Here is a 455123-nt window from a genome sequence, read left to right as displayed (position 1 = left end):
CGGCTCCACCTCATCTTCATGTGCGCGAACGATCCCGGCATGTGTTCGGATTGGGAAGCGGATGGCGGATGCAATGCCGTGATAGGCACCGGCATCGACGGCCTCGGGATCGTGGAGGCGCCGTCCGAGGGCGAGGTCGTGCGGGGCAAGCCCTATGGCGCCCGCATCGAGCAGGTCCAGGCCGCCGATTACGGGCAGGCCCGCACGCTCTGGGAAGAGCGCCATCCCGGCCGCGAGCAGGAGGTTCTCGGGTTCATCGGCGGCGAGGCGGACTGGCTGCAGGGCGATGAGACGCCGAGCTGCGATCATTGCGGCGAGCCGATGCGCTTCGTCGTTCAGCTTGAAGAAGGCCCCGACGACGGGAGCGGAATGAACTTCGGCGGCGGCTGTGGGTATCTCTTCGAATGCGACTGCGCGGGAGGCAGCGGCAAGTTCCTGTGGCAAAGCTGACCGTGCGGCTGCTGTCTGGCGAAAAGGCTGCGGATTCGGTGAGGACACGCTCCTTCGCTCGCCGGCGCCGGGGGTGGAGGAGCGGCCGGCGCTCCGTTTCACTCGGCGCTCGGCGTTTCCGAGAGGCGGACGGACGGGACGTCCGCGCTCCCGGGAGGTGGCGCTTCTCCCGGGAGCATACGGCCCGCTCTGTCGGAGGGGAGGGGGCGATCGGTGATCGGTCCCCAACCGCCCCGGCGAGGGCTCAGGCCCTGACCTCCTGGCGTTGGAACGCGACATAGGCGATGGTGTAGACCAGCACCATGGCGGCGATCAGGCCGGAAAGCTGGGGCCAGATCAGCAGCGCGCTCTGGCCGAAGGGGAGAGGCGCCCCCATTACCGCGCCTTCGAGCTGGCTCATGAAGACGAGGCCGAGCGAGCGCGTCGCCGGGTCGAGCAGTGCCTGCATCGCCTCGCCATAGAGCGTGTTGGGCGAGATCCGGCCGATCGCCTGGCTGACTTCGAGCTGGTGCACCATCGTCGCGGGGTCGAAGGGATTGACCGGCGCGAGGATGCTGGCGGCCAGCGGTCCGATCATGCCCCAGAACAGGGTGAGCACGAGCCAGAGCGTCAGCGCCGCCAGCGCTGAAGTCGCCGGCGAACGGAACAAGGTCGAGAACAGCACCGCCACCGCCAGCCACACGCCGGCATAGGCGAGCGAGGCGACCAGGAAGGCGATGCCGCGCAGGATCTCCTCGCCCGAGGGCGGCAGGCCGAGCGTCAGGATGCCCATGCCGGTGACGAGCAGCCAGAGCGTGACGAGGCAGATGCCGATCACGATCAGCCCGCCCAGGAACTTGCCGGCGAGCAGCGCGTCCCGGTAGATCGGCTGCGACAGGATGCGGCTCATGGTGCGCCGGCTGTATTCGCCGTTCACCGCGTCGAAGCCGAGGGCGATCGCCACCAGCGGCAGGAGGAAGCCGAGGAAGGCGACGAAGGAGGGCAGCGGAGCGCGCGCCGTCGTCAGCAGGCGCAGGAACAGGAACGGATCCTCGCCGACATTGGCCTTGATCTGGCCGATGGCGCCGTAGATCGAGCCGGCGGCGGTGAGGATGACGAGGAGGACGACCAGGTGAAGCCGCGCACTGGTCATGTGGTCGGCCGCCTCCTTGAGGGCGACGGTCGAAGCGCCGGTAAACGGGGAACCTTCACGCCGCATGGGACACCTGCTCGAAATAGCGGACATAGACCTCATCGAGGCTGGAACGGTCCATCGAGAGCCGCGTCAGCGCGCCGCCCGCTTCGACGATCCGCCGCGCGGCGTCGCCGCGCACGTCGCGGTCGGCATCGATGCGCACCAGGCCGGATCCGACCGGCGCGACGCGCGTGATCCCGGCGAGGCCCTGCACCGCCGCCGCGACGTCGCAGCCGGAGGCCTCGATCTCGACGACGTAGGAGCCGCCGAGCACGCGGCTGGCGAGATCGCCGACCTTGCCGATGAGGCCGACCTTGCCGCGATGGAACAGCGCCACCCGGGTGCACAGCGTCTGCACCATGCCGAGCAGATGCGAGGAGAGCACGATGGTCATGCCCTCGCGCGCCAGCCGGGCGATGAGGTCGAGCAGCTCCTGCGTCGATTGCGGGTCGAGGCCCGAGGTCGGCTCGTCCAGGATGGCGACCTCGCAGGCCTTGACCAGCAGGTCGGCGATGCCAAGGCGCTGGCGCATGCCGCGCGAAAAGGTGGCGACGCGCCGGTCCGCCACGTCCTGCAGGCGGACGCGGGCGAGCGCCTGCGCGATGCGGCTGCGCGCCTCCTCTATCGGGACGCCGCCGAGCCGCGCCGTATAGGCGAGGTTCTCGCGCGCGGTCATGCCGTCATAGAAGCCGACGGCGTCAGGCAGGTAGCCGACCCGCTTCTTCACCTGCAGCGGCTGGCGCAGCGGATCGAGGCCGAGGACGCGCACTTGCCCGGCCGTCGGCTCGGTGAGGCCGAGCAGCAGCAGGATCGTCGTCGTCTTGCCGGCACCGTTGGGGCCGAGCAGGCCGAAGATCTCGCCCCGTTCGACGGTGAGATCGAGCGCATCGACCGCGATCGCCTGGCCGTAGCGCTTGGTGAGGCCTTTCGCCTCGATGACGGGGCCGCTCATCGCCGGCCATACCGGGTGACGGCGAAGCCGAGCACGACCACCGCCGCGCCGATGATGCCGATGCCGGCCGCACCCCACATCGTCGAGGTCGTCACGGTCACGCGGAAATCGGCATTGTCGGAGGCGCCGTCGCCGGAGGCGCTGACATTGACCATGTAGTCGCCGGCGATCGCCTTGTCGGAGGGCGTCATGTGCACGACGACCTGCTGCTGGCCGTTGGGCGCGATGGCGTCGAAGCTTTTCGGCTCGAATTCCGTCTTCCAGCCCGAGGGCGCGCTGGCCGACAGCGAGACATTCTTGGCCGGCGCGGTGCCGGAATTGCCGAGGGTGAAGGTGAAGTCCTGGTCCTTGCCGGCCTCGGCCTGGCCGGAGAGCCGCCCGTCGGGGCCGGACAGGCTGATCCGCGGCTGGCCGGTGATGTCGAGCCCGAGTCGGGTCTCGCTCTTCGTCCGGGCGCTCGTCGCGGCGATCTCCACCGCATACTGCCCGGCCGCGATGGTCTTGGGCGGGGCGACGGAGACCTTGAGCGTCTTGGAAGCGCCGGCCTTGACGGGGATGCTCGTCAGCTCCTGGGTGCCGTACTGCTCCTTGAAGGTAGCGACGAAGCCGGGCGGAGCGGCGGCGACGAGATTGTAGGTGGCGTCGTCCGGGCTGTCGTTCTTGAGGGTGACGTTGAAGTCGAAGCTCGAATTGGCGGTGCCGCGCAAGGCCGGCAGCTCCGGCTGCAGTGCGGTCTTGGCCGGGGCCTGCGCCGCCAGCGTCAGCGCGATCGGCAGATCGAGCGCCTGGCCGTCGGCGGTCTTGCCCTTCACCGTGAAGGCGTAGTCGCCCGGCTTCACGTCCTTCGGCATCGTCAGCTTGAGGCTGAGGCGCTGGTTCTCGTCGGGCGAGACCATGGCGGCGGTGACGGGCTTGCCGTCGCCGGTGAGCTGCCAGCTCCAGCCCTTCGGCAGGCCGTCGACGGAGAAGGAGACGGTGGTCAGCGGCTTGCCGACATTGGAGAGGGTGACGGGGAGGGAGGTCGCGTCGCCGATATGCTCGGTCAGGCTGGGAAAGTCGGTGGCGAGCCACAGGCCGGCGGGCTTGGCGGGCTGGTCCGCGGCGAAGGCCGGGGCGGCGGCCAGCATCAATCCTCCGGAAAGAAGGAGTGCCGAGGCAAGGGGGTGAAGGCGCATGGTCAGGTCTCTCCCGTCGATGGTTCATTGGCGGCGGCCCAGCCCCGCACCGCTCGTTACGGGCAGAGACATCGGCGTCGACTTTGACGGGAATCCGGCAAGGCGACTGTCGCGGGATTAAACCTTCGTAGGGTTTTGCGCGCCTGGGTTGTGGCCGGAATTTATGTCGTCCTGCGATGGAAGCGGGGAGCGGCGCGTGCGCCGTCCGAGAGCGAAACCGTTCGGGGGAAAGCGTGAACTTCGCGGGTGGTTACGGGTATCTTTTTGAATGCGATTGCGCGGAGGGCAGCGGCAAGTTCCTGTGGCAGGGCTGACCTTTCGAGCCGCCAGCGATTGCAACAGGCGTTCAGGCCGGTGCCTCTCGGCGCCGCAACGCGAAGAGGCGGGTTCTGATCTCCGTTCAGCCCGCACGCTGCGCGGGGAGGGGATGAGGAGCCGCGCCGGGGAAGGAACAGGCGGCCAGCGCCGCGTCGATGCGCAGCAGCAGCCGGACGGCGTGATGCGCCCTGTCGTCGAGCGCCGGGACGACCTCGGTGCCGGTGTCGGCCTCCTGCGGCGGCGGAGGCGTGCCGGCGGTGAGCCGCCCCAGCCACGCCCCGATCCCTTCCACGGCGCGGCGCGCCGGGCCGACCAGGGCCGGATCAGTGATCGGCGCGCCCCTGAGGGCGATGTCCGCGAGTTCGCGCGCCCAGCTCTCGCATCCGCCGAGCAGGACCATGCGCCGCTGCAACTCGCCGTCCCGCGATAGCTGGAAGCCGGACAGCCGGGAGGCCGCGGCGGTGCGCAACTCGCCGAATCGCTGGCTCACCGTGAGGATGCGGGAGGGCAGGTCCGCGGAAGAAGCCTCGTCCAGCATCACCGCGGCCGAGCCGCGGACGAGATCCACCAGCGCCTGCGCGAAGGCTGATGTCGCCTGGTCGACGACGTGGCGATCCCGCCGCACCAGCACCAGGCTGGCGACGAGCCCGCCCGAGATCACGCCGACGGCCGCCTCCTCCAGGCGCAGCAGGAGGACGTCGAAGGTGAAGTAGCCGAGCATGCCGAACAGCAGTCCGAGGATGATGGTGATCCAGAACACCATGACGCCATAGGCCGCGACATTGGCCTGGAAGGCGAGAAAGACGGCGACGATGATGACGGCGAGGCTCGCCAGTTCGTGGCCCGCCAGCAGCGTGGCGAGGAGCACGCCGCCGACCAGCCCGCCAGTGGTGCCGAGGATGAAGGCCATCCCCTTGGCGATGGATTCGCCCCGCGAGCGCGTTCCCTGGAACATGACGAAGGCGGCGAAGGCCGCCCAGTACCAGCGGTTCGGCAGGACGATTTCGCTCAGCATGATGGCGAGGGCGGTCGCGAGCGCGGTCTGGAGCGCCGGCTTCCACCCGGCGATCGCCGGGACAGGCGGGGCGACCGCAGGCTTGTCCGGCCCGGCGCTCGGCGCCTTCCGCTGGACATGCTTCAGCATCGCGATCGCCGTGCCGAGCGGGCCGCCTTCCGAGCGGGCGGGACGATCGCCGTTGTTCGCGTATGACGCCGCCAGTTCCGAGACGATCGCGGCGCGTTCTGCCGGCGTGCCGAGGTCCTCGCCGGCGATGCGGGCAACCCGTTCGGCGCCCAGCCCGATTTCCAGAAGCTGGAGCCAGCTTCTGCCATAGACGCCGGCCGCTCCGGCGATGGCGTTGAGGCGCGCCTGGGCCAGCAGGATCGCCTCGGCGAGCCGCTCGACCTCGCGGCCGAGCGCCGCCTTTCCGCCAGGCTTCCAGGCGCCCGCAGCGGCGGCGGCCCCGATCAGTGCGAGCATGCGGTCGATGCGGCCGCGGATCGCGCCTTGCAGCCGTTCGAACTCTGCGGCCGGCCTTTCCGGCATCAGCACGCAGCGCAGCAGCGCCGCGTCGGCCGCCGCCAAGGCGAGGACCAGCATCCGCATCGGCACGGTTTCGACCGGCTGGCCGGCGACGAGGGCGAAGACATAGGCCACGAGCGACACCATGCCGATCGAGACATAGCGCGGGCCGCGGACCGCGAAATAGGTGACGGCGAACATCAGCACCGGCAGGGCGACCTTTCCGGCCACGGACTGGCCGCCGAGGACGGAGGCCGCGAAGGTCGTCGCGCAGGCGCCGAGGCCGGCGAACAGGATCGTCTTCAGTTTCTCGCCGGTGGACAAGGGCGGCACCGTCGCGGCGATGAACAGCGCGACGGCGAAGCCGAGGACGCGGTCGAGGATCGGGAGTTCGACCGCCGTCCCGATCAGGACCACGAGAAAGAAGGTCAGCGTGCCCGCCAGCGTGGCCCTCAGCGCCGCCAGCAGCCGGAGGGAGCCGGGATCGGGCGGCAGCAGGCGGTCGAGGGCGGCGTGCAGGAGACCGGCCGAGGCGAGATGATGTACCCTGCCTTCCGGATGTTTCCCGCTTTGCGTCGGCCCGGCCTCCTGCCGGACTTCGCCAACATCGCGCGGTGTCGTGTTCGCCATCGAGAAGCACCCGTGCCGGCGAGAGAGGCGGCGTCACCTGCATGGCGCCGATCTTTTAATTTGAGGTATTCCCGGCCGATACGAAAGAAGTATCTGAACCAGGCCGGGTTTGCCGGAGGCTCCAAACTTTGAGAAAGTGGAGCTATGAGCAAATTAGGACAGGTCAAGCATTCGCCTGAAGTGCACGAACGAGCGGTCCGCATGGTTCGCGAGCATAAGGGCGAGTACAATTCGGAATGGGCAGCGATCGTCTCGATAGCGGAGAAGATCGGCTGCAAGGCGGAGACATTGCGGCTGTGGGTTCGTCAGGCCGAGCGGGATGAAGGCCAGCGGCCGGGCCCGACGACGACGGAGCAGGCGCGGATCAAGGAGCTCGAGCGCGAGGTTCGTGAGCTTCGCCAGGCGAACGAGATCCTGCGCAAGGCATCAGCTTATTTTGCCCAGGCGGAGCTCGACCGCCCACGCAAGCCATGAAAGCCTTCATCGACGAGCATCGCTCGGATTATGGGGTCGAGCCGATCTGCAAGGTATTGCCGATCGCCCCTTCCACCTACTGGGAGCATGCTGGCCGCCAGGCCGATCCCGCTCGGGTACCCGAGCGGGATCGGCGCGATGCGGCGCTGAGCCCTCAGATCCGGCGGGTCCACGCTGAGAATCTCTCGGTCTACGGCGCCCGCAAGGTCTGGCTCCAGCTTGGCCGGGAGGGTCATCGGGTCGCGCGCTGCACGGTGCGCCGCCTGATGAAGCGCCTGGACCTGCGCGGGGTTATCCGGGGCAAGACGGTCAAGACGACCGTGAGTTCCCCGGCCACGCCCTGTCCGGCAGACAAGGTCAACCGCAACTTCAAGGCGGCCCGTCCCAATGCCTTGTGGCTGTCGGACTTCACCTATGTCTCGACCTTGTCGAGCTTCGTCTACGTCGCGTTCGTGATCGATGCCTTTGCCCGCCGGATTGTCGGCTGGAAGGCCTCGACCTCCATGCAGTCGGCCTTCGTGCTGGATGCCCTGGAGCAGGCCTTGCATGCTCGTCAGCCCATCAAAGGCGAAGGCCTGATCCATCATTCCGATCGAGGGGTGCAATATGTCTCGATCAAATATACCGATCGATTGAAGGACGCCGGCGTCGAGCCCTCGGTCGGCAGTGTCGGTGACAGCTACGACAATGCCCTCGCCGAGACCATCAACGGCCTCTACAAGGCCGAGGTGATCCATCGCCGAAGCTCATGGCGCACCATGAGCGAAGTCGAGATGGCCACCCTCGAATGGGTCGACTGGTTCAACAATCGCAGACTACTCGAGCCGATCGGCAACATGCCGCCGGCCGAAGCCGAGGCCCGCTACTGGGCTCAACAATCCGAGTTCGCCATCGCGGCGTGACTCAAACGAAACCGCCTCCGGCAAACCCGGCCTGGTTCAATCCGGGGCGAGCGAGCCGACGGGCCGCCCTAGGCGTGAAGCCTGAGCAGGCCTCCGATGATGCGATGCGGATGGCGGCCTGCCGCGGCGGCGCGGAAGGTGGCGATGACAGGAATGCGATCGAGGACGGGGCTGTCGACCTGTCCGGCCATGCGCGGGCTTCAGGCACATTGCGCTGGCATAAGGGAATTGCCTGCCTTCTCCCGAGTCGGGAGAAGGTCCGGTAGGGGATGAGGGTCTAAACTTCGACGTAGATAGCTCAATAGCTTCGCTGGAATTGCAGAAGTCTAGACCCTCATCCGGCGCTGCGCGCCACCTTCTCCCGCTTGGGAGAAGGAAAATCGCGCTATTTTCGGCAAAGCTGGTTCGTCACCGGCTCTTGGCCGCCCCCGTGAGAGAAAATGCCCGTTCCAATTGAATCAATGTGTTGCGATCTATTTTCTTCCCAGCACGTAGGAGCTTCAGGCATGCGTCTTCCTCGCCGCACCCTGACCGGGCCGGATTGTGCACGGGAAGTCGGGGCGACGACGGCTGTGTGGTGTCAGCCGTGGTGCGGTGGTTGGCTATGGACGTGAGGAATCGGGGCCTGGCATGTTGTGCAAGGCCGCCGTCGCCCCTTTCCCGCCAAGCCGAGGCGCGCCAACAGGCAACGCGCCGAGGCTCGGCTCTCTCCCATCGATCCGGATCAAGCCTTCGGCCTGAACCGGGGTGCCGGACGGGAGGCATCGCCGGCGCCGGAGGGCACGGTTCCCTCCATCGCCAGTCCTGCCGGACAGGCCACGCATCCCGACACGGCTTCCGGGCCAGGGAAGCCGATCGGGACGTGCAAGCCTCACCCACGGAACGGCGGGACAGGGGCCTTGGCGGACGGCTTATATCTTCGCCGCACCCCGCCGGCCGGGCAGCCGGGTCCCCGTGCTGCCGCGGCCGCGGACGCTGCGGGCCGGGTTTGCCGGCCGCCGGCGTCCGACAAGGCGATCCGGCCTGGATATGCCCGCTGTCCCATCCTCGCGGACGGTTCGGCCGGCGGCCGGCGCCTCTCCTGTCTCGCGCGGGATCGAGGGCAGGCCCGAAGGCGGCCCGATCCCGGCAAGTTCCTCATCGAGCCCCGTGTGCAGACCTGACGGCCGGGTGATCGCACACCCGGCGCTACCGGATGTCGGCGGTCCCGGCATCGCGCCTGAAGAAGACGCAATGGGGCGGTCTGCAGCGATCCCTTTCGGCGCCGGCCCAGCCATGGCTTCCAACACCATGGCAAGACGGACAAGCGCCTCGATGCGGCTGGCACGCCGCAGGCGTAAACCGGGATCGGCCGGGGTGGGTGGAAGGCACGGAGCGGTATCGCGAACCTTGGCCCCGCCGCGCTTCGTTCCGAGGAAAAGTAGGCCATGGCAAAGGGCGAATGTCAAGGTCTGTGCGTGTTTTGTTCCATAAGGACATGGCGGCCGATGGGCCGAAAACCAAGGCGTGGGGCGGCCATGAAGGCAAGGACAGGGGACGAATAAAGTGCAGCGTCACCGTTATTCAGGTGTGGCCGCTGGACGTGAACGGCAGGCCCATGGTCGGCACCGCCAAAGTGCCTGCGGCGGACCTGCATACCGGACGTTTCCGCTACGCGCCGCCGACTGTATTTCAATTATCGGACGGCGGTTATCGTCAATAGATTCCCGTGTCTGGCGGCTCGACAATAGGCCGGAAGTGATCGGATCCGGGTCTTCGTCCGACGGCGTGAACGGAGGATGGAGTCGGCCGGAGCGGGTGGAAGGGGCGGGCTGGTATCGCGAGCCTTGGTCCTGCCGCGCTTCGTTTCGAAGGAAAGTATGCTAGGCGGAAGGGCGGATGTCACGATTTGTTCTTGTTTTGTTGGCATCGCCGCGGCATAGTGTGATTATGTTCGTTTAATCGACGCATCTCCATGATGTGCTCCATTTGCCTCTCGGCAGCCCAGATGAATTTGCCCCTGGTGTACTTCCAAGGTCGACAAAGACTTGAAGTCCTTACGTCGATCCAAACAATATCAGCGTTGCCGCAAACGTGGGCGCCAAGCTTTGGATGCGATCCACTAGCTTGACTGTCACGTTCATCGTGAGCGCCTACGATGATAGATTGTTTCGGATTGGTGTCGAGTGTATAAAGATGCTGCACACGGGTTGAATAGACTTGAATAGAAACGTTTATGTGCATGGGCTTTGAAAATCTGGGGGAGTTATGACTGAAATTGAAATTACGAGACGGCAATCCGATTCTTTGATTGTTCGGCTGTGGCGCGGAGATGTGCCGCTCGCGGTGACTTACTGGGTATTCGGCGTTGTGGTCGGGGCGATACTGCGATTGGCGCTTCCTGGGGTCACTTATCTCGTTTTCGCAAACGCTAAGAACCTCAGTAATTTCGACGTCAGCGCGATACTGTACCTTGCCTGGGGTGTTGTATCTGCATATTTCATATTCGTTTTTGTAGCTATATGGCGCAGTGCGGCAAAATACGCCAAGCTGAAACCGGACAAAAAAGGACGGGCTATTTTAGCGCAAATTGTGGTGTTTCTGGGATTTGTCTCGTTCGTTTCAAATGTCGGGATTCAAATGTCGAGAGATAGCCGAAAGGCTTTGACAACTGAAAGTTCAAGTTCGCCAGACGAGAAGATGCAGTATCAGGCGATGATGGCGGGCTTGAATTCAGATCTTCCAAAGATGATCGATGCGGTTACGCGGCTCAACAAGATCAATATCGACAGAGATGGAATCCAATATTACGAGACAATCACAGTTCCCGTCACTGACAAAGACGGTTTTCTTAATCGCCTAAAGGTAAGCGTCTCAAATTCGCTTTGTAAATCGAATGCAAATACATTAGACCTCATGAGGAATGGCTCGACGTTTCGTTATTACTACTTGGATAGCGATAATCGGTTGATAGGCAGTTTGGCCGTAACTGAGCATGATTGCCCATCTTGACCGACGTCGTAATGATTTGGATCGCTTCATGCACTGTTGTATAAGCGCTCCCGTCGGTGCAAAGGAAGCGAGCCTCACCCCAGCAGCAAGCTATCGTCGTCCAGCTCTTCCCCGCGCACCCTGCTGAACAGCTTGAGGAGATCCGGCACGTCGAGGCCTTGGCGCTCGTTGCCGGCGAGGTCGAAGGCGACCTTGCCTTCGTGCAGCATCACCGTGCGGGTGCCGTAGTCGAGCGCGTGGCGCATCGAATGGGTCACCATCAAAGCGGTGAGCTTCTGCTCCTCCACGATGCGGCGGGTCAATTGCAGCACGAAATCGGCGGTGCGCGGATCGAGCGCGGCGGTGTGTTCGTCGAGCAGCAGGATCTTCATGCCGGCGAGCGTCGCCATCAGCAGGCTGACGGCCTGGCGCTGGCCGCCGGAGAGCAGGCCCATGGAATCGCCGAGGCGGTTTTCGAGGCCGAGGCCCAGCACCGCCAGCCGGTCGCGGAAGACGGCGCGGCGGGCGGCGTCGAGCGAGGCCCTGAGCCCGCGCGCACGGCCGCGGGCATGGGCGAGCGCCATGTTCTCCTCGATCGACAGCGCCTCGCAGGTGCCGGCCATCGGATCCTGGAACACGCGGGCGACGAGGCCGGCGCGCCGCGGCGCCGACCAGCGGGTGACGTCGATGCCGCCGATCTCGACCCGGCCGCGCTCGGCGGCGACATCGCCGCTCAGCACGTTCAGCAGGGTCGACTTGCCGGCGCCGTTCGAACCGATCACCGTGACGAATTCGCCGGCGGGAATGGCGAGGTCGAGGCCGCGCAAGGCGCGGTTCTCGAGCGGCGTGCCCCGGCCGAAGGTGACATGGACGCCCTGGACCGCGATCATCTCAGGCGCTCCGCCGGAACAGGGATTTGAGCGGATTGCGCATGCTCGGCAGCATCAGCGCCAGGCCGACGAGCACCGCCGTCACCAGATTGAGGTCGGAGGCCTGCAGGCCGAGCACGCCGGTGTTGAGGGCCAGCGCGATGGCGATGCGGTAGACGAGCGCGCCGATCACGCAGGCCAGCAGCATCACGACGATCGAGCGGGTGCGGAACAATGTCTCGCCGAGGATGACGGCGGCGAGGCCGCTGACGATGGTGCCGGTGCCGACGGTGACGTCGGCGAAACCCGCGGTCTGCGCGAACAGGGCGCCGGCGAGGGCGACGAGGCCGTTCGACAGCGCCATGCCGACATAGATGTGCAGGCTGGTCGAGATGCCCTGCGCCCGCGCCATGCGCGCATTGGCGCCGGTGGCCCGCATCGCCAGGCCGAATTCCGAGGTCAGGAAGCGGCCGAGCGCCAGCCCGACGGCGAGGACGACGACGGCGAGCGTCACCACCTTCAGCATGGCCCGCACCGGCAGGCCGAGGGCGGCGATCGCCGGCGACAGCCAGGTGAACAGGTTCACTACCGTGTCCTGGTTGATCAGCGCGACGTTCGGCTTGCCCATGATGCGCAGATTGACAGAGAACAGCGCGATCATCGTCAGGATGCTGGCGAGCAGATGCAGGATGCCGAAACGGACATTGAGCCAGGCCGTCACCAGCCCGGCGACGGCGCCGGCGGCGATGGCGGCGAGCGTCGCCAGCACCGGATCGACCCCGGCGACGATCAGCGTCGCCGCCGTGGCGGCGCCGAGCGGGAAGCTGCCGTCGACCGTGAGGTCCGGAAAGTTGAGGACCCGGAAGGACAGATACACCCCGAGCGCGACCAGGGCATAGACCAGGCCGATTTCGATGGCGCCCAGAAAGGCGAACAGGCTCATCGGCTTATCCTGCTGAAGGTGTGCCGGGGTGCGTGGACATTCTGTCCACAGGCATCGGACCTGGCCGGCGAAGGCACGATTTGCCTTCTCCCGTGTGGGAGAAGGTGGCGCGCAGCGCCGGATGAGGGACTCAACTTCGACAATTCAAACATCTTTATCGAGCTATTCGTCGAGGTTTAGACCCTCATCCCCCTGCCGGGACCTTCTCCCGGCCCGGGAGAAGGCGGCCAATTCTCGGATCCCAGAGCGTCTTGTGTTTTGACGGAATCAGCAAAGCGCAAAGACGCGTCGAAAAACAAGGAGTTAGAGCAAAGCGCCGTTTCTGCCTAAACGCGCTTTGCTCGAGAGCATACGGGCAAGATCCCGCGCTGCCGATCCTCAGTCGATCACCTTCTTGGCGCGGCTCAGCACCGCCGGCGGGATGGTGACGCCCATGGCGGCGGCGGCCTTGGTGTTGATGAACAGATCGGTGCCGCTGGCGTTGCGCACGGGGATGTCGCCGGGCTTCTCGCCCTTCAGCACGCGCACGACGACGGCGCCGGTCTGGCGGCCGATCTCGTAATAGTTGAAGCCGACCGAGGCGATGGTGCCGCGCACCACGCTGTCGGTGTCGCCGGAGAACACCGGGATCTTGTTGTCGGTGCCGACGCCGATCACCGCCTCGAGCGCCGAGACGATGGTGTTGTCGGTGGGGACGTAGATCACGTCGACCTTGCCGACCAGGCTCTCGGCCGCCGCCTGCACGTCGGCCGATTTCGAGGCGGGCGCGACCACGATCTCGACATTCCACTTCGGCGCCATCTTCTGCAGCGCGGCGACCAGCACCGCGCCGTTGGCTTCGCCCGGATTGTAGGGCACGCCGATCTTGCGGGTGTTGGGCAGGATCTCCTTGATGAGATCGAGGTGGTCGGCCAGCGGCGAGAAATCGGCGATGCCGGTGACGTTGCCGCCGGGATGGTCGCGATCTTTGACGAGCTGGGCGCCGACCGGATCGGTGACGGCGGTGAACACCACCGGGATGTCCTGCGTCGCGGCGACCACGGCCTGCGCCGAGGGCGTGGCGATCGGCACGATGACGGTCGGGTTCTCGCCGATATATTTCTGGGCGATCTGCGCGGCGGTGGCCGGGTTGCCCTGCGCGGATTCATAGTGGAAGACGAGGTTCTCGCCGTCCTTGTAGCCGGCTTCCTCCAGCGCCTTCTTGACGCCGTCGCGCGCCGCGTCGAGGGCCGGATGCTCGACGATGGCGGTGACGTCGACCGTCACCTTGTCGGCGGCGAAGGCCGCCGAATGCAGAAATGCCAGTGCCACGCCCGCTGCGAGCGCCAATCGTCCGATGCGCATAGTGTTTTCCCTGCTTCGCCGGCAGGCCCGCACGCTTCGCCTCCCCGGCGCATGCGGGCCTGAATCTCCCGCCAAGCGATCAACGAAACCTTCGCGCAATGCAAGAGGGCTTCGGGCCGGCAGCCGGAAAATTTGGGCCGATGCCCGCTCGAAACCGCGCGCGGGCCGGCCGCGCTTTCGGTGAGACGCGCCTTTCGGCTGCCTGAAAATTTCGCGCCGCTGCCCGGAATCCGGGCTGGACTCAATTGTCATAATGTTCCTACATTCGCCCATGAGCTGGAACGCCACACCCCTGTCGCACGGCCCCGTCCCCCTGTGGTTTCAGATCGCGGAGCGCCTGCGCGCCGCCATCGCCGCGGGCACGTTTTCGGCCGGTGACGTGCTCCCGTCCGAGGCCGAGCTGCACGCCGCCTTCGGCGTGAGCCGGACGACGGCCCGCGCCTCGCTGGAGCGGCTGCGGCAGGAAGGGCTGATCAGCCGCCATGCCGGACGGGGCTCGATCCTGCTGAAGCCCAAGGTCGAGCAGCCGGCCAACCAGCTCGCCAGCTTTTCCGAGGATATGAGCCGGCGCGGCCTGCGGGCCTCCTATGCGACGGCGAGCGCCGCGCCCGCGCCGCTGACGAGCGAGGCGGCGGAGGCGCTGGGCTTGGCGCAGGGCGCCGAGGCCTTCTGCATCCACCGGCTCCTCCAGGCGGACGGCGAGCCGATGGGGCTATCCGTCTCCTGGCTGGCGCCGGAGGTCCTCGCCACCTCGGCGCCGCCGACCGTCGCCGACCTCGACGCCGGCTCCCTCTATGCCTGGCTCGCGCGCCATTGCGGCGCGCGGATCACCGGCGGGCACGAATATATCGAGGCGGCCGGTGCCGACGCCGCCACGGCGCGAAGCCTCGGCGTGGCGCGGAACGCGCCGATCCTCGTCGCGCGCCGCCGCTCATGGGGGCCGGACGGCAGGCCCGTCGAATATGCGGTGATGCGCTATCGCGCCGACCGCTACCGTTTCAGCGTCGACCTCGCGCGGGCATGACGCCATGTCCCGTCCGCGCCTCCCCTTGATTGAAAAGAGTGATTGCCCGTGAAACCCCAGGTCCTGCCTGCCAAGCCCAACATGCTGGAGACGCTGTTTCCGGTGAAGAAGCCGGTGATCGGCGTCATCCATCTGCGTCCCCTGCCGGGCGCGCCGCGCTATGCCAACGAGCCGGTCGGGGACATCTATGCGGCGGCGGTGGCCGATGCGCGGACGCTCTCGCAGGGCGGCATCGACGGCATCATCCTGGAAAACGCCAGCGACATGCCGTTCGCCCGGCCAGAGCATATCGGCCCCGAGACGGTGGCGGCGCTGACGGCGGCCTGCCTCGCGGTGCGCGGGGCGGTCGACACCCCGATCGGCATCACCTGCGTCGCCAACGGCGTCATTCCGGCCCTGGCCGTCGCCAAGGCCGTGGGCGCCCGCTGGGTTCGGGCCAACCAGTGGGTCAACGCCTATGTCGCCAATGAGGGCATCCTCAACGGCCCCGCCCCGGAGGCGATGCGCTACCGCTCCCGCATCCGCGCCGACGAGGTCGCCATCTTCGCCGACGTCCACGTCAAGTTCGGCGCCCATGCCATCACCGCCGACCGCAGCATCGCCGAGCAGGCGACGGATGCCGAATGGTTCGACGCCGACGTGCTGATCGCCTCCGGCACGCGGACGGGCTCGCCCACCGAGCCGCGCGAGGTCGAGGAGGTGAGGGGCGGCACCAACCTGCCGGTCATCGTCGGCTCCGGCCTCACCGCCGAGCAGGTGCCGTCGCTGTTCGGCGTCGCCGACGGCGCCATCGTCGGCCAGTGGCTCAAGCATGACGGGCGCTGGTGGAACGCCGTCGATCCCCGCCGCGTCGAGGCGCTGATGAACGCCGTCTCCGCCGTGAGGAGCGCGGCATGACCCTGCTCACCGGCGAAACGGACGTCTTCTCCGCAGCCGCGACCGGGCAGCGCTGCGTCGTCGCCTTCCTGGCCAGGCGCCTGCCCGCCGCCGGGGGCATCTTCGGCGCCCGCGAGCGCGAGGCGGTCGGCGCCGTCCTGCGCGACCTCGCGGCCGAGGGCTGGCACCTGTCGGTGCGGGCGATGTTCGGGGACGGCGACGGCGCGGAGCCCGCGGCGTTCGATTGCGGCTTCGCCCACAATGTCGACATCGCCGGCGCCTTCGAGGCGCCGACGGTCTCGGCCGCCGTCGAGGGCACCATCCGCCTCGAGCGGGCCGGCTGGTCGCGGCGCTTCGCCACCGAATGGCTGCTCGGCCCGCGCGAATTCGCCACCGTGCGCGGGCAGGGGGCGGCGACGGAACGCGACTGGGGCTTCCTCGCTCTGTGGGAATGGAACGATGCCTGGGCGGCGGCCACCCCGGACGAGCGCCGGGAATACGACGCCGAATGCGACGTCGCCTTCAGGAACGACCTCGCGCTCGACGTGACGATCGCCGGCCGCCACCGCCTCGACTGGGCGAGCTCCTGGCATCATCTCGGCATCTGGGAGGTGCCGGACCTGGCGACGGTGGACGAGGCGATGACCGGGCATGAGCACGCGGCCGACTTCAAGTTCACCACCTCCCGCCATTTCATCGGCCGTCGCAGGCCGCTGGCCGACCTGCTGGCCGCCGCCTGAGGAGCGCATCATGAACGCAACGATCTGGATCCACTATGCCCGCCCCCGCCCGCATTGGTACGGGCTCGGCCCCGAGCAGCAGGCCGAGCACAAAGCGGCCTGGCGCGAGGTCGCGCAGGCGTCCGCGGCGAAGGGCGCCGAGCCTCTCGGTGCCTATCACGTGCGCGGCCAGCATGATTACGAGACGGTGGAGGTCTGGCGCTTCCCGAGCCCGGAGGCGGCGTTCGAGCATTGGGCCGGCCTGACGGCGAGGGCCTATGGCGAATGGTTCGCCTTCGCCAACAATGTCGGCCTCTCCGCCGAGGTGCTGCCGTGACGGCGGTCCCGCTCCTCGAAGCGCGTGGCATCCGGCGCCAGTTCGGCCATGTGCACGCGCTGGATGGAGCGGACTTCACCGTCTTCCCCGGCGAGATCTGCGCCCTGATCGGCGACAACGGCGCCGGCAAGTCCTCGCTCGTCAAGATCCTGTCGGGTGCGGACCGGCCGGACGGCGGCCAGATCCTGCTCGGCGGCCAGCCCGTCTCCTTCGATTCGCCCCATGCCGCCCAGCGCCACGGCATCGCCACCGTCTACCAGGACCTGGCGCTCGCCCCCGAGCTGGCGCCGTTCGAGAACCTCTTCCTCGGCCGGGAGGAGATGAAGCCCGGCCTGCTCGGCACGCTCGGATTTCTCGACCGCGCCTCGATGCGGCGCAAGGCGGCGGACCAGTTCGCCCGGCTCGGCGTGCGGCTGCGCTCGGCCCGCGTCTCCGTCTCCTCGCTGTCCGGCGGCCAGCGCCAGTCCGTCGCCATCGCCCGGGCGGCGATGTGGGCCGACAAGGTGATCTTCATGGACGAGCCCACCGCCGCCCTCGGCGTGGTGCAGACCGGCCGGGTGATCGAGCTCATCCGCCAGGTGCGCGACCAGGGCATCGCCGTCGTCCTCATCAGCCACAACATGCCCCAGGTGCTCGCCGTCGCCGACCGCATCGAGGTGCTTCGCCTCGGCCGGCGGGTGGCGAGGATCGAGGCCGCGACGGCCAGCGTCGACAGCCTGATCGCCGCGATGACGAGCGGCACGGCCGACGCCAAGGAGATGCCGTGATGGCGAGCGCCAACGATCCCACTTCCGCCGCCGAGGCCGAGGCCGGCGCGAGCCGCGATGTCTGGGGCCGCCTTCTCGGCGGCGGCTGGATCTTCCTGCTGCTGATCGCCCTGATCGTGATCTTCTCGGCGCTGCGGCCGACGCAGTTCGGCTCCGCCTACAACCTGTCGATGCTCGCGGTGAATGCCGCGATCCTGCTGGTGCTGTCGGTCGGGCAGACCTTCGTCATCATCGCCGCCGGCATCGACCTGTCGGTCGGCGCCGTCCTCGTCTTCGCCTCCATCACCTCGGCGCAGGCGATGCTGCATCTGTCCGGCGCGCCCGGCGGCACCTACGGCACGACCGGCGGCGGCTGGGGCGTCGTCCTCGCCGGCCTCGCCGTCGCCCTGGCCAGCGGCGCCTTCTGGGGCGCGGTGAACGGCTTCCTCGTCGCCGTGGCGCGCATTCCCGCGCTGATCGTCACGCTCGGCACCTTCGGCATGGCGCTCGGCTTCGCGCAGATCCTCACCAACGGCGTCGATGTCCGCGCCGTGCCGGAACTGCTCGTCGACGTCATCGGCTCCGGCACGGTCGCCGGCGTGCCGGTGCTCGTCGTGATCGCCATCCTCGTCAGCCTGCTCGGCGCCGTCGTGCTGCATCTCACGCGCTTCGGCCTGCATGTCTTCGCCGTCGGCTCGGATGCCGAGGCGGCGCGGCGGTCGGGCATCAATGTGCGGGCGCGCCTCATCGGCATCTATGTGCTGTCGGGCATGCTCGCCGGCCTTGCGGCGATGATGTCGACGGCCCGCTTCGGCACCACGACCATCGGCGGCCATGCGATGGACAATCTCTCGACCATCTCGGCGGTGGTGCTCGGCGGCACCAGCCTGTTCGGCGGCATCGGCAGCATCGCCGGCACGGTGGTCGGCGTGTTCATCCCCATCGTCCTGCTGAACGGCTTCGTGATCCTCGGCATCCCGCCGTTCTGGCAGACGGTGGCGACGGGCGCCGTGCTCGTCCTCGCCGTCTGGATCGACCAGCTCAAGCGCCGCGCGAGAGAACGCGGCTGAGACTCAACCATCCAACAGGAGAACGCAGATGAAGACGAAACATCTTCCCGTCGCGGCCGGGCTTGCCGCCGCAGGCTTCCTTTTGTCCACCGCCGCCTTCGCCGCCGAGCCTTCGGTCGCGCTCGTGCTCGGCGTCAAGGGCAGCCCGTTCTACCAGGCGCTCGCCTGCGGCGCCCAGGCCAAGGCCAAGGAGCTCGGCCTCGCCCTCACCGTCTCGGCGCCCGACCAGTTCGCCGCCGACAGCCAGATCCCGGTGGTCAACGCCGTCGCCGCCACCAAGCCGGCGGTCGCCGTGGTGGTGCCGACGGACGCGCAGGCGCTCGTCGCCCCGCTGAAGCAGCTCGCCGGCCTCGGCACCAGGATCGTCACCGTCGACCAGACGGTCCGCGACAATTCCTTCGTCGAGACGCAGATCGTCACCGACAACGAGCAGGGCGGCAAGCAGGCCGCCGACGCCATGAACACGCTGCTGGGCGGCAAGGGCAAGGTGCTGGTCATCACCCAGCCGCCGGGATCGGCGGCGCAGGACGCCCGCACCACCGGCTTCGAGGAGGAGCTGAAGAAATATGCCGGCCTCGATTATCTCGGGCCGCAATATCAGAGCGACGACCCGCAGAAGGCGGCGGAGATCGTCACCTCCACGCTGTCGGCTCATCCCGACCTCGCCGGCATCTTCTCCACCAACGACCAGGGCGCCATCGGCGCGCTGACCGGCCTGCGGCAGGCGGGGGCGCTCGGCAAGGTCAAGGTCGTCGCCTATGACGCGGCGAGCGCGGAGGTCGCCGCCTTCAAGAACGGCAGCATCCAGGCGCTGATCGCCCAGAATCCCAAGGTCGAAGGCGAGGTCGCCATGCAGACGGCGCTCACGCTGACCAAGGGCGGCCATCTCGACAAGACGACGCTGACCGAGATCGTCACCATCAAGGCCGGCGACACCGCGACCGCCGACAAATACGAGTACAAGGGCGACTGCATGTGATGCGGCGCCCGGCTCCGGCGTTCGCGCCGGAGCCGTCCCGAACTGTCTCGAAGGCTCGCTACGCGATCAACGGTTCGTCCCGAGCGCCCGGCTGAAAGCGTCGGTGACCCTATCGATCAGCTGTTCGTGGATCTCGAGCCGCGAACGGCCTCCGCCGTCCGAACAGATGGGATCGCCGATCTTTTCGGCGTCGGCGAGATCGGCAGCGCCGGCCTTGCACACGGCGAACATGCTGAAGTGGCTCGCATCGGCGATCGTGGCGTAGCTGTTGCGGGGAATGGCTTTCGCGATCCCCGCGGCTTGCGTGGCCGGCGGGATCTTCCCCGGCTGGCCGAGATTCACGATGCCGACAGGGATCGAAATCCGGGAAAACGTATCGGCCTGAAAGACGTCGACCGGGGCGGGATCGATCGCCATGGCGAAGCGAATCCGCTTGTCTTCGTTGTCACGGCCGGCGAGGCGCATGTCCATGGCGTGGAGATCGACGCCGCTCTGCCTCACCCATCCGCACAGCGAGGTGTTGGGTGCGCCGGTGTCGCAATAGCCCGCCAGGCGTCGTGGATCGATGCGGGCGCCGGCCAGCGCCAGGGCGGTGTTGCCGCCCATGGACAGCCCGAGGACGCCGACCTTCCCGGCATCGAGGCTGTCCTTGAAGGCGGCCTCCTTCTCGACCGCGTCCAAGGCCGCGCTGACATCCGAGGGTCTCAGCCAGAGCTTCATCGTCTCCGCGGCGGATCGGTTCGCACCGGTATTGCCCGGATGGGTGGGAGCCGCCACGATGAAGCCCCGCCTGGCCAGGGGCGTCGCAATCCAGCTCATGGCTTGCGCGGTTCCTCCCAGGCCTGCGCCATGGGATAGCAGGATCACAGGATATTTTCCCTGCGACAGAGGGGCGTCCAGCATGGCGGGCGTCCCGATAAAGAAGACGCTCTCGCCAAGCGTGACGGGTCTGCCTCCTGCATCCGCCGGATACCACACGGTCACGGCAAGATCGCCGCCGCGTTCCTTGGAGGGAGCCGCAATCTGACGCACCCCGACATTGTCGCTGGCGAGGGCTGATTGTTGCCCCATCGCCGTCGCAGCGACGGCGATGCAAAGCGCCGCCGCGATCTCAATCACGACCTTCATTGGTTTCCTCTTTGGCCTTTGTCCGCGACATGCCGTCGATCGCCGGACGCGCATGCGGGCGGCACGGGGCAGCGTGTGTCAGGCGCAGGATCGGCCGGAAGCCGCAACGGTTCGCCCTCGAACACGATCCCGGACGGACGAGATCGCGTTCGAGGGCGTCCGGTGCGATGGGAAAGGACTACGCGGCGGGCGCCTGGGTTGGCGCATCGGGCGCCGCGGCTGTTTCTCCGCCGGCACGGCGATAGCTGCTCGGGGTCATGCCGGTGACGCGCAGGAATTCCCGGTTGAAATTCGATTTCGTGCCGAAACCCGCTTCCAGCATGATGGCCGTCACCGGATCGCGCGTGGAGATCAGGCGGCGCTTGGCCTCGCCGACCCGGTACTCATTGACGATCTGAGAGATGTTGCGACCGTGAATTCGGTTCAGGGCGCCGGAAATCCGGCGTCCCGGGATGCCAGCACGCCGTGCGAGACGCTCCAGGGTCAGGTCCGGATCGCGATAGAGGTGCTGTTCCCTCATCAGGATGTCGATCCGGTCCGCTATGGCCGCGTCATCCTCGATGCTCGAAGGGGCAGGCGGAGGGCCGGAGGGGGAGGGCACGAAATTCTCCTCGGGCGTGTCGGCCTCGTTGCCCGGACGCGCATCGTCCGCGACCGTGGCGGCGTAGCCGGCGACCGCCAGCCACAGGACGCTCGCGACGGTCAGGAGCGTCCGGGCCTGCCGGCCGTCGCCGAGGAAGAAATCGAGCGATATCGCCGCATCGATGAAGGCCGTCGTCACGAACAGGACCGCCATCGCGACGAGCGCCTTGTGGGCGGTCCACTCATCGGTGATGCGGACGGCGGAAAGCGCGACCGGCCCCTGCCGCGCAACCCGCAGGAGCGCAAGACCGTATCCGAGATAGATGGCGAAGAGGGCGATATCGACCGGCGCGCGCCAGAAGGCGACGAGAACCGCGACCAGGGTCGCCGGCGCCAGATGCGGCAACAGGCTTGAGGGCTTTGCGGGGGTGTTGCGGCGAAGCTGATCGAAGGCCGCGAAGGAGAGCGCAGGCAGGACCGCGGCGACGACCGGCTGGATAAAGCGGGCGGGATACCAGCCGGCGTTCCAGTTCAACCCCGACAACGCCGCTTGAACGGCGAAGGTCGCGACGAGCAGGGGAAACAGGCCGAGCTTTCGCTTTTCCTGCCGCATCATCCGCAAAAGGACAAGGCAGAGAACGAGGGAAATGACGAAGGGCAGCGGTATCGAGGGCATGCCTGATCCTTATCACGGGAAGGCTCCCCGGGCGTATCCACGCGCCATGCGACAGGCGCGAAAATCGCCGTCCCGGCACAGACCGGCTGCCCCCTGGCGCCGAGGCCCATGCGGGGGGCCGCCTGCGGCGAGGACGGCTCTGCCCGGCGGCGGCGGGAGCATCCTCCAGACGGGCTGATCGACTTTCTCGATTGAGAAAATGCACCAAAACAATGAGTTAGAGAAAAATTGCCAAATTCGTTCTATCAATCGGAAAGGGCGGGCTGGACAGCACGCCGCCTCGAACGGAAAAGCCATGAACGACACCACGAGCAAGAACGCCTTGCCCCTCTTCCTGTGCATCGGCGACATCGACGTCGATATCCTCTTCGGCGTCGACCGCCTGCCCGTCCGCGACAGCAAGGTCAACGGGCGCCGGCTGCAGCGCGTGCCCGGCGGCATGGCCGGCAACGTCTCGATGGGCCTGGCGCGGCTCGGGGCGCGCGTGCGCCTGCTTGGACGTGTCGGCGACGACGAGGACGGCGTGTTCGCGCTCCAAGGACTGGCCGGCGCCGGCGTCGACACCGGCTTCGTGGTGCGGATGGCGGGTGTCGACACCTTTTCCTGCATCGGGCTGATCACGCCCGACGGCGAGAAGTCGCTGGTCAAGCTGATGACGCCGGCCTACCGACCCGAGGCGGACGACATCGTGCCCGGCGTGCTCGCCGGCGTCGCCCATGCGCATCTGACCTCCGGCGGCGATCCGGCTTTGTGCGAGCGGCTGGTCGAGGCGGCCCATGCGGCGGGGGCGACCTGCTCGCTCGACATGGAACGCGCCGACCTGCCGAAGGACGGCGACGAGATCCGGCGCGCCATCCGCGGCTTCGATCTCCTCTTCTGCAACGCCGAATCGCGCGCGGCGCTGGACGAGGCGCTCGGGCGCGACCTGTTCGGCCTGGTGGCGCAGGTGGTGACCACGCTCGGCGCCGAAGGCAGCCGCGTCGACGGGGAGGGCGGCGCGGTGCAGATTCCCGGCTTCCCGGCCGAGGTGATGGACACCACCGGCGCGGGCGACTGCTTCGCCGCCGCCTGCCTCCAGGCTCGCATCGTGCAGGGCCTCGACTGGCCGGAGGCCCTGCGCTTCGCCAACGGCGCCGCGTCGCTGTCCACCACCGGCTACGGCGCGCAGTCGGCCCTGCCGACCCAGGCCGAGGTCGAAAGCCTGCTCGCCCGCACGGGCCGATAGAGGGCGCGAGCGCCCTGGGACCGCCGGCTTCCGGCCGGCATCGTCATGATGGAAACCAAATGTTGCTCATTGTCGGAACAGTTCGCTTGCCGCCCGCCAACCTCGAGAAGGCACGCCCCGCGATGCGGGCCATGGTGTCGGCAAGCAGGGCGGAGGATGGCTGCGTGGAATATGCCTATGCCGAAGACGTCCTTGATCGGGGTCTCATCCACGTCAAGGAGATCTGGCGGGATCAAGCCGCGCTGGATCGGCATTTTGCGTCCGACCATATCGCCGTCTGGAGGGCAAGCTGGCCTGCACTCGGCATCGGCGACAGGGATCTGCATGCCTATGAGGTGGAGAAGAAGCCCCGCGCGACATAGACAATATGCGCCGCCGACCCGATTGCGGCGCGAAGGCATGCGACACCCCACCCCGACTGCGGACGCCCGACAAAAAACCCGCGCCGGTTGCCCGGCGCGGGTTCCTGAAGCCGAAGCTTCGATCGGGTCTCAGCGCTTCTCGGTGCGGGCGCGCAGCGCTGCGCCGAGAATGTCGCCGAGCGAGGCGCCGGCATCGGACGAGCCGTAGGTCGCGATCGCTTCCTTCTCCTCGGCCATTTCCAGAGCCTTGATCGAGACCTGCACCTTGCGGGCCTTGCGATCGAACTGGATGACGCGGGCGTCGACCTTTTCGCCGGCGGCGAAACGCTCGGGGCGCTGGTCGGCGCGGTCGCGGGCGAGGTCGCCACGGCGGATGAACGCCGTGAGGTCGGTGCCGGCGATCTTGACGTCGATGCCGCCTTCCTTCACGTCGGTCACTTCGCAGGTGACGACCTGGTTCTTCTTCAGTTCGCCGGCATCGACGAAGGGATCACCCGCGAGCTGCTTGATGCCCAGCGAGATGCGCTCCTTCTCGACATCCACGTCGAGCACCACGGCCTTGACCATGTCGCCCTTGCGGAAATCGTCGATGACCTGCTCGCCCGGACGGTTCCAGTCGAGGTCGGAGAGATGGACCATGCCGTCCACATCGCCGTCGAGGCCGATGAACAGGCCGAACTCGGTCTTGTTCTTGACTTCGCCTTCGACCACCGAACCGTTCGGATGCTTGTCGGCAAAATCTTCCCAGGGGTTGGAAAGCGTCTGCTTGAGGCCGAGCGAGATGCGGCGCTTGATCGGGTCCACCTCGAGGATCTGCACTTCCACTTCCTGCGAGGTGGCGACGATCTTGCCGGGATGGACGTTCTTCTTGGTCCACGACATTTCGGAGACGTGGATCAGGCCTTCGATGCCCGGCTCCAGTTCCACGAACGCGCCGTAGTCCGTGATGTTGGTGACGCGGCCGGTGAACTTGGCCTGCAGCGGATACTTGGCGTCGATGCCGAGCCACGGATCGGCCTGGAGCTGCTTCATGCCCAGCGAGATGCGGTGCGTCTCGTGGTTGATCTTGATGATCTTGACCTTGACCTGCTGGCCGATGGTCAGGAGCTCGGTCGGATGGTTGACGCGGCGCCATGCGATGTCGGTGACATGCAGGAGGCCGTCGATGCCGCCGAGGTCGACGAACGCACCGTAATCGGTGATGTTCTTGACGACGCCGTCGACGACCTGGCCCTCTTCGAGGTTCTGGACGATCTCGTGGCGCTGTTCGGCGCGGCTCTCTTCGAGGACCGTGCGGCGCGAAACGACGATGTTGCCGCGGCGGCGATCCATCTTGAGGATCTGGAAGGGCTGCGGCACGTTCATCAGCGGGGTCACGTCGCGGATCGGCCGGATGTCGACCTGGCTGCGCGGCAGGAACGCCACGGCGCCGTCGAGATCGACCGTGAAGCCGCCCTTGACCTGGTTGAAGATGACGCCGTCGACCTTTTCATTGGCCTCGAACGACTTTTCGAGCTTGACCCAGCTCTCTTCGCGGCGAGCCTTGTCACGCGAGATGACGGCTTCGCCCAAAGCATTTTCGATGCGCTCGAGATAGACTTCGACGACATCGCCGACCTTGATCGCGTTCTCGCGGCCCGGTCCGTTGAATTCCTTGAGGGCGACGCGGCCTTCGGTCTTCAGGCCGATATCGATAACCGCAAGGTCCTTCTCGATGGCGACGACGGTTCCCTTGACGACCGAACCTTCGGCCATGTCGCTGGTGCCGAACGTCTCGTCGAGCATCGCAGCGAAGTCGTCGCGCATCACGTTTGTCTGTAAGGACATATAGTTTTCCTGGCGCCGGCGGTTTGCGTTGATCATCGTTCCCGCCGCGCGGCGAAGCTGCATCGGGCAACTTCAGACGGCGTGCCCTTATCGAAGGCACGACCGGCCGGCGCATGGCCCGCAAGGCGAGAACGTCGTTCCATCTATTGTCTGAACACGGGCCGGCAATCGATGATGGTCGTGCCGGCGCGCGCGTCCCAGGACAGGCGAGCATCAGATGCGCAGTTCCATATCAAGATGGCGCGCCACGAGCAAGGTGAAAGCCCGAAGATCGGTGCGATAAAGCGCCTGCCCGGATATTTATGTGGGAGGGCTGTGCGGGAAAGCAAGCCCGGTATGCCAGTCCCCGACCGGCATGGAACCGTCGCGGGTGCAGAGAAGGCGGGTCGGGGGGACCCGCCCACCGGCGTGCCGGCACTCAGTCCGCCTTCTGTCGCAGGCTCTCCAGCGCCTCGCGCACCGTGGGATCGATGCCGGCGCCGCCGGCGTCGAGATGGGCGAAGATCTTCTCGCGCATGCGCGGATCCCAGAATTTGCGGATATGCTCGGCGATGCCCGGCACCCGGCTCTCCTCGCGCTGCGAGGCGAAGAACTTGCCGATCTGGTTCGCCATCATTACGAGCTTTTCCGATCCATCATGCGACATGGGCGAGCCTTTCGGGGACGATGCGGTGCGGATGGGTGAAGATCTCGAAGCCGTCGGACCGCGCGACGCCGATCAGGGTGATGCCGGCTTCGCCGGCGATGCGGACGGCGAGCGCGGTCGGCGCCGACACCGCCACCACCACCGGCGCGCCGATCATCGCCGCCTTCTGCACCATCTCGACCGAGATGCGGCTGGTGAGGACGAGGATGCCCGGGAGCGCGGACGTCACCGCACCATCGGCCTTGCCGGTTGTCGCGACGTCCGCTCCTGCAACCGCATCGCTCGCGGCGAGGGCCCCGGCGAGCTTGTCCAGCGCGTTGTGCCGGCCGACATCCTCGCGCAGGGCGAGGAGCCCGTCGGCCTTGGTCCAGAAGCCGGCGGCATGCACCGCCCTCGTCAGGCGGCCGAGTTCCTGCGCGGACGGCAGAGAGGCCAGCGCCGCCTCGACGTCGGCGGGCGAGAAGGTCGCCGCGCTCTCGATCGCGCGCGGCTTGCGCACGGCCTCGGCGAGGCTGTCGATGCCGCACAGGCCGCAGCCCGTCGGGCCGGCCAGCATGCGCCGGCGGGCGCCGAGCGCCGCGCCGCGGTCGCCCTTCAGCCACAGGCGCAGCTCGATGCCCTCGTCATGGTCGACGCGCTCGAACTCGGCGATGTCGTCGGGCGAGGCGATGATGCCTTCGGTGAGCGAGAAGCCGACGGCGAAATCCCCGAGGTCGGCAGGGCTCGCCATCATCACCGCATGCGAGCCGCCGTCATAGACGAGCGAGACGGCGGTCTCCTCGGGGATGACACGCTCGCCTTGCGAGAACACGCCTTCGCGCCAGGCGAGGCGGGTGACGGAGCGGGTGGGGGATGGCGTCTCGTTCGTCATGGGGTCTCGGATCTATGGCCCTTAAAGAGAGTTGCGCTGCCCCTCACCTCTATCCTCTCCCCGCAAGCGGGGCGAGGGGGCTTCGACGTTCAGGGCGGCTTGAAGCGCCGAGTCTCGCCCGGCGGTTGCGCGAGATGAGACGCGCAACACGGAAGCCGCGGCGATCGTGCCTCCTCTCCCCGCTTGCGGGGAGAGGATAGAGGTGAGGGGCAGCGCGACCTTCTCAGGCACGACTACCCAAACCCTCACTCCGCCGCGATGCGCCGGGCGTTCCTGGCCAGCGCCTCATATTCTTCCTGCCACTCGGTCGGCCCGTTGGAGGGCATCACCTGCACCGCCGTGACCTTGTATTCGGGGCAGTTGGTCGCCCAGTCCGAATAGTCCGTGGTGATGACGTTGGCCTGCGTCGCCGGATGGTGGAAGGTGGTGTAGATCACGCCGGGCGCCACGCGCTCGCTGATCGTCGCGCGCAGCGAGGTCGAGCCGGAGCGGCTTTCGAGGCGGACCCAGTCGCCGTCGCGGATGCCGCGCTGCTCGGCGTCGTGCGGATGGATCTCGAGCACGTCCTCCTCGTGCCACATCGAATTCTCCGTCCGCCGCGTCTGCGCGCCGACATTGTATTGCGACAGGATGCGGCCGGTGGTGAGGAGCAGCGGATAGCGCGGGCCGGTGCGCTCGTCGGTGGGGATGTATTCGGTGACGACGAAGCGGCCCTTGCCGCGCACGAACTGGTCGATATGCATGACCGGCGTGCCCTCCGGCGCCTTCTCGTTGCAGGGCCACTGCACCGAGCCCATTTCCTCGAGCTTGGCATAGGAGACGCCGGTGAAGGTCGGCGTCATCTTGGCGATCTCGTCCATGATCTCGGACGGATGACTGTAGGCCATCTCGTAGCCGAGCGCCTTGGCGAGGAGCAGGGTGATCTCCCAGTCGGCATAGCCCGATTTCGGCGCCATCACCTTGCGCACGCGCTGGATGCGGCGTTCGGCATTGGTGAAGGTGCCGTCCTTTTCCAGGAAGGTCGAGCCCGGCAGGAAGACATGGGCGTAGTTCGCGGTCTCGTTGAGGAAGAGATCCTGCACGACGACGCATTCCATCGCCGAGAGGCCGGCGGTGACGTGCTTGGTATCGGGGTCCGACTGGACGATGTCCTCGCCCTGGACATAGAGGCCGAGGAAGGTGCCGTCGATCGCCGCATCGAACATGTTGGGGATGCGCAGGCCCGGCTCCTTGTCGAGCGTCACGCCCCACAGCGATTCGAAGGTCGAGCGCACGGCATCGGTGGCGACGTGGCGGTAGCCGGTGAATTCATGCGGGAACGAACCCATGTCGCAGGAGCCCTGCACATTGTTCTGGCCGCGCAGCGGGTTCACGCCGACGCCGCGGCGGCCGATATTGCCGGTCGCCATCGCCAGGTTGGCGATCGCCATCACCGTGGTCGAGCCCTGGCTGTGCTCGGTGACGCCGAGGCCGTAATAGATCGCGCCATTGCCGCCGGTGGCGTAGAGGCGGGCGGCGCCGCGCACCAGTTCGGCCGGCACGCCGGTCATCGCGGCCGTCGCTTCCGGCGCATGGCGCGGTTCGGCGACGAAGCTCGCCCATTCCTGGAAATCGTCCCAGTCGCAGCGCTCGCGCACGAAATCCTCGTCCACCAGGCCCTCGGTGACGATGACATGGGCGAGGGCGGTGAGAACAGCGACATTGGTGCCGGGGAGCAGCGGCAGATGGTAGTCGGCCTCGACATGCGGCGTGCGCACGATGTCGGTCTTGCGCGGATCGATGACGATGAGGCGTGCGCCTTCGCGCAGCCGCTTCTTCAGGCGCGAGCCGAACACCGGATGGCCGTCGGTCGGGTTGGCGCCGATGATGATGACGACGTCGCTCTCTTCGACCGAATCGAAATCCTGGGTGCCGGCCGAGGTGCCGAAGGCCTGGCCGAGGCCGTAGCCGGTGGGGGAATGGCAGACGCGGGCGCAGGTATCGACATTGTTGTTGCCGAAGCCGGCGCGGATCAGCTTCTGCACCAGATAGGTTTCCTCATTGGTGCAGCGCGAGGAGGTGATGCCGCCGATGGCGGTGCGGCCGGCCTTGGCCTGGATGCGGCGGAACTCGGAGGCGGCATGGCCGATCGCCTCCTCCCACGACACTTCGCGCCACGGGTCGGTGATCTTGGCGCGCACCATCGGCTTGAGGATGCGCTCCTTGTGGGTGGCGTAGCCCCAGGCGAAGCGGCCCTTGATGCAGGAATGGCCGCGATTGGCCTTGCCGTCCTTGTAGGGCACCATGCGCACGAGTTCCTCGCCGCGCATCTCGGCCTTGAAGGCGCAGCCGACGCCGCAATAGGCGCAGGTCGTCACCACCGAATGCTCGGGCTGGCCGATCTCGATCACCTTGTTCTCGGTGAGCGTCGCGGTCGGGCAGGCCTGCACGCAGGCGCCGCAGGAGACGCATTCGGAATCGAAGAAATTCTCGTCCATGCCCGGGGAGACGCGGCTGTCGAAGCCGCGGCCGGAGATCGTCAGCGCGAAGGTGCCCTGGACCTCCTCGCAGGCGCGCACGCAGCGCGAGCAGACGATGCATTTGGAGGTGTCGAAGGTGAAATAGGGGTTGGAGGTGTCCTTCTCCAGGCCGAGGTGATCGTCGCCCTCATAGCCGTAGCGCACCTCGCGCAGGCCGACCGCGCCCGCCATGTCCTGCAATTCGCAATCGCCGTTGGCGGCGCAGGTGAGGCAGTCGAGCGGATGGTCGGAGATGTAGAGCTCCATCACGCCCTTGCGGATCTCGGCCAGGCGCTGCGTCTGCGTCTTGACCCGGATGCCCGGCGCGACCGGCGTGGTGCAGGACGCCGGCGTGCCGTTGCGGCCCTCGATCTCGACCAGGCACATCCGGCAGGAGCCCCAGGCGTCGACCATGTCGGTGGCGCAGAGCTTGGGGATCTGCGTGCCCATCTCCATCGCCGCGCGCATGATCGAGGTGCCTTCCGGCACGGTCACCTCGTTGCCGTCGATGGTCAGGGTGACCATCTTCTCGGACTTGGAGAGCGGCGTGCCGTAGTCGATTTCGTGGACGAGAGACATTACCGCACCTCGGCGAGAAGAGGGACACTGGGCCTGTCATCCCGTGCGCACGGCACCACGAAGTGGTGCGGTGCAGACACGGGACCGCGGGCAAGAATGGTTCTGGTGACGGTCCCGGATAGCGCTGCGCGCTTCCGGGATGACATGAGGACTGTGGCCATCATCACCCTCACTCCGCCGCGACACGCTGGGGCGTGCGGTGGAAGTCCTCGGGAAAATGGCGGATCGCCGACAGCACCGGATAGGGCGTGAAGCCGCCGAGCGCGCACAGGGAGCCGAACTTCATCGTCTGGCAGAGGTCCTCGACGATGGCGATGTTGCGCGCCACGTCCCGGCCGGCGATGATCTTGTCGATCGTCTCGGCGCCGCGGGTCGAGCCGATGCGGCAGGGCGTGCATTTGCCGCAGCTTTCGACGGCGCAGAATGCCATGGCGAAGCGGGCCTGGTGGCGCATGTCGACGCTGTCGTCGAACACGACGATGCCGCCATGGCCGATGAGCCCGTCGCGGGCGGCGAAGGCCTCGTAGTCGAAAGGCGTGTCGAACAGTTCGCGCGGGAAATAGGCGCCGAGCGGGCCGCCGACCTGCACGGCGCGGATCGGGCGGCCGGTGAAGCAGCCCCCGCCGATCTCGTCCACGAGCTGGCCCAGCGTGATGCCGAAGGCGGTCTCGAACAGGCCGCCATAATTGAGGTTGCCGGCGAGCTGGATCGGCATCGTGCCGCGCGAGCGGCCCATGCCGAAATCGCGATAGGCTTCGGCACCATCGGCGAGGATCACCGGGACCGTCGCCAGCGACAGCACGTTGTTGATCACCGTCGGCATGCCGAACAGGCCCTTATGGGCCGGCAGCGGCGGCTTGGCGCGCACCGTGCCGCGGCGGCCCTCCAGGCTTTCGAGCAGCGAAGTCTCCTCGCCGCAGACATAGGCGCCGGCGCCGACGCGCACCTCCATGTCGAAGCCATGGGCCGAGCCGAGCACGGCGGGGCCGAGGACGCCCGCGCGCCGGGCCTTGTCGACGGCGGCGTTCATCGCCGCGATGGCATGCGGGTATTCGGAGCGGATATAGACGAAGCCCTTGGCGGCGCCGGTGGCGATGCCGGCGATCGCCATGCCCTCGATCAGGCAGAACGGGTCGCCCTCCATCAGCATGCGGTCGGCGAAGGTGCCGCTGTCGCCCTCGTCGGCGTTGCAGACGATGTATTTGCGCTCGCCCCTGGCGTCGGCCACCGTCTTCCATTTGATGCCGGTGGGAAAGCCGGCGCCGCCGCGCCCGCGCAGCCCGGATTTCGTCACTTCCTCGATGATGCCGGCGGGACCGAGCGCGATCGCCTTTTCGAGCCCCTTGAGGCCGCCATGCGCCCTATAGTCGTCGAGGTCGCGCGGATCGACGATGCCGACGCGGGCGAAGGTCAGCCGGGTCTGGCGCTTGAGGAAGGGCAGTTCCTCGGGCCTGCCGACCCGCAGCCGGTGCGCGCCGTCGCCGGCAAAGGCGGCGATCAGGCTTTCCGCGTCCTCCGGCTCCGCCGGCCCGTAGCCGATCCGGCCTTCGGGCGTGACGAGCTCGACCAGGGGCTCCAGCCAGGCGAGGCCGCGCGAGCCGTTGCGGACGATCTCGACGTCGAGATTGCGGGCGATGGCGGCGACCTGGAGGGCGGCAGCGACCTCGTCGGCACCACAGGCGACGGCAGCGGCGTCGCGGGGGATGTAAAGGCGAAGGGTCATCGCGCCACCTCGTCGAGCGCCCGGTCGAGCCGCTTCTCGTCGAGCCGCGCCACCAGGCGGCCGTCGATCATCGCCGCGGGCGAGACGGCGCACAGGCCGAGGCAGTAGACGGGCTCCAGCGTGACGCGGCCGTCCGGCGTCGTCTCGCCGAAGCCGATGCCGAGCCTGCCGGTGAGGTGATCGGCGAGCGCCTCGCAGCCGGCCGCCTGGCACGCCTCGGCGCGGCAGAGCTTGACGACATGGTCGCCGGCAGGCTCGCGCCGGAAGTCGTGATAGAAGGTGACGACGCCGTGCACCTCGGCGCGGGACAGGTTGAGCGCCTCGGCGACCATCGGCACGGCGGGCTCGGGAACATAGCCGAACGCCTGCACGAAGCCGTGCAGGATCGGCAGCAACGGCCCTTCCAGGCCCCGGCCGGCGGCGATGATTTCGGCAGCCCGTGCCGTATTCCAGTCCTCGTGCCCAGGCTCGGACATGCGATGCCACTCACTTTCGACCATTTCCAGACTGGAAAATGCGCCGTCGTTTGATGGCAATCAAGAACCGATTCTCATCGCACGATAGAGAATCTCTATCATGTCGCTTGGCGGCAAACCTGCGTCGAAAAGGGAACCGCACCGGATGACCGGTGCGGCTGCAACGCTGGAAGATCGCTCGGGAGCCTACCAGCAGACGCGCCGGCGCACCCACCGCACGCCGTAGCGCGTCCAGACTCGCACGGTCCGATAGCGGCAGACCGTATAGTCGTCATCATAATAGGGGTCGCCGTAAAAGCCGTAGAACGGCACGCCGTAGCCCCAGCCGCCACCCCCACCGCCATACCAGCGGCGATGATGGCCCCATCCGCCGCCGCCGCCATGCCAGCCGCCGCCGTGGCCCCATCCGCCGCCGCCGCCATGCCAGCCACCGCCGCCGTGCCCCCATCCTCCGTGCCCATGGGGAATGAAGCGCTGCCCGCCATAGCCGCGGTCGGGCGGTGCGGCCTGGGCCGGCACTGAGGCACCGACCGAAACCGCCGCCAGCCCGATCGCGGCGACGGCGGCCAATGCAAGTTTTCGAAACATCGAACGCTCCTTTCATCAAGAAGTACGCCCAAACCCCGCCTCGAATACCAGTCTGGACCCGGACGGCTTAATCGCGGCCTTCCGGGCCGTTCATCCGCCGTTCATCCCGGCCCTCAGACGCGCCTGACGAGGCGCAGGGCGAAGAGAAGGATGATGGCCCCGATCAGCGCGAACACGATCGAATTGACGATGGGGGGAGCCGAGGTCGACATGGAAGCTCGGCAGGATCAGGCCGGCGATGAAGGCACCGACCACGCCGACGATGAGATCGCCGATCAGGCCGAACCCTCCGCCGTTCATGATCACGCCGGCCAGCCATCCTGCGATGATGCCGACAACGAGAAAGATGATCAAAGATTCGCCATGCATGGGACGTCCACTCCAGTAATCACCGGCTCTCCGGCAGGCGGGAGATCGTACAGGATAACGTCCCGCCGGCCATCCCCCGACATGCCGACGGCCGATATCGATCCACGATATGGCGTGCAAACCGCTCAGAATGGTGAACGCCGCCTGCCCAACGCCGGACGGCGGAAAAAGTTCAATCCGCGGCCGATCGAAACACCCTCGCCCGAGGCGCCTGCCCGGTTGCCCGGCCGCTCCAGTTGCGGCTATGCAGGAGGGACAAGAAGGATGCGGCGCCTTCCCGACATCCTCCCCGCGACGACACAGCCCAAGGACGAGACAATTTCCATGAGCCGCCAGACCCCCATCATGCTTCCATCCGCCGGCGCCGTCCGGGGCGCATCGCCTGCAGGGAGGAGCGCGCATGTCGACGCCTGAGCGCAACGGCATCGTCACCGGCGGCACCTGGTGTGTCGACAGCAACAAGCTGGTCGAATTCTGGCCGCAGGAAGACGGGCTCGCCGAGATCCTGAGCGAGGAATCGCGCGGCGGCGGCTCGGGCTGCAACCTCGCCATCGACGTGAAGCGGCTCGATCCCGCCTTCTGGGTCGAGACCATCGGCCTGATCGGCGACGACGAGGACGGCCGCCTGCTCCAGGCCGAGGCGGACCGCTACGGCATCGAGCGGCGGCAGCTGGTGACGACCGCCCAGGCGCCGACCGCCCATAGCGACGCCTTCTGCTCCAAGCTCACCGGCCGGCGCACCCATATCTACCGGACAGGCGCCGGCGCGCTGCTGACCCCGGACCATTTCGATTTCACCACCACGCGCGGGCGCATCCTCCATCTCGGCCTGCCGGGCGTGCATCCCCGCATGGACGCGCCCTGGGGGGCGGACGCCAATGGCTGGATCACCGTGCTCCGCAAGGCGCGCCAGGCCGGCCTCGTCACCAATCTGGAGCTTGCCAGCGTGACGGCGGCGCGGCTCGCCGAGCTGGTGCGGCCGCTTCTGCCCTATCTCGACCTCTTCATCGTCAATGACAGCGAGATGGGCGCCATCGGCGGCGAGGCGACGGTCTCGGCGGGGCGCACGGATGTCGAGGCCTGCATCCGCGCGGCGAAGGCGACGCTGTCGGCCAGCGCCTGCGGCGTGGTGGTCGCCCATTTCCCCACCGGCGCCGTCGCGGTGACGCGGTCGGGCGAGGTCGTCACCCAGCCCTCGGTGCGGGTGCCCAAGACCGAAGTGGCCGGGGCCAACGGTGCCGGCGATGCCTTCGCGGCCGGCTTCCTCTATGCCTTCCACCAGGGCTGGGCCCTCAAGGAGGCGCTGGCGCTCGCCCATGCCGCGGCGGCGGCGTCGCTGCGGTCGATCAACACCACGGACGCCGTGCCGACCTGGCGCGAATGCCTCGATCTGGCGCGGCAATGGGGCTGGAACGACCCGATCGCCTGATGCGGCAGCCGGGCCTCAGCCCGGGTCGCGCTGCAGGATGCCGCGCGCGACGGCGATGTCGCCGGCGAGGGGCCGGTCGTCGCGATAGGGCGGCAGCGCCGCGCGGACGTCCCGGTAGAGCAGGTCCGTGCCCGCGGCCCGAGCGAGGCCGCCTTCCAGGAGGTCATAGGCCTGCGTGGCCGCCAGCAGCTCGATCGCCAGGATGTGCTCGGCATTGTCGAGGATGTCGAGCGCCTTGAGCGCCGCGGGCGTCGCATGGGTGAGGTGGTCCTCCTGCAGGGCGGAGGTGATGCCGCCGTCGAGGCTGGCCGGGCTCGCCAGCCGGCGATTGCGGGCCGCCAGCGACACGGCCGTGTATTGGGCGATCATGAAGCCGGACGCCACGCCGCTGTCGGCGGCCAGGAAGGGCGGCAGGCCGCTGACCAGCGGGTTGACGAGCCGGTCGATCCGCCGCTCGGCCATCGCCGCCAGCTCGGCGACGGCGATGCCGAGCTGGTCCATGGCGAGGCCGATCGCCGGCGCCACGGCATGGGCTTCCGAATAGACCTCCGGCGCCTCCGGCGTGCCCATCACCGCGGGGTTGTCGGTCACCGAGGCGAGCTCCCGCTCGACGGTCGTGCCGATCATGTCCAGCGCGTCGCGCACCGCGCCGTGGACGTGAGGCACGGCCCGCAGGCTGAGGGGATCCTGCGTCTGCCGCCCGGTGGCGGCGGCGAGGATGGCGCTGTCCGCCAGGAGGGCTCGCAGGCGCCGGCCGGAAGCCTGCATGCCCGGGGAGACGCGCAGCGCCAGCGAAGCCTCGTCGAAGGCGACGGGCTGGCCGCGCAGCACCTCGAAGCTCATGGCGGCGATATTGTCGGCCCAGCCGGCGAGCCGCTCCGCCCGCGACAGGGCGAGGGCGGAGAGGCCGGTGACGCAGGGCGAGCCGTTGACGAGGCTGAGCCCCTCCTTGGCTTCGAGCACCAGCGGCGCGCGGCCGATCCGCGCCAGCGCCTCGCCGCCCGGCAGCCTTTCGCCGCGATGCAGGGCGGTTCCCTCGCCGATCAGCACCAGGGCGATATGGGCCATGTGGCTGAGATAGCCGACCGAGCCGAGCGAGGGCACTTCGGGGATGCAGTCCTCCGCGAGCAGGGCGAGCAGCTGCTCGACCAGCGCCGGGCGCACGCCCGACCGGCCATGCGCATAATTGTTGACGGCTGCCGCCATGATCGCCCGCGTCTCGGCCGCGCCGAGCGGCGCCCCCACGCCGACGGCGTGGCTCATGACGATGCTGCGCGACAGGCGCCGCTGGTGCGGGCGGTCGACGACGACATTGCACAGGGCGCCGACGCCGGTGTTCACGCCATAGGCCAGCATGCCCCTGTCGACGATCGCCTCGACGATGGCGCGGCCCCGGGCGAGGCGCTGCCACGCCGCCTCGGACAGCCGCAATTCGGCGCCCCCGGCGACGGCAGCGGCATCCTGCCGGGAAAGGGGGGCATCAAGCGTGATGGACATGGACAAACTCTGGACATGCGAGGGGAATGGTCCGGAAGCCCGGCCGGCAGGGGCGCGGATCTCGTCCGCCCTTGCTCTCGGCCTGGCGAGCCCGGTCCGGCAGCGTCGTGCCTGCCGGGCGGCAAGAGGCGGGCGGGACGTCCGCGCCCCCGGGAAAAGGCCGAAGCCTTCAATGCTGCTGGCCCGACACGAAATTCTTGAAGCGCTCGGACTTCATGTCCTTGAACAATTCGTCCGGCGAGCCGTCGGCCTCGACCTCGCCCTTGTGCAGGAACATCACCCGGTTGGAGACATTGCGGGCGAAGCTCATCTCGTGGGTGACCACCAGCATGGTGCGGCCCTCCTCGGCGAGCGAGCGCATCACGCGCAGCACTTCGCCCACCAGTTCCGGGTCGAGCGCCGAGGTCGGCTCGTCGAACAGCATCACCTTGGGCCGCATCGCCAGGGCGCGGGCGATGGCGGCCCGCTGCTGCTGGCCGCCGGACATGTGCGAGGGATAATAGTGGCGGCGGTCGGCGAGGCCGACGCGCTCGAGCAGGGCCTCGGCTTCCGCGATGCATTCGGCGCGCGGGCGGCGCTGCACATGGACGGGGCCTTCGATCAGGTTCTGCAGCACCGTCATGTGCGACCACAGATTGAAGCTCTGGAACACCATGCCGATCTCGGACCGGATGCGGTCGACCTGGCGGCCGTTCGCCGGTTCGAGCTGGCCGTTGCGGTGCCGGCGCATGGCGATCTTCTCGCCGGCCACCACGATCTCGCCCTCGTCCGGCGTCTCCAGTAGGTTGATGCAGCGCAGGAACGTGCTTTTGCCGGACCCGGACGAGCCGAGGATGGAGATCACGTCGCCCTGATGGGCATCGACCGAGATGCCCTTCAGCACCTCGTGCTGGCCGAAGCGCTTGCGGATGTTGCGGACGCTGAGGGCGATTTCGCTGGAAGCAGCCATCCAGGGTTTCCTTTCAGCCGACGATGGTGCGCGGCGTCTGCGCCCGCGCCGGCATGAGCCGCAGATGCGGCGAGAGCCTGTATTCGAGCAGGCCGACGATGCGGATGATGATGAAGTTGATGACGAGATAGAAGGCGCCGGCGAGGAGGAAGACCCCGATGGAGCTGTAATAGGTATGCGCGATCTTGGCGGCGACGCCCGTGATCTCGGCCACCGCGACGAGGCTGGCGAGGGAGGTCGACTTCACCATCAATACGATCTCGGTCGAATAGGCCGGCAGCGCCTGGCGCAGGGCGATCGGCGCGACGATGCGGCGCAGCAGCAGGAAGCCGGACATGCCGATGGCACGGCCCGCCTCGATCTCGCGGGAGGGCACGGCGAGGAGGCCGCCGCGGAAGATCTCGGCCGAATAGCCGGCGGTGCACAGCGCCAGCGCCAGCACGGCGGTGGCGAAGCGGCTGCTCAGCACCCACCAGGCCGGCGTGTCGTGCAGGAAGCGGAACTGGCCGAGGCCGTAGAACAGCAGGAACATCTGGATCAGCAGCGGTGTGCCGCGAAAGACGAAGATGTAGCCGCGCGCGAAGCCGGAGAGGAGGCGGTTGCGGCTCATCCGCATCCAGACAATGCCGAGCGCCATGATGCAGCCGATCGAGATCGACAGGATGAAGAGCAGCAGCGTGTTCGGCAGGGCCGCGAGCAGCTGGAAGAAGGTATCGGTCCAGGAGAAGCTGCTGATCATGATCCCTGCATCCCTGCCGGGCGGCGGAAGCTCTTGGCGACATGCGCCTCGCCGGCGTTGAAGACCCGGTTGGAGAGGCTGGTCAGGATGAGATAGAGCGTGCCGCCGACGATGTAGAAGATGAAGAACTGGTGGGTCGATCCGGCCGCCTTGTTGCTGGCATTCATGATCTCGACCAGCCCCGTCACCGAGATCAGCGCCGAATCCTTCAGGCTGAGCTGCCAGACATTGCCGAGGCCGGGAATGGCGAAGCGCATGACCTGCGGCGCGATGATGCGGCGGAAGCGCATCAGGCGCGGCATGCCGATGGCGCGGGCGGCTTCGATCTCGCCGGGCACGATGGCGGTGAAGGAGCCGCGGAAGACCTCCGCCTGGTAGGACGCCGAGATGAGGCCGACGCCGATGGCGCCGGCAAGGAAGGACGGCATGCCGAGAAAGCCCTCGATGCCGAACTGCTCGGCCGCCGCCGTCACGGCCGCCGAGCCGCCGAAGAAGACGACATAGATGATGAGGAGCTCGGGCATGCCGCGGAAGATCGTGGTGTAGGCATCGCCGGCGATGCGCGCCGTGAGGTTGCGCGACAGCTTGGCCCAGGCGACGAACGAGCCGACGAAAGCGCCGATGACGAGGGCGGCGAGCGTGACGGCGACCGTCATCAGCGCGGCGCCGAGCAGATAGAGGCCCCAGCCTTCCTTGCTGAAGCCGAGCAGGTTGATCAGGTACAGCACGCTCCAGTCCTCATGATCGCAAGCCTGTCGGCTGCAGGAAACCCACACCGGGATGCGGGTGGGGACGGCAGGGCGCCCGGATCGTCCGAGAAACAAGGCGTTTCAGGGACCGACGTCCGAGCGCGGACGTCTCGTCCATCGGCGTTGCGTTTGCAGGAAATGGCGCGACTTTACCTTCTCCCATGCGGGAGAAGGTGGCGCGAAGCGCCGGATGAGGGTCTGGACGTTCGCAATACTAGTGCGAATATTGAGCTCGCCGCGTCGAAGACTAGGCCCTCATCCCCCTGCCGGGACCTTCTCCCGAAAGGGAGAAGGCAACGAAGTGTGGAAAATCGCACAAAGCCGCGGTGCGGGAAGTCCCAGAAACCCGCGCCGAACGATCGGCATCTTGCGAGGCGCCCCGAAAGAGGCGGACGGGACGTCCGCGCTCGCCGGCGTTGCTCAGGGCACCGAGACCGGGGTCACGTCGAGCTTGAACCATTTCAGGCTGAGCTTCTTGACCGTGCCGTCGGCGATGGCGTCGGTGATCGCCTTGCTGAACATGTCGCGCAGGTCGGTATCGGCCTTGCGGAAGCCGGCGCCTTCGCCCTCGCCCCAGATCGGGCCGACGATTTCGGGGCCGACCACCATCATCTCGGCATTGTCCGGCTTGGCGAAGGCCGAGGTGAAATAGGTGTCGTCGTCGAAGGCGACGTCGATGCGGCCGGCGGTCACGTCGAGGTCGTGCTCGGCCGACGTCTTGTATTCGGTGATGGTGGCGATGTCCTTGAAATTGTCGTTGAGGAACTTGGTGTAGACGGTCGCCGACTGGATGCCGATGGTCTTGCCCTTCAGCGCCTCGCGCAGCTTGTCGACGACCGGCTTGTCATGGGCGGCGTCGCCCGTCAGCGTCACCGTCGTGCCGGTGCCGGCGAGGGTGGCGAGCGGGCCGGATTTGAGGCCGGCGAAGCTGGCCGGGGTGGCGGCATAGGGCTTGGAGAAGGCGATGACCTGCTTGCGCTCGTCGGTGATCGACAGGGCGTCCATGATCACGTCGAACTTGCCGGCGTTGAGGCTGGGGATCATGCCGTCCCAGTCCTGCGCGATGAACTTGCACTCGACCTTCATGCGGCCGCACAGGTCCTTGGCCAGATCGATCTCGAAGCCGTCGAGCGTGCCGTCGGGCTTGGTCAGGTTCCAGGGCTCATAGGCGCCTTCGAGGGCGATGGTGACGGTCTTCCAGTCCTTCGCCTGCGCGGGCGCTGCGGCGAAGGCTGCCAGCGCCAGAAAAGCGGCGGAAGCGAGAGCTTTCTTCATAGTCGGTTCCCCTGTGATTCCATTCAGCGTCTTGTCGTTCGTGCCCGCCGCGCGGTCTTTCGCAAAACCGGTGCCTGCTTGCCCGGATCATGCATCCGGCAGGCTTTATTTGCGAGCCAGTTTTCTGATCACGATGCGAAAAGCCGCGTCGACGGCTTCGTCCTGCGGGTGGCGCCCGTCCCGGATGCGCCAGGCGCCAGCCACCATGACGTCGCGCACCGTGCGGTCGCCGAGGGCGAACAGCCAGCGGTCGAGGATGGCGTCGCCGCGGGCGCTGTCGATGAAGGCGTCGCGGCCGTCGAGGACGACGAGGCTGGCATGGTGCCCCGGCGCGATGGCGCCGACGGGCTGGCCGAGCGCCTGCGCGCCGCCGGCGAGCGCGGCGGCGTAGAGGTCGCGCCCGACAGAACGGTGCGGGCCGTCGGCGAGGCGGTTGCGGCGCTCGTCGCGCAGGCGCTGGCCGTATTCGAGCCAGCGCAGCTCCTCGACGACGCTGGGCGAGACGTGGCTGTCGGTGCCGATGCCGATGCGGCCGCCCTGGGCCCGAAACGACACGCCCGGAAAGATGCCGTCGCCGAGATTGGCTTCGGTCACCGGGCAGAGGCCGGCGACGGCACCGCTCGCGGCGAGGCGCCGGATCTCGTCCTCGTCGGCATGGGTGCAGTGGATCAGGCACCAGCGCTCGCCGACCGGCATGTGGTCGAACAGCCATTGCATCGGGCGCTTGCCGCTCCAGGCCAGGCTGTCGTCGACCTCCTTCTGCTGCTCGGCGACATGGATATGCACGGGGCAGGCCCCCGGCAGGCTCGCCGTCAGCGCGTCCATCTCGTCGGGCGTCGCCGCCCGCAGCGAATGGAAGGCGTAGCCGAGCGTGGCGCCGGCCGCATCGCAGGCGGGCGCCAGGGCGGCCATCAGCCGCTCGAAGCCGTCGACGTCATGGATGAAGCGGCGCTGGCCCGCATGGGGGGCGGCGCCGCCGAAACCGGCATGGGCATAGAAGACCGGCAGCAGCGTCAGGCCGATGCCGGCGGTCCCGGCCGCGGCGAGGATGCGCTTCGACATCTGCGCCGGATCGGCATAGGCGGCGCCGGACCGGTCGTGATGCAGGTAATGGAATTCGGCGACGGCGCCGAAGCCCGCCTTCAGCATGTCGACATAGAGCTTGGCGGCGATCGCCTCGGCATCCTCGGGCTCCAGCTCGCCGACCGTGCGGTACATCTCCTCGCGCCAGGTCCAGAAACTGTCGTCGCCGGCGCCCGACACTTCGGCGAGGCCGGCCATGGCGCGCTGGAAGGCGTGGGAGTGCAGGTTGGACAGTGCCGGGATCACCGGCCCGGCCGCGATCTCGGCGTTTTCGGTGGTGGCATCGGGCGTCACCGAGGTGATCGTTCCCGCCGCGTCGATCTCGATCCTGACATTGTGCGCCCAGCCGCCGGGCAGCAGGGCCTGCGCTGCCAGCAGAGCGTGGGATCCATGGATGTGGCGGCGGGAATCGGGCATGATTGGTCTACCCATATGCGCAACTTGTATGTATAAGTCTTATAGCCAAATTTTGGCGGGTCGCAAGCCGTCCGCCGGCGAAAAGTGGCGCGGGCAGGAAGGGGCACGGAAGATGAGCGGGCCGGGGCGAAGGAAAGCGGACGTTGCCGATGCCGTCACCCCGCTCTATGCCGAGGTGAAGCACCATATCATGACCCGCGTCCTCAGCGGCGAATGGCCGCCGGGGCACCGCATTCCCTCCGAAAGCGAGTTGGTGGAACTGCTCGACGTCAGCCGCATGACGGTCAACCGCGCCTTGCGGGAGCTGAGCCTCGAGGGCGTGCTCATCCGCATGCAGGGGCGGGGCTCCTTCGTGGCCGGCGGCAACAGCCGCTCGGATGTGTTCGAGGTCACCAACATCGCCGAGGAGATCCGGTCCCGCGGCCATGACTACAGCGCGCAGATCCTGCTGCTCGACACGCTGAAGGCGACGCCGGACGTGGCGGACCGCCTGGAACTGTCGATCGGCAGCCCGGTTTTCCACTCGATCATCGTGCATTGCGAGAATGAGGTGCCGGTGCAGCTGGAGGACCGCTATGTCAATCCCATCGTCGTGCCGGATTATCTCGACAGCGATTTTTCGAGCGTCACGCCCAACCAGGTGCTGAGCGCGGCCGTGCCGTGGAGCGAGGCCGAGCATCGCATCGAAGCGGTGCTGCCGCAGGCCTGGGAGTGCAAGCTGCTCGCCATCGCCCGCGCCGATCCCTGCCTGCTGATCCGCCGCCGCACCTGGGCGGCGGGCTGGACGGGCCCCGAGGGGGCGCCGGGCGGCGAAGGCGCCGATCCGGTGGTGACCTCGGTGCGGCTGCTGCTCCCCGGCGGGCGCTACCGCATCGAAAACCGCCGCCGCGCCAACCGGGCGGGGTAGGGAGCGCGGACATTGGGGCGATTGGGTCGATCACCGATCGACCTTCTTCCTTGCCGCAACCTCCGCGTTTCCAAGACGGGCGATCGGTGATCGCCCCTCCTTAATCCGGTCTTCCACGGCAAAGTCAGCGCCTATGCACGTCCTGCTCGCCCTTGGAAACAGCGCATTCCAGAAAATGCGGGTACGACGTCCGCGCTCACACCTTGACATTTCCGCGATTTCTTCGCTAACTTGTATATACAAATCATGAAAGGCCAGGACATGCTGAGCAATGCCCGTTTCCGCGATGTCGAAATCCGCGCGCCGCGCGGCAAGGAGCTGAACGCCAGGAGCTGGCTGACGGAAGCACCCTTGCGCATGCTCATGAACAATCTCGATCCCGACGTCGCCGAGAATCCGAAGGAGCTCGTCGTCTATGGCGGCATCGGCCGCGCCGCCCGCGACTGGGAGAGCTTCGACGCCATCGTGAGGACGCTGAAGACGCTCGGCGACGACGAGACGCTGCTCGTCCAGTCCGGCAAGCCGGTCGGCGTGTTCCGCACCCATGCCGATGCGCCGCGCGTGCTGATCGCCAATTCCAACCTCGTGCCGCATTGGGCGACCTGGGAGAAGTTCAACCAGCTCGATGCCGAGGGCCTGATGATGTACGGCCAGATGACGGCCGGCTCCTGGATCTATATCGGCTCGCAGGGTATCGTGCAGGGCACCTACGAGACCTTCGTCGAGGCCGGGCGCCAGCATTATGGCGGCGATCTTTCCGGCCGCTGGATCCTGACCGCCGGGCTCGGCGGCATGGGCGGGGCGCAGACGCTCGCCGCCACCATGGCCGGCGCCTCGATGCTCGCCGTCGAATGCCGCCAGGAGGGCATCGATTTCCGCCTGCGCACCCGCTATGTCGACGTCCAGGCCCGGGATATCGACGACGCGCTGGCGATCCTCAACAAGGCGACCACCGAGAAGAAGGCGGTTTCCGTGGCGCTGCTCGGCAATGCCGCCGAAGTGCTGCCCGAACTGGTGCGCCGCGGCGTCAAGCCGGACATGGTCACCGACCAGACTTCGGCGCATGATCCGCTCAACGGCTATCTGCCGATCGGCTGGACCTGGAGCGAGTACAAGGAACGCGCCCGCCTCGAGCCGGCCCATGTCGTCGCCGAGGCCAAGAAGTCGATGGCCGTGCACGTGCGCGCCATGCTCGCCTTCAACGAGATGGGCGTGCCGACCTTCGACTACGGCAACAACATCCGCCAGATGGCGAGCGAGGCCGGCGTCGCCGATGCCTTCGCCTTTCCCGGCTTCGTGCCGGCCTATATCCGTCCGCTGTTCTGCCGCGGCGTCGGCCCGTTCCGCTGGGCGGCCCTGTCGGGCGACCCCGAGGACATCCGCAAGACCGACGCCAAGGTCAAGGAGCTGATCCCCGACGATCCGCATCTGCACAACTGGCTCGACATGGCCGGCGAGCGCATCGCCTTCCAGGGCCTGCCGGCGCGCATCTGCTGGGTCGGCCTCGGCCAGCGCGCCAGGCTGGGCCTCGCCTTCAACGCCATGGTGCGCTCGGGCGAACTGGCGGCGCCGATCGTCATCGGCCGCGACCATCTCGATTCGGGCTCGGTCGCCTCGCCCAACCGCGAGACCGAGGCGATGCGCGACGGCTCCGATGCGGTGTCGGACTGGCCGCTGCTCAACGCGCTGCTCAATTGCGCCTCGGGCGCGACCTGGGTGTCGCTGCACCATGGCGGCGGCGTCGGCATGGGCTTCTCGCAGCATTCGGGCATGGTCATCGTCTGCGACGGCTCGGAAGCCGCCGACCGCCGGCTCGAACGCGTCCTCACCAACGACCCGGCCACCGGCGTGATGCGCCATGCCGACGCCGGCTACCAGATCGCCATCGACTGCGCTAGGGAGCAGGGGCTCAATCTGCCCATGCTGAACAAGTAGGTCCCCGGGAGCGCGGACATCCTGTCCGCTCTTCCTTCCCGCCAAGCGCCGCGGTCCCGCGATGGACTCAGGCACGGCCCAAGAGGGCCAGCCGCCTTCTCCCGGTCGGGGAGAAGGTCCGGCAGGGGATGAGGGCCTGAACCTCGGCCAGGTCGGCTTGACGGTCGCGCTTTGGTTGTTGAACGCCAGACCCTCATCCGGCGCTTCGCGCCGCCTTCTCCCGCCCGGGAGAAGATCGCGCTGTTTTCTGCCGAAGTCCGGGCACCGAACTGCACCGCCCCCGGCCCATGACCTCCTACGTAATGACCTCCTACGTAATGACCTCCCGCGTAATTGCCGCGCGCCCCGGCCTCGCCCATCCTCCGCCTGCCCGACGAAGCGGGCGATGAAGAGGAGACGGACGATGACCAAGGCAGCCATGATCGCGGAGCGCTATATCGCGCTGTGGAACGAGACGGATCCGGATCGCCGCCGCGCCCTTCTGGCCGGCACCTGGACCGAGAACGGCACCTATGTCGACCCGCTGATGCAGGGCGCGGGCCATGACCAGATCGACGGGCTGATCGCCGCCGTGCAGGCCCGCTTTCCCGATTTCCGCTTCGCGCTCACCGGTCGGCCCGACGGCTATGGCGATCATGTGCGGTTCACCTGGGAACTCGGCCCCGAAGGCGGCGAGGGCCTCGTCAAGGGAACCGATTTCGCCGTCCTCGACGGCGAGCGCCTCAAGGCCGTGAGCGGCTTTCTCGACCAGGTGCCGGCCGGTGCGTAGGGGGGCCCCGCACGGGCTTTACGTCACCCGCAGGGAACGGCTCAATCGCGATAGCGCCGCCTTCGCCGGCGGCGAGGAGGGAGAATGGGCATGATCGGCAGGCCGGCGCAGTCCATCGGCCATTATCTGCGCGAATGGCGCCAGCGCCGCCGCATGAGCCAGCTCGACTTCGCGCTGGAAGCCGAGATCTCGCAGCGCCATCTCAGCTTCATCGAGAGCGGGCGTTCGGTGCCGAGCCGGGAGATGGTGCATCATCTCGCCGAACGCCTGGATGTCCCCCTGCGCGAACGCAACGTCCTGTTCCTGGCGGCGGGCTATGCGCCGGTCTTCCCGGAGCGTCCGCTCGACGATCCCGCTCTCCGGCCGGCCCGCGAGGCGATCGACCTCGTCCTTCGCGGCCACGAGCCGTTTCCGGCCCTGGCGGTCGATCGGCATTGGACGCTGGTGGCGTCCAATGCGGCGGTCGCGCCGCTGCTTGCCGGCGTCACCGAGGCCCGCCTGCTGGAGCCGCCGGTCAACGTGCTGCGGCTGGCGCTGCATCCGGGCGGCCTCGCGCCGCACATCGCCAACCTGCCGGAATGGCGCGCGCATCTCCTCGATCGCCTGCGCCACCAGGTCTGGATCACCGGCGATCCAGTCCTGTCGGGCTTGATGGCTGAGCTCTCGGGCTATCCCGACCGCGCGGCGACACCGGTGCGCCGCCTGGCGCCGCAGCCGCGCGACTATGCCGGCGTGGTGGTTCCGCTCGAACTGGTGACGGAGGCCGGGCTGCTCTCCTTCTTCTCGACCGTCACCGTGTTCGGCACGCCGATCGACATCACCCTGTCGGAACTGGCGCTGGAGGCGTTCTTTCCGGCCGACGCGGAAACGGCCGAGATCCTGCGCCGGCTGGCGGCCGAGCGGCAGGCATCGTGACCCTGCCGATCATGTTCCCTCGTCGCAGGTCAGCCCTATCTCGAGCTTCAGGGCCCGCGCCTCGTCCGGGTTCTCCCGGCTGAGCTCGACACAGGTCGTGAAGCTGCCCCGCATCCTGCCATTCTTGACATAATGCCAATCGCTGATCTGCTCCTTGCCGAAGGATATCCGCTGCCCGAGGACGACGTTTCCGACGACCACAGGGTCATTGGCGACGGTGCCGACGAACACGTCGCCATCATGGGAGAGCTCGTTGACCCACAAATATTCGGTGTTGTCGCCGTCGACGATCGGTATCTTGACCGCGAGAGAAGAGACATCCTCCGTTCTGCCGTCGAGGACGGCAACGAACTCCGCCAGACGGTGTCGCGCCTCGCTGATGGCGGCCAGCATCTCCGGGTCGTCGGGGGCGACGACATCGATGCCGCCCTCTTCTGCGCTCCGCGGGACGTGCCGCGCGTTTGCCGCGCCTGGACCTTGCGCCGCCGCCAGCCACAGGACGGCGAGCCCCGTCAGGATCGCGTGACCTCGCTTCATTGCCGCCCCCAAACATAGACGCTTCATTAACGGACGTGAGCCCGATCACGCCGAGGTTCGACCATGGTGACCGCCTTGCCTCTATCGGTCCCGCCCGTTCCCCGCCGCCAAACATGGCATGACTCGTCCGTGACGATCTATCGATTTGTCTCGCAATCCGCCGTGTTTCCGGCCGGCGGACGATCGATCGGCAGGTCCGCCAATTGGCGTGGGGTCATCGCACGCAGGCTCGGATGGTCGAGCGGCTCCGGCGGGACGGGCCGGTCGGGAGGGCGGCGCTTTCGCCGCAGACCAAGGGCATCGAGGATCCGCAGGATCGGCATGGGCTGTCTCCTTCGCTGCCGCCGACCTGGAGCATCGCGCCCGCGAAAGAAATGGAGTTTTGCCGCCCCTGGGTTTAGAAAAACTGCATGGATATCCTGCTGCGCCACCAGCTCAATGCGCTCAGGGCCGTCGAGGCGGCCGGGCGGCTCGGTTCCATGGCGAAGGCCGCCGAGGAGCTGGGCGTGACGGTCGGCGCCGTCAGCCAGCAGGTCCACAAGGCCGAGCGGCGGCTGCGCCAGCCCCTCTTCGTGCGCGGTCCCAAGGGACTGGTGCCGACGGCGTTCGGTGCGCCGCTGCTGGCCGGGCTTTCGCGGGGGTTCGGCGAGATCGCGCGGGCGCTCTCCGCCGCCGAAGGGCGGGCCGAACATGTGCTGACGGTCTCCGTCGCGCCGGTGTTCGCGGCGAAATGGCTGGTGCCGCGCCTCGCGCGCTTCCGCGATCTGCGGCCGGACCTGCAGGTCCGCATCGACGCCTCGGTCGAACTGGTGGATTTCGCCGCCTCCGACGTCGATGTCGGCGTGCGCATCGGCACCGGGCCCTGGCCGCATGTGCGGGCCGCGCATCTGCTCGACCACGGCCTGTTTCCGGCCTGCAGCCCGGCTCTGGCCGCGCGGATCGGCGGCCTCGACGATCTCGCCCGCGTGCCGATCATCCGGGACCACAATTCCCCGGCCGGCTGGCCGACCTGGCTCGCCGGCCATGGCCGTGCCGGCATGACGCTCGGCCCGGGGCCGATCTTCTCCGACGCCTCGCTCTGCCTCGACGCGGCGGTCGCCGGCCAGGGCGTCATGATGGCGTGGCGGGTGCTGGCGCAGGATGCCCTCCGCGACGGGCGGCTGGTCTCGCCTTTTCCCCGGCCAGTCCCGACGGGCCGTTCCTATTGGCTGGTGACGTCGGACAGGGAACGGGCTTCAGCCAAGGTGAAGGCCTTCGAAAGCTGGATCCGGGCCGAGCTGAAGGAATAGGCGGCCGGCATTCCCGCCCGCTATTCGCAGATGAGCCCGATCTGGGCCTTCAGTTCCCGCGCCTGAACCGGGTCTTCGCGGCCGAGCAGCACACAGGTGGTGAAGCTGCCCTGCATCCGGCCGTCCTTCACATAGCTCCAGTCCCGGATCTGGCTCCTCGGGAAGGTGAGCTTCTGGCCGAAGGTGACGTTCTCCACGATCTCGGGCCGGTTGTTGACGGTGCCGCTGAAGCGGCTGCCGACATGCGAGAGGCCGTTGATCCAGAAATATTCGGTCTTGCCGCGGTCGGCGACGGCGATCTTCACCGAGAAGGCGCCGGCGCCCGGCAGACCGCCGTCGAGGGCCTCGACGAACCCGTCCAGCGTCCGCTGCGCGCGGGCGAAGGCGGCCAGCATGGCCGGATCGCCGGCCGGGGCCTTGGCCATGCCGTGCCGCTTGGCCTTCTGCTGAACCGTCTCGGCCTTTGCCGGCGCCGCGTTCTGGGCCGCCGCCAGGCACAGGACGGCAAGCCCTGCCAGTACCGCTTCGCGTCGCCTCATCCTGCCCTCCGGCATGTCGTCGGCCCATCCTCGGGGGAGGCCGCCCGCGGTCAGTTCACCCGTCGCTTCTCGAGCTTGCGCGCCAGCGTCCGGCGATGCATGCCGAGGCGGCGTGCGGTTTCCGAGATGTTGAAGTCGGTGTCGACCAGGGTCTCGTGGATTCGTTCCCATTCCAGCGTCTTGATCGAGGTCGGGCGGGGCGTGAGGCCGACGCGGCTGTCGCCGGCGCCCTTGCCGAAGGCATCCTCGATGTCGTCGGTGTTCGCAGGCTTGGCGAGGTAATGGCAGGCGCCGAGCTTGATCGCCTCCACGGCGGTGGCGATGCTGGCAAATCCGGTCAGCACGACGATCAGCATGTCCGGGTCGTGCTGGTGCAGGGCCTCCACGCAGGCAAGGCCCGACACCCCGCTCAGCTTGAGGTCGACGACGGCGTAGCCGGGCGAATGGCTTTCCAGCAGCGCCTGCATCTCCTGCAGGCTGGTTGCGAGGAGGACCTCGTATTCCCGCCGCTCGAAGGAGCGCTTGAGCGTGCGCGCGAAGGAGGCGTCGTCCTCGACGATGATCAGCTGGCGGTCAGGCGGCATGGCGCGACGCTCCGATCTCGATGGCGGCGATCGGCAGTCTCAGGCTCACGACCGCACCCCCGCCCGGATGGTTGTGCGCCGAGACGGAGCCGCCGAGCTTGCGGACCACGTTGACGACCAGGAACAGGCCGAGCCCGCCGCCGAGCTTGCCCTTGGTCGAGTGGTAGGGCTTGCCCAGTTGCGCCAGCATCTCCGGGGCGAAGCCGGGACCGTCATCCCTGACCTCGAGCACGAGGATGCCGTCCTCCCGGCGCACCGTGAGGCCGACGAAGGACGGCGAGACGTCCAGGGCGTTGTCGAGGACATTGAAGAGGACCTGCTTCAGGGCGGAATCCGAGACGATCTGAATGTCGCTGCCGACGGCGTTGATATAGGACAATATGGGCGTGCCGCGCGCCGTCCGCCAGTCGCGCACCAGGCCGTCGAGGAAGCTGTTCAGGCTCGTGACGGTCGGCGCTTCGCCGCGCGCCTCGCCGGCCGCCAGCAGGATGCCGGTGACGATGGCCTTGCAGCGGCCGATCTCGGCCTGCATCTCGTCGATTTCCTGCAGCATGGCGGGGTCGGAGGCCAGCATCGGCATGTGCCGCCAGTCGTTGAGGACGACGGCGAGCGAGGATAGCGGGGTGCCGAGCTCATGCGCGGCACCGGAGGCGAGCAGGCCCATCCGCACGATGTGGTCCTCCTCGGCGGCATGCTGCCGCATCGCCGCCAGCCCGGCATCGCGCTCGCGCAGGTTGCGGTTGATGCGCGAGACGAAGACGGCGAGCAGGCTGGCGTCGAGCACGAAGCAGACGAGGGCCCCCGCGATATAGAGATCGAACAGCCGCCTCGTATCGCCGCCCGGCAGTGCGAGCGGCTCATAGGAGACGATGAGGCCGGCGAAGCTGACGGCGGTGAGGGCGACGATGGCCGATGTCAGCCTTGCGTCGAGCAGCACGGCGGCGAGGGTGACCTGCAGCAGGAACAGGAAGATGAACGGGTTGGTCGCCCCGCCGCTGAGATAGAGCTGCGCCGTCAGCGCCAGGACATCGCATACCAGGGCGCCGAAAAGCGCGAAATTGGCGACGACGCCGCGATGCCTCAGCCAGGCCAGGCTGATCAGGTTGAGACCGACGAGGGCGCCGAGCACCCCGGCCATCGGGGCGAGCGGCAGCGCGATGCCGAGGGCGGCGTGCACCACCACGATGGTGACGACCTGCCCGATCACGGCGATCCAGCGCAGCAGGATCATCAGCGCCATGTTCTTGCGGTCGGTCAGGTCTTCCGCCGCGGCCAGCGCATTGGCGCCGGAGGCGGTGCTTCCCGCGGTCGCACCCGTTGCGGGCTTGAGCGGGTATGGGATCAGCCACTCACGAATCGACATGAGTCTCCTGGAATGCGTGCCGCCTCGGGCCTGCATTCTGCTCCGAAACGGCGTTCCGGCGAAGACGCCATTCATCGCGGGCCAGGAAAACGCTCCATCCCGCCGCCATGAGGGCGAGGCCGAACCAGGTCAGCGCGTAGACCAGGTGGTTGTTGGGAAAGGCGATCACCGTCAGGCCGCCGATCGGGGCGCCCGGGTCTGCGGCCGTGGCGTCGGCGTCGATGAAATAGGGCGCCGCCTGCGGCAGGCCGGCCGCGCCGGCGATGGCGGCCACGTCGCGCGAATACCAGCGGCCGCCCGCCGGATCGTTGTGGCGCAGGAACGCCCCGCCGGGCTCGGTCATGCGCAGCAGGCCGGTGACCGTCGTCGCCTGCGAGGCCGGGATGTGCTTGGCCGCGTCCGCCGGCACGAAGCCGCGGTCGATCAGCACCACGAAGCCGCCATCGGCCTGGAACGGCGTCAGCACCCAATAGCCGGCGCCCCGCTCGGTCACCGCCTGCACGAGGGCGTCGCGGCCGGCGAGGAAGCGGCCGCCCACGGCGACGCGCCGATAGGCGTCGTCGCCGGCATTGAGCGCCGGCCACGCCGCGGGGCCGGGTGCCGGTGCGGGCGCCGCATGGACGCGCCGGTCGACGCGGGCGATCAGGTCGAGCTTCCAGGCGCGGCGTTCGATCTGCCATACGCCCAGGCTCGTCAGCCCGATCACGGCGAAGGCCGCCACGAGGGCGAGGGCGAGGAGGGTGCGCAGGGATCGCGGCCGCCGCGCCAGGCCCTCCGCGGCGGGACCGGCTGCCCGCGCCGGCCGCCCGGCCGGGCGACCCGCGCGAGCCGCCGTCATCATGGCATCTGGCTCATGTCGTGGCCGGGCATCATGTTGATGTTGAGATGATACATGACCCAGATCGAGCCGCTGAGGGTGATGACGACCATCACGAGGGTGAAGATCAGCGCCATCATCGTCCACCCCCCTTCCGAGCGGACGTTCATGTGGAGGAAATAGATCATGTGCACCACGATCTGCACCGCGGCCAGGACCATGATGGCGAGGGCCGTCCCGAGCTTGGAGTCGAGCGTGCCGGTCATCACCAGCCAGAACGGCACCGCCGTCAGCACGACCGACAGGACGAAGCCGATCAGGTAGCTCTTCTGCGAGCCGTGACTCTCGCCATGGCCGTGATGGCCGGACTCGTGGGGGGCAGCGTCAGCGGTCATCGCAACATTCCCATCAGATAGACGAAGGTGAAGACACCGATCCAGATGATGTCGAGGAAGTGCCAGAACATGCTCAGGCACATCAGGCGGCGGCGGTTCGCCGGGATGAGGCCCTTGCGCGACACCTGGATCATCAGGGTCGCCAGCCAGACGAGGCCGCAGCTCACATGCAGGCCATGCGTGCCGACCAGGGTGAAGAAGGAGGACAGGAAGGCGCTGCGCTGCGGCGTCGCGCCTTCGGCGATCATGTGGGAGAACTCGCTGAGCTCGATGCCGATGAAGGCGAGCCCGAACAGGCCGGTCACCGCGAGCCAGATCTGGAGCGATCGGATCCGCCCCTTCTCCATCGCCAGCATGGCGAAGCCGTAGGTGATCGAGGACAGCAGCAGCATCGAGGTGTTGACCGCCACCAGCGGCAGGTCGAACAGGTCCTTGGGGGAGGGCCCCGCCGCATAGTTCCCGCCGAGAACGCCATAGGTGGCGAACAGCACCGCGAAGATGAGGCAGTCGCTCATCAGGTAGATCCAGAAGCCGAGCATGGTGCTCGCGCCGTCGGCGTGGGCATGCTCCTCGGTTTCGTAGAAGACCGGTAGGGTGGCGCCGTCCGGCGCGAGGCTCGTCGTCGTACTCATGATGTCAGGCTTGTCCGGCGATGAGACGGGTCCGTTCGCCCTCCGTCCGGGCGACCTCGTCGAGGGGGATGTGGAAGTCTCGGTTGTAGTTGAAGGTGTGGCCGATCGCGACGGCGAGCAGGGCGACGAAGGCCGCCGCCGCCAGCCACCACATGTACCAGACCATGGCGAAGCCGAAGACCAGGCTCAGGCCGGCGAGCACGAGGCCGGCGCCGGTGTTCCGGGGCATGTGGATGGCGCGGAAGCCTTCCAACGGGCGGACATAGCCGCGCTGCTTCATGTCGTACCAGGCGTCGAGGTCGTGGATGACCGGGGTGAAGGCGAAGTTGTAGGCCGGCGGCGGCGAGGCGGTCGACCATTCGAGCGTGCGCCCGTTCCAGGGATCGCCCGTCAGGTCGCGCAGCCTCTCGCGGTCGCGGATGCTGACGACGATCTGGATCAGGAAGCAGAGGATGCCGAGCGCGATCAGCGCGGCGCCGAAGGCGGCGATGACGAACCAGATCTGCAGCGAGGGATCCTCGAACACGCGCAGGCGGCGGGTCACGCCCATCAGCCCGAGGACGTAGAGCGGCATGAAGGCGAAGTAGAAGCCGACCACCCAGAACCAGAACGACAGCTTGCCCCAGAACGGGTCGAGCTTGAAGCCGAAGGCCTTGGGGAACCAGTAGCTGATGCCGGCGAACAGGCCGAACACCACGCCGCCGATGATGACGTTGTGGAAATGCGCGACCAGGAACAGGCTGTTGTGCAGCACGAAGTCGGCCGGCGGCACCGCCAGCAGCACGCCCGTCATGCCGCCGATCACGAAGGTGAGCATGAAGGCGACGGTCCACATCATCGGCAGTTCGAAGCGGATGCGGCCGCGATACATCGTGAACAGCCAGTTGAAGATCTTGGCACCCGTCGGGATCGAGATGATCATCGTCGTGATGCCGAAGAAGGAGTTCACGCTCGCGCCCGAGCCCATCGTGAAGAAGTGATGCAGCCAGACGAGATAGGACAGGATGGTGATGACGACGGAGGCATAGACCATCGAGGAATAGCCGAACAGGCGCTTGCCGGCGAAGGTCGAGACGACTTCCGAATAGATGCCGAAGCAGGGGAGGATGAGGATGTAGACCTCCGGATGGCCCCAGATCCAGATCAGGTTCACATACATCATCGGGTTGCCCCCGAAGTCGTTGGTGAAGAAGTTGGTGCCGACATAGCGGTCGAGCGACAGCAAAGCGAGCACCGCCGTCAGCACCGGGAAGGCGGCGACGATCAGCACGTTGGTGCACAGCGCCGTCCAGGTGAAGACCGGCATCTTCATCATGGTCATGCCGGGGGCGCGCATCTTGATGATGGTGGCGATCAGGTTCACGCCCGACAGCAGCGTGCCGACGCCAGCGATCTGCAGCGACCAGATGTAATAGTCCATCCCCGCATCGGGACTGTAGCCGATGCCCGACAGCGGCGGGTAGGCGAGCCAGCCCGTACGCGCGAACTCGCCGACGAACAGCGACATCATGGTGAGGATGGCGCCGGCGGTCGTCATCCAGAAGCTGAAATTGTTGAGGAAGGGGAAAGAGACGTCGCGGGCGCCGATCTGGAGCGGGACCACGAAGTTCATCAGCCCCGTGACGAGCGGCATCGCCACGAAGAAGATCATGATGACGCCATGGGCGGTGAACACCTGGTCGTAATGATGCGCCGGCAGGTATCCGTCGGAGCCGCCGAAGGCCATCGCCTGCTGCAGGCGCATCATGATCGCATCGGAAAAGCCGCGCAGCAGCATGACGATGCCGAGCACCATATACATGACGCCGATGCGCTTGTGGTCGACGCTGGTGAACCATTCCGTCCACAGATAGCCCCACAGCCTGAAATAGGTGAGGGCGGCGAGCACGGCGATGCCCCCGAGCGCGACGGCGGCGAAGGTGGCGACCAGGATGGGCTCGTGGATCGGCAAGGCCTCCAGCGTCAGCCTGCCGAAGATCATCTTGAGGAAAGCGGAATCAGCGAACATCGGAAGGGCTCCGCGGGATCAGGAATTCGAGGGACGGCTGGCGGATGCCGGCAACTGGAAGCGCGAGGGCAGCAGGCCGGGCCAGGGCAGCCCGGCGCCGCGCAGGGGCGAGGCGTTGGGCGCGGCAGGGTCGGCGACCGGGCGCGGCGCTTCGCCGCGGATGTCGTCGGGGGTGCAGAGCGAGGCGACATAGCTCCGGGCCGGACCGAACACTGCGCCGCGGCGGGCATATTTGTCGTAGGTCAGGGGCAGGGTCTTGCCGACGGCCTCCAGGCCCAGGCCGCCTTTGGCGTCGATCGCGCTCATCTCGCTCATGCACATCTTGCCGGGCTCGACGCACATGTTGAGGATGGCGGCGAACAGCCCGGGATCGACGGCGCCGTAATGGCGCACCGGTTCGTTCTCGCTCGGCCGCTCCAAAGCGAGGTAGCCGCTGCGATCGAGCATGCCGCCGGCCGCCTTGACCTCGGCCGTCCATTTGTCGAAGGCGGCGCCGTCCTGGCTGTGGAACGCAAACCGCATGCCCGAGAAGCCGGCGCCGCTGTAATTGGCGGAGAAGCCCTCATAGGTTCCGGCCGTGCCCATCACCGCGTGCAGCCGCGTCTGCATGCCGGGCATGGCGTAGATCTGGCCGGCGAGGGCCGGGATGTAGAAGGAGTTCATCACCGAGGACGAGGTGATGCGGAAATCGATCGGCCGGCCGGCCGGCGCCGCCAGCTCGTTGACGGAGGCGATGCCGTATTCGGGGTAGATGAAGAGCCATTTCCAGTCGAGGGCGACGACCTCGACCGCCAGGGGTTTCACGGCGGCGCCCGCGGCCTTGCCGGCCGAAGCGTTCCCGAGCGGCCGGTAGGGATCGAGAAGATGCGTGCTCGCCCAGGTGATCGCGCCGAGGCAGATGATGATCAGCAGCGGCGCCGACCAGATCACCAGCTCCAGCTGGGTGGAATGGTCCCAGTCGGGCTTGTAGATCGCTGCCTTGTTCGATTGGCGGTAGCGCCAGGCGAACAGCACCGTCAGCGCCATCACCGGCAGGATGATGACCAGCATGAGTCCGGTCGAGATCATCACGAGCCTGCCTTGCTGGGCCGCAATATCGCCGGGAGGCGACAGTACGATCGCGTTGCAGGCGCCAAGCAGCAAGAGGATCGGCAGGAGGGCGAGGATGCGGAGACGAGCCACGACGGGGTCCTGTGGTTGCGGACGATGTTCTCGGGCCTCTCGCTACCGCCTGGCCGGGGGGAGGGCGATTGGACAGTTTGTCCAATCACCGCCTTGCCCGATCCGTGAGAAACAGGCGGGTCTGGACCGGCGCCGAGCGGCGCCCAATTGAAATGGCGCGACCGAGGAGCATGTCCGAAGCATGAGCGCATCCACCGCGACCCCGACGTCACATTCGCTCGAGGCGGACGCCAAGCGGCTCAACGCCCATGGCGGCAGCGTCCGTCCGCAGGAGATCGCCATCGGCGTGATCATCGGGCGGACGTCCGAGTTCTTCGACTTCTTCGTCTACGCCATCGCGTCCGTCGTGGTGTTCCCCAAGCTCGTCTTCCCCTATGTCGACGCGCTCACCGGCACGCTCTATTCCTTCGCGATCTTCGCTCTCGCCTTCATCGCGCGGCCGGTCGGCAGCGTCATCTTCATGGCGGTCGACCGGGCGCATGGCCGCGGCGTCAAGCTGACGATCGCCCTGTTCCTGCTCGGCACCACGACGGTCGCCATCGCCTTCCTGCCGGGCTATGAGGAGATCGGCGTCGTCTCGGCCCTGCTGCTCGCGGTGTTCCGCATCGGCCAGGGCATCGCGCTCGGCGGCACCTGGGACGGCCTCGCCTCGCTGCTGGCGCTGAACGTTCCCGAGGAGCGGCGCGGCTGGTATGCGATGATCCCGCAGCTCGGCGCTCCGCTCGGCCTGATCGTGGCGAGCGCGCTGTTCGCCTATTTCATCCTCAGCCTGTCCGCCGCCGACTTCCTCGAATGGGGCTGGCGCTATCCCTTCTTCGTCGCCTTCGCCATCAATGTGGTGGCGCTGTTCGCGCGCCTGCGCCTCGTGATGACCCCCGAATTCACCCGGCTTTACGAAAGCCGGGACCTTGAGCCGTCGCCGGTCATCGATACCGTGCGGACCGAGGGCCGGACCATCGTGGTAGGGGCGTTCGCCCCGCTCGCGAGCTTCGCCTTGTTCCACATGGTGACGGTCTTCCCGCTGTCCTGGGTGTTCCTGTTCACCCAGGAGGATCCCGCCCGCTTCCTCGTCATCGAGATCATCTCGGCGGTCTTCGGTCTCCTTGCCATCATCGCCTCCGGGCCGATCGCCGACCGCGTCGGACGCCGGACCCTGCTCGGCGTCTCCGCAGCCGCCATCGCCGCCTTCAGCGGCTTCGCACCGCAGCTCCTCAACGGCGGGGAGATCGGCGAGACGGTGTTCATGGTCGTCGGCTTCATCCTGCTCGGGGTCTCCTTCGGCCAGTCTTCCGGCGCGGTCGCCTCGAACTTCTCCAATACCTACCGCTATACGGGCTCCGCCCTGACCTCGGATCTCGCCTGGCTGTTCGGCGCGGGCTTCGCGCCCTTCGTGGCGCTGTTCCTGTCGAGCCGCTTCGGGCTGATCTCCTCCGGCGGCTATCTGCTGTCGGGCGCCCTCTGCACCCTGCTGGCGCTGTTCCTGGTCAATCGGCGGCTCGACATCCAGGCGCGGTGATCGCGCCGCGTCGATGGACGAACGGTGGCGCATGGCGCTATCTGGTTCCATCGAGGAGGCGCGCGTCCGACGGAGCAGCCTTCCGCCGCCGCAGCGCGAGCGGCGGGCCAATCGCGCCGAGGCCGCCCGAGCATGATCGATGAGCGCGAGCAGGACCGCCTTCCCGAGCGCCTTGCCGACTTCCAAACCCTGTGGGAGGGCCTGGACTACGCGGCGCGGAGCGAGGCGGGCCTGCGTTTCTATTCCTCGCGGGGCGAAATGGAGCAGGCGCTGAGCTATCGCGACCTGCACGTCCGGGCCTCGGCGACGGCCCGCCGCCTCGGGTCGCTCGGATATCCGAGAGGCAGCCGCGTCGGCCTGATCGCCGCGACCGGGCCGGACTTCCTGGCCGCGTTCTATGGCTGCCAATATGCCGGCCTCGTCCCGTGTCCGCTGCCGCACACCGTCTATATGGGCGGGCGCGAGGCGTACAAGGCCCGTATCGCCGCGCTGCTCCGCGCGGCCGATGCGTCGCTGGCACTCGCGACGGGCGATCTGCTTTCCCTCGTCCAGGAGGCGGGCAGGCTGGGCTGGTCCGGGCACGCCCTGTCCTATGGCGCGCTGGCGGAGCGTCCCGATATCGGCGACCTCGCGCCGTTCGCGCCCGACGAGGACGCCTACATCCAGTTTTCGTCCGGCTCGACCGCCAGCCCCAAGGGGGTGAGGATCGGACAGCGGGCGATTCTCGCCAACACCCGCGCGATCCTCACCGAGGCGATGCGGCTGACGCCGGCGGACAGGAGCTTTTCCTGGCTGCCCTTCTACCACGACATGGGGCTGGTCGGGTTTTCGATCGCACCGATGCTCGGCCAGTGTCCGGTCGACTATCTCGCGACCTCGTCCTTCGCCCGCCGCCCTGCCTTGTGGCTGAAGCTGATGTCCGACAATGCCACGACGATCACCTATGCACCGGGTTTCGGCTACGAGCTTGCGGTCAGGCGGCTGGGCAGCGACGAAACAGCCATCGATCTGTCGCATCTGCGCATCGCCGGCGTCGGGGGCGACATGATCCGGGCAGACAGCCTCAAGGCCTTTGCCGCCGCCCTCGCGACGAGCGGCTTCAGCGAGAAGGCCTTCCTGCCTAGCTACGGCATGGCGGAAGCGACCCTCGCCATTTCCTTCGCCCGCTCGGAGGGGGAAATTCCCGTCGACCGGGTCGATCGGTCCGCGCTCGAGGGGAGCCATCGCGCCGTTCCGGCATCGGGGCCGGAGGCGCGCCTGTTCACGATATGCGGCAAGCCCCTGGACGGCCATGACATCGTCATCGTCGACCGCGCCGGTTCGCCTGTCGCCGATCGGGTGATCGGCCGCATCCTCGTCCGTGGTCCGAGCCTGATGACGGGGTATGTCGCCGATGCGCAGGCCGGCACCCCCGCAATCGGTCCCGACGGCTTCTTCGACACCGGTGACCTCGGCTATCGCTTCGACGGAGATCTCGTCGTGACGGGGCGGGCGAAGGATCTCATCCTGCACAATGGCCGCAATATCTGGCCGCAGGACGTCGAATGGGCGATCGAGCAGCTTCCGGGCCTGCGCCCGGGCAGCGTGGCGGCCTTCGCCGTGGAGACGGCCGATGGTCGCGACGAATTGACGGTGCTGGTGGAATGCAGCCTCGCCGCTGCCCTGGAACGCTCCGGCCGCAGACGGGATGTGGCGACCGCCATTGCCTCGAGCCAGGGCGTGGCGGCGCATGTCGTGCTGGTCCGACCCGGAAGCCTGCCCTTCACCTCGTCCGGCAAGCTGTCGCGGGCCGGTGCGAAGGCGCTCTACCTCTCCGGCAATCTCGTCGGGCTGGATTGATCAATGCGGGGCAGCCGAGACGCTGCGCGCCTGCGTCCGAAGCGAGGCCGGCCCGAGCTCGCCGAAGCAATTTTTCCCGGATGTTGCGCAAACGCAATATGCGGCGATATCGAGGCGAGGTAACATGATCATGTTATCCTTTCCGAGGCTGATTGGGCTGAAAATGAAACTGCGTTTGGCCTTGATCCTTGCGACGGCCTTCTCCACGCCGGTCTTCGCCACCGACCTCGCACCGAATCCGGTGGAGCCCTCGGCGCCCGTCGCCGAACCGTTTTCGTGGACGGGCTTCTATGTCGGCGCTCATGTCGGCGGTACGGACACCGGCGGCAAGCTGAAGGCGGCGGCGACGTCCGTGCAGAACAAATCCGCGGACGTTTCCAGGTCCGGCTTTCATTCCGGCCTCGGCTTCGAGGGCGGCGTGCAGGGCGGATATAATTATCAGATCAACCAGGTCGTGCTGGGTTTCGAGGCCGACGCCGACTTCGGCTCGTCGAAGAATTCGCAGTCCGCCATTGCCTCGTATGGCAGCCCCTATTATGCCGCGACGACGGTGAAGGACAGCAGCGAGTGGGGCGGGTCGCTGCGCGGCCGTCTCGGCTATGCATTCGACAATTGGCTGCCTTATGTCGCCGCCGGCGTGGCCATACGCGACGACAAGCTGTCCGCGGGCACGGCATGGCATACCTTCTTCAGCAGCCCGTCGCCATTCGGGACGAGTTCCGAGACGCAAGTGGGCTTTATCGGCGGCCTCGGTCTCGAATATGCGTTCGACGAGCACTGGTCGATACGCGCGGAAGGGCTGTATGCCCTATATCCCAAGCACAGTGCGACCTTCGTGGCCGGTGACGGCAATGGCGGAACCAGCACGATCAGGGCGAGTTCCAACCCGCAGGTCTTCACCTTCGACGTCGGGCTGAACTACAGGTTCTGATCCCGGCCTGCCGGAGATCTTGTCGGACCCGGGACGGGCGCTTCCGCCGGAAGCATCCGCGGGTTCAGCCTTTCACCGGCGCGATGGCCTTTGTCTTGCGGCGATTCGACTGTTGAAGAGGCGTCATGGCTCGCATGCCAACCCGGTTCGGGCCGCAGACCGGTCAATCCAGGCCGGGCGGCTGGAGCCCCTCCATCCTGCCGCCGTCCTTCGTGCGGCCGGCGCCAAAGCGGCCGGTCCTCATCGATACCGAACGCTTTCGGCTGCGCAGCCTTGCGGTGGCCGACGTCGACGCCCAATTCTGCAGCTGGTTCGCCGATCCCGACATGCTGCGCGGGCTCAACCTCGTGCGGGAAGAATGGACGGCGGAGGCGATCGAGAGGCGGATCCAGGCCCTGGCGGAGACGCCCAATTATCTTTTCGGCATCTTCACCCGGCCAGGCGCCGGGTTGATCGGCTATTGCAGCCTCGATATCAATCCGCGCCAGCGCACGGCGGAAATGACGGCGGCGATCGGCGACAAGGCCTGGCGCGGCCAGCGCGTGCTGGCGGAGATCGGGCGCCCCCTGATCCGCAATTTCATGGAACATGGCGGCGTCGACAAGGTGATCGCCCATGTGCTGGCCAGCAACCGGAAAGTCCTGTTCGAGCTGATCGGTTCGGATTTCTACTACGAAGCCCGGTTGCGCGAGGCCGTCCTGCTGGCCTCCGGCAAGCGCGAGGATCTGCTGGCCTTCGCCGTGCTGAAGAGCATCAGCTTCCCGGATTTGTGCAAATGACGGTCCCGCCGGTGATCCGGCTTTGAACGGATGCGAGGCGGCTGTACCGATATGGACGCTCTGGAAACGGCAAAGGATATCCTCGCCTCCTGCCTGGCCGTCCCGAAGCACGAGATCGGGGACGATGCGAGCATCTATGAACTCAAGGCGATCGACAGCGTGACGTTCGAAACCCTGGTGCTGGAGATCGAGGAGCGCATCGGCCGTGAACCCGATGTCGAAGCCTTGCTGGACATGCGCACGGTGCGCGACCTGGCCGGCCTGATCGCCTCCGGTGGAGACGCCCGAGGCGTTCGCCTGTTGTCGGAGAGGGACACGCCCCGGACGGAATGAACGGCCCTCGTGCATCCCCAGCCTTCGAACGCGCATGCGGAGGGGGCGCCGCCATCCGCCATCCGCCATCGGCACGGTCGGGAGGCCGCTGCGTCCGGCGGCGATCAGCGGCCGGCCCCGGGAAGGCTGCGGCCGCCCGATGCCGCGCCGATATGCTCGGCGACGGCGAGCGCGGTGTCGCCGTCGATGATCAGTCCGCGGGCGATGCCGCTGCGCAGCAGCGATATGGCGGGGATGGTCTTTTCGAGCCCAGCGGCCAGCAGCACGACATTGCGACCCCTCAGATAGGCGGTGTCGACCGCCAGGCTCCGCTCGGTCAGGGAGTGGGGCACTTCGCGGCCGTGAATGTCGAACAGCTTGCCGAGCGTGTCGCAGACCGCGCCGCTGTCGCGCACGCTGCGCATCTCGTCGGCCGAGATCATGTCCTGCAGCCGCAGGACCGCCGTCTCCTCCAATTCGCCGAGGCTGATCAGATAGAGATCGGCGGCCCGCGCCATCTCGACCGCGTCCATCACCATGCGCTGCGACATCAGCACCTGCTGGTCGGCGACCGAATCGGCGATGAACGGCACGGGCAGGAAATGCACCTCGCCGCCGGTGCGGGCGGCGAAGGCCTGCACCACCTCGAAAGGATTCGAGGCTGAATTGCGCGTCAGCGAGCCGATCAGCGAGACGAAGCGCGCCTGCGGATTGCGCACGCCGGCCAGCTGCAGCGCGACCTGCTCGATCGTCCGCCCCCAGCTCACGCCGACGGTGATCGGGCCGCTCCCGAGCTTGCCCCTGAGGAAATTGGCGCCGGCATTGCCGACGGCCCGCCGCGCCACCACGCTCTGGATCCGCTTCAATTCGGGATCGGCCGACTGCCGCGAGAAGCCGATGGTCGGCGTGGCGATGCAGAAGTCGAGCCCGAACTCGCGGGCGATCGCGTGCTCGACGCCGATGTCCCGCGCCGATTCATGGTTGATGGTGATGCTGACGAGCCCGCGGTCCCGCGCTTCCGACAGCATGCGGTTGACGCGGCTGCGATGCAGGCCGAGGCGGGAGGCCGTCTCCTCCTGGTTGAGGCCGGCGACGTAATAGAGCCACGCCACCCGCACGATCAGGGCGTCATCGGTCTCATGGGCCAGATTCAGAGTCAGCATGGCATCCGCGGGGGTTGGCGACGAACCATATTGACAAGTGCCGGCAATCAAATCAAATGTAGATCAAATGTCGTCTGCAAAAACAAATGTGCAGACGCGATCCGGCGGAGACCGGTGCGGGGAGGCTGCCTATGGGTTTCGTGATCGGCATCGACGGCGGTACGGAAAGCCTGCGGGCCCGCGTGTTCGACCTGACGGGCGCATGCCTCGGCTCGGCCTCCCATGCCTATGACACGCATTTTTCGCCCGGCGCCCGCGCCGAGCAGGATCCCGAGGATTGGTGGAAGGCGCTCGGCATCGCCGTCCGGCGGGCGGTCGGCGAAGCCGGCATCCCGGCCGATGCGGTCGAGGCGATCGGCCTGGCCACCACCAGCTGCACGGTGGTGGCGCTGGACCGCGCCGGCAAGGCGCTGCGTCCGGCCATCATCTGGATGGATGTGCGCGCCGAGGCCGAGGCCGCGGAAGTGCTCGCCACCGGCGATCCCGCTCTGGTGGTGAACTGCAACGGCCGGGGCCCGGTCTCCGCCGAATGGATGATCCCGAAGGCGCGCTGGATCGCCAGGCACGAGCCCGGGATCTTCGAGCGGGCCGCCACCATCTGCGAATACCAGGATTTCATGAGCTTGCGCCTCACGGGCAGACGCTGCGCCAGCCTCGACAACGTCTCCATGCGCTGGCACTACTCGACGCTGCGCGGCGGCTATCCCCGCAGCCTCGTCGCCAAGCTCGGCATGGAAGCCCTGCTCGACAAATGGCCGGCGGACGTGGTGGCGCCCGGCGACGTCATCGGCACGCTGACGGCGGAGGCGGCGGCCCATCTCGGCCTCGGCCTGTCCGTCAAGGTCGCGCAGGGCGGGGCCGACGCCTTCATCGGCATGATCGGCCTCGGCGTGTCGAAGCCCGGGCAGCTCGCGCTCATCACCGGCTCCTCCCATCTGATGTTCGGCGTGTCGGCGACGCCCGTCTCGGTCGACGGCCTGTGGGGCACCTATGCCGACGCCGTCTATCCCGGTCTCCACATCATCGAGGGCGGGCAGACCTCGACCGGCTCGATCATCAACTGGCTGCGGCGCCTGGCCGGCGGCACGCTGGACCTGGCGGCGCTCAACGCCGAGGCGGCGGCGCTGGAACCCGGCTGCGACGGCCTGCTGGTGCTCGATCATTTCCAGGGCAACCGGACGCCCTATGTCGATGCCCTCTCCCGCGGCGCCTTCGTCGGCCTGACGCTCGGCCACGGCATGCCGCATCTGTTCCGGGCGACGATCGAGGGCATCTGCTTCGGCACCCGGGCCATCCTCGACGGCATGAGGGGCGCCGGCTTCACCGCGACCGAGATCACCATCGGCGGCGGCGCGACCTCCTCCGACCTCTGGCTGCAGATCCACGCCGACACCGCCGGCCTGCCGGTCAGCGTGCCGGCGTCCACCGAGGCGCCTTCGCTGGGCGCGGCGATCCTCGCCGGCGTCGGTGCCGGGCATTTCGCCAGCATCGACGAGGGCATGGCGGCGATGGTCCGTCCCGGCCGGCGCATCGAGCCGCGGCCGCGGGAAAGCGCGCTCTATGACGATCTCTACAGGCGCTACGCGCAGCTCTATCCGGCGCTGAAGCCCTTCAATCCCGCACGGGCCTGAGGCCAGGCCCGTCTCCCGATCCGATTCCGGTGGTTCCCATGTCGTCCAACCTGCCCCTTTTCGATCTCTACCGTACGATGCGTCGCATCCGCACCTTCGAGGAGCATGTGGGCGAACTCTATGTGCGGGGCCTTTCGGCCGGGTCGATGCTGCACCTGTCCATCGGCGAGGAGGGGGCCGCGGCCGGGGTCTGCGCGGCGATGAAGCCGCAGGACAGCTTCACCACCCATCACCGCGGCCACGGCATCTTCCTGGCCCGCGGCGCCGAGCCGGACCGCATGATGGCCGAGATCGGCGGCAAGGAGACGGGCTATTGCCGTGGCAAGGGCGGCTCGATGCACATCGCGGACATGGCGCTGGGGCATCTGGGCGCCAACGCCATCGTCGGCGGCGGCATTCCCCATGTCGTTGGCGCCGGCCTCAGCTACAAGCGGCAGAAGAAGGATGCCGTCTCCGTCGCCTTCTTCGGCGACGGCGCCATGCAGCAAGGCATCCTCTATGAGAGCATGAACATGGCGGCCCTGTGGGAGCTGCCGGTGCTGTTCGTCTGCATCAACAACCAATACGGCATGGGCACGCGCATCGACCGGGCGACCCGCTCGACCGCCTTCGACAAGCGCGCCGAAGCGTTCGGCCTGAAAGCGGAGATGGTGGACGGCGAGGACGTCGAGAGCGTGTTCCAGGCCGCCCAGGGCATGATGGATGCCGCGCGGGCCGGCCAGCCCGGCTTCATGGCGGTGTCCTGCTTCCGCTTCTACGGCCACGGGCGCATGGACAAGAGCCCCTATCGCAGCGCGGAGGAGGAGGAGACCGGGCGCAAGCGCGATCCGGTGGCGCATGCCCGCGCCGGCCTGCTCGCCCGGGCCCTGGCGACGCCGGAGCAGCTCGATGCGCTCGATGCGCAGATCGCCCGTGAGATGAGCGCCGCCATCGACTTCACCGCGGCCTCCCCGGCGCCGCCGCTGACCTCGATGTTCCGCGACGTCTATGGCGCCGGCCAGCCGGAGCCCGAGCCGGCGCGCAGCCGCATCGACCGCATCCTGGCGCGCGTCTGAGGAGAGAGCGATGGTCGAGATCACATACCGCGACGCCCTGCGCCAGGCCCTGCACGACGCCATGGTCGCCGACGACAGCGTCGTCGTCATCGGCGAGGAGGTCGGCCTCTATGGCGGCGCCTATGGCGTCACCAAGGACCTCATCAGGCAGTTCGGACCGGAGCGGCTGATCGATACGCCGATCAGCGAGCCGGCGATCATCGGCACCGCCGTGGGCGCGGCGATGACCGGGCTGCGTCCGGTCGCCGAATTGATGTATGTCGACTTCCTCGGCATGACGATGGACCAGGTCGGCAACCAGGCGGCCAAGATCCGTTACATGTTCGGCGGCCAGATCGGCGTTCCCATGGTGCTGCGCACCCAGGGCGGCACCGGCCGCTCGGCCGGGGCTCAGCATTCCCAGAGCCTCGAAGCCTGGATCATGCACACGCCGGGCCTGCGCCTGGCCATGCCCGCCACCGCGGGCGACGCCTACCATCTCCTGCGCCACAGCCTGACGCTGCCCGACCCGGTGGTCTTCATCGAGCACAAATCGCTCTATGCCAGGAAGGAGGAGGCCGACCTCGAAACGCCCGACGCGCCCTGGGGCAAGGCCGTGGTGCGCCGCCGCGGCGAGCACGTCACCATCGTCACCTATTCGCGCATGGTGCATGTCGCCCTCGACGCGGCGAAGACGCTGGCGACGCGCGGCATCGAGGCCGAGGTGATCGACCTGCGCACCCTCAACCCGCTCGACATGGCGACGGTGATCGCCTCGGTCAACCGCACCGGCCGCGCCGTGGCGCTGAGCGAAGGCGTCCTCACCGCGGGCGTGTCCGCCGAACTCGGCGCCCGCATTTCCGAGGAATGCTTCGACTATCTGGAGGACCCCGTCCTGCGCATCGCCGGCGAGGACATCCCGATCTCGGTGTCGCAGGCGCTCGAAGGGTCCAGCATCCCGACGGTCGACCTCGTCGTCGAGAGCATCGAGAAGATGGTGCGCTGATGGCTTCGATCCTTGCATTGCCGCGCCTGGGCGAGACCATGGAGGAGGGAAGGGTCGCCGGCTGGCTCAAGAAGCCCGGCGACGCCTTCAAGCGCGGCGAGACCATCGTCGAGATCGAGACCGACAAGACGGTGGTGGAACTGCCGGCGCTGAGCGACGGCGTGCTCGTCGAGATCCTCGCCGCCGAGGGGGCGCAGATCAATGTCGGCGAGCCGCTGTGCCGCTATGAAGGCGGGACGGGCGAAGCCGAGGCCGCCGCTCCGGCGCCCCCCGCCGCCACTCCTGTCTCTCCCGTCGTCGCCCCCGCGGCGCCGCCCGTTCCCCCCGCGGCCGTTGCGGCCGCCGCCGGCCGGTCGCGCGCCACGCCGCTCGCCCGCCGTCTCGCCCGGCAGAACGGCATCGACATCGAGACCGTCAGCGGCACCGGGCGCCGCTCCCGGATCCAGGCGCATGACGTCGAGCGTCTCGTCGCCGCCACCGGCCGGCCCGCACCGGCCGACGATCCGAGGATCCGCTTCTGTGCCGTTCCGGCCGGGCGCATCGCCTACCGGACATGGAACGAGGCCGGCGCGGGCGCGCCGGTCCTCCTCCTGCACGGCTTCGGCGGCGACAGCCAGACCTGGGCCGTCCTCGCCGCCTTGCTCGCCCGGCAGGGGCGCAGGGTCGTCGCGCCCGACCTGCCGGGGCACGGCGCCACCGATTTCGAGGAAGCAGGGCTCGACGGCCTCACGGACGCCGTTGCGGCCTTCCTCGACGCGCTGCCGCTCGCCGATGCCGAACTGGTCGGCCATTCGCTCGGCGGCGCCGTCGCCATGCGCCTCGCCGCCCGGCTCGGCGCCCGCCTCGGCCGCGTCACCCTGATCGCGCCGGCCGGCCTCGGCAGCGCCATCGATGCCGACTTCATCGACGGCATGGCCCATGCCGCCACTGGGGGCGGCCTCGCCCACCTCCTGCGCCGCGTGGCGCTGCGCCCGCCCGTGCTGTCGGCTGCGCAGCTCGACGCGATGGCCGCCTCGCTCGGCGGCGGGCGCCTGCACGCCCTCGCGGCCGCCTTGGTGCGCGACGGGCGCCAGCAGGTCGACATCGTCGCCGATCTCGCGGCCAGCCAGGGCAAAGCCCGCCTGGTCTGGGGGCTGGAGGATCGCATCATTCCCTGGATCCAGGCCACCGCCGCCGGCAGCGCCACGCCCGTCCATTTCATTTCGGAAGCCGGTCACATGCCCCAATGGGACCAGCCGCAAAGGCTGGCGGCCCTCATCGCCTGAGAGCCGCCCAACAGCAAGAACAAGAACAACGCCGAAGATCAATTCGAAACCGGAGGAAACATGATGGATGAAGAAAAACCCGACATCGCACGGCCGACCCGCCGCGGCCTTCTCGGCGGCATGGGCCTGGCCGGCGCCGCCGCGGTGCTCGGCGGCACGCAGCTCGCCCAGTTCACGCTCGGCAGCACCCCGGCCTATGCCCAGGCGGCCAAGCCCCTGAAGGTCGCCGTCGTCGCCCAGCAGATGTCGGCCCAGTCCGACCAGCGTTCCTGGGCGGGGCTCCAGCAATGGCTGAAGAAGACCGGCCTCGACAAGGTCTGGCAGATCAACCAGACCGATGCCAAGGGCGATCCCGGCCAGCTGGTCAGCCAGATCGAGGATGCGATCACCGCCAAGTCCGACGCCATCCTCGTGATGTACGGCACTTTGACGGCGGCCAAGGCGGCGCTCGACAGCCTGACGAGCTCGAAGATTCCGTTCTTCAGCCTCGATTCGGGCTGGCAGTCGCCCGCCATCGCCGACATCACCTCCAACAATTACGCGATGAGCGCGCAGACCGTGCAGTTCATGATCGACACGCTGCTCGCCAAGGGCAAGACGTCGGCCAATATCTGCGCCGTCATCGCGAACTTCCACCATGGCACCCGCAAGCGCGGCAAGGTGATGAAGACGGCGCTGACCGAGAACGAGTGGATCTCGCTCAAGGACGAGCACGTCATCCAGTATTCCGGCTTCTACGAGACCACGCAGAACACCGTCAGCGACTGGCTGACCCGCTACGGCTCCGATCTCGACGTGATCTGGTGCCCGTGGGACGAGCCGGCGATGGCGGCGGCCGAGGTCATCGCCTCGCGCGGCCTGCAGGACAAGATCTTCGTCATCGGCCATGACGGGCATCCAACCGCGCTCGACCGCATGCGCAAGCCGGACTATCCGCTGCTCGCCACCACCGCGCAGGCCTTCGAAGTGTGGGGCGCCTATACGGGCTGGCTGATCAACGAGATCGTCGGCAAGGGCGGCGACGTCAAGAAGCTGGTGCCGGTGCCGACCGTCGAGTTCCCCGCGCCGCTGCTGGTCAAGGGCGTCAACATCCCCGACGCCAACACGCCGACCTACAATGCGCAGGACCTCTATTACATCTATCGCGACCGCGCGCTCGCCGGGATGTAGCCTGCCGATGCCGACGGGCGGGCCCCTCCCGCTCGCCCGTCGGACTCGCCGAAGCGGAGACGACCAATGCATGCGACAGTGGCCCCGGCGGAGCCGCGCCTCAGCGCGCGCGGGATAGGCAAGAGCTTCCACGGCCACCCGGCCCTCATCGACGTCGACCTCGATCTGAGGGGCGGGGAGATGCTGGCGGTGGTCGGTGCCAACGGCGCGGGCAAGTCGACGCTGATCAAGATCATCTGCGGCGCCCTGAGGAGCGACCGCGGCGAGATCCGCATCGACGGCCGGCCGGTGACGATCCAGTCCGTCGGCGACGCCCATGCGGCGGGCATCGCGGTGGCGCATCAGCAGATCGCCATCATTCCCTGCCTGACGGCGGCCGAGAACATCATGCTCGGGCGTGAGCCGCTGCGCGCCGGCTTCATCCGCAACGGCCCCCTCTATGCCGAGGCGCGGCGGATCGCGTCCCGTTTCGGCATCGATATCGCGCTCGACCGCGAATGCGGCGAGCTCGGCCTCGGCGAGAACAAGATCCTCGATATCCTCAAGGCGCTGGTCAGCGAGCCGGCCATCCTCATCCTCGACGAGCCCACCGCCTCGCTCACCCTCAACGAGAGCCGGAAGCTGTTCGCCTTCCTCCGGGACCTGAAGGCGCAGGGCCTCGCCATCATCTTCATCTCCCACCACCTCAACGAGATCTTCGAGCAATGCGACCATGTCGTCGTGCTCAAGGACGGGCGCAAGGTGCATGACGGGCCGGTGGCGCAGACCACGCCGGAAGAGATCGTGCACCGCATGGTCGGCCGCGCCATCGAGGATACCGACTGGTCGAGCTCCAAGGTGCACGGCAAGGTCACGCTCCGCCTTGAGGACACGACGATCGCCGGGCTCCGAGTTCCCGAGCTCACCGTCCATGCCGGCGAGGTCGTCGGCATCGCCGGCGTGCTCGGCGGCGGCCAGACCGAGGTGCTGGAGACGCTCGCCGGCGACGGCCCCCGGCCCGTCGGCGGCGACATCCTGGTCAATGGCGAGCCGGGCTGTCCCCGCACGGTGCCGGACGCCATCGCGCGCGGCGTCTATCTCGTCGCCGACGAAAGGCTGAAGAAGGCGCTGTTCCCCGGCCTGTCGGTCGAGGAGAACCTGCTCACCGGATCGCTGGCGGAAAAGAGCCGCTTCGGCTTCATGCAGGCCGGCGGCATCGCGGCGGCGGCGCAGGAGGCCACCCGCCGCCTCGCCATCAAATGCCGCAGCCGCGGGCAGGACATTCTCCAGCTGTCGGGCGGAAACCAGCAGAAGGTCGCCTTCGGCCGCTGGCTGATCCGCATGGACAATGGCAGCCGGAAGGCGAGGCCGCTCCTGCTCCTCGACAATCCCACCGAGGGGGTGGACGTCGGCAGCAAGGCCGAGCTCTACGGCCTGATCCGCGACCTCGCGCGGGGCGGTGCGAGCATCCTCATCGCCAGCGCCGAATTTCCCGAGATGCTGAAGCTGTGCGACCGCATCTACTGCGTCGCCGACAAATCGATCGGCACATGCCTCGACCGGGCCGATTTCTCCGAAGAACGCTTGCTGCTTGAGGTGAACTGATCATGAGCACGAACACACCGGCCGCCGAGGCCGGCCGCCTCGATCTCAGCGGGCTGATCGCGCGGTACGGCACCGTGATGGCCGCGGTCCTGATCTTCGCCGGCTTCGCCTTGGCGAGCGACCGCTTCCTCTCCGTCGGCAATCTCAGCAATGTGCTGATCCAGATCTCCGTCCTGGCGGTGATCTCGTCCGCCCTGACGGTGGCGGTCGCCAGCGGCGAGTTCGACCTGTCGATCGGCTTCGTCGCCAGCCTCGCCGTCGTGCTGGTCGCCGGCCTGATCGCCTGGTCGGGGCAGCCGGTCGCGGTGGCGATCCTGCTCTCGATGCTGGCGGGCGTGGCGGTCGGCCTCGTCAACGGCCTGCTGGTCACCGTGCTGCGCATTCCCTCGCTGATCGCCACCCTGGCGATGGGGCCGATGGTGCTCGGCCTCAACTATGCCTACACCAACGGCGATTCGATCTACGAGCCGATGCCCGAGAGCTTCTACTACATCGCCAAGGGCAAGCTGTTCGGCGCCGTGCCGGTTCCCGTGGTCATCGCCGCCGTGGTGGCGATCGTCTTCTATGTGCTGCTCAACCGCACGCGGCTCGGGCGCAACATCATCGCGACCGGCGCCAACATCCATGCGGCGCGGCTGTCGGGCATCCACGTCAACCGGGCCCGCGTCGTGGCGCTCGTCCTCTCGGCGCTCGGAGCCGCCATCGGCGGCGTCATGCTGACGGCGCGCCTCGGCAGCGGCCAGTCCGGCGCCGGCGATGCCTATCTGATGGACAGCCTGACGGCGGTGTTCCTCGGCATGACCGCGTTCAAGCCCGGCCGCGCCACGGTGCAGGGCACGCTGGTCGGCGTCGTCATCATCGGCATGCTCAACAACGGGCTGAACCTGCTCGGCGCGCCCTTCTGGGGCCAGAACGAGGTGCGCGGCCTCGTCATGCTCGCCGCCGTCAGCCTCGCCGTCATGACCACCGAGATCCGGTTCTTCAGGTAAGCATTCGCCGCCGGCGACGAACGACAAAGGGAAGGAAAACGCCATGACCAAGCCGTCGAACGGACGCGTCGCCCTCGTGACCGGCGCCAGCCGCGGCATCGGCCGCGCCATCGCGCTCGGCCTCGCCGCCGAAGGCTTCGACGTCGTCGTCAACGACATCGAGCGCCAGTCGGCGCAGCTGGAGGCCGTCGCCGGCGAGATCCGGGCGCTGGGGCGCAGGGCCTGGACCGTCTTCGCCGACGTCAGCAGCAAGAGCGAGGTCCAGGCGATGGTCGGCAAAGCGATCGCCGAGGCCGGACAGGTCGATGCCGTCGTCAACAATGCCGGCATCCTCATCTCGAAATCGGTCGACGACCTCGAGGAAGGCGAATGGGATGCCGTCCTCGACGTCAACGCCAAGGGCACCTTCCTGGTCGTGCAGGCGCTGCTGCCGCATATGAAGGCGCGGCACTACGGCCGGATCGTCAACATCGCCTCGATCGGCGGCAAGCATGGCGCGCCCAACCAGGCCCATTACTCCGCCTCGAAGGCGGCAGTGATGGGCTTCACCCGCGTGCTCGCGCAGGAGGTCGGCCCGTTCGGGATCACGGCCAATTGCCTGTGCCCCGGCATCATCGTCACCGACATGGGGCGCACCAACCTCGCCGACAAGGCCAACGCAGACCGCTGGATCGAGAAGACGGCGCTCGCCCGCCTCGGCCAGCCCGAGGACGTCGCCGGCCCCGCCTGCTTCTTCGCCTCGGACGCCTCGGCCTTCGTGACCGGCCAGACCCTCAATGTCTGCGGCGGCATCGTGCTGAGCTGACCGGCGCGTCCGCGCCCTCCCTCGGCCCCGCCTGCACAGTCTATGACCTTGCGGTGCGGCGGGGCCTCCGCGAATATGCGGCCATGAAGGACGCGCCGCTGCATATCCTGTTGATCGACGACGATTCGGTCCGGGCGTCAGTGATCGACGAGGGGCTGCGCGAGGCCGGGCACAGCCGGATCACCGTCATCACCGACATGCGGCAATTGCTGCGCCAGATCGTCGAGGCCGATCCCGACGTCATCTTCATCGATCTTGAAAATCCCAACCGGGACGTGCTCGAGCAGATGTTCCAGGTCTCCCGCAGCGTGCCCAAGCCGGTGGTGATGTTCGTCGACCAGAGCGACAAGGCCTCAACCGAGGCGGCCATCGACGCGGGCGTTTCGGCCTATGTCGTCGACGGCCTGCGCAAGGAGCGCGTCAAGCCGATCCTCGACATGGCGATCAGCCGCTTCAACGCCTTCCACCGCCTGCGCGAGGAGCTCCACCGCACCCGGCAGGCGCTGGAGGACCGCAAGATCATCGACAAGGCCAAGGGCATCCTGATGAAGAGCCGCGGCATTTCCGAAGAGGAGGCCTATGCCTTGCTGCGCCGGACGGCGATGAACGAAAGCCGCCGCGTCGCCGACGTGGCGCGCAGCCTGATCACCGCCGTCCGGCTCTTGAGTTAGAGCGTTCCACTTTCGGATCGAATCAACGAGAATCGCAAAATGCCTTCAGTACCAATGGGTTGAATTGGTGATCCGCTCCGGCTTGAACGCATTTTGCTTTAGGAGACGACATTGCAGGCGGATATCGAACGCATCGGCGCCCGGGACGCAAGCGAGGACGGGAGCACCCCTCTCACCCTCGGCTTCATTCCCCTCGTCGATGCCGCGCCCCTGATCGTGGCGAAGGAAAAGGGCTTCGCCGCGGCCGAAGGCCTGGCGCTGGCGCTGGCCCGCGAGACGTCCTGGGCCAATATCCGGGACCGGGTCATGCTCGCCCATTTCGATGCCGCCCACATGCTGGGCCCGATGCCGATCGCCTCGACGCTGGGCATCGGCCATGTCGCCGTGCCGATGATCGCCCCGTTCTCGCTCGGCCTCGGCGGCAATGCCATCACGCTGTCGCCCGCTGTCTACGAGGCGATGGAGGCGGCGGGCGCCGAACTGGGGGCCGGACCCGCCGCGATGGGGCGCGCCTTCGCGGCGGTCGTCGCCCGCGGGCGGGAGGCGGGCCGCGGGCCGCTGACCCTCGCCGTGGTGCATCCCTTCTCCGGCCATAATTACGAGCTGCGCTACTGGCTGGCTTCCTCCGGCATCGATCCGGACCGCGACGTGCGCATCATCGTGCTGCCGCCGCCCTTCATGGTCGACGCCGTGCTGGAGCGCCAGATCGACGGCTTCTGCGTCGGCGAGCCCTGGAATTCCCTGGCCGTCGAGGCGGGCGCCGGGGTCATCGTCGCGACCAAATCCGCCCTCTGGCGCCAGGGGCCGGAGAAGGTGCTGGGCTTTCGCGCCGATTTTGCCGAGCGTTCGCCCGAAACGCTCGCCGCCCTGCTGCGGGCGCTCTCGAAGGCGGCGGCATGGGCGGGCCACGCCGCCAACCACGCCGAGCTCAGCCTGATCCTCGCTGCGCCCGCCTATCTCGGCACGTCGGCGCGGATCATCGCCCGCGCCCTGAGCGGAAGCCTGGTCCGGAAATCCGGCTCGCCTCCCTCGCTCGTGCCGGACTTCCTGGTCTTCCACGACCACGCCGCCAATTTTCCCTGGCAGAGCCATGCTCTGTGGTTCTATTCGCAGATGGTGCGGTGGGGGCAGGTTCCCTATGCGCCCGGCCTCGCCGATACGGCCCGCCGGGTCTATCGGCCCGACCTCTACCGTGCGGCGCTCGCCGGCACCGGCATCGACCTGCCGCGCGCCAGCGCCAAGGTGGAGGGCGCCCTGAAGACGGCGACCCCGGTCGCCTCGCGCAACGGCGCCATGATCCTCGGGCCGGACGGCTTCTTCGACGGGCGGCTGTTCGACCCGGATGAGATCGAGGCCTATATCGCCTCCTTTTGAGGTGCCGGCGCGGCCGGCGCACCGAGCGTCCAGCCGAAAATATCGGCAGCTTTGGCGCTTCACGCATAAAATTTGGCCTTGCTCAAAAAAGCATCCGCCGCGTAAATTACGGCATGTTGAAAGGCATGATCCTTTCGTTGCACCGCCTGGGCCAATGACGGTCCGACCCGCGGTTCCCCTTCCGAATCTGGCCTCCTGAGGCCCTGCGCCCGTCGATGGGCGCGCTACGGCATCGCCGCCGATCCATTCCTGCCGCCTTTCGGCTTGGGATGGATCGGCGGCTTTTTTGTTTTGCGCCTACAACCCAGCGGAGCGCGACGATGAAGACGAGGGATTTCCTCAGATCCGGGCATTGGCCGACATTGCTCGCCGCCTTCTTCTATTTCGACATGAGCTTCATGGTCTGGATCATCCTCGGGCCGCTCGCCGTGCAGATCGCGCATGACCTCGATCTCGATCCGGCCGAGAAGGGCCTGATGGTGGCGCTGCCCGTGCTCGCCGGCGCCTTCCTGCGCGTGGTGAACGGCTATCTCGTCGATCGCCTGCGCCCGCGGCTCACCGGCATCCTGGCGCAGGTCATCGTCATCGCCGGGCTGCTCGCCTTCTGGCATTTCGGCATACGCAGCTACGGCACCGTGCTGGCGCTCGGGCTCGTCCTCGGCCTTGCCGGCGCCTCCTTCGCCGTCGCGCTGCCGCTCGCCTCGCGCTGGTATCCGCCGAAATATCAGGGCGTGGCGCTGGGCATCGCCGGCGCGGGCAATTCCGGCACGGTGTTCGCCGCTCTGTTCGCGCCGATGCTGGCGGCCGCCTTCGGGTGGAGCAATGTCATCGGCCTCGCGACCATCCCCCTGGCGCTGGCCCTCATCGTCTATCTCGCCTGCGCCAAGGACAGCCCGGACCAGCCGCCGTCCAAGTCGTTCGTCGAATATGCCAGGGTGCTGCGCCAGCCCGACGCCTGGTGGTTCATGTTCTATTATGCCGTGACCTTCGGCGGCTTTTCGGGGCTCGCCTCCTCCCTCGGCATCTATTTCAACACGCAATACGGCCTTGATCCGGTCACGGCCGGCTATTGCACCGCGGGCTGCGTCTTCGCCGGCTCGCTGGTGCGGCCGCTGGGCGGCGCGGCGTCGGACCGCTTCGGCGGCGTGCGCATGCTCACCCTGCTCTATGGCGTGGCGGTCGTCGCCCTGGTGCTGGCGAGCTTCGGCTTCGGCTCGCTCTGGGCCGGCTTCGCGGTCCTGCTCGTCGGCATGCTGGCGCTCGGCATGGGCAACGGCGCCGTCTTCCAGCTGGTGCCGCAGCGCTTCCGGGCCGAGATCGGCGTCATGACCGGGCTGGTCGGCATGACCGGCGGCGTCGGCGGCTTCTATCTCGCCTCCAGCCTCGGTTTCTCCAGGCAGATCACCGGATCCTACCAGGCCGGCTTCCTGATCTTCGCCACCCTGGCCGCGCTGGCGCTCGCCGCCCTCACCCGCGTGAAGCGACGCTGGCGCGCGACCTGGATCGCCGAAGGCGGCATGGCCGCCGCCCGCATCTGAGGACACATCATGCTCGAAAAGCTCCTGATCGTCGGCAACGGCATGGCCAGCGTGCGGCTGTGCGAAGAGGTGATGCGCCATGCCCCCGGGCGCTTCGCCGTCACCGTCGTCGGCTCCGAACCGCAAGCCGGCTACAACCGCGTCCTGCTCTCCGCCCTCCTGGCCGGGGACATCGGCGAGGCCGAGATCGCGCTGCGTGATCGCGACTGGTACGAGGCGCACGGCATCCGCCTCTTGACCGGCCGGCGCGTCATGGCGATCGATCCGGCCGGCCGCCAGGCGGTCCTGGAAGATGGCGGACGCCTTGCCTTCGACCGGCTGGTGCTGGCCACCGGCTCGTCCGCCCTGCGCCTGCCGATGCCGGGCATGTCGCTGCCGGGCGTGATGAGCTTCCGCGACCTCGGCGACCTCGCGGCCATGCGGCAGGCGGCGCAGGACGGCAGGCGCATCGCGGTGATCGGCGGCGGCCTGCTCGGTATCGAGGCCGCCTACGCCCTGGCGAAAGGTGGCGCCCCGGTGACGCTCGTCCACGTCATGGACCGGCTGATGGAACGCCAGCTCGACCGCCGCAGCGCCGCCTTCCTCAAGCGGGCGATCGAGCGCAAGGGGATCCGCGTTCTGCTCGACGCCCGGACCACCGAGGTGGTGGGACGGCAGGCGGCGGAGGGGCTGGCCTTCGCCGACGGCTCCTGCCTGCCGGCGGACCTGGTCGTCGTCGCGGCCGGGGTCCGCCCCAACATCGAGCTGGCCGTGGGCGCCGGCCTGCCGACCAAGCGGGGCGTGCTGATCGACGATCACCTTTCGACCGTCGTCCCGTTCATCCACGCCATCGGCGAATGCGCGGAGCATCGCGGCATCGTCTACGGGCTCGTCCAGCCGGCCTATGAACAGGCGGCGGTGCTGGCCCGGCGCTGGGGCGGCGAGCTCGACGCCGCGTATGAGGGCACGGCGCTCTCCACCAATCTCAAGGTCTCCGGCATTCCCGTCTTTTCCGCCGGAGACTTCCTCGGCGAGGCCGGCAGCGACGACATCATCCTGGAGGATCGGGCCGCCGGCCTCTGCAAGCGGCTGGTGCTGAAGGGGCGGCGGCTGGTCGGCGCGGCGCTCGTCGGCGAGGCCGAGGACGGGCTGTGGTACCGCGACCTCATCCGCACGCGCAGCGACATCTCCGCCATCCGCGACGGCCTGATCTTCGGCCGGGCCTTTTGCGAGACCCTCTCACCCGGACTGCACAGGGAGGCGGCCTGATGGGCAGCGATTTCTCCTCCGACCAGAAGCGTTATCTCGAAGGCTTCGCTTCGGGCCTGCAGGCCCTGCGCGGCGTCAGGCCGCCGCCGGCCGCGGCGGCCTCCCCGCCGACGGGACCGGATGCCGCCCACGTCACGGCGCAGGACGCGGCGGCGGCCGCCGGCAGGAAGCTGGCGGATCAGGAAAAATGGAAGCGGGCCGAGCACCCCTTCGATGCCTATCCGCGCCTGAAGGCGCAGGCGAAGGCGGGAGCCTTCCCGAAGCCGGAGGATAATTTCCGCTGGCGCTATTTCGGGCTGTTCCATGTCGCGCCGGCGCAGTCGAGCTACATGGTGCGCCTGCGCCTTCCCAACGGCATCCTCAATCACTGGCAGCTCGCCGGCATGGCCGACGTCGCCGAGAAATTCGGCGGCGGCTACGCCCATGTCACGACGCGCGCCAACCTCCAGATCCGCGAGGTGGCGCCCGACCATGCCGTCGACGTCGTCGAGGCGATCCAGGATCTCGGCCTCTGCTCGCGCGGCTCCGGCGCCGACAATATCCGCAACGTCACCGGCTCGGCGACAGCGGGCATCGACGGCCAGGAATTGTGCGACACCCGGCCGCTGGCGCGCGAATGGCACCATCACATCCTGAACGACCGCTCCCTCTACGGCCTGCCGCGCAAATTCAACGTCGCCTTCGACGGCGGCGGGCGCATCGCCACGCTGGAGGAGACCAACGACATCGGCTTCCAGGCGGTGACGGTCGCCGACGGGCGCGGCGTCGAGCCGGGCCTGTGGTTCCGCCTCGTCCTCGGCGGCATCACCGGCCATCGCGACCTGGCGCGCCCGACCGGCGTCTTCTGCCGCGCCGAGGAATGCTGCACCGTCGCCGACGCGATCGTGCGCGTCTTCATCGACAGGGGCGATCGTACCGACCGGACTCGGGCGCGCATGAAATATGTGCTCGATGCCATCGGCTTCGAGGCCTATCTCGCCGCGGTCGAGGAGAAGCTCGGCCGCGCGCTGACCCGCTTCCCCGAGGCGGCGACGATGCCGCGCCCGCCCATCGACCGGGCCGCCCATGTCGGCGTGCATCCCCAGCGCCAGGCCGGCCTCAACTGGATCGGCGTGACGCTGGCGGTCGGCCGGATGAGCAGCGCCCAGATGCGGGGGCTGGCCGCCATCGCCCGCGACCTCGGCGACGGCGATCTCCGGCTCACGGTCTGGCAGAACCTGCTGATCTCCGGCGTGGCGGATGCCGGCGTCGAGGCCGCCAAGGCCGCCCTGGAAGCGCTCGGCCTCGGCTGGCGGGCGACATCGCTGCGCGCCGGCCTCGTCGCCTGCACCGGCGCGACGGGATGCAAATTCGCCGCCGCCCACACCAAGGAGCACGCCATCGAGCTGGCCGACTATGTCGATGCGCGGCTGGTGCTCGACGTGCCCGTCAACGTGCACCTCACCGGCTGCCACCATTCCTGCGCCCAGCATTATATCGGCGATATCGGCCTGATCGGCGCCAAGGTCGCGGTCGGCGACGAGGGCGACCAGATCGAGGGCTATTCGATCGTGGTCGGCGGCGGCTATGGCGACCAGGCGCGGATCGGCCGCGAGCTGTGGCGCGACGTGCCCGCCGACCAGTGTCCCGACAGGGTCGTCGGCCTGCTGCGCGCCTATCTCGGCCACCGCCACGGCCCGCAGGAGAGCTTCCAGGCCTTCACCGCCCGCTACGCGCCGGACGACCTCAGGATCCTCGTCGACAAAACGGAGCTCGTCGCGGCATGAACATGCTCGTCCCCCCGCCGATGCGCACTCTCATCCCGCCCGACGCCCCCTTCACGCCGGAGCAGAGGGCCTGGCTGGACGGCTTCTTCGGCGCCATGCTCGCCGCCGAGGGCGCCGTGGCGCCGGCCGGGTCAGTGAACGCGCCGGAAGCGGTTGGCGGCGCGGCGCCGCCGGTCCTGGCCGACAATGACGATGCACCCTGGCACGATCCGGGCATGCCCCTGGCGGAGCGCAGCGCGCTGGCGGCGGACAAGCCGCTCGCGCCGCGCCTGATGGCCGCCATGGCCCAGCAGGATTGCGGCCAGTGCGGCTACAATTGCGCCGACTATGCCAATGCGCTTTTCCTGCGCAAGGAGGAGCGGCTGACCCTGTGCGCCCCCGGCGGCAAGGAGACGGCGCGCATGCTCAGGCAGCTCGCGCAGGAGATCGGACAGGAAATCGGACAGGACGGCGGGAAGAGCGAGCCGCCGGCGCCGGCTGCCGAAGCGGTCGCCGCGCCCTCCGCCGGCGGCCCCGGCCGCTCCCGCGACGACCCGGTGGCGGCGCGCTTCGTCTCGCGGCGCCGGCTCAACGGCGCCGGCTCGGCGAAGACGACCTGGCATGTCGAGTTCGACCTCGGCGCCAGCGGCCTGGACTATGTCGTCGGCGACAGTTTCGGCGTCTTCCCGAAGAACCCGCCCGGCCTCGCGGACCAGATCATCGCCATGCTCGGGGCGCGGCCGGAGACGCCGATCGAGGGCCGGACCTTCCGCGACCGGCTGATCGAGGACGTCTCGCTCGGCTCGCCGCCCGACAGCCTGTTCCAGCTGCTGTCCTATCTCGCCACGGGCGATCTGCGCCGCAAGGCGAGGGCGCTCGCCAGCGGCGAGGACCCGGACGGCGACGCCGCCGCTCTCGACGTCCTGTCGGCGCTGCACAAGTTCCGCGGCATCCGGCCGGGGGCCGAGGCCTTCGTCGAGGCGCTCGAGCCGCTGCAGCCGCGGCTCTATTCGATCTCGTCCTCCCACAGGGCCGCTCCCGGCCGCGTCTCGCTCACCGTCGACGGCGTGCGCTATCGCGTCGGCCCGCGCGAGCGGCTCGGCGTCGCCTCCATCTTCCTCGGCGAGCGCATCGAGCCCGGCGAGGACCTCAAGGTCTATGTCCAGAAGGCGCATGGCTTCCGCCTGCCCGACGATCCGCAGACGCCGGTGATCATGGTGGGGCCGGGCACCGGGGTGGCGCCGTTCCGCGCCTTCCTGCAGGAGCGCGCGGCCATCGGGGCGCGCGGCCGCAACTGGCTGTTCTTCGGCCACCAGCATCGCGACCATGATTTCCTCTATGAGGAGGAATTCGCCGCCATGCGCCGGAGCGGCCATCTCAGCCGCCTGTCGCTCGCCTGGTCGCGCGATGCCGCCGGCAAGTTCTACGTCCAGGACCGCATGCGCGAGGTCGGGGCCGAGCTCTGGCGCTGGCTCGCCGAAGGCGCGCATTTCTATGTCTGCGGCGATGCCAAGCGTATGGCCCGGGATGTCGAGCGCGCGCTGGTGGACATCGTGGCGCAATGGGGCGCGCGGTCGGCCGAGGAGGCGGCGGGCTTCGTCGCCGCCCTCAAGAAGGCCGGGCGCTATCAGGCGGACGTGTATTGATGGACATCGGCGCATCCCCCTTCCATTCCGCGGCCCCCCTGGCCCAGGCCGGCGTCCGGACCACCTGCGCCTATTGCGGCGTCGGCTGCGGGGTGATCGCCACCCCCGACGGCGCCGGCGGGGCGGCGATCGCCGGCGACGCCGCCCACCCCGCCAATCGGGGCCGGCTCTGCGTCAAGGGCGCGGCGCTCGGCGAGACGCTGGCGACGGAGGGGCGGCTGCACTACCCCGCCATCCACGGCGTGCGCACCACCTGGAACCGTGCGCTCGATGCGGTGGCGGAGGGATTGCGCCGGGCATCGGAGCAGCACGGCCCGGATGCGGTGGCGTTCTATCTGTCGGGACAATTGCTGACCGAGGATTACTACGTCGCCAACAAGCTGATGAAGGGCTTCATCGGCTCGGCCAATGTCGATACCAATTCGCGCCTCTGCATGGCCTCGACCGTCGCCGGCCACAAGCGCGCCTTCGGCGCCGACATCGTTCCCAATTGCTACGAGGATCTCGACGAGGCCGATCTCGTCGTGCTCGTCGGCTCCAACACCGCCTGGTGCCATCCGGTGCTCTTCCAGCGCATCGAGCAGGCGAGGGCCGGTCGCGGCTGCCGCGTCGTGGCGATCGATCCGCGCCGGACCGTCACCGCCGGCAGCGCCGACCTGCATCTGGCCGTCGCGCCGGGCATGGACGGCGTGCTCTTCGCAAGGCTGCTGGTGGAGATCGCCGAGCGGGGCGCGCTGGACCGGGACTTCGTCGCCCGGCACACGGCCGGCCTGGACGAGGCTCTGGGCAATGCGCGCCGGATCGCGCCGGATCGGGCCGCCACGGCCGCCCGCTGCGGGGTGGGCGAAGCCGATCTCGCCCTCTTCCTCGACTGGTGGATCGCCACGCCCCGCGTGGTCACCTGCTTCAGCCAGGGCGTCAACCAGTCGGCGCAGGGCACCGACAAGGTCAACGCCATCCTCAATGTCCATCTCGCCGCCGGGCGCATCGGCCGGCCGGGATCCGGCCCTTTTTCGCTGACGGGCCAGCCCAACGCCATGGGCGGGCGCGAGGTCGGCGGGCTGGCCAACCAGCTCGCCGCCCATATGGGCTTCGCGCCCGAGGAGGTCGATCGCGTCGGCCGGTTCTGGCAGGCGCCGAGGATGGCGCAAGGCGAGGGCCTCAAGGCCGTGGCCCTGTTCGAGGCGGTCGAGCGCGGCGAGATCAAGGCGCTGTGGGTGCTGTGCACCAATCCCGCCGCCAGCCTGCCGCGGGCCGATGCCATGCGCAGCGCCTTGAAGAAGCTCGATTTCCTCGCCGTGTCGGAGATCAGCGCCCATGTCGACGGGCTCCTCGACGCCGCCACCGTGGTGCTGCCGGCCGCGGCATGGGGCGAGAAGGACGGCACCGTCACCAATTCGGAGCGCCGGATCTCCCGCCAGCGTCCCTTCCTGGCGCCGCCGGGCGAGGCGCGGCCGGACTGGTGGCAGATCTGCGAGGTCGGCAAGCGGCTCGGCCATCGCCACGCCTTCGATTTCCGCAAGCCGGCGGACATCTTCCGGGAGCATGCCGCGCTCTCGGCCTTCGAGAATGACGGCACCCGGCTGTTCGACATCGGCGGCCTCGCCGAGATTTCGGACGAGGCCTATGACGATCTCGCGCCGGTGCAGTGGCCGCTGCCGAAAGGCGCCATTGCCGGAACCCCGCGTCTGTTCGGACAGGGCGGCTTCGCCCATGCCGACGGCAAGGCGCGCTTCGTCTGTCCGGCGACGCCGAGCCTGGCGGCGCAGCCGGCGGGGGACTATCCGCTGATCCTCAACACCGGGCGCGTGCGCGACCAATGGCACACGATGTCGCGCACCGGCCTCAGCCCCGGTCTCGCCCGGCACTGCCCGGCGCCTTTCGTCGAGGTGCATCCCGAGGATGCCGGGCGCTTCGGGCTCGCCGACGGCGGCTTTGCCGTGGTGTCCACCCCGCATGGCCGCGTCGAATTGCGCGTCGTCGTCACCGCCGGCCAGCGTCCCGGCTCGATCTTCGCCCCCATCCACTGGACGGAAGCCACCGCCGGGCGGGCGCGCGTCGGCGCCCTCGTGCATGGCGTGGTCGACCCGGTGTCGGGCCAGCCCGACTCCAAGGCGGTGCCGGCGGCGATTCGGCCCTGGACCGTGCTGGCGCAGGGCTTCATCGTCGCCCGCAAGCGCCAGCCGATGCCGGCCTGGCTCAGCCATGCGCGCATGGCGGTCGTCGGGGGCGAGGTCGTCAGCTTCGCCAGCCCCCGGGCGCCCGGGCCGTTGCACGATCTCCTCTCGAACTGGCTCGACCTGTGGGCCAGTCCCCTGAACCAGCGCAATCCGGCCGCCGGCCTCTACCGCGCCGCCTCGCTGCTCGACCACCGGCTGGAAGTCCTGCTGTCGACGGGGCCGCTGGCGGACGAAGCCGGCCTCGACTGGGCGATCGAGCTCCTCAGCCGGGACCGCATCGACGCGGCGACGCGGCGCTATATCCTCGCGGGGCGGGCGCCGGGTCCGCCCGAGGACAGGGGGCCGCAGGTCTGCGCCTGCTTCGGCGTGCGGCAGAAGGCGATCGAGGACTGCGTGCGCCGGGGCGCCCGCAGCGTCGAAGCCGTCGGCAAGGCCGTCAGGGCCGGCACCAATTGCGGCTCCTGCCGGCCGGAGATCCGGAAATTGCTCGAGGCCAACCTCTCGGCCGCCTGAGGCGCGCACATCGAAGCGCCCCTTCTTGAAACGGGGCGAGCCATCCCGACCTTAGGACGAGCCGGTGATCGCAAAGCGATGTTGCGCGTGCCCTCCGGGGCCGTCCGTCACCGGCGCCAGACGAGGCGAGGGAGAGCATCATGCTCGACGCTCTTCAGGCGTTGATGGGGCCGCCGAAAGGCATGGACGTCGATTTCGAGACGCCGCCCGGCGCCCCGGCGCTCGCGCCGGCCGACGGCATTTCCTGGCAGATCTTCAGCAATCCGATCGCGCTCTTCATCGGCGGGGTGGCCGCAGTGTTGCTGGAGCTGGCCGAGCCGTCCGTGCGTTCGGGCGTGTGGGAACATAGCGGCTTCCGCAGCGATCCCGCCACCCGGCTCCGCCGCACCGGCTATGCCGCCATGGTGACGGTCTATGCGCCCCGGGAAGAAGCCGAGCGGATGATCGCCCATGTCGTCCGGGCGCATGATCGCGTGCGCGGCACGACCCCCGGCGGGAAGCCCTATCACGCCAACGATCCCGTATTGCTCGACTGGGTGCAGGCGACCGCGATTTGGGGCTTTGCGGAAGCCTTTCACCGCTATGCGCGGCGCCTGACGGCAAACGAGAAGTCGGCGGCGTTCCGCGAAGGCGAGGCGGCGGCGCGGCTGTATGGCGCGACCGGGGCGCCGGGCGACTGGGCCGCCTGGGACGCGCTGCTCGCCGGCACCGCGCCTCGCCTCGAGGACCACGCCATTCTCGCCGAGTTTCTCGACATCATGGCAGGGGCGGACATTCTTCCCGCGCCCCTGCGGCCGCTCCAGCGTCTCCTGATCCGCGCCGCGGTCAGCCTGACGCCGGAGCCGGTGCGATCGCTGCCGTCCTTGGAGGGGCGGGGTCTGCGGTTCGGGGAAGCGGGCCTCGTCCGCATGCTGGGGCGTGCCGCACGGCTCATCCCCCTCGCGAATTTGCCGCCTGCCCAGGCAAGGCGGCGCGTCGCCGCCCTGCCGATGCCGGCAACCGGGCATTGACGCCCTCCACGCCGTGAAGGCCGTCGGGCGTCGGAAGAGAGCCGGGGCAGGCGGGTCCGCTCCGGCGTTCGGGCCGCCGGTCAAGGCGCCGCGGGGGTGCGCGCCGCCTCGGGCGCGCTCCATCGGCGCTGCCAGGCATCCCGCTCCTGGCGGAGCCATTCGAGGAAGACCCGCACCTTCTTGTGGCGCAGATGGTCGCGCGGGCAGACGATCCACTGCGTCACGAGGCGGAGCTCGGGCGGCGAGGCGAGCGGGCATACCAGCAGGCCGCTGTCCAGCTCGTGCTCCGTCATCAGGGTGCTTTCGAGGGCGATGCCCATGCCGTTGACCGCGGCGTCGATCGCCATGTGGCTGCGGTCGAACAGCACCTTGCGCCAGCGCTCCGCCGGGGTGACGCCCGCCAGCGGGAACCAGCGCGTCCATTGCGCCTGCGACTTGAGCGAATGGATCAGGCGGTGGCGCGCGATCTCCTCCGCCGCCAGGGAGGCCGCGGCGGCGAGGGACGGCGCGCAGACGGGCAGGAAGCTCTCCTCCGCCAGGCCTTCGACGAACAGGCCGGGCCAGCGCCCGTCGCCATGCCGGATCTCCAGGTCCACCAATTCGCGGCTGAAATCCGTCGGCTCGTTGGTGCCGTCGAGGCGGACCTCGATGTCGGGATGGCCGTCGAGGAAGGAGGCGAGGCGCGGCAGCAGCCATTTGTTCGAGAGCGTCGGCGTCGCCCGGATGTTCAGCGTCAGGATCGAGCGGAAGCCGCGGATCAGGTTCGTCGCGTCGGCGATGCCTTCGATGCCGTCGGTGATGCTCTCGAAATAGCGCTCGCCGGCCTCGGTGAGGGCGATGTGCCGGCCGACCTTGACCATCAGCGACGTGCCGAGCTGGACTTCGAGCGCCTGGATCTGCTGGCTGACGGCGGACGGCGTGACGTTCAGCTCTTCGGCCGCCTTCGAAATGCTGCCCGCTTTCGCGGCGACATGGAACACCCAGATGGCGCGTATCGGAAGCTGCATCGGTCACGATACCTGCAAAGAGCGTGACGGCTTGTCGGATCGATCGATTAAGCCAGGCTAACAAGTCACACAAGTCTTCTAAATACACTTAACAGACGCTTCGGCCTACGTTCCCGGCATCGAGGTCGGGCCGGGGACGCCGGCGGTTTCGAGACGGTGGCGGTCGGACACAGAAGCCGGGCGCCGCCGGCACCGCAAGCGGCCGCGGCTGCGCGGGCCTGCTCTTTCCCGCCGGTGCGGCGTTCGCCTCGGAAAGCCGGACGGGCCGTCCCGGCTGCGGCTCGGGCGGTTCGACGGAAACCATAACAGAGCCGCATGCCGGGCCGGCGGCCCGATGCGGCGGATGAGGGAGAAAACACATGTCTGTTCGACGCGACCTCCTGGTTGCAACCGCCACCCTTGCCGGCCTCCTCGCCTGCACCGCCGCCCGATCGGCCGAGACCTGTTCGGCCTATCCCACGGGCACGGCGGACAAGATCGAATCGACCGCGATCGAGGCCCGGTTCGGCGCCACGCCGAAACCGGGCAAGGCGCTGCGCTTCGCCTATGTCTCGAAGACGCTGATCAACGAATTCTGGCAGGACGTCGCGGCGGGCGTGAAAAGCGAGGCCGGGAAATACGGCGTCAAGGTCGACGTCCAGGCCGCCAAGGACGAAGCCTCCATGGTCGAGCAGCTCAATCTCGCCCAGACCATGGCCTCGCAGAAGCCGGATGCGCTGCTGCTCTCGCCCCAGTCGGATTCCAATCTCGCGCCGGTGATCAAGGCGGCCAGGGCCGCCAACATTCCCACCATCATCATCGACGACGCCCGCACCCAGGGCGCGAGCGTCTATATCGGCACCGACCAGGTGCAGATCGGCGGGCAGGCCGCGACGTTCCTCCATGACAGCTTTCCCGCCGGCGGGAAGGTCGCCCAGATCGAGGGGATGGCCGGCTCACCCAATGCCCGCCTGCGCATGCAGGGCTTCCGGACGCAGCTGCAGGCCTATCCCAACCTGCAGCTGGTCGCCAGCCAGCCCGGCAATTGGGATCGCCTGACGGCGCTGAACGCCACCGCCAACATCCTGCGCCAGCATCCGGATCTGGTCGGCGTCTACGCCAACAATGACGGCATGGCGCTCGGCGTCTACGAGGCCGTGAAGAATGCCGGCGCCGCCGGCAAGGTGGCGGTGGTCGGCACCGACGGCATCCCCGAGGCCAAGAAGTCGATCGCCGCCGGCGCCATGCGGGCGACCGTCGCCGAGTTCCCGGTGGAGGAAGGCAGGCTCGGCGTCGACGTGGCGCTGCGGCTCATCGGCTGCCAGCCGATCCCGCCCTGGGTGCTGTCGCCGCAGGCCGTCATCACCAAGGACAACGTCGCCAAATATCCCGACACCCATGTCGATTGAGGCGCCGGCCCTCGCGTGAGGCGGCGTCGATCCCCCCTGCGGGCCGGATCGATGCCGCGGGCCTCCCGCAGGCGGGCGATCCCGCGACGAACCTTGCTTGGGTTGCCTGATGATCGCAAGTGACGAGAAGGAGCCGCCGCGGCGCGGCGCGCCCCTGCTGCGCATGAACGCCATCTCCAAGGCGTTCGGCCGCATCCGGGTTCTCCAGGACGTGGACCTCGCCCTGCAGGGCGGGGAAGTCCATGCCCTGCTCGGCGAGAACGGCGCCGGCAAGTCGACGCTGATGAAGATCCTGTTCGGCATCGTCCAGCCCGATGCGGGCACGATCGAGATCGATGGCCTCGGCAGCGTCCGGCCGGAAGGCCCGCGCCATGCGCTGTCGCTGGGCATCGGGCTGGTGAGCCAGGAACTGAGCCTCGTGCCGCAGCTCGACGTCGCCCGCAACATCTTCCTCGGCCAGACGCCGGCGCTGCGCCTGGTGCCGCGCAAGCGCCATCGCGCGGCGGCCCTCGGCATCCTCGGCCGGCTTGCGCCGCATCTGCGCGCCGATGCGCCGGTCTCGCGCCTCGGCATGGCCGACCGGCAGCTCGTCGAGATCAGCCGCACGCTCGCCCGCGGCGGACGGATCATCGCCTTCGACGAGCCGACCTCCAGCCTCACGCCCGCCGAGCGCGACGCTCTCTTCGCGGTGATCCGCAGCCTCAGGCGGGACGGCAAGGCCATCATCTACATCTCGCACCGCATGGACGAGATCCGCGCCATCGCCGACCGTTTCACCGTCATGCGGGACGGCCGCGTCGTCGCCAGCGATGCCATCGCCGCCTGCACCAACCAGCAGCTCAACGAGCTCATCGCCGGGCGGGAACTGTCCCGTGCCATGGAAGGCCGTCCCGCGCCGGTCGCGGCGCGGATGCCGGCACCGCTCGAATTGCGCGGGCTGTCGACCGCCAGGCTGGCGGGCATCGACCTCGCCGTGCGGGCCGGCGAGATCGTCGGCCTCGCCGGGCTGGTCGGCTCGGGCCGTTCGGCCATCCTGCGGGCGGTGTTCGGCCTCGACCGGCGCATGGCCGGCGAAATCCGCGTCGGCGGGCGGGTGGCGGCGATCGAAAGCCCGGCCGATGCCATGGCGGCGGGCATCGCCCTCATCCCGGAGGACCGGCGCGGCCACGCCATCGTGCCGATGATGTCGGTCGAGCAGAATTTCGGCCTGGCGAGCCAGCGGCGCTTCTCGCGATTCGGCATTCTGCGCCGCGCCGCCCGCCGCAGGGAAATCGAGCGCCACGTCGCCGAGCTGCAGATCCGCCCGGCCGACGTGTCGATGCCGCTCGCCAATCTTTCCGGCGGCAACCAGCAGAAGGCGGTCATCGCGCGCTGGCTCGCGACGGGCGCCCGCGTGTTCATGTTCGACGAGCCGACGCGCGGCATCGATGTCGGCGCCAAGGCCGAGATCTACGCGCTGCTCCGGCGCCTGGCCGGCGAAGGCGCCGCCATCCTGGTCGTTTCGTCGGAATTGCCGGAACTGCTGCTGCTGTCCAACCGGATCGGCATCGTCAGCGGCGGCCGGCTGACGCGCATCGTCGACAACGATGCCGATCTCAACGAGGAGGCGCTGATGCGGTATGCCGGCGCGAGCGAACACGCATGACCAACAAGCCCGCCGATATGCCGGCCGCCGGCCGCCTTCCCGCCGCTCGCCTTCCCGGCTCGAACAGGGACGTGATGCGGCAGGCGAGCACCCTGCTCGGCTGCCTCGTGCTCTTCGCCGTCTTCTCCGCCTTGACCGCCAGCTTCTACCAGCCGGCCAACCTGCTGGACATTATGCTGCAATCGGCGATCAACGCCATCATCGCCGTCGGCATGACGCTGGTGATCATCACGCGCGGCATCGACCTTTCGGTCGGCTCGATCGTCGGCCTGTCGAGCATGGTGGCCTCCGACCTGATGAACAGCCAGGGCCTGTCCGCCGGCATCGCGGCGGGCCTCGCCGTCGGGCTCGCCTGCGGCGCGGTCAACGGCGTGTTGATCGCCAAGCTCAAGCTGCCCGATTTCATCGTCACGCTCGGCACCCTCAGCATCTATCGCGGCGCCGCGCTGATCTACACCAACGGCCAGCCGATCTACGGCCTGCCGGACCGCTTCCGCGACATCTTCGCCGGCCAGTTCCTCGGCGTGCCCACGCCGGTGGTGCTGGCGGTCGCCATCGCCCTGGCGGGCTTCTTCCTGATACGCTTCACCGCGCTCGGCGAGCAGATCGTCGCGGTCGGCGGCAATGAGGAGGCCGCGCGCCTTTCGGGCATCGACATCGACCGCGTGAAGATCACGGTCTACACCGTTTCCGGTCTGCTCTCGAGCATCGCCGGCTTCATCCTGATCGCCCGCATCGGCGCGGCGGAGCCGATCGGCGGCACCGGCTTCGAGCTGCAGGCGATCGGCTCGGCGGTGATCGGCGGCGCCAGCCTGTTCGGCGGCGTCGGCAATCCTCTCGGGTCGCTGGTCGGCGCGCTGACGCTCGGCGGGCTGCAGAACGGCCTGACGCTGATGAACGTCCCCTCCTTCTGGCAATATGTGGCGTCCGGCGTGGTGGTGATCCTGGCCGTCTATGTCGACCGGCTGGCACGGCCGCGCCGGTGAGCGGCGCGCAGACAGGGTGAGCGCGGACTGTTCCACTGTTATTGATCGAAGAGTCCATAACTGGCTGGCGGTCCTATCGGCTTGGGCGCCCGACGATCTCGCGGAGGCAGGCGTCGTGTGCCTCATCCCCGGCGAGCGCAGCGAGGGTAGGGGATCCATGACATGGGGTGGCGTCCTGGCCCATGGTTTCTCTTCTCTCGCCGCTGCGCGGCTCGCCGAGAATGACGGCGCGTTACTTGGCAGCCCTCCCACCCGTCTCGGTAGACTTTTGTCAGCTCGAACTCGTTGTCCTGGTGTTTCCGGCCGAGGCGGCGCCCTTGATTGCCGTCAACGCTATTGTCGCGTTGAAAGATCGTTGGATATTGGGCTTGCTTCGACCGACCAGCTCCTCCTGGCTGTTCACACTCATGTCGAAATCGACGCCGAGAACGTGACCATCCGCATCGTCTCCGCCCGGAAGCCAACCAAACGCGAGATGCAGCAATACCGTTAGGGAATCTGACCCCATGCGTGACGAGTATGATTTTTCCGGTGGGTAGCGCGGCAGGTTCTACCGCGAAGGCGCTCGCCTGGTTCCGCCTGTCCACCTTGAACCCGATGTCCTGATCTATCTCACGGAACGCGCCAAAGCCAAGGGCACCTCCCTCAGTGCCCTTGTCAATCAGCTCCTCAGAAAGGACATCGAACGGATCAAGATCGGTGCGTAGGAAACCGAGGAGCGCGTCTCGATTCATATGATGGGGGCGGGACAGCCCATAAGCGCTAACTTTGCAGGCATTAGCGCGATTTTCCTTCTCCCGGTTCGGGAGAAGGTGGCGCGAAGCGCCGGATGAGGGTCTAGCAGGCTGCGGAAAAACGTGTTGCGTGGCCGCATATTTTGGCTGAGGGCCTGATTTTTTGGGCTCGGTTTGATTTTGGTGGCCGATTTTCATGCAATGACCGCTGCCAAAACAGCATTTTGGATGCGTTTTCCGACATTTTGGCGCAGTTATCCTTTGATTTCGATCAATTTGGGCAATCGGATCAGATTGCAGGCCGCCGCCGTCAGCGTGAAGGACCAACCGACGCGTTCAGTGCCTCGATGGCGGGTCTTGCTCAGTCCGCCACAGGTCTTGATCCAGCCGAACCCTTCCTCGATCCGCTTGCGGATGCGCTGGCTGAGAGCGTAGCCGGCATGCCGGGTGGTGCGCCCGTCAATGGCGGAACGCCGGTTGGTGGTGTTCTGCGCCACATGCGGGGTGACCTTGATACTGCGCAGATCCGCCACAAAGCCAGCCACGTCATAGGCCTTGTCGGCAGCGACCGTGATGCGATGACGGGCGTTGCGGCGCCTGAGCATGCTCAGGGCCGCTTCCCGCTCGGCAGTGCCGGTCGCAAGCGTCAGTTCGGTGTCGACGATCAGGCCGTGGCGGTTCTCCATGAGGAAGTGCCCCATATAGCACAGCCTGGCCGCGGCGCCGCGGCCCTTCTTGTAGAGCCGGGCATCCGGATCGCTGGTCGAGGCATGGGTCCGGTTGCTGCGCTTCTCGCCATGGAAATCGCGCTCGGCGTTCCGTCCGCCGGCGGGCTTGCCTTCCGGAGCCGCACCGGAAGCCGGCGGGACGCTGCCCGAACCGCCATCATCGCCCTTATCCGGGCTGTCGGCCCTATCGGCCTTGGGTTTGAAGCCCTTGATGCTCGCCCAGGCCTCGATCAGGGTGCCGTCCACCGAAAAATGATCCTCCGACAGCAAAGCCGTCACCCGCGGCTGGGACAGCAGCGCAGCCAGGAACTTGGCGGCGATATCGCCTTCCTGCAGGCGCTCGCGGTTCTTGGTGAACACCGTCACATCCCAGATCGGCGCATCCATCGACAGCCCGGCAAACCAGCGGAACATCAGATTGTAATCCATCTGTTCCATCAGTTGCCGCTCCGAGCGGATCGTGAAGAAGGCCTGCAGCAACAGCGCACGCAGCAGCTTCTCCGGCGGGATCGAAGGACGCCCATGCCGCGAATACAGCTTGTCGAACTCCGGCGACAGCGCCTCCAGCGCCTCGTCGACAATCGCACGGATCGCACGCAGCGGATGATCCGCAGGAACCCGAGCTTCGCAGCTCACATACGAGAACAGACTCTCCGTCCGAACATCCGCTCCGCGCATCGATCCCCTCCCGTTCATGCACCAGCAGTGAATCACCATGGAACGCTTCGAGGAAGACTTTTTCCGCAGCCTGCTAGACTTCTACGATTCCAGCGCGACTATTGAACTCTCTGCGTCGAAGTTTAGACTCTCATCCCCCTGCCGGGACCTTCTCCCGAACCGGGAGAAGGCGGGTCTTGCCCATATGTTAGTTCATCACCGGCCCTTGGCCGACCCCCTTGAATGAAAATGCCCGTTGCAATTGAATCAATGTGTTGCGGTCTATTTTCTTCCTAGCGCATATGCGGGATGAGCCCGCGGTGAAGCCGGACCGTCCGGACCGGTGCAGCGTGCGAGGCACGCCGCCGAAGGCAGGACTCTCGCGACGCTCCACGGCCTCCGGGGCGGACCGGCCGCGCCGCCGTTTCGCTGGATCGTTCTGTCCAAAACGGAATCGACGCGCGCCGCCGGCGCCGGCGGGTCGAGGGGGCACCGATGACGGCGCGGCAGGCCGCCGATACGCCGTCTGCGGCATCGCCCGGCGCTATCAGGCCGCCGCGCCTTGCGCGGGGCGGAACCGGTCTTCCATCTCCCGGCGCAGCGCCACCACGTCGAGGTCGGCCGTCAGCTCGACGTCGTCGAAGCTGACGATCTGGTCCTTCCTGACGGCGCGCTTGAGCCTGACGTTCTGCGCCAGGCCGATCGGCAAAGCGCGCAGCTGCAGGCTGCGGCTCGCCGGGATCGCATTGGCCCACACCGCGAAGCCGCCTTCGCCGTCGAGGATGTCGCCCGGCTGCATGTCGCGCTTGGCGGTTGCCACCGCATCGCCGCGGAATTCGCGGGACGAGCCGGTCGCCTCGCCGCGCAGCACGGCCGACAGCACGCTGACCGACGTCTCCAGGCCGATGATGTGGAACGGGCGCCACATCGAGGCATACCAGCCGGAGGGGTCGGTCAGCAGGCCATATTGCTTGAAGCAGGCGCGGGTATATTCGTTATGGGCCTTGAAGGTGACGAAGACGCCGTAGCGGATGTTGTTGACCACCTCGCGCCCGTCGGGCTCCTGGCTGGCGGCGATGTCGACGAGGCCGGCGCGCGCCATGCGGCCGCCATCCGCCGCCGGGCGGAACACCTTGGCGAGGTCGTGCAGGCCGGCGGGCGGGAAGGCGAGGCCGTCGTCGGGACAATCCAGCCCGGTGCCGTTGGCGACGGCGGCCATCTCGATCGCCGCCTTGGTGCCGTCGGTGAAGGAATTGTACATCTTCGGGTTGAAGTCGCCCTTGGCGACCTCCTCGTCGCTCCAGCCGAAGAATTTCCACACGGTGTCGGGCGTCGAATAGCGGTAGCGCGGCTCGAAATTCATGCCCTTGCCTGCCGCGGTGAGCTCGAAGCCGCAGGCGCGGACCCAGTCGACCAGCTCGCAGATGAGGGCCGGCTGGTCGCCATAGGCCATGGAATAGACCAGTCCCTTGGCGCGCGCCTTCTCCGCCAGCAGGGGCCCGACCATGACGTCCGCCTCGACATTGACCATGACGACGTGCTTGCCGTGCTCGATCGCCGCCAGCGCATGGCGCGTGCCCGCGATCGGATGGCCCGTCGCCTCGATGACGCATTCGATCTCGTCGCAGGCGAAGAGGTCGGCGGCGTCCTCCGTGAGGTAGGTCCTGCCGGTCTTGAGGGCGTCGCCGGCGCTCGACGCGGCATAGCGCTCCTCCGGCCAGCCGACGCGCTTCATCGCATCCCGCGCGCGGGCGAGGGCGAGATCGGCGACGGCGACCATGTGCAGCCCCTCGATCTTCTGGGCCTGCGACAGCACCATCGAGCCGAACTTGCCCGCGCCGATGAGCGCGGCGCGTACCGGCCGGCCCCCGGCCGCACGGCTCGACAGCATCGTTGACAGATTCATGGTCGATTCTCCTGGCGCATGCGGAGGGCTGGCGCGAAGCGGCCGGAAGGTCTCCCGTTACCGCTGGCGGCCCGGTTGATGCGAACGCTGCTCCCGCGGTCGCGCCCGACGGCAAGGGGCGAGCGGCTCACCAGGCGAGCTTTAGTGGGCAGGACCGCTTAGAACAATTTAGAAAGGCGGGCGCATTCGTTAGGCGATCTAACAGGACGGCCGCCGCCGGGCCGGTGCCGCCGCCCGTTCCCCGCTTCGAGGCCGCCGCCGCGCCGGGGCGTCGCGGACTTTGCCGCGAAAGGGTTTTCACGCGCCGCCCGGCATGCGATAGCGTCCGGGAGGGCGGCGCTTCATCCGACGCCCAACCGGGAATGCCGTGCTCTACGCCATCCGCCACACCACCACCTATCTCTACCGCACCGACGTCTCGGCGGCGCGCTGCATCCTGCACCTGCAGCCGGCGACGGCCGGCAGCCAGCGCGTATTCTCCGCCCATCTCCTCATCGATCCCAAGCCGGTCGAATATGTCGAGGCACGCGACTTCTTCGGCAACCGCACCGCCCATGTCCGCTTTGCCGGCGCCGCCGCCCGCCACCGCTTCGAATCGCGGGTGCGCATCGACGTCCGGCCGAGCGAGCCGCCGCATGCTTTGCTGACGCCGTCCTGGCGCGACGTGCGCCGCGAGGCGCTGCTCGTGGCCGGGCTCGACGGCGCCGCCCCCGCCCATTACCTGTTCGCCACCCGCTTCGTGCCGCTGCTCGACGAGGCGCGGGCCTATGCCCAGCCCTCCTTCGAGCCCGGCCGCCCGGTGCTCGACGCCGCCGTCGACATGATGCGGCGCATCCACGCCGATTTCGTCTACGATCCGCTCGCCACCGACGTCTCGACGCCGCTCGATGTCGTGGCGCGCACCCGCCACGGCGTCTGCCAGGACTTCGCCCATTGGATGATCGCCGGGCTGCGCTGCCTCGGCATTCCCGCCGCCTATGTCTCGGGCTATCTGCGCACCCATCCGCCGCCGGGCAAGGAGCGCCTCGTCGGCGCCGACGCCACCCATGCCTGGGTCTCTGTCTGGTGCGGCGCCGGGCTCGGCTGGGTCGACCTCGACCCCACCAATGCGGTGCTGGCCGGCGAAGACCATATCAGGGTCGCGGCGGGCCGCGACTATGCCGACGTCGCCCCGGTGGACGGCGTCGTCGTCGCCTCCGCCGGGCATACATTGCGGGTTTCGGTCGATGTCGCGCCGATGGGGTGAGCCATGAGCGTTTTGTGTTTTGACGGAATCGGCAAAACGCAAAGACGCGTCGGAAAACAAAGAGTGAGAGCAAAGCGCTGTTTCTGCCCAAACGCGCTTGGCTCATGAGGGTCCTGCCATGACGAAGATCGGTATCGTGACCATATCGGACCGGGCGAGCGCCGGCATCTATGAGGACCGCAGCGGGCCGGCGATCATCGCCTTTCTCGCCGAGACGCTCGTCTCGCCCTGGGAGCCGGTGGCACGGGTCATCGCCGACGAGCAGGCGCTGATCGAGGAGACGCTGATCGATCTGGCCGACCGGATCGGCTGCGCCCTCATCTGCACCACCGGCGGCACCGGGCCGGCGGAGCGCGACGTCACCCCGGAGGCGACCGAGGCGGTGTGCCGCAAGATGATGCCCGGCTTCGGCGAGCTGATGCGGCAGGAGAGCCTGAAATATGTGCCGACCGCCATCCTTTCGCGCCAGACCGCGGGCATTCGCGGCGCCTCGCTGATCGTCAACCTGCCGGGCAAGCCCGCCTCGATCCGCCAATGCCTGCAGGCGGTCTTCCCGGCGGTTCCCTATTGCGTCGACCTCATCGGCGGGCCCCGCCTGGAGACCGATTCGGCCGTGTGCAAGGCGTTCCGGCCGGGAGCCTAGGCGCGATGTTCAGGCCGCATCCGGGCCCGGGTCCCGATCTGATCGGTTTCTTCCTGGTGCCGCATTTCTCGATGATGGCGTTCTCCTCCGCCGTCGAGCCGCTGCGGGTCGCCAACCGCCTGGCGGGGCGGACGCTGTTCCAGTGGAAGGCATGGTCGGCCGACGGCCAGGCCGTCGCAGCCTCCAATGGCTGGCCCATCCCGGTGGAGGGCGCGCTCGCCGACCTCGCCGACATCCCGACCCTGATCGTCTGCGCCGGCTTCGAGCCGGCGGCCCATGCCACGCGGCCGACTCTCGCGGCCCTGCGCCGGCTCGCCCGCCGGGGCAGCGAGATTGGCGCGCTCGACACCGGGGCCTGGATCCTGGCGGCCGCCGGGCTGCTCGCCGGCCAGCGCGTCACCATGCATTGGGAGGCGGCCTCGGGCTTCGCCGAGGCCTTCCCGGACATCGAGATCAGCGAGGCGCTGTTCGAGACGGCCGGCCAGCATTTCACCTGCGCCGGCGGCACCGCCTCGCTCGACCTGATGCTCGACATGATCGCCCGCAAGCACGGCCAGGCGCTGGCGGTGGCGGTCTCCGAGCAGTTCATCCACGACCGCCTGCGCGACCGCAACGACCGCCAGCGCATGAGCCTGCCCAAGCGCCTCGGCGTCGGCAACGGCAAGCTGATCAAGGTGGTGGCGGCGATGGAGGCGAATCTGGAGACGCCGCTCGATGCCCGCAGCCTCGCATCGCTGTCCGGCGTGTCGGCGCGTCAGCTGGAACGGCTGTTCCGGGCGCAGCTGAAGGATTCCCCCTCCAATTATTACCTGCGCCTGCGCCTGGAAAGGGCGCGCCGCTTGCTGCGGCAGACCGACATGAGTGTGATGGAGATCGCCATGGCCTGCGGCTATTCCTCGGCTTCCTGCCTGTCGCGCTCCTATCGCGCCCATTTCGCCGTCGCCCCGCGCGAGGACCGGAACGAAGTGAGGGCGTAGACCAGCCCATCCGCAGGAGGGTCGATCACCGATCGACCTCTTTCTTTCCGCAAGCTCCGCGTTTCCAGGAACGGCGATCGGGGATCGCCGCGCCGCGCCGTCCTTCGCCCTACCCGTTCAGCAGCTTGCCGATCACCTTGGCCGTATAGTCCACCATCGGCACCACGCGCGCGTAATTGAGGCGGGTCGGCCCGATCACCCCGAGCACGCCGACGATCTTCTGGCTGGCGTCGCGGAAGGGGGCGGCGATCATCGACGAGCCGGAGAGGGAGAACAGCTTGTTCTCCGACCCGATGAAGATGCGCACGCCGTCGCCGGCCTCGGCGCGGCCGAGCAGATCGATGAGATCCTTCTTCGCCTCGATGTCGGCGAACAGCAGGCGGATGCGTTCGAGGTCTTCGGTCGCGCGCAGGTCCTCGAGCAGGTTGGCCTGGCCGCGCACGATCAGCTGCTGGGGCATGTCGCTGGCGCTGCCGCCCCAGGAGGCGAGGCCGGTGGCGATCAGGCGCGCCGTGAGGTCGTCGAGCTCCGCCCGGCCCATGTCGAGCGCCCGGCGCATCTCCTGCTGCAGCTCGGCGAGCGTCCGCCCCCGCGCCCGCGCATTCAGGTAATTGGAGGCTTCCACCAGCGCCGAGGTCGGCAGGCCGACCGGCACGGTGATGATGCGGTTCTCGACCGAGCCGTCTTCCGACACCAGCACCACCAGCGCCTGGTGGGGCTCGAGCCGCACGAATTCGATATGCTTGAGGCGCTGGTCGCGCTTGCCGGTGACGACGACGCCGGCGCCGCGCGACAGGCCCGACAGCATGGCGGAGGCCTCGGTCAGCACGCCTTCCAGCGATTTGGACGACATGCCGGCCCGGATCTGCGCGTCGATCTGGGCGCGGTCCTGCGCCGCGAGATCGCCGAATTCGAGCATGGCGTCGACGAAGAAGCGCAGGCCCATCTCGGTCGGCACCCGGCCGGCGCTGGTATGCGGCGCCTGGATCAGGCCGAGCATCTCCAGGTCCTGCATGACGTTGCGCACGGAGGCGGGGGACAGCGAGGTCGGCAGCAGGCGCGAAATGTTGCGCGAGCCGACCGGCTCGCCGGTCGCCAGATAGGAATCGACGATCTGGCGGAAGATTTCGCGCGAGCGCTCGTTGAGCTGCGCCAGTTCAGTGGGGGCGATGGGCGGCGTCACGGCGGACAAGGGCATATCTCCTTTGCCTACTGTGAAGGCCAATTGCGGTTTATTCAATCCCGTTGTGCGCTGCGGCGCCCGCCGGAGGGCTCACGCTTTGTCGATGACGTGGAAGAACGAGCCGGTGACATGGCCGCGCCGACCTCCGAGGGCGCCGAGATCGCCGCCATGGGCGTCCATCACCCCGAAGAGCGGCGCATCGCCGGCGTGCAGCGTCGTCGAATAATGGAATTCGTGGCCGCGCACCGCGCTGCCGCGCCGGCCGAGGACGCAGTCCTCCTTCAGCTCGGCCAGGCGATAGCCGAGACTCATCCGCCGCCTGGCGAAGCTGGTCTCGAGGTCGAGCAGGCCGACCATGCGGTGCACGGCGCCCTCGCCATCGGTCAGGGCGGTGCCCAGCACCATGTAGCCGCCGCATTCGCCATGGACGGGGCGCGTTTCGGCGAACTGCCGCAGGGCGTGTCGGAAGCGGGCATTGGCGGCGAGGCGCGCCCCGTGCAGCTCGGGATAGCCGCCCGGCAGCCAGGCGACGTCGGCGTCCGGCGCGGGGCCCTCGTCGGCCAGCGGCGAGAAGGGCAGGATCTCCGCGCCCTGGCGCCGCCAGCCGGCGAGGAGATGCGGATAGACGAAGGAGAAGGCGGCGTCGCGGGCGAGGGCGATGCGCTGGCCCGGCGGCGGCAGGCCGGCATCCGGCGGGGTCTCGGCCAGGCGGGTGGAGGCGGCGAGGGCCCGGATCGCGGCGATGTCGCAATGCGCCTCGACGAAATCGGCGAGCGCGTCGAGGCGCCGGTCGAGCTCGGCGGTCTCCTCGGCCTGCACCAGGCCGAGATGGCGCTCGGGCAGCACGAGGTCGGTCCGCCGCGGCAGCACGCCGACGACCGGCAGGCCGGCCTCCTCGATGCCCCGGCGCGCCAGCGCCTCGTGGCGCGGGCTCGCCACCTTGTTGAGGACGACGCCGACGATCCGCACATCGGGCCGGAAGCCGGCAAAGCCGCGGGCGACCGCCCCCGCCGACTGCGACTGGCCGGAGATGTCGAGCACGAGCAGGACGGGCCAGCCCTGGCGCGCGGCGATGCCCGAGGAGGAGCCGTCGCCCGCCGCGCCCGGCAGCGCCACGCCGTCGAACAGGCCCATCAGCGCCTCGCACAGGAAGAGGTCGGCGCCCCCTGCGGCCTCGCGCGCCAGGCTGTCGAGCAGAGCGGGGCGCATGGCCCAGCTGTCGAGATTGTAGCTCGTGCGGGCGGCCGCGGCCGCATGGAAGCCCGGATCGATATAATCCGGCCCGCATTTCATCGGCTGCACCGCCACGCCGCCGCGCGCCAGCGCCCGCAAAAGGCCGAGCACCAGCGTGGTCTTGCCCGAGCCGGAGCGCGGGGCGGCGACGAGAAGGCCGGGGGGGAGCGCGTTCATGCGCCCTTCCTGCCCCGGGGTGGCCGGCGATGGCAAGGGAAACCCGCGACGAGCCTCGGACACGTCGGTGCGGCGGGTGCACATTCCCGGCGGAAACTCTTGAAAGCGGCCGGCTTGTGCCCATATTGGGTGTGTTCCGGACGCCCGGAGCAAGGGGGATGCCGAACGGGTCCCTCCAAAGTCGCTTCCTGCGAGGACTTTGAAATGTCGCGTGTACCTACCTTGAACTCCCCCTTCCTGCTCGGATTCGACGAAATCGAACGCGCGCTCGACCGGGTCGCCAAAGCCGCCAATGACGGCTATCCGCCCTACAACATCGAGCGCGTGGGCTCCTGCGAGCGCCCGCCCGAACGGCTGCGCATCACGCTCGCCGTCGCCGGCTTCAGCCATGAAGAGCTCGACGTTTCGATCGAGGAAAACCAGCTCGTCATCAGGGGACGGCAGATCGACGACAAATCGCGCGTCTATCTGCATCGCGGCATCGCCGCGCGCCAGTTCCAGCGCACCTTCCTTCTTGCCGACGGCATGGAGGTGATGGGCGCCGATCTCAAGAACGGGCTTCTGTCCGTCGATCTCATCCGGCCTGAGCCGGAGAGGGTCGCCAAAAAGATCGACATCTCGGTGCGGGACTGACGGAACCCCTCGCATTCCCTCTTCATTCCGATTTCAACGACGTTCAGGAGGACAAAATGATCCGGAACGATAAGACTCCTACGCCTACCCCCGAAATGCTGGCCGCGCTCGGCGCGGGCCATGTCGCCTATGTCAAGCCGATCATGTCCGAGGATGCGGTGAAGCTCTATCCGCAGCTGGGGCAGATCCGCCCGGGACTGAAGCTGTTCACGCTCAATGCCGCCGACGGCACGCCGATCATGATCTCGGACACCGCCGAGGCCGCCGTGGCCAATGCCTGGGAACAGGAACTGGTGCCGGTTTCGCTGCACTGAAGGCCTCGTCCGGCGCCGGTCCCGTACCGGCGCCGGCGGACCTCCGTCCGGAGCGTCTTCCGGAAAAGGCGATGGATTTTCGCTCGGGAAAAGGCGTCGACCCGTGAGGTTTGACGCCGAGCCGGTTCCGCCTCAGGCGAGCTGGCGCTCCGGTTCGGGTACCGGCTTCCTCTTCATCTCGATGCACAGCCCGCTCGGCAGTTCGTCGCCCTTGCGCAGGGCTGCGACGAGGGCCAGCACCTCCGTCCGGTAGGACTGCCAGAGCGGTACGCCCCCGACCTCCGTATCCGGCGCGACGCCGTTGTAGCGGCAGAGGGCCCGACAGGCGCGCTCGATCATATCCATGTGGGTTTCCCGGCATGTTGGCCAAGCCAAAACGCATGGCCGGCGCTTAGGTTCCGGGATGGATTGCGCTGTCTCCGCGCTGCCGGCGGCGGTCAGCGAAATTCGCTCACCACCTCGATCTCGCCCACGATCGCGTCGTTGAAGGCGGCCAGCTCCTCGGCTGGTATCCAATATTCGAGATGCGCGCGGCCGCCCGCTTCGCGGACCTCGTAGCGCGACAGATAATCCTTCGCCACCGCGAAGCGCAGCACGAAGCCTGCGCCGTCCGCCCGCACATTCCAGTCGCGGGCGATCTTCACGGCATAATCCTCCGACAGCACCGGATAGAAGATCGGCTGCTCCGGCAGGCGCGGCGGAAACGCCCGCATGCCCGACCGGCGGACGAGCTCGAGCTCTTTCGGGCCGACCGGGCGCCAGAGCGTGACCGTCTGCTCATGCATGCGAGAGAACCTCCGGTGGGCCGAACGCAGCGCGCCCCGATCGAAGCGGCACCGCTTCCTCGGGAAGGATAGCCGGCGGATGACCGGATGCAATGGCAAGGAAAGCGGCCCGGCCGCGCCGATGCGTTGCGGCTCCGGCCGCCATGCTGCCGGCGAGGGCCTGGCATGCGGGACGCGAGGCGCGCAACGGGAACTCCGCGCCCCCGCGCGCATTGTTTAACCGAGCCTGGCGAGGCGGCTTTGCCGCCTCCTGCAGGCTGCGGACACAGGAGGGGGAAACCCGATGGCCGACAATGTTTCGATCGACGACATGCGCAAGGAATTCGAGAGGCAGCTCGCCGACCTGAAGAAGGAGGTCGGCGCGATCAACAAGTCGCTCGCCGATCGCGGTGCGGACGCCTATGAGAAGGCCCGGGATGCGGCCGGCGACACCTATGGCCGGGTCAAGGAGCAGGCGAGCGGCTCGCTGCGCCAGGCGCGGCAACAGGCCCAGCTGGTTTCGGACACGGTGAGGGAGAATCCCGGCACCGCCGCGACCGTGCTGTCTTCGGCCGGCATCGTCGGTTTCCTGCTGGGCCTCGTGGTCGGCGCCACCATGGTGGGCGATTCCCGCCGCTGGTGAGCGCGCCGGATCCGGCTTGCGCCTGTCGTTCGGAGGCCCGCAGACCTGTTCTGCGGGCCTTTTTCGTCGCCTGCGCCCCTTCCGCGCTGCGGATGGCCGGCCATGGGCCGAGCGCGGGCTTGACATTTCGGGCGTCGGCGACGAGTTTGCCGCCTCGACCCCGTGGGTTTCGGGGGGGCGTGCCGCGCCGGCTCGATGCCGCCGCGGCAGGGTGGCGTCCGCTCCGGGAAGGCGAAGGCCTGAAGGGGGTTGACGTGGGCCGGCGCCGGACCCACATTGTATGATCGAACTCGGCCGGATGATTGAGGCCCGCGCGGCTCATCGCCCCGCCTGCTGCTAACCTTCCTCCCAATTTCGACTCGTCCACGGTCTGACGCGAGGTGCGGCAGGCCCGACCGTTCGTTCTCACAAGGAAGGCTCGCCATGAGCACAGGCATCGTCAAGTGGTTCAATGCCCAGAAGGGCTTTGGCTTTATTCAGCCCGAAGCGGGCGGTCCCGACGTTTTCGTGCATATCAGTGCCGTCGAACGCGCGGGCATGCGCGAGCTCCGCGAGGGCCAGAAGGTCAGCTACGAGATCGTCCAGGATCGCAAGACGGGCAAGTCGTCGGCGGACAGCCTGCAACTCGCCTGACGCGAGGCGCGGGCTGGGGCGAAGAGCGATCGCCCGCATCCGTGAGCTTGATTTCTGACGAAGGGGTCTGGCGAGGGCTGGGCCCCTAAATTTTTTCCCACAATCAGGAGGTTTCATGCGGGTTCTGGTCCGTGACAACAACGTCGAGCAAGCCATGAAGGCGCTGAAGCGCAAGCTGCAGCGCGAAGGCGTGTTCCGCGAGATGAAGCTGCGCAAGGCCTATGAGAAGCCGTCGGAACGCCGCGCCCGCGAACAGGCGGAGGCCATCCGGCGCGCGCGCAAGGTGGCGCGCAAGAAGATGCAGCGCGAGGGATTGCTGCCGCCCCCCAAGCCCAAGGTCCTGCCCGGCAAGGGCCAGATGAATGCGCGCAGGCCGCTGACAAGCACCGTCTGAAGCATTTTCCAGGAAAGTCGAGAGACTTTCCGATGAAGAAAATGCGCGGAGGCAACAAGTCGGAGAGAAATTGTGATTCAATGAAATTGCAATTTGCTCTGGCCTCGTCCCGGCCGATCTCAGTACCGAGGCATCCTCAAGAAGATCCTGCGAGGAGCTTCGGCACCGGGCGTGCGGCCCGCCGAATTGCAGTGACGCGACGGCACGGACGTGCTATTGAAATACATGTCCAGTCCAGATTTCATGGCCTCGGCCGAAATGTTTTCGCAGGTCCCCAGGCAGGGCTGGGCGAAGATGTCGGGGGCGCCAAAGAAATATCGGCGCTTCGGCAATCTTGCTCTCGCCATTCAATTTGCCATCGAGGCGCGGCCCGGTGATCTGAACGGCATCATGATCCGGACGGACGGCGGCGAATTCACGGGATCCGCGATCCAGTCGCTTTACGAGAGTTCCGACTATCCGCTGGCTCGGAAATAGCCTGCCAAAGAAATCGCGCGCAGGCCATGTCGGTCCCGCGTCTGCCCGCCGGAAGAGCCGCAAAGGTCCGCCATGACTGCCCACGCCTTCAAGATTGGCGACATCGTCATCTATCGCTCCCAGATCGGCATGCATCAGGGAGGCACCTACGAAGTCACCCGCCTTCTCCCCGCAGACAATCCCGAGCCGTCCTACCGCCTGAAGAGCATCGCCGAGCAGTATGAGCGGGTCGCGAAGGAATATGAGCTTCGCGTCGCCGACAGCGGCGCGATCCAGCGCCAGGAAGCCGCCCACCCGATGGAAGCGGCCAAGCGCAAATCCACGCGCAAGTGACCAAATCCACGCGCAATTGACATAGGGCCGTCGCGGTGGGCCCGGCGCCGGCTCTGCGGGGCAGGGAAGGCCCGGCGGCACCATCCCGCCCCGACGATCAACACCGACCTTCGAAGCCTCGCGGCCCGACAGTGCTGACAAGCCGCTGTCAGCAGGGCGCCGCTATGCTGGCGGCCGCCGATGCCGAGGGAGGTCGCCATGTTCGAACAGGAATTTGAAACCAGGTCCGTACGGATGGAGCGCATGTGTCTCATGACGCTGCAGGCGCCCGCCGCCGACGTCGACCGCATCATGGACGGGGTGGTCAGGATCACGCCGCTTGCCATGGGACGCTACGACGCCAACGCCTATCAGTCCGGGCCGGGCATCGAGCGCTACCGTCCGCTGGAGGGCGCCGCCGCTGGGCCGGAAGCGGCGTTGCGCAAGCGGCCCGGAACGGTCGAGCTGTCCTTCGAGCTTCCTGCCGACCAGGACCTGGTCGAGCGCGTCATCGAGGCGATATTTCAGCTTCACAGCTATCAGGAGCCGGTGATCCGTATCCAGACCATCCTCGCCAGCCGGTCGAAGGGCCTCGACGACGGCGCCAATCCCCACCGCTGGTGGAACACCACGGGCGACTGGAAGAAGGCCGCCGCCGATACGCCGCCCGCGTGACGGGCGGCATGGTCGCACCGTGCCGCCTGGAGGGTCGATCCCCGATCGACCCCTTCCTCTCCGGCAGGTGCCGCGTTTCCAAAGAAGGGCGATCGGTGATCGCCCCTCCGTCGTCGCGCCGGCCCGGAGAAATGCGTCCGGGCACGATTTGGTCCTTGCCTGTTGCCCTTCCGATCGCGAGAAGGGCTCTTGATCTTACGATGGAGGCGGGCATGGCCGGCGACGACGACTATATCTATGACGAGGTCACCGGCGAATGGCGTGCGCCCGGCGACGTGGCGGCAGCCGCTGTCGCCCAACGGGTCGAGGTCCGCGATGCCTCGGGAAACATCCTCGCCGACGGCGACTCCGTCACCCTCATCAAGGACCTGAAGGTGAAGGGCGCCAACCAGACCCTGAAGCAGGGCACGGTCATCCGCTCGATCCGCCTCACCGACAATGTCGAGGAGATCGACTGCCGCCACGACACCATCAAGGGCCTCGTCCTGCGCACCGAATTCGTGCGCAAGCGCTGAGGCTCAGCGCAGGCCGCCGCTGGCGAACAGGCGCTCGCCTGTCAGCCACCGGGCATCGTCGGACGCGAGGAAGACCGCCACGTCGGCGATATCGTCCGGCTGGCCGACGCGGCCGAGCGGGGTCTGGGCCACGGCGCCGCGCTCCATATCCGAGCCGATGAACCCTGCCGCGTGCGAGCCTTCGGTCTCGACGATGCCCGGCAGGATGGCGTTGACCCGGATCTTGCGCGCACCCAGCTCATGGGCGAGCACGCCGGTGATGGCGTCCAGGGCGCCCTTGGTCCCGGTGTAGACGGCGCTGGTCGGCGGAGCCAGGCTGGTCACCGCCGAGGAGATGTTGACGATGCTGCCGCCCTCGCCGAGATGCTTGACCGCGGCCTGGGTGGCCAGCAGGACGCCCAGGACGTTCACGTCGAACATGCGGCGATAATGCTCCTCGGTGATCTGCTCGATCGGCGCGAATTCGTAGACGCCGGAATTGTTGACGAGCACGTCGAGACGGCCGAACGCCTGGACGGCGGCCTCGACGAGCCCGTGGGCCTGGTCGGCCTTCGAAACATCGCCCTGGACCGCGATGGCCCTGCCGCCGGCCGCGGTGATCGCCTCGACCACGGCCTCCGCCCCCGCCTTGCTCGACGCGTAGTTCACCGCCACTTGCGCGCCCTCGGCGGCGAGCGCCTTGGCGATGGCGGCCCCGATCCCCTTGGAGGCGCCGGTGACGACCGCGACCTTCCCCGTGAGCTTACCCATGATCCGTTCCTTTCGGCGACGAAAGGCCGCCGAAATGGCCGCCAGTTCCATTGTTCGGTAATTCGGAACTGTTGATCCCGGTGTCAAGGGCACCTATATGAAATTCATGCGGCCGCTTTTTCACCCCGCCATGGAGGATGTCCGACCGGAAGCGATCCTCTATGCGCTCTCCGATCCCGAACGCGTGGCGATCTTTGCCCAGATCGCCGGGGCCAGTTCCGGCGGGACCTGCTCTGCGCTCGCCAGGCTGGGGGAGCGCGTCATTCCGAAGTCGTCGCTGTCGAACCACATCAAGGTGCTGCGCGAAGCCGGCCTCATCCGATGCGAGCGCCAGGGCGTGGAGATGCACAACCACACGCGCTGCGACGAGGTGGAGGCGCGCTTTCCGGGGCTCGTCATGGCCATTCTGAGCGCCTACGGACGGCTGCCGGCCGAAGCTGTGGCTTCCTCTTCGCATCCCCTGTGACCTCGCGATCGAACCCCTGCCGGACGACGGCGGCCTGGGAGGAGACGGATCGTGGGGGCCGGGCCACCCTCAGGGCGGCAGCAGCCTGAAATCCGCCCCTTCCGGCAGAAGTTGTCCGCCGTCGACGATGATGGTCGTGCCGGTCACGAAATTCGCCTCGTCCGAGGCGAGGAACAGGAAGGCGTTGGCGATGTCGCGGGGTTCGCCGAGATGGCCGAGCGGAATGGCGTCCTCCATATTCTTGATGAAGGCCTGGCTTCGATGCAGCTGCATGGCTTCCGTCAGGATGTTGCCCGGCTCGACGCCGTTGACGGTGATGCCGTAGGAGGAGAATTCGAGCGCCGCCGAGCGGATGAAGCCGTTGATGCCGGCCTTGGTCGCCGCGTAATGGCCATGGCCCGGGCTGGTGACATGCGGACCCGTGATGGAGGAGGTGAAGAGGATGCGGCCGGCGCCCTGCTTCTTCATGGGCGTGAGAGCCGCGCGGGCGGCATTGAAGCAGCCGCGCAGGTTGACGGCCATCACACGGTCCCACTCCTGCGGCGTGGTGTTCTCGATCAGCTGCCAGGGATAGATGCCGGCATTCTGCACGATGATGTCGAGCCGGCCGTGGCGCTCGACGGCCAGCGTCACGGCGGCGACGGCATCCTCCAGTTCGGCGATGTCGGTGCGGATGAAGGCGACGCCGAGTTCTTCGGCCGTTGCCCGGCCTTCTTCGTCATCGAAGTCGGCGAGCACGAGTTTGGCGCCTTCCTCCAGGAAGCGGATGGCCGTTGCCTTGCCGATGCCGCGCGATGCGCCGATGACCAGCGCGACCTTGTCTTTCAACCTGTCTGTCATGCGAGCCTCTGGCGAAGCCTCTGTTTGAACGTGTCGAGGAGGACCGCGGCGAGCACCAGGAAGCCGTGGATGACCTGCGTGAAATTCGCCGGCAGCCCCATCAGGTTGATGGCGGTGTTGATGGACGAGAGCAGCAGCACCCCGGCATAGACGCCGGGCAGGGAGCCGACGCCGCCCTTGAGGCTGATCCCGCCGATCACCACGGCCGCGAAGGCATTGAACAGCAATCCGACCCCGAGATTGGCGGTGGCGCCCGATGTGCGGACCGCAAGGAGCCAGCCGGAGAGCCCGGCAATGGCCCCGGCCATGACGAAGGCGACGAGCAGATTGCGGGTGACGCGGATGCCGGCGCGGAAGGTCGCGGTCTCGTTGCCGCCGATCATGACCAGGTGACGGCCGAAGGGCGTTTTGGCCATCATGATCGAGAAGATCAGGAAGCAGGCGATGGCGATCCAGGCCGTCAGGGGGATGCCGAGGAAGCGCTCGATGGCGAACCAGCGGATGGCGGGTGCCAGATCCTGCGCCGACCGTCCGCCGGAAACGGCGAGCACGATGCCGCGCACCCAGATGAAGGAGGCGAGCGTGATGATGAAGGCGCTCATCTTCAGCTTCACCACGAGGACACCGTTGGCGAGCCCGATCAGGGCGCCGATGGCGCAGGCCAGCAGCAGCGACACCGGTATCATCAACCATTCGGGCGAGAGCCGGATGCCCAGCCCGATGCCGGCGGAGCAGAACAGGATGCCGACCGCCATCGCCGCCAGCGCGGCGACGGATTCGACCGACAGATCCATGTGGCCGGTGATGATGACGAGGGCGAGGCCGATCGACATCACGCCCAGCACGCTCGACGCCTCGATGATGTTGGTGAAGATGCCGATCTGGAAGTAATTCGGAATCAGCATCGAGAACACGGCGAGCACGAGGATCAGCATGAACCAGACGAGATTGTCGAAGACGAATTCAAGAACTCTGCGGGTGCGAGGCGTCATGCGGCCAATCCGGAGGGAGGAGGGGAGGCTGGGGCCCTGCGGCCCCAGCCGGAACGCCGTTTTCACTCGACGGATTTGATCGCAGCCGTGGGCGGCTTCTGATTCCCCCAGAAGGCGGGATTGTCGACATTCTCCTTGGTGATGGCGGAGCCGGGAATCTTGATGTTCGGCCCCCAGGCTTCGATGGTGACGACGCTCTTGAGGCCGACCACGTCATACTCGCCGGCCTTGATCGCCTGCTTGCCGACGATCTTGTCCATGAACATCGCCACGGCCGCCGCCTGTGCGTAGAGCGGCTGCTCGACTTCGGTGTTCAGCCAGCCCTTCCGGATGAGGTCCAGGCCGACGGGCGCGCCGTTCGAACTCATCAGCATGACGTCGCCGGGCTTCTTGCCGGCGGCCTCGAGCGAGGCGACGGCGGCGACCGACAGATGGGCCGCATGCAGGAAGATCAGGTCGATGTCGGGATTGGCGAGCATCTGGTCGGAGACGATCGTGCCGGCCGCGCTGGCCTCCCACTGCAGGGCGGGCAGCGAGATGATGGTGACGCTCGGGAAGGCCTTCATCTTCTCCTCGAAGCCCTTCTGGATGTCGAGCGTATAGGGATCGCCGGGATCGCCGAGGACCTGGAGGATCTTGCCCTTGACCGTGCCGTATTTGCCCGTGAGCAGTTTCTGGGCATGCTCGGCGGCGATGTGGCCGATCTCGACCGTGCCGGCCACGGAGGTGAAGTCGGACGGCGTGGACGTGATCTGGCGGTCGAATTCGACCACCGGGATGCCGGCGGCCCGGGCCGACTCGATGGATGGCTTCAGGGCGTTGAAGTCCACCGCCGCCAGGATGATCGCCGCCGGTTTGAGGGCGATCACATCGTTCATCTGCGATTGCTGGAGTTCCGTCTTGTTGTCGGCGTTGAGCGTCTTCATGTCGTAGCCGACCTGGCCCAGGAACAGGCCGAGCGCGCTCACCGACCCGGTCTGGAACTCGTCCAGCAGGGTCGGCACAAGATAATAGACGGTTCCCTTGGATGGTGCGGCAGCGCTCGCCTGCGTGGCGAAGCTGAGCATCAGAAGGCCGAGCAAGGCTGCCAATAGTCGTTTCATGGCTTTTTCTCCATTTTACCGGACCCCTCGTGATTTTTAGATACCTGCCGGTCCGGCGCCGGCGAGGGCTTGCCCTGTGATCATCTCGATCACTGCATCCGGGCTTGTCTTGCTGCGTTCGACGTCGCCGGCCACCACGCCGTGGCGGATGACGACGATGCGGTCCGCGACCTGAAAGGCCTGCTGCATGATGTGCGTGATGATGACGACGCCGATGCCCTGGCTTGCGACATGGCGGATCATGTCCAGCCCCCGCCGCGTCTGTTCGACGCCGAGCGCGGCAAAGGGTTCGTCGAGCAGCACCAGCCTGCCGCCCCAATGGACGAAGCGGTTGAGCTCGATCGCCTGGCGCTGGCCCCCGGAAAGATGTTCGACCTTGGTGCGCAGCGAGGGAATGCGGGTGCCGGCATTGGCCAGCGCCTTGCTTGCGATGGCCTCCATCGCGCGCTCTTCGAGGAAGGGGATGCCGGCGATCCTGCGGGTGATCTCCCGGCCCATGAAGAAATTGGCGACGACGTCGACATTGGTGCAGAGGGAGAGGTCCTGATAGACGGTCTCGATGCCGACGGCCTTCGCCTCGGCGGGGGTCTTGGCCTGGTAGTCCCTGCCTTCGAAGAGCATGCGCCCGGACGTCGGCGGCAGGCCGCCCGAGATGATCTTCACCAGGGTCGATTTCCCGGCGCCGTTGTCGCCGAGAAGCGCGACGACTTCTCCCTTTCCGATCGAAAAGCTGATGCCCTTCAGGGCTTCGATGGCGCCGAAATTCTTGCGGATATCGTCCAGGACGAGCAGCTTTCCGGTCATTCGTCGGTCCCCCTCTCTGACGTTTCGAACATCTGGCCGTAGCGCGGCGACAGGACGCCGAAGACGGCGAGCGCCGCGGCGCCGCGCAGCGCCGAATGCTGGCAATCGCTGGCGACGACGAGGCGCGGGTAGGGCCGGTCGGCACGCGCGGAAATCGAGGGGTCGAGCCCCTCGGCGAGGGTGGCGAGCCGCTCGATCAGGGATTGCGGCGCGAGGCCGCCGAGCACGATGGTCTCGGGGTCGAAGAGGTTCTCGATCGTGCGGATGGCGTTGCGGAAGATCGGCGCGATGTCGCGGACCCAATCGGCTTCGGAGAGCCCGCGCCGCTTGAAGGCATCGAGCGAGACATAGCGTTCCAGGCAGCCCCGATTGCCGCAGGGGCATGGCTCGCCGTCGGGCACGGCGGGGATATGGCCGATTTCGCCGGCATTGCCCCAGCCCCCGCGCAGGACCGCCCCCTCATGCATCATGGCGCCGCCCAGGCCGACGCTGAAGAAGAGGTAGAAATAGTCCGACACTTGCTGTCCGAGGCCATACAGCTCCTCGCCGAGAGCGGCGGCGGCCATGTCGTTTTCCATGAAGGCGGGCAGGCCTGTGGCATCGGCGAGACGCTGGCGTATATCGACGTTCTTCCAGCCGATCATGGTGGTCGAGCCGACGAAGCTCATCGATTCCACGTCGAACGGGCCGGGCAGTGCCAGGCCCGCCCCGAGCATGCGGCCGGGGCGGGGGCTCGCCCTGAGGTCATTGACCATCTCGCCGATCAAGGCGAAGGCCTCGTCCGGCGTCGTATTCACGGCATGGCACTGGCGGGTCTCCACCACGTCGCCCCGCAGATTGACCAGCGCCGCCTCGATGCCGAGCGGCGTGAGGTGGATGCCGACGGCATGGCCTCCCTCGGGATTGATGGTCAGGAGCGAAGGCGGAATCCCGCGTCCCCGGGGCTTTTCCCGGACGGAGAGGATGAGGCCGTGCTCCTCGAGTTCCCGCACGATGGTGGAGACGGTCTGGACCGTCAGGCCGACGCGTTCGGCAACCGTGCCGCGGGTCGTCGGTCCGTCCAGGCGGATCGCTTCGAGCACGATCCGCCGGTTGTACGGCCGTCCCGATTCCTGGTTTGTGCCCCGCAGCGTCATGTCGGAAGTCCCTGGAATGCGGAGAGAGTGGCATTGCGCTTTTATTTGGTCAAATGGTTTTCAAAAAAGATTTGTGACCGCATCTCCCGCCCTTGCGGGCTGCGGCGCGGCCGGCCCATAAGCGCGAAGATAAGGGCAAGACCCGCCTTCTCCCGGTTCGGGACACCGCATTTCCTTTGGAAATGCTTGGGGTCCCGGCAGGGGGATGAGGGTCTAAACTTCAACGCAGATAGCTCAAGGGTCGCGCTGGAATTGCACAAGTCTAGACCCTCACCCGGCGCTTCGCGCCATCCCCAGCATTTCTGCAAGAAATGCGAAGTCCCGCATGGGAGAAGGACAATCGCGCTATTGTCGGCAAAGTTTAGCGCATATGCCCGGCCGGCCTGCACAGGAATAGCGGTGACAGTGCATTTTATTTGATGGCAGTCCGTGACCGAACGGAAAGATATGCGCAGTGTCACCGTTATTTCCGGCGTTCGTCATTCAAGCGACCATCATTAGGCCCTAGATTTATTGTCTCTGGGCGGGAGCTGGGGCGCTGAAGGAGATGTGAGATGCCATCATTGCAACGCTTTGCCGTTCTGCCCGCCCTGGGTCTTTCGCTCGGCCTCCTGAGCGGGCCGGCGTTCGCCGATGTGGTGAAATACAAGGCTGACCTGTCGGGCCCCGGCGAGCATCCCGCGACCGCTTCGAAAGGCACCGGCCGTATCGAAGCAAGCTATGACAGCACGACGAAAAAGCTGACCTGGTCAGGCAGCTATTCCGGGCTGACCGGCCCGGAAACCGCCGCGCACTTTCATGGGCCTGCGCCCGTCGGCGCCAATGCAGGCGTCATGGTGCCCGTCGATGCGAAGGCAAGCCCCTTCAAGGGCTCGGCGACGTTGAGCAACGAGCAGGCGAAGGCCTTTGCGGATGGGCTGGTCTACTTCAACATCCACACGGCGCAGAACAAGGCCGGCGAAATTCGTGGCCAGATGGCACCGGGAAAATAGCTATGTCAGCCCTCCGGCACGCCGGAGGGCTGCTACGTCGCTTTTGCTGCCGTCGCCCTCTCGGAGGACCGTTTCAATGTCGGTCTTCGTAAAATCATCGCCGACGTAAAGCAGGAATAACGATGACAGTGCATTTTATTCAAGTAGACTATTTGACATGCCATAAAATGCACTGTCACCGCGTGCGCCCTGTAGGCGTGTTTCTCTAGTGGAGGTAGGTTCCACCCGGATAATAGTCGATAGGTTCGGTAGCTGACGAGCGGCTTGGCAGGGTAATCTGCTGGGTCGGAGCCTCGTGACAAAGGCCGCCTTGGGTGGCTGAGCGATCCGACGGGCCGTAATGTGAGTGAAGCCTGAGCAGGCCTCGAAAGGTGCGATGCGGATGCCGACCCGCCACGGTGATGGGGAAGGCAGTACGGACAGGGAAGCCATCGACACGTGCACCTGTTTGATCCGCCGGGGTATTGGGCACGGCACGCCGGAAGAGAGAGACGGGTCATCAGGGGAGACCCGCTGGTCGAGGATGATACCTCGCGCCGTCGCAGGGCGGTGGACCGAGCGGGAGTCGGAGAGGGGCGTAGTACTGTCGAAACCGGGTAATTGCGGTGGAGGGAAGGCCCCTTGCTTCAGATGCGCTTGTGAAGAAGGTGAGGATAGGGTGATTGGCGATGAGCCTGGCAACACCGGATAAGATCAGGAACCTTCAGAGGAAGCTGTATTGCAAGGCGAAGGCGGAGCCTGCCTTCCGCTTCTATCTGCTCCACGACAAGATTTGTCGCGCGGACATTCTGGCTCATGCGTGGGCGTGTGCCCGTCACAATGGCGGGGCTCCGGGCGTGGATGGAGTGCACTTCGAGGACATTGAGCGGTCGGGGGTGGAGAAATGGCTGGCAGCCTTGCGGGAGGACCTTGCCTCGAAGAGGTATCGGCCCGAGCCGGTGCGGCGGGTGATGATCCCCAAGCCCGGTGGCGGGGAGAGGCCCTTGGGTATTCCCACGATCCGGGACCGGGTGGCCCAGACTGCTGCCAAGCTGGTGCTGGAACCGATCTTTGAGGCAGATCTGGAAGACAATGCCTATGGCTATAGGCCCAAACGAAGCGCGCTCGATGCCATCACGCAGACCCATCGGCTGATCCGACAGGGGTATACGGATGTCGTCGACGCCGATCTGTCGAAATACTTCGACACGATCCCGCATGCGGAGCTCCTCAAATCGGTGGCTCGCCGTATCGTTGACCGGCATGTTCTGCATCTGATCAAGATGTGGCTTCGTGCTCCGGTCGAGGAGCGGGATGGTGGTGGTATCCGGCGCATGAGTGGCGGCAAGAGCAACAAGCGAGGCACGCCGCAAGGCGGCGTTGTCAGCCCGTTGCTTGCCAACCTCTATATGAACCGGTTCCTGAAGTATTGGCGGAGGCAAGGATGCAGTCGGGCGTTCCGTGCGCATCTGGTCAACTATGCCGATGACTTCGTCATCCTCAGCCGCGGGCATGCGCCTGAGGCTCTCGCGTGGACGAGGGCAGTGATGATCAGGCTTGGGCTGAGCATCAACGAGGCGAAAACCTCGGTGAAGGATGCCGGCGCGGACAGCTTCGACTTCCTCGGCTACACGTTTGGTCCGAAGTTCCGGAAACGGGATGGCCAGAGGTATTCGGGCGCAAGTCCCTCCAGAAAGAGCGTGAAACGGATCAAGACCAAGATCGGTGACCTTCTGGTGCCAGGCAACAAGGGAGCATGGCCAGACGTGCGCGACAGGCTGAACGGTCTTCTGACTGGCTGGTCGGCGTATTTTGGCTATGGCACCCGGGCTGCGGCCTATCGGGCCATCGATCGGCACATCTGTGATCGCGTCAGACGCTTCCTCGCCAAGCGGCACAAGGAAGGTGGACGAGGAACGCGGCCCTTCCCCTGGAGAGAAATCTTCGGGACACTCGGGGTCAAGCAACTCACCACGACGCCGAAGGCAACCGCCGTGAGCCTGCAATGAAGTCTGTCGGAAAGCCGGATGCGGGAAATCCGCACGTCCGGTTTGATGAGCGGGGAAGGGAAACGGGGCGTTGCCGAACGGCACAAGCTACCGCGCCCTTCCTCGACTCTACAATTCGTGCGCCCCGACGGTGTACATCACCAGTGGAGGAAGATTCCACCCGGACAGTTGTCGATTGATCCGGTAGCAGACGAGCGGCTTGTCCGGGTAATTGGGCGGGCCGGAGCCTCGTGACAAAGGCCGCCCTGGGCGGTTGAGCGAGCCGGTGGGCCGTAATGTGAGTAAAGCCTGAGCAGGCCTCGAAAGTCGAGATGTGAGCGCCGACCCGCCGGATTACCGGGGAAGGCCGCGCGGAGGGGGAAGCAATCGACATCTGCACCCGTCCGGTTCACCGGGGTAGTGGGCACGGCACGCCGGCAAGGTGGTGGGCGTAATCGGGGGAGACCCGTTTGGTGCGGGGGTCGCGTCCTCAACGCTGTCATTCAGGACAGCGGCATCGGGCGGGAGTCGGACAGGGGCGTAGTACTGTCGAGACCGGGTAATGCCGGTGGAGGGAAGGCCCCTGACTTGTGGTGTGCTTTCGGCAAAGATGAGGTGGAGGCGATTGACGATGCGTCTAGCAACGCCCGAACGGATCCGGATTCTTCAAAGAAAGCTGTATTGCAAGGCGAAGGCGGAGCCTGCCTTCCGCTTCTATGCACTGTACGACAAGATCTACCGTGAAGACATCCTGCACCATGCCTGGTTGCGTGCCCGTGAGAATGGGGGTGCATCGGGTGTTGACGGGATGAGCTTTGCGCAGATCGAGGCGGGCGGTGTCGAGAACTGGCTGGCGGCATTGGGTAAGGACCTCGCTTCGAAGACGTATCGGCCGCAGGCTGTACGGCGGGTGATCATCCCCAAGCCGGGAGGCGGTGAACGCCCGCTCGGCATCCCGACGATACGGGACCGGGTTGTTCAGACCGCCGCCAAGCTTGTGCTCGAGCCGATCTTCGAAGCGGACCTGGAAAGGACTGCTTACGGCTATCGTCCCCAGCAGGGCGCCGCCGAGGCGATCCGGCAGGTGCACCAGCACTTGCTTGGAGGGTATACGGATGTGGTGGATGCGGATTTGTCGAAGTACTTCGATACGATCCCGCACCCTGAACTGATGAAGTCGGTATCTCGTCGTACCTGTGACCGGCATGTGCTGCATCTGATCCGGATGTGGCTCAAAGTGCCGGTCGAGGAACAAGGCGAGGATGGAACCCGGCGCAGGATGGGTGGCAAGCGCAACCGGCTCGGCACGCCGCAGGGTGGTGTCGTCAGCCCGTTGCTGGCCAACCTCTACATGAACCGGTTCCTGAAGCACTGGCGTCTTGCTGCTTGCGGCGAGGCGTTCAGGGCGCATGTCGTCAACTACGCCGACGACTTCGTCATCCTCAGCCGCGGCCACGCGGCAGAGGCGCTGGCGTGGACGAAGGCGGTGATGACAAGGCTCGGGCTGACGATCAACGAGGCGAAAACCTCGGTGAAGGAAGCTCGAACCGAGCGCTTCGACTTCCTCGGCTACACGTTCGGTCCGCATCGTCATAGCAAGGATGGCCGCCTTTATCTCGGCGCCAGTCCGTCCGCCAGGAGCCTGCAACGGTTGAAAGGCAAGGTGAGCGATCTGCTGGTGCCCGGCAACAAGGGATCATGGCCCGACGTGCGGGATCGACTGAACAGCCTTCTGGCTGGCTGGTCGGCCTACTTCGGCTATGGCTCGCTGTCGCTGACGTATCAGGCGGCCGATCATCATGTCGTTGACCGCGTGAGGCACTTCCTCGCCAAACGACACAAGGAGCAAAACAGCGGCACATCAGCGTTCTCGCGAAGCACCATCTTCGCCGAACTCGGTGTGCGCCAGCTCAGACGCGTGCATCCTGTGTCCCGTCGTGGGCCTTACAATGAAGCCACCCGGAAAGCCGGATGCGGGAAATCCGCACGTCCGGTTTGATGAGCGGGGAAGGGAAACGGGGCGTTGCCGAATGGCTCAAGCTACCGCGCCCTTCCTCGACTCTACCATCCATCTAACATAGTCGCTTGGTCGCTCGCTGCGGAAAGGACCGGCCGCATGGAGGGCGCCATGGACGATTTGACGAATGACAGGGCCCGGCTGCCGGGCAATTTTTTCGTGCCGGAGGCTGTCGCCGGCCTGATCTGGGCCTATCGCTTCCGGGAAGGCTACCCGCCCGAACCGCTGCAGCCCGGCGAGGTTACGGCGGCGCTCGCAGCCGAGGACGGCTGGCTCTGGCTGCATTTCAACCTGACCGATCGCCTGGCCCAGGAATGGATCGGCTCCTTCGAGCCGCTGCCGGAACAGGCGCGCAAGCCCTTCCTCGCTCTCGACGACACGCTGGGCCTGCATGCCGCCGATCATGTCGTCTATGGCGTCATCGCCGATTTTCACGGCGAACTCGGCGAGGAGACCAACCAGATCGGGCGCCTGCGCTTCGCCCTGACCGACAGGCTGGTGATCTCGGGCCGCCGGCGGCCGTTGCGATCGGTGGACGAAATCCGCCGGGCCCTGCAGGGCGGCCTGAACGTGCCGGTCGCGGGGGCGCTGATCGAAACCATCATCGACCGCTTCTGCGATGCCGTCGCCCGCCGCATCGCTGTCATGACCGATGAACTCGATGCCGCCGAGGACGACGTCGTCGACGACCGGGCGACGAACGAGCGCCTGCGGGTCGTCGAGGTCAGGCGGACGATGGTGCGCATCCATCGCCAGCTCTATTCGCTCGCCAATGTGATGCGCAAATGGGACGGCCGGCCGAACGAGACGGCGCCGCCGACCCTGCACATCGCGGCGGGGCGGCTGGCGGCGCGGCTGGAATCGCTCGACCACGACATCCAGACGGTCCAGGATCGGGCGCGGCTTCTGCAGGAAGAGGTCGCCGCCAGGCTGGCGGACGATACCAACCGGTCCCTCCGGGCGCTGTCGATCCTGACGGCGCTGCTGCTGCCGGGCAGCCTCGTGGCCAGCATCTTCGGCATGAACACCCACGATCTGCCGTTTCTCGATACCCCGAACGGCTTCTGGTATGCGGCGGTGGTCGGCGTGATCGCCACGGCGCTGTTCTACTGGATCCTCAAGAAGGTCGGCGCCGGCCTGCGCCTGTAGGACCGCCGGCCCCCGCTCGGCATGGCACCGGGGCCCGCTCCGACGGGACGCCGCCCCGGGTCGGCGCGCGCCTCAGCCGAAGGCGAGCTGGACCTTCATGCTGCGGCTCTTGTCCGATGCGAGGTCGAAGGCCCGCCGGGCGTCGTCGAGCGCGACGACATCCGTCAGCAGGGGGCGGACATCCACCAGCCGGTCGGCGATGAAGGACACGGCGGTGGCGAATTCCTCGTGGAAGCGGAAGGCGCCCCGCACTTCCACTTCCTTGGTGACGATCAGGGACATCGGCAGCGTCGCCTCCGCGCCCTGGCCGACCTGGACGATGAGGCCGCGCGGCCTCACGACCCGCAGGCCGGTGAGCAGGGTGGCGGCGCTGCCGGCGGCCTCGAACATCACGTCGAAGACGCCCTTGTCGCGTTCATAGGCCTCCAGGCCCTCCGGGGCCTCGGCGACGTTGACGGTACGGTCCACCCCGACCGTGCGGGCGATCGCGAGGGGCGCGTCGACGATGTCGGTGACGACGATTTCGAGCGCGCCGGCGCGCCGGGCGGCCGCGGCGATCAGCACGCCGATCGGCCCCGCGCCGGTCACCAGCACCCGTTTGCCGAGCAGCGATCCGGCCCGCGTGACGGCATGCAGGCAGACGGCCAGCGGCTCGGCGAAGGCGGCCTCGGTCAGGGAGACATGGTCCGGAACCGGCACGGCCTGGGCGGCATCGCAGGTCAGGCTTTCCCGGAAGCCGCCCTGGACATGGGGAAAGCGCATGGCGCTGCCGTAGAAGCGCATGTCGAGACAGTGGTTCTGCAGCCCCTCCCGGCAGAACCGGCACACGCCGCAGGCCCGGCTCGGATTGACGGCGACCTTCTGGCCGGGAACGAGGGAGGTCACCTGCGTGCCGACCGCCGTGACGGTGCCGGCGATCTCATGGCCGAGAATCATCGGCTCCTTCAGGCGAACGGTGCCGAAGCCGCCATGCCGATAATAATGCAGGTCCGAGCCGCAGATGCCGCCGGCACCGATCCGCACCTCGACGTCGTTCGGGCCGGGGTTGGAGGCCGCCACGTCCTCGACGCGCAGGTCGCCTGCCGCATGGATTACAACTGCCTTCATGGCCATCCGCTCCGTGTGATCGGGATTGCCCGCTGCCTCAGGCCGCTTCGGGCGATCGGCTTGGTTTGTCCGATAATGACGATCCGTGCAAGGAGGAGAGGGGGAGGCCGAGCCCCTCGTGCGGAACGGAGCGATCATTTATGAAATGGACGCAGAATTGATTTAAGCCAGGGGCCGGGCCGGCGTATGGGTCGTGCCCCAAGTTTCGCCCGCCTCATCCTCATCCCGTCAAAGCCGGATTTCGTCCTTGCCCAGAGCTGCCGTGGCCCGCTGGCGCCTCAGTGCCAATTTCATCCCGATTCTCGTGCTTTTCCTGGTCACGGGCGTCACGCTTTTCACGGGCGCGCTCTACGCGCGGGCGGGGGTGTTCACCTTCATCGCCGCCGGGTGGATCATATCGCTCTGCGTGCATGAGAGCGCCCATGCCCTCGCGGCCTATTGGGGCGGCGACAGGTCCGTCCTGGCGAAGGGCTATCTCAGCCTCGATCCGCTCGCCTATGCCGATCCGATGCTGAGCTTCGTCATGCCGATCCTGTTCCTCATCCTCGGCGGCATCGGCCTGCCCGGAGGCTCGGTCTACATCGACAGGGTGGTGCTGCGGAACCGGCATTGGGATGCGCTGGTGGCCGCGGCGGGGCCCCTCGCCAACCTGCTGGTCCTGCTGCTGCTGAGCATTCCCTTCCTGCTCGGCCTGCCCGAAACGACCGGCAATCCCACCTTCTGGTCCGCGCTCGCCTTCCTGGCGGCCCTGCAGGCCTCGGCCGCGGTGCTCAACCTGCTGCCGATCCCCGGCCTCGATGGCTTCGGCATCATCCGGCCTTATCTGCCCTATCATCTGCAGGCCCTGGCGCAGCGGGTGGCGCCGGCCCTCAACATCGTCTTCCTGCTGATGTTCCTGTCGCCCCGCTTCGGCGCCGTGATCTGGGGGGCGGTCTCCACCATCACGACGGCGCTCCACATCGATTTCGACTATGTGGCCGTCGGATACGCGCTGTTCCAGTTCTGGCGTTGACGCCGGCAAGGCTCGTTCATATCTGCCGGAAAGGGTGGAGGCCGCGCCGCGTTCGGGGGCGCATGCGCCTCGCCGCGGCGGGTCCGGGCGCCCCGCAGCGCGCCCTTGCCCGGCAGCGCAGCCTCCGCTACACCCCGCCCATCCTCGAACCTGAAAGCAGCAGCAGGCAGCAATGGCCGCTTATCAATTCATCTATCACATGCAGGGTCTGAACAAGACCTATCCGGGCGGCAAGAAGGTCCTCGACAACGTCAATCTGTCCTTCTACCCGGATGCGAAGATCGGCGTGCTCGGCGTCAACGGTTCGGGCAAGTCGACGCTGTTGCGCATCATGGCCGGTATCGACAAGGACTTCACCGGCGACGGCTGGGTGGCCGAAGGCGCGCGCGTCGGCTACCTGCCGCAGGAGCCGCGGCTCGATCCGGACAAGACGGTGCGTGAGAACGTCATGGAGGGCGTCGCCGCCAAGAAGGCGATCCTCGACCGCTACAACGAACTGGCGATGAACTATTCGGACGAGACGGCCGACGAGATGGGCCGCCTGCAGGACGAGATCGACACCAAGAATCTCTGGGATCTCGACAGCCAGGTCGACCAGGCGATGGATGCGCTGCGCTGCCCGCCCGATGACGCCGACGTCACCTCGCTCTCGGGCGGCGAGCGGCGCCGCGTGGCGCTGTGCCGCCTCCTGCTGGAGCAGCCGGAGCTGCTGCTGCTGGACGAGCCGACCAATCACCTGGACGCCGAAACGGTGGCGTGGCTCGAAGGCCATCTGCGCTCCTATCCGGGCGCGATCCTGATCGTCACCCATGACCGCTACTTCCTCGACAATGTCACCGGCTGGATCCTCGAGCTCGACCGCGGCCGGGGCATTCCCTATGAGGGCAATTATTCGAGCTGGCTGGCGCAGAAGCAGAAGCGCCTCGCCCAGGAATCGAGCGAGGAGGAAAGCCGCCAGAAGCAACTCGCCGCCGAGCAGGAATGGATCTCGGCGAGCCCCAAGGCGCGGCAGGCCAAATCGAAGGCCCGCATCAACGCCTATGAGGATCTGCTCGCCAAGGCCAATGAGAAGGGCCCCGCCACCGCGCAGATCATGATCCAGACCGGGCCGCGCCTCGGCGGCAAGGTCATAGAGGTCGAGGGCGTCTCGAAGGCCTTCGGCGACCGGCTGCTGATCGACAATCTTTCGTTCAGCCTGCCTCCTGGCGGCATCGTCGGGGTGATCGGCCCCAACGGCGCCGGCAAGACCACGCTGTTCCGCATGCTGCTCGGCCTTGAAAAGCCCGACAGCGGCGCGATCGTGTTCGGCGATACCGTGCAGCCGGGCTATGTCGACCAGTCGCGCGACGCGCTCGATCCCAACAAGACGGTGTGGCAGGAAATTTCCGGCGGCAACGACATCCTCTATCTCGGCAGGCGCGAGGTGAACTCCCGAGGCTACACCTCCGCCTTCAACTTCAAGGGCGGCGATCAGCAGAAGAAGGTGGGCGTGCTCTCGGGCGGCGAACGCAACCGCGTTCAGCTTGCCAAGATGCTGAAGGAGGGCTCCAACGTCCTCTTCCTCGACGAGCCGACCAACGACCTCGACGTGGAGACCCTGCGCGCGCTGGAGGAGGCCCTGGAAAATTATGCCGGCTGCGCCGTCATCATCTCCCATGACCGCTTCTTCCTCGACCGACTCGCCACCCACATCCTCGCCTTCGAGGGCGACAGCCACGTCGAATGGTTCGAGGGCAATTTCGAAGCCTATGAGGAGGACAAGAAGCGTCGCCTCGGCATCGATTCGACCATTCCGAAGCGGATCCAGTACAAGAAGTTCTCGCGCTGATTCCCGGGAGCGCGGACATCCGCGAGCGCTAACCTGCGTCCGCGATGGGAGGGTCGATCACCGATCGACCTCTTCCTTTCCCACAAGCTCGGTGTTTCCAGGAAGGGTGATCTGGTGATCGCCCCTGCATGGTCGCACCCTTCCGGGCAAAGTTGGCGCATATGGACATCCGGTCCGCCGCCGGGCCGGTCCGGAGACGGGCACAGCTGTTCACGCAGCCCAGCGCTGCCTCTGCGCATCCTGGCCGATCAGGGCCAGGCCGTACGCGATCGATTCGAACTGGTCGGTGGAGACGAGGCGCTCCTCGCCGAAGCGTTCGGCGAAGAGGCGGCGGATGGCCGGCACGAAGGACGTGCCGCCGGTGAGGAACACCCGTTCGATCTCGCGGGCCGGCGTCGCCGAGCGGGCGAGCACCTCGTCCACCGCCGTCTCGATCTTCGCGACATCGGGGGCGATCCAGCGCTCGAAATCCTTGCGCTTGATGGTGGCGCGGATGTCGATGTCGCCGCCGGTGAATTCGAAGGCGGCCTCGTCCTGGCTGGATAGCGCGATCTTGGCCTTGGACACCGCGCTGTAGAGCGCGAATCCCATGTCGAATTCGATGATCTCGATGAATTTCTCGAGCTTTTCCGGTTCGATCGCCGTCCGCGCCAGATCCCGAAGCCCCTTGAGATCGCCGTTCGACTTCATCATCGCGAGCTGATGCCAGCGGGCGAGGTTGGCGTAATAATGGTTGGGGATCGCCAGTTCCTTGTCGAAGGAACGGAAGCGCGAGCCCTTGCCGAGGCGGGGCGAGACGATGCGGTCGACGATCGAGTAGTCGAACGCGTCGCCGGCGATGCCGACGCCGGCATGGCCGAGCGGCTCGGCGCGGAGCCGGCCGGCGGCCTGCTCGAAGCGCATGACGGAGAAGTCGCTCGTGCCCCCGCCGAAGTCGGCGACGAGGACGGTGGCGTCGCGCTTCAGGTTGCGGGCGTAGAAGAAGGCGGCGCCGACCGGCTCGTAGACATAGGTCGGCTCCCTCACGCCCAGTCGTTCGAAGGCGCTTCGGTAACGCTGCATGGCCAGGGCATCGTCCGGCTGGCGCCCGGCGAACGTCACCGGGCGGCCGATGACGATGTTGGAGGAGGAAAGGTCGAGCCTGGCATCCGCATGCCGGACCAGGGTCCGCAGGAAGGCGGCGAGCAGGTCCTCGAACTGGTAGCGCTCGCGGAAGATGCGCGTCTCGTGGAAGGTCGCGCTGGCGGCGAAGGTCTTGAACGACTGGATGAAGCGCAGCGCCGTGCTGCCGTCGAGGAACTGGTCGATCGCCCAGGGGCCGCCCTCGACCCGGGTGGCCAGGCCGCCCTTCTCCCGGTCTTCCCAGAAGCACAGGGCGGTGATGAAGCCCTTGGATATCGTGCCGTCGTGATCGAACGCCAGCGCCTCCGCCTGGCCGTCCCCGTGGGCGAAGGCGACCACGGTATTGCTGGTGCCGAAATCGATGCCGATCGAGACCGGCTGAGCGTTTGAGGGCGCAGGGGCGTAGTCCGGCGGCATGGTGGTTCCTCGGGCGGAGAAGGGCCGGCGGGCTTAGCCCAGATGAGGGGCGAACGCCAGCCTCCTGACGTGCCGGCATCGCTTCGGCGGCGGGAGGCCGCGATGCCTCGGCGCCTTCGTCTCCGGCAAGGGGCCGTCCGATCCGGCCCGCCGACGGTGCCGACGGCGGATGTTGAAGAGAGACGCGAAATATCGTTTCGTCATCGATATGGGGACGTTGCCTGCGACCGCCTGAGTCGGGCGGCCGCGCAAGATCCTTGCCTTGCGTCGCCTCGCGGCGGGAGGAGAGGACGATTTGATGGAGGAAGCGATGGAGTTTGCCGGCGAGCGCATCGTCGTGACGGGCGCGACCAAGGGAATCGGACGGGCGACCGCCCTTCTTCTGGCCAAGCGGGGGGCGAATGTCGTCGCGGTCGGCCGCGACCGCAACGATCTGGAGAGCCTCGCGGAGGAGATCGGCGCCGAGACTCATGCCGTGGATTTCACCGATCCGGCCGCCGTCCGCATCGTGGCGCAGGCGATCCAGCCGATCGACCGTCTCGTCAACAATGCGGGCACGACCACCCTGCAGTCCTTTGTCGAGACCACGGTCGAGGCGTTCCAGGACCTGATGGCCGTCAACGTCATCGCGGCGATGATCTTCGGGCAGGAGACGGCGAAGAGCCTGATCGCCCGTGGCCGGAAGGGGGCGATCGTCAACGTGTCCAGCATCTCCTCCAGCCTCGGCTTCGCCGATCACGCTTCCTATTGCGCCAGCAAGGGGGCATTGGATTCGCTCACCACGGTGATGGCGAACGAACTCGGCCGCCAGGGCATCCGGGTCAATGCGGTCAATCCCACCGTCGTGCTGACGCCGATGGCCCTGAAGGCGTGGAGCGATCCGGCGAAGGCCGGCCCCATGCTGCAGCGCATTCCGCTCGGCCGCTTCGTCCAGCCGGAGGAGGTCGCCGAGGCGATTGCCTATCTTCTCGGCGACGGCGCCGCCATGGTGAACGGCGCGACGCTGCCGGTCGATGGCGGTTTCCTGATCAATTGACGCGGCAGGCGCGGGGATGCCGCCCTGCGTCTCTTTCATGGTACATGTACTGTTGCCAAGAGCGGGCGGGGACGCCCATAGGGCGCCAAGACAAGGCGATTTTGGCCCATAACGGTCCAGGATTTGTCATTGCAGGGCTCGTCCCGGCAATCCAGCGGGCCGCAAGCCGCCATGCCGCACGAAGTCTGGATAGCCGGGACAAGCGCGGGTATGACAAAACAGCGCCTCCTCCTCTTATCTCAGCGCCTATGGGCGGGGACGCCCGCGCTCTCAGGAAATGCCCCATGTCCGACTGGAACCCCACCCTCTATCTGCGTTTCGAGGACGAACGCACGCGCCCCGCACTCGAGCTTCTCGGCCGCGTGCCGCTCGACACCGTCACCCGCGCCGTCGATCTCGGCTGCGGCCCGGGCAACTCGACCGAACTCCTCGCCCGGCGCTGGCCGGATGCTGATGTTCTCGGCGTCGACACCTCCGACGCCATGCTGGCGGAAGCCGGCAAGCGCCTTCCCGGCGCTCGATTCGAGAAGGGCGACGCCGCGAGCTGGCAGGCCGCCGCCGCCCCGGATCTCATCTTCGCCAATGCCGTGATGCAATGGGTGCCGGGCCATGCTGCCTTGCTGCCGCGTCTCCTCGGCCAGACCGCACCCGGCGGCGTTCTCGCCATTCAGGTACCCGACAATCTCGACGAGGCTTCGCACCGCCTGATGCGAGAGACGGCGGGGGAGGGGCCGTGGGCCGCCAAGCTCGGCGACGCTGCGGCCCTGCGCGACCGCATTCCGCCGGCGGGAGCGTATTACGACCAGCTTGCCGGCCATGCCACGCTGATCGATATCTGGCGGACCACCTATTACCACGTGCTCGACGATGCCGCCGCGATCGTCTCCTGGGTGCGCGCGACCGGGCTCCGGCCCTTCCTCGATCCGCTCGACGAGGCAGAGAAGGCCGGGTTCATCACCGATTATACCGCCCGGATCGCAAAGGCCTATCCAGCGCGGGCGGACGGCAAGGTGCTGCTCGCCTTTCCGCGTCTGTTCATCGTGGCGAAGCGGTAGGGCGACGAGCGAAAACACCATCCAAGGAGGATCGAGCCATGAAGAACGTCCTGTGTTTCGGCGATTCCAACACCTATGGCACGCCGCCGGCGACCGGTCCGGACGATGCGCGGCGGTATGACGGGAGGACACGCTGGCCGGGCGTGATGCGCAAGATCCTCGGCCATTCCTGGCATGTCATCGAGGAAGGCCTGCCAGGCCGCACCACCATCCGGGACGACCTCATCGAGGGCGATTTCAAGAACGGGCGCCGCTACCTCGCCGCCTGCCTCGAAAGCCACCGTCCGCTCGACGTCATCGTCCTCAATCTCGGCACCAACGACCTCAAGGCCCGCTTCGGCTCGCCGCCGGAGGATGTCGCGGCCGGCGTCGACATCCTTGCGGGCATCATCGCGGCGACGCCCAATCTGGGAAATCCGCCTGCCAGGCTGCTGATCGTCTGTCCGCCGCCGATCCTGCTCGCCGGCTTCCTGGGGGTGATGTTCGCCGGGGGCGTCGAGAAGTCCAAGGCGCTGCCGCCGCTCTATGAGGCGGTGGCGCGCCGGCACGGTGCCGAGTTCCTCGACGCGGGCACGCTGGTGTCCGTGAGCCCGGTCGACGGCATCCATTACGACAAGGCCGCGCATCGCATTCTCGGCGAGGCGATCGCCGGCAAGGTGCAGGAGATGGTGCCCTGACCGGCACGGAAACGCGATGGGTGCAGAAAGGGACGGCCTTCGCAAAAGACAGGTGACAAACCTTTCTTTCCCACCTATATGCACGCCATGATCCTTGCAACCGCCCCCTATTTTTATTGGTACTTTGGCTTTCGCAGGCCGCTGGCGGAAGTAGGGGTGCGCTCGATCTGAAGATTGAAGCAAATCAAGTCCCGAACAACCGCCAGCCCATCTGGCGGTTTTTTTGTGCCGCCAGCGGGACCCCAGTCCATCCAGGGAAACCAGCCATGTTGAGCACCACCGACGACCTTCGTATCCGTGAAATCAAGGCCTTGAGCACGCCCGCCGAGGTGATGCGCGAATATCCGCGCACGATCGAGGCGACCCGCACCGTTTCCGCCTCGCGGGCCGGCGTCCATGCGATCCTCAAGGGCGCGGACGACCGCCTTGTCGTGGTGGTCGGCCCCTGCTCGATCCACGACCCCGTGGCGGCCATGGACTATGCCGGACGCCTCGCCGACTTGCGTCGCCGCCTCTCGCCCTCGCTCGAGATCATCATGCGGGTCTATTTCGAGAAACCCCGTACCACCGTGGGCTGGAAGGGGCTGATCAACGATCCCGACCTCGACGGCAGCTTCCAGATCGACAAGGGCCTGCGGATCGGCCGCCACCTCCTGCTCGACATCAACAATCTCGGCCTGCCCGCCGCCTGCGAATTCCTGGACATGACGACGCCCCAATATATCGCCGACCTCGTGGCCTGGGCGGCGATCGGGGCGCGCACCACCGAGAGCCAGATCCATCGCGAGCTCGCCTCGGGCCTGAGCTGTCCGGTCGGCTTCAAGAACGGCACGGACGGCAATGTCCGCATCGCCGTCGACGCCGTGCGCTCGGCCTCCCAGCCGCATCACTTCATGGCGGTGACGAAGGACGGCCTGTCGGCGATCGCCTCGACCACGGGCAACGAGGACTGCCACATCATCCTGCGCGGCGGCAAGGCGCCGAACTACGATGCGGCGAGTGTCGATGCAGCCTGTGCCGAGGTCGCCAAGTCCGGCCTGTCCCCGGTGGTGATGATCGATGCCAGCCACGCCAACAGTTCCAAGAAGCCCGAGAACCAGCCGCTGGTGATGGACGACATCGGCGGCCAGGTCGCGGCGGGCGACAACCGCATCATCGGCGTGATGATCGAGAGCAACCTGGTGGCCGGCCGCCAGGACCAGGTGCCGGGCCAGCCGCTGGTCTATGGCCAGAGCATCACGGATGGCTGCATCGGCTGGGACGCCACGGTCGAGGTGCTGGAGCGCCTGGCCGCCGCCGTCGAACAGCGGCGCGTCGCCAACCGCAGCGCGGCGAGGCTCGGCGCCTGAGCCTGAAGCGGCTCAAGCCGGCGTCCCAAGCGCAGGACGCCGGCCGTCAACGGCCTGATTCGGCCTTGCAATCCGCCACGAGCCGTGGATTGCTCGGCGCTCGCTCCGGAGCAGCAGCATGGCCCTCGATCACTGGCTCGCCTTCGTCGCCGCCTCGGCGGTGCTCCTCGCCATTCCCGGGCCTACCGTCCTGCTGGTGATTTCCTATGCGCTCGGCCACGGCCGGCGCTCGGCAGGCGCCACGGTCGCAGGCGTGGCACTCGGCGATTTCACGGCGATGACGGCCTCGATGCTCGGTCTCGGCGCCCTGCTCGCCACATCGGCGGCGATCTTCACGGCGCTCAAATGGATCGGCGCCGCCTATCTGATCTATCTCGGCGTCAAGCTGTGGCGCGCGCCGGTCTCGGGTGCTTCCGGTGCGCCGGCGGCCGGGAAGGCGAGCCGGGCCGGCCGGATCTTCCTGCATGCCTATGTGGTGACGGCGCTCAATCCCAAGAGCATCCTCTTCTTCGTGGCGTTCCTGCCGCAATTCCTCGATGCCGGCCGGCCATTGGCGATGCAAATGGCGATCTTCGAGGCGACCTTCCTCGTTCTCGCCACGCTGAATGCCGGCCTCTACGCCGCGATGGCCTCGATGGCGCGCACGACGATCCGCAGGCCCACCGTGCAGCGGGCCGTCAATCGTACCGGCGGCGCGCTGATGATCGGCGCCGGGGTGCTGGCGGCGGGCTGGAAGAGGGCGGCATGACCGCGTCCGACCAGCCCCAGCCGGCGGGAGACATCGCCGTCACGCCGGTGATCAAGCGCAAGGGCAGGGTGGCCGCGGTCGCCGCCGCGTCCGGCATGGCGATCGGGGCGCAAGCGGTGCCGGCGCTCGAAGTGACGCATGAAGGCATTCCGGGCGACCGCCATGCCGGCTTCCTCCGGCCCGCCGACGTGCGCGTGCCCTGGTTCCAGCGAGGCGAGCCGATCCACAACGAGCGCCAGGTCTCGATCGTCTCGGTCGAGGAGCTCGCCGTCATCGCCGCCAATCTCGGCATCGACCATGTCGAACCGGAATGGCTCGGGGCCAACCTCGCCGTGGAAGGCCTGCCCCGCTTCTCCTTCATCCCGCGCGGCACCCGCCTGTTCTTTCCCTCCGGCGCGGTGCTGGCGGTGACCGACCAGAACGCGCCGTGCCGGATCGCGGGGGCCGAGGTCGCGAGGCATTGCGGCGGCAAGGACGGGCTGGCCCTGCGTTTCTCCGCCGCCGCCAAGCGCCTGCGCGGCGTCGTCGCCCATGTGGACCGTCCCGGCGCGATTCGCGTCGGCGAGGCGTTCCACATCCGCGTGCCCGAGCAATGGGTGTGGTGCGGATAGATCGGCGCGGCGAGCCATTCGCGCCCCCGCTTTTCCTTGATCCGAAGCCGGGCCGGCTGCCCGTGAGAAGCCCGGTCAGCACGGGAAGCGGGTGCTTGGCCTATGCCGGGTGCCGATGAGCGGATGCCGCCGTGCCCGTGAGGTCGCCCCTGCGCATCATGTCGTCGCTTGCACAACAAAATTCTTGCCTCTCCCCGAGAATGATATAAAGATATCTTTATGTGATTTTTGGGCACGCGGATGGCGACTCTCGCTCCTTTCGATACGGTCCTGACGGCGCTCAAGGCGGCGGGCGAGCCCACGCGCCTGCGCCTTCTGGCCATTCTCGCCGAAGGCGAGCTGAACGTGACGGATCTGACGGAGATCCTCGGGCAGTCGCAGCCGCGCATCTCGCGCCACCTCAAGCTGCTGGTCGAGGCGGGGCTGGTGGAGCGGATCCGGGAAGGGGCCTGGGCCTTCTTCAAGCTCGCCGAAACCACGCAGAAATCGGAAATCTTCATGCAGATCCTTACCGGCCTCGACCGCAGCGATCGCGTCTTGGCGCGTGACCGGTCGCGCCTCGTCGAAGTGCGGCGCTCGCGGGCCGCGATCGCCGCGGATTATTTCCGCGCCCATGCCGAGGATTGGGACCGTATCCGCGCGCTGCATGCCTCGGATGAGGCGGTGGAAGCCGCGTTGCGGGACGAGATCGGCACTCGGCCGGTGCAGGCGCTGCTCGACATCGGCACCGGTACCGGGCGCATGCTCGAACTGTTCGCGCCGCTCGCCGTCCGTGCCGTCGGTGTCGATGCGAGCGCGGAAATGCTGGCGGTCGCCCGCGCCAATCTCGAGCGCAGCGGCGTCCGCAATGCGGTGGTGCGCCAGGGCGACCTTTTCGCCCTGCCGGTGGAGGCCGGGGCCTACGACCTCGTCATCATCCACCAGGTGCTGCATTATCTCGACGACGGTGCGAGGGCCTTGCGCGAGGTGGCGCGGGCGCTGCGCCCCGGCGGGCGACTGGTGATCGTCGATTTCGCGCCGCACGAACTCGAATTCCTGCGCGAGGACTTCGCCCATCGCCGCCTCGGCTTCGCCCGGGAGACGATCGAGCACTGGTTCGAGGCGGCGCATCTCGAGCCGGCGGGATGGCGAATGGTCGAGGCGGCGGAGAAGCCTTCGGGCATTCCCGCCCGACTCACCGTTTCGATCTGGACGGGGCGCGATCCGCGCCGGGTTTCGGACAGGATCTCGATTGGCCGGGAGGTGGCGTGATGGCCGGGCATGCATTGCCTTCGCGCGGTGGCATCCGCGTTTCCTTTGAATTCTTTCCCCCCAAGAACGACGAGGCGGAGGCGGCCTTGTGGGAGGCGGTCGAACGTCTCGCTCCGCTCGATCCGCTCTTCGCTTCGGTGACCTATGGGGCCGGCGGTTCGACGCGCGAGCGCACCCACGACACCGTGGCCCGCATGGTACGCGAGACGGCGATCCATCCGGCCGCGCACTTGACCTGCGTCGGTGCGACGCGGGACGAGGTCGATGCCGTGATCCGCTCCTATGCCGAGGTCGGCGTGCGCCATATCGTGGCGCTGCGCGGCGATCCGCCAGCGGGCGTCGGTGCCCGCTATGAACCGCATCCGGGCGGATACGCCCATTCGGCCGACCTGGTCGCGGGCATCAAGGCCCTCGGCGACTTCGAGGTCTCGGTCTCCGCCTATCCGGAAAAGCACCCGGAGAGCCCCTCGCTCGCCTTCGACATCGACATCCTCAAGGCCAAGGTCGATGCTGGCGCGACGCGGGCCATCACCCAGTTCTTCTTCGACAACGAGCATTATCTGCGCTTCATCGACCGCGTGCGCGAGGCGGGTATCGACATTCCGATCGTGCCCGGCATCGTGCCGGTGCAGAATTTCAGGCAGGTGAAGAGCTTCGCCGAACGCTGCGGCACCAGCGTGCCCAAGCGGCTCGCCGATCGTTTCGAAGGCCTGGACGACGACGTCGCCACCCGCAAGCTGGTGGCAGCCGCTGTGGCGGCCGAGCAGGTCTTCGACCTCGTCGACCGCGGCGTCAGCGATTTCCACTTCTACACGATGAACAAGGCGGACCTCGTCTACGCGATCTGCCACCTGCTGGGCCTGAGGCCGCGCGTCGAACGCGCGGCGGCATAGAGCGGGGCTCCCGGGTGCGCGGACGTCCCGTCCGCTCTTCCGACCCGCGAACGCAGCGTTTCCAAGAGCGGACGGGACGTCCGCGCACCCGGGGATCGGTCTCCCGTCATCCGATCGCGATTCGGGGGGTCTGCGCATCGGCATAGCCGATCCGCACATCCGCGCCGCACTGATGCGCCAGTAGGCCGGCCAGCTCCCCTACGGCGGCTTCGAGGTCGCCCCAGCCATTGGCCTGCACGGTGATCAGCGCGCGCCTGGTCTCCGTCGTGATAGCCGAGCGCATGTCCTGCCGCCAGTTCCAGCGCCGGCACAGGACGTGGCGCGTATCGGCGAGCACGACCTCGCCGTCCTTGGGCGGATCGTTCGGATCCTCGCCCGCCTCCGCGCCCATGTCGAGGAAGGTGTCGCCCGGCCGCGAAAAGCGGAAGGCAACCGGGGGCGCGATCCTGTCGAGGTCGTCGGCGCCGACGCAGAAGCCGTGCGCCAGCGAGACGGCGTTGTAGATGTCGACGAAGCTGTTGATCCGCGGCAGGCCGTCGCCGGCGATCACCCGCTTGAGCAGCCGTTCCACCGAGGATCGATAGCTCGTCTTCTTGATGCCGAAGCCCTTATAGGCGCTTCGCCAGGCCGCGACGCCGGGAATGGCGGACAGTTCGATACCGGCATGACGGGCGCGGCTGGCCGCTTCCATGGCGTGGATGGCGCCGTCGAGTTCTTCGGATCGGTCCTGGCCGATGCTCAGCCTCTCGGCCACGAGCACCGCGACGCGAAAATCGGGAAAGCGCTGCGTCAGTTCGGCGATCGAGAGTTCCATGTCGCTCAGTCGATGAGGTTGTCGAGGCCGCGCACGAGGCCGGTGATGCCCATGACGCGGCGGATGGCGAGAAGCGTGCCGGCGACGTAGGGTGCGGCGGACGAGCCCGCATCGTGCCGGATGGTCAGCCTTTCGTCGGGAAGTCCGAACAGCGCCTCGCAGGAGAGGACGTAGGAGGGCAGCCGCAAGGCGTGCACCTGCACGCCCGGCGCCTCGCCGACCGCCGCGCCCCGCGTGCCGGGAACGCCCGTGACCTCGCCGGCCGGCCTCGCCGTCGACGTGCCGCGGATGCCGGCGAGGGCTTCCGCGAGCTCGCGCGCCGTGCCCGAAGGCGCGTCCGGCTTCCTGGCGCCGGCATAATCGATGATTTCGACATCGGGCACGTAGCGGGCGGCCATGAGGGCGAAGCGCTTGAGCAGGGTGGCGGTGATCGAGAAATTGCCGGCCGCGACGACGCCGAGCCCCTGCGCCGCCGCCGCCGCTTCGATCTCGGCATAGTCGGCCGCGCCGAGGCCCGAGGTGCCCACGACGACGCGCCGTCCGGCCGCCACGGCGGCGAGCACATGCGCTTTCACCGCATCGGGCTTGGTGTAATCGACCACCACGTCCGAGGGCGCCTCCAGGGCTTCGGCGAGACTGGAGGCGATGGTCACGCCGACCGGCGCGATGCCCACCGCCGCGCCGGCATCCTGGCCTGCCGCCCGGCGCGAGACCGCGCCGGCGAGGACGAGGCCGTCCGCCGCCGCGATGGCGGGAACCAGCGCCTTGCCCACCCAGCCGGTCGAGCCGGCAACCACCACACGGATCATGATCTCATCCCTACCTTGCGACTCCCCAACGAACTGATAAAATGAATCGGCACATCGCTTCAAGCTTTTGCGTTCTTTGCGCTTTTCGGGCGCTGCCTCCACGGTGGCGCCGTCGATCCTCCGGCGCCTCACCTGGCTTCGACCCGTGACCTCACCCGACAGTCCCGTTGCCCGCCGGTTCCTCGCCTCGCCCAATCACGGCGAGCGCCTCGATATCGCGGGACCGCATCTGCTGATCCTGCATTATACCGGCATGCGCGACAGCGATGCCGCGCTCGCGAGGCTGGCGGATCCCGCCGCCGAGGTCTCGTGCCATTATTTCGTCTCCGAAGCCGGGGAGGTGGTGCAGATGGTGCCGGAGAGCCGGCGCGCCTGGCATGCCGGGAAGGCCGTCTGGGAAGGGGCCGACGACGTCAACTCCCGTTCCCTCGGCATCGAGATCGCCAATCCCGGCCATGACTGGGGCTACCCGGATTTTCCGCCGGCGCAGATGGCTGCCGTCGGAGCGCTCTGCATCGATATCGTCGCGCGTCACGGCATCGCCCCGCAGCACGTGCTCGGCCATTCCGACGTGGCCCCGCTTCGCAAGGCCGATCCCGGCGAGAAGTTCGACTGGGCTGGCCTCGCCGCCAGGGGAGTGGGCCTGTTCGTTCCGCCGTCTCCGATCACCGGCGGCCGGTTCTTTTCGCCCGGCGAAGCCGGCCAGCCCATCGAGGCGCTGCAGGCGATGTTCTCGCTCTACGGCTACGGCATCGGCCTGACCGGTGTCTACGACGCGCTGACGGAAGCCGTGGTGCGGGCCTTCCAGCGCCATTTCCGGCCGGCGCTCGTCGACGGCATCTGCGACATGTCGACCATCGGGACGTTGCGGGCGCTGATCATCGCGCGGGACGATCTCTCCGGCGCCGCCATGTGATATTTCGCACAGCACGCCGGAGCGCCCGCTGGCAGATATCGGTGCGAATGGTCTTCCATTCCTCCAGGACATCACTGGCCGGCGCACTGCGCCGGCCTTTTTCTTTGTTGACGCTGAGGGCGTATCAGGTCAGACAGAGCCGTCAGCTGGCTGGGCGGCCGCTGTTCCAAGGCCAAGGCCCGCGGTTCGCCACGGCTCTTCGCTCTCGGAATGGAGGAAAGTCCGGGCTCCACGGAAATAGGGTGCCGGATAACGTCCGGCGGGGGCGACCTTAGGGAAAGCGCCACAGAAAGCAAACCGCCCCGGCATGCCGGGGTAAGGGTGAAAGGGTGCGGTAAGAGCGCACCGCGCTGGCGGTAACGTCAGCGGCACGGCAAGCCCCACCCGGAGCAAGACCGAATAGGGACGACCGCGACGATCTTCGGATGCGTCGAAGCGTATCTCCGCGCTGTCGTCCGGGTTGGTTGCGTTGAGGCCGCCGGTGACGGCGGTCCCAGATGAATGGCCGCCACGTCCGCAGCGATGCGGGCCCCACAGAACCCGGCTTACAGGCCAGCTGGCACTTCCTCATTCGACCGGGCCGCTTCTTGTCCGAGTCGCTTCTTGTCTTTGTCGCGAATCATCGCCAGATTGCGGCCGATCTCGAACAGGGTTAGCCAGCATGAGTATCGTCGGTACCATCCTCATCGGCTTCATCGCCGGCCTGATCGCGCGTTTTCTGTCGCCAGGTCCCAACAATCCCAGCGGTTTCATCCTGACGACGATTCTGGGCATCGTGGGCGCCGCCCTCGCGACCTGGCTCGGCCAGCAGGTCGGGTGGTATCACCTCGGCGAGCGTGCCGGTTTCCTGGGCGCCGTCGTGGGTGCGATCATCGTGCTCCTGATCTGGCGGATGTTCACGCGCGACACGATATAGGCGCAGCCCATCCTGCGCGCTTGCGGCTGGCGGGAGCGTCGGGAGTTCCCTGTACGCCAAGGGCTCACCGCCCGGCATGATTATCGAGGATCAGGACATCGATATTGCGGTCCGGCGTGTAACGGGTCCGCGTCAGCTCGAAGCGGGTGCCGTCGATACGCTTGATGCCCTCGCCGCAAAAAGAGACCAGGTTGTCCGGAAAGGCCTTGTCGACGACGAGACGGAAACGGCCGATCTGTTGCCCGCGCGCGATGGCATAGCCGAAATAGAGCTGCCTGGCCTGGGACGGGGGCGCCGTCGTGCCACCTTGCAGGCCGGCGGCGACCCGCTTCGTCAGCAGGTCCGCCGCTTTCAGGAAGCCGGGATTGGTGCAGTATTTCTTCTGATACTGGGCGAGGGACTCGCCGGTCAGGCTGCCCTTGCCGAAGAAGATGCCGGGCGTGAAGCCGACGCTCGGCGTATAGCTCTGCTCGACGACGACTTCCTTCCCGGCCGGAAACGCCTGCTGCCAGTGAAAGCGCGAGCGCAGGGTCCATCGGGCCGATACCTCGCCGCCTTCGGCGCCGGCATAGCCCGGATCCGTCAGCCGCCGCCGGTCGTCGGCTCCGAGCCGCCGGAGGGCGGCTTTCGTGGCCTCGCCGACCGGCAGCAGGGGAACGGCGAGCTGGCCGAGGAGATCGGTTATCGGGGTCTGCACGCCGCCGCCCGATGCGAAGACCGCCTGCTGCTCCAGGGACGGCTCGACGGGCTGGCCGTCGACCTTCGTCCGGAGGCCGAGGAAATTCGGCGAGGCCGGATCGGGAATGTTCACCGCCATGCCTTCCTCGCCTGTGACGTCGGGCATGGGAAAGGCGATCGTGACGACGAGGTCGTGGTCCGCAGGATTGAAGAAGCGGTAGGAAACCCGCACCTGGCTGGCCGAGAGGTAGAGGTCCTCGGAGCGCAGCTCGACCTGATCGGCTCCCTCGATCACCAGGCCGCCCGCATCGATATTGCCGACCGGTTCCTCGGCGAAGGCGGCGCCGACGGGGGGAAGAACGAGGACGAGCGCCGCGCTGCAAAGAAGCAACCGAGCGGAAATGGGCATCTTGGAACGTGCTCCTCGCCTGTTGATCCGGTCAGCCCCCGCCTGTCGGCACGGCGGTCCGTCGAACCGGCAGTTCCCGTCCGCGGCAGGGCGGACGCAAACCGTTCGATTCTTGTCCGGGCAATGTCAGCTATGGACGAATTCGTCGGTCTTTACCACGCGGCGAAACCGCTTTCGACCGGGGGAGCCCTGGGCTCGGCACATGAGGTCGCTCTTGCCGTTAGGGAATTTTTGCCGGCCGGGGAGCGGATGCGAACCGTTCGTTAACCGTCGTGCCCGTTAATGAACGGGAGTATCGGGGTCCGTCTTCGGCAGGGTTGGAGCCGGATGAAATCGGCTTGGCCCGGCGAAATGGTCATCCGGTTTCATTCGGCGATTCCTGCCTTCGTGGCGGCGATTGGAGGGCGGATGAAGGTGCAGATCGCGGCGGGTCGAAAGGCTTGCATTCCGAATACCCTGCCTCCGCATCGAGAATGCACCTGTCCGCCCGGCGCTGAGCGCTGACGACGGAACGTCCGCCCGGGCCATGCCTGCCTTTGATTTCGCCTGTTCGAGAACCCGATGTCCGCCATTCCCACCTCTTCCAACGACGTGCCTGCGCATGTGCCGGTGATGCTCGCCGAGGTGCTTGCGGCCCTGGCGCCGGCCGCCGGGGAGGGCTTCATCGACGGGACCTTCGGGGCCGGCGGCTATACGCGCGCGATTCTCGCCGCCGCGCCGGACACCCGTGTCGTGGCGATCGACCGCGACCGCCGGGCCGTGACCGACGGCATGGCTCTCGTCTCGGAGATGAAGGGGCGCCTCACCCTGGTCGAGGACCGCTTCTCCAATCTCGAAGGCGTGGCGCCCATGCTGGGCGAAGGAGGGGTGGACGGCATCGTGCTCGATATCGGCGTTTCCTCGATGCAGCTCGACCAGGCCGAGCGCGGCTTCTCCTTCCGCAGGGACGGGCCGCTCGACATGCGCATGTCGAACACGGGCGCGAGTGCCGCCGACCTGATCGCGACGCTGCCCCAGGAGGCCTTGGCCCGCATCTTCCAGGTGCTGGGGGAGGAACGCCGGGCCGGCGCGCTCGCCCGCGCCATCGTGACCGACCGCGCCGCCACGCCGTTCCTGCGCACCAGCCAGCTCGCCGAACTCTGCGCGCGGGTGATCCGCAGCCGGCCGGGCGAGATCCATCCGGCGACGCGTGCCTTCCAGGCCCTGCGCATCGCCGTCAACGGCGAGCTCGAGGAGTTGGGACTGGCGCTGCTTGCCGCCGAACGCGTGCTCAAGCCCGGCGGGAGGCTGGTCGTCGTCACCTTTCATTCGCTCGAAGACCGTATCGTGAAGACCTTCTTCGCGGATCGCACCCGCAGCCAGGCAGGCGGGTCGCGCCACGCGCCGGAACTTTCGGTGCCGTCGCCGACCTTCGTCCAGGCGAGCCGCAATCCGCTCGCGGCGTCGGCCGAGGAGGCGTCGGCCAATCCGCGGGCGCGCTCGGCAAAATTGCGCTTCGGCACGCGGACCGCCGCGCCGGCGCGCGATACCGGCACCGGCTTCCTCGGCCTGCCCGACATCCATGTTCAATCCGGGAGGGGCCGATGACGCGCATCCTCAATCTGGTCCTGATCTGCCTCCTGGTGGCATCGGCGATCGGCGTCTATTCGATCAAATACGAGGCGACGCTGCAGGCTGAGAAGGTTGCCAAGCTGCGTCGCAGCATCGAGGCCGAGCAGCGGGCGATCGAAGGGCTGCGCGCCGAATGGGCCTATATGAGCCAGCCGCATCGGGTGGACGACCTCGCGCGCCGCCATCTCGACCTGGTGCCGATGAGGATCACCCAGGTGGTCGGCGCCGGCGACCTGCCGGAGAAGGTCCCGGTCGGCGACCAGATCGCCCAGAAGCTGCAGGTGCTCGGGCTCGGTGCGACGCCTGCCGCGCCGCAAGTGACGGGAGCGACGCAATGAGGCGGGGCGGCGCACTGGAAGAAGAGGTCGACGCGGTCGATGCCTCGGATGCTCCTGCCGCGGGAGACGCCCCGGCGGCCGAGCTCCATCCCGAAAAGGTCGACGAGGCGCCCGCGGCCAGGAAGCCGCCGGCGCGCAGGCGGCTCAGCAAGCTCCAGAAGAGCGCGAGCCGCATCGTGCTCATCGTGCTGGCCTTCGTCTGCATCTATGTCGCCATCCTGGCGCGGCTGACCCAGTTCGGCACCACGCCCGACCAGCAATATGACGCCCGGCGCTCGGCTGCCGACCAGCTCGCCGCGGCCCGTCCCGACATCATCGATCGCGCGGGGCGCGTGCTGGCGACCGACATCCAGGTGCCCTCGCTCTATGCTGAGCCCAAGAAGATCATCGATGTCGACGAGGCGACCGAACTGCTCACGGCGGTGATGCCGGATCTCAATGCGCGGGATCTGCGCGAGAAGCTTTCGTCCAGGAAGGGATTCATCTGGCTCAAGCGCGAGATCACGCCGGAACAGCAGGCTCAGATCTACAAGCTCGGCCTGCCGGGCATCGGCTTCCTGATGGAGAACAAGCGGGTCTATCCCAACGGCTCGACCCTGAGCCATGTGCTCGGCGGGGTGAACATCGACAATCAGGGCATCGCCGGGATCGAGAAATATATCGACAACAAGCGCGGCCTGAGCACGCTGCAGGCCCTCGGCTATGCCTCCAATGCGAGCGACATGAAGCCGATCCAGCTCTCCATCGATCTTCGTGCCCAGAACGTCCTGCACGATGAACTGACGCAGGGCATGGAGCATTTTCACGCCAGGGCAGGGGCCGGCGCGATCATGGACGTCAATACCGGCGAAGTGGTCTCGCTGGTGTCGCTGCCCGACTTCGACCCCAACAATCCCGCCGATGCCCTCGATCCCAACAAGATCAACCGCATCAATGTCGGCGTGTTCGAGATGGGATCCACCTTCAAGGCGCTGACGCTGGCGATGGCGATCGAGTCGGGCCGGTTCACCACCAATTCGATGCTCGATGCCCGCACCAGCCTGCATTACGGCCGTTTCACCATCACCGACTATCACGCCCAGCATCGCATGCTGAGCCTGCCGGAGGTCTTCACCTATTCCTCGAACATCGGTTCGGCCCGCATGGCCCTGGCGCTCGGGGTGCCGGCACACAAGGCGTTCCTGAAGATGATGGGCCAGGAGACGCGCCTGGTCACCGAACTGCCCGAAAGCGCCATGCCGCTCGTTCCCGCTCGCTGGACCGACATCAACACGGTGACGATCGCCTTCGGCCACGGCATCGCCGTGGCGCCGCTCCAGGCGATGATGGCCGTCGGCGCCATGATGAACGGCGGCCACCTCATCAAGCCGACCTTCCTCGTCCGCAGCGCCGAGGAGGCCATGGCCACGGCCAAGACGGTGCTCAAGCCGCATACCTCGGACGTGATGCGCTACATCCTGCGGCTCAACGCGACCATCGGATCGGCCAAGAAGGCGGATATTCCGGGCCTGCAGGTCGGCGGCAAGACCGGCACGGCCGAGAAGAACTTCAACGGGCGCTATGTGCATGACCGCCTGTTCACCACCTTCATGGCGGTGTTTCCGTTCGACAAGCCGAAATATCTCATTCTCGTGGTCTATGACGAGCCGAAGGGGTTGCCCGAGACCTATGGCTACGCGACGGCTGCGTGGAATGCGGGCGTCACCACGGGCAAGGTGGTGGAGCGCGTGGCGCCGATCCTCGGCGTCGAGCCCCGTTTCCAGGAGATTCCGAACAACCCGCCGGCCCTCTACGCGCCCAAGGACCAGGATCATCCGCTGCCCTGGCTGAATCCGCAGCAGGGATGACGTCCGCCTCCGAATGCGCTAGCTGTGCCAACCATTTTCCGCCACCGGAGTGTTCGACGTGAGCCAGCCCCCTGCCAGCCTTCCGCTGTCGGCGTTGCTGCCCGGCGGCGACGAGACGCCGATCCGCGGCATCACGGCGGATTCGCGGCAGGTGAAGCCGGGCTACCTGTTCGTCGCCATTCCCGGCTCCAGGGGGGACGGCCTCGCCTATGTCCCCCAGGCCCTCGCCGCCGGGGCGGCGGCCATCGTGGCGGAGCGGGAGGTGGACCTGGACCGGCGGGCGGTCGCCGTCCGGGTCTCCGATGCGCGGCTGGCCCTGAGCCGTATCGCGAGCGTTTTCTATCCGCGCCAGCCCGCCACCATCGCAGCCGTCACCGGTACGAGCGGCAAGACGTCGGTAGCCGCCTTCGTGCGGCAGATCTGGACGAGGCTCGGCCACAGCGCGGCGTCGATCGGCACCGTCGGCGTGGTGGCCCCCTGGGGGGAGACCTATGGCTCGCTGACGACGCCCGATCCCGTCGAACTCCATCGCCTCGTCGACGACCTGGCCGGCAGGGGCATCACCCATCTCGCGCTGGAGGCGTCCTCGCACGGGCTCGACCAACACCGCCTCGACGGCTTGCGGCTCGCCGCCGGCGGGTTCACCAATCTGTCGCGCGACCATCTCGACTATCATGCGAGCCTCGAGGCCTATCGGGACGCCAAGCTGCGTCTGTTTCGCGACCTGCTGCCTCCCGGGGCCGGCGCCGTGGTCGAAGCCGACCATCCCGACGGCCGGTATTTCATCGAGGCGAGCCGCGACAAGGGCCTCGACCTACTGACGGTCGGCGAGGCCGGCGAGGGACTGCGCCTGGCCTCGGTGCGCATCGAGGGCTTCGCGCAGCATCTCGTCCTGAAGCATCGGGGCAGGTCCTATCCGGTGAGGCTGCCGCTCGCCGGCCGCTTCCAGGTCGAGAACGCGCTCGTCGCCGCAGGGCTCTGCCTGGTCACCGGCGCCGAGCCGGCCGGCGTGTTCGCCGCCCTGGAGCACCTGGAGGGCGCCAAGGGCCGGCTCGACCTCGTCGGCACGCCCGGGGGGGCGCTGGTGCTGGTGGACTATGCCCATAAGCCGGATGCGCTGGAAAAGGCGCTGGAGACGCTCCGGCCCTTCGCCAGGAGGCGCCTGGTGGTGGTCTTCGGCTGCGGGGGGGACCGCGACCCCGGCAAGCGCCCGATGATGGGCGCCATCGCGGCACGCCTGGCCGACACGGTGATCGTCACGGACGACAATCCGCGCAGCGAGGACCCCGCCTCGATCCGGGCCGCCATCCTGGCGCAGGCGCCGGGCGCGGTCGAGATCGCGGACCGGCGCGAGGCCATCGAAACTGCCGTGCGCGATCTCGCCGACGGCGACGTCCTGCTCATCGCCGGAAAGGGACACGAGCCCGGGCAGATCGTCGGCGCGACGGTGCTGCCCTTCTCCGATCACGACGTGGCCCGGGCCGCGATCAACCGCAGATTGTCTTGACGGCAGGCGAGGCGGCGAACGCCTTGGTGTAACTTCATCCGACGACATTATCGATTCGGCGTCGAGAGGCCCGAAGGTTTGAGAGGATTTTCATGTTCTATTTGCTGAGCCGTTTCAGCGAACATTTCGAGCTTCTCAATGTTTTTCGCTACATCACGTTTCGGACCGGCGGCGCGATCGCGACGGCGCTCCTCTTCGTGTTCTTCTTCGGACCGTGGACGATCTCCTGGCTCCGCCTGAAGCAGGGCAGGGGGCAACCGATCCGCGACGACGGCCCGCAATCGCACCTGTCGAAGCGCGGCACGCCGACCATGGGCGGGCTGATGATCCTGTCCGGCCTGTGCTTTTCGGTGCTGCTGTGGGGCAATCTCGCCAACCCCTATGTCTGGGCGGTGCTGCTGGTCACGCTCGGTTTCGGGGCGATCGGCTTCTATGACGACTATCTGAAGGTGACCAAGCAGAGCCACAAGGGCTTCTCCGGCAAGGCACGCCTCTCCGTCGAGTTCGCCGTCGCCGGCGTCGCGGTGATCGTGATGTCCGAAGTCGGAGGCGCCCATTATCTCGGCGGCCTGCTGAGCGCCGACGCGGAGACGAACCGCCTCGCGACCTCCGTGGCCTTTCCCTTCTTCAAGGACCTCCTGCTCAACCTGTCCTATTTCTTCATCGCCTTCGGGGCCTTCATCATCGTCGGCTTCGGCAACGCCGTGAACCTGACCGACGGCCTCGACGGCCTCGCCATCGTGCCGGTGATGGTGGCGGCGGCCAGCTTCGGCTTCATCGCCTATCTCGCCGGCAATGCGATGTTCTCCAATTATCTGCAGATCCATTTCGTCCCCGGGACCGGTGAGCTGGCGGTGATCTGCGGGGCGATGATCGGAGCGGGGCTCGGTTTCCTGTGGTTCAACGCGCCGCCGGCCCAGATCTTCATGGGCGACACCGGCTCCCTGGCGCTCGGCGGCCTGCTCGGCTCGGTCGCGGTCGCCACCAAGCACGAGATCGTGCTGCTGGTCGTCGGCGGCCTCTTCGTCGCCGAGACATTGTCGGTGATCATCCAGGTCGTGTCCTTCCGCTATACCGGCAGGCGGGTGTTCAAGATGGCGCCGATCCACCATCATTTCGAGCAGCTGGGCTGGAAGGAGCCGCAGGTGGTCGTGCGCTTCTGGATCATTGCCGTCGTCCTCGCCCTGCTGGGCCTCGCCACGCTGAAGCTGAGATAGACATGACGCCGATCACCTGCTTCGGCGACCAGACGGTCGCCGTCTTCGGCCTGGGCGGCTCGGGCCTGGCCACCGCTCTCGCCCTCGCGGCCGGCGGCGCCAAGCCCATGGTCTGGGACGACAGTGCCACCAGGAACGCCGAAGCCGAGGCGAAGGGACTCGCGGCGCGCCATCCCGAAAGCCTCGACTGGTCCTCTCTCGCCGCGCTGGTGCTGTCTCCCGGCGTGCCGCTCACCCATCCCCAGCCGCATTGGGTCGTGAAGCTCGCGCAGAGCCACGGCGTCGAGGTGATCGGCGATATCGAGCTCTTCGTGCGCCAGCGGCGCCTGCAGGCGCCCGGCGCGCCTTTCGTCGCCATCACCGGCACCAACGGCAAATCGACGACGACCGCCCTCGTCGCCCATCTCTTCGCCTCTGCCGGCCGCGACGTGCAGCTCGGCGGCAATATCGGCACCGCCATTCTCTCGCTCGAGGCGCCGTCGCCGGATCGCGTCCACGTCGTCGAATGCTCGTCCTTCCAGATCGACCTGGCGCCGAGCATCGATCCTTCGATCGCCATTCTCCTCAACGTCACGGAAGACCATCTCGACCGCCACGGCACCATGGAGCGCTACGCCGCGATCAAGGCGCGGCTGGTCGCCGGCGCAAAGACCGCGATCGTCGGCGTCGACGACCCCTGGTGCGCGGCGATCGCCGACGACATCGAGCGCAAGGGCGGGGACCTCATCCGCATCTCCGTCGAGAGGCCTCTGGCTGACGGGGTCTATGCCATCGGCGAAACCCTCTATTCGGCCGAGGCCGGGCGGGCGGCGAAGGTCGCCTCGCTCGAGGGCATCGGCTCCCTGCGCGGCGCCCACAACGCCCAGAATGCCTGCGCCGCCCTCGCTGCCGCCCGCGCGGGCGGCCTGAGCCTGGCGCAGATCCAGGCGGGCATGGCGCGCTTTCCGGGCCTGGCCCACCGCATGGAACAGGTCGGCCGGCTGGGACAGGTGCTGTTCGTCAATGATTCCAAGGCCACCAACGCGGATGCGGCCGCCAAGGCGCTGGCCTCCTTCGACACGGTGTTCTGGATCGCCGGCGGCAAGGCGAAGACGGGAGGCATCGCCTCGCTCGCCGATTATTTCCCCAGGATCCGCAAGGCCTATCTCATCGGGGCGGCGACGGAGGAATTCGCGGCGACGCTGGAGGGCCGGGTGCCGGTGGTGCGTGCCGAAACCATCGAGAAGGCGGTGCCCATGGCCGCTGCCGACGCCGCGGCTTCTGGCCTTTCCAAGCCCGTCGTGCTGCTGTCGCCCGCCTGCGCCTCCCTCGACCAGTTCCGCAATTTCGAGGAGCGGGGCAGGGCCTTCTCGCGAGCCGTGCTCGGTATACCGGGCGTGGTTCCGTTCGCGCCGACGTGAGGGCTGGACACCGTTGTCCGAGGATAGACCGCAACGGTTTCAGATTGAACCGAGCCCGTCATTCCGGCTGACCTGGTGCCGTGGTTTCGAGAGCGCATCGTCAATGCCGAATAGCCGAATGCCCGTCTGACTTCGCGGGCACCTCCCTCAATGTCGCCGGCCTATCGCAACCGGCCCTCGCGCACCTTCGGCCGGCAAGGCCTTGCTTTCGTTCGTCACCGCCGACTTAACCCTTCCTCAACCGTAAGGGAGCATCACTGGGCGACCCCGCTTCAGCTCACGGATGTCCCCCGCATGGCCTCCCGCACCGAACGTTCGGCCTTCAATTCCTGGTGGTGGACCGTCGATCGGTTGATGCTGGTGACGATCCTCGCGCTGATGCTGATCGGCATCGTGCTCCTGCTCGCGGCGAGCCCTGCGGTGGCCGAGCGGATCGGCATCCACGACATGTTCCATTTCGTCAACCGGCAGGCGATCCTGATTCCGCCGGCGCTCGCGATCATGGTCGGGGTCTCCTTCCTCTCGCCCCGCTCGATCCGGCGCCTGGCGCTGGCGGTGTTCCTCGTCTCGATCATGCTGGTGGTGGCGACGCTGCTGTTCGGCGCGGAGATCAAGGGGTCGAGGCGGTGGATCGTCGGCATCCAGCCTTCGGAGTTCCTCAAGCCGGCCTTCGTCATCCTCGCGGCATGGCTGTTCTCCGAAAACGTCAAGCGGCCCGATGTGCCCGGCAACATCCTCGCCATCCTCCTGCTCGCCTGGTCGGCGGGACTTCTGATCATGCAGCCGGACTTCGGGCAGACCATGCTGATCTCGATCGTATGGGGCGCGCTGTTCTTCATGGCGGGGCTGCACTGGTTCTGGATGGTCGGCCTCGGCGGCGTCGGCGCCGGCGGCATTCTCCTGGCGTATCAGTTCATCCCCCACGTCACGGCCCGAATAGATCGCTTCCTCAGCCCGGAAGGGGCCGATACCTTCCAGGTCGACACCGCGAGGGACGCCTTCCTCAGCGGCGGCTGGTTCGGCAAGGGGCCGGGCGAGGGCACCTACAAGCTCATCCTGCCGGACTGCCATACGGACTTCATCATCGCGGTGACGGGCGAGGAATTCGGCCTGCTGTTCGTCATGGTTCTCGTCGGGATGTTCGCGCTCATCGTGTTGCGGGGGCTGTGGCACGCCTACCGCCTCGAGGACCCGTTCTGCCGCTTCGCCACCGCCGGCCTCACCCTCCTGTTCGGGCTTCAATCCACCATCAATCTCATGGTCAACCTCCATATGGTGCCCGCCAAGGGCATGACGCTGCCCTTCATCTCCTATGGCGGCTCCTCGCTGATCTCCGTCGCCTACGGCATGGGCATGGTGCTCGCGCTGACGCGCCGGCGGCCCCGCACCGACATGATCGCGAGCGCGTTCAGCTTCCGCGACCGCCAGCGCGGCGCGACGGTCGCCGGCGTCGGACTGACGTCATGAGCGGCAAGGTCATTCTGTTGTGCGCCGGTGGTACCGGCGGCCATCTGTTCCCCGCCGAAGCCCTGGCCGGGGCGCTGGCGCCGCGCGGCTATGTCATCGACCTGGCGACAGACGAGCGCGGCGTGCCCTATACCGGCAATTTTCCGGCGCGCCAGATCCATGCCATCCCGTCCGAGACGGTGCGCTCGCGCTCGCCGTCGGCCATGGCCAACACGCTGTGGAAGCTGGGGAGCGGCACCTTCTCGGCCTGGCGCATGCTGGGGCGGGTCAGGCCGGCCGTCGTGGTCGGCTTCGGCGGCTATCCCACCGTGCCGCCGCTGGTCGCCGCCGGCTGGCGCGGGATCCCGACCCTCATCCACGAGCAGAACGCGGTGATGGGCCGCGCCAACCGCATGCTGGCCTCGCGCGTCACGCGGATCGCCACCGGCTTTCCGGAGGTCGCCATGGTGGAGGCGTCTGCGCGGCCCAAGCTCGTCCATACCGGCAATCCGGTGCGTCCCGCCGTGCTGGAGGCCGCCAGGGTGCCGTTTCCGGCCGGCACCGAGCGCCTGCGTCTCCTGGTGTTCGGCGGCAGCCAGGGCGCCCGCGTGATGTCCGAGATCGTTCCGGCCGCCATCGGCCTGCTCGAGCCCGCTCTGCGCGGGAAGCTCGACATCGTGCAGCAGGCTCGCGAGGAGGACCTCGACCGCGTGCGGGCCACCTATGCGGGCCTCGGCGTGCGGGCGGAGGTCGCCCCCTTCTTCACCGACCTGCCGGCGCGCATGGCGGCGGCTCATCTGGTCATCGCCCGTGGCGGCGCCTCGACCGTCGCCGAGCTGACCGTGATCGGCCGCCCCTCCATCCTGGTGCCGCTTCCCGGCGCGCTGGACCAGGATCAGGCGGCCAATGCCAGGTCGGTCGCTGCGGTCGGCGGCGCGCGGGTGGTGATGCAGGCCGCCTTCACGCCCGACGCGCTCGCCGCGGACCTCGCAGCCCTGTTCGCCGATCCGGCCGGGCTCGCCGCGATGGCGCAGAATGCCCGCAGGACCGGTTTCCCGGATGCGGCGGAGAGGCTGGCCGAATGCGTGGTCCGGCTCGCTGCCGTGTGAACGCGCGCCGTTCCCGCGCGCAATTTGCGACGAACCGCTCTATAGCGTTGCAAAACCCTTTGACAGAGAAGCCATGATGAAGCTGCCCCGCGAGATCGGTCCCATTCATTTTGTCGGCATCGGCGGTATCGGAATGTCCGGCATCGCCGAGGTGCTGGTGAATCTGGGCTACACGGTGCAAGGATCCGACGCGGCGGACAACTACAACGTCAAGCGGCTGAAGGACAAGGGCGTGAGGACCTTCATCGGCCACGCCGCGGAAAACCTCGGCGAGGCCGAGGTGGTGGTGGTGTCGACCGCGATCAAGCGGGACAATCCGGAGCTCGTCGCCGCGCGCGAACGCCGGCTGCCGGTGGTGCGACGGGCGGAAATGCTCGCCGAACTGATGCGCCTCAAGACCTGCGTGTCGATCGCGGGGACCCATGGCAAGACCACGACGACCTCGCTGGTCGCCACCCTCCTCGATGCCGGCGGCTTCGACCCCACCGTGATCAATGGCGGCATCATCAACGCCTACGGCACCAATGCACGGCTCGGCGCTGGCGATTGGATGGTGGTGGAGGCGGACGAGAGCGACGGCACCTTCCTCAAGCTGCCGACGGATGTCGCGATCGTCACCAATATCGATCCCGAGCATCTCGATCATTTCAAGACCTTCGATGCAATCAAGGACGCCTTCCGGTCCTTCGTCGAGAACATCCCGTTCTACGGCTTCGCCGTAATGTGCCTCGACCACCCGGTCGTGCAGGAACTGGTCGGCAAGATCGAGGACCGGCGCGTCATCACCTATGGCGAGAATCCCCAATCCGACGTGCGCCTCGTCGATCTCGACCTGACCGGCGGGCGCTCGCGCTTCCGGGTGGCCATCCGCGACCGCAAGACCGGCGCCGTCGTCGAGATCCCCGATCTCAGCCTGCCGATGCCGGGTGCCCACAACGCCTTGAACGCGACGGCGGCGATCGCCGTCGCCCATAGCCTGGGCATGAGCGCGGAGACGATCCGCAGGGGATTGAACGGGTTCGGCGGCGTCAAGCGGCGCTTCACGCGCACCGGCGAGTGGAACGGCGTGGCGGTGTTCGACGATTACGGGCATCACCCGGTGGAGATCGCCGCCGTCCTCAAGGCGGCGCGTGCGTCGACCGGCGGCAAGGTGATCGCCGTGGTGCAGCCGCATCGCTACACGCGGCTCGCCAGCCTGTTCAACGAATTCTCGGCCTGCTTCAACGATGCCGACATGGTGGTCGTCGCCGACGTCTATGCCGCCGGCGAAAGCCCGATCGAGGGCGCCGACAAGGACAGCCTGGTCGCGGGCATCCGTGCCCGCGGGCATCGCCACGTGGTGGCGCTGGACCGGCCCTCGTCGCTCGCGGGCATCGTCGCGTCCGCGGCCCGGCCGGGCGACTATGTCGTCTTCCTTGGCGCCGGCAACATCACGCAATGGGCATATGCGCTGCCGAACGAGCTGGCGGCGCTCCCTTTGCCGGCGGCGTGATGGTCGAGCTTCCCGCGGCGCGGATAGGCGTCAGCCTGGCGTTCGCGCCGGGAGCCCTGGGCTTTCCCCGAAACTTCGGCGATAAGCATGGTGGAATTCTCCTGTCGTTCCCGGCGAGCCGCACGGCGGCGAGGCATGGGCCCCGGCATCCGAAATGTCCTGCGGCCCTGTTCCTGTCCGCCCCACCGCCGGCCCTGGCCGGGGATGACGAAGCGCTGAACGCGGCGCTTTCAACCGACTGCAGGCCACCCTCCCGATATCTGGCTCATCGATGACCTTTCCCGACATCACGCAGATGCTGCGCGCGCGGATGCCCGGCCTTCGCGGCACGCTCGAAGCCAACGCGCCCCTGGCGCCGCTCTCCTGGTTCCGCACGGGAGGTCCGGCCCAGATGCTGTTCTCGCCCGCGGACGAGGACGACCTCGGCCTGTTCATGGCGGCCCTGCCGGCCGAGATCCCGTGGATGGTGATCGGCCTTGGCTCGAACCTCCTGGTGCGTGACGGCGGCATGCCGGGCGTCGTCATCCGCCTCGGGAAAGGCTTCTCGAAAATCGAGGTCGAGGGCATGGCCATCCGCGCCGGCGCCGGCGCTCCCGACGTCAAGGTCGCCCGGGCCGCGGCGGAGGCGGGGATCCGCGGGCTCTCCTTCCTACGCGGCATTCCCGGCGCCATCGGAGGGGCGCTGCGCATGAATGGCGGCGCCTATGGCGGCGAGACCAAGGACGTCTTCGTCTCGGCAACTGCCGTCGGGCGGGACGGCTCGCGCCATATTCTCGACCGCGCCGCCATGGGGTTTGCCTATCGCAGATGCGCCGCGCCGCCGGATCTCGTCTTCACCGAGGCGGTGTTCGAGGGCACGCCCGGCCGTCCCGCGGAGATCCTGGCGGAGATGCAGAGGATCACCGAGGCCCGCTCCTCGACTCAGCCCGTCAATACGCGCACCGGCGGCTCGACCTTCAAGAATCCCCCCGGGCAGTCCGCCTGGAAACTGGTCGACGAGGCGGGATGCCGCGGCCTGACCATCGGGGGCGCGCAGGTTTCGCCCCTGCATACCAATTTTCTCGTCAATCTCGGCGCGGCGAGCGCCGCCGACATCGAAAGCCTGGGCGAGACGGTGCGCGAGCGCGTGAAAGCCCGCTCCGGCATCGATCTCGAATGGGAGATCAAGCGCGTCGGCCTTCCCGCGCCGGGTGCGGGGGCCCCTGCCGAAACCCGTTAACGCCCGATGAAGATCCGGCAGCGAAAATCGGGGCACGGCATGCCGGCAAAGGCGGAAACCTTAACCCGCGGTAACCGATTGTTTACGGATTTGGCGGAAAGCTAACGTTAATGGGGCGTGAAGCAAATGCTGGCGGCAGACGCCGTTTCTCCCCAGACATCGCCTCTCAAAGAGGATGTTCCAGGAGAGCGTCGGCTCGAGGGTCATGCTGCGTTTGTTCAAATTGTCCTCCTTGCGCCTGGCTGGATCCAATACCCGGACCTGGGTGGATCTGCGGTCTTCGCGCCTGCAGCGTTTGATGTCGCATCCTCCGCGCGGTCTCGGCCTGGTGCTGACGGCGGCCCTGTTCTCCACCACCATCGTCTACGGCGCGAAGACCGGGCCGGTCTGGCCCCAGCTCGAAGCAACCTATGGCGCGCCGCCCGACATGGCCGCCAATTTCCTCGGCTTTCGCGTCGAGACCGTCGCCGTGAACGGCCAGCATGAGCTGACCGACCAGCAGATCTTCGCCGCCGCCGGGGTGACCGGCACCAGCTCGCTCCTCTTCCTCGATGCGGAAGCGGCCCGGGAAGGGCTGGAGGCGCTGCCCCTCGTGAAGTCCGCCCAGGTCCGCAAGCTGTTTCCCGACACGCTGTCGGTGTCGCTCGAAGAGCGCAAGCCCTATGCGCTCTGGCAGCGCGACGGCACCGTGACGCTGATCGCCGAGGACGGCACCGTCATCGAGCCGACGGTATCCCGGCGCTTCGCCGATCTGCCTCTGGTGGTCGGCGAGGGCGCGGACAAGCGGGCCCATGAGATCGTGCCCCTGCTCGCCGCCACGCCGATGCTGGCGGGGCGGGTGAAGGGGGCCACGCTGGTCTCGCAGCGGCGCTGGAACCTGACGCTGGACAACGGGGTCGTCGTCCGGCTGCCCGAGGAAGACCCCGGGACCGCATTGAAGAATTTGGCGCTCCTCGAACGGGAGGCCAGCGTTTTGGAAAAAGACATTTTGGCCGTCGATATGCGTCAGTCCGATCGTGCCGTGTTCCGTTTGAGCGAACAAGCCGCCGCCGCCCGCGCCGCCGCCTTGGGCAAGAAGGCGCCGAAGAAGGGGGATCACGTATGAGCCCCTTCGAGAACGGCCTGACGCCGAAACTGCGGCCGCTGGCGCCGCGCCGCACCAGCGTCATGTCGGTGCTCGACGTCGGCACCAACAAGATCGTCTGCCTGATCGCTCGGCTCCGTCCGCTGGAGGGCGCCGACCTGCTGCCGGGGCGCAGCCATCAGGCGCAGATCCTCGGAATCGGGCACCAGCGTTCGCGCGGGCTCAAATCCGGCGCCGTCGTCGACATGGAGGCGGCGGAACAGTCCATCCGGCACGCCGTCGACGCGGCGGAGCGCATGGCGGGCGTGCGGGTCGATTCGGTCATCGTCAACGTCTCCTGCGGTCGGATCGCGAGCGAGCATTACTCGGCCACCGTGCAGGTCGGCGGGCATCAGGTCGGCGATCACGACATCCACCGCGTGCTCGATGCGGGAGCCAATCATTCGGTGCGGGACAGCCGCGCGGTGCTGCATTCGCTGCCGATCGGCCACATGCTGGACGGCGTCGGCGGCATCCACGACCCGCGCGGCATGCTCGGCCGCACGCTCGGCGTCGACATGCATGTCGTGACGGCGGAGGCCTCCCCTGCCAAGAATCTCATGCTGGCGATCGAGCGCTGCCATCTCCACGTCGAGGCCATGGTCGCCACGCCCTACGCGGCGGGCCTTTCGGCCCTCGTCGACGACGAGACGGAAATGGGCGTGACCCTCATCGACATGGGGGCCGGCACGACGACCGTCGCCGTCTTCGCCAATCGCGCTTTCGTCCATGCCGACGGGCTTCCCATCGGCGGCGGACACGTCACCAGCGACGTCGCCCGCGGCCTGTCGACCCGCCTGTCAGAGGCGGAGCGGCTGAAGGTCCTCTACGGCGCCACGATCGCCAGCCCCTCCGACGACAGGGAGACCATCGCGGTGCCCCCGGTCGGCGACGATGAGCGGGACGGCATCCATCACGTGCCGCGCTCGCGCCTCGTGCGCATCATCCGCCCCCGCATCGAGGAAATCCTCGAAATGGTGCGGGATCGCCTGCGCAACTCCGGCGCCTGGGCCGAGGCGGGGCGGCGGGTCGTGTTGACGGGGGGCGCCTGTCAGCTTACCGGTACGGTGGAACTTGCACGCAAGATTCTCGACAGACAGGTGCGTATCGGCCGTCCTCTGGGAATTGCGGGCATGCCGGAAGCCGCCAAGGGACCCCCCTTTGCCGCGGCTGCGGGTCTCCTCGTCTATCCACAGATCGCCGGGGTGGAACACTTCGAGCCGCAGGTGCGCACACGCGTCCTGAGCACGGGAACAGACGGTTATTTCGGTCGGGTCGGACGATGGTTGAAGCATAGTTTCTAAGCGTCAGTTACAAAAAAGAAAATTCTTATTTGCAACTATGGCGTTTCGCCGGGCCGGAGCCGCAACTGGCCTTGCACTAGACGGCAGGACATATCAAAAAAATCCGGTCTTTCCGCCGGGATACACAAAAGGCTGCTTCGCAAATCAGTGTCTTTCTGATTCAAGAAGCAGAAGAGGGCCGCAAGGCCTTGAAGAAGGTCAATTAAAGGTGCGGCGACGTACCTGCAAGAGAGGCGAGCCATGACGATCAACCTCAAAATGCCGGATATCCGGGAGTTGAAGCCGCGTATCACCGTCTTCGGCGTTGGTGGGGCTGGCGGCAACGCTGTCAACAACATGATCGAGGCGGGCCTGGAAGGCGTCGATTTCGTCGTCGCCAACACCGACGCACAGGCGCTGACCCTGTCCAAATCCGACCGCATCGTGCAGATGGGCATCCAGGTCACCGAGGGTCTCGGCGCCGGGTCCCAGCCCGAGGTCGGCCGCGCCGCGGCCGAGGAGGTGATCGACGAGATCCGCGATCATCTGAACGGCGTGCATATGGTCTTCGTCACCGCCGGCATGGGCGGCGGCACCGGCACCGGGGCGGCTCCGGTCATCGCGAGGGTGGCGCGCGAAGTCGGCATCCTTACCGTCGGCGTGGTCACCAAGCCCTTCCATTTCGAAGGGCTGCGCCGCATGCGCCTTGCCGAGGCCGGCATCGCCGAGCTGCAGAAGAGCGTCGATACGCTGATCGTCATTCCGAACCAGAATCTCTTCCGTGTCGCCAACGACAAGACCACCTTTGCCGACGCCTTCGCCATGGCCGACCAGGTGCTCTATTCGGGCGTCGCTTCCATCACCGACCTGATGGTGAAGCCGGGCCTGATCAATCTCGACTTCGCCGACGTCCGCGCCGTGATGCGCGAGATGGGCAAGGCGATGATGGGGACGGGCGAGGCATCGGGCGAGCGCCGCGCCATCCTTGCCGCCGAGGCCGCCATCGCCAACCCGCTGCTCGACGACGTCTCGATGAAGGGCGCCCGCGGCCTGCTGATCTCGATCACCGGCGGCCCCGACATGATGCTCTACGAGCTCGACGAAGCCGCGACCCGCATCCGCGAGGAAGTCGATCCCGAAGCCAATATCATTCTGGGCGCCACCCAGGATCCGACGCTCGAAGGCATCATGCGCGTGTCGGTCGTCGCCACCGGCATCGATTCGGCGATCCTGCCGCAGGCCGCACCGTCCCAGAACGACGTCCGCCTGGCGGAGATGACCCAGCGCGTCCGCCAGCAGGCAGCGCAGGGGGAGCGGCCCGCCCCCCCGCGCCCGGCACCGGTCGCGGCTCCCGCGCCGATCGAGGTGACGAGCACGCCTGAAGTCGCCGCGCCGGTGGCAGCGCCCATCGCCGCGCCCGCGCCGGCGCCCGCTCCTGTGGCGGTCGCCAACGAGGTGACGCTGCGTCCCCTCGCGCCGAAGCCGACGCTCTTCCGCGACCCCGCGGCAGAGGAGACGCGCCGCGTGCCGGACCATCCGCCGGAGCCGGACCATTTCGTGCCGCCGGCACCCGAACGTGCCGTCGTCCGTCCTCCGCGCATGCCGCGCATCGAGGATCTGCCGATGCCGGCCCAGGCCCAGATCGCGGCCCAGCGTTCGGCTGAAGCGCCGCAGGGTGGTGCCGACAAGAAGCGCATGACGCTGCTGCAGCGTCTGGCGGCGGTCGGCCTCGGCCGCCCCGACGCCGACGAGCCTGCGCCGGCGCCCGCGCCGGCACCGGTTCAGCCCAACCGCCTTGCAGATCCGCGCATGGCGCCGCCGCGTCCGCCGGAGGCCCAGCGCCGCCCGCAGGCGCCGCGCCAGGCGCCGGCGCAGGGGCATCATCCCGAGGTGCAGCCGCGCCAGGCTCCGCAGGTGCGTTCGATCGAGGACGAGCAGCTCGAAATCCCGGCTTTCCTGCGCCGTCACACGAGCTGAGGCGGCCCATCGGTCGATTGAGACGATTTTGTAACCATAGCTGCGAATTTAGATGGCCCGGGCGTGTCGCCTGGGCCATATCTTTTTGAAATGGTTAAGGATTTCAAAACTAGGGTCGCTCGCCGGAATTTGGCGCGCCTGTGTTACAGATCGTAAGAAAGCGTGATTTGGCTAAACCTTTGGGTTCTGCTTTACGTATTTCCGAAGAAAGGTCCGAGTCCAGGCCCTGGTGCCTGGACCCACTAGAGGACCCGGGGTCAACAGATACAGGTCGTTCTCGGTTCGGTTGAATCTCGCCTCGCGGCGAACGGCTTGCGGAATGCGAAACATGAAATCTGGTTTCCAGACGACTTTGAATGATCGGGTTTCCCTTCAGGGAATCGGGGTTCATTCTGGCAAGCCTGTCTCCATTACCCTTCATCCCAGCGAGGCCAATAGCGGTATCGTTTTCCTGCGGACCCATCTGGAGAACGGTCGCGAGCGGGAGATCCTGGCGCGCTACGACAATGTGACGGACACGCGGTTGTGCACGGTGATCGGCGATCCCTCACGCGGCGCGGTGGGCACCGTCGAGCATCTGATGGCCGCTCTGCGCGGCCTCGGTGTTGACAATGTCACGGTGGAGGTCGACGGACCGGAGCTTCCGATCATGGATGGCTCCTCCGCGGTCTTCGTCGACGCCATCGATCAGGTCGGCATCGAGATGCTGCGCGCGCGTCGCCGCAAGGTGAAGGTCCTGAAGCCGGTGCGTGTCGAGATGGGACGGGCCTGGGCCGAGTTGCTGCCGTTCGACAAGGGTTTCCGCCTGGATGTCGAAATTGACTTCCCCTCGCCGCTGATCGGGCGGCAGCGCCGTGTGCTGGACCTCACGCCGGATGCTTTCCGCCGCGAGATCTCGCGGGCGCGCACCTTCGGTTTCGTCAAGGACGTCGAGCAGTTGTGGGAGCGCGGGCTGGCGCTCGGATCCTCGCTGGAGAATTCGGTCGCGCTGGGCGAGGACCGGATCCTCAACCCCGAGGGCCTTCGCTACGGGGACGAATTCGTTCGTCACAAGATGCTCGATGCCGTGGGCGATCTTGCCTTGGCGGGGGCGCCGCTGCTCGGTCAGTACCGCTCCTATTGCGGCGGCCATCGCGTCAACTTCATGATGCTCGAAGCGTTGTTCTCCGACAGCAGCGCCTGGACGATGGTCGATGCGCCCGTGCGCCGCGAAACCGGGCATGCCGATCTGAGCAGCGGGTTGGCTGCGGCGGCCTTCGCGCCCGATACCAACTGAACGCTGCGGTCCGTCGTCGACATTGTATTTGCAAAGCTTTGTACAAACGTGCCGAGGCGGTGGCGCTTGGCCCGGGGATCGGGTACAAGAGCGCCTGGATTTGGGCCGGCTTTGGTTCGACGCTGGGTTGTGCCCGGGTGCCGGAGCAGGTCGCCGCCGCCTGCCGTCGAAATAGAGGTCTGAGTGATGCCGCTGCGTTCCCTCTCGTCTTCCCGCTCTCTCGCGATGCGGTTCACGATTCGCGCCGTGGCCGTTGCCATGATGGCGGCGCCGCTCGGTGCCTGCGGTTGGTGGGATGACGACCCGGTCTACAAGACCCAGGCGACGGATCCAGCCGACCTTCTTTACAATCAAGGCCTCGTCTTCCTGAAGAACCAGGATTATACCAAGGCGGCCAAGCGTTTCGATGCGTTGGACAAGCAATATCCGCAGACCGAATGGCAGCAGAAGGCCATTCTTATGTCGGCCTATGCGAATTATTCCGCCGGCAACTATGATGATGCGATCACGGCCTCCCAGCGTTACGTGACGCTTTATCCGAAGAGTCCGGATGCAGCCTACGCCGCTTATCTCTATGCCAATTCGCAGTACAAGCAGATTCCGGACATCACGCGCGATCAGGATCGCACGGTCAAAGCCCTGCAGGCCTTCCAGGTCGTCGTGACCAACTGGCCGAAATCCGAATATGCCGACGATGCGCGCTTCAAGATCCAGGTGACCAAGGATCAGCTCGCCGGCAAGGAAATGGATATCGGGCGTTACTACCAGGGTCAGCAGAATTATGTCGCTGCGGTGAACCGCTACAAGATCGTGGTCGCGCAGTATCAGCAGACGCGGCAGATCGAGGAGGCGCTGAGCCGCCTGGCCGAATGTTATCTGGCCCTCGGCCTGACGAGCGACGCCCAGACGGCTGCCGCCATCCTTGGACACAATTATCCGGACAGCCAGTGGTACAAGGACACCTACACGCTGGTGAAGTCGAACGGCCTGGAGCCGCGCGAGGATACCGAATCCTGGCTGAGCCGCACGTTCCACTCGGCGATCTCGATGGATTGAGGCGGGAGCGCGGCTTCCCTGGTGGTTCGAAGAGGCCGGTCGAAAGATCGGCCTTTTTTGTCTGCGGTTGCTCTTTTGGCATGCGGGGCATCGACGGGAGCGATATAGAGTCACCATGCTCGTGCAATTGGCCATCCGCGATATCGTCCTGATCGACCGGCTCGATCTCGAATTCGTGCCCGGCCTGTCCGTGCTGACCGGCGAGACCGGCGCCGGGAAGTCGATCCTGCTCGACGCCTTCTCGCTTGCCCTCGGTGGGCGGGGCGACGGCGGACTGGTGCGCCACGGCATCGCCCAGGGCCAGGTGACGGCGGTGTTCGACATCCCGGCCGACCATCCGGCCCGCGCCGTGCTGCGGTCCAACGATATCTCGGACGACGGCGATCTGATCCTGCGCCGCGTGCAGATGGCGGACGGGCGGACACGGGCTTTCGTCAACGACCAGCCGGTGAGCGTGCAGGTGCTGCGCGCCGCCGGCGCGGCGCTGGTGGAGATCCACGGCCAGCACGATGACCGCGCGCTGACCGATCCGGCCTCCCACCGGGCCTTGCTCGATGCGTTCGGCGGGCTGGAGAAGCTCGCTGCCGACGTCGCCGGCAGACATGCCGCCTGGCGCAAGGCCACGCAGGCTCTTGCCCAGCACCGGGCCCGCATGGAGAAGGCGCGCGCGGAGGGGGACTGGCTGCGCCACGCCGTGGACGAGATCACCAAGCTCGATGTGCAGCCCGGAGAGGAAGAGGCGTTGGCGGCGCGCCGCGCCCAGATGATGCAGGCCGAGAAGATCGCCGTCGACCTCAAGGAGGCCCATGACGGCGTCGGCGGCCAAGGTTCGCCGGGGCCGGCGCTCGCGGCCATCATCCGGCGCCTGGAGCGTCGGGGAGCCCAGGCGCCCCGTCTGGTCGAGCCGGCGATCGCGGCGCTCGACCAGGCTCTCAACGCCCTCGAGGAGGCGCGCATCGCCCTGCAGTCGGCGCTGGACGAAGCGGATTTCGATCCGGCCGAACTCGAGCGGCTCGAGGAACGGCTGTTCGCCCTGCGGGCCGCGAGCCGCAAATATGACGTGCCCGTCGAAGGCCTTCCGCTGCTGGGCCAGCGCCATGCCGCCGAACTCACCGCCTTGGACGAAGGCGAGGGACATCTGGAAGCGCTGGAACTGGCCGATCGCGCGGCGAGGCAGGCCTATGAGGGGCAGGCGGCGAAATTGTCGGAGAAGAGGCGGGCCACGGCTGCCCATCTCGACAAGGCGGTCAATGCGGAGCTTGCGCCGCTCAAGCTGGACCGGGCGCGCTTCAACGCCAATGTGCAGAGCGACGGCACGCTGGCTTCGCCGGACGGGTTCGACCGGGTGGAATTCTGGGTGCAGACCAATCCCGGGACGCGGCCGGGCCCGATGATGAAGGTGGCGTCCGGCGGCGAACTCTCCCGTTTCATGCTGGCCCTGAAGGTCGCCCTGGCCGATCGCGGCTCGGCGCCGACGCTGGTCTTCGACGAGATCGATTCGGGCGTCGGCGGCGCCGTGGCGGACGCCATCGGCCAGCGGCTCGCGCGCCTTGCCGCGCGGGTGCAGGTCATCAACGTCACCCATGCGCCGCAGGTCGCGGCCCGCGCTTCCACCCATTTCCTCATCGCCAAGGAGGCGCAGGGGAAGGAACTGGTGGCGACGCGCGTGGTCGCGCTCGATGCCGCGCGGCGACGCGAGGAGATTGCCCGCATGCTCGCCGGCGCCCATGTCACCGACGAGGCCAGGGCGGCGGCCGATCGCCTCCTGCATATGGCGAAGTAGCGGACATGCCGGCTTTCGCGCCGGCTCTGCTGCCCTCGATGCCCAAGCTGTGCTAAGCGACGGCATCCCATCCTAGCCGGTTGCCCGCCATGACCAATACCAAGCCCGTCGCCGATCTCAGCGAGGAAGAGGCCCGAGCCGACTATCTGGCTCTCGCAGGCCTGCTGGCCGAAGCGGACCGGCATTATTACCAGGAGGACGCGCCCCGCCTCAGCGACGCCGAATATGATGCCCTGCGTCGGCGCTATGGCGAGCTCGAGGCGCGGTTCCCGCAATTGAAGACGGGCGACAGCCTGTCGGACAGGGTGGGGGCGCCACCCTCCGAGAAATTCGCCAAGGTCCGGCATCGCGTGCCGATGCTGTCGCTTTCGAACAGTTTCTCGGACGAGGACGTCGTTGAATTCGTGGCGCGTGTCCGCCGTTTTCTCGGCCTGGCCGAGGAGGAGCCCCTCACCGTCACGGCCGAGCCGAAGATCGACGGCCTGTCCTGCTCCCTGCGCTACGAACAGGGCAGGCTCGCGGTGGCGGCGACGCGGGGCGACGGCGCGGTCGGCGAGGACGTCACCGCCAATGTCCGCACCATCGGCGACGTGCCGGCGACGCTGCATGGCCAGGTTCCCGAACGCTTCGAGATTCGCGGCGAGGTCTATATGCGCCATGCCGACTTCGCGGCGCTCAACGAGCGGCAGGCCGAGGCGGGCAGGCCGCTCTTCGCCAATCCGCGCAACGCCGCCGCCGGGTCGCTGCGCCAGCTCGACGCCTCGATCACCGCGAGCCGGCCGCTGCACTTCTTCGCCTATGCCTGGGGGGAGGCGAGTTCGCTGCCGGGCGATACGCAATATGACGTGGTCCGCGCCTTCGCGGGCTGGGGCTTCGCCGTCAATCCCCTGATGGTGCGCTGCCGGAGCGTCGAGGAACTGCTCGCCCATTACCGCCTGATCGAGGCGCAGCGCTCGAGCCTCGGCTACGATATCGATGGCGTGGTCTACAAGGTCGACCGCCTCGACCTGCAGCAGCGGCTCGGCTTCGTATCACGCTCGCCGCGCTGGGCCACCGCCCATAAATTCACCGCCGAGAAGGCGACGACCCTGCTGCGCGACATCGAGATCCAGGTCGGCCGGACCGGTGCTCTCACGCCGGTGGCCAAGCTGCAGCCGGTCACCGTCGGCGGCGTGGTGGTCTCCAACGCGACCCTGCACAATGAGGACGAGATCGCGCGCAAGGATGTGCGCATCGGCGATACCGTCATCGTGCAACGCGCCGGTGACGTCATTCCCCAGATCCTGGGCGTCGTTCTCGAAAGGCGGCCGGAGGGCGCCGTTCCCTATCGCGCGCCTGAGACCTGTCCCTGTCCGCTTCGGACCCCGACCGTGCGCGAGAGCACCGCCACCGGCGAGGAGGGGGTGGTGCGGCGCTGCTCGGGCGAGTTCGCCTGCCCGTTCCAGAAGATCGAGCATCTGCGCCATTTCGTCTCCCGTCGGGCCTTCGACATCGAGGGGCTGGGGGAAAAGCAGATCGCCTCCTTCTTCGAGGACACCGAACTGCCGGTGCGAGAGCCCGCCGATATCTTCACCCTGGCCGCCCGCGATCGCCGCAACCTCAAGAAGCTCAGGGATCGCGAAGGGTTCGGCGAGACGAGTTCGCGCAACCTGTTCGCGGCGATCGAGGCGCGGCGGGAGGTGCCGCTCGAGCGCTTCATCTACGCGCTCGGCATCCGCCATATCGGCGAGACGACGGCCCGTCAGCTCGCGCGGGCCTATGGCTCCTGGACGTCCTTCGAGCAGGCGGCCCTGCGCATCGCCGCCAAGGATGAGGAAGCGGCGGCCGAGATGGACGCCATCGATCAGATCGGCGAGACCGTGGTGGAAGCGGTCGGCGCCTATTTCAGCGAGGCCCACAACCTCGCCGTTCTCGAACGCTTGACGGCCGAGATCCGCATCGCCGACGCCGAGAAGCCGCAGGCCGCGAGCCCGGTGGCGGGCAAGACGGTGGTGTTCACCGGCGCGCTCGAGCGCATGAGCCGTGACGAAGCCAAGGCGATGGCCGACCGGCTGGGCGCGAAGGTCTCCGGCTCGGTGTCGAAGAAGACCGATCTCGTGGTGGCGGGCCCCGGCGCCGGCTCGAAGCTCGCGGAGGCGCAGAAGCACGGTGTCAAGGTCATCAACGAGGATGAGTGGTTCGACCTGGTGAGCGGCGCGCAGAACGCCTGACGGTGTGCCGGTCCCCTGACCGGCATGTCGCGCGACGGGGCCTGGGATAGGGGGCGGGGGCGGTAGTCAGGACGTGGGATTGAGGATGGCGATGCCCGCGTTGAGCGACAGGGCATAGCAGACCCAGAGGAGATAGGGCACCAGCAGCCAGGCTGCCGCGCGATTGAGCGCGAACGCCTTGCGGACGGTGAAGGCGAGCACGACGGCGAGCGCGGCGATCACCACCAGACCGGTCATGATCGCGTGGCCGCCGAAGAACACGGGCGACCATGCGGCGTTGAGAGCGAGCTGGACCAGGAAGAGCGCGAGCACGAGGCTGCGCCTCGGCGATGGCGGCGTGCGGCTCCACAACAGCCAGAGCGAGGCGGCGATCATCACGTAGAGAAGCGTCCAGGCGATCGGAAAGACGCCGTTCGGCGGCGTCCATATCGGCTTGGTGAGCTTGGCGTACCAGACCGGGATCTCGCTGACCGTCGCGTAGGATCCGATCAGGGCGATACCCAGGCAAAGCAGGACGCAGACCAAGGCGCGAAACCAGTCCCGTGCCGTCATGTCCGTTGAACCTCCGAATCGTATCTTCGTTGCAACGCTCTGACAGGGCCGCGGTTTCACCCGATCGGAGCGGTCGCCCGTTCCAGCCAGTCCCGTTCGTCCGGTTCGACGAGAGGAGAGAGCACCTCGCGAACGCGCCGGTGATAGGCATCGAGCCAGTCGATCTCCGATCGGGTCAAAAGACCGACGTCGATCGGCCGGGTGTCGATGGGGGCCAGCGTCAGCGTTTCGAAGCCCTGCATCGGGCGCTCGGCGCCCTCGATCTCGACCGCTTCCACCAACACCAGGTTCTCGATGCGGATGCCGAACTCGCCGGCCCGGTAGTAGCCCGGCTCGTTGGAGAGGATCATGCCGGGCTCGAGCGGCGTGGTGCCGAGCTTGGAGATCCGCTGCGGGCCCTCATGCACCGACAGGTAGGAGCCGACGCCGTGGCCGGTGCCGTGGTCGAAATCCGTCCCGACCTCCCACAGCGCGGCGCGGGCGAAGCTGTCGAGCTGCGAGCCGGACGCGCCTTTAGGAAAGCGGACCTGCGCGATGGCGATGTGACCCTTGAGAACTCTCGTATAGCGGTCCCGCATCAGGGGCGTCACGTCGCCGACGGCGATCGTGCGGGTGATGTCGGTGGTGCCGTCGACATATTGGGCGCCCGAATCGATCAGGAACAGGCCCGGCGTGACCGGCCGGTTGGAGGCGCGGCTGACGCGATAATGCGGAATGGCGGCGTTGGGGCCGGCTGCGGAGATGGTCGGAAAGGAGAGGTCCTTCAGGACACCGGTCTCGCTGCGGGCATGCTCCAGCGCCTCCGCCGTCGAAATCTCGGTCTCCGTCCCTTCGGGCGCCGTCCGGTCGAACCAGGCCAGGAAGCTGACGAAGGCGGCGCCGTCCCGGATATGGGCGGCACGCGCACCCGCCTGCTCGGCCTCGTTCTTGACCGCCCGCATCAGCGCGATCGGGTCGCTGCCCTTCTGCACCTTGCCGCCGGCCCGCTCGACGAGCGTGGCGAAGCGTTCGACCACCATCGTAGGATCGAGCCGGACCGTCTTGCCCTTCACCTCGGCGGCGAGCACCGCCTCCATCCGGCCCGGTTCGGCGATCGCCATGTGATGGGAGAGATTGTCGCGCACCGCGTTGGACAATTTGCGGCCGTCGACGAACAGCGTCGGCTCGCCGCTGGCCGGGACCAGTGCATAGGACAGCGGCAGCGGCGTATGCGAGACGTCCCCGCCCCGGATGTTGAACAGCCAGGCGCAGGCATGCGCGTCATTGGTGAAGACGGCGTCGATCTTCTGCTCGGCGAGCTTTGCCTGCAGCCGCTCGATCTTCGATCCGCTGCTTTCGCCGGCCAGGGAAACGTCGTGCAGGACGATGGAGGCGAGAGGCGGCGCGGGCCGGTCGGCCCAGATGGCATCGACCGGATTGTCCTCCACGGGGACCAGCGCGGCCCCCGCCTTTTCGCAGGCGGCGCGAAGCCGCTCGACCTCGTTGATCGATTGCAGGCGCGGATCGTAGCCGAGGCGGGCGCCGGGCGCGAGGGTCCGCTCCAGCCAGCGCTCGGGCGGTTCCTCGACGAGATGACGCGGCGTGAACGTGCCGGTATCCACCTGTTCGCGGACCTGCACGGTGTAGCGGCCGTCCACGAAGATCGCCGCTTCGGCAGCGAGCACGATGGCGATTCCCGCCGAGCCGGCAAAGCCGGTCAGCCACGCCAGGCGCTCTTCGGATGGCGGGCAATACTCGTTCTGGTGCTCGTCCGAACGGGGCACCACGAAGCCGTCGAGCCCTCGCTCGGCCAGCTTCTCGCGAAGGGCCTTGACGCGGGCCGGGCCGAGCGCGGGTTGGGAGATCTCGTCGAAGGATTGGAATGTGGTCATCTCATGCCCCGGCAGCGCGGACATCCCCGTCCGCATCTTCATCGCAGTCTGGCGTCTTCGAGGGCGGCCGGGGACATGCCGTCCCCGGCACCCGGATCATCTCGGCTTGTCCCTTCCGTTGGCGAGGACCAGCGTGGTCCATTCGTCGAGAGGGATGCGGCGGACGAGATGCAGGCCCTGTGCCCGATAGGCGGCGAGGGCGGCATTGGCATGGGCGTGCAGGAGCCCGGACAGGATCACCGTCGCGCCCGGCGCCAGCAGCTTCGCCATGGGCGCGGCGAGGCGCACGAGCGGCCCGACAAGGATGTTGGCGAAGACGAGATCGTAGGGCTTGCCGGCCTGGATCGGCCCGGCGGTGGTGCCGCGGGCGACGATGGCCGTCACGAAGGCGCCGGCCCGGTTGAAGCGGATATTGTTGCGCGCGGTGGCGATCGCGACCGGGTCGATGTCGGAGGCGAGGACGCGCCGGTGGAGGGCACGGGCCGCGGCGATCGCGAGCACGCCGGTGCCGGTGCCGATGTCGAGGGGCCTTTGCGGCCGCTTGCGCTTCAGCAGGGCGTCGAGCGCGAGCAGGCAGCCGCGCGTGGTGCCGTGGTGCCCGGTGCCGAAGGCGAGCGCCGCCTCGATCTCGATGGCGATGGTGTTGGCCGGCACGCGGGCGCGGTCATGGCTGCCATGGATGGTGAAGCGCCCCGCCGGCACCGGCGCAAGGCCTTCCAGCGACGCCGCCACCCAATCCTTGTCGCCGAAACTGTCGAAGGCGACCTCGACGTCCGGCCCGGCTGCGAGGGCGATGAGGTCGCCCACCGCCTGCCTGTCGGGGTCGGAGCGGAAATAGACCTCGACGAGCCAGGGTGGGCGGGGCGTGCCGTCCTCGCGCTCGAAGGCCGCAATGGCGGTCTCCGTCGGATCGAAGCTCTCGCCGAGCAGATCGGCGATGCGGCGCGCCCGGGCCTCGTCGGTGACGATGCGGGCGACATGGGTGGGATTGTTGGGATGCAGACCTTCGAGCATGTGCTTGGCTATCGCGCCGGCCGGCGAAGGGCAATGAAAATTGAGCCTCCCTGGGTCACGAAGGGCTGAACCGCATGAAGCGCTCCCGGAGCGCGCCGATCGCCGCGATGTCGGCATTGGCGAAGGCGACCCGCATATGGCCTTCGAGCCCGGGCCCGAAATAGGGACCGGGCAGGCACAGCACGCCGCTGCGGGCGACGAGCTCCCTGACCACGTCCGCCGCCCTTTGCCCGGGAAAGGGATGCCGCAGGAACGCGAAATAGGCGCCGACCGCATCGATCTTCCAGCCGTTTACGCCGGCGAAGGCCTGCCGGAAGGCCTCGGCCCGGCGTTCGATCTCGAGCCGGTTGGTCTCGCGCCAGGCGGCGAGGCCCTCGATGCCCCAGGCAACCGGCGCCTGGGCGGTGCGCGGCGCGCAGATCTGCAGGGTGTCGAGGATCTTGCCGATCTCCGGCGAGAGGGTGGGCGAAGCATGGAGAGCGCCGAGCCGATGGCCGGGGATGCAGTAGCTCTTCGAGAAGGAATAGAGATAGATCAGGGTGTTGCGATAGTCGCCTGAAGCGATGAGTCCGTGCGGTCGCCCTGCGATGAAATCGCGATAGGTCTCGTCGAGGATGAGGAAGAGGCCGCGCCGGCGGCACAGCTCCGCGAAGGCCTCGATCGTGCGGGGCGGATAGACCGCGCCGGTCGGATTGTTGGGCGAGACGAGGACGATGGCGCGCGTCGTCGCGTCGATGAGGCTGGCGGCGGCGTCGACGTCGGGGACGAAGCCGCCGTCGGCCGGGCTCGGCAGGGGCCGCGCCTCGATGCCGAGCATGTCGAGCGTCATCTTGTGGTTGAAGTACCACGGGGTCGGCAGCAGCACGGAATCGCCGGCCTTGGCCACGGCGATCGCGGCGATGAAGAAGGCCTGGTTGCAGCCGGTGGTGATGGCGACGTCCCGCCAGTCGACATCGCCCCCGTAGAGCGCGGCGACATGGGCCGCATAGCCCTTGCGCAGGACGGTGTCGCCCTGGATCGGGCCGTAGCTCGCCGTGGCCGCCTCGCCGGCGCTACGGCCGAGGCGCTCCAGCAGGTCGGCGTGCGGCGGATAGCCGGGCACCGCCTGCGACAGGTCGATGAGCGGACCTGCCGCTCCATCATAGGCCCGCGCCCAGCCCTGCGCCTCCGGAATGGGCGGCGTGGCCGTGTCGACCAGATTCGGATTGATGGTGGGGAGAGGGGACTGGAGCATGCGCCTGTCATGCCCTCGCCCCGCGCGCAAGACAAGAGCGTTCGGGCGGTCGGCGGGCGCCGGCCCGAAAGGAAATGCCGGGGCAGACGCCGTTGCCGCGGTAACGCCATTTACTCCGGCTTCCTATTTCGTCACGCCTTGCCCATCCGGCGATTCCGCTGGATCGTAAAACCCATTGGCCTGCCGTCATGACATTGCCCGCCAGCCTCACGATCGACGCCGCACGCTCGACGATCCGCCTCGACCCGCGCGATCCGGATTTCGTACAGAATCCCTATCCGGCCTATCGGGCGATCGGCGAGGTCGCGCCGCTGTTCCACTGGCAGGACTATGGCTGCTGGTGTGCGGCGAGCCACGCCCTCGTCTTCGATCTCTTCCGCGACAAGCGGCTGGGCCGGGAGATCCTGCACGTGGCGACGCGGGCCGAGCTCGGGTGGCCCGAGCCCCCCGCGCATCTGGCGCCCTTCTACGCCGTGGACGCCCATTCCATGCTGGAGCGTGAGCCGCCCGTCCACACGCGCCTGCGCACCCTCGTCAACCGGGCCTTCGTCACCCGCCAGGTCGAGCGGCTCCGCCCGCGTATCGCGGCGCTGGCCCATGACCGGATCGACCGGTTCGAAGGGCAGGGGCGGGCCGAGCTGATCGGTGCCTTCGCGACGCCCATCCCGGTGATCCTGATCGCGGAGCTGCTCGGCGTGCCCGCCGAGATGGCGCCGCAATTGCTCGACTGGTCGCATCGCATGGTGGCGATGTACCAGTTCAGCCGCACGCGCGAGAGCGAGGACCGGGCCGTCGCGGCGGCGCGGGATTTCAGCGCCTTCCTGCGCGATTATGTCGGGCGGAGGCGGGCCTCGCCGCGCGACGATCTCGTCAGCCATCTGATCGCCGCCGAGGCGCAGGGCGACCGCCTGAGCGAGGACGAACTGATCTCCACCTGCATCCTGCTGCTCAATGCCGGCCATGAGGCGACCGTCCACACCATCGGCAACGGGGTGAAGGCGGTCCTGCAGTCGGGGCTGGCGCCGGCGGATGCGTTCGCCGACACGCAGAACGCCGTCGAGGAGATCCTGCGCTTCGACCCGCCCCTGCACATGTTCCGCCGCTACGCGCTGGAGGACATCGCGCTCGGTCCGGTGACGATCCGCAGGGGCGAGGAGATCGGCCTGCTGCTCGGCGCGGCCAATCGCGACCCGCAGCGTTTCGAGGAGCCGGACGCGTTCCGGCCGGAACGCGAGCGGCCGCCTCATGTCAGCTTCGGCGGCGGCATCCATTTCTGCGTCGGGGCGCCGCTGGCGCGCCTCGAACTCGAAGTCGCCCTACCGATCCTGTTCGAGCGCCTGCCCGCTCTGCGCCTGGACGGCGAGGCGCTCTACGGCGACACCTATCACTTCCACGGGCTGACGGCGCTGCACGTGGCGTGGTAGCTCCGGGCGGCGGCTATGCCGGCATCAGCTGTCCGCCGTTGACGTGCAGGATCTGCCCGGTGACATAGGCGCTCATCGCGTCGGAGGCGAGGAAGAGCACCGGTCCGACGCAGTCCTCGGCTGTGCCGAGGCGCCCCAACTGGGTGCTCTTGCGCACGAATTCGAGGCGCTCGGGCGGCGTCGCGGCATGGAACGGCGTGAGGATCACGCCGGGGGCGATGGCGTTGACGCGGATGTTCCTGCCGCCCAGTTCCATCGCCATGTTGCGGGTGAGATTGTGCACGGCCGCCTTGGCGGTGGCGTAGATGCCGGATCCGGGCGCGCCGCCATTGTTGCCGGCGATCGAGCCGAGATTGATGATGGCGCCGCCGCCCTGCGCTTCGATATGGGGTACCGCCGCCTGGGACGCCTCGAGCAGCGAGCCGACATTCAGGTTCAGGACCTGCTCGTAGAGCTCCCTGTCGATTTCCACGAAGGGCGCGCGCCGGATCAGCGCGCCGGCGTTGTTGACGAGGATGTCGAGGCGCCCCAGAGCCTTGGCGGCCTCCTCGACCACTCTTCTGGCTTCGCCCTGCCGGCCGAAATCGCCGCGGAAGAGCTTTGCCGTGCCGCCGGCCGCCGTGATGGCCGCCGCCACCTCCGCGGCCTCCGCCTCGCTCGCATTGTAGTGGATCGCCACCAGGGCGCCCTCGGCCGCGAAGGCCTTCGCCAGCGCGGCGCCGATGCCTGTGCTGGCGCCCGTGACCAAAACTCCCTTGCCTGCAAGACCGAGCTGCATGACCGCTTCCTCCGAAATGTCGTGATATTGTCGAATGGGGAGCGGCAGATTGGCCCGGAAAACCACCGCGGGCCAATCACAAATTGCGTGTACGGACCCAGGGCGGGATCAGGCTGCGTCGATGAAACTGTCGACGACCCGCTTGCGGCCGGCCTTGTCGAAATCGACCGTGAGCTTGTTGCCGTCGATCTCGGCCACCTCGCCATAGCCGAATTTCACATGAAAGACGCGGTCGCCGATCTTGTAGGCCGACGCCGTGCCGGTGGAGCGCGCCACCAGTTCGCCCTCGATGGTGAGAGGTTCGCGGCGAGGCGCATTGGCGGCCTTGAAGCCCGATTCCATGTTCTGCTTGGCGCGCTGCCAGCCCGGGGTCGAATAGGTCGAGCCGGAAAAGGGCTGGGCACGGTCGAAGCGGCTCATGCCGAGGGAGCCGCCGGAGCCGTAGGCCGCCGACTGCTCGACGACGTCGACATGGGCTGCGGGTAGTTCGTCGACGAAGCGGGAGGGGATGGTCGCCTGCCACAATCCATGGATGCGGCGATTGGAAGCGAACCACACCTTGGCGCGCCGGCGGGCCCGGGTGAGGCCGACATAGGCGAGCCGGCGTTCCTCCTCCAGCCCGGCGCGCCCGTTCTCGTCGAGGGAGCGCTGATGCGGGAACAGGCCTTCCTCCCAGCCGGGAAGGAACACCGTGTCATATTCCAGGCCCTTGGCGCCGTGCAGCGTCAGGATCGAGACCTTGTCCTCACTGGCGCCTTCCTCGCTCGCATCCATCACGAGGGAGACGTGCTCCAGGAAGCCGGCCATGTTCTCGAAGGAATCCATCGAGCGGACCAGTTCCTTGAGGTTCTCGAGCCGCCCCGCCGCCTCGGCCGAACGGTCCTTCTGCCACATCTCGGTATAGCCGGATTCCTCGAGGATGAGTTCGGCCAGGTCCTGGTGGCGCAGGGTATCGACCTGCCCGGCCCAGCGGGCGAAGGACGCCATGAGGTCGCGCACGGTCTGCCGCGGCTTGGGCTTGAGTTCCTCGGTCTCGGACAGGATGCGGGCGGCCTGCATCATCGGCACGCCGTTGCGGCGGCCGTAATCGTGAAGGATCTGGATGGTGGCGTCGCCGAGCCCGCGCTTCGGCACGTTGACGATGCGCTCGAAGGCGAGGTCGTCGGCCGGCTGCATCGTGGCACGGAAATAGGCGAGGGCGTCGCGGATCTCGGCGCGCTCGTAGAAGCGCGGGCCGCCAATGACGCGATAGGGCAGGCCGAGCGTGACGAAGCGATCCTCGAATTCGCGCATCTGGAAGGAGGCCCGCACCAGGATGGCGATGTCATTGAGCGCATGGCCCTTGCGCTGGAGCGCCTCGATCTCGTCGCCGATCGCACGGGCCTCCTCGCCCGAATCCCAGGCACCGGCGACGGTGACGCGCTCGCCCTCCTCGTCATCGGTGAACAGGGTCTTGCCGAGCCGTCCTTCATTATGGGCGATGAGGTGGCCGGCGGCACCGAGGATATGCCCGGTGGAACGGTAGTTGCGCTCGAGGCGGATCACGGCCGCACCCGGAAAATCCTTCTCGAAGCGCAGGATGTTGTCGACCTCCGCGCCGCGCCAGCCATAGATCGACTGGTCGTCGTCGCCGACGCAGCACAGATTGGGCTTCTGCCCGGCCGGCGTCTGCGCCAGCAGCCGCAGCCACAGATATTGGGCTACGTTGGTGTCCTGATATTCGTCCACCAGCATGAAGCGGAAGCGGCGGTGATACTCGGCGAGGACGGTCGGATTCTCGCGGAACAGCCGGATGCATTCGAGCAGGAGATCGCCGAAATCCGCCGCGTTCAACGTCTTCAGCCGGGCCTGATAGGCGGCATAGAGTTCGCCGCCCTTGCCGTTGGCGAAGGACATGGCTTCCCCGGCCGGCACCTGCTGCGGCGTGAGGCCGCGATTCTTCCACCCGTCGATGGCCGATGCGAGCTGCCGCGCCGGCCAGCGCTTCTCGTCGATGCCGGCGGCGTCGATCACCTGCCGGATCAGGCGCACCTGATCGTCGGTGTCTAGGATGGTGAAGTTCGATTTGAGATCGACCAGCTCGGCATGCCGCCGCAGGATCTTGACGCCGATGGCGTGGAAGGTGCCGAGCCAGGGCATGCCCTCGACGCTCTGGCCGATGAGGACGCCGATGCGCTCGCGCATCTCGCGCGCCGCCTTGTTGGTGAAGGTGACCGCGAGGATCTGATGCGGCGCGGCACGGCCGGTCGCGAGGATGTGGGCTATGCGGGTGGTCAGGACACGCGTCTTGCCCGTGCCGGCCCCGGCGAGCACCAGCACCGGTCCGTCGAGGGTCTCGACCGCCGCGCGCTGCTCGGGATTGAGCCCGCCCAGATAGGCGGCCGGCCGTGCCGCCGCGAGCGCCCGCGCGGCGATGCCGCCGGCAGCCGGCTCATGGGCGGGGGAAGGGGAGCGAGGTTCGGACAAGGGCAAACTTTCAGGGTGATTCCATTCGGGGTGAATCATGGCTTAGATGGGGCGCCCCGTCGAGATTGCGAGCCGGCGCCGCCGATCGGCGGCAAAACCGGTCCGACGGGGGCGATCCCCAGGGGTTTCCAGCCCGCGGGAAGATGCCGCTTGAACGCAGGCGAGGGCCGTGCAGCAATAGGCCCACCGTATACGGGAAGATAGCCATGATCGATGCTTCGCTCGCCTTCGCCACCTTCCTGGCGGGCTTCATCTACACGATCGCGCCCGGTCCTGCCTTCCTCGCGCTGTTCGCGCTCGGGGCGGCCAAGGGGCGGGGGCCGGGTGCCTGGTTCATGGCGGGCCATCTCGTCGGCGACGTCCTGTGGTCGGTGCTGGCGCTCGCGGCCATCATCGGGGTCAGCCAGGTCGGGCCGGCTTTGTTCGACGTGCTCGGCATCTGCTGCGGCCTCTATCTGATCTATATGGGCGCAAGGGCCGTGATGACGAGCCGGGACGGCAAGGCCGCCGTGATCGGCGCCGAGCGGCCGCTGGTCAACGGCATCTTCTTCGGGCTGACCAACCCGAAATCCTATCCGGTGGCCCTGGCGACCTTCGGCGCCCTGGTTGCGCCGCACGGCAGCCAGATCACCTGGAGCGACACCCCGGCCCTGATCGTCAGCGCCCTCTTCGGTTTCCTGGCCGCCTATGCCATCCTCTATTGCGCGATCGGCCTGCCGCCGGTGCGCCGCTTCTTCTCGCGCTACGGGGTCTGGGTGACGCGTGTCGTCGGCGTCGTCTTCATCGGCTTCGGGGCGAAGTCGCTGGCGGACGGCGCGCGGGGCCTTGCCTCGGCGCGCGGCTGAGGCCGCCGGCTTCGGACCGGTTCCGCGCGTCCCGCGTTACTGCCGGCTGAGCCTTTCCGGCATATGGATGGCGCGGCCGACGATCTCGGGAGTCGGCAGGTGGCCGTGGGACGAGCGCATCTCCGCGAGATTGTCGATGATGTCGCTGGGGAAGGGGGCGACGCGGCGGGTCGCCAGATCGATATTGAGCGAAATCAGCTCGCAGGTCGCCGCCACCCAGCCCTCGACGGCATGGCACAATTCCTCGTAGATGTGCAGGCGCTTCTCGTCATAGCCGACGAGCTGAAGACGAACGCGCACCGGGTCTTCGAGATGCAGTTCGCGCTTGTAGACGACATGGACCTCGCCGGTGAAGAACGACATGCCGCGTTCCTGCATATAATCCTCGCCGAGACCGACGAGCGACAGCGCCTCGCCCAGGGCGTTGTCGAACAGCACGTGATAATAGGCCATGTTGAGGTGGCCATTGTAGTCGATCCAATGCGGCTGGATATACATCGGAGATGAAACGAAGGGCGCAAAGAAAAGCGCGGGTACCTTGCTGGCGTCAAACATATCCGCTCCCTCGCAACATATCACCGCGTCTCTTGGAATCCGTCGTGGCCCGGATGGCCAGGCCATCCCTCGCGGCGGGAAAGCAGAAATTTACTGCGGTCACTTGCTGCTGCGGGCCTGGGACGGCAGTGTATGCAAAACGCCGGACACCTCAAGGAAAAGCATCAAATCATGGTCAATTTTACCGAAAACCCTCGCCATTACACCGCAGAGGGCCTTTCTGCCTTGTGCGAGGGCCTTTCGCAGCGGTTCGGCGACCGCTTCTCCACAGCCCAATCCCTGCGCGATCAGCATGCGAGCACGCTGACATGGCTGCCGGCCCAGGCGCCCGACGGCGTCGTGTTCCCGCTCGATTCCGGGGAAGTGGCGAGCGTCGTGGCGCTGTGCGCCGAACGGGGCGTGCCGGTGATTCCATACGGCACGGGTACCGGTCTGGAAGGGCACGTCAACGCGCCCTCCGGAGGCATCTCGATCGATATGAGCCGCATGAATGCCATCGTGGCCGTGCATGCGGAAGACCTCGACGCCGTGGTGCAGCCGGGCGTGACGCGCAAGCAGCTCAACGACTATCTGCGCGACCAGGGCCTGTTCTTTCCCATCGATCCGGGCGCCGACGCGTCGCTCGGAGGGATGGCGGCCACGCGTGCTTCCGGCACCAACGCCGTCCGTTACGGCACGATGAAGGACAATGTCCTGTCGCTGAAGGCGGTGCTCGCCAGCGGCGAGATCGTCACCACGGCGAGCCGCGCGAAAAAGAGTTCGGCCGGCTATGACCTGACGCGATTGATGGTGGGCTCGGAGGGGACGCTCGGCGTCATCACCGAGCTGACGGTGCGCCTGCACGGCATTCCCGAGGCCATCAGTGCCGGCATCTGTCCGTTCGCGTCGGAGCAGGCGGCCTGCGATACGGTGATCGCGACGATCCAGTCCGGGCTTGCCGTGGCCCGGATCGAACTGCTCGATGCCCTGATGGTGCGGGCGGCCAACAATTATTCCCAGCTCGATCTGCCGGAAACGCCGATGCTGTTCGTCGAATTCCACGGCAGCGAGGCCGGGGTGGCGGAGCAGGCCGAACGCTTCGGCGAGATCGCCGCCGAATTCGGGGGCGGCCCCTTCAGCTGGGCGACCAAGCCGGAAGACCGCACCAGGCTGTGGACCGCCCGGCACAATGCCTATTGGGCGGTCGGAGCGCTGCGTCCGGGCGCACGCAGCGTTGCGACGGATGTCTGCGTGCCGCTCTCGCGCCTGGCCGAATGCGTGGCGGAGACGCGGCGCGATATCGATCGGACCGGCCTCGTCGCGCCGATCGTCGGTCATGTCGGCGACGGCAATTTCCACGTGCAGCCGCTGATCGACATGACGGACGCAGGCGAGGTCGCGGCTTGCGAGGGATTTCTCGAACGGCTGGTGCAGCGGGCCCTCGCGATGGAGGGAACCTGCACGGGCGAGCATGGTGTCGGACAGGGCAAGCGCAAATATCTCGTTGCCGAGCATGGCGAGGCGGCCCTGGGCATGATGATCGCGATCAAGAACGCGCTCGATCCCCGTGGCATCATGAATCCGGGCAAGATCTTCATGCCTTGAGCAAAATGCGTTCAAGCAGGAGAGGATCACCAATTTAACCGATTGGTGTGAAACGAATTTTGCGCTTCTTGCCGATTCGATCCGAAGCTGGAACGCTCCCGTTTTCCGGAGCGGATATCAGGATCCCACGGAGCGGCATTTCGCCGCGCTCAAATGCAACAGGCGGGCGTTGCCACCGCGACGCTCGCCTGCTCGTGAACTTCGTGAGGCGCGCCGTCGATCCGACGCGCCATCGCCATTTGCCTACGGCGTGACGACCACGGGTTGCGTGGTCTCCTTGGTCCCTGCATTGCTGGCTTCCCTGGGCTTGACGTGCACGATGATCGGCATCGTCACCCCTGACGGTACGGGCCGACCATCCAGATAGCCCGCCTGCTGCGACTGCTTGTCCACCGAGAGAAATACAAGCATGTTCGCAGCCGCGATGCGGCTGCCCGGTTCCGCCCTTGCCAGGGGATTTTGGACCGTGTGCGTACCGACCGTATAGAAGCCCGCGCCGAAGACACCCAACGCCAGCATGACTGCGGCAGCGCTGATCAAGCGTAACATAGTGTACCCACCTCACCATAAGCGAGAGATACCGTTCTTTGATTGTCGCGACGCTGTGATGACGAACGGCTTGTCTCTACCGCCCCTTCTGTCCGGATTCCCGATATCGCTGGACTCATCCGAAAACAGCAGCCGATCTGTGCATTTGCACTTGTCCCGGCCCGGTTCTCTTAGCACAAATTTCGTCCGGCCCTTACTCAAATCTAAATATTTGGTAAAATTGTGAACGAACGGAACTTTTTTTCAGAATATCGTCTTTTTATTGTGACGAGTTCTATTTTCGCCGCGGCGTATTGCGGGTAGCCCGCCGCGTCCGCACCGGCTATGGTCCGCAGGCCGTCTTCAACCCCCATAAGGACGGAAGCTCCGGCGAAGCGATGCGTCGCCGCAAGGTCGACCACGGGCATCGGCGTACGGGCAGCGTGCGTTCGCCGCCGTTGTGCTCGATCGCGCGAGCCCGTATCACAGACCGGAAGCTGCCCGGAATAAACCATGGTGACGTGACAGACGGGGCTGCTCTTGGAAAAGGCAGGGAAGGGGACCGCGCGGGCATGCCATGCGGGGCCTTGCCCGGCCGGCGTTAATAAGGAAGTCCGGCGTGCGCGAGGCGCTCACCGTTGTCGGTTTCTTGCTGATACTCGCCTTCGCGGCCGTGTTTGCCGCGCCGCTTTACGTCGACTGGAATTCCTGGCGCGATGACATATCGGCGCGCCTGTCCCAGCATTTCGGCACCTCGGTCGTCATCGGGGGGACGATCCAGGCGAGAATTCTGCCGCAGCCCTGGCTTTCCGTCGGCGACGTCGTCATCGGCGATCCCAATGGCGCGACGAAACTGACCGTCGGCACCATCAATGGCGATGTCAGCCTGGCGGGCCTTCTGCGGGGCGACATCAACCTCTCCAATCTCGTCATCCGCAGCCCCAGGCTGACCCTTGCCACCGGCAAGGACGGATCGCTGCAGCCATTGAGCAAAGGCCTGGTTTCCGCCGATGCGACGCTGGAGAGCTTCGAGATCCAGGACGGTACCGTAAGGTATATGGACGAGGCCGCCGGCCGCGACGTGACGTTCAGCGACATCCATCTGGTCGGCGATTCACGCTCGCTCCTCGGGCCCTACAGGGCGGAGGGCGGCGTCCGCTTCGGCGGCGTGCCGCATACGCTCAAGCTGACGACGGGGATCGTCGCCGACGGCGGACTGCATCTGCGGGCGAGCCTGGTTCCCGCCGACAGGCCGGTCACCATCGATCTCGACGGCGAAGCCGGCATACGCGACGGCAAGCCCCGCTTTGCCGGAACGGCGACCCTCGCTCGGCCCGTCATCAATGCCACGGGCGGCACCGGGCAGCCCGATACGCCATGGACCGTCTCAGGAGCCGTCCTTCTCACGCCTGCGGCGCTCACGTCGGACAAGATGACGATCCAGCTCGGCCCCGACGAGCGGGCCCTGAAACTCGACGGCACGCTCGAGATGGCGCTCGGGACGGAGCCATCGCTGGAAGCCTCCTTCAGAGGAGCGCAACTGGAGATCGATCGCTTCGCCGGCGTCGGACCGCAGGAGAGGCAAGCGCCGGCGCGGGTCCTGGCCCAGGTCGCTGAGGCATTGCCCGATTTCGCAGGCGCTCCGCCGCGCGCCCATATCGCCCTGTCCGTCGACGGTGCCATGCTGGGCGGCGAACTCCTGCAGAACATGCGGGCCGATCTGCGGGCGTCCGGGGGGCGTTGGCGCGTCGACAGGCTGGAGACCGATCTTCCCGGCCGTTCGCATCTGCTTCTCGCCGGCGACGTGAAGGCCGATGCCGGCGGCTTCAAGGGCAGCCTGTCGCTGCAGTCGCGTCAGGCGACCGGATTGATCGGCTGGCTGCAGGGTGCCGTCCTGCCGCCACGGCCGAACGCGGCCCGTCAGTTGACGCTCGCGGCCGAATTGAGCGCCGATGCCAACGGCGTCGATCTGTCGAACTTCGCGCTCGCCGTCGACGAAGCGAAGGTCAAGGGCCGGCTCGGCTGGAAGCGGCTGTCGCCCGATCGCAACGCCGGCCGGATCGAAGCGGACCTCGCCGCCGAGCGCATCGACCTCGACGTCCTGCCTTCGATGGCGGCGCTCCTGCCCGGCCGCAGCGACATCTTCAGCGAAGCGGACATCAGGATCGCGGCGCAGGCGCTGGCATTTTCCGGCGTGGAAGCGAAATCCGTCAGCGGCCGCATCAAGGCCGGCGGCAAGCTGATCGCCCTCGAGGACGTCGTCGTCAACGATCTCGACGGCGCGAGCCTGACGGCCAACGGGCGCATCGACAATATCGGCGCCCAGCCGCAGGGCGAGATTCGGGTCGTGCTCGACGGCCGCGACCTTACCGGGCTGGCGGCGGCGCTCAAGCGCAGTTCCCTGCCGTCCTTCTGGGTCAACGCCTTTGCGAGCCGGGCGGCATCGCTTTCGCCCGCCAATGCGAGCCTGGCGATCGCGTTCGGCGCCTCGCGCCGCTATTCGGTCGACGGCAAGTTCGGCGGCAGCGTCGCCCAGTTCGATGCCGAATTCGGCGGCAGCGGCGGCGAAGAGAGTGCCGACATCCGCATCAAGGCCGACAGTTTCGACGTCGCGACGCTGCTGCGGCAGGCGGGCCTCGATCCCGCGGCCGCCCGCATACCCGGCCGCGCCTCGCTCGATATGGCGCTTTCCGGGCCTCTCGACGGCGCCATGCGCTGGAACGCCGGTTTCGACGGCGCCGGTGTCAGCCTGTCGGGCACCGGCAAGATGACGGGTTCGTTCGAGGACCCCGCCTTCGACGGTCGCCTCACGGCCAGCACCGACGACGCGCAGGTGCCCGCCCAGCTTCTCGGCATCGCCCTTCCCGGTGTGACGCCGGCGCAGAGCGCCATGGTCGAGACCGGCTTTCGCCTGCGGGCCGGCCGTTTCGTCTTCGACGACCTCTCGGGCACGCTGCTCGGCATGCCGGTGACCGGCGCGCTCACGATCAACACCGGCTCCCCCGAGCATGTCGAGGGAAAGCTCGGATTCCTGCGCGCCGACGCGGCGCTTCTCGGCTCGCTCTTCGCCGGCGCCGACCTCGGGGGCTCCAACGCGAACGGCAATGCGTGGGCCGACGAACCGTTCGGAAAGAGCACGTTCGACAATGTGGAAGGCAAGCTGACCGTGACGGCCGACGCGCTGCGCCTGTCGCGCCGTCTGCCGGAACTGGGCAGGGTGCGGGCAGCGATCAGCTTCGGGGGCGGCAAGGTCAACGTCGACAGGTTTTCGGCCAGCCTCGGCAGCGGTGCGGTGAGCGGCGCGCTGCAGCTGTCGCGGACGATCGTCGACACTGCGGTGACGGGCCATTTCTCCCTGCGCGACGTGGCGGTGAATACGCCCGTGCTCACGGGGATGCTGACGACCGGCGTCGACTTCCAGGGTACCGGCGCTTCGCCCGATGCCCTGATGTCCTCGCTCACCGGGGGCGGCACGCTCGACCTGAAGAACCCGGTCCTCACCGGCTTTTCCGACAGCGCCTTCGCCGAGACGATGGCGGCGGTGGACGGGGGCCTGAAGCCCGATGCGGCTCATATCAAGCCGGCGTTCGAACAGAGCCTCGCGATGAAGCCGCTCGCGACCAGCAGCCTCAGCGGCAACCTCCTGCTGGCCGGAGGGGTCGTCCGCCTTCCTGCCACGCTCGCCTCTGCGAACGGCATCGGCCTGAACGTCTCGGGCCTGCTCGACATGTCTGACCTGACCGCCAAGGCCAATATCGTGCTCACCCCGCCCGACCCGAAGGATGGCCTCGGCGGACCGGCGCCGACCGTCCCCGTGCTGCTCAGCGGCCCGCTCGACGCGTTGCAGCGCGACGTCGACGTGTCCGGCCTGACGGCCTGGCTCAGCATCCGGACCGTCGAACGGCAGGCGCGCAAGCTCGAAGCGCTGGAGGCTGAACGCCAGGCTCAGGAGAAGGCGCAGGAGGATGCCCGGCGGGCCGAGGCCCAGCAGATGCAGAAGGCGATCGACGACGCCCGGCGCAAGGCGCAGGCCCAGAAGAATTCCGCCGCCCCTGTCGCCAATCCGCAGAGTTCGCCGCAGCCCGCCCCGCCTGTCGCTCTTCCCTCGCTCGATGCCGTGCCGCGGGCGCCGGCCACGCCCGGCCGCGCGCGGTCGGGAACGCCCACCAATGGACCTCGCGCCTTTCCGCCGCTTCCGCCGGTGCAGCCGCAGCCTTCTCGATAGTCGCGCCTGCGACATGCCGCCCGCGAAAAGGCTGCCGGAGCGGCTCTCATTCGCTCGTCCGTGGAAGGGCGGCGGGAGGCGAATCCCAGGACATCCTATTTTTCGTACAATTGCGCGGCTTTACTTGCCGCCGTCTCCATCTGCCGGCAGGCCGAGGTATAACTATCGATCGGGGAGCCCTGGAAGGCCGTATAGGCCGCCCAAGTTTCCGGCCCCGGCGGGAGGGGGGATCGACTTCCGCGACCATGTATTGCCCGGGCCTTCCGCAGAAAAATGGAGCAGGGATCCGGGAGCCGGCAATTCAGCTCCGACGGATGTTGTCGAGCACGAAAAGACGGATCGCCGAGGACAGGTTGCCCTGAGAGCGCGTGGCATCGATTTCGGCAACCATGTCGGAAAGAGTCACGTCACGCGCGGCCGCAAGCTCCTTCAACGTTTCCCAGAACGCATCCTCCAGCGACACGCTTGTCTTGTGCCCGGCGATGACGATCGAACGCTTGATAACTTTGCTTTTCATGGCAGTCACATCACTCTTCGTCGACAGGCTTGAGCCGATGCCCATCGAGACGTTGTTCGGCTCCATCGCGTTCGGCCTTCAGTCTTTCTTTCTCTAAGCGTGACTGCCCGAAAATACGGCGGTTCTGGGCAGCGGCGTGCTCGGCGGCGGCCTTGGCCTTCGCCTTGCGAACACGTCCCAAATTTATAATGTCGGTCATAAATTCACCCGAAACGGAAACCCTTCATGTGTGAGCGATACTTGAATCGGTTCGGCGGAGCCAGTCAGTTTAGCTTACTCCGTATACCTTCATCAAACATAAGCGGTCGGGTTATTCTTTAGCTGTTGTGATCATTCGCGCAAGGCTCATTGCATCATGGAAAGTTTTTTCGTCCATGATTTTCGCTGCCAATACTTCCTGAAGTAGAGTGGTACCGTTGCGATGCGCAGCTTTTGCAAGATGAGCAGCCTCATCATAGCCGATGAGCGGCGTCAGGGCGGTCACCAGCATCAGCGACCGCGACACCAGATCACTGATTCGCTGCCGGTCGGCTTCGATGCCGTCAATACAATGTTCGGTGAAGCTCAGGCTCGCATCGGCGAGAAGGCGGACCGACTGCAGCACGGCGTCCGCGATGACGGGCTTGAAGACATTGAGCTCGAGATGGCCCTGGCTTCCGGCGAACGTCACCGCATGGTGATTGGCGAATACGCGCACGCAGACCATCGTGAGCGCCTCGCATTGCGTCGGATTGACCTTGCCGGGCATGATGGATGAGCCGGGCTCGTTCTCCGGCAGGATCAGCTCGCCGAGCCCGGCACGCGGGCCCGACCCCAGCAGGCGGATATCGCTGGCGATCTTGAACAGGCTGACGGCCAGGGTATTGAGGGCGCCATGCGCCGAGACCAGCGCGTCATGGGTCGCGAGTGCCTCGAATTTGTTGGCCGCGCTGACGAAGGGCAGGCCGGTCAGGGCGGCAAGCTCGGCCGCGACCTTTTCGGCGAAGCCGGCACGGGTGTTGAGGCCGGTGCCGACGGCGGTTCCGCCCTGGGCCAGCGGCATCAGCTCGGACAGGGCGCGCTCGGTCCGGGCGGTGCCATTGCGGATCTGCGCCACATAGCCGGAGAACTCCTGGCCGAGGGAGAGCGGGGTGGCATCCTGCAGATGGGTGCGCCCGATCTTGATGATGTCCTTGAAGCTTTCCGACTTCGCTTCGAGCGCGTCGCCGAGCCGCTTCAGCGCCGGCAGCAGACGGGCGTCGATCTCCATCGCGGCCGCCACATGCATCGCGGTCGGAAACGTGTCGTTCGACGATTGACCGCGATTGACGTGATCATTGGGATGGACGGGGCTCTTGGACCCCATGACCCCGCCGAGCATCTCGATGGCACGGTTCGAGATGACTTCGTTGACGTTCATGTTGGTCTGGGTGCCGGACCCGGTCTGCCATATTGCGAGGGGAAACTCGTCGTTCCATTTGCCGTCGGCCACCTCCTGCGCCGCGCGCTCGATGGCCTCGGCCAAAGCGGAATCGAGCACGCCGAGGCTCCTGTTGGCCCGTGCCGCCGCCAGCTTCACGAGGGCCAAGGCATGGATGATCGCATGCGGCATCTTTTCGGTGCCGATCCGAAAATTCTCGAGGGAGCGTTGTGTCTGCGCGCCCCAATAATGGTGGGCGGGCACCGAAACGGCGCCGAAGGAATCGGTCTCCCGGCGCATCGCGGGCGCGATATCGTTCATCACATTTCTCCTCAGCGGTACTTAAACGAGTCAGGCGGCAATCTGGATCGCAAATAAGATCGGGAGATGATGGGGAAAGCGCATTCCGTCGCCACTCGCCTCTTTTTTCTGCGGCCGAGCCGGCCTATATTCCTTTTGCCGGCTCTCGCCGGCTATGGCGATAAATGGCCATCGAAATAAGCCTTTCGGACCCGGGGGCAGTGCCCGGCGCCTCCACCCCAGCCCGCCGCGAGACGGGTTGGGGCGGGGGCGAAACAGGATCGACGAGGGTGTAAAGGGTGTTCTTTCGCTCGGCATGGTTCCGCCGATATCGGGCCGTTTTTATAGTTGCCAACGACAACTATGCTCCGGTTGCGGTTGCCGCGTAAGCGGTAACTAGACCGAAACAAAGCCCTGACGGGTAGCACCGGCAGGCGGGGTTCGGAGGCACCTGGCAACAGAAGCCTCCACTTCATTACGGTCTGCCTGCAGGCCTGTCTTCCATACGCGGCCCGGTAATGAGCGCGATGAGCACCGACCATATTCGTTATGACCTTCTTACTCAGGACGCGTTGCGCGGGATGGTTCGCCGGGTGCTGGCGGATGTGGCCCGTGTCGGGTTGCCGGGCGATCATCACTTCTTCATTTCGTTCAAGACGCAATATCCGGGCGTGAGCATTCCTGTGCGCCTGGCCGAGAAATTTCCGGAAGAGATCACCATCGTCCTGCAACACCAGTTCTGGGATCTTGCCGTCAGCGATTTCGGTTTCGAGGTCGGCCTGTCCTTCGGCAACGCGCCGGAGCGCCTCGTGGTGCCGTTCGACGCGGTGACGGCATTCTTCGATCCGTCCGTCGAGTTCGGCGTCAAGTTCGAAGTGGCGGATATCGACCACGCGGCGGCGGATGGCGACGCGGAAGGCCGCATGCCGATTCGTCCCTTGCCCTTGAGCAACGCCGCCACCGAGCCGGCCGACAAGCCGGCAGCCAAGGCCCTGACGAAGAAGCCGGCGAGGAGCAAGGTTGCCCTGACCGAAGGGACCGAGCGTGCGGCGCCCGCGCGTTCGGAGAGCCCGCCGGCCGACAATGCCGCGTCCGAAGGCGAGAAGATCGTCAGCCTCGACCATTTCCGCAAGAAGAAGTAGCCGCAAGGCCTTCCTCCGATACGACGCAAAACGGCCTTCTCCTTGCAGGGAGAAGGCCGTTTTCGCTTCCGGCGCTCAGCGCATTCTCCCGAAAAGCCGATCGGCTTTTCGAGTGAGGAAAATGCGTCAAAACAATATGTTGGCTCTAATCCAGCCCGAGTGCGACGAAGCGCAGTTCGCCCTGCGGATTGGACAGAAGCAGCAGGGCCTGCTTGGTGCCGCTCTTCTTCAGCTCGTCCAGCCGCTTGGTGACGTCGGCAGGACTTTCGACCGGCTGCTGGCCGACCTGCAGGATGAGGTCGCCCGGCTTGACCTGCTTGTCGTCCGCCGTCGATCCGTCGTCGACATTGGTGATGAGAACGCCCTTCGTGTCGTCACCGATCTTGAACTTGCCGCGCAACTCCTTCGTCAGGCTCGACATTTCGAGTCCGAGCGCCTTGGTCGTCCGCGGCTTTTCCGGTACGGCGGGCGTGCCGAGGCTGGTCTTGACCGTACTCTCGCCTTCGTCGAGCCTGGCGATCGTCACCGTCTTGGTCAGGGACTGGCCCTTGCGCAGGATGACGACCTCGACGGTCTTGTCCACGGGCGTGTCGGCGACGATGCGCGGGAGGTCGCGCATCTCCTTGATGTCGTGGCCGTCGAATTTCACGATGACGTCGCCGGGCTCGAGACCGGCCGGCTTGGCCGGGCCCTTGCCGTCGACGCCGGCGATCAAGGCGCCTTGGGCATGATCCATGCCGAGACTCTCGGCGATATCGTCCGTCACGCTCTGGATCTTCACGCCGAGCCAGCCGCGGCGGGTCTCGCCGAACTGGCGCAACTGATCGATCACAGGCTGGACGGTGGCGGCCGGCACGGAGAAGCCGAGGCCGATCGAGCCGCCGGTCGGCGAGATGATGGCGGTGTTGATGCCGATGACATCGCCGTCCATGTTGAACAGCGGCCCGCCGGAATTGCCTTTGTTGATGGCCGCATCCGTCTGCAGGTAATTGTCGTAGGGGCCGGAATTGATGTCGCGGTTGCGGGCGGAGATGATGCCCAGCGTCACCGTGCTCGACAGGCCGAACGGGTTGCCGATCGCCATCGCCCAGTCGCCGACGCGCACCTTGTCGCTGTCGGCGAACTTCACGGCCTTGAGCGGCTTGGGCGGGTCGACCTTCAGGACGGCGACGTCGACCTTCTTGTCTCGGCCGAGCAGCTTGGCCTTGAGCTTGCTGCCGTCGTTGAAGTTGACCTCGATGTCGTCGGCGCCGTCGATCACGTGGTTGTTGGTCACGATGATGCCGGACGCGTCGATCACGAAGCCGGAGCCGAGCGCCTCGGTCTTGCGCGGATGCGGCGGGACTTCCTTGCCGTCCTTGTTGAAGAACTGATTGAAGAAATCCTCGAAGGGCGAGCCCGGGGGCAGCTTGGGCATGGGTTGCGACGGGGTGTCGTCGTCGCCTTCATTGTCGGCGGTGACGGTCTGCGACGTCGAAATGTTGACGACGGCGTCGATGAGTCGTTCGGAAAGATCGGCGACCGAGGGAGGACCTGCGGATGCCAGGGCAGGCTGGGTGAAGACGGCAACCGGGCTTGCGGCGAGCAGGGCGGCGATCGCCAGCGCGCTGGTTCGGCGCATCAGGTTTTTCGGATAGACTGGCATGAATTCCTCGGGTGGAAGCGACAGGGCCGCGCGGCCTCCTCGCTGATGAAGGACGTTCGCGACCATCTTCAAGCGCTGAATGCGGCGTGAACATGACCGTGTGCGGCGCCCAGGCAATGTTTTGCGGCGTCGATCCGGGGTGTCACATGCCGCGAACGATCCATACGATGGCGATGCCGATCACCGCGGAAATGAAACCGGCAATTCGCAATTGGGCATTGGGCGAGGTGGCGACCGAGACCATCATGCGCCGGACCGGGTCCGGGAAAGCCAGAAAGAGAACTCCCTCGATGGCGAAGGCCAGACCGAGTGCCGTAATGAAATCGCCGAAAGAGAAACTGCCCATACGCCCCACACGTCACACGAAAACGCCGGCCGCGAGGAGGCGGCCGGCGCAATGGAGCTTTATCTGTGGCTGGCGTCAAGCCTATTGCGCCGGAGCCGGGTTGGGCGCGGCCGTCGACGAGGCGGCAGGCGCGGCAGGCGCCGCTCCAGCCGGCCCGCCGCCGGGCGAGCGCAGATATCGGAAATAATCCCAGTCGGGGCTGATGAACAACTGGGTATTCTCCGGCTTCAGCGCATCGACGTAATTGCGCATCGACATGTAGAACCGGAAGAATTCCGGATCGCGATTGAAGGCGTCGGCCAGGATCTTGATGCGCGTCGCGTCGGCGTTGCCCGTCGTCGCCGAGGCCTGCCCTTTCGCCTCGCCCAGGATCTTGGCAACCTGCCGGTCGGCATCGGCGGTGATCACCTGGGCCTTCTGGGTACCCTCGGAGCGGATCTGCTGCGCCTCGGTCTTGCGTTGCGACTGCATGCGCTTGTAGACCGCCTGGCTGTTGGCTTCCGGCAGGTCGGCGCCGCGGATGCGGACGTCGATCACCACCACGCCGAAGCCGGTGGCCTCCCGGTTGACCTCGTCACGGATCTTGGTCATCAGCCCGGCACGGTTGTCCCGCACCACGGCGGAGAACGTCGACTGGCCGAGGACACGACGCACGGCCGAGCTCAGGATCGAGGTGAGCTGCAGTTCCGCACCCCTTTCGGAATGCGTGGTCTGGAAGAATTTCAGCGGATCCGAGACGCGGTAGCGGGCGAAGGCATCGACGACGAGCCGCTTCTGGTCGCTGGCGATGACTTCCTGGGGCGGGGTGTCGAGGTCGAGGACCTGGCGGTCGATATATTCGACGTTCTCGATGAAAGGCCATTTCCAGTAGAGGCCCGGCTCCGTCTTCGGCGCCTGCGGCTCGCCGAGGCGCAGCGGCAGCGCGAAGTCCCGCGGCGAGACGGTGTAGGCGGAGAAGAACATCAGGATCACGGCGATCGCCGCCACCACGAGGATGCCGGTCGAGATGGGGGACTTCATGGCGTCGCTCCCTGCTGGGGCTGCGGAGCCGGCGCAGGCTTGAGCATCTGGCCGAGGGGAAGATAGGGCACCACGCCCTGGCCCTGATTCTTATTGTCGGCGATCACCTTGGTGGCGCCCGAGAGGACGGTGGTCATGGCTTCCAGATACATCCGCTCGCGCGTGACGGCGGGGGACTTCTGATAGGCAGCATAGACCTCGTTGAAGCGGGTCGCCTCGCCGGTCGCCTCGGCGACAGTCTGGGCGCGATAGGCTTCCGCCGCCTGGGTGATGCCGGCCGCCCTGCCGATCGCTTCGGGGATCACCTTGTTCGCGTAGACTTGGGCCTGGTTGATGGTGTTCTCCTGGTCGGCGCGGGCCGCCTGCACGTCGCGGAAGGCATCGATGACCTGCGGGGGCGGATCGACGTTCTGCAGCTGCACCAGGCGCACGATCACGCCGGCCTTGTAGCTGTCGAGCGCCTTCTGCATTTCCTCCTGGACCTGCTGCTCGATCGCCTGGCGGTCGCCCGTCAGGATGGGCGAGATCGTCCGCTCGCCGATGGCCTCGCGCATCGCGCTCTCGGCCACGGCCCGGATGGTTCCCTTGGGATCCGACAGATTGAACTGGTAATCCTGCGGCGCGGCCGGGTTGATCTGCCACTGCACGGTGAAGCCGATATCGACGATGTTCTCGTCGCCTGTCAGCATCTCCTCATTGCTGTCGGTGTCGCTGCGGGTGCCGACATTGATGGTCTCGACCGTCGTGACCGTGGGCTTTTCCACCGTGCCGATCGGATAGGGGATATTGTAGCGCAGGCCCGGCGGACTGACCGAGGTGAACTTGCCGAAGACGAGGTTGAGGCCGACCTCGTTGGGCTGGACGCGGTAGAAGCCGGTCAGCAGCCAGATGCCGACGAGGACGACGATGCCGACCAGGATGTTGCGCGGCGTGAAACCGCCGCCGCCCTGAAAATTCCTCAGGCCGTCCTTGCTGCGGCGCAGCCAGTCTTCCAGGTCCGGAGGCTGGGAGCCGCCGGAGGGGCCGCCGCCCCAGGGGCCACGGCCGTTTCCATTGCCGTTGCCGCCACCGCCGCCGCTACCCCAGGGGCCACCGCCGCCGCTCTGGTTACTCCAAGGCATGTCTGCGTCCTTTAATGATCGTCCGCTGGACGAACGAAATCCCGATCCGCGGGACAGACCGGGTTCATGAAGACGCTGCATATAGGAACGCAGCCCCTTCGATCAATCCGAAACCGGCCCGGGCGATGCAGCGCCGGGCCCTCCCATCCGCATCGTTCCGGGCAAGCGTGCCCCTTGCCAGCATAGCGTGTGCGGCCATCATATGCCTGATATCGTTGTGCAAAGAAGGGCGAGCCCGCTCGCTTTCGAGAGCCTGCCGCCGGCATGTTAAATTTCGTTCATCAGGGCGGCGGCGGCCAGGTCGAAGGCTTCGCCGGGCGGAACGAAGCGCCAGCCGGGCATCTGGTGGCGAAACCATGTGAACTGGCGCTTGGCATAGTGCCGGGTATCGGCCTTGGCGCCGGCGACGGCCTCGGCAAGCCCGATCTCGCCCCTGACATGCCGGATGAGGCCCGGCACGCCGTGCGCCCGCATCACCGGCAAGGCCGGATCGAGGCCGCGGGCTGCCAGCGCCCGGACTTCTTCCAGCGCGCCGCGCGACATCATCTGCTCGAAGCGCCGGTCGATCCGGCCGTAGAGCTCGGCCCGGTCGGGGGCGATGAAGATGCGCAGGCAGCGCGCGGGATCGAGGAGGGGCGCCGAATGCGGCTCGCGCTGCCAGGCCGAAAGCGGGCGGCCGGTGGCGGCGAAGATCTCCAGGGCCCGGATCAGGCGCTGCCGGTCGCTCGGCCGCAGGCGCGCGGCAGTCTCCCCGTCCACGGCGGCCAGCCAGGCATGCAGCGCCGGCGTCTCCAGGGGCTCGGCCCGCAGGCGGATGTCGTCGCGCACCGCGGCCGGCACGGCGGGCATCTCGGCGAGGCCGCGCTCCAGCGCCTTGAAATAAAGGCCGGTTCCTCCCGTGACGATCGGCAGGAGGCGCTCTCCTGCGACGGCCTGGAGGCAGAGGGCCGCATCCTCGCGCCACCGTCCGACCGAATAGTTCGCGGCGCCGTCGACATGGCCATAGAGATGGTGCGGCGCGCGCGCGGTTTCGCCTGGGTCCGGCCGCGCGCTCAGCACGGCGAGATCGCGGTAGACCTGCATGGAATCGGCATTGACGATGGCGCCGCCGAAGCGTTCGGCCAGCGCCAGGGCGAGCGCGGACTTGCCGCTCGCCGTCGGACCTGCCAGAAGCACCGCATCCATTCGCCCGGCTGTCATCGCATGTCGCTCGTCGCTACGCTCATCACCCACCCTGCCAGGCCCGCCTTGAACGAGGAGGTGCTCGCTCGCGCCCGGGCGGCGCTGCTGGCGCCGCAGGGCGCGACGGTGCTCGCTCCCGGCATCGCCGTCGATATACCCTTCACTGCCGATGCGGCTCCCGAGACGATCGACGCGAAGCTGATCGAGGCGCGCCTGCGCGAGGCGCTGGACGGCCTGCCCATCGATCTGGTGGTGCAGGAAGCGGCAGGACGGCGCAAGCATCTTTTCCTCGCCGACATGGATTCGACCATGATCGGCCAGGAATGCATCGATGAACTCGCGGATTTCGTCGGCGCCAAGGCCCGAGTCGCGGAGATCACGGAGCGGGCCATGCGCGGCGAGATCGCCTTCGAGCCCGCCTTGCGCGAGCGGGTCGCGCTGCTCGAAGGCCTGCCGGAAGCGGTCGTCGACGAGGTCGTGCGCAGCCGCCTCACATTGACGACGGGCGGGCCGGACCTCGTCAGGACCATGCGTGCCAACGGCGCCCACACCGCGCTGGTCTCGGGCGGCTTCACGCTGTTCACCGCGAGGATCGCCGCGATGCTCGGCTTCGACGAGCACCACGCCAACATCCTGCTGACGAAAGATGGCGTGCTGACCGGCAAGGTCGCGGAGCCGATCCTGGGGCGGGAGGCCAAGCTCGCCAATCTGCGCAGGCTCCGGCAGGCGGGTGGCCTGGCGGTTTCCGACACGCTGGCGGTGGGGGACGGGGCCAATGACCTCGCCATGCTGGGCGAAGCGGGCCTCGGCGTCGCCTTCCATGCCAAGCCGGCGGTCGCCGCCGCCGCCCGCATGCGTATCGATCACGGCGACCTGACGGCATTGCTCTATGCGCAGGGCTATGGGATCGATAGGTTTCATCCCGGCGGCTGACGAGGAGGCTCGATGGCTGGGAATCATTCATCCGTGGACGAAGCCTTGTCCGCCGTCGCGGAATCGCCTCGCCGGGGGTATAAGGACTTATGCTTGATCGTTCTCACCGGCCGCACCCCGAACAGCAATATCTCGACCTGCTCGATCGGGTCTGGCGCGAGGGATCGCCGCGCCGGGATCGCACCGGCGTCGGCACGCGCGCGCTTTTCGGGCAGACCATCCGTGTTGACCTCTCGGACGGCACCCTTCCGCTGCTGACCACCAAGCGCGTGTCATGGAAGACGATCGTCCGTGAATTGCTGTGGTTCCTCACCGGCGAGACGAATATCCGACCGCTGCTGCAGGCGGGGGTGACGATCTGGAGCGACTGGCCGCTGGCCAAATATCGGCGCGAGACGGGCGAGGAGATCACCCAGCAGGACTTTGAGGCCCGTATCGTCGGGGACGAGGCGTTCGCGCGGCGATGGGGTGATCTCGGCCCGGTCTATGGTGCGCAATGGCGCCATTGGCCGCTTTTCGTGCCGACCGATGCGGCCGGCGGGGAGACGCTGTATCGCCGCGATGCCCAGGGCATCGACCAGATCGCCAGGCTCGTGCGGGACATCAGGACCAATCCGTCGTCGCGCCGCCTGATGTTCACCGGATGGAACGTCGCCGAGCTCGACAGCATGGCGCTGCCGCCCTGCCACACCACCTACCAGTATTTCGTCGCCGACGGACGGCTTTCGGGCCTCCTGCATCAGCGCAGCTGCGACGTCGGCCTGGGCGTTCCCTACAACCTCGTGACCGCTGCGCTCCTCATCCGCATGCTGGCCCAGCAATGCGACCTCGAACCGGGGGAGTTCGTCTGGTTCGGCGGTGACGTCCATGTCTACGAGAACCACGCCGGCCTCGTCGCCGAGCAGCTCAGCCGCGCGCCGCGAGCCTGGCCGACGCTGCGTTTCGCCCGGCGCCCGGCCTCGATCCTCGACTACCGCTTCGAGGATTTCCTCATCGAAGGATACGAGCCGCACGCCTCGATCGCTGCGCCCATCGCGGTCTGACGAGCGATAGCAGCAGCGCCGTGCGGAGGGGCACGGACGGGGATTGCGTGATCGTCTGGGGTGGACCCAGCGCAATTGCGGATCGGGGTCATCATGAACGTCCTTCTCGAGAAACTGAAATCGAACATCGTCCTGCTCGTCGGGCTGGTGGTGCTCGTCTATCTGGGGCTGTCATCCTATTTCACCGTCAACCAGAACGAAGTCGGCGCGGTGCTGCGCTTCGGGCGCCTCGTCAGCGACGAGCCGGTGCAGCCCGGCCTGCATTTCAAGCTGCCCGCGGTCGACAGCGTGCACACCATCCGCACGTCGATCGAGAAGATCCCGATCCCGGAAATCCACGTCAAGACGATCGACAACCAGTTCGTCTCGATCGACATGAGCCTGACCTATCACTTCTCCGACCCGTTGAGGGCGCTGTTCCAGGTCGGTGACATGGGTGGGGGCACGGTGAGCGAGAAGGTCATTCCCTTCGTGCAGAGCCGCACGCTCGACGTGTTCGGCCAGGTCAACGCGCTCGAGATCGCCGACAAGAAGAAGGGGCTGGAGAACTCCATCCTCACCGCCATCCAGGCGCAGGCGGCCGAGATGTTCGGGGTGAAGGTCGAGGACATCCAGATCACCCAGATCAAATATGACGAGAATTTCGAGCGCAACATCCAGATCACCGTGCAGACGCGCAACCAGCAGCTCGCCGCCGTCAATATCCTGAAGGTCAAGCAGACCGAGGCGGAGCAGGCGGTCGCCGTCGCCAAGGGCGAGGCCGACGCCGCCGCGGCCAGCGCCGACGGCCAGAAGCGCGTCGCCATCGCCGAGGCCGAGGCGCGGGCACAGTCCGTCCGCCTCGCCGCCGACGCCGCAGCCTACGACGTCGCCAAGCGGGCCGAGGCGGAGGCGACGGCGAAGAAGGAGGTCGGCGCGGCGGAAGCGGAGGTCATCTCGATCAAGGCGAAGGCTGCCGGCTCGTCGCAGGCCTATGCCGATATTCTCCGGGCCGAATCCGCCAAGAACTGGCGCGGCGAGGTGCCGAACGTGCAACTGGGCGGTGCCGGAGGGCAGGGCGCCACGCCCGTCGTCGTGCTGCCGCCGGAGGCGCTCAAGCCGGCACAGGCGCAATAGCCAATCCGGAGAGCGGGCTTCCACCCTGTTCTTGGAAACGCAGGCGGTTCAGAAGGTGCAGGCAGGATGCCCTAGGCGGTAAGATGAGACGATTTTGGCCCGTAATGGGTTCAGGATTTGTCATTGCCGGGCTCGTCCCGGCAAACCAGCCGGGCCGCAAGCCGTCATGCCGCACGAAATCTGGATACTCGGGACAAGCCCGGGTATGACGAAATCGCGCCTCCTCCTCTTGCCTTAGCGCATAGGGGCAGGATGTCTGCGGTCCTGGGGAAGAGGAGCATTCGATGAGCATTGCCGTCGTCATGGTGGCCGCGATGGCCCGAAACCGTGCCATCGGGGCCCGCAACGGTCTTCCCTGGCGCATGCGCTCGGACATGAAGCATTTCAAGGCCGCGACGATGGGCAAGCCGATGCTCATGGGGCGGAAGACCTACGAATCGATCGGCCGCCCTCTGCCGGGCCGCAGGACCATCGTCGTCACCCATGACCGCGATTTCGCGCCCGAGGGCGTCGAGACGGTGGCCAGCCTCGAAGAGGGCCTCCGGCGCGGCCGGGCGGTCGCGGCGGAGATGGGCGCCGACGCGCTCGTCATCGCCGGGGGGGCGGCCGTCTACGGACAGGCGATGCCCGTGGCCGACCGGCTCATCCTGACGGAACTGGCTCTCGACGCCGAAGGCGACGCGTTTTTTCCGGCCGTCTCCGATCAGGAGTGGCGCGAGGTCTCGCGCATCGTCCATCCCCGCGGCGAAGGCGACGATGCCGCCTTCGAGGTCGTGGTGTGGGAGAGGCGGCGATAGGCGACGAGGGCATGGCGAAACCTGCGCCGATTCTCGCCGGCCGGCGGAATCAGCGCTTGACCGGTGTACGTCGAAGCACTAAAACCCCGTAACTTTCGCAAATAGGAGCGCTTCCTTGCGCAACATCCTTATCGTAGGTTTGGCGTCGTCGGTGGAGCGGGCATAGGCCCGAAACTCCCACGATGACGCACATGGGCCCCTCGAGGGCCTTTTTTATTGCCCGAAATTCCGAGTGAACGAAGCTCAAGTCCAAAAAGCCGAGGAAAAGGCGATGTCGACGAAGCAAATGACCGGCGCGGAAATGGTGGTCCAGGCCCTGATCGATCAGGGCGTGGACACCCTCTTCGGCTATCCCGGCGGCGCGGTTCTGCCGATCTATGATGCGATCTTCCATCAGGACAAGCTTCGCCACATCCTCGTCCGGCACGAGCAGGGCGCCGTGCACGCCGCCGAAGGCTATGCCCGCTCGACCGGGAAGGTGGGCTGCGTGCTGGTGACCTCCGGCCCCGGCGCCACCAACGCCGTGACCGGGCTGACCGACGCCCTGATGGATTCGATCCCGCTGGTGTGCATCACCGGGCAGGTGCCGACCCATCTCATCGGCTCGGACGCCTTCCAGGAGGCGGACACCGTCGGCATCACGCGCCACTGCACCAAGCACAATTACCTGGTGAAGCGCATCGAGGACCTGCCGCGCATCCTGCACGAGGCCTTCCTCATCGCCTCGTCGGGCCGCCCCGGTCCGGTGCTGGTCGACATCCCCAAGGACATCCAGTTCAAGGCCGGCGAGTATTACAAGCCGACCGAGAACGTCCATAAGACCTATCGTCCGCGCATCGAGGGCGACCCCGACAAGGTCGCCGCCGCTGTGGCGCTGATCGCCGGGGCCAAGAAGCCGGTGTTCTACACCGGCGGCGGCGTCATCAATGCCGGCCCGCGCGCCTCGGCGCTGCTGCGCGAACTCGCCAAGGTGACCGGCTATCCCGTGACCTCGACGCTGATGGGGCTGGGCGCCTTTCCGGCGGCCGATCCGCAATGGCTTGGCATGCTCGGCATGCACGGGACCTACGAGGCCAATATGGCGATGCACGACTGCGACGTGCTGATCAATATCGGCGCCCGCTTCGACGACCGCATCACCGGGCGCATCGACGCCTTTTCGCCCCACAGCCGCAGGATCCACGTCGATATCGATCCCTCCTCGATCAACAAGAACGTCAAGGTGGACATCGGCATCGTCGGCGATTGCGCGCATGTGCTCGAGCAGATGCTCGCGGCCTGGCGCGCCCTGAAGCCGACCGTGGACAAGGCGGCGCTGAAGAGCTGGTGGGGCGAGATCGACGGCTGGCGGCAGCGCAAGTCGCTCGCGTTCGGCGCCTCGGACACGATCATCAAGCCGCAATATGCGATCGAACGGCTGTATCAGCTGACCAGAGGCCGCGACGTCTACATCACCACCGAGGTCGGCCAGCATCAGATGTGGGCGGCCCAGCATTTCCATTTCGACGAGCCGAACCGCTGGATGACGTCGGGCGGCCTCGGAACCATGGGCTACGGCTTTCCCGCAGCGGTCGGCGTCCAGCTCGCCCATCCCGATGCCCTGGTGATCGACATCGCCGGGGAAGCCTCGATCCAGATGATGCTGCAGGAGATGTCGACGGCCGTCCAGTATCGCCTGCCGGTGAAGATCTTCATCCTCAACAACGAATATATGGGGATGGTGCGCCAGTGGCAGGAGTTGCTGCATGGCGGCCGCTATTCGGAGAGCTATTCGGCGGCGCTGCCCGATTTCGTCAAGCTGGCGGAAGCCTATGGCGGCGTCGGCCTGCGCTGCTCCAGGCCGGGCGACCTCGATGCGGCGATCATGGAGATGATCGACACGCCGCATCCGGTGATCTTCGACTGCCATGTCGACAAGTCGGAGAACTGCTTTCCGATGATCCCGTCGGGCAAGGCGCACAACGAGATGATCCTGGGCGATGCGGCCGTCGATATCGGCAGCGTCATCGACGCCAGGGGCAAGCAGCTGGTGTGACGTTTCCCGCGGCCGCCGGCATCCAGCCGGCTCCCGCAGCGCTCAGGAGGCCGGCCCGCTGCCGGCCGCCCCAGGGGCGCTGCCGAATTTCCACAGTCGGAATTCCAACATGACCGGATCTGCCTATTTCATGTCCACCGCGTCGAGCGTGACCGAGACCCATACGCTGGTGGTCGAGGTCGACAACGAGCCGGGCGTGCTCGCGCGCGTGGTCGGCCTCTTCTCCGGCCGCGGCTACAATATCGAGAGCCTCACCGTGTCCGAGACCCAGCATGCGGAGCATGTCTCGCGCATCACCGTGGTCACCACGGGCACGCGGAACATCATCGATCAGATCAAGGCGCAGCTCGAACGCCTCGTGCCCGTGCACAAGGTGGTGGACCTGACCGAAACCGGCCGCGCCCTCGAGCGCGAGCTGATGCTGATCAAGGTGCGCGGCAAGGGCGACGATCGCAGCGAGGCGCTGCGCATCGCCGAGGCCTTCCGCGCCCGCGTCATCGATGCGACGGTCGAAAGCTTCGTGTTCGAGATCACCGGCAAGGGCGAGAAGCTCGACCAGTTCGTCGAGCTGATGCGGCCGATCGGCCTCGTCGAAGTCTCCCGCACGGGCATCGCCGCCATCGCACGCGGACCGAACCCCCTTTAAGCCGGCCGATGCGTTCTACCCGCCTTCGGCGAAAGAAATGGAGCCGAAGCGGGTTTTTCCGAGAACGAATATTGCCACCACCCCGATGACGGGCTATTCGCCCGCATATCCGCCCCCTGTGACATTCTGAAGGAACGTAGGACCATGCGCGTTTATTATGATCGCGACGCCGATCTCAACCTGATCAAGACCAAGAAGGTCGTCATCGTGGGCTACGGCTCCCAGGGCCGCGCGCACGCGCTCAACCTGAAGGATTCCGGCGTCAAGGAGATCGCGATCGCGCTGCGCCCGGGTTCCACCACCGCCAAGAAGGTCGAGGCGGACGGCCTCAAGGTGCTGTCGGTGGCCGAGGCCGCCAAATGGGGCGATCTCCTGATGATGGCGACGCCGGACGAGCTGCAGGCGGACATCTACCGCGACGAGATCGCGCCGCACATCCGGGACGGCGCCGCCATCGCCTTCGCGCATGGTCTCAACGTGCATTTCGGCCTGATCGAGCCGAAGAAGACCGTCGACGTCATCATGATCGCGCCGAAGGGGCCCGGCCACACCGTGCGCGGCGAATATGAGAAGGGCGGCGGCGTGCCCTGCCTGATCGCCATCCATCACGACGCCTCGGGCAATGCCCACGACATCGCGCTCTCCTATGCCTGCGGCATCGGCGGCGGCCGTTCGGGCGTGATCGAGACCAATTTCAAGGAAGAATGCGAGACCGACCTGTTCGGCGAGCAGGTCGTGCTCTGCGGCGGCCTGGTCGAGCTGATCCGCTCGGGCTTCGAAACGCTGGTCGAGGCCGGCTATGCGCCGGAAATGGCGTATTTCGAATGCCTGCACGAAGTGAAGCTGATCGTCGACCTCATCTATGAGGGCGGCATCGCCAACATGAACTACTCGATCTCGAACACGGCCGAATGGGGCGAATATGTCTCCGGCCCGCGCATCATCACCGCCGACACCAAGGCCGAGATGAAGCGCGTGCTCAAGGACATCCAGACCGGCAAGTTCACCTCGGACTGGATGCAGGAATACCGGGCCGGCGCCTCGCGCTTCAAGGGCATCCGCCGCCTCAACGACGCCCACCAGATCGAAGCGGTCGGCGAGAAGCTGCGCGGGATGATGCCGTGGATCGGCAAGAACAAGCTGGTCGACAAGGCCCGCAACTGAGCCGATCCTGCAATCGGCATGTCGCCCTGGTCCCGGTGGGACCGCGAGGCGGAGAGGGCGGGTCGGGGGACCCGCCCACCGGGGGTGCCGGTCTCCTGACCGGCACTTCCTTCTGCGTCGCCGCCGCCGGGACGAGGCGTACACGCAGGCGGGTCGGGGACCCGCCCACCGGGGTTGCCAGTCCCTGACCGCATCCTGCCGCTCCAACGCCGCGGCACCGCATTCGGGCATGGACAGCACCTCGGCGCCGGTGTGAACTGGCGGCTCCTGACATGAGTCCCGGGGAGGCGCTCCATGGCGACGCAGGCTTCCGCTCTCCACATCGTCGGCGAAGGCGAGCGACGGCATGCCATCGTGGCCGCCACCATCGGCAACGGCCTCGAATGGTTCGACTTCACGGTCTACGGCTTCTTTACGCCGATCATCGCACGGCTGTTCTTCCCCGCGCATGACGAGACGACGTCGATCCTGCTCACCGTCGGCACCTATGGCGTCGGCTTCGTCGTGCGGCCCGTCGGCGCGATCCTGCTGGGCGTCTATGCCGACAGGCACGGACGCAAGCGGGCGCTGACGCTGACGATCCTGCTGATGGCCGCCGGCACGGCGCTGCTCGGCTGCGCGCCGACCTATGCCCAGGCGGGGATCGCCGGGCCGCTGGTCATCGTCGCGGCGCGGCTGATCCAGGGCTTTTCGGCCGGCGGCGAGATCGGCGGCGCCACCGCCTTCCTGATCGAATATGCCCCGGCGGACAGGCGCGGCTTCTACGGCAGCTGGCAGCAGACCAGCCAGGCGCTCGCGGTCCTCCTCGGCGGCCTGTGCGGCATGTTCGTGACGAGGGCGCTCGATCCCGCCACAATCGACAGCTGGGGCTGGCGCTTTCCCTTCCTGCTCGGCCTCCTGATCGGGCCGGCCGGCTTCTATATCCGCGCGCGCCTGGCGGAGACCCCGGTCTTCGCCGACAGCCGCACGCGCAAGAGCCGTTCGCCGCTCCGCGACGCCCTGCGCGAGCATCCGCGCGGCATCGCTTCCGGCTTCGGCGTCACCATCCTGTGGACGGTCTGCACCTATGTCCTGATGTTCTACATGACCACTTTTGCCGTCAAGCAGCTCGGCATCCCCCTCGCCGACGCCTTCATGGCGACGACCGCCTGCGGCGTGGTGCTGGTGCTCGGCTGTCCTCTCGCCGGCGCGCTCTCCGACAGGGTCGGGCGCAAGAGGCTGCTGCTGGCGGCCGCCATCGCCATCGGCGTGGTGATCATGCCGCTGTTTTCATGGCTCATCGCGGTGCCGAGGCCGGTCGTGCTGGTGACGGTGCAGGCGATCATGGGGCTGCTGCTCGCTGCCTTCACCGGTCCGGCGCCGGCCCTGCTGGCCGAGCAGTTCCCGGCCGGCCTGCGGTCCACCGGACTGTCGCTCGCCTATAATTTCGCGGTGACGATCTTCGGCGGGTTCGCTGCCGTCATCGTCACCCTGCTGATCGAGACGACGGGCAGCAAGCTCGCCCCCGCCTATTACGTCGTGGCGGCGGCGGTGCTCAGCGCCGTCACCCTGGCCACGATGCGCGACCGCACGGGCCAGCAGATTGATTGACCGGCAAGGCGCTTGCAGCAGCCGATTCCGATGAGTGCTAACAGATTGATTTTGCTACGATATTGTGAAATTTCGATTGCGATTCCGTGAATATTGCGTTGCAATGGCGATGAGGCAATGCGTTGGAGAAATCGCCCATGGTTTCAGTTGCGTTCCGCCGCCAGCTGGAAGGATACGGCCTTACGACCGCCAGCATCTTCTACCGTCTGCCAGATCATCCGAGCCTGCTGCAGAACTATGTCTGGCAGGATTACGATCTGGCGCCGCTCTTTCCGGAATTGAAGAAATTCCTGGCCTTCTGGCGCGAGAAGCTCGACGGCACCCTGCATTCCGTTGCCGTATCGCATAGCGGCCTGATCGGCCCCAGCGAACTGCGGACGGTCACCCAGGAATTTCATCTTCATTGACGGCCGTCATTTCCCGTTTCGGTGACTGGACGGCCTCGATTCCGGTACGGCAGGCGGTTGGCCTGCCTGCTCGCTACTGGCGCCGCCGGCAAATCGCGCTATAACGCCTCCGATCGTGCGGAGGCAGCGTGGACAGACATCTCAAGGCCGCCAGGCGGCTCATCGCTCACCTCGGTGACCAATTGCAGGCCGATTTCGCCGTCGAATTATGGGACGGCGAGGTGCTGCCGCTCGGTGCGAAGGCGCGGACGGATCTGCGCCTCAAGATCGCCGACGCCGATGCGCTGACCCGCCTCGTGCGGCGCCCGCGCTTCGACCGGCTGGTCGAACTCCTCGCCGATGGCAGTCTGACGATCGAGGGCGGCACGCTGCTCGACGTCGCGGAGCGGCGCGGCAGCATGAACACCAAGGGATTGTTCAAGCGGCTGAGCAAGCTGCAGCTCGCCCGTGGGCTGCTGCCCTTCCTGATGCGCCGGCTGCCGAAGAAGGAGGTCAAGAGCCACGCCTTCGAGGGGGCTGTGGCCGACAAAGTGGAAGCCGGTCGCGACGACAAGCCTCTCGTGCAGTTCCACTACGATCTCTCCAACGATTTCTACCGCCTTTTCCTCGGGCCGACCATGGCCTACACCTGCGCCTACTGGCCGACGCCGGAGACCACGCTCGACGAGGCGCAGACCGCCAAGTTCGAGATGATCTGCCGCAAGCTGCGGCTGCAGCCGGGAGAGCGCTTCCTCGATATCGGCTGCGGCTGGGCCGGTCTCGTCTGCCACGCGGCGAAGCACTACGGCGTCAAGGCCCATGGCGTGACGCTGGCCCAGGAGCAGTTCGATTTCGCCCAGGCGCGGATCGCCGCGCTCGGCCTGCAGGATCTCGTGACGGTCGAGCTGAAGGATTATCGTGACCTGACCGGCACGTTCGACAAGATCGCTTCCATCGGCATGTTCGAGCATGTCGGCATCGACAATCATGATGCCTATTTCACCAAGATGCACGGCCTGCTGCGGCCGCGCGGGCTGTATCTGCACCACGCCATCGCGCGCCCGGCCAAGCGCGACATGAAGAGTTTCCGCCGCAAGAGGCCGGAATATGATGCTTTGACGCGTTATATCTTCCCGGGCGGCGAACTCGACAGCGTCGGCATGTCGGTCAACGGCCTGGAGAAGCACGCCTTCGAAGTGCATGACGTCGAGGGCTGGCGCGAGCATTATGCCCGCACGACGCGGGCGTGGACCGAGAACCTCTATGCCGCCCGCCAGGTGGCGGCGGCCGAAGTGGGCGAGGCCAAGACGCGGATCTGGCTTCTCTATCTCGCCGGCTGCTCGCTGGCCTTCGAGCGCTCGGCCGTCGGCATCTTCCAGACGCTGGCCTCCAGGAAGGCCAAGGGGCCTTCGGGCCTGCCGCCAACGCGCGAGGATCTCTATCGGCAGCCGTGAAGCGGAGAGAGCGGATCGCCTCGGGATAGGGCAATGTCGAACGAGACGGCTCAGGGGCTGCCCTGAGGCCGGCCTGGCGTGCGGGCATCGGTTTCCGGGGGGTGCATGCCGCCGCCGTGAATACATTTCCGGGCATAATTAAATCATGGGTTGTCAATTGTCGGAACAAACATAAGATACCGACAGCGCAACCGGATTCTGCCGTTCAGCGTGAGGTTCGCAAAGAGCCGCGTCGATGGACCCCCATCGAAAGCAAAAGTCGCTATGGAGGAAATGATGACCAAGGACTCGACGCCGCGTTCCCGGCGTGACTTCATCCGTACCGCCTCGATGTCGGCGGGTGCCGCCGCCGCCATGTTCGGCGGCTTCGGCATCAGCCCGACGCTCGCCGCCGAGATGGCGGCCGCAGCCGGCCGGTCCGACAAGCCGCTGAAGGCGGCCTTCTCCAATGCCGGCCTCCAGGCCACCTGGTGCGCCCAGGGCAAGCAGGCCGCCGAATATTGGGGTAAGCTCTTCAATGTCGAAGTGACCTGGTTCGACGGGCAGCTCGATGCCGTCAAGCAGCGCGCCGCCATCGACAACATGGCGTCCCAGAAGTGGGATTTCGTCGCTATCCAGGCTTTCGGCATCGGCACGCTGACCCAGCCTGTCCAGAAGATGATCGACGCCGGCGTTCCCGTCATCGACATGGACACGCTGATCGCGCCGCTGGAGCAGATCAATATCCATTCCCTCCTGGCGCCCAACAACGAATTCATGGGTTCCGCCGTCACCCAGGCCCTGTGCACCGCCATCAAGGGCAAGGGCAAGATCATCATGACCCAGGGCGCCCTCGGCCATACCGGTGCCCAGGGGCGGGCGAGGGGCTTCCAGTCCGTCGTCAAGCAGTTTCCGGACATCGAGGTGCTCGACACTCAGCCTGCCGATTGGGACGTGTCGAAGGCCGCCCGCCTGTGGGAGACCTACCTCACCAAATATCCGCAGATCGACGCCGCCTTCTTCCACAATGACGACATGGCGCTCGCCGCCTACAACATCATGAAGGCGCATAATCGTACCAACATCCTCATCGGCGGCGTCGATGCGATGCCTCCGGCGATCTCCGCGGTGGCCGACGGGCGCATGTACGCGACGGTGCGCAATCCCTCCTGCCGCATCCATGGCGGCGCGATCATCGCCGGCGTGGCGGCGGTCGTGTCGGGCGAGAAGACGGGCGAGGGTATTCCCAAGAGCGTCGTGGTCGACGGCCCCGTCGTCACCAAGGACAATGCCCCGGGCATGCTGTGGATGGAAAACCACTTCCTGATCTGACCGGAAGGTCGGCCTGCAAGACCACCGGGTGCCGCAGTGCGGCGCCCGGCTTCCGTTCCCGCAGTTGGTGAGGCGCGATGACGCTCGACGACAAGCAAGAGGGTGGCGCTCCGCCGCGCCTGCAGATGACCGGCATCGCCAAGTCGTTCGGGGGCGTGACCGCCTTGCGAGGCGTCGATTTCACGCTGCGGGCCGGCGAGATCCATGGCCTCGTCGGGGAGAACGGCGCCGGCAAATCGACGATGATGAAGATCATCGCCGGGGTCCATACCGAATATCAGGGCAGCCTGCAGATCGACGGGAAGGAAGTGCATTTCCGCTCGGCGCATGATTCGCTCGCCGCCGGCATCAGCATGGTGCACCAGGAACTCAGCATCGTGCCGGACCTCACGGTCGCGGAGAATGTCTATCTCGGCAAGCAGCCGGTGACCGCCATCGGCACGATCGACTGGTCGGCGATGATCAGGGGCGCCCGCGAGCAGTTGAAGAGCCTCGGCATCGACGTCGATCCGCGCACCCGCATCGGCTCGCTACCGATCGGATTGCAGCAATTGATCGAACTCGCCCGCGTGCTGTTCTCCGGCGCGCGCATCATCATTCTGGACGAGCCGACCTCGGCGCTCTCGCCGCCCGAGGTGCAGAGGCTGTTCGAGGTGCTTCGCCGCGTGCGCAAGGACGGCCGCAGCATCGTCTTCATCTCTCATTTCCTCGACGACATCCTCAACATCTCCGATACGGTCACGGTCTTCCGCAACGGACGGCATGTGATCACCCATTCGACCGAGGGCATCGACAAGAACTGGGTGATCGAGCACATGATCGGCCGGGGCCACGAGGGGCTGGAGGAGAGCTATTCCGGCTCGATCGCACTGTCGCCGAAGGTCGAGGGCACGCCCGTGCTCCAGACGCAGGGCCTGTCGTTCGGCCGCGCCTACAGCGACGTGTCCCTCGAGGTCCATGCCGGCGAGATCCTCGGCGTCTACGGCTTCATGGGCTGCGGGCAGCTCGAACTCGCCCGCACGCTGTTCGGCAAGCTCAGGCCTGCTGCCGGATCGATCATGCTCGCCGGGCGGAACCATGTCCTGCACAACACCTCGCAGGCGCGGCAGGCCGGCATCGCCTTCGTGCCCGAGAGCCGCCGCTCGATGCTTTTCCATCACCAGCCGGTCTACAAGAACATCTCGATCAGCATCCTGGAAAAGATCTCACGCCTCTGGCTGAAGCCCGCCGCCGAGCGCGCCACGGCGAGGGGACATGTCGAATCCCTCCACATCCGGCCGCCGCTGGTGAACGTGCCGCTCGGGTCGCTGTCGGGCGGCAACCAGCAGAAGGTCGCCTTGGCGAAGTGGCTGACCTACATGCCGAAGGTGCTCATCCTCAGCGAGCCGACGCGCGGCATGGATGTGGGTGCCAAGGATGACGTGGTGAAGATCGTCCGCGACCTGCGCGACAAGGGCCTGGCCGTCATCGTCGTCTCGGCCGAGCCCGAGACCGTGCTGTCCCTCGCCGATCGCGTCGTGGTGATGAAGAAGGGCAGGATCGTCAGGGAGTTCGTCAACGAGACGATATCGAAGGACAAACTCCTGGAAGCCGCCTGAAGGCCTTGCTCTAACCTATTGGCTCAACGCATTTTCTCAGTCGAAAGTCCGTCGGCTTTTCTGGAAGATGCTCTCGCATTCGGCGCGCCGCCGCGGTTGGCATCGCGCCGGGACAGGAACGGGAACGTGGTCACCGGCGATCGGAATCACGCTCCGCGATCATAACGACAAGAACAAAGACTTGGAGCGCTATCCGCCAGGGGCGTCCCGCTCCGCACAGGGAGTTACGATATGAGCGTGCCGGTTCAGGACGGACAACGCAGTGCCGTTCGGCAGGGGTTGGGTGCCCTGTTGCGCAACCAGATGCGCAACATAGCTCCCTTCGTCACGCTGCTGCTGCTGCTCGGCTTCTTTTCGGCGGCGAGCCCGTCCTTCGTGACGATGGACAACGTCGCCAACATCCTCGTCCAGATTTCGGTGACCGGCATCATCGCGGTCGGCCTCACCTTCGTGATCCTCTGCGGCGAGATCGACCTGTCGGTCGCCTCGGTGGCGAACGTCACCGGCGTCGCCCTCGCCTTCTTCACGGCGCAGGAATCCTATGTGAACATCGCCAACACGGCCTTCATCATGCCGGGCGCCATCGCCATCCTCCTGGCTCTGGCGGTGTGCACGCTGCTCGGCCTGATCAACGCCTTCGGCCTGACCAAGATCGGCATCCCCTCCTTCATCATGACGCTGGCGATGATGCAGATCGCGGACGGCATCTGCGCCATGCTGCTGCGGGGACAGATCGCCTATGCGGTGCCGCCGCTCGTCACCACGATCGGCGCCAACAGCATCGGCAGCGTGCCCTGGCTGGTGATCCTGCTCGGCGCCTTCCTGCTGGTCGGCCATGTCGTGCTGACCTATACGCGCTTCGGGCGCTATATCTACATGGTCGGCGGCAACCGTGAGGCGGCCGAATATTCCGGCATCAACATCAAGATGATCCTCGCGGCGGTGATGGTGATCTGTGCGGTCTGCTCGGGCGTCGCCGGCATGGTCGGCGTCGCCCATTTCGGCAGCGCGCAGCAGAACGAGTTCACCGGCTATCTTCTCGACGCCATCGCGGCGGTCGTGGTCGGCGGCACGAGCCTGTTCGGCGGACGCGGCAGCATCGGCAACACGATCGTCGGCCTGTGCGTGCTCGGCGTCCTCAACAACGGCCTCGATCACGTCGAGATCGACAGCTTCCTGAAGATCCTGATCCGCGGCATCATCCTGCTCGTCGCCCTGATCATCAACGTCTACGCCCAGCGCCTGAAGGACGAGACCGCCACCGCCGGTTGAGGGACCGGCCGGCGCCGCGGCTGCGACGAGAGGAAGAGGCAATTTTGTCCATACCCGGGCTCTCGTCCCGGGTATCCGGCCTTCGTGCAGGCGGCCCGGCAAGGTAAATCCTGGACCGTTACAGGCCAAAGGCGCCCCGACTCAGCGCATGGGGCGCGGCCCCTCACCTCTATCCTCTCCCCGCATGCGGGCAGAGGGGACTTCGCCGTCGCGATGGACCTGGAAAACCCGCATCTCGGCGTACCCTCGAAGGCGAGCCGCCGGCCATTTCCTTCTCCCCGCATGCGGGGAGAAGGGCAGGGGCAGCGCAACCGGTCCGAAGGCTGGCACGCGGCTCAGCCCCGGCGCTTGATGATCCGGTTGATGCCCGAGAGAACCGCCTTCAGCGAGGACACCACGATATCCTTGTCGATGCCGACGCCGAACAGGGTCGAGCCGTCGGCGAGCCGCAATTCCACATAGGAGATGGCGGCGGCGTTGGCGCCCGAGCCGATGGCGTGTTCGCGGTAATTGGCGACGTCGAAATCGAGGCCGCTTTCACGCCGCATCGCATCGACGAAGCTGTCGATCGGCCCGTTGCCCTGGCCTTGCACGACCTTCTCGGCGCCCTGGTCGCGGATATGGGCGGTCAAGGCGCGTTCCTCGCCGCCGCCGTCGCTCATCGTCTGATGCGACACGAAGCTGTAGCGGCCATTGTCGAGATATTCGCCGGTGAAGGCCTGCCAGAGCCGGTCCGCCCCGAGTTCGACGCCTTCGCCGTCGGCGATGCCCTGGACGAGCTTGGAAAACTCCACCTGCAGCAGGCGGGGCAGTTCGATGCCGTGCTCCTTCTCGAGGATGAAGGCGATACCGCCCTTGCCCGACTGCGAGTTGATGCGGATGACCGCCTCATAGGACCGGCCGAGATCCTTCGGATCGATCGGCAGATAGGGGACCTCCCACACCGGCGATGTCGCCGTTTCCATCGCCTTGAAGCCCTTGTTGATGGCGTCCTGGTGCGATCCGGAAAAGGCGGTGAAGACCAGTTCGCCCGCATAGGGGTGGCGCGGATGGATCGGCAGCTGGTTGCAATATTCCGCCACCCGGACGAGCGCGTTGACGTCGGAAATGTCGATCTTCGGGTCGATGCCGGACATCATGAGATTGCCGGCCAGGGTCACCAGGTCGACATTGCCGGTGCGCTCGCCATTGCCGAACAGCGTGCCCTCCACCCGGTCCGCGCCGGCCATCAACGCCAGTTCGGTGGCGGCGACGCCGGTGCCGCGGTCATTGTGCGGATGCACGGAGATGATGACGCTGTCGCGATCCTTGACGTTGCGCGACATCCATTCGATCTGGTCGGCATAGACGTTGGGGGTCGCCATCTCGACGGTGAGCGGCAGGTTCAGGATGAACTTGTTGTCGGGCGTCGGCCGATAGACGTCCATCACCGCCTCGCAGATCTCCTTGGAGAAATCGAGCTCGGTGCCCATGAAGCTCTCGGGCGAATATTGGTGCCGGATCGACTTTTCCATGCCGAGCTCACGTGTGAGCTGCATGATCAGTTCCGCGCCCTTGACGGCGATGTCGCGAATGCCGGCGCGGTCCTGCCGGAAGACGATGCGGCGCTGCAATTCGGAAGTGGAATTGTAGAGGTGGACGATGGCGTTCTTCACGCCCTTCAGGCTCTCGAAGGTGCGGCGGATCAACTCCTCGCGCGCCTGGGTGAGGACCTGGACGGCGACGCCGTCGGGGATGCGGCCGCTGTCGATCAGGAAGCGGACGAAGTCGAAGTCGGTCTGGGAGGCCGAGGGGAAGCCGACCTCGATCTCCTTGAAGCCCATGCCGACCAGCGTGTCCCACATGCGCAGCTTGCGCTCATGGCCCATCGGCTCGATCAGCGATTGGTTGCCGTCGCGCAGGTCGACCGCGCACCAGATCGGCGCATGGGTGATGGTGTTCGAGGGCCAGCGCCTGTCCGGCAGATCGATCGGCGGCCAGGGTTTGTATTTGGCGGCGATGTCGAAGGACGGGGCAGCGAACTGCGTGGCTTTGCCAGCATAAGTCATGATGAAATCTCGTCAGCCGAAGGGAAGGAGCGGCGAATGTGTCTGCCGCGGCTCGTCCAGACCCCTGAGCGCCCAGGCTGATGCCCGGCCGGCCCTCAGGGGCGGCTAAGGAGGAGGTTGCCGGAGAGGAGGGCAAGCGCCAACGCCGGCGCCAGATGCGCGAGCGTTCCAGAATTGGCGGCGGATGTCGCCACGGGCGATCCTCGTCTTGCCGTGGCCGGTGCCACGCGGATGACGCGCTTGTAACCCGATAGCAAGGCCCGGGCAAGGGGCGAGTCGCGGTGCGGAAAGGAATCGACGAAGGCTTCCGCTGCGGCACGATTTGCCGCCGTTCTCACACGGAAATGCTTTGTTTCATCGCCGAGAATCGTCTTCTCTTCGCGGGGAGCCAAACGACCGCCGGGATATTGCGATGCGTTTTCTGATTTGTGCCGTTCTGGTGGCGGCCGCCGCCACGCCTGCCGCCGCCGCGCCCTGCTCGACGCGCATCGCCTTCGTGCACCGCGTCATCGACAAGGACGTCAAGATCGGCTTCGTCGACAAGAAGGTCCACGACGCAATGACCGCCGATCTCGACCAGGCGACCAAGGCCTGCGATGCCGGCGACGACGCCACGGCGCAGAAGCTGATTTCCTCGACGCAGGCGCGGCACGGCTACCCCGTTCGCGGCCAGCCGGAGGAATGACGCCGCAACGGCCTCCTCGCCGGACGGGAAGGCCGGCCGGCTACCCGGCCAGCCGGTGTTCGAGATAGGCGCATTGGAAGGCCGGCATCCGTTCGGCGAGAATATCGGCACGCCGCGACACGACATGCATGCGGCTGAGTTCGGGCTTCGGATCGCCGGCCAGGAAGCCTTCGATCCGCCGCTTCAGCTCGGCGGCTCCCAGAGGGGAATGCACGTTGCGGATGAGGGCGATGCGCGAGCCGTGAAAGACGGCGGTCCATCCGGGACCGACCGTCACCTCGGCGGCCGATAGCCCGGTTTCCTCCGCCATTTCGCGCATCACGCTGGCGGCGAGGTCCACCGTGTCGCCGGCGAGGTCGGACGGGTCGGGCGTTCCCGCGGCGAAATAGATCGCGCCCGCATTGCTGGTATGGTCGGCCATCTCGCCGAGCAGGAAGGCGCCGTCGGCCGATTGCAGCGCCGCCATCGAGAAGCAGTTCCATTTCGCCCGGTCCGGAAAGCCGAAATCGCGCCAGGCCAGGAAGCTCGCATAGTCCGTCATCAGATAGGCCCCCACGAACAGCCCGCCGACGATTTCCCAACGGTGCATGAGCAGGACCTTGCCGTTGAAGGTCTCGGGCTTGTGGGCGACCACCGCCTGCCAATGCTCGGCAATGGCTGCGCGATTGTCCTGCGCGAAGGCCCACGGCACCGGCTCGAAGCGGCAATCGATCGCCTCGATCTCGACGATACGGGGTGCCGTCTCAGACATTCAGGGTTCCCTCGCTGACGATGACGGCATTGCCGCCGATCGAGGCCGCCGCCAGGCGCATGCCTTCGGTGGTCATGTTCAGGTCGATCAGCGAGGGCCGGCCCATCTCGAAGCCCTGCTCGATGCGGAAATGATGGACGCCGTCGGCGAGATCGTCGAAACGGGCGATCACGCCCGACAACGAGGCCGCGGCCGAGCCGGTGGCCGGATCCTCGGGAATGCCGTCGCCCGGCGAGAACATGCGGGCGTGGAAGGTCGAGGTCGGCTGCGCGGTCTGGCGCGTATAGACATAGGCGGCGCCGAGCCCATCCTGCCCGAAGGCGTCCTGCCACAACGCCGTGTTGATGCGGATACGGGCAGCGGCTTCGAGGCTTCGCAGCGGCACGAAGGTGAAGGGGGAGCCGGTGCCGAAAAGGGTCGGCTTGTGGTTCTCGAAACCGATATCGTCCGCTGCGAGGCCGAGGGCCCCGGCGATCAGGGCGATGTCGGCCGGCGTGCCCCGCTCCGTCGGCAGCACCGGCACTTCGAAGCGGGCATAGGGTGCGCCCCCGGCGAGGGATACCGCGCAGGGCACCACACCGATCTGCTCCTCCAGGCCGAACAAATAGTCGCCCGGCTGGTGGTCATGGTCGAGGCTGGCGAGCAGCACGGCGGTACCGACCGTCGGGTGGCCCGCGAACGGCAATTCGAGCCCCGGCGTGAAGATGCGGATCCTCGCGCGATGGCGCGCTTCTTCGGGGGGCAGGACGAAGACGGTTTCCGACAGGTTGAACTCGCGTGCGATCTTCTGCATCGCATCCCCGTCGAGGCCTCCGGCGTCGAGGACGACGGCGAGCGGATTGCCGGCCAGCGGCCGGTCGGCAAAGACGTCGAGCGTGAAGAAGCGGCGGGACATGCTGGCATCCTGTGTCGATGAAAGGGGTGTGCGGGGCGGGAAGGCCGAACCGCCGGGTCCGGCGTTCCTCGCCGCCAGGTCGGTATCGGATCTACGGCTTTCGAGCTTGCGTTGAGGTCATCCCGTCTTCAGATCTTCTCGGCGGCAAAGCGCCGGCTGGGCGTGACGAATTCGTCCTGCGCGGCGACGGTGAGAATTTCCCGGGACCCGGCCTCCTCGGTGCGCTTGAGCAGGCCGTAGATCGAGGCGCTGGCGAGTTCGAGCGCCTGCGCGGCCGATCCGGAGCGCTTCCAGTGCAGGTTGAACAGGGCGGCGATGGCGTCGCCGGCCCCGTTGATGGAAAGGCCGAGCCGCGGCGTGCGCACCCGATAGGTTCCGCTGGCATCGGAGGCGACGAGATCCACCGCGTCGGCGGGTGTCTCCTGCGTGTCCAGGGAGGTCACGAGGATGACCTTGGGGCCGACGCGGTGGATCGCCGCGATCGCCGCCTTGGCGGTCTCGAGCGTGGTGACTTCCCGCCCGGCGAGATATTCGAGTTCGAACTGGTTCGGCGTGATCACGTCGGCGGCCGGCACCGCCTTGTCGCGCATGAATTCAGGAATGCCGGGACGCACGAAGATCCCGCGCCCGACATCGCCGATCACCGGATCGCAGCAATAGGTGGCGTGGGGATTGGCGGCGCGTACCTTGTCGACCGCGGCCATGATGGCGTTGCCGATGTCGGAGGAGCCCATATAGCCCGAGATCACCCCGTCGCACTGGCCGAGCACGCCGCGTTCTGCGATGCCGTCCACCAGTTCCTCGACCATGGTGCCGTCATAGACGCGGCCCTTCCACGCGCCATAGCCGGTGTGATTGGAGAATTGCACGGTGTGGATGGCCCACACCTCGCATCCCAGGCGTTGCATCGGGAAGACCGCGGAGGCGTTGCCGACATGGCCGTAGGCGACCCAGGACTGGATGGACAGGATGTTCATTGCGGCTCTTGAGCTCGGGCGAAACCAGGCCGCACAACAGACGATATTCGCATGCAGCGCAACAGGGCGGGTGCTGTTCGGCCATGATGATTTCTGATCGGAGCGATCAGGGGCGTCGATCGGAGCGGCCAGCCGGCGCGGCCCCCCTCTGGCGGCCTGTCGTCTTCCTCTTCAATAACGAAAGAACGTTCCCATATGAGGTCGACGAATAAAGGGACGTTTCTTCCCGGACTGCCTTGGACCTGGTTATTGCCATGCTGGATTTCTCACCCTCCTTCATACTGGATGACGAAGTGGCCTCGCAGGAGGTTTCTTCCGTTACGTCAATCGACGATGGACGTTTGCTCGACGCCTATTCCAACGCCGTCATGGGCGTCGCCGACGTCGTCGGTCCCGCCGTGGTGAAGCTCGATATCCGCAAGAACGGCAAGCCGGCCGGCTCGGGTTCGGGCGTGATCCTGTCGCCTGACGGTCTCGTCCTCACCAACAGCCATGTCGCGCAGGGCACGCCGCGCATCGGCATGCAGACCCAGGACGGGCGGCATTTCGATGCACGCCTGATCGGCGACGATCCGGATACCGACCTGGCGCTCGTCCATATCGAGCAGTCGGTCAACCTGCCATCGGCACGCCTCGGCAATTCGAGCCAGCTGCGGCGCGGGCAGGTCGCGGTCGCGATCGGCAACCCGCTCGGCTTCGAGGCGACGGTCACCGCCGGTGTCGTCTCCGCCCTCGGCCGCTCGCTGCGGGCCAAGAACGGCCGCCTGATCGACGATGTGATCCAGACCGACGCCGCCCTCAATCCGGGCAATTCCGGCGGGCCGCTGGTCTCCTCGCTGGGCGAGGTCATCGGCATCAACACGGCGGTGATCATGGGGGCGCAGGGCATCTGCTTCGCCGTGGCGTCCAACACGGCGAGCTTCGTGATGGGGCAACTGATCCGGCATGGACGGGTGCGCCGCGCCTCGATCGGCGTCGCCGCGCAGCCGGCGCCGATCGCCCGCCGCGTGCAGATCGCCGCCGGCATCGACCAGCCGATGGGCGTGATGATCGCGTCCGCCGAGGCCGGCGGCCCCGCCGATACGGCCGGCCTCCTGATGGGCGACGTCATCGTCGCCGTCGACGGCCGCAGGGTCGGAGGGGCGGATGCCCTGATCCGCCTGCTCGACGAGGACCGGATCGGGCGCAGCACCACCTTCGACGTGCTGCGCAACGGCAAGGCGCGCTCCTTCGACGTCACGCCGAAGGAGCGCCGCGGCTCATAATCCCCACCGCTCAGGCCTTCGTCAGCCAGGCATGGTCCGGGTCGTTGTGGAATTTCCACACCCGCTTCGGCCCGGCCATGACGTTGAGATAATAGAGGTCGTAGCCGTGGGCGGCGCCGACGGGATGATAGCCCCGGGGCACCAGAACGACGTCGCGGTCGGTGACCGTCATGGTCTCGTCGAGCGAGCGGTCGTCGGTATAGACCCGCTGCACGCCATAGCCCTGCGGCGGCGAGAAGCGGTGATAATAGGTCTCTTCGAGCAGGCTCTCGGCGGGAAGGTCGTCACGGTCGTGCTTATGGGGCGGATAGCTCGACCAATTGCCGGAGGGCGTGATCACCTCGACGACGAGCAGGCTTTCCGCCGGTTCCCATTCGGGCAGGATGTTGCGGACATGGCGGGTGTTCGAGCCCTTGCCCCGCGTCTCCTGCGCGACGCGGTCGGGACCGATCAGGCGGGCCGGCAGGGTTCCGGTGGCGGGAGAGGAGCAGATGGCGACTTCCAGCAAGGTCCGGGCCGTCACGCTGTAGCGCGATCCGGCGGGAACATAGACCGACCAGGGCGCGCCCTCGAAGACGTTGCCGCGCTCGCCGAGAACGCCGAAATCCCGGCCGCCCGCCTCGACCGATGCCCGGCCTGCCAGCAGCACGAGGCAGACTTCGCGGTCGCCGGTTTCCGCGCTCAGGGTGTCGCCGGCCTGGAGATCGCGAACCTCGAAGCCGACATGGGTCCATCCCGCCGAATGCGGCGTGACGCGATGGATGAGGCCGCCGGCCTTGCCGGGCTTGATGAGCAGCTTGGACATGAAGCCCTTCCTGGGAGCGCGGACATCCCTGTCCGCTCTTCGAAGCGTCGAGAGTGCGGAAAGAGGCGGACAGGCATGTCCGCGCTCCAGGGCTAGATCAGGCCCGTCTCGGCCAGCACCTTCCTCAGATGGGCATAGCCGATCTTGGCATAATGCAGCGGATTGGCCTTTTTCGGGTCCTGCTCCGCCTCGACCACCACCCAGCCCGAATAGCCGCCGAGCTCGCGGAAGACGGCGGCGAAATCCACCATGCCGTCGCCCGGCACCGTGTAGACACCCTCGATCACGCTGTCGAGAAAGCTCCAGTCGCCTGATTCGGAGCGCTTGCGCACCTCCGCCCGTACGTCCTTGGTGTGGACATGGCCGATGCGGTGTCTGTAGCGGCGGGCGAGGGCCGCCGGATCGGCGCCGCCCCAGGTCGCATGGCCGGTGTCGAGCAGGAGATTCACGGCCTCGCCGCTCGCAGCCATCAGGGCGTCGATATCGGCTTCGGACTGGACGATGGTGCCCATGTGGTGGTGATAGACCAGCTGCATCCCCTCGGCCCGGAGAGCCTCCGCATAGGTCGTGAGGCGCCGTCCGTACTCGGTCCATTGGTTCGAGGTCAGCACCGGCCGCTGCGACAAGGCCTTGGACCGATCGCCGTGGATGGCGTTCGACGTCTCCGCCACGATGAAGACGGGGGTGCCCATCGCCTTGAGCAGGTCGATATGGGCGCGGGCGGCGGCGAATTCGGCCGCGGCATCCCGCTCCAGCAGCTCGATCGAATGCCAGCCGCCGATGCAGGCGAGACCAAAGGGCGCCAGCGCCGCCTTCAAGGCCTCGGCCTCGCGGGGGAACTTGTTGCCGAGCTCCATGCCCTCGAAGCCGACTCCGCGGGCTTCGGCGAGGCAGGTTTCCAGCGGCGTCTCGCCGCCGAGTTCGAGCATGTCGTCGTTCGACCAGCCGATGGGGTTGGCGCCGATGCGAATGGCCATGGGTGGCTCCGGGAAGGGATGGAGGGTTGGAGAGGTCTGGAAGGAAGGGAGGCGTCAATCGCCGATGTGCTGCAGGACCTTCGCCCTGGCATAGTCGGCATGGGCGGCCTCGACCTCGGGCCGCACCGATATTTCCGGCACCGCCACGTCCCACCAGGCGCCGCCGGCATCCGTGGAGGCGAGGGGATCGGTATCGATGACGATCACCGAGGTCCGCGGCTGCCCGCGGGCGAGGGCGACGGCCTCCTGCAGGTCGGCGAGGCCTGTCACCTTCACCGCATGCGCCCCGAGGCTGCCGGCATGGGCGGCGAAGTCGATGTCGGGCAATTCCTGGTGGCGGGCATCCTTGAGCAGGTTGTTGAAGCTCTCGCCGCCGGTGGCGCGCTGCAGCCGGTTGATGCAGCCGAAGCCTCGGTTGTCGAGCACCACGACGATGAGCTTGACGCCCAGCATGATCGAGGTGGCGATTTCCGAATTGGCCATCAGATAGGACCCGTCGCCGACCATGACGACGACCTCGCGGCCCGGCTCGGCCAGCTTGACGCCGATGGCGCCGGCGATCTCGTAGCCCATGCAGGAAAAGCCGTATTCGAGGTGATAGCCGCCGGGCGCGCCGGGCTGCCAGAGCTTGTGCAGTTCGCCCGGCAGGCCGCCGGCGGCGCAGACCACGATGTCGGACGGCAGGCCTGCCCGCTGCACCGCGCCGATCACCTGCGCATCGGAGGGGTATTCGGCATTGCCGCCATCGGTATAGCGGGCGGCCGTCTGCAGCCAGGCGCTTCGTTCGGCGATCGCCCTGTCGGTCCATGCCGCCGGCGCCTTCCAGTCGCCGAGGCCGGCGGAGAGGAGTTCGAGGCCGACCCGGGCGTCGCAGACGAGTGGCAGGGCCCGATGCTTGGCGGCGTCGAAGGGCTGCGTGTTGAGGCCGATCAGGCGGTGCCCCTCGCCATTGAACAGCGCCCAGGATCCGGTGGTGAAATCCTGCAGCCGCGTGCCGACCGCCAGCACGAGGTCGGCATCGGCCGCAAGGTCGTTGGCCGCAGCGGTGCCGGTGACGCCGACGGCACCCATGCCGAGCGCGTGGTCGTGCGCCATGGCGCTCTTGCCCGCCTGGGTCTCGCCGACGGGAATGCGATGCCTGTCGGCAAAGGCCGCGAGCGAGGCCTCGGCCTGGGCGTAGAGCGTGCCGCCGCCGGTGACGATGAGCGGCTTCTTCGACGCCTTGATGGCGGCGACGGCCGCCTCGAGTTCTGATTCGTCCGGGCGGGGACGGCGGGCCTGCCAGATCCGTTCCTCGAAGAAGGAAGCGGGATAGTCATAGGCCTCGGCCTGCACGTCCTGGCACAGCGCCAGCGTCACCGGGCCGCAATCGGCGGGATCCGTCAGCACCGTCATGGCGCGGGCGAGCGCGGGAATGATCTGTTCGGGCCGGGTGATGCGGTCGAAATAGCGCGAGACCGGCCGGAAAGCATCGTTCGGCGTCAGCGTGCCGTCGCCGAAATCCTCCAATTGCTGCAGCACCGGGTCGGGCCGGCGATTGGCGAAGACGTCGCCGGGCAGCAGCAGGAGGGGAAGGCGGTTGACATGCGCCACGGCCGCCGCGGTGACCATGTTGGTCGCGCCCGGGCCGATCGAGGAGGTGCAGGCCATGAAGCGGCGGCGGCGCATGGCCTTGGCATAGGCGGTGGCGGCATGCGCCATCGACTGCTCGTTATGGGCGCGGTAGGTCGGCAGCGCCTCCCGGGCCTGATAGAGCGCCTCGCCCATGCCGGCGACGTTGCCGTGCCCGAAGATGGCGAACATGCCGGCGAAGATCGGCTGCTTCTCGCCGTCGATCACCGTTTTCTGCATCGTGAGAAAGCGCACCAGCGCCTGGGCCATTGTAAGGCGGATCCTTGCCACGACATCTCTCCCCGAGCCTTGCCCGATCGCTGCGAAAGCAGGTGAGGCGCATGCTCCAATGCATTGTTGTTGCGGGATGAATACGAAGGCCTTCGCCTCGTTTCACCCTTCTGCCGGACGCAGGATAGCGCTTGCGGCCGCCGCTTGCGACCCCAATCGCGAGGCCGCTGCGCGCTGCCACGCGGCGACGAGCCGGCCGAATGTCGCGGCCATGGCGTCGACGGCGCCATCATCGTCGAGCGCGCCGCGCAGCCAGGCGCGCGCCGGATCGTTGAAGATCGTGCGGCCGACCGCGAAGCCCTTGACCCGCGGCTCCCCGACGGCGACGGCGAAGGCGGCCTCGAGATCCTGCTCCGGCGCTTCGAGCCCGAGCAGAACGATACCGCGGCAGAGTGGATCGTTGTCGCCGATCGCCGCGCCGACCGCCCGCCAGGCCGCGGCCGTCTTCAGCGGCTCGAGCTTCCACCAATCCGGCTTGACGCCGATGGCGTAGAGGCGCTCGACGACGCTCGACACCGTGTCGTCCTCCAGCGGGCCGTGCTTGCCGGCGATGATTTCCACCAGCAGTTCGCGTCCGACGGTGCGCGCGGCGGCGTGGAGGCGCACCAGCTCGCGCTCCTGCCGGGCCTTGAGCGCCGGCGGATCGTGCGGGTGATAGAAGCACAGGCATTTGATCGTATGGCCGACGGGCCATTCGATCAGGCTGGAACCGATATCGCCGGATCCTTCGAATTCGAGCGGGCGCGAGCCCGGCACCTCGACCGGGCGGCCGATCCAGAAGGGATGGTCGGTGGCGCGGAACAGCGCCTCGCGGCCATGGGCGCCGTCGATCAGCATGCCGAAGCCCGGCCTGCCGCCGGCGACCCGGGCGGCGGCGCGGACGGCCAGCACCTTGAAGGCCGCGATCCTGTCGCGGGAGACGCCGGCCTCGTCCGCCATCGCTTCCATCTGGGACCGATGGTCGATGGCGAAGGCCATCAGGCTGTCGGGAGCGGGGCGGCGCGTCGTCGCCCAATGGATGTGGTTGAGCGCCTCGTCCCTGCGCAGCGCCCGTTCCCTGCTGCCGTGATCGAGGAAGAAGGCGAGTTCGGCGAAGGTCGGGCTTTCGGGCGAGCAGAGCAGGCGCGACACCGCGAAGGCGCCGCAGGCATTGGCATAGGTGCAGGCCGTCTCCAGCGGTTCGCCGCGGAGCCAGCCCCGCAGGAAGCCCGACAGAAAGGCGTCGCCCGCGCCGAGCACGTTGTAGACCTCGACCGGGAAGCCCGGACCCTTGATGCCGTCCTCGATGCTGTCGGGGATGGCGCCGGGGAAGACGACGCATCCCATCGGGCCGCGCTTGCACACAATGGTCGCCCCGCTGACGGCCCGGATGCGCCGGAGCGTTTCCAGCGTGTCCTCGGAGCCCCCCGCGATGTGCAGTTCCTCTTCGGTGCCGACGACGAGGTCGCAATCGGGCAGGATCGACTGGAGATGACGGGTGACGTGCTCGGCGCGGATATAGCGCTCCTCGCCGGCGCCATGGCCGGCCAGGCCCCAGAGATTGGGACGATAGTCGACGTCGAAGATGACCTTGCGGCCGTGCGCCCGCGCGATGCGGATCGCCTTGCGCTGGGCGGCGTCCGTATTGGGCGCGGCGAAATGGGTGCCGGTGACGACGATCGCCGCCGCCGAGGCGATGAAGTCCTCCCCGATGTCGCTCTCGTCGAGAGCCATGTCGGCGCAGTTGTCGCGATAGAAGATCAGCGGAAACTGCTTGTCGTCGCGCACGCCCAGGATGACCAGGGCCGTCAGCCGCGCCTCGTCGGTGTGGACGCCCGCGGTCTCCACGCCCTCGCGCTGCAGCTGCTCGCGGATGAAGCGGCCCATCGCCTCGTCGCCCACGCGCGTGATCACCGCCGATTTGAGCCCGAGGCGGGCGGTTCCGATGGCGATGTTGGTCGGGCATCCGCCGACCGCCTTGGTGAACGACGCCATGTCTTCCAGCCGGCCGCCGATCTGCTGGCCGTAGAGATCGACCGACGAGCGGCCGATGGTGATGACATCGAGAGCGGGCGGCTTCATCGTCGACCTCCAGGCAGCCCGGCCTCGCCCATCTTCGCAGGCGACCCTTCCGGCGTGGCGGAGGCCGCTCGGAGATACGGGATGCCGGCTCGTGCGGTTCCTCGCTGCGAAGCCCGGATCAGGCCCTTCGCACTTCTTCTCGGCGCACAGACCGGGAAAGCCGTGCCGATTTCAAGGCCGCCCTTTCCCTTCCGCGCCGAAAAATGAAACATATATTCTATTGAATTGTCAATATAGAACAAAAATGCCATATTTTCTTCGATATCAGCCTATTATGCTGGCGGTCGCGCTCCGGCTGTCCCGCGGCGCGAAGGACGTCCGGCCTTGCCGGACAGTCCTATCCATAGACCAGACGGCCCGGCAAAGCCGGGATCATGGGGAGAGAAATGATTCAGATCGCACTTCTCGGTGCCGGCCGCATCGGAAAGATCCATGGCCGCAACGCAGCCCGGCACCCGCGCGCCAGGCTGGTGTCGGTTTCGGACGCGCACCTGCCTTCGGCCGAGGCGCTCGCGGCCGAAACCGGGGCGGCCATACGTCCGATCGAGGAGGCGATCGCGGCGCCCGATGTCGACGCGGTCCTGATCTGCACGCCGACCACCACCCATGCCGATCTCATCGAGAAAGCGGCACGGGCGGGCAAGGCGGTGTTCTGCGAGAAGCCCGTCGACCTGTCGTCGGCGCGCATCCGGGCGTGCCTGGACGTGGTCGGCAAGACCGGCAGGCCGCTGATGATCGGTTTCAATCGGCGGTTCGATCCGAATTTCGCCGATCTGAAGCGGCGGATCGGGGAGGGGGCGATCGGTGAGATCGAGCTGCTCACCGTCATTTCGCGCGACCCGGCGCCGCCGCCGATTTCCTACATCGAGACCTCGGGAGGCCTGTTCCGCGACATGATGATCCACGACCTCGATCTCGCGCGCTTCCTGCTGGGCGAAGACCCGGTGGAAGTCCATGCGGTGGCATCGGCCCTGGTGGACCCGGCCATCGGCAGGGCGGGGGATGTCGACACCGCCGCGGTGCTCCTCAAGACGGCATCGGGACGGATCGCGCAGATCTCCAATTCGCGCCGGGCCACCTATGGCTACGACCAGCGCATCGAGGTGCACGGCTCCAAGGGCATGATCCGCGCCCATAACGTGCCGCGCACCACCGTGGAGGTGGCGACGCAGGCCGGCTTCCTCGCCGATCCCGTGCAGGACTTCTTCCTCGAACGCTATGCGGAAGCCTATCGCCTGGAAATGACCGCCTTTCTCGATGCGATCGCCGCCGGAACGATGCCGAGCCCCTCCGGAGAGGACGGCTTGAAGGCGCAGATCCTCGCCGACGCCGCAACCGAATCGGCGCAGATGGGGCAGACCGTGCGGGTATAGGACGACGGGGTTCCCCGGGAGGGCGCGACTGCCGACCGCCTTTTCCTTCCGGCCCGCTCGGCGTTTCCGAAACGGAGGATCGGCGATCACGCCTTTTCGCCGGTGAGGCGTCGCCGCGGCGGATTGCGAGCAACGGCACATATGCGCGTCCGACAGCCTCGAATCAGTCCCGCCCCTTGCGTTCGGCGGTGCCGACCGCAAGGGTCATGGCGAGAGCGAAGGTGGCGGCCAGCGAGCGGAAGGCGCCGTGGTCGGCCTCCTCCACGTCGAGGCGCACGGCGGCGAGGCGCGCGAGCGGGCTGGACGGACTGTCGGTGATGGCGACGATGGCATTGCCGCGCTGCGCAGCGATGGTGGCGAGGTCGATGGTTGCAGGCGCGTAGGGCGCATAGCTGACGGCCAGGACGACGTCCTTCGGCCCGGCCAGAGCCATCTGCTCGCGGCCGAGTTGCCCGATATGATCGAGCAGCGCGCAGCGCTGGCCGAGATTTCCGAAGGCATAGGCGAGATAGGCCGTCACCGGGAAGAGGCGGCGGGCGGCGACGAGGTGGATGATGTCTGCCCCGGCGAGAAGTTCGATCGCCGCGTCGACCAGGCTGAGGTCGATCGCGTTGCGCAGGCGTTCGACCGAGAGGACGGCGGCGTCGGCGAAGCCGTTGAGGAGCGGCCCGGAGAGGGAGCCTTCGTCGGGGCCGGCACGCAGCAGCGCAACACGCTGGCGGTAGTCGGGAAAGCGCTTCTTCAGGCGCGCCAGGAACACCTGCTGGAGATCGGAGAAGCCGGCATAGCCGAGCGTCTTGGCGAAGCGCACGAGGGTCGAAGCCTGCACGCCGGCATTCTCGGCGACGGAAGCCGCCGTTCCCAGCGCGATCTCATCGGGATGGTCCCGTGCGAATTGGGCGACCTGGCGCAGGCGTTTGGGCAATTGTTCGGCCCGTTCGGCGAGGCGCGCGGAGAATTCGGCAAAATCGCGCGTGTCGTCCTCGGTCATGGCGGCGCCCCGTTGCCGACGGGAACAGGCCCGCCCCTTCTCCCCGTCACAGCCTTGTCGCCGGAGCGAGCCGGCGGGCTCCGCGTCCGCCTCCCGAGCTTCGACAGAGCGTCAACCTGTGACGTTAGAACAAGAAAGAAGCGGGTGAAACAGGTTTTGTCGGCATCGATTCGCCGCCGAACCGGACGACGAAACACGCCGGCGTCGCGAGGCTTCCGGCAGCCGAAGGCTACAACGCCCGGCGTTGCTCGCCGCCATCCTCGTCGTCGCGCCGGCGCAGAGAGGGCCATTGCCGTTCGCCGTGACGATGGGCCTGGTGTGTGTAGAGCCGCATGATGAGCGAAGCGATGAAGCCGGTAAAAAGCATGGCGGTCGTTCCCTTGGCTGCCGGCCTCGAGCGACCGCGTCTCGTTCGGTCTCATGCCGCCAGGTGTCACGCCACCGAGCTTCACGCGAACCGAGGTGCGGTCGAACGCTTCCGGGACAGGCGCGGCGATCGCGCGCAAGCCGATTTGCTGCGCTGCAACATACAGTAAAATCATGCTGCGATGCACAATGATCGCACATAGCCGCTATGTGCAGGCTGAATGCGTCGCTTTGGCTCATCAGCGCCTATGCGAGGCTTCCGCGGGCGCCCCCCCACGTCCCGGGCACGGTATTTGGCGCCGCGCCCGGAGCGTCTGTTCACGTCATCCAACGCAAGGCATGCAGCCGAGGTCGATCAACCCTTCAGGTGCTTGTTGCACTCGCTCCAATAGCCGCCGCCCTTCTGGATCCACTTCAAGTTGCCGTTGCCGCCCGAGGTCTTGTTCGCATGCCATTGCTTGGCACAGGTCTTGATGCGCCCCTTGGCGGGCGTCAGTGTCGAGAACTCCGGCGCGATCGCTGTGGGGAACACGACGTTGGCCGAATCGACGGCGGCGGGCGCCGCGGGCTTCGCCGGCGTGGTCGAAGCGGCATTGGCCGGTGCGGTGGTGCTCGTGGTCGCCGGAGCCGTCGTGCTTGCCGGTGCCGAGGGAGCGGACGGCGCCGTCTCCGCGCCGCATTGAACCTTGCGGAATTCGCTCCAGGTCTGGCCGTTCAATGTGTTTGCCGTCTTCGCGGCTTGGTACTTCTCACCACACTCCTTCATGGTGAGCGCCTGTGCCGGCGCCGAGAAGGCAACGGCCCCCGCAACCAGAAATCCGGCACAAAGAATAACGGAACGAAGCATGTGTCTACTCCCTCTATTTCGACGGATGCGCCCGTCGCTGCCCCGCAACAGCGCCTCGGCAAGCCTATCCCTTCTTGCAGGCGGGATTGCGACGAGGGCGCAGCGCTCTCCACTGATAGTCCGAATCGGCCAAAGAAAAAAGCGCAACTTTTTGCCCAGGGACAGGATATTGTCTTTGCGATCGGCTTGTATAGTGCCGGAATTATCAGTGTTAATATCGAATATAGAGGAATTAGTTCCTATTTCAGGAGTATATTTTGCAAGGGGAGTGATGTCGTTCCCCTTCCGTTCTGTATGTGCGCCGCCGGCGGCAACATCATGGCGATCTGCCCTGGATTGCGGACTGAAGATCAACGTTCGACGGTGAGGAGAGGTTCGATTTCGTCGTGTGAACATTTAGAGAACATTAGCGGCTATTTCGAGAAGCGGGGCGCGGGGCGGAGGGCGGCATGCCGGCCGTTCGAAAACAGCCGGGGGAAACAGGAATGCGAAGCGTGGCCGCCGGGCTTCCCCGCACGGACCCAGCCGGGCGGAAGGCAGGCGCCGCATGATAGGCATGCATATTCGATGCTACCCGGCCGAGCGAGGCTTCCTATATTGCGCTGCAGCAAGAAAGGAATTCCATCATGATCTTCGCGGGGCTCATCGCCAATCTTCGTGCCCGCTACAGGGCCTACAGTGCCTACCGGGCTCGCCTCGACGCCTACCAGATGCTGACCGACAAGGATCTCGCCGAGATCGGCTTTTGCCGGTCCGACATTCCGGACCTTGCGCGTCACGGCTGAGGCATTGCGCCGCATTCCCGAATGCTTCGGGGGTATCTTCGCCCCGCCGGCATGACGAATAGGGGGCGAGGGCGGGGGCCGGGCCCCCCTCGGTCAGGTTTCCGCTTTGGCGCGCCGGTTGCGGCGGGCGTGTTCCAGCACGAAGAGCCGGATGGCGGACGACAAATTGAAATGCGGACTGTCGACGCTTATGTCGGTGACCAGCCGGTAAGTAGTAATGTTCTTCTCGGCCGCAATCCTCTTGAGCTCTTCCCAGAACGCATTCTCAAGGGAGATGCTTGTGCTGCGTCCATCGATCTTCACTGATCGTTTGATAATGTTACTTTTCACGGCGGTGTCCTGCGCATCGATCTCTCCATGACAGCTATTGAAATACTTGAGAGAACGCTGTGCTGAATGACACAACCGGCTGCCGACTATTCCTTGCGGATGTTTTCCAACACGAAAACCCGGATCGCCGACGAAAGATTGTTCAAGCTTCGGTCCCGGTCGATGGCGGCGATGAGCTGGGTGGGCGTGGTGCCCCGGTCATCGGCAATCTCTTTCAAAGCTTCCCAGAAGCCTTCTTCGAGGGTGACGCTCGTATTGTGGCCGGAGATCACAACAGACCGTTTGACTATTTTGCTTCGCAAAGTGCCGCTCGCTGATGATTCGCGAATAGGGACAATCTACGCCCGTCAAAGTCGTATTGTAAGATATTACCGGCAGAGCCAATCAAAAAATCGGCATTGAGCGTGGAGATCGCCGATGGACGAGAAACGCCGAGGTCAGGACAGTGCCGCTGGATGGTTTTCGCCCGATTCACTTGTACCGAACGCGTGTCGGCAAGAAGCGGCCCGTGATGGCGTGTGATGAACCGTGGGGAAGGGCCGCGCTGGAACTTTGAGCTGTTTGGAGCGACAGCTGCCAACCTGTCGCCAGGGCAGCTCAAACGGCAACAAACCGAGCAGCTGCGATCATCCGCTCCAAAATCGATATTCAATGAGATCGCCCCGCAGGGCTGGGCAGATACCGCCCTCAGCCCCGGGCTTTCCGATGGTGGGCGCACCAGGGCTCGAACCTGGGACCCGCTGATTAAGAGTTGCCGATTTGGAGGCGACACACACAGACACAACAGGACATCCTGAGCACAAAAACCCTATATATCTCATTGTTATGTCGGGTGATGTCTGCTAATGTCGTCGACATTGGGTAACACCAGAAGACACGGATATTCCGTTACCCTCGTGTTACCCGTATGTCAACGGACGGTCCGAGCCATGGGTAACAACCTCACGCAGGTGGCTATCGACAATCTTCGTCCAGGCCCCGCTCGTCGCGAGATACCGGACGGAAAGGTGAGGGGGCTCTATCTGGTCGTTCAGCCCGCCCGGCCCGATGGCGAGCGGCGCCTCAGCTGGGCATTCCGCTATAGAATCAACGGCAAGCCGGCGAAGTTCACGATCGGTCCCTACCTGGGCGACGGGCTTGGCCTCGCCGAGGCGAGAAAGAAGGCCGAGCGCCTGCGCGCCCAGGTGGCGGATGGCGTCGATCCAGCGTCGGAGAAGAAAGAGACCCGGAAGGCTGCCGAGGAAGCAGGGCGGGCGGAAAGGGACACCGTCGAGAAGATCGCTTCGTCATTCATCGACCGATACGCGAAGCCGAATACGCGGGAATCGAGTTGGCGTGAATATGAGCGGATCCTCAATCGGGAGGTTGTGCCGCTTTGGAAGAAGCGCAGCGTCCAGGACATTGCGAAGCGTGACGTCATCGATCTGCTCGATGGGATCGTTGATCGTGGCGCACCGGTTCAGGCCAACCGCGTCCTGGCCGTGGTTCGTAAGCTTTTCAACTGGTGCGTGGAGCGCGGCATTTTGCAGATCTCGCCTTGCGCGGGGCTCAAGGCGCCCACCGGCGAAACCAGCCGTGACCGCGTGCTGTCCGATATCGAACTCCGCCTTGTCTGGAACGCCGCGGAGGGGCAGGGCTGGCCCTTCGGACCTCTTGCGCAGTTGCTGCTCTTGACCGGTCAGCGCCGCGAGGAAGTCGCGGGAATGCAATGGTCCGAGGTCGACTTGGACAAGGCGCTGTGGACCATTCCGAAAGAGCGAGCCAAGAACGGCGTTGCTCACGAGGTGCCACTGTCAGCGCCGGCCGTAGAGATCTTACGGAAGCTGCCGAAAATCTCAGGCAAGAAAGGCGCCGTTTACGTCTTCACGACCACGGGGGAGACGCCCGTCTCCGGCTACGCGAAGGCGAAGCGCTCGCTGGACAAATCCATCCTGGAGGCGCTCCGCAGGTCCGCGGCCGATGCCGGGGGAAATGCTGACAAGATCGGCGAGCCGGAGCGCTGGACCTTCCACGACCTTCGCAGGACGATGGCATCCGGCATGGCTCGACTGGGCATAAACCTCCCTGTGATCGAAAAAATCCTCAACCACGTCTCCGGTTCGTTCGGGGGAATCGTAGGGGTTTATCAGCGGCATTCGTTTTCGGATGAGAAGCGGGCGGCGCTAGAGACCTGGGGGCGGTTCGTTGCGCAACTGGTGGCCGACACGCCGACGGCCAATGTGGTGCCGATAAGGGTGGCGCATCATGCTCAATAGGCTCGGCGCTCCGCAGCTTTTAAAGCAACTCGCGGAAACCCAACAACTTCAGGCAAACAAGACAGCTCAGCGTCTCATTGAACATCCAAAAATGACAAAAGTCTGGAGCTATCTGAAGGGACAAGGCGACCTCCAGGTGCGAGAGGATGCAAGGGCCTTTCAGACGCGCCTGGATGCGCTGGACGATCTCTATCGCCCGGCAATGCTGGAGGTGGAAACGCATGACTGTGACCTCGCGGAAATTGCCTGTGGATCCATTTTCTTGGCCGCATCGCTCGAAACGCAGATCAACAATCAACCGGTGATGGGAAATCTCATTCGGAAATCTACAGGGCAATGGCGAGAGGCCGCTCTTCAATGCACTTGGGCAGCCAACGATCCTATGGGCGGCCTAAGCAACGAAAAACTGAGAGATGCCCTGGTCATGGTAAGTGAATATTTCGATAATTTGGCAACTGAAGTCGAGGAGCATCAGTATTCTAACCCTTATTACATTGATAGAAGCGGAAAATCTCAAGCTGAGGATGGGATACGGGTTAAAGTTCTCTCCCTTAATAGATTCACCAGAGCTATCTATGGCTCATCCTATATGGGACAACTCGCGACTATTGTTTCGATATGCTGTGAAACCAGCGTCGAGGTAGACACCGTAAGAGGATGGATTCGAGGCAGTATCCGGCCGCGAGGCGAGGGCCGGGACTAAGAAATTTTCTAACTACCAGACCTGGCAATAAGTATTTTTACTACCGCCAGTCCCGGTGCCCAGATCATTTGTGCATGTTTGCTCCGTGAACAGCAGCATTCGCCGCTGTCAAGGAGCAAAAAATGAGTTTCCAAGCATCTGACGACGATGTGCTCTTGCCGACCGGTCAGGTCGCCAAGCGTTATCATCGTCATGTTCGTAGTATCGATCGGTGGCTCTCGAATTCCGAACTGGGATTTCCCGCGCCTGATATGCAGGTCAATGGTCGCCGGTTTTGGCGCCTTGCCACCTTGCGCCGATGGGAACTGGCTAGGGCGGTCCCCGCCGAAGCCGCGAAAGCGGAGGCGGCGTAGCATGCACACCACAAACGAAACCCGGCGCGAGGTTGCCGCCTCCGCCGGGCTGGTAGTCGAAAAGTTCAGCAACTCTTCAGTACCAGCCCACCACTCCGAAATCAACCGGATCGATGCCGCAGCGCGCAAGATTGCGGCGCGTTGCTCGATCCCCATCAGCATCATCATGGTTCACCTGATGGTCAACGCGGGAGGGGCATTCCATGGATAGTCCCGATCGCGTCGTCGCCCGCGTCCAGAAGAACAGTCGCGATTTCATCTGCATCATGATGCGGCACTTCAAAGGTGCCGATTTCATCGACCTGCGCTTGTTCACCGAGAATGGTGACCATGAGCAGATCGCAACGAAGACCGGCATCACGATCAAGCCTGAGCTTCTCGGCAAGGTGATCGAGGGGCTGCGCCAGGCTGAGGCGCTTGCCGTCGCGGAGGGCCTCATCAATGCCTGACAAGTTCCACGACGAGCCGGCCGACGCCGAAAGCCATGTGAAGTTCCTGGCCCGGAAGATCGTCGAAACCGTCAAGCCCTCGGACGTGATCAGCCGGGCGGTGCAGTTGCGCCAGCAGGGTCATGAATGGCGCGGCGCTTCCCCCTTTTCCGGGCAGGACAGCCTTTTCATCTCGGATGAGCACCGGTTCTATATCTGCACGGTGACGCTGAAGCAGGGCGACGTCATCCGCTGGACGATGGAGCAAGGCGAGCAGGCTTACGAGGAGGCCGTCCGCTATCTCGCCACCCGCTTCTTGGGCGTGAGGGCTCCGCTATGAGCGGCGGCCGCGCATCTCGCGACAAGGGCAATCGTGTCGAACGCGCCCTCGTCCGGCAACTCCAGGAAGCCGGCTTTGCCGCGGAGCGTGTCCCGCTCTCTGGTTCGGCCGGTGGATCGTATATCGGCGACATCACCGTGCCGCTTCTCGGCGTCGACCGCACCGTCGAGGCCAAGGCACGCGCTGATGGCTTCCGCGAGCTTTATCGCTGGCTGGAGGGGCGCGACATGCTCGTCGTCAAGGCGGATCGGCGCGAGCCCCTCGTTATCGTTCCGCTGCGCTTGGCGCTCGCGATCGGCGCCGCAGCTGAGAATGGGAAAAAAGCCGGGTCTCCTCGGGGGACGAGGGGGCCTTTGTGATCGTCTCCCATTCCGAACTCGTGGAATTGTTCTACCAGTCCGACCGCCTCGATCAGCGTCAACTCAACTGGCTCCGCGTTCGCGGAGTCGCGACGCAAGCATTGATCGAACCGGACCCCGTCCTTACGGCCCGTGTCGCATTCGACAGGGCCGGGACTTTCGACATCGTGACCAATGAGGAGGAGGGCGCCAGAGCCCTCCTTTTCCTGTGCTACGACACATCGGGCGTCGCCGCCGACATCACGGCCTGGAATCCACGCACGGACCGGCTGGCTCTTTGGCTCGGTGCCGTGGTCGGGCCCGGCGAAGACGAAATTCTGCGACCGCGGCTTGGTGCACCGTTACCCGTCTATCGTGATCCGCTGTGGTGGCTCCGCAACGACCGCCGGGGGATTGTCGTCGTCGATGCCAGGAAAGCCCGCGGCAAGCTTGCCGGCATCGCCATGCAGGCCGAAGACGCGGTCCACGCCGCCGAACTGCGCTGCATGCTCACTACGCCGAGCCCGCGAATCACTTGGCAGGCCAAGGCGGGAGCGGCTGCGTGAACGAGAGAAGCAGCAAAATGGGCAGACCACGCGCCATGCCGGATAATGGGATGTGGCGCGAGGAACAGCCCCCATCGCCGGCGCCCGGGCAGAAACCCGTCTCGGCAAAGCCTGCCGTCGAATTCAAATCGGCGGCAGCGTTCTGCGCGGAGTATACGCCGCTCTCCTATGCGATAGAGCCGATCGTGCGCTCATCCTCGCTATACACGCTCACAGCCAAGACCGGGGCGGGCAAGACTGCGTTCCTTGTCGTCGCTGCCCTGGCAATCGCGACCGGGCGACCGGACATTCTCGGCCTCGATGTCAACCGGGGTCGCGTCGCCTACCTCGCATTCGAGAACCCCGACGACGCCAGGATGCGGTTCAAAGTCGCCGCCTTTCTGTTGAATATCGATATCGACGAGTTGAGCGACGATCTCGTCATCCTCGATATGCGCGTGAAGCCGGAAGAGGTTGTCACGAAGCTCAACGCCATGGCGAAACAGCGGCCGTTCTCGCTTGTCTTGGTCGACACGCTCGCGGCCTTTTTCGACGGCGACAATATCAACGACAACGTGCAGGGGGGCGAGTTCATGCGCCGCGTGCGTCCCCTCACTCGCATCGATGGCCTCCCGTCCGTTGTCGTCGCCGCTCACCCTGTCAAAAACGCCGCCGAAGACAATCTTGTCCCCTATGGTGGTGGCGCCATCCTCAACGAAGTCGACGGCAATCTCTGCCTCGCCAAACAGCCCGAAAGCGGTCTTGTCACCCTGCATTGGCAAGGAAAGCTCCGCGGTCTCGAGTTCAAGCCTGCCTTCTTTCGCTTCGAAATTACCGGCAGCCCCGACGTGCTCGACGCCAAGGGCCGGCAGGTGCAGCTACCCACCATGCGCCCCAGTGCCGAAGAGTTCGCCGAAGAGAGACAGGCCGCCGAGATCGACATCAGTATCGCTTTGCTGAAGGCCATGCTTGCCGAGCCAGCCGGGACACAAGCCGCGTGGGGCGCCGCGATCGGCCGGACGAAATCCATCGTCAACCGAAAGCTCCAAACGCTGCAAAGGCAGAAGCTCGTCGAGTCCACCTTGGGAAAATGGACCATTACCGCCAAGGGAAAAGGCGCCTTGGTAGAGGCAAAATGAGGCGTTCGCACCCTGCGAACAAACCGCCCTTTTTGTTCGCACCGTTCGCAGCGAACGACAGGTGCGAACGAGACGGCGGTAAGTCATTGAAAACATTTGCGTTCGCATGCGAACAGAGATGCGAACAAATGCCCATTCTGTTTCGCGTTCGCACCCTTCCCCCCCCTTGGAAAGGGGAAGGTGCGAACAGAGGGTGGAACGATGGAGCGAAACGGCGTGCAGAAGACCATGAAGTCGGCGGGGCCGATGCCAGGATGTCGGCAGGAACCGGGCTGCATGTCCGGTAGGGATTGAGAAAAGACGTCGCATCGAAAACACGCAAGCGATGGCGGCTGAACAGGCGTCGCGAACATGAGTGAAAACAAGCACTTGCAAAATACGAACCGACGTACTAGATTTGCAGATGTCAGGTTGAAGGGCATCCGCATGAACATCGCCGTCGCATATCTCCGCGTTTCCACGGGCCGGCAGGGCAAGAGTGGGCTCGGCATCGAGGCGCAGCGGGACGCAATCCGCCGCTTCGCCGAGGCTGAGGGAATCGCTATCATCGGCGAGCATATGGAGGTTGAGAGCGGCAAGGGAACGGACGCGCTCGATCGCCGGCCGCAACTCGCCGCCGCGCTCGCCGCTGCCAAGCGATCGAAGTGCCCCATCATCGTCGCGAAGCTGGATCGCCTGTCCCGCGACGTCGCCTTTATCGCTGGTCTGATGGCGCAGAAAACGCCCTTTATCGTGGCCGAACTGGGCGCCGATGCCGATCCCTTCATGCTGCATCTCTATGCCGCCCTGGCACAGAAAGAGCGCGCCATGATCTCGGAACGCACCAAGGCGGCCCTGGCAGCCCGCAAGGCGCAGGGCAAGCGCCTGGGCACTCATGGTAGCGCAGAGACGGCAGCAGCCGCCCGAGCAAGCCTCAGCGCCGATGCAAACGCCTTTGCAGACGAGATGCTGCCCATGATCCAGGGTATCCAGGCATCGGGCGTTACGAGCTTTGAAGGCATCGCCGCGGTGCTCAACACGCGCGGCGTTCACACTCGCCGGGGCGGTGCTTGGCACGCAACCACGGTGCGCAACCTGCTTCTTCGAAAGACTGTTAAGACAGCCTCTTGAATCGCGACGAATTATCGCGTAACTATTAAGTGCCACTTCACAATGGCTTGCCGTAGGCGCTTTGGCGCGCGGGCTCATCTCCACGCAGATAAGTCGCGCAATGCCGAAGAAGCTTCCCCACCCCCGTCTGACAGCCAACAAGGCCCGGTGCACCGTCTGTGCGCATCCGGATCGCGTGCTGATCGAGATGGCGCGCATCAGCGGCGTGAGTCTCGATAACATCGCCGCGAAGTACAGCATTGGCCGTGATGCCGTGTGGCGACACATGGAGCATCTGCCGCCGGACCGGCGCGCCATGCTGATCGCAGACGTGCCCATGCAGGATCTCGTCGAGAAGGCCGCTGCGGAGGGCGTGGGGCTGCTCGACTATCTCGCCATCATCCGGAGCACTCTGATATCGCAGATGCTCGCTGCGGCAGCCTGCAACGACCGCAACGCCACAGCGAACCTTGCCGGCCGGGCGACGGAGGTGCTGCGCGAGATAGGCAAGCTCACCGGCGAACTGATGGAGAGCGCCCGCTCTATTACGACGATCAACAACAACGTGACGCAGAACGCCGTCACGCTGATGGCGTCGCCGCTCTTCGGCCAACTTGAAACCATGCTCATGCGCGAACTGGCACCCTATCCGGAAGCCATGCGCGCCGTCGTGGCAGGCCTGATGAAGCTTCAGGATATTCCCGTTCCGCAGATTGATGGCATCGCCCTCCCGGCAGCGGAGGCCTATCATGCAGACGCAGCGTGATGGCGCGCTCTTCGGCAGGCTGGCCGATGTGCTCGGCAACTCCTGGCGCATGAAAGCCCGGCCGGAGCAGATTGCGCCCCCTGGCGATTGGGCCGTATGGGCGCTTGTCGCCGGCCGCGGGTTCGGCAAAACCAGGACCGGCGCCGAGTGGGTGCAAGAGCAAGTGCTGATGGGCGCCGCGACCCGCATAGCGCTTGTCGCCCCCACGGCAGCCGATGCCCGCGACGTCATGGTCGAAGGCGAAAGCGGGCTGCTCGCCATCGCTCCGAAGGGCATGCGTCCCGAATACGAGCCTTCCCGTCGCCGCCTGACATGGCCGAACGGCGTCATTGCGACGACCTACTCGGCAGACGAGCCGGAACGGCTCCGCGGGCCGCAGTTCGATGCGGCATGGTGCGACGAGGTTGGATCCTGGCGATACCTCGCGGCCTGGGACATGCTTCAGTTCGGCTTGCGTTTGGGAGACCGGCCTCGGGCCGTGGTGACGACGACGCCGAAACCGAACCGTCTGCTTCGCGAACTGATGAAGCGGGCGGGCGAAGATGTCGTGATCACGCGGGGCAAGACGCGGGACAATGCGGCGAACCTCGCCGCCGGCTTCATGAAGGTCATTACCGATCGGTATGCAGGAACTCGCCTTGGACGGCAGGAACTCGATGGCGAGTTGCTGGACGACGTGCCGAACTGTCTATGGCCGTTCGAAGTGCTGGAGCGCTGCCGGGTCGACAAGACGCCGCAGCTTATTCGGGTTGTGGTGGCCGTCGACCCGAGCGGCTCCAACGGTGAAGACGGGGGAGATGCGCAGGGCATCGTGGTAGCCGGCAAGGGTGACGATGGAAAAGCCTACATCCTGGCCGACCGCACCGTGAAACTGTCGCCGGACGGTTGGGGCAAGGCCGTAATCGCGGCCTTCGACCAGTACAAGGCCGACAAGATCGTCGTCGAGAAGAACTACGGCGGCGAGATGTGCCAGCACGTCATCCAGACCGCCCGCAAGAGCGCGCCGATCAAGCTCATAACGGCGACGAGAGGCAAGGCTGTCCGGGCCGAACCCGTGGCCGCTCTCTACGAACAGGGCAAGGTGCATCACGTCGTGCCCATCGGGAGCTTCGATAATCCCCTCGCCGATCTCGAAGAGGAAATGCGCCTCACGAATACGAGCGGATACCAAGGCCCCGGCTCACCGAACCGCATGGACGCACTCGTCTGGGCACTCACCGAACTCATGTTCGGCGGACACGGCCCAATGATCATTTCCGACAAACTCCTCGAACTGTCCCGGATGCCCCCCGCATGGCGGCGAGCCGCCGGCTGAAAACAATCACCCAGAAAGGAACGACAAGTGAAAACCTCTGCCCACAACCCCTATCTCAACGGCCATCCCGAAAAGCTGCTGACGAACTACCAGCTCGGCAACTGGCATGCTTGGCTCGACAGGAATGTCGAGCGGCAGCCTGTCGGCGCCATGGACGGCGCCCTTCGCCTGCGGCCTGGAACTCGGCAGTCGCCCGCTCTCTCCGATCTCGCTCCCGGCGGTCGTCACGACTACCTGCGCGGCAGGATGGCGCGAGACGAGGCGCCCGAAGCCAAGCCGGCGCGCAACCCCATGGCGATCATGCGTGCCCTGGCGAAGAAGTGCACCCCGGAAGAATGGGCGGACCTGCACGGGATGTTGCGCGGCGCCGGCGGCGAGGAAGATCCGGACCAGGCCGATGATGACATGCCGGAGAACGCCACGCAGAAGCCGCGGGTCGAAGCGATGGACAGCGCCCGGCGCCTGGCCTTCGATGCGATGTTCCCGAATGCCGGCAAGGTTCGATCCGTCGACACCTACGGGCAGCAGCCCAAGCGCCCGCCGGCTCCGACGCAGGCCGGAGTCGACAGCTTCAATGCGATGTTTCCGGGCGCTTCCCGGATCAAGCGCGGCTGAGGGAGGCACTCATGGCAATCGGGAGCTATCTCAAGCTGGCAGCCGGCGGCAAGGGCAAGGAACCGGGTTCGAGTGACGCGCGCCAGAAGCTCGCCGAGACCATCGGCAGGAAGAAGGGCGTTCACGAAAAGATCGCTTCCTATCGTGCCCGTGCCGAAGATCTCATGGAAAGGAAATGGCGCGCGGAGGAGGCCGTCGAGGCGGCCCGCGTCCAGCTCGATACGACGAAGGTCGAACGAACCGCGCATGTGATCGACCCGGCGAACCCGGCGCCGAAGATGACGATTCGTGAAGCGGCGGACGCACTCGGCGAGGCGGAGGAAGCCGTCGAGATGCTCGCCAACGCCCGGCGCCAGGCGCTCGACGAAATCGCCACCATGGAACGGGAAATCCCCTTCATCAACATGGCGATGGCGAGCGCCGTGCCTGAAGTGCTGGCCGAATCCAAAGCGGTCCGCAGCATTTGCGAGCGGACGATCCGGGCCCGGCAGGAAGAGGCAGACCTGCATGAAGCCGTGGCCTTCCTGTTCGGAAGGAATGCCGTTCCTGCCGACCTGAAAGAGCAACTCAGCCGCGATCCCAAGGCGCAAGGATCGATCGGTGCGACGTGGCGGGCCGCTTTCGAGGCGCTTTCGAACGACGCCAATGCGCCGCTTCCGGAGGCTTGAGCGATGCCGAATATCACCCCCATCCAGGGCAACACCCGCGTCATCTTCAGCGCGGCCGAACTCAACACCCTATTGATCGATGCCGCAGCCGCGGCCATCGGACAGTCGATCGGGACCGCCAACGTCTATGTCGTGAACTCCGATGGCGAGCCGCTCCAATCGCCGCAGGTGATCCAATCCGCTCGCGTTATCGCGATCGGCGTAACACCGGAAAGTTGAGCGAAATGCGCGAATGTCCGCCGCTGCTCAGGGATGTTCGCACACACCCCGCGCTTTGCAGCCATGTCAGCCGCGGGGCGGACCAGCCGGCAGGTGTCCGCAACAACAGCCAGCAGGCCGTCACGAGTAGTCCTTTTCTCGGGGGCGGCCATTCCCCTCTTTTTCATTCCGAACAGGATAGCCCGATGGGCGAAGCACCATGCAATACAGCCAAATACCGGTAAAGTTTCAGATCCCTTTCGCCGGAAATGCCGGCGGCGTCTACATCAATGCGATCCCGCAGGCATCGCAGCCCGGCGGCCGGGGAACGGCCAATGCCGGCATGGCGCCCGGATCAGGCGCGGGCGGTGCGCAGACGGTCGCCTCGACAAGCCTTGCGGGCGCTGCCGGCGCCGATGGGATGGTTCTCGTTCTCGAGTTCCCCTGACACAAAGACCCACTATTTCGACGACCAAACAGGAAATTTCGGATGTCTCAGATCAGAGAGCACGTGGCCGCAACCCTATCAGGGATCGATAACCAAATCGGATCGCTCTCGGGTAGCTTGGCGGAGGCAACAGCGGCAATCGACGCAGCGCGGCAAGCCGGTGATGAGAAGGCTATCGCCATCGCCGTTGGAAGCGCGGAAACGCTGGCCGAAGTTCTGGACAGCGCCAAGCGGCGGAAAGCTGCAATTCAGCGGCACCTCGTCGAGGCCGACAAGACCTAATAGATCGGATTTTTCACATGGCCTTCTCGCAAAAGCGGATCTCCATCCAGTTGCAACTTGCCAATGGCCAGTTCCATGGCGGCGGCAACACGGCGACGATAGAGGGGCTAAGGTGCTCTTGCCATATCGTAAATAAGGGGGGCGCCGATCAGAGTGATGCCACGGCTGCTATCTTTGGCCTGCCGCTCGATTTGATGAACCAGCTCAGCAATGTCGGCACCCAATACAACAGGGACTTTTTGAATACCGTCGTGATCCGAGCAGGCGACAGTTCCGGCATGGACACCGTCTATGAAGGGCAAATCTTCTCCGCCTTCGTCGACGCGATGTCGATGCCGCAGGTCTGCTTTCGCATTTCCGCCAAACCGAATATCTATGACCAGGTCAAGCCCGTCAAGCCGACCAGCATCAAAGGCAGCGCCGACGTCGCCGGCATGATGTCGAACCTCGCGAAGCAAATGGGGTTGGCCTTCGAGGGCAACGGCGTCAACGTCAAGCTCGCTAACCCCTACTACTACGGCTCGGCCTGGATGCAGGCGATGCAGATCGCCGAGCATGCCGGCATCGAGTGGATCGTCGACAAGGGCACACTCGCCATATCGATGCCCGGCAAGCCGCGGCAGGGCAGCACCCCGCTCATCTCCAAAGAGACGGGCTTAGTTGGATACCCAGCCTTCAACGAAACCGAAATCATCCTTCGCGCGCTGTACAATCCGGCCGTGAGATATGGGGGGGATATCGAGGTTAAAAGCGATCTGACGCCAGCCAATGGCAAATGGATCGTGAAATTGATTGAATATGATCTCGAATCCCAGATGCCCGGCGGAAGTTGGTTCATGACGATCATCGCTTATCCGATAGGCCCCACGACACCATAGGCCGCTTCTGGCGCCCGTACGCAGACGATCGAGCATTCGCCTGCTCGTATCATGACGTTTCGCTATGCTGATGCACCGCATGCCCTGCCGGCATTTCTCGCAACAAATCAATTTTTCGGCGTTACAACAATTGACGCCGCAATTAAATGGCGCTACAAATAATTATCGAACAGAGAGCGCCGATCTTGACCACTTTCGATCCCGCCAAGAACCGCAGCAATCTCGTCAAGCACGGCATCGAGCTTGCGGCGGCTGAAGGGTTCGAGTGGGAAACGGCGCTGATCGCGGAGGACCGCGGCGAGGCCCATGGCGAACAGCGTGAGCGCGCTATCGGCTTCATCGGCCCTCGCCTGTTCTTCTACGTCTACACGCTCCGCGGCGAGGAGGATCATGCGATCAGCCTCCGCGCCGCCGACAGGAAGGACAAGAAGCGCTATGAAGACCACATTCGCAAAACTTTCGGTCTCTGAAAAGGAAAAGTGGGCGAAGGCCCTCGCAAAGGCAGGGGCCTATGGCGAAGGGCTGACCGACGAGGAAGACGCGAAGCTGCACGCCGCGGCGCTCGCCGATCCGGACGCGCCACCCCTCCCGGACGACGCAAATCTCGTCACCTATCAGGAAGCTCGGCGCCGCGGCCGGCCGCGTGTGCCGAACCCGAAACGCCAGGTGACGATGCGCCTGGACGGCGACGTCATCGATCGCATGCGTGCCCTGGGCGACGGCTGGCAGGTCAAGGCGAATGCCGTGTTGAAGGATTGGCTCGAAAAAGTCGGCTGAGCCTGGCACAAGCGCGCGCGGCGGCGGCCTCTTGAAAGCCGCTAGCCCATAGGGCACGATCTCGGCCCGAGGATCAGACCGATGGACCCAAGACCTTACACACCTGAAACCCTTGCGGAGCGCTGGGGGTGCACGCCGAACCACGTTCGAGCTCTGATCAAGCGCGGCGAGCTTTGTGCCTTTCGTATCGGACCGCGTCTTCTCAGAATTCCAGTTGATGCGGTCAAGCAATTTGAAGAGAAAAACACGACACAGGCGGCTGTCAGCCGCCCCGCGAGCCTGCCACCCGACGAGCCTATTATCCTGACGCTTACGCCAGGCGCTTTGGCACTCTCAAAAAGCCGGTAGGCACATGCCGACGAACGTGAAAGCTGGCGACCTGTTCGGCGACCGTGGGCTTGCGGGCGGCTTCGAGGAGAGCCGTGCGATTATCGTCGAGGCCAGCCTCAACGGCTGCGGCTTTGGCTTCTGAGGAAAGGGATGCAACCTTCTCGGCCCGACGCGCATCTGGCTCGGAAATATTCAGCTCCCTTGCTGCCGCGCGCGTTCCACCTTCGTTGCCACGGCCTCCGGAAACTGCGTCAGCCCGACGCAGTTTCTGAATCTCGATCCAGCGCGCCACAGCGCGCCGAGGAAGGCGAACGCCCTGCCGCCGTAATCGTGGAGGCGAATGATCTTACGGCATTGGGCATCCGTTCTGGATATCGATCGCCGATGCCAACATTGTCATGGCAGACATATTATCGAGTTTTCCGTTACTACCTTCAGCAAAGCGCATGAAAAGAGCCTTCAGATTTTCGGTGCTTGGACGCCCCTCTGGAAGGCATATAACGGGCTTCCCTTCCTGTTTTAGTTCGATGAGACCATCCATCATCTGATTTAGAAAGCGCCCACAATCATCAAATAAAGCGTCAGGTCTTTGCGTTTCGCAAAGGTCTCGCATATTGGCGACGGTTGCGGGCTGATCATCAGCCGCCAATACCGCATTGGGGAGAAAAATAGCAGTAACTGCAACAAGAATGAACTTCATCGGCGCCTCCCCTTTCCTGCATCTTCGAAGGTGAAAAGATTGGAGTCAATCGTGCTTGAGAACTTTCTCGATCAGGCGGCGAATAGGACGGGATTTGAGAGGATGAAAAAAATCAGTTCGCGGCTCGCCCCGCTTTAATTTCGATGGTCCTATCGGGATGATCTGCGAGCTCTTGCAGAGCCACCAGAAGCGTTTCTAATGTCGCCATTATATACATCCGCTGAAGGCCCGCTTGCTCAATACCGACCACAGCGAAAGGGGAATCAATTTGAAGGACTCCCGCTTCAGATAATGACAATTTTATAGGCATATCAATAACATGAGACATAACTACCTTTCCTGAGGCCATCATGTCTCGCCACGGCTTGAGTGGATCGTCATTGCTCATTTGGCTAGGTAGCCTTTGTCACGAAGCCACTGAACAAGCACCTTCTCGACCAGGGATGCTGCAGACCGACTATCATCGGCGGCGGCCTTCTCCACTGCGGCCTTGACGTCATCGGAAACACGAACGGAGAGCGCTGAGGTCTTTGCCATGAGTGCCATTGTGTGCAGTTGACATGCAATTCAATGAGTGTATTATACATTCAGTTGCATACAAATGCAACGGGGCCAGACGGTGTTGGCGCACCGAAAGGCCCCTAACCAAAACCAACCCTGGAGATTGGCAATGGCTGTTCGCAGCAATAGCACACTTGTGCCTATTTCGTCCCAAGCCGCGCCACCGATGCCGGCTGGCGCCCGCGCTTTGCAAGCCCGCGTGCGCACCAATGTCCACGCCCTCGCGCTCACCGTCTCGCAAGGCGAGGTACATACCCTGCAGGACGGCATCCGCGAGGCCGTGCGCGCCCTTGCCCGCCTGCGCGGCAGCGACGATGCCTGCGTCCTCCGCCGGGCCGTGGGCAATGCTGTCGAGGAAATGATCCGACTGCTCGATGCGCTCGATATCGACCCGGATCTTGAAGAGGGCGGCGACGCCGAGCCATTCCTCGCGACAACGCATTTCGAGGACAGAAGCTCGGGTACCGAATGGCTGCATGCGCGCCGCTGCCGCGTCGACACGACCGATCGCGAGCTTGAAGATGAGCACGACGAGGACGGCGCCGATCGCGAGGAAGATCAGTCCGACCGCGAGCCCTCGCTCGGCTGGACCGAGAGCGGCGAGATCGGCGCGCCCTGTTGGGGTGAGGCCGACCTCGAACAAGAAGCCGACGCCGAAGAGGAGCACGCGATATGACCGCGATCCTTGACCGCAGGCGCCTGCTGAGTGGCCTTGCCGCTCTCCCGCTCATCGGAGGCGCCGTCACCCTCATAGGTCGGCCCACAGCCTCCGCAGCGCCGGTAACGCGGGATCTTCTCGACAGTTACAATGCGTGGCTCTTCTATGAGCGGCGTCTTCTCTGCGCGACGTTGAATCCGACCCATCTCGATGTCGTGGAAAGCGCCGTTCCCCTCTGCAATGAGGGCGCGCGCTTCCATGGCGAGGAATGGCCTAGGTGGCATCTCGGCGACACGACATCCGGCCCGATCGGTCGGGCCTCCATCGTGTTGAGCACGGTCGGTTGCGACTGGAGGCAGACATGAAAGCCGCCTCGATCGATCCGGCGATTGCTGCCGTCGACAGATACATGACGATACGGAAAGCTGTCGAAGATCAGGACCTCGATGAAGCGGCCTGGACACCCTTGCAAGCCCTTCTTTCCGAACAGGAAGAGGCACTTGCCAAGACCGTTCCCGCAACCCGCGCCGGCGCTGAGAAGATGGTCGAGGTCCTCCTCTTGGCGAACGATGCCTTCATCGGGTCCGAGACGGTCGGCATGTGCCTTCGCAGCTTGGCGGCAGCAGTGCCGATTTGAAGATCCCGCCCGGCCGGCGCAGCGCCGGCCGGGCCTCGTTCCTTCATCCGAAATCAGGATATCACCATGCTCTACCAAGAGATCATGAGCGCGACCGCGGGCAGGGAGACGGCCACGATCCGCGAAGCCTTTCGGCGCCTCATCGACTTTCCACACGAAGGCCCCATCCATGCCGCCGGCGCCGGTCCGCTTGTCGTCGCACTACGCGCCGTCTGCGAGGCGCTGGCGGGCGATGATGCTGTGAATGCCCGCAAGTGCCTGCGACGCGCTTGAGGCCCCTCGCGGCTCGTCCTACGCCAACGGCGCGGCCATCGCGACCGAACGCATCCAGGCTCTCGCCTTGCGCTTCAAGCGGCACTTCGATGCCAGTCGCCGGAATTCGGTTGATCGGGGCGCTTGCCAACCCAAGGGGAGGGTCTGCGGCGGGTAACGTTTGATACCCCGGCGTTACCCGTAGAAAGACGAGCTTCGGAGCGGCATAACCTGCTGCTTCGATTTTCTCGCCAACCCCTTGAAGGAATTGAGCTTTCCGATGGTGGGCGCACCAGGGCTCGAACCTGGGACCCGCTGATTAAGAGTCAGCTGCTCTACCAACTGAGCTATGCGCCCATCGGAAAAAATCAGAGCGCGGAGAGTTGCCGCGCTCGATGACGGCGATTTAGCAAAGCCCGCCGGCCCTGTCCAGCGGTCAATGTCGGATTTCTGCGGATTTTTGCAAACTCATTCAGGCGTGCTATCCCAGTGCGGATACTGTTCCAGTCATTGCCGGAGGTTCGTTATGCCGCCCACCAGATTTGGCGTCGGTCAACCCGTTCGCCGCAAGGAAGACCAAGCCTTCATTACCGGAGCGGGCAATTATGTGGACGACGAGACGCGGGCCGGCATTCTGCGGGCCTATGTGCTGCGTTCTCCGCATGCCCATGCGCGCTTCACCATCGGGAGTACGGCCGAGGCCGCCGCGATGCCGGGCGTGCGCCTGATTCTCACCGCTTCGGACCTCGGCGATCTCGGCGACATGCCGTGCCAGGCCCTGATGACCAATGCCGACGGCAGCGAACAGGATCAGCAACCCTATCCGTTGCTCGCCCGCGACGTCGTCCGGCATGTCGGCGATGCCGTCGCCTTCGTGGTCGCTGATTCGCTCGATCAGGCGAGGGATGCCGCCGAAACCATCGCGATCGATTACGAGCCGCTGGAAGCCATCATCGGCTCGGTTGCCGCGCTCGCACCGGATGCGCCGCTGGTCTGGCCGGAAAACGGCTCGAACCTCGCTTTCGATGCCCAGATCGGCGACCGGGCGGCGGTGGCCAAGGCCTTCGACGAGGCCGCTCGTGTCGTTTCGCTCGAAATCGTCAACAACCGGCTCGTCGCCAACTATATGGAGCCGCGCGGCTGCCTTGCCGAATGGGACGGGGCGCGGTTCACGCTGACCTTGGGCAGCCAGGGCGTCCACAGCATCCGCGATGCGCTCGCCGAATCGATCTTCAAGCTTCCTCCGGCCGACATCCATGTGAAGACGGGCGATGTCGGCGGCGGCTTTGGCACCAAGGCCTTCCTCTACCGCGAATATCCGCTCGCGATGGAAGCGGCTCGCCAGCTGGGCCTGCCGGTCAAATGGGCGGCGGACCGCAGCGAGCACTTCCTGGCCGATACCCAGGGCCGCGACAATGTCAGCCGCATCGACGCGGCTCTCGATGCCGATGCCAAGGTCCTGGCCGTGAAGATCGACATCATCGGTGACCTCGGCGCCTATCTGTCGCAGTTCGCGCCCTTCATTCCCTGGCTGGGCGCGCTGATGGCGACCGGTGCCTATGCCGTCGGCGCGATGGATGTCCGCGTCCGCGGCGTGTTCACCAATACGCTGCCGGTGGACGCCTATCGCGGCGCCGGCCGGCCGGAGGCGGCCTATCTGATCGAAAGGCTGATGGACGCCATCGCCTTCGAGACGGGCCTCGGGGTGGACACCGTCCGCGCCCGCAATTTCGTCAAGCCGGAGCAGATGCCGTTCAAGGCGCCGACCGGGCGCGTCTATGATTCCGGCGAATTCGAAGGCCATATGCGCCAGGCGATGCAGGTGGCCGGCTGGAGCGATTTCGAGACCCGCCGGCAGGCCGCCCAGAAGGCCGGCAAATATCGCGGCATCGGCATGTCGACCTATATCGAGGCCTGCGCCGACGGCCAGAAGGAAGATGCCACCGTCTCGCTCGAGCCGGACGGTACGGCCACGGTGCTGATCGGGACCCAGACCAACGGGCAGGGGCATATCACCGCCTATGCCCAGTTCGTCTCGCAATATCTCGATCTGCCGCTCGAGCGCATCAATGTGGTGCAGGGCGATTCGGACCGGATCAAGACTGGCGGCGGCACGGGCGGCTCGCGCTCCATCCCCGTCGGCGGCGCCTCGGTCGCCCGTGCGAGCCAGACGCTGGCGGAGCGGCTGAAGGCACTGGCGGCCGACGAGCTTGAAGCGGGCATCGGCGATCTCGAGATCGTCGATGGGCGCGTCCGCGTGGTCGGCACGGACCGGGCGATCGATTTCGTCGCGCTCGCCCGCCTGCCCAAGGCGACGCCCGATCTCCTGACGGCCGTGGAGGACTACCAGCCCAACGAGGCGACCTATCCGAACGGCACCCATATCTGCGAATTGGAGATCGATCCGGAGACCGGCGTCACCCATATCCTGGCCTATACGATCGTCGACGATTTCGGCAGGGTCGTGAATCCGCTTCTGCTCGAAGGGCAGGTGCATGGCGGCGTGGTGCAGGGAATCGGCCAGGCGCTGCTCGAGCGCACCGTCTATGCCGAGGACGGCCAGTTGCTGACCGCCTCCCTCACCGACTATGCCCTGCCGCGTGCCGACGACGTGCCGAGCTTCCACTTCGAGACGCGCAACGTGCCGAGCAAGACCAATCCCATCGGCGTGAAGGGAGCCGGCGAGGCCGGGACGATCGGCGCCTGTCCCGCCGTGATGAATGCTCTCATCGATGCGCTGCGCCGCAGCGTCGGCGTGACCAGGATCGATATGCCCGCAACCCCGGAAGTGGTGTGGCGTACGATCCAGGACGCGACGAGCCGCAAGATCGCGGCAGAATAACGCAGCGACGCGAGGGATCCATGACCGGCCAAAACGGATTTCCGTTTTGGCCGGTCATCTTGTATTGTCCGTCCTATCAAACGATCGTTCGTCATAAAAAACGAAGGTAGGGCATGAGCGGGGCTGACAGGCGGAGTGAAGTCGATGCCGGCGCGGTAGCGCTGTCAGGCCAGCTCGGCAAGACGATCCAGCGGCTGCGCAAGGCCTATAACCTGTCGCTATCGGAACTGGCCGAGCAGTCGGGCGTCGCCAAGTCCATCATCAGCCAGATCGAACGCAACGAGACCAATCCGACCCTGGCGACGATCTGGCGCCTTTCACAGGCCCTCGACGTCTCCATCGAGCGCGTTCTCGCCAGTGCCGACGATGAACCCTTCATCGAAAAGACAACCCGCGTCGACACGCCCGTGATCTTCTCCGAAGACGGCAAGTGCCGGCTCGCCGTGGTCGGCTGGCTGAAGACGGTCGAATGGCTGCAATGGTATGATTTCCAGGCCGAACCCGACGGCGTCCTCGAAAGCGAGGCGCATCAGCGCGGCTCGGTCGAATGCCTGTCGGTCCTGGAAGGCGAAGTCGAGGTCAAGGTCGCCGATGCGATCGAGAGGGCCGGGCCGGGGGAGACATTGCGCTATCGCTGCGACAGGCCCCACGCCATCCGCGTCGTCGGCGGCAAGCCCGCGCACGCCACCATGGTCTGCTTCATGAAGGCGGCGCTGATGGAGTAGGAGGCGGCTCGCCGACCTTGGCTGCAGCCGTCCTCGCCTGCCATCCGCCATCGGGCTCGGTGCCGTCCGAGCGCATAGGAATGGCCGCGCCCCGTTTGGCGATCATCGGGCCGGGGCCGGCCCGATGATCGACCGGGCGGAGCGTCAGGCGCTCCAGGCCACGGTGGTCTGCTTCTGGGTACCGAGCTTTTCGATCCCGAGCGTGATGACCTCGCCCGGCTTGAGATAGCGCGGTGGCTTCTTGCCCATGCCGACACCCGGCGGCGTGCCGGTGGTGATGACATCGCCCGGTTCGAGGATCATGAACTGCGAGATATAATGCACGATGTGGGCGACGCCGAAGATCATGGTCTTGGTCGAGCCGGTCTGCATGCGCTCGCCGTTGACGTCCAGCCACATGTCGAGGTCCTGTACGTCGTCGACTTCGTCCGTCGTCACCAGCCACGGACCGAGCGGGCCGAAGGTCGGGCAACCCTTGCCCTTCATCCACTGGCCCGTGCCTTCCGTCTGGTAGGCGCGCTCGGATACGTCGTTGCACACGGCGTAGCCGGCGACATAGGAAAGGGCATCCTTTTCCTCGACATAGGAGGCACGCTTGCCGATGACGATGGCGAGTTCGACCTCCCAGTCGGTCTTGAGCGACCCGCGGGGAATGACGACGTCGTCATTCGGCCCGACGACGCAGGAGGGCGCCTTGTTGAACAGCACCGGCTCCTTGGGGACCGGCAGGTTGCTTTCCGCCGCGTGGTCGGCATAATTCAGGCCGACGGCGATGAAGTTGCCGGGCTGGGCCACGCAGGAGCCGAGGCGCGGATTGCCGGCGACTTCGGGAAGCGAGGCAGGCGAAAGCGCCGCGATCCGAGCCAGCGATTCAGGGGACAGGGCTTCGCCCTCGAGATCGGCGATATGGGCCGACAAGTCGCGAATCTTGCCATCCGCATCGATGAGGCCGGGCTTTTCCGAGCCAGGCGTGCCGTAGCGTACCAGCTTCATAACAGGGTCCTTTGGGCCAGACGCGGCCCTTGCAGGGCCGTTCTTAGAACAGGTTGAGAAACAGCCAGGGAACCGAGGCTGCGTCGCGCGCAAGGCTTCGGTGTCGAGGCCGGCGGATCATGCCGATGGAAGGGCGGCGCCGCAAGACATGTCTGATGAATCTCGCCGATCCTCCCGCCGCTCGATGCTTGGCGCGGAGGCGTCCGGTGCCGGTTTTCGGCTCCGGGCAAAGAAAAACCCGCGCAACCGACGTTGCGCGGGGGACCGGTGTCCGCCAAGCCGTCGCGGTCAGGAGGGGAAGCCCTCCGTACCGCGGGCAGCGTTTCGATCGGCCATGAAGCGATCGAATTCTTCCTTGTCGCGAGCGCGGCGCAGATTGGCGACGAATTCGGCGAAGGCCCGGCTCTCTTCATCGAGACGCCGGCGCTCTTCCTCGAGGCGGCGCAGCGTCTCGCGGCGATAATCGTCGAAGGCCGCATTGCCTGTGCCCGACCAACCGCCGGCCCCGTTCCGGTCGCGCGCAAAGCCACCGAATTCGTGACGGGCGCGATCCCTGGCGCGCTCGAAGCCGTCGCGCAGCCTCTCACCCGGGAAGCGGCCGGCCCAGATGAAATAGATCAAAGCCGCGAGGCCGAGCGGCCACCAGATCAAGAACCCGGCCACCACTGCTGCGATATGCAGCGGGTGCCAAGGGCCCCTCGTCGAACAGGATGTCATCATCCTCTCCTTGCGTTAGTCCCAGCAGGATTGCAATTGGGAATGGCAAATCCCGGCTTCAAGAGGTGGAAAGAGGGGCATGTCCAATTTCATCTTTGCCAGGTATCCCGATACTGCGAGCAGGCCTTGGGCGGCCCGGCGCCCCGCCATGGGCTGAAAATACCGCTGACGGCCGAACTGTCACAAAAGAGTGGTCGGAATCGTGTTTGTGACGGTCGTTGTTGAAAGCGCGAGGACAGTGCCGTGAACAGCGATAGCGAAGGCACGCGCTATAGGGCGCTCTTTATTTCGGACGTTCATCTGGGCACGCGCGGGTGCCAGGCGGGCATGCTGCTCGATTTCCTGCGCTCCTATGATGCGGAGACGATCTACCTCGTCGGCGATATCGTCGACGGGTGGCAGCTGAAAAGCGGCTGGTACTGGCCGCAGAGCCACAACGACGTGGTGCAGAAGCTGCTGCGCAAGGCGCGCAAGGGCGCCCGCATGGTCTATGTGCCGGGCAACCATGACGAATTCCTCCGCGGCTTTCCCGGGCATCATTTCGGGGGCATCGAGGTGATCGAGCAGACGGTGCATGTCGCGGCGGACGGCAAGCGCTATCTGGTGATGCATGGCGATGCCTTCGACGTGGTGGTGCGCCATGCCAAGTGGCTGGCGTTCCTCGGCGACTGGGCCTATGTGACGGCCCTCGGCGTCAACACCTGGGTCAACGCGATCCGGCGGCGTCTCGGCCTGTCCTATTGGTCGCTCTCGGCCTGGGCCAAGCTCAAGGTCAAGAACGCCGTCAGCTTCATCGGGCATTTCGAGGAGACGCTGGCCAAGGAAGCCAAGCGCCTGGACTGCGACGGCGTGATCTGCGGCCATATCCATCATGCTTCGCTGCATGACCTGCACGGCGTGACCTACATCAATTCCGGCGACTGGGTCGAAAGCTGCACCGCCATCATCGAGCATTTCGACGGGCGGTTCGAGATCGTCCGCTGGAGCGACCTGGCGCGCGAGGCTGCCAGGCTCGACGCCGACAAGCCGAAGACATTGGTTCCGCAGCAGGCGGCATGAAGATCCTCATCGCCACCGATGCATGGCGACCCCAGGTGAACGGCGTCGTTCGCTCGCTCGAGCAGACTGCCGCCGCCGCCGCCCGTCTCGGCGTCGAGTTCCGCTTCCTGGCGCCCGACCGCTTCCTCTCGGTCCCCATGCCGTCCTATCCGGAAATCCGGCTGGCCATGCCGGGGCCCGGCTCCATCGAGAAGTATATCAACGCCGAGGCGCCGGATTTCATCCATATCGCCACCGAGGGGCCGATCGGCCACCTCACACGCCGGGCCTGTCTCAGGCGTGGCCGGCCGTTCACGACGAGCTACCATACCCGCTTTCCGGAATATCTCGCCGCCCGCGTGCCGGTGCCGCTCGATTGGAGCTATCGCTGGATCCGCAATTTCCACAATGCCGGCATCGGGGTGATGGTATCGACGCCGGCGTTGGAACGGGAACTGGCGGAGCGCGGCTTCAAGCGCCTCATGCGCTGGTCGCGCGGGGTCGATGCAGCGCTGTTCCGCCCGCGCCAGCAGCGCATCTTCGATCTTCCCGGCCCGATCTTCCTCTATGTCGGCCGCGTCTCGGTGGAAAAGAACATCGAGGCCTTCCTCGATCTGGACCTGCCGGGTTCGAAAGTGGTGGTCGGCACCGGGCCGGCGCTCGACATGCTGCGCGCCCGCTATCCCCGGGTGCTGTTCGCCGGCGTGAAAAGCGGCGAGGACCTGGCGCAGGCCTATGCCTCGGCCGATGTGTTCGTCTTCCCCAGCCTGACCGATACGTTCGGCATCGTGTTGCTGGAGGCCATGGCGAGCGGGCTGCCGGTCGCGGCCTTTCCGGTGACCGGCCCCATCGATGTGATCGGCGGCACCCGAGCCGGGGTTCTCGATCATGACCTCGGCAAAGCGGCGATCGCCTGCCTGTCCCTCGATCCCGCCGCATGTCGGGAGGAAGCGTTGAACTATTCCTGGGAGGCGTCGGCGCGCCAGTTCATCGGCAATGTGATGCAGGCGAGCGGGACCTCGACCGGCAGCAGGCCGGAGCCGCGGTTCCCTTCTCCGTCGGACGGAGAAACAGCGCGAATGGCTGCACAGGCCTGACCCATAGGCGCTAACTTTGCCGACAATAGCGCGATTTTCCTTCTCCCATGCGGGAGAAGGTGGCGCGAAGCGCCGGATGAGGGTCTGGACTTCTGCAATTCCAGCGCGACTATTGAGCTATCTGCGTTGACGTTTAGACCCTCATCCCCCTGCCGGGACCTTCTCCCGAACCGGGAGAAGGCGGGTCTTGCCCATATGTTAGCGCCTATGCAGGCCTGACCCGACATCATCCGGTGGATGCGCCCGATCCCCCCGCCGTCCTGCCTGCTTGCGCCGGGAACAAATGAAATGCGCCATCTGCCGCAAATCTGGCGGCCATGGCGCTCCGCCTCCGATGAAGGACAGGGCCGGGCAGGGAGCGCCCGAAGCGCGGCAAACCATGGAAGAGCCTGATCCGGCAGGAATGCCGGAGCGCAGCTTGGATATGAGAAAGGGCCCACTTCCGGGCCCTTTTTCATCTTCTGTTTCGCTGCAGCTCAGGCGAGCTTGCCGGCGGCATGAGCCAGGATCGTATAGACCTTGCCGGAATCAGCCGTCAGATAGGTCTTGGCCATGTTGCCGGTACGATCCTCGTGATCGACTTCTGCGATGAGCTGCTCGAACTCCTGGATGTAGCGATCCACCGTGGCGGTGAAGTCCGCGTCGCGCCGATAGCGTCGGCGGATCTCCTCGAAGGCCTGCTGTCCCTGCGCCGTATAGAGACGGCGCGTGAAGACGTTGCGCTCGCCCCGCCGGTACCGGTCCCAGATGTCGACGGCGGCATCGTGCTCGATCATCTTGGCGATATCCACCGAGAGCGTGTCGAGCGAGGGGGCCGTCAGCGTCGGTGCGCCCGTCTCCTCCAAGACATTGCCCGACGTCTCGTCGCGCGAAGCACGGGCCAGCACGGCCGACAGCCATCCGGTGCCGCGGCGTTCGCCGCTGCGAGCCGGGGAGGGGGTGGGATGGGTCGCCGGCAGCTGGCGGCCCGACTGTGCCTCGTTCCCCGCGGGAACGGAGAGTTGGGCGGCACGGGGCATCTCGGCCGCATCAGCCGAAGACACGGGCGACATCGTGATCGTCCCCTCCTTCAGCCGGGACGGGCCGGCCTCGGGGCGCCCGGAGGAGGGCACGTCGAGGACGTCGAGAGAGCGGCCGGACCGCGTCACGATGTCGGAGAGATCGTTCAGGGCCTGGATCTGCTCGGCGACGACCCTGCGCATGGTGGCTGTCGATTCCGAGGTCTCCTTCGGAATTTCGAGCAGGCCGCGCTTGAGTTCGGAGCGGGTGGCTTCGAGCTCCTGCTGGACCGTCGTGGTCATGCTGCGCATTTCCTGGGCCACTTCGGCGAAGCGCTGGGTGGCGTTGCCGAACAGGGTCGAAATCTCCGACACGGCCTGATCGTAGGTCGACTGCAGGGCGGTCGACGTGCGCTCGCGCTCCTTGCCGGTAGCGGCGCGGATGAGCTCGAACTGGTCCGCGATCGCCTGCGCCGTCGTGTTGGCGTTTTCCGCCAGCAGGCTGCTGGTTTCGCGCGCCTTGGCTTCGGCGTCGGCAAGCTTTTCCTGGATCACGCCGGCGAAGGTCTGCATCAGCGCTTCCATCGCCTCGACCTTGGTGCTCGAGAGGGCCACCAGCGCATCGAGCGTGGCGCGCCTTTCGTCCAGCGCCTGGTCGACCTGGCCCTGCGTATCGCCGAGCACGGATGCCGTCTTGGTCAGATTTTCGCTCTGCTGCTCGAGGCGCGTGGCCATGGCGGCGACGTCCCGGATCAGCACGGCGGAGAGATCGCGCAGCGCCGCGACCTGCTCGCTGACGCGGCCGGTGGCGCCGTTGGTCTGTTCCGTCAGGCCGATCATGCTCGACTGGAACTCGCGCAGCCGCTCGGCCAGACCGGCCTCGACCGAATCCAGCGTCTTGCTCGACTGGCCGAGCGTCTCGTTCAGCGTGGAGCTGGTGCCGGAGACACGCTCCAGCAAGGCGGAGATTTCCTCGCGCAGCTGCTGATGCAGCGAACTCAGACTGTCGATGGCCCGGGTGGCGCGCGTTTCGATCGCCGATGCGAGGGCATCGGACGAGCTTTCGAGCGTCCGGCTGAGTTCCGTGCGCTTGTCGCCGAGGGCCTCGACGAGATCGCCGCCCTTCTGGCCGATGATCTCGGCGATATGGTTGGCGCGCTCCTCGAGGGTGTTGGCGACGCTGTGGGCGAGACCGCCGAGTTCCGCCGTCATCGCTTCGCCGCGGGCGCTGAGCGTTCCGACCAGAGCTTCGCCGCGCTCGTCGAGCGTGTTGGCGACGCTGTGGGCGAGGCCGCCGAGTTCCGCCGTCATCGCTTCGCCGCGGTTGCTCAGCGTGGTGACCAGCGCCTCGCCGCGCTCGTCGAGCATGCTGGCGACGCTGTTGGCGAGGACGCCGAGTTCGGTCGTCACCGCTTCGCTGCGATCGATGAGCGAGGTCACCATCGCCTGGCTGCGCTCGTCGAGCGTGTTGGCGACGCTGTTGGCGAGATCGCCGAGCTCCCTCGTCATGGTGTCGCTGCGTTCGACCAGCGTGTTGACGAGGATCTGGCTGCGCTCGTCGAGCGTGTTGGCAACGGTGTGGGCGAGATCGCCGAGTTCCGTGGACATCGCTTCGCTGCGTGCCGTGAGCGTGCCGACGAGGATCTTGCCCCGCTCATCGAGCGTCGTGGCCACGGTGCCGGCGAGGGAACCGAGCTCAGCCGTCATCGCCTCGCTGCGTTCGGCCAAGGTCAGGACGAGCGCCTTGCTCCGTTCGTCGAGCGTGTTCGACATGGTGCGCACGAGATCGTCCAGCTCCGAGCTCATGGCCTTGCTGCGCTGGCCGAGCAGACCGACCAGGGCATCGCCATGCTCGCCGAACGTGCCGACCAGGGCCTGGCCGCGCTCGTCGAGAGCCGTGGTGATGCCGGAGGCGACGACGCCGAGTTCGTTGGTGACGGCGGCGCTGCGCTCGGTCAGCGTGGCGATCAAGGCCTGGCTGCGCTCGTCGAGCGTCGTCGTCACGCTCGAAGCGAGCACGCCGAGTTCGGTCGTGACGGTGGCGCTGCGCTCGGTCAGCATGCTGACCAGCGACTGCCCGCGCTCGGAGAGGACCTTCGCGACCCGGTCGGCCAGGAGCGCAAGCTCCGTCGCAACCGATTCGCTGCGGCCGGTCAGCGTTCCCACCAGAGCCTGGCCGCGCTCGTCGAGCACCCTGGCCACCCCCTCGGTGAGCACGCTCAGCTCGCTCGCCACGGAATCGCTGCGCTCGGTCAGGGTGCCGATCAGGGCCTGGCCACGCTCGTCGAGGATCCTCGCCACGCTCTCGGCGAGGGCGTGCAGCTCCGTGGATACCGTTTCCGTGCGGCCCATGACGACGCCGGTCAAGGCGCGGCTGCGCTCGTCCAACGTCGTCTGGACGTGATCGGTGAGGTTGACCAGTTCCGTGGTCATCGCCTCGCCGCGGGTGGTGAGGTTGCCGACCAGGGCCTGGCCGCGTTCGTCGAGCATCGAGGCCACGCTGGACGCGAGCACACTGAGCTCCGTCGTGACCGATTCGCTGTGTTGGACGAGCGTGCCGGCCAGGGCCTGGCTGCGTTCGTCCAGCACGTTCGCGGCGGTCTGGGCGAGATCGCCGAGCTCGGCGGTCATCGTCTGGCCGCGTACGGTCAGGATGTCGACCAGGGCCTGGCCGCGGTCGGCAAGCGTGTTGGCGAGGACGCCGAGCTCGGCCGTCATGGCGTCGCTGCGCTCGGCCAGCCTGCCCACGAGGGTTTCGCCGCGCTCGTCGATGGCCTTCGTCAGGCTCTGCGTGAACTCACCCAGCTGGGCGTTCATCGCAGCGCCGCGATCGCCGAGAGTGCCGACCAGGGCATCGCTCCGGTCGTCGATCGACCTGGCAAGGCCCTGCGCCGCGTCGCTCAGCCTGGCGGCCATGGCATCGCCGCGCATCGTCAGCGTGCCGACCAGGGCCTGGCCGCGCTCGTCCAGCACCTTCGCCACGCTGTCGGCGAGGGCGCCGAGTTCCAGGGTCGCGGCTTCGCTGCTGGCCGTCAGGGCGCCCACCAGCGCCAGGCTGCGCTGGTCGATCGCCTTGCTCACGCCCTGCGAGATGTCGCCGAGTTCCGCCGTCATCGCGGCGCTGCGGGCCGCAAGCGTGCCGACCAGCGCCTGCCCGCGCTCGTCGAGAAGGTTGGCCATCGCATCGGAATGGCTGCTCAGCAGCGTGTTGATCACCGCGGCGCGGTCGGCCAGCTTGGCGCCGACATCGTCCGAAAGGCGGCTGAGCGTGGCACCCACGGTGGCGGCGTTCTGCACGAGATTGTCGGAGACGCTCTGCACCTTCTCGTTGAGCGCGCTGGCAATATGCAGGCTGCGCTCGTCGAGCGCGCTGGACAGGTCGCGCAGACGATCGACCACATCCCGCTCGAAGCGCGTGATGCGCGTATCGAGCGACTGGGCGATTTCGCCGACGCGTTCGTCGAGGGCGGCATGAACGTCGCCGACCTTGGTGGTGAGCGTGCCGGCGATGATCGAGGCCTTGCCGTCGAAGAGATCGGCGATCTCGGACGCCTTCGAAGACAAATCGTCCGTCACGGCGAGGCTGCGGCTGCCGAGGTGGTCGGTCAGTTCCTGGACCCGGGCATTGATGGACTCGGTGATGTCATGGCCCTTGACGCCGAGCAGCATGGAGATCTCGTCGGCCCGGCGCGCCAGGAGATCGGCGATGATCGAGGTGCGGCCGTCGATGAGATCGACGATCTCCTTTGCCTTGCCGTCGATCGAGGCGGTCACGTTCTGGCCGCCCTCGCCCAGGAGCCGGGCGAGTTCGAGCGTGCGTGTGGCAAGGGTCTCGTTGAGGGCGCGGGCACGGTTGTCCAGGCCCTGATCGATGCGGGCGAAGCGGCCATCGAGCGTCTGGGCGAAATTGCTTGCCTTGTCGGCGAAGCGTTCGTCCAGGACGGACAGCTTCTCGTCGAGGGCGATGAGCCTTTCGTCCAGGGTCTGCGCGACGCTGACGGTATGGGAGCCGAAGCGCGTCTCGAAGGCCTCGAGCTTGCCGCCGAGGAGGGACACCGCCGTATTGGTGTGCTCCTCGACATGGTCGGTCAGGCGCGAGCCATGCCGCTGCATCGCGCTCTCGAAGCCGAGCAGCTTCTGCGCGATGTCGTTGCTGAGCGCACGCGAATCCTCGCTGATGCGGCTGGCGAGCACGCCGCCCCGGCCGGTGATGACGGCATCGAGCGCGCCGATCTGGCCTTCGATCGCCTGCGTCGCATCGACCAGACGCTTTTCGAGGGTCGATTCGAAATCACGCAGATGCGCGTCGAGCGTGGCATTGACCGCGGTCGCATCCGACTGGAAGCGGTTTTCGAAGTTGCCCAGCTTCTCGGCGAGGGTGTCGTGAACCACGTCGGTGTTCGCGGCAATCTGTGCCTGCAGCGTGGCCAGACGCTGGTCGAGCGCCTCCTGCAGGGCCGTGGAGCCGTTGAGGAAATGCGTCTCGAACGTGCCGAAGCGCTGATCGAGCGAGGAACGGACCGTCGCCGTGTTGTTGGTGAAGCGCGCTTCGAAGGCGGCGAGGCTTTCGTCGAGGCTGGCCTGGGTGTTCTGCACGCCGGAGTCGAAACGGGATTGGAAATCCGCCAGGCGGCCCTCGATGTCGAGCTGGCTGTCGCGGAGGCCGGTGCTGAAGTTGGTTTCGAAGCTGGAGATGCGGTTGGCGATGCTGGCGGTGGCGGCGGTCGTCAGCGTATGGAACCGGTCCTCGAAATCCTTCATGCGGGCATCGAGCATGGCATGCGCGTTGCCGGCATTGCCGACGAAACGTTGTTCGAATTCGGAAAGGCGCTGATCGAGGGTGGTGTGGGTGTTTTCCGCCGCGCCGCTGAAGAACTGCTCGAAATCGCTGAGACGGCGCTCGATGACGTTCCGCGTGTTGTGGGCCGTGCCGTTGAACCGGAACTCGAATTCGGTGAGGCGCCGGTCGAGGGCCTGGTGAGTGCCATCCGAGACGGTGCTGAAGCTTTCCTCGAAGGACTTCAGCATCTCGCCCAGTCCGCTGCGGTTTTCCTGCACGACGGCGGTGAAGCGATTCTCGAAATCGCCCAGGCGGCGGTCGATGTCGCCATGCGCCCGATAGGCGTTGGCCGCGAAGCGGCTTTCGAACTCGTTCAGACGCTTGTCCAGGGCCTGATGGGCGCCCTCGGCGCTGACGTTGAAGTGCTGCTCGAAGGCGTTCAGGGTCTCGTCCAGGCCGTTGCGGTTGTTCTGGATATTCGCGGCGAAGCGCACCTCGAAATCGCTGAGGCGGCGATCGAGGTCGGCATGGGCGAGGGTCGAGAGCGACTGGAAGCGGTGCTCGAATTCGGTCATGCGGCTTTCGAGGCTGCCGTGGATGGTCGAGGCGCTGTCGGCGAAGCGCGTATCGAAGCCCGACAGGGTGTCGTCCAGCGTCGCATGCACCTGCTGGGCATGGCTGAGGCTGCGGGTTTCGAGCGCCGACAGGCGTTCGTCGAGGCGCGAATGCAGCTGGTCGGCGATTTCGAGGCTGCGCTTCTCGTGCTGCTGCAGGCGTTCGACCAGCGTCTTGCTGAAGGCCTTGGTCTGCGCCTCCACCGTGCTCTCGAGGCGGGACACGCCGAAGTTGATCTGTGCCACGGCCGCATTGCTGCGCTCGCCGATCACGCGGGTGAGGGTGTCGCCGCTGATGCCGAGAATGCCGGAAGCCTCGCGGGCGGCGACGCTGATACGGGTGGAAAGCTGGGTGCCTTCCTCCTCCAGCGCGGCCTGCAGGCTGTGGGCTGCGGCCGAGACGGCGGCCTGTGCCTCGGTGCTGCGCTTCTCGATGGCGTTGACGATGGTCTGCCCGGTGGCGGCCAGACGGCGATCGATATCGCCGCCGCCGACGACGATCGATTCGTGGATGCGCTCGCCGGTGCTGCTCAGGCGCTCGGCGAGGTCGCCGCCGCGGGTGGTGATGATCTCTGCGATATGCGTGGCGCTCGTCTCGAGCTTGTCGGCGACGTCCATGCCGCGGTTCTGCAGATCGGAGAGGATCGCATCGCCGGTGCTGCGCAGGGTGTTGTTCACTTCTGCGACGCTGCCGACGATCTGCTCGACCATCTTGGAGCCGGTGTCGCGAATCGACCGAACGACGACATCCGTGCCCTCGGCGAAGGCGTTGCTCAGGCTCGCGCCGGTGCGCACCAGCGTATCGTTGACCGCCGTACCGCGCTCGACGATGTCGCTGACGATGTTCTCGCTGTTGCGCGTGAGCGTTTCGTTCAGCAGCGTCGCCCGTGAAGACAGGGTCTCGCAGATCTCGTTCGCCCTCGACGCAAAGGTCTCGTTGATCTGGTTGGAGGTGGAGGTCAGCGTCTCCGTGATCTCGGCGGCGCGCTGGTTGAGATGGTCCGTGACGAGTTCGGAGGAACTCGTCAGAGCGCGGTTGACCTCCTCGGCCGTGACGGCCATGCGGTCGATCAGGGTCGTGCCGCGGTTGGCCATGGCGTCGACCATGTGGTCGCCGACCTTGGCGAGCTCGGAGGTGATCTGGCTGCCGCGATCGCCGAACGAGCGCATCACCTGCAGGCCGGCTTCGGAGACTTCCGAGGAGATGCGGCCGGCGACCGATCCCAAGGCGAGGGTCAGGTCGTCATGGGCGACAACGATGGCCGAGCGGACGCGGTCGGCATTGCCGACGATGGCCTCGCGCTGCGCCGACAGGTCCTCGACCAGCGAACGGATGCGCTGCTCGCTCTCCGAATAGGAGCGCTCGAGCATGGAGACCTCGTTGTGGACCATGATCTCGAGCTCGCTCGCGCGGGCGAGGGCGCGGTCGATGCCGTCGCCCATGGCCGCGACCTCGCGCCGGATCGCCTGGCCCACCGAGGTGACGGATTCGGATGCCGCGCCTTCGGGCTCGGCCAGACGCAGGGCGACCTGGGTCATGGACCGCGTCACATAGCGCATCTCCTGGGCGCGCCAGAATAGCGCCGCCATGGCGAAGAAGAAGACGGGCGGAAGCAGGATGGAGAGGACGCCGAGCGCGAGGCCGGGGCTGGCCTGGTAGGTCGCCGGATTGAAGAGGGCGCCGACCTGGATATTCCCCGTCACCCGCAACAGGAAGATGCCGCCGGCGAACCACAGCGCGCTCAAGGCGACAGCAATATAATAGGGCATCAGCGACGGGCGGCGCTGCAGGGCCTGGAGCAACTGCCCCACGCTCGCCCGGTCGTCATTGGCCGGGGCGCGGCGCTCCCTGGCAAAGGCCTTCTCCGGCGCCCGTACCGCAGCGGGCTTTTCCTGAGCGCGCGACACGGAAGGCCGCGCCTTCGGCTCCGGCTCGATATCGAAATTGAAGCCGTCGTCGACCTTGGGCAATTGAGCACGCTCACCGTCTGTCGCGTCGGCGCCGGATTTGCTCATGTTGAGCGCTTCCTCGATCGCAGACAGGGCGGCGTCGGCCGGATCCTGCACCTTCGACTTCTTCGACATAACGTGCCTCACGCCACTTAATCGCCGCCGCCCGCGTGAACCCGAAATCATCCACGCGACCAGAGGCATCAGTCTCCACATCGCTTCGGATGAAGCGATGCCACATGGTCCCCGAAACGAGGACGCAGGTGCCGTACTAAAATCCTATCCTGCGCGATCCCGAATTAAAACCGCCGCCGGCAGCTTTCATACAGCATCGTTAACGACTTTTTTACCACTCTTGAAGCGCGAAAAAACCGTCTAATTTCGGAGTTTCCCCTGATTCAAGCAGGATAAGCGCAGCCCTCGCGCGCCCGGCCTGGATTTTCCGGCGATTCTGCCGACGGAAATCGGGGCCCCTCCACACTGGAACCGTGCCGGACGGGTCTGTATAGAACCTCTATCGAAAGCCGGGACCCACCATGGTAAGAATCAATTTCCGCGATCACAAGGGACAGATTCGAGAGGTCGAGGCCGAAGCCGGCTCGACTGTGATGGAAGCAGCCATCCGTAACGGCATTCCGGGCATTCTGGCCGAATGCGGAGGCGCCTGCGCTTGCGCGACCTGCCATGTCTATGTCGACGAGGCCTTCATGCCGCTGGTCGGGGAGCCCGAGCCGATGGAGGAGGACATGCTGGACTTCGCCTTCGATGTCCGGCCGACATCTCGCCTGTCCTGCCAGATCCGCGTGCGCGACAATCTCGACGGCCTCACCGTCACCACGCCCGAGAAGCAGGCATGAGCCGGCGCCTTTCCATCGCCGTGGAGCGCTGGCCGCTGGCAGCCGTCTTCACGATCGCGCGGGGCTCGCGCACCGAAGCGGTCGTGGTGGTGGTGGAAATCTCGTGCGGCGATCATGTCGGGCGGGGCGAATGCGTGCCTTATGCCCGCTATGGCGAGACGGTGGAGGGTATTGCCGAGGCCATCGAAGCGCAGCGGGCCGCCATCGAGGCGGAGGCAAGCCGGGACGCGCTGCAGCGCTCGATGCCCCCGGGCGCCGCACGCAATGCGGTCGATTGCGCGCTGTGGGACCTTGAGGCGAAGATCGCCGGCCGGCCGGTCTGGCAGTTGGCCGGGCTGCCGCAGCCTCGCCCGGTGACGACGGCCTATACGCTCTCCCTCGGAGATGCCGACGCCATGGGCGAGGCGGCCGCCGCCGCGGCGCACCGGCCCCTGCTGAAGGTGAAGCTCGGCAGGCCCGACGATGCCGCGCGCATCGCGGCGGTGCGGCGCAACGCACCGCATTCGAGCCTGATCGTCGATGCCAATGAGGGATGGCGGGCGGACGACCTCGCCCGCAACTTCGCCGCCTGCGCACAGGCCGGCGTCGTGCTGATCGAGCAGCCCCTGCCGGCCTCGGAGGACGCCGCCCTTGCCGAAATCGAGCGCATCGTCCCGGTCTGCGCCGACGAATCGCTGCATGACCGGGCCTCCCTACCCGGACTGGCGGGGCGTTACGACGCGATCAACATCAAGCTCGACAAGGCCGGCGGCCTGACCGAAGCGATCGCGCTGGCCCGCGACGCCTCCGCTCTCGGCTTCGACCTGATGATCGGATGCATGGTCGGAACCTCGCTGGCGATGGCGCCGGCGCTGCTCCTGGCCGGCCAGGCCCGTGTCGTCGACCTCGACGGGCCGCTCCTGCTGGCGAAGGACCGCCAAGCCGGCCTGCTCTATGAAGGCAGCACTGTCCATCCGCCCGATCCTGCCCTCTGGGGCTGACCCCGGAGACGGCGGTTCGGCAGGGCGCGGCGACGGACGGGCGTCGCGGCCGGTGCGGTCCTTGAACGAAACAACGGCATCGGGGAAAACTCGGCGGGGCGTTAGCTCTCCCCGGCCGTATGCCTTATAGAGAGGTAACACTCGCCTTCGAGTGATTCGTTAATATTTTCATGCCCGTGTTCTTAAATTGACGAGCGCCATTTGATGCAACCGGTTCCGCCGCAGCCTCTCCTGAGCGAAGAGGATTATGGTGCCATCGAGGCGGCAGTCATGGAAACGGCGCGCGGTCGCTGGTTCCTGGCCGAATATGCCCGCCGGAATCGCAATGCCGACACGGCGGCGGTGCTTGCCGCCATACACCGACTGGAGCGTCTGGTCGAAAGCGCCGCTTCGACGGATGCCCGCAGCGAGGTCGCCAAGGGAATGGCGAATATCGCCCGGGCAATCGCCGAGGCGGAAATACCGCTTTCGGCCGATACCGCGGGTGCGGCGATCCGGCGCATGTCGGCGTCGGCTTCCCAGGCCATCCGCATCGAGGCGGATATCGAACCGCGCGAACCGGGGCCCGCCGAAGAGCCGGTCGCCGGGCAGCCGGCCGAGACGGTTGCCGCAGGATTGCCCGAGCCGGCTCCCGCAGCTCAATCCGACACCGAGATTGGCGCAGAGCCGCCGGCCATCGCCGCACAGGCGCAGGCGGAACCCGTTGCGGACGAGCCGGTCGCCGAGGCGCAGCAGGATGCAGTCGCGGAAGCGGGGGCCGAACCCGTAGCGGCCACGCAGCCGGAAGCCGTTGCCGCGGCTCAGCCGGATCCGGATGTCGCGTCCGGCCCGAGCGAGGAACCGCCGGCCGAGTCTGAGCCTCCGGTGCGGGGCGCGCCGGCACCGGTCGAAGCCGGCGCGGACGCCGAGGGCGCGGCGCCTGCGACAAGCAGCGCCTCGGAGCCTTTTCCGATCCTCGAACTGGACGAAGAGGCTGCCGACGCGCTTCTGGCACGCGATGCGCAGCGCCCGGAATTGAAGCTGCCCGTCAATCACCTGGCTGCGTCACGGCGCAGCCGGCTCGATATGGCGACGCTGCTGGCCGTGCCCCGCGAGGCACCGCCGAAGCAGGTTCGCAGCGGGCTGGTGACCTTCGTCGACGAAGAGCCGGCCGAGAACGCGGAATCGGTCTTCTCGGCGCCGCTCAGGCTGGAGCCCGAGGAACCGCCGGCCAAAGAGGCCGAACCTCAGGCGCTGGTCCGTTCGTCATCCTGGTCGCGTCTTCCCACGGCGCCCCGGATGACGGTCGCCGAAATCGAAGCCATGCCCTTCAAGAAGAGGGCGGCGCTGTTCAGCTGAGCGCCGACGGCACGCACGGGCGGCTCGCCCCTATGCGTCAACTGGCAAGGCGTGGGATGGAGGGGCGATCACCGATCGCCCTTCTTTGAAACACCGAACCCGCCGGAGAGGAAGAGGTCGATCGGTGATCGACTCTCCAAACGCAGGCCTGAGTGAGCGCATATCCGCGCCGGGCGGCCCCGACAAAATGATGATCCGCTGGATTGTGGCGCCTTACCCCCGCGGACGGCCGCCAGGCGGCGTACTCGGTTTCAGACTTTGCCCACGGTCCAGGTCATCACGCCGACGAGCACCTGGTCGAGAGCCTGGTCGAGCGCTGCGCTCGCCTGCTGGCCGCTGAGCCCGGCCGCTGGAACGCTTGCCGTGAACAGATTGGCGGCGATGATCCGGCCGCTGGTCTGGCTGACGATGCGCGCCGCGATCGTCACCACCGCGACCGGACCGGAAGCCGCCTGGATCTGGAAGTCGCGGATCTCGGTCACCAATGAGGCATCCGGGGTGAACTTGTCCTCGGGCCTGCCGACCATGCCGGTCCGGTGGGCGTTCTCGAATGTCTGTATCAGGCGCGCCTGCACGAGGCGGGGAAGGCGATCGGCCCATTGCGCACCGGGCAGGTAGGTCACCTTGCCGTCGCCGGGACGGATCAGGATGCGGTCGCTGTCGATCGCCTGAAGGGCGGTGGGCTCGGCGATGAGGATCTGGGCACGGCCGTTTCCCTTCACCGCGGCGTGTTTCGGCGCCGTCAGGTCGAAGGTATCCGGCGCGGGGGCGCTGAGGATCGAACAGCCGCAGAGAAGCGAGGCGCCGAGCAGGACGAGGCCCGGCCGGAAGGGACGAAGACGCACACTGACACCACGCATTCTATTTGCCCTTATAGTCGGGGATCGACGATTTCGGCCCGAAGATCAGCTGCTGCGGATTCCGTTGGAGGCTGTTGAGGGTGCGCTGGATGTTCTGCAGCGTTCGCTGTCCGTCGATGGCGATCTGCTGATAGTCGCGCAGGCCGGACCCGCTGAACTGCGTCAGGTTCTTGGCGAGCACCGCCGTGCGCGCGTCGAGATTGTTGGCGAGGATGCGGATCGATTTCGCCGTCTCGGTGATTTCCGCGAACATGCCCTGGCTGTTCGGGTTGGACGTCATCGTCGTGATGTTCTTCATGATGCCGTCGAGCTGGTCCGCCGCATTGTTGAGCTTGCGGGAAATGTCGCCGGCATCGGCGACGACCTGCTTGACCTGCGCCGAGGAGTCGCCCAGCGTCTTCGAAAATCGATTGAAATTGTCGACGATGTCGTTGATCTTGCTGGAGTCGATGGCGCTCGCAACCTTGTTGAAATTGTCGAAGGCGCCGCCGACCTTCGGCGTCATCGCAGCGAGATCGCCGGAAACCTTGCGGGCATCCTTGATGAATCCCGTCAGTTCGTCGGCATTGTTGCCGAGGGCCGCGGTGAAGTTGGTGACGTTGTCGACGACATCGCCGATCTTGGTGCTGTCGACGGCCGCGGTAATCTGCCGGATGCTGTCCAGCGTGGCATCGAGCTTCGGCGCCATCGTGTTGAGGCGGTCGGCCAGCGAAGAGGCGTTGGTGGCGAAAGTGGAGAGCGGCTGGCGCGCGTCGGCCAGCGTCTTGCTGAAGGCCTCGATATTGTCGACCGCAGCCTGCGCCTTGCCGCTGTCGAAGGCCTTGGCGAACGACACCAGCTGATCCGAGGCAGTGGAGACGTTGTCGACGATATGATTGACCTTGGCCGGCGAGACCGCCTGCAGCAGCGACTGGAGATCGCCGGACATGCCGTTGAGGTTGTCGGCGAGCCGCGAAATGCTCTTGGCGGCGTCGCCGGTGGTCTGCAGGAAGTCGGAGACATTGCCCGAATTGTCGGCCAATGCCTTGGTGAAGGTCTGGATGTTGTGAACCGTCGCGGTGATGCTCGACTCGTTTTCGTTGAGCCAGGTATCGACGTGGTTCATCGTCTGCGCGGCCTGGTTGACGGTATCGCGAGCGCCGTCCACGAGATTCTGCAGTTCGGAGCGCTGCGCCACGATGATCGCATATTTCTGCCCCGCCTGGGGCTCCAGGTCCGCCGTATTGGGCTTGCCGCCGTAGAGCTGGATGTTGGCCCCGCCGGTGATGCCGGTGAATTCGAGCCGGGCGGAGGTATCGACCTTCACCGGCGTTGTATCCCTGACGCTGATGATGGCGATGACGCGCGAGGGATCCTGGGGATTGAGGTCGAGCGTGTCGACCTGGCCGACCCGCAGGCCGTTGAAGGTGACGCTGGATCCCACGGTAAGGCCGCTGATCGATCCGACGAAGTCGATCTCGAAATGCTTGACCGCCTGGCTGTCGGAAATGCGGGCGAACCACACCACGAAGCCGAGCGCCGCCGCCACCACGGCCAGAGTGAACAATCCGATCAGGGCATTATGCGCGCGTGTTTCCATGGTCAGGCCTTGGCGGATGCCAGGGCTGCGCGGGCCCGGGGGCCGTGGAAGTAGGCGCGCAGCCAGGGATGGTCGGAAGCAAGCATGGTCGCCATCGGTCCTTCAGCCAGAATATGGCCTTCGCCAACCGCGGCAATGCGATCGCAGATGGAGTGAAGGCTGTCGAGGTCGTGGGTCACCATATAGACGGTGAGACCGAGAGTCTGCCGCAGCGTTGCGATGAGTTCGTCGAATTCCCCTGCACCGATCGGGTCGAGGCCCGACGTCGGCTCGTCGAGGAAGACCAGATCGGGGTCGAGCGCCAGAGCGCGGGCGAGGGCGGCGCGCTTGATCATGCCGCCTGAAAGTTCGGAGGGTCTCTTTTCCGCCGCATCCGGCTTGAGGCCGACCAACGCGATCTTCAGCATCGCGAGTTCGTCGAGAAGCCTGGGCGAGAGCGTGAGATATTCCCGCATCGGCACCTGTATGTTCTGCTTGACCGTCAGCGACGAGAACAGGGCGCCTTGCTGGAACAGGACGCCCCAGCGGCGCGCCATCTTCTGCTTCTCCCGCGGATGCAGGGCCACATAGTCCTGTCCGAAAATCTTGATGTCCCCGGAATAAAGCGGCGCGAGCCCGATGATGGTGCGCATGAGCACCGATTTTCCGGTACCGGACGCACCGACCACCCCGAGGATCTCCCCGCGATAGACATCGAGATCGAGCCCGTCGAGAATGAAGCGCTTCCCGAACGTCACCCTGACGCCGCGGGTCGAGATGATGGTTTCGGGGGGAGGGGATTCCGCCATGCTCAGAAATTGATCGACGCAAAGAACATGGCGAAAATGCCGTCGACGACGATGACGATGAACATCGACTTGACCACGGAGGTCGTCGTCTGGCGCCCCAGGGATTCTGCCGAACCTTCCACCTTCATTCCCTCGATACAGGCGGTGGTGCCGATCATCAGCGCCATCACCGGAGCCTTGATCAGGCCAGCAAGGAATGTATGCATCGTTACGGAATCGCGCAGATTCTGCAAAAAGGTGGTCGGCGTGATGCCGCCATAGCCCCAGGCGACGAGGGCGCCGCCGAACATGCCGGCCATCGCGGCCAGGAAGGTCAGCAGGGGCAGGGAGATGATCATCGCCAGGATGCGCGGAATGATCAGCACCTCCATCGGATCGAGGCCCATGACGTGCATGGCGTCGATCTCCTCGCGCATCTTCATCGAGCCGAGTTCGGCGGTGATCGCCGAGCCCGACCGGCCGGCCACCATGATGGCCGCGAGGAGCAGGCCGACTTCACGGAACATCAGCACGGCGAGGGTGTAGACGACCAGAAGCGTCGCCCCGTAATTGCTCAGCTGCAGAATCATCTGCTGCGACAGGATCGCCCCGACCAGAAAGGAGATGAGCATGATGATCGGCACCCCGCGCATGCCGATCAGCTCGATCTGGTTGACCACGGCGGGCATGCGAAAGCGGCTGCGCCCGGTGATCAGCCGCCCGAGGGCGCGCACGGTCTCGCCGAGGAACACATTCATGTTGAAGGCGTCGTGCGCCATCCTGCGGATCGACAGGCCGAAATCGGCGAGGAGGTCGATGAGGTGATGCGTCTCGGGCGGCGGTGGCGGAGCCGTTATGTTGTGGGTGGCGATTTCCGCCAGCAGCATTTCCTGCGCCGTGCTCGCATTGCGGATCGCGAGCGTCGAATTCTTGGCGCCGAGCGCCTGGCGGATGTTTTCGATCACCACGGCGCCGAGCGTATCGAGCTGCGAGACCTTCGCAAGGTCGAACTCGACGGTGGCGTCGGCGGGCGCGCGCTCCGCCATCGCCTGCGCGAGGCGCTCCAGGCGGCGTGAATTGCGCGCAACCCAGGCTCCCATCGGGGCTATCCTGGTCGCTCGGTCCGAAGCGGCGCCGTCATTGCCGGTCCCGAACTCAGGCATGGCGTGCCGTAACTGGCTGTTGCAGGAGACTCATCACTCGTCATCCTACACCAGGCGCCGCAACATGATGTGCAAAAAATATGGCACACTCCTTTGCAGGAGATCGTGCAACCGCCATACGATGGATCGAGGGGCCTTCTCGTCGCGCATGACGGGTCCCGTTTCGTGCCCACACGACCCAAGGATGCTACGACGCCATGCAGATTGAGAAGCCCTATTTGATGTTCATCGGCGATGTCGCCGACCAGCTCGCCGCCAAGACCGCGGCGGGCATCGTCGACTGGCGCCGCGATTGGTGCGTGGGGCAATTGCGCCTGCCTGGATGCAAGGCGGATCTCGGCATCGATGATGTCGGCATCGCCGAGGCCGGCCGGCGCGGGGCGAAGACCATGGTCATCGGCGTGGTCAATGCCGGCGGCGTCCTGCCGGAGCACTGGATCCGCTCGATCGTGGAGGCGCTCGACGCCGGGCTCGATGTGGCTTCGGGCCTGCACACCAGGCTGGAGGACGTGCCGCAGATCGCCGAGGCCGCGTCACGGAACGGGCGGCAATTGTTCAATGTGCGCATCCCCTCCATCAATTTCGCCACGGGCAAGGGCACGAAGCGGACGGGCCTGCGGCTGATCACCGTCGGCACCGACTGTTCCGTCGGCAAGAAATACACAGCCCTCGCCCTTGAGCGGGAAATGCGGGAGCAGGGGCTCGACGCCGATTTCCGGGCGACGGGGCAGACCGGCATCTTCATTTCCGGCCGCGGCGTCGCCGTGGACGCCGTCGTCGCCGACTTCATCTCCGGCGCCGCCGAGTGGATCAGCCCGGCTGCCGATCCGAGCCATTGGGACGTGGTGGAAGGGCAGGGCAGCCTGTTTCATCCCTCCTTCGCCGGCGTGACGCTCGGCCTGCTGCACGGATCGCAGCCCGATGCCTTCGTCGTCTGCCACGAGCCGACGCGGAAGACCATGCGCGGCGTGCCCGCCGCCCTGCCGACGATCCGGCAGGTGATCGACGCCACCATCGCCAGCGGAAGGCTCACCAATCCGCGCATCCAATGCGTCGGCATCGCCGTCAACACGCAGGCGCTCGACGAAGCCGCCGCCCGCGCCTGCCTGGAGGAGATCGCCGCGGCCGAGGGCCTGCCCACCACCGATCCCGTGCGCTTCGGCGTCGCCGAGATCGTGAAGCGGGTGAAGGCGCTGTTCTGAGGGGCGGCCTCGGCGCCGTCCCGGCATTCCCGGCGGGTGAGGCGAGGCAGGGCCCGGCGAAATGCCGCCGCCCTGGTTGACGGCGCGGGCAAGTCGGTGTTTTTGGGCAGCCTTCCTGCCCCATCGCCTTGCCATCGGACGGACCATGACCGAGACCATCAAGACCGACGTGCTCATCATCGGAGCGGGGCCCGTCGGGCTTTTCGCCGTGTTCGAGCTCGGGCTTCTCGACATCCGGGCGCATGTCGTCGACATACTCGACAAGATCGGCGGGCAATGTGCCGAGCTCTATCCGGAAAAGCCGATCTACGACATTCCGGGCTTTCCCGTCGTGACGGGGCAGGGGCTCGTCGACAATCTCCTCAAGCAGATCGAGCCCTTCTCCCCGGTCTTCCACCTCTCGCGCATGATCGAGAAGGTGGAGCGCATCGGCGATCCGCTGTTCCGCGTCACCACGGACGCCGGCGACATATTCGAGGCCAAGGCCGTGGTCATCGCGGCCGGCGGCGGCTCATTCCAGCCGAAGAAGCCGCCGATCGACGGCATCGCCGCCTATGAGGGCAAGTCGGTCTCCTATGCGGTGAGGCAGATGGAAACGCTGCGCGACCGGTCGGTGCTGATCGTCGGCGGCGGCGATTCCGCGCTGGACTGGACCCTCAATCTGCATGCGGTCGCCAGGCGGGTGACGCTTCTGCACCGGCGCGACGTCTTCCGGGCCGCGCCGCATTCGGTGGAGCAGATGCGGGCGCTGGTCGCTGCCGGCAAGATCGATCTGTGCTTCGGCCAGGTCGTCGGGCTGGAAGGCGAGGACGGCATGCTCACTGCCGCGACGGTGCGGGAGGATTCGGGCCGCGTCTATTCAATTCCGGTCGACCATATGCTGCCGTTCTTCGGGCTGACGATGAAGCTCGGCCCGGTGTCGGACTGGGGGCTCGATCTGCACAATGGCGAACTCGTGCTGGTGTCGACGGAGACGTTCGAGACCTCGCAGCCAGGCATCTTCGCCATCGGCGACATCAACTGGTATCCGGGCAAGCTGAAGCTCATCCTGTCGGGCTTCCACGAGGGGGCGCTGATGGCGCAGAAGGTCCATCGCTACATCTACCCCGACAAGCGCCTCACCTTCCAGTACACGACGTCCTCGTCGAGCCTGCAGAGGAAGCTCGGCGTGTTGTGAGGACGGTCCTCGAAGGGGCCGCCGGGCAGGCACCTGCGCGATCGTCGCCGTTCGGGTCCTCGAACGCCTTTTTCCGCCGGTCATGGTGCCGATTCCCCGCCGAGGGTGTCGGCGGCGGCCTCGAACCCTCCCGGCGGTTGCGGCGTCCGCTTCCATCGCCAGCGATCCCGGGCTGAAACGGGATGCCGCCGGGCGATTTTGTAGTATGCTGGCCCCTCCACCCCGGCTGTTCAGGAGCGGACCCATGTTCAAGTCGATCGTCGTTCCCGTCGATGTCTCCGATCTCAAGGTGGCCCACCTGGCGATCCACAGCGCCGTCAAGCTGGCCGACCCGATCGGGGCGAGCCTGACCTTGGTTCACGTCGTGCCCATCATGCCGCTGATGATGCTCGATACCGTGCCGGTGAGTTTCGAGGGGGAAGTCGCCGAAAAGGCCAAGTCGACCCTGGCCGATCTCGGGCGCGCGATCGACCTTCCGGGCGGTAGCGTTTCGACCGTGGTGAGGATCGGCGGCGTCTATCATGAGGTGCTGGCGATCGCGGAAGAGCAGCGCGCCGACCTCATCGTCGTCGGCTCGCATCAGCCGAGCGTCGCCACCTATCTTCTCGGCTCGAATGCCAGCGCGATCGTGCGGCACGCTCCCTGCTCGATCATGGTCGTCCGCGAGGAGCGGCAGCCGGCGCTGGGGGCGTCTCTGCGGGCCGACAACGACGCGGCGCAGGCGCGCGCAGCGCGGCCGATGCAATAAGGGGCGAAGAACGCCGCCGCGTCCGCGGCGCGGCCTATGCGCCGCAGGCCGACATCGCGTCGAGGATCGCCTTGCCGATGCCGGCGGTCGGGACGGTGGTGGCGCGCCCGACCGGCTCTCCCGCCTTGTTGAGCACGGCGAGCGTGAAGGCGTCGCTCGCCGGTATCGCTTCCACATCCCTGATGTCGACCTGGGCCGCGAGGCTCTGCTCACCATGCGCCGGCGCGCCGATATCGTCGATGGACAGGCGCCGATCCGCGAATTTCAGCGTCTTCGCGGAGAAGGCGGCGGCGCGCAGGCGCTCGAGGTCCAGCGGTGCGAGGTCCTTGAAGGAGAGGTCCAGCCGGGCCGTCGTCTTATCCGTGCAGGCCAGCGAGAGGCGCAGGTCATCGCTGGTGAATTGCGCCGAGGCGGCTTTGCCTTCGGCCCGGCTGACCGTCCACGCGCCGGTGGACACCCGGTCGGGAGCCAGGGGAGGCCGCGCGACGGCCGGTGTGGCGGTGACGGTCAGGGCGGGGCTGCCGGCATGGGCGGCGGCATCGAGAACGGCGCCGACCGGCACGTCGCCGCTGGTCCGCGGCAGCACGGCGGTCGCGATTCCCGTCGAGACCCACTGGGACTCCGGCAGCACGTCGAGGCTGTTGAAGGGGGTGCGCAAGGTCGCCAGGAAGAAATCCTGGTCCACGCCCATGGTGCGGACGAAGTCGTAGACGCTCACCACCTCGCGGCCGTAATCGCGCACGATCTGGCTCATCTCCTGCGCGTCGAATGTCTCGCCGTCGCCGAATTGCGGCGAAAACTGATGGACGCCGATTTTCGAGCCGGGGACGGCCAGACGATCGACGCCGCCGAGCATCACCATCGTGCAGGCCGAATAGCAGCCGGCATCGGTGAGGAACGTGCCCTCGCGGGTCACATAGGCCTGCCCGACGACGGTGATCCATCCGGCCTTGCGGATACGCCGGCCGATGATCAGGGCGGACTGGACCTTGCCGCCGACCGATTCGAAGGCGATGATCACTTTGGGCGCGCCTGAGGCGGCCGGCTCGGGCGGAAGCACGCCGTCGAGACGATTCTGGGAGACGAAATCCGCGAAGTCGCGGGACGTGTCGTCGACGATCTCGCCGGATGCATTGACGATCACGCATCCCGGACAGTCCTTGCCCGAGGCGGCGATGCTGAAATGCATCGGCAATGTGTCGTCGTCAGGTCTCGGCTTCGCCGGCGGCGTCCGGCTGGGAGCGCATTGCGCGGGCAGGACCGCCGCCAGCGCCAGAACGACTCCCGCGAGGGATGCTGCGAACCGTGGACCGCGCTTCGGACCAGCCTTCAAACCTTTGTCCTTCTGCCACATCGCTTCGCCGGGGTTGCATACGCACCGGTACGAGGAGCCGGCATTTCTGGGCCGAAGTGTTACGTCGTTGCAAGCATGAAATGGCCCGCGGCGATTCTCCCGGCCAGACAATCGGCAAGCGTGGCAAACATGCCACAGGCCGCGGCGATGCGCGTGCATTTTCACGCATCCGTGCCGGGGCAAACGATGTATCCTGAAGGGGATTTCACAGCGGGCTGTCGGCGATGCGAAGCGTCTTCTGGAGCATTTTCGTGGTGGTCGCAATGGCTGCGTCCTGGGCCCATGCCGCGCCGAAGGCGGCGCTGGTGATCGGGAACGGGGCGTACCGGTCGGTGACGCCTCTGTCCAATCCGGCGAACGATGCGTCGGACATGGCGGCGAGCCTGGGGCGGCTGGGCTACCGGGTGACGCTGGTCAGGGACGGCGACCTGCAGGCGATGAATGACGGGGTACGCGCGTTCCTGCGCGATGCCGACCATGCGGACAGCGTGGTGGTGTTCTATTCGGGCCATGGCGTGCAGGTGAAGGGGCGCAACTACCTGATCCCGGTGTCGGCGAAGATCGCGGACGAACTCGACCTCGACACCCAGGCGCTGTCGCTGGACAAGCTGCTGGACCTGGTGGACGGGGCGTCGGCGAAGGTGAAGATCGTGATCCTGGATTCGTGCCGGGACAATCCGCTGGCGCATGCTCTGGTGCGCGGGGCGGGGACGCGGGGGCTGGCGCGGGTCGATCTCGACGCGTCCGAGGCCAAGGGCACGCTGATCGCCTTCTCGACGGCGCCCGGCTCGGTGGCGCAGGACGGCACGGGGCGCAACTCGCCGTTCACGCAGGCGCTGCTGGCGCATATGGGCACGCCCGGGCTCGACATCCGCCAGATGTTCGGCCAGGTCCGGGCGGATGTCGACCAGGCGACGCAGGGCGCGCAGACGCCCTGGGTCAACGAGGCGATCATCGGCTCCTTCGCCATAGCCGGCAGCGTCGCCGATCCGCAGCCGGTGAAGGTCCTCCAGCCCGCCCAGGACAATGCCGCCGCCGTCCAGCCGACGCGGAAGGAAGCTTCAGCCGTGCCGCTTCCCGACGTGCCCGCAGAGGCGCCCCGCAACGTCCAGCCCGGCTTCATCCTGCCCGAGTCCGGAGACCGGCAACTCGGCTGGGACGAGGTCGCTGCCCTTTCGCCCGTGCAGCTGAGGGTCGCGCGCAACGAGATCTTCGCGCGGCGTGGGCGCTTCATGAAGGATGCGCAGCTGCGGGCCTATTTCTCGCAGTTCTACTGGTACCGGCCCTTCACATGGAACGTGACTCTCAACCCGGTGGAGAAAGCCAACCTCGCCCTGATTCAGCGGGCCGAGTCCGCACCGTGAGGGGCGCATGCGCCTTCCTCGCGGTTGCGGCATTGGCGGCGGCTCCGACAGGGGCGCGTGCCGACGCGGCGCTCGATGCCTTGGTGGCGGCCTACCCCGACTTCATCGCCGGCTATGACGCGAGGGATCTCATCCTGAAGAACGGCCGGCATCTCCCCCTCTCCGACGGCATCGCCGGCAAGACGCCGGAGCAGCGGGTGGCCGATGCCGACATTCGTGACATGTTCGCCGTGCCCTATCCGCTCGGGGCCGTCGAGAGAGCGCCGTCGGACCAGGCCGACGACCCCGGCCGTGCCCGCAACCAGGCGCTGTTCGACGCGATGTATGGCGATTGCTCAAGGGGCGAGGTCCGGCTCGAGACGGTCCGGTGGCTTCCCGGGCTCGGCGGCGGTACGCTGCGGGTCACGCCCACCAACGGCGTCGCCGCACATTTGGAGGCGGTATCCCGTGATCTCGAGGCTTTGCCGGCCAGGTTTCGCGCCTACCTCATACCCTCGGCCGGCACCTATAATTGCCGGCCCGTGGCCGGCACCCGGCGCCGGAGCATGCATGCCTATGCGGCGGCGATCGACATCAATGTCAGGTTCGCCGACTATTGGCGCTGGAGCGGAGCGACGCGGGAGACCGACGACGCCACCTACAGGAACCGTATTCCCGCCGAGATCGTTTCGGTGTTCGAAAAACACGGGTTCATCTGGGGCGGAAAATGGTATCATTATGATACCATGCATTTTGAATATCGGCCGGAAATCATTTCCTTGGCCAGGACACCCGAAGAAGGACGATAATGCGCCGACTTATCCTGCTGCGCCATGCCAAATCGGCCTATCCGGACGGCGTTACGGACCATGAACGGCCGCTGGCGGCGCGCGGCCAGCGTGATGCGCCCGTGATAGGTAAGGAAATGGCGCGGCGGGGACTCTCGCCGGACCATGTCGTCATCTCCACCGCGCGGCGCACCCGCGAAACCTTCAATCTGGTCGAGCCTTTTCTCGGCCAGCATACCGCGCATTACGAGCGCGCCGTCTACGAGGCGCCGATCGATGCGATCCTGCGGGTGATCCGTGCCATCGGTCCCGAAGTCGCCAGCCTCATGATCATCGGGCATAATCCCGGGCTCGAGCGGACGGCCAGCCATCTGGTCCGCGGAGGCGGAACGGCCGCGAGCCCGCTCGAGGACAAATTCCCGACCGCAGCGCTCGCGGTGATCGATCTCGACGTCCCGCAATGGAAGGATGTCGGCCCTCATCTCGGTACGCTCGCTATGTTCCTGACGCCGAAACAGCTCCGGAACCCGCCCGATCACACGGTTCCCTGAAGGATGGCGATAGGCAGGAAACTCTTTCCGAGCTGCGCCATTCATGACGGGAAGCCGATGGAATGATCGCGACGGGGGAAACGACGCCCTCTGTGAACGATCGGCGGCGCCATGCACTAGCGAAAGGCGCGTGCCGCTCTTAAATTGGGGGAGACGGAAGTTCTTTTCCCTCGCTGATATCGTGTTAGGCTGCAGTCGATTGCGGTTTGTAGAAATGGCAGAGAGCACCATTCCTGAATTTCGTGCAGAGCCCGCGCGGGGCCGGACAGCGTTCATCACCATGGCGCGCGAACCGCGCAATCCGGCCGGAGGCGACGGCACCGGCGCCGCGGTGATCACCAAGACGCGGACGACGACGAAGCGGCCGAAGCTCTATCGCGTCCTGCTGCTGAACGACGATTACACGCCGATGGAGTTCGTCATCGAGGTGCTCGAGCGCTTCTTCAACAAGGATCGCGACGGTGCCACCCACATCATGCTGCACGTTCATCACAATGGCGTGGGAGAGTGCGGCATATACACCTATGAGGTCGCAGAGACCAAAGTGACACAAGTTATGGATTTCGCGCGCAAGCACCAGCATCCGCTGCAATGCGTCATGGAAGAAAAGTGAGGAACTGATCGTGCCATCCTTTTCAAGACATCTCGAACAGTCCCTCCACCGCGCTCTCGCTACTGCCAATCAGCGTCGGCATGAATACGCCACGCTCGAACATCTGCTGCTTTCGCTGATCGAAGACCAGGATGCAGCGGCGGTCATGCGCGCATGCAACGTCGATCTGGACATCCTCAAGCGCAACCTGGTCGAATATATCGACACCGAGCTCGAAAACCTCGTCTCGGACGGCCGTGACGACGCCAAGCCGACGGCTGGGTTCCAGCGTGTCATCCAGCGGGCGGTCATCCATGTGCAATCGTCGGGCCGCGAGGAGGTCACGGGCGCCAACGTCCTCGTCGCCATCTTTGCCGAACGCGAAAGCCATGCCGCCTATTTCCTGCAGGAGCAGGACATGACGCGGTATGACGCCGTCAATTACATCTCGCACGGCATCGCCAAGCGGGCCGGCCTCTCGGAGGCGAAGGCGCCCCGGGGTGCGGACGAAAGCGAGGGCGAAAGCGCCAAGTCGCCGCCCAGCGGCGATGATTCGTCGAAGAAGAAGCAGGATGCGATCGATTCCTACTGCGTCAACCTCAACAAGAAGGCGCGGGACGGCAAGATCGATCCGCTGATCGGGCGCGACAGCGAGATCACCCGCACGATCCAGGTCCTGTGCCGGCGCCAGAAGAACAACCCGCTCTTCGTCGGCGATCCCGGCGTGGGCAAGACGGCGATCGCCGAGGGCCTCGCGCGCCGCATCGTGGAGGGCGACGTTCCCGAGGTGCTGCAGAACGCCACGGTGTTCGCGCTCGACATGGGCACGCTGCTGGCGGGAACGCGCTATCGCGGCGATTTCGAGGAACGCCTCAAGCAGGTCGTCAAGGAGATCGAGGCCTATCCGGGCGCGATCCTGTTCATCGACGAGATCCATACGGTGATCGGCGCCGGCGCCACCTCGGGCGGCGCGATGGATGCCTCCAACCTGCTGAAGCCGGCCCTTGCCGCCGGGGCGCTGCGCTGCATCGGGTCCACCACCTACAAGGAATACCGTCAATATTTCGAGAAGGACCGCGCTCTCGTCCGCCGCTTCCAGAAGATCGACGTCGCCGAGCCGACCATTCCCGACACGATCGAGATCCTCAAGGGCCTCAAGCCCTATTACGAGGAGTATCATAAGCTGCGCTACACCAATGACGCGATCCGGGCGGCGGTGGAACTCTCGGTCAAATACATCAACGACCGCAAGCTGCCCGACAAGGCGATCGATGTCATCGACGAGACCGGTGCGTCGCAGATGCTGGTGCCCGAGGATCAGCGCAAGAAGACGATCGACGTGAAGGACATCGAAGCGACGGTCGCGACGATGGCGCGGATTCCGCCCAAGACCGTATCCAAGGACGACACCGAGACGCTCAAGAATCTGGAGCTCAATCTCAAGCGCGTCGTCTACGGCCAGGACAAGGCGATCGGCCTCTTGGCGGCGTCGATCAAGCTCGCCCGCGCCGGCTTGCGCGATCCGGAGAAGCCGATCGGCAACTACCTGTTCTCGGGCCCGACCGGCGTCGGCAAGACCGAGGTCGCCAAGCAGCTCGCGTCCGTGCTCGGCATCAAGCTGCTGCGCTTCGACATGTCCGAATATATGGAGCGGCATACCGTGTCGCGCCTGATCGGCGCGCCGCCTGGCTATGTCGGCTTCGACCAGGGCGGGCTACTGACCGACGGCATCGACCAGACGCCCTATTGCGTGCTGCTGCTGGACGAGATCGAGAAGGCCCATCCCGACCTTTTCAACATCCTCCTGCAGGTGATGGACCACGGCAAGCTTACCGATCACAACGGCAAGAGCGTCGATTTCCGGAACGTCATCCTGATCATGACCACCAATGCAGGTGCGGCGGACATGGCCAAGTCGGCCTACGGCTTCACGCAGAACAAGCGGGAGGGCGACGACACCGAGGCGATCAACCGGCTCTTCACGCCGGAGTTCCGCAACCGGCTCGATGCGACGATTCCCTTCGCGCATCTGTCGCAGGAGATCGTCGCGCAGGTCGTCGACAAGTTCATCGCCCAGCTCGAAGTGCAGCTGGCCGACCGGCATGTCACGATCGAGCTCAGCAACGACGCGCGCACCTGGCTGGTCGCCAACGGCTATGACGAGTTCATGGGCGCGAGGCCGATGGGCCGTCTGATCCAGCAGGCGATCAAGACGCCGCTTGCCGACGAGGTGCTGTTCGGACGGCTCAAATCGGGTGGCGCGGTACGCGTCAACGTCGTCAAGGACGAGAACGGCAAGAACGTGCTCGGCTTCGAATATCCCGAAGGCCCGGTCGAGCCCAAGCAGGAACCGCTGCTCGCCGGCCCCGGCGAACAGGCCGCCAAGAGGAACGGCGGCAAGGCGAATGGCGCGAGCTATCACGAGCCCGAAAAGCCGCTCGAAACGGAATGATGCGAGACGAAACCGAATGAAGCGAGAAAGCCGGTCGAGAGACCGGCTTTTTTCTGTCCTGAACATATTCAGCATTAATAAAAGTAGATGTATCTATGCAACCTATGGTTTAGTATTTTGTGTTTATGTCGTATAAAGATTATTTTGTTCTTGATTTTTCATATTGAGATTTGACCATCGAGATGGTCTTCTGAGTAAAATTGGCTCGAAGAGAGGCCGATCTCAAGCAGGGGAAAATCATGAAAGTACTTCTCATCTCAGCCGTGCTGGCCTGTTGCAGTATTTCGTCCGCCGCAATGGCGGGCGTCTGTATAGCCGCTCCTTACAGTTTCAATCCTGCATTGAACGGCAGTGTAACTGCCCACCTGATGACGACGACGGGAAATTGCCGTCATCAATACAGTGCGGGGGGACGTTTGGAATTCACTTCGGCCTCGATCGTTGACCTTCCCCGCAACGGCAAGCTCAAACAGATCGGCCCCTTTTCCTTCCACTACTCAGCGAACAAGGGCTTCAAAGGAAGCGACATCTATAGCGTCAGCGTTTGCGGCAGGAGCACGGCGGGAAGCGGCTGTTCGAAGATCATCTATGACATGTCAGTCGAATGAGGTGCGCATGCCTCAGATATCCACCAGCTCGCTGGCGAAGGCTGCGCGTTCCTGGATGAAGGCGAAGCGGGCTTCGGGCTTGTTGCCCATCAGCCTTTCCACGGAGCCTGAGGTGTCGGCGCGTTCCTCGTCGGCGACGGTGACCTTGAGAAGGACGCGCTTCTTGCGGTCCATCGTGGTTTCCTTCAACTGGGCCGGCATCATCTCTCCCAGGCCCTTGAAGCGGCCGATCTCGACCTTCTGGTTGCCCTTGAATACGGAGGCGAGCAATTCGTCCTTGTGCGCGTCGTCGCGGGCGTAGAAGGATTTGGTACCCTGCGTCAGGCGATAGAGCGGCGGTGCCGCCAGGTAGAGGTGGCCCCGCTCGATCAGCCGCGGCATCTGGCGCCAGAAGAAGGTGATCAGCAGCGAGGCGATGTGGGCTCCGTCGACATCGGCGTCGGTCATGATGATGATCTTCTCATAGCGAAGATCGTCATCCCGATAGTGGGCGCCCATGCCGCAGCCGAGCGCCTGGCCGAGATCCTGCAATTGCTGGTTCTGGGCCAGCTTGTCACGCCCGGCGGCGGCGACATTGAGGATCTTGCCGCGCAACGGCAGGACGGCCTGGCTGGCGCGGTCGCGCGCCTGCTTGGCCGAGCCGCCGGCCGAATCGCCCTCGACGATGAAGAGTTCGGATCCCTGCGCGGCGTTGTTGGAGCAGTCGGCCAACTTGCCGGGCAGGCGCAGCTTGCGCGTCGCCGATTTGCGGGCGACGTCCCTTTCGGCGCGGCGGCGCAGGCGCTCTTCGGCGCGCTCCACCACGAAATCGACCAGCTTGAGCGCCTGCGACGGGCTGTTGGCGAGCCATTGGTCGAGCGAATCCTTGATCGCCTGCTCGACGATGCGGCTCGCCTCGGTGGTGACGAGCTTGGCCTTGGTCTGGGAGGAAAACTCCGGCTCGCGGATGAACACCGAGAGCATGGCGGCCGTGCAGGCCATCAGGTCCTCGGTGGTGACCTGCCCGGCGCGCTTGTTGCCGATGCGCTCGGCGTGGTCCTTCAGGCTGCGCAGCAACGCGATGCGCAGTCCCTGCTCATGCGTGCCGCCTTCGCGCGTCGGGATCGTGTTGCAGTAGGACGAGACATAGCCCTCGTTCTCGGTGAACCAGGCGACAGCCCACTCGACCGACCCGTGGCCGCCCGCGCGATCGACCTTGCCGGAAAACATCTGGTCGGTGACGAGTTCCAGCCCCTCGCTGGCCGAGCGCAGATAGTCCTCCAGGCCGCGCGGAAACTTGAAGACATCCTCGGCGGGCACGCCGGTGATACCCGCAAGCAGTTGCGGCGCGCATTTCCAGCGGATCTCCACGCCTCGGAACAGATAGGCTTTCGAGCGCGACATCTTGAACAGGCGCTTGGGGTCGAAGGCGATGCCGTGCCGGAAGATGTCGCTGTCCGGCTTGAAGCGGACCTTGGTGCCGCGCCGGTTCGGGGCCGGGCCGACATGCTGGACGGGGCCCTCGGGCACGCCGCGCCGGAAGCGCTGGCGGTAGAGCTCGCGCCCGCGCGCCACCTCGACCTCGACCTCCTCGGAAAGGGCGTTGACGGCGGAAACGCCGACGCCATGCAGGCCGCCCGAGGTCTCGTAGACGTCGGAATTGAACTTGCCGCCCGAATGGATCATCGTCATGATCACTTCGAGCGCGGACTTGCCGGGATATTGGGGATGGGGGTCGACGGGAATGCCGCGGCCATTGTCGGTGACGGACACGAAGCCGTCGGCGCCTACATCGACCTCGATGAAGCTGGCGTGTCCCGCGACGGCTTCGTCCATCGCATTGTCGATCACCTCGGCGAAGAGGTGGTGCAGGCCGTCGCCTTCCGGGCCGGTCGAGCCGATATACATGCCCGGACGCATGCGGATCGCTTCCAGGCCTTCCAGCACCCGGATGGAAGAGGCGCCGTAGGCGTCCTCATCCGCGGTCGCGGATTTGCCGGGGGCGGGCGGGGCGGTGCGCCGCGGCGCCGCCTTCTCGGGCTTGGCTTTTGCCGGCGCCGGCTCGTCGGCGCCAAACAGATCGTCGGAAACGGGCATTCGGTTGGAATCTCGCATCAGCGATTCGATGAGGCGCCATTATTGCATTTCCGCAGCGCCAGTGCGAACGGATCATAAACAGCCTTACCGGCCGGGACGGTGCGGCATGCCCGGATGGCCTAATTCCGTCACGATTCGCGTGCTCTTCTGCGTTGCGGCGAGGCAGGTGCCTGCTATGGTGCCGGTCGAAATAAGAACGGAAATTTGCTTTATGCGGACGATGATTCCGGGTGCTCTCGGGCTTTTGGCCTTTCTTGCCCTCACGGGCGCCGCTGCGGAGGTGCAGGCTGCCGAGACGGCACGGCCGCAGCCGGTGGCGGCCACGGCGCCGATTGCCGTTGCGCATCCGATCAGCTTCGTGGCGCACCGCGCCGTCTATGATCTCCAGCTTGACAGGCGCAAGAATTCGACCAGCGTCGACAGCATGCGCGGGCGCATCGTCTATGAATTCTCCGGCAATGAATGCAGCGGCTACGTGCTCAACTTTCGGCAGGTGACCGAGATCGGCCTCAGCGGCGGCGGCACCAACACCTCCGATCTGCGCTCCGCCACCTTCGAGGACGACAAGGGCCGGAATTTCCGCTTCAGCTCGCAGAACTACACCAACGACAAGGTCGACGGCCTCGTCGACGGACAGGCCAACCGCGCCGATGACGGTGCGGTCGCCGTGGCCCTGAAGAAGCCGAAGCCGGCCAAGTTCGACCTGACCAAGGACGTCCTGTTCCCGACCGGCCAGATGAAGGCGATCGTGGCCGTGGCCGAGGCGGGCGACCATGTCTTCGAATCCCAGGTCTATGACGGCTCGGACGGCGGCGAGAAGATCTACGACACCCTCGCGGTGATCGGCGCCCGGATCGCGCCGGACCAGCCGCGAGAAGGCGCCGCCACCGGCGCCAAGCAGCTGGACGGTGTCGACCGCTGGCCGATCACCATTTCCTATTTCGATTCGACCAAGCAGACGGTCGGCGAGCAGACGCCGGTCTACACCATGTCCTTCGATCTCTATGCCAATGGCATTTCCGGCAATATCAGCCTGGATTACGGGGATTTCAGCCTCAAGGGAACCATGGCCTCGCTCGACTTCCTGCCGCAGACCAAATGCAACTGAGGCGGCGGGCGTGCCCGGCGGAAGGTCGCCCGTCGTGAGGAACGCCATACGGCAATGGGCGCATACGGCGACGTGGCGGGAACTCGGGCGGCGCTTGCGCGAGCCGCCTCGCTTCGCGGGCCGCCCGCTGTTCGGCCGCATCCCGCCACCGGCGGCCGTCCTCTTCGGCCTGCTGCTCACGGTCGCGCTGATGGTCACGGCGGATCCGGCGGACCTTCGCATCCTGCATGAATGGCCGCATTCGCTGATCCGCGTGGCGGCGATCGTCACCAATCTCGGCGATTCCGGCCTCTATCTGGTGCCGCTCGGCATCGCGCTGATCGGCCTCGCTCTGGTCGATCCCGTCCTGCCCCGGCGGGCGGACGCCGCCCTCCGGCAGGTCTGGCTGCGGCTCGCCTTCTGCTTCACCGTCATCGCCGTGACGGGTCTTGCGGTGAACCTCGTCAAGCGGGCGATCGGACGCGTGCGGCCGCTCCATGTCGATCCCGGCGCCTATCTGACCTTCGACCCCTTCGCCTGGCATGCGACCGCGGCCAGCATGCCTTCCGGCCACGCCACGACGGCCTGGAGCGTGGCCGCGTGCCTCGTGCTGCTGGCGGGCCCGCGGGTGAGGCCCTATGCCTTCGCTTTCGCCACGCTGGTCTGCGTCAGCCGGGTGGTGCTCGGGGCGCATTTCGTCTCCGACGTCGTGGCCGGCGCGCTGCTGGGCTGGTTCGCCACGCTGTGGTTCGCGCAATTTCTGGCGCGCCGCGGTCTCGTTTTCCGGCAAAAGCCCGATGGCGCTCTTGCCTTGCGGGGGCAAGACGCGGCAAAGACGCTGCTGGCGTGGCGAGCGCGCCGCAAGGATCCGATAGCAGATGACACCCTTTCCGACGGCGCCTGACATCAGCGTCATCGTTCCGGTCCGCAACGAGGCCGGGAACATCGAGCCGCTGATCCGGGAGATCGAAAGGGCCCTTGCCGGACGCAGCTTCGAGATCGTCTATGTCGACGACGGGTCGAGCGACGGGACGCCGGCGGAACTGGCCCGGCTCGCAGCCGCCATGCCGTTCCTGAGGACCTTGCGGCATGCGACGTCGTGCGGCCAGTCCTGCGCCGTGCGCACCGGCGTGCGGGCCGCCCGGGGGGCGCTGATCGTCACGATCGACGGCGACGGCCAGAACGACCCGGCCTATATGCCGGCGCTGGTCGATGCGCTCGTCGCGGGCGGCGAGGCGATGGGCATGATCGCCGGCCAGCGCCTCGGCCGCAAGGATACCGGCTTCAAGCGCTGGCAGTCCAGGACGGCCAACCGGGTGCGCGGCTGGGTGCTGCGCGACGGCACGCGCGATACCGGGTGCGGTCTCAAGGCGATCCGCCGCGACGTCTATCTCGCGCTGCCTTATTTCGACGCGCTGCACCGGTTCATGCCGGCGCTGGTCAAGCGGGAGGGCTTCGATGTCGGCCATGTCGACGTGGTCGACCGGCCGCGGCTGAGCGGAACATCCAATTATGGCTTCTTGGACCGGCTATGGGTCGGCATTCTCGATCTCATCGGCGTGTGGTGGCTGATCCGCCGCCGTCGGCGCGTGCCTGTCGTTATCGGAGGGACGGCCGATGCTCGTTGAATTGTCGAACGCCCTCGGGGGCTATTTCCACAACGTGTTCTACAACAAGTTCGATGCGTGGCTGGCGCTCGGCCTGTTCGCGCAGACGCTCTTCACGCTGCGCTTCGTGGTGCAGTGGTTCGCCAGCGAAAGAGCAGGCAAGAGCGTCATCCCCTTCAGCTTCTGGGTGCTGTCGATCGGCGGAGGCGCCCTGCTGTTTCTCTACGCCCTGGTACGGGCCGATCTCGTCTACATCATCGGCCAGGGTTCCGGCCTGCTCATCTATTTCCGCAACGTCTCCTTCGTGCTGAAGGAGCGCGCCGCGGAGAAGGCGAAGGCCGAGGCGGCGAAATAGGCCCCGACGGATCCTCCGTGCCGACAGGGCGGGCGACCCGTCGCGGATCCCGTCTCCATCCTGCCGCATGGGAATCGCGCCGCCTGCGCGGGGCGTTCACCCCCGCGCCGCCCGGAACCGCGCCAGCCCGGCATCGAGGTCGGCGATCAGGTCCTCGACATCCTCGAGCCCGATATGGAGCCGCACGCCCGGGCCGCCCGGATTCCAGGTCGTCGCCGTGCGGTAATGGCTGCAGTCGAAGGGAATGGCGAGGCTTTCGAAGCCGCCCCACGAATAGCCGAGGCCGAAGAATTTCAGGCCGTCGAGAAACGCCTCCACGGCTGCCTCGGGCGCAGGCTGCAGCACGATCGAGAACAATCCGGACGATCCCTTGAAGTCGCGCTTCCAGATGGCGTGGCCGGGATCACCGTCGAGAGCCGGATGCAGCACGCGAAGGACCTCGGGCCGCTTCGCCAGCCATTTGGCGACGCGGAGGGCGCTTTCCTGATGCTGCCTCAGGCGCACGCCCAGCGTGCGCAGGCCCCGCATCGCCAGATAGACGTCGTCCGGCCCGGCGCAGAGCCCGGCGTCGCCGTAAAAGCCCTTCAGCGCGGGCCAGGCCTTGCGATTGGCGGAGACGGCGCCGAACATCGCGTCGGAATGGCCGACGATGTATTTGGTGCCGGCCTGGATCATGAGGTCCACGCCATGGCCGAAGGCATCGAAGAACAGCGGCGTCGCCCAGGTGTTGTCGAGCAGCACGGTGGCGCCGTGGCGATGGGCGATGCCGGCGATCAAGGGCACGTCCTGCATCTCGAAGCTCTGCGAACCCGGCGTCTCCAGATAGACCGCCTTGGTGTTCGGGCGCAGCAGGGCTTCGATCCCTTCGCCGATCAGCGGATCGTAATAGGTCGTCTCGATGCCGAAGCGCGCCAGCTGGCCGTCGCAGAAGTGGCGGGTCGGCCCGTAGGCGCTGTCGACCATCAGCAGGTGATCGCCTGCCGACAGGCAGGAGAGCAGGGCGGTCGAGACCGCGGCGAGCCCCGAGGGGCACAGCACGACGCCGGCACTGCCGTCGATCGCCCTCAGCGCCTGTTCGAGCGCGTCCGTGGTCGGCGTGCCCCGCCGCCCATAGGCATAGCGCTGGGTGTGGTCGAGCAGGTCTCTCGTCGTCGGCGCGAGCACCGTCGAGCCGTGATAGACGGGTGGGTTGACGAAGCCGTGATAGTCGTCGGGCTCGCGCCCGCCGATGACGAGGCGCGTGTTCTCGCCGAAGGTGGCGATCTCGTTCTTGTTAATTTTCTTCATCAATGAATCGATGCATTTTCCGATACCGGCCGAACCATCGGCTTCTCCCGGCAGGCCGTCAACAGCCATCGGCGCCGGCCGCGGCGGGCCGGCGCCGCCTGCGGCCTTGTCGCGGGTCTTTACAGCGGCTTCGTTTTCGTCGCACCTTCGAGGTCGCGTCCGCCGCCGCCGCCCGCCGTCCGACGGGTCACAACGCTGGGAAGAATCATGGCTTCTGCCGCAACCGCACTGCAATCAGCCGATGCCGCCGCGCCGGTCGCCGTCGAGATGACTGACGTCAACAAATGGTACGGCGACTTCCACGTGCTCAAGAATATCGACCTGACCGTGAGGCGCGGCGAGCGCATCGTGATCTGCGGCCCGTCGGGTTCGGGCAAGTCGACGATGATCCGCTGCATCAACCGGCTGGAGGAGCATCAGAAAGGCCGTATCGTCGTCGACGGCATCGAGTTGACCAACGACCTGAAGCGCATCGACGAGGTCCGGCGCGAGGTCGGCATGGTGTTCCAGCATTTCAATCTGTTTCCGCATCTGACGGTGCTGGAGAACTGCACGCTGGCGCCGATCTGGGTCCGCAGGATGTCGAAGAGCGATGCCAACGAGCGCGCCATGCATTTCCTTGAGCGCGTGAAGATTCCCGAGCAGGCGGCCAAATATCCGGGCCAGCTGTCCGGCGGACAGCAGCAGCGCGTGGCCATCGCCCGCGCGCTCTGCATGAATCCGAAGATCATGCTGTTCGACGAGCCGACCTCCGCCCTCGATCCGGAGATGGTCAAGGAAGTGCTGGACACCATGGTCTCCCTGGCCGAGGAGGGCATGACGATGCTCTGCGTCACCCACGAGATGGGCTTCGCCCGCCAGGTCGCCGACCGCGTCATCTTCATGGACGCCGGGCAGATCGTCGAGATGAACGAACCGGCCGCCTTCTTCTCGAATCCCCAGCATGAGCGTACGAAGCTCTTTCTGAGTCAGATCCTGCATTGAGCTTCTAGGAATTGCCATGGCGTTTGATCGGTCGAGCGAGCCGGACGGCACGCCGAGGCGAGGGCTTTACGCGGACATCGAGCCCTACCGCTCGGGCATGCTCGACGTGGGCGACGGGCATTCGATCTATTGGGAGCTGTCGGGCAATCCCAAGGGCAAGCCGGTCGTCTTCCTGCATGGCGGGCCGGGGGCGGGATGCTCGCCGCGGCACCGCCGCCTGTTCGATCCGGCGCGCTGGAACATCCTGCTGTTCGACCAGCGCGGATGCGGCCGTTCGCAGCCGCATGCCAGCCTCGCCGCCAACACCACATGGCATCTGGTCGCCGATATGGAGCGCTTGCGCCGGGACATCCTCGGCGTCGGCGAATGGGCCGTCTGCGGCGGCTCCTGGGGATCGACCCTGGCGCTCGCCTATGCCGAAACCTATCCGGACCGGGTGTCGGCCCTGATCCTGCGCGGCATCTTCACCCTCCGCCGCATGGAGATCGACTGGTATTACCGCCAGGGCGCATCCTTCTTCTTCCCCGACAAATGGGAAGCCTTCAGAAAGGACCTCCCGCCGGAGACGTGGGCCGATCCGGTCCTGACCTATCACAGCCGTCTGACCTCGGACGATGCCGCATTGCGCCTGGCGGCCGCCCGGGCCTGGAGCGTGTGGGAGGGCGAGACCTCGACCCTCATGCCCGAGGGACCGGCGACCGGCCATGCGCAGGAGCATTTCGCGCTCGCCTTCGCGCGCATCGAGAATCATTATTTCGTGCATGGCGGCTGGATGGAAGAGGGCCAGCTCCTGCGCAACGCCGACAGGCTCGCCGCCATTCCCGGCACCATCGTGCAGGGCCGCTACGACGTCGTCTGCCCGCCTGTGACGGCGTGGGAGCTCTCGAAGCGCTGGCCGCGCGCCGAACTGCATATCGTGCCGGATTCCGGCCATTCCTTCGCCGAGCCGGGCACGCTCCACCGGCTGATGCAGGCGACGGACAAATATGCGGGGGGCTGACGGCGAAGCCCGCATTTCCCCGTTTTGCGGCCATGGCGACAGAAAACATGCGGTGCCGCTGAAAAGGCGTAGTCTGCCGCCCATATCCAGGGCGACAAGGGCTGGTGCGGCGCTGCGTAGACCATGACGATACCCAATCTGATCACCATCTTCAGGTTCTGCCTGGTGCCGCTTTCCGTGTGGTGCATCGGGTCGGACGCCTGGAACTGGGCGTTCGTGGCCTTCGTCGTCGCCGGGGTGTCCGACGGGGTCGACGGCTTTGTCGCCAAGCGCTTCGACATGCGCAGCGAACTGGGCGCCCTGCTGGATCCGCTCGCCGACAAGGCGCTGCTGGTGTCGATCTTCGTGACGCTGGGTGTCGTCGGGGCGGTTCCGGCCTGGCTGGTGATCCTCGTCGTCTTCCGCGACCTCATGATCATCGGCGCCGTCCTGGTGTCGTGGGTGATGGGAACGCCGATGAAGATCGCGCCGCTGCCGCTGTCCAAGCTCAATACCGGGGTGCAGATCGCCTTCGTCGCGCTCGTCCTCTTCTCGAAGGGCACGGGCTGGCCCCTTCCGCTTCTGGTGGAGGTCGGCAGCGCCGCCGTCGCCGGCCTGACCGTCCTCTCCGCTGCTGCCTATCTGCGGCAGTGGCTCAACCACATGGCCGCATGATGCGGCAAGGGCTCAGCCAGCAGGACGCCGATCAGATGAGCTTTCACAAGCAGGTGATATTCTGGCTCGGCGCGCTCGCCCTGCTCGTGGCGCTGGTCTGGCTTCTGCAAGGCGTGCTGCTGCCCTTCGTCGGCGGGCTGGCCATCGCCTATTTCCTCGATCCGGTGGCGGACAGGCTTGAACGGCTCGGCCTGCCGCGCTGGGCCGCCGCCTCGATGATCCTGCTCGGCTTCCTCGTCATCATCGCCCTCGCTCTCCTGCTGCTGCTGCCGCTTCTCGGCGACCAGATCAGCGGCTTCCGCAACCGCCTTCCGAGCTATGTCTCGGCGCTGCAGCGCATCCTGGCCGAACTCAACCAGGGTTGGCTCGGCAGCCTCGTCGGTGATCGCCTGCAGGACATCCAGAAATCGCTCGGGGACTATGTGGGGCAGGGCGCCGCTCTGCTCGGGAGCTTCATCTCCTCGCTCTGGTCGGGGGGACAGGCGGTGATCGGGGTGGTCAGCGCCCTCATCGTCACGCCGGTCGTCGCCTTCTACATCCTGCTCGACTGGGATCGCATGGTGGCGCGGGTCGACAGCTGGCTGCCGCGCGACCATGTCGATTCGATCCGCGACATCTTCCGCGACATCGACGGCGCCATCGCCGGCTTCGTGCGGGGGCAGGCGACGGTCTCGGTGCTGCTCGGCCTGTTCTACGGCTCGACGCTCACTTTCGCCGGCATCAGCTTCGGCTTTCTCATCGGGCTGTGCACCGGTCTGGCCTCCTTCATCCCCTATGTCGGGTCGATCCTCGGCTTCATCGTCGCCATCAGCGTGTCGATCGTGCAGGCATGGCCCGACTGGCACCTGCCGATCTACGTCGTCGCCATCTTCGCCGTCGGCCAGCTGCTGGAAGGCTATGTGCTGTCGCCGCGGCTCGTCGGCGGCTCGGTCGGCCTGCATCCGGTCTGGCTCATGTTCTCGCTGCTGGTCGCAGGATCGCTGTTCGGGTTCATCGGCCTTCTGGTCGCGGTGCCCGTGGCGGCGGCCATCGGCGTGCTCGTGCGGTTCGGGCTGCGCCAATATCTGTCGAGCTCCCTCTACACCGGCAATGTCGAACCGCCGGTGCGGCGGAGCCTTAACAAATGAACGGCGCATCCATCCCCCGGCAGCTCGCGCTGAACCTGCCGGCGAGGACGTCGTTCAGCCGCGAGGACTTCCTTGTCTCGCCCTCCAACGAGGCGGCCTATGCGCTCGTCGAGCGATGGCCCGACTGGCCGGGACGGCGGGCGCTGCTGATCGGGCCGAGCGGGTCGGGCAAGAGCCATCTGGCCGCGATCTGGGCGGAGATGGCGGGAGCCGCGGTCGTTCCGGCCCATGCGCTCGACGAAGGCGCCGTGCCCGAGCTCGTCGCCCGGGGCGCCGTGGCGCTCGAGGACATGGGTCCAGGGGTGAGCGAGACCGCTCTGTTTCATCTCCTCAATCTGGCGGGCGAGACCGGCGCCTCGCTGCTGATGACTGCGCGCGACAGGCCCGCGGCCTGGGCGCTGGCCCTTCCGGACCTCGTCTCGCGGCTGCGCGCCACCGACGTCATCGCGATCGGCAGGCCCGACGACGATCTGTTTCGCCTGCTCCTGGTGAAGCTGTTCCTCGATCGCCAGCTCATCGTCGATACCAGCGTCGTCGATTTCCTGGTCCGTCGCATCGAGAGGTCCTTCGACGCGGCGCGGCAGGTGGTGGAGGTGCTCGATCGCGAAGGTTTGTCGCGCGGGCGGCGCATCACACGGGCTCTTGCCGGTGAACTTCTCGCGGAAGTGCTTGCGGCGACGCCCGGTCCGGGCGCAGAAAGCCCGGATGGCTATAAATGAACGTTACAATTCCGTCCTAAAGAGGGTTTCGAGGAAGCGGAGAACGACAATGAGCGACAATACCGCGATGAAGGTCGTCGAGCCGCAGACGGGCGGTCCGCCCGGTCACACCGCTGCCGAGGAGGATGCCGCCGCCGCGCTGCGATCGAGCCCCGACCGGTTCATCAATCGGGAATTGTCCTGGCTCCAGTTCAACCGCCGCGTGCTGGAGGAGGCGTCCAACCGCAGCCATCCGCTGCTGGAGCAGCTCCGCTTCCTGTCGATCTCGGCCAGCAATCTCGACGAATTCTTCATGGTCCGCGTCGCCGGCCTGATCGGCCAGGTGCGGGAGGGCGTGACGGCGCGCAGTCCCGACGGGCTCTCGCCGGCCGAGCAGCTCGTCAAGATCGGCGAGGCGGTGTCGAAGCTCGCCTCCGACCAGCAGAAGCGCTGGACGGAGCTTCGTGACGACCTGCTGCTCGAAGGCATCGTCATCGCCGAGCCGCGCGACCTCTCCAAGGCCGAGCGCGCCTGGCTCGACGAATATTTCCTCGGGCACATCTTCCCGATCCTGACGCCGCTTGCGGTGGATCCGGCCCATCCCTTTCCGTTCATCCCGAATCTCGGCTTCACGATCGCGCTCCAGCTCAAGCGCATGAGCGACGGGCGGGCCCTCAACGCGCTGATCAGGGCCCCCAACAAGGTCGAGCGTTTCATCCGCCTGCCGGACTTCGCCGAGACCGGCGCCGCGCGCTACATCGCCCTCGAAAATCTCGCCGTGCTGTTCATCGGCAAGCTCTTCCCCGGCTACACGGTGCAGGGGCAGGGGTCCTTCCGCGTCATCCGCGATTCCGATCTGGAAGTGGAGGAAGAGGCGGAAGACCTCGTGCTGCTGTTCGAGACCGCCTTGAAGCAGCGCCGCCGCGGCGTCGTCATCCGGCTGGAGATCGAAGCCGGCATGCCCGACGCGATCCGCAATTTCGTCACCGAGGAGCTGGACGTCACCGACGACGCGGTGTTCCGGGTCGAGGGCATGCTGGCGCTCAACGAATTGTCGCAGCTCGTCGGCCTTGATCGGCCCGACCTCAAATTCGTGCCTTATGCGCCGCGCTCGCCCGAGCGCATCCGCGACCACGGCTCGGACGCCTTCGCGGCGATCCGCCAGAAGGACATCCTGGTCCACCACCCCTACGAATCCTTCGACGTGGTGGTGCAGTTCCTCAACCAGGCGGCCCGCGATCCCAATGTCGTCGCCATCAAGCAGACGCTCTACCGCACCTCCTCCGACAGCCCGATCGTCAAGGCGCTCGCCGAGGCGGCGGAAGCGGGCAAGTCGGTGACCGCGCTGGTCGAGCTCAAGGCCCGTTTCGACGAGGAGGCCAATATCCGCTGGGCGCGCGATCTCGAACGCGCCGGCGTGCAGGTCGTGTTCGGCTTCATCGAGCTGAAGACGCACGCCAAGCTTTCCTTGGTGGTGCGGCGGGAAATGGGCCAGCTCGTCTCCTATTGCCATGTCGGCACCGGCAATTATCACCCCATCACCGCCCGTATCTATACCGACCTGTCCTTCTTCACCGCCGATCCCGTGATCGCCCGCGACGTCGCCCGCATCTTCAACTTCATCACCGGCTATGCCGAGCCGGCGGCGCTGGAGCGGATGGCCGTCTCCCCCGTCTCGCTGAAGCAGCGCATCCTCGACCATATCGCGGCGGAGATCGAGCATGCCAAGGCCGGCCGCCCCGCGGCCATATGGGGCAAGTGCAACTCGCTGGTCGATCCGATGATCATCGACGCGCTCTACGCGGCGAGCCGTGCGGGGGTGCAGATCGACTTCGTCGTCCGCGGCATATGCTGCCTGCGCCCGGGCGTGCCCGGCCTGTCCGACAATATCCGCATCAAGTCCATCGTCGGGCGCTTCCTCGAGCATGGCCGCATCTACGCCTTCGGCAACGGCCACGGCCTGCCGCACCAGAAGGCCGCCGTCTATATTTCGTCGGCGGACATGATGGAGCGCAATCTCGACCGCCGCGTCGAGGCGCTGTGCCCGATCTCCAATCCGACGGTGCACGAGCAGGTGCTCGACCAGATCATGATCGCCAATCTCATCGACAATCAGCAGAGCTGGCGCATCTTGCCGGACGGCTCGGCAGAACGCATAGTCCCACGCGCCGACGAAGAGCCGTTCAACGCGCACAAATACTTCATGACCAACCCCAGTCTTTCGGGTCGAGGCAAATCGCTTGAGCACAGTTCCCCCCGCACGCTCCTCAGCCGCCGGCGCTGAAGCGCCCAAGGCCGAAGCGTCCAAGGCCGAAATATCGAAGGCGTGCGGGCCGATGCCGGGCGGCGCGGACTTCGCGCAGGGCCGCATCTGCCAGGGACCGCCGATCGCGACGATCGACATCGGCTCCAACTCGGTTCGCCTCGTCGTCTATGAGGGCCTGACGCGCAGCCCGACGCCGATCTTCAACGAGAAGGTCCTGTGCGGGCTCGGGCGCGGCGTCGCCGTGACCCGGAGGCTGGACCCGGAGGCCGTCGCCAAGGCCTATGCGGCGCTCCAGCGCTTTCGCGCGCTGTGCGACACCATGGGCGTGAAGGAGCTCTACGTGCTCGCGACCGCCGCCGCGCGCGACGCCGAGGACGGCGACGCCTTCATCGCCAGGGCGCGGGAGATCTGCCGCAACGATATCGAATTGCTGTCCGGCAAGCGGGAGGCCCGCCTTTCCGCCTATGGCGTGATCTCGGGCTTCCACATGCCCGACGGCGTCGTCGGCGACATGGGCGGCGGATCGCTGGAGCTCATCGACGTCCACGGCCACCGGGCCGGTTCGGGCGTGACGACGCCGCTCGGCGGGCTGGCCCTGCAGGACGCTTCGGGCCTGTCGGTGCGCAAGGCGGCCAAGCTCGCGCAGGCCAAGCTCGAAAAGGCGGAGCCGCTGAAGGGCCTCAAGAACCGCACCTTCTATGCCGTCGGCGGCACATGGCGCTCCCTCGCCAAGCTGCACATGATGCAGATGGGCTATCCCCTGCACATCATGCACGGCTACAGCATGCCGGCGCGCGAAATGCTCGATTTCTGCCGGCTGATCATGCGCGTCGACAACACGACCCTGATCGGCAACGAAACGGTGTCGGCCGGCCGCCTGCCGCTGCTGGCCTATGGCGCGGCGGTGATGAGCGAGATCATCAAGGTGGGCAAGCCTGCCGACGTGGTGATTTCGGCCCTCGGCGTCCGCGAAGGGCTGCTCTATTCGCTGCTCGACGAGGAGACGCGCAAGCTCGACCCCCTGATCGCGGCGGCACGCGAGCTCAACGTCCTTCGCTCGCGCTCGCCGCAGCATGGCGAGGATCTCCTGCGGTGGAGCGACCGCTTCATGTCGACCTCCGGTATCGACGAGACCTCGGACGAGCGGCGCCAGCGCCATGCCGCCTGCCTGCTGGCCGATACCGGCTGGCGCGCCCATCCCGATTATCGCGGCGAACAGAGCCTCAACGTCATCGCCAACGCGGCCTTCGTCGGCATCGACCATCGCGGTCGTGTCTTCATGGCGGTGGCGAACTTTTTCCGCCATGTCGGCCTGAACGACGAGGAATTGTCGCCGCGCATCCGCGAGATCGCGACCACGCGCATCCTCGACCGCGCCCGCATCCTCGGCGGCCTCATGCGCGTGGGCTACGTGCTGTCCGCCTCGATGCCCCAGGTCCTGCCGCGCTGCCCCCTCTATGTCAGCCATGGCAAGCTGATGCTGGACGTGCCGCGCGATCTCGAGGGACTGGTCGGCGAAAGGCTCGCGGGACGCATGAAGGCCCTGGCCCGCCTCATCGGGCGCGAACCCTTCCTGCGCATCGTCGATCGCGTCGAAGCCGCGGCGGAGTGAGGCGTGCCGCAAGCCAGCATCCGCCGGGGCCTGCGGTGAGCGTGGCGGCGGTCACTGAGGAAGCGGCCGGCCAGCCCAAGGTGTCGGCCTGGCTGATATTTCTGCTGGCGGCGTCCTGCGGCCTGCTCGCGGCCAATGTCTATTATCCGCAGCCGCTCGCCGGGCCGATCGGAGCGGCGCTCGGCCTGTCGCCGCACGCCACCGGGCTGATCGTCACGCTCACCCAGCTCGGCTACGGCACCGGCCTGCTCCTGGTGGTGCCGCTCGGCGATCTCGTCGAGAACCGCAAGCTGGTGCTGGCGCTGGTCGGCCTCGCCACGCTCGCCCTCCTCGGTGCCGCGCTGTCGACGCAGCCGGCGGCGTTCCTCGCTTCCGCCTTCTTCATCGGCCTCGGCTCCGTCGCGGTGCAGGTGCTGGTGCCCTATGCTGCGCATCTGGCGCCGGAGGCGGTGCGGGGAAGGGTGGTCGGCAACGTCATGAGCGGGCTGATGCTCGGCATCATGCTGGCGCGGCCGATCTCGAGCCTCGTTGCCGAGCTGTCCTCCTGGCACGTCGTGTTCTTCCTGTCGGCGGGCGCCATGGTCGCGCTGGCCCTGGTGCTGGGATTCGGCCTGCCGAAGCGGGTGCCGGCCTCCCGGCTGAGCTATGGGGCATTGCTCGCCTCGATGGGGCGGCTGCTGCTGACGACGCCGATCCTGCAGCGGCGCACCCTCTACCATGTCTGCCTCTTCGGTGCCTTCAGCCTGTTCTGGACGACGACGCCGCTGCTGCTGGCGGGACCGGCCTTCCGCCTGTCGCAGGGCGGCATCGCGCTCTTCGCGCTTGCCGGCGTCGCCGGAGCCGTGGCGGCGCCGATCGCCGGGCGCGTCGCCGATCGGGGCTGGAGCCGGCCCGCGACGGCGTTGGCCATGATGTCGGCGGCCGCAGCCTTCCTCGTCACGCATCTCGCCCCGCCGGGCTCGCCGCTCGCGCTCGGCCTGCTCGTGGTGGCGGCCAACCTCCTCGATTTCGGCGTGTCGTCGAACCTCGTGCTCGGACAGCGCGCCATCTACGCCTTGGGCGCCGAATTCCGGAGCCGCCTCAACGGGCTCTACATGGCGATCTTCTTCGGCGGCGGCGCGGTCGGCTCGGCGGTGGGCGGCTGGGCCTACGCGCAGGGCGGCTGGGCGCTGGCGTCCTGGATCGGGCTGGCGCTTCCGGTGGCGGCGCTGCTCTGCTTCGCGACGGAGTGAGCCCGCGGGCCTATCGCGGGATCGCCGTCACCTTGCCCTTGTCGATGGCGAGAGCCAGCTGGCCCTTCTTGAGAGCCAGCGCCTTTTCGCCGAACAATTCGCGCCGCCAGCCGTGCAGCGCAGGCACGTCCGCCTCGTCGCTGTCGGCGATGAGGTCGAGATCGTCGGTGGTGGCGATGACCTTGGCGGCCACGCCCTGGCTCTCGGCCACCATCTTGAGCAGCACCTTGAGCAGCTCCACCGTCGCTCCCGCGCTGTTGCCGGCAGCGCGTTGCGGCGACATGCGCGGCAGGCTCGCCTGATCGCGGGCGAGGCCGAGCTTTACCGCCTCGACGAGGTCGAGGCCCGTGCGTGACCGCTCCCAGCCCTTGGGGATCATGCGGATCGCGCCGAGCTTTTCCGCGGTGTCGGGGGCCTGGAGGGCGATCTCGGTGAGGGCGTCGTCCTTCAGCACGCGCGAGCGCGGCACGTTCTTGGACTGCGCCTCCCGTTCACGCCAGGCGGCGACCTCGATCAGCACGGCGAGGTCGCGCGGCTTGCGCATGCGTCCGCCGATGCGCCGCCAGGCGTCCTCGGGCGCCTGGCGATAGGTGTCGGGCGAGGTCAGGACGGACATCTCGTCGAGCACCCAATGCGTCCGCCCGCGCTTGCGCAGGGACGCGGCCAGCCTGACATAGACGTCCCTTAGATGGGTGACGTCCGACACCGCGTAATTGACCTGCGCCGGGGTCAGCGGACGGCGCGACCAGTCGGTGAAGCGGGAGGACTTGTCGATGGGGGCGCCGGTGATGCGGTGCACCAGCTGGTCGTAGGCGATCGAATCGCCGTAACCCAGCACCATCGCCGCCACCTGGGTATCGAAGATGGGCGCCGGGATGAATTTGGCCAGATGCCAGACGATCTCGATGTCCTGGCGGGCGGCGTGGAAGACCTTCAGCACCTTTTCGTTGCGCAGGAGGTCGAAAAGCGGAGCCAGGTCGATGTCGTCGGCGAGGGCGTCGACGACGACGGCTTCGTCCGGGCTCGCCACTTGGACGACGCAGAGCTTCGGCCAGAATGTCGTCTCCCGCAGGAATTCGGTATCGACGGTCACGAATTCATGCGTCGCAAATCGGGCGCATGCCGCGGCGAGGTCTTCGGTCCTGGTGATGGTGGCTGTCGTCGGAGGCGTGAATTGTGGCATATTCATGCTTATCCGTCAGCAACCGCCGCAAGGCAAGTTTTGCCGCGGCCGGCGGGGTTCTTTTGCCGGGATGACGTTGTGAAACTTGACGGCGACGGCGGGCTTGGGGTCTATGGCCGCAATAATCCATCCCGGAAAGACGTCCGCCATGCATCGTTATCGCTCCCATACCTGCGCAGGCCTTCGTACCGAGCATGTCGGCCGCAACGTGCGGCTCTCGGGCTGGTGCCATCGCATCAGGGATCATGGCGGACTGTTGTTCATCGACCTCCGGGACCATTACGGCCTGACGCAATGCGTGGTCGACCCCGATTCGCCCGCCTTCGCGCTGGCCGAGACGCTGCGGTCGGAATGGGTGGTGAAGGTCGACGGCGAGGCGCGCCTGCGCCCGGCCGGCACCGAGAATCCCGACATGCCGACCGGGCTGGTCGAGGTCTACGTCACCGACATCGAGGTATTGGGGCCGGCGGCCGAACTGCCTCTCCCGGTCTTCGGCGACATCGACTATCCCGAGGAAACCCGCCTCAAATACCGCTTCCTCGACCTCAGGCGCGAGCGGCTCCACCGCAACATCATGCTGCGCGGCAAGGTGGTGGATTCGATGCGCATGCGCATGAAGGCGGCGGGCTTCAACGAGTTCCAGACGCCGATCCTCACGGCCTCCTCGCCGGAAGGCGCCCGCGACTTCCTGGTGCCCTCGCGCATCCATCCCGGCAAGTTCTACGCGCTGCCGCAGGCCCCGCAGCAATACAAGCAGCTCCTGATGATGGCCGGCTTCGACCGCTACTTCCAGATCGCGCCCTGCTTCCGCGACGAGGACCCGCGCGCCGACCGCCTGCCGGGCGAATTCTACCAGCTCGACCTCGAAATGAGCTTCGTGACCCAGGAGGACGTCTTCGAGACGATGGAGCCGATCCTCACCGGCATCTTCGAGGAATTCGGCGGGGGCAGGGCGGTGACGAAGGGCTGGCCGCGCATTCCCTATGCCGAGGCGATCAGCAAATACGGTTCCGACAAGCCGGACCTGCGCAACCCGCTGGTGATGCAGGACGTCTCCGAGCATTTCCGCGGCTCGAACTTCAAGGTCTTCGCAAGGCTTCTCGAAGATCCGGCCAACCGCATCTGGGCGATCCCCGGCCCGACCGGCGGCCAGCGCACCTTCTGCGACCGCATGAATGCCTGGGCGCAAGGCGAGGGGCAGCCGGGGCTCGGCTATATCCTCTATTTCGATCGCGCCACCGACGAGACCACGCGGCAGACGGATCCCAACGCCACCGGCGTCGGCGCCCGCGGGCCGATCGCCAACAATATCGGCCAGGAGCGCGCCGAGGCGATTCGCCAGCAGCTCGGCCTCGGCGCCGGGGATGCCGCCTTCTTCGTCGCCGGCGACCCCGCCAAATTCTACAAGTTCGCCGGTGCGGCGCGCACCAAGGTCGGCGTCGATCTCAAGCTCGTCGACGAGAACCGCATCGCGCTCGCCTGGATCGTCGACTTCCCGATGTATGAGTGGAACGAGGACGAGAAGAAGGTCGACTTCTCGCACAATCCGTTCTCGATGCCCCAGGGCGGCCTGGAGGCGCTGCAGTCGCAGGATCCGCTGTCGCTGAAGGCGTTCCAATACGACATCGCCTGCAACGGCTTCGAGATCGCCTCGGGCGGCATCCGCAACCACCGGCCCGATGCGATGGTCAAGGCCTTCGAGATCGCCGGCTATGGCGAGCAGACGGTGATCGAGCGCTTCGGCGGCATGTATCGCGCCTTCCAGTACGGGGCGCCGCCGCATGGCGGCATGGCGGCGGGCGTCGACCGCATCGTCATGCTGCTGGCGGGCGAGCAGAACCTGCGGGAGGTCGCGCTGTTCCCGATGAACCAGCGCGCCGAGGACATCCTGATGGGCGCCCCTTCCGAGGTCACGACGAAGCAATTGCGCGAGCTCGGCGTCCGCCTCAACCTGCCGGAAAAAGGTGCGTGACAATCGGCCACGTGGGGGCGGCGGGGGCGATGTCGCACAAATCGAAACAAGGCGGGCCGGGCCGATTGCCCTGATCGGGGGCCGGTCCTGCCACAGGACGAGAAACTGCAATGCCTGTCGATAAGCCGGCGCCGACGCCTTCCTCGACCATGTCCGAAGACCTGCGCACGGGTGCGCTGATCTATCATCGCCTTCCCAAGCCCGGAAAGCTGGAGATCCAGCCGACCAAGCCGCTCGGCAACCAGCGCGACCTCGCGCTCGCCTATTCGCCGGGCGTGGCCGCGGCCTGCGAGGCCATCCATGCCGATCCGGCGGAGGCGGCGAACCTGACGACCCGCGCCAATCTTGTCGCCGTGATCTCCAACGGCACCGCCGTGCTCGGCCTCGGCGACATCGGGCCGCTCGCCTCCAAGCCGGTGATGGAGGGCAAGGCGGTCCTGTTCAAGAAGTTCGCCGGCATCGACGTGTTCGACATCGAGATTTCGCCGAAGAATGTCGAGGAGATCGTGACGGTGGTCGCGGCGCTCGAGCCGACATTCGGCGGCATCAACCTCGAAGACATCAAGGCGCCCGAATGTTTCGAGGTGGAGCGGCTGCTGCGCGAGCGCATGGCCATTCCGGTCTTCCACGACGACCAGCACGGCACGGCGATCATCGTCGGCGCGGCGGTCCGCAACGGGCTCGAACTGGCCGGCAAGGCGATGGACCAGGTCAAGATCGTCACCTCCGGCGCCGGCGCGGCGGCTTTGGCCTGCCTCAACCTCCTCGTGTCGCTCGGCGCCAGGCGCGAGAACATCTTCGTCTCCGACATCAAGGGCGTGGTCTACAAGGGCCGCAACGAATTGATGGATCCGTGGAAGGAGCCCTATGCGCAGGAGACGACCGCGCGCACGCTCGGCGAGATCATCGACGGCGCCGATGTGTTCCTCGGCCTTTCCGCCGGCGGCGTGCTGACGGCAGACATGGTCGAGCGCATGGCGCCGCGCCCGCTGATCATGGCGCTCGCCAATCCGTTCCCCGAGATCATGCCCGAACTCGCCAAGCAGGTGCGCCCGGACGCGATGATCTGCACCGGCCGCTCGGATTTCCCGAACCAGGTCAACAACGTCCTGTGCTTTCCCTACATTTTTCGCGGCGCGCTCGATTGCGGCGCCACCACGATCAACGAGGAGATGAAGCACGCCGCCGTCGAGGCGATCGCTGCGCTTGCCCGGGAAACGCCCTCCGACATCGTGGCGCGGGCCTATGGCGGCGAGAGCCGGGGCTTCGGTGCCGATTCGCTCATTCCCTCGCCCTTCGATCCCCGGCTGATCCTGCGCATCGCGCCGGCCGTGGCGAGGGCCGCGCATGAGACCGGCGTCGCCACCCGTCCGATCGAGGATCTCGCCGCCTATGCCGAAAGCCTGACCCGTTTCGTCTTCCGCTCGGGCTTCGTGATGAAGCCGCTGTTCACCGCCGCCAAGGCGGCCCCCAAGCGCGTGGTCTATGCGGAGGGCGAGGATGAGAGGGTACTGCGGGCGGCGCAGGTCGTGCTCGAAGAGGGACTGGCCAAGCCCATCCTGATCGGCCGCCCCTCGGTGATCGAGAGCCGCGTGCAGCGCTTCGGCCTGACGATCCGCGCCGGGCGGGATTTCGAGGTCATCGATCCCGCCGACGATCCGCGCTACAAGGATTACTGGTCGCTGTATCACCAGCTCGCCGGCCGCAAGGGCATCACCCAGGATACGGCGCGCACCATCGTCCGCTCCAATACCACCGTCATCGCGGCGCTGGCGCTCCAGCGCGGCGATGCCGATGCCATGATCTGCGGCCTGGAGGGCGCCTATATGCGCCATCTGCGCAATGTCCGGCAGATCATCGGCCTCGCCCCGGGCGTGCGCGACTATTCGGCGCTCTCGCTGGTGCTGACCGGGAAGGGGGCCTTCTTCATCTGCGACACCGAGGTCAAGCCCGATCCCTGCGCCGAGGAGATCGCCGAGATGGCCATCCTTGCGGCTGAGCATGTCCGGCGCTTCGGCATCGATCCGAAGATCGCGCTGCTCTCGCATTCGGATTTCGGCAGCAACGATACCGATTCGGCGCGCAAGATGAGCCGTGCCCTCGAAATCCTCGCCCAGTTGCGGCCCGATCTCGAGGCCGACGGCGAGATGCAGGCCGATACCGCGCTGTCGGAGAGCCTGCGCGAGATCAAGCTCGCCTCCTCGCGCCTGCGGGGCGAGGCCAATGTGCTGGTGATGCCCAATCTCGATGCGGCGAACATCGCCTTCCAGCTCACGCGCATGCTGGCGGACGCGCTTCCCGTCGGCCCGATCCTCATCGGTGCGGCCAAGCCGGCCCATATCCTCACGCGCTCGGTGACGGTGCGCGGCGTCGTCAACATGACGGCCGTGGCGGTCGCGGAGGCGCAGGCCACCGCGGTGTGAAGCCTCCCGCCCCGCATCGTCGGTCCTTCATCCGCGATATGCCGGGCCGGTCACTCCGGCTTGGTGTCGATCGTCACGCTGTCGCGGATGGTCCGGCGATCGCTGTCGCCGAGCGTCTCGGCGCCCCCGAGCAGCGGGGCGATCGGCAGCGGCCGGCGGGTGTGGACGTCGATGGTGAGCGCATCCGGCCTGACGATGAAGGCCTGTATCGCCTCGCCGATGGTCCGGGCATTGGCGTCGCCGAGCAGGGCGCCGAGCTCCGACTGGGCCAGCAGGGTCGAGCCGAGCGCGAGCTGCTGGACGGTGACCTTCTGGTCGCTCGCGCTGAGGGCGATGAGCTTGCCGAGGCCGCCGCCGTCCACGACATGCAGGCTCGCCCCCCGAAAGTCGGCGCCGAGCAGCGAGACGATCGATGTGGCGGGGCTGACGAATACGCTCCGGGGCACGTTGCCGAAGGTGGCGCCGACCTCGAACCTGGCGAAATCGCCGATGTCGAGGGAAGCGGGGCCGATGGTCAGCGTCTGCTCGGCTTCCTTCCAGGCCAGATCGATGTCCGCATTGATCTCGACGAGCTTCAGCCCCAGCCTTTCGAAGACGGCCCGCGATTCCGGATCGTCGATAGTGGCGAGCGGCGAACTCAGCCCGCCCAGATGGATGGACAGCGTCGACGGCAGGAGGCCGACCCAGTCCGGCGCGTCGATGGTGAAGCCGCCGACCCGGACCTCGCCCTTGTCGGGTATCTGCGCGACGAAATCGGCCATCGCGAAGCCCGAGGCGCGCACCTTGGGATATTGGTCTTCGCCGAGATCGGAAGGCTGGCCGCCGGCTGCCACTCTGTCGAGCAGGGGATCGAGGTCGGTCACGCTGAGATCGCGCAGCGCCATCGATCCCAAAGTGAACGGCGCGTTCTCGTCGCGGGTGGTGCCGGAGATGTCGCCGAAACGGAGTTCGCCGATGCCGGAGCCGGAGAGGGCTTCGGCGCGGATCAGGCCGATGCCGAGGGGAGGCTTGCCGTCTTCGTCGACCACGAGGCCGTCCATCCGCAGATTGCCGAGGCTGAAGGCCGAAAGCAGCGTGCGGACCAGCCTGACCGTGTCGGCGGGGTGGGCGGAGGCATCGTCCCCGCCGGTGCCGAGATGGCCGAGGAGGTCGACCAGCTGCGAGGGCTTGATGCCGGGCGGCCCCAGTTCGAAATCCCGCCCGGAGATCCGGTTGACGGAGCCGCTGCCGGCCGCGTCGGCGAAGGTGACGTCGTTAAGCTCGAAGCTTGAATAGACCGGCTTCATCTGCGGTGCGGCGGCGGCGGCGAGCGCGTCGTCGAGCCATGCGGCGAGGGCGCCGAAATCGAGATTGTCGATCTCTGCCTGTCCGGCCGTGAGATGGGCGCCATCGGCCGACTTGCTGTCGAGGCCGTCGAAGCCGAGGCGGGCGGCCTTGCCGCTCTCGAGCCGATCGAGGGCGACATGGGTGTAGGTCGCGAGGGGCGGCGCGGAAGGCGCGAGAGAATGCACGACCACCTGCGGGATATCGGCGGCACCGCATGTGGCCTGGAGCAGCAGGATCGCGATCGGCGGCAGGTGGCCGGGCGATGCCTGCGTCGAAAGAGAGGCCGCGCCGAGGGCCGGGCCGGCGACGTCGCGCAGCGTGGCGGCCGGAATTTCCACCGCCATGCCTTCGGGGCCGCCCTGGACGAGGACCTTCTCGACGGTCACTTCGCCGGCCTGGAAGCCCTCGCCGCGCTGCTTCAGGCCCTTGGCCGTCAGCTTGCCGATGGTGATCGCCGGGGCGCCCGCGCCGGGATAGGCGATCCTGACGTCGGTGAGGACGCGTGTATCGCCGGCGACGGTGTCCGTGCCGGTCGCGATCGTCACCGCCGGGGCGCTGCCGTCGAACGCAGCGGCTGGCTGCAGCGCGACGCCGGACAGGCCTGCCGCCAGCAAGACGGCCGCCGCCCGGCGGCGCAGCCCGGGCCTCGGTCCGGTCGATCGGGGAAGATGGGGCCGGGCCTTCATGGCTGTTTCCTCTGCGGGGGGCTGACGGGATCAGAATCGGGATTTCCGACCTCGCCGTCAATGTGCCGCGGGGAGCGCCGGCATCGCTTCATGCAACCGGCGGCCCCGGAAGAAGGGGACGCCGCGCCGCCGTTCCGGGCTCGCAATTTCCGGCGGCCCGCCTTAAGTCATCGGGCATGCTTCCACGTGATCCTCCCCGGACATCCGTCTTCGACGAAGCGCTGATCGCCGCCAGGAGCCTGGTCGGCTATGCGTCCTCGACGTTCAACCCGACGCTCCGCCTCGGCGTGACCGGCCTCTCGCGTGCCGGTAAGACCGTCTTCATCACGGCGCTCGTGCAGGCCTTGGTGGAAGGCGGGCGGCTGCCGGTGTTCCGGGCGCAGGCCGAAGGGCGCATCGCGGCCGCCGCTCTGTCACCGCAGCCGGACGATACCGTGCCGCGCTTCGACTACGAGACGCATCTGGCCGACTTCTTCGGCGCGGACCGGCACTGGCCGGAATCGACCCGCCAGATCTCGGAGCTTCGCCTCAACATCGATTTCCAGTCCACGCGCCGGTTCGGCTCGGCCATGTCGCGACTGACGCTCGATATCATCGACTATCCCGGCGAATGGCTGCTCGACCTGCCCCTGCTGACCATGAGCTATGCGGAATGGTCGGCGCAGACGCTGGAGGCCAGCCGCGCCGGGTCGCGCCTCGCCATCGCCGGGCCGTGGCACGCATTCCTGGCGGGGCTCGATCCGGACGCCCCCGAAAACGAGGCTGTCGCGAGGCAGGCGGCGAGCCTGTTCACCGCCTATCTCAAGGCCGGCCGCGACGAGCGCTTCGCCCTGTCGACCCTGCCGCCCGGCCGCTTCCTGATGCCCGGCGACCTCGAAGGCTCGCCGGCCCTGACCTTCGCGCCGCTCGACCTCGCCGCCTCCGGGACAAGCGCGGCGGGCTCGCTCCGCGCCATGATGGAGCGCCGCTACGAATCCTACAAGCAGAAGGTCGTCCGCCCCTTCTTCACGCAGCATTTCGCAAGGCTCGACCGGCAGATCGTGCTGGTCGACGCGCTTTCCGCGCTCAATGCCGGGCCGCAGGCGGTGCTGGATCTCGAGACGGCGCTGACGTCGGTGCTGTCGGCCTTCAGGGTCGGCTCCAACAGCTGGCTGTCGGCCATGTTCCGGCCGCGCATCCAGAAGATCCTGTTCGCCGCCACCAAGGCCGACCATCTTCACCACACCAGCCATGACAGGCTGGAGGCGATCCTGCGCAAGATGGCGGAAGGGGCGATTTCGCGTGCGGCCTTTTCGGGCGCGGCGGTCGACGTCGTGGCGCTCGCCTCGGTGCGGGCGACGCGCGAGGCGAGCGTGAAGCAGGGCCGCGAGACGCTGCCCTGCATCATCGGCACCCCGCTTGCCGGCGAGCATTCGGCCCATGAGACCTTCGACGGCGAAGCCGAAATCGCGGTCTTTCCGGGCGAACTGCCGGCTGATCCGCAGGCGGTCTTCGCAGGCGGGGTGTTTTCCGGCCTCGAAAATGCGCAGCGCGACGGCGTCGACTACCGCTTCATCCGCTTCCGCCCCCCCAAGCTGGAAAAGGGGCAGATCCTTCCCCATATCCGCCTCGATCGGACGCTCCAATTCCTGATCGGCGACAAGCTGGCCTGACGTGACGAACCGCGCGAGCCTCTCCCCCTCCCGTCAATGCAGGGACCGAAGATGAGTGTGGACCCGCGCAAGCCGCGCGCCTTCCGTCTCGACGATCCGAGGGTGGTGCTGGCGGACACGCCGGCCGCCGGCACCGCGGCACGGGGCCATGTGGTGGTGACGCCCGAGCCGGAGATCTTCGACGAGGAGCCCGCCCCGATCGTGCCGCGACCGCGCCGGTCGCGCTGGGGCACGCTGTTCTGGTCGGCGGTGGGCGGTCTGGTCTCCCTCGCCATCGGCCTGTCGGTGACGAAGCTGATCGACGACCTGTTCTCCTATGCCGACTGGCTGGGCTGGGTGGGAGCCGTCCTCGCCGGCGTCGCGGTGCTCGCCTTCCTGGTCATCGCCCTGCGCGAGATCGGCGGGCTGATGCGGCTGTCGCGGATCGAGCACCTGCACGACCGGGCGGTGACGGCGACCGCGCGCGACGACAGGGATGCGGCGCGCAGCCTGGCGCGCGACCTCGTCCGGCTCTATGCCGCCAATCCCCGCATGGCGCGGGCCCGGGCCAATGTCGAGGCGGCTGCCGGCGAGATCGTCGACGGCGCCGACCTCATCCGCGTCGCCGAGCGCGAGCTCATGGGGCCGCTCGATGCCGAAGCGCGGCGCATCATCGCCGACGCCGCCAAGCGCGTATCGCTGGTGACCGCGGTCAGCCCGCGCGCGCTGGTCGACATGTTCTTCGTCGGTGCGGAGACGCTCCGCGTCATCCGCCGCCTCGCCACGCTCTATGGCGGGCGCCCGGGCGGCCTCGGCATGCTGCGGCTCCTCAGGCATGCCCTCGGCAACCTCGCCGTCACCGGCGGCATGGCGGCAGGCGATTCGATCCTCAGCCAGGCCCTGGGCCATGGGCTGGCCTCGCGGATCTCGGCCAAGCTCGGCGAGGGGGTCCTGAACGGCATCCTGCTCGCGCGCCTCGGCCTCGCCGCCATGCTGGCGACGAGGCCGCTGCCTTTCGACGTCCTGCCCCGTCCGGGCGTGACCGATGTCGCCGGCGGGCTGATCGTCAGGGATCGCGCCCGGCCTGCGGAGACCCGGCAGGCCCCTGCGTCCGAGCCCTGATCACCGCCCGCGGCACCGTCCGTCGGCACGGCAGAACGGCGGTGGCCTGTGCCATTTTGTGTTTTTCGACGAAAAGGTGACGAGCATGGGCATTGTGGCGGAGCACCACTGCGACTATAGACCTGTCGCCCCGAGTAGCGGAGCGTTGGGATTCTTACATGCCTTCAATGACTGTAGATACCAATTATCGGCCGACCGACGACGAGCCGTTCATGAACGAGCGCCAGCGGGATTATTTCCGGCGCAAGCTCAATGCCTGGAAGCTGGAGATCCTGCGGGAAGCGCAGGACACCATCGCCAACCTGCAGGCTGAAAACGAAAACCATCCCGATCTGGCCGACAGGGCTTCTTCGGAAACCGACCGCGCCATCGAGCTGCGCGCGCGTGATCGCCAGCGCAAGCTGATTTCGAAGATCGACGCGGCGCTGTCCCGGCTGGACGATGGTTCCTATGGCTTCTGCGAGGAGACGGGCGAGCCCATCTCGCTCAAGCGCCTCGATGCCAGGCCGATCGCCACCCTGTCGCTCGAAGCGCAGGAGCGGCATGAGCGTCGCGAGCGCGTCTATCGCGACGATTGACGCGGCGAGACCGCGGGCCGGCTCCGCCCGGCCTGCGGCATGGTGCGCCCGGCCTTGACATTCGGCGGCGGCTCCGCTGCTTATGCCGGCATGGTTGGGATGTGCCGGACCTCGCCGATGCGGTGTTTCTTCGCCGCCCTCATCGCGTTCGCCCTCATGCTGAACGGCATGGGCGTTGCGGCGTCGGCCGGCCGACTCGCGCCCGGCGCCGGATTCGTCGAGATCGCCGGCATCGCCGTCACGCTGTGCCAATATGCCGGCGCCGACGGCGGCAAGGGCGCCCCCCTCATCCTGCATGACTGCGACCGGTGCGCCCTCTGCGCCGCGCCCTGGCTGGCGGCCGACGCTCCCGATGGCGCGATCGAGCGGCCCGTCCGCGCCATGGCGCTCCGTCCAGCGCCGATGCGCGCGAGACCCGGGCCGTCCCGCTGGCGGGCTTCCTGGCCGCGTGGTCCGCCCGCCGCCTGAACAGCTGCGACATCTCTTGCCCATCATCAGCCCGGCGCGACCGCCAGCCGGCCGCCAAGCCTGTTCAGGATCCATCATGCATATCCCCTCTCTCCTCGGCGCAGCCGCGCTCACAGCGACGCTCGCCGGTTCGGCCCTGGCCGCCGACTTCAAGGCCGGCAATCTCGTCATCCATGATCCGTGGACGCGGGCGACACCGCGCGGAGCGCCTGTCGCCGGCGGCTACGCCGTCATAGAGAACACGGGCGACCAGCCCGACAGCCTCACCGGCGGCTCGTTCTCCGCTTCATCGGGCTTCTCGATCCACCAGATGACGATGAAGGACGGGGTGATGTCGATGGGCCCGGTCGAGGGCGGCCTCGAAATCCCGGCCCATGGCTCGGTGAAGCTCGACCCGAGCGGCTTCCACCTGATGTTCACGGGATTGACGCGGCAGCTGAAGCGCCACGAAACAGTCGGCGGCACGCTCGTCTTCAAGAATGCGGGCACGGTCAGCGTCGACTATGCGGTCGGGAGCATCGGCGCTCGCGGGCCCGAGCATTCCGGCCACTGACGGCCAACCGAAGCGGCGCCGGCCGCTCCGATCGTCCCAGTCGACAACAGGATCCGGCGGCGCGAATGGCTGCGGCGGACCGGTTCGCCGCGGCTTCGCGTCCGCTGCAGGAGAGAATGATGACCGTTCAAGCAAATCGGCTGCAGGTGATCGCCGTCACCGTCCTGGTGGGCATTCTTTGCGCCATCGGCGTGCTGCTCTGGCAGTCCATGGGGAGCGGCGGCAGGGGATCGCCGCAGACGAGCCTCATCGGCGGCGAATTCACCCTCGTCAATCAGGACGGCAAGCCGATCACGCAGGCCGATTTCCTGGGCAAGCCCACGGCCTATTTCTTCGGCTACACCAATTGTCCGGATGCCTGCCCGACGACGCTCACCGACATGACCGACCGGCTCAAGGCGCTGGGGCCCGACGGCGACAAGTTCAACGTCGTGTTCATCACCGTGGACCCGGCGCGCGACACGCCCCAACTGCTCAAGACCTATCTGGAGAGCTTCGATCCGCGCATCACCGCCGCAACCGGAACGCCGGCTGAGATCGCCGACGTGATCAAGAAATTCCGCGTCTACGCCAAGAAGGTCGGCGACGGCGACAACTACACCTTCGATCACTCGACGGCGGTCTATCTGATGGATGCGCGGGGCGAATTGGTGACGCTGATCGATTATCAGGAGCCCCGCGACGAAGCCCTCGCCAAGATGCGCCGGGCCCTGACCTCGTGAGGCGGGTCCTGTGGATTCCGCTCGCGGCCGTGCTCGGCGGGGCAACCGCGGGGATCGCCATGGTCGCCCTGCACGCGCCGGAACCCGAACCGGCGCGGGCCACGGCCGACATGCGCCCGCCCGACGCGACCTTCGATCCGGTGTTCGAGCCCTGCGCCCATTGCCACCAGATCGGACCGGGGGCCCGCAGCATGACGGGACCGTCCCTCCAGGGCGTGATCGGACGCAAGGCGGGCACGTTGGCAGGCTACCCGTTCTCGGCGGCGATGCGCGCCAGCGGGGCGACATGGGACGCCGCCACGCTGGACCGGTTCATCGCCGCGCCCCAGGCGCTCGTGCCGGGAACGCGCATGATCTTCGCCGGCATCGACGACCCCACGCGCCGGCAGGCGCTGGTCGCCTTCATCGCCCGGACGAACGCCGCACTGTAAGCGCAGGACGCAAAAGCGATTCGAGCGCGAATTGCGCCGCAGGCAACCCTTGCGCGCGAGCGCCGCAATCGCCACTATCCTTCTTTCGGGGATGACAATCCCTTTTTCTGGGAGCTCCCCGAAAGACCGAGCGCCTGCGGCGCGGGTTTCGTTGGAGGAACGCCCCATGTCTGTCACACTGATTTTGAACGGCAAGGGCAGGGACATCATCTCCCTGTCGCCGGAACACACCATTGCCGAAGCGGCGCGCATGCTCGCCGAGCGGCGCATCGGCGCCGTTCTCGTCACCGGCGGGGATGGGGCGATTGCCGGCATCCTGTCGGAACGCGACGTGGTGCGGGCGCTGGCGACGAGCGGCGCCGGCGGCCTGGAGCATCCGATCTCGCATCACATGACGGCGAAGGTCGAGACCGCGCGTGAAAGCGACACGATTCCCGCCATCATGGAAAAGATGACGACCGGAAAATTCCGCCACATGCCGGTGGTCGAGAGCGGGCGCATCGTCGGCATCGTCTCGATCGGAGACGTCGTGAAGTATCGCCTCGCCGAGATGGAAGCCGAGACGCAGGCCATGCGGGAATACATCACCGCCTGAACACCCTCGCCATGCTCAGGCGGCAGTGCGGGACGGCGGCAGTTCGCGCAGGCTGTCGCGCATGATGTCGGCCAGCCTTTCGACGACCGGATCGCGTGCCGCGTGCCCGCGATAGAGGCGCAGCGGCAGGGAGCGGAACCCCGCGGGCAGGGCTCCGCCGGGCTCGATCGGCGCCAGCCCGGCGGGAAGCCCGATTGCGGTGCGCAGGGTGATGCCGAGGCCCGCCGCCACCGCCGCCCACAGCCCCGTCAGGCTGGCGCCGGTGAAGGCGATCCGCCAGGCTATGCCGGCCCTGTCCAGGGCCTCGGTGGCCGCCGTGCGGAACAGGCAGGGCGCCTCGAACATCACGAGCGGGAGCGGATCTCCGGGCGGGAAGGCAAAGACCGCGCCTTCTCCCGCCGGTCCGATCCAGCGCATCGGCATCTCGGCCAGGGCTTCCCCGGCGAGGGACGCGGCATCGTCCCGGGAGCCGTCGCCCCAGGCGATGGCGAGGTCGAGCTGCCCGGCGGCGATGCGGTCGAGCAGTTCGGCGTTGCGGGCGACCCTTGCCTCGATCCTCACCTTTGGATGCGCCCGTGCGAAACGGCCGAGGATGGCCGGCAGCACGGTTTCTCCCAGGTCCTCCTGCACGCCGAACCTCACGGTGCCTTCGAGGTCGATGCCGCGGACGGCCGCCACCGCCTCGTCGTTGAGCTCCAGGAGGCGGCGGGCATGGGCGAGCATGGTCTCGCCCGCCTCGGTGAGGGCGAGGCCTCTCCCGGATTTTCGCAAGATCGCCGTCCCCGCCTGGTCCTCGAGCTTCTTCAGCTGCGCGCTGACGGCCGAGGTCGACCGTCCGAGCCGCTCGGCCGCCCGGGCGAAGCTGCCGAGCTCGACACCGGCAACGAAGCTGGCGAGCACATCGAGATCGAGGATGACGCGGCGCATGTGAAACCGTCCTGTTTTCAGGGATTGTTCGTTCGAAATTTCCCGATTTTATGAATCATGATGCCGGCGCATGATCGAGAGATCAAGGCAATGGAACCTTGCTTTCACGGGATGCCGATCATGCCCTTCGTGCGCCTGTCCCTCCTGAAGGGAAAATCGCCCGACTATCTCCGCTCTCTCTCCGATACCGTCCATGGGGCGCTCGTCGAGGCCTTCGACGTGCCTGCCGACGATCGCTTCCAGGCCATCCATCAGCACGAGGCGGGCGAACTGGTGTTCGACCGCCATTATCTCGGCGGCCCGCGCTCGGACGATTTCGTGCTGATCGCCGTCACGGCCGGCCGGCCCCGGTCCAGGCAGGTCAAGCAGGCGTTCTACCGGCGCCTGGTCGACGGCCTCGCACAGGCGCCCGGCCTGAGGCCGGAGGACGTCATGGTCGTCATCACCACCACGGCGCCCGAGGACTGGTCGTTCGGCAACGGCGTCGCCTCGATGATCGAGCCGGCCGCGTGACCGGGGCAAGGCGATGACCGATCCCGCCATCATGCCGGTCCCTCCCGGCCTGCCGGTCGAAATGACCGTCCTGCGCGCCGGCCGGAGCGTGGCCCGGTCGCCGGACGGCATCGCGTCCGGCACCTTCCGCGTCGAAACGCTGCTGTCGGGGACGAAGGACGGCGAGCCGACAGCGCTGCGCGCGACATTCGATCCGGGTGTCCGGACGCATTGGCACAGCCATCCCCGGGGCCAGATGCTGTTCGCGCTGTCGGGCGCCGGCCTCGCGCAGCGGCGCGGCGGCGACGTCGTCGAATTGCGGGCAGGCGATACCGTCTGGTTCCCGCCGAACGAAGCGCATTGGCACGGTGCCGCGGCGGACAGTCCTTTCAGCTATCTCAGCATCCAGGCGATCGAGCACGGGACGGCCGTCCATTGGCTCGGTGCCGTCGGCGCATGAGGCAAGCCATGTATGCCATGCAGTACGAAATCGGCCTGCCGGCCGATTACGACATGACCGTCATCCGGCGGCGCGTCGCCGAGAAGGGCCCGCTGCTCGACGATCTCCCCGGCCTCGGCCTCAAGGCCTATCTGATCCGCGAGCGCGGCGTCGACGGCTCGCCCGTCAACCAATATGCGCCCTTCTATTTGTGGGCGGACACGGGTGGCATGGGACGGTTCCTGTGGGGCGGCGGCGGCTTCGGCGCCATCGTTTCCTCGTTCGGGCGTCCGCCCGTGCGGCATTGGACGGGCGTGGCGTGCCTACGCGGGGATGCCGCGCTTTCCGAGGCGCAGACAGCCACGCGTGAAACCTGGCCGATGGCTCCCGATGCCGATCCGGGGGCCGGGGTGGATTCTGCGCTGAACGCCCTTGCCTGCCACGCGGCCTTGCAGGGTGTCTGCATGACGGCCCTGGCCGTCGATCCGCAATCCTGGCAGATGGTCCGCTTCACGCTCTGGGACCGCGAATCGGCGCAGGACGCCGCTGTCCGCTACAACGTGCTGCATCTCTCGGTTCCCGGAATGGGCGGGATGGCTGGTCCCGGGAAAGTCTCGGTGCAAGGCGGGCCGGAGACCAGCCGCAACCTGTCAGATGGCTGCTATCGGCCTGACCTGGGGACGGCGACGGCTGAGCCGCAATAGGATGGCAAAGGCGGTCCCCGAACACAGCATGCAGAAGCCGAGAAGGGCATTGGTCCCGAAGTGGGTCAGCAAGGCCACCAGGACCGGCGGGGACAACGCGGAGATGAGGTTGAGCGGCAAGGCGATGTGAGACGCCGCCTTCGCATAAGCCTCCTTGTCGTAGAACACGAGAGGCATGGTCGCCCGGGCAACGGCGAAAGCGCCGCTGCCCAGGCCATAAAGCAGGACGAAACCTGCGCAGAGGGTGGAGAACTCGTCACGCCAGCGCTTCCAGCGTCTCCTTGATCGCGTCGAGCGATTTGACTGCGGCGTCGGCGCCCAGTTCGATGCTCTCGGCCGCCTTGTGGAAATCGAACGGCGTGATGCGCCCGAGGCGCGGACCGATCGAGACGTCGGGCGGGTCGCCGGCGAGGCGGGAGCGCGAGATGCGGTCCTGCGTGATGTTGAAGGCCTCCATCATCACCGTATGGATGCCGGGCGAGCGCATCGCCCGCCGTTCCGCCGGCGGCGTGGCGAAGCCGAAGCGGCGCCGCACCAGCGAGGTCGCTGCCCCGAGCGCCCGGCTGCCGCGGATGCGCCGCCGCGGAATCGGCGGATCGTCCGCTTCGGCGACCGCACCGACGGCGTGGATGACGGCGCCGCGGCCCGTCAGTTCGCCGTTGAGGTTGACGGCGATCACGGCGCGGGCGCCGAGCGCGCGGGCCGCGGAGACGGGCACGGGATTGACCAGGGCCCCGTCCATCAGCCAGCGTCCGTTGATGCGGACGGGCTCGAAAATGCCGGGCAGGGCGTAGGAGGCGCGCAGGGCGGTGACGAGATTGCCCTTGGTGAGCCAGATTTCGTGGCCGGGGCCGATCTCGGTGGCGACGGCCAGGAAGGGGATGCGCAGGTCCTCGATCATCAGCCCTTCCAATTCGTCATGCAGCGAGCGCGCGAGCTTGGTGCCGGCGATCAGGCCGCTGCCGCCGAGATTGAAGTCGAGCAGGCTGAGGACGCGCCGCTTGGTCAGGCTGCGCGCCCATTCCTCGAATTGGTCGAGCTTGCCTGCGATATAGCATCCGCCGACGACGGCGCCGATCGAGGTGCCGGCAATGACGTCGACATCGTAGCCGGCCGCGTCGAGCACGCGCAGCACGCCGATATGGGCGAAACCGCGTGCCGCGCCGCCGCCGAGAGCCAGGCCGACGACGGGACGCGGCGGCCTTGCCGGTTCGTCCGCGGCGGGCGGCGTCAGCGCCGGCTCGCTTCCCTCGCCACGCCGCGGCAGTGTCTGAAACATCGCGAAATCCTGGTTGAACAAAAGCGGGGAACGAGCGCCGCCGATCCGGCAAGAATCGTGCAGCGCGGGCGGCTTGTCAAAAGCTGGAGCGTCCGAAGCACGGCTTTCCTTGGTTTGGAGAGCGGAGGCGCCTCGGTGGCGTTGGGGACCGAATGTCGAGGATGGAGCCGCAGTCCCGAACGCGGGCCGTTCGGCCGGATGGCTGTGGGTTTCCGGCGATTGCTTGCCTCGACTCATAGATATTTTGTATGTCAAGGGCATGGACGAAATTGAACAACCGCCGGCCGGCGACGGCATCGAGCCCGTCAACCTGCGCGAGGCGTTGGAAGAGCGCTATCTCGCCTACGCCTTGTCGACCATCATGGGCCGCGCCTTGCCCGACGCACGCGACGGCCTCAAGCCGGTGCATCGGCGCATCCTGCATGCGATGCGCCTGCTCAGGCTCGACCCGGACCAGGCCTTCAAGAAATGCGCCCGCGTCGTCGGCGACGTCATCGGCAAGTATCACCCCCATGGCGACCAGGCCGTCTACGACGCGCTGGTGCGCCTCGCCCAGGACTTCGCCCAGCGCTATCCGCTGATCGACGGCCAGGGCAATTTCGGCAATATCGACGGCGACAATGCCGCAGCCTATCGGTACACCGAGGCGCGGCTGACCCCTGTCGCCATGCTCATTCTCGAGGGCATCGACGAGGATGCGGTCGATTTCCGCCCCACCTACAACAATGAGGACGAGGAGCCGGTGGTCATGCCCGGCGCCTTTCCGAACCTGCTCGCCAACGGCGCGCAGGGCATCGCCGTGGGCATGGCGACCTCGATTCCCCCGCACAACGCCTATGAGCTCTGCCAGGCTGCGCTGCACCTGATCGAGAATCCCGGCGCCTCCACGGCCGATCTCCTGCAATTCGTCAAAGGTCCGGACTTTCCGACCGGCGGCATCGTCACGGAAAGTCCCGCCTCGATCCTGGAAAGCTATTCCACCGGGCGCGGCGGCTTCCGCGTCCGGGCCCGCTGGCACCGGGAGGATCTCGGGCGCGGCACCTGGGCGGTGGTGATCACCGAGATACCCTGGCTGGTGCAGAAGAGCCGGCTCATCGAGAAGCTCGCCGAATTGCTGGAGGAGCGCAAATTGCCCCTCGTCGGCGATGTCCGCGACGAATCGGCGGAGGACGTGCGCGTCGTCATCGAGCCGAAGTCGCGCAATGTCGACGACGCCGTAATGATGGAATCGCTGTTCAAGCTCTCCGAGCTCGAGAGCCGCATTCCGCTCAACATGAATGTGCTGGTCGACGGGCAGGTGCCGCGCGTTCTCTCGCTCGGCGAGGCCCTGCGGCAATGGCTCGACCATCGGCGCACCGTGCTGGTGCGCCGCTCGAAGCATCGCCTCGCCGCGGTGGAGCGGCGCATGGAGGTGCTGGCCGGCTATATCATCGCCTATCTCAACCTCGACGAGGTCATCCGCATCATCCGCTACGAGGACGAGCCCAAGGCGGAACTGATCGCAGCCTTCTCGCTCAGCGACGTGCAGGCCGAAGCCATCCTCAACATGCGCCTGCGCAACCTGCGCAAGCTCGAGGAAATGGAACTCCGGCGCGAGCACGACGAACTCGGCAAGGAAAAGAACAACATCGAGAAGCTGCTGGCCTCCGAGGCGCGGCAGTGGAAGACGGTGGCCTGGCAGGTCGGCGAGACCGCCAGGATCTTCGGCCCCGATACGCCGCTCGGCAAGCGCCGCACCGATATCGACGCCTCCAAGGCCGGCACGATCGACCTTTCCGTCGTGACGGAGGCGATGGTGGAGCGCGAGCCGATCACTGTCGTGGTGTCGGAAAAGGGCTGGATCCGCGCCCTGAAGGGGCATTTGTCGGATGTCTCCGCGCTCACCTTCAAGGCCGACGACCGCCTGAAGCTCTCCTTCCAGACCGAGACGACGGCCAGGCTCCTGGCCTTCGCCACCAATGGCAAGGTCTATACGCTCGAAGCGTCCAAGCTGCCGGGGGGGCGCAGCGCCGGCGAGCCGATTCGCCTGATGGTCGATCTCGACGAGGGCGCCGACATCGTCGACGTCTTCGCCTATCAGGGCGGGCGCAAGCTCGTCGTCGCGGCGACGGACGGGCGCGGCTTCGTGGTGGCGGAGGACGACATCCTCGCCAATACGCGCAAGGGCAAGTCGGTGCTCAATGTCGAGACGCCGGCGGAGGCGCGCTGCATCGTGCCGGTGACCGGCGACATGGTCGCGGTGATCGGCGAGAACCGCAAGATGCTGGTCTTCCCGCTGCACCAGATGGTGGAGATGTCGCGGGGGCGCGGCGTCCGCCTGCAGAAATACCGCGACGGCGGCCTGTCGGATCTGCGCGTCTTCGACAAGGCGCAGGGGCTGACCTGGACCGATTCCTCGGGGCGGACCTGGACGGTGACGGATCTCGTGCAATGGATCGGCAACCGCGCCGACGCCGGGCGCCTGCCGCCCAAGGGCTTTCCGAAGAACAACAAATTCACCGGGCGGTAGGACGGGCTTGACCGTGCAGCATGGTTAACAGCGGCGTTCTGCCGCGCCCTCCGGCCACAATTAAGCCGGTGCGGCCCGGGATCGTCCCTGTCGAACAGGCCTGCCGATGCAGGGCCTCACCCCGGCTGCCGAGGCCGGGACGCATGGTTTACAGGGTTCATGATCAAGAAGACGATTTTTCTCCCGATCCTCGCGGTGATTGTGCTGGGCGGAACGGCCCGTGCCCAGGAACTCGATGACGGATCGCGCTACGCGCCGTTCTACGGACAGGATGACGGCCAGGGCTATGCCGGGCAGAGAGGAGCCAGGTGGGCTCCGCCGGAGACGGATTACCGCTACGATTCCGGGGACGCCGATCCCGGCCAATACGACCCCGGCCAGGAGGATCCCGGATATTATGATCCGGGCCAGGACGACGGCGCCCCCGGCAACTGGCAGGGCAGCCAGCCGCAGCGGCGCATCGCGCCGCGTGCGGAGGGCGATGCGGGCGCGAAGGACGATACGCGCGCCGTGATGGCGGTTTCGCCGATTCCGCGCGAGATCGTGCCTTTTTCGGGCTACGCCCCCGGCACGATCATCATCTCGACGCGGGAGCGCCGGCTCTACCTGATGCTCGACGACAGTTCCGCCGTGCGCTACGGCATCGGCGTCGGTAAGGAGGGTTTTGCCTGGAAGGGCGAGGAGGCCATCAGCCGCAAGCGCGAATGGCCGGACTGGACGCCGCCGAAGGAAATGATCGCCCGCCGTCCCAATCTGCCCGGCCACATGGATGGCGGCCTGAACAACCCGCTCGGCGCCCGCGCGCTCTATCTCGGCTCGACGCTGTACCGCATCCACGGCACCAACGAACCCGATTCGATCGGCAAGGCGGTGTCGTCGGGCTGCATCCGCATGGCCAATCCCGACATCATCGACCTCTACAACCGCGTGGACGTCGGCGCGCATGTCGTGGTGCTGTGACGCCGGCGCGCCTGTCCTGAGGGCCGGCGACTGGAGCGGGACCCTGATCTCCGGGTGCACGGACGTCCCGTCCGCCCTTGTCCAACCGGCTGGCGAGACGTTTCAACTCGCGAAGCACGCTGTTTCCCGGAGCGGACAAGACGTCGCCGCAGCCGGGAAACGCGCGGATCAGGCCGCCTTCACGATCCGGAAGCCCTCGATCTCCTTGACGACCGACAGGTTCTTCCGGCGGTCGCTGTCGTGCAGGAGATCAGCTTGCATGGGCGCCATGCACGAGGCTGGCGAGGGGCTGGTCCTTCGAACGGGCGAACTCGATGACGTGAACGTCCCAGTCGGTGTGGCTCGTCGTTGGCATGGTTGGAACCTTAGCTTTCGGCGATGAAGCGTCCGAGGCTGGAGAGCCCGACGGCGATGATCAGGATGGCACCCTGGAGCACATATTGCGAATAGGTGGGTGCCCCGAAGATGTTCAGGCCGTTGAAGCCGAAGGCGATGATGAGGGCGCCGACCAGCGTGCCGAAGACATGGAACTCGCCGTCGCGCAGCGTGGCGGAGCCGAGGAAGACGGCGGCGAAGGCGGTGAGCAGGTAGCTGTCGGCGGCGCTCGTCGTGCCGCTGCCGAGGCGGGAGGCGAGCAGGATGCCCGTCAGCGCGGCGCAGACCCCGGAAATCACGAAGCCGAGGATCTTGATGCGGTCGACGTCGATGCCGGCCAGGCGTGCCGCCGCCGGATTGCCGCCGACGGCCTGGATCTCCTGCCCGAGCGAGGTCCGCTCGACCAGCAGCCAGAGCCCGCCGAGCACCGCGACCATGATCAGGATGTTGTTGGGGATGCCGAAGAGCCATCGTCCGAGCGAAAGCTGCAGGAAGGCTTCGGGGACGCCCGCCACGATCGGCACGCCGGCCGAATAGGCGAAGGAGAGGCCGGTGAGGATGGTGCCGACCCCCAGCGTGGCGATGACGGAATTGACGCGTATCTTGGTGACGATCAACCCGTTGATGAGTCCGATCAGGGCGCCGGCCGCCAGGACGATCAGGATCGCGACCGGGATCGGCAGCTTGTTGCTGACGATGAGGCCGGTGACGAGGACGCCGTGCAGGCTGGCCGCAAAGCCGATCGACAGGTCGAGTTCGCCGACGATCACCGCCAGCGTCAGGCCGGCGGCGATGATCATCGTCAGCGACGCCTGGTTGAGGACGTTGGTGAAATTGTTGACGGTCGGGAAGGCGCGCGGCGACAGCAGGGAGAAGGCGACGACCATCGCCACCAGGCCGATGATCGTGGCATAGCGCGAAAAGAAGCCGAGAAATTCCTTGGCGCGCGGCGAAAGGCTGCGAGGGGCCGTTGCGGTCCGTGTCATGGTCAGAGTCTCCCGGCGGGGGCCGCTTCGGCGTAGCTTGCTTCGATGATGGCGTTGCGGGAGAGGGCATCTCCCTGCAGTTCGCGGACGATCCGGCCCTCCGCCATGACGAGGACCCGGTCGCACAGGTCCGGCAGTTCGTCCGGCTCGGAAGAGATGACGACGACCGCCATGCCCTTGGCGGCGAGGTCGCGGATCAGGCGGTGGATCTCGCCGCGGGCGCCGATGTCGACGCCGCGCGTCGGCTCGTCGAGGATGAGCACCTGGGGCGCGCGCAGCAGCCAGCGCCCGATGACGACCTTCTGCTGGTTGCCGCCGCTGAGGCGGCCGACCGGCGTCTCGATGCTGGCGGTCTTGATCGCAAGGTCGCGTATCGTCTCGATCGAGGCCGTCCTGCGCTTGCGGTAGTCGATCAGCGGCAGCATGGGGCTGCGGACGATCCTGGAGAGATTGGCGATCTGGAGGTTGAAGGCGACGCCCTTGGTGAGGACGAGGCCCTCGGTCCGGCGCTCCTCCGGCACGAGGCCGAGCCCGGCCCTGACGGCCTGGGCGGGATTGCGCGGCGCATAGGGCCGGCCGCCGAGCGTCATGGTGCCGGCCGCCGGCCTGTCGGCGCCGAACAGGAGGCGCGCGAGCTCGCTGCGGCCTGCGCCGACGAGGCCGCCGATGCCGAGCACCTCGCCGTGGTGGAGATCGAAGCTGACCTCCTTAACCCGGGGCGGTCGGGCGATGGCGCGGACCTGGAGGGCGACGTCCTGTCGACGCGCCGGCGCCTGCGTCTTGGCGAGGCGCTCGACGCCCCGGCCGACGATGGCCTCGACGAGGGCTGCGCGCGTCAGGTCCTTCTTCTCGATGCGGGCGACGGAGCGGCCGTCGCGGAAGGCCGTGACATTGGCGCACAGCCGCAGCACCTCGTCGAGCCGGTGGGAAACATAGAGCACGGCGACGCCGGATTTCGAGAGATCCTCGATGATGGAGAAGAGCTTTTCGCTCTCCTTGGCCGAAAGCGATGCCGTCGGCTCGTCCATCACGATGAGACGGGCCTTCTGGATGAGGGCGCGGGCGATGTTGATCAGCCAGTTCTCGGCGGTGGAAAGCCCCTTCACATTGGCGAAGAGCGGCGCCGTGATGCCGACGCGCCGGGCGACCGGCTCGACGTCGCGCGCGATCGCCTTCCAGTCGATCATGCCCAGACGCGTCTTTTTGGGCAGGCCGAGCATGATGTTCTGCAGCACCGTCATGCCGGGAACGAAGGCGAGTTCCTGGTGGATGAAGTTCATGCCGAGATGGGTGGCGCGCTGGGGCGTGGCGATCCCCACCGGCGTGCCGTCGAGAAGGATCCGGCCGCGATCGGGCTGCGTCAGCCCGGCGAGGATGCGGATCAACGTGGATTTGCCGGCCCCGTTGGCGCCGACGAGGCCGTGCACCTCGCCGGCATTCAGGGACAGGGAGACATCCCTGAGGGCATGAACGCCGCCGAAGGACTTGGCGACGTTCTCTGCGGCCAGGAACGGGGTTGCCGGCAGCGGTTCCGCGACCGGCAGGGCTTCTTGGGCAAGCATGAAACTGGGCCTGATCCGCCTATTGGCCGGTGGCGTCCGGATGGTCCTTGACGAACTGGGCGACGGTGTCCTGCGTGACGAGCACGGCCGGGACCTCGACGGCCTTCGGCGTCCAGCCGGCGCCGGCGGCTTTGATGTCCTTGAGCAGCTTAACCATCTTGTAGCCTTCGGTGTAGCTGTCTTCCCAGGCGGTCGCCGTCATATGGCCGTTCTGGATGTTCTCGATCGCCTGCGCATTGCCGTTCACGCCATAGACCTTGACGTCGTCGCGGCCCTGCTGGCGCAGCGCCCCGATGGCGCCGATCGCCGGGTCGTCCCAGCAGCCCCAGATGGCGAGCTTCTCGTCGCCGCCCGGATGGGAGGCCAGCCACGCATTGGCATATTGCGCCCCGTCCTCGAAATAGCCGGGAATGCGGACCTCGTTCTTGGTGACGGTGATGCCGGGGCTCTTCGCCAGGATCTGGTCCATCAGCACTTCGCGGTTGCGGCAGACTTCGCCGGTCCGGTAGGTGAGGGCGAGCAGGCTGCCCTTGTCGCCGAAATCGGCCAGCATCTTCTTCAGCACGGGCTCGGCGATCGCGGCGCCCGAGCCGTTGGTGGCGGCGACGGTGCCGCCGAGGCCGCCGCCCCAGGTGACGACCGGGATGTTGGCGCCCTTCGCCGCGGCGAGGCCGGCGCCGATCGAGGAATAGGGGAACACCATGTCGATCACGGCACCGGCGCCGCGCTCGGCGAAGTTCTGGATCGCCGAATTGGCCTGGTCGGCGCTGCCGGCGGCGTCGATCACCGAAACCGTCCAGCCGTCTTCCTTGGCCGCGGCGGTGGCGCCGGCGATGTAGCGGACATTGTTGGCCTCGGTCGCCGCGATCGACACGATGCCCAGCAGCTTCTCATCCGCCTGAGCGGCGCCCGCTGCGAGCGCGAGGCCGGCAGCCGCAAGTCCCATCGTCCAGTTTCTCATTTTTTCCTCTCCCCGTGCGATCGCGTTCTGGCGCGCATTTGCCTGGCGAACGTCAGCTAATCGTTTCGTCAGATTTGACGATCGGGACGGAAGAGGCAAGAAAAAAGTGCGATTATGCGCCAGTTTCTTCTGGACTTGCCGGTCATGGTCACCCAGATTTGACGAAACGATTAGCTGGGTGTTCGGTGGCAACCATCAGAGACGTCGCGCAAGCGGCAGGCGTATCGACGGCGACGGTCTCGGCCGTCATCAATGACAGTGCCTATGTCAGCCCGGAGCTGCGGGCGCGCGTCCAGGCGGCGGTCGCCCGGCTGAACTATGCCCCCATGCTGGCGGCGCGCAACCTCAAGCGCGGGCGAAGCCAGCTGATCGCCATCGTGGTGGCCGACCTCGCCAATCCGTTCTTCGCCCGCATCGTCTGCGCGGCGGAAGCCGCGGTCGCGGCCTGGGGCTACTCCCTCGTCGTCTTCAACAGCGACGAGAAGCCCGACAACGAGAAGCGCATCCTGGCCCGCATAAGGACGCTCTCCTGCGACGGCGTCGTGCTGGTGCCCGTCGGCGAATCGCTGACGCATGACCAGCGCGACTTCGACGGCAGCCCGATGCCGATGGTGCTGTTCGGGCGCATCGTCGACGACAGCCGCTCCGACACCGTGACGATCGACAACGTCTCGGCGGCCCGGCAGGTGACGAACTATCTCCTCGATCTCGGGCACCGGCGGATCGGCACGATCACCGGCATGATGCATCTGACGACGGGGCGCGGCCGTCTGGAGGGCATGCTCCAGGCGATGCAGGAGAGGGGCCTCGCTCCCCAGCCGGGCCACATCCGCGCCGGCGAGTTCCGCGAGGACGTCGCCTATTCAGTCTCGCGCGAGCTCCTCGATCGGCCGGACCGTCCCAGCGCGCTCTATGTCGCCAACGGCGTCATGGCGCTCGGTGTGATGCGGGCCGTCGCCGATCTCGGCCTGCGCTGCCCGGAAGACATCTCGATCGCGTCCACCGATACCATTCCGGGCATCGGCGGGCTGCGCCCGCGGCTGACCCGGACGGAGCACCCCGTCGCCGAGATGACCAACGAGGCGCTCCGCCTCCTCATCGACCGCATCAGCCGGGGCGCGGATTCGCCGCCGCGCAACGTCGTTTTCCAGCCGGCCATGGTGCTGGGGGAGAGCTGCGCGCCCGTCACCGGGCAATGATGCGCTGCGCCCGGGACGATCGGCGGACAGCCGGAACGGCGCGGCCGAGGGGAGGCTGGTGAACCTCCCGCAGCCGTCGTCTTACCTTCATGATGCCCCCCTATAGAGGCGCTCATTGGGGGGTGCATCATGGAAGACAATACGTTGGAACTCGATCAACTGCAGGCTGCCTACAAGGCCGCCGTCGAGGAATGGATCGCCGCCATCCGGCAGGAAGAGGCGCTGGCCTCCGTCAATCATTCGGTGGCCGAGGTCGACGAATGGGAACAGGCCCATTTCCGCGAAGACGAAATCCGTGGCAAGGTCCTGGCGGCCAAGAAGGACTATGAAGACGCGCTGCGCGAGAAGTTCTTCAACTTCTGAAGGCTGACCGCTTTCGAAGTCGCCCGAGGCGGGCGCCGGACACTCTCATTTCTCCACTCGGTCCCAGCCATTGGGGCCGAGGCGCTCCTGCGGCAGGAAGCGGCCCTTATAGGCCATCTTGCGCGAGCCTTCGACCCAATAGCCGAGATAGAGATAGGGCAGGCCGAGTTCCTGCGTCCGGTGGATATGGTCGAGGATCATCAGGGTGCCGATGCTGCGATCGGTCATTTCCGGTTCATAGAACGAATAGACCATCGAAAGGCCGTCGGCGAGGACGTCGGTGAGCGACACGCCGATCAGCGGTCCCTCGCCATGGCGGTTGAGCGGCAGGTTGTCGCCCCGGAGACGGTATTCGACGAGCTTGGTGTTGACGTGGCTGTCCTCGACCATCATCGCATAGTCGAGCACCGTCATGTCGGCCATGCCGCCATCGGCGTGGCGCTCGTCGAGATAGGCGCGGAAGGTCGAATATTGCTCCGACGTCGGCGTTGCCGCCCGCATGTCGGAGATCACATCCTGATTGGCGCGAAGAGTGCGGCGGAAGGACTTGTTCCAGACGAAATCGGCGACCGGCACGCGCACCGAGACGCACGCCTTGCAGCTTTCGCAGGCGGGGCGATAGGCGATGGTCTGCGAGCGGCGGAAGCCGCCATGGCTCAGCACGTCATTGAGGCGCGTCGCCCGTTCGCCGATCAGGTGCGTGAAAACCTTGCGCTCCTGCTTGCCTTGCAGATAAGGGCACGGCGAGGGCGCCGTCAGATAGAACTGCGGTGAATCGCGTATTTCTATGCTCAACGCCATTCTCCTTGCGCATCATGTAAATCTATCACCGGGATCGGCGTGAGGCTAGTGGCGCACTCTAGACGGCGAGGCTGAACACTTGTTGAAGATGCGCGTTCAATAAATTGATATCGATCAAGAAAGAACGAGCATCCCGCCGATTCCCCCGCGCCGCCGGCCTCGGCTGTCCTGTTGCAAATCCTGTGCGTTGCGGCTCAAACCTGCCTCGGACGCGCTTCGGCGAGGCCGAGCAGCCCTCCCGGCCGGAAAACCAGCGTCGCCACCAGCAGAATCATGACGGCGATGTCACGATAGTCGATCGGCAGATAGGCGGACCAGGCCACTTCGAAAAGGCCGAGGGCGAAGCCGCCGAGAAGCGCGCCCTCGATCGAGCCGATCCCGCCGACCACGGCCGCGACCAGGCCCTTGAGGCCGAGCATGGTGCCGATCGAATAATCCGCTCCGCCGTAATACACCGTCATGATGAAGCCGCCGAGGCCGGCCAGGGCCGTGGCGAGGGCGAATGTCTGCGCCAGCATGGCCCGGCTCGAAATGCCCATGAGATTGGCCATCACGGGATCGTCGGCGGTCGCCCGCCAGCGCCGGCCGAAATCGCTGCGACGCATCAGGCCGACCACCGTCAGGGACAGCACCGGCACCATCGCGCCGATGAGGATCTGCATCGGCGTGACGTCGACGATGAATTCGCCGGCGCGGGCGAGGGGGATGGGATCGTTGAGAAGGGGATGGGCCCAGGGGTTCCTGGATCTCGTCGCCATGCGCATCACCTCCTGCATGATCAGCGAGACCGCGACGGTGGCGATGAGGACGGATTGTCCCCGCCGGAAGGCGAGCGGCGCGAAGACGAGGCGCTCGACCACGTTGCCCCAGAAGACGGCGAGGCCGATGGCGAGGCAGAGACCGACGAGGACGACCAGGACCGATGCCGTCGGCGACGTCGCAGCCGCGAACAACAGGACGGAGACGGTGGCGAAGCTGCCGAGCGCGGCAAAATCGCCGAAGGTGAAGTTGATCCGGCCGACGAGCCCGTAGATCAGCGCATAGGCGACGGCGATGAGCATGGTTATCGCCGTGTTCGGCACGCCGTTGCAGAAGGACTGCATGAAATAGGCGAGGGAGGAGGCGATTTCCGGGACGTCGGCCTGCGTGTCGCCCGGGCCGGGATCGGCGAGGGAGGAATCCTCGTGCCGGTCCAGCCAATACCGTTTGAGGATATGCAGGCCGATCGGCGAATAGGCGCGATCCTCCGTCGAGAGACGGTTCAATTCGGTGCCGTCCCTGTCCTCGGGACTCGGGCCGAAGCCGCAGATGACGAGATGGTGGTGTTCCCGTCCTGCCTCGATGGTGCGATAGTCGATGCGGATCATGCCGGGCGGACCGGCAGGCGCGACGTGCGTGACCGTGATGCTGGTGGCGTCGAGGCTGACGGCGGGCAAGGTCTGCCGGCACGCCCGAACCTGGTCCGGATCGAGCGCATCGCCGCAGCCGGCGAGGCCGAGGGCCAGGAGGAGCAGAACGGCGATGCGTTGAATCAAGGCAGCTTCTATGGCGCAGTGTGCAGAGCGACACTCGTTCGATGCACTTTCCCCGGACGACACGCAAGAGCTACAACCCGCGAATCTCGGAACAACCATGCCGCAAGCCGGACCCGAAGGGGCAGCCCCGCCCCGCATCACCATCGTCTATTGCCGTCAATGCCAGTGGCTGCTGCGCGCGGCGTGGATGGCGCAGGAATTGCTGTCCACCTTTGCCGAGGATATCGGTTCCGTCACGCTGGTTCCGGCGACGGGCGGTGCCTTCCGGATCGAGTATGACGGCGAGGAAATCTGGGAGCGCAAGCGCGACGGCGGATTCCCGGACGTGAAGACCCTCAAGCAGCTGGTGCGCGACAGGCTCGATCCCGGCCGGAACCTCGGCCATATCGATCGGTGAGGCGGCGGCGCGGGAAAGGGCGACGGCCTATCTTTCCCGGCGGAGCCGTTCCGCCATGCGCGGCGCGAAATAGGTCAGGATGCCGTCCGCGCCGGCGCGCTTGAAGGCCATCAGGCTTTCGACCATCGCCTTCTCGCCGTCGATCCAGCCGTTCAGCGCCGCCGCCATGATCATCGAATATTCGCCGGACACCTGATAGGCGAAGGTCGGGCGGCCGAACTGGTTCTTGAGGCGGGCGACGATGTCGATATAGGGCAGGCCGGGCTTGACCATGATCATGTCGGCGCCCTGGGCGAGGTCGAGCTCGGCTTCGTAGATAGCCTCGTCCGAATTGGCATAGTCCATCTGGTAGGTGCGCTTGTCGCCCGTCAGCGTGCCGGAGGAGCCCACGGCCTCGCGGAAGGGTCCGTAGAAGGCCGAAGCATATTTGGCCGAATAGGCCATGATCTGCACGTCGAGATGGCCGGCGGCATCCAGCGCCTCGCGGATCGCGCCGACGCGGCCGTCCATCATGTCGGAGGGCGCGATGATGTCGGCGCCGGCATCGGCCTGCACGAGCGCCTGGCGCACCAGGAGGCCGACGGTCTCGTCGTTCAGGATCCTGCCGCCCTCGAGCAGCCCGTCATGGCCGTGCGACGTATAGGGATCGAGCGCGACATCCGTCATCAGCCCGACCTCCGGCACCTTCTCCTTGATCGCCCGGCAGGCACGGCAGGTCAGGTTCTGGGCGTTGAGCGCCTCGCTTCCGGTCGGATCGCGCAAGGCCGGATCGGTGTAGGGAAAGATGGCGACCGCGGGGATGCCGAGCGAGGCGGCACGGGCGACCTCCTCGACGGCGACGTCGACGGAGACGCGGTCGACGCCCGGCATGGCGGCGATCGGCGTCCTCTCGCCGACGCCGTCGCGCACGAAGATCGGCCAGATCAGGTCGCCGGCCGTGAGGACGTTCTCCGTGACCAGACGGCGCGCCCATTCGCTCTTGCGGTTGCGCCGCGGCCGCTCGACCAGCGACAGCCGTTCCGGCTTGGGAGACGATCTGAGGGGAGGGACGGGCATGGGCGTGACGGACATGGCGATCTCGGCGGCATCGGGTGAGGCGGCGTCTTATCACATCCGTCCGGCCGCGAACATGCCCCGGTGTCACACCCGTGCGGCCCGCCGCGCATGGGTCGGACAGGGGAGAACGGCGGCGGGCGAGGGGACCCGATCGAGAATCTTTGCCCTTGCGGCGATCGGCGGGTAAAAGGCCACGGGCTCCCGCGGGCGGGGACCCGCGAGCGAGAGGAACGGGCAGGGCATGAGCGACATCGAGATCGATCGTGAGGGCCAGCCCTATGGAATCTATCTCCTGTGGTTCATGCGCGGCGTCGGCGTGATCTGGCTCGCCAAGGGCATCATCCATTGGTGCCTCATTCTCGGCATCGGCCATGCCGATCCCGCGCGCTTCCTCGAATTGCCGGTGCTGACGCAGAGCGCCGTCATCTTCTTCGCCGTGTTCGATCTCGTCGCGGCCGTCGGCCTGTGGATGGCATCGGCCTGGGGCGGGGTCATCTGGCTGATCGCGGCGGGCGCCCACTTCGCCATCCTGGTCTTCAAGCCGGAGATCTTCGGACGGCAATATGCCTTGATGGCGACGATCACCGTGCTGATCTTCGTCTATGTGGCGCTGGCCTATCTGGCGGCCCGCGTAAAATAGCGCAGCCCCCCGTCTCGCCCTTCGTCTATGACGTGTTGCATATTTATCACACGCATCGATTTGCTGCTCACATGCCGGTGATGCGCGGCCCGGTTTGCCTCATTTGTCCCGGTTTTGCCTCTTTCTGCCGCTAACGGACAATGCAGGTTTCATTGTTGCCCTTTGCGCCTTCAGCTTAGAGTTCGACTCCAATCGCGGTTCGTTTACCGATTCGATGTTACGTCCGGGCCAATTGATGGTCTCCGGCCGCAGCTCGACACGGTCGGCGCGTGGGGGAACCTAGTTTGACGACAGGATTGGATTGATATGTCCCGTTTTTCTCGCCGCGACTTCCTGGCTACCCTGGCCGCCGGTGCCGCGACATCGGCTCTGGCGCGTCCTTCCCTTGCGGATGAGTTCGGCCTCGGCCAGATGGAGATGAAGGAACGCTACGATTCGGTGGCGAGCCCGATCGCCGCCGCCACGTCCTCCTCTCCCACCTTCTCCCCCTATACGCTGCAGGCGACGCAGAATGCCCTGCAGAAATACACCGAGCTGGCCGGCCAGGGCGGCTGGCCGCAGGTGACCGGCAAGGGGCGTCTCCAGCTCGGCGACCGCAATGACGACGTCGTCTCGCTGCGCCGCCGGCTGGTGGTCTCCGGCGACCTCGCGCCGTCCCTGGCCGATTCCAACGTCTTCGATTCCTATCTCGACGGCGCGGTGAAGCGCTTCCAGTCGCGCCACGGCATCCTCGCCAGCGGCGTCGTCGGCGACACCTCGCGCGCGGCTCTCGCCATCCCGATCGACGTGCGGGTCAACCAGCTGCAGATCAACCTCGTGCGCCTGCGCAGCATGAGCAGTCTCGGCAGTCGCTACATCATGATGAACATTCCGGCGACCGAGCTGGAGGCCGTCAACAACGGCGTGGTCGAACAGCGCCACAACACGGTGATCGGCAAGCCGGACCGGCCGTCGCCGGTGATGTCGACGGAAGTGCAGAACGTCAATTTCAACCCGTTCTGGACCGTGCCTCTCTCCATCATCAAGAAGGACCTGATCCCGATGATGCAGAAGGAGCCGAGCTATCTGGCCGACCATCATATCCGCATCTATAATCCGCAGGGGCAGGAGATCCAGGCCGAGCAGATCAACTGGAACACCGACGAAGCCACCCGCATGCGCTTCACGCAGGACCCGGGCTTCGGCAATTCGCTCGGCCAGGTCCGCATCAACATCGCCAACAAATACGGCGTGTACATGCATGATACGCCCTACAAGTCGGTGTTCGGCTCGGAGTACCGCTTCGATTCCTCCGGCTGCGCCCGCGTGCAGGATGTGCGTGAACTTTGCGCCTGGATCCTCCAGGGCACCGAATATAGCCGCGACCATATCGATGAGGTGATCCGCTCCGGTGCCCGCCTCACCGCGTCGCCGGTGCAGAAGGTGCCGGTGTTCTGGACCTATGTCACCGCCTGGGCGACCCCGGAAGGGATCATCCAGTTCCGCGACGACGTCTACAACAAGGACGGCTATGCCTCGCTCGCCGTCGTCCAGCAGGACGAGCAGGGCTGACGCCTCCTCCCGACTCCCCTTCACAGTCATGGCGGCGCTGCAAATTCATTTGCGGCGCCGTTTCATTTTTGCTGCAAAATAGGCTATCGGCTCTGGGGTCTGCGATCACCTGCCGGTCGTTTGCAGACATGAAATCATGCCGCCGTTGCTCTAGATCCTCTGCATCTTTCCAGACAAGGCCCGTTCCTGATGAATGACGCTCGCTCCTCTACCCTGTCGAACAGTTTCTTTGCCGCTGATCTGCATGCTGCCGATCCGGAACTGGCGCGCACCATCGATCTGGAGCTCGGCCGGCTGCGCGACCATATCGAACTGATCGCATCCGAGAACATCGTCTCCCGGGCCGTCCTCGAGGCGCAGGGGTCGATCATGACCAACAAATATGCCGAGGGCTATCCGGGCCGGCGCTATTATGGCGGCTGCGAGTTCGTCGACATGGCCGAGAACCTCGCCATCGAGCGGGTGACGCGGCTGTTCGGCTGCAAATTCGCCAATGTCCAGCCCAACTCCGGCAGCCAGGCCAACCAGGGCGTGTTCCTGGCGCTGATGAAGCCCGGCGACACCTTCATGGGCCTCAACCTGAACGCAGGCGGCCATCTCACCCACGGCTCCTCCGTCAACATGTCCGGCCGCTGGTTCAACGTGGTGCCCTACAATGTGCGCCCGGAGGACCAGCGCGTCGACATGGACGAAGTCGAGCGTCTGGCCCATGAGCACAAGCCGAAGCTGATCATCGCCGGCGGTTCCGGCTATGCCCGCCACTGGGATTTCCCGCGCTTCCGGGCGATCGCCGATGCCGTTGGCGCCTATTTCGTCGTCGACATGGCGCATTTCGCCGGGCTGGTCGCCGGCGACGCGCATCCCTCGCCCTTCCCGCATGCCCATGTCGCGACCTCCACCACCCACAAGACCCTGCGCGGCCCCCGCGGCGGCATCATCCTCACCAATGACGAGGACATCGCCAAGAAGATCAATTCGGCGGTGTTTCCGGGCCTGCAGGGCGGACCGCTGATGCATGTCATCGCCGCCAAGGCGGTGGCGTTCGGCGAGGCGCTGCGGCCGGAATTCAAGACCTATGCCCGCCAGGTGGTCGACAATGCCGCGGCTCTCGCCGCCAATCTCAAGGCCAACGGCTTCGACATCGTCACCGGCGGGACCGACAACCATTTGATGCTGGTCGATCTTCGTCCGAAGAACATCACCGGCAACCTGGCCGAGAAGGCGCTGGAACGCGCCCACATCACCTGCAACAAGAACGGCATCCCCTATGATCCGCAAAAGCCGACGGTGACCTCCGGCGTCCGCCTGGGAACGCCGGCGGCGACCTCGCGCGGCTTCGCCGCCAAGGAATTCGAGGAAGTCGGCGACCTCATCACCGAGGCGCTGGAAGGCTTGGCGAAGAACGGGGCGGAGAACAACGGGGCGGTCGAGCAGGACGTGCGGACGCGTGTCAACCGGCTGACGGCGCGCTTCCCGATCTACTGAGGGCGTATCGAGGAGCGCGGACATCCTGTCCGCCTCCCGTAACGCGACGCCGGCAGGACGCAGATGCGGACTGGATGTCCGCGCTGCGGGAATTTCGAACGGATATACGGCATGAAATGCCCCTATTGCGGCGGCTTCGATACCCAGGTGAAGGACAGCCGCCCGACCGATGACGGAACCTCGATCCGCCGCCGCCGCGTCTGCTCCGACTGCGGCGGCCGCTTCACCACGTTCGAGCGCGTGCAGCTGCGCGAGCTGACCGTGGTGAAACGTTCGGGGCGGAAGGTCAGCTTCGACCGCGACAAGTTGTCCCGCTCGATCGAGGTGGCTCTTCGCAAACGTCCGGTGAGCGAGGAGCGTATCGAGAGGCTCGTCAACGGGCTGGTCCGCCAGATCGAGAGCCTCGGCGAAAGCGAGATCACCTCCGAGGAGATCGGGCGCATCGCCATGAAGGGCCTCAAGGCCCTGGACGACGTCGCCTATGTCCGCTTCGCCTCGGTGTACCGGAATTTCCGGGAAGCCAAGGATTTCGAGGCCTTCCTCGGTGAACTTTCCACGGAAGATGAGGGCCGGCCGGAGGGGCGGGGCGACGCCCAGGATTGAGAGGCCATGCGGGGACTGCATCGATCGTTCCCGATAAACGCTCTTTTCTTTTCGCGCCCGGTGACTATTTGCTGCCGAGCCCGCCTCCTGACCGGACTTTCGAACCCGCCGTGACCCCCGCTTCTCCCCCCGTCGCCATCGACGATCTTCGGCGCGATGAGCGCTTCATGCGCGCGGCGCTGGCGCTGGGACGCCGCGGCCTGGGCAATACCTGGCCCAATCCGGCGGTGGGGTGCGTGATCGTCCGCCGCGAGGGCGGGCATGACGTCGTGGTCGGCCGCGGCTGGACCCAGCCGGGCGGCCGCCCCCATGCGGAGACGCAGGCCCTCGCCGAGGCGGGACCGCTGGCGAAGGGCGCCACGGCCTATGTGACGCTGGAGCCCTGCTCGCATTACGGCCGCACCGGCCCCTGCGCCGACGCGCTGGCCCGGGCGGGCGTCGCCCGGATCGTCGGCGCCTTGCGGGACCCCGATCCGCGCGTCGGCGGCCGGGGCTTCGACATGCTGGTCCGCTACGGGCTCGACGTCACCGAAGGCGTGCTCGCGGACGAGGCCTACCAGGCCCATGTCGGCCACATCACCCGCGTGGTCTTCGGCCGGCCGGCCGTGACGGTGAAGATCGCCGTCTCCGCCGACGGCAAGCTGGCGGGGCCGGGCGGGGCGCCGGTGAGGATCACCGGGCCCGAGGCGAGCGCACGCGTCCATATGATGCGGGCGCAGAGCGACGCCATCGCCGTCGGCGTCGGCACGGTCCTGGCCGACGATCCGCGGCTGACGGTGCGGCTGCCCGGCCTCGAGGAGCGCTCGCCGATTCGCATCGTCTTCGATTCGAACCTGCGCCTGCCGCCCGCCTCCAAGCTGGTGCGCGGCGCCCGCGACGTGCCCCTCTGGGTGATCGCCCGCAGCGACGCGCCGGCGGCTGCCGAGAGGATCCTGACCGATGCGGGCGTCGAGGTCATGCGCGTCGGCCCCGATGCGGTCTCCGGCCGCCCCTCGCTGGACCTCGGCGAGGCGCTGCGCCTCCTCGGCACGCGCGGCATCACGCGCCTGCTGGTCGAGGCCGGGCCCCGGCTCGCGGCGTCACTGATCGAGGCCGATCTCGTCGAGGAATTCGTGCAGTTCTGCTCGCCCGCTCCGATCGGCGAGGGCCTTGCGGCGCTCACGCCCGAATTGCTGGCGATCCTCGACAGGCAATTGCCCAACATGGCCGCGAAAATGGCGGGCCATGATATCATGACCGTTCAGCGCAGGAGTTGATGCATGTTCACCGGAATCGTCACCGATGTCGGCGAGATCGTTTCGCTCGAGGATCACGGCTCGGCCAAGAGGATCGCCATCGCCTGCGGCTATCCCCTCGATTCGATCCCCATCGGCGCCTCGATCGCCAATGCCGGCATCTGCCTCACCGTGACGACGCTCGCCGCCCGCGGCAATGCCGACACCGTCTTCACCATCGACGCCTCGTCCGAGACGATCGAGCGCACGACGATGTCGGGCTGGAAGGTCGGCGACAAGGTCAATCTCGAACGGGCGCTGCGCATCGGCGACGAACTCGGGGGGCACATCGTCTCGGGCCATGTCGACGGCGTCGCCGAGATCGTCTCCCGGCGCGACCAGGACGGAACCGCGCATTTCGTCTTCCGCGCGCCGAAGGACCTGTCGAAATTCATCGCGCAGAAGGGCTCGGTGGCGCTGGACGGCACGTCCCTGACCGTCAATCACGTCGAGGGCGACGAATTCAGCGTCATGATGATCCCGCATACGCTTGCCGTCACCACCTGGGGCCGGGCCAAGGTCGGCGACGCCGTCAATATCGAGATCGATACCATGGCGCGCTATGCCGCACGGCTTGCGGATGTCGCCGCCGGGCGCTAGAGCAGGCGTCGATTGCACCGACTCGCAATTTTTCTCTAACCCGTTGTTTTGACGAATTTTCCTGATCGAAAAGCCGATCGGCTTTTTTGGAGGATGCTCGGGCGCGTTCTGCGGTTTGACCGAATTGGCGGGAAACGCAACGAGGCGTCGAAACAAGAGCTGGAGCAAAAAGGCGTTCCGCCGAAACGCGTTTTGCTCTAGTGAACCGCCAATGGCAATGTTCCGCGGCATGACCCGACCGGGTTGCCGCCCTGTTTCACCAAGAGATGTCCCATGGCCGGCCCGCGCCGTTCTAACGAAAGCGCCGACACCCGTTTCGGCGGTCCGCTTCCGCCCCATATTCTCATCGTGGAGGCGCGCTATTATGACGAAATCGCCGATGACCTCCTCACCGGCGCGACCGGTGCGATCAAGGCGGCCGGCGCGAGCTTCGACGTGATCACCGTTCCCGGCGCGCTCGAAATACCTGCCGCGATCGTGATGGCGCTGGATGCGGCGGCCTTGCGCGGGCGGGCCTATGACGGTGCGGTGGCGCTGGGCTGCGTCGTGCGCGGCGAGACTACCCATTACGACATCGTTGCCGGGGAAAGCGCGCGCGCGCTCATGGATCTCTCGGTCCAGCGTGCGCTGCCTCTCGGCAACGGCATCCTCACGGTGGAGAACGACGCCCAGGCCCATGCGCGCGCCAGCATCTCCGACATGAACAAGGGCGGAGGCGCCGCCGATGCCGCCCTCCATATGGTGGGGCTCAAACGCCGCTTGTACGGGGCAGGGGAATGACACGGGCCCAGAAACGTTCGGCGGCCCGCCTTGCGGCGGTGCAGGCGCTCTACCAGATGGACCTGACGGGGACGGGCGTCGTCGACGTGCTTGCGGAGTTCGAGGGCTACTGGATCGGCCAGGAGATCGAGGGCGTCGAATATACGCCGGCCGAGGCGGCCTTCTTCCGCGACATCGTCGGTGGGGTGGTGCGCGAGCAGCGCAGCATCGATCCGAAGGTCGATCGGGCGCTCGCCGACGGTTGGCCGCTGAAGCGGGTCGATGCCATCATGCGCGCCATCATGCGTGCCGGCGTCTATGAGCTGACCGCCCGCCATGACATTCCGCCCAAGGTGACGATCTCCGAATATGTCGACGTCGCCCACGCCTTCCTCGAACGCGAGGAGGCGGGCATGGTCAATGCCGTCCTCGACAAGATCGCCAGGGCCGAGCGCGGCGACCATCTGCGGGCGTCGTAGCCGGACGCGCCGGTCCGCGGGCCGGCGCCCCGGTTCCAGGAACGGACCATGACGCGGCTCACCGAAGACCAGTTGATCAGCCGCTTCTTCGCGCCGCTCGCAACACTCGCGGGTGCGCGGGGGCTGACGGACGATGCTGCGGTCCTCAGCGTGCCCGCCGGCCGCCATCTGGTGGTGACGGCCGACATGCTGGTCGCCGGCGTGCATTTCCTGGCCGACGACGCCGCCGACCTCGTCGCGCGCAAATCGCTGCGCGTCAACCTTTCCGACCTCGCCGCCAAGGGTGCGCGGCCCCATGCCTTCACCCTCAGCCTGGCGTTGCCGGCGGGGTGGACCGACGAATGGCTCGCCCTCTTCGCCGAAGGCCTGGCCCGGGATGCGGCGGCGTTCTCGTTTTCCCTGCTCGGCGGCGATACCGTGAGGACGCCCGGCCCGCTGACTATCGCCGTCACCGCCTTCGGGCTGGTGCCGGCTGCCGACATACCCCGCCGCGACGGCGCGAGGGCCGGCGACGCCGTCTATGTCTCCGGCACGATCGGCGACGGCGCGCTGGGGCTGCTGACGCGGACGGGCCGGGACGCCTTTGCGGACCGGCTCGGGCCGGAGGATCGAGCCTTTCTCACCGGGCGCTATCTGCTGCCGGAACCGCGTGTGGCGCTGGCCCCTGCGCTGCTCGCCCATGCCTCCGCCACCATGGACGTCTCGGACGGTTTCGTCGGGGACCTCGCCAAGCTGCTGCGGGCTTCGGGCGTCTCGGCGACCATCGATCTGTCGCAGGTGCCGCTCTCGGCAGCGGCCCGCCGGGCCGTGGCGGGCGACGCCGCCTGTTTCGAGACGGCGCTGACCGGCGGGGACGACTACGAGATCCTGTGCACCGTGCCGCCTTCCGGCGAGGAAGCCTTCGTCGGGGCGGCGAAGGCGGCGCGCATCGACGTCACCCGCGTCGGCGTCGTGACGGAGGAAGCCGGGCCGCCGCGCTTCATCGCGCCCGGCGGCGCCGACACGCGCTTTGCGCGCGGCAGCTTCAGCCACTTCTGACGCCGGAGCCCGGCCCCGACTCCGGCCGCGGCGGAAATCGCCCGTCTTTCAAAGAACTTGCATCGATCGCGCGCCGTGGTTGCGCCGCCTCGCCGATTTTGGCAGCATCGGGGCAACCGGACATCTTGCGGCGTCCGGTGGAGGAGTCGCCGCATGAGCACCCCCCGAATTCCGTTGAGGAATCGGGCGGTACAGGCTCGTGCAAATGGAAAGACAAGGGAAAAAAACGTCCATGCTTTCATTGTGGGTTATTATTGCGTGCGGGGCGCTTTCCCTCGTTTACGGGGTCTGGGCCTTCCAGTCGGTGATGGCACAGCCGGCGGGCAATGCCCGCATGCAGGAAATCGCCGGCTATATCCGCGAAGGCGCACAGGCCTATCTGCGTCGTCAATATACGACGATCGCCGGCGTCGGGGTCGTGATCTTTCTGCTGGTCGCCTATTTCCTGTCGATACCGAGCGCCATCGGCTTTCTGATCGGTGCCGTTCTCTCGGGTGCCGCCGGCTTCATCGGCATGAACATGTCGGTGCGCGCCAATGTCCGCACCGCCCAGGCCGCGATGAATTCCCTCGGCGCCGGCCTCGAGGTCGCCTTCAAGGCCGGTGCCGTCACCGGCATGCTGGTCGCCGGTCTCGCACTTCTCGGGGTGTCGGTCTATTATTTCATCCTGACCGGGCCCATGGGCCTGAGCTTCGGCAATCCGGCGCAGGCCCGCGAAATCGTCGATTCGCTGGTGTCGCTCGGCTTCGGCGCTTCGCTGATCTCGATCTTCGCCCGCCTCGGCGGCGGCATCTTCACCAAGGGCGCCGATGTCGGCGGAGACCTCGTCGGCAAGGTCGAAGCCGGCATCCCGGAGGATGACCCACGCAACCCCGCCACCATCGCCGACAATGTCGGCGACAATGTCGGCGATTGCGCGGGCATGGCGGCGGACCTGTTCGAGACCTATGCGGTCACGGTGGTCGCCACCATGGTCCTCGCGCAGATCCTGTTCGCCGGCACGCCGATCCTCGGCGATGTCCTGCTCTACCCGCTCGGCATCGGCGCCGCCTGCATCGTCACCTCCATCATCGGCACCTTCTTCGTCAAGCTCGGCGCCAACCAGTCGATCATGGGCGCGCTCTACAAGGGCTTCATCGCATCGGCCGTCCTGTCGATCGTCGGGCTCGCCATCGCCACGCATATCCTGATCGGCTGGGGCACGCTCGGCACCGTCGCCGGCCGCGACATCACCGGCGTCGAACTCTTCGCCTGCGGCGTGGTCGGCCTGATCGTAACCGGGCTGATCGTGTGGATCACCGAATATTATACCGGCATCGGCTATCGCCCGGTGCGGTCGATCTCGCAGGCCTCGGTCTCCGGACACGGCACCAACGTCATCCAGGGCCTGGCGGTCTCCCTCGAGGCGACGGCGCTGCCGACGATCGTCATCGTCGCCGGCATCGTGGCGACCTATTCGCTCGCCGGCCTGTTCGGCACGGCCATCGCCGTGACGACGATGCTCGGCCTGGCGGGCATGGTCGTCGCCCTCGATGCCTTCGGCCCGGTCACCGACAATGCCGGCGGCATCGCCGAGATGGCGGGCCTGCCGAAGGAGGTGCGCCATTCGACCGACGCGCTCGATGCCGTCGGCAACACCACCAAGGCGGTGACCAAGGGCTATGCCATCGGTTCCGCCGGCCTCGGCGCGCTCGTGCTGTTCGCGGCCTATACCTCCGACCTCACTTATTTCTCGGCGAATGCGACGGAATATCCCTATTTCGCCGGGGTCAGCCCCAACTTCTCGCTCGCCAATCCCTATGTCGTCGTCGGCCTGCTGCTCGGCGGCCTCATTCCCTATCTGTTCGGCGGCATCGCCATGACGGCGGTCGGCAAGGCGGCGTCGGCGATCGTGGAGGAAGTCCGGCGCCAGTTCCGCGAGAAGCCGGGCATCATGAAGGGAACCGACAAGCCCGATTACGGCAAGGCGGTCGACCTGCTGACCAAGGCCGCGATCCGGGAGATGCTGATACCCTCGCTCCTGCCGGTGCTGTCGCCGATCGTGATCTACTTCCTCGTCCTGTGGATCACCGGTTCCAAGTCGGATGCCTTCGCGGCCGTCGGCGCCATGCTGCTCGGCGTGATCGTGACCGGGCTCTTCGTCGCCATCTCGATGACGGCAGGGGGCGGCGCCTGGGACAATGCCAAGAAGTCGTTCGAGGACGGCTTCGTCGATGCCGGCGGAACGCGGCACCTGAAGGGCTCGGAGGCGCACAAGGCCTCGGTGACGGGTGATACCGTCGGCGATCCCTACAAGGATACGGCTGGCCCCGCCGTCAATCCGGCGATCAAGATCACCAACATCGTGGCGCTGCTGCTGCTGGCGATCCTTGCCCATCATTGAGGATGCCGGGCGGACAAGGGATAGGAGGAAGGAGGGCTTGGCGCCCTCCTTTTTCATGAGCCGGTGCGGCTATCCTGAGCGAAGGCAGGGCCGAAGCCGGTTCCCGTCAGCCGCGGGCGGCGTCGAGGATCCGCTTGCATTCGCCGAGTTCGAGGAGAACGGCCTGCAGCCGGCGGCGATCGTCCCGCAGCGGCGATGCCGGCGGCGGGCCGGGGCGCGTCTCGGGCCGCGGCGGCGGCGAGACGCTGGCTTCCGACACGGGCGCGGCGAAGGCCAGGCTGTGCTGGGAAGGAAGGATGTCGTCTTCGGGGCCGGCGCCCACGCTCTCGAAGGTCGGCTCGATGCGATCCTCCGGCGTTGCGGCCGCATCGTCGTCCTCGGTCAGCAGGTCCGCGTCGATCTCGGCCTCCGGCCATTCGGCGCGCTCGCGGCGCCGCTCTTCCTCGTCGGCCCGCGGAATCAGGGCCACCGGCGGGGCATAATTCTCATTCTGCGCCCGGCCGACCTCCATGACATGGCGGTTGCCGCGCTCCTTGAGGATGCGCTGCACGCCCTTGATGGTGTAGCCTTCGCCATAGAGATAATAGCGGATCCCCTTGAGGAGATCGATGTCGTCGGGCCGGTAATAGCGCCGACCGCCGCCGCGCTTCAGCGGCTTGATCTGTATGAAGCGGGTTTCCCAGAAACGCAGCACATGCTGCGGCAGATCGAGGTCGTCGGCGACCTCGCTGATGGTGCGAAATGCGTCAGGCGCTTTTTCCATGCGCAGAACTCCTGACCCGTTCGGGCACCAAAACGCCCTCTGTTATCAGTCGTCCGATTCTCTTATGAATGACAAGAGTTTATCGTAAACTTCCTAACCAAAACATCAGCGATGCCGGCCTGAAGGCCTCCGATGGCACCTCAATCCTCCGAAACGCCCTCGGTCGTCTCGCCGTTGATCTGGGCTTTCAGGATGTTGGATGGCTTGAACACCATCACCCGGCGCGGTGAAATCGGAACCTCCTTGCCCGTCTTCGGATTGCGGCCGATGCGTTCGCCCTTCGAGCGCACCACGAAGGAGCCGAAGGAGGACAGCTTCACCGTCTCGCCACGTTCGAGGCAGCTCGATATCTCATGGAGGACCAGTTCGACGAGTTCGGAGGATTCCGTCCGAGACAGGCCGACCTTCTGATACACTGCTTCGCAAAGATCTGCTCTTGTGACGGTATTTCCCGCCATCGCTGTCACACCCCTTGCTCTGAGACGGACTGCCTCCCAACAGGCTGCCGGTCTGCTTCCCGATTTGTGCAGCTCGAGATTGCGCATTGAAAGGAATTCAACGCCCGGCAAGAGCAGAACCCAAGCCGTAAATCCGCCCCGCAAAACACATCAGTGTAGCCGAGATTCAAGACCCGACTCTATGTCACTGAAAACGCGACGCTATTGACGAATTGACTTCAGGTCAACCTCCAATCGTCGGCGAGCTTTGCTTCCGCCGCCGGGCCCCGGGCGCGATCGACGGAATCTCGCCGTCACCAGCGGATGAGAGCCGCACCCCAGGTGAATCCGCCGCCCATCGCCTCGAGAAGGACGAGATCGCCCTTCTTGATGCGGCCATCCTTGACGGCGACGTCGAGCGCGAGGGGGATGGAGGCCGAGGAGGTGTTGGCATGCTCCTCGACCGTCAGCACCACCTTGTGCGGGGGCAGGCCGAGCTTCTCGGCGGTGGCGTCGATGATCCGCCGGTTGGCCTGGTGCGGCACGAACCAGTCGACCGCCTCGAAAGGCAGGCCGACATCGTCGAGCGTGTCGCTGAGGATCTGCGGCACCATGCCGACGGCGAGCTTGAACACTTCCTTGCCGTCCATGCGCAGGTGCCCGACGGTTCCCGTCGAGGAGGGGCCGCCGTCGACCAGCAGCTTGGACTTGTGCCGGCCGTCGGAGCGCAGGCGCGCGGCGAGGATGCCGTGGTCCTGGATCGAACCGTCGCTCATCGTCGCTTCGAGCACGACGGCGCCCGCGCCGTCGCCGAACAGCACGCAGGTCGTGCGGTCCGTCCAGTCGAGGATGCGCGAATAGATCTCGGCGCCGATCACGAGGGCACGCTTGGCCGAGCCGCTGCGCAGGAAATTGTCGGCGATGGTGAGGCCGTAGACGAAGCCGGTGCACACCGCCTGCACGTCGAACGCCGCGCCATGTGTCATGCCGAGATTGGCCTGGACGGTGGTGGCGGTGGCGGGAAACGTATTGTCGGGCGTCGAGGTCGCGAGCACGATGAGGTCGATGTCGGCGGCGGTGAGGCCGGCCGATTCCAGCGCGCGCTCGGCTGCCCGGGTGGCGAGGTCCGACGTCACTTCATTGTCCGCGGCCCGCCGGCGGGCGCGGATGCCGGTGCGCTGCACGATCCATTCGTCGGAGGTATCGACGATCTTGGCGAGGTCGGCATTGGTGACGCGGTTCGCCGGCAGATAGGAGCCGACACCCCTGACGACGGATCTGAGCGTTGCCATTATGCCGCGTCCGTGCTGGTCGCGGCGGCCGTGATGGCGCGGTGGTCGAAGCTCAGGCTTTCCGTAATTTTGGTCATCAGATCCTGTTTCACCATGTCATAGGCCAGGTCGATCGCGGCCGCATAGCCCTCGGCGTCCGTGCCGCCATGGCTCTTGACCACGATGCCCCTGAGGCCGAGAAAAACCCCGCCATTGGCCCGGCGCGGATCGAGCCGCATGCGCAGGGAGGCGAAGGCGCCGCGGGCGAAGAGATAGCCGATCCGCGCCATCAGGGTGCGCGACATGGCGGAGCGAAGATAGCTTGCGATCTGCTTGGCCGTTCCTTCGGCTGTCTTGAGCGCGATGTTGCCGGCGAAGCCCTCGGTCACCACGACGTCGACCGTGCCGTTGCCGATGTCGTCGCCTTCGACGAAGCCGTGATATTTCATGCCCGGCAGATGCGCCTCGCGCAGGACGCGTCCCGCCTCGCGCACCATTTCAAGGCCCTTGACCTCCTCGACGCCGACATTGAGGAGACCGACGGTCGGTCGCTCCAGGCCGAGCACGATGCGGGCCATGGCCGCTCCCATCACCGCCATGTCGATCAGCGCCTCCGAATCGGCGCCGATGGACGCGCCCACGTCGAGCACGATCGATTCGCCCCGCAGCGTCGGCCACAGCGCGGCGATGGCCGGGCGCTCGATCTCCGCCATGGTCCGCAGGCAGAAACGTGCCATCGCCATCAGCGCGCCGGTGTTGCCGGCGGACACCGTGGCGTCGGCCTCGCCATTCTTGATGGCTTCGATGGCCAGCCACATCGACGACTTCCACCGGCCGTAGCGGAGCGCCTGGCTCGGCTTGTCGTCCATGCGGATGGCGACGTCGGTGTGATGGACGCTCGACGCCGCCGCGAGTTTGGGATGGGCTTCGAGCAGGGGACGGATGATCTTCTCGTCGCCGAAGAAGACGAAACTCAGATCCGGATGATGCGTCAGGGCCACATCGGCGCCGGGCACGACGACGGCGGGTCCGTGGTCGCCGCCCATCGCGTCGAGAGCGATACGAATTTTCGAAGCCATGGATCGCTCAGGTGCCCTGTTTTCGTCTATCCGCCACGCATGGTCCGGAAGGCGCTGCGTTTTGCAGCAAAAGCCTGGGGACTACAAGAGTGCAGCGAAGGTCGACGTTTCGAATTTCAGAACCGGGCCACTCGCATTGCGGAGGTTTTGCTGATTCTTTCGACAAAATGATGATCGCTTCGCTGTTTTGCCGCCCGTCGGACGGCCGGGCGCCGGGGCAGGCGAACAATAGCGGCAGATGGGCGCAAGGCAAGATCCGCATCGCCGGGGGTGCCCCGATTCCCGCGTGCCGGAGGGGAGGGGCGGCGAGCCGCCTCAGCACTCCACCGCGCTGACCGCGAGACCGCCCTGTGAGGTCTCCTTGTATTTGGACTGCATGTCGGCGCCGGTCACCCGCATGGTGGTGATCACCTGGTCGAGGCTCACCTTGTGGGTGCCGTCCCCGCGCAGGGCGAGCGAGGCGGCGGCGATCGCCTTGTTGGCGCCGAAGGCGTTGCGTTCGATGCAGGGGATCTGCACGAGACCGCCGATGGGGTCGCAGGTCATGCCGAGATGGTGCTCCATGCCGATCTCGGCCGCATTCTCGACCTGCTCGATCGTGCCGCCGAGCGCGGCGGCGAGCCCGCCCGCCGCCATCGAGGCGGCGACGCCGACTTCTCCCTGGCATCCCACCTCGGCGCCGGAGATCGAGGCGTTCATCTTGAAGAGCATGCCGATGGCCGCGGCCGTGAGGAGATATTCGTCCGCGCCCGCCTCCGAATAGTCGCAGAAATCGCGATAATAGCGCAGCACCGCCGGCACGATGCCTGCCGCCCCGTTGGTCGGCGCCGTCACCACCCGCCCGCCGGCGGCGTTCTCCTCGTTGACGGCGATGGCGAAGAGCGACACCCAGTCCATGATTTCATGGGGCGCGCGCACGTTGCGGCCGGCATCGGCGAGCAGGCGCTCGCGCAGGGCCTTGGCGCGGCGCTTGACGCGCAGGCCGCCCGGCAATTCGCCCTCGATGCTCATGCCCCTGTCGATGGCTGCGTCCATCACGGTCCGCAGATGCGCCAGGCGTTCGCGGATGACGGCCTCCGGCTGGCTCGCGGTTTCGTTGGCGAGCACGATGCCGCCGATGGTCAGGCCGTGCGCCCTGCCGATCTGCAGCAGGTCCGCCCCGCTGCGGAAGGGATGGGGAACCTCGAGAGCCTGGGCCGCCGCCGGGTTCTCGCCCTCCGCAAGCACGAAGCCGCCGCCGATGGAGAAGTAGAATTCGGTGAGCAGGGCCGTGCCGTCCTCGTCCCACGCCGTGAAGGAGAGCGTGTTCGGATGGCCCTTGGCGGGGGTCTTGCGGTCGAACACGATGTCGCGGGTTCGCTCGAAGCTCATCGCCCGCCGGCCGCCCAGCGCCAGCATGTTCCTGGCCCCCGCCTCCTCGACGATGGCGGCGACCGCTTCGGGATCGACGGTCTCGGGCTCCTCGCCGGCGAGCCCGAGGATGACGGCGATGTCGGTGGCATGGCCGTGACCCGTCCACGCGAGCGAGCCGTAGAGCACCGTCTCGATGCGGTGGGTGTGCACGAAATGCCCCTGCCGCCGCAGGGACTGGACGAAGCGTCCGGCCGCGCGCATCGGCCCGACGGTGTGGGACGAAGAGGGGCCGATGCCGATCTTGAAGATGTCGAAGACGCTGATCATCGGCGCGGTGTTCCCTCGGGCGTTGAGTGCGACGCTGGACTGCAACAATCGAAGCGCGCCGTTTCGGAACGAAGCGTACAGGATATTACATCGATTTTCGTTGCACGGGAAACTTGCGCGGCAGAGCCCGAATTGCTACCCCAAAACCGACGCCGGTTTAGCTCAGCTGGTAGAGCAACCGCCTTGTAAGCGGTAGGTCGCGTGTTCGATTCACGCAACCGGCACCAGACTCCTGCAGCGGTCCTCGGCGATCGAGCAATGGGTTCGCCGGGCGGCGCAGCGAATTGCGACAAATGCCTCTCAATACGCGCGCGATCGGCGGCCTGCCTGCGCCGAGGGCAAGCAAGGCCGCGCGCTGCCGTCAGGGCCGGCCGGTCTGAAGGCGGTCATAGCCCTTGGCGCGATAGACGAGGGTCGAGACGATCCAGCTCGCGAGGAAGATTCCCACGACGACATAGCCGAAATTGGCGAGATTGCCGTTGAGGTCACCGACGACGCCCCAGAAGCGGCCTTCGAGGCCGAGCTTGTCGCCGATCAGGCCGAGCGCCTCGAGGCCGCCGATGAACAGCGCGACGACGACCGAGGCGGCGGTGATGGTGAGGTTGTACCACAGCTTGCGGATCGGATTGACGAAGGCCCAGCCATAGGCGCGGGTCATCAGCACGCTGTCCGCGGTGTCCATGAGCGACATGCCCGCCGTGAACAGGGCAGGGAAGACCAGGATGGTCCAGAAGGACAGGCCTTGGGCGGCCTGCGTCGCGGAGATGCCGAGCAGGCCGATTTCGGTGGCGGTGTCGAAGCCGAGGCCGAACAGGAAGCCGATCGGATACATGTGCCAGGACCGGGCGACGACGCGGAACAGCGGGCGGAAGAGGCGGGCGAACAGGCCGCGGCCGGCCAGGAGCATGTCCAGATCCTCGTCGACGATCCTGCCGCCCCGGCGCACCCGCGAAAAGGCCGACCAGATGCCTTTGAGGATGAAGAGGTTGGCGATGCCGATGACCAGCAGGAACAGGGCCGAAACCAGCGTGCCGACGATGCCGCCGACCTCGTGGAACGATTCGAACGGGCCCTGCATGGCCGCCGCCGTCGCGGCGATGGCGACGGAGGCGAGCACGACGACGGTCGAATGTCCGAACGAGAAGAAGAAGCCGGCCGAATAGGGCTTCATGCCCTCCTGGATGAGCTTGCGCACGACATTGTCGATGGCGGCGATGTGATCGGCGTCGAAGGCGTGCCGGAGGCCGAACATATAGGCGAGGAAGGCGGTGCCGAGCAGCGCCGGGCGGTCGGCGAAAGCCGACCATGCCCACATCCACGCGCCGATATTGATGGCGACGAGGATGGCGAAAATCGTCACGGCCTTGGCCCTGGCCGCAGACGGCCGATCGTCGAATGGATTTACCCGCAATTGACTGCTCTCTTCTTGTGCGCGCCGGCATGCTGCCATGAAAGCGGGCAGCATGCGACCGTCAATCACGGAAAGGGCGTCGCGGCCATGGCAGCCGGGCTGGGCGGCGTTCGCATGCCGGCGGCCGCCGCTGCAGGAGAGGCATCAGGATATCGAAGCTCGACGTGCGATTTTGCAAATCGAACTTGTTGACAAAAAGACGCCGTGCCTGTTGGGAGGCACGGCGTCTGACTATATATCTCGCAACTGTCTTGCAGGCGGCGCCGAAGGGCGCTGTCATCTATAATTACGTACTCGCAATCGTTACCGATTGGCGATGGCTCCAATCATAAGCGAGGGTTGCAACAGGCCGATGTCACTTCCGTCGGTGTGCTGCGAGTGGAACCCGCGCCGGCTACAACCAGCCGTTGCCAAGGTTTATAAGACGGCGCGTCTCGCCGGGCAATGCGAAACGAGACGCTCCGGATTGAATTTTTTGTGATCGGCCGTGATCGAGATTTGGGCGAAATTGCGGCTGCGTGAGCTTGACGGCGGGCGCAGGCTGTTCCGTTCTTGGCGGGCCGGCATGCGGAACCTGGCGTAAAAAACGCTGCGACGCCGTTCTTGCGCGTCATGAGGGAATCGAACCTCGATCCACAAGCATTGCAAATAGACAACAAAGCGTTTATATACGAGACGGTATGTCTACAATATATTTAACCCTCAGATAGGAGTGCTCTCGTGGCCATTGCTCAGCAGACGGCCCGGCCCGTCGGACGGCCGCGGTGCATGGAAACCCACAAGTCTATTCTGTGCGCCGCCGCGGATCTTCTCGAATCGACGCCTTACCGGGACATTTCGGTGGAGCGCATCGCAGCCTCCGCCGGCGTGGGCAAGCAGACGATCTATCGCTGGTATGACAGCAAGGCCGACTTGCTGCTCGATGCCTTCCTCACCCGCTATACCGAGGCCTTGCCGCCCGTGGTGGTCGGCGGGGAGCCGCTGGCGAATTTCCGCGCCTACATGCATCGCCTGGCGGTCTACCTGCCGAGCCCGGTGATGGAGGGCGCCTACCGTGCATTGTTCGCCGAGGCGCAGTTCGAGCGGGCCTTCCGCCAGCGCTTCAGCGAGATCCTGCTGAAGAGGCGCCATGACATTGCCCGCGCCTTCATCATTTCGGCCATGCACAAGAAACAGATCCGCGAGGATGTCGATCCGGACCTGATCGTGGACATGATCCTGACGCCGATCCTGTTCAAGTTCCTCTCCACCGTCTCGCCGCCGGACCAGGGCTATGTCGATCGCGTGATGGATACGGTGCTTCAGGGCGTCGCCCTGAACGCTCCGGCCAAGCCCGAAATATCCAAGCCTGAGATCTCCAAGGCGGAACCATCCAAGGCCGAGTTCGCCGAGCCGGCCGCCGCCCAGGCCTAGGCCGGCACAGGCGCCCTGTCGGCCCGGTCACCGGTCCGAGGGATCGGCAGTGCCAGAATCATCCTGCCTGCGAGGGCAATGACGGCCGGAGGCCGCCATTGCCGACTTCCCGGCGCCGTCAGGCCCGCCGCTTCAGGTCCGGCGGCATCGCTTCGTCGACCAGCATGGCGATGGCGTCGTCGAGCGGCAGCGTCTGCTGCTGCTGCGAGCCGAGACGGCGTATCGAGACGGTCCGCTCCGCGCCTTCCTTCTTGCCGAGTGCGAAGATCACCGGCGTCTTGGTGAGCGAGTGCTCGCGCACCTTGTAGGAGATCTTCTCGTTGCGCAGATCGGATTCCACCCGCAGGCCCGCCTTGGTGAGGGCGGCGACGACTTCCTGCGCATAGGCGTCGGCTTCGCTGGTGATGGTGCAGACCATGACCTGCTCCGGCGCCAGCCAGAGCGGGAAATGCCCGGCATGGTTCTCGATGAGGATGCCGAGGAAGCGCTCCATCGAGCCGCAGATGGCGCGGTGGATCATCACCGGCGTCTTCTTCTCGCCGTCCGAATCGACGAAGAACGCACCGAAACGCTCGGGCAGGTTGAAGTCGACCTGCGTGGTGCCGCATTGCCAGTCCCGGCCGATGGCATCCTTGAGGGTGTATTCGAATTTCGGCCCGTAGAACGCGCCTTCGCCGGGGTTGATGCCGGTCTTGATGCGGCCGCCCGATTCCTCTTCGATCTGCTCGAGAACGCGTATCATCACCGCCTCGGCGCGATCCCACAGATCGTCCGAGCCGACGCGCTTGTCGGGCCTGGTCGACAGCTTCACGACGATCTCGTCAAAGCCGAAATCGGCATAGGTCGACAGGATGAGCTCGTTGATCTTCAGGCATTCGGCCGCCATCTGCGCATCGGTGCAGAAGATATGGGCGTCGTCCTGCGTGAAGCCGCGCACGCGCATCAGCCCGTGCAGCGCGCCCGAGGGCTCGTAACGGTGCACCGCGCCGAACTCGGCCAGACGCATCGGCAGGTCGCGATAGGACTTCAGGCCATGCTTGAAGATCTGGATATGCCCCGGGCAGTTCATCGGCTTGATGGCGAAGACGCGATCATCGTCGGTATCCTCGCCGGCCGACTTGGCCATGAACATGTTCTCGCGGTACCAGCCCCAGTGGCCCGAGATCTCCCACAGGGACTTGTCGAGCAGCTGCGGCGCGTTGACCTCCTTGTAGTCGGCCTTCAGGCGCCGGCGCATATAGGCGATGAGCTCCTGGAAGATCGTCCAGCCCTTGCCGTGCCAGAAGACGACGCCCGGTCCTTCCTCCTGGAAATGGAACAGGTCCATCTCCCGGCCGAGGCGGCGATGGTCGCGCTTCTCCGCTTCCTCGAGCTGCTTGAGATAGAGGTCGAGTTCCTCCTGGTTGCGCCAGGCGGTGGCGTAGATGCGCGTCAGCATCGGGTTGTTGCTGTCGCCGCGCCAATAGGCGCCGGCAACCTTCATCAGCTTGAAGGCGCTGCCGATCTGGCCGGTGGAGACCATGTGCGGCCCGCGGCATAGATCGAACCAGCCGTCCTGGTAATAGATCTTGAGGTCCTGGTCCGGCGGGATGGCGTCGACGAGTTCGACCTTGAAGCTCTCTCCCTTGTCCCGGAAGACCTGGCGAGCCTTGTCGCGGCTCCAGATCTCGCGCGTGAAGGGAGCATTGCGCGCGATGATCTCGCGCATCTTCGCTTCGATCTTCGGGAAATCCTCGGAAGAGAAGGGCTCGTTGCGGAAGAAATCGTAATAGAAGCCGTTCTCGATCACCGGACCGATGGTGACCTGCGTGCCGGGCCAGAGCGACTGCACGGCCTCGGCCATGACATGGGCGGCGTCGTGGCGAATCAGTTCGAGCGCCTCGGGGCTCTCGCGGGTGACGATCTCGATGCGGGCGTCGGCGCCGATCGGTTCGGCGAGGTCGGTCAGGACCCCGTCGATCTTCATCGCGAGGGCTTTCTTCGCCAGGGATTTGGAAATCCCCTCGGCGACGGCCTTGCCGGTGATGCCGGGCTCATAGGGACGCTGGACGCCGTCGGGGAAAGTCAGAACAGGCATATTCTTCTCCAGGCTCACTCCTGCCAACCAAGCAGGTAAGCGATTCGGTTCATTGCTGGTGCGGATCGGCCGTCGGCGCCGCCTCGCAGACGAAAGGCAGCCTCCGGCCGTAGCGCCACGGTTTATACCAGGCCGAATCCGGCGGCAATCGCTCGGGCACCGGATCGAGGCCCGAGCCGCCCCAAGGATGGCATCGGCAGATGCGGAAGAGCCCCATCCATGTGCCGGCCCACACGCCGTGGAGCCCGATCGCCTCGTCCGCATATTCCGAACAGCTCGGAAAATAGCGGCATTGCCGTCCGATCAGCGAGGACAGCGTGATCCGGTAGGTGCGGATCAGCAGGCGGGCGGCCAGACGCGGGAGGACCATGCTATTCCTGCAGCGCGATGTCGGTCTCGAAGGTCTCGACGATCTCGGCCATGCGGCGGACCTGGTCCAGCGCCGTCTGCAGCCTTTCTTCCAGTTCGATCATTTCGTTCAGCGAGGTCAGCGAGAATCGGGCGCCCCGGAGGAATTCGCTGCGCTTGAGCGAGACGCTGCGATCGCCGAAGACGGATTTGTAGGCGAGCACGAGTTCGTCCGGATAGCCCTTGAACAGGGCCGCCAGGTCCTTCTCGCTCTCGAGCCGGGTGGTGAGTTCGAACTTCTTCCCGCCGATCAGGCCCGATTTGACGGTCCGTCGCAAAATCATCTTCATAGATAGGTATCCGGCAGTCGCCGCCTCGTGAGCAATGCTCCACATTTGCCGAAAATCGGGCGAGTTCAAGGGCGGAGTTCGGCCTCTCCGCCACAATCGAGCCTTTGGTCAGGCTTCCTGCCCGGCGGCCTTGCTGCGCGCCTCGATCTGGTCGAGGGCGGATACCACGGCGTCGAAAGTCAGCAGGGTGGAAGCGTGGCGCGCCTTGAAGTCGCGCACGGGCTCCAGCACGGCGGCTTCGGCAAAGCGCCCTTCCGGCGGCGGGCCATTCTCCTTGAGCATGCGGCGCATGGTTTCACGCAAGGCGCGCAGTTCCTGCGCGTCCGCACCGATGATGTTGCGCGCCATAACGGAGGAGGAGGCCTGGCCGAGCGCACAGGCCTTGACGATATGGGCGAAATCCGAAACCTTGCCGCCTTCCATCGCCAGCTCGATCGAAACCGTCGAGCCGCAGAGTTTCGAATGAGCGGTGGCAGCGGCGTCTGCGTGCGGCAAATGGCCGATACGCGGAATATTCGCTGCCAATTCGAGGATGCGTTTATTATAGACGTCGTCGAGCATGATGGACGCTTGATTACGGGCGTTGCAATCTCACCTATATAGGCATGCGATGGGCGTTGGGGAGGGGCGAACCTCTTGTCCGGCGCAGATGATTGAATTTTGGCCGTTGTTGCTCCGGGGCGGGAACCCGGGCGGGGCGGATGGAGTCTCGTGATGGATTTCCTTGTGGACAAGCTTCCCGTCAAGCCGGAGCGGGATGACGCCGCGCGTACGCCCGTGGCCCAGCGGCCATCGCGCAAGGAGGCCGAGGCGGCGGTGCGGACGCTGATCCAGTGGGCGGGCGACGATCCGGACCGCGAGGGGCTGCTCGATACGCCGCGCCGCGTGGTCAAGGCCTGGCGCGAGATGTTCGGCGGCTATGACCAGGACGTGGCCGAGGAACTCGACACGGTGTTCGACGAGGTCGGCGGCTATGGCGACATCGTGCTGGTGCGCGACATCCCCTTCTATTCGCATTGCGAGCACCACATCGTGCCGATCCTGGGGCATGCCCATATCGGCTATTATCCGCGTGACGGCGTGGTCGGCCTGTCCAAGCTCGCCCGCGTGGTCGAGATCTATGCCCGCCGGCTGCAGACGCAGGAAAACCTCACCGCCAGCGTGGTGAAGGCGATCGAGGAGCATCTCAACCCCCGCGGCCTCGCCGTGATGATGGAGGCCGAGCATATGTGCATGGCCATGCGGGGCATCCAGAAGCAGGGCATCTCCACCGTGACCACCGGCTACACCGGCGTGTTCAAGGAGGATCCGCAGGAGCAGATGCGCTTCCTGACGATGGTGCGCCGGACCTACAACGCAAGATAGGCCGGTCTCGTCCTCGTGTCGCGGAATGCCCCCATGCCGATTTCCTTCGCGCCTCCCGGCGACAAGGCCGCCCTGGAAGAGGGCCTCGCCTTCACGCCGAAATTCGACCGTGACGGCCTGATCAACGTCGTCGCGGTCGGCGCCGCGCATGGCGAGGTGCTGATGGTGGCGCATATGAACGCCCAGTCCCTCGCCAGGACGCTGGAGACGGGGGAGGCCTGGTACTGGTCGCGCTCGCGCCAGGCGCTGTGGCGCAAGGGCGAGACCTCCGGCCAGCTCCAGCGCGTCGTCGAGATGCGCACCGATTGCGACCAGGACGCGCTCGTCATCCGGGTCGAGGTCGGCGGGGACGGCGGATGCTGCCACACCGGCCGCCATTCCTGCTTCTACCGGGTGGTGGCGGCGACGGATGGCTCGTCCGTGCGATTGGCAGCCGACGCCTGAGGGCCGCGTCCTTTCCGCTCCCCGTCGGGCTCTCTCACACCTCGTCCGTCTCGCCTATGCTGAATACGGCGAGGAAGCTGATGACGGCCGCGGCGGTGAGGTAATAGCCGACCCATGGCAGGCCGCCCCGTTCGAGCAGGAGCTGCGCCAGATAGGGCGCGAGGGACGCTCCGATGATGCCGCCGAGATTATAGGCGCTGGAAGCGCCGGTGTAGCGGACATGGGTGGGAAAGAGCGAGGGCAGCAGGGCGCCGAGCGGCGCGAAGGTCAGGCCCATCAAAGCCAGCGCCATCGACAGGAAGAGCTGCACCCCGAAGATGCTCTCGCCGCCGAGGAGCGGGGGCAGGGCGAAGCCGAACAGGGCGGCGAGGGCGCTCGACACCAGAAGGACCTTGCGCGTGCCGACACGGTCGGCGAGCGCCGCCGCGATCGGCGTCGCCACCGCCATGAACACCACGGCGAGGCACAGCATCCCCAGGAATTCCGTGCGCGGGATGTGCCGCGTGCCGACGCCATAGCCGAGGGCGAACACGGTGGAGATGTAGAAGAGGGCGTAGCAGACCACGATCGACAGCGAGCCCTGGATCAGCGGCAGCCAATGATGCCGGAGCACGTCGGCCAGCGGCACGCTCACGCGCTCGTTGCGGGCGACCGCCTGGCGGAACGCCGGTGTCTCGGTGATGGAGACGCGCAGATAGAGGCCGATGGCGACGAGGACAGCGCTGATCAGGAAGGGAATGCGCCAGCCCCAGGCGATGAAGCTCGCATCGTCCATGCCGAGAAGCAGCAGCAGGAACAGGCCGTTGGCCATGAAGAAGCCGAGCGCCGGCCCGATCTGCGGGAACATGCCGAACCAGGCGCGGCGCCCGCGCGGCGCATTCTCTGTGGCGAGCAGCGCCGCGCCGCCCCATTCGCCGCCGAGGCCGATGCCCTGGCCGAAGCGCAGGATGCACAGCAGCCAGGGCGCAAGCGCGCCGGCCTGCTGGTAGCCCGGCAGCAGGCCGATCAGCGTCGTCGACAGGCCCATCACCAGCATCGAGGCGACGAGCGTCGACTTGCGTCCTATGCGGTCGCCGAAATGGCCGAACAGGATGGAGCCGATCGGCCGCGCCAGGAAGGCGATGCCGAAGGTCAGGAACGCATTGAGCGCCTGGGATCCCGGCGCCGACTGGGGAAAGAAAGTCTGCCCGATGACGAGGGCGGCGGCCGTGCCGTAGATGTAGAAATCGTAGAATTCGATCGTGGTGCCGACCAGGCTCGCCAGCACGATGCGGCCGATGCCGATGTCTCCCGTCCGCGCGCCATCGCGCAGCGCCGCGGCGCCCCCCGCCTTTCCTGCCATCTCATTTTTCCTTGTCGTTCCCATCGGCCCCGAGTCGGACCTTATTCCGCGCCAACGGCACGGTCACTAACCGCGTGAGGGATCGACGGCAAGATGGCGCCGCGGGGCAGTGCGGGCGACTTTGTCAACAGCACGCAAAATCGCCGCTCCCGACACGCCCCGAGGCGTTAATACCGGCTGCGCGACAGGGAATCGCGAAATCGGCGTTTTTTCCTGGACAAGAGAACGCGCGGGCGGCGCCGGAGTTCCCGCTCGGCGGGCGCGAGCCCTCAAAAAACGTCACTTTGTCAACAAGCGCCGTTTTCCGTCTTTCAGAAGCCCGCGAACGCTCTTTCGTCGCCCTGCGACGTGGATTCGGCAAAAGACGCTTTTTCCGGCGGCCGAAATTCTATGCCTTGCCGGCGCCGGCGCCGGCGCTCTCGGGCGGGTAGGGCTCCTGCAGCGCGACGGCGCCGGTCTCCATCAGCGACTTCAGATTGGAGATGACCTTCGGCCAGCCGCCGGACACCGCTTCGATGAATTTCGAGGGTTCGCGCTCGATGGTGTGGGTGATGGAGAGCTTGACCGCGCCGCCGCTGGGCTCGAGCTCCATCGTGCATCGCGAGGGGCCTTCGATTTTGAGCTCCGGCTTGTTCTGGTGCTGCCAGCGGATGACCAGGCGCCGCGGGGGCTCGGCCTCGACGATCTCGCCGTCATCGAAGATAGCGCCGTCACCGGACATCAGCTGCCAGGACGATCCCGCCGTCCATTGGCTCTCGCAGCGCATGCCGAACCAATATTGTCTGGTGAAGGCCGCATCGGTCAGCGCCGACCACAGCTTCTCCGGCGTGGTGCGGATATAGGTCACATAGACAAAGGTCGATCTAGTCATCGTCTTTCTCCAGGCTTTGCTTCAGGGTTGAAAGCGCCTTGAGGCGCGGCTTTTCGAATTTGGCGATCCAGCGCTCATAGATCTCCTGCAGGGGCACCGGATTGAGGAAATGCAGCTTCTCGCGGCCGCGGCGCAGGGGGACGACGAGATTGGCCGCCTCCAGCAGATCGAGATGCTGCGTCACGCCCTGCCGCGTCATGTCGAGGTGCGCGCACAGCTCGGCGAGGGTGCGGCCGTCATGGGCGTGCAGCACGTCCAGCAGCTTGCGCCGGCTGGGATCGGCCAGGGCCTTGAACAGCAGGTCGGCAGGATCGGGATGTTCGGCCATGGGCAGCTTCATGCAAGTGATTGCTTGCATGAATATAGGCAAGTAAAGACTTGCATGTCAAGCCTCGCAGCAGCGGCCGGGGCCGTCTGGCTTCTTTGGAGAACGCTTAGCGGGCGATGACCTCGACGTCGCCGTCCTGCCCTGACTTCACGTCGAAATCCCGGGTGTAGACGCGGCCTTCATGGCGGGCGACGACGGTGTAGTTGCCCTCCGCCAGGATGAGCGAGGGGAAGGCGCCGATCGATTCGCGGATCACGTCGCCGCCGGGCGTGAGCACCGACCAGGCGGTATTGGCGATGGCCTCGCCCCCGGGCTGGCTGACCAGCTTCAGCGTCAGCGTCGCCGCCATCTCGTGGAAATTCGCCTCGGTCAGCTTGCCGGCCGTCACCGAGATCTCCGCCGACACCACGGCATTGGAATCGCCATAGGTGCATTCGACATTGTAGCGCCCTTCGGGCAGGCGCAGGATGTTGGTGGCCGAGACGCCCTCGGCGATCAGATGCCGCTCGCCGGTGCTCTGGATCAGCATCACCCGCGCGCTCAGCTGGGTCGGCGGAATCGGCCTGTCGCCGACCGATGCCTCCACCTTCAGGCCGCCGGCCTTGAGCACCAGCGTATCCGTCACCGCGCTCTGGGCGATGTCGACATGCTTGATGACGGCAGCCAGGCCATAGGCGGCATGCACGATATAGCTGCCCGGCGGCAGGGTGAAAGTCGGGGCAGGGGCGTCGGAATCGGCGACCCTGGTCACGTCCGTGCTGTCCGGCTGGGTGCGGAAGACCCGCCATTTGATCCCCGAGCGGATGCGCTCGCCCTTCTCGGTGAAGCTGGCCGAGAGGCTGAGGCGGCGCAGGGAGGCGGGATCGATGGCGGCGGGCGCCTGCTGCGGCGCGCCCGGCAGCGGCGCGTCCGCGGCCTTGCCGGACGGCGCCGCCCCGGCGTCGCGAGGCGCGTCCTCGGCCGCAGCCTGGGCGATCCCGGGTGCGGACAGGGGCGGCAGGAAAGCGAGGGCCAGCAAAGCGGGGAGAAAACGGGCGGGTATCATGGCGCCACGATCCATGGAAAGGCGGCTATTTCAAGCCTGATCTTCTGGGGATGGCGGAAAAGCGCAGGGCAGGGGGCTGGTAATCCGCGCCGTTCGACTCTAACCCAACGCTGCCGTCGCCTGCGATGGGGCGGCCCGCTCGCCGGAATTTTCGGGCCCACCAACGGATGGACCCGAAGATTGCTGCGTTCTTTCTAGAGTCTTGCGGAGATTCGCGGGCGTTCTCGCCCATGGCTCTCCGCCTAAGCCAAGGAAACCGTCCCGATGGAAGCCGTCGATCTCCTGAAGACCCGCCGTTCGGTCCCGCCCGCCCTCCTCACCGCCCCCGGCCCGGATGCCGCCCAGCTGCAGACGCTCCTCACCATCGCGACGCGGGTGCCCGACCACGGCAAGCTGCAGCCCTGGCGCTTCGTCATCTACCAGGGCGCGGCGCGGGAGAAGGCGAGCCGCATCGTGCTCGATGCCTTCCTGGCCGCCAATCCCGATGCCGACGAAGCGGCGCGCCGCAAGGAAGGGACGCGCTTCTCCCTGGCGCCGATGGTGATCGGCGTGGTGTCGACGGCGGCCAACCACGCCAAGATTCCGCTGTGGGAGCAGGAGCTCTCGGCCGGCGCGGTGTGCGAGAATCTGGTGATATCAGCCCATGCGCTCGGCTTCGCCGCGAGCTGGCTGACCGGCTGGATCGCCTACGACATCAAGGTGCTCGCCAGGCTCGGCATCGCCTCGCATGAGAAGCTCGCCGGCTTCGTGCATATCGGCACGCCGAAGGAGGCGGTGCCGGACCGGCCGCGCCCCAACCTGGCCGAGATCACCCATCATTTCAGCTGAATCCATGGTATTAAAATACCTATGATATAAGGCATTGTTTTTGAACGGGAATTTTTGCCTCTTCATGCAAATGTCGCGTTGACGCCTGCAGTGCTCTCGTGTAGAAGCGCGTCAACTCGGCAGTCGATGGCATTCATCGTCCAGCGGGTGCGGTCGCCAGCGGCCGTGCCCCGGCTGTCTGGTCGTTTTTTCAACCGTCGGATCGACAGCGCAACTTCAGGCGAGACCATGTCCACCTTTACGCTCAAGACCGCCGATATCGAGAAGAAATGGATCGTCATCGATGCGAAGGGCCTCGTCGTGGGCCGCCTTGCTTCGGTGATCGCCATGCGTCTGCGCGGCAAGCACAAGCCGACCTACACGCCCCATCTCGACTGCGGCGACAACGTGATTGTCATCAATGCGGAGCAGGTGGTGTTCACCGGCCGCAAGCGCAATCAGAAGGTCTATTATCACCACACCGGCCATCCGGGCGGTATCAAGGAACGGTCCGCCAAGTTCATCCTGGAAGGCCGTTTCCCCGAGCGCATCGTCGAGAAGGCGGTGGAGCGCATGGTGCCGCGCGGCCCGCTCGGCCGCAAGCAGATGCTCAACCTGCGCGTCTACAAGGGCGCCGAGCATCCGCACGAGGCCCAGCAGCCCGAGCCGCTCGACGTCGGCGCCATGAACGCCAAGAATGTGAAGGTCTGATCCGATGGCCGATACGCTCAATTCGCTCCAGTCGCTCGGCGACGCCGTGAGCGGTGCCGTCGAGGCACCCCGTCACGTCCAGAAGCTGGACGCCCATGGCCGCGCCTATGCGACCGGCAAGCGCAAGAACGCCATCGCGCGTGTCTGGATCAAGCCGGGCCCCGGCAAGATCATCGTCAACGACCGCGAGCTCGACGTCTATTTCGCCCGCCCGGTGCTGCGCATGCTGATCCAGCAGCCGCTCACCGTCGCCAACCGCACCGGCCAGTATGACGTCGTCGTCACGGTCGCCGGCGGCGGCCTCTCCGGCCAGGCCGGCGCGGTGCGCCACGGCATTTCCAAGGCTCTCACCTATTTCGAGCCGGAATTGCGCACGCCGCTGAAGAAGGAAGGCTTCCTCACCCGCGACAGCCGCGTCGTCGAGCGCAAGAAGTACGGCCGCGCCAAGGCCCGCCGCTCCTTCCAGTTCTCGAAGCGCTAAGTTCGCTTTCGGATCGACGAGACTTTACAAGGGGCCGGCTTTTGCCGGCCCCTTTCGTATGGGCTCGCCCCTCCCGGGTGCGCGGACGTCCCGTCCGCCCTGGAAACGTGACGCTCGAAGGTTGAAACGTTGCGCTTGGGGTTGGCAAGAGCGGGCGTCTCGCCCGCTCTGGAAACGCCGCGCTCGCCGATTGAGGCGTTGCACTTGGGGTCGGCAAGAGCGGGCGAGACGCCCGCGCTCCCAGGGAAGAGCGCCGAACCGGCGGCGACAGCGCGGGTGTGTCATCCCGGACGCGATGCGGCACGTCAGTGACGCATCGCAGATCCGGGATCGCGTGCAGAAGGAACCTCATCCTGCACGCGGTCCCGTGTCTGCACCGCACCCCTGCGGGGTGCCGTGCGCACGGGATGACGGTGATGGCTCTGCAGGCACGCGTCTTCATCGCCGCGCCCTGATCGGACCGGATTGTGCAAGGGAAGATCGGGGCGACGACGGCTGGTCTGGTGTCAGCCGTGGTGCAGTGTGTATCGGTGGTCGTGAGGAAGCGGGCCTCGCATGTTGTGCAAGGCCGCCGTCGCCCCTTTCCCGCCGGGCCGGGCGCGCCAACAGGCAACGCGCCGAAGCCCGGCTCTTTCCCATCGATCCGGATCAAGCCTTCGGCCTGAACCGGATTGCCGGACGGGAGGCATCGCCGGCGCCGGAGGGCACGGTTCCCTCCCTTGCCAGCCACGCCGGACAGGCCACACATCCCAACACGGCTTCCGGGCCAGGGAAGCCAGTCGGGACGCGCAAGCCTCACCCACGGAACGGCGGGACAGGGGCCTTGGCGGACGGCTTATGTCTTCGCCGCACCCCGCCGGCCGGGCAGCCGGGTCCCCGTGCTGCTGCGGCCGCGGACGCTGCGGGCCGGGTTTGCCGGCCGCCGGCGTCCGACAAGGCGATCCGGCCTGGACATGCCGCCATCCCATCCTTTCGGACGGTTCGGCGGGCGGCCGGCGTCTCTCCTGTCTCGCGCGGGATCGAGGGCAGGCCCGAAGGCGGCCCGATCCCGGCAGGTTCCTCATCGAGCCCCGTGTGCAGACCTGACGGCCGGGTGATCGCACACCCGGCGCTACCGGATGTCGGCGGTCCCGGCATCGCCCGTGAGAGCAATGGGGCGGTCTGCAGCGATCCCTCCCGGCGCCGGCCCCGTCCTTGGTTTCCAAGCCAGGACGAAATTGGACAAGCACCTCGATGCGGCTGGCGCGCCGCAGGCATAAACCGGGATCGGCCGGAGTGGGTGGAAGGCACGGGGCGGTATCGCGAACCTTGGCCCCGCCGCGCTTCGTTCCGAGGGAAAGTAGGCCATGGCGAAGGGAGGATGTCAAGGTTTGTGCTTGTTTTGTTCTTATCGACTGCGCTGCCTGATGGATCGCGTCAGGCGCTGCCAGCAGTCTGTTGGGAAGCTCTGCTCGCCCGATCCCCGTGTCCATGCCGAACGCGATCCATTGGCGCGGACGTCCCGCTCCATGCGCCGAGATGAAGCGCTTTTTGGCCTATACCGGTTCAGGATTGTCATTGCCGGGCTTGTCCCGGCAATCCAGCCGGGCCGCTTGCCTCATGCCGGACGAAGTCTGGATACCCGGGACAAGCCCGGGTATGACAAAAATGCGCCTCTTCCTCTTATCGCAGCGCATAGTGGCGGGACGCCCGCGCGGGCGATATACGAGTCGGTCAGCGACCAGTGTAGATGGCCGTAAGTCTGCCCGGCCGGCCTGTCGCCGTGCCATGGCCGCCTTCCTCCTCTCCGAAGCCGTGCGCGCCGCCGCCTTCACTGCCCGGGGCATGGCCGCCGCCTCTACCGGGCATCCTTCAATCTCCGTCGCGAGGGCAGCCGATATTGTCGCAGGCGTGCGAGACGACGCGCTTCAGCCAGCAACGCGAGGGCTTCCTCCGTGAAGTGCCTGGTGAACCCGTACGTCTTTGGCACCCAATCGAAGTCTCCCTTGAGCCACGCTTTGGTTTCTTCCGGCGCATGCTGCAGCAGCTCGGCATGCGCCGTCAGCGCCGCGAAGGTGAGGTCCCCAGGGTAATAGCGGCATTCGACAGTTGGATTGGTGCGCACAAAGACTGCGACCGGCTTTGCAAGCCATTTCAACCCGAATTTCTGGACAACCAACATGGTGACTTGGGTGCAGGTCAACCGTGACACAGGTACGACCCAGGCATCCGCCACCTGGCGAGTAAGGCCCGTTTCGAAAGGAGGATCGGCTAGAGCGAAATTGTTCAGACTGTAGAATATCCAGCATTAGAGAAGTAATTTCTGCATTCGGACGGGGAGAAGCGCGGGAGAGTTTTGGCGATTTCGTCCCAGAGATCGTGGATGGATCGGGTTGCAGCCGCGCGCAGGAGAGCTTTGAGCTTTGCGAAGAGGTTCTCGATCGGATTGAGATCGGGGGAGTAGGCGGGCAAGTAAAGCAGTTCCGCCCCTGCGGCCTCGATGGCTTGGCGCACACCCGGGACTTTGTGGCTGCTCAGATTGTCCATGATGACGATATCGCCGTAATTGAGGGTGGGAACGAGGATCTGCGCGACATAGGCCTTGAAGCAATCGCCGTTGACTGGGCCGTCGAGCACGCAGGGAGCTGTCAATCCCCCGCTGCGCAGAGCGCCAATGAAGGTCGTGGTTTTCCAATGGCCATGCGGCACGTAGTCGATCAGGCGCTGTCCGCGCTTGCACCTGCCGTAGTGGCGCGCCATCGCGGTCGAGGCCCAGGTCTCGTCAATGAAGACCAGACGCGAGGGCCTCAGCCAGATTTGGTTGCTGTGCCATTTGCGGCGAGCGGCCGCGACATCGGGGCGTTTTTGCTCGCTGGCGTGGATCGTCTTTTTTTATATGTCAGCCCAAGCCGCTTGAGCATATGCCACATCGGGGCATGGCTGATGCTGACCCCCAATTCTTCCTCCGCCCAGGCCCGCAGATCCGCGACACGCGCATCCGGATCAGCCGCGACCTTGGCCCGCAGAACCTCTTCATGCTTGGCAAGCTTGAGCGGAACATGATTGCGCTGGGGGCGGGCACTGACCTCCCCCGTCGCGCGCCGCCGCGCGGCCGCCTTGTAGATGTAGGACACACTCACCCTGAAGATTGGTGCGATTGTGCTCGCCGACATCCCGCTATCCAGCGCCCCAAGCACACGATCTCGCAAATCCTGCGAATAGGCTTCACCACGCTTCGTCATGCTTCATCTCCGGAATAGCCCGGAAACCTATGAATCACACTAAGCCATCCAGTGGAATCCCTTCCGATTCCACTCAGACAAATTCCGCTCTAGAATTTTGTTGCCACTCAGTTCACGCAGCGAGGCGCCTGACAGTTTGACGGTCTGCGGCAACATGGAGCCGAACACGACATTGTTGAATGTCCGGTACTCGGGCTCTGAACCATCAAACTTGCACATTCCTCTCCCCAATGCTCACGCCGTGACGGTGCGAGCGCGTCGACTGCACTCGCATCAAATGCAATATCTTCATAGTCAAGACGTTGCCTGAGCAGCTGTGATGTCCGCTGACGTTGCCGCGGTGGCCAACCCGAGAGGGAAAAAATAATTCTCGATAATTCCACGCACGTGTACTTCTCCTCCGTATGCCGCGTCGCGGAAATGATCGATGAAATACCGTCTCCACCATGCATCCTCGGCGCCGCCCAGAAGCACGCGGGAACCCCGCGGCAAACTGATTATAGTTACATTGAAATCAAAATGAAAAAATGCAGCTATCGACAAGGTATCATCAAAAATAATTATCGGAGTATTCAAGTTTGTAAGAGAAATACTGAGAAGATCGTCGTACGAAAAAGATTCACTTGCTACAGAATTGCAGATATTCCTGTCGCATGAGAACATATATATTTTTCCAGATAGATTTTTATTTATAAAATCCTCGACTGTATTTTGAATAGAAAAATTATTTATTTTGATTTGGCCGTGATCCGCCAGGTCAAAAGGAATCGCGATGTTTCTTCGATCCGATTTTGGTATCGCGAGATAAAGCTCATAATGATCCGGCCCAAACGTTAGTCTCAGGTCGAATAACATATGGAAATTCATCTCGTTTGAAATTTCTCTTGTCAACAAGATGGCGTTCTTCGAAGAGAAATGAGCCCTCGCATCCGCCCAAATCTCGTCATGCAGCAGTTCGTTTTCAACATGATCATAATAAAATTTCGACATATTTTAAATTCCGCTGTCGATGAACGCTACGAATATCTGAGGGTAAATATTACATCCGGCACCTGCGGAGATATATTACGTTTATTTACACGCGAATTGATGGGGAATATTCATTAGATTATTCGCCCGACGGCGGCCCGCCTTTTCTGTAAAAAATCGATGCTCACCGAGCTTTCGTGAATCCGCGAGCGGAATATACAATATCTGTGGTTAACGGAAAGCACCGTTTGCATCTCCGGTGCGTTCATAGTGCATTCATTCAACAATCCCCCGTACTTTACGTAGTCGCAATATCCAGCCTCTGGCTCGTGGCGTCGTTCCCGATAGGCCCTACGACGTCGCTCGCCGGGTAGCGGGCCGCCGACAGGGCTCTCGGCGGCTGTCGTCGCCCTTCCTCCTCCCGCGAAGCCCGCCGCGCGCGCACCCCATCCCGAATGTCGCAGGGGCGGCCACCTCGCTCCTGCTCGGCTATGCTGCGCGCGAAGCTTGTGATTCCCGAACCGAGGTTGTGCGTGGAAACGGTCGCTGTCGTCCTGACGCTGTTGCTTGCCGTGGTGGCGAGCGGGGCGCTCGCCCGGTTTTCGCCGACGCCGGTGCCGGTGCCGCTGGTGCAGATCGGGCTCGGCGCGGCGCTGTCGGCCATCGGCGATCTCGGCGTCGGGCTGCAGCCGGAGATCTTCTTCCTGCTCTTCCTGCCGCCGCTGCTGTTCCTCGACGGATGGCGCATCCCGAAGGACGGCCTGCTGCGCGACAAGGGGGTGATCCTGGAACTGGCGCTCGGCCTGGTGTTCTTCACCGTGCTGGGGCTCGGCTTCTTCATGGACTGGCTGATCCCCGGCATGCCGCTGGCGGTGGCCTTCGCCCTGGCCGCGATCCTGTCGCCGACCGATCCGATCGCCGTGTCGGCCATCGCGGCGCGGGTGCCGATCCCCAAGCGGCTGATGCATATCCTCGAAGGCGAATCGCTGCTCAACGACGCCTCCGGCCTCGTCTGCATGCGCTTCGCCGTCGCCGCCGCGATGACCGGGACCTTCTCGCCCGTCGAGGCGGTGGGGACCTTCGTGTGGGTGGCGCTCGGCGGCGTCGCCACCGGCGTCGCCGTCACCACGGCGACCACGCTTGCCAAGAACTGGGTGTCGCGCCGGGTCGGCGAGGAGACGGGATCGCAGATCCTGATCAGCCTGCTCATCCCCTTCGGCGCCTATCTGATCGCCGAGAAGCTGCATTGCTCGGGCATTTTGGCGGCGGTCGCGGCGGGGATCTCGATGAGCTATGCCGAGCAGACCGGGCAGGCGCTGGCGGTGACGCGCGTGCGGCGGGCCGCCGTGTGGGACACCGTGCAGTTCGCGGCGAACGGCGTCATCTTCGTCCTGCTGGGCGAGCAGCTGCCGGGGATCGTGTCGCGCGCCGCCGAGGTGGTGCACGATACCGGCCATCACGAGCCGGTCTGGCTGGTGCTCTATGTCGTCGTCATCAGCCTGGCGCTGGCGCTGCTGCGCTTCGTCTGGGGGTGGACCTCGCTGCAGTTCACGCTGTTCCGCGCCGCGCGGCGCGGGCGGAAGGTCTTCGTGCCCGGCTGGCGGCTGGTGGCGGCCACCTCGCTCGCCGGCGTGCGCGGCGCGGTGACGCTGGCGGGCATCCTGACCCTGCCGCTCACGCTGCCGGACGGCTCGCCCTTCCCGGGGCGCGACCTTGCCATCTTTCTCGCCGCGGGCGTGATCATCGTCTCGCTGGCGGCGGCGAGCGTGGGGTTGCCGCGCCTGCTGAAAGGCGTCGAGCTGCCGCCGGAGCCGTCGCATCAGGAGGAGGAGGACCGGGCGCGCATCGCCGCCGCGCAGGCGGCGATCAACGCCATCGAGCAGGCCCAGCACGACATCAGCGAAGGCAAGATCGACGCGGACATCTATGCGGACATCGCCGCCCGGGTGATGGAGGCCTATCGCGTGCGCATCGACGGACGTTCGAAGAGCGGCGACGAGGCCGCCCTCATGCGCAAGGCCGAACGGATCGAGCGCGAGCTGCGCCTCGCCGGCCTGCGGGCCGAACGGGCCGAGCTCTACCGGCTGGCCCGCAGCCACCATCTCGGCCAGGATAGGCTCCGCACGCTCATCCGCGAGGTCGACCTGCTGGAGGCGAGGCTGACCAGCGTTTGAACCGCTTGGCCATGACAGGAGACCGCCGATGATCGAGGGCATCGACCATTTCGTGCTGACGGTGCGCTCGCTGGAGGTGAGCTGCGCCTTCTACGAGCGCGTGCTCGGCTTCCGGCGCATCGTGGCGCCCGGCCGCCCGACGGCGCTCGCCTTCGGCAGCCAGAAGATCAACCTGCACGAGGCCGGCCACAGCTTCGAGCCGAAGGCGGCGGCGCCGACGCCGGGGGCAGGGGATTTCTGCCTCGTCACCGGCCGGCCGATCGCCGAGGTCGAGGCGCATCTGCAGGCCTGCGGCGTGGCGATCGAGCTTGGCCCGGTGACGCGCGAGGGCGCGCGGGGCGCGATGATCTCGGTTTATTTCCGCGACCCCGACGGCAATCTGGTGGAAGTGAGCCGGTATCGGGAGGAATGAGCAGGCTTGTTCCTGGTGCAGCCCCTCATCCTTACCCCGAGCATTTCCGCAGGAAATGCGGAGTCCCCGTGAGAACGGGGAGAAGGGGCGGCCGGTGTTGAGTTTCGAAAGGCCCGGGCGAGATGGCGCCGCCGATAGCCAGCCGCGACGCCGATGTCCCCTCTCCCCGCTTGCGGGGAGAGGATAAAGGTGGGGGGCTGCTTCGCGGAGCCGGCAAGACTATCCCAGCAAGAACTTCGCCGCCTGCGCATTTCCTTCGTCATCCGTTCGCCGTAAAGGGTTGATCGAGCAACACGCTGGGAGAGATCCATGGCCGGCCCGACCACAGACAGACTGCGCCCGCGCCCGACCGACAATGCCGTCTTCGGCAAGGAGATCCTGGGCGGCGCGACCGAGCCGACCTATGGCGGCGTGCTGTCCTTCATGCGCCGCCGCTTCTCGCGCGACCTCGACGGCATCGACGTGGTGGTGTGGGGCATTCCCTTCGACGCCGCCGTCTCCAACCGCCCGGGCGCCCGCTTCGGGCCGCAGGGCGTGCGCCGGGCCTCGGCGATCTTCGACGGCGATCCGCAATATCCGTTCCAGGCCGATCCGTTCGAGCACCTCGCCGTGGTCGACTATGGCGACTGCTCCTTCGACTATGCCCGCCATGACGAGATACCCGCGGCGATCGAGGCGCAGGCGCGCGACATCCTGGAGGCCGGGCCGCTGCTGTGCTCGATCGGCGGCGACCATTACGTCACCTGGCCGCTGCTGCGGGCGCATGCGGCCCTTCACGGCCCGATGGCGCTGGTGCATTTCGACGCCCATCAGGACACCTGGCATGACGACGAGGGGCGCATCGACCACGGCTCCTTCGTGGCGCGCGCCGTGCGCGAGGGCATCATCCGGCCCGAGCGCTCGATCCAGATCGGCATCCGCACCCATGCGCCGGAGGATTGCGGCATCGAGATCCTCTATGGCGAGGACCTCGAAACCCTGTCGGTGGCCGAGGTGGTGGAGCGGATCCGCGCCCGCGTCGGCGATGCCAAGGCCTATATCACCTTCGACATCGACTGCCTCGACCCGGCCTTCGCACCCGGCACCGGCACCCCGGTCGCCGGCGGGCCGTCCTCGCGCCAGGCGCTGATGATCCTGCGCCGCCTCGGCTTCCTCGACATCGCCGGCTGCGATCTCGTCGAGGTCGCGCCGGCCTATGACCATGCCGACATCACCTCGATCGCGGGCGCGACTGTGGTTCAGCACTATCTGGGCTTGATCGCGGAGCGGAAGCAGGGCAAATCCGGGGCATGAACACGCCATCGAACATCGCCCCGCCGAAGAATGCCCTCACCTATGCCGATGCCGGCGTCGACATCGACGCGGGCAACGCCATGGTGGAGGCGATCAAGCCGCTGGTGCGGGCCACCCGCCGCGTCGGCGCCGATGCCGAGATCGGCGGCTTCGGCGGGCTGTTCGACCTCAAGGCCTGCGGCTTCAGGGATCCGGTGCTGGTCGCCGCCAATGACGGCGTCGGCACCAAGCTCAAGGTCGCCATCGAGACCGGCATCCACGACACCGTCGGCATCGACCTCGTGGCGATGTCGGTGAACGACCTCGTGGTGCAGGGCGCCGAGCCGCTGTTCTTCCTCGATTATTTCGCCACCGGCAAGCTCGCGCCGGGGCAGGGCGTCGCCATCGTCAAGGGCATCGCCGAGGGCTGCAGGGATGCGGGCTGCGCCCTGATCGGCGGCGAGACGGCCGAGATGCCCGGCATGTATGCCGATGGCGACTACGACCTCGCGGGCTTTGCGGTCGGCGCGGTGGAGCGCGACGCCATCCTGCCGCGGCGCACCGTTGCGGCCGGCGACGTCATCCTCGGCCTCGCCTCCTCGGGCGTGCATTCCAACGGCTATTCGCTGGTGCGCCGTATCGTCGGCCTCTCCGGCCTCGCCTGGGATGCGCCGGCCCCGTTCGCGTCCGGACGCAGCCTCGGCGAGGCGCTGCTGACGCCGACGAAGATCTATGTGAAGCCGCTGCTCGCCGCCCTCAAGGCCACCGGCACCGCCATCAAGGCGCTCGCCCATATCACCGGCGGCGGCTTTCCCGACAATATTCCGCGCGTGCTGCCGGAGGGGACGGGCGCCGCCATCGATCTCGACGCGGTATCGCCGCCGCCGGTGTTCGGCTGGCTGGCGCGCACCGGCGGCGTCGAGGCCAACGAGATGCTGCGCACCTTCAATTGCGGCATCGGCATGATCGTGGTGGTCGGGCCCGACGAGGCCTCGCTGGTCGAGGCCGCCCTGGCCGAGACGGGCCTGCCCGCCATCCGGCTCGGCACGATCGTGCCGCAGCAGGGCGCCGAGCGCGTCACCTATCGCGGCTCCCTCGCGCTATGAGGGGGCGCAAGCGCGTCGCCATCCTGATTTCCGGGCGCGGCTCCAACATGACGGCGCTCATCGAGTCCGCGAGGAAACCCGCCTATCCCGCGGAGATCGCTGTCGTTCTCTCCAATCGTCCCGGCGCGCCCGGCCTGTTGCGCGCCCGGGAGGCCGGCATCGCCGCCGAGGCGATCGACCACAAGGCCTTCGCCAGCCGCTCGGATTTCGAGGCGGCGCTCGAGGCGCGGCTGGAGGAGCACGTCGTCGACGTCGTGGCGCTCGCCGGCTTCATGCGGCTGATGACGGCGGCCTTCGTCGACCGCTGGGCCGGCCGCATGATCAACATCCATCCGGCGCTGCTGCCGTCCTTTCCCGGCCTGGCGACGCATGAGCGGGCGCTGGAGGCCGGCGTGCGCGTGCATGGCTGCACGGTGCATTATGTCACGCCCGGCATGGACGAGGGCCCGATCATCGCGCAGGCCGTGGTGCCGGTGCTGGCGGGCGACAGCGCCGCCGACCTCGGCGCCCGCGTGCTGCGGGCCGAGCACAGGCTCTATCCGGCGGCACTGGCGCGCGTCGTGCGCGGCGAGGCGCCGATCGTGAGCGGCCGCGTCGAGATCGGCCGGGAGGATCTGGTCTATTGCGACTGACGGCGGCGCCCTCGCGATCCGGCCCGGCAGGCCGCCTTCGGGAGCAGGCTTGTTGAGGCGGCGGCCGGAACAGGCCCGACCCGACGCGCGGCGCCTGCGCGGCCCCGCCGCCCTGCGGTTCATTGGCATCGTCTGCATGGCGATCGGCCTTGGCGGTGTGGTCGCCTGCGGCCTGTCGATCCATGCGGAAACGAGCAGCCCGCGCACGGCGGAGGCGACCGGCAGCATCGTCGACGTCAATCACTATCCGGTCGTCCAGTTCGCGACCAGGGACGGCAATATCGTCCGCTTCACCAATTTCACGCAGGCCTCGCCCTGGCATGCCGGCGATGCCGTGACCGTCCTCTACGATCCCGCCGACCCGCAGGACGCGGCGATCGGCGGCTTCGCCGGACGCTGGTTCATCGCCACCCTGGAGGGGACGCTGGGCGGGCTCTTCCTCCTGCTGGGCCTCCTGTTCGCCGTGACGGGACGCTCGGCTCCCGCAGCGCAGGAGGCGGCGCCGAAGCGCCGGTGAGGCCGGCCATCCCCTGAAGCATTTTCCAGAAAAGCCGGCTTTTCGACCCAAAAAATACGCCAAGACAACGGATCTAGCTCGGGTACCCATCGTCACGGCTGAAACTGGAGCGCCTATGTCCATCCTGCATCTCGTTCATCGGGCCGGCCGTGCCGGCATGGAGCCGCGCCGGCTGAGCCTGCTCGCCACGACGGTCCTGGGGCTGGGGCTGGCCGTGCCGGCACGGGCCGCGCCGGCGACCGAGGAGGGCGCGCGTGATCTCCAGGCGACCCTGCAGAAGCATCTCGGCAGCGAGATCTTCGACAAGGGCGTTCTGACCATCGTCCCGAGCGGGGACAGCTATGATTTCATCCTCGACCCGGACAAGGCGCCCCGCAAGCCGGACGAGCCGCAGCCGGCCCTGCCTGCGGTGACGCTGCATGTGACGCCCGCCGACGACGGCAGCTATGCCTTCACCTCCGACCCCGTCTCCTTCGACAGCGCCGCGCCGGCGGGGAGCGATGCCGGCCAATCCTCCTCCTCGGGGCGCGTCGACAATTGCACCGCCGAGGGCCGCTTCAATCCCGATGCGCTGTATCTGTCGACGCTGACGGCCCGCTGCGACGGGATCGCCGTGAAGGACCGCTCGCCGGGCGATCCCATGGATCTCGACATCGGCAAGGCCTCGCTGCAATGGACCGGCAAGCCCGCCGACGACGGCACGGCCGATATCACCATGTCGCTCGAACTGCCGGACATAGCGGGCACCTTCGCCGACAAGGGCAGCGCCGGGCCGGACGCCGGCAATCGCTTCAGCATCGGCAGCATCCATTACGCGGTGAGCCTGGACCATGTCCGGGCCCGGGAAATCGGCGATCTCGTCAGCCTGTGGATCGCCGCCGGCGACAAGGGCGACAAGGAGCCCCCGACGAGCGATGTGCGCGCGAAAGTCAGGGCCGCCCTGCCGCTGTGGGACACGCTGCACACCGAGATGGGCATCGAGGATATCGGCGTGGAAATCCCGGGCATGGCGGTGAAGATCGGCCATTACGGCGAGAAGCACACGCTGTCGGGCGTGGTCAAGGATGCCCATTACGGCCTGGACTTCGACGTGTCGGGCGTCGAATTCTCGGGCGGGGAAACGCCGGACTGGTTCAGGGGGATCCTGCCCTCGAAGGCCGCCATCGGCCTGAAGGTCGCCGATGTCGACCTCGCGGCGATGGCGGATGCCGTGCTGGAGGCCCCGGACGACGGCCCGTCCAAGCTCAAGGACACCCTTCCCGCCCTCCTGCTGAACGGCAAGGCGAGCGTCGCCGGCAATGCCAGCGTCACCGCGCCGTCCTATGATGTCGAGGGCCATGGCGAGGCGCCGATCGACCCGAAGATGCAGGGGACGGCGATGGTCTCGGCCACCGGCTTCGATGCGATCATGTCGGCGGCCAACAAGTTCGCCACCAAGGACACCCGCTCGATGCTGCTCGGCTTCGCGCTGATGAAGGGGCTGGCGAAAGCCGGCCCCGACGGACGCCTGACCTGGGACCTCGCCGTCGACGTGCCCGCCAAGAAGGTGAGCGTGAACGGCCAGGTCTTCAACCTGCCGAAGAAATAGGGCGCTCGCCCGATCGGTTTTTTTGCAGCCGGCGTTTGCCCTGGATTGCAAACGCCCGGGCCTGTGGTATTCAGTTGCTCCTGGGAACAAAGGGGGAACTGATGTCTGCAGGGGGCTTTTGGGGATGGGCGCCGCGGCTCGTCCGTCGATCGGGACGGAGCTTTTCGTTGAGTGCGGCCTGTCTGGCGTCGTGCGTCGCTGGTTCGGCCGCGGCCGGGCCCGCGACGCAGGAGGGCGCCGACAAGCTTCGGCATTCGATCGAAAGCCGTTCGGATCCGCGCCTTTTCACGCGTGGTCTGTTTCGCATCGTGCCGATCGGGGACCACTACGACTTCATCGTCGATACGGCGGTGCTGCCGGGAGAAAGAGGCCGCCCCTTCCCGAAGATGACGCTTCATCTGTCCCCGGCGGACGACGGCACCTATCGCTTTACCTCCGATACGCTGTCCTACACGGCGGCAAAAAGCGAGAGCGCGGCGCCTGCGATCGAACGGCTGGAGAATTGCGGGGCGCGGGGCGTCTTCAATCCGACGCGCCTTTTTCTGTCGACCTTGGAGCTGACATGCGCGAGGGTTGCGCTGACAAACGACGCACTCGATCCCAAGCACTACGATATCCGTGGCGGTTCCTTGACCTGGCAGGGGAAGGCGGCCGCCGACGACACCGCCGACATCGTGTTCGAGCTCAAGGATTCGAGCCTGGTGGAGGACTTCATCGACGAGAGCGGCCCTGTTCCCAGCATATCGGCGCGATTGCAGACCGGGGAAGCGCATTACAAAATGAGCCTGTTTCAGGCGAAGGCCGGGCAGATTGCCGAGCTCTACAAGACCGTTCACGTCACGACCATGGGCGCTCCGCACCCCACTTTCGATGTCCTGAAGAAGAAAATCAGCGATGCTCTCCCCTTGTGGTCGGCATTCAAGTTCGAATCGACGGTGCAGGACAGCCGTTTGTCGCTCTCAGATCTGACGGCGAAGGTGCCGAGCTACGCCTTCACGCAGACCCTGTCTGGTGTCGCTCCGCGCTCGGGTGGCGAGGCGACTCTCGTCATGGCGGGCGCCAGCCTTTTCCCGAACGGCCAGTCCGATCGGCCGATAGCGCTTTTTCCCTCCGATGCCGACGTGAAGCTGTCGATGGCCAATGTCGATCTTGCCGGTTGGGTGGGCACGTTTCTTCAACAGGAAACCGAGGAGGAGGCGGCGATGTGGCTCGACACGTCCGGCTTGGCCTTCCTTCTGAACGGGTCCGGCAGCCTCGCCTCGAACCTCTCCATCAGGGCACCCCTGTACGATGTTCAGGGGAGCGGCTCCGCCCGCCTGGACACCGCGATGCGGGCAAGCGCGACCCTCTCGGCGGGCGGGTTCGATGCGGCGCTCCGGGCGCTGAATACGGCCAAGGTGCCTCCCAAAATCGCGCTGGTTCTGGCCATGATGAAGGGCATGGCGAAGCCGACGCCGGACGGCCGGCTGAGCTGGGATATCAGCCTCGATCTTCCCGCCAGCCGGCTTTCGGTCAACGGACAGTCCCTCGATCTGTCCGGCCGGTAAGCTCCTCGCCTCGCGGCGAGGCGACGCGGCCCTCTCCCCGTTCGGGAGAAGGCAGACGGTGACCTTTGGCACTTCGCCCGGCGACTACCCCAGCTTCGGCTCGATGTCGGTCGACCACAGCGCATGGTCGGCCGCGTCGCGCAGCGTCACCGTCATCACCCGCGTGTCGGCGGCGATGGCGACGTGGCCGAAAAACTGCAGGCCGGCGGCGGGCGACAGATTGGCCTGGCCGGCATCCGGCGCCTTGATGTAGCGCAGCTCCGGGCCGAAGGTCCTGTCGAGATCGTTGGGGCCGAAGGTGCCGGCATTGAGCGGGCCGGAAACGAACTCCCAGAACGGCTCGAAATCCTGGAAGGCAGCCTTGTCGGGATTGTAATAATGGGCGGCGGTGTAGTGGACGTCCGCCGTCAGCCAGACCGTGTTCTTCACGCCCGCCGCCTTGATGAAGCGCAGGAGATCGGCGAATTCGAGCTCGCGGCCGAGGGGCTTGCCGTTGTCGTTGTTGGAGACCGCCTCGAAGCCCTTCTTGCGGTCGGCGTCGTCCCACACCACCAGCGACAAAGGCATGTCGGCGGCGATGACCTTCCAGGTCGCCCGCGAGGTCGAGAGCTCGCGTTTCAGCCAGGCGAGCTGCTCGGCGCCGAGAAAGGCCGCCTCGCCGCCTTCCACCGCCTGCAGATTGTCGCCGTTCGGGCCGCGATAGGTGCGCATGTCGAGCATGAAGACGTCGAGCAGCGGCCCATAGGCGATCTTGCGGTAGACGCGGGCGGGCTCGGCGAGGGTGGTGGCGATCGGCATATATTCGTGGAAGGCCTGGGCGGCGCGGGCGGCCAGCAGCTCGATCGACTTTTCCTTGTAGCGGTCGTCGTGGCGGAGGTCCTTGGACGACGACCAGTTGTTCATCACCTCATGGTCGTCCCATTGGGTGAAGACCGGCACCTGCCGGTACAGCGCCTGGAAATTCGCATCGAGCAGATTGTATTTGTACTGGCCGCGGAACTCGTCGAGCGTCTCCGCCACCTTGGACTTTTCAGGCGTGACGATGTTCTTCCAGGTCGAGCCGTCGGGGAGCTTGCTTTCGGCCTTGAGCACGCCGTCGGCATAGATGTTGTCGCCGGAGTGGATGAAGAAGTCCGGGTCGTGCTTGAGCATCGCCGAATAGATCCTCATGCCGCCGCGATCGAGATCGATGCCCCAGCCCTGGCCAACCGTGTCGCCCGACCACACGAAGGAGACGTTGCGCAGCCCGGCGGGGGCCGAGCGCAGATGGCCGACCACGGGCTCGCTCTCGACATGGATGTCGCCGAGATCCTGGAAGCGGACGCGGTAGAAGATCTCCTGGTCGGCCGGCAGGCCGTGGGCCAGGATCTTCGCGGTGTAGTCGGTCTCCGGCAGGGCGGCGACGGCCGGCAGCCGGTTCGCCGTCTTGAAGCTCTCGGTGGTCGACCATTCGAAGATCGCATTGGCCGGCCGGTCGGTGCGCGACCAGAAGACGGCGCGGCCATGCTGCACGTCGCCGGACTGGAGGCCGGCGCTGGCGGACGGCCGGTCCGCCGCACGCGAAAGGCCGGGCATGCCGAGGGAGCCGGCGACGCCGAGCAGGCCGGTGGCGCTCGAGGTCAGGAAGCGGCGGCGGGACAGGGGCCTGTCGGCGATGCGCATCTGAAATCTCCTGAAGGGAATCCTTGGTGCAGGATCGAACCGTTCGATGACAGGGGCGTGTCACCTTGGAATCGCTATAGGCTCCCGGGAGCGGGGGGCGGAACGTCCGCCTCCTTCGTCACACTTGGCGTTTCCAGGATGCGGACGGGACGTCCGCGCACCCGGGAAGACACGATCCATGCGAATTTCTTTGTTTATACGGGGTGTTATAGTCTTTTCTTCGCAGGATGAATCATCTCGCCGCGGCCCAGCATGGCGATGAAATCGTGCAGCTTGCGGGCGCGGGTCTCGGGCTTCTTCGCCTGGTGCAGCCGGTGGAGGATGGCGTAGCGGTTGGCGGCGTCGAGCGTGGCGAAGAAGCGCGTGGCTGCCTCGTCGGCATCGAGCGCCGCCTGCAGGTCGTCGGGGATGCCGGCCTTGCTCTGCGAGGCATAGGCCGCCTCCCAGCGCCCGTCCGCCCTGGCCCCCTCGATCTCCGCAAGGCCGTGAGGCTGCATGCGGCCTTCCTCGATCAGGGCGAGCGCCCGCGTGCGATTGATCGCCGACCAGATGCTGCGCGGCCGCCGGGGCGTGAAGCGGATGAGGAAGTGGCTCTCGTCGAACCTGCCGAGCTGCCCGTCTATCCAGCCATGGCAGAGGGCGGCGTCGATGGCCTCCTGCCTGGTCACGCAGGCGATGCCGGAGCCCTTCCTGGCGAATTTGATCCAGACACCCGGCGAGGTGGCGGGCTGGGGGGCGAGCCAGGCCTCCCATTCCGCCCCGCTTGCGAAGGCGGCGACGGGCACGCCGGCTTTCGTCGCGGCCACGCCGTTCACGCCGCCGTTTCGGCGACCCGGCGGATGGCCACCTTGTTGTCGTGGAACGCCCCGCCGCCCGCCGGCGCGGGGGCGTCGGCCCCCGTCAGCGTGTTGATGCCCCTGCCGTCCTCGTAGAAGGAATTCGGCCAGATCGATTCGGCGACCAGCACGCCGGGCCGCAGGCCGGCGAAGAGGCGGGCGTGAAGACGCACTTCGCCGCGCGGGCTGGCGAGTTCCACCTTGTCGCCCTCGGCGATGCCATGCGCGGTCGCATCGGCCGGATGGATCAGCACCGTGGGGCGATCCTCCTTGGCAAGCGAGGTCGGCGTTTCCGTGAAGCTCGAATTGAGGAAGTTGCGGGCCGGGCTGGTGGTCAGGCGGAAGGGAAAGGCGTCGTCGGCGTTCTCGATCGCCGCGGCCCAGTGATCCGGAAATTCCGGCATGTCGTGCACCGGCCCGAATTTCGCCGGCGAAGGATAGGGGTTCTTGGGCCAGTTCGCCTTCAGGCGGAACTTGCCGTCGGGCCAGCCGAAACCGTCGAGGAAATGCGCCTTGGCGAAGGGCTGCTGCACGTCGAGCCAGCGCTGCTCCTCCAGCTGCGCCAGCGTGCCGCGGTTCGAGGCCTGCAGCGTGCGGTCGATGATCTCGCGCGGCTCCAGGGCGAAGGCCGGATGCTCGGCGCCGACCCGAGCCGCCACCGCGGCGACGACCTCATGATTGTTGCGGCATTCGCCCGGCGGCTCGATCAGCTTCGGCCCGAGCAGGATGTGCTGCTGGCCGCCGGCCTGGTAGACGTCGTCATGCTCGACGAACATGGTGGCGGGCAGGATGATGTCGGCCATCCGCGCAGTGTCGGTCATCACCTGCTCATGCACGACGGTGAAGAGGTCCTCTCTCGCGAAGCCGCGCTTGACCAGCGTCTGGTCGGGCGCCACCGACAGCGGGTTGGTGTTCTGGATCAGCATCGCCTTCACCGGCGGGCCGTGCCACAGCGCCTCGCTGTCGCCGGTGAGGATGGGGCCGATGCGGGACTGGTCGAGCTGGCGCACCTTGGGGTCGCGCGCATCCAGCCCCTCGATCAGGGTCTTGCGCCAGTTGAACATGCCGGAATTCGAATGCAGCGCGCCGCCGCCCTCATGCTGCCAGGCGCCCATCACCACCGGGATGGCGGTGACGGCATGCATGGAGGCGGCGCCGTTGCGCGAGCGCGCAAAGCCGTAGCCGAGGCGGAAGAAGGTCCTCGGCCGCTCGCCCAGCACCCGGGCGAGGGCCTCGATCTCCGAGGCCGGGACGCCGCAGATGGCGGAGGCCCATTCGGGCGTGCGCGTGGCGAGGTGGGCCTCGAAGGCCTGGGGATGATCGGCGAACTTGTCGAGATAGGCGCGGTCGGCATGGCCGTCGCGGAACAGGATGTGCATCAGGGCGCAGGCGAGGGCGCCGTCCGTGCCAGGGCGCAGGATGACCTTGATGTCGGCCTGCTGCATGGTGGCGTTGTCGTAGACATCGACCGCCACGATCTTCGTGCCGCGCTCCTTGCGGGCGCGGGCCGCGTGGGTCATGACGTTGACCTGCGTCACCACCGCATTGGTGCCCCACAGCACGATGCAGTCGGACTTGATCATTTCGCGCGGGTCGACGCCGGTCATGCGGCCATGGCCGGCGAGGTAGCCGGCCCAGGACAGCGACGTGCAGATGGTCGAATACTGGCCGGAATAGCCCTTGACGTTGCGCAGGCGGTTGATGCCGTCGCGCATGACGAGGCCCATCGTCCCCGCATAATAATAGGGCCATACGCTCTCGGCGCCGTGGTCGCGCTCGGCTGCGAGCATGGCGTCCGCGGTGCGGTCGAGCGCTTCGTCCCATCCGATGCGGCGGAACTGCCCGGACCCCTTCGGTCCGGTGCGCAGCAGGGGGTGCAGCAGCCGGTCGCGATGATGCACACGCTCGGCATAGCGGGCGACCTTGGCGCAGATCACGCCCTTGGTGTAGCTGTTGTCCGCCGCGCCATAGACGCGCCCGATCGTGTTGCGATCGAGCACCTCGACCTCGAGGGCACAGGTCGAAGGACAATCATGCGGGCAGGCGGATGCCCGGCGGAGCGGGCCGAGAGGCTTGTTCATCGTCGTCCTGGCTGTGTTGCAGGCCGATGCTACGGCGCAAACGCCCGCTCTGCCAGTGCCACGCACCGCTTATCGCAAAGTTTCATGACGCCATTCACGGATCGAATGCCGTTCCGTCAATGGCGCCGCCGACATTGATGCGTTCTGAGCATTTTCCGGAAAGGTTGATCTAGGAGGCCTTTGCCGCCGCGAGCACCTCCGCGACATGGCCGGGAACGCGGACCTTGGACCAGACGCGGGAGACGATGCCGTCCTTGTCGATCAGCACCGTCGTGCGCTCGATGCCCATGAAGAAGCGTCCATAGAGGCTCTTGCCGCCCCACACGCCATAGGCCTGCAGCATGTCCAGCGTCTCGTCGGAGGCGATCGGCGCCGTCAGCTCGTGCTTGGCCACGAATTTCTCCTGCTTCTTCACCGGGTCGTGCGACACGCCGAGCAGGTCGGTCCCGGCGGCCGAGAAGTCCGCCTTCGCCGCCGAGAATTCGATGGCTTCCCGCGTGCAGCCGGGGGTGTCCGCCTTGGGATAGAAGAAAATCACGAGCTTGCGTCCCCGATAGGACGCCAGCGACGCCGTTCCGCCGCCCGCCAGCGGCAGGCTGAAATCGGGAGCGGGAGATCCGGCGACAAGAGTGCCCATATGCCCTCCTTTTGGCGAAATGGCAGATCAGACAACAATCGTGTATTGCTCGGGCCGGCCATTGTCACGCCCGAGTGCAGTTTCATGATGGTTGCACGAATCGCTGCGGGCCTGCCCGGAGAATGTCGTTCCCCAAATGGCGAGTAGTGGAAAATGCTCGCTTATCCAATCGGTTGGGCTGCAGCCCTGTCGCGGTTCGTGAACTGCGTCTGGCTGCTTCAGGCGTCCCGGCAGGCCGCATGCGCATGCGGGCTCGGAGGCAAACGGTACGGAGGCCGGCGAATCGCTGATGGCAGGAAAGGCACGAAACGCAGTCCGAGCGCCTGTGGCGGCTCCCGGTGAGGCCGCCGCGCCGGCGCCGAAGCAGGCGCCTTCCGTCCTCGCCGGCGAGTCGCCCGCGCCGGAGAAGCCGGGCGTCGGACCGGTCCCCGGACAGGACCCGCAGGTGGAGCGCAAGGCGCGCCGGCAGCGGCTGAGCGCCCTGTCGCGATCGGGCTATCGGCCGGGTACGAGACGGCGGCTCGCCTCCTGCTCGCTGATGCTGCTGCTCGTGCTCCTCACGGTCGCGGGGGGACTGTACTGGCGCCTGTCGCGCGGTCCGGTGACGGTGCCGTTCCTCACGCAGATGGTGAGGAACGCGATCATCGCCAAGCTGCCGCCGGGCTACAGCCTGCGCCTCGACGAGGTCTCCCTCGGGCGGGAGAACGGCCTCCTCACCGCCTCCCTGACCGACCTGACCGTCAGCAATGCCGAGGGAACGGTGGCCTGGGCGCCGCGGGTGGTCGTCGGCCTCGACAGTTCCTCGCTCCTCTTCGGTTCCGTCTCCGCGCGCTCGATCGTGGTGGAGGGAGCCGCCGCCACCGTGAATGTGAGCCCGGACGGCAGGCTGAGCCTCAATCCGGGCATCCGGCCGGTTGCCGCGCCGGGTGATGCGGCCCTCTCGCCCTTGTCCGCCCTGAACGCCCTCGACGCCCTGCTCGCCTCAGCCGGCACCATCGACAAGGTGGAACTGCGCGACGCCACCCTGGCGGTCCACGATTTGGCGCTGGGGCACGAGGTCACCCATCGCGATATCGACCTCACCGTCCACCGCACCGCCGCCGGCGGCGTTTCCGTCTCTCTCGCGGCGATGGGCGGCACCGTCAACGCCACCGTGGCCGGCAGCGGCGACGAGCCGCGCATGATCGACATCCATGCCAGCAACATCGCGCTGCGCGAACTGGCGACGACATTTGCGCCGGGAGCCGAACAGCCGACCCTGGACGCCTCGTTCGACGTCCTCGCCCGCGCCCGCATCGAGCCGGATGGGAGCCTTGCCCTCGCCGAAGCGGATGTGACCAGCAATGGCGGCAGCTGGGACGTCGATCCGGAGGTCAAGCCCTTCACCTTCGACAAGGGGCGCATCAGCCTGCATTGGGACCGGACCACCGGCACGATCAAGCTCGATCGCGCCGTGCTGACGGCCGGCGAAGGCCGGGCCGATTTCTCCGGCACCGTGGTGCCGCCCTCCGCGGCCTCGCAGGGGCGGTGGACCTTCGATTTCGCCGCGCCGGACGTGCTTTTCTCGGCACGCCAGGTGGATTTGCCGCCGCTGAAGCTCGACACCATCGCCCTGCAGGGCAATTACGATCCGGTGACGAACAAGCTCGATCTGGACCGGGGCGAGATACGCGGCACCACCGCATCCCTCGATTTCACGGGCATCATGACGTTCGGCGGCCGGACGCCGGCCATCGGGATGGAGGTCTCGACCAAGGGCATGTCGGCGGTGGCGCTGGCGCGGATCTGGCCCGTCTTCTGCCTGCCGAAGGCGAAGGCCTGGGTCGAGGAGCACATCAAGGGCGGCAATGTCGACGGCGGCAGGCTTTCGCTCGACATTCCGCGCGACGCCCTGGTCGCCGTCAACGGCAAGACGCCGCCTTTGCCCGACGACAGCGTGCATGGGGAAATGGCTTTTTCCGACGCGACGATACAGGTGGTGGACACGCTGCCGCCCCTCAGCCAGGCCAAGGCCACGGCGACTTTCGGCGGCCGGCATCTCGACATCGCCCTGGCCGGCGCCAAGGTGCGGACGGATAACGACGGCACTCTGGCCATTGCCGACGGCACCTATTCCGTCCCCAATTTCGTACCTCCTCCGCCCCAGCAATATGTGCAGTTCACGGTCAGGGGGCCCTTGCGCACCGTCGCCGAACTGATGACGCATCCGCCGCTGTCGAAAGCGATCAAGGGCCTCGACATCAATCCCGACGGCGTCAGCGGCAGCGCCGACCTCAAGGTGAAGCTCGACCTGCCGCTGGTCGACCATCCCAAGGATGCCGACGTCCATTATTCGATCACCGGCGGCGTCAGCCAGACGGCGATCGACAACATCTCCGGCGGCCGGGTCGAAAGCGGCGCGATGAAGCTGGTGATCGAGCCGGGACTGCTGCTGCTGACCGGCAAGGGCGTGTTCAACGGATTGCCCGCCAATATCGACCTGCGCAAGGCCGCCGATCAGGATCTGCAGCTCGTCCTCGGCGTGACCCTCGACGATGCCTTGCGCAAGAAGAAGGGGCTCGAATTCGGCGACATGCTGACGGGCCCGGTCTCGGCCGACATCCGGCCCACGATGAAGGGCAAGAACACCTCGTATGACGTCGATCTCGACCTGACGGCTGCCCGCATCAAGGAGCTCCTGCCGGGCTGGCAGAAGCCGGCGGGCAAGCCGGCCAAGGCGAGCTTCACTTGGTATCCCTCGGCCAACGGCGCCGCCGTCGAGAATCTCACGCTCGACAGCGGCTTCGTTTCGCTGCGCGGCGACGTCGCGCTGAGTGCGGACAACAAGCTGCGCAAGGCCTCGATGAGCAGCATCCGGCTCTCGCCGGGCGACGATGTCCAGGGCGTGTTCGAACCGATGGCGAATGGCTGGAAGGCCAGCCTGCGCGGCCAGCAGTTCGACGCCCGGCCCCTGCTGGCGCTGATGCAGAAGCGCAGCAAGGCTTCGGGGCCGCCGACGAGTCTCGCCGCCGACATCGAGGTCAGCCGGGTGCTCGGCTTCAACGACGAGGCGCTCGACAATTTCGACCTGACTCTGGAGACGAAGGGCTCGACGATCCGCAAGCTCGATCTCAGGGGAACGTCGGGCAACGGCGAACTCACCGCGAGCCTCGTTCCGGGCGGGGCCGGCGGGCATATCGTCGCCGAGTCGACCGATGCCGGCGCGTTCATGCGCTTCCTGGATTACTATACCCATCTGCGCGGCGGGACGCTGAATGCGACGGTGACGCCCACCATCGACAACATGCGCGGCGAACTGGCCCTGCGTAGTTTCGCGGTCGAGAACGAGCCGGCCCTCGGCCAGTACCGCACGACGCTGAAGAACTCGGGCAAGGCCTCCGGCGACACGCCGCAGGTCGAGGAAGGCGATTCCGCGAAGTTCACCAAGCTGCACCTTCTCTTCACCAAGACGGCGACGCGGATCGGGATCCTGGATTCGGTGGTGTGGGGGCCGGATGTCGGCGTGAGCCTCTCGGGCGACATCGACTACGGCGCCGACCGCGTCAACCTGACGGGGACGTTCGTGCCGGCCTACGCCCTGAACAACATCTTCAGCCAGATCCCGGTGCTCGGGGAGATCCTCGGCGGCGGACAATATGGCGGCCTGTTCGCCATCAACTTCAAGGTCGCGGGCCGTATCGCCGCCCCGGTGCTCACGGTGAACCCGCTTTCGGCCATCGCACCCGGTTTCCTGCGCAAGATATTCGAATTCCAGAAGGAAAAGGAATAGGCAGCACCGCTCTGCGGGCGGATCATTCCGCCGGGGTCGCCGTGCCGCTCTTCGACAATCGCTCGGCGTTGGCGCGGGCATATCCGTGTGCCGGCTCGGATGCCGCGACAGCGATCGACATCATCGCCGACGCGAAGTCCTCCGCATCCGTCCTGCCGAACATCATGAGCATGGACAGCGCCGCGGCCTGGCCGGTGGCGGCGACGGCGCCTTCGGCGGCCGCGGCGAATTTCTCCGTCACCATCAGCTGCGCCTCGCCGAGCGTTTCGGGCTGGGGCCAGAGGGAAAGGGCGGCGAGCATCGGCAGGCGGTAGCCGATGGTGACCGCGCTGGCATGGCCGGCTTCGAGGGTGGAATTGGCAGCGCGCAGGAACAGTGTCGAAAATGACAGCATGATGACTCCAATTGGAACGGGAGTCTGGGCCTTTATGGGCGCCGCCGCAAGGGCGCGTCCTGCATGGCGCCCCTGCGCCGAACGGCCCCTTGCACGGCGCCGCGCATCAGGATCGATCGTCCGACGCCGTCATGGCCCGGCGTGGCGGCGCCCCTGCCGGAAGGCGATCCTGCCCGGCGGAGGCTTCAGGCCCAGCGACGCCACGGCTTGAGCGCGTCCGCCGGCGCCCGGTCGGTGCCGGTGGGCTGGTAATGTTCGTGCGAGAGCGGAAGCCGGCCGGCCTGCAGGGCCGCCACGGTCGGCGCGTTGGTGATGTCGAGCGCATCGAAGCCGCAGCGCACCATATAGGCGACGCGGTCGAACAGGATGTCGCCGACGGCGCGGAGCTCTCCCTTGAAGCCGTAGCGCTCGCGGGCGATGCGGGCGAGGGAGAAGGCGCGGCCGTCGCCGAATTTCGGGAAGGCGAGGGCGAGGAGCGGCAGGCTCGGCAGGTCGTCGGCCAGCAGGGTGATGTCGTCGGACGGCTGCAGCAGCACGCCGAGCGGCGTGTTGCGGGCGGTGAGCGCCGTGCGCTCGGCGAGAAAGCGCTCGAGCGTGACGATCACGGCGCCGTCCGGCAGGCTCTCGCCGTCGCCGACCTGCACGTAATTGTCGGCCTCAAACCGGCCATTCTTCCAAAGGGCCACGAGAGCCTCCTTCTTGCCGAGCGATCGCTCAAGGGCGGATCAGTCGGTCTTTACAGATCGTTGCTCGGAAAAGCTCAGATTCCGCTTCCGGACTTCTCCGGCGATTGGACGTGAATGCCGCATTCCACCTTGCTCTTGCCGCGCCAGCGCCCGGCCCGGGCATCCTCCCCGCTCGCCACCCGGCTGGTGCAGGGGGCGCAGCCGATCGACGGGTAGCCGTCGGCGACCAGGGGATGCGGCGGCAGGTCGTGCCGGGTGAGATAGTTCGCGACATCCGCCGCGCTCCAATCGGCGAGCGGATTGACCTTGATCTTGCCGGCCTCCGCCTCGAAGGGCAGGAGCGAGGACCGCGTCGCCGCCTGATGGCGCTTGCGCCCGGTGATCCAGGCCGCGAACGGTTCGAGCGCGGTGTCGAGCGGGTCGACCTTGCGGATCCAGCAGCACATGTCCGGATCGCGATAGGCGAGCAGGCGATCGGGATCCTCCTGGGCGACCAGGGCGGCACGGGGATGGGCGGTGCGCAGGTCCGTCAGGCCGAGGCGCCGCGCCAGCTCGTTGCGGTAGAGCAGCGTCTGGGCGAAAAGGCGGCCGGTATCGAGGAAGATCACCGGCGTGGCGGCATCGATCTCCGCCACCATGTGGAGCAGCACGGCGGATTCCGCCCCGAAGCTCGAGACGAGCGCGATGCCGCCCTTGAATTGCGAGAGCGCGACGCGGAGCAGGGTCTGCGCATCCGCATCGTGATATTGCGCGGCGAGCGCGATGGCCCGCGCTTCCGGATCCACGGCGCTCAACGGTTCGGGACGGTCAAGCACGCTGTCCATAGAGCGCCTCCTTGAAGGGCGGCAGGCCGACGCGGCGCACCGCCTCGAGGAAGGTTTCCTGCGGCGACAGCCGCAGGCCGATATAGGTGTCGACGACCTTCTCGACGGCATTGACGATGTCGTTCGCGCCGAAGCCGGGGCCGACGAGCTCGCCGATCGAGCAGTCCTCGCGGGCCGAGCCGCCGAGCGTGATCTGGTAGTTCTCGACGCCCTTGCGGTCGACGCCGAGGATGCCGATGGCCGCGACATGGTGATGGCCGCAGGCGTTGATGCAGCCGGAGATCTTGATCGGCAGGTGACCGATCTCGGCCTGGCGCTCGCGCGACCCGAAACGCTCGGATAGCCCCTGCGCGATCGGGATGGCGCGTGCATTGGCCAGCGAGCAATAATCGAGGCCAGGGCAGGCGATGATGTCGGTGATCAACCCCTCATTGGCGGTGTCGAGGCTGGCGCCCTGCAGCCTGGCGAACAGCGCCGGCAGATCGTCGAGCCGGACATGCGGCAGGACGAGGTTCTGCAAATGGCTGATGCGGATCTCGCCGAGGGAATAGCGGTCGGCGAGATCGGCGACGAGATCCATCTGGTCGGACGAGGCATCGCCCGGAATGCCGCCGATCGGCTTCAGCGAGATGGTGGCGATGCCGTAGCCCGTCACCTTGTGGGCGTGGACGTTCACCGAGACCCAATGCGCGAAGGCGGCGTCGCTTTCCCTGGCCTTGTCGAAGACGGGCGTCTGGGTGACGGTATCGAACGGCCCGGCGACGAAATAGCGCTGCATGGCCGCCACCGATTCCGGCGTCAGCTTCAGGGCGCCGTCGCGGATCCGGTCATACTCGGCCTCGACTTCCTCGCGGATGGCGTCGAGGCCCTTCTCGTGCACCAGGATCTTGATGCGGGCCTTGTATTTGTTGTCGCGCCGGCCCTCCAGATTATACACGCGCATGATCGCCTCGGTATAGGTGAGGAGATCCGCCTCGGGCAGGAAGTCGCGCACGGCCTTGCCGACCATCGGCGTGCGGCCCTGGCCGCCGCCGAGGAAGACGCGGAAGCCGGTCTCGCCCGCTTCGTTGCGCACGATCTGGTAGCCGATATCGTGCACCTTGACGGCCGCGCGGTCCTCCTCGGCGCCGGTGATGGCGACCTTGAACTTGCGCGGCAGATAGGACAGCTCGGGGTGGGCGGTCGACCATTGCCGCATGATCTCGGCATAGACGCGCGGATCGGCGATCTCGTCGGCAGCGGCGCCGGCGAAGTGGTCCGCCGTGACGTTGCGCATGCAGTTGCCGGAGGTCTGGATCGCGTGCATCTCGACGTCGGCGAGCGCCTGCAGCACGTCGGGCACGTCGCGCAGGGCGATCCAGTTGAACTGGAGGTTCTGGCGCGTGGTGAAATGGCCGTAATTGCGGTCCCAGCGGCGGCCGATCATGGCGAGCTGGCGCAGCTGCTTCGACGACAGCGTGCCGTAGGGCACGGCGATGCGCAGCATATAGGCGTGCAACTGCAGGTAGACGCCGTTCATCAGGCGGAGGGACTTGAATTCCTCCTCGGTGATGTCGCCGCTGAGCCGGCGGTTGACCTGGTCGCGGAACTCCTCGACGCGGGCATTGACGAAGGCCCGGTCGAACTCGTCGTAGCGGTAAAGCGCGCCCATTATTCAGCCGCCTCCAGGGCGTCCTTCGGGGCATAGGCGATGGTCGGGCCCAGTGCGCGGATGGCTTCGCGCAATTTGGCGGGACGCGGCGCCTTGCCGGCCGTGTTGATCTCGATCACATAGGGCTCGACGACATCCTGCGCATTGGCATGGGCGACGACATCCGCCAGCACGGCATTGGCGGCGGCTTCGTTCGGCTCGATGCCGCTGTCGGCCACGTCGAGCGACCACCCGCCGCTCGCGGTGCGGAACACCACGCGCCCATCTCGGAGGCGATTGGCAGTGACAGCGTGGGGCATGAGAAAAACCTTGATTGGAATTGGTCCACGATATCGGTTTTCATATTCCTTTTGTCAAATAGAATTAAATACAAAGTATAAATGTTAATTAGACCGTGACGATAAATGCCTTTGTTATCAGCCCCGTGCAGGAGGCATGCGCCTTCGTCAATGCCGGCATCCGGCGGGCGGTTCCCTCAGCGCTGCCGCCGATAGGCGTAGCGGCTCACCTCCGTCCGGAAGCCCAGCGCTTCATAGAGGCCCCTGGCGGCGTCATTGCCGGCCATCACCGGCAGGCAGGCGCCGCCTGCTCCGGCAGTGCTCCGGGCCCAGTCGAGGATGGCGACCACCGCCGCACGGGCATGGCCGCGGCGCCGGAAGGCCGGATCGGTGGCGACCGCATTGATGCAGACGATACCGCGATGCACCGCGCCGAAGGCGACCGCGGCGATGTCTCCATGGGCGGACAGGGACGCGGCGAAGCCGGCGGGAACGGCGATCGCCGCGAAGATGGCGTCGTTGGCGGCCTTCGCATCGTCGCCGAGCCCCTGGATGCGGGCGAGCGCATCGAGCCAGGCGCGGCTCGGGCCCTCTTCGATCCTCGCGCGGCCGGCGTCAGACCCTCCGATCGCCGGCGCGAGATCGCGATGGAGCACGACGGCTTCGTCCTCGCGCGGGCCGTAGCCGCGTTCGTCGAGGACGGCGTCGACGGGATCGGTGCCCAGGGTGGACAGGCGAAAGATGGTGGGCAGGCCCTGGCGGGCATAGAGCGCCTCGCACCGGCCGACCTTGCCGGCGATGTCCTCGGTGGACGGCGCCAGCAGGCTGATCGAATTGGCGCGGCGGGTATGCCCGCGCGAGAAGCGCAGCAGCCAGCCGTCGAACAGGATTTCGGTGAGGGCCGGCCAGCCGGCGAGGCAGGCTTCCTCGACACGCCGGGCGAGGAGCGGGGCGGGCATGGGAGACGTCTCCGGAGCGCGGGCATCCTGTCCGCTCTTGAAGCATGAAGGCCGTAGGAAGAGCGGACAGGGATGTCCGCACTCCCTACGATCCTATTTCGGCACCGGGGCGTCGCCGCGCAGGAGGCCCTCGTCCTTCAGGTCCTGCCACAGGGCGGGGGGAATGGCGGCGCCCATGATCTCGGCGTTGCGGGTGACTTCCTGCGGCGACTGGCCGCCGGGGATGACGGAGACGACGCAGGGATGGCCGAGCGGGAATTTCAGGGCCGCCTCGACCAGCTTGACGCCGTGCTCGGCGCAGATGCGTTCGATGCGGGCGACGCGGTCGAGGATGGCGGGCGGCGCCGGGTCGTAATTGTAGAAGGCGCCGGGCTTCGGGCCGGTGGCGAGGATGCCGGAATTGTAGGGGCCGCCCAGCACGATGCCGATGTTGTGCTCCTGGCAATAGGGCAGGAAGGTCTGCAGCGCTTCCTGCTCGAGCAGCGTGTAGCGGCCGGCCAGCAGGAAGACGTCGAAATTCCCGGCGCGCGCCAGGGTCTCGGCGACCTGCCATTCGTTGATGCCGGCGCCGATGGCCTTGACGGTGCCCTCGCTGCGCAGCTTCTCCATGGCGTGGTAGCCGCCCTCCATCAATTCCTTGATGCGCCGGTCGGAGGCTTCCTTCGAGCCATGGGTGAAGATGTCGACGTCATGGGCGAACAGGACGTCGATCCTGTCGATGCCGAGACGCTCCAGCGAGAATTCGACCGAGCGCATCACCCCATCATAGGAGTAGTCATAGACCTCCTGGCGCGAGGGCGTGTTGAAGAACTTGCCGATGCCGGTGCGCTGGTCCGCCGGCACCACCTTGAGCAGCCGGCCGATCTTGGTGGAGATGACGTAGTCGTCGCGGTTGCGGCGGCGCAGAAGCGGGTTGAGCCGGGTCTCGGCGAGGCCGAGGCCATAGAGCGGCGCGGTGTCGAAATAGCGGATGCCGACATCCCAGGCGGCGTTGACGGTGAGCGCCGCGATGTCCTCGTCCAGCGCCCGGTAGAGATTGCCGAGCGGCGCGCTGCCGAAGCCGAGTTCCGTGAAATCGATCACGGCGCCGGAACGGCTGGTCAGGGAACGGGTGCCGAAACGCGGGGAGGGCGTGGAGGGAGCGGTCATCAGGGGTTCTTTCGTCACAGGTCTTCGAACAGGGTGGGGTTTTCCGCCGCGAAGCTCACCAGCTCGGTGATCACGGAATCGAGGTGCCGTTCCATCGCGAGGCGGGCAGTTTCGCTATCGCCCGCCTGGAGGCAAGCGACAATCTGCTCGTGCTCGGCCAGCGTCAACGCATGGCGGCGCGGCGAGGACAGCAACCGGCGCACGCGGTCGAGATTGGCTCTGGCCGCCTCCACCACGGTCTTGACGCGGGCAAAGCCGAGGGCGTCGAGCAGGATCTGGTGGAATTCGAGGTCGAGCGCATGGAAGCCGTGGCGGTCTGCCGCGGCGGCCGCCGCCTTCTGGTAGCGCAGGCTGCGTTCGAGCGCCGGCAGCAGCGCGCCGTCATGGCTCTCGGCGAGGGTGCGGACGGTCTGCGCCTCCAGCGCGCGGCGGATGAACATGCTCTGGCGCACCTCGGCGAGGCGGATGCGGCTGACGCGGGTGCCCCGCTGCGGCAGGATCTCGACCAGGCCTTCGCCCTGCAGGCGGGCCAGCGCTTCGGAGACCGGGAAGCGGGAGACGCCGAGCCTCTCGCAGATCGCCAGCTTGTCGATGTCCTCGCCCGGGGCGAGATCGAAGCCGATGATGGCTTCGCGCAGCAGCGACTGGATGCGGTCGGTCGTCCCGCCGCGGCCGGACTGCCCCAGCGGTTCCAGAAAAGCATAGGAAGAGGCTTTGACGCCGGCATCTGGCATGCTAACATGTTAGCAACAGATGCCGCGCCATGCCAGCGCTTTTTCCCAGCCGGATACCATCATGCAGATCGTCGCCAAGACCGCCCGCACCCTCCGCCTCAACGCCAAGGACAATGTCCTCGTCGCGGTCGACGTCATCGAGCCGGGCATGGTGCTGGCCGACGGCACCACGGCGCTGCAGCGCGTGCCCAAGGGGCACAAGATCGCGGTGGCGCCGGTCGCGCTGGAGGAGCCGATCGTCAAGTTCGGCCAGATCATCGGCTTCGCCTCCGAGCCGATCCTGCCGGGCGCCCATGTCCATTCGCACAATTGCGTCTTCCACGCTTTCGAGCGCGACTACGCCTTCGCCCAGGATGCGAAGGAGGAGGCCATCCTGCCCGTCGCCGAGCAGGCGACCTTCGAGGGCTATCGCCGCGCCAACGGCAGTGTCGGCACCCGCAACTATGTCGCGATCCTCACCAGCGTGAACTGCTCGGCCTCGGTGGCGCGCTTCATGGCGGACGCCATGAGCCGCTCCGACATCCTCAAGGATTATCCGAACATCGACGGCATCGTGCCCTTCGTGCACGGCACCGGCTGCGGCATCGCCGACAAGGGCGAAGGCTTCGAGATCATGAAGCGCACGCAATGGGGCTATGCCTCGAACCCGAACATCTCGGCGGTTCTTCTGGTCGGTCTCGGTTGCGAGGTGTTCCAGATCGGCCGCATGAAGAAGGAATACAACATCGTCGAGGGCGACCATTTCCAGACGATGACGATCCAGGACACCGGTGGCACCCGCAAGACGATCGAGCAGGGCATGGCGCGCATCAAGGAGATGCTGCCGCTGGCCAACCAGACCCGGCGCGAGACGGTGCCGGCCTCCGAACTGATGCTGGCGCTGCAATGCGGCGGCTCGGACGGCTATTCGGGCATCACCGCCAACCCGGCGCTCGGCGCCGCCGCCGATATCCTCGTGCATCAGGGCGGCACGGCGATCCTGTCCGAGACCCCGGAGATCTACGGCGCCGAGCATTTGCTGACGCGCCGCGCCGCCAGCCGCGCGGTCGGCGAGAAGCTGGTCGAGCGCATCAAATGGTGGGAGAACTACACCGCCAAGAACAACGGCTCGATGGACAACAATCCCTCGCCCGGCAACAAGGCCGGCGGCTTGACCACCATCCTCGAAAAATCGCTCGGCGCCGCGGCCAAGGGCGGCACCACCACGCTCACCGCCGTCTACGAATATGCCGAGCCGGTGCGCGAGAAGGGCTTCGTCTTCATGGACACCCCCGGCTATGATCCGGTCTCGGCGACGGGCCAGGTCGCCGGCGGCGCCAACATCCTGTGCTTCACCACCGGGCGCGGTTCGGCCTATGGCTGCAAGCCGACGCCCTCGATCAAGCTCGCCACCAATTCCGACATCTATCGCCGCATGACCGACGACATGGACATCAATTGCGGCGACATCCTCGACGGCGTCTCGATCGAAGAGAAGGGCAAGGAGATCTTCGACAAGATCCTGGCCGTCGCTTCGGGCCAGCAGTCGAAATCGGAAGAGCTCGGCTACGGCTCCAACGAATTCGTGCCCTGGCAGATCGGCGCGACGATGTGAGGGGCGCCCGGCATCATAGTGCACGGGTTGGTTCGTCCCTGGATTGGCAGAGGCCCAACGCCAGGATCGGATGAGATGCTCGAGACGTCTCATCCCGTCACCCCTCGGTTTTCATCCTGCGCCAGGCCGCCGGCGGATGGCCGAACGCACGCCTGAAAGCCCTCGTGAAAGCCGCCTCTGTCCCGTATCCCGACTCGTAGGCGATTTTCGTGATCGGGTCCTGTGTGGTCGTCAGCGCGACGCCCGCAAGATGCAGGCGCCAGTCGCGCAGATACTTCATGGGCGAGGTCCCGATCAGGGCCTGGAACCGCCCCGCCAGAGCGGTGCGCGACATGCCTGCCGCCAGCGCCAGGTTGGCCAGCGACCATTGCCTTTGTGGCTCCGAATGAAGGAATGACAGACACCGGGACATCGAGACGTCCGAAAGCGCGGCGAGCCAACCCGCCGTGTGTGGTTCGGACGACACGATCTGAGAGCGCAGGATCTCGATGAACATCAGCTCTGTGAGCCGTGGCAGCATCGAGACGCCTCCGCCGGCCGGATTGTCGATCTCCTCGACCATTTGCCGAACCATCGCCCTGAGCCAGGTGGCGGCGCCCGTCGGCTTCGTCCTGATATGGATGAGCTGCGGCAGTGCCGTCTTCAGCGGCTGAAACTCCAGGAGATCGCACTGCAGAAAGCCGCAAAGAATTCTCGTGTCGGGATCGTCTGCATAGCGCAGCACGGGGATCGCCCGCCAAGGTCTTTCCGGCAGATCAAAGCCGGGCTGGATAGGCACGCCACAGGTGCCGCGGCCCAGCTGGTGGCGGCTGGCCCACGGAAAGGCCAGGATGTCGCCGGCCTCCACCGCCACGCTTTCGCCGTCGATCTTGAGCCAGCACTCTCCTTCCGCAATCACATGAAAAGGCATGGTCGCACGGCCTTCCCGCAGAAGGCCTTGCGTCAGAGGATCGGCGTCCACCTGCCACTCGCCCCCTGCCATGATCGAAAACTGGACCGATGCCGAAAGCCGGATCGTCGACAGCAACGAGGTCAGCACATCCTGTGCGACACTCTTGCCAGCGGGCAACGCTTGCGGCGGGGTATCGAGCATAGGGTTGCTGCGGAAACCCGCCTCCTGTTGATCACCTCGACGGCATGCAGCCCCGACGACCTCGGCTTCTCCCGCCGCGCTTCGCAGAGAACGGCCGGGCGCCGAGACGGCTTAGGCCATCTTTTTCAATGCCGCTCGGGCACATCAGGATTCTGGAAGATCGATCAATTCAAACGGCATTCCGGCCAAAGACGTTGAAGAGGTTGCACTTTACAAAGTTCGAAACAACTTTCGAAGGATTCCTTACATGGCTGAAATTGTCAAAAAGCTCGTTGTCCTCGTCACCAAGGGGATTGAATCCGAACTGTCTTCGGTTGCCTTCACCATCGCCAATGGTGGGATCACGGCAGGTCTCCAAGTCAGCATTTTTCTCACCAGCACCGGCATCGACCTCGTCCGCAAGCGCGGCCAGGCGATGACGCAGGTCGCACCGCTCGATCCGCTCGCCAAGCTGATCGAGGACTTCATGCAGCGGGGCGGCGCCGTCTGGGCGTGCACGCCCTGCGTCACGTCGCGCGGGTATCAGCAGGAGGACCTGCTCGACGGCGTGGTGATTACAGGCGCGAGCCTGATGCACGGGGAGATCAAGGCCGGCGCAGCCACGCTCTCGTTCTGATCTCAGGTCGGAAGCATTGGATCTTCTGTTCGCTCGCCCCTCTCGATCACCAGATCCATCGCGCAGGACGAGATACGAACAATGAAGGCGCCAAGACCGTGTGTCACAATCTGCGAATCGCTGTTTAGCTGCCAGCCACCGAGCTTCGCACGATACCGTATGATTGCACGCTTCTCCCTGCGGATCGCCGGGCGCCTTATCGCCGGCCTGCTTCTCGCCATGGTGGCCGTGCCCATCGGCTTCGTCCTCGTGGCGGTGGCCTTTGCCCTGATGCCGGAGCGGGGCCGGCTGCAGCAGGCGGCCGGCGAGCCGCCCGTCTATGTCTGCGCCTCGCTCGCCCATGCCGATATCGTCCTGCCGAGCCGCGACCCGCTGATCGACTGGAGCGCCCTGCTTCCCGCTGTGGCGCGCCCCAATCTGCCGCCCGAGGCCGGCCTCGCCTTCGGCTGGGGCGACCTGCGCTTCTTTCGCGAGACGCCGGCCTGGAGCGACATCAACCTTGCGACGGCCCTCGGTGCCTTGCTCGGCCGCCACGCCACGGCCGTCAGGGTGGTGGCGGTGAAGCCGCCGGCGGACAATCCCGGCTGCATGCGCGTCGGCGTCGACCGCGCGGGCCGCCAGGCGCTGATCGCCTCCATCGAGGCGAGCCTGCGGATCGGCGCCGACGGTCGCCCGCTGCAGCAGGCCGGCGGCGGCGCCTTCGAGGCCTATTACCTCGCCACCGGCCGGTACGGACCGCTGCGGACCTGCAACCAGTGGATTGCCGAAGTCCTCGCCGCCGCCGGGCTGCCGCATGCCCGCTTCGCCCCGTTCAGCTTCGGCGTGACATGGCCGCTGGGGCGGATGGCGGTGGCAGACCGTAAGGGGTCATGATCGCCGGCCGAACCATATCGCCGGCACTGAGCCCGTCGGGCAACGCACCCTTATCTGCCGCCTGTCGCGCTTGGTTCCGGGTATTTTCCCCGACGATCCGCTTGTACCTGCCCAGCTTCCTGCGGCGGCCGTCGAGAATTCAAGGGGCGGCGGCAATGGCCTCGATCTCGATCACGAATTCGGGCCTCGCCAGGCCAGCCACCATGATCAGCGTGGTCGTCGGCGGCGTTCCCGGGAAGTGCCGGTCCCGTGCGCGTCTGTAGCCTTCCATATGCTCACGGGCTGTCACATAGACGCTGAGGCGGACGACGTTCTCCATCGTCATGCCGTCTTCGGCCAAGATGGCCGCAATATTTGCAAAGCAGATTTCGGCTTGTGCTTCGCTGTCCGCAGGAACTCTGTCCTCCAGATCGATGCCGAGCTGCCCCGCGGTGATGACCCAACGATGGTTCGCCGGTACGGCAAGGCCGTGGCTATATCGCGCCAGAGGGGGACGAACAGTCGAGGGGGAGAGTGCACGCATAGCGATCTTTCCTGTGTGGAAGAGAGGCACGACTGCATCCGAACCTGCAGGGGAGTGCCAGATTGTCGAAGTCGAAGGGGAGGCGTGACTTCAAAAATGACCAACGGGCCGGAGAAGCGGGGCCATGTCGTACCAGAAGACCGGCTGTCGGATCATCGACCGCCAGAACGGGAAGAAGATCAGGGGTGGGAAAATGCATCACCTCGTCGATACGCAGGGCTTGCCGATGCAGGCCGTCGTCCACGCCGCCGATATACAAGATTGCGGCGGCGCCTGACTCAATCGCCGCCGATGGCTGACCAAGTACGGTGCGTGCCTCAAAGGACGATATCTTGCTGACCTACGTCCGTCACCTTGTTATCTGTCAATTTGACGCCCAACCCGTGGCTATCATCCCAGGTGCAGCCAAATAGAAGGGCGATAATTTTGTCGTCTCCATAATACGGATCTTTGATAACTATCTGCTCTAGTGGAACTAAAGCGCCCAACTCGTTTATATTCGACACAATGGGCATTTCTTCATCGGCGACGTCTCCCAAATCAGCTCTCTTTTCATCTAGAATTGAAAGATAATATGCGTAGATGGATCTTTCGATATCCCTGATGCATTGATCTTTATGCCTATAAAATTTAACGAAAATCTCCTGTTGTGCAGCCGTGGGACCGGAATCTTCGTCGACGACTAAAATGACGGTTCTGTCTTCTCCAAATATAAACGCATCATACTCACGTTTCCAGGATAAACCATCCCACCACAATTTTCCAAAAACAGGATCTTCTATTGTGCCCACCGTTTTATCTCCTCATTGTAAAGCCGTCGCGCGGCGTTAATTTCACCGATTCCACCGAAGTGAGGGTGGTTGTTGTTGATAATGCTGGGAATGAGCTGCAAAGTCCGTAAATTGTGGTGTTCGTGCCATGTATAGCCGTTATCCTCGCGCCAAATTTCGACGTCCCTTCGCGTTACACCGAGGGATTTGTTTCCTGCTTGGATGCCCAGCTTTTCTATCAAGGCGGGGTTTTTGGAGACTAAAATGTCTCCGTTTTTAAAATTTTCTCTCCTATCTGCCGACATATTCTCGAGCTCTACATCAGCAAGGGAGTGGGGGTCGAATTTGCCCGATCCGTCGACGTATTCAACGCCTTTATTGTTCGTTGCGGCTCTCGCCTCGGGATTGTTTGAGAGAAAGTGACCATTGCCTCTTTCGCCGGCTATCCATGTTCCCGATTTGTTCCCAGATTGATCGAGCCTTTGCTTGAGGCTTGTATTGATCCTTGTCACGCTGCCTGTCTGCTCGTCAAACGAAAATGCCATGGTCCGGGAGCGATTGAAGTAGATTTTCGCCTGGGGGGCTACCTTTGCTAAAGGGCCCCACGGGCCAAGAATGGTGGTGTCACCGGCCTTGCGGTACCCGTCCGTCAGAGCGCCGGAATAGTCGGGACGAGCGGAATAGTATGATCCTGTTTTGTTCTTGTCAACGGAGGCGCCAGTGGCCGCCTCCGGCTGCGGATTCTCTGGCGGCCCGGCAGATTGCTGTGGCGATGGGCTTGGTGTGTCTGCTTTGCCTTTCGCCGGAACGGGCGTATTGGCCTCAGCGGCCCGCTGTCCGGCCTGCCGGAACATGGCGGGATATTTGTCCGCCAATGATCGGCCCAGGCGCGAGGCTGCCCGGCCGGCGAGGGGGGCTGCGGCGCCCATGACTCCGCCGACCGCCGCGCCCCAAGCGGCGGCTTCCATGCGGTTCCGGAAGCCGCCTTCGCCGCGCATGAAGCCATCCGCTCCGCCGATGGCGACCCCCATCGCGGCGCTGCCGCCAAGCGACGATGGCGCGCCAAATGCCGCCGTCCCGGCGACGGTGCCGGCGAACTGGAGGGCGTTGGAGGTCCAGGGATAGTTCTGGTCGAAATAGCTGTCGCGGGCGCGCTGATAGTCGAGCGCCTCCTCATAGGCCTTGCCGTCGCCGATGACGGCGGAGAGGGGCGCATTCAGTCCGGCTTCAAACTCGTCGGCGGCCCCGCCGACGATGGGAATGCCGCGAGACACGGCACGAGCCCTGTCGTCGAACCACATCCAGGTGGGACTTTGCTGATGTTCCTTGGCGACATAGGCCATGGCGTAGCTTCGCTGAGCCGCCCTGTCGCCCCGCGCCTGCGCATCCCGATAAGCCTGCTGGATATCGTCGAGAGACTGGTCCTCCGCCCATACCGCCCGGAGATAGTCGGGGTCGGTCATCCATGAGGGGTTGAGGTAGTGTGACGGACCGTAGGGATCCTGGTTTGCGAAGGTGATGTCCGCCCGATAGGAGTGACTACCGGCAGGGATCGCCGGTGAAGCGGAGGCGGCTCCGGCCGCCTGGGTGTCTGCGGCACCGCTGTTGATGGCAGATCCGCCATCCTCCGGTGCCTGGGGCTTCGGAACGAGGATGCCGGATTGGCCCGGTCCGCTTTTGTCGGTGCGCAGCAGGTAGGCGTAGCGGATGGGAGCATCGCTGCCGCCGGGTTTGCGCAGGTCGGCGGCGGCGAGGGCGTTGGCGGCGGGGATGTCGCCGCCATTGGTCTTGAGGTTGTTGCGCACCAGGCGCGGGAAGAGCGCCTGCGCGATCGGGGACGGGTCGATGCCCGCCATGCCGGCGGTGTGGGCGATCTGGCTCGCCGCCGACGCGGACAGATCGATGTCCGTGCCGGCGCCGGGGCGGGGCGGCGCCGGGGGAATGGCGGCGTTGTCGAGCGCGACGGGGCTCGCCGGTGCGGCGGCACCGATGGCGCTGGTCTGTCCCGGATCGGACAGGACGGCCGCGAACAGCCGGCCGGCGGCGGCATTGTCGCCGCGCGCATAGGCGGCGACGGCCGGTTCGAGCAGGCGGGGGATGCCGCCATCGACGAGTTGCCGGAACAGGGCATATTGCCGGGCGGGATCGCGGATCGCCGCGATGGTGTCGCGCAGCGGGCCGATGCGCTCGGCCATCGGCCTGCTCGTATCGGCGAAGGCCCCGACGATGGCGGAGGCCATGGCCCGGGGCAGATAGCGCCGCTCGCCTGCCGGCACGCCGGCGGCGTCCATCAGGGCGGCCGTCCGGTCGACGAGGCCGGGCAGGTTCTGCCGCAGCGTGGCGGGATCGGCGCCTTCGAGGGCCTGCCAGCTTCGGGCGAGGGCGGGATAGAGTTTGCCGAGGGTGCCGACCGGGTCGGCGGCGCGCGCGGCCCGGTAGCGGGCGACGGCGGCGGCGGCGTTGGCGAGGAAGCGCTGGCCGTCAGAGGCGGTGGTGGCGGCGTAGTGGGCAAGCGCGGCGTCCTGGGCGCGGTCCGGCTGATGCAGCAGCGCGGTGATCGCCGGCGCATCCTTGCTGACGAAGGCATCGGCCTCGTCGAAGCGCCGGGTACCCTCCTCGGGGCCATAGGCGGCGATGAAGGTGTTTCGGTCCGGCGGCGGGCCCTGGAGCGTGCCGGCGAGCGGCATGTCGGCGAGGCGCTGCTGCAGCCCGGCGATATCGGCCTGGGCGGCGGCCTGCTTCTGGGTCTGGTTCGTTTGCCAGTCGAGGGCGAGCTGCCGGCGCTGCGCCGGGGTGAGGGTGTCGACGCTGGGATCAACCGGCCCTTCGTCCATCATGAGCGGCAGGACGGCCCGGTCCTCGGGCGAGAGCGTCATCCCGAGTTCGGCGAGGCCCCGGCCGGAGGGATCGTCGCCATGGCGGCCCTGCCAGCCGGCGGTCTGCAGGGCCTGCTGCGTCGCCGTCCACTGCGTCGCACGGACCGCCGGCGGCACGCTCGACTGGTTGGCCTGCTGCGCCTTCAGCACGCCGAGGGCGGAGGGCAGCAGGCCCGGGCTGACGCGCACCTGGTCGGCCATGGCGGCGGCCGACTGGCCGAAGGCGGCCTGCTCATAGGCGCCGCGTCCCTCGAATTCCATGCGGGCGGCGGCGAGGGAGGTGCGGTCGCGGTCGAGGGTGAGCAGGCCGGCATAGGTCTGGCGGTTGGCGGGCGAGACGGTCTTGAGGAACGCATCGTCCGCCTGGGCGCGGCCGGCCATGACGGCGTCATGGAAGCCGGTCGCCTCGGGCGCCATGCCGGCCCGGGCCTGCTGCAGGGCCTGGTCCTGGGCGAGGGTGTGGCGCTGGAAGGCGACCTGGTCGTCGAAATCGGCCTGCTGCTTCTGGCGCGCCAGCCAGCGGGCGGCGACGTCGCCGACGGTCTGGCCGAGCTGCTGCAGCGCCTTGGCGGCGTCGTCATAGGCCTGGATCTGCGGCGCGGCGGGCACGGCAAGGCCCTCCTGCGCCACGTAATCGGGAAAGCGGGGCAAGGCTTGCTCCAAACAAAAGCCCGCCGGTGAGGGCGGGCCGGGTGGGTTCGGGAGCGGGCCGGGCAGTCAGTGCGGATCGGGATCGGGACAGGGGGCGACGCCGGACCTGTGGGCGCGCGGGCCATGCCCGCGCGAAGACGACGAAGGCGTCCGAAAATGCAAAACGCCCGAAGCAAAGCTCCGGGCGCCAGATGTCGTCATGCTTTCTTATCCCACGGGCTGCGGGACGACGTCAAGATTTGTTCTCTATTTGTTCTTGACTGGCGAGGCGAGGGCCGGCTGTATTCGCCATTGACCGCGTCGAAGCCGTGGGCCGATCGGCAGCCGTAAGGCGAGGGAGGAGGGCAGCCGCTCGCGCCATGCGGCCGGACGCCTCGGTCCATCGAGAGCCTCGCCAGCGTGCCGCCCGTTTCGACGATCCGCCCTACGGCGTCGCCGTCGACGTCATGGTCGGCGCGAAGGAGGGCGGAGCCGCTCGGCGCGACGCGCGTGATCCCGGATGCCATTGAATCATTTAGGAGGGGGGCAGCTGGTGTGTTAACGTGAATTTACGGCATGCAGCGAACAGGCGGTGCCCATTATTGCTGCCGAGCTACGGCTTTCGCTTCGCGAGCCTTCGGTCCCCGAGGGCCTGACTATGGCGCCCGCCAACATTCCCCATGCAGAAGCTGCCAGTACCCTTGCAGTCATCACCTGGTCCAACGAACCCCTGCTTTTTCTCACCGGCGATCTCACGATCATCGCAGCCAGCGTGTCGTTTTGTCGAACCTTCCAGATCACTCCGGAAAGCGTTACCGGGCGGAGGCTCTCAGAGCTGGGTGACGGCGAATGGGACATGCCGAGACTCGGCTCGCTGCTGAAGGCTACCGCGTTGGGCAGCGCCGAGATCCAGGCCTATGAGATCGATCTCGTCCGAAAAGACCGGAAGCCCCGATATCTGGTGCTGAATGCGCGCAAACTCGACGAGGGGGACGCCGGCTACGTCCGGATCCTGCTGGCGATAACCGATGTCACCGTCGCTCGCGCCGAAGCTCGGCAAAAAGACGAACTCCTTCGGGAAAAGGCGGTCCTTCTGCAGGAAATACAGCATCGGGTCGCCAACAGCCTCCAGATCATCGCGAGCCTGCTGATGCGAAGTGCCCGCAGGGTGCAGTCCGAAGAGGCCCGCGGACACCTTCACGATGCGCATCACCGGGTCATGTCCATTGCCGCCGTTCAGCGCCATTTGGCAGTGTATGAACCGGGCGACGTGCCGCTTCGCCCCTATTTCGTTCAGCTTTGCGAAAGCCTCGGCGCGTCGATGATCTTCGATCCCACCCGCTTGTCGATCATCGTGACCGTCGATGACAGCGTCGCGGCTGCAAATGAGTCGGTGAGTCTCGGGCTGGTCGTCACCGAGCTCGTCATCAATGCCCTCAAATATGCCTTTCCCGACTATCGGCGCGGCACGATCGCCATCGATTACCGTTCCATCGGGGCGAATTGGACTCTGTCGGTCAGAGACGACGGAGTGGGCATGTCAACCGGCGCCGACAAGCCCAAGCCGGGGCTGGGAACCGGCATCGTCGAAGCGCTCTCCAAGCAGTTGGGCAGTGTCGTTCGCGTCGACGATGGCAATCCCGGCACCACCATCACCCTTGTTCATGATCAGGCTGCCGGTGGCGATAGCGATCTGCCCGCTGCCGCATAGCAGGCGCCTTTTCACGCAATCGGGGCGAGCTTCACGTTTCGCCTTCCTAAGCCGGGTCGTGCATGCAAAACCGCCGAGTCATTCTGGTCGTCGAGGACAATCCGATTATCCGGATGTGCGCTGTGGATCTCGTCGACGCGGCAGGTTTCGAGGCACTCGAAGCCGGCAGCGCGGATGAAGCAATCCTGCTTCTCGAAGCCCGCCCGGATATCCATCTCGTGTTCACGGATGTGGAAATGCCGGGCACCATGGATGGGCTGAAGCTCTCCCACTACATCCGGGGCCGCTGGCCCCTGGTGAAGCTGATCCTGGCATCGGGCAAGATGATCATCAATGAAAGCCATCTTCCCGCAAACGCCCGGTTTTTCTCCAAACCCTACCAGGAAGGCATGATCGTCGGAGCGATGATCGCGCTGCTTTCCGACGGGCCTGCGCCATGAATGCCACCGCAGCGGATCTCGACTATCCGGCGGCTCTTCCTTGATGAGATCCTCAGCCCGGCGAAACTCATGACCGTCTTCCCGCGGGACGACGCCGGATCTGTCCTTGCCCGCGCGAGGACGACGAAGGCATCCGGGAACGCAAAACGCCCGGCGTAACGCCGCGGGCGCCAGATGGCTGGCGGGGCAGGGCCTTTCCAGCGCCATGCTGATTGACAGGCCCGACTCCGCTTGTTTATCTCCGTCCGTCAAGCACTTCGTGAATCGCGGCGCTGTCCTATTTGTTCCCAAGAGTTTGTCCTCACTAATCTGTTCACTCATCGGAATGGCGGGCGTTTCTGCTGTGCCGCCGCCGGTCGTCGGATGCGACGGTTCGATCGGCGGCTGCTTCAGCCGGTGCCTCCCCAGCAGCGTGCGACATTGCCCACGAACCCGCAGCCAGCGATCGAACCGGAAATGGCGGTGCCGAAAGAGGCGCCCGCAGCGGTCGACTATTCGCTCTCGCCGGGACTCGTCGCGACACTCGCCCGTCTGGGCGGCTCGCTGGCATTCACGTCCTACCAGTCAGGCCTGCTCTATATGCTCGGGCGCGATCCCAAGGGCGGCGCGCATCTCTACACCACAGCCATCCTCAAGCCGATGGGCCTGGCCTTCGATGCCGCCGGCGGGCTGACGCTGTGTGCCGGCGCCACGATCATGCGCTTCCGGAGCGGGCTCCGGCCGCATGAGCGGATCAACCACACATTCGATGCCTGCTTCATGCCGCGCACCATCCACGTCACCGGCGAACTCGACGCCCATGATGTCGGCGTCGACGGCGAAGGGCGCGTCGTCTTCGTCAACACCCGCTTCAATTGCCTGGCCACGGTCTCCCCGCAGCATAGTTTCGAGATGGTGTGGAAGCCGTCCTTCATCTCCGCTTTGGTCGACGAGGACCGCTGCCATCTCAACGGCCTCGCCATGGACGGCGGCAAGCCGGCCTATGTCACGGCCGTCAGCCGCTCCGACACCGTCGATGGCTGGCGGGACCGGCGGGCCGAGGGCGGCGTCGTCGTCGATGTCCGCACCGATGAGGTCGTCTGCGAGGGGCTGTCGATGCCGCATTCGCCGCGGGTGCACAGAGGCGAATTGTGGGTGCTCAACAGCGGCACGGGCGAACTCGGCGTGGTCAGGCGTCCCGCCAGGGGCATGGGCCGGTTCGAGCCGCGCGTGTTCTGCCCCGGCTTCCTGCGCGGGCTGGCCTTCCACGGCAGTCACGCCTTCGTCGGCCTGTCCAAGCCGCGCTACAAGCGCTTCGAGGGCCTGGCGCTCGACCAGCGCCTGAAGGATGCCGATTCCGAGCCCTGGTGCGGCATCCATGTCATCGATCTCGACAAGGGCAGCTGCGTCGACTGGCTGCGCATCGACGGCCAGGTCGGCGAACTCTACGACGTCGCCTTCCTGCCCGGCACCGCCTGTCCGATGGCCGTCAGCCCCGGTTCCGGCGACGTCACCGGCCTGATCACCTTCGACGGTGTATCGCAGACGGCACCCGCATCGCCCGGCGACCTGCTCGCATCCCACGCCATCGCTTGACGCGGAGCCATCATGGCCGTTACCCACTCCCTGCGCCACCGCCTGATCCTGGGTACCGCCATGGCGGGCGCCCTGTTGACGGGCTATGGCCGGGCCGTCGCCGGAAGCTGCACGGCGGCCGGAGGGAGCTATCTGTGTTCGGGAGCGGCCGCCACCCCTGCCGGTTCCGACACGCCTCTCACCCTCGATTTCGTCAGCCCGATCTTCGGGGCCTCCACCGTCGCCGGTTTCGGCATCGATTCGAGCTCCACCGCCGCGACCGCCATCACGATCAATGCGAGCGGAGCGTCGCTCTCCTTCACCGACAACTACAATTCGGTGATCAAGGGCGGCGTCGACGGCATCGATGCCTTCAACAAGACGACCGGCGCGGCCGCGATCACGGTGAGCGGGGCCGTGACGGGGATGGATGGGGACGGCATCCACGCCGTCAACGACAGCACCGCGACCGACCTGATCATCACCACCGGCGCGGACGGTCCGATAGCGGGCACGAATATCGGCATCTATGCCCTCAACGACGGCACCGGCGCGACGACGATCACCGCGAACGGGAATGTGACGGGCCAGGGCGCGTACGGCATCGAGGCGATCAATGGCGCCACCGCGAGCGACCTGATCATCACGACGGGCGCGGCCGGCACGGTGACCGGCACGAATGCCGGAATCTACGCCCTCAACAACGGCACCGGCGTGACGACGATCACGGCCAACGGGGTCGTGACCGGCACGAACGCCTATGGCATCAGAGCCGTCAACGCCAGCACCGGCACCAAACTGACGGTCACCACGGGCGACGCCAGCACGGTGACGGGCGCGGCGATGGGCATCTATGCGCTCAACCAGGGCACCGGCGCGACGATCGTCACGGCCGGCGGAATCGTGACGGGGACGACATCCGTCGGCATCTATGCCGGCAACACCGCGACCGCGACCGATCTGATCATCACGACCGACGCGGGCAGCGATGTGTCGGGCACGGATGGCATCCTGGCCGTCAACAACGGCACCGGCGCGACGACGATCACGACCAACGGCACCGTGGCGGGCACGAATATCGGCATTTATGCCTTCAACAACGCCGCCGGCGCGACGACGACGATCACGGCCAACGGCACCGTGACGGGCAAGGACGGCATCGAAGCGATCAATTCCGGCGTCGCGGGGGACATGATCATCACCACGGGCGCCGCCAGCACGGTGACGGGCACGAATTTCGGCATCTATGCCCTCAACCGGGGCACCGGCGCGACGATCGTCACAGCCGGCGGAATTGTGACGGGGACGGCCTCCATCGGCATCTATGCCGGCAATTCCAGCACCGCGACCGATCTGATCATCACGACCGGCGCGAGCAGCGATGTGTCGGGCACGGGCGGCATCCTGGCTCTCAACAACGGCACGGGTGCGACGACGATCACGGCCTACGGCGCCGTGACCGGGACGGGGGCAGACGGCATCCATGCCGGCAATTCCAGCACCGCGACCGACCTGATCATCACGACCGGTGCAGGCAGCACCGTATCGGGTGTCGACGGTATCGCGGCCGTCAACAACGGCACCGGCGTGACCACGATCACGACCAACGGCACGGTGGCGGGCACTAATATCGGTATCTACGCGCTCAATAGCGGCACCGGCACGAAGACGACGATCACCGCCAACGGGACGGTGACCGGCAAGGACGGCATCGAAGCGGTCAATTCCGGCACCGCCGGGGATATGATCATCACCACGGGCGCCGCCAGCACGGTGACGGGCACGAATTTTGGCATCGATGCCGTCAACAACGGCACCGGTGCGACGACGATCACGGCTAACGGCACCGTGACCGGGACGGGCGCCGATGGCATCTATGCCGCCAATTCCAGCACGGCGAGCGACCTGATCATCACGACGGGCGACGATAGTGCCGTATCCGGCGTCGACGGCATTGTCGCCGTCAACAACGGCACCGGGTCGACCACGATCACGACCTACGGGACGGTGACGGGCACCAATATCGGCATCTACGCCCTCAACCAGGGCAGCGGCACGACGACGATCACGGTCAACGGCTCGGTCTCCGGCGTCGACGGCATCGAGGCCAAGAATGCCGCCACCGCCGCCGGCCTGATCATCACCACCGGCGCGGCCAGCACGGTCACCGGCACGAATATCGGCATCTATGCCCTCAATGACGGCACCGGCGCGACCACGATCACGGCCAACGGCGTGGTTTCGGGGACGAATATCGGCGTCTACGCCCTCAACAAGGGCATCGGCACGACGACGATCACCGTCAACGGCACGGTGAGCGGCGTCGACGGTATCGAGGCCAAGAATGCCGCCTCCGCTGCCGACCTGATCATCACGACCGGCGCGGCCAGCACGGTCACCGGCACCAATATCGGCATCTCCGCGCTGAGCGAAGGCACCGGCGTGATCACGATCACGGCGAAAGGGGCGGTGACGGGGACGAATATCGGCATCTACGCCCTCAATGGGGGCGTCGGCGCAACCACGATCACGACCGCCGGGGTGACGCAGGGCGGCGCCAGCGGCATCGATGCGGTGTCCAGCGCGGGCCAGGCCATCGCCATCAACAATTCCGGCACCGTGCGGAACAGCTCCGCTTCCTCCTCCGCCCTGGCGATCGAGACGGCGGGCGGTGCCACCGTGATCACCAATTCCGGCCGGCTCATCGGCACGGTGGCGCTCGGCGACCTCGGCAGCACCGTCGACAATGCCGGTATCTGGGATACGGCCGGCGGCACCAGCACATTCGGCGCCCTGACCGCCGGCAACGGCGTGACCAACGAGGCCGGCGGTACCATCATCGCCGCCGATGATGCGTCGGCGGCGCAGCAGACCACCTTCTCCGACGTCGGCACGTTCACCAATGCCGGCATCCTCACCATGCTGGACGGCCGGGCCGGCGATACCACCACGATCGACGGCAACTTCGTCGGCACCGGCGGCACGGTCGAGCTGGATACCGTCATCGGTACGGACGGCTCGCTTTCGGACGTGCTGGTGATCGAAGGCGATGCCTCCGGCTCCACCAGGCTGGTGGTCAACAATGCCGGCGGTCTCGGCGGCCTCACCACGGCGAACGGCGTCGAAGTGGTGGAGGTGACGGGCACCTCGACGTCGGACGCCTTCTACCTCAACGCTGCGGTCGGGGCCGGCATCTATGATTACGGGCTCTATTACAGCAGCCTGACCCCCAACGCCGACGACCAGAACTGGTATCTGCGCTCGACCGGCAAGCTCAATGCCTCCGTGCAGACGATCCGGCCCTATGCCGACACGCTGGTGAACTTCGCCGAGGCGACGCTGGGCACGCTGCAGCAGCGCGCCGGCAACCGCGTCTGGCCCGGCGGCGCACCGCAGGTGGCGGTGAACCTGTCGTCGGATCAGGCGATGCGCTATGCCGCCGGCGGGCCGGTGATCCAGGGCGCCGGTGCCTGGGGCCGCATGGGCGGCCAATATGGCGCCCATGATCCCAGGACCGGTTCCTCCTACACCCAGTCGATCGGCTTCCTGCAGGCGGGCTATGAAGGCACCGCCGCCGAGACGGCAGCCGGCCAGGTCACGATGGGAGCCTACGCCACCGTCGGCACCTCGAGCGCCGAAGTCGACATCAGCCATGATCCCGTCACCGGCGCCGCCAGGGCCAAGGGCAAGATCAACTCGACCGGCTACGGTCTCGGCGCGGACCTGACGTGGCTCGGCAATGACGGTCTCTACGCCGACGCGGTCGGGCAGTTCACCTGGTATGACACGGACCTCTCCAACAAGCCGGACGGCAGCAATTCGGGCTGGTCTTCGGTGCTCAGCCTCGAAGCCGGCAAGCGTTTCGAGATGGGCTCCGGCTGGGCCGTCGTGCCGCAGGCGCAGCTGGCCTGGACCCATGTCGACTTCTCCCCCTTCACCGACCTCAACGATACGCGCATTTCCATCGGGGACGGCGACAGCCTGAAGGGCCGGGTCGGGGTGCGGGTGGAGAATCTCACGAACTGGCGGAACGTGGTCGGTCCGGGCGGCCGCCTGCAGCTTTATGGTGTCGTCAACCTCTCCTACGCGTTCCTGAACGGGACCTCCGTGGTGGTGGCGGGCAACACGCTCACCCAGCAGGACAAGCGGCTGTGGGGCGAAGTCGGGCTGGGCGGCACCTATGCCTGGAACGACAGGTGGAGCCTCTACGGCGAGGCCTATTATGCCACCGCCCTCTCCTCCGGGGCGGGAGACAGCTACACGATCACGGGCACGGCCGGCCTGAGATACAGGTGGTGAGGCCGCTGCGGGCGGCGGCCTCCGGCGGAAGGCGGACCCGCTCGCGCTATGCCTTCCTGGGCACGCCGACGAACAGCCACAGCGCGACGACCGAGAGGATGGCGGCGGCGAAGAACGGAGCGCCCGGCAGCTCGATCACGGCGCCGGGACCGGCGAACAGGCCGAAAAGCTGCGTCGCCAGCGCCGGGCCGATGATGGCGGCGATGCCCATCAGGCTGGAGATCGCGCCCTGCAATTCGCCCTGGGTGCGCTCGTCGACCTGCCGGGTCATCATGGCGTTGATGGCAGGCATGGCGATGCCCTGCAGGGCGCCGATGACGAGCAGCGCATAGATCATCCAGCCCTGCGTCGCCAGGCCGTAGCCGATCGCGATGACGCATTCGACGAAGAGGCTGATGACGGCCGCCAGCCTCTCGCCGAAGCGCTGGATGAACAGGCCGACGAGGCCGCCCTGGACGAGCGCCGTGACGACGCCGAACGCCGTCAGCGACAGGCCGACCTGCCACTCCGTCCAGCCGAAGCGATAGATGGTGTAGTAGGCCCAGACGGCGGGATAGACGTTGGTCGCCAGCATGTGGAGGAACAGCGCCGCGCCGAAGCCGACGAGCACGGGGTGGCGGCGGAAGGCTATGAGCGCACCGAGCGGATTGGCGCGGGCAAGGGCGAAGGGGCGGCGCTTGTCCCTGGAGAGCGTCTCCGGCAGGACGAACCAGCCATAGAGCACGTTGGCGATCGAGAAGGCCGCCGCGGCATAGAAGGGCGCGCGGTCGCCGTACGTGGCGAGAAACCCGCCGATGCCCGGGCCGATGATGAAGCCGATGCCGAAGGCGGCGCCGATCATGCCGAAGGCTTTGGCCCGCCCCTCGGGCGGCGTGATGTCCGCGATGAAGGCATTCGCCGTGGTGTAGGAGGCGCCGCAGAGGCCGGCGATCAGGCGCCCGGCGAACAGCCAGCCGATCGTCGGCGCCAGCGCCGTCAGCGCATAGTCGATGCCGAGGCCCGCGACCGAGACCAGCAGCACCGGGCGGCGCCCGAAGGCGTCGGAGAGATTGCCGATCACCGGGCCGAACAGGAACTGCATGGCGGAATAGGCGACGAACAGCCAGCCGCCGAGGATCGAGGCCTGGGCGATGTCGACATGGGCGATGTCGGCGATCAGGCGAGGCAGCACGGGAATGATGATGCCGAGGCCGATCATGTCGATCAGCACGGTGATCAGCACGAAGGTGAGGGCGTGGGGGCTCGTTTTCGAATCGGTCATCGAGGGATCCCGGGGGCGGCGGGCGCTTCATAACAGATTGCGGCGGCAGCTCCGAACCGCAGGACGCGCGAAGCCGTATAAGGGAACGGCGGGGACCGCTCGCGTCCCGCCCCCGTGTCGTTCGACGGCGGCACGGCTTTCATTCATCGTCCGAAGGTATCGCTCGTGACCGTATCCGATGTTTCTCCGCCGGCGATCATGTGGTTCCGCAACGATCTCAGGCTGGCCGACAACCCGGCGCTGCATGCGGCGGCGGCCAGCGCCCGGCCCCTCATCTGCGTCTATGTCCACGAGGACGGGCCGGGCGCGCCGCGCCCGCCCGGCGGCGCGGCGCGCTGGTGGCTGCACGGGGCGCTTGCCGGTCTCGACCGCGCCCTGGCGAACCGGGGCGGCGCGCTGCATCTCCTGCGCGGCCCGGCCGAGGAGGCCATCGCCGCCCTTGCCACAGCGGTCGGCGCCGCCGCCGTCTATCGCTGTCGCCGCTATGACGAGCCCGGCCGGGCGATCGACGCGCGCCTCGACGCCTTGCTGGAGGCGCGCGGCGTCGCCTCCCTCGACTTCAGCGGCACCCTGCTGCACGAACCCTGGGCGGTGGAGAACCGCTCCGGCCAGCCCTTCCGCGTGTTCACACCCTTCTGGCGCGCGTCCCGCCAGCGCGGGGCGCCGGGTCAGCCCCTCCGGCCGCCGGAAAGGCTCTCCTTCTTCGCTCTTCCGGAGGAGACGCGCCGCCGCTTCGTCGGGCTCGGCGATCTCGGCCTGGAGCCGGCGAAGCCGGACTGGGCCGGCGGCCTGCGCACGGCCTGGCGGAGAGACGAGGACGGGGCGGCCGCGTGCCTCGATACCTTCCTCGATCACGGCCTCGAAGGCTACGCCGGCGGCCGGGATCACATGGCCTCCGCCGCCATATCCCGTCTTTCGCCCTATCTGCGCTTCGGCCAGGTCTCGGTGCGCCAGGTCTGGCATGCGGTGACGGCGGCGCGGCTTTCCGAAAGGTCCCGGGCCAGCGAAGGGGACGTCGAGAAGTTCCTCGCCGAGCTCGGCTGGCGCGAATTCGCCTACCATCTGCTGCACCAGGCGCCGGATCTCGCCCGCCGCAACCTCCAGCCCCGCTTCGACGCCATGCGCTGGCGCAGCGACGAGCGGGCGCTGCGGGCCTGGCAGCGGGGCGAGACCGGATATCCCCTCGTCGACGCCGGCATGCGGCAATTATGGGCGACAGGCTGGATGCACAACCGCGTCCGCATGGTCACGGCGTCCTTTCTCGCCAAGCACCTGCTGCTCGACTGGCGCGAGGGCGAAGCCTGGTTCTGGGACACGTTGGTCGATGCGGATGTCGCCAGCAATCCCGTCAACTGGCAATGGGTCGCCGGCAGCGGCGCCGACGCGGCGCCCTATTTCCGGGTCCTCAACCCGATCCTGCAGGGTGAGAAGTTCGATGCGGGCGGGGACTATGTGCGGCGGTGGGTGCCCGAACTGGCGTGCCTGCCGGCAGCCGTCATCCACCGCCCGTGGACGGCGGGCAAGGAGCAACTGGCCGCGGCCGGCGTGGCACTCGGCGAGACCTATCCTCTTCCGATCGTCGCGCACGAGTTCGCCAGGGAGCGGGCCCTCGCGGCATGGCGCGACATGCGCGCATGACGGCCCTTCGGCGAAGGGGGCTTGGCGGCAAAGAGGGCTTGGCGGCGGCGCATGGCGATTGTAGACAGCGCTGATGTGGACACCGATCGCCGACCTTCCGAACCAGCAGCCTCCCAAGCCCCTGCACGGCGTGCGCGTGCTCGAACTGGCGCGCATCCTCGCCGGCCCCTGGGCGGGCCAGCTTCTCGCCGATCTCGGCGCCGAGGTGATCAAGGTGGAGCGGCCGGGGCAGGGCGACGACACGCGCAGCTGGGGCCCGCCCTTCATCATGGGCAGCGAGGGTGAAAATCTCGGTGCCGCCTATTTCCATTCCTGCAACCGCGGCAAGCGCTCGGTCGCCATCGATTTCGAGGCGCACGAAGGGGCCGACCGGGTCCGGACGCTGGCCGCCGAGGCCGATATCGTCCTGGAGAATTTCAAGGTCGGGGGCCTGCGGAAATACGGCCTCGATCATGAGAGCCTGAGGAAGATCAACCCGCGGCTGATCACCTGCTCGATCACCGGCTTCGGCCAGGACGGGCCCTATGCCTCCCGCGCCGGCTACGACTTCATGATCCAGGGCATGGGCGGCATCATGGACCTCACCGGCGATCCCGACGGCGAGCCGCAGAAGATCGGCGTCGCCTTCGCCGACATCTTCACCGGCGTCTATGCCGTCGTCGGCGTGCAGGCCGCCTTGCGCCGCCGCGAGATGACGGGCCTGGGCGGGCATGTCGACATGGCGCTGTTCGACGTGCAGCTCTCGGTGCTGGCGAACCAGGCGATGAACTATCTGGCTTCCGGCAAGAGCCCGAAGCGCATGGGCAATGCCCATCCCAACATCGTGCCCTACCAGGTCTTCCCGGCGAGCGACGGCCATCTGATCATCGCCTGCGGCAATGACGGCCAGTTCGCCAGATTATGCGCGGTGCTGAACATCGGCGACCTCGCGGGTCATCCGGACTATCTCACCAACAAGGACCGGGTGAAGAACCGCGATGCGCTCGCCGGCCTCATCGGCGGCCTCACGGGGCTGCGCACGCGCGCCGATCTTCTGGCGGCGCTGGAGGCGGTCGGCGTGCCGGCCGGGCCGATCAATTCGGTCGCCGACGCGCTGCACGATCCGCAGGCGGTCCATCGCGGCATGGTCGTCGGCCTCGCCGAGCCGGCGGTCGAAGGCGGCGTCATTCCGTCCGTCCGCACGCCGATCCTGCTCGACGGTGAGGCGATGGTCGCCCATCTCGCCAGCCCGAGGCTCGGCGAGATGGGGTAGGCACATCGAAGGGCGGATATCCTATCCGCCCTTTGTAGGCGTCGCGTTTGAAGAGCGGACAGGATGTCCGCGCTCCCTTCGCTTAAGCGGCGACGCCGCGCAGGCCCTTGGCGTTGCCGAATTTCGCATCCAGGCTCAGGCTGCCGGCGCCGAAGGCGACGACCTGCAGCAGTCCGCCGGTCATCGCGATGTTCTTGAAGAAGTGGATGAACATGTTCTGGTCGGCGAGGTTGCTGTGGAAGCCGAAAGCGGCGGCAACCGTGAAGATCGCCATCAGCAGGGCGACGATGCGGGTCTGGTAACCGACGATGAGCAGGATGCCGCCGATCAGTTCGATGACGATGGCGACGACCAGGGCGACGGCCGGCATGGGCAGGCCGGCGGCGGCGATGTAGGCTATCGTGCCGGCGGGTGCGGTCAGTTTCATCCAGCCGCTCATGACATAGATGAGGGCGATCAGGATGCGCCCGATGAGCGGGGTGTAGCGGGTGTCGGCAGACATGGTGTTACCTCTGTTTGGAAGAGGACCGGCGGTTCATGGCCGCCGGCCTCATTATATCAGGACTTGGTTTCGGTGATATGGGCGGCCTTGAGGGCCTTGGCGACGAAGGCGACGCGGCGGCCCTGGAAGTTGGCGACCTCGAGGTCGTCGGCGGTGGGCGGCGTCGCCTGGTTGAAGGACACGGACGAGGCGCCATAGGGCGTGCCGCTCTTGAACATGGCCGGATCGGCATAGCCGAGCGGCACGATGATCAGGCCGAGATGGGCCATCGGATTGTAGAGCGAGATCAGCGTCGATTCGTTGCCGCCATGCGGGGTGGAGGTCGACCCGAAGACCGAACCGGCCTTGCCGTTGAGCTTGCCCTGGAACCAGAGGCCGCCGAGGCTGTCGATATAGGCCTTGAGCTCGGAGGAAACCGAACCGAAGCGGGTGGGCGTGCCGAAGATGATGGCATCGGCCCATTCGGCGTCATCTTCCGTCGGCGCCTCATATTTGGCGTTGAGGGCGGCAGCCTGCTCGGTCCAGCCGGGCGCCTTGGCCATCGCCTCGGCGCTCACCACTTCGCGGGCCCGGCGAAGGCGGACCTCGGCGCCGCTGGCGCGGGCTCCGTCGGCGATGGCGTTGGCGAGGGCTTCGGTCACGCCGGAGCGCGAGTAGAAGGCGATGAGGATCTTGGGCTGGGACACGGGATGTTCCTTCGCGGGAGCCGATCGGGGATCGGCGACTGGGGGAGAAGAGGTTTGGGGAGAAGAGGTTGGGGGTGAAATGTCTTTCCTGCCGAGCAATCGGCTCAAAAGGGCGGTGATGCTCATCGGCGGAGTTCCATGGCGCTCGCCGCCGGAGAGCGGCGAGCAGGATTCGATCCGGCATCCACGCCGCCGGAGACGGCGCGGGCCGCGTACGCCGCTGCATATGCCGCAATTGGCCAAACAAGAAAATCTGGATAATATCGACCGTTACGTTCGAGAAAGTTGATATGTCGGATCCCCGTCCAACCCTTGACCAACTCCAGGTCTTCCTCGCCATCGTCGATGCCGGCAGTTTTGCCGCCGCTGCCCGCCGGCTCGGGCGGGCCACCTCGGTCGTCAGCTACACCATCGCCAACCTGGAGGCCCAGCTCGGCCTCGAGCTGTTCGACCGTGACAGCACGCGCAAGCCGGCGCTCACCGAAGCGGGGCGGGCGATTCTCGGAGACACCCGCACCATCACCATGCGGCTCGGCGATCTCGTCGCCAAGGCGAAGGGGCTGCATGCGGGGTTGGAAGCCGAGGTCGCGCTGGTGGTCGACGTCATGCTGCCGCCCTGCAGCCTGGTGCAGGTGCTCGACGCCTTCCAGATCGAGTTTCCGACCGTGGCGCTCCGGCTCTATGTCGAGGCCCTGGGCGCCGTGACGCAGCATGTCCTCGACGGCATCGCCAATGTCGGCATCTGCGGCCCGGTTGAATTCCAGCATGTCGAGCTGCGGCGCAGCCAGGTCGGCGCGGTCCGCCTCATTCCCGTCGCCGCTCCCTCCCATCCCCTCAGCCGGATGGGTGAGGAGGCCGACATGCATGTCCGGGACCACATCCAGCTCGTGCTGACCGACCGCTCCTCCCTAACGCGCGGCCAGGACTTCCAGGTCATGGCGATGAAGACCTGGCGCCTAGCCGATCTCGGCGCCAAATACGCGCTGCTCAAGGCCGGCATCGGCTGGGGCAGCATGCCCGAGGAGATGGTGCGCGACGACATCGAGAATGGCCGGCTCGTCCGTCTCGCGGTCACGGCCTGGGACAATGCCATCTATCGGCTGCAGAGCATCTACCGCACGAATTCGCCTCCCGGCCCCGCCGCCCGCTGGCTCCTGGACAGGCTCAAGGACACGCTGGCCCCGGTGTGAGCGGCGCTCAGCCCGAATTCCGCTTCAGCCCTGCCTCCGGGACGTCCCTGACGGGCACCACCGTCACCTTGACGTTGTAGGATCGCAGCGAGGCCAGGTGCTCCGGCAGGATGCCGTCATCGGTGATGAGCTCGTCGATGGCGGAAAGGTCGCAGAAGGTCGAGAAGGCCGGCGCCGTGAATTTGGAACTATCGACGAGCGCGATGGTCCGGCGGGCGGAGCGGATCATCGCCCGCTTGAGCGAGGCCACTTCCAGCGCGGCATCGGTGAGGAGGTTTCCCGTCACCGCATAGGCGCCGGTGAAGCACAGATCGGCATGCACGGTCTGGAAGAAGCTCTCGCCCGGCTCGCCGGTCAGCGCGCGCCAGCCGCCGGGGCGGATGGTGCCGCCGGGCATGATCACGCGCCAGCTCGGGACGCCGGAGGCGAGCAGGGCGATGTCGAGGCTGTTGGTCACCACGGTGAGGGTGAGGTCACGCGTCAGCGCGGCCCGCGCCGCTTCCATCACGGTGGAACTGCTCTCGAAGATGACGCTTTCGCGCGTGTTCAGACGCTGGGCGGCTTCGATGCCGATGGCGATCTTCTGCGCCCGCTGCAGATGGGCGTTGATGGCGGATTCCCGCTCGAACGTCGCCTGTAGCGGGGGCACCAGCAGGGCGCCGCCATGGGTGCGTTCGAGATAGCCGCCCTCCATCAGCTGCTCGAGATCGCGCCGGATGGTCGATTGCGAGCCGCCGATCGCCTCCGCCAGTTCCTGGATGGACGCCGCGCCGTTGATGCGCAGATGTTCGAGAATCATGGCGCGGCGCTTGGCCGGTATGATCTCGACGCGTTTGGCAGGGGCGTCCATTGCAGGCTCCCGTGGAATCCGGTCCGTTTCAAAGCGTCACGGTTTTAGATCGAATCGAAGAATGCGTCATTCCGGCTCGAGCGAAGCGGAAGGCCGGAGCCCATTACCATGACCTCGGCAGGACAATGTCCATGGGCACCGGGCTCGCCCGTCGGGCGCCCTGGCATGACGCCCCCCGGTCCGATCGAACCGCGACGAATGCCGGCCGTGCCTTACCAGATGGTGTAGCCGCAATCGACGACGAGCAGGGATCCCGTCATCGCGCTCGACGCATCGCTCGCCAGGAACAGGATCGCGGCGGCGATCTCGTCGGAGCGGGCGACGCGCTTCATCGGCGTGTAGTCCATCCAGACCGAAAAAAGCTCGGGCTTGTCGAAGCCGCCGCGCGACATCGCGGTGTCGACATAGGTCGGCGCCACCGTGTTGACGCGCACGCCCCGCTCGGCCCATTCGCCGGCGAGCGAGCGCGTGAGATGATGCACGCCGGCCTTGGCGGCGTTGTAGTGGGCCTGGCGCTGCGGCTTGTTGGAGATCAGGCCCGACATCGAGCCGGTGGTGACGATGGAGCCCTTGCCGCGCTCCAGCATGGCCCGGCCGAATTCGCGGCAGGACCAGTAGACCCCGTTGAGGTCGACGTCGATCACCTTGCGCCAGACTTCGTCCGACATCGATTCGCCGGGGGTGTCCGGCCAGGCGATGCCCGCATTGGCGATGAGGATGTCGATCGCGCCGTGGTTTTCATTGGCCTCGCGGGCCGCCCGGCCGACCGCGTCGGCATCGGTGACGTCGAGCTGCACCGCATCCACCGTCCAGCCCTTGACGGCCAGCTCCTCGCGCCCGGCCGCCAGCACCGCCGGATCGAGATCGGAGATGACGACCTTCGCTCCGCATTCGAGCAGGGCCTCCGCGGTGGAAAGGCCGATGCCGCGCCCGCCGCCGGTGATGAAGGCGGTCTGTCCGCTCAGGTCGAATTTCTTCAGATACATGACGCATGCTTTCCTTGCATTGGACGATGAACTATTTGACCGCGCCGAAAGTGAGGCCGCGGACGAGCTGGCGCTGTGTCAGCCAGCCGAAGACCAGGATCGGCCCGATCGCCATCAGCGAGGCGGCGGAGAGCTTGGCCCAGAACAGGCCTTCGGGGCTGGAGAAGCGGGCGATGAACGCGGTGAGGGGCGTCGCCTGGGTGACGGTGAGATTGATGCTCCAGAACGCCTCGTTCCAGGAGAGGATGATGGAGAGCAGGGCCGTGGAGGCGATGCCGGGCATGGTCATCGGCAGGAGCAGCATGACGAACTGCTTCAGCGGCCCGGCGCCGTCCATGCGGGCCGCCTCCAGGATCTCCTTGGGCACGTCCTTGAAGAAGGTGAACAGCATCCACACGATGATCGGCAGGTTGACGAGCGTGTAGAGGCCGAGAAGGCCGATCCGCGAATCGAGCAGGCCGAGATACTGGAACATCAGATACATCGGCACGAGCACGCCGACGGCCGGCATCATCTTGGTCGAGAGCATCCAGACCAGGAGGTCCTTGCTGCGCTTGCCCGGGAAGAAGGCGAGCGCATAGGCCGCCGGCAGGCCGATGACGATGCCGGCCAGGGTCGAGCCGACCGAGACGATGATGCTGTTGGCGAAGAAATGCAGGTAGTCGGCGCTGTCGAGGATCTCCTCGAAATTGCCGAGCGTCGGCCGGAAGAACAGCAGCGGCGGCGCTGCGATCGCCTGCTGTTCGGTCTTGAAGGCGGTGATCGCCATCCACAGGATGGGAAAGAACAGGAGGAAGGTCATGAGCCAGCACAGCGCCGTGACGATCATCCGGTATCGCAGGGAAGGTCGCATCGCTCAGTCCTCCAGCGTGTGGGAAATGGTGCGGACGAGGAAGACGGCGACGATGTTGGCGAGCACGACGGCGAGCATGCCGCCCGCGGACGCGCCGCCGATGTCGTTGTCGAGCAGGGCGGTCTTGTAGATGAGGTAGGGCAGGGTGGTCGAGGCGTCGCCCGGGCCGCCCACCGTGGTCACCAGGATCTCGGCGAACACCGAGAGGAGGAAGATCGTCTCGATCATCACGACGATGGTGATGGCGCGGTAGAGATGGGGCAGGGTGATGTAGACGAACAGCCGCAGGCCGTTGGCCCCGTCCATGCGCGCCGCCTCGATCTGGTCGCGGTCGAGCGATTGCAGGGAGGTCAGCAGGATCAGCAGGGCGAAGGGGATCCATTGCCAGGCCACGATGATGATCACCGAGGCGAGCGGCAGGTCGCTCATCCAGTCGATCACCGGCAGGCCGAGAGAGCGCGAGATCCAGGCGAAGAGGCCGTTCACCGGATGCATCAGCAGGTTCTTCCACACCAGCGCGCTCACCGTGGGCATGACGAAGAAGGGCGCGATGCAGAACAGCCGGGCAAGGCCGCGCCCCCACACCGGCTGGTCGAGCAGGACGGCGCCGATCACGCCCACCACCACGGAGATCGCCAGCACGCTGACGACCAGGATGATCGTGTTGAGGATCGCCTTGGCGAGGCCGGGATCCTCCAGCAGGTACTGGTAGTTGTCGAAGCCGGCGAAGCCGGTCTGGTCGAGATAGTTCAGATTATAATATTGGAACGAGAACCATATGGTCATCGCCAGCGGCACGATCATCCAGACCAGCAGCAGGATGACCGAAGGGGCCAGCAGCGGACGCGTATCGACACCCACCCCCTTGCGGCGGGAGATCATGCTGATTGCCATGCGGGGAGTCCTCGAGGGCTGGCACGTCTGATGTCACGGGTTCTGCCGGGACGCAAAAGTGGCGGTGCGGGCTCGAATCCGGGAGAGATATCCGGCCCGCACCACCTGCGGAGCGCCCCGGGAGGATTGGGCGCGCCGTTGTCGCTGATCTCGGCTGCGGCGGCCAACGCGGTGGCCGCCGGCGCCGGGCTTACTTCTTCTTCGGGTAGCCCGCCTGGCGCATGGCGCGCTGGGTCAGGGCCTGGGCCGCCGCGAGACCCTGGTCGATCGTCTTCTGGCCGGAGATGATGGCTGCGAATTCCTGGCCGACGGCGGTGCCGATGCCCTGGAATTCGGGAATGCCGACGAAGGAAATGCCGGTATAGGGCACCTTCTCCTGGGTGGCGTCGTGCATGTTGGCCGTCTGGATCGCGTCAAGGGTGATCTTGGCGAAGGGAGCCGCCGCGATATAGGCTGGGTTGTCGTAGGTCGACTTGCGCGTGCCCGGGGGCACGGTCACGATGCCGTTGGCGTCCGCCACCAGCTTGATGTAGTCCGGCGACGTCGCCCAGTAGATGAACTTCTTCGCCGCATCCTGGGACTTGGAGGAGGCGGGAACGGCGAGAGCCCAGGACCACAGATAGTGGTTGCCCTTCTCGAACTTGCCGTAGGGCGTGTAGGCATAGCCGAGCTTGCCGACGACCGTGCTCAGCTTGGGATCGTTGAGCGAGCCTGCCGCGACGGTCGCGTCGACCCACATGCCGCATTTGCCGCTGGCGAACAGGGCCAGGTTCTCGTTGTAGCCGTTCGAGGCGGCGCCGGGCGGACCGTATTTCTTCAGGAGGCCGACATAGGTCTCCAGCGCTTCCTTCCACGCCGGCTTGTCGAATTGCGGCTTCCAGTTCATGTCGAACCAGCTCGCGCCGTAGGAATTGGCCACGTCCGTGATCTGGCCGACATTCTCGCCCCAGCCCGGCTTGCCGCGCAGGCACATGCCGTAGACGCCGTGCTCGGGATCGTGGATCTTGGCCGCGAAGCCCTGGATGTCCTTCCAGGTCGGGTGTTCGGGCATGGTGAGGCCAGCCTTGTCGAACAGGTCCTTGCGGTAGAAGGTCATCTGGCTTTCGGCGTAGAAGGGCAGGGCGTAGAGCTTGCCGCCATAGGAGAGGCCGTCGCGCACCGACTGCAGGACGTCCTCGAGCTTGTAGTCGGCGGGCACGTTGTCGAACGGCGCCAGCCAGCCGCGCTGTCCCCACATCGGCGCCTCGAACAGGCCGATGGTCATGATGTCGTACTGCCCGCCATGGGTGGCAATGTCCGTGGTCAGGCGCTGGCGGAGCGTGTTTTCCTCCAGCACGACCCAGTTCAGCTTGATGTCCGGGTTCTTGGTCTCGAAATCCTTCGAGAGCTTCTGCATCACCACCATGTCGTTGTTGTTGACGGTGGCGACCGTCAGCGTGGTCTCGGCCATGGCCGAGCCCGCGGCGAAGCATGCCGCCAGCGACGTCACCATGCCCAGAAGCATGGTTTTCAGCACTTTCATGACGTTCCTCCTTGTTGCCTGCCGTTTGCCGGCAGTTTCTCACCCTGAGCGGGATTGGGGTCGGCCTCGATCTCTCCGGTCATCCGTGGAGGGCATGTTCCTCCTGGCGGCCGGACGCGCCGCCGGCGGATGCGGCGCGGCTGCCCAGCGCGAGCAGGCAGCCTCCGGTGAAGCTGTCGCCGAGGCCGAGCGTCGTGGCGGGCTGTTCGAGATAGGGCGAGGCGCAGGCGGCGAGCGTCCAGCGTTCCCGCCTGTCGATCTGCGGATAGGGCAGGGGGGCGAAGAGGGCCTGTGGCGCGACGCCGGCCGGCAGGACCGGCCGCCCCGCTGCCGCCCGGGCGCTCGCGAAGATGCAGCCCGTCATCAGCGCGGCGCGCTCCCGCGCGGGATCGCCTAGCGTGGCGGACATCGCCCAATGGTCGGCATGGACGCAGACCCGGTCGATGCCGAGCCGGTCGCCCAGGGCACACATGGCGGCGGAGAGGTCTTCCGCCTGGCCGCAGAGCGCGACGAATTCCGAATGGCTCATGCCGATCGAGGTGATCGCGCCGGACGACGCGTCGAGAACTTTCGCAAGCGCCTGCGGGGTGTCGTAGCCGGCGAGTTCGAGATGCACCGTATGCAGCCCGTTGGCGCGCCAGCGTCGCGACAGGGCGAAGACGCGCCCGGCGGCGTCATCGAGGCGGTCGGCCGGCAGGGCGTTGAAGCCGGAGACGAGGCCGGCCCCGGCATTGCGGGCGAGGTCCGGCGTCAGCGCGTAGAAGCCTTCGTCGTTTTCGAGGCCGAGATCGTCGAAGCGCACGATGATCCGCGACGAGCGCGTCGGGACGAGGCCGCCGATGGGCATGCCCGCCGTATATTCGAAGATGAAGATGTCGGGCCGCGGCGTGCCGTGCGCCGATGCTTCGCCGGCCTGCCGGACGGCGCCGTTCTCGACCACGAGCATGTCGGGCGGAAGCTGCGCCAGCATATGGGCGCTGCGGTCCTCCAGCGCGACGAGGGCGTCGGCGCCGGCGGCTGCGATCGACCAGGCCGCCTGCGGGCCGGTGCCGCCCAGGGCGTGGCGCATCGGCACATGGGCGGCGAGCCAGGCCGGACCCTGCCGCCAGTCGACACGGATCTCGCCGCCGACGCCGCGCCGGGCGCGGTCCATCAGCATGTCCGCGAAGGCCCTCGCGCCGGGATCGGAGGCCTGCACCAGGGCCGGCATGTCGTGCATCGAAATACGGGCGTCGACGCAGGCCCCCATGCCGCACAGCGTCATGCGCGATCCCGCGAGCATGCCAGGCAAGCCGGCGAGCAGTTCGTCATAGGCCCGAAGCCATGTGATAGCTGGCTCTTGATGCACCGGCCTCTCCGAAGGATTCCTCCGACATGCCTTTGCATGTCTTTTCATATTATTTCAAAATCTATCATGGCATTTCATGCTGTCAACACAGTTCGGGGGGCGCCGGTGCCGTTGGGGCTCGCTCTCGCTGCAACTGAGCTGCCGTCGCAGGGCGCACTCGTCGATATGCCGTGGATTGCGAAAGAGCGGTCGACGGGAGTGGTGTCATGGGAGGGCGGGACCAGCCTGGCCGCCGGAGAGGCCGTCGGGTCGGTGTTGTCCACAATCTGGCAAAATCTGTCAAAACAGGCCAAGGATTCAGGGGGCGTGGAATAAGAGCAGTTCCGGTCCCCGATCGCGAGGCCGCCGGTGTTCATCCGCCGCGGTGCGATGCGCTGCAGTATCGGAAGGTCGATCTGCGATCGATGTGGCCGAGGATGCTCGTCCCTCGCGGCCTCTCCTGCGCCGGTCAGTGCTTTTCCTGCGAAGGCCCGGCGAAGATCATGCGTGCGACCAGAATCACGGTCGTGACGACGATGAGGATGACGGAGATCGCGGCGATGGCCGGATCGATATTGTCGTGCACGCCGCTCCACATCAGGCGCGGCAAAGTGATGGCGTTGACGCTGGTGATGAAAAGCGTGACGCCGATCTCTTCCCAGGAGAGCACGAAGGAGAGCAGGGCGGCCGTCAGGAGCCCGAATTTGATGTTGGGCAGGATGATCCTGAAGGCCCGCTGCACCACCCCAGCGCCCATGCCGCGGGCGGCGAGGTCGATGCGCCGGTCGACCTGGCCGAGGGCGACAAGGATGAGCACCACCGCGAAGGGGACGATCATCACGACATGGGCGAGGACGACGCCGAGCCAGGTGTCGTATCCGACGAAGCCGGTGGCCTGCGAGAGGGCCGTCAGCAGGAAATAGAGCGTCATCGCCGAGACCACCGGCGGCACGATCATCGGCAGCAGCACGAACCCGACGAGGGCGGCCGAGAAACGCGGCCGGAACATCCAGATGCCCAAGGCGAACAGCGTCGCCAGCGTCGTCGCCGCCAGGCTGCTCACCACGCCGATGCGGATGCTGAGGAAGAAGCTCTGCGCCCAGTCGGGATTCTCGAACAGCTCGCGATAATGCACGAGCGAGAGCGAGCCGCGCGGCATGGACAGATAGCGCGCCGGCGTGAAGGAGATCGGCACGACCGCCAGCAGCGGCATCAGCAGGAAGATCGCGATCAGGATCGCGGCGGCGAGGGCGATGGGGCCGGGACGGTAGGCGGTCATTGCACGAGCCCCGAATTGCCGAGGCGCGCATAGCGGAACAGCAGCGCGAGCAGGCCGCCGACGATGACGACGAGGGTCACGCTGATGGCCGCGCCGAGGCCCCAGTCGGGGCTCTGGAACATGCGCAGATAGATCAGCTCGGCGACCATGATGCTGCGGCCTCCGCCAAGGATGGCGGGCGTGACGAAGAAGCCGAGGGCGAAGACGAAGACGATGAGGGCGGCGCCGATGATACCGGAGAAGGTCATGGGCACGAAGATCGACCAGAAGATGCGCAGGCGGCTCGCCCCCATGCCGCGCGCGGCGAGGAAGATGCGCTCGTCGAGGCTGCGCATGGCGGAGGCCAGCGGGAACACGGCGAAGGGCACGAGGTAATGCGTCATGCCGATCACCACGCCGAGCTCGTTGCGCACCAGCGTGAGCGGCTCGCCGAGGACGCCGAGGTCGATCAGCCAGGTGTTGATGAGGCCGCGGCTCGACAGGAGGGCGAGCCAGCCGAAGGCGCGTGTCAGCACCGAGATCCAGAAGGGGATGAGGATGCACAGTTCGGCGATGCGGCGCTGGAGCGGCGTTCCGCGCACCCAGACATAGGCGATCGCATAGGCGGCGATGACGGTCGCCACCGTCACCGTGAGGCAGATGCGGAAGGTCCGCACGAACACCGAGAACACGAGCGGATCGGCGGCGAGCTTCTCATATTGCGTCACGCCGGGCGTCGGCAGCGTGACGCTCCATTCGGCGACGCCGAGGAAGGGTACGACATAGACGAGCACCAGGAAGGCCACGAGAGGGCCGATCAGGAACAGGCAGGACAGGGCCGTGGCCGGCTTGCGCATGGTGCCCTCTGGCTAGGTTGCTGTCGTCGGCACTTGCCTACGGAAAACGGCGCAACGGCATTTCCCGGGAGCGCGGACGTCTCGTCCGCCCTTGTTCTCGGCGGGGTGAATCGCTGCGGAAAGACCGCGAAAGCCCTGGGAGACTGCCGTCCACCTCTTCAGGCCCAGTCTCGACGGATGTCCCGGTCGAAGCGGACGAGACGTCCGCACTCCCGGGACATGCGCCGACGCCGGTCCCGACAGGAAGGCCAGCGCGATGTCCCGCGCTCGCCCCTCCGAGTGCAGTCCCTCATCCGCCTGCCGGCACCTTCTCTCGAACGGGAGAAGGGTTCTTCCGGGCAGGCGACGCTATCAGCCGGAGATGATCTTGGTATAGGTGTCGAGCGCCGCCCCGTAATTGTCGGCATACCAGTTCATGTCGAGCGCGATCTGCTTGCTGATATTGGCGGGATCGACGGGGTTGATGCGGCGCTTGTCCGGCGCGATGAGCGTATCGGTCGCCGGATTGGCCGGGCCCTGGCCGAGCATATCGAACATCACGAGCTGCTTCTTGGGATCCTGGGCGCTGGCGATGAACTTCATGGCGTTGTCCTTGCCGCCCGGATTGTTCTTGATCACCGCCATCGCGCCGGGGGAGATCAGGCCCTGGTCCCAGATGAACTTGATCTGTCCGTTCGAATCCTGCTCGATCAGGGAGGCGCGGGTCGACCAGATCAGCGCCATCGAGGCATCGCCGTTCAGCAGCACCTGCTGGCTCTCGGCGCCGCCGCCCCAATAGGAGACGACATTGTCCTTGAAGGCGGCGATCTTGTCATGCGCGCGCTTGAGGTCGAGCGGATAGAGCTTTTCGGGCGCGACGCCGTCGGCGAGGAGGGCGGCTTCCCACATGCCGGCGCCCCATTTGTAGAGCGAGCGCTTGCCGGGGAATTTCTTGACGTCGAAGAAATCGGCCATGCCGGTCGGCGCCTTGTCGCCGAATTTGGAGGCGTCATAGGCGATGACGTAGGAGAAGAAATAGGTCGAGGCGGCGTAGTCCCAGCCGAAGCCCGGACGCATCTTCGACTTGTCGACGGTCTTGTAGTCGATGGGCTCGATCATGCCCTGCTTGCCGAGCGAGATGGCGGAGAAGGGGTCGGCGTCGACGATGTCCCAGGTCGGCTTGCCGCTCTTGAACTGGGCGGTGATGCCGCCTTCCGTCGGTCCCGACCCGTCCTCCTTCACGGTGATGCCGGTTTCCTTCTGGAAGGCCTGGCCATAGGCCGCGTCATAGGCCTTGATCGCGTCGCCGCCCCAATTGACGAAGACGAGCTGGCCGCCATCCGCGCGGGCGCTGCCGGTGTTCAGGACGAAGGGAGCGCCGCCGAGCACCATGGCGGCGAGCTGGGCGAAGCGGCGCCTGGTGATCTCACCCTTCTCCACTTTCCCGGCTAGGATTTCGAGGCAGTCCTTCTGGAAGGCTTCGTTCATGGTCTTGTTCCCCTGGTTTCTGGCTTTTGATTGGGTCGATAAGGTCGCTGCGTCGGTCTTGTGCGGCTGATCTTCTTCTGGGCGGTCTTTCCTGTTCGTATCGGTCGGGTCAGGGTTCCCCCGGCAGGAGGAAGCCCTTGTCCCTGGGCCAGGTGATCCACACGTCGGGCCCCTCGCGCAAGGCGAGCGCGGCACGCTCGGTCGGCATCGTCAAGGTGAGGGCGACACCGCCGGCGGTCGCCAGGGCGATCCGGGTCGCCGGTCCCAGATAGGTGGTGCCGGTGACGGTGCCCGCCAGGCAGTTGACGGCGTCGGTCCGCGGCGCGCCGGAGAGCTCCATATGCTCGGGACGAATCGCCAGCAGGCCGCCGGCCCCGATCGCGGCATCACCCGGGACTTCCAGGCGGGCATCGCCGCACCGCCCGCTCACGCCGCCGCCGGCGCGGCCGAGCTCCTGCAGCGGCAGGAGATTGATCTCGCCGAGGAATTCGGAGACGAAGCGGTTGGCGGGCCGCTCATAGACGTCCTGCGGTGAGCCGACCTGCAGCAATTCGCCATGGTTGAAGATGGCGACGCGCGAGGAGAGCGACAGCGCCTCGCTCTGGTCGTGGGTGACGAACACGAAGGTGGTGCCGAATTCCTGGTGGAGGCGCTTGACCTCCTCCTGCATCAGCCCGCGCAGATGCTTGTCGAGCGCCGAGAACGGCTCGTCCAGCAGCAGCACCGGCGGCTCGAACACGAGGGCCCGGGCCAGCGCCACGCGCTGCTGCTGGCCGCCCGACAATTTGGCCGGCAGCTTGCGCTCATGGCCGCCCAGGCCGACGCGCTTGACCATCTCGCCGACGCGCCGGCGGATCTCCTCGCGTGCGATCTTGCGGATATGCAACGGGAAGGCGATGTTCTCCTCGACGCTCATATGCGGGAAGAGCGCATAGCCCTGGAACACCATGCCGAAGGCGCGCTGCTCGGCCGACATGGCGGTGATGTCGACGCCGTCCCGGGTCAGGCGGCCGCTGGAGGGCTTCTCGAACCCGGCGAGGATCATCAGGAACGTCGTCTTGCCGGACCCGGAGGGGCCGAGCAGGGTGAGGAACTCGCCCCGACCGATGTCGAGCGAAAGGTCCTTCAGGGCGCGGAACGTACCGAAGCTCTTGCCGATCCCCTCGGCCCTGATTTCGGCGGCCATGTTGCCGGCCGCCGTCTTCCTCCCGGCTGCCTGAGCGCTTTGCGCCATGCACTATCTCCGATGCCACATGTGAAGCCTATGCGCGGTTTTCGTTCACGACAATTGAATGTTATTCGTATTTCTGAGAAATTTGATTCACGGCACCTGCGCAAAACCCGGGCAGCCTGCATCACGCATAGGCGGGGCGCGGCGGCGGGGCCGTCTGTGCGAGGCCCGATTTCAGCCAGTCGGCGAAGGCGCGCGATACGGCGTGGTCGACCTTGGCATGCTCCATCACCAGGAAGTAGGCGCGCGGCGACTTGATGGCGCGATCGAAGGGGCGCACGAGATGGCCCGAGATCATCGCGGTGCGGCAGGTCAGTTCGTCGCCCATGGCGATGCCCTGCCCGGCGGTCGCCGCGGAATAGACGAGGTTCATGTCCGAGAAGATGATGCCGCATTCGGCGTCGGAATTCTCGACGTTGGTCAAGGCCAGCCAGCGCGTCCAGTCGTCGAAATTGTCGAGATGCAGCAGCGGCGCGTGCAGGACGTCGGCGGGTTCGTTGAGGCCGCCGATCTTGTTGAGGAGGGCTGGGCTGCAGAGGGGCGTGAACTCGACCTCGCAGAGGAGCTCCACCGCCTTGTTGGGCCAGTTGCCGTCGCCGAAGGCGATGAAGATGTCGATGTCAGCATTGCTGACGTCGTCGAGGCGGCGCGGCGTCAGGATGCGCAGGGACACGTCGGGGTACATCTCCTGGAATTCGGCGATATGCGTGCACAGCCACAGCGAGGCGAAGCCCGGCGTGCAGCTGACGCTCAGCGAGCCGCCGATGCCCTTGTTGCCATATTGCAGCGCCGCGTCGCCGAGGACGGTGAGCGCCTTGCGCACGTCGTTGGCATAATGCCGGCCGCGCGCGGTGAGGATGACGCCCTTGCCGTGGCGCTCGAGCAGGTCGAAGCCGAGATCGCGCTCAAGCAGGCGGAGCTGATGGCTGACGGCGCTGCGGGTGAGGTTGAGTTCGTCGGCTGCGCGCCACACGCTGCCGTGCCGGGCGAAACTGTCGAGGGCGCGGAGCGCCTGGGTGGAGGGAATGCGCAAGGCTCGGGCCGGAATGTCTGGGGTGAAGAGAATTTGCCGGAAGGTGGAAAACATATCACTTTTTGATAGCAATGTTCACTGCTTATCCTTTTCGCGAAGAGGAGAGGCGGTGTGACCAGTTCGGCTCAGCAAGCGGCGCTCGATTTTGTCGACGGGATCGGGGCGGAGCTTTCGGTGTGGACGCGCACGATCTTCGATTTCGGCGAGACGGCCTGGCGCGAATACCGCTCGGCGCGATGGTATGTCGACCTCCTGCGCCGGGAGGGCTTCAGCGTCGAGGAAGGTTCCGGCGGCATGCCGACCGCCTTCTGCGCCCATTGGACCGGCAAGGCCGGCGGCGGGCCCGTCATCGGCCTATATGCCGAATACGACGCCGTGCCGGGCAATTGCCAGGATGCCGCCACGGTGAAGCGTCCGCGGCCGGGGCTCGGCGAACAGGCGGGCGGCCATACCGATCCGCATTCCGCCCTGGGCATGTCGAGCCTCGCCGGCCTGCTGGCGACCAAGGCGGCGATGGAGCGTTTCGGCCTGCCGGGCACGCTGCGCTTCACCGGCGAGCCGGCCGAGAAGGTGAGGGGGTCCAAGCCGATCCACGCCGCCCGGGGCTATTATGACGGCCTCGACGGCATGATCTCGTTCCATCCCTTCTACATGCTGCCGCTGTGCAACACGGTGCGCTGGGACACCCATTGCGGCGCCGCCTATGCGATGATCTACCGCTTCGTCTGCGACCAGCCGGAAGGGTGGGGCCGCAGCGACGGCGCGCCCATCCCGCAATCCCATTCGGCGGTGCGCGCGCCCGGCGCCAACGACGCCCTGATGACGATGTATATGGCGTCGAAGGCCCTGCGCGATTCGATGCTGCCGCACCAGGGCGGCTGGTCGATCAGCGAGGCGATCCTGACGGCGGGGCAGGCGACCGCCGACAACCTGCCGGCCGGGCTCGCCGAGATCCAGTACATGATCCGCGTGCCGACGCTGGCCATGGCCGAGCAGGCCGCCGCCATGCTCGACCGCAATGCCGAGATGGCCGCGGGGATGACGGGGTGCCGGGTCGAGCGCCATTGGGTGTCGAAGTCGCGGCCCGGCCTCGCCAACCATGCCATGGCGACGATCGCCTGGGAGGCGCTGTCGGCCGTCGGGCCGCCGCGCTGGGACGAGGAGGCGCGAGGCGTCGCGCGCGAGATCCAGGCCAATCTCGGCCTGGAGCCGATGGCGGCGCCCTTCCTCGACGAATGCGAGCGCCTGATCGAGCCCAAGGAGGCGGAGGCGATCCTCCGGCGCGACCTGCCACCCTCGCAGCGCAATTCGACCTCGGACGATTATACGGACATGACCTGGCATGCGCCGACCGCCCGGCTCTATGTCGCCCGCCCGGCGTTGAAGGCGCCGCCGGGCTTCACCTATCCGGGTTGGGTGATGAATGCGCTCGGCGGCATCGGCGCGACCATCGACCCGATGGTGACCTGCGCGGGCAAGACCATCGCCCTGACGGCGCTGCGCCTGATCGAGGATGCGGCGGCGCGCGGCGCGGCGCGGCGCGAGTTCGAGGAACGCACGGGCGGGGGCATCGGCGGGACGCAATGGCTGGCGCCGCTCGCCGACTATCCGCCGCCGACCGGCTTCCGCTGGCCCGAATATGTCGACACCGCGCGCGGGCGCGACTGGTGGATTCCAACCGTCTGAAGAGGGAATAACCGCATGATACGTCACCAACGCGACCTTGCCGCCGAGCCTTTCACGCTGCAGCGGCGCAATCCGGCCGGCGGCACCCGGCCGCTGACGCAATGGGGCTTCCGTAATGAGACCGACCCGCTGACCGACGTGCTGCTCGGCTCGCCTGCCTATCTGCGGCACATGGCGACGAGCTCGCTCTCGCGCAAGCATCTGCGCGAGGCGCCGAGCAACATCCAGATCGCCCAGGCCCAGCACAAGGAGCTCGCCGCCGCCTATGAGCATTTCGGCGTCAGCATCCACTGGCTGGAGCCGGAGGTGGAACTGCCGATGCAGGTCTATTCGCGCGATTCGAGCGTGATGACGCCCTATGGCGCGGTGATCACCGCGATGGCGAACTGGTGGCGGCGCGGCGAGAACTATGCCGCGATCCGCGCCTATGAGAAGCTCGGCATCCCCCTCTACGACATGGTGACGGCGGGAACCTTCGAGGGCGGCGACTTCAACGTCATCGAGGAAGGCTGCGTGCTGATCGGCTGCGGCGGCGCCCGCACGCAGGAAGAGGGCGCGCGCCAGGTCGCCGGATGGTTCGAGAAGGAGGGCTGGGAGGTCCGCCTCGCCTTCTTCGACGAATATTATGTCCATATCGACCTGATGGTCGTGCCGATCGCCCCGAAGCTGACGGCGGTGTGCCTCGCCTGCACCGAGCCCGGCATCGTCGACTGGCTGAAGGGCAAGGGCCACGAGATCATCGACGTGCCGTTCCAGGACACGATGGCGCTCGGCTGCAACTTCATGTCGCTCGGCAGGGACCGCGTCATCGCGCCGACCGCGAGCAAGAGCCTGATCGGCCAGCTCAAGGCCCGCGGCTTCGAGGTGGCGGCCGTCGACATGAGCGAGATCTCGAAGACGGGCGGCGGCATCCACTGCATGGCGCAGTCGCTGCGCCGCGCGGCCTAAAGCATGATGGCTTCCGGTTGAACCACCGCAGAGCCCGTCATTCCGGCTGAAGCGAAGCGAAAGGCCGGAACCCATGACCGCACCATCGGCAGGTCGGTGTTGATGGGTTCCGGGCTCGCCCTTCGGGCGCCCCGGAATGACGGTCACGATTCGATCCGAAGGCAGCACGGTCTCGAGCATTTTCGATGAAGAAAATGCGTCGGACCAATAGGTTGGAGCAGCGCTCCCGCTGCCGGCCGGCGTCGGCAGCGGATGACGTTTCGTGCGGTCCGGAACACGCCCGGCGTCAGATGTCGCGGACGGTCCAGGCGATCGCCTGGGTCCAGATGCGCGCGAAGCCTTCCCAGGCGCAGAAGGCCGGCGGCAGCCAATGCGGGCCGATATCCGAGGTCCAGGCCAGGGTCCGCCCCTGGCCGTAGCTGCCGGTGACCAGCAGCGGCAGCGTGCCATAGTCCGCGGTGGCTGTCGCCAGCACTTCCGCGCCGGGCTTGAGCTCGACCTCGTTGAAGCCGAGCAGCACGGGCCAGTCGGTGCCGAGGCCCTGCAGGATCGGGTGGTCGGGGCGGCCGGTCACCTGGGGCTTGAAGCCTTCCGGCACCTCGACGCGATCGTCGACCGGCAGGCAGGAGACGGGCAGGACCTCCTCGACCGGCGTGCGGCGGTAGCGGGCGCCGCCATTGATGCCCTGGAAGCTGTAATAGCCGCCGAACATCATCAGGCCGCCGCCTTCCCTCACATAGTCGCGCAGCAGTTTCAGCCGGTTGGGTGTCGGCTTGCTGTGGATCCAGGTGTCCGGATGCAGGAGCAGCGTGTTGGAGCCGATATCGGACAGGATCACCGCATCATAGGCGCGCAGCGCCTCCAGCGTCTGCGGAAAGCCGCGCTGCGCCTCATGGGCCGGCATGAAGGTGACGTCATAGGGACCGCCGGCCAGCGCGGCGAGCAGTTCGTCGGCGCCGGTATGGTAGGTCACGGTCGGAAACTGGTCGAAGCCCTTGATGTGGGTGGCGGTCGAGACCCAGGACTCGCCGGCGAGCAGCACTTTCTTCTTCATGGTTCGAAACCTCTTGGCAGGGACGTCACGGCAATGAGGAGAAGACCCGGCGCGGGTTCTCCTTCATCAGAAGATCGATCGTCGCCCGATCGAGCCCGTGGCGCATCAGCCGCGGCACGAAATGGCGAAGGATATAGCCATAGCCGAAGCCGCCGAACCGGGTCAGCATCATCTTGAGGAAGACGTCCTGCGAAAGCAGCAGGCGCTCGCCATAGCCGGCCTCGACCAGGCTGCGGATCGCGCGGGCATTCTCCTCGTCGGACGGGGACTGGGCCTTCTGGTCGGCGTAGTAATAGTCCATGCCGATCATGTCGTATTCCAGGAAGGCGCCGCGGTCGGCGAGGCCCTTCTGGTAATCGGGGTCGTCATGGCTCGGATTCATGTGGCACAGCACGGTGTGGCGGAGATCCGCGCCCTCCTCCTCGACGATGTCGAGCACGCGATGGGCGAGCCGTTCCCATCCCGGCAGGTGGATCGAAAGCGGCACGCCGGTGATGCGGGAGGCGCGGGCGGCGCCGCGCAGCGACTTCTGCTCGCCGGGCGTGAAATCCTTGCTGACGCCGATCTCGCCGATGATGCCGGCGGCCACCTCGGGCTTTTCGGCGGCGCCGCCGACATCATGCACGATGAAGGCGGCGACATCGTCGACATCCATCGTCCCGAACCAGTCGGGATGGGAGGCCTCCAGATAGAAGCCGGTGCCCATCACGATGTTGAGGCGGGTGCGGCGCGAGATGCGCTGCAGCGCCTGCGGGTCGCGCCCGATGCCGAGATTGGTGGGGTCGACCACGGTGTTGCCGCCGAGCTCCGCGAAGCGCCCGAGCTCATTCATCGCCAGGTCGACGTCGAGCAGGAAGCAATTGTCGCGATTCATGAACGGGTTCATGCGCAACTCGCCGATGATCTCGATGTTGACCGGCTGCTGGGCGATCGCCAGTTCCGACGCATGGCACGGGCATTGCCACCAGTTCGAGGCATCGAGCAGGATGTGCTCGTGCATCAGCGTCGTACCCATCTCCCCGACCGGCATCGGTCCCAGCACGGTCATGACCCTGCCGGTTCCGACGCCGATCGCCGGCGTTCTGTCGTCTGCCACGGGCTTGCCTCCCTGATGCGTCCTGCTGCCAAGCAGAATTTTCGGGCCGGTCCAACGGATGGACCCGAGAATTGCTGCGTCCCTTCGAGAGTCTTGCGGAGATTCACGGGCGTTCTCGCCCTTGAATCTCCGCTTAGCGCGAGCGGATCGAGCCGCTGAAGATCCTGAAATTCATCCAGATCGCCACCAGGATGATGGCGCCGGTGACGATCGGGGTCAGGAACGGCGAGAGATGCGCGAGGATGAGGCCGTTGCCGATCACGGCGACGGTCAGCGCGCCGAGCACGGTGCCGATGACGCTGCCGCGTCCGCCGAACAGGCTGGTGCCGCCGAGCACCACGGCCGCGATCACCTGCAGCTCGAAGCCCTGGCCCGCATTCGACGAGCCGCTGCCGAGGCGCGCGGTGAGCACGATGCCGGCCAGCGCCGCCATGGCGCCCGAGAGGACATAGACGAAGAGGCCGGTCCAGCGCGTGTCGACGCCGGCCCGCCGCACCGCCTCGGCATTGGCCCCGATGCCGGTGACGTAACGGCCGAACGGCGTCTCGTTGAACAGGACGTAAGCGAGGATGAGGACGATGACGGCGATCCAGGCGGGGAAGGGCACGCCGAGCAGCCAGCCGCGGCCGATCTCGGAGAACATCGAGGGGGCGATGGGAATGGAGTAGCCGCCGGTGATCAGGTTGGCGAGGCCGCTGATGATGCCCAGCCCCGCCAGAGTGACGATGAAGGCGGGAATGCCCTCATAGGCGACGAAAAAGCCCTGCAGCGCGCCGACCAGACCGCCGCCCGCCAGCATCAGCACGATGACCAGCGGCCAGGGCAGGTGCCATTGCAGCAGCGTGGCCGAGACCGCGCTCACCAGCGCGAGGATGGAGCCCACCGACAGGTCGATGCCGCCGGTGGTGATCACCAGCGTCATGGCGGCCGCGACGATCAGCAGCGGCGCGGACTGGCGCACGATGTTGAGGATGTTCCCGATGGAAAGGAATTCGTCCGTCGTGAGCGAGAAGAGCAGGACCACGGCGAGGAAGAAGATGGCGATCGACCCCACCCCGCCATTGGCGAGGAAGCGCTCCTTCACCGTCTGCCGCCGGAGCCGCCCGGACAGGGGTGCGGTCGTCGGGGGGCTGTTCGCCGGGGCGTTCATGAGGGCCTCGCTTCGCTGGGCGAATGGTGCCGGGCGGACCGCGCGCTGAACTTGCGCCCGACGATGAGGTCGACGACCTCCTCGATATTGGTGTCGCCGATCCGGCGCTCGGCGACGGAGCGGCCCTCATACATCACCTGGATGCGGTCGCAGACCAGGAAGAGATCCTGCAGGCGGTGGGTGATCAGCACCACGCCGACGCCCTGGGCACTGACCTTGCGGATGAGGTCCAGCACCGCCTCGACCTCGGCGACCGCGAGCGCCGCCGTCGGCTCGTCCATGATCAGCACGCGCGGACCGAAGGACACGGCGCGGCCGATGGCGATGCTCTGGCGCTGGCCGCCGGAGAGGTTCTCTACCTTGACGCCGATATCGGGGATGGCGATGCCGAGGCTGTCCAGCATCTGCCGCGCGTCGTGCAGCATGCGCTTCTTGTCGAGGAAGGGCAGGCCGGCGAGGCGCCGGCGCGGCTCGCGGCCGAGGAAGAGGTTGCCGGCGACGTCGATGGTGTCGCAGAGCGACAGGTCCTGATAGACCATCTCGACATGGTGCCGGCGGGCATCGGCCGGCGACTGGAACGAGACGGCCTGCCCGTCGATCTCGATGGTGCCCTCGTCGGGGATGACGGCGCCCGACAATACCTTGCTGAGGGTCGACTTGCCGGCGCCGTTGTCGCCGACGAGGCCGAGCACCTCGCCGGGCCTGAGATCGAACGACACGCCGTCGAGCGTCTGCACCGTGCCGTAGCGTTTCGAAATGCCGCGCATGCGCACGCGGAGAGGCTGTTCTGCCATGGCTCTTTCCGGGAAGAGCGGCGGCCGGATCGTGCGGCCGCCGGGACGCCGCGTTACTTGAACATGCTCCGGAACTTGTCGACATTGTCCTTGGTGACGATCGTCACCGGCACGTGGATCACTGCCGGCACCTTCTCGCCCTTCTTGAGCTTGGCGAGCGTCTCGATGGCGGTCTTCCCCTCGGTATAGGGATCCTGCTGGACCACGGCGGTGACCCAGCCCTCGTCGATGCCCTTGATCGCCTGGGCCGTCAGGTCCCATCCGAAGACCTTGACGCTGTCCTTCTTGCCGGCTGTATCCACCGCCGAGACGGCGCCGATCAGCTGGGGCTCGCCCGTCGCATAGATGGCGTTCATGCTCGGATTGGCGGTCATCAGGTTCTCGGATGCCGTGAGGGCGACGTCCTGGACGTTCTGGCCGTCGACGGTGTCGAGGAAAGTGACGCCGGCGCCGGCGGCCGTCTTCTTGAAGCCGTCGAGACGCTGGTTCTGGATGAAGGAGTTGAGCGCGCCGACGATGCCGACCTTGGCCGAGCCGCCCATCTTGTCCTTCACATAGCCGGCAAAGAACTTGCCGATGTCCTCGCCGGCCGCCGCATTGTCGACACCGACGAAGGCGGCATTGTCGCCGTCGGGAATCTGCGCGTCGACGGCGATGACCGGGATGCCGGCCTTCTTGGCGGCGGTGATCGCCGATTTGACGCCGTTGACGTCGATGGCGACGAGCACGATGCCGTCGACCTTCTGGGTGATGTAATTCTCGACGGCGTCGTTCTGGGCGCTCGGCACATTGTTGGCGTTGAAGATCACGAGCTTGTCGCCGGCCGCGTCCGTGGCCGCCTTCGCCCCGTCATTGATCTGGTTGAAGAACAGCGCCTGCTGGTTGATCGTGACCAGGGCGTAAGTGTCGGCCCGGGCCGCGGAGACGCCGAGGCCGGCCGCCAGGGCGGTGACGGCGATGCCCTGGAAGAGCATCCTGGAGATCTGGTTCATCGTCTTCATCCCTCTGCTTTGGACGACAGCCGCTGCCCTGCTCTTGCCGAGGGTTGGCGGGTTCGCGAAGCCAGAATTCAAGAGACTTGAATGAATGTCAAGGGTCCCAAAAGTTGCATCCCATTCAAAAAGTGGGCGGCGTGTTCACCCAGAAGATGCTGGCGGGGCGCGCGCCTGCATTGCGGTAGTGATGCGGCAGTTCGGAGCGGAAGACGAAGGAATCGCCGGCGCAGAGGCGGAAGGTCGAACTGGCGACGGTGAGTTCGACGTCGCCCTCGAGGATATAGCCGACCTCCTCGCCCACATGCTGGATCGGCCCGGCGCTTTCCCCGCCGACCTCGATATGGTGGATGTTGCACTGGAGGAGGTGCCCGTTCGAATAGGGGATGACCCGCTCGAGGCTGATGCCCTCGCCCTGGCGGAGCGGATCGAGGGTGATCAGCGGCCGCGCGCCGCGGCGAAAGACGATGCCTTCATCGCCGTCGCTTTCCTCGAACATCCAGCCGATATTGGTCTCCAGCGCCTGGACGAGGCGGTGCAGCATCGGCAGGGAGGGCGTCGCCTTGCCGTTCTCGATCTTCGACAGCAGGCTTTCCGAACAACCGGCGGCGTCGGCCACGCCCTTCAGCGTCATGCCCCGGATCTGGCGGGCGAGACGCAGGCGCGAACTCAGCCGCATCGACGCCATCTGCTCGTCGGACCCGGGCGGGGCGGCCCGCTCCGCCGTGTCCTTGGCCGCTGATCGTGGTTTCATCGCCATTCGAGGGTTGCCGTTCCTGTGCGGACCGCCGCGCTTTGCGGGGATCCATTGGGAGGGAAGGTGGCGCAAACTTGAGTTTGGTTCAACCTCAATATCGCCTGTCGATACCCCTGCCGGCGATCGCAGGGACGCACGGCTCGCCCCCCGGAGGCGAGGGCGGCCGCCCGAGGCCGGTGCTTTCGAACAGAAAAATGCATCGCCCGGTCAAACGGGGCTTGGCCTCGCCTGCCGCATGGGCGACCCTGTCGCGCAGGGGTGGGAACGCGGGAGCGATCGGACGTCGCGATGCCGGATGATGCACTGACCGATGCGCTATGCCGGATGGGGCTGGTGAACCCCGGCGAGACTGTGCGGTTCGTGCCGCTGACCGGCGGCGTCTCCTCCGACATCCTCCTCGTCGAAACGCCCGGCCGGCGCTTCTGCGTCAAGCGCGCCCTGGCCCGTCTCAAGGTCAGCGCCGTCTGGGAGGCGCCGGTCGGGCGCAATGCCGCGGAGGCGGCGTGGATGCGCGAGGTCGGGGCCTGGCTGCCCCATGCGGTGCCGCAGGTCCTGGGCGAGGATGCCGGCCTCGGCCTCTTCGCCATGAGCTTCCTGCCGCCGGAGGACAATCCGGTGTGGAAGGCCGAACTGCTGGCGGGGCGGGCCGATGCGGCATTCGCGGCCGCCGTCGGCCGGGATCTCGGCCTCATCCACGCCCGCAGTGCCGCCGATCCCTCCATCGCCGTCCGCTTCGCCAACGAGGCGACCTTCGAGGCGATCCGCATCGAGCCCTATCTGCGCGCGACGGGGCGGGCCCATCCGGATCTCGCCGCGCGCTTCGAGGCGCTGGCGGCGGTGACGCTCGCCAGCCGGCATGCGCTGGTGCATGGCGACGTCAGTCCCAAGAACATCCTGGTCGGCAGCATCCCGGTCGGCGGGCAGGGGCCGGTCTTCCTCGATGCCGAATGCGCCTGCCATGGCGACCCGGCCTTCGACCTCGCCTTCTGCCTCAACCATCTCCTGCTCAAGGGCGCGCGGGCCGGCATGCGCCGCGACCTCTATTTCGACGCCTTCTCGGTGCTGGCGGACGCCTATCGCCGGCAGATCGACTGGGAGGCGCCGCTGGCGCTGGAGGCGCGCGCGGCGGCCTTGCTCCCCGCCCTCTTCCTCGCCCGCGTCGACGGCAAGTCGCCGGTCGAATATCTCACCGCCGAGGCCGAGCGCGAGGCGGTGCGCCGTTTCGCACGGCCGCGCATCGCCAAGCCGCCCTCGCGCCTGATCGACATCGCCACAGCCTGGATGCACCCGACATGACCGATCCCGTCATCCTGACCGTCCACGCCCGGCGCATCTGGGATTCGCGCGGCCGCCCCACCGTCGAGGCGGAGGTGCTGCTCAGCGACGGCACGCTGGCGCGCGGCATCGCACCGGCCGGCGCCTCGCGCGGCAGCCGCGAGGCCGTCGACCGGCGCGACGGCGGCCCGCGCCTCGGCGGCTTCGACGTGCAGGACGCGCTTGCCAGCGTGCGCGACGAGATCGCGCCGATGCTCGCCGGCCGCGATCCCTTCGACCAGGCCGCCATCGATTTCGCGCTGGTGGCGCTCGACGGCACGCCCAACAAGCGGCGTCTCGGCGGCAACACTACCGTCGCCGTGTCGCTGGCGGTGCTCCACGCCGCGGCGGCGAGCCGGGGACTGGCGCTGTGGCGCTATCTGGCGGAGGACGAGCCGGTGACGATTCCGCTGCCGGAGATCCAGATCTTCGGCGGCGGCGTCCATGCCGGCCGACGCACCGATATCCAGGATTTCATGGTGATGGCGCCGAAGGCCGGCAGCTTCGCCGAAGCGCTGGAGATCACCGCCGAGGTCTATCGCGCCGCCGGCGCCATCATGGCCGAGCGCGGCCTGCTGCAGGGCGTCGCCGACGAGGGCGGCTGGTGGCCCGCCTTCTCCTCCAACGAGCAGGCCCTCGACACGCTGGTGATGGCCATCGAGCGCGCCGGCTACGTACCGCGGGACGACGTCGCCATCTCGCTCGACGTCGCGGCCTCCGAATTCGGGCGGGACGGGCGCTACCGGCTCGGCCTGGAGGGACGCGAGTTCGATCGCGATGCGATGGCCGACTACCTGCTCGGCTGGTGTGAGCGCTATCCCATCCTGTCGATCGAGGACCCTTTCTCGGAGGACGACGCGGAGGGGCTCAAGCGCTTCACGGCGGCGGTGGGCGACAGCATCCAGGTGATCGGCGACGATTTCCTGGTCACCAATGCCGCGCTGGTCGAGCAGGCGGCGGCGGAACAGACGGTCAATGCCGTGCTGGTCAAGGTCAATCAGGCCGGCACCGTGACGGAGGCGAAGGCGGCCTGCGAGGCGGGGCGCCGCGCCGGCTTCGGCACCATCGTGTCGGCCCGCTCGGGCGAGACGGAGGACGTCGCCATCGCCCATCTCGCCGTCGGCTGGAATGCCGGCCAGCTCAAGGTCGGCTCCTTCGCCCGTTCCGAGCGCATGGCTAAATGGAACGAGGTGCTGCGCATCGAGGAGGCCCTGGGCGCCAAGGCCCGCTTCGCCGGGCTGGACGCGATGCCCTTCCGCCGTCGGCCGGCGGCCTGAGCGACGCGCCGCGGCGGACGGGGACCTTCGCCGCCAAACGACAGTGGCGAGCCCTTTCGCCTTGATCTATCAAGCGCAAGGCGGGACCTTGCGCGCCCCGCCCAAGCGCTCGGACGAGGCGCGGCCTCGCCGGCGGATTTGCCCCAAGGAGATTTGGAATGACGTCTTTCGCCTCCGTCGCCGGCCCGAGATGGGTGACGCTCACGAGCCATCGGGCCTGGCTGCTGCAGCAGGCCGACAACCTCTTCTCCTTCTTCGAAAAGCGCAGCGTCAATCCGCTCGGGGGCTTCTACGATCTCGACACCGAGGGCAGGCCGCAGCCGCCCGGCATTCCGCCGGGCAGCAAGCCCGGCCGCCAGCTTCATGCCACCACGCGCATGGTGCATTGCTTCGCCATGGCGCAGCTCATGGGCCGTCCGGGCGCCGACGTCCTCATCGACCACGGCATGGACTTCCTGTGGAACGGCCACCGGGATGCGGTGAACGGCGGCTATTTCTGGGGCGTCGGCTATGACGGGCCGACCGACGACACCAAGCAGGCCTATGGCCACGCCTTCGTGCTGCTGGCCGCCTCCAGCGCCAAGGTCGCCGGCCATCCCGACGCCGACCGCTTGCTCGCCGATATCTCGACCGTCCTGTGGGAGCGCTTCTGGGAGGAAGAGCACGGCGCCGTCGCCGAGGAGTTCACGCGCGACTGGAAGCCCTACGACCAGTATCGCGGCCAGAATTCCAACATGCATCTGACCGAATCGCTGATGGCCGCCTTCGAGGCGACCGGCGACGGCACCTATCTGCGCAAGGCCGAGCGCATCGCGGACCTGATCGTCCGCCGCCACGCGGCGCAGAACGGCTGGCGGCTCGCCGAGCATTTCACGGTCGATTGGCAGCTGAACAAGGATTATGCCGGCAGCCCGGTGTTCCGCCCCGCCGGCACGACGCCGGGCCACTGGCTCGAATGGGCACGCCTGCTGCTGCAGCTGTGGGAACTCGGCGGCCGCAAGCTCGAATGGCTGCCGGACGCCTCGCGGAACCTCTTCCGCCAGGCCGTCGCCGAGGGATGGGACGCCGGGAAGGGCGGCTTCTACTACACCCTCGAATGGGACGGTTCCCCGCGCATCCGCGGCCGCTATTGGTGGCCGTGCTGCGAGGGCATCGGCGCCGCCGCCTTTCTCAACGCCGTCGATGGCGATGCCTTCTACGAGGAATGGTACCGCAGCATCTGGAATTTCAGCGCTGCCCACCTGATCGACCGGGTGAACGGTGGCTGGTTTCCCCAGCTCGATGACGAGCTCGAGCCGAACACCGGCCCCTTCTACGGCAAGATCGACATCTACCACGCCTTGCAGGCCTGCCTCATTCCGCTGCTGCCCACCACCGGCAGCATCACCCGCGGGTTGCTGACGACGGGAATCAAGCTGTAGCATCTTCGGGCTGCCCCTCCTCGCCTTCTCCCCGCAAGCGGGGAGAAGGAAATGGCTGGCACCGTGTCAAGAGAAGCGAGCTGCAGAAGCGAGCTGCGAGATGAAGGTTTTTCGGGCTTTTCGCGACGCGGAAGTCCCCTCGCCCCGCTTGCGGGGAGAGGATAGAGGTAAGGGGCCGTGCTGCCGGGCAGGCGCTCTCATCTTCAACCATGGGCGGGGACGAGTCAGCAAAATGCGCTTTGCGCCCCACGGAGGGAAAGCGCGGACAGGGATGTCCGCGCTCCCGGGGGGGTTACCCGCCGACCATCAGCTTGACGATCTCGTCATGATTGGTGTCGGCGATGCGCCGTTCGCCGGCCAGCGTGCCGCGGCGCAGGACGATGATGCGGTCGGAAACCGCGAAAATGTCCTGCAGGTTGTGCGAGATGAAGATGATGCCGCGCCCCTGCGCCTTGAGCGTCTTGATCAGCGAGACCACCTTGCGCTGCTCGGGGACGCCGAGGGCCGCCGTCGGCTCGTCCATGATCAGGACCTGGGCGTTCCAGTACACCGCCCGGCCGATCGCCACGGCCTGGCGCTGGCCGCCCGAGAAATTGCCGACCGGCGAGTCCAGCCGCGTGACGTGGAAGTCGAGCAGCGCCATGGTTTCCTGCGCGGCCTTGGCCATGCTGCGGCGGTCGAGCACCGGCAGGAAGCCGAAGGCGCGCCGCATCGGCTCGCGGCCAAGGAAGATGTTGGCGCCGATCGACAGATTGTCGGCGAGGGCGAGGTCCTGGTAGATCGTCTCGATGCCGTGGCCGCGCGCCGCCTCGGGCGTGGCGAAGTGCACAGCCTCGCCCTTGAGCCGGATTTCGCCGGCGTCGGCCTGGTAGACGCCGGAGATCGTCTTGATCAGGGTCGACTTGCCGGCGCCGTTGTCGCCGGCGAGGGCGACGACCTCGCCGGCGTTGAGCGCCATCGAGACGCCGTCCAGCGCCGAGACGCCGCCGAAGCGCTTGGAGACCGAACGGACTTCGAGGAGGGGCTGCGTGTCGATGGCCATCAGTGCCGTCCTCCGATGCGGCGCTGCGTCTGGTCGACGAGCACCGAGATGATGATGACGACGCCGACGGAGACGAATTGCCAGAACGGTTCGACATCGATGAAGACGAGGCCGTACTGGATGACGGCGATGACGAGGGAGCCTGCGACGGTGCCGAAGATCGATCCCGAGCCGCCGAACAGGCTGGCGCCGCCGATGACGACCGCGGCGATGGAATCGAGCAGCAGGGGCTCGCCGGCCTGCGCCGCCCCGGCGGTGAAGCGGGCGGCATAGAGCACGCCGCCGATGCCGGCGCAGATCGCGGACAGGATGTAGAGCCTCCTCGTGTGGCGGCTGACATTGATGCCCGCCCGCAACGCGGCCTGCTCGCTGGCGCCGATGGCATAGGTGTGCTGGCCGAAGCGGGTCTGCGACAGCACGTAATGCATCAGGATGAGGAACAGCACGGTGATGACGACGACGGTAGGCACGCCGAGGATGCGGCCGTTGCCGAGCGCGGAAAACCAGCTGTTGGAGACGGGAACTGTGGTGCCGCCGGCCAGCAGGAACGCCGCCCCGCGGGCGACGCCATACATGCCGAGGGTGCCGATGAAGGGCGGCACGCGCAGCTTGGAAATCAGCAGGCCGTTGACGAGGCCGGGAATGATGGCGACGGCGACGCCGACGATCACGCCGAGGAGCATTGCCGGAAAGGGCGGGACATAGCCGCCGATCATGTTGATGGCATGGGCGCAGACCACGGCGGAAAGGCCCATGATGAAGCCGATCGAGAGGTCGATGCCGCCCGAGATGATGACGAAGGTCGACCCCAGCGCCAGCAGCAGAGGCGCCACGGCGAAGATGGTGACCGATTGCAGATTATAGACCGAGAACAGGAAGCTGACGCCATATTGGTAGCGCGCCCAGGTCTCGAAGAAGATCAGAAGCAAAGCGAGGAACAGCCAGGCTCGCAGATCCGCGATGCGGGTGAGCCAGACACGGGAGGAGGACGCTGCGGGCTGCACAGGCTGGTCCAGGGTTGATTGGGCTGACGACATGTGCCGCTCCGTTGGATGACAGGGGAGGGCGCCGCCGCGCTGTCGGCCCGGCGGCGCAGCGGTTCACTCCTTGTAGACGAAGCGCGAGACGTTGGGATCGTCGAGGTTCGTCTTGTCCATCACGGTGAAGCCGGTGCCGATGGAGACCGGGATCGACTGGCCGGTCAGATGGGCATAGGCCGAAACGACGCCGTAATAGCCGATCTCCGAGGGGTGCTGGGCAATGGCGATGTCGATCAGCCCGGACTTGATGTTGGCGACGATGGAAGCGGGCGCGTCGAAGGCGGCGACGCGGACCTTGCCGCTCTGGCCGGCCTGCTCCACGCCATTGGCGGCGCCGAGGGCGGAGAACAGATTGGCGCCGAAGACACCGGCGAGATCGGGATTGCGGGCGAAGACGGACTGGAACTGCGAGGCCGCCTTGTTGGCGTCGTCGTCGTTGAACTGGGTTTCGAGGACGGTGATGTTCGGATGGCTCTTCAGCTCGTCCTTGAAGCCTTCCTCACGCTGGTCGGTCGTGGAGACGCCGGGCTTCACGTTGGAGACGTAGACCTTGCCCTTGTCCCCGATCGCCTTGGCCAAAGCCCGCGCGGCGATGCGGCCGCCGAGGATGTTGTCGGAAGCGATGTAGGAAAGCGGAAAATCAGCCTCGCCCGAGCCGCTCTGGTACTGGCCGTTGCCGATGAAGGTATCGACGGTGATGACGGGGATGCCGGCGTCGGCAGCCTTCTTCAGCGGCTGGACGAGCTGCACCTTGTCGGTCGGCGCGATCAGGATCGCATCCGGCTTGCGGGCGATCACCGCGTCGAGGACGGGCGTCTGCGTCACCGGATTGAAGTCCGGCGCGCCCTGGAAGACGAGGTTGACGCCGAGCGCATCGGCGGCCGCCTGTGCGCCCTTGTGCATGGCGATGTAGAAGGCGTCGGTCGTCAGCCCGGGGATGAGGGCGATGGTGAATTTCTTGTCCGCCGCGTGGGCGGAGCCCATCAGCATGCTGGCGCCCACCGTGAGCGCTGCAAATGCAGTCAGCACTTTCTTCATGAGGTTCCTCCGTTGATCGTTGTTATGGGTCGTTCGAGGCCACGGCTGCGGCTCTCCTTCGCTTGAGAGCTGCCGCAACCGAATGACGGGAATGAAGACCGCCGCACCGGCAGGGGCGGATCGATGCTTCGCAGGCCTGGCGAGGCACCGATGATCGATCCGCGGCGGACCGGCAGAAGGCGAAATGGTTTCAGGCCGAAATATCTGCACGCCGGGCGAAGCATCGAGCCCGCCGCGCATCGTCTGTCCCTCCGGATCATCTTCTTGTTTCTGAGTGCGAGCCTATGTGCCGCTCGTGCACGCGTCAATTGAATTTTTTGCGCGCGGAAAAATTGACGCGCGGCGCGTGCGTTGCAATCAGTCGCTGAGAGCTATGGAATTGATACTATGGTTCAAATTCCTGCTGCCGACCATGGATGACGCACGGAATTCGCCGCGGCGCCCCTCCGGTCGTGCGACATCGCAAAGAGATATATTTCCACGCGTAAAATATTCTGATAGCCTATCTCGGCCCGGTGCCTGCGGAACACGCGATGGCGGCCCCGCGGCGCCTCGCCCGAGGCATGGCAGATCTGGGACCGCGCAGCACCGTGCAGAAGATCAGGAACATGGCGGAGTTCGCGCAGCTGAGCGGAATCTCGCGTCCGACGGTCTCCAAATATTTCAACGATCCCGCCAGCGTCAGGAAGTCGATCCGCTCCAAGATCGAGCGTGCGCTGCTGAAATACGACTACCGGCCCAATCTTTTCGCCGTCAATCTCAACAAGAGGAAGCCGAAGATCATCGGCGTCATCGTGCCCGATACCTCGGACATGTTCTATTCGGAGATGGTGCGGCATATCGAGATGCGATGCGCCATCGACGGCTATTTCGTGCTCGTCCTCAGCTCACGCGGGGATCCGCTGCTCGAGGCGCGCTCGATCGACACGCTGCTCTCGCTGAAGATCGCCGGCGCCATCATCGCGCCGCTCGGGATCCGTACCGACGCGGCGCTGATGGAGAGCCTGCGCGCCCATATCCCGATCGTCTATCTCGATTCGTCCCTGCATGACGGCTCGCCTTTCGTGGGCACGGACAACGAGCAGAGCATCGGCCTGATCACCGACTATCTCTGCCGCACCGGCACGCCGCCGACCTTCTTCGAGATGCCGGCCGTCAATCACAATGCCGCGGAGCGCAGGGACGCCTATGTCCGGACGATGGAGCGGCTCGGCTTCCAGCCGGAGGTCGTCGGCGTCACCCGTCAGACGGACTGGCGCTTCGAGGAGATCGCCTATGGCGAGGCGCTGCGCGTCCTCGACGGCAAGGGCTTCCCGACCTCGACGCTGCTCTGCGCCAATGACCGCATCGCGGTCGGCGTCATGGCGGCGGCCTTCCAGCGCGGCGTCAAGGTCGGCCGGGAGGCCGATTGCCGGCTCCGGGTCGCGGGGCACGACGACCAGCCCTATAGCCGCTTCGGCTGTCCGCCGCTGACCACGGTGGCTCAGGATTTCAGCCGCCTCGGCAGCCTCGGCGTGGAGATGCTGCTCGCCGAGGTCGAGAGCGAGACGCCGGGCCCGCCGGAAGGTGCGCGGCAGATGCGGGTCGAGGCACGGCTGATGATGCGCGCATCCGCCTGACGGAGGGCGGACGCAATTTCAAGAACAGAAGACAAAACAAGAGACGTCAAGGAAGGGCAGGACGGCATGGCGGGTGCCATTGTCACGATCGGCGAGATCCTTGTGGAGATCATGGCCGTGGAGAAGGGGAACGGCTTCCTGGCGCCGCAGCCGCTGATCGGGCCGTTCGCCTCCGGTGCGCCGGCGATCTTCATCGACCAGGTGGGCCGCCTCGGCCATCCCGCCGCGATCGTCTCGGCCGTCGGCGACGATGATTTCGGCCGGCTCAACTTGGCGCGCCTGCGGGAGGACGGGGTCGATGTCTCGGCGGTGGCGATCCATCCGGGCGCGGCCACGGGCAGCGCCTTCGTGCGCTACCGGCCCGACGGCGCCCGCGATTTCGTCTTCAACATCCGCGACAGCGCCAGCGGGCGGATCGACCTCGACAGCGAAGCGCTGGCCGTGCTGGCGCAGGCGGGCCATCTGCATTTCACCGGCTCCTCGCTCGGCATTCCCGCCATCCTCGGCATCGCCGAACGGGCGGTCGATATCGTCAAGAGCCGGGGGGGCACGGTTTCGTTCGACCCGAACGTCCGCAAGGAACTCCTGGGCGATCCGGGCTTTCGCCGCGCGCTCGAGGCGGTGATGGCCGCCACCGACATCCTGCTGCCCTCCGGCGACGAATTGCACCTCATCGCGGGCGTGGAGGATGAAGCGGAGGCGGTCCGCAGTCTGCTGGCGCGCGGCGTGGCCGAGATCGTGCTCAAGCGCGGCGCCGGCGGGGCGAGCCATTTCGACCGGACCGGGCGGACCGATGCGCCGGGCTTCGTGGTCGAGGAGATCGATCCGACCGGGGCGGGCGACTGCTTCGGCGCCACCTATCTGGTCTGCCGGCGGCAGGGCATGCCCGTCGCCGAAGCGCTGCGCTACGCCAACGCGGCCGGCGCGCGCACCGTCACCGTGAAGGGACCGATGGAGGGAACGTCGGGCTTCGCCGTGCTCGACGCGTTCATCGCGACGACGAAGGGAGCCGGGGCGTGACCATTCTCCAGGACCTCGTCGACGCCCGCCGCCGCGGCGCGCCCCGCGGCATCACCTCGGTCTGCTCGGCCCATCCGGTGGTGATCGAGACCGCCCTGGCGCATGGACGCGACCTCGGCGCGCCGGTGCTGATCGAGGCGACCTGCAACCAGGTCAATCAGGACGGCGGCTATACCGGCATGACGCCGGCCGATTTCCACCGTTTCGTGCTGGACAGGGCCGGCGCCTGCGGGTTCGACAGCGGCCGCCTGGTGCTGGGCGGCGATCATCTCGGACCCAATCCGTGGCGCCATCTCGACGCCGCGCAGGCGATGGACAAGGCCGAGGCGATGATGACGGCCTTTGTCGCCGCCGGCTTCGCCAAGATCCATCTCGATGCCAGCATGGGCTGCCGGGGCGAGCCGGAAGCGCTCGACGACGAGACGACCGCCCGCCGCGCCGCCCGGCTGACCCGCGCCGCCGAGAAGGCCGCGCGCGAGGCCGGCCTGCCGCCGCCCGTCTACATCATCGGGACGGAAGTGCCGACGCCGGGCGGGGCGCTGCACGCGCTCGACGGCCTGCAGCCGACCTCGGCCGCGGCGGCGCGCCGGACGATCGCCACGCACCGCGAAATCTTCCGCCTGGAAGGCGTGGAGGAGGCCTTGGAGCGCGTCATCGGCGTTGTCGTGCAGCCCGGCGTCGAATTCGGCCACGAGGACGTCGTTGTGTATGAGCCGGAAAAGGCTCGCGAGCTCGTGGCCGTTCTCGACGACGAACCCTCCCTCGTCTTCGAGGCCCATTCCACCGACTACCAGCCGCGCGACAGGCTGGCCCGCCTGGTGGCGGACGGCTTTGTGATCCTCAAGGTCGGGCCGGGCCTCACCTTCGCCCTGCGCGAGGCCCTGTACGGCCTCGACCTGATCGCCGGCGAGCTGGAGCCGGGCTATGCCGAACGCTCGCTGACAAAGGCGATGGAGGCGTTGATGCTGGCGGAGCCGGGCTATTGGCAGCGCTATTATCACGGCGGCCCGGCCGAGCAGCGGGTGCTGCGCCATTACAGCTACAGCGACCGCATCCGCTACTACTGGCCGCATCCGGCCGCGATCCGCGCGGTGGAAGCCCTGGCGCGAACCCTCGCCGGCCGCGCTCTTCCGGCCACGCTGGTGCACCAGTTCCTGCCCGCGGCGGACAATGCCGGCAATGGTCGCGATGCGCCGCTGGACATGGCCGCCTGCCTTGCGCTCGCGGTGCGCCGGGTGCTCGACGATTATGCGTCGGCGGCGGCACCGGAGGCGGGGAGGTCGGAAGCGGCCGGCTGAGCCTCGGGACCCCGCGAGGAGAAGCGCCGTCCGTCAGACGGCATCCCAGAGGCGGCCGTCCATGGTGAGCAGGTCCTTGAAGCGGTCGATGACGACGTCCGGTGCGGGATTGATGGGCTTGCCCTCCGCCTCGCGCGCATAATGGCCCTGCCGCACGAAGATGGTCGTCAGCTTGTCGCCCATCACCCGCTTCATCTTGGCGAGCAAATGCGGCTTGTCGTCCACCATGGCGTAGTGGCGGGCCGGGAAGTGGCGCTGCACCGAATCGAGCATCTGCTCCTTGTGCAGATAGATCATCACGCGCCCCTCCACCGCGTCCCACAGGCCGGCGCGCTGCGCCTTGCGCGGTTGGAAGACGATGTCGCCATCGGAGAGGATGGCCGGCGTGCTGAACGTCTTGAGATGCTGGATCGTTTGGAGCGCCTCGGGGAAGACGCGGTTCGCGAAGGGATATTCGAGCAGGAACTGCGACATCTGCAGCAGGTCGGGATCATCGTCCAGGCCGTCCCGGAAAAACTGGAGGGCGGCGAGATAATCGGCATAGCCGAATTCGTCCCGGATCTTGTCGTAGATCCCCCAATAACGCTCGCGATGCTCGGCACCGAAGACATCCTCGATGTGGTTGCCGAGATCGGCCGTGAAGCCGTCATTGTCGAGAAGGGTGTTGTCGATGTCGAGCAGGAAGACGAGTTTTGTTTCGGCAGGCAAGGCTGGGCTCCCCGAGGCGGCGGACAGGAAAAAGGACCGGTTTCCGGAAGGGTAGGGCGCATTTCGCCGGAGCGCGAGCCAATTCGCAAGCCGGATTCGGCCGGCGAGGGTGAATTGCTACCTGAGATTGTCGGTCCGGCCCGGCGGGGCGTGAGACGGGTGCCGAGCCTGCCCCCAAGCGCGCGGCAACTGGCTCGTCCATGCCGATTGTGCATGGCGGCGATGCAAGGATAGAAGACCGTATGTCTCGTATTGATGCGCGCCAGGGTCGCTGCGCCCTGCGCGACGGGAAGGCTTCGTGCATCGCCAAGCGCGCGCACGGGCAGGAGGGCCGGGCGAGGGCGTGGGTGCTGAACGGCGATTTTCCGGTGTTTTCAAGCGGTTGGTGTCATGTATCTTGCGAAACTGTCGGAACGATCCCATGTGAGGAGGCGTCGGCCCGGCATTCCTGCAAGGCGTCGGGCGGCGTTTAGGAAGCCGTTCCGGTTGTGCAAGGGTCGGTCGCTCTTCTCTTGATCACAATTATTTCAATCCGAAGCGTCTCGTTTTCTATTGCCATGTGAGACGCACCGTCTTATAACCTCCCTCAACGGACGACGCATTGCCGCCCGATCATCAAGGACAAAAATCATGAAGACGATCATTGTTTCATCGCTGGCTGCCGCGGGTCTGGCTCTCTCGATCTCCTCGGCCTTCGCTTTCAGCAACAGCCCCGATGGCCAGGTCATCACCGGCGGCAACGTCCCGGCGGTCACCAGCCACCAGTCGGCCCCCGCCCACTTCCTGTCGGGCGCCGCGCAGGCCGACAGCGATTTCGGCCTCTCCTCGAATGCCGTCGAGGGCCGTGACTTCCTCGCTGCCCAGAAGGGCCGCTACTGACTCTGACGGCTCCCTCGGGAGCCGGTCTCCGCCGCATCGAACGCCGGCGGGGGCGACCGTAAAGTGGGTGGACGGGACGCAAGGCCGCAAGGCCGGCCCCGCCGCCCGGCAGGAGCGGGCGGCACGCTGCGTTGCGTGACCGCCTCGAGCCTCCTGCCTTTTCTTCCAGACGATGGATCGCCGGACCGCCGGCATCCTTTTCAGGACGACGACCATGAAGACCCTTGTTGTTTCCACCCTGGCTGCGGCGGGCCTGGCCCTGTCGATTTCCTCCGCCTTCGCCTTCTCCAACAGCCCGCAGGGCCAGGTGATCATCGGCGGCGAAGCCCCGGCCGTCACCAGCTACGCCGCCCCTGACGCCGCCGCCCCCCAGGCCCGCTTCCTCTCCGGCCATGTTTATGGCCAGCGCGCTTCCGAGGACGGCACCCCGAGCCAGAGCTTCGGCCTCTCCTCCAATGCCATCCAGGGCCGCGAATTCCATGCCGTCCAGCAGGGCGGCCACTGGCTCAACGACGAAGGCGGCGAATAAGCCCACCGCCTGAGACGACGGGGCCGACCGGCCCCGCCCGATACCGCCTCCCGACCACCCCGAGCGACCGCTCACGCTTTTTCATCACCCCAGCCCTTTCGACCGATGCCCTTTGCCGGACTGATATGCCGAAGGACTTTTTTCAAGGACCTGCCATCATGAAGACCGTTCTCCTCTCCTCCCTCACCGCCGCCGCCCTCGCTCTGTCGATCTCCTCGGCCTTCGCCCTCTCCAACAGCCCCGAGGGCCAGGTCATCGTCGGCGGCAATGCCCCGGCCATCACCGCCACCAGCCATGACAATGCCGCGCCCCGCCACTTCCTCTCCGGCTCCCAGCAGACCGATCCCGATTTCGGCCTCTCCTCCAATGCCGTCGAAGGCCGCGACTTCCTCAACGCCCAGAAGGGCCGCTACTGAGCCGCGCCGGGCGGGTTTTACGCCCGCACAGGACGCATGAACGGGGACGGACGGCCACGCCCTTCCCCCGCCTCTTTCAAAGCCAAACGATTGCCAGCACCCATTGCGTAGATGATGTCCGCAAGGCCATCCCAATCCGTAGAACCAGCCGATTTTCAGTACCCGTTGCGTATCCGTTGCATGCGTACAACAAGAACGCCGCGCCCCTTCCCAGGGGCGCGGCGCTTTTGTTCGTCGGTATCGATGAGGGCCGAGGCCCTCACGCTCTTTCGGGCAAGGTCAGGCCATAGCGCGCGGACAGCTCCGCAAACGCCGCCACGCTCACCGGATCGACCGGAACGCCGTTGCGCAGGCGCTCGGCTTCGACGGCCCATTCGCGGTCGCCGGGCGCCATCGGCTTGCCCGACGCGCCCTCGGCCGGCTCGGCGGCGCGGATATTGGCGAGATAGCGCGCCATGATCGCACCGTAGATCTCCGGGCCGACGAAGGCGGCGGGGTTGATCGCCAGGGCGAAGCCGCCCATGTCGCGGGGCTTGCCGGTCGAGGCGCCGTACATCGGCGAAAGCTCGGTCGACAGCAGCATGCCGGTCAGGGGCGCGCTGAGGATCTCCACCAGCCCAGCCAGGCCGGCGCCCTTGTAGCCCTGGGCCGCGCCGAGCGGCGAGAGGACGCGAGCCGCGTCGGCGTCGTTGGTCGGCCGTCCGGTTTCGTCGACGGCGACACCGTCGGGCAGGGCAACGCCGAGCGAACGATAGAGCAGCACGCGGTTCATCGGGATCGCGCTCGTCGCCATGTCGAGCAGCCAGGGGCGGTCCTGGCCGGGAGCCGGCGCGCCGACGGCGATCGGGCTCGTGCCGTGGAACGCGTTGCGCCCGTCGAACAGGCGCACGGCGGCATCCGAATTCGCCACCAGCAGGCCGATATGACCCTGCTCCGCCGCCCAGAGCGCATAGGCGCCGGCGGCGCCCATATGGGACATGCGTCGGATCGTCACCGCGCCGATCCCCTGCGACGTCGCGATGTCGACCGCTTCCTCCATGGCGCGATAGCAGGCCAGATGTCCGATGGCGCCATCGGCGTCGAGGACGGCCGTGGCGCCGGAACCGCGCTCGACCACGAGCTGGGGAACGCCGTTGACCTCGCCGCTCGCGATCACCGACAGGTAATAGGGAAGGAGCCGCACGCCATGGCTGTCGACGCCGAGGCGCGAGCCATGCATCATGGCGCGCGTCGCGGCCCGGGCGGAAGGCGCGTCGGCGCCGCCGGCGAGCAGGGCCGATTCGACGAAAGCCTCGAGACTGGCGATGGTATAGCGCTGCGGTTCATTCATGGTAGGGCCTGTGATGACGTGGTTGAAGGTGCAGTCGACGCCTCGGGCGGGTGACCGCGCTCAGGCGTGTCTAGCAGTCTTGTTTCTGCTTTGAAAAAGCAAAATCGAGGCAGCTTGGACCTGCCCGCCTATCTCTCCCTCCGATAGGGATCGTCCTCGCTGTCTTCCGAATCGGCGGCAGCGTTGCTCTCCTCGACGGGGATGGCGTAGACGCCCTTCAGCCAGCGCGACAGATCGATGTCGGCGCAGCGTTTCGAGCAGAAGGGCTTGGTGGCCTCGACGGTCGGCTTGCCGCAGATCGGGCATTTGCGCGGCAGCCGGACGATCGAATCGGAATCGCTCACAGGGTCTCTCTCCAGGTGCCGCGAATCGGAAAGCCGGAGCCTTCCAGCAAGGCAGCGGTCTCGTAGAGCGGCAGGCCGACGACATTGGTATAGGAGCCGACGAGGCGCAGGACGAACACGCCCGCAAGCCCCTGGATGGCGTAGCCGCCGGCCTTGCCGCGCCATTCTCCCGACTCGAGATAGGCATTGATGTCGTCCAGCGAAAGGTGCTTGAACCGCACGCGCGTCTCGACGAGCCGGGTGCGGATCGCCCCCTGCGGGCCGGCGACCGCAACCGCCGTCATCACGTGATGGGTTCGCCCCGACATCAGGCGCAGGCAGGCTTCGGCCTCGGCGGCGATCTCGGCCTTGGGCAGGATGCGGCCTGTGCAGGCCACCACCGTATCCGCCGTCACCGTGAAGGCGCCTTCGAGGTCGGGCCGGCTCGCCAGCGTCACCAGCGCCGCGTCCATCTTGCCGCGGGCGAGCCGCTGCACCAGCGTGCGCGCGGCTTCCCCCCGCTTGGGCGTCTCGTCGATGTCGGTCGGAAGCAGCGCATCGGGCGCACAGCCCATCTGCTCGAGCAGGGCATGGCGGCGGAGGCTGGCGGAAGCGAGGACGAGTTTCGGGCGAGGGATCATGACAGGCCGGCGACGGATTTCGCCCCCTGTGTGGACCAGACCTGCCTTGTTTGCAACGATCTTGCCGATCGCGTTCGGGTGCGGCCTGCGCCGCCTGCCGGGGGCGGAAGGCGGCGCAGGCCGGGGATCGTCCTATTCGCCCTCGGGGAAATCGGCGCCCTCGGTCACCTCGGCCCAGCTGTCGAAATCCTTGGCAAGCTGCTCGAGCTTGATGCGGGCGCCGGCGAGGGCGAGCTTGCCGAGCAGCAGGCGCAGCGGCGCGTCGGGAGCTTCCACCGCCTTGACGATCGCCTGGGCCGCCCGCACCGGATCGCCCGCCTGCTTGCCGCTGATGCCGCGCGTCATCGCGGTGCGGGCCCCCGATGTCTGGTGATAATCGTCGATCGTCTGCGGCGCCTCGTTGGCCGAGCGCCCGGCCCAATCGGTCCGGAACGGGCCGGGTTCGACGAGGAGCACCTTGATGCCGAGCGGCGCCACCTCTTGGGCGAGGGCCTCCGACAGCGCCTCGACCGCGAATTTCGTCGCGTTGTAGAAGCTGAGCGAGGGGAAGGCGCGAAGGCCGCCGACGGAGGAGATGTTGACGATGGCGCCCGAACGTTGCCCACGCATGCCCGGCAGCACCGCGCGCGTCATGGCGGTGAGGCCCCAGACATTGATATCGAACATCTTGTGGACCTCGGCGAGATCGCTTTCCTCGAACGATCCGAAATAGCCGATGCCGGCATTGTTCACGAGCACGTCGATGCGGCCGAAATGATCCTGCGCCGCCTTCACCGCCGCGTCGATCCGGGCCTGGTCGGTGACGTCGAGCCCGAGGACGAGCGCCAGATCGCCCTGGCCCGCGGCGATGTCCTCGACCTGGGCCGGATTGCGGGCGGTCACCACCGTCGGATAGCCGAGGCTGAGCGTCAGGCGCGCGAGCTCGCGGCCAAATCCGGTCGAGCAGCCGGTAATGAACCATACGGGTTTGTCAAAGCTGGGCATGTAAAATCTCTTTTGATGAAAGGTAGCGACGGTGGAGGACCCGGCCCGGGAGCCCTGGCGACAAACTCGATAATATGGCGCAGTCCTTGAAGGAAATCTGTCAAATCGCGGATGGCGGCATGCGCTGCATCAACCGGACGGCGGGCGGCCGTCAGGCGAGGCGGCGTTCCAGCTCGGAATAGAGGGCGTTTTCCGGCTCGAACACGAAATCGAGCATCGCCACGGCGATCGAGGCGGCGCCCTGGCCGGTCAGCCAGGCGGCGAAGTCGAAGGTCCCGGCGGCGGGGACGTGGAAGGTGAGAGGCTGGCCGGCCGCCGGCAGCCCGAAGGGCGCCGTCGCCCCGAAGCCCTGCAACGCCTCGCGCAGATGGCGCTCGCCCGCACCGCGCAGCACGCAGCGGATCTCGCGCTGGGCGGCACCCTTGGCCTTGGCCGCCAGGCGCGACAGCACCGACGCGGCGCCGGCCCGGGCACGCGGGTTCCAGTCCGCCGCCAGCGAGGCGACGAGATTGGCCTGCGATTTCAGGATCACGCCGTCCTCGACGACCTTGAGGGCGTTCGCCGCCAGCGTGCCGCCGGTGGTGGTGATGTCGACGATGAGGTCGGCGGCCCCGGACGCCGGCGCCCCCTCGGTGGCACCCAGGCTCTCGACGATGAGATATTCGGCGACGCCGTGGATCGAGAAGAAGGAGCGCGTGAGGTGGATATATTTGGTTGCCACCCTCAGGCGCCGTCCGTGGCGGTGGCGGAACCCGGCCGCGACGTCCTCGATATCGGCCATGCCGCGCACGTCGATCCAGGATTGCGGCACGGCGACGACGACATTGGCGTGGCCGAAGCCGAGCGGCTGCAGCAGGCTCACCCGTTCGTCGGCGCGCGGAATGCTCTCGCGGATGAGGTCTTCGCCGGTGACGCCGAAATGGATGGCGCCGCTGGCGAGCTGCCCGGCGATCTCGGATGCCGAAAGGAACAGCACCTCGACGTCGGCCATGCCCTGCACGCCGCCGCGATAGTCGCGCGCGCCGCGTTCCTGGACGAAGCGGATGCCGGCACGTTCGAAGAAGGCGACGCAGCTCTCCTGGAGGCGGCCCTTGGAGGGGATGCCGAGGAGGAGGGGGGCGGGCGAGGAATTGGCGCCGGTCATCACAGTTCTCCACCGAAGCGGTCGATCCAGATCGAGCAGCCGATGGCGGGGATCGGCTCCGCGGATCCGAGCTGCGACATCAGGCGGTCGTAACGGCCGCCGCCGACCAGTTGCGGCGCCCCCGGCCGGCCCGGATCGTGCAGCTCGAAGACGAAGCCGGTGTAATAGTCGAGCCGCCGGCCGAAGGCGGTGGCGAAGCGGATGGTGCCGACATCGATGTCGCGCGCCGCGAAGAAGCCGGTCCGCTGGTCGAAGGCATCGAAGACGCCGTCGAGAGCGAGCCCGGCGTCGTCGGCGATGGCACGCAACTGGGCCGAGGCGCCGTCCGGATCGCCCGCGACCGCGAAGATGCGCCGGGTGATCGCGACCTTGTCGGCGTCGACGCCCATGCCGGAGGACAGGGCGGCCTGTTCGAGGAAGCGGTCGGCGATCTCGTCGACGCTGCGCCCGCCGACCGGCTGGATGCCGGCGATCGACAGGAGATCGGCGACGGCTGCGCGGGCCGAGCCCGGATCGGTTCCCTCCAGTGCGGCGAGGAAACCGGCATAGGCGGCCGCCCCGTTCTTCGGCGCGCTGCTGCCGAGGCGGGCGAGGTCCTCGTCGAGATTGCGGGAATGCTGCAGGTCGCTGGCGAAGCGGCGGCGCCAGACCGGCGGCAGGTCGAGCGCGTCCAGCATGGCCGAGACGACGCCGGCGTCCCCCATGCGGATCTCCGCCGCGGACAGGCCGAGATCCGCCGCCGCCTCCAGCGCGATCGCCAGCATCTCGGCGTCGGCCGCTGGCAGGTCGTGCCGGCCGTAATTCTCGAACCCGGCCTGCGGGAATTCGCCGGGGCCTTCGGCGCGCAGCCGGAACACCGGTCCGCGATAGGCATAGGCGCCGATGGCGCCGGCCCCGGCTTCCTTCAGGAAGTGCAGCGAGACCGGAATGGTGAAGTCCGGCCGCAGGCAGAACTCGTGTCCTTCCGCATCCGTGGTCAGGAAGGCCTGACGGCGCATGTCCTCGCCCAGGAGGTCGAGGAAGAGGTCGGCCGGCTGCAGGATGGGCGGGTCGATCAACGCATAGCCGGACCGCTCCGCGAGGGCATCGAAGGCGTCATAGGCGGGATGGGGCATCGGTCAGGGGTCCATCGACGAACAATTCTCGGCCTTCTAACAAGATCGGCCCGCTTGCGCGACAGCGAAAGCCGGCCGGGCCTCGTCATCCCCAGCGAGGCTGCAGGCCGGAGAGGAACGAGCGGACGACCGAACCCCTTCGCCGCGCCGGGACGGCAGGAGAATGTCCAGACAGATTTCGGGACGTGCCGGCGACCTATGGCCGATCGAGCGCCGGCCATCTCGCCCTGGAGAAACGCCAGAGGGCGTAGATGTTGACCAGCGGCACCAGGGTCAAAAGCGACCACCACCCGCTATAGCCGGCTCGATTGAGGATGCGAACGAGCGATACCCAGTACACGATGGCAACGCCAACGTAGATCAGCAGTATCAGCCAGTGCCAGATCGAAAAACTGTCCATTGCCGTCGCCCCGCCCTCATGCAAATGAGGCTATCACAACGCCTGCCGCGTGCAAGCGCCTGCCCGGCCACGGACCCGCATGGCCGCCTCTGCGGGAGGGAAGTCAGCCTCCGGCCAGCATCGCCCGCACCGTCGCCACCAGCTCGCCGCGCGGCACCTGGCGCTGCGCGACGCGCGCCTCGCGCCATTCGGCATTGTCGGCGATGCCCTTGGCCATCTCGGCGCCGAGGGCGAGGTCCTTGAGCTGCACTTCACCCTTGTCCGCCTCGTCCGAGCCCTGGATCACCACGATGGGGGCCTTGCGCCGGTCGGCGTAGCGCAGCTGCGCCTTCATGCCGGAACCGCCGAGATAGACCTCGGCGCGGATGCCGGCCTGGCGCAATTCGGTGGCCATGGCCTGGTAGTCCGCCAGGCGGCCCTGGTCCATCACGCAGACCACGACCGGCCCCTTTTCGTTCGACGTATCGACGCGGCCGAGCGCCGTCAGGGCGGAAAGGAGGCGCGAGACGCCGATGGAAAAGCCGGTGGCCGGCACCGGCTCGCCGCGAAAGCGGGCCACCAGCCCGTCATAGCGGCCGCCGCCCGCCACCGAGCCGAAGCGCATCGGCCGGCCCTGCTCGTCCTTGACCTCGAAGGTGAGCTCGACCTCGTAGACCGGCCCCGTATAATATTCGAGGCCGCGCACGATCGAGGTGTCGATGACGACGCGGTCGGTGCCGTAGCCGGACTGCTCGACCAATTGGGCGATGCGGGCGAGCTCCTCGACGCCCTCGCTGCCGCCCTTGGAGCCCTGCACCAGCGGGCGCACGCGATCGAGCGTCTCCGCATTGGTCCCGCTCTGCCCGGTGACGTAGTCGAGGATCGTCTGTGCCTGGGTATCGTCGAGCCCGGCGCCCTTGGTGAAGTCGCCCGATTCGTCCTTGCGGCCGCCGCCGAGCAGATCGCGCACGCCCTGCGCGCCGAGACGGTCGAACTTGTCGATGGCGCGCAGGACGGTGAGGCGTCGCCCGGCATTGTCCTCGCCGTCGAGCCCGATCGCTTCCATGATGCCGTCGAGCACCTTGCGGTTGTTGACGCGCACGACATAGGCGCCGCGGGGAATGCCGAGCTTCTCCATCGTGTCGGCGGCCATCATGCAGATCTCGGCGTCCGCCGCGACGGAGGGAGCGCCGACCGTATCGGCATCGAACTGCATGAACTGGCGGAAGCGTCCCGGCCCCGGCTTCTCGTTGCGGAAGACATAGCCGGCGCGATAGCTGCGATAGGGCTTGGGCAGGGCGTCGAAATTCTCGGCGACGTAGCGGGCGAGCGGCGCCGTGAGGTCGTAGCGCAGCGACAGCCACTGCTCGTCGTCGTCCTGGAACGAGAACACGCCTTCATTGGGGCGGTCCTGGTCGGGCAGGAACTTGCCGAGCGCATCGGTGTATTCGACGAAGGGCGTCTCCACGGGGTCGAAGCCGTAGAGCTCGTAGACCTCCTGGATCGCCGCCACCATGGCGCGCGTGGCCGCGATCTCGCCGGCACTGCGGTCGACGAAGCCCCGCGCCTGCCTCGCCTTGAGTTTCTGCTTCTTGTCGCCAGCCATGATGTTCAATTCCGAGAATGTCGCCGTTGTTTAGCAGCAATGGCCTCGGGGGCAACGTTCTTTGTCCCGGCGCACAAGCGTTTGCGCCCCGACGCAGGGCGAATGAAGGCGTTCGGCCGGAAGGCGTTAGCGCCTTTCCCGGAAGAAATCCCGCAGCAGGGCCCGTGCGGCACCGGCGTCGATGCCCGAATAGATCTCGGGCCGGTGATGGCAGGTCGGCGACGAATAGAGCCTGACGCCGTTCTCGACGGCACCGCCCTTGGGGTCGTCGCAGCCGAAATAAAGACGCCTGATGCGGGCAAAGGAGATCGCCGCCGCGCACATCGGACAAGGCTCCAGCGTGACGTGAAGATCGGCGTCGACCAGCCTTTCGCTGCCGAGCGCCGCCGCGGCGGCACGGATCGCCAGCATTTCCGCATGGGCGGTCGGGTCGGCGCGCTCGATCGTGCGGTTTCCCTCGCGGGCGAGAATCACTCCGTCCTTGACGACAACCGCGCCGACGGGTACCTCCCCACGATCCCCAGCGGCACGCGCCTCTTCCAGCGCCAATTCCATGATCGAGCGCTTCATCTCGTTACGCGCCGCCTTTTCTGCTAAGAGCACTAGATGTCCGACGATAAACGATCTGGCGGCGATGGCCGCAAGCCCCCCCGTGGGCCGAAGAAGCCTTTTGGCGCTGCGCCTCCCCGCCGGCATGGGGCGGACGGCGACGCGCCGCCGCGTCGCTCCTTCGCTGCGCGGGACGAAGGCGGCGAGAAGCGCGGATCGTCGGGATGGTCGCCCCGTGTCACGCCGGAGCGCGCCGGGGGCGACCCTCCGCGCCGGCCGTACCGTCCGCGTGAAGACCAGGAAGGCGCTTCGCCCCGCCCCCGCAAATTCGAAGGCCGCGGCGATCGGGAGGGTGACCGTCCGTTTCGTCCCCGTCCTCGCGACGACAAGGACACGGCCCGGCCCTCCTTCCGCCCCCGCGGCGAGGAGCGGGGAGGCGACAGGCCGGCAGACCGGCCCTATCGGCCCTTCCGCAAGGACGACCGCAACAATGATCGCCCGGCGCCGGACCGCCGTGCCGGCAGCGGGCCTTTCCGCGGCAAGGACGACCGTCCCGCCCGCGACGGCCAGCGGCCGTATCAGGACCGCCGTCCGGAGGGTCCGTTCGAGGACCGGCCGCGGCGCGGCGGCGAGGGCGGACGTGCCTCCTTCGAGCCGCGCTTCGACGAGCGGCGTGAAGACCGCCCGGCTCGGGGCGCTCCCCACCGTGAACCGCCGCGGGGCGCGGCAGGCAAGGGCAAGCCGGCAGCCGGCAAGCCCGTGGTCGCCACCCCCGCCGTCTCCAAGGCCGCTGCCGTCCAGCCTGCCGCCTCGAAGCCGGCCGTCGCGCCCGCCGAGGGCACGTTCGAAGGCGACCGCATCGCCAAGGTGATCGCCCGTGCCGGTCTCGGCTCCCGCCGCGACGCCGAGGCCTGGATCGAGGAAGGGCGCGTCGCCGTGAACGGCGAGACGCTGACAAGCGCGGCGCGCAACGTCACCGCCGAGGACAGGATCACCGTCGACGGCAAGCCGCTGCCCCGCCGCGAACGCACGCGGCTGTGGCTGTATCACAAGCCCCGCGGCCTCGTGACCACGGAAAAGGACCCGGAAGGGCGGCCGACCGTCTTCGAGAATCTCGATCCGAACCTGCCGCGCGTGATGTCGGTCGGCCGGCTCGACATCAACACCGAAGGTCTCCTGCTGCTGACCAATGACGGCGGCCTTGCCCGCCAGCTCGAACTGCCCAAGACCGGCTGGCTCCGCCGCTACCGCGTCCGCGCCTTCGGCGAGACGGACCAGAGCAAGCTCGATGCCCTGTTCGAGGGGTTGACCATCGACGGCGTCGACTATGGCCGCATCGAAGCCAGGCTGGACAAGGAGCAGGGCGCCAATGCCTGGCTCACGCTCGGCCTGCGCGAGGGCAAGAACCGCGAGGTCAAGAATGTCCTCGCTTCGATCGGCCTCGACGTGAACAGGCTGATCCGGGTGTCCTATGGCCCCTTCCAGCTCGGCGACCTCGCCGAGGGTGCGGTCGAGGAGGTCAAGACGCGAGTCCTGATCGATCAGCTCGGCGCCGACCTGATCGCGGAAGCCGAATGCGAATTCGAGGCTCCCATATTCGAGCGTCCGGCAGCGGAGACGGCCGCTTCCAAGCCTGCCTCCGCCAAGCCCGTGTCCGGCAAGCCCTCCGACCAGGGCTACCGCCGCGGCCTGCGCGTCAAGGGCGAGGACGGCGGCAGCGAGCGCGTGATGCGCGGCAGCCTGATCGAGGATCGCTCCGGGCGCCGCGTGCTGGTGCAGCGCGTCGCCGATGTCCCCGACGACAAACCGGTCAAGCGCAAGCCCTACCGCGACCGGGACGAGGGTGGCGAGCGCTCCTTCAAGCCGCGTCCCTCCTTCCGGGATCGGAACGAGGGCGGCGATCGTCCGCGCCCGTCCTTCCGCGACCGCAATGAGGGCGGCGGCGAGCGTCCCTTCAAGCCGCGTCCTTCCTTCCGGGATCGGGACGAGGGTGGCGACCGTCCGCGTCCGGCCTTCCGCGACCGCAACGAGGGCGGCGGCGAGCGTCCCTTCAAGCCGCGCCCCTCCTTTCAGGATCGGAACGAGGGCGGCGACCGCCCGCGTCCGGCCTTCCGCGACCGCAACGAAGGTGGCGGCGAGCGTCCCTTCAAGCCGCGTCCTTCCTTCCGGGATCGGGACGAGGGTGGCGATCGCCCGCGTCCGGCCTTCCGCGACCGCAACGAGGGCGGCGGCGACCGGCCCTTCAAGCCGCGCCCGTCCTTCCGGGATCGGAACGAGGGCGGCGACCGTCCGCGTCCGGCCTTCCGCGACCGCAACGAAGGTGGCGGCGAGCGTCCGTTCAAGCCGCGTCCCTCCTTCCAGAATCGGAACGAGGGCGGCGATCGCCCGCGTCCGGCCTTCCGCGACCGCAACGAAGGTGGCGGCGAGCGGCCCTTCAAGCCGCGTCCGTCCTTCCGGGATCGGGACGAGGGCGGCGATCGTCCGCGTCCGGCCTTCCGAGACCGCAATGAAGGTGGCGGCGAGCGGCCCTTCAAGCCGCGCTTCGGCGGCAAGCCCGGCGGCAGGCCTTTCGGCGGCGGCAAGGGCAGGCCCGGGGGCGGACCGTCCGGACGCGGTCCGCGCCGGGACGGCTGATCGCGCGATCCATGCGTATCATCGGCGGGCAGTTTCGCGGCAAGCAGCTGGCGGCACCGAAGTCGGACGCCATCCGTCCGACTTCGGATCGCCTGCGCGAGACCCTCTTCAACATCCTCGTGCATGGCTATGACGATCCGGTGCGTGATGCGCGGGTGATCGACCTCTTCGCCGGCACCGGGGCGCTCGGCTTCGAGGCCCTGTCGCGCGGGGCGCGCTTCGCCACCTTCGTCGACGAAGGCGCCGAGGCACGCGGCCTGATCCGCACCAATATCGACGCGATGGCGCTGGGTGGCCGCACCCGTCTTTTCCGGCGCGATGCGACCAGGCTCGGCGCGATCGGCCCGATCGAGCCGTTTTCGCTCGCCTTCCTCGATCCGCCCTACGGCAAGGACCTCGCGCCGCGGGCGCTGGCCAGCCTGGGGGAGGGGGGCTGGCTCGCCGACGGCGCGCTCTGCGTCGTCGAGGAGGCCGCCGACGCACCGCTGGCGATGCCGCCCCGCTTCCGCCTCCTGGACCAGCGCGACTATACCGGCACGAAGCTGAGCTTCATTGCCTTCAGGCAGACGTGAAATGTGTCGATAACGCGGGGTTCGTCTTGCCGGCCTGTCGATATCCCATCGATTTGGGATATCTTCCAATTTGCACTCCTTCTCCCCATATCAGTTTGATTCTTCTGCCGTTGTCCCGATCGGATCATCAATGACGATTGCACTCATTCCCGGCCTCGCCGGCGCGTCGCATGCGCAGGGGCCGTCGATCACGGATTTCCAGCTCGACAATGGTCTGCAGGTCATCGTCATTCCGGACCATCGCGCCCCCGTGGCCACCCATATGGTGTGGTACAAGGTCGGCGGCGCCGACGAGCCGAAGGGCAAGTCCGGCATCGCCCATTTCCTCGAGCACCTGATGTTCAAGGGCACCGAGAAGAATCCCGGCGGCTTCTCCAAGCAGGTCGCCGAACTCGGCGGCCAGGAGAACGCCTTCACCTCCTATGATTATACCGCCTATTTTCAGCGCGTGGCCAAGCAGCATCTCGGCACGATGATGGCCTTCGAGGCGGACCGGATGACCGGCCTGGCCCTCACCGACGAGGTCGTCGATCCCGAACGCAACGTCGTCCTGGAAGAGCGCAAGATGCGCGTCGACAACGATCCGAACGCCCAGCTGGCCGAAGAGATCGCCTCGGCTTTGTTCACCCATCATCCCTACGGTACGCCGATCATCGGCTGGGAGGACGAGATCGAGGGGCTGACGCGCCAGGATGCCATCGATTTCCACGGCCGTTTCTACACGCCGAACAATGCCACGCTGATCGTGGCCGGCGACGTCTCGCCTGAAGACGTGCGTGCGCTCGCCGAATCGACCTATGGCCAGGTGGCCCGGCGCGCCGAGCCGCCGCCGCGTCTTCGCCCGCAGGAGCCCCGCCAGCGGGCCGATCGCCGCGTCACCCTCGCGGACAAGCGGGTGGAGCAGCCGATCTACCAGCGCCATTGGCGCGCGCCTTCCTATATCCGCGCCCAGAACGGCGAGGGCGAGGTCCTCGACGTGCTGTCGCAGATCCTCGGCGGCGGGCAGACCTCGCGGCTCTACCGTTCGCTGGTCGCCGACCGGAAGATCGCCTCCGCCGCGGGCGCCTTCTATGGCGGATCGGCCGTCGACGAGACGCGTTTCGGCGTCTGGGCGATCCCGCTGCCGGGGGTGACCTTCGACGTGATCGAGGCGGCGATCGACGAGGAGATCGGCCGCATCGTCGCGGACGGCGTCTCCGGCGCCGAACTCGACCGCGCCAAGACGCGCCTCGTCGCCGATGCCATCTATGCGCAGGACAACCAGTCGACCCTGGCGCGCTATTACGGCGCCATGCTCTCGGTCGGCGGCAAGGTCGAGGATCTGCAGCTGTGGCCGCAGCGTATCGCCTCCGTCGAGGCCTCGCGCCTGCCGGAGGTCGCCAAGGCCGTCCTGGTCGAAGGCAAATCGGTGGTCGGACTTCTGGAGGGACAGGGCTGACAGGTCCGTCCGGTTCGGTACTGCGTATTTCTCCGGTTCTCCGCCGGTTCCCTGATTGGGTATTTCGATGATTCAGAAGATCGTCTCGCCTCTCGGTATCGAAGCCTGGCTGGTCGAGGATTATGCGGTGCCGCTCGTCGCCGTCGATTTCGCTTTCCGGGGCGGCACGGCGCAGGACGGCGCGGTTCGGCCGGGGCTCGCCCACATGATGTCCGCCCTCCTCGACGAGGGGGCCGGGCCGCATGACGACGAGGCGTTCCAGCGCCTGATGGAAGAGAACGCGGTGGAATTGTCGTTCCAGGCGGGACGGGACCAGATCAACGGTTCGCTGCGCACCCTCGCCGATCGGATGGAGGCGGGTTTCGACCTTCTGCGCCTCGCCATCACCGAGCCGCGCTTCGAGGAGACGGCGGTCGAGCGCATCCGCCAGAGCCTGATGGCGAGCCTGCGGCGCGAGGCGAGCGACCCGAACGCCGTGGCTTCGCAGACCTTTTTCGCCCATCTCTTCCCCGGCCATCCCTATGGCCGTCCGCCGCGGGGAACGCTCGAGAGCATTGCCGCCATCCCCCGCGACGAAATCGCGGCCCAGCATCGGCGTCTGCTCGCCAAGGATGTGCTGTGCATTTCGATCGTCGGCGCGATCGCGGCGCATGATGCCAGGGACATGCTGGACAAGGTGTTCGGATCGCTGCCGACCACGGCGCTGTTGCAGCCCGTGGCGGAGACCGTGCCCTCCTCCCTCGGCGAACGGCGCATCGTCGATCTCGACCTGCCGCAGACGGTGCTGCAGTTCGGCACCCCCGGCGTGAAGCGCGACAGCCCCTATTACATGGCGGCGCTGGTGCTCAATCACATCTATGGCGGCGGCAGCTTCTCCTCGCGGCTGTTCCAGAAGGTGCGCGAGGAAAAGGGCCTGGCCTATTCGGTCTCGACCCATCTCGGCACGCTGGCCCATGCCGCCTTCCTCGGCGGCGGCGTGGCCACCCGCAACGACCGCGCCGCCGAGAGCCTCGCGATCATCGAGGCGGAAATGATGGAGATCGCTCGCAACGGGCCGACGGCCGCCGAACTCGAAAGCGCGAAGAAATATCTCACCGGCTCCTATGCGCTGCGCTTCGACGCCTCCACCAAGATTGCCAACCAGCTGACGCAGATCCAGGTGGAGAAGCTCGGCATCGACTTCATCGACCGCCGCAACGGTTTGATCGACATGATCACGCTCGACGATACGCGGCGCGTGGCGCGCCGCCTGTTCGGCGGCCCGAAGCCCTTCGTCGTCGCGGTGGGCCGGCCGGAGGGGTTGGCATAGAGCCGGTCCAGGCCCATATCGTCCGGTACCGCCGGGCGATATCTTGGCGTCCCCGAGGACGATTCGCTTCATGGCCATACGCGCGCTTCCGCAGATCCTGATCGACCGCATCGCTGCCGGCGAGGTGGTCGAGCGGCCGGCGAGCGCCGTCAAGGAACTGGTCGAGAACGCCATCGATGCCGGCGCGTCCCGTATCGAGATCGTCACGGAGGGGGGCGGGCAGCGCCTGATCCGCATCGTCGACGACGGCAGCGGCATGTCGGCGGAGGATCTGGCGCTGGCGGTGGAACGCCACGCCACCTCCAAGCTGCCGACCGAGGATCTGCTCGCCATCGACACGCTCGGCTTTCGCGGCGAGGCCCTGCCCTCCATCGCCTCGGTGTCGCGCCTGTCGATCACGACGCGGTTGCGCGGGGGTGAAGGCGGCTCGGCGATCACTATCGAGGCCGGTATCAAGCAGGCCATCCGCCCGGCCGCGATCGGCGAGGGCACCCGCATCGAGGTGCGTGACCTGTTCTACGCGACGCCGGCGCGGCTCAAATTCCTCAAGACCCAGCGCACGGAAGCGGCGGCGATCGCCGATGTCGTCAAGCGCCTGGCCATGGCGCATCCGGGCATCGGCTTCACCCTGGCGGGGGAGGACCACGCCCCCTCGACATGGCCGGCGGACGAGGGGCCGGCCCGCCTCGGCGCGATCCTCGGGGCCGATTTCATCGACAACGCCATCGCCATCGACGCCGCGCGCGGCGATACCCGGCTGCACGGGCATATCGGCCTGCCGACCTTCAACCGCGGCACCGGCCAGCAGCAATATCTGTTCGTCAACGGCCGGCCGGTGCGCGACAAATTGCTGCTCGGCGCCGTGCGCGGCGCCTATGCCGACCACCTGCCGCGGGATCGTTTTCCGGTCCTCGCATTGTTCCTCGAGGTCGCCTCGCGCGACGTCGACGTCAACGTGCATCCGGCCAAGGCCGAGGTGCGCTTCCGCGACGGCGGCCTCGTGCGCGGCCTGATCGTTTCGGCGATCCGCGCCGCGCTGGAGCGCGAATCGGGCCGCGCCTCCTCCGGCAATGCACAGGTCGCGCTCGGCCTGCTCGGCCGCAGTGTCTCGCGGCCGGCCGATGCGGACTGGGACTGGCGGGCCTCGCCGGCGGCACCGAGCCTGCCGATGGGGCTTTCCGAGCCGCGGCAGGTCGGTTTCGACGGGCTGGTGCAGCCTTCCGCCGATGCGCGCGCCGGCGCTGCGCCGGCACCGCCCGACAGTCTCGACCGGCCTCTGGGCGCTGCCCGCACGCAATTGCACGAAACCTATATCGTCGCGCAGACCCGCGACGGCGTGGTCATCGTCGACCAGCACGCCGCGCATGAGCGCCTCGTCTATGAGCGGCTGAAGCGGGAGCGCGCGGCGGCGGGCACCCGCTCGCAGCTTCTGCTGATCCCGGACGTGGTGGACCTCGATCCGGCCGATGTCGAGAGGCTGGCGGCGGCGGCCGGCGACCTCGCGGCGCTCGGGCTGGTGGTCGAGCCCTTCGGCCCCGGCGCGCTGCTGGTGCGCGCGGTTCCGGCGGCGCTCGGTACGCCCGATCCTGCCGCGCTCGTGCGCGATCTCGCCGACGGCTTCGCCGAATGGGGTTCGGAAATCGTGCTGGAACGCCGGCTCGACCATGTCGCCGCCACCATGGCCTGCCACGGCTCGGTGCGGGCCGGACGGCGGCTCCTGCCGGCCGAGATGGATGCGTTGCTGCGCGAAATGGAAGTGACGCCCAATTCCGGCCAGTGCAATCATGGCCGGCCGACCTATGTGACCTTGAAGCTCACCGACATCGAGGCGCTGTTCGGGCGGCGATAGGCTGGATTGCGGCGACAGCCGTCGGTCAAGGGACCGAAGGCACGCCGTCCTATCGATGTGCGCATGCCTTCGGAACGACGGCGAAGAACCCGCAGGATCGCCGGATCCGGCGGGTGACGGATCTTTATCCCTCTCGGCCGCCACTTTCCAATGGCCGGTCCGAAACGCGATGCAGGGGTTGTCCGCTCCATCCCTGCAGCACGAGGGCTCTCAGGCCGGCTGGACGCCGGCGCCTTCCGTCAATGATTGTTCGAGGTGCGCCACAGGCGCTCATACCACGGCTTGTCCTGGCCCGCTTCCGAGGGCAGGGGCTCGTCGCCGTTGAGCGGCGCCGAGGCGAGCGGGGCACGATAGCCGGTAGGCGGGTCGGTCAGCGAATGACGGGGCGGCTCCTGCCCCGGCGCCAGCGGTGTATTGTCCGAATTCGGGCCGAAATTCAGACGCTTCTGGAGCTCGCTCGGCTTCAGCGGACGGGAATCATGCTCCACTTCACGGCTATCCGTCGAGCGGAAGGATTCCTCGGCGCTCGCATGCCGCAGCGTGCCCGCCTTCATTTCTTCCGACGACAGCAGATTGTTGCCGTTGGGGGAGACGCGCGGCTCGGGCAGGTCAGCCTGCCGGCGCTTCTTCTCGTCCGGATCGTCCGGCCAGTTCGGGTCGTTCTCGGCGCTCTTGGCCTTTCCCGGCGACTGCAGGTCGCGCCGGTTCGGCATTACCAGCGGAGCGCGCTCGGAATAATTTATTTCCGGATTGGCGCCGGTCGTGCCGAACATCTTCTGAAACAGGTTCTGGCCGAGGGACTGCGCCTGCGCCGCGCCGACAGGGGCGGTGGTCGCCAGCATGGTCGCGGCAGCCAAACCCATCCAAATCTTCGTCCGCATCATCGATCCCGATTGTTGTAAGAGTGCTGGTGCATGATCTCGAAAATCGCAGAGTTTTGGGGCGAAATCATGCGCAAATAGGGAACTCGGAACATTGCCGCGCCCGGCCGGGGCCGGTCACGTCCCGGGGCAAACCGCATTTCCGTGGAAATGCCCTTCGCCCCGGCCTCTTTGATCTTTGCGTCTTTGCGATTTTTACCGATTCCGTCAAATCGCAACGCGCTCCATGCATTTTCCAGAAAAGCCGATCGACTTTTCGATCGAGAAAATGCGTCAGAACAACAAGTTAGAGAAAAATTACGATTCGATGGAAGCGCAATCCGCTCTAGGAACGGGTCGTCCCCGGATCCTTGTTGAGCACAACGTCATACAGCAGGAGGGCCACGCCTGCAACGATGGCGATATCGGCCACGTTGAAGACGTACCATTCGAACGTCCCGACATGGAAGAGGAAGAAGTCGGCGACGGCCCCGTAGAGCACGCCGTCGATGCCGTTGCCGATGGCCCCGCCGATGATAAGCCCGATGGCGACCGCCCCCGTCCGCGACGTGATCCTGGCGAGCCAGACCACCAGCAGCAGCACGGCGAACAGCCGGAACGAGATCAGCGCCCAGCGCCCGAACTCGCTGTTCTGCTGGAACAGGCCGTAGGACACTCCGCGATTCCACACCAGCACGATGCGCAGGAACGGCGTCCAGTCGAGCGGCCCGTTATTGGCGATGTCGAAGACGTGCAGCGACCAATATTTGTGGACCTGGTCGGCGATGGCGGACAGGACCGCCACCGCAAGGCCGAGCGTCAGAGAGCGTCCCTGGAACGGAGCGGGCATCGTTCACCGCTCTCCCGCGGCGCTTTGCCATTCCCGCATGGCGGCGGCGTCGCGCGGGGTCAGGTCCGGGAAGGCCGGGTCGGCGGTGGCGGGATCGAAATAGCGCCAGGACCGGGCGCATTTGATGCCGCCGGCCTTGGCGGGAACGACGGCGACACCCTCGACGCCGTCGAGGCGGAACGCCTCGGCCGGGCCCTCGCCCTCCACCAGCGTGAGGCCCGAGACGATGCAGACGTCGTCGAACTCCACGCTCTTCAGCAGGCGCAGCGTCACCGCGTCAGCCACGAACACCGTCGGCGCGGCTTCGAGCGGGGCGCCGATGCGCTTGGCCGCGCGCTCCTGCTCCAGCGCGCCGGTGACGACGCGCCGGACGCGCTTGATCACGTCCCATTTGGTCTCGAGCGCCGGGTCGCGCCAATGCGGGTCGGCCGGGGCCAACGGCTCCAGATGCACCGAGCCCGCCTCGCCGAACCGCGACGTCCAGGCTTCCTCGGCCGTGAAGCACAGGATCGGCGCGAGCCAGGTGACGAGTGCGGTGAACAGGCTGTCGACCACCGTCAGCGAAGCCCGCCGGCGGACCGAGGAGGCCGGGTCGCAATAGAGCGCATCCTTGCGGACGTCGAAATAGAAGGCGGAGAGTTCCGACGTCATGAAGGCGGCGAGCAGCGACACCACGCGCTTGTAGTCGTAGCCGGCATAGGCCGCCTTGACCTGCGGCGCCAGCTCGGCGAGGCGGTGCAGCATCAGCCTCTCGAGTTCCGGCATGTCGGCGAAGGGCACGGCCTCGCCGGGCTCGAAATGCGCCAGCGTGCCCAGCATCCAGCGCAGGGTGTTGCGCAGCTTGCGGTAATTGTCCTCAGCGGTCTTGAGGATCTCCGGCCCGATGCGCTGATCGTCCCAATAATCCGTCGTCGCCACCCAGAGCCGCAGGATGTCGGCCCCGGAGCGCTTGATGATGTCCTGCGGCGCCACCGTGTTGCCGATCGACTTCGACATCTTGCGCCCGCGTTCGTCGAGCGTGAAGCCATGGGTGACGACGACGTCGTAGGGCGCGCGGCCGCGCGTGCCGCAGCTTTCGAGGAGCGAGGAGTGGAACCAGCCGCGATGCTGGTCCGAGCCTTCCAGATACATCACCGTGTCGGTGCCGCCCTCGATCTTGCGGCGAATGCCGGCGAGGCCCGGGAAGTGCACGGGATCCTCCAGGGTGAAGGCATGGGTGGAACCCGAATCGAACCAGACGTCGAGGATGTCGTCCACCTTGGTCCAGCCTTCGCCGGCCCGGGCGCCGAGGAAGCGCTCGGCGGCACCCTCCTTGTACCAGGCATCGGCGCCTTCCGCTTCGAAGGCACTGGCGATGGCTTCGTTGATCGCCTCGTCCTTGAGGATCTCGACGCCCCCGCCGGCCTTCTCGCGCATGAATACGGCGATCGGCACGCCCCAGGCGCGCTGGCGCGAGACCACCCAGTCGGGCCGGTTGGCGATCATGCCGTTGATGCGGTTCTCGCCCGCCGCCGGCACCCATTGCGTCGCGGCGATGGCGTGGAGTGCCCGCGTGCGCAGCGTGGACCCGTCCCCGAGGGGCTTGTCCATCGCGATGAACCATTGCGGCGTGTTGCGGAAGATCACCGGCTTCTTCGAGCGCCAGGAATGCGGATATTGGTGCTTGAGCCGACCGCGCGCCACGAGGTTGCCCTGCGAGATCAGCGCCTTGATCACGGCGTCGTTGGCGTCGCCCTTGTCGCCCTTGTCGGTGAGGACGCGCTTGCCCGCAAAGCCCGGCGCCTCCTTCGTGTAGAAGCCGTCGCCATCCACGGTGTAGGGGATGTGGGTGTCGATGCCGCGGGTGTGGAGGTCACGGCTGCGGGCCATCCACAGGTCGAAGTCCTCGCGGCCATGGCCGGGAGCGGTATGCACGAAGCCGGTGCCGGCGTCGTCGGTGACGTGGTCGCCGTCGAGCAGCGGCACCTGGAAGCCGTAGCCGGGATCATAGCCGTGCAGGGGATGGGCGGCGATGAGGTCGGCGAGTTCCGTTGGCGCGACGACGTCGAGGCGCTCATAGCCGGTGACCTTCGCGCTCTGGAACACGTCCTTGGTCAACCTGTCGGCGAGGATGAAGGTGTCCCCGGGCTTCGCCCAATTGTCTTCCGGCGCTTCGGTGACGCGGTAGAGCCCGTAGGCGATGCGGCTCGAAAAGGCGATGGCGCGGTTGCCCGGCAGGGTCCAGGGCGTCGTGGTCCAGATCACCACTGCGGCGGCGGCGACCTCGCTGCGGCGCGCCCCGCCGATGATCGGGAACTTCACCCACACCGTATCGGAGGTGTGGTCCTCATATTCGACCTCGGCCTCGGCCAGCGAGGTCTTCTCGACCACGCTCCACATCACCGGCTTCGAACCGCGATAGAGCTGGTCCGTCATCGCGAACTTCATGATCTCGCGCGCGATCTGCGCCTCGGCCGGGAAGGCCATGGTGGCGTAGGGATGCTCCCAGTCGCCCTCGATGCCGAGGCGCTTGAACTCCTCGCGCTGCACCGAAAGCCAGTGCTCGGCGAAGGCGCGGCATTCCTGGCGGAACTCGATCAGCGGCACCTCGTCCTTGTTGAGGCCCTTGGCGCGGTACTGTTCCTCGATCTTCCATTCGATCGGCAGGCCGTGGCAGTCCCAGCCCGGCACATAATTGGAATCGAAGCCGAGCATCTGCTGCGAGCGCGTGACGAGATCCTTCAGGATCTTGTTGAGCGCATGGCCGATATGGATGTTGCCGTTTGCATAGGGGGGGCCGTCATGCAGCACGAATTTCGGCCGTCCGGCTGCGCTTTCGCGCAGGCGACGGTAGAGGCCGGCCTTCTGCCAGCGCGCCAGGATCTCCGGCTCCTTCTGCGGCAGCCCGCCGCGCATCGGAAAGCTGGTCTGCGGCAGGAACAGGGTCTTGGAATAGTCGAAGCCCTCGGCTTCGCTGGGGGTCGTGACGTCGGTCATCGTGAAAAGCCTGTCGAGGCGAACGGGGAAAAGCGGCGCAAACCCGGACCTTCCGCGGAGCTCAGGCGAGCCCGCACGCGAAAGCCGGGACGATAATTCGCAATATGCGCGACGCGTATGTCATGCGGGGTGAATAGCAGGGTATCGCGGCGGGATAAAGCGGGTGATGCGCCGAGTTTCAAATTGTCGGGCGTCTCCGACCGAATCCGGAAAATATCGTCGGCACGCCCCGTCAGACCGTTCGCGCCACCGCCCGCCCCGCCTGCCGGCCGGAGAACAGGCAGCCGCCGAGGAAGGAGCCTTCGAGCGCGCGATAGCCGTGCATGCCCCCGCCGCCGAAGCCCGATGCCTCGCCGGCGGCGTAAAGTCCGGGGATGACGGCGAGGTCCTGCCCGAACACGCGGCCGTCGAGGTCGGTCTCCAGGCCGCCGAGGGTCTTGCGGGTGAGGATATGAAGGCGCACGGCGATCAACGGGCCGTGGGCGGGGTCGAGCAGGGCATGGGGCTTGGCCGTGCGTACCAGCCGGTCGCCGACATAGCGTCTCGCATGGCGGATGCCGATGATCTGGCCGTCCTTGCCGAAGGCGTTGACGGCGGAGCGGTCCCGCATCTCGACCTCGCGCCGCACGGCGGCGGCGTCGAGGAGGGGCTCGCCGGCGAGCGCGTTCATGCCCGCCACCAGGCCGTCGAGGTCGTCGCGCACGACGAAATCCTCGCCGTGCCGCTTGAAGGCCTCGACCGGGCCGGTCGCCCGGCGGCCGAGGGCGCGGCGCAGCGTCAGCAGCCAGTCGCGGTTGGTGAGGTCCGGGTTCTGCTCGGAGCCCGACAGCGCGAATTCCTTGCGGATGATACTCTGGGTGAGGACGAACCAGGAATGGTCGAAGCTGGTCCCGCGCAGATGCGCGAGCGTCGCCAGCGTGTCGCAGCCCGGATAGAGCGGTCCCGGCAGGCGGCGACCGCGCGCGTCGAGCCAGAGCGGAGAGGGGCCCGGCAGAATGCGGATGCCGTGGTCCGGCCAGATCGGCGCCCAGTTCCTCACCCCCTCCGTGTAGTGCCACATGCGGTCGCGGTTGATCGGCCGGGCGCCGGCGTCCTCGGCGATGCCCAGCATGCGCCCGTCGACATGGGCCGGCACCCCCGAGACCATCGCCGACGGCGGCCGGCCGAGGCGCTCGGGCCAGTGGTGCCGCACCAGGTCGAAATTGCCGCCGATGCCGCCGCTGGCGACGATCACGGCCGGTGCGCGCAGCACGAAGTCGCCGCCCCTCTCCCGGGAGGTGGCGACGCCGCGGGCCGCCTCGCTCGGCGCCAGGACCGCGCCCTCGACGCCCTCCACGGCGCCGCCGGCCGTCAGCAGCCGGTCGACGCGATGGCGGAAGCGGAACGCGATCAGGCCCTTGCCCTCGGCCTCCAGCGCCCGCCTTTCGAAGGGCTCGAGCAGTCCCGGTCCGGTGCCCCAGGTGAGATGGAAACGCGGCACCGAATTGCCGCCGCGTTCGGCCCAGCCGACCACCGGGAAGATGCGGTGGCCCATCGCCCGGAGCCAGGCGCGCTTCTCGCCGGCGGCGAAGGCGAGATAGGCCTCGGCCCAGCGCCGGGGCCAGTAATCCTCGGCGCGGTCGAAGCCGGCGGCACCGAGCCAGTCCTGCACAGCGAGGTCGTGGCTGTCGCGGATGCCGAGGCGGCGCTGCTCGGGGCTGTCGACCAGGAACAGCCCGCCGAGCGACCAGAAGGCCTGCCCGCCGAGTGACTGGCGCGGCTCCTGGTCGAGCACGATCACCCGCCTGCCGGCCTGCGCCAGTTCCGTTGCCGCGACGAGCCCGGCGAGACCGGCGCCCACGATGATCGCATCCGCATCGGCCATGAAGCCTCCCTTTCCGGCGCTCTTTCGCGGCAAGGTGGCGCCGAGCGGCCGCCTGCAGCCTACTCTGTCTTCGGCCTTGCGCCGAGCCGCGCGATCACCTCGCGCGGGATGCCCATGTCGCGGATCACGGCGGCATGCGAGCCCTGTCCCATCAGCTCGCGCTGGATGAAATAGCCCCAGACGGCCTCGGCCGCCTCGGCGAGCAGGCGCGGCCGTTCCGGATCCGAAGGCGCCGCCGCCTTGAGCGCCGCCACGGCCTTGCCGGCCGCCTCGCCCGTCCGTTCGAGGGAGATCGCCTTCTCCACCCGGATCTCGGCCGCCATGACGTCAACGGCGGTGCGGGTTGACAGGCCGGAGATGTTCTGGGGCAGGCGCAGCGTCATGCCGCCATTCTGCCGCCGGTGCCGGGATTTGTCGATGGGGCCGCCGGCACGACAATTGCTTGGACGCACCGAACGACGAACCGCAGGAGGCGCGCGATGAACGGATTGGGTGGGTTGAACAAGGCGCCGGAAGGCGTCGTCATCGGACTGGTGCAGCTGCAGCTGCCGGTGGTGAAGACGCCGGCGGATCTTGCCCGCCAGACCGAGCGTATCGTCGGCCTCGTTGGCAAGGCGCGGGCCAACATGGCGACGATGGATCTCGTCGTCTTCCCCGAATATGCGCTGCACGGGCTTTCGATGGACACTTCGCCGGCGATCATGTGCTCGCTCGACGGACCCGAAGTCGCCGCCTTCAGGCAGGCCTGCATCGACAACCGCATCTGGGGCTGCTTCTCGATCATGGAGCTCAACCCCGGCGGCTACCCCTATAATTCCGGGCTGATCATCGACGACCAGGGCGAGATCAAGCTCTATTACCGCAAGTTCCACCCCTGGGTGCCGGTCGAGCCGTGGGAGCCGGGCGATATCGGCATTCCCGTGGTGACCGGCCCCAAGGGCGCGAAGATCGCGCTGATCATCTGTCATGACGGCATGTTCCCGGAGATGGCGCGCGAATGCGCCTACAAGGGCGCCGAGATCATGCTGCGCACGGCCGGCTACACCGCGCCGATGCGCGAGGCCTGGCGCTTCACCAACCAGGCCAATGCCTTCTGCAACCTGATGGTCACCGCCAGCGTGTGCATGAGCGGTTCCGACGGCGCCTTCGATTCGATGGGCGAGGGCATGGTGGTGAATTTCGACGGTTCCGTCATCGCGCACGGCACCTCTGGGCGGCCAGACGAGATCATCACCGCCGAGGTCCGGCCGGATCTCGTGCGCGAGGCGCGGAAATATTGGGCGGTGGAGAACAACATCTACCAGTTCGGCCATCGCGGCCTGACGGCGGTGGCGGGCGGAGCGGGCGACTGCCCCTACACCTATATGACGGACCTGGCGGCCGGCCGCTACCGCCTGCCGTGGGAGGACGAGGTCGTCCACAAAGACGGCACCGCCTATGGCTTCGACAAGCCGACCCGCCGCTACGGCGAGCGCCTGCCGAAGGCGGCGGAATAGCCGAGGCTCCGCGCCGGCACACTTCCCGGGAGCGCGGACGTCTCGTCCGCCCTTGTTCTCGGCGGGATGCCCCCAATCCAAGCGGGCCGCAAATAGCCCCGGGAGATCGGACCTTCGGTTCGCTCGGGACGGCCACCCGCCTCATCGCTCCCGTGAAATGCGGGCCGGCGCCAAGCGGGCGCCTATCGGTCCTCCCGTTCCCCGGCCTGCCGCTGCTCCCATTCCGCCACCGACATCGTCGGCAGGTCGAACTGGTCGCGGATGCGGGCATAGCCGTGGCCGCCCAGGCGTCCGATGGCGTCCATGCCGCGCTGGTCGACATGCTTGGTAAGCGGATCGACGGCGCCGGCCCGCACGAAGCAGCCGAGCACCAGCCCGAACACGATCTCGCGCGACTTGCCGACCTCCAGCGTCATGTGGCGGCGGCATTCCAGCGAGGCGGGCGCCTCGGCGATGCGCGGGCAGGCGACATGGGTGCCGGGAATGGCGGTCAGCCCCGCCATGGCGAGCTCGTCCACCCCAGGCGCGAACGGCACCGCGCACACATTCATCGCCTCGACCATGGCGTCGTCGACGATGTTGACGGTGAATTCCTCGGTCATGCGGATATTGTGTCCGGTGTCCTTGAAGCGCATGTCGGCATGGTTCTCGACACCGATGGCGACGAGGGCCGGGTCGGCCGAGAGCACGTTGAAGAAGCTGAACGGCGCTGCATTGACGCGCCCCTTCTCGTCCACCGTGGTGACGAAGGCGATCGGGCGCGGGATCACCGTGCCGATCAGCAGCTTATAGCGGTCGCGCGCCGACAGCGCGTTGAAATCGAAATGATGGTGCGTCGCGCCACCCTCGTCGACGGGCTTCATCCTCTCTGCCTCCTCCTGGCGCGCTCGTCCCGCCGGCTGCCGGCGGCCTCTTCCCCGCGCGCACGGCCTTCGAGCGCGGCGCCGAGGATCGCCCGGTGCAGGGCCAGGTCGACGAGATCGGGACGGGGCGGGAAGGGGAGCAAGGGTGCCAGCCGGAGCGGAGGGATGTCCGGCCATTCTTGTATAGGCGGTCGGCCGGATCAAGGATGCGGGAGGCGGAAAATCCGGGCAGGCGTGTTTGGCGGAAGGCCGACCTTGGCATTGCCGGGACGAGTCTGGCAATGCCAAGGTCGGGCCTCGCTCTCGACCTTCCCCCCACACCGGACCGCATCAGGAGACGAGCATGACGGCGCAGCACGGCCCCTTCCTCATCCGCGCCCGGGCGGTGATCCGCGGCGTCGACGCGGCCGGCGAGGCGGAGATCGTCGAGGATGCGGCGATCCACGTCGTCGACGGCGCCGTCGCGGCCATCGGCGAGGCCGGCGCGATGATTGCGGCCCATCCGGATCTGCCGGTCGAGGGCGGGCCGGACACCGTGGCGATGCCGGGCCTCGTCAACGGCCACCACCATTTCGGCCTGACGCCGCTGATGATGGGCGTGCCGTTCGCGCCGCTCGAGCTCTGGCTGCCGCATTTCCGCGGCATGCGGCGCATCGGCCAGCGGCTCGACACGCTCTATGCCGCCATCGAGATGCTGGAGAGCGGCACCACCGCCGTCCAGCACATCCAGAGCGGTCTCAGCGGGCCGGAAAGCGCCTGGGAGGCGACCGCCGACGAGGTGATCACGTCCTACAGGGACATCGGCATGCGGGTCTCCTGGTCGTTCATGATCCGCGACCGCAACCAGCTGACCTATGAGGACGACGCCACGTTCCTCGCCGGCCTGCCGGACGACCTCGCGGCGCATGTCCGGGCCGAGATCGCGGCGAGCCAGCCGCCGATCGCCCGCTTCATGGCCTTCTTCGAGGCCGCCGCCCGGCGCTGGCGCGCACGCGACGCCGACGGCGTCCGTCTGCAGCTCGCGCCCGCCAATCTGCATTGGTGCTCCGATGCCTGCCTGGAGGCGATCTTCGACACGGCGCGCCGCCACGGCGCCAAGGTCCACATGCATCTGGTCGAGACCGAGCGCCAGGCCGATTTCGCCCGCCGCCGCACCGGCTGCTCGGCCATCGGCCATCTCCACCGCCTCGGCTGTCTCGGGCCGGACCTGACGCTCGGCCACGGCATCTGGGTGAGCCCGGACGACCTCGACCTCCTCGCCGGCCATGGCTGCCAGGTCTGCCACAATGCGAGCTCGGGCCTGCGGCTTGCCAGCGGCATTGCGCCGGTGACGGAGATGACGAAGCGCGGCATCCGCGTCGCGCTCGGCATCGACCAGTCGAACATCGACGACGACCGCAACATGCTCACCGAGATGGGCCTCGTCTGGGCGCTCCATCGCGGCGCCTCGCTGTGGGGGCCGCGTCTCTCGCCCGCTGCGGTGTTCCAGATGGCGACCGAGCACGCCGCCGGCACCACCGGTTTCGCCGGCCGCATCGGCCGGCTGGACCCCGGACGCGCCGCCGACATCGTGCTGCTCGACTGGCGCGCCGTCGCCCGCCCCTGGCTCGACCCGCGCACCGGCCTCCTCGACGCCGTGGTGCTGCGTGCCCGCCAGAAGGCGGTCGACACCGTCTTCGTCGGCGGCCGCAAGGTGGTGGCGGCGGGAAAAGTCATCTCGATCGACCGCGACGGCGTCCTCGCTGACATCGCCGCCCGGCTCGAGGCGCCGCCGACCGCGGCCGAGCGCACGGCCCGGGCGATGACGGAGCGGCTGATGCCGCATCTGGAGGGCTGGTTCAGGCGGCATGAGGAGAACGAGGCGGCGAGGCCCTATCGGTATAACCGGTTTCATGAGGGGTAGGGGAGCGTTTCGGACACCGTTGCGGATAGGGGCGCCGGTCTGGCGGCGTTGATCCTTTTCCGCCCGAAAGAGTAGTTTGATCGCCGTGGAATTCAGCCCTAAAAGCAGATCGGCGCGGAGGCCCAGGAGCGCCGCTGTTGCTGACGGCTGATTCGTCGTCCCCGCGGCAAGGATGTTTATTGGCAGTAGTGGTTGATGCGGGTCCGGATGCCGCGCTGTTCACCGCTGAGGTAGGGAGCAGGCATGAGTAATGGCGATCTGAATTGGATCACGAACTTCATCTGGGGGATTGCCGACGACGCCCTCCGGGACCTCTATGTGCGCGGCAAATATCGCGACGTGATCCTGCCGATGACCGTGCTCCGCCGGCTCGACGCCGTACTCGAACCTACCAAGCAGGCCGTCCTGTCGATGAAAGCCAGTCTCGACAAGGCAGGGATTACGAACCAGGACGCCGCCCTTCGGCAGGCGGCCGGACAGGCCTTCTACAACACCTCCCGCTTCACGCTCCGCGACCTGCGCAACCGCTCGAGCCAGGCACAATTGAAGGCGGATTTCGAAGCCTATCTGGATGGTTTCTCGCCGAATGTTCAGGAGATTCTCGACAATTTCGAGTTCCGCAACCAGGTCCCGAAGCTTTCCAAGGCGGACGTTCTGGGGACCCTGATCGAGAAATTCCTCGATTCGTCGATCAACCTCGGTCCCAAGCCCGTGCTGAACGGCGACGGTTCGGTGAAGCATCCCGGTCTCGACAACCACGCCATGGGCACGATGTTCGAGGAACTGGTCCGGCGCTTCAACGAGGCCAACAACGAAGAGGCCGGCGAGCACTGGACCCCCCGCGACGCGGTCAAGCTGATGGCGCGGCTGATCTTTGTGCCGATCGCGGATCGCCTCACCTCGGGCACCTACCTGCTCTATGACGGCGCCTGCGGCACCGGCGGCATGCTGACAGTGGCCGAAGAAACGCTGAACGAACTCGCCGAGCAGCACGGCAAGGAGGTCTCGACCCATCTGTTCGGGCAGGAGATCAACGCCGAAACCTACGCCATCGCCAAGGCCGATCTGCTG

General features: G+C 66.7%; 411 protein-coding genes, 2 tRNA genes, 2 other RNA genes, 3 pseudogenes and 1 other annotated feature (2 of these 419 cut by a window edge). Of the genes and pseudogenes, 240 read left to right on the top strand and 178 right to left on the bottom strand.

Going from position 1 to position 455123, the window contains the following annotated elements; all coding sequences use genetic code 11:
* Positions 1-450, top strand: the 3' portion of a protein-coding gene (locus J3R73_RS25855; protein ID WP_307434048.1) for a hypothetical protein. The gene continues 285 nt to the left of window position 1, outside the view; the window shows 450 of its 735 coding nt (coding positions 286-735); its start codon lies beyond the left edge, outside the window; the stop codon is at positions 448-450.
* 244 nt (positions 451-694) lie between these two features.
* Here J3R73_RS25855 and J3R73_RS25850 read toward each other — a convergent pair whose 3' ends face one another.
* The 4 genes from J3R73_RS25850 to J3R73_RS25835 all read right to left on the bottom strand — a co-directional run bounded on the left by J3R73_RS25850 (position 695) and on the right by J3R73_RS25835 (position 6221).
* Positions 695-1648 (bottom strand): ABC transporter permease, encoded by a 954-nt coding sequence (locus J3R73_RS25850; protein WP_307434046.1) that lies wholly within the window; start codon positions 1646-1648, stop codon positions 695-697.
* Positions 1638-2576, bottom strand: coding sequence for an ABC transporter ATP-binding protein (locus J3R73_RS25845; RefSeq protein WP_307434044.1), 939 nt, complete (start codon positions 2574-2576; stop codon positions 1638-1640). The genes J3R73_RS25850 and J3R73_RS25845 overlap by 11 nt, the downstream gene beginning before the upstream one ends.
* Positions 2573-3703, bottom strand: a complete 1131-nt coding sequence (locus J3R73_RS25840) for a COG1470 family protein (protein WP_307434043.1) — start codon at positions 3701-3703, stop codon at positions 2573-2575. The genes J3R73_RS25845 and J3R73_RS25840 overlap by 4 nt, the downstream gene beginning before the upstream one ends.
* Before the next feature lie 448 nt (positions 3704-4151).
* Entirely contained in the window at positions 4152-6221 is a 2070-nt protein-coding gene (locus J3R73_RS25835) for an FUSC family protein (protein ID WP_307434041.1), read from the bottom strand.
* 144 nt (positions 6222-6365) lie between these two features.
* Here J3R73_RS25835 and J3R73_RS25830 point away from each other — a divergent pair.
* A protein-coding gene (locus J3R73_RS25830; protein ID WP_370880013.1) for an IS3 family transposase occupies positions 6366-7597 on the top strand; the annotation gives its coding sequence in 2 pieces (ribosomal slippage) (positions 6366-6660 and positions 6660-7597; 1233 coding nt in all).
* Positions 6650-6766: a sequence feature (AL1L pseudoknot), on the top strand. It overlaps the preceding gene by 117 nt.
* A 68-nt stretch (positions 7598-7665) precedes the next feature.
* Here J3R73_RS25830 and J3R73_RS25825 read toward each other — a convergent pair.
* Positions 7666-7788 carry a hypothetical protein gene (locus J3R73_RS25825; RefSeq protein WP_307434036.1) on the bottom strand — a complete coding sequence of 41 codons (123 nt, stop codon included), beginning with the start codon at positions 7786-7788 and terminating at the stop codon, positions 7666-7668.
* Between the two features lie 1250 nt (positions 7789-9038).
* Here J3R73_RS25825 and J3R73_RS25820 point away from each other — a divergent pair.
* A complete protein-coding gene (locus J3R73_RS25820) occupies positions 9039-9299 on the top strand; it encodes a hypothetical protein (RefSeq protein WP_307434033.1) in 261 nt (86 codons plus the stop codon).
* A 545-nt stretch (positions 9300-9844) separates the two neighbouring features.
* Positions 9845-10588 carry a hypothetical protein gene (locus tag J3R73_RS25815; RefSeq protein ID WP_307434031.1) on the top strand — a complete coding sequence of 248 codons (744 nt, stop codon included), beginning with the start codon at positions 9845-9847 and terminating at the stop codon, positions 10586-10588.
* 74 nt (positions 10589-10662) lie between these two features.
* Here the strand turns inward: J3R73_RS25815 and J3R73_RS25810 are convergent, their stop codons facing one another.
* The 3 genes from J3R73_RS25810 to J3R73_RS25800 form a co-directional block, all read right to left on the bottom strand.
* On the bottom strand, positions 10663-11457 hold the full coding sequence (locus tag J3R73_RS25810) for an ABC transporter ATP-binding protein (protein ID WP_307434029.1): 795 nt from the start codon (positions 11455-11457) through the stop codon (positions 10663-10665).
* A 1-nt stretch (position 11458) separates the two neighbouring features.
* Positions 11459-12379, bottom strand: coding sequence for an ABC transporter permease (locus J3R73_RS25805; RefSeq protein ID WP_307434027.1), 921 nt, complete (start codon positions 12377-12379; stop codon positions 11459-11461).
* Between the two features lie 378 nt (positions 12380-12757).
* Entirely contained in the window at positions 12758-13723 is a 966-nt protein-coding gene (locus tag J3R73_RS25800; protein WP_307434025.1) for an ABC transporter substrate-binding protein, read from the bottom strand.
* A gap of 271 nt (positions 13724-13994) precedes the next feature.
* Between J3R73_RS25800 and J3R73_RS25795 the strand changes: the two genes are divergently transcribed.
* From J3R73_RS25795 to J3R73_RS25765, 7 genes are read left to right on the top strand one after another with little or no spacing between them, the layout of a single operon-like run.
* Positions 13995-14747 carry a GntR family transcriptional regulator gene (locus tag J3R73_RS25795; RefSeq protein ID WP_307434023.1) on the top strand — a complete coding sequence of 251 codons (753 nt, stop codon included), beginning with the start codon at positions 13995-13997 and terminating at the stop codon, positions 14745-14747.
* A 48-nt stretch (positions 14748-14795) separates the two neighbouring features.
* Positions 14796-15644, top strand: a complete 849-nt coding sequence (locus tag J3R73_RS25790) for a BtpA/SgcQ family protein (protein WP_307434021.1) — start codon at positions 14796-14798, stop codon at positions 15642-15644.
* Positions 15641-16363: a hypothetical protein gene (locus J3R73_RS25785; RefSeq protein ID WP_307434019.1), complete on the top strand. Its 723-nt coding sequence runs from the start codon at positions 15641-15643 to the stop codon at positions 16361-16363. The genes J3R73_RS25790 and J3R73_RS25785 overlap by 4 nt, the downstream gene beginning before the upstream one ends.
* 10 nt (positions 16364-16373) lie before the next feature.
* Positions 16374-16679: a hypothetical protein gene (locus J3R73_RS25780; protein ID WP_307434017.1), complete on the top strand. Its 306-nt coding sequence runs from the start codon at positions 16374-16376 to the stop codon at positions 16677-16679.
* A complete protein-coding gene (locus J3R73_RS25775; RefSeq protein WP_370880012.1) occupies positions 16628-17446 on the top strand; it encodes an ATP-binding cassette domain-containing protein in 819 nt (272 codons plus the stop codon). The genes J3R73_RS25780 and J3R73_RS25775 overlap by 52 nt, the downstream gene beginning before the upstream one ends.
* On the top strand, positions 17446-18495 hold the full coding sequence (locus J3R73_RS25770) for an ABC transporter permease (protein ID WP_307434011.1): 1050 nt from the start codon (positions 17446-17448) through the stop codon (positions 18493-18495). Before J3R73_RS25775 ends, J3R73_RS25770 begins: the two co-directional genes overlap by 1 nt.
* Positions 18496-18523: 28 nt before the next feature.
* Positions 18524-19474: an ABC transporter substrate-binding protein gene (locus J3R73_RS25765; protein ID WP_307434008.1), complete on the top strand. Its 951-nt coding sequence runs from the start codon at positions 18524-18526 to the stop codon at positions 19472-19474.
* 66 nt (positions 19475-19540) lie between these two features.
* On the opposite strand, the gene J3R73_RS25760 is transcribed toward J3R73_RS25765, so the two are convergent.
* Together J3R73_RS25760 and J3R73_RS25755 are read right to left on the bottom strand one after the other, a co-directional pair.
* On the bottom strand, positions 19541-20602 hold the full coding sequence (locus J3R73_RS25760) for an alpha/beta hydrolase family protein (RefSeq protein ID WP_307434006.1): 1062 nt from the start codon (positions 20600-20602) through the stop codon (positions 19541-19543).
* A 178-nt stretch (positions 20603-20780) separates the two neighbouring features.
* Positions 20781-21860, bottom strand: a complete 1080-nt coding sequence (locus tag J3R73_RS25755) for a helix-turn-helix domain-containing protein (protein WP_307434004.1) — start codon at positions 21858-21860, stop codon at positions 20781-20783.
* Between the two features lie 295 nt (positions 21861-22155).
* On the opposite strand from J3R73_RS25755, the gene J3R73_RS25750 reads away from it, so the two are divergent.
* Both J3R73_RS25750 and J3R73_RS25745 read left to right on the top strand, forming a co-directional pair.
* Entirely contained in the window at positions 22156-23085 is a 930-nt protein-coding gene (locus J3R73_RS25750; RefSeq protein WP_307434002.1) for a carbohydrate kinase family protein, read from the top strand.
* Positions 23086-23144: 59 nt separating this feature from the next.
* A complete protein-coding gene (locus tag J3R73_RS25745; RefSeq protein ID WP_307433999.1) occupies positions 23145-23447 on the top strand; it encodes a putative quinol monooxygenase in 303 nt (100 codons plus the stop codon).
* Positions 23448-23576: 129 nt separating this feature from the next.
* Here the strand turns inward: J3R73_RS25745 and rpsA are convergent, their stop codons facing one another.
* The 8 genes and pseudogenes from rpsA to J3R73_RS25705 form a co-directional block, all read right to left on the bottom strand.
* Positions 23577-25274 carry a 30S ribosomal protein S1 gene (gene rpsA / locus J3R73_RS25740; RefSeq protein WP_307433994.1) on the bottom strand — a complete coding sequence of 566 codons (1698 nt, stop codon included), beginning with the start codon at positions 25272-25274 and terminating at the stop codon, positions 23577-23579.
* A gap of 418 nt (positions 25275-25692) precedes the next feature.
* The gene (locus J3R73_RS25735) at positions 25693-25920 is read right to left on the bottom strand and encodes a formate dehydrogenase subunit delta (RefSeq protein ID WP_307433992.1); all 228 of its coding nucleotides are present in this window, start codon (positions 25918-25920) and stop codon (positions 25693-25695) included.
* Positions 25910-26791: a formate dehydrogenase accessory sulfurtransferase FdhD gene (fdhD, locus tag J3R73_RS25730; protein ID WP_307433990.1), complete on the bottom strand. Its 882-nt coding sequence runs from the start codon at positions 26789-26791 to the stop codon at positions 25910-25912. The genes J3R73_RS25735 and fdhD overlap by 11 nt, the downstream gene beginning before the upstream one ends.
* A 245-nt stretch (positions 26792-27036) precedes the next feature.
* The gene (gene fdhF, locus J3R73_RS25725) at positions 27037-29868 is read right to left on the bottom strand and encodes a formate dehydrogenase subunit alpha (RefSeq protein ID WP_307433989.1); all 2832 of its coding nucleotides are present in this window, start codon (positions 29866-29868) and stop codon (positions 27037-27039) included.
* Between the two features lie 169 nt (positions 29869-30037).
* Complete coding sequence (locus tag J3R73_RS25720; protein WP_307433987.1) at positions 30038-31591, bottom strand: formate dehydrogenase beta subunit; 1554 nt, start codon at positions 31589-31591, stop codon at positions 30038-30040.
* On the bottom strand, positions 31588-32067 hold the full coding sequence (locus tag J3R73_RS25715) for a formate dehydrogenase subunit gamma (RefSeq protein ID WP_307433985.1): 480 nt from the start codon (positions 32065-32067) through the stop codon (positions 31588-31590). Before J3R73_RS25715 ends, J3R73_RS25720 begins: the two co-directional genes overlap by 4 nt.
* A gap of 186 nt (positions 32068-32253) precedes the next feature.
* Positions 32254-32655, bottom strand: a complete 402-nt coding sequence (locus J3R73_RS25710) for a hypothetical protein (protein ID WP_307433982.1) — start codon at positions 32653-32655, stop codon at positions 32254-32256.
* Positions 32656-32768: 113 nt separating this feature from the next.
* A pseudogene (locus J3R73_RS25705) lies at positions 32769-33024 on the bottom strand (GlsB/YeaQ/YmgE family stress response membrane protein).
* A gap of 400 nt (positions 33025-33424) precedes the next feature.
* Between J3R73_RS25705 and J3R73_RS25700 the strand changes: the two are divergent.
* Positions 33425-34453: a carbohydrate kinase family protein gene (locus J3R73_RS25700; protein ID WP_307433980.1), complete on the top strand. Its 1029-nt coding sequence runs from the start codon at positions 33425-33427 to the stop codon at positions 34451-34453.
* 15 nt (positions 34454-34468) lie between these two features.
* On the opposite strand, the gene J3R73_RS25695 is transcribed toward J3R73_RS25700, so the two are convergent.
* From J3R73_RS25695 to J3R73_RS25670, 6 genes are all read right to left on the bottom strand, one after another.
* Complete coding sequence (locus J3R73_RS25695; RefSeq protein WP_307433979.1) at positions 34469-35956, bottom strand: HAL/PAL/TAL family ammonia-lyase; 1488 nt, start codon at positions 35954-35956, stop codon at positions 34469-34471.
* Between the two features lie 163 nt (positions 35957-36119).
* The gene (locus J3R73_RS25690) at positions 36120-36899 is read right to left on the bottom strand and encodes an ABC transporter ATP-binding protein (protein ID WP_307433977.1); all 780 of its coding nucleotides are present in this window, start codon (positions 36897-36899) and stop codon (positions 36120-36122) included.
* Positions 36900-36912: 13 nt separating this feature from the next.
* The gene (locus J3R73_RS25685; protein ID WP_307433975.1) at positions 36913-37638 is read right to left on the bottom strand and encodes an ABC transporter permease; all 726 of its coding nucleotides are present in this window, start codon (positions 37636-37638) and stop codon (positions 36913-36915) included.
* Entirely contained in the window at positions 37635-38363 is a 729-nt protein-coding gene (locus J3R73_RS25680) for an ABC transporter permease (protein ID WP_307437689.1), read from the bottom strand. The genes J3R73_RS25685 and J3R73_RS25680 overlap by 4 nt, the downstream gene beginning before the upstream one ends.
* 444 nt (positions 38364-38807) lie before the next feature.
* Complete coding sequence (locus tag J3R73_RS25675; protein ID WP_307433973.1) at positions 38808-39662, bottom strand: transporter substrate-binding domain-containing protein; 855 nt, start codon at positions 39660-39662, stop codon at positions 38808-38810.
* A 105-nt stretch (positions 39663-39767) separates the two neighbouring features.
* Positions 39768-41162: a formimidoylglutamate deiminase gene (locus J3R73_RS25670; protein ID WP_307433971.1), complete on the bottom strand. Its 1395-nt coding sequence runs from the start codon at positions 41160-41162 to the stop codon at positions 39768-39770.
* Between the two features lie 112 nt (positions 41163-41274).
* Between J3R73_RS25670 and hutC the strand changes: the two genes are divergently transcribed.
* The 4 genes from hutC to J3R73_RS25650 all read left to right on the top strand — a co-directional run bounded on the left by hutC (position 41275) and on the right by J3R73_RS25650 (position 45688).
* Positions 41275-42069, top strand: a complete 795-nt coding sequence (gene hutC, locus J3R73_RS25665; RefSeq protein ID WP_307433969.1) for a histidine utilization transcriptional repressor HutC — start codon at positions 41275-41277, stop codon at positions 42067-42069.
* Positions 42070-42333: 264 nt separating this feature from the next.
* Positions 42334-44004 carry a urocanate hydratase gene (gene hutU, locus J3R73_RS25660; RefSeq protein WP_307437686.1) on the top strand — a complete coding sequence of 557 codons (1671 nt, stop codon included), beginning with the start codon at positions 42334-42336 and terminating at the stop codon, positions 44002-44004.
* 403 nt (positions 44005-44407) lie between these two features.
* Entirely contained in the window at positions 44408-44773 is a 366-nt protein-coding gene (locus J3R73_RS25655) for a nuclear transport factor 2 family protein (RefSeq protein ID WP_307433966.1), read from the top strand.
* 90 nt (positions 44774-44863) lie between these two features.
* A complete protein-coding gene (locus J3R73_RS25650; RefSeq protein WP_370880010.1) occupies positions 44864-45688 on the top strand; it encodes a helix-turn-helix domain-containing protein in 825 nt (274 codons plus the stop codon).
* A gap of 9 nt (positions 45689-45697) precedes the next feature.
* Here J3R73_RS25650 and J3R73_RS25645 read toward each other — a convergent pair whose 3' ends face one another.
* Positions 45698-46225 carry a YegJ family protein gene (locus J3R73_RS25645; RefSeq protein ID WP_307433964.1) on the bottom strand — a complete coding sequence of 176 codons (528 nt, stop codon included), beginning with the start codon at positions 46223-46225 and terminating at the stop codon, positions 45698-45700.
* Positions 46226-46362: 137 nt separating this feature from the next.
* Positions 46363-46548, bottom strand: a complete 186-nt coding sequence (locus tag J3R73_RS25640) for a hypothetical protein (RefSeq protein ID WP_307433962.1) — start codon at positions 46546-46548, stop codon at positions 46363-46365.
* A gap of 87 nt (positions 46549-46635) precedes the next feature.
* On the opposite strand from J3R73_RS25640, the gene J3R73_RS25635 reads away from it, so the two are divergent.
* Positions 46636-47514 (top strand): LysR substrate-binding domain-containing protein, encoded by an 879-nt coding sequence (locus J3R73_RS25635; RefSeq protein ID WP_307433960.1) that lies wholly within the window; start codon positions 46636-46638, stop codon positions 47512-47514.
* A 20-nt stretch (positions 47515-47534) separates the two neighbouring features.
* Here the strand turns inward: J3R73_RS25635 and J3R73_RS25630 are convergent, their stop codons facing one another.
* From J3R73_RS25630 to cyoA, 8 genes are read right to left on the bottom strand one after another with little or no spacing between them, the layout of a single operon-like run.
* Complete coding sequence (locus J3R73_RS25630; RefSeq protein ID WP_307433958.1) at positions 47535-48053, bottom strand: YegJ family protein; 519 nt, start codon at positions 48051-48053, stop codon at positions 47535-47537.
* 50 nt (positions 48054-48103) lie between these two features.
* Positions 48104-48637: a response regulator transcription factor gene (locus J3R73_RS25625; RefSeq protein WP_307433955.1), complete on the bottom strand. Its 534-nt coding sequence runs from the start codon at positions 48635-48637 to the stop codon at positions 48104-48106.
* The gene (locus J3R73_RS25620) at positions 48627-50000 is read right to left on the bottom strand and encodes an ATP-binding protein (protein ID WP_307433953.1); all 1374 of its coding nucleotides are present in this window, start codon (positions 49998-50000) and stop codon (positions 48627-48629) included. Before J3R73_RS25620 ends, J3R73_RS25625 begins: the two co-directional genes overlap by 11 nt.
* A complete protein-coding gene (locus tag J3R73_RS25615; protein WP_370880112.1) occupies positions 49987-50838 on the bottom strand; it encodes an SURF1 family protein in 852 nt (283 codons plus the stop codon). Before J3R73_RS25615 ends, J3R73_RS25620 begins: the two co-directional genes overlap by 14 nt.
* On the bottom strand, positions 50838-51212 hold the full coding sequence (gene cyoD, locus J3R73_RS25610; protein ID WP_307433949.1) for a cytochrome o ubiquinol oxidase subunit IV: 375 nt from the start codon (positions 51210-51212) through the stop codon (positions 50838-50840). Before cyoD ends, J3R73_RS25615 begins: the two co-directional genes overlap by 1 nt.
* On the bottom strand, positions 51209-51844 hold the full coding sequence (gene cyoC / locus J3R73_RS25605) for a cytochrome o ubiquinol oxidase subunit III (protein WP_307433947.1): 636 nt from the start codon (positions 51842-51844) through the stop codon (positions 51209-51211). Before cyoC ends, cyoD begins: the two co-directional genes overlap by 4 nt.
* A gap of 4 nt (positions 51845-51848) precedes the next feature.
* Complete coding sequence (gene cyoB, locus J3R73_RS25600; RefSeq protein ID WP_307433945.1) at positions 51849-53852, bottom strand: cytochrome o ubiquinol oxidase subunit I; 2004 nt, start codon at positions 53850-53852, stop codon at positions 51849-51851.
* 18 nt (positions 53853-53870) lie between these two features.
* A complete protein-coding gene (gene cyoA, locus J3R73_RS25595) occupies positions 53871-55034 on the bottom strand; it encodes a ubiquinol oxidase subunit II (RefSeq protein ID WP_307433943.1) in 1164 nt (387 codons plus the stop codon).
* Positions 55035-55215: 181 nt separating this feature from the next.
* On the opposite strand from cyoA, the gene J3R73_RS25590 reads away from it, so the two are divergent.
* From J3R73_RS25590 to J3R73_RS25570, 5 genes are all read left to right on the top strand, one after another.
* Positions 55216-56550 (top strand): MFS transporter, encoded by a 1335-nt coding sequence (locus tag J3R73_RS25590; RefSeq protein WP_307433941.1) that lies wholly within the window; start codon positions 55216-55218, stop codon positions 56548-56550.
* A 132-nt stretch (positions 56551-56682) separates the two neighbouring features.
* A complete protein-coding gene (locus J3R73_RS25585) occupies positions 56683-58389 on the top strand; it encodes a fatty acyl-AMP ligase (RefSeq protein ID WP_307433940.1) in 1707 nt (568 codons plus the stop codon).
* A gap of 175 nt (positions 58390-58564) precedes the next feature.
* Positions 58565-59320, top strand: a complete 756-nt coding sequence (locus J3R73_RS25580; protein ID WP_307433938.1) for an outer membrane protein — start codon at positions 58565-58567, stop codon at positions 59318-59320.
* A 125-nt stretch (positions 59321-59445) separates the two neighbouring features.
* The gene (locus J3R73_RS25575; protein WP_307433936.1) at positions 59446-60099 is read left to right on the top strand and encodes a GNAT family N-acetyltransferase; all 654 of its coding nucleotides are present in this window, start codon (positions 59446-59448) and stop codon (positions 60097-60099) included.
* Between the two features lie 51 nt (positions 60100-60150).
* Positions 60151-60432, top strand: coding sequence for an acyl carrier protein (locus J3R73_RS25570; protein ID WP_307433935.1), 282 nt, complete (start codon positions 60151-60153; stop codon positions 60430-60432).
* Between the two features lie 104 nt (positions 60433-60536).
* On the opposite strand, the gene J3R73_RS25565 is transcribed toward J3R73_RS25570, so the two are convergent.
* The gene (locus J3R73_RS25565; RefSeq protein WP_307433934.1) at positions 60537-61574 is read right to left on the bottom strand and encodes a sugar-binding transcriptional regulator; all 1038 of its coding nucleotides are present in this window, start codon (positions 61572-61574) and stop codon (positions 60537-60539) included.
* A 131-nt stretch (positions 61575-61705) separates the two neighbouring features.
* Here J3R73_RS25565 and J3R73_RS25560 point away from each other — a divergent pair, with 131 nt between their 5' ends.
* The 16 genes from J3R73_RS25560 (at position 61706) to J3R73_RS25485 (ending at position 82983) form a co-directional block, all read left to right on the top strand.
* The gene (locus J3R73_RS25560) at positions 61706-63205 is read left to right on the top strand and encodes an FGGY-family carbohydrate kinase (RefSeq protein WP_307433932.1); all 1500 of its coding nucleotides are present in this window, start codon (positions 61706-61708) and stop codon (positions 63203-63205) included.
* A gap of 38 nt (positions 63206-63243) precedes the next feature.
* Complete coding sequence (locus tag J3R73_RS25555; protein WP_307433930.1) at positions 63244-64260, top strand: thiamine pyrophosphate-dependent dehydrogenase E1 component subunit alpha; 1017 nt, start codon at positions 63244-63246, stop codon at positions 64258-64260.
* 10 nt (positions 64261-64270) lie between these two features.
* Positions 64271-65245, top strand: a complete 975-nt coding sequence (locus J3R73_RS25550) for an alpha-ketoacid dehydrogenase subunit beta (RefSeq protein ID WP_307433928.1) — start codon at positions 64271-64273, stop codon at positions 65243-65245.
* The gene (locus J3R73_RS25545; RefSeq protein ID WP_307433926.1) at positions 65245-66510 is read left to right on the top strand and encodes an acetoin dehydrogenase dihydrolipoyllysine-residue acetyltransferase subunit; all 1266 of its coding nucleotides are present in this window, start codon (positions 65245-65247) and stop codon (positions 66508-66510) included. Before J3R73_RS25550 ends, J3R73_RS25545 begins: the two co-directional genes overlap by 1 nt.
* A 63-nt stretch (positions 66511-66573) precedes the next feature.
* The gene (locus J3R73_RS25540) at positions 66574-67680 is read left to right on the top strand and encodes a sugar ABC transporter substrate-binding protein (RefSeq protein ID WP_307433924.1); all 1107 of its coding nucleotides are present in this window, start codon (positions 66574-66576) and stop codon (positions 67678-67680) included.
* Positions 67681-67746: 66 nt separating this feature from the next.
* Positions 67747-69264 (top strand): sugar ABC transporter ATP-binding protein, encoded by a 1518-nt coding sequence (locus tag J3R73_RS25535; protein ID WP_307433922.1) that lies wholly within the window; start codon positions 67747-67749, stop codon positions 69262-69264.
* 2 nt (positions 69265-69266) lie between these two features.
* Entirely contained in the window at positions 69267-70253 is a 987-nt protein-coding gene (locus J3R73_RS25530; RefSeq protein ID WP_307433919.1) for an ABC transporter permease, read from the top strand.
* Positions 70254-70296: 43 nt separating this feature from the next.
* Complete coding sequence (locus J3R73_RS25525) at positions 70297-71058, top strand: SDR family NAD(P)-dependent oxidoreductase (RefSeq protein WP_307433917.1); 762 nt, start codon at positions 70297-70299, stop codon at positions 71056-71058.
* Between the two features lie 83 nt (positions 71059-71141).
* Positions 71142-71729 carry an ANTAR domain-containing response regulator gene (locus J3R73_RS25520; protein ID WP_307433915.1) on the top strand — a complete coding sequence of 196 codons (588 nt, stop codon included), beginning with the start codon at positions 71142-71144 and terminating at the stop codon, positions 71727-71729.
* A 111-nt stretch (positions 71730-71840) separates the two neighbouring features.
* Positions 71841-73103, top strand: a complete 1263-nt coding sequence (locus J3R73_RS25515; RefSeq protein WP_307433913.1) for a CmpA/NrtA family ABC transporter substrate-binding protein — start codon at positions 71841-71843, stop codon at positions 73101-73103.
* A 320-nt stretch (positions 73104-73423) separates the two neighbouring features.
* Positions 73424-74641: a nitrate/nitrite transporter gene (locus tag J3R73_RS25510; protein WP_307433911.1), complete on the top strand. Its 1218-nt coding sequence runs from the start codon at positions 73424-73426 to the stop codon at positions 74639-74641.
* A 9-nt stretch (positions 74642-74650) separates the two neighbouring features.
* Positions 74651-75889, top strand: coding sequence for an NAD(P)/FAD-dependent oxidoreductase (locus tag J3R73_RS25505; RefSeq protein ID WP_307433909.1), 1239 nt, complete (start codon positions 74651-74653; stop codon positions 75887-75889).
* A complete protein-coding gene (locus J3R73_RS25500) occupies positions 75889-77655 on the top strand; it encodes a NirA family protein (protein ID WP_307433907.1) in 1767 nt (588 codons plus the stop codon). The genes J3R73_RS25505 and J3R73_RS25500 overlap by 1 nt, the downstream gene beginning before the upstream one ends.
* Positions 77652-79280 (top strand): sulfite reductase subunit alpha, encoded by a 1629-nt coding sequence (locus J3R73_RS25495; RefSeq protein WP_307433905.1) that lies wholly within the window; start codon positions 77652-77654, stop codon positions 79278-79280. Before J3R73_RS25500 ends, J3R73_RS25495 begins: the two co-directional genes overlap by 4 nt.
* Positions 79280-81973, top strand: coding sequence for a nitrate reductase (locus J3R73_RS25490; protein WP_307433903.1), 2694 nt, complete (start codon positions 79280-79282; stop codon positions 81971-81973). Before J3R73_RS25495 ends, J3R73_RS25490 begins: the two co-directional genes overlap by 1 nt.
* A 140-nt stretch (positions 81974-82113) precedes the next feature.
* The gene (locus tag J3R73_RS25485; RefSeq protein ID WP_307433901.1) at positions 82114-82983 is read left to right on the top strand and encodes an oxygenase MpaB family protein; all 870 of its coding nucleotides are present in this window, start codon (positions 82114-82116) and stop codon (positions 82981-82983) included.
* 80 nt (positions 82984-83063) lie between these two features.
* On the opposite strand, the gene J3R73_RS25480 is transcribed toward J3R73_RS25485, so the two are convergent.
* Positions 83064-83990 carry a LysR substrate-binding domain-containing protein gene (locus J3R73_RS25480; protein WP_307433898.1) on the bottom strand — a complete coding sequence of 309 codons (927 nt, stop codon included), beginning with the start codon at positions 83988-83990 and terminating at the stop codon, positions 83064-83066.
* Positions 83991-84349: 359 nt separating this feature from the next.
* Between J3R73_RS25480 and J3R73_RS25475 the strand changes: the two genes are divergently transcribed.
* The 4 genes from J3R73_RS25475 to J3R73_RS25460 all read left to right on the top strand — a co-directional run bounded on the left by J3R73_RS25475 (position 84350) and on the right by J3R73_RS25460 (position 88443).
* Positions 84350-85378 (top strand): sugar ABC transporter substrate-binding protein, encoded by a 1029-nt coding sequence (locus J3R73_RS25475; RefSeq protein ID WP_307433896.1) that lies wholly within the window; start codon positions 84350-84352, stop codon positions 85376-85378.
* Positions 85379-85487: 109 nt separating this feature from the next.
* Entirely contained in the window at positions 85488-87023 is a 1536-nt protein-coding gene (locus J3R73_RS25470) for a sugar ABC transporter ATP-binding protein (RefSeq protein WP_307433894.1), read from the top strand.
* Complete coding sequence (locus J3R73_RS25465) at positions 87020-88009, top strand: ABC transporter permease (RefSeq protein ID WP_307433892.1); 990 nt, start codon at positions 87020-87022, stop codon at positions 88007-88009. The genes J3R73_RS25470 and J3R73_RS25465 overlap by 4 nt, the downstream gene beginning before the upstream one ends.
* A 182-nt stretch (positions 88010-88191) precedes the next feature.
* Positions 88192-88443, top strand: a complete 252-nt coding sequence (locus J3R73_RS25460; RefSeq protein WP_307433890.1) for a hypothetical protein — start codon at positions 88192-88194, stop codon at positions 88441-88443.
* A gap of 554 nt (positions 88444-88997) precedes the next feature.
* Here J3R73_RS25460 and J3R73_RS25455 read toward each other — a convergent pair.
* Positions 88998-90149, bottom strand: coding sequence for an IS5 family transposase (locus J3R73_RS25455; RefSeq protein WP_307433888.1), 1152 nt, complete (start codon positions 90147-90149; stop codon positions 88998-89000).
* A 526-nt stretch (positions 90150-90675) separates the two neighbouring features.
* Positions 90676-92034 (bottom strand): NAD(P)H-dependent oxidoreductase, encoded by a 1359-nt coding sequence (locus J3R73_RS25450; protein WP_307433886.1) that lies wholly within the window; start codon positions 92032-92034, stop codon positions 90676-90678.
* Between the two features lie 367 nt (positions 92035-92401).
* On the opposite strand from J3R73_RS25450, the gene J3R73_RS25445 reads away from it, so the two are divergent.
* The 3 genes from J3R73_RS25445 to J3R73_RS25435 all read left to right on the top strand — a co-directional run bounded on the left by J3R73_RS25445 (position 92402) and on the right by J3R73_RS25435 (position 94900).
* A complete protein-coding gene (locus tag J3R73_RS25445) occupies positions 92402-93280 on the top strand; it encodes a transglutaminase family protein (protein WP_307433884.1) in 879 nt (292 codons plus the stop codon).
* 118 nt (positions 93281-93398) lie between these two features.
* Entirely contained in the window at positions 93399-93923 is a 525-nt protein-coding gene (gene mog / locus J3R73_RS25440; protein ID WP_307433882.1) for a molybdopterin adenylyltransferase, read from the top strand.
* A 5-nt stretch (positions 93924-93928) separates the two neighbouring features.
* Positions 93929-94900, top strand: coding sequence for a GlxA family transcriptional regulator (locus tag J3R73_RS25435; RefSeq protein WP_307433879.1), 972 nt, complete (start codon positions 93929-93931; stop codon positions 94898-94900).
* A 109-nt stretch (positions 94901-95009) separates the two neighbouring features.
* On the opposite strand, the gene hrcA is transcribed toward J3R73_RS25435, so the two are convergent.
* Both hrcA and J3R73_RS25425 read right to left on the bottom strand, forming a co-directional pair.
* A complete protein-coding gene (gene hrcA, locus J3R73_RS25430) occupies positions 95010-96098 on the bottom strand; it encodes a heat-inducible transcriptional repressor HrcA (RefSeq protein WP_370880007.1) in 1089 nt (362 codons plus the stop codon).
* Positions 96099-96173: 75 nt separating this feature from the next.
* Positions 96174-97493 carry a cobyrinic acid a,c-diamide synthase CobB gene (locus tag J3R73_RS25425; protein WP_307433875.1) on the bottom strand — a complete coding sequence of 440 codons (1320 nt, stop codon included), beginning with the start codon at positions 97491-97493 and terminating at the stop codon, positions 96174-96176.
* 204 nt (positions 97494-97697) lie between these two features.
* On the opposite strand from J3R73_RS25425, the gene J3R73_RS25420 reads away from it, so the two are divergent.
* Together J3R73_RS25420 and J3R73_RS25415 are read left to right on the top strand one after the other, a co-directional pair.
* Positions 97698-98126, top strand: coding sequence for an Hsp20 family protein (locus tag J3R73_RS25420; RefSeq protein WP_307433873.1), 429 nt, complete (start codon positions 97698-97700; stop codon positions 98124-98126).
* 56 nt (positions 98127-98182) lie between these two features.
* Positions 98183-98440 (top strand): BQ00720 family protein, encoded by a 258-nt coding sequence (locus tag J3R73_RS25415; RefSeq protein WP_307433871.1) that lies wholly within the window; start codon positions 98183-98185, stop codon positions 98438-98440.
* A gap of 132 nt (positions 98441-98572) precedes the next feature.
* On the opposite strand, the gene J3R73_RS25410 is transcribed toward J3R73_RS25415, so the two are convergent.
* Together J3R73_RS25410 and J3R73_RS25405 are read right to left on the bottom strand one after the other, a co-directional pair.
* Positions 98573-98785, bottom strand: a complete 213-nt coding sequence (locus tag J3R73_RS25410) for a hypothetical protein (protein ID WP_307433869.1) — start codon at positions 98783-98785, stop codon at positions 98573-98575.
* A 92-nt stretch (positions 98786-98877) separates the two neighbouring features.
* Positions 98878-99225: an ADP-ribosylation/crystallin J1 gene (locus tag J3R73_RS25405; protein ID WP_307433867.1), complete on the bottom strand. Its 348-nt coding sequence runs from the start codon at positions 99223-99225 to the stop codon at positions 98878-98880.
* A 283-nt stretch (positions 99226-99508) separates the two neighbouring features.
* Between J3R73_RS25405 and J3R73_RS25400 the strand changes: the two genes are divergently transcribed.
* From J3R73_RS25400 to J3R73_RS25370, 7 genes are all read left to right on the top strand, one after another.
* Positions 99509-99847, top strand: a complete 339-nt coding sequence (locus J3R73_RS25400) for an ElaB/YgaM/YqjD family protein (RefSeq protein ID WP_307433864.1) — start codon at positions 99509-99511, stop codon at positions 99845-99847.
* Between the two features lie 423 nt (positions 99848-100270).
* Positions 100271-100480, top strand: coding sequence for a cold-shock protein (locus J3R73_RS25395; protein ID WP_307433862.1), 210 nt, complete (start codon positions 100271-100273; stop codon positions 100478-100480).
* A gap of 115 nt (positions 100481-100595) precedes the next feature.
* Positions 100596-100874, top strand: coding sequence for a 30S ribosomal protein S21 (rpsU, locus tag J3R73_RS25390; protein WP_307433859.1), 279 nt, complete (start codon positions 100596-100598; stop codon positions 100872-100874).
* A gap of 216 nt (positions 100875-101090) precedes the next feature.
* Positions 101091-101351, top strand: coding sequence for a hypothetical protein (locus J3R73_RS25385; RefSeq protein WP_307433857.1), 261 nt, complete (start codon positions 101091-101093; stop codon positions 101349-101351).
* A 72-nt stretch (positions 101352-101423) separates the two neighbouring features.
* Positions 101424-101684 carry a hypothetical protein gene (locus J3R73_RS25380; protein WP_307433855.1) on the top strand — a complete coding sequence of 87 codons (261 nt, stop codon included), beginning with the start codon at positions 101424-101426 and terminating at the stop codon, positions 101682-101684.
* A 198-nt stretch (positions 101685-101882) separates the two neighbouring features.
* A complete protein-coding gene (locus J3R73_RS25375; RefSeq protein ID WP_307433852.1) occupies positions 101883-102338 on the top strand; it encodes a YqfO family protein in 456 nt (151 codons plus the stop codon).
* A 212-nt stretch (positions 102339-102550) separates the two neighbouring features.
* Positions 102551-102853, top strand: coding sequence for an alkylphosphonate utilization protein (locus J3R73_RS25370; RefSeq protein ID WP_307433850.1), 303 nt, complete (start codon positions 102551-102553; stop codon positions 102851-102853).
* 3 nt (positions 102854-102856) lie between these two features.
* Here J3R73_RS25370 and J3R73_RS25365 read toward each other — a convergent pair whose 3' ends face one another.
* Positions 102857-103603, bottom strand: a complete 747-nt coding sequence (locus tag J3R73_RS25365; protein WP_307433848.1) for a glucose 1-dehydrogenase — start codon at positions 103601-103603, stop codon at positions 102857-102859.
* A 106-nt stretch (positions 103604-103709) separates the two neighbouring features.
* Here J3R73_RS25365 and J3R73_RS25360 point away from each other — a divergent pair, with 106 nt between their 5' ends.
* Positions 103710-104069, top strand: coding sequence for an ArsR/SmtB family transcription factor (locus J3R73_RS25360; RefSeq protein WP_307433846.1), 360 nt, complete (start codon positions 103710-103712; stop codon positions 104067-104069).
* A gap of 69 nt (positions 104070-104138) precedes the next feature.
* Here the strand turns inward: J3R73_RS25360 and J3R73_RS25355 are convergent, their stop codons facing one another.
* The 5 genes from J3R73_RS25355 to J3R73_RS25335 all read right to left on the bottom strand — a co-directional run bounded on the left by J3R73_RS25355 (position 104139) and on the right by J3R73_RS25335 (position 108944).
* A complete protein-coding gene (locus J3R73_RS25355; protein ID WP_307433843.1) occupies positions 104139-104909 on the bottom strand; it encodes an SDR family NAD(P)-dependent oxidoreductase in 771 nt (256 codons plus the stop codon).
* Entirely contained in the window at positions 104906-105901 is a 996-nt protein-coding gene (locus tag J3R73_RS25350) for an ABC transporter permease (RefSeq protein ID WP_307433841.1), read from the bottom strand. Before J3R73_RS25350 ends, J3R73_RS25355 begins: the two co-directional genes overlap by 4 nt.
* Positions 105902-105963: 62 nt before the next feature.
* Positions 105964-107004, bottom strand: a complete 1041-nt coding sequence (locus J3R73_RS25345) for a sugar ABC transporter substrate-binding protein (protein ID WP_307433839.1) — start codon at positions 107002-107004, stop codon at positions 105964-105966.
* Positions 107005-107040: 36 nt separating this feature from the next.
* Positions 107041-107808: an ATP-binding cassette domain-containing protein gene (locus J3R73_RS25340; RefSeq protein WP_307433837.1), complete on the bottom strand. Its 768-nt coding sequence runs from the start codon at positions 107806-107808 to the stop codon at positions 107041-107043.
* A complete protein-coding gene (locus tag J3R73_RS25335) occupies positions 107805-108944 on the bottom strand; it encodes an ROK family transcriptional regulator (protein ID WP_307433835.1) in 1140 nt (379 codons plus the stop codon). Before J3R73_RS25335 ends, J3R73_RS25340 begins: the two co-directional genes overlap by 4 nt.
* A gap of 554 nt (positions 108945-109498) precedes the next feature.
* On the opposite strand from J3R73_RS25335, the gene J3R73_RS25330 reads away from it, so the two are divergent.
* The 4 genes from J3R73_RS25330 to J3R73_RS25315 all read left to right on the top strand — a co-directional run bounded on the left by J3R73_RS25330 (position 109499) and on the right by J3R73_RS25315 (position 115069).
* The gene (locus tag J3R73_RS25330) at positions 109499-109936 is read left to right on the top strand and encodes a CHRD domain-containing protein (RefSeq protein ID WP_307433833.1); all 438 of its coding nucleotides are present in this window, start codon (positions 109499-109501) and stop codon (positions 109934-109936) included.
* A gap of 668 nt (positions 109937-110604) precedes the next feature.
* Positions 110605-111924: a group II intron reverse transcriptase/maturase gene (ltrA, locus tag J3R73_RS25325; protein WP_307437198.1), complete on the top strand. Its 1320-nt coding sequence runs from the start codon at positions 110605-110607 to the stop codon at positions 111922-111924.
* A 610-nt stretch (positions 111925-112534) separates the two neighbouring features.
* Complete coding sequence (ltrA, locus tag J3R73_RS25320; protein WP_307424710.1) at positions 112535-113902, top strand: group II intron reverse transcriptase/maturase; 1368 nt, start codon at positions 112535-112537, stop codon at positions 113900-113902.
* A 129-nt stretch (positions 113903-114031) separates the two neighbouring features.
* The gene (locus tag J3R73_RS25315; RefSeq protein WP_307433831.1) at positions 114032-115069 is read left to right on the top strand and encodes a CorA family divalent cation transporter; all 1038 of its coding nucleotides are present in this window, start codon (positions 114032-114034) and stop codon (positions 115067-115069) included.
* Between the two features lie 72 nt (positions 115070-115141).
* Here the strand turns inward: J3R73_RS25315 and J3R73_RS25310 are convergent, their stop codons facing one another.
* Positions 115142-116176 carry an L-idonate 5-dehydrogenase gene (locus tag J3R73_RS25310; RefSeq protein WP_307433828.1) on the bottom strand — a complete coding sequence of 345 codons (1035 nt, stop codon included), beginning with the start codon at positions 116174-116176 and terminating at the stop codon, positions 115142-115144.
* 247 nt (positions 116177-116423) lie between these two features.
* On the opposite strand from J3R73_RS25310, the gene J3R73_RS25305 reads away from it, so the two are divergent.
* Positions 116424-117188, top strand: coding sequence for a site-2 protease family protein (locus J3R73_RS25305; protein ID WP_307433825.1), 765 nt, complete (start codon positions 116424-116426; stop codon positions 117186-117188).
* Positions 117189-117360: 172 nt separating this feature from the next.
* Positions 117361-119016 carry an energy-dependent translational throttle protein EttA gene (gene ettA / locus J3R73_RS25300; protein WP_307433823.1) on the top strand — a complete coding sequence of 552 codons (1656 nt, stop codon included), beginning with the start codon at positions 117361-117363 and terminating at the stop codon, positions 119014-119016.
* 210 nt (positions 119017-119226) lie between these two features.
* On the opposite strand, the gene J3R73_RS25295 is transcribed toward ettA, so the two are convergent.
* Complete coding sequence (locus J3R73_RS25295) at positions 119227-120555, bottom strand: Hsp70 family protein (protein ID WP_307433820.1); 1329 nt, start codon at positions 120553-120555, stop codon at positions 119227-119229.
* Positions 120556-120865: 310 nt separating this feature from the next.
* Here J3R73_RS25295 and J3R73_RS25290 point away from each other — a divergent pair, with 310 nt between their 5' ends.
* The 8 genes from J3R73_RS25290 (at position 120866) to metF (ending at position 128175) form a co-directional block, all read left to right on the top strand.
* Complete coding sequence (locus J3R73_RS25290; RefSeq protein ID WP_307437680.1) at positions 120866-121591, top strand: SDR family oxidoreductase; 726 nt, start codon at positions 120866-120868, stop codon at positions 121589-121591.
* 284 nt (positions 121592-121875) lie between these two features.
* A complete protein-coding gene (tam, locus tag J3R73_RS25285; protein WP_307433818.1) occupies positions 121876-122646 on the top strand; it encodes a trans-aconitate 2-methyltransferase in 771 nt (256 codons plus the stop codon).
* A gap of 38 nt (positions 122647-122684) precedes the next feature.
* Positions 122685-123323 (top strand): SGNH/GDSL hydrolase family protein, encoded by a 639-nt coding sequence (locus J3R73_RS25280; RefSeq protein WP_307433815.1) that lies wholly within the window; start codon positions 122685-122687, stop codon positions 123321-123323.
* A 266-nt stretch (positions 123324-123589) separates the two neighbouring features.
* Complete coding sequence (locus tag J3R73_RS25275) at positions 123590-124672, top strand: 3-deoxy-7-phosphoheptulonate synthase (RefSeq protein WP_307433813.1); 1083 nt, start codon at positions 123590-123592, stop codon at positions 124670-124672.
* A gap of 118 nt (positions 124673-124790) precedes the next feature.
* Positions 124791-125420 (top strand): LysE family translocator, encoded by a 630-nt coding sequence (locus J3R73_RS25270; protein ID WP_307433811.1) that lies wholly within the window; start codon positions 124791-124793, stop codon positions 125418-125420.
* Complete coding sequence (locus J3R73_RS25265; protein ID WP_307433809.1) at positions 125417-126031, top strand: MOSC domain-containing protein; 615 nt, start codon at positions 125417-125419, stop codon at positions 126029-126031. Before J3R73_RS25270 ends, J3R73_RS25265 begins: the two co-directional genes overlap by 4 nt.
* 240 nt (positions 126032-126271) lie before the next feature.
* Complete coding sequence (locus tag J3R73_RS25260; RefSeq protein WP_307433807.1) at positions 126272-127282, top strand: ArsR/SmtB family transcription factor; 1011 nt, start codon at positions 126272-126274, stop codon at positions 127280-127282.
* The gene (gene metF, locus J3R73_RS25255) at positions 127282-128175 is read left to right on the top strand and encodes a methylenetetrahydrofolate reductase [NAD(P)H] (RefSeq protein ID WP_307433805.1); all 894 of its coding nucleotides are present in this window, start codon (positions 127282-127284) and stop codon (positions 128173-128175) included. The genes J3R73_RS25260 and metF overlap by 1 nt, the downstream gene beginning before the upstream one ends.
* Before the next feature lie 106 nt (positions 128176-128281).
* On the opposite strand, the gene J3R73_RS25250 is transcribed toward metF, so the two are convergent.
* A complete protein-coding gene (locus J3R73_RS25250) occupies positions 128282-128989 on the bottom strand; it encodes a B3/B4 domain-containing protein (protein WP_307433803.1) in 708 nt (235 codons plus the stop codon).
* A 5-nt stretch (positions 128990-128994) separates the two neighbouring features.
* A complete protein-coding gene (gene dapB, locus J3R73_RS25245; protein ID WP_307433801.1) occupies positions 128995-129798 on the bottom strand; it encodes a 4-hydroxy-tetrahydrodipicolinate reductase in 804 nt (267 codons plus the stop codon).
* Between the two features lie 145 nt (positions 129799-129943).
* Between dapB and J3R73_RS25240 the strand changes: the two genes are divergently transcribed.
* The 3 genes from J3R73_RS25240 (at position 129944) to J3R73_RS25230 (ending at position 131630) form a co-directional block, all read left to right on the top strand.
* The gene (locus tag J3R73_RS25240) at positions 129944-130714 is read left to right on the top strand and encodes an N-acetylmuramoyl-L-alanine amidase (protein ID WP_307433799.1); all 771 of its coding nucleotides are present in this window, start codon (positions 129944-129946) and stop codon (positions 130712-130714) included.
* A 142-nt stretch (positions 130715-130856) separates the two neighbouring features.
* Positions 130857-131278, top strand: an RNA gene (gene rnpB, locus J3R73_RS25235) — RNase P RNA component class A.
* Positions 131279-131375: 97 nt separating this feature from the next.
* Positions 131376-131630: a GlsB/YeaQ/YmgE family stress response membrane protein gene (locus J3R73_RS25230; protein WP_307433797.1), complete on the top strand. Its 255-nt coding sequence runs from the start codon at positions 131376-131378 to the stop codon at positions 131628-131630.
* 64 nt (positions 131631-131694) lie between these two features.
* Here J3R73_RS25230 and J3R73_RS25225 read toward each other — a convergent pair whose 3' ends face one another.
* Entirely contained in the window at positions 131695-132717 is a 1023-nt protein-coding gene (locus tag J3R73_RS25225) for a DUF4424 family protein (RefSeq protein ID WP_307433795.1), read from the bottom strand.
* Between the two features lie 561 nt (positions 132718-133278).
* On the opposite strand from J3R73_RS25225, the gene rsmH reads away from it, so the two are divergent.
* From rsmH to ligA, 17 genes are all read left to right on the top strand, one after another.
* Positions 133279-134304: a 16S rRNA (cytosine(1402)-N(4))-methyltransferase RsmH gene (rsmH, locus tag J3R73_RS25220; protein ID WP_307433793.1), complete on the top strand. Its 1026-nt coding sequence runs from the start codon at positions 133279-133281 to the stop codon at positions 134302-134304.
* Complete coding sequence (ftsL, locus tag J3R73_RS25215) at positions 134301-134666, top strand: cell division protein FtsL (protein ID WP_307433791.1); 366 nt, start codon at positions 134301-134303, stop codon at positions 134664-134666. Before rsmH ends, ftsL begins: the two co-directional genes overlap by 4 nt.
* Positions 134663-136513, top strand: a complete 1851-nt coding sequence (locus J3R73_RS25210) for a peptidoglycan D,D-transpeptidase FtsI family protein (RefSeq protein WP_307433789.1) — start codon at positions 134663-134665, stop codon at positions 136511-136513. Before ftsL ends, J3R73_RS25210 begins: the two co-directional genes overlap by 4 nt.
* A 58-nt stretch (positions 136514-136571) precedes the next feature.
* The gene (locus J3R73_RS25205; protein ID WP_370880005.1) at positions 136572-138020 is read left to right on the top strand and encodes a UDP-N-acetylmuramoyl-L-alanyl-D-glutamate--2,6-diaminopimelate ligase; all 1449 of its coding nucleotides are present in this window, start codon (positions 136572-136574) and stop codon (positions 138018-138020) included.
* Positions 138021-138112: 92 nt separating this feature from the next.
* On the top strand, positions 138113-139237 hold the full coding sequence (gene mraY / locus J3R73_RS25200; RefSeq protein WP_307433787.1) for a phospho-N-acetylmuramoyl-pentapeptide-transferase: 1125 nt from the start codon (positions 138113-138115) through the stop codon (positions 139235-139237).
* A gap of 2 nt (positions 139238-139239) precedes the next feature.
* Positions 139240-140637, top strand: coding sequence for a UDP-N-acetylmuramoyl-L-alanine--D-glutamate ligase (murD, locus tag J3R73_RS25195; RefSeq protein ID WP_307433785.1), 1398 nt, complete (start codon positions 139240-139242; stop codon positions 140635-140637).
* A gap of 294 nt (positions 140638-140931) precedes the next feature.
* Entirely contained in the window at positions 140932-142104 is a 1173-nt protein-coding gene (locus J3R73_RS25190; protein ID WP_307433783.1) for an FtsW/RodA/SpoVE family cell cycle protein, read from the top strand.
* Positions 142101-143192: an undecaprenyldiphospho-muramoylpentapeptide beta-N-acetylglucosaminyltransferase gene (murG, locus tag J3R73_RS25185; RefSeq protein WP_307433781.1), complete on the top strand. Its 1092-nt coding sequence runs from the start codon at positions 142101-142103 to the stop codon at positions 143190-143192. The genes J3R73_RS25190 and murG overlap by 4 nt, the downstream gene beginning before the upstream one ends.
* Positions 143193-143268: 76 nt before the next feature.
* Entirely contained in the window at positions 143269-144684 is a 1416-nt protein-coding gene (gene murC, locus J3R73_RS25180; protein ID WP_307437674.1) for a UDP-N-acetylmuramate--L-alanine ligase, read from the top strand.
* A gap of 271 nt (positions 144685-144955) precedes the next feature.
* Complete coding sequence (gene murB, locus J3R73_RS25175; RefSeq protein ID WP_307433780.1) at positions 144956-145903, top strand: UDP-N-acetylmuramate dehydrogenase; 948 nt, start codon at positions 144956-144958, stop codon at positions 145901-145903.
* Between the two features lie 298 nt (positions 145904-146201).
* Positions 146202-147008 (top strand): cell division protein FtsQ/DivIB, encoded by an 807-nt coding sequence (locus J3R73_RS25170; protein WP_307433778.1) that lies wholly within the window; start codon positions 146202-146204, stop codon positions 147006-147008.
* Complete coding sequence (gene ftsA, locus J3R73_RS25165; RefSeq protein WP_307433776.1) at positions 147005-148330, top strand: cell division protein FtsA; 1326 nt, start codon at positions 147005-147007, stop codon at positions 148328-148330. Before J3R73_RS25170 ends, ftsA begins: the two co-directional genes overlap by 4 nt.
* Before the next feature lie 240 nt (positions 148331-148570).
* Positions 148571-150286, top strand: coding sequence for a cell division protein FtsZ (gene ftsZ / locus J3R73_RS25160; protein WP_307433774.1), 1716 nt, complete (start codon positions 148571-148573; stop codon positions 150284-150286).
* A gap of 328 nt (positions 150287-150614) precedes the next feature.
* Entirely contained in the window at positions 150615-151562 is a 948-nt protein-coding gene (gene lpxC / locus J3R73_RS25155; protein ID WP_307433772.1) for a UDP-3-O-acyl-N-acetylglucosamine deacetylase, read from the top strand.
* 186 nt (positions 151563-151748) lie between these two features.
* Positions 151749-152618 (top strand): outer membrane protein assembly factor BamD, encoded by an 870-nt coding sequence (locus J3R73_RS25150; protein WP_307433770.1) that lies wholly within the window; start codon positions 151749-151751, stop codon positions 152616-152618.
* Between the two features lie 115 nt (positions 152619-152733).
* Positions 152734-154401: a DNA repair protein RecN gene (gene recN, locus J3R73_RS25145; protein WP_307433768.1), complete on the top strand. Its 1668-nt coding sequence runs from the start codon at positions 152734-152736 to the stop codon at positions 154399-154401.
* 89 nt (positions 154402-154490) lie between these two features.
* Positions 154491-156611 carry an NAD-dependent DNA ligase LigA gene (gene ligA, locus J3R73_RS25140; protein ID WP_307433766.1) on the top strand — a complete coding sequence of 707 codons (2121 nt, stop codon included), beginning with the start codon at positions 154491-154493 and terminating at the stop codon, positions 156609-156611.
* A 66-nt stretch (positions 156612-156677) separates the two neighbouring features.
* Here the strand turns inward: ligA and J3R73_RS25135 are convergent, their stop codons facing one another.
* From J3R73_RS25135 to J3R73_RS25120, 4 genes are all read right to left on the bottom strand, one after another.
* A complete protein-coding gene (locus J3R73_RS25135; RefSeq protein ID WP_307433762.1) occupies positions 156678-157163 on the bottom strand; it encodes a TspO/MBR family protein in 486 nt (161 codons plus the stop codon).
* Positions 157164-157219: 56 nt separating this feature from the next.
* Entirely contained in the window at positions 157220-159034 is a 1815-nt protein-coding gene (locus J3R73_RS25130; protein WP_307433760.1) for an aminopeptidase P family protein, read from the bottom strand.
* 96 nt (positions 159035-159130) lie between these two features.
* A complete protein-coding gene (locus tag J3R73_RS25125; RefSeq protein WP_307433758.1) occupies positions 159131-160048 on the bottom strand; it encodes a 50S ribosomal protein L11 methyltransferase in 918 nt (305 codons plus the stop codon).
* A gap of 55 nt (positions 160049-160103) precedes the next feature.
* Complete coding sequence (locus J3R73_RS25120; RefSeq protein ID WP_307433756.1) at positions 160104-161282, bottom strand: aminotransferase; 1179 nt, start codon at positions 161280-161282, stop codon at positions 160104-160106.
* A 188-nt stretch (positions 161283-161470) separates the two neighbouring features.
* Between J3R73_RS25120 and J3R73_RS25115 the strand changes: the two genes are divergently transcribed.
* Positions 161471-162706: a cytochrome P450 gene (locus tag J3R73_RS25115; protein WP_307433754.1), complete on the top strand. Its 1236-nt coding sequence runs from the start codon at positions 161471-161473 to the stop codon at positions 162704-162706.
* 13 nt (positions 162707-162719) lie between these two features.
* Here J3R73_RS25115 and J3R73_RS25110 read toward each other — a convergent pair whose 3' ends face one another.
* Both J3R73_RS25110 and J3R73_RS25105 read right to left on the bottom strand, forming a co-directional pair.
* Positions 162720-163484 (bottom strand): SDR family NAD(P)-dependent oxidoreductase, encoded by a 765-nt coding sequence (locus tag J3R73_RS25110; RefSeq protein ID WP_307433752.1) that lies wholly within the window; start codon positions 163482-163484, stop codon positions 162720-162722.
* Positions 163485-163592: 108 nt separating this feature from the next.
* Complete coding sequence (locus tag J3R73_RS25105; RefSeq protein WP_307433750.1) at positions 163593-165989, bottom strand: ATP-dependent helicase; 2397 nt, start codon at positions 165987-165989, stop codon at positions 163593-163595.
* Between the two features lie 167 nt (positions 165990-166156).
* On the opposite strand from J3R73_RS25105, the gene J3R73_RS25100 reads away from it, so the two are divergent.
* On the top strand, positions 166157-166795 hold the full coding sequence (locus J3R73_RS25100; RefSeq protein WP_307433749.1) for a LysE family translocator: 639 nt from the start codon (positions 166157-166159) through the stop codon (positions 166793-166795).
* Between the two features lie 36 nt (positions 166796-166831).
* On the opposite strand, the gene J3R73_RS25095 is transcribed toward J3R73_RS25100, so the two are convergent.
* Positions 166832-167350, bottom strand: coding sequence for a thioesterase family protein (locus tag J3R73_RS25095; protein ID WP_307433747.1), 519 nt, complete (start codon positions 167348-167350; stop codon positions 166832-166834).
* 171 nt (positions 167351-167521) lie between these two features.
* Here J3R73_RS25095 and J3R73_RS25090 point away from each other — a divergent pair, with 171 nt between their 5' ends.
* Positions 167522-168934, top strand: a complete 1413-nt coding sequence (locus J3R73_RS25090; RefSeq protein ID WP_307433744.1) for an FAD-binding oxidoreductase — start codon at positions 167522-167524, stop codon at positions 168932-168934.
* A gap of 243 nt (positions 168935-169177) precedes the next feature.
* Here J3R73_RS25090 and J3R73_RS25085 read toward each other — a convergent pair whose 3' ends face one another.
* Positions 169178-169483, bottom strand: a complete 306-nt coding sequence (locus J3R73_RS25085) for a hypothetical protein (RefSeq protein WP_307433742.1) — start codon at positions 169481-169483, stop codon at positions 169178-169180.
* Positions 169484-170081: 598 nt separating this feature from the next.
* Between J3R73_RS25085 and J3R73_RS25080 the strand changes: the two genes are divergently transcribed.
* A complete protein-coding gene (locus J3R73_RS25080) occupies positions 170082-173687 on the top strand; it encodes an AsmA family protein (protein WP_307433740.1) in 3606 nt (1201 codons plus the stop codon).
* 301 nt (positions 173688-173988) lie between these two features.
* Here the strand turns inward: J3R73_RS25080 and J3R73_RS25075 are convergent, their stop codons facing one another.
* From J3R73_RS25075 to fumC, 3 genes are all read right to left on the bottom strand, one after another.
* Positions 173989-174204 (bottom strand): ribbon-helix-helix domain-containing protein, encoded by a 216-nt coding sequence (locus J3R73_RS25075; protein ID WP_307437672.1) that lies wholly within the window; start codon positions 174202-174204, stop codon positions 173989-173991.
* Positions 174205-174214: 10 nt separating this feature from the next.
* Positions 174215-174403: a DUF4169 family protein gene (locus J3R73_RS25070; protein WP_307433739.1), complete on the bottom strand. Its 189-nt coding sequence runs from the start codon at positions 174401-174403 to the stop codon at positions 174215-174217.
* Between the two features lie 111 nt (positions 174404-174514).
* Positions 174515-175924 (bottom strand): class II fumarate hydratase, encoded by a 1410-nt coding sequence (gene fumC / locus J3R73_RS25065; RefSeq protein ID WP_307433737.1) that lies wholly within the window; start codon positions 175922-175924, stop codon positions 174515-174517.
* 98 nt (positions 175925-176022) lie between these two features.
* Between fumC and ssrA the strand changes: the two genes are divergently transcribed.
* Both ssrA and J3R73_RS25055 read left to right on the top strand, forming a co-directional pair.
* Positions 176023-176375: a transfer-messenger RNA gene (ssrA, locus tag J3R73_RS25060) on the top strand.
* Between the two features lie 55 nt (positions 176376-176430).
* On the top strand, positions 176431-177045 hold the full coding sequence (locus J3R73_RS25055) for an SspB family protein (RefSeq protein ID WP_307433735.1): 615 nt from the start codon (positions 176431-176433) through the stop codon (positions 177043-177045).
* Positions 177046-177190: 145 nt separating this feature from the next.
* Here the strand turns inward: J3R73_RS25055 and J3R73_RS25050 are convergent, their stop codons facing one another.
* From J3R73_RS25050 to miaA, 5 genes are all read right to left on the bottom strand, one after another.
* Complete coding sequence (locus J3R73_RS25050; protein WP_307433733.1) at positions 177191-178690, bottom strand: DegQ family serine endoprotease; 1500 nt, start codon at positions 178688-178690, stop codon at positions 177191-177193.
* A 142-nt stretch (positions 178691-178832) separates the two neighbouring features.
* Positions 178833-179036, bottom strand: a complete 204-nt coding sequence (locus tag J3R73_RS25045) for a DUF2065 domain-containing protein (RefSeq protein ID WP_307437670.1) — start codon at positions 179034-179036, stop codon at positions 178833-178835.
* 81 nt (positions 179037-179117) lie between these two features.
* Positions 179118-180056: a protease modulator HflC gene (gene hflC, locus J3R73_RS25040; RefSeq protein ID WP_307433731.1), complete on the bottom strand. Its 939-nt coding sequence runs from the start codon at positions 180054-180056 to the stop codon at positions 179118-179120.
* Complete coding sequence (gene hflK, locus J3R73_RS25035; protein WP_307433730.1) at positions 180053-181177, bottom strand: FtsH protease activity modulator HflK; 1125 nt, start codon at positions 181175-181177, stop codon at positions 180053-180055. The genes hflC and hflK overlap by 4 nt, the downstream gene beginning before the upstream one ends.
* Before the next feature lie 267 nt (positions 181178-181444).
* The gene (gene miaA / locus J3R73_RS25030; RefSeq protein WP_307433728.1) at positions 181445-182377 is read right to left on the bottom strand and encodes a tRNA (adenosine(37)-N6)-dimethylallyltransferase MiaA; all 933 of its coding nucleotides are present in this window, start codon (positions 182375-182377) and stop codon (positions 181445-181447) included.
* A 3-nt stretch (positions 182378-182380) separates the two neighbouring features.
* On the opposite strand from miaA, the gene serB reads away from it, so the two are divergent.
* From serB to J3R73_RS24965, 13 genes are all read left to right on the top strand, one after another.
* Positions 182381-183292, top strand: coding sequence for a phosphoserine phosphatase SerB (gene serB, locus J3R73_RS25025; RefSeq protein WP_307433726.1), 912 nt, complete (start codon positions 182381-182383; stop codon positions 183290-183292).
* An 89-nt stretch (positions 183293-183381) separates the two neighbouring features.
* Positions 183382-184335, top strand: a complete 954-nt coding sequence (locus J3R73_RS25020; RefSeq protein ID WP_307433724.1) for a thymidylate synthase — start codon at positions 183382-183384, stop codon at positions 184333-184335.
* A gap of 93 nt (positions 184336-184428) precedes the next feature.
* Positions 184429-185451: an SPFH domain-containing protein gene (locus J3R73_RS25015; RefSeq protein ID WP_307433721.1), complete on the top strand. Its 1023-nt coding sequence runs from the start codon at positions 184429-184431 to the stop codon at positions 185449-185451.
* Between the two features lie 284 nt (positions 185452-185735).
* Complete coding sequence (locus tag J3R73_RS25010) at positions 185736-186248, top strand: dihydrofolate reductase (RefSeq protein WP_307433719.1); 513 nt, start codon at positions 185736-185738, stop codon at positions 186246-186248.
* Positions 186249-186519: 271 nt separating this feature from the next.
* Positions 186520-188283 carry an acetolactate synthase 3 large subunit gene (locus J3R73_RS25005; protein ID WP_307433717.1) on the top strand — a complete coding sequence of 588 codons (1764 nt, stop codon included), beginning with the start codon at positions 186520-186522 and terminating at the stop codon, positions 188281-188283.
* Positions 188284-188392: 109 nt separating this feature from the next.
* Positions 188393-188929, top strand: coding sequence for an acetolactate synthase small subunit (ilvN, locus tag J3R73_RS25000; protein WP_307433714.1), 537 nt, complete (start codon positions 188393-188395; stop codon positions 188927-188929).
* Positions 188930-189073: 144 nt separating this feature from the next.
* Positions 189074-190093, top strand: a complete 1020-nt coding sequence (gene ilvC / locus J3R73_RS24995; protein WP_307433711.1) for a ketol-acid reductoisomerase — start codon at positions 189074-189076, stop codon at positions 190091-190093.
* A 294-nt stretch (positions 190094-190387) separates the two neighbouring features.
* Positions 190388-191683: an MFS transporter gene (locus tag J3R73_RS24990; protein ID WP_307433709.1), complete on the top strand. Its 1296-nt coding sequence runs from the start codon at positions 190388-190390 to the stop codon at positions 191681-191683.
* 137 nt (positions 191684-191820) lie between these two features.
* A complete protein-coding gene (locus tag J3R73_RS24985) occupies positions 191821-192090 on the top strand; it encodes an usg protein (RefSeq protein WP_307433707.1) in 270 nt (89 codons plus the stop codon).
* A 128-nt stretch (positions 192091-192218) separates the two neighbouring features.
* Positions 192219-193523 carry an SAM-dependent methyltransferase gene (locus J3R73_RS24980; protein ID WP_307433705.1) on the top strand — a complete coding sequence of 435 codons (1305 nt, stop codon included), beginning with the start codon at positions 192219-192221 and terminating at the stop codon, positions 193521-193523.
* A gap of 276 nt (positions 193524-193799) precedes the next feature.
* Positions 193800-194834: a sugar ABC transporter substrate-binding protein gene (locus tag J3R73_RS24975; RefSeq protein ID WP_307433703.1), complete on the top strand. Its 1035-nt coding sequence runs from the start codon at positions 193800-193802 to the stop codon at positions 194832-194834.
* Positions 194835-194911: 77 nt separating this feature from the next.
* Complete coding sequence (locus tag J3R73_RS24970) at positions 194912-196432, top strand: sugar ABC transporter ATP-binding protein (protein WP_307433702.1); 1521 nt, start codon at positions 194912-194914, stop codon at positions 196430-196432.
* Positions 196433-196663: 231 nt separating this feature from the next.
* Complete coding sequence (locus tag J3R73_RS24965) at positions 196664-197704, top strand: ABC transporter permease (RefSeq protein WP_307433700.1); 1041 nt, start codon at positions 196664-196666, stop codon at positions 197702-197704.
* Positions 197705-198039: 335 nt separating this feature from the next.
* Here the strand turns inward: J3R73_RS24965 and leuA are convergent, their stop codons facing one another.
* A complete protein-coding gene (gene leuA / locus J3R73_RS24960; RefSeq protein ID WP_307433698.1) occupies positions 198040-199752 on the bottom strand; it encodes a 2-isopropylmalate synthase in 1713 nt (570 codons plus the stop codon).
* A gap of 412 nt (positions 199753-200164) precedes the next feature.
* Here leuA and J3R73_RS24955 point away from each other — a divergent pair, with 412 nt between their 5' ends.
* Positions 200165-200437, top strand: a complete 273-nt coding sequence (locus J3R73_RS24955) for a hypothetical protein (protein WP_307433696.1) — start codon at positions 200165-200167, stop codon at positions 200435-200437.
* A 40-nt stretch (positions 200438-200477) separates the two neighbouring features.
* Here J3R73_RS24955 and J3R73_RS24950 read toward each other — a convergent pair whose 3' ends face one another.
* The 3 genes from J3R73_RS24950 to pdxY form a co-directional block, all read right to left on the bottom strand.
* Positions 200478-201188: an NUDIX hydrolase gene (locus J3R73_RS24950; protein WP_307433694.1), complete on the bottom strand. Its 711-nt coding sequence runs from the start codon at positions 201186-201188 to the stop codon at positions 200478-200480.
* On the bottom strand, positions 201181-202083 hold the full coding sequence (locus J3R73_RS24945; protein WP_307433692.1) for a PhzF family phenazine biosynthesis protein: 903 nt from the start codon (positions 202081-202083) through the stop codon (positions 201181-201183). The genes J3R73_RS24950 and J3R73_RS24945 overlap by 8 nt, the downstream gene beginning before the upstream one ends.
* Positions 202084-202211: 128 nt before the next feature.
* Positions 202212-203060, bottom strand: coding sequence for a pyridoxal kinase PdxY (pdxY, locus tag J3R73_RS24940; RefSeq protein ID WP_307433691.1), 849 nt, complete (start codon positions 203058-203060; stop codon positions 202212-202214).
* A gap of 254 nt (positions 203061-203314) precedes the next feature.
* Here pdxY and J3R73_RS24935 point away from each other — a divergent pair, with 254 nt between their 5' ends.
* Complete coding sequence (locus J3R73_RS24935) at positions 203315-204325, top strand: S1C family serine protease (protein ID WP_307433688.1); 1011 nt, start codon at positions 203315-203317, stop codon at positions 204323-204325.
* Between the two features lie 10 nt (positions 204326-204335).
* On the opposite strand, the gene iolB is transcribed toward J3R73_RS24935, so the two are convergent.
* The 4 genes from iolB to J3R73_RS24915 all read right to left on the bottom strand — a co-directional run bounded on the left by iolB (position 204336) and on the right by J3R73_RS24915 (position 210070).
* A complete protein-coding gene (gene iolB / locus J3R73_RS24930; protein ID WP_307433685.1) occupies positions 204336-205130 on the bottom strand; it encodes a 5-deoxy-glucuronate isomerase in 795 nt (264 codons plus the stop codon).
* Positions 205131-205222: 92 nt separating this feature from the next.
* Positions 205223-206107 (bottom strand): myo-inosose-2 dehydratase, encoded by an 885-nt coding sequence (iolE, locus tag J3R73_RS24925; RefSeq protein WP_307433683.1) that lies wholly within the window; start codon positions 206105-206107, stop codon positions 205223-205225.
* A 54-nt stretch (positions 206108-206161) separates the two neighbouring features.
* Positions 206162-207988, bottom strand: coding sequence for a 3D-(3,5/4)-trihydroxycyclohexane-1,2-dione acylhydrolase (decyclizing) (gene iolD, locus J3R73_RS24920; protein WP_307437666.1), 1827 nt, complete (start codon positions 207986-207988; stop codon positions 206162-206164).
* A gap of 123 nt (positions 207989-208111) precedes the next feature.
* A complete protein-coding gene (locus J3R73_RS24915; protein ID WP_307433681.1) occupies positions 208112-210070 on the bottom strand; it encodes a bifunctional 5-dehydro-2-deoxygluconokinase/5-dehydro-2-deoxyphosphogluconate aldolase in 1959 nt (652 codons plus the stop codon).
* 386 nt (positions 210071-210456) lie between these two features.
* Between J3R73_RS24915 and iolG the strand changes: the two genes are divergently transcribed.
* A complete protein-coding gene (gene iolG / locus J3R73_RS24910) occupies positions 210457-211443 on the top strand; it encodes an inositol 2-dehydrogenase (RefSeq protein WP_307433679.1) in 987 nt (328 codons plus the stop codon).
* Positions 211444-211606: 163 nt separating this feature from the next.
* On the opposite strand, the gene J3R73_RS24905 is transcribed toward iolG, so the two are convergent.
* The 3 genes from J3R73_RS24905 to J3R73_RS24895 form a co-directional block, all read right to left on the bottom strand.
* Positions 211607-212434 carry a MurR/RpiR family transcriptional regulator gene (locus tag J3R73_RS24905; protein ID WP_307433677.1) on the bottom strand — a complete coding sequence of 276 codons (828 nt, stop codon included), beginning with the start codon at positions 212432-212434 and terminating at the stop codon, positions 211607-211609.
* Positions 212435-212663: 229 nt separating this feature from the next.
* The gene (locus J3R73_RS24900) at positions 212664-212801 is read right to left on the bottom strand and encodes a hypothetical protein (protein ID WP_307433675.1); all 138 of its coding nucleotides are present in this window, start codon (positions 212799-212801) and stop codon (positions 212664-212666) included.
* Between the two features lie 354 nt (positions 212802-213155).
* On the bottom strand, positions 213156-213647 hold the full coding sequence (locus J3R73_RS24895; protein ID WP_307433672.1) for a hypothetical protein: 492 nt from the start codon (positions 213645-213647) through the stop codon (positions 213156-213158).
* Positions 213648-214273: 626 nt separating this feature from the next.
* On the opposite strand from J3R73_RS24895, the gene J3R73_RS24890 reads away from it, so the two are divergent.
* Complete coding sequence (locus J3R73_RS24890; RefSeq protein ID WP_307433671.1) at positions 214274-214432, top strand: hypothetical protein; 159 nt, start codon at positions 214274-214276, stop codon at positions 214430-214432.
* 93 nt (positions 214433-214525) lie between these two features.
* Here the strand turns inward: J3R73_RS24890 and J3R73_RS24885 are convergent, their stop codons facing one another.
* Together J3R73_RS24885 and J3R73_RS24880 are read right to left on the bottom strand one after the other, a co-directional pair.
* Positions 214526-214762 (bottom strand): ribbon-helix-helix domain-containing protein, encoded by a 237-nt coding sequence (locus J3R73_RS24885; RefSeq protein ID WP_307433667.1) that lies wholly within the window; start codon positions 214760-214762, stop codon positions 214526-214528.
* 86 nt (positions 214763-214848) lie between these two features.
* Positions 214849-215064 carry a ribbon-helix-helix domain-containing protein gene (locus J3R73_RS24880; protein ID WP_307433665.1) on the bottom strand — a complete coding sequence of 72 codons (216 nt, stop codon included), beginning with the start codon at positions 215062-215064 and terminating at the stop codon, positions 214849-214851.
* Between the two features lie 627 nt (positions 215065-215691).
* Between J3R73_RS24880 and J3R73_RS24875 the strand changes: the two genes are divergently transcribed.
* The 20 genes from J3R73_RS24875 to J3R73_RS31585 all read left to right on the top strand — a co-directional run bounded on the left by J3R73_RS24875 (position 215692) and on the right by J3R73_RS31585 (position 228247).
* The gene (locus tag J3R73_RS24875) at positions 215692-217017 is read left to right on the top strand and encodes a tyrosine-type recombinase/integrase (RefSeq protein ID WP_307433663.1); all 1326 of its coding nucleotides are present in this window, start codon (positions 215692-215694) and stop codon (positions 217015-217017) included.
* Positions 217007-217720: a hypothetical protein gene (locus J3R73_RS24870; protein ID WP_307433662.1), complete on the top strand. Its 714-nt coding sequence runs from the start codon at positions 217007-217009 to the stop codon at positions 217718-217720. The genes J3R73_RS24875 and J3R73_RS24870 overlap by 11 nt, the downstream gene beginning before the upstream one ends.
* A gap of 122 nt (positions 217721-217842) precedes the next feature.
* On the top strand, positions 217843-218073 hold the full coding sequence (locus J3R73_RS24865) for a hypothetical protein (RefSeq protein WP_307433660.1): 231 nt from the start codon (positions 217843-217845) through the stop codon (positions 218071-218073).
* A gap of 1 nt (position 218074) precedes the next feature.
* The gene (locus J3R73_RS24860) at positions 218075-218284 is read left to right on the top strand and encodes a hypothetical protein (RefSeq protein ID WP_307433658.1); all 210 of its coding nucleotides are present in this window, start codon (positions 218075-218077) and stop codon (positions 218282-218284) included.
* The gene (locus tag J3R73_RS24855) at positions 218277-218522 is read left to right on the top strand and encodes a transcriptional coactivator p15/PC4 family protein (RefSeq protein WP_307433655.1); all 246 of its coding nucleotides are present in this window, start codon (positions 218277-218279) and stop codon (positions 218520-218522) included. Before J3R73_RS24860 ends, J3R73_RS24855 begins: the two co-directional genes overlap by 8 nt.
* A complete protein-coding gene (locus J3R73_RS24850) occupies positions 218515-218841 on the top strand; it encodes a CHC2 zinc finger domain-containing protein (RefSeq protein WP_307433653.1) in 327 nt (108 codons plus the stop codon). The genes J3R73_RS24855 and J3R73_RS24850 overlap by 8 nt, the downstream gene beginning before the upstream one ends.
* Complete coding sequence (locus J3R73_RS24845) at positions 218838-219200, top strand: hypothetical protein (RefSeq protein WP_307433651.1); 363 nt, start codon at positions 218838-218840, stop codon at positions 219198-219200. The genes J3R73_RS24850 and J3R73_RS24845 overlap by 4 nt, the downstream gene beginning before the upstream one ends.
* The gene (locus J3R73_RS24840; protein WP_307433649.1) at positions 219197-219745 is read left to right on the top strand and encodes a hypothetical protein; all 549 of its coding nucleotides are present in this window, start codon (positions 219197-219199) and stop codon (positions 219743-219745) included. The genes J3R73_RS24845 and J3R73_RS24840 overlap by 4 nt, the downstream gene beginning before the upstream one ends.
* A complete protein-coding gene (locus J3R73_RS24835) occupies positions 219742-220863 on the top strand; it encodes an AAA family ATPase (RefSeq protein WP_307433647.1) in 1122 nt (373 codons plus the stop codon). The genes J3R73_RS24840 and J3R73_RS24835 overlap by 4 nt, the downstream gene beginning before the upstream one ends.
* A gap of 351 nt (positions 220864-221214) precedes the next feature.
* Positions 221215-221973, top strand: coding sequence for a recombinase family protein (locus J3R73_RS24830; protein ID WP_307433645.1), 759 nt, complete (start codon positions 221215-221217; stop codon positions 221971-221973).
* Between the two features lie 100 nt (positions 221974-222073).
* A complete protein-coding gene (locus J3R73_RS24825; RefSeq protein WP_307433643.1) occupies positions 222074-222718 on the top strand; it encodes a hypothetical protein in 645 nt (214 codons plus the stop codon).
* Positions 222702-224033, top strand: a complete 1332-nt coding sequence (locus J3R73_RS24820) for a DNA-packaging protein (RefSeq protein WP_307433641.1) — start codon at positions 222702-222704, stop codon at positions 224031-224033. The genes J3R73_RS24825 and J3R73_RS24820 overlap by 17 nt, the downstream gene beginning before the upstream one ends.
* Before the next feature lie 27 nt (positions 224034-224060).
* Positions 224061-224648, top strand: coding sequence for a hypothetical protein (locus J3R73_RS24815; protein ID WP_307433639.1), 588 nt, complete (start codon positions 224061-224063; stop codon positions 224646-224648).
* Between the two features lie 11 nt (positions 224649-224659).
* Positions 224660-225316 (top strand): hypothetical protein, encoded by a 657-nt coding sequence (locus J3R73_RS24810; RefSeq protein WP_307433637.1) that lies wholly within the window; start codon positions 224660-224662, stop codon positions 225314-225316.
* Positions 225317-225319: 3 nt separating this feature from the next.
* Positions 225320-225535, top strand: coding sequence for a hypothetical protein (locus J3R73_RS24805; RefSeq protein WP_307433634.1), 216 nt, complete (start codon positions 225320-225322; stop codon positions 225533-225535).
* Between the two features lie 469 nt (positions 225536-226004).
* The gene (locus J3R73_RS24800; RefSeq protein ID WP_307433633.1) at positions 226005-226244 is read left to right on the top strand and encodes a hypothetical protein; all 240 of its coding nucleotides are present in this window, start codon (positions 226005-226007) and stop codon (positions 226242-226244) included.
* Between the two features lie 17 nt (positions 226245-226261).
* A complete protein-coding gene (locus tag J3R73_RS24795) occupies positions 226262-227122 on the top strand; it encodes a baseplate hub protein (protein WP_307433631.1) in 861 nt (286 codons plus the stop codon).
* Between the two features lie 185 nt (positions 227123-227307).
* On the top strand, positions 227308-227592 hold the full coding sequence (locus J3R73_RS24790) for a BrnT family toxin (protein WP_307433629.1): 285 nt from the start codon (positions 227308-227310) through the stop codon (positions 227590-227592).
* Positions 227558-227899, top strand: coding sequence for a BrnA antitoxin family protein (locus J3R73_RS24785; RefSeq protein ID WP_307433627.1), 342 nt, complete (start codon positions 227558-227560; stop codon positions 227897-227899). Before J3R73_RS24790 ends, J3R73_RS24785 begins: the two co-directional genes overlap by 35 nt.
* An 81-nt stretch (positions 227900-227980) precedes the next feature.
* Positions 227981-228247 carry a helix-turn-helix domain-containing protein gene (locus tag J3R73_RS31585; protein ID WP_370880000.1) on the top strand — a complete coding sequence of 89 codons (267 nt, stop codon included), beginning with the start codon at positions 227981-227983 and terminating at the stop codon, positions 228245-228247.
* 328 nt (positions 228248-228575) lie between these two features.
* On the opposite strand, the gene J3R73_RS24780 is transcribed toward J3R73_RS31585, so the two are convergent.
* On the bottom strand, positions 228576-228929 hold the full coding sequence (locus J3R73_RS24780; protein WP_307433625.1) for a hypothetical protein: 354 nt from the start codon (positions 228927-228929) through the stop codon (positions 228576-228578).
* Positions 228930-229041: 112 nt separating this feature from the next.
* Positions 229042-229317: a hypothetical protein gene (locus tag J3R73_RS24775; protein WP_307433623.1), complete on the bottom strand. Its 276-nt coding sequence runs from the start codon at positions 229315-229317 to the stop codon at positions 229042-229044.
* Positions 229318-229599: 282 nt separating this feature from the next.
* Here J3R73_RS24775 and J3R73_RS24770 point away from each other — a divergent pair, with 282 nt between their 5' ends.
* The 4 genes from J3R73_RS24770 (at position 229600) to J3R73_RS24755 (ending at position 231058) form a co-directional block, all read left to right on the top strand.
* Positions 229600-230166 (top strand): hypothetical protein, encoded by a 567-nt coding sequence (locus J3R73_RS24770; protein ID WP_307433621.1) that lies wholly within the window; start codon positions 229600-229602, stop codon positions 230164-230166.
* The gene (locus tag J3R73_RS24765) at positions 230163-230513 is read left to right on the top strand and encodes a hypothetical protein (protein WP_307433619.1); all 351 of its coding nucleotides are present in this window, start codon (positions 230163-230165) and stop codon (positions 230511-230513) included. Before J3R73_RS24770 ends, J3R73_RS24765 begins: the two co-directional genes overlap by 4 nt.
* Positions 230510-230785, top strand: coding sequence for a hypothetical protein (locus tag J3R73_RS24760; protein WP_307433617.1), 276 nt, complete (start codon positions 230510-230512; stop codon positions 230783-230785). The genes J3R73_RS24765 and J3R73_RS24760 overlap by 4 nt, the downstream gene beginning before the upstream one ends.
* Positions 230786-230851: 66 nt before the next feature.
* A complete protein-coding gene (locus tag J3R73_RS24755; RefSeq protein ID WP_307433615.1) occupies positions 230852-231058 on the top strand; it encodes a hypothetical protein in 207 nt (68 codons plus the stop codon).
* Between the two features lie 260 nt (positions 231059-231318).
* On the opposite strand, the gene J3R73_RS24750 is transcribed toward J3R73_RS24755, so the two are convergent.
* Positions 231319-231394, bottom strand: a tRNA-Lys gene (locus J3R73_RS24750).
* Positions 231395-231563: 169 nt separating this feature from the next.
* Here J3R73_RS24750 and J3R73_RS24745 point away from each other — a divergent pair.
* Together J3R73_RS24745 and J3R73_RS24740 are read left to right on the top strand one after the other, a co-directional pair.
* On the top strand, positions 231564-233879 hold the full coding sequence (locus J3R73_RS24745; RefSeq protein ID WP_307433612.1) for a xanthine dehydrogenase family protein molybdopterin-binding subunit: 2316 nt from the start codon (positions 231564-231566) through the stop codon (positions 233877-233879).
* A 113-nt stretch (positions 233880-233992) separates the two neighbouring features.
* Positions 233993-234604: a helix-turn-helix domain-containing protein gene (locus J3R73_RS24740; protein ID WP_307433610.1), complete on the top strand. Its 612-nt coding sequence runs from the start codon at positions 233993-233995 to the stop codon at positions 234602-234604.
* A 144-nt stretch (positions 234605-234748) separates the two neighbouring features.
* Here the strand turns inward: J3R73_RS24740 and J3R73_RS24735 are convergent, their stop codons facing one another.
* Both J3R73_RS24735 and J3R73_RS24730 read right to left on the bottom strand, forming a co-directional pair.
* Positions 234749-235597, bottom strand: a complete 849-nt coding sequence (locus tag J3R73_RS24735) for a fumarylacetoacetate hydrolase family protein (protein WP_307433608.1) — start codon at positions 235595-235597, stop codon at positions 234749-234751.
* A gap of 288 nt (positions 235598-235885) precedes the next feature.
* A complete protein-coding gene (locus J3R73_RS24730) occupies positions 235886-236314 on the bottom strand; it encodes a DUF2852 domain-containing protein (RefSeq protein WP_307433606.1) in 429 nt (142 codons plus the stop codon).
* Positions 236315-236557: 243 nt separating this feature from the next.
* On the opposite strand from J3R73_RS24730, the gene J3R73_RS24725 reads away from it, so the two are divergent.
* Both J3R73_RS24725 and J3R73_RS24720 read left to right on the top strand, forming a co-directional pair.
* Entirely contained in the window at positions 236558-237373 is an 816-nt protein-coding gene (locus J3R73_RS24725) for a UDP-2,3-diacylglucosamine diphosphatase (protein WP_307433604.1), read from the top strand.
* Positions 237370-238449 (top strand): glycosyltransferase family 4 protein, encoded by a 1080-nt coding sequence (locus J3R73_RS24720; RefSeq protein ID WP_307433602.1) that lies wholly within the window; start codon positions 237370-237372, stop codon positions 238447-238449. The genes J3R73_RS24725 and J3R73_RS24720 overlap by 4 nt, the downstream gene beginning before the upstream one ends.
* A 476-nt stretch (positions 238450-238925) precedes the next feature.
* Here the strand turns inward: J3R73_RS24720 and J3R73_RS24715 are convergent, their stop codons facing one another.
* On the bottom strand, positions 238926-246926 hold the full coding sequence (locus J3R73_RS24715; RefSeq protein WP_307433600.1) for an apolipoprotein A-IV repeat region-like domain-containing protein: 8001 nt from the start codon (positions 246924-246926) through the stop codon (positions 238926-238928).
* A gap of 401 nt (positions 246927-247327) precedes the next feature.
* On the opposite strand from J3R73_RS24715, the gene J3R73_RS24710 reads away from it, so the two are divergent.
* The 3 genes from J3R73_RS24710 to J3R73_RS24700 all read left to right on the top strand — a co-directional run bounded on the left by J3R73_RS24710 (position 247328) and on the right by J3R73_RS24700 (position 249966).
* Positions 247328-247648: a 2Fe-2S iron-sulfur cluster-binding protein gene (locus J3R73_RS24710; protein ID WP_307433598.1), complete on the top strand. Its 321-nt coding sequence runs from the start codon at positions 247328-247330 to the stop codon at positions 247646-247648.
* On the top strand, positions 247645-248628 hold the full coding sequence (gene dgcA, locus J3R73_RS24705) for an N-acetyl-D-Glu racemase DgcA (RefSeq protein ID WP_307433596.1): 984 nt from the start codon (positions 247645-247647) through the stop codon (positions 248626-248628). Before J3R73_RS24710 ends, dgcA begins: the two co-directional genes overlap by 4 nt.
* 204 nt (positions 248629-248832) lie before the next feature.
* Complete coding sequence (locus J3R73_RS24700) at positions 248833-249966, top strand: hypothetical protein (protein ID WP_307433595.1); 1134 nt, start codon at positions 248833-248835, stop codon at positions 249964-249966.
* A 251-nt stretch (positions 249967-250217) separates the two neighbouring features.
* On the opposite strand, the gene J3R73_RS24695 is transcribed toward J3R73_RS24700, so the two are convergent.
* The 4 genes from J3R73_RS24695 to J3R73_RS24680 are packed head-to-tail and all read right to left on the bottom strand — an operon-like array spanning position 250218 to position 254272.
* Positions 250218-250826, bottom strand: a complete 609-nt coding sequence (locus J3R73_RS24695) for an ABC-type transport auxiliary lipoprotein family protein (RefSeq protein ID WP_307433593.1) — start codon at positions 250824-250826, stop codon at positions 250218-250220.
* A gap of 1 nt (position 250827) precedes the next feature.
* Positions 250828-252405: an MlaD family protein gene (locus J3R73_RS24690; protein ID WP_307433591.1), complete on the bottom strand. Its 1578-nt coding sequence runs from the start codon at positions 252403-252405 to the stop codon at positions 250828-250830.
* A 2-nt stretch (positions 252406-252407) separates the two neighbouring features.
* A complete protein-coding gene (locus tag J3R73_RS24685; protein ID WP_307433586.1) occupies positions 252408-253193 on the bottom strand; it encodes an ABC transporter ATP-binding protein in 786 nt (261 codons plus the stop codon).
* 2 nt (positions 253194-253195) lie between these two features.
* Positions 253196-254272, bottom strand: a complete 1077-nt coding sequence (locus J3R73_RS24680) for an MlaE family ABC transporter permease (protein ID WP_307433584.1) — start codon at positions 254270-254272, stop codon at positions 253196-253198.
* Positions 254273-254532: 260 nt separating this feature from the next.
* Here J3R73_RS24680 and dgcN point away from each other — a divergent pair, with 260 nt between their 5' ends.
* The 3 genes from dgcN to J3R73_RS24665 all read left to right on the top strand — a co-directional run bounded on the left by dgcN (position 254533) and on the right by J3R73_RS24665 (position 257462).
* A complete protein-coding gene (gene dgcN, locus J3R73_RS24675; RefSeq protein ID WP_307433580.1) occupies positions 254533-255537 on the top strand; it encodes an N-acetyltransferase DgcN in 1005 nt (334 codons plus the stop codon).
* A 145-nt stretch (positions 255538-255682) separates the two neighbouring features.
* Positions 255683-256714: an NAD(P)/FAD-dependent oxidoreductase gene (locus J3R73_RS24670; RefSeq protein ID WP_307433577.1), complete on the top strand. Its 1032-nt coding sequence runs from the start codon at positions 255683-255685 to the stop codon at positions 256712-256714.
* A 244-nt stretch (positions 256715-256958) separates the two neighbouring features.
* Positions 256959-257462 (top strand): universal stress protein, encoded by a 504-nt coding sequence (locus tag J3R73_RS24665; RefSeq protein ID WP_307433574.1) that lies wholly within the window; start codon positions 256959-256961, stop codon positions 257460-257462.
* A gap of 34 nt (positions 257463-257496) precedes the next feature.
* Here the strand turns inward: J3R73_RS24665 and J3R73_RS24660 are convergent, their stop codons facing one another.
* Entirely contained in the window at positions 257497-258651 is a 1155-nt protein-coding gene (locus J3R73_RS24660) for a COG3904 family protein (protein WP_307433571.1), read from the bottom strand.
* A gap of 416 nt (positions 258652-259067) precedes the next feature.
* On the opposite strand from J3R73_RS24660, the gene J3R73_RS24655 reads away from it, so the two are divergent.
* From J3R73_RS24655 to J3R73_RS24630, 6 genes are all read left to right on the top strand, one after another.
* Entirely contained in the window at positions 259068-260180 is a 1113-nt protein-coding gene (locus J3R73_RS24655) for a caspase family protein (RefSeq protein ID WP_307433567.1), read from the top strand.
* Complete coding sequence (locus tag J3R73_RS24650) at positions 260177-260968, top strand: M15 family metallopeptidase (RefSeq protein ID WP_307433564.1); 792 nt, start codon at positions 260177-260179, stop codon at positions 260966-260968. Before J3R73_RS24655 ends, J3R73_RS24650 begins: the two co-directional genes overlap by 4 nt.
* Positions 260968-261498, top strand: a complete 531-nt coding sequence (locus J3R73_RS24645; protein ID WP_307433561.1) for a SixA phosphatase family protein — start codon at positions 260968-260970, stop codon at positions 261496-261498. The genes J3R73_RS24650 and J3R73_RS24645 overlap by 1 nt, the downstream gene beginning before the upstream one ends.
* Positions 261499-261778: 280 nt before the next feature.
* Entirely contained in the window at positions 261779-262111 is a 333-nt protein-coding gene (gene clpS, locus J3R73_RS24640) for an ATP-dependent Clp protease adapter ClpS (protein ID WP_307437663.1), read from the top strand.
* A 10-nt stretch (positions 262112-262121) separates the two neighbouring features.
* Positions 262122-264542, top strand: a complete 2421-nt coding sequence (gene clpA / locus J3R73_RS24635) for an ATP-dependent Clp protease ATP-binding subunit ClpA (protein ID WP_307433557.1) — start codon at positions 262122-262124, stop codon at positions 264540-264542.
* A gap of 239 nt (positions 264543-264781) precedes the next feature.
* Positions 264782-265150, top strand: a complete 369-nt coding sequence (locus J3R73_RS24630; protein WP_307433554.1) for a hypothetical protein — start codon at positions 264782-264784, stop codon at positions 265148-265150.
* A 12-nt stretch (positions 265151-265162) separates the two neighbouring features.
* On the opposite strand, the gene parE is transcribed toward J3R73_RS24630, so the two are convergent.
* On the bottom strand, positions 265163-267226 hold the full coding sequence (gene parE / locus J3R73_RS24625; protein WP_307433551.1) for a DNA topoisomerase IV subunit B: 2064 nt from the start codon (positions 267224-267226) through the stop codon (positions 265163-265165).
* Between the two features lie 211 nt (positions 267227-267437).
* On the opposite strand from parE, the gene J3R73_RS24620 reads away from it, so the two are divergent.
* The 4 genes from J3R73_RS24620 to J3R73_RS24605 are packed head-to-tail and all read left to right on the top strand — an operon-like array spanning position 267438 to position 270275.
* Entirely contained in the window at positions 267438-268334 is an 897-nt protein-coding gene (locus J3R73_RS24620; RefSeq protein WP_307433548.1) for a cell envelope integrity EipB family protein, read from the top strand.
* A 34-nt stretch (positions 268335-268368) separates the two neighbouring features.
* The gene (locus J3R73_RS24615) at positions 268369-269217 is read left to right on the top strand and encodes a phosphatase PAP2 family protein (RefSeq protein WP_307433545.1); all 849 of its coding nucleotides are present in this window, start codon (positions 268369-268371) and stop codon (positions 269215-269217) included.
* The gene (locus J3R73_RS24610; RefSeq protein ID WP_307433542.1) at positions 269192-269941 is read left to right on the top strand and encodes a glycosyltransferase family 2 protein; all 750 of its coding nucleotides are present in this window, start codon (positions 269192-269194) and stop codon (positions 269939-269941) included. Before J3R73_RS24615 ends, J3R73_RS24610 begins: the two co-directional genes overlap by 26 nt.
* Positions 269931-270275, top strand: a complete 345-nt coding sequence (locus J3R73_RS24605) for a lipid-A-disaccharide synthase N-terminal domain-containing protein (RefSeq protein ID WP_307433539.1) — start codon at positions 269931-269933, stop codon at positions 270273-270275. Before J3R73_RS24610 ends, J3R73_RS24605 begins: the two co-directional genes overlap by 11 nt.
* 96 nt (positions 270276-270371) lie before the next feature.
* Here J3R73_RS24605 and metC read toward each other — a convergent pair whose 3' ends face one another.
* A complete protein-coding gene (gene metC, locus J3R73_RS24600; protein ID WP_307433536.1) occupies positions 270372-271562 on the bottom strand; it encodes a cystathionine beta-lyase in 1191 nt (396 codons plus the stop codon).
* 207 nt (positions 271563-271769) lie between these two features.
* Here metC and J3R73_RS24595 point away from each other — a divergent pair, with 207 nt between their 5' ends.
* From J3R73_RS24595 to J3R73_RS24560, 8 genes are all read left to right on the top strand, one after another.
* Positions 271770-272546: an amino acid ABC transporter ATP-binding protein gene (locus J3R73_RS24595; RefSeq protein WP_307433533.1), complete on the top strand. Its 777-nt coding sequence runs from the start codon at positions 271770-271772 to the stop codon at positions 272544-272546.
* Positions 272547-272562: 16 nt separating this feature from the next.
* Positions 272563-273546 carry a prolyl aminopeptidase gene (pip, locus tag J3R73_RS24590; RefSeq protein ID WP_307433530.1) on the top strand — a complete coding sequence of 328 codons (984 nt, stop codon included), beginning with the start codon at positions 272563-272565 and terminating at the stop codon, positions 273544-273546.
* 123 nt (positions 273547-273669) lie between these two features.
* Positions 273670-274200, top strand: coding sequence for a CDP-alcohol phosphatidyltransferase family protein (locus tag J3R73_RS24585; RefSeq protein WP_307433527.1), 531 nt, complete (start codon positions 273670-273672; stop codon positions 274198-274200).
* 35 nt (positions 274201-274235) lie between these two features.
* A complete protein-coding gene (locus J3R73_RS24580) occupies positions 274236-275327 on the top strand; it encodes an AI-2E family transporter (RefSeq protein WP_307433523.1) in 1092 nt (363 codons plus the stop codon).
* The gene (locus J3R73_RS24575; protein WP_307433520.1) at positions 275324-276046 is read left to right on the top strand and encodes a P-loop NTPase family protein; all 723 of its coding nucleotides are present in this window, start codon (positions 275324-275326) and stop codon (positions 276044-276046) included. Before J3R73_RS24580 ends, J3R73_RS24575 begins: the two co-directional genes overlap by 4 nt.
* A gap of 49 nt (positions 276047-276095) precedes the next feature.
* The gene (locus J3R73_RS24570) at positions 276096-278309 is read left to right on the top strand and encodes an RNA degradosome polyphosphate kinase (RefSeq protein ID WP_307433517.1); all 2214 of its coding nucleotides are present in this window, start codon (positions 276096-276098) and stop codon (positions 278307-278309) included.
* On the top strand, positions 278266-279903 hold the full coding sequence (locus tag J3R73_RS24565; RefSeq protein WP_307433514.1) for a Ppx/GppA family phosphatase: 1638 nt from the start codon (positions 278266-278268) through the stop codon (positions 279901-279903). Before J3R73_RS24570 ends, J3R73_RS24565 begins: the two co-directional genes overlap by 44 nt.
* A 41-nt stretch (positions 279904-279944) precedes the next feature.
* The gene (locus J3R73_RS24560) at positions 279945-281135 is read left to right on the top strand and encodes an MFS transporter (protein ID WP_307433510.1); all 1191 of its coding nucleotides are present in this window, start codon (positions 279945-279947) and stop codon (positions 281133-281135) included.
* 10 nt (positions 281136-281145) lie between these two features.
* On the opposite strand, the gene rnd is transcribed toward J3R73_RS24560, so the two are convergent.
* Complete coding sequence (gene rnd / locus J3R73_RS24555) at positions 281146-282324, bottom strand: ribonuclease D (RefSeq protein ID WP_307433507.1); 1179 nt, start codon at positions 282322-282324, stop codon at positions 281146-281148.
* A 142-nt stretch (positions 282325-282466) separates the two neighbouring features.
* On the opposite strand from rnd, the gene aspS reads away from it, so the two are divergent.
* Both aspS and J3R73_RS24545 read left to right on the top strand, forming a co-directional pair.
* Positions 282467-284290, top strand: a complete 1824-nt coding sequence (gene aspS / locus J3R73_RS24550; RefSeq protein WP_307433504.1) for an aspartate--tRNA ligase — start codon at positions 282467-282469, stop codon at positions 284288-284290.
* Between the two features lie 110 nt (positions 284291-284400).
* On the top strand, positions 284401-286713 hold the full coding sequence (locus J3R73_RS24545) for an NADP-dependent malic enzyme (protein WP_307433501.1): 2313 nt from the start codon (positions 284401-284403) through the stop codon (positions 286711-286713).
* A gap of 50 nt (positions 286714-286763) precedes the next feature.
* Here the strand turns inward: J3R73_RS24545 and J3R73_RS24540 are convergent, their stop codons facing one another.
* Positions 286764-288725 (bottom strand): aq_1923 C-terminal domain, encoded by a 1962-nt coding sequence (locus tag J3R73_RS24540; protein WP_307433498.1) that lies wholly within the window; start codon positions 288723-288725, stop codon positions 286764-286766.
* 176 nt (positions 288726-288901) lie between these two features.
* Between J3R73_RS24540 and J3R73_RS24535 the strand changes: the two genes are divergently transcribed.
* The 8 genes from J3R73_RS24535 (at position 288902) to J3R73_RS24500 (ending at position 294825) form a co-directional block, all read left to right on the top strand.
* Positions 288902-290377 (top strand): YcjX family GTP-binding protein, encoded by a 1476-nt coding sequence (locus J3R73_RS24535; RefSeq protein ID WP_307433494.1) that lies wholly within the window; start codon positions 288902-288904, stop codon positions 290375-290377.
* Positions 290378-290428: 51 nt separating this feature from the next.
* Positions 290429-291478: a YcjF family protein gene (locus J3R73_RS24530; RefSeq protein ID WP_307433491.1), complete on the top strand. Its 1050-nt coding sequence runs from the start codon at positions 290429-290431 to the stop codon at positions 291476-291478.
* 167 nt (positions 291479-291645) lie between these two features.
* Positions 291646-292056, top strand: a complete 411-nt coding sequence (dksA, locus tag J3R73_RS24525; RefSeq protein WP_370880111.1) for an RNA polymerase-binding protein DksA — start codon at positions 291646-291648, stop codon at positions 292054-292056.
* Between the two features lie 117 nt (positions 292057-292173).
* Positions 292174-292524 carry a hypothetical protein gene (locus J3R73_RS24520; protein WP_307433483.1) on the top strand — a complete coding sequence of 117 codons (351 nt, stop codon included), beginning with the start codon at positions 292174-292176 and terminating at the stop codon, positions 292522-292524.
* A 76-nt stretch (positions 292525-292600) separates the two neighbouring features.
* A complete protein-coding gene (locus tag J3R73_RS24515; protein WP_307433479.1) occupies positions 292601-293077 on the top strand; it encodes a copper chaperone PCu(A)C in 477 nt (158 codons plus the stop codon).
* A gap of 119 nt (positions 293078-293196) precedes the next feature.
* Complete coding sequence (locus tag J3R73_RS24510; RefSeq protein ID WP_307433474.1) at positions 293197-293799, top strand: SCO family protein; 603 nt, start codon at positions 293197-293199, stop codon at positions 293797-293799.
* A 59-nt stretch (positions 293800-293858) separates the two neighbouring features.
* On the top strand, positions 293859-294230 hold the full coding sequence (locus J3R73_RS24505) for a c-type cytochrome (RefSeq protein WP_307433471.1): 372 nt from the start codon (positions 293859-293861) through the stop codon (positions 294228-294230).
* A 166-nt stretch (positions 294231-294396) separates the two neighbouring features.
* Entirely contained in the window at positions 294397-294825 is a 429-nt protein-coding gene (locus J3R73_RS24500) for a CBS domain-containing protein (RefSeq protein WP_307433469.1), read from the top strand.
* Between the two features lie 15 nt (positions 294826-294840).
* Here the strand turns inward: J3R73_RS24500 and J3R73_RS24495 are convergent, their stop codons facing one another.
* Positions 294841-295752: a LysR substrate-binding domain-containing protein gene (locus J3R73_RS24495; RefSeq protein ID WP_307433466.1), complete on the bottom strand. Its 912-nt coding sequence runs from the start codon at positions 295750-295752 to the stop codon at positions 294841-294843.
* Between the two features lie 120 nt (positions 295753-295872).
* Between J3R73_RS24495 and J3R73_RS24490 the strand changes: the two genes are divergently transcribed.
* Genes J3R73_RS24490 through J3R73_RS24480 form a run of 3 tightly spaced genes read left to right on the top strand, consistent with a single transcriptional unit; the run spans position 295873 to position 297387 of the window.
* Positions 295873-296265: a tautomerase family protein gene (locus tag J3R73_RS24490; protein WP_307433463.1), complete on the top strand. Its 393-nt coding sequence runs from the start codon at positions 295873-295875 to the stop codon at positions 296263-296265.
* Positions 296266-296278: 13 nt separating this feature from the next.
* Positions 296279-296704 carry a cupin domain-containing protein gene (locus tag J3R73_RS24485; protein ID WP_307433460.1) on the top strand — a complete coding sequence of 142 codons (426 nt, stop codon included), beginning with the start codon at positions 296279-296281 and terminating at the stop codon, positions 296702-296704.
* Positions 296701-297387 carry a DUF4865 family protein gene (locus J3R73_RS24480; protein ID WP_307433456.1) on the top strand — a complete coding sequence of 229 codons (687 nt, stop codon included), beginning with the start codon at positions 296701-296703 and terminating at the stop codon, positions 297385-297387. The genes J3R73_RS24485 and J3R73_RS24480 overlap by 4 nt, the downstream gene beginning before the upstream one ends.
* Here J3R73_RS24480 and J3R73_RS24475 read toward each other — a convergent pair.
* A pseudogene (locus J3R73_RS24475) lies at positions 297334-297624 on the bottom strand (MFS transporter); the annotation flags it as partial. The gene J3R73_RS24480 and the pseudogene J3R73_RS24475 sit on opposite strands and share 54 nt — an antisense overlap.
* Positions 297625-297643: 19 nt before the next feature.
* Complete coding sequence (locus J3R73_RS24470; RefSeq protein ID WP_307433453.1) at positions 297644-298666, bottom strand: patatin-like phospholipase family protein; 1023 nt, start codon at positions 298664-298666, stop codon at positions 297644-297646.
* 259 nt (positions 298667-298925) lie between these two features.
* On the opposite strand from J3R73_RS24470, the gene parC reads away from it, so the two are divergent.
* Together parC and J3R73_RS24460 are read left to right on the top strand one after the other, a co-directional pair.
* The gene (parC, locus tag J3R73_RS24465) at positions 298926-301175 is read left to right on the top strand and encodes a DNA topoisomerase IV subunit A (RefSeq protein ID WP_307433450.1); all 2250 of its coding nucleotides are present in this window, start codon (positions 298926-298928) and stop codon (positions 301173-301175) included.
* Between the two features lie 159 nt (positions 301176-301334).
* The gene (locus J3R73_RS24460) at positions 301335-302135 is read left to right on the top strand and encodes a L,D-transpeptidase (RefSeq protein ID WP_307433447.1); all 801 of its coding nucleotides are present in this window, start codon (positions 301335-301337) and stop codon (positions 302133-302135) included.
* A gap of 365 nt (positions 302136-302500) precedes the next feature.
* Here J3R73_RS24460 and J3R73_RS24455 read toward each other — a convergent pair whose 3' ends face one another.
* Genes J3R73_RS24455 through J3R73_RS24445 form a run of 3 tightly spaced genes read right to left on the bottom strand, consistent with a single transcriptional unit; the run spans position 302501 to position 306019 of the window.
* A complete protein-coding gene (locus J3R73_RS24455; RefSeq protein WP_307433444.1) occupies positions 302501-303496 on the bottom strand; it encodes an ABC transporter permease in 996 nt (331 codons plus the stop codon).
* Between the two features lie 2 nt (positions 303497-303498).
* Positions 303499-305058 (bottom strand): sugar ABC transporter ATP-binding protein, encoded by a 1560-nt coding sequence (locus J3R73_RS24450; RefSeq protein WP_307433440.1) that lies wholly within the window; start codon positions 305056-305058, stop codon positions 303499-303501.
* A 19-nt stretch (positions 305059-305077) separates the two neighbouring features.
* Entirely contained in the window at positions 305078-306019 is a 942-nt protein-coding gene (locus J3R73_RS24445; protein ID WP_307433437.1) for a sugar ABC transporter substrate-binding protein, read from the bottom strand.
* Positions 306020-306204: 185 nt separating this feature from the next.
* Here J3R73_RS24445 and J3R73_RS24440 point away from each other — a divergent pair, with 185 nt between their 5' ends.
* Positions 306205-307218, top strand: coding sequence for a LacI family DNA-binding transcriptional regulator (locus tag J3R73_RS24440; RefSeq protein ID WP_307433435.1), 1014 nt, complete (start codon positions 306205-306207; stop codon positions 307216-307218).
* A 129-nt stretch (positions 307219-307347) separates the two neighbouring features.
* Entirely contained in the window at positions 307348-307581 is a 234-nt protein-coding gene (locus tag J3R73_RS24435) for a hypothetical protein (RefSeq protein WP_307433433.1), read from the top strand.
* A gap of 45 nt (positions 307582-307626) precedes the next feature.
* On the opposite strand, the gene J3R73_RS24430 is transcribed toward J3R73_RS24435, so the two are convergent.
* Together J3R73_RS24430 and J3R73_RS24425 are read right to left on the bottom strand one after the other, a co-directional pair.
* On the bottom strand, positions 307627-308382 hold the full coding sequence (locus J3R73_RS24430) for an arginyltransferase (RefSeq protein WP_370879998.1): 756 nt from the start codon (positions 308380-308382) through the stop codon (positions 307627-307629).
* A 194-nt stretch (positions 308383-308576) separates the two neighbouring features.
* Positions 308577-309917 carry a branched-chain amino acid ABC transporter permease gene (locus J3R73_RS24425; protein WP_307433427.1) on the bottom strand — a complete coding sequence of 447 codons (1341 nt, stop codon included), beginning with the start codon at positions 309915-309917 and terminating at the stop codon, positions 308577-308579.
* 97 nt (positions 309918-310014) lie between these two features.
* On the opposite strand from J3R73_RS24425, the gene J3R73_RS24420 reads away from it, so the two are divergent.
* Positions 310015-310314 carry an Rdx family protein gene (locus J3R73_RS24420; protein ID WP_307433423.1) on the top strand — a complete coding sequence of 100 codons (300 nt, stop codon included), beginning with the start codon at positions 310015-310017 and terminating at the stop codon, positions 310312-310314.
* Positions 310315-310341: 27 nt separating this feature from the next.
* On the opposite strand, the gene hemB is transcribed toward J3R73_RS24420, so the two are convergent.
* Positions 310342-311370 carry a porphobilinogen synthase gene (gene hemB, locus J3R73_RS24415; RefSeq protein ID WP_503128791.1) on the bottom strand — a complete coding sequence of 343 codons (1029 nt, stop codon included), beginning with the start codon at positions 311368-311370 and terminating at the stop codon, positions 310342-310344.
* 241 nt (positions 311371-311611) lie between these two features.
* On the opposite strand from hemB, the gene J3R73_RS24410 reads away from it, so the two are divergent.
* From J3R73_RS24410 to J3R73_RS24365, 10 genes are all read left to right on the top strand, one after another.
* The gene (locus J3R73_RS24410; RefSeq protein ID WP_307433415.1) at positions 311612-312010 is read left to right on the top strand and encodes a DUF6163 family protein; all 399 of its coding nucleotides are present in this window, start codon (positions 311612-311614) and stop codon (positions 312008-312010) included.
* Between the two features lie 306 nt (positions 312011-312316).
* Positions 312317-313561 carry a L,D-transpeptidase family protein gene (locus J3R73_RS24405; RefSeq protein ID WP_307433404.1) on the top strand — a complete coding sequence of 415 codons (1245 nt, stop codon included), beginning with the start codon at positions 312317-312319 and terminating at the stop codon, positions 313559-313561.
* A 189-nt stretch (positions 313562-313750) separates the two neighbouring features.
* Positions 313751-315046: a serine hydroxymethyltransferase gene (gene glyA, locus J3R73_RS24400; RefSeq protein ID WP_307433394.1), complete on the top strand. Its 1296-nt coding sequence runs from the start codon at positions 313751-313753 to the stop codon at positions 315044-315046.
* Positions 315047-315157: 111 nt separating this feature from the next.
* Positions 315158-315649 (top strand): transcriptional regulator NrdR, encoded by a 492-nt coding sequence (gene nrdR / locus J3R73_RS24395; protein ID WP_307433391.1) that lies wholly within the window; start codon positions 315158-315160, stop codon positions 315647-315649.
* 110 nt (positions 315650-315759) lie between these two features.
* Complete coding sequence (gene ribD / locus J3R73_RS24390; protein ID WP_307433388.1) at positions 315760-316905, top strand: bifunctional diaminohydroxyphosphoribosylaminopyrimidine deaminase/5-amino-6-(5-phosphoribosylamino)uracil reductase RibD; 1146 nt, start codon at positions 315760-315762, stop codon at positions 316903-316905.
* 3 nt (positions 316906-316908) lie between these two features.
* The gene (locus J3R73_RS24385) at positions 316909-317523 is read left to right on the top strand and encodes a riboflavin synthase (protein ID WP_307433384.1); all 615 of its coding nucleotides are present in this window, start codon (positions 316909-316911) and stop codon (positions 317521-317523) included.
* 273 nt (positions 317524-317796) lie between these two features.
* Entirely contained in the window at positions 317797-318303 is a 507-nt protein-coding gene (locus tag J3R73_RS24380; protein ID WP_307433381.1) for a 6,7-dimethyl-8-ribityllumazine synthase, read from the top strand.
* Positions 318300-318761, top strand: coding sequence for a transcription antitermination factor NusB (gene nusB / locus J3R73_RS24375; protein WP_307433378.1), 462 nt, complete (start codon positions 318300-318302; stop codon positions 318759-318761). Before J3R73_RS24380 ends, nusB begins: the two co-directional genes overlap by 4 nt.
* 48 nt (positions 318762-318809) lie before the next feature.
* Positions 318810-319799: a thiamine-phosphate kinase gene (gene thiL / locus J3R73_RS24370; protein WP_307433374.1), complete on the top strand. Its 990-nt coding sequence runs from the start codon at positions 318810-318812 to the stop codon at positions 319797-319799.
* Positions 319800-320031: 232 nt separating this feature from the next.
* On the top strand, positions 320032-322182 hold the full coding sequence (locus J3R73_RS24365) for a sodium-translocating pyrophosphatase (RefSeq protein WP_307433369.1): 2151 nt from the start codon (positions 320032-320034) through the stop codon (positions 322180-322182).
* Between the two features lie 106 nt (positions 322183-322288).
* On the opposite strand, the gene J3R73_RS24360 is transcribed toward J3R73_RS24365, so the two are convergent.
* The 5 genes from J3R73_RS24360 to J3R73_RS24340 form a co-directional block, all read right to left on the bottom strand.
* Entirely contained in the window at positions 322289-322945 is a 657-nt protein-coding gene (locus J3R73_RS24360; protein ID WP_307433366.1) for a MerR family transcriptional regulator, read from the bottom strand.
* Positions 322946-323085: 140 nt separating this feature from the next.
* Positions 323086-323403, bottom strand: a complete 318-nt coding sequence (locus J3R73_RS24355) for an integration host factor subunit alpha (protein ID WP_307433362.1) — start codon at positions 323401-323403, stop codon at positions 323086-323088.
* 293 nt (positions 323404-323696) lie between these two features.
* On the bottom strand, positions 323697-324674 hold the full coding sequence (locus J3R73_RS24350; RefSeq protein WP_307433358.1) for a beta-ketoacyl-ACP synthase III: 978 nt from the start codon (positions 324672-324674) through the stop codon (positions 323697-323699).
* On the bottom strand, positions 324674-325732 hold the full coding sequence (plsX, locus tag J3R73_RS24345; protein ID WP_307433355.1) for a phosphate acyltransferase PlsX: 1059 nt from the start codon (positions 325730-325732) through the stop codon (positions 324674-324676). The genes J3R73_RS24350 and plsX overlap by 1 nt, the downstream gene beginning before the upstream one ends.
* Before the next feature lie 315 nt (positions 325733-326047).
* On the bottom strand, positions 326048-327412 hold the full coding sequence (locus J3R73_RS24340) for an L-serine ammonia-lyase (protein WP_307433351.1): 1365 nt from the start codon (positions 327410-327412) through the stop codon (positions 326048-326050).
* A 151-nt stretch (positions 327413-327563) separates the two neighbouring features.
* On the opposite strand from J3R73_RS24340, the gene J3R73_RS24335 reads away from it, so the two are divergent.
* A tRNA-Thr gene (locus J3R73_RS24335) sits at positions 327564-327639 on the top strand.
* A 134-nt stretch (positions 327640-327773) separates the two neighbouring features.
* On the opposite strand, the gene J3R73_RS24330 is transcribed toward J3R73_RS24335, so the two are convergent.
* Positions 327774-328823 carry a HoxN/HupN/NixA family nickel/cobalt transporter gene (locus J3R73_RS24330; RefSeq protein WP_307433348.1) on the bottom strand — a complete coding sequence of 350 codons (1050 nt, stop codon included), beginning with the start codon at positions 328821-328823 and terminating at the stop codon, positions 327774-327776.
* 720 nt (positions 328824-329543) lie between these two features.
* Between J3R73_RS24330 and J3R73_RS24325 the strand changes: the two genes are divergently transcribed.
* On the top strand, positions 329544-330236 hold the full coding sequence (locus J3R73_RS24325) for a TetR/AcrR family transcriptional regulator (RefSeq protein ID WP_307433344.1): 693 nt from the start codon (positions 329544-329546) through the stop codon (positions 330234-330236).
* A 118-nt stretch (positions 330237-330354) separates the two neighbouring features.
* On the opposite strand, the gene thrS is transcribed toward J3R73_RS24325, so the two are convergent.
* The 4 genes from thrS to J3R73_RS24305 all read right to left on the bottom strand — a co-directional run bounded on the left by thrS (position 330355) and on the right by J3R73_RS24305 (position 333572).
* The gene (gene thrS / locus J3R73_RS24320) at positions 330355-332313 is read right to left on the bottom strand and encodes a threonine--tRNA ligase (RefSeq protein WP_307433340.1); all 1959 of its coding nucleotides are present in this window, start codon (positions 332311-332313) and stop codon (positions 330355-330357) included.
* A gap of 49 nt (positions 332314-332362) precedes the next feature.
* A complete protein-coding gene (gene yidD / locus J3R73_RS24315; protein ID WP_307433337.1) occupies positions 332363-332683 on the bottom strand; it encodes a membrane protein insertion efficiency factor YidD in 321 nt (106 codons plus the stop codon).
* A gap of 1 nt (position 332684) precedes the next feature.
* Positions 332685-333011: a hypothetical protein gene (locus J3R73_RS24310; protein WP_307433335.1), complete on the bottom strand. Its 327-nt coding sequence runs from the start codon at positions 333009-333011 to the stop codon at positions 332685-332687.
* A gap of 108 nt (positions 333012-333119) precedes the next feature.
* Positions 333120-333572: an iron-sulfur cluster assembly scaffold protein gene (locus tag J3R73_RS24305; protein ID WP_307433333.1), complete on the bottom strand. Its 453-nt coding sequence runs from the start codon at positions 333570-333572 to the stop codon at positions 333120-333122.
* Positions 333573-333725: 153 nt separating this feature from the next.
* Between J3R73_RS24305 and folE the strand changes: the two genes are divergently transcribed.
* Both folE and hisI read left to right on the top strand, forming a co-directional pair.
* The gene (gene folE / locus J3R73_RS24300) at positions 333726-334376 is read left to right on the top strand and encodes a GTP cyclohydrolase I FolE (protein WP_307433331.1); all 651 of its coding nucleotides are present in this window, start codon (positions 333726-333728) and stop codon (positions 334374-334376) included.
* Positions 334377-334409: 33 nt separating this feature from the next.
* Complete coding sequence (gene hisI / locus J3R73_RS24295; protein WP_307433328.1) at positions 334410-334820, top strand: phosphoribosyl-AMP cyclohydrolase; 411 nt, start codon at positions 334410-334412, stop codon at positions 334818-334820.
* A 34-nt stretch (positions 334821-334854) separates the two neighbouring features.
* Here hisI and J3R73_RS24290 read toward each other — a convergent pair whose 3' ends face one another.
* From J3R73_RS24290 to J3R73_RS24275, 4 genes are all read right to left on the bottom strand, one after another.
* Complete coding sequence (locus tag J3R73_RS24290) at positions 334855-336162, bottom strand: MFS transporter (protein ID WP_307433325.1); 1308 nt, start codon at positions 336160-336162, stop codon at positions 334855-334857.
* 388 nt (positions 336163-336550) lie between these two features.
* Positions 336551-337033 (bottom strand): SRPBCC family protein, encoded by a 483-nt coding sequence (locus tag J3R73_RS24285; RefSeq protein WP_307433322.1) that lies wholly within the window; start codon positions 337031-337033, stop codon positions 336551-336553.
* Complete coding sequence (locus J3R73_RS24280) at positions 337026-337373, bottom strand: ArsR/SmtB family transcription factor (RefSeq protein WP_307433320.1); 348 nt, start codon at positions 337371-337373, stop codon at positions 337026-337028. The genes J3R73_RS24285 and J3R73_RS24280 overlap by 8 nt, the downstream gene beginning before the upstream one ends.
* A gap of 94 nt (positions 337374-337467) precedes the next feature.
* On the bottom strand, positions 337468-338406 hold the full coding sequence (locus J3R73_RS24275) for an RgsD C-terminal domain-containing protein (protein WP_307433317.1): 939 nt from the start codon (positions 338404-338406) through the stop codon (positions 337468-337470).
* Between the two features lie 264 nt (positions 338407-338670).
* On the opposite strand from J3R73_RS24275, the gene J3R73_RS24270 reads away from it, so the two are divergent.
* The 3 genes from J3R73_RS24270 to rpsI all read left to right on the top strand — a co-directional run bounded on the left by J3R73_RS24270 (position 338671) and on the right by rpsI (position 340405).
* The gene (locus J3R73_RS24270) at positions 338671-339234 is read left to right on the top strand and encodes a nitroreductase family protein (protein ID WP_307433314.1); all 564 of its coding nucleotides are present in this window, start codon (positions 338671-338673) and stop codon (positions 339232-339234) included.
* A gap of 228 nt (positions 339235-339462) precedes the next feature.
* Positions 339463-339924, top strand: a complete 462-nt coding sequence (gene rplM, locus J3R73_RS24265; RefSeq protein ID WP_307433311.1) for a 50S ribosomal protein L13 — start codon at positions 339463-339465, stop codon at positions 339922-339924.
* 4 nt (positions 339925-339928) lie between these two features.
* Positions 339929-340405 carry a 30S ribosomal protein S9 gene (gene rpsI, locus J3R73_RS24260; RefSeq protein ID WP_307433308.1) on the top strand — a complete coding sequence of 159 codons (477 nt, stop codon included), beginning with the start codon at positions 339929-339931 and terminating at the stop codon, positions 340403-340405.
* A 1837-nt stretch (positions 340406-342242) separates the two neighbouring features.
* Here rpsI and J3R73_RS24255 read toward each other — a convergent pair.
* The 3 genes from J3R73_RS24255 to J3R73_RS24245 form a co-directional block, all read right to left on the bottom strand.
* A complete protein-coding gene (locus J3R73_RS24255) occupies positions 342243-342674 on the bottom strand; it encodes a contact-dependent growth inhibition system immunity protein (protein WP_307437659.1) in 432 nt (143 codons plus the stop codon).
* Positions 342671-343626 (bottom strand): IS630 family transposase gene (locus J3R73_RS24250; protein WP_370879838.1). Its coding sequence is split into 2 segments (ribosomal slippage): positions 342671-343278 and positions 343278-343626, totalling 957 coding nucleotides; the frame shifts between segments, so codons are not numbered across the junction. The genes J3R73_RS24255 and J3R73_RS24250 overlap by 4 nt, the downstream gene beginning before the upstream one ends.
* Before the next feature lie 294 nt (positions 343627-343920).
* The gene (locus tag J3R73_RS24245) at positions 343921-344616 is read right to left on the bottom strand and encodes a hypothetical protein (RefSeq protein WP_307433303.1); all 696 of its coding nucleotides are present in this window, start codon (positions 344614-344616) and stop codon (positions 343921-343923) included.
* 512 nt (positions 344617-345128) lie between these two features.
* Here J3R73_RS24245 and J3R73_RS24240 point away from each other — a divergent pair.
* The 8 genes from J3R73_RS24240 (at position 345129) to J3R73_RS24205 (ending at position 353843) form a co-directional block, all read left to right on the top strand.
* Positions 345129-346769: a Na+/H+ antiporter gene (locus J3R73_RS24240; RefSeq protein WP_307433301.1), complete on the top strand. Its 1641-nt coding sequence runs from the start codon at positions 345129-345131 to the stop codon at positions 346767-346769.
* 28 nt (positions 346770-346797) lie between these two features.
* The gene (locus tag J3R73_RS24235) at positions 346798-347181 is read left to right on the top strand and encodes a VOC family protein (RefSeq protein ID WP_307433297.1); all 384 of its coding nucleotides are present in this window, start codon (positions 346798-346800) and stop codon (positions 347179-347181) included.
* Positions 347182-347490: 309 nt separating this feature from the next.
* On the top strand, positions 347491-348474 hold the full coding sequence (gene speB / locus J3R73_RS24230) for an agmatinase (protein ID WP_307433293.1): 984 nt from the start codon (positions 347491-347493) through the stop codon (positions 348472-348474).
* The gene (gene purM / locus J3R73_RS24225; RefSeq protein ID WP_307433290.1) at positions 348471-349559 is read left to right on the top strand and encodes a phosphoribosylformylglycinamidine cyclo-ligase; all 1089 of its coding nucleotides are present in this window, start codon (positions 348471-348473) and stop codon (positions 349557-349559) included. The genes speB and purM overlap by 4 nt, the downstream gene beginning before the upstream one ends.
* Complete coding sequence (gene purN / locus J3R73_RS24220; RefSeq protein WP_307433287.1) at positions 349556-350191, top strand: phosphoribosylglycinamide formyltransferase; 636 nt, start codon at positions 349556-349558, stop codon at positions 350189-350191. The genes purM and purN overlap by 4 nt, the downstream gene beginning before the upstream one ends.
* Positions 350192-350327: 136 nt before the next feature.
* A complete protein-coding gene (locus J3R73_RS24215; RefSeq protein ID WP_442358287.1) occupies positions 350328-350708 on the top strand; it encodes a DUF3592 domain-containing protein in 381 nt (126 codons plus the stop codon).
* Positions 350709-350823: 115 nt separating this feature from the next.
* Positions 350824-352296, top strand: coding sequence for a hypothetical protein (locus tag J3R73_RS24210; protein WP_307433278.1), 1473 nt, complete (start codon positions 350824-350826; stop codon positions 352294-352296).
* 167 nt (positions 352297-352463) lie between these two features.
* A complete protein-coding gene (locus J3R73_RS24205; protein ID WP_307433275.1) occupies positions 352464-353843 on the top strand; it encodes a hypothetical protein in 1380 nt (459 codons plus the stop codon).
* Between the two features lie 84 nt (positions 353844-353927).
* Here the strand turns inward: J3R73_RS24205 and J3R73_RS24200 are convergent, their stop codons facing one another.
* The 4 genes from J3R73_RS24200 to J3R73_RS24185 all read right to left on the bottom strand — a co-directional run bounded on the left by J3R73_RS24200 (position 353928) and on the right by J3R73_RS24185 (position 359059).
* On the bottom strand, positions 353928-355505 hold the full coding sequence (locus J3R73_RS24200; RefSeq protein WP_307433272.1) for an alkaline phosphatase D family protein: 1578 nt from the start codon (positions 355503-355505) through the stop codon (positions 353928-353930).
* Positions 355506-355711: 206 nt separating this feature from the next.
* Entirely contained in the window at positions 355712-356311 is a 600-nt protein-coding gene (locus J3R73_RS24195) for a YdeI/OmpD-associated family protein (RefSeq protein WP_307433268.1), read from the bottom strand.
* A 5-nt stretch (positions 356312-356316) separates the two neighbouring features.
* Complete coding sequence (locus J3R73_RS24190) at positions 356317-358422, bottom strand: molybdopterin-containing oxidoreductase family protein (RefSeq protein ID WP_307433265.1); 2106 nt, start codon at positions 358420-358422, stop codon at positions 356317-356319.
* A gap of 169 nt (positions 358423-358591) precedes the next feature.
* Positions 358592-359059: a peroxiredoxin gene (locus J3R73_RS24185; RefSeq protein WP_307433262.1), complete on the bottom strand. Its 468-nt coding sequence runs from the start codon at positions 359057-359059 to the stop codon at positions 358592-358594.
* Positions 359060-359384: 325 nt separating this feature from the next.
* Between J3R73_RS24185 and J3R73_RS24180 the strand changes: the two genes are divergently transcribed.
* On the top strand, positions 359385-362828 hold the full coding sequence (locus J3R73_RS24180; protein WP_307433259.1) for a YhdP family protein: 3444 nt from the start codon (positions 359385-359387) through the stop codon (positions 362826-362828).
* A gap of 22 nt (positions 362829-362850) precedes the next feature.
* Here the strand turns inward: J3R73_RS24180 and J3R73_RS24175 are convergent, their stop codons facing one another.
* The 8 genes from J3R73_RS24175 to J3R73_RS24140 all read right to left on the bottom strand — a co-directional run bounded on the left by J3R73_RS24175 (position 362851) and on the right by J3R73_RS24140 (position 369503).
* Positions 362851-363222, bottom strand: a complete 372-nt coding sequence (locus J3R73_RS24175) for a hypothetical protein (RefSeq protein WP_307433256.1) — start codon at positions 363220-363222, stop codon at positions 362851-362853.
* Positions 363223-363407: 185 nt separating this feature from the next.
* On the bottom strand, positions 363408-363908 hold the full coding sequence (locus tag J3R73_RS24170; RefSeq protein ID WP_307433254.1) for a DUF934 domain-containing protein: 501 nt from the start codon (positions 363906-363908) through the stop codon (positions 363408-363410).
* Between the two features lie 74 nt (positions 363909-363982).
* On the bottom strand, positions 363983-364732 hold the full coding sequence (locus tag J3R73_RS24165) for a phosphoadenylyl-sulfate reductase (protein WP_307433252.1): 750 nt from the start codon (positions 364730-364732) through the stop codon (positions 363983-363985).
* The gene (locus tag J3R73_RS24160) at positions 364716-366383 is read right to left on the bottom strand and encodes a nitrite/sulfite reductase (protein WP_307433250.1); all 1668 of its coding nucleotides are present in this window, start codon (positions 366381-366383) and stop codon (positions 364716-364718) included. The genes J3R73_RS24165 and J3R73_RS24160 overlap by 17 nt, the downstream gene beginning before the upstream one ends.
* The gene (locus tag J3R73_RS24155) at positions 366383-366682 is read right to left on the bottom strand and encodes a DUF2849 domain-containing protein (RefSeq protein ID WP_307433246.1); all 300 of its coding nucleotides are present in this window, start codon (positions 366680-366682) and stop codon (positions 366383-366385) included. The genes J3R73_RS24160 and J3R73_RS24155 overlap by 1 nt, the downstream gene beginning before the upstream one ends.
* A gap of 176 nt (positions 366683-366858) precedes the next feature.
* Entirely contained in the window at positions 366859-367620 is a 762-nt protein-coding gene (locus J3R73_RS24150) for a GNAT family N-acetyltransferase (RefSeq protein WP_307433243.1), read from the bottom strand.
* Between the two features lie 93 nt (positions 367621-367713).
* Positions 367714-368769: an aldo/keto reductase gene (locus J3R73_RS24145; protein WP_307433239.1), complete on the bottom strand. Its 1056-nt coding sequence runs from the start codon at positions 368767-368769 to the stop codon at positions 367714-367716.
* Positions 368770-368783: 14 nt separating this feature from the next.
* Complete coding sequence (locus J3R73_RS24140) at positions 368784-369503, bottom strand: GntR family transcriptional regulator (protein ID WP_307433236.1); 720 nt, start codon at positions 369501-369503, stop codon at positions 368784-368786.
* Between the two features lie 61 nt (positions 369504-369564).
* On the opposite strand from J3R73_RS24140, the gene J3R73_RS24135 reads away from it, so the two are divergent.
* Positions 369565-371097, top strand: coding sequence for a UxaA family hydrolase (locus J3R73_RS24135; RefSeq protein WP_307433232.1), 1533 nt, complete (start codon positions 369565-369567; stop codon positions 371095-371097).
* A gap of 97 nt (positions 371098-371194) precedes the next feature.
* On the opposite strand, the gene J3R73_RS24130 is transcribed toward J3R73_RS24135, so the two are convergent.
* The gene (locus tag J3R73_RS24130) at positions 371195-372190 is read right to left on the bottom strand and encodes an AraC family transcriptional regulator (protein WP_307433229.1); all 996 of its coding nucleotides are present in this window, start codon (positions 372188-372190) and stop codon (positions 371195-371197) included.
* A 247-nt stretch (positions 372191-372437) separates the two neighbouring features.
* Here J3R73_RS24130 and J3R73_RS24125 point away from each other — a divergent pair, with 247 nt between their 5' ends.
* Both J3R73_RS24125 and J3R73_RS24120 read left to right on the top strand, forming a co-directional pair.
* Entirely contained in the window at positions 372438-372806 is a 369-nt protein-coding gene (locus J3R73_RS24125) for a DsrE family protein (RefSeq protein WP_307433225.1), read from the top strand.
* Positions 372807-372965: 159 nt separating this feature from the next.
* A complete protein-coding gene (locus tag J3R73_RS24120; RefSeq protein WP_307433223.1) occupies positions 372966-373679 on the top strand; it encodes a DUF2459 domain-containing protein in 714 nt (237 codons plus the stop codon).
* A gap of 139 nt (positions 373680-373818) precedes the next feature.
* On the opposite strand, the gene J3R73_RS24115 is transcribed toward J3R73_RS24120, so the two are convergent.
* Entirely contained in the window at positions 373819-374202 is a 384-nt protein-coding gene (locus J3R73_RS24115; RefSeq protein WP_307433221.1) for a RidA family protein, read from the bottom strand.
* Positions 374203-374371: 169 nt separating this feature from the next.
* Between J3R73_RS24115 and J3R73_RS24110 the strand changes: the two are divergent.
* A pseudogene (locus J3R73_RS24110) lies at positions 374372-374473 on the top strand (IS5/IS1182 family transposase); the annotation flags it as partial.
* Between the two features lie 46 nt (positions 374474-374519).
* Here the strand turns inward: J3R73_RS24110 and J3R73_RS24105 are convergent.
* Both J3R73_RS24105 and J3R73_RS24100 read right to left on the bottom strand, forming a co-directional pair.
* Entirely contained in the window at positions 374520-374993 is a 474-nt protein-coding gene (locus J3R73_RS24105; protein ID WP_307433218.1) for a DUF6985 domain-containing protein, read from the bottom strand.
* Complete coding sequence (locus J3R73_RS24100) at positions 374981-378499, bottom strand: HNH endonuclease (RefSeq protein ID WP_307433215.1); 3519 nt, start codon at positions 378497-378499, stop codon at positions 374981-374983. Before J3R73_RS24100 ends, J3R73_RS24105 begins: the two co-directional genes overlap by 13 nt.
* 637 nt (positions 378500-379136) lie before the next feature.
* Between J3R73_RS24100 and J3R73_RS24095 the strand changes: the two genes are divergently transcribed.
* From J3R73_RS24095 to J3R73_RS24080, 4 genes are all read left to right on the top strand, one after another.
* On the top strand, positions 379137-380189 hold the full coding sequence (locus J3R73_RS24095) for a sensor histidine kinase (RefSeq protein ID WP_307433212.1): 1053 nt from the start codon (positions 379137-379139) through the stop codon (positions 380187-380189).
* A gap of 62 nt (positions 380190-380251) precedes the next feature.
* Positions 380252-380629 carry a response regulator gene (locus J3R73_RS24090; RefSeq protein WP_307433209.1) on the top strand — a complete coding sequence of 126 codons (378 nt, stop codon included), beginning with the start codon at positions 380252-380254 and terminating at the stop codon, positions 380627-380629.
* Positions 380630-381085: 456 nt separating this feature from the next.
* Positions 381086-382204: a TIGR03032 family protein gene (locus tag J3R73_RS24085; protein WP_307433206.1), complete on the top strand. Its 1119-nt coding sequence runs from the start codon at positions 381086-381088 to the stop codon at positions 382202-382204.
* A gap of 12 nt (positions 382205-382216) precedes the next feature.
* A complete protein-coding gene (locus tag J3R73_RS24080; protein WP_307433203.1) occupies positions 382217-386482 on the top strand; it encodes an autotransporter outer membrane beta-barrel domain-containing protein in 4266 nt (1421 codons plus the stop codon).
* Positions 386483-386528: 46 nt separating this feature from the next.
* On the opposite strand, the gene J3R73_RS24075 is transcribed toward J3R73_RS24080, so the two are convergent.
* Positions 386529-387743: a TCR/Tet family MFS transporter gene (locus J3R73_RS24075; protein WP_307433201.1), complete on the bottom strand. Its 1215-nt coding sequence runs from the start codon at positions 387741-387743 to the stop codon at positions 386529-386531.
* A gap of 165 nt (positions 387744-387908) precedes the next feature.
* Here J3R73_RS24075 and J3R73_RS24070 point away from each other — a divergent pair, with 165 nt between their 5' ends.
* Both J3R73_RS24070 and J3R73_RS24065 read left to right on the top strand, forming a co-directional pair.
* Positions 387909-389381: a cryptochrome/photolyase family protein gene (locus J3R73_RS24070; protein WP_307433197.1), complete on the top strand. Its 1473-nt coding sequence runs from the start codon at positions 387909-387911 to the stop codon at positions 389379-389381.
* Between the two features lie 73 nt (positions 389382-389454).
* A complete protein-coding gene (locus J3R73_RS24065; protein WP_307433195.1) occupies positions 389455-390633 on the top strand; it encodes a CaiB/BaiF CoA transferase family protein in 1179 nt (392 codons plus the stop codon).
* Between the two features lie 82 nt (positions 390634-390715).
* On the opposite strand, the gene J3R73_RS24060 is transcribed toward J3R73_RS24065, so the two are convergent.
* Together J3R73_RS24060 and wrbA are read right to left on the bottom strand one after the other, a co-directional pair.
* Positions 390716-391135, bottom strand: a complete 420-nt coding sequence (locus tag J3R73_RS24060) for a DoxX family protein (RefSeq protein ID WP_307433194.1) — start codon at positions 391133-391135, stop codon at positions 390716-390718.
* Positions 391136-391191: 56 nt separating this feature from the next.
* Positions 391192-391821 carry an NAD(P)H:quinone oxidoreductase gene (gene wrbA, locus J3R73_RS24055; RefSeq protein WP_307433192.1) on the bottom strand — a complete coding sequence of 210 codons (630 nt, stop codon included), beginning with the start codon at positions 391819-391821 and terminating at the stop codon, positions 391192-391194.
* 290 nt (positions 391822-392111) lie between these two features.
* On the opposite strand from wrbA, the gene J3R73_RS24050 reads away from it, so the two are divergent.
* Complete coding sequence (locus J3R73_RS24050; RefSeq protein ID WP_307433190.1) at positions 392112-393011, top strand: LysR family transcriptional regulator; 900 nt, start codon at positions 392112-392114, stop codon at positions 393009-393011.
* 7 nt (positions 393012-393018) lie between these two features.
* Here J3R73_RS24050 and J3R73_RS24045 read toward each other — a convergent pair whose 3' ends face one another.
* The 11 genes from J3R73_RS24045 to J3R73_RS23995 all read right to left on the bottom strand — a co-directional run bounded on the left by J3R73_RS24045 (position 393019) and on the right by J3R73_RS23995 (position 405289).
* A complete protein-coding gene (locus tag J3R73_RS24045; protein WP_307433188.1) occupies positions 393019-393861 on the bottom strand; it encodes a DeoR/GlpR family DNA-binding transcription regulator in 843 nt (280 codons plus the stop codon).
* 212 nt (positions 393862-394073) lie between these two features.
* Complete coding sequence (locus J3R73_RS24040; RefSeq protein WP_307433185.1) at positions 394074-394847, bottom strand: SDR family NAD(P)-dependent oxidoreductase; 774 nt, start codon at positions 394845-394847, stop codon at positions 394074-394076.
* Positions 394848-394878: 31 nt separating this feature from the next.
* Positions 394879-395700 (bottom strand): carbohydrate ABC transporter permease, encoded by an 822-nt coding sequence (locus tag J3R73_RS24035; protein WP_307433182.1) that lies wholly within the window; start codon positions 395698-395700, stop codon positions 394879-394881.
* A 3-nt stretch (positions 395701-395703) separates the two neighbouring features.
* Positions 395704-396594 (bottom strand): carbohydrate ABC transporter permease, encoded by an 891-nt coding sequence (locus tag J3R73_RS24030; RefSeq protein ID WP_307433177.1) that lies wholly within the window; start codon positions 396592-396594, stop codon positions 395704-395706.
* A gap of 190 nt (positions 396595-396784) precedes the next feature.
* Positions 396785-398116, bottom strand: coding sequence for an ABC transporter substrate-binding protein (locus J3R73_RS24025; RefSeq protein WP_307433173.1), 1332 nt, complete (start codon positions 398114-398116; stop codon positions 396785-396787).
* A gap of 79 nt (positions 398117-398195) precedes the next feature.
* The gene (locus J3R73_RS24020) at positions 398196-399464 is read right to left on the bottom strand and encodes an ADP-dependent glucokinase/phosphofructokinase (protein WP_307433170.1); all 1269 of its coding nucleotides are present in this window, start codon (positions 399462-399464) and stop codon (positions 398196-398198) included.
* A 448-nt stretch (positions 399465-399912) separates the two neighbouring features.
* The gene (locus J3R73_RS24015) at positions 399913-400722 is read right to left on the bottom strand and encodes an ABC transporter permease (protein WP_307433168.1); all 810 of its coding nucleotides are present in this window, start codon (positions 400720-400722) and stop codon (positions 399913-399915) included.
* A complete protein-coding gene (locus tag J3R73_RS24010) occupies positions 400719-401558 on the bottom strand; it encodes an ABC transporter permease (protein ID WP_307433165.1) in 840 nt (279 codons plus the stop codon). Before J3R73_RS24010 ends, J3R73_RS24015 begins: the two co-directional genes overlap by 4 nt.
* Positions 401559-401909: 351 nt before the next feature.
* Positions 401910-403025 carry an ABC transporter substrate-binding protein gene (locus J3R73_RS24005; RefSeq protein ID WP_307433162.1) on the bottom strand — a complete coding sequence of 372 codons (1116 nt, stop codon included), beginning with the start codon at positions 403023-403025 and terminating at the stop codon, positions 401910-401912.
* A 109-nt stretch (positions 403026-403134) separates the two neighbouring features.
* Positions 403135-404259, bottom strand: coding sequence for an ABC transporter ATP-binding protein (locus J3R73_RS24000; protein WP_307433159.1), 1125 nt, complete (start codon positions 404257-404259; stop codon positions 403135-403137).
* Between the two features lie 121 nt (positions 404260-404380).
* Positions 404381-405289 carry a LysR substrate-binding domain-containing protein gene (locus J3R73_RS23995; RefSeq protein WP_307437657.1) on the bottom strand — a complete coding sequence of 303 codons (909 nt, stop codon included), beginning with the start codon at positions 405287-405289 and terminating at the stop codon, positions 404381-404383.
* 111 nt (positions 405290-405400) lie between these two features.
* On the opposite strand from J3R73_RS23995, the gene J3R73_RS23990 reads away from it, so the two are divergent.
* Together J3R73_RS23990 and J3R73_RS23985 are read left to right on the top strand one after the other, a co-directional pair.
* Complete coding sequence (locus tag J3R73_RS23990) at positions 405401-406975, top strand: zinc-binding metallopeptidase family protein (protein WP_307433156.1); 1575 nt, start codon at positions 405401-405403, stop codon at positions 406973-406975.
* 15 nt (positions 406976-406990) lie between these two features.
* Entirely contained in the window at positions 406991-407923 is a 933-nt protein-coding gene (locus J3R73_RS23985) for a dimethylarginine dimethylaminohydrolase family protein (RefSeq protein ID WP_307433153.1), read from the top strand.
* A gap of 286 nt (positions 407924-408209) precedes the next feature.
* Here J3R73_RS23985 and J3R73_RS23980 read toward each other — a convergent pair whose 3' ends face one another.
* The 6 genes from J3R73_RS23980 to J3R73_RS23955 form a co-directional block, all read right to left on the bottom strand.
* Positions 408210-408977 (bottom strand): glutamine amidotransferase, encoded by a 768-nt coding sequence (locus tag J3R73_RS23980; protein ID WP_307433150.1) that lies wholly within the window; start codon positions 408975-408977, stop codon positions 408210-408212.
* A 25-nt stretch (positions 408978-409002) separates the two neighbouring features.
* Complete coding sequence (locus J3R73_RS23975; protein WP_307437655.1) at positions 409003-410025, bottom strand: phosphotriesterase family protein; 1023 nt, start codon at positions 410023-410025, stop codon at positions 409003-409005.
* 181 nt (positions 410026-410206) lie between these two features.
* Positions 410207-411223, bottom strand: coding sequence for an ABC transporter permease (locus J3R73_RS23970; protein ID WP_307433147.1), 1017 nt, complete (start codon positions 411221-411223; stop codon positions 410207-410209).
* Positions 411220-412017 (bottom strand): ATP-binding cassette domain-containing protein, encoded by a 798-nt coding sequence (locus tag J3R73_RS23965; protein ID WP_307433144.1) that lies wholly within the window; start codon positions 412015-412017, stop codon positions 411220-411222. The genes J3R73_RS23970 and J3R73_RS23965 overlap by 4 nt, the downstream gene beginning before the upstream one ends.
* A gap of 53 nt (positions 412018-412070) precedes the next feature.
* The gene (locus J3R73_RS23960; RefSeq protein WP_307437653.1) at positions 412071-412991 is read right to left on the bottom strand and encodes an ABC transporter substrate-binding protein; all 921 of its coding nucleotides are present in this window, start codon (positions 412989-412991) and stop codon (positions 412071-412073) included.
* A 142-nt stretch (positions 412992-413133) separates the two neighbouring features.
* Positions 413134-413763 carry a helix-turn-helix domain-containing protein gene (locus tag J3R73_RS23955; protein WP_307433140.1) on the bottom strand — a complete coding sequence of 210 codons (630 nt, stop codon included), beginning with the start codon at positions 413761-413763 and terminating at the stop codon, positions 413134-413136.
* A 291-nt stretch (positions 413764-414054) separates the two neighbouring features.
* Between J3R73_RS23955 and J3R73_RS23950 the strand changes: the two genes are divergently transcribed.
* The 3 genes from J3R73_RS23950 (at position 414055) to J3R73_RS23940 (ending at position 417778) form a co-directional block, all read left to right on the top strand.
* Positions 414055-415062 (top strand): phosphotransferase family protein, encoded by a 1008-nt coding sequence (locus J3R73_RS23950; protein ID WP_307433136.1) that lies wholly within the window; start codon positions 414055-414057, stop codon positions 415060-415062.
* Positions 415059-416357: a phosphopyruvate hydratase gene (gene eno / locus J3R73_RS23945; protein WP_307433133.1), complete on the top strand. Its 1299-nt coding sequence runs from the start codon at positions 415059-415061 to the stop codon at positions 416355-416357. The genes J3R73_RS23950 and eno overlap by 4 nt, the downstream gene beginning before the upstream one ends.
* Positions 416358-416515: 158 nt before the next feature.
* Positions 416516-417778: an AGE family epimerase/isomerase gene (locus J3R73_RS23940; protein WP_307433131.1), complete on the top strand. Its 1263-nt coding sequence runs from the start codon at positions 416516-416518 to the stop codon at positions 417776-417778.
* 292 nt (positions 417779-418070) lie between these two features.
* Here the strand turns inward: J3R73_RS23940 and J3R73_RS23935 are convergent, their stop codons facing one another.
* The 3 genes from J3R73_RS23935 to J3R73_RS23925 form a co-directional block, all read right to left on the bottom strand.
* Complete coding sequence (locus tag J3R73_RS23935; RefSeq protein ID WP_307433128.1) at positions 418071-418820, bottom strand: ATP-binding cassette domain-containing protein; 750 nt, start codon at positions 418818-418820, stop codon at positions 418071-418073.
* Entirely contained in the window at positions 418820-419857 is a 1038-nt protein-coding gene (locus J3R73_RS23930) for an ABC transporter permease subunit (RefSeq protein WP_307433124.1), read from the bottom strand. Before J3R73_RS23930 ends, J3R73_RS23935 begins: the two co-directional genes overlap by 1 nt.
* A gap of 63 nt (positions 419858-419920) precedes the next feature.
* Complete coding sequence (locus J3R73_RS23925) at positions 419921-420898, bottom strand: ABC transporter substrate-binding protein (RefSeq protein ID WP_307433121.1); 978 nt, start codon at positions 420896-420898, stop codon at positions 419921-419923.
* Positions 420899-421506: 608 nt separating this feature from the next.
* Here J3R73_RS23925 and J3R73_RS23920 point away from each other — a divergent pair.
* The 3 genes from J3R73_RS23920 to J3R73_RS23910 all read left to right on the top strand — a co-directional run bounded on the left by J3R73_RS23920 (position 421507) and on the right by J3R73_RS23910 (position 424835).
* A complete protein-coding gene (locus J3R73_RS23920; RefSeq protein WP_307437649.1) occupies positions 421507-422517 on the top strand; it encodes a LacI family DNA-binding transcriptional regulator in 1011 nt (336 codons plus the stop codon).
* 66 nt (positions 422518-422583) lie between these two features.
* On the top strand, positions 422584-423537 hold the full coding sequence (locus J3R73_RS23915; protein ID WP_307433118.1) for a tagatose kinase: 954 nt from the start codon (positions 422584-422586) through the stop codon (positions 423535-423537).
* The gene (locus tag J3R73_RS23910) at positions 423534-424835 is read left to right on the top strand and encodes a D-tagatose-bisphosphate aldolase, class II, non-catalytic subunit (RefSeq protein WP_307433116.1); all 1302 of its coding nucleotides are present in this window, start codon (positions 423534-423536) and stop codon (positions 424833-424835) included. Before J3R73_RS23915 ends, J3R73_RS23910 begins: the two co-directional genes overlap by 4 nt.
* Before the next feature lie 33 nt (positions 424836-424868).
* Here the strand turns inward: J3R73_RS23910 and J3R73_RS23905 are convergent, their stop codons facing one another.
* On the bottom strand, positions 424869-425543 hold the full coding sequence (locus J3R73_RS23905) for an HAD family hydrolase (RefSeq protein WP_307433113.1): 675 nt from the start codon (positions 425541-425543) through the stop codon (positions 424869-424871).
* 630 nt (positions 425544-426173) lie between these two features.
* On the opposite strand from J3R73_RS23905, the gene J3R73_RS23900 reads away from it, so the two are divergent.
* The 3 genes from J3R73_RS23900 to J3R73_RS23890 all read left to right on the top strand — a co-directional run bounded on the left by J3R73_RS23900 (position 426174) and on the right by J3R73_RS23890 (position 427367).
* Positions 426174-426422 carry a hypothetical protein gene (locus tag J3R73_RS23900; RefSeq protein WP_307427054.1) on the top strand — a complete coding sequence of 83 codons (249 nt, stop codon included), beginning with the start codon at positions 426174-426176 and terminating at the stop codon, positions 426420-426422.
* A 214-nt stretch (positions 426423-426636) separates the two neighbouring features.
* Entirely contained in the window at positions 426637-426951 is a 315-nt protein-coding gene (locus J3R73_RS23895; protein ID WP_307427055.1) for a hypothetical protein, read from the top strand.
* A gap of 158 nt (positions 426952-427109) precedes the next feature.
* Entirely contained in the window at positions 427110-427367 is a 258-nt protein-coding gene (locus J3R73_RS23890) for a hypothetical protein (RefSeq protein ID WP_307433110.1), read from the top strand.
* Between the two features lie 259 nt (positions 427368-427626).
* Here the strand turns inward: J3R73_RS23890 and J3R73_RS23885 are convergent, their stop codons facing one another.
* The 9 genes from J3R73_RS23885 to J3R73_RS23845 form a co-directional block, all read right to left on the bottom strand.
* A complete protein-coding gene (locus J3R73_RS23885; protein ID WP_307433108.1) occupies positions 427627-428697 on the bottom strand; it encodes an Ldh family oxidoreductase in 1071 nt (356 codons plus the stop codon).
* 128 nt (positions 428698-428825) lie between these two features.
* The gene (yacG, locus tag J3R73_RS23880) at positions 428826-429041 is read right to left on the bottom strand and encodes a DNA gyrase inhibitor YacG (RefSeq protein WP_307433105.1); all 216 of its coding nucleotides are present in this window, start codon (positions 429039-429041) and stop codon (positions 428826-428828) included.
* Complete coding sequence (locus tag J3R73_RS23875; protein WP_307433102.1) at positions 429038-429661, bottom strand: Maf family nucleotide pyrophosphatase; 624 nt, start codon at positions 429659-429661, stop codon at positions 429038-429040. Before J3R73_RS23875 ends, yacG begins: the two co-directional genes overlap by 4 nt.
* A gap of 132 nt (positions 429662-429793) precedes the next feature.
* Positions 429794-430645: an oxidoreductase gene (locus J3R73_RS23870; protein WP_307433097.1), complete on the bottom strand. Its 852-nt coding sequence runs from the start codon at positions 430643-430645 to the stop codon at positions 429794-429796.
* Between the two features lie 151 nt (positions 430646-430796).
* Positions 430797-431789, bottom strand: a complete 993-nt coding sequence (gene hisG, locus J3R73_RS23865) for an ATP phosphoribosyltransferase (protein WP_307433094.1) — start codon at positions 431787-431789, stop codon at positions 430797-430799.
* Positions 431789-432904 carry an ATP phosphoribosyltransferase regulatory subunit gene (locus tag J3R73_RS23860; RefSeq protein ID WP_307433091.1) on the bottom strand — a complete coding sequence of 372 codons (1116 nt, stop codon included), beginning with the start codon at positions 432902-432904 and terminating at the stop codon, positions 431789-431791. The genes hisG and J3R73_RS23860 overlap by 1 nt, the downstream gene beginning before the upstream one ends.
* 196 nt (positions 432905-433100) lie before the next feature.
* Positions 433101-433304, bottom strand: coding sequence for a Sec-independent protein translocase family protein (locus J3R73_RS23855; RefSeq protein ID WP_307433087.1), 204 nt, complete (start codon positions 433302-433304; stop codon positions 433101-433103).
* Positions 433305-433407: 103 nt separating this feature from the next.
* Positions 433408-434889 (bottom strand): histidine--tRNA ligase, encoded by a 1482-nt coding sequence (hisS, locus tag J3R73_RS23850; protein WP_307433084.1) that lies wholly within the window; start codon positions 434887-434889, stop codon positions 433408-433410.
* A 126-nt stretch (positions 434890-435015) separates the two neighbouring features.
* Positions 435016-435459, bottom strand: a complete 444-nt coding sequence (locus J3R73_RS23845) for a nucleoside deaminase (RefSeq protein ID WP_307437647.1) — start codon at positions 435457-435459, stop codon at positions 435016-435018.
* Positions 435460-435495: 36 nt separating this feature from the next.
* On the opposite strand from J3R73_RS23845, the gene J3R73_RS23840 reads away from it, so the two are divergent.
* From J3R73_RS23840 to mutL, 5 genes are all read left to right on the top strand, one after another.
* A complete protein-coding gene (locus J3R73_RS23840; RefSeq protein WP_307433082.1) occupies positions 435496-438072 on the top strand; it encodes a pseudouridine synthase in 2577 nt (858 codons plus the stop codon).
* 11 nt (positions 438073-438083) lie between these two features.
* A complete protein-coding gene (gene rsmD, locus J3R73_RS23835; RefSeq protein ID WP_307433079.1) occupies positions 438084-438644 on the top strand; it encodes a 16S rRNA (guanine(966)-N(2))-methyltransferase RsmD in 561 nt (186 codons plus the stop codon).
* 130 nt (positions 438645-438774) lie between these two features.
* Complete coding sequence (locus J3R73_RS23830) at positions 438775-440082, top strand: M16 family metallopeptidase (RefSeq protein ID WP_307433076.1); 1308 nt, start codon at positions 438775-438777, stop codon at positions 440080-440082.
* Between the two features lie 67 nt (positions 440083-440149).
* Positions 440150-441391, top strand: a complete 1242-nt coding sequence (locus tag J3R73_RS23825) for a M16 family metallopeptidase (RefSeq protein ID WP_307433074.1) — start codon at positions 440150-440152, stop codon at positions 441389-441391.
* 70 nt (positions 441392-441461) lie between these two features.
* A complete protein-coding gene (gene mutL, locus J3R73_RS23820) occupies positions 441462-443240 on the top strand; it encodes a DNA mismatch repair endonuclease MutL (protein ID WP_307433072.1) in 1779 nt (592 codons plus the stop codon).
* Between the two features lie 239 nt (positions 443241-443479).
* Here the strand turns inward: mutL and J3R73_RS23815 are convergent, their stop codons facing one another.
* The 5 genes from J3R73_RS23815 to J3R73_RS23795 form a co-directional block, all read right to left on the bottom strand.
* Positions 443480-444103, bottom strand: a complete 624-nt coding sequence (locus J3R73_RS23815) for a hypothetical protein (protein ID WP_307433069.1) — start codon at positions 444101-444103, stop codon at positions 443480-443482.
* Positions 444104-444446: 343 nt separating this feature from the next.
* Entirely contained in the window at positions 444447-444950 is a 504-nt protein-coding gene (gene lspA / locus J3R73_RS23810) for a signal peptidase II (RefSeq protein WP_307433066.1), read from the bottom strand.
* 3 nt (positions 444951-444953) lie between these two features.
* Entirely contained in the window at positions 444954-447926 is a 2973-nt protein-coding gene (ileS, locus tag J3R73_RS23805; RefSeq protein ID WP_307433063.1) for an isoleucine--tRNA ligase, read from the bottom strand.
* A gap of 232 nt (positions 447927-448158) precedes the next feature.
* A complete protein-coding gene (locus J3R73_RS23800; protein WP_307433059.1) occupies positions 448159-449790 on the bottom strand; it encodes an FAD-binding dehydrogenase in 1632 nt (543 codons plus the stop codon).
* 59 nt (positions 449791-449849) lie between these two features.
* Positions 449850-450173, bottom strand: coding sequence for a DUF6665 family protein (locus J3R73_RS23795; RefSeq protein WP_307433056.1), 324 nt, complete (start codon positions 450171-450173; stop codon positions 449850-449852).
* A gap of 96 nt (positions 450174-450269) precedes the next feature.
* On the opposite strand from J3R73_RS23795, the gene J3R73_RS23790 reads away from it, so the two are divergent.
* Entirely contained in the window at positions 450270-451286 is a 1017-nt protein-coding gene (locus tag J3R73_RS23790; protein WP_307433053.1) for a formamidase, read from the top strand.
* Between the two features lie 182 nt (positions 451287-451468).
* On the opposite strand, the gene J3R73_RS23785 is transcribed toward J3R73_RS23790, so the two are convergent.
* Positions 451469-452149 carry a flavin reductase family protein gene (locus J3R73_RS23785; protein ID WP_307433050.1) on the bottom strand — a complete coding sequence of 227 codons (681 nt, stop codon included), beginning with the start codon at positions 452147-452149 and terminating at the stop codon, positions 451469-451471.
* Positions 452150-452492: 343 nt separating this feature from the next.
* Here J3R73_RS23785 and J3R73_RS23780 point away from each other — a divergent pair, with 343 nt between their 5' ends.
* Both J3R73_RS23780 and J3R73_RS23775 read left to right on the top strand, forming a co-directional pair.
* A complete protein-coding gene (locus J3R73_RS23780; protein WP_307433048.1) occupies positions 452493-454052 on the top strand; it encodes an amidohydrolase family protein in 1560 nt (519 codons plus the stop codon).
* 243 nt (positions 454053-454295) lie between these two features.
* Positions 454296-455123, top strand: partial view of a type I restriction-modification system subunit M gene (locus J3R73_RS23775; protein WP_307433045.1) — the 5' portion only. Its footprint extends 1155 nt past the window's final position; 828 of the gene's 1983 nt are visible here — the first part of the coding sequence; the start codon lies at positions 454296-454298; its stop codon lies beyond the right edge, outside the window.

The sequence above is a fragment of the Labrys monachus genome, assembly GCF_030814655.1.
Taxonomy (GTDB): domain Bacteria; phylum Pseudomonadota; class Alphaproteobacteria; order Rhizobiales; family Labraceae; genus Labrys; species Labrys monacha.
Note: the sequence above shows the minus strand (reverse complement) of the source record. Positions and strands in the feature narration are given on the sequence as shown.

Coding starts and splice junctions, on each gene's coding strand:
- J3R73_RS25850 (WP_307434046.1), bottom strand. CDS start 1,648: ATGCGGCGTGAAGGTTCCCCGTTTACCGGCGCTTCGACCGTCGCCCTC.
- J3R73_RS25845 (WP_307434044.1), bottom strand. CDS start 2,576: ATGAGCGGCCCCGTCATCGAGGCGAAAGGCCTCACCAAGCGCTACGGC.
- J3R73_RS25840 (WP_307434043.1), bottom strand. CDS start 3,703: ATGCTGGCCGCCGCCCCGGCCTTCGCCGCGGACCAGCCCGCCAAGCCC.
- J3R73_RS25835 (WP_307434041.1), bottom strand. CDS start 6,221: ATGGCGAACACGACACCGCGCGATGTTGGCGAAGTCCGGCAGGAGGCC.
- J3R73_RS25825 (WP_307434036.1), bottom strand. CDS start 7,788: ATGGCCGGACAGGTCGACAGCCCCGTCCTCGATCGCATTCCTGTCATC.
- J3R73_RS25820 (WP_307434033.1), top strand. CDS start 9,039: ATGTCAAGGTCTGTGCGTGTTTTGTTCCATAAGGACATGGCGGCCGAT.
- J3R73_RS25815 (WP_307434031.1), top strand. CDS start 9,845: ATGACTGAAATTGAAATTACGAGACGGCAATCCGATTCTTTGATTGTT.
- J3R73_RS25810 (WP_307434029.1), bottom strand. CDS start 11,457: ATGATCGCGGTCCAGGGCGTCCATGTCACCTTCGGCCGGGGCACGCCG.
- J3R73_RS25805 (WP_307434027.1), bottom strand. CDS start 12,379: ATGAGCCTGTTCGCCTTTCTGGGCGCCATCGAAATCGGCCTGGTCTAT.
- J3R73_RS25800 (WP_307434025.1), bottom strand. CDS start 13,723: ATGCGCATCGGACGATTGGCGCTCGCAGCGGGCGTGGCACTGGCATTT.
- J3R73_RS25795 (WP_307434023.1), top strand. CDS start 13,995: ATGAGCTGGAACGCCACACCCCTGTCGCACGGCCCCGTCCCCCTGTGG.
- J3R73_RS25785 (WP_307434019.1), top strand. CDS start 15,641: ATGACCCTGCTCACCGGCGAAACGGACGTCTTCTCCGCAGCCGCGACC.
- J3R73_RS25780 (WP_307434017.1), top strand. CDS start 16,374: ATGAACGCAACGATCTGGATCCACTATGCCCGCCCCCGCCCGCATTGG.
- J3R73_RS25775 (WP_370880012.1), top strand. CDS start 16,628: ATGGTTCGCCTTCGCCAACAATGTCGGCCTCTCCGCCGAGGTGCTGCC.
- J3R73_RS25770 (WP_307434011.1), top strand. CDS start 17,446: ATGGCGAGCGCCAACGATCCCACTTCCGCCGCCGAGGCCGAGGCCGGC.
- J3R73_RS25765 (WP_307434008.1), top strand. CDS start 18,524: ATGAAGACGAAACATCTTCCCGTCGCGGCCGGGCTTGCCGCCGCAGGC.
- J3R73_RS25760 (WP_307434006.1), bottom strand. CDS start 20,602: ATGAAGGTCGTGATTGAGATCGCGGCGGCGCTTTGCATCGCCGTCGCT.
- J3R73_RS25755 (WP_307434004.1), bottom strand. CDS start 21,860: ATGCCCTCGATACCGCTGCCCTTCGTCATTTCCCTCGTTCTCTGCCTT.
- J3R73_RS25750 (WP_307434002.1), top strand. CDS start 22,156: ATGAACGACACCACGAGCAAGAACGCCTTGCCCCTCTTCCTGTGCATC.
- J3R73_RS25745 (WP_307433999.1), top strand. CDS start 23,145: ATGTTGCTCATTGTCGGAACAGTTCGCTTGCCGCCCGCCAACCTCGAG.
- rpsA (WP_307433994.1), bottom strand. CDS start 25,274: ATGTCCTTACAGACAAACGTGATGCGCGACGACTTCGCTGCGATGCTC.
- J3R73_RS25735 (WP_307433992.1), bottom strand. CDS start 25,920: ATGTCGCATGATGGATCGGAAAAGCTCGTAATGATGGCGAACCAGATC.
- fdhD (WP_307433990.1), bottom strand. CDS start 26,791: ATGACGAACGAGACGCCATCCCCCACCCGCTCCGTCACCCGCCTCGCC.
- fdhF (WP_307433989.1), bottom strand. CDS start 29,868: ATGTCTCTCGTCCACGAAATCGACTACGGCACGCCGCTCTCCAAGTCC.
- J3R73_RS25720 (WP_307433987.1), bottom strand. CDS start 31,591: ATGACCCTTCGCCTTTACATCCCCCGCGACGCCGCTGCCGTCGCCTGT.
- J3R73_RS25715 (WP_307433985.1), bottom strand. CDS start 32,067: ATGTCCGAGCCTGGGCACGAGGACTGGAATACGGCACGGGCTGCCGAA.
- J3R73_RS25710 (WP_307433982.1), bottom strand. CDS start 32,655: ATGTTTCGAAAACTTGCATTGGCCGCCGTCGCCGCGATCGGGCTGGCG.
- J3R73_RS25700 (WP_307433980.1), top strand. CDS start 33,425: ATGTCGACGCCTGAGCGCAACGGCATCGTCACCGGCGGCACCTGGTGT.
- J3R73_RS25690 (WP_307433977.1), bottom strand. CDS start 36,899: ATGGCTGCTTCCAGCGAAATCGCCCTCAGCGTCCGCAACATCCGCAAG.
- J3R73_RS25685 (WP_307433975.1), bottom strand. CDS start 37,638: ATGATCAGCAGCTTCTCCTGGACCGATACCTTCTTCCAGCTGCTCGCG.
- J3R73_RS25675 (WP_307433973.1), bottom strand. CDS start 39,662: ATGAAGAAAGCTCTCGCTTCCGCCGCTTTTCTGGCGCTGGCAGCCTTC.
- J3R73_RS25670 (WP_307433971.1), bottom strand. CDS start 41,162: ATGCCCGATTCCCGCCGCCACATCCATGGATCCCACGCTCTGCTGGCA.
- hutC (WP_307433969.1), top strand. CDS start 41,275: ATGAGCGGGCCGGGGCGAAGGAAAGCGGACGTTGCCGATGCCGTCACC.
- J3R73_RS25655 (WP_307433966.1), top strand. CDS start 44,408: ATGACCAAGGCAGCCATGATCGCGGAGCGCTATATCGCGCTGTGGAAC.
- J3R73_RS25650 (WP_370880010.1), top strand. CDS start 44,864: ATGATCGGCAGGCCGGCGCAGTCCATCGGCCATTATCTGCGCGAATGG.
- J3R73_RS25645 (WP_307433964.1), bottom strand. CDS start 46,225: ATGAAGCGAGGTCACGCGATCCTGACGGGGCTCGCCGTCCTGTGGCTG.
- J3R73_RS25640 (WP_307433962.1), bottom strand. CDS start 46,548: ATGCCGATCCTGCGGATCCTCGATGCCCTTGGTCTGCGGCGAAAGCGC.
- J3R73_RS25635 (WP_307433960.1), top strand. CDS start 46,636: ATGGATATCCTGCTGCGCCACCAGCTCAATGCGCTCAGGGCCGTCGAG.
- J3R73_RS25630 (WP_307433958.1), bottom strand. CDS start 48,053: ATGAGGCGACGCGAAGCGGTACTGGCAGGGCTTGCCGTCCTGTGCCTG.
- J3R73_RS25625 (WP_307433955.1), bottom strand. CDS start 48,637: ATGCCGCCTGACCGCCAGCTGATCATCGTCGAGGACGACGCCTCCTTC.
- J3R73_RS25620 (WP_307433953.1), bottom strand. CDS start 50,000: ATGTCGATTCGTGAGTGGCTGATCCCATACCCGCTCAAGCCCGCAACG.
- J3R73_RS25615 (WP_370880112.1), bottom strand. CDS start 50,838: ATGACGGCGGCTCGCGCGGGTCGCCCGGCCGGGCGGCCGGCGCGGGCA.
- cyoD (WP_307433949.1), bottom strand. CDS start 51,212: ATGACCGCTGACGCTGCCCCCCACGAGTCCGGCCATCACGGCCATGGC.
- cyoC (WP_307433947.1), bottom strand. CDS start 51,844: ATGAGTACGACGACGAGCCTCGCGCCGGACGGCGCCACCCTACCGGTC.
- cyoB (WP_307433945.1), bottom strand. CDS start 53,852: ATGTTCGCTGATTCCGCTTTCCTCAAGATGATCTTCGGCAGGCTGACG.
- J3R73_RS25590 (WP_307433941.1), top strand. CDS start 55,216: ATGAGCGCATCCACCGCGACCCCGACGTCACATTCGCTCGAGGCGGAC.
- J3R73_RS25585 (WP_307433940.1), top strand. CDS start 56,683: ATGATCGATGAGCGCGAGCAGGACCGCCTTCCCGAGCGCCTTGCCGAC.
- J3R73_RS25575 (WP_307433936.1), top strand. CDS start 59,446: ATGGCTCGCATGCCAACCCGGTTCGGGCCGCAGACCGGTCAATCCAGG.
- J3R73_RS25570 (WP_307433935.1), top strand. CDS start 60,151: ATGGACGCTCTGGAAACGGCAAAGGATATCCTCGCCTCCTGCCTGGCC.
- J3R73_RS25565 (WP_307433934.1), bottom strand. CDS start 61,574: ATGCTGACTCTGAATCTGGCCCATGAGACCGATGACGCCCTGATCGTG.
- J3R73_RS25560 (WP_307433932.1), top strand. CDS start 61,706: ATGGGTTTCGTGATCGGCATCGACGGCGGTACGGAAAGCCTGCGGGCC.
- J3R73_RS25555 (WP_307433930.1), top strand. CDS start 63,244: ATGTCGTCCAACCTGCCCCTTTTCGATCTCTACCGTACGATGCGTCGC.
- J3R73_RS25550 (WP_307433928.1), top strand. CDS start 64,271: ATGGTCGAGATCACATACCGCGACGCCCTGCGCCAGGCCCTGCACGAC.
- J3R73_RS25545 (WP_307433926.1), top strand. CDS start 65,245: ATGGCTTCGATCCTTGCATTGCCGCGCCTGGGCGAGACCATGGAGGAG.
- J3R73_RS25540 (WP_307433924.1), top strand. CDS start 66,574: ATGGATGAAGAAAAACCCGACATCGCACGGCCGACCCGCCGCGGCCTT.
- J3R73_RS25535 (WP_307433922.1), top strand. CDS start 67,747: ATGCATGCGACAGTGGCCCCGGCGGAGCCGCGCCTCAGCGCGCGCGGG.
- J3R73_RS25530 (WP_307433919.1), top strand. CDS start 69,267: ATGAGCACGAACACACCGGCCGCCGAGGCCGGCCGCCTCGATCTCAGC.
- J3R73_RS25525 (WP_307433917.1), top strand. CDS start 70,297: ATGACCAAGCCGTCGAACGGACGCGTCGCCCTCGTGACCGGCGCCAGC.
- J3R73_RS25520 (WP_307433915.1), top strand. CDS start 71,142: ATGAAGGACGCGCCGCTGCATATCCTGTTGATCGACGACGATTCGGTC.
- J3R73_RS25510 (WP_307433911.1), top strand. CDS start 73,424: ATGAAGACGAGGGATTTCCTCAGATCCGGGCATTGGCCGACATTGCTC.
- J3R73_RS25505 (WP_307433909.1), top strand. CDS start 74,651: ATGCTCGAAAAGCTCCTGATCGTCGGCAACGGCATGGCCAGCGTGCGG.
- J3R73_RS25500 (WP_307433907.1), top strand. CDS start 75,889: ATGGGCAGCGATTTCTCCTCCGACCAGAAGCGTTATCTCGAAGGCTTC.
- J3R73_RS25495 (WP_307433905.1), top strand. CDS start 77,652: ATGAACATGCTCGTCCCCCCGCCGATGCGCACTCTCATCCCGCCCGAC.
- J3R73_RS25490 (WP_307433903.1), top strand. CDS start 79,280: ATGGACATCGGCGCATCCCCCTTCCATTCCGCGGCCCCCCTGGCCCAG.
- J3R73_RS25485 (WP_307433901.1), top strand. CDS start 82,114: ATGCTCGACGCTCTTCAGGCGTTGATGGGGCCGCCGAAAGGCATGGAC.
- J3R73_RS25480 (WP_307433898.1), bottom strand. CDS start 83,990: ATGCAGCTTCCGATACGCGCCATCTGGGTGTTCCATGTCGCCGCGAAA.
- J3R73_RS25475 (WP_307433896.1), top strand. CDS start 84,350: ATGTCTGTTCGACGCGACCTCCTGGTTGCAACCGCCACCCTTGCCGGC.
- J3R73_RS25470 (WP_307433894.1), top strand. CDS start 85,488: ATGATCGCAAGTGACGAGAAGGAGCCGCCGCGGCGCGGCGCGCCCCTG.
- J3R73_RS25465 (WP_307433892.1), top strand. CDS start 87,020: ATGACCAACAAGCCCGCCGATATGCCGGCCGCCGGCCGCCTTCCCGCC.
- J3R73_RS25460 (WP_307433890.1), top strand. CDS start 88,192: ATGGTTTCTCTTCTCTCGCCGCTGCGCGGCTCGCCGAGAATGACGGCG.
- J3R73_RS25455 (WP_307433888.1), bottom strand. CDS start 90,149: ATGCGCGGAGCGGATGTTCGGACGGAGAGTCTGTTCTCGTATGTGAGC.
- J3R73_RS25450 (WP_307433886.1), bottom strand. CDS start 92,034: ATGAATCTGTCAACGATGCTGTCGAGCCGTGCGGCCGGGGGCCGGCCG.
- mog (WP_307433882.1), top strand. CDS start 93,399: ATGACGAAGATCGGTATCGTGACCATATCGGACCGGGCGAGCGCCGGC.
- J3R73_RS25435 (WP_307433879.1), top strand. CDS start 93,929: ATGTTCAGGCCGCATCCGGGCCCGGGTCCCGATCTGATCGGTTTCTTC.
- hrcA (WP_370880007.1), bottom strand. CDS start 96,098: ATGCCCTTGTCCGCCGTGACGCCGCCCATCGCCCCCACTGAACTGGCG.
- J3R73_RS25425 (WP_307433875.1), bottom strand. CDS start 97,493: ATGAACGCGCTCCCCCCCGGCCTTCTCGTCGCCGCCCCGCGCTCCGGC.
- J3R73_RS25420 (WP_307433873.1), top strand. CDS start 97,698: ATGTCGCGTGTACCTACCTTGAACTCCCCCTTCCTGCTCGGATTCGAC.
- J3R73_RS25415 (WP_307433871.1), top strand. CDS start 98,183: ATGATCCGGAACGATAAGACTCCTACGCCTACCCCCGAAATGCTGGCC.
- J3R73_RS25410 (WP_307433869.1), bottom strand. CDS start 98,785: ATGGATATGATCGAGCGCGCCTGTCGGGCCCTCTGCCGCTACAACGGC.
- J3R73_RS25405 (WP_307433867.1), bottom strand. CDS start 99,225: ATGCATGAGCAGACGGTCACGCTCTGGCGCCCGGTCGGCCCGAAAGAG.
- J3R73_RS25400 (WP_307433864.1), top strand. CDS start 99,509: ATGGCCGACAATGTTTCGATCGACGACATGCGCAAGGAATTCGAGAGG.
- J3R73_RS25395 (WP_307433862.1), top strand. CDS start 100,271: ATGAGCACAGGCATCGTCAAGTGGTTCAATGCCCAGAAGGGCTTTGGC.
- rpsU (WP_307433859.1), top strand. CDS start 100,596: ATGCGGGTTCTGGTCCGTGACAACAACGTCGAGCAAGCCATGAAGGCG.
- J3R73_RS25380 (WP_307433855.1), top strand. CDS start 101,424: ATGACTGCCCACGCCTTCAAGATTGGCGACATCGTCATCTATCGCTCC.
- J3R73_RS25375 (WP_307433852.1), top strand. CDS start 101,883: ATGTTCGAACAGGAATTTGAAACCAGGTCCGTACGGATGGAGCGCATG.
- J3R73_RS25370 (WP_307433850.1), top strand. CDS start 102,551: ATGGCCGGCGACGACGACTATATCTATGACGAGGTCACCGGCGAATGG.
- J3R73_RS25365 (WP_307433848.1), bottom strand. CDS start 103,603: ATGGGTAAGCTCACGGGGAAGGTCGCGGTCGTCACCGGCGCCTCCAAG.
- J3R73_RS25360 (WP_307433846.1), top strand. CDS start 103,710: ATGCGGCCGCTTTTTCACCCCGCCATGGAGGATGTCCGACCGGAAGCG.
- J3R73_RS25355 (WP_307433843.1), bottom strand. CDS start 104,909: ATGACAGACAGGTTGAAAGACAAGGTCGCGCTGGTCATCGGCGCATCG.
- J3R73_RS25350 (WP_307433841.1), bottom strand. CDS start 105,901: ATGACGCCTCGCACCCGCAGAGTTCTTGAATTCGTCTTCGACAATCTC.
- J3R73_RS25345 (WP_307433839.1), bottom strand. CDS start 107,004: ATGAAACGACTATTGGCAGCCTTGCTCGGCCTTCTGATGCTCAGCTTC.
- J3R73_RS25340 (WP_307433837.1), bottom strand. CDS start 107,808: ATGACCGGAAAGCTGCTCGTCCTGGACGATATCCGCAAGAATTTCGGC.
- J3R73_RS25335 (WP_307433835.1), bottom strand. CDS start 108,944: ATGACGCTGCGGGGCACAAACCAGGAATCGGGACGGCCGTACAACCGG.
- J3R73_RS25330 (WP_307433833.1), top strand. CDS start 109,499: ATGCCATCATTGCAACGCTTTGCCGTTCTGCCCGCCCTGGGTCTTTCG.
- ltrA (WP_307437198.1), top strand. CDS start 110,605: ATGAGCCTGGCAACACCGGATAAGATCAGGAACCTTCAGAGGAAGCTG.
- ltrA (WP_307424710.1), top strand. CDS start 112,535: ATGCGTCTAGCAACGCCCGAACGGATCCGGATTCTTCAAAGAAAGCTG.
- J3R73_RS25315 (WP_307433831.1), top strand. CDS start 114,032: ATGGACGATTTGACGAATGACAGGGCCCGGCTGCCGGGCAATTTTTTC.
- J3R73_RS25310 (WP_307433828.1), bottom strand. CDS start 116,176: ATGAAGGCAGTTGTAATCCATGCGGCAGGCGACCTGCGCGTCGAGGAC.
- ettA (WP_307433823.1), top strand. CDS start 117,361: ATGGCCGCTTATCAATTCATCTATCACATGCAGGGTCTGAACAAGACC.
- J3R73_RS25295 (WP_307433820.1), bottom strand. CDS start 120,555: ATGCCGCCGGACTACGCCCCTGCGCCCTCAAACGCTCAGCCGGTCTCG.
- J3R73_RS25290 (WP_307437680.1), top strand. CDS start 120,866: ATGGAGTTTGCCGGCGAGCGCATCGTCGTGACGGGCGCGACCAAGGGA.
- tam (WP_307433818.1), top strand. CDS start 121,876: ATGTCCGACTGGAACCCCACCCTCTATCTGCGTTTCGAGGACGAACGC.
- J3R73_RS25280 (WP_307433815.1), top strand. CDS start 122,685: ATGAAGAACGTCCTGTGTTTCGGCGATTCCAACACCTATGGCACGCCG.
- J3R73_RS25275 (WP_307433813.1), top strand. CDS start 123,590: ATGTTGAGCACCACCGACGACCTTCGTATCCGTGAAATCAAGGCCTTG.
- J3R73_RS25270 (WP_307433811.1), top strand. CDS start 124,791: ATGGCCCTCGATCACTGGCTCGCCTTCGTCGCCGCCTCGGCGGTGCTC.
- J3R73_RS25265 (WP_307433809.1), top strand. CDS start 125,417: ATGACCGCGTCCGACCAGCCCCAGCCGGCGGGAGACATCGCCGTCACG.
- J3R73_RS25260 (WP_307433807.1), top strand. CDS start 126,272: ATGGCGACTCTCGCTCCTTTCGATACGGTCCTGACGGCGCTCAAGGCG.
- metF (WP_307433805.1), top strand. CDS start 127,282: ATGGCCGGGCATGCATTGCCTTCGCGCGGTGGCATCCGCGTTTCCTTT.
- J3R73_RS25250 (WP_307433803.1), bottom strand. CDS start 128,989: ATGGAACTCTCGATCGCCGAACTGACGCAGCGCTTTCCCGATTTTCGC.
- dapB (WP_307433801.1), bottom strand. CDS start 129,798: ATGATCCGTGTGGTGGTTGCCGGCTCGACCGGCTGGGTGGGCAAGGCG.
- J3R73_RS25230 (WP_307433797.1), top strand. CDS start 131,376: ATGAGTATCGTCGGTACCATCCTCATCGGCTTCATCGCCGGCCTGATC.
- J3R73_RS25225 (WP_307433795.1), bottom strand. CDS start 132,717: ATGCCCATTTCCGCTCGGTTGCTTCTTTGCAGCGCGGCGCTCGTCCTC.
- rsmH (WP_307433793.1), top strand. CDS start 133,279: ATGTCCGCCATTCCCACCTCTTCCAACGACGTGCCTGCGCATGTGCCG.
- ftsL (WP_307433791.1), top strand. CDS start 134,301: ATGACGCGCATCCTCAATCTGGTCCTGATCTGCCTCCTGGTGGCATCG.
- J3R73_RS25210 (WP_307433789.1), top strand. CDS start 134,663: ATGAGGCGGGGCGGCGCACTGGAAGAAGAGGTCGACGCGGTCGATGCC.
- mraY (WP_307433787.1), top strand. CDS start 138,113: ATGTTCTATTTGCTGAGCCGTTTCAGCGAACATTTCGAGCTTCTCAAT.
- murD (WP_307433785.1), top strand. CDS start 139,240: ATGACGCCGATCACCTGCTTCGGCGACCAGACGGTCGCCGTCTTCGGC.
- J3R73_RS25190 (WP_307433783.1), top strand. CDS start 140,932: ATGGCCTCCCGCACCGAACGTTCGGCCTTCAATTCCTGGTGGTGGACC.
- murG (WP_307433781.1), top strand. CDS start 142,101: ATGAGCGGCAAGGTCATTCTGTTGTGCGCCGGTGGTACCGGCGGCCAT.
- murC (WP_307437674.1), top strand. CDS start 143,269: ATGAAGCTGCCCCGCGAGATCGGTCCCATTCATTTTGTCGGCATCGGC.
- murB (WP_307433780.1), top strand. CDS start 144,956: ATGACCTTTCCCGACATCACGCAGATGCTGCGCGCGCGGATGCCCGGC.
- J3R73_RS25170 (WP_307433778.1), top strand. CDS start 146,202: ATGTCGCATCCTCCGCGCGGTCTCGGCCTGGTGCTGACGGCGGCCCTG.
- ftsA (WP_307433776.1), top strand. CDS start 147,005: ATGAGCCCCTTCGAGAACGGCCTGACGCCGAAACTGCGGCCGCTGGCG.
- ftsZ (WP_307433774.1), top strand. CDS start 148,571: ATGACGATCAACCTCAAAATGCCGGATATCCGGGAGTTGAAGCCGCGT.
- lpxC (WP_307433772.1), top strand. CDS start 150,615: ATGAAATCTGGTTTCCAGACGACTTTGAATGATCGGGTTTCCCTTCAG.
- J3R73_RS25150 (WP_307433770.1), top strand. CDS start 151,749: ATGCCGCTGCGTTCCCTCTCGTCTTCCCGCTCTCTCGCGATGCGGTTC.
- recN (WP_307433768.1), top strand. CDS start 152,734: ATGCTCGTGCAATTGGCCATCCGCGATATCGTCCTGATCGACCGGCTC.
- ligA (WP_307433766.1), top strand. CDS start 154,491: ATGACCAATACCAAGCCCGTCGCCGATCTCAGCGAGGAAGAGGCCCGA.
- J3R73_RS25135 (WP_307433762.1), bottom strand. CDS start 157,163: ATGACGGCACGGGACTGGTTTCGCGCCTTGGTCTGCGTCCTGCTTTGC.
- J3R73_RS25130 (WP_307433760.1), bottom strand. CDS start 159,034: ATGACCACATTCCAATCCTTCGACGAGATCTCCCAACCCGCGCTCGGC.
- J3R73_RS25125 (WP_307433758.1), bottom strand. CDS start 160,048: ATGCTCGAAGGTCTGCATCCCAACAATCCCACCCATGTCGCCCGCATC.
- J3R73_RS25120 (WP_307433756.1), bottom strand. CDS start 161,282: ATGCTCCAGTCCCCTCTCCCCACCATCAATCCGAATCTGGTCGACACG.
- J3R73_RS25115 (WP_307433754.1), top strand. CDS start 161,471: ATGACATTGCCCGCCAGCCTCACGATCGACGCCGCACGCTCGACGATC.
- J3R73_RS25110 (WP_307433752.1), bottom strand. CDS start 163,484: ATGCAGCTCGGTCTTGCAGGCAAGGGAGTTTTGGTCACGGGCGCCAGC.
- J3R73_RS25105 (WP_307433750.1), bottom strand. CDS start 165,989: ATGATTCACCCCGAATGGAATCACCCTGAAAGTTTGCCCTTGTCCGAA.
- J3R73_RS25100 (WP_307433749.1), top strand. CDS start 166,157: ATGATCGATGCTTCGCTCGCCTTCGCCACCTTCCTGGCGGGCTTCATC.
- J3R73_RS25095 (WP_307433747.1), bottom strand. CDS start 167,350: ATGTTTGACGCCAGCAAGGTACCCGCGCTTTTCTTTGCGCCCTTCGTT.
- J3R73_RS25090 (WP_307433744.1), top strand. CDS start 167,522: ATGGTCAATTTTACCGAAAACCCTCGCCATTACACCGCAGAGGGCCTT.
- J3R73_RS25085 (WP_307433742.1), bottom strand. CDS start 169,483: ATGTTACGCTTGATCAGCGCTGCCGCAGTCATGCTGGCGTTGGGTGTC.
- J3R73_RS25075 (WP_307437672.1), bottom strand. CDS start 174,204: ATGAAAAGCAAAGTTATCAAGCGTTCGATCGTCATCGCCGGGCACAAG.
- J3R73_RS25070 (WP_307433739.1), bottom strand. CDS start 174,403: ATGACCGACATTATAAATTTGGGACGTGTTCGCAAGGCGAAGGCCAAG.
- fumC (WP_307433737.1), bottom strand. CDS start 175,924: ATGAACGATATCGCGCCCGCGATGCGCCGGGAGACCGATTCCTTCGGC.
- J3R73_RS25055 (WP_307433735.1), top strand. CDS start 176,431: ATGAGCACCGACCATATTCGTTATGACCTTCTTACTCAGGACGCGTTG.
- J3R73_RS25050 (WP_307433733.1), bottom strand. CDS start 178,690: ATGCCAGTCTATCCGAAAAACCTGATGCGCCGAACCAGCGCGCTGGCG.
- J3R73_RS25045 (WP_307437670.1), bottom strand. CDS start 179,036: ATGGGCAGTTTCTCTTTCGGCGATTTCATTACGGCACTCGGTCTGGCC.
- hflC (WP_307433731.1), bottom strand. CDS start 180,056: ATGAAGTCCCCCATCTCGACCGGCATCCTCGTGGTGGCGGCGATCGCC.
- hflK (WP_307433730.1), bottom strand. CDS start 181,177: ATGCCTTGGAGTAACCAGAGCGGCGGCGGTGGCCCCTGGGGTAGCGGC.
- miaA (WP_307433728.1), bottom strand. CDS start 182,377: ATGACAGCCGGGCGAATGGATGCGGTGCTTCTGGCAGGTCCGACGGCG.
- serB (WP_307433726.1), top strand. CDS start 182,381: ATGTCGCTCGTCGCTACGCTCATCACCCACCCTGCCAGGCCCGCCTTG.
- J3R73_RS25020 (WP_307433724.1), top strand. CDS start 183,382: ATGCTTGATCGTTCTCACCGGCCGCACCCCGAACAGCAATATCTCGAC.
- J3R73_RS25015 (WP_307433721.1), top strand. CDS start 184,429: ATGAACGTCCTTCTCGAGAAACTGAAATCGAACATCGTCCTGCTCGTC.
- J3R73_RS25010 (WP_307433719.1), top strand. CDS start 185,736: ATGAGCATTGCCGTCGTCATGGTGGCCGCGATGGCCCGAAACCGTGCC.
- J3R73_RS25005 (WP_307433717.1), top strand. CDS start 186,520: ATGTCGACGAAGCAAATGACCGGCGCGGAAATGGTGGTCCAGGCCCTG.
- ilvN (WP_307433714.1), top strand. CDS start 188,393: ATGACCGGATCTGCCTATTTCATGTCCACCGCGTCGAGCGTGACCGAG.
- ilvC (WP_307433711.1), top strand. CDS start 189,074: ATGCGCGTTTATTATGATCGCGACGCCGATCTCAACCTGATCAAGACC.
- J3R73_RS24990 (WP_307433709.1), top strand. CDS start 190,388: ATGGCGACGCAGGCTTCCGCTCTCCACATCGTCGGCGAAGGCGAGCGA.
- J3R73_RS24985 (WP_307433707.1), top strand. CDS start 191,821: ATGGTTTCAGTTGCGTTCCGCCGCCAGCTGGAAGGATACGGCCTTACG.
- J3R73_RS24975 (WP_307433703.1), top strand. CDS start 193,800: ATGACCAAGGACTCGACGCCGCGTTCCCGGCGTGACTTCATCCGTACC.
- J3R73_RS24970 (WP_307433702.1), top strand. CDS start 194,912: ATGACGCTCGACGACAAGCAAGAGGGTGGCGCTCCGCCGCGCCTGCAG.
- J3R73_RS24965 (WP_307433700.1), top strand. CDS start 196,664: ATGAGCGTGCCGGTTCAGGACGGACAACGCAGTGCCGTTCGGCAGGGG.
- leuA (WP_307433698.1), bottom strand. CDS start 199,752: ATGACTTATGCTGGCAAAGCCACGCAGTTCGCTGCCCCGTCCTTCGAC.
- J3R73_RS24955 (WP_307433696.1), top strand. CDS start 200,165: ATGCGTTTTCTGATTTGTGCCGTTCTGGTGGCGGCCGCCGCCACGCCT.
- J3R73_RS24950 (WP_307433694.1), bottom strand. CDS start 201,188: ATGTCTGAGACGGCACCCCGTATCGTCGAGATCGAGGCGATCGATTGC.
- J3R73_RS24945 (WP_307433692.1), bottom strand. CDS start 202,083: ATGTCCCGCCGCTTCTTCACGCTCGACGTCTTTGCCGACCGGCCGCTG.
- pdxY (WP_307433691.1), bottom strand. CDS start 203,060: ATGAACATCCTGTCCATCCAGTCCTGGGTCGCCTACGGCCATGTCGGC.
- J3R73_RS24935 (WP_307433688.1), top strand. CDS start 203,315: ATGCTGGATTTCTCACCCTCCTTCATACTGGATGACGAAGTGGCCTCG.
- iolB (WP_307433685.1), bottom strand. CDS start 205,130: ATGTCCAAGCTGCTCATCAAGCCCGGCAAGGCCGGCGGCCTCATCCAT.
- iolE (WP_307433683.1), bottom strand. CDS start 206,107: ATGGCCATTCGCATCGGCGCCAACCCCATCGGCTGGTCGAACGACGAC.
- iolD (WP_307437666.1), bottom strand. CDS start 207,988: ATGGCCCAGGCGCTGGTGCGCTTTCTCACGATGCAGAAAACGGTGATC.
- J3R73_RS24915 (WP_307433681.1), bottom strand. CDS start 210,070: ATGAAGCCGCCCGCTCTCGATGTCATCACCATCGGCCGCTCGTCGGTC.
- iolG (WP_307433679.1), top strand. CDS start 210,457: ATGATTCAGATCGCACTTCTCGGTGCCGGCCGCATCGGAAAGATCCAT.
- J3R73_RS24905 (WP_307433677.1), bottom strand. CDS start 212,434: ATGACCGAGGACGACACGCGCGATTTTGCCGAATTCTCCGCGCGCCTC.
- J3R73_RS24900 (WP_307433675.1), bottom strand. CDS start 212,801: ATGCTTTTTACCGGCTTCATCGCTTCGCTCATCATGCGGCTCTACACA.
- J3R73_RS24895 (WP_307433672.1), bottom strand. CDS start 213,647: ATGCTTCGTTCCGTTATTCTTTGTGCCGGATTTCTGGTTGCGGGGGCC.
- J3R73_RS24890 (WP_307433671.1), top strand. CDS start 214,274: ATGATCTTCGCGGGGCTCATCGCCAATCTTCGTGCCCGCTACAGGGCC.
- J3R73_RS24875 (WP_307433663.1), top strand. CDS start 215,692: ATGGGTAACAACCTCACGCAGGTGGCTATCGACAATCTTCGTCCAGGC.
- J3R73_RS24870 (WP_307433662.1), top strand. CDS start 217,007: ATGCTCAATAGGCTCGGCGCTCCGCAGCTTTTAAAGCAACTCGCGGAA.
- J3R73_RS24865 (WP_307433660.1), top strand. CDS start 217,843: ATGAGTTTCCAAGCATCTGACGACGATGTGCTCTTGCCGACCGGTCAG.
- J3R73_RS24860 (WP_307433658.1), top strand. CDS start 218,075: ATGCACACCACAAACGAAACCCGGCGCGAGGTTGCCGCCTCCGCCGGG.
- J3R73_RS24855 (WP_307433655.1), top strand. CDS start 218,277: ATGGATAGTCCCGATCGCGTCGTCGCCCGCGTCCAGAAGAACAGTCGC.
- J3R73_RS24850 (WP_307433653.1), top strand. CDS start 218,515: ATGCCTGACAAGTTCCACGACGAGCCGGCCGACGCCGAAAGCCATGTG.
- J3R73_RS24845 (WP_307433651.1), top strand. CDS start 218,838: ATGAGCGGCGGCCGCGCATCTCGCGACAAGGGCAATCGTGTCGAACGC.
- J3R73_RS24830 (WP_307433645.1), top strand. CDS start 221,215: ATGAGTGAAAACAAGCACTTGCAAAATACGAACCGACGTACTAGATTT.
- J3R73_RS24825 (WP_307433643.1), top strand. CDS start 222,074: ATGCCGAAGAAGCTTCCCCACCCCCGTCTGACAGCCAACAAGGCCCGG.
- J3R73_RS24820 (WP_307433641.1), top strand. CDS start 222,702: ATGCAGACGCAGCGTGATGGCGCGCTCTTCGGCAGGCTGGCCGATGTG.
- J3R73_RS24810 (WP_307433637.1), top strand. CDS start 224,660: ATGGCAATCGGGAGCTATCTCAAGCTGGCAGCCGGCGGCAAGGGCAAG.
- J3R73_RS24805 (WP_307433634.1), top strand. CDS start 225,320: ATGCCGAATATCACCCCCATCCAGGGCAACACCCGCGTCATCTTCAGC.
- J3R73_RS24800 (WP_307433633.1), top strand. CDS start 226,005: ATGTCTCAGATCAGAGAGCACGTGGCCGCAACCCTATCAGGGATCGAT.
- J3R73_RS24795 (WP_307433631.1), top strand. CDS start 226,262: ATGGCCTTCTCGCAAAAGCGGATCTCCATCCAGTTGCAACTTGCCAAT.
- J3R73_RS24785 (WP_307433627.1), top strand. CDS start 227,558: ATGAAGACCACATTCGCAAAACTTTCGGTCTCTGAAAAGGAAAAGTGG.
- J3R73_RS31585 (WP_370880000.1), top strand. CDS start 227,981: ATGGACCCAAGACCTTACACACCTGAAACCCTTGCGGAGCGCTGGGGG.
- J3R73_RS24780 (WP_307433625.1), bottom strand. CDS start 228,929: ATGAAGTTCATTCTTGTTGCAGTTACTGCTATTTTTCTCCCCAATGCG.
- J3R73_RS24775 (WP_307433623.1), bottom strand. CDS start 229,317: ATGAGCAATGACGATCCACTCAAGCCGTGGCGAGACATGATGGCCTCA.
- J3R73_RS24770 (WP_307433621.1), top strand. CDS start 229,600: ATGGCTGTTCGCAGCAATAGCACACTTGTGCCTATTTCGTCCCAAGCC.
- J3R73_RS24765 (WP_307433619.1), top strand. CDS start 230,163: ATGACCGCGATCCTTGACCGCAGGCGCCTGCTGAGTGGCCTTGCCGCT.
- J3R73_RS24760 (WP_307433617.1), top strand. CDS start 230,510: ATGAAAGCCGCCTCGATCGATCCGGCGATTGCTGCCGTCGACAGATAC.
- J3R73_RS24755 (WP_307433615.1), top strand. CDS start 230,852: ATGCTCTACCAAGAGATCATGAGCGCGACCGCGGGCAGGGAGACGGCC.
- J3R73_RS24745 (WP_307433612.1), top strand. CDS start 231,564: ATGCCGCCCACCAGATTTGGCGTCGGTCAACCCGTTCGCCGCAAGGAA.
- J3R73_RS24740 (WP_307433610.1), top strand. CDS start 233,993: ATGAGCGGGGCTGACAGGCGGAGTGAAGTCGATGCCGGCGCGGTAGCG.
- J3R73_RS24735 (WP_307433608.1), bottom strand. CDS start 235,597: ATGAAGCTGGTACGCTACGGCACGCCTGGCTCGGAAAAGCCCGGCCTC.
- J3R73_RS24730 (WP_307433606.1), bottom strand. CDS start 236,314: ATGACATCCTGTTCGACGAGGGGCCCTTGGCACCCGCTGCATATCGCA.
- J3R73_RS24720 (WP_307433602.1), top strand. CDS start 237,370: ATGAAGATCCTCATCGCCACCGATGCATGGCGACCCCAGGTGAACGGC.
- J3R73_RS24715 (WP_307433600.1), bottom strand. CDS start 246,926: ATGTCGAAGAAGTCGAAGGTGCAGGATCCGGCCGACGCCGCCCTGTCT.
- J3R73_RS24710 (WP_307433598.1), top strand. CDS start 247,328: ATGGTAAGAATCAATTTCCGCGATCACAAGGGACAGATTCGAGAGGTC.
- dgcA (WP_307433596.1), top strand. CDS start 247,645: ATGAGCCGGCGCCTTTCCATCGCCGTGGAGCGCTGGCCGCTGGCAGCC.
- J3R73_RS24700 (WP_307433595.1), top strand. CDS start 248,833: ATGCAACCGGTTCCGCCGCAGCCTCTCCTGAGCGAAGAGGATTATGGT.
- J3R73_RS24695 (WP_307433593.1), bottom strand. CDS start 250,826: ATGCGTGGTGTCAGTGTGCGTCTTCGTCCCTTCCGGCCGGGCCTCGTC.
- J3R73_RS24690 (WP_307433591.1), bottom strand. CDS start 252,405: ATGGAAACACGCGCGCATAATGCCCTGATCGGATTGTTCACTCTGGCC.
- J3R73_RS24685 (WP_307433586.1), bottom strand. CDS start 253,193: ATGGCGGAATCCCCTCCCCCCGAAACCATCATCTCGACCCGCGGCGTC.
- J3R73_RS24680 (WP_307433584.1), bottom strand. CDS start 254,272: ATGGGAGCCTGGGTTGCGCGCAATTCACGCCGCCTGGAGCGCCTCGCG.
- dgcN (WP_307433580.1), top strand. CDS start 254,533: ATGCAGATTGAGAAGCCCTATTTGATGTTCATCGGCGATGTCGCCGAC.
- J3R73_RS24670 (WP_307433577.1), top strand. CDS start 255,683: ATGACCGAGACCATCAAGACCGACGTGCTCATCATCGGAGCGGGGCCC.
- J3R73_RS24665 (WP_307433574.1), top strand. CDS start 256,959: ATGTTCAAGTCGATCGTCGTTCCCGTCGATGTCTCCGATCTCAAGGTG.
- J3R73_RS24660 (WP_307433571.1), bottom strand. CDS start 258,651: ATGCATTTCAGCATCGCCGCCTCGGGCAAGGACTGTCCGGGATGCGTG.
- J3R73_RS24645 (WP_307433561.1), top strand. CDS start 260,968: ATGCGCCGACTTATCCTGCTGCGCCATGCCAAATCGGCCTATCCGGAC.
- clpS (WP_307437663.1), top strand. CDS start 261,779: ATGGCGCGCGAACCGCGCAATCCGGCCGGAGGCGACGGCACCGGCGCC.
- J3R73_RS24630 (WP_307433554.1), top strand. CDS start 264,782: ATGAAAGTACTTCTCATCTCAGCCGTGCTGGCCTGTTGCAGTATTTCG.
- parE (WP_307433551.1), bottom strand. CDS start 267,226: ATGCCCGTTTCCGACGATCTGTTTGGCGCCGACGAGCCGGCGCCGGCA.
- J3R73_RS24620 (WP_307433548.1), top strand. CDS start 267,438: ATGCGGACGATGATTCCGGGTGCTCTCGGGCTTTTGGCCTTTCTTGCC.
- J3R73_RS24610 (WP_307433542.1), top strand. CDS start 269,192: ATGACACCCTTTCCGACGGCGCCTGACATCAGCGTCATCGTTCCGGTC.
- J3R73_RS24605 (WP_307433539.1), top strand. CDS start 269,931: ATGCTCGTTGAATTGTCGAACGCCCTCGGGGGCTATTTCCACAACGTG.
- metC (WP_307433536.1), bottom strand. CDS start 271,562: ATGAAGAAAATTAACAAGAACGAGATCGCCACCTTCGGCGAGAACACG.
- J3R73_RS24595 (WP_307433533.1), top strand. CDS start 271,770: ATGGCTTCTGCCGCAACCGCACTGCAATCAGCCGATGCCGCCGCGCCG.
- pip (WP_307433530.1), top strand. CDS start 272,563: ATGGCGTTTGATCGGTCGAGCGAGCCGGACGGCACGCCGAGGCGAGGG.
- J3R73_RS24585 (WP_307433527.1), top strand. CDS start 273,670: ATGACGATACCCAATCTGATCACCATCTTCAGGTTCTGCCTGGTGCCG.
- J3R73_RS24580 (WP_307433523.1), top strand. CDS start 274,236: ATGAGCTTTCACAAGCAGGTGATATTCTGGCTCGGCGCGCTCGCCCTG.
- J3R73_RS24575 (WP_307433520.1), top strand. CDS start 275,324: ATGAACGGCGCATCCATCCCCCGGCAGCTCGCGCTGAACCTGCCGGCG.
- J3R73_RS24570 (WP_307433517.1), top strand. CDS start 276,096: ATGAGCGACAATACCGCGATGAAGGTCGTCGAGCCGCAGACGGGCGGT.
- rnd (WP_307433507.1), bottom strand. CDS start 282,324: ATGAATATGCCACAATTCACGCCTCCGACGACAGCCACCATCACCAGG.
- aspS (WP_307433504.1), top strand. CDS start 282,467: ATGCATCGTTATCGCTCCCATACCTGCGCAGGCCTTCGTACCGAGCAT.
- J3R73_RS24545 (WP_307433501.1), top strand. CDS start 284,401: ATGCCTGTCGATAAGCCGGCGCCGACGCCTTCCTCGACCATGTCCGAA.
- J3R73_RS24540 (WP_307433498.1), bottom strand. CDS start 288,725: ATGAAGGCCCGGCCCCATCTTCCCCGATCGACCGGACCGAGGCCCGGG.
- J3R73_RS24535 (WP_307433494.1), top strand. CDS start 288,902: ATGCTTCCACGTGATCCTCCCCGGACATCCGTCTTCGACGAAGCGCTG.
- J3R73_RS24530 (WP_307433491.1), top strand. CDS start 290,429: ATGAGTGTGGACCCGCGCAAGCCGCGCGCCTTCCGTCTCGACGATCCG.
- dksA (WP_370880111.1), top strand. CDS start 291,646: ATGACTGTAGATACCAATTATCGGCCGACCGACGACGAGCCGTTCATG.
- J3R73_RS24520 (WP_307433483.1), top strand. CDS start 292,174: ATGCGGTGTTTCTTCGCCGCCCTCATCGCGTTCGCCCTCATGCTGAAC.
- J3R73_RS24515 (WP_307433479.1), top strand. CDS start 292,601: ATGCATATCCCCTCTCTCCTCGGCGCAGCCGCGCTCACAGCGACGCTC.
- J3R73_RS24510 (WP_307433474.1), top strand. CDS start 293,197: ATGACCGTTCAAGCAAATCGGCTGCAGGTGATCGCCGTCACCGTCCTG.
- J3R73_RS24505 (WP_307433471.1), top strand. CDS start 293,859: ATGGTCGCCCTGCACGCGCCGGAACCCGAACCGGCGCGGGCCACGGCC.
- J3R73_RS24500 (WP_307433469.1), top strand. CDS start 294,397: ATGTCTGTCACACTGATTTTGAACGGCAAGGGCAGGGACATCATCTCC.
- J3R73_RS24495 (WP_307433466.1), bottom strand. CDS start 295,752: ATGCGCCGCGTCATCCTCGATCTCGATGTGCTCGCCAGCTTCGTTGCC.
- J3R73_RS24490 (WP_307433463.1), top strand. CDS start 295,873: ATGCCCTTCGTGCGCCTGTCCCTCCTGAAGGGAAAATCGCCCGACTAT.
- J3R73_RS24485 (WP_307433460.1), top strand. CDS start 296,279: ATGACCGATCCCGCCATCATGCCGGTCCCTCCCGGCCTGCCGGTCGAA.
- J3R73_RS24480 (WP_307433456.1), top strand. CDS start 296,701: ATGAGGCAAGCCATGTATGCCATGCAGTACGAAATCGGCCTGCCGGCC.
- J3R73_RS24470 (WP_307433453.1), bottom strand. CDS start 298,666: ATGTTTCAGACACTGCCGCGGCGTGGCGAGGGAAGCGAGCCGGCGCTG.
- parC (WP_307433450.1), top strand. CDS start 298,926: ATGGACGAAATTGAACAACCGCCGGCCGGCGACGGCATCGAGCCCGTC.
- J3R73_RS24460 (WP_307433447.1), top strand. CDS start 301,335: ATGATCAAGAAGACGATTTTTCTCCCGATCCTCGCGGTGATTGTGCTG.
- J3R73_RS24455 (WP_307433444.1), bottom strand. CDS start 303,496: ATGACACGGACCGCAACGGCCCCTCGCAGCCTTTCGCCGCGCGCCAAG.
- J3R73_RS24450 (WP_307433440.1), bottom strand. CDS start 305,058: ATGCTTGCCCAAGAAGCCCTGCCGGTCGCGGAACCGCTGCCGGCAACC.
- J3R73_RS24445 (WP_307433437.1), bottom strand. CDS start 306,019: ATGAGAAACTGGACGATGGGACTTGCGGCTGCCGGCCTCGCGCTCGCA.
- J3R73_RS24435 (WP_307433433.1), top strand. CDS start 307,348: ATGGAAGACAATACGTTGGAACTCGATCAACTGCAGGCTGCCTACAAG.
- J3R73_RS24430 (WP_370879998.1), bottom strand. CDS start 308,382: ATGGCGTTGAGCATAGAAATACGCGATTCACCGCAGTTCTATCTGACG.
- J3R73_RS24420 (WP_307433423.1), top strand. CDS start 310,015: ATGCCGCAAGCCGGACCCGAAGGGGCAGCCCCGCCCCGCATCACCATC.
- hemB (WP_503128791.1), bottom strand. CDS start 311,370: ATGCCCGTCCCTCCCCTCAGATCGTCTCCCAAGCCGGAACGGCTGTCG.
- J3R73_RS24410 (WP_307433415.1), top strand. CDS start 311,612: ATGAGCGACATCGAGATCGATCGTGAGGGCCAGCCCTATGGAATCTAT.
- J3R73_RS24405 (WP_307433404.1), top strand. CDS start 312,317: ATGTCCCGTTTTTCTCGCCGCGACTTCCTGGCTACCCTGGCCGCCGGT.
- glyA (WP_307433394.1), top strand. CDS start 313,751: ATGAATGACGCTCGCTCCTCTACCCTGTCGAACAGTTTCTTTGCCGCT.
- nrdR (WP_307433391.1), top strand. CDS start 315,158: ATGAAATGCCCCTATTGCGGCGGCTTCGATACCCAGGTGAAGGACAGC.
- J3R73_RS24385 (WP_307433384.1), top strand. CDS start 316,909: ATGTTCACCGGAATCGTCACCGATGTCGGCGAGATCGTTTCGCTCGAG.
- J3R73_RS24380 (WP_307433381.1), top strand. CDS start 317,797: ATGGCCGGCCCGCGCCGTTCTAACGAAAGCGCCGACACCCGTTTCGGC.
- nusB (WP_307433378.1), top strand. CDS start 318,300: ATGACACGGGCCCAGAAACGTTCGGCGGCCCGCCTTGCGGCGGTGCAG.
- thiL (WP_307433374.1), top strand. CDS start 318,810: ATGACGCGGCTCACCGAAGACCAGTTGATCAGCCGCTTCTTCGCGCCG.
- J3R73_RS24365 (WP_307433369.1), top strand. CDS start 320,032: ATGCTTTCATTGTGGGTTATTATTGCGTGCGGGGCGCTTTCCCTCGTT.
- J3R73_RS24360 (WP_307433366.1), bottom strand. CDS start 322,945: ATGGAAAAAGCGCCTGACGCATTTCGCACCATCAGCGAGGTCGCCGAC.
- J3R73_RS24355 (WP_307433362.1), bottom strand. CDS start 323,403: ATGGCGGGAAATACCGTCACAAGAGCAGATCTTTGCGAAGCAGTGTAT.
- J3R73_RS24350 (WP_307433358.1), bottom strand. CDS start 324,674: ATGGCAACGCTCAGATCCGTCGTCAGGGGTGTCGGCTCCTATCTGCCG.
- plsX (WP_307433355.1), bottom strand. CDS start 325,732: ATGGCTTCGAAAATTCGTATCGCTCTCGACGCGATGGGCGGCGACCAC.
- J3R73_RS24340 (WP_307433351.1), bottom strand. CDS start 327,412: ATGATCAGCGTCTTCGACATCTTCAAGATCGGCATCGGCCCCTCTTCG.
- thrS (WP_307433340.1), bottom strand. CDS start 332,313: ATGCCTGTTCTGACTTTCCCCGACGGCGTCCAGCGTCCCTATGAGCCC.
- yidD (WP_307433337.1), bottom strand. CDS start 332,683: ATGGTCCTCCCGCGTCTGGCCGCCCGCCTGCTGATCCGCACCTACCGG.
- J3R73_RS24310 (WP_307433335.1), bottom strand. CDS start 333,011: ATGAAGATGATTTTGCGACGGACCGTCAAATCGGGCCTGATCGGCGGG.
- J3R73_RS24305 (WP_307433333.1), bottom strand. CDS start 333,572: ATGCTCGACGACGTCTATAATAAACGCATCCTCGAATTGGCAGCGAAT.
- folE (WP_307433331.1), top strand. CDS start 333,726: ATGGATTTCCTTGTGGACAAGCTTCCCGTCAAGCCGGAGCGGGATGAC.
- hisI (WP_307433328.1), top strand. CDS start 334,410: ATGCCGATTTCCTTCGCGCCTCCCGGCGACAAGGCCGCCCTGGAAGAG.
- J3R73_RS24290 (WP_307433325.1), bottom strand. CDS start 336,162: ATGGCAGGAAAGGCGGGGGGCGCCGCGGCGCTGCGCGATGGCGCGCGG.
- J3R73_RS24285 (WP_307433322.1), bottom strand. CDS start 337,033: ATGACTAGATCGACCTTTGTCTATGTGACCTATATCCGCACCACGCCG.
- J3R73_RS24280 (WP_307433320.1), bottom strand. CDS start 337,373: ATGAAGCTGCCCATGGCCGAACATCCCGATCCTGCCGACCTGCTGTTC.
- J3R73_RS24275 (WP_307433317.1), bottom strand. CDS start 338,406: ATGATACCCGCCCGTTTTCTCCCCGCTTTGCTGGCCCTCGCTTTCCTG.
- J3R73_RS24270 (WP_307433314.1), top strand. CDS start 338,671: ATGGAAGCCGTCGATCTCCTGAAGACCCGCCGTTCGGTCCCGCCCGCC.
- rplM (WP_307433311.1), top strand. CDS start 339,463: ATGTCCACCTTTACGCTCAAGACCGCCGATATCGAGAAGAAATGGATC.
- rpsI (WP_307433308.1), top strand. CDS start 339,929: ATGGCCGATACGCTCAATTCGCTCCAGTCGCTCGGCGACGCCGTGAGC.
- J3R73_RS24245 (WP_307433303.1), bottom strand. CDS start 344,616: ATGTCGAAATTTTATTATGATCATGTTGAAAACGAACTGCTGCATGAC.
- J3R73_RS24235 (WP_307433297.1), top strand. CDS start 346,798: ATGATCGAGGGCATCGACCATTTCGTGCTGACGGTGCGCTCGCTGGAG.
- speB (WP_307433293.1), top strand. CDS start 347,491: ATGGCCGGCCCGACCACAGACAGACTGCGCCCGCGCCCGACCGACAAT.
- purM (WP_307433290.1), top strand. CDS start 348,471: ATGAACACGCCATCGAACATCGCCCCGCCGAAGAATGCCCTCACCTAT.
- purN (WP_307433287.1), top strand. CDS start 349,556: ATGAGGGGGCGCAAGCGCGTCGCCATCCTGATTTCCGGGCGCGGCTCC.
- J3R73_RS24215 (WP_442358287.1), top strand. CDS start 350,328: ATGGCGATCGGCCTTGGCGGTGTGGTCGCCTGCGGCCTGTCGATCCAT.
- J3R73_RS24210 (WP_307433278.1), top strand. CDS start 350,824: ATGTCCATCCTGCATCTCGTTCATCGGGCCGGCCGTGCCGGCATGGAG.
- J3R73_RS24200 (WP_307433272.1), bottom strand. CDS start 355,505: ATGCGCATCGCCGACAGGCCCCTGTCCCGCCGCCGCTTCCTGACCTCG.
- J3R73_RS24190 (WP_307433265.1), bottom strand. CDS start 358,422: ATGAACAAGCCTCTCGGCCCGCTCCGCCGGGCATCCGCCTGCCCGCAT.
- J3R73_RS24185 (WP_307433262.1), bottom strand. CDS start 359,059: ATGGGCACTCTTGTCGCCGGATCTCCCGCTCCCGATTTCAGCCTGCCG.
- J3R73_RS24175 (WP_307433256.1), bottom strand. CDS start 363,222: ATGCTGTCATTTTCGACACTGTTCCTGCGCGCTGCCAATTCCACCCTC.
- J3R73_RS24165 (WP_307433252.1), bottom strand. CDS start 364,732: ATGGACAGCGTGCTTGACCGTCCCGAACCGTTGAGCGCCGTGGATCCG.
- J3R73_RS24160 (WP_307433250.1), bottom strand. CDS start 366,383: ATGGGCGCGCTTTACCGCTACGACGAGTTCGACCGGGCCTTCGTCAAT.
- J3R73_RS24155 (WP_307433246.1), bottom strand. CDS start 366,682: ATGCCCCACGCTGTCACTGCCAATCGCCTCCGAGATGGGCGCGTGGTG.
- J3R73_RS24150 (WP_307433243.1), bottom strand. CDS start 367,620: ATGCCCGCCCCGCTCCTCGCCCGGCGTGTCGAGGAAGCCTGCCTCGCC.
- J3R73_RS24145 (WP_307433239.1), bottom strand. CDS start 368,769: ATGACCGCTCCCTCCACGCCCTCCCCGCGTTTCGGCACCCGTTCCCTG.
- J3R73_RS24140 (WP_307433236.1), bottom strand. CDS start 369,503: ATGCCAGATGCCGGCGTCAAAGCCTCTTCCTATGCTTTTCTGGAACCG.
- J3R73_RS24135 (WP_307433232.1), top strand. CDS start 369,565: ATGCAGATCGTCGCCAAGACCGCCCGCACCCTCCGCCTCAACGCCAAG.
- J3R73_RS24130 (WP_307433229.1), bottom strand. CDS start 372,190: ATGCTCGATACCCCGCCGCAAGCGTTGCCCGCTGGCAAGAGTGTCGCA.
- J3R73_RS24125 (WP_307433225.1), top strand. CDS start 372,438: ATGGCTGAAATTGTCAAAAAGCTCGTTGTCCTCGTCACCAAGGGGATT.
- J3R73_RS24120 (WP_307433223.1), top strand. CDS start 372,966: ATGATTGCACGCTTCTCCCTGCGGATCGCCGGGCGCCTTATCGCCGGC.
- J3R73_RS24115 (WP_307433221.1), bottom strand. CDS start 374,202: ATGCGTGCACTCTCCCCCTCGACTGTTCGTCCCCCTCTGGCGCGATAT.
- J3R73_RS24095 (WP_307433212.1), top strand. CDS start 379,137: ATGGCGCCCGCCAACATTCCCCATGCAGAAGCTGCCAGTACCCTTGCA.
- J3R73_RS24090 (WP_307433209.1), top strand. CDS start 380,252: ATGCAAAACCGCCGAGTCATTCTGGTCGTCGAGGACAATCCGATTATC.
- J3R73_RS24085 (WP_307433206.1), top strand. CDS start 381,086: ATGGCGGTGCCGAAAGAGGCGCCCGCAGCGGTCGACTATTCGCTCTCG.
- J3R73_RS24080 (WP_307433203.1), top strand. CDS start 382,217: ATGGCCGTTACCCACTCCCTGCGCCACCGCCTGATCCTGGGTACCGCC.
- J3R73_RS24075 (WP_307433201.1), bottom strand. CDS start 387,743: ATGACCGATTCGAAAACGAGCCCCCACGCCCTCACCTTCGTGCTGATC.
- J3R73_RS24065 (WP_307433195.1), top strand. CDS start 389,455: ATGTGGACACCGATCGCCGACCTTCCGAACCAGCAGCCTCCCAAGCCC.
- J3R73_RS24060 (WP_307433194.1), bottom strand. CDS start 391,135: ATGTCTGCCGACACCCGCTACACCCCGCTCATCGGGCGCATCCTGATC.
- J3R73_RS24050 (WP_307433190.1), top strand. CDS start 392,112: ATGTCGGATCCCCGTCCAACCCTTGACCAACTCCAGGTCTTCCTCGCC.
- J3R73_RS24045 (WP_307433188.1), bottom strand. CDS start 393,861: ATGGACGCCCCTGCCAAACGCGTCGAGATCATACCGGCCAAGCGCCGC.
- J3R73_RS24040 (WP_307433185.1), bottom strand. CDS start 394,847: ATGTATCTGAAGAAATTCGACCTGAGCGGACAGACCGCCTTCATCACC.
- J3R73_RS24035 (WP_307433182.1), bottom strand. CDS start 395,700: ATGCGACCTTCCCTGCGATACCGGATGATCGTCACGGCGCTGTGCTGG.
- J3R73_RS24030 (WP_307433177.1), bottom strand. CDS start 396,594: ATGGCAATCAGCATGATCTCCCGCCGCAAGGGGGTGGGTGTCGATACG.
- J3R73_RS24025 (WP_307433173.1), bottom strand. CDS start 398,116: ATGAAAGTGCTGAAAACCATGCTTCTGGGCATGGTGACGTCGCTGGCG.
- J3R73_RS24015 (WP_307433168.1), bottom strand. CDS start 400,722: ATGACCGCCTACCGTCCCGGCCCCATCGCCCTCGCCGCCGCGATCCTG.
- J3R73_RS24010 (WP_307433165.1), bottom strand. CDS start 401,558: ATGCGCAAGCCGGCCACGGCCCTGTCCTGCCTGTTCCTGATCGGCCCT.
- J3R73_RS24005 (WP_307433162.1), bottom strand. CDS start 403,025: ATGAACGAAGCCTTCCAGAAGGACTGCCTCGAAATCCTAGCCGGGAAA.
- J3R73_RS24000 (WP_307433159.1), bottom strand. CDS start 404,259: ATGGCGCAAAGCGCTCAGGCAGCCGGGAGGAAGACGGCGGCCGGCAAC.
- J3R73_RS23985 (WP_307433153.1), top strand. CDS start 406,991: ATGATACGTCACCAACGCGACCTTGCCGCCGAGCCTTTCACGCTGCAG.
- J3R73_RS23980 (WP_307433150.1), bottom strand. CDS start 408,977: ATGAAGAAGAAAGTGCTGCTCGCCGGCGAGTCCTGGGTCTCGACCGCC.
- J3R73_RS23975 (WP_307437655.1), bottom strand. CDS start 410,025: ATGACCGTGCTGGGACCGATGCCGGTCGGGGAGATGGGTACGACGCTG.
- J3R73_RS23970 (WP_307433147.1), bottom strand. CDS start 411,223: ATGAACGCCCCGGCGAACAGCCCCCCGACGACCGCACCCCTGTCCGGG.
- J3R73_RS23965 (WP_307433144.1), bottom strand. CDS start 412,017: ATGGCAGAACAGCCTCTCCGCGTGCGCATGCGCGGCATTTCGAAACGC.
- J3R73_RS23960 (WP_307437653.1), bottom strand. CDS start 412,991: ATGCTCTTCCAGGGCATCGCCGTCACCGCCCTGGCGGCCGGCCTCGGC.
- J3R73_RS23955 (WP_307433140.1), bottom strand. CDS start 413,763: ATGAAACCACGATCAGCGGCCAAGGACACGGCGGAGCGGGCCGCCCCG.
- J3R73_RS23950 (WP_307433136.1), top strand. CDS start 414,055: ATGCCGGATGATGCACTGACCGATGCGCTATGCCGGATGGGGCTGGTG.
- eno (WP_307433133.1), top strand. CDS start 415,059: ATGACCGATCCCGTCATCCTGACCGTCCACGCCCGGCGCATCTGGGAT.
- J3R73_RS23940 (WP_307433131.1), top strand. CDS start 416,516: ATGACGTCTTTCGCCTCCGTCGCCGGCCCGAGATGGGTGACGCTCACG.
- J3R73_RS23935 (WP_307433128.1), bottom strand. CDS start 418,820: ATGGCCATCGACACGCAGCCCCTCCTCGAAGTCCGTTCGGTCTCCAAG.
- J3R73_RS23930 (WP_307433124.1), bottom strand. CDS start 419,857: ATGTCGTCAGCCCAATCAACCCTGGACCAGCCTGTGCAGCCCGCAGCG.
- J3R73_RS23925 (WP_307433121.1), bottom strand. CDS start 420,898: ATGAAGAAAGTGCTGACTGCATTTGCAGCGCTCACGGTGGGCGCCAGC.
- J3R73_RS23920 (WP_307437649.1), top strand. CDS start 421,507: ATGGCGGAGTTCGCGCAGCTGAGCGGAATCTCGCGTCCGACGGTCTCC.
- J3R73_RS23915 (WP_307433118.1), top strand. CDS start 422,584: ATGGCGGGTGCCATTGTCACGATCGGCGAGATCCTTGTGGAGATCATG.
- J3R73_RS23900 (WP_307427054.1), top strand. CDS start 426,174: ATGAAGACGATCATTGTTTCATCGCTGGCTGCCGCGGGTCTGGCTCTC.
- J3R73_RS23895 (WP_307427055.1), top strand. CDS start 426,637: ATGAAGACCCTTGTTGTTTCCACCCTGGCTGCGGCGGGCCTGGCCCTG.
- J3R73_RS23890 (WP_307433110.1), top strand. CDS start 427,110: ATGAAGACCGTTCTCCTCTCCTCCCTCACCGCCGCCGCCCTCGCTCTG.
- J3R73_RS23885 (WP_307433108.1), bottom strand. CDS start 428,697: ATGAATGAACCGCAGCGCTATACCATCGCCAGTCTCGAGGCTTTCGTC.
- J3R73_RS23875 (WP_307433102.1), bottom strand. CDS start 429,661: ATGATCCCTCGCCCGAAACTCGTCCTCGCTTCCGCCAGCCTCCGCCGC.
- J3R73_RS23870 (WP_307433097.1), bottom strand. CDS start 430,645: ATGCCCAGCTTTGACAAACCCGTATGGTTCATTACCGGCTGCTCGACC.
- hisG (WP_307433094.1), bottom strand. CDS start 431,789: ATGACCGGCGCCAATTCCTCGCCCGCCCCCCTCCTCCTCGGCATCCCC.
- J3R73_RS23860 (WP_307433091.1), bottom strand. CDS start 432,904: ATGCCCCATCCCGCCTATGACGCCTTCGATGCCCTCGCGGAGCGGTCC.
- J3R73_RS23855 (WP_307433087.1), bottom strand. CDS start 433,304: ATGGACAGTTTTTCGATCTGGCACTGGCTGATACTGCTGATCTACGTT.
- hisS (WP_307433084.1), bottom strand. CDS start 434,889: ATGGCTGGCGACAAGAAGCAGAAACTCAAGGCGAGGCAGGCGCGGGGC.
- J3R73_RS23845 (WP_307437647.1), bottom strand. CDS start 435,459: ATGAAGCGCTCGATCATGGAATTGGCGCTGGAAGAGGCGCGTGCCGCT.
- J3R73_RS23840 (WP_307433082.1), top strand. CDS start 435,496: ATGTCCGACGATAAACGATCTGGCGGCGATGGCCGCAAGCCCCCCCGT.
- rsmD (WP_307433079.1), top strand. CDS start 438,084: ATGCGTATCATCGGCGGGCAGTTTCGCGGCAAGCAGCTGGCGGCACCG.
- J3R73_RS23830 (WP_307433076.1), top strand. CDS start 438,775: ATGACGATTGCACTCATTCCCGGCCTCGCCGGCGCGTCGCATGCGCAG.
- J3R73_RS23825 (WP_307433074.1), top strand. CDS start 440,150: ATGATTCAGAAGATCGTCTCGCCTCTCGGTATCGAAGCCTGGCTGGTC.
- mutL (WP_307433072.1), top strand. CDS start 441,462: ATGGCCATACGCGCGCTTCCGCAGATCCTGATCGACCGCATCGCTGCC.
- J3R73_RS23815 (WP_307433069.1), bottom strand. CDS start 444,103: ATGGGTTTGGCTGCCGCGACCATGCTGGCGACCACCGCCCCTGTCGGC.
- lspA (WP_307433066.1), bottom strand. CDS start 444,950: ATGCCCGCTCCGTTCCAGGGACGCTCTCTGACGCTCGGCCTTGCGGTG.
- ileS (WP_307433063.1), bottom strand. CDS start 447,926: ATGACCGACGTCACGACCCCCAGCGAAGCCGAGGGCTTCGACTATTCC.
- J3R73_RS23800 (WP_307433059.1), bottom strand. CDS start 449,790: ATGGCCGATGCGGATGCGATCATCGTGGGCGCCGGTCTCGCCGGGCTC.
- J3R73_RS23795 (WP_307433056.1), bottom strand. CDS start 450,173: ATGACGCTGCGCCTGCCCCAGAACATCTCCGGCCTGTCAACCCGCACC.
- J3R73_RS23790 (WP_307433053.1), top strand. CDS start 450,270: ATGAACGGATTGGGTGGGTTGAACAAGGCGCCGGAAGGCGTCGTCATC.
- J3R73_RS23785 (WP_307433050.1), bottom strand. CDS start 452,149: ATGAAGCCCGTCGACGAGGGTGGCGCGACGCACCATCATTTCGATTTC.
- J3R73_RS23780 (WP_307433048.1), top strand. CDS start 452,493: ATGACGGCGCAGCACGGCCCCTTCCTCATCCGCGCCCGGGCGGTGATC.